The sequence below is a fragment of the Micromonospora sp. SD19 genome (assembly GCF_054462275.1).
Genome location: NZ_JBTLMN010000001.1, coordinates 340,132 through 799,610, shown reverse-complemented (window position 1 = coordinate 799,610; position 459,479 = coordinate 340,132). Strand labels below are relative to the sequence as shown.

417 protein-coding genes, 5 tRNA genes, 2 pseudogenes and 2 riboswitches (2 of these 426 only partly in view) are annotated in these 459,479 nt (G+C 71.1%); of the genes and pseudogenes, 179 read left to right on the top strand and 245 right to left on the bottom strand.

Going from position 1 to position 459,479, the window contains the following annotated elements:
• From kdpA to ACX27O_RS03710, 3 genes are all read right to left on the bottom strand, one after another.
• Positions 1–180, bottom strand: the 5' end (the start) of a protein-coding gene (gene kdpA, locus ACX27O_RS03720; protein ID WP_458938934.1) for a potassium-transporting ATPase subunit KdpA. It extends 1,476 nt beyond the left edge of the window; only the first 180 of its 1,656 coding nucleotides appear in the window; the start codon lies at positions 178–180; the stop codon falls past the left edge of the window.
• Complete coding sequence (gene kdpF / locus ACX27O_RS03715) at positions 180–269, bottom strand: K(+)-transporting ATPase subunit F (RefSeq protein WP_036410889.1); 90 nt, start codon at positions 267–269, stop codon at positions 180–182. The genes kdpA and kdpF overlap by 1 nt, the downstream gene beginning before the upstream one ends.
• 290 nt (positions 270–559) lie before the next feature.
• Positions 560–1,600 carry a TRM11 family SAM-dependent methyltransferase gene (locus ACX27O_RS03710; RefSeq protein ID WP_387220236.1) on the bottom strand — a complete coding sequence of 347 codons (1,041 nt, stop codon included), beginning with the start codon at positions 1,598–1,600 and terminating at the stop codon, positions 560–562.
• Positions 1,601–1,672: 72 nt separating this feature from the next.
• Between ACX27O_RS03710 and ACX27O_RS03705 the strand changes: the two genes are divergently transcribed.
• On the top strand, positions 1,673–2,536 hold the full coding sequence (locus ACX27O_RS03705) for a zf-HC2 domain-containing protein (protein WP_051708220.1): 864 nt from the start codon (positions 1,673–1,675) through the stop codon (positions 2,534–2,536).
• 9 nt (positions 2,537–2,545) lie between these two features.
• On the opposite strand, the gene ACX27O_RS03700 is transcribed toward ACX27O_RS03705, so the two are convergent.
• The 4 genes from ACX27O_RS03700 to ACX27O_RS03685 form a co-directional block, all read right to left on the bottom strand.
• On the bottom strand, positions 2,546–3,166 hold the full coding sequence (locus ACX27O_RS03700) for a CGNR zinc finger domain-containing protein (protein WP_030329503.1): 621 nt from the start codon (positions 3,164–3,166) through the stop codon (positions 2,546–2,548).
• A gap of 7 nt (positions 3,167–3,173) precedes the next feature.
• Complete coding sequence (locus tag ACX27O_RS03695; RefSeq protein WP_030329505.1) at positions 3,174–4,022, bottom strand: MBL fold metallo-hydrolase; 849 nt, start codon at positions 4,020–4,022, stop codon at positions 3,174–3,176.
• 77 nt (positions 4,023–4,099) lie between these two features.
• Positions 4,100–4,756, bottom strand: coding sequence for a TetR/AcrR family transcriptional regulator (locus tag ACX27O_RS03690; RefSeq protein WP_030329507.1), 657 nt, complete (start codon positions 4,754–4,756; stop codon positions 4,100–4,102).
• A gap of 96 nt (positions 4,757–4,852) precedes the next feature.
• Positions 4,853–5,251, bottom strand: coding sequence for a VOC family protein (locus ACX27O_RS03685; RefSeq protein ID WP_210858287.1), 399 nt, complete (start codon positions 5,249–5,251; stop codon positions 4,853–4,855).
• Positions 5,252–5,350: 99 nt separating this feature from the next.
• Here ACX27O_RS03685 and ACX27O_RS03680 point away from each other — a divergent pair, with 99 nt between their 5' ends.
• From ACX27O_RS03680 to ACX27O_RS03655, 6 genes are all read left to right on the top strand, one after another.
• Positions 5,351–6,328: a helix-turn-helix transcriptional regulator gene (locus tag ACX27O_RS03680; protein ID WP_358124387.1), complete on the top strand. Its 978-nt coding sequence runs from the start codon at positions 5,351–5,353 to the stop codon at positions 6,326–6,328.
• A 179-nt stretch (positions 6,329–6,507) separates the two neighbouring features.
• Positions 6,508–7,674 carry an acyl-CoA dehydrogenase family protein gene (locus ACX27O_RS03675; RefSeq protein ID WP_210858285.1) on the top strand — a complete coding sequence of 389 codons (1,167 nt, stop codon included), beginning with the start codon at positions 6,508–6,510 and terminating at the stop codon, positions 7,672–7,674.
• Positions 7,664–8,878 carry an acetyl-CoA C-acetyltransferase gene (locus tag ACX27O_RS03670; RefSeq protein ID WP_210864944.1) on the top strand — a complete coding sequence of 405 codons (1,215 nt, stop codon included), beginning with the start codon at positions 7,664–7,666 and terminating at the stop codon, positions 8,876–8,878. The genes ACX27O_RS03675 and ACX27O_RS03670 overlap by 11 nt, the downstream gene beginning before the upstream one ends.
• A 14-nt stretch (positions 8,879–8,892) precedes the next feature.
• The gene (locus ACX27O_RS03665) at positions 8,893–11,058 is read left to right on the top strand and encodes a 3-hydroxyacyl-CoA dehydrogenase NAD-binding domain-containing protein (protein WP_458938933.1); all 2,166 of its coding nucleotides are present in this window, start codon (positions 8,893–8,895) and stop codon (positions 11,056–11,058) included.
• The gene (locus ACX27O_RS03660) at positions 11,055–12,272 is read left to right on the top strand and encodes a CaiB/BaiF CoA transferase family protein (RefSeq protein ID WP_358124377.1); all 1,218 of its coding nucleotides are present in this window, start codon (positions 11,055–11,057) and stop codon (positions 12,270–12,272) included. The genes ACX27O_RS03665 and ACX27O_RS03660 overlap by 4 nt, the downstream gene beginning before the upstream one ends.
• Before the next feature lie 165 nt (positions 12,273–12,437).
• Positions 12,438–12,710, top strand: a complete 273-nt coding sequence (locus tag ACX27O_RS03655; protein WP_458938932.1) for a hypothetical protein — start codon at positions 12,438–12,440, stop codon at positions 12,708–12,710.
• A gap of 104 nt (positions 12,711–12,814) precedes the next feature.
• Here ACX27O_RS03655 and ACX27O_RS03650 read toward each other — a convergent pair whose 3' ends face one another.
• Together ACX27O_RS03650 and ACX27O_RS03645 are read right to left on the bottom strand one after the other, a co-directional pair.
• Positions 12,815–13,651, bottom strand: coding sequence for a cytochrome c oxidase assembly protein (locus tag ACX27O_RS03650; RefSeq protein WP_358124371.1), 837 nt, complete (start codon positions 13,649–13,651; stop codon positions 12,815–12,817).
• Positions 13,648–14,157 carry a DUF2243 domain-containing protein gene (locus tag ACX27O_RS03645; RefSeq protein ID WP_030329522.1) on the bottom strand — a complete coding sequence of 170 codons (510 nt, stop codon included), beginning with the start codon at positions 14,155–14,157 and terminating at the stop codon, positions 13,648–13,650. The genes ACX27O_RS03650 and ACX27O_RS03645 overlap by 4 nt, the downstream gene beginning before the upstream one ends.
• Positions 14,158–14,473: 316 nt before the next feature.
• On the opposite strand from ACX27O_RS03645, the gene ACX27O_RS03640 reads away from it, so the two are divergent.
• From ACX27O_RS03640 to ACX27O_RS03625, 4 genes are all read left to right on the top strand, one after another.
• A complete protein-coding gene (locus ACX27O_RS03640; protein WP_036410967.1) occupies positions 14,474–15,733 on the top strand; it encodes a DUF2786 domain-containing protein in 1,260 nt (419 codons plus the stop codon).
• Positions 15,734–15,880: 147 nt separating this feature from the next.
• Complete coding sequence (locus ACX27O_RS03635) at positions 15,881–16,237, top strand: YciI family protein (protein WP_245233552.1); 357 nt, start codon at positions 15,881–15,883, stop codon at positions 16,235–16,237.
• Complete coding sequence (locus ACX27O_RS03630) at positions 16,234–17,487, top strand: RNA polymerase sigma factor (protein ID WP_458938931.1); 1,254 nt, start codon at positions 16,234–16,236, stop codon at positions 17,485–17,487. The genes ACX27O_RS03635 and ACX27O_RS03630 overlap by 4 nt, the downstream gene beginning before the upstream one ends.
• A 92-nt stretch (positions 17,488–17,579) precedes the next feature.
• A complete protein-coding gene (locus ACX27O_RS03625) occupies positions 17,580–18,224 on the top strand; it encodes a class I SAM-dependent methyltransferase (RefSeq protein WP_458938930.1) in 645 nt (214 codons plus the stop codon).
• Positions 18,225–18,282: 58 nt separating this feature from the next.
• Here ACX27O_RS03625 and ACX27O_RS03620 read toward each other — a convergent pair whose 3' ends face one another.
• The 7 genes from ACX27O_RS03620 to ACX27O_RS03590 form a co-directional block, all read right to left on the bottom strand.
• The gene (locus ACX27O_RS03620) at positions 18,283–19,743 is read right to left on the bottom strand and encodes an alpha/beta hydrolase (protein ID WP_458938929.1); all 1,461 of its coding nucleotides are present in this window, start codon (positions 19,741–19,743) and stop codon (positions 18,283–18,285) included.
• A gap of 123 nt (positions 19,744–19,866) precedes the next feature.
• Positions 19,867–20,136: a hypothetical protein gene (locus ACX27O_RS03615; protein ID WP_030329531.1), complete on the bottom strand. Its 270-nt coding sequence runs from the start codon at positions 20,134–20,136 to the stop codon at positions 19,867–19,869.
• Positions 20,133–20,480, bottom strand: a complete 348-nt coding sequence (locus tag ACX27O_RS03610) for an ArsR/SmtB family transcription factor (RefSeq protein WP_030329532.1) — start codon at positions 20,478–20,480, stop codon at positions 20,133–20,135. The genes ACX27O_RS03615 and ACX27O_RS03610 overlap by 4 nt, the downstream gene beginning before the upstream one ends.
• Before the next feature lie 162 nt (positions 20,481–20,642).
• Complete coding sequence (locus tag ACX27O_RS03605) at positions 20,643–20,816, bottom strand: CsbD family protein (RefSeq protein ID WP_036410891.1); 174 nt, start codon at positions 20,814–20,816, stop codon at positions 20,643–20,645.
• A 74-nt stretch (positions 20,817–20,890) separates the two neighbouring features.
• Positions 20,891–23,137, bottom strand: coding sequence for a heavy metal translocating P-type ATPase (locus tag ACX27O_RS03600; protein WP_458938928.1), 2,247 nt, complete (start codon positions 23,135–23,137; stop codon positions 20,891–20,893).
• Positions 23,138–23,149: 12 nt separating this feature from the next.
• A complete protein-coding gene (locus ACX27O_RS03595; RefSeq protein ID WP_458938927.1) occupies positions 23,150–24,097 on the bottom strand; it encodes a hypothetical protein in 948 nt (315 codons plus the stop codon).
• Positions 24,098–24,110: 13 nt separating this feature from the next.
• Complete coding sequence (locus ACX27O_RS03590; protein ID WP_030329539.1) at positions 24,111–24,320, bottom strand: heavy-metal-associated domain-containing protein; 210 nt, start codon at positions 24,318–24,320, stop codon at positions 24,111–24,113.
• Positions 24,321–24,415: 95 nt separating this feature from the next.
• Between ACX27O_RS03590 and ACX27O_RS03585 the strand changes: the two genes are divergently transcribed.
• Positions 24,416–24,712: a metal-sensitive transcriptional regulator gene (locus ACX27O_RS03585; protein WP_030329541.1), complete on the top strand. Its 297-nt coding sequence runs from the start codon at positions 24,416–24,418 to the stop codon at positions 24,710–24,712.
• 6 nt (positions 24,713–24,718) lie between these two features.
• On the opposite strand, the gene ACX27O_RS03580 is transcribed toward ACX27O_RS03585, so the two are convergent.
• Positions 24,719–26,683, bottom strand: a complete 1,965-nt coding sequence (locus ACX27O_RS03580) for a copper-translocating P-type ATPase (protein WP_209444507.1) — start codon at positions 26,681–26,683, stop codon at positions 24,719–24,721.
• 430 nt (positions 26,684–27,113) lie between these two features.
• On the opposite strand from ACX27O_RS03580, the gene ACX27O_RS03575 reads away from it, so the two are divergent.
• Positions 27,114–28,484, top strand: a complete 1,371-nt coding sequence (locus ACX27O_RS03575) for a YibE/F family protein (RefSeq protein ID WP_030329545.1) — start codon at positions 27,114–27,116, stop codon at positions 28,482–28,484.
• Positions 28,485–28,650: 166 nt separating this feature from the next.
• A riboswitch (cyclic di-AMP (ydaO/yuaA leader) is annotated at positions 28,651–28,781 on the top strand.
• A 4-nt stretch (positions 28,782–28,785) separates the two neighbouring features.
• The gene (locus tag ACX27O_RS03570) at positions 28,786–29,805 is read left to right on the top strand and encodes a coiled-coil domain-containing protein (protein ID WP_030329547.1); all 1,020 of its coding nucleotides are present in this window, start codon (positions 28,786–28,788) and stop codon (positions 29,803–29,805) included.
• 56 nt (positions 29,806–29,861) lie between these two features.
• Here ACX27O_RS03570 and ACX27O_RS03565 read toward each other — a convergent pair whose 3' ends face one another.
• Positions 29,862–30,581 (bottom strand): carbonic anhydrase, encoded by a 720-nt coding sequence (locus ACX27O_RS03565; protein ID WP_210864952.1) that lies wholly within the window; start codon positions 30,579–30,581, stop codon positions 29,862–29,864.
• Positions 30,582–30,805: 224 nt separating this feature from the next.
• On the opposite strand from ACX27O_RS03565, the gene ACX27O_RS03560 reads away from it, so the two are divergent.
• Positions 30,806–31,141, top strand: a complete 336-nt coding sequence (locus ACX27O_RS03560; protein ID WP_030329551.1) for a helix-turn-helix transcriptional regulator — start codon at positions 30,806–30,808, stop codon at positions 31,139–31,141.
• 50 nt (positions 31,142–31,191) lie between these two features.
• A complete protein-coding gene (gene mycP / locus ACX27O_RS03555) occupies positions 31,192–32,421 on the top strand; it encodes a type VII secretion-associated serine protease mycosin (protein WP_357639713.1) in 1,230 nt (409 codons plus the stop codon).
• An 87-nt stretch (positions 32,422–32,508) separates the two neighbouring features.
• Here the strand turns inward: mycP (ACX27O_RS03555) and ACX27O_RS03550 are convergent, their stop codons facing one another.
• The 3 genes from ACX27O_RS03550 to eccCa all read right to left on the bottom strand — a co-directional run bounded on the left by ACX27O_RS03550 (position 32,509) and on the right by eccCa (position 37,292).
• Complete coding sequence (locus ACX27O_RS03550; protein ID WP_030329555.1) at positions 32,509–32,787, bottom strand: WXG100 family type VII secretion target; 279 nt, start codon at positions 32,785–32,787, stop codon at positions 32,509–32,511.
• Between the two features lie 25 nt (positions 32,788–32,812).
• Entirely contained in the window at positions 32,813–33,121 is a 309-nt protein-coding gene (locus tag ACX27O_RS03545; RefSeq protein WP_030329557.1) for a WXG100 family type VII secretion target, read from the bottom strand.
• 205 nt (positions 33,122–33,326) lie between these two features.
• Positions 33,327–37,292 carry a type VII secretion protein EccCa gene (gene eccCa, locus ACX27O_RS03540; protein WP_458938925.1) on the bottom strand — a complete coding sequence of 1,322 codons (3,966 nt, stop codon included), beginning with the start codon at positions 37,290–37,292 and terminating at the stop codon, positions 33,327–33,329.
• 164 nt (positions 37,293–37,456) lie between these two features.
• Between eccCa and eccD the strand changes: the two genes are divergently transcribed.
• Positions 37,457–38,854, top strand: a complete 1,398-nt coding sequence (gene eccD / locus ACX27O_RS03535; RefSeq protein ID WP_458938924.1) for a type VII secretion integral membrane protein EccD — start codon at positions 37,457–37,459, stop codon at positions 38,852–38,854.
• A 22-nt stretch (positions 38,855–38,876) separates the two neighbouring features.
• Here eccD and ACX27O_RS03530 read toward each other — a convergent pair whose 3' ends face one another.
• Positions 38,877–40,064 carry a type VII secretion protein EccE gene (locus ACX27O_RS03530; protein WP_358124346.1) on the bottom strand — a complete coding sequence of 396 codons (1,188 nt, stop codon included), beginning with the start codon at positions 40,062–40,064 and terminating at the stop codon, positions 38,877–38,879.
• A gap of 163 nt (positions 40,065–40,227) precedes the next feature.
• Here ACX27O_RS03530 and eccB point away from each other — a divergent pair, with 163 nt between their 5' ends.
• From eccB to ACX27O_RS03490, 8 genes are all read left to right on the top strand, one after another.
• Positions 40,228–41,850, top strand: coding sequence for a type VII secretion protein EccB (gene eccB / locus ACX27O_RS03525; protein WP_030329564.1), 1,623 nt, complete (start codon positions 40,228–40,230; stop codon positions 41,848–41,850).
• A 46-nt stretch (positions 41,851–41,896) separates the two neighbouring features.
• Complete coding sequence (locus tag ACX27O_RS03520) at positions 41,897–42,307, top strand: hypothetical protein (protein WP_245233545.1); 411 nt, start codon at positions 41,897–41,899, stop codon at positions 42,305–42,307.
• The gene (locus tag ACX27O_RS03515; protein ID WP_030329567.1) at positions 42,300–43,595 is read left to right on the top strand and encodes a WXG100 family type VII secretion target; all 1,296 of its coding nucleotides are present in this window, start codon (positions 42,300–42,302) and stop codon (positions 43,593–43,595) included. The genes ACX27O_RS03520 and ACX27O_RS03515 overlap by 8 nt, the downstream gene beginning before the upstream one ends.
• A 205-nt stretch (positions 43,596–43,800) precedes the next feature.
• Positions 43,801–44,175 (top strand): hypothetical protein, encoded by a 375-nt coding sequence (locus ACX27O_RS03510; protein WP_358124342.1) that lies wholly within the window; start codon positions 43,801–43,803, stop codon positions 44,173–44,175.
• Positions 44,176–44,329: 154 nt separating this feature from the next.
• Complete coding sequence (locus tag ACX27O_RS03505; RefSeq protein WP_357639724.1) at positions 44,330–45,148, top strand: hypothetical protein; 819 nt, start codon at positions 44,330–44,332, stop codon at positions 45,146–45,148.
• Between the two features lie 33 nt (positions 45,149–45,181).
• On the top strand, positions 45,182–45,523 hold the full coding sequence (locus ACX27O_RS03500; RefSeq protein ID WP_030329572.1) for a YkvA family protein: 342 nt from the start codon (positions 45,182–45,184) through the stop codon (positions 45,521–45,523).
• Between the two features lie 30 nt (positions 45,524–45,553).
• Entirely contained in the window at positions 45,554–45,961 is a 408-nt protein-coding gene (locus ACX27O_RS03495; protein WP_030329574.1) for a pyridoxamine 5'-phosphate oxidase family protein, read from the top strand.
• A 223-nt stretch (positions 45,962–46,184) separates the two neighbouring features.
• On the top strand, positions 46,185–46,829 hold the full coding sequence (locus tag ACX27O_RS03490) for a C39 family peptidase (RefSeq protein WP_458938923.1): 645 nt from the start codon (positions 46,185–46,187) through the stop codon (positions 46,827–46,829).
• A 10-nt stretch (positions 46,830–46,839) separates the two neighbouring features.
• Here ACX27O_RS03490 and ACX27O_RS03485 read toward each other — a convergent pair whose 3' ends face one another.
• Entirely contained in the window at positions 46,840–48,156 is a 1,317-nt protein-coding gene (locus ACX27O_RS03485; protein ID WP_030329578.1) for an FUSC family protein, read from the bottom strand.
• Between the two features lie 172 nt (positions 48,157–48,328).
• Here ACX27O_RS03485 and ACX27O_RS03480 point away from each other — a divergent pair, with 172 nt between their 5' ends.
• The gene (locus ACX27O_RS03480) at positions 48,329–48,934 is read left to right on the top strand and encodes a hemerythrin domain-containing protein (RefSeq protein WP_030329580.1); all 606 of its coding nucleotides are present in this window, start codon (positions 48,329–48,331) and stop codon (positions 48,932–48,934) included.
• Positions 48,935–48,995: 61 nt separating this feature from the next.
• Here ACX27O_RS03480 and ACX27O_RS03475 read toward each other — a convergent pair whose 3' ends face one another.
• Complete coding sequence (locus ACX27O_RS03475) at positions 48,996–49,166, bottom strand: antitoxin (RefSeq protein WP_247675748.1); 171 nt, start codon at positions 49,164–49,166, stop codon at positions 48,996–48,998.
• A 213-nt stretch (positions 49,167–49,379) separates the two neighbouring features.
• Here ACX27O_RS03475 and ACX27O_RS03470 point away from each other — a divergent pair, with 213 nt between their 5' ends.
• Entirely contained in the window at positions 49,380–50,480 is a 1,101-nt protein-coding gene (locus ACX27O_RS03470; RefSeq protein ID WP_358124330.1) for an AI-2E family transporter, read from the top strand.
• Here ACX27O_RS03470 and ACX27O_RS03465 read toward each other — a convergent pair whose 3' ends face one another.
• A complete protein-coding gene (locus ACX27O_RS03465) occupies positions 50,481–51,134 on the bottom strand; it encodes a dienelactone hydrolase family protein (RefSeq protein WP_210864957.1) in 654 nt (217 codons plus the stop codon). It abuts the gene before it with no gap.
• Positions 51,135–51,325: 191 nt separating this feature from the next.
• On the opposite strand from ACX27O_RS03465, the gene ACX27O_RS03460 reads away from it, so the two are divergent.
• Positions 51,326–51,520, top strand: coding sequence for a hypothetical protein (locus ACX27O_RS03460; protein WP_030329585.1), 195 nt, complete (start codon positions 51,326–51,328; stop codon positions 51,518–51,520).
• A 43-nt stretch (positions 51,521–51,563) separates the two neighbouring features.
• Here the strand turns inward: ACX27O_RS03460 and ACX27O_RS03455 are convergent, their stop codons facing one another.
• The 10 genes from ACX27O_RS03455 to ACX27O_RS03410 all read right to left on the bottom strand — a co-directional run bounded on the left by ACX27O_RS03455 (position 51,564) and on the right by ACX27O_RS03410 (position 65,112).
• Positions 51,564–53,936: a glycoside hydrolase family 65 protein gene (locus ACX27O_RS03455; protein WP_030329587.1), complete on the bottom strand. Its 2,373-nt coding sequence runs from the start codon at positions 53,934–53,936 to the stop codon at positions 51,564–51,566.
• Positions 53,933–54,721, bottom strand: coding sequence for an HAD family hydrolase (locus tag ACX27O_RS03450; RefSeq protein ID WP_210859003.1), 789 nt, complete (start codon positions 54,719–54,721; stop codon positions 53,933–53,935). The genes ACX27O_RS03455 and ACX27O_RS03450 overlap by 4 nt, the downstream gene beginning before the upstream one ends.
• 59 nt (positions 54,722–54,780) lie before the next feature.
• The gene (locus ACX27O_RS03445) at positions 54,781–55,245 is read right to left on the bottom strand and encodes a DUF4442 domain-containing protein (RefSeq protein WP_030329591.1); all 465 of its coding nucleotides are present in this window, start codon (positions 55,243–55,245) and stop codon (positions 54,781–54,783) included.
• A 63-nt stretch (positions 55,246–55,308) separates the two neighbouring features.
• Positions 55,309–56,304, bottom strand: a complete 996-nt coding sequence (locus ACX27O_RS03440; protein ID WP_210864958.1) for a hypothetical protein — start codon at positions 56,302–56,304, stop codon at positions 55,309–55,311.
• Positions 56,305–56,396: 92 nt separating this feature from the next.
• Positions 56,397–57,695 (bottom strand): ABC transporter ATP-binding protein, encoded by a 1,299-nt coding sequence (locus ACX27O_RS03435; protein ID WP_030329594.1) that lies wholly within the window; start codon positions 57,693–57,695, stop codon positions 56,397–56,399.
• 104 nt (positions 57,696–57,799) lie between these two features.
• Positions 57,800–60,028 carry a bifunctional glycosyltransferase/CDP-glycerol:glycerophosphate glycerophosphotransferase gene (locus ACX27O_RS03430; protein ID WP_458938922.1) on the bottom strand — a complete coding sequence of 743 codons (2,229 nt, stop codon included), beginning with the start codon at positions 60,026–60,028 and terminating at the stop codon, positions 57,800–57,802.
• Positions 60,029–60,043: 15 nt separating this feature from the next.
• Positions 60,044–62,098: a DUF5941 domain-containing protein gene (locus tag ACX27O_RS03425; RefSeq protein ID WP_387220182.1), complete on the bottom strand. Its 2,055-nt coding sequence runs from the start codon at positions 62,096–62,098 to the stop codon at positions 60,044–60,046.
• The gene (locus tag ACX27O_RS03420) at positions 62,095–62,841 is read right to left on the bottom strand and encodes an ABC transporter ATP-binding protein (RefSeq protein ID WP_030329600.1); all 747 of its coding nucleotides are present in this window, start codon (positions 62,839–62,841) and stop codon (positions 62,095–62,097) included. Before ACX27O_RS03420 ends, ACX27O_RS03425 begins: the two co-directional genes overlap by 4 nt.
• A gap of 1 nt (position 62,842) precedes the next feature.
• The gene (locus ACX27O_RS03415; RefSeq protein WP_030329602.1) at positions 62,843–63,670 is read right to left on the bottom strand and encodes an ABC transporter permease; all 828 of its coding nucleotides are present in this window, start codon (positions 63,668–63,670) and stop codon (positions 62,843–62,845) included.
• Between the two features lie 71 nt (positions 63,671–63,741).
• On the bottom strand, positions 63,742–65,112 hold the full coding sequence (locus tag ACX27O_RS03410; RefSeq protein ID WP_210861797.1) for an L-serine ammonia-lyase: 1,371 nt from the start codon (positions 65,110–65,112) through the stop codon (positions 63,742–63,744).
• A gap of 534 nt (positions 65,113–65,646) precedes the next feature.
• On the opposite strand from ACX27O_RS03410, the gene ACX27O_RS03405 reads away from it, so the two are divergent.
• The gene (locus ACX27O_RS03405) at positions 65,647–65,856 is read left to right on the top strand and encodes a PspC domain-containing protein (protein ID WP_030329606.1); all 210 of its coding nucleotides are present in this window, start codon (positions 65,647–65,649) and stop codon (positions 65,854–65,856) included.
• A gap of 242 nt (positions 65,857–66,098) precedes the next feature.
• Here ACX27O_RS03405 and ACX27O_RS03400 read toward each other — a convergent pair whose 3' ends face one another.
• The 7 genes from ACX27O_RS03400 to pdxH all read right to left on the bottom strand — a co-directional run bounded on the left by ACX27O_RS03400 (position 66,099) and on the right by pdxH (position 72,189).
• Positions 66,099–66,923 carry a DUF4230 domain-containing protein gene (locus tag ACX27O_RS03400; RefSeq protein ID WP_210864961.1) on the bottom strand — a complete coding sequence of 275 codons (825 nt, stop codon included), beginning with the start codon at positions 66,921–66,923 and terminating at the stop codon, positions 66,099–66,101.
• Between the two features lie 99 nt (positions 66,924–67,022).
• Complete coding sequence (locus ACX27O_RS03395) at positions 67,023–68,186, bottom strand: acyl-CoA dehydrogenase family protein (protein WP_458938921.1); 1,164 nt, start codon at positions 68,184–68,186, stop codon at positions 67,023–67,025.
• Positions 68,187–68,221: 35 nt separating this feature from the next.
• A complete protein-coding gene (locus ACX27O_RS03390; protein WP_030329612.1) occupies positions 68,222–68,527 on the bottom strand; it encodes a type II toxin-antitoxin system VapB family antitoxin in 306 nt (101 codons plus the stop codon).
• 187 nt (positions 68,528–68,714) lie between these two features.
• Positions 68,715–69,317 (bottom strand): nitroreductase family protein, encoded by a 603-nt coding sequence (locus ACX27O_RS03385; protein WP_030329614.1) that lies wholly within the window; start codon positions 69,315–69,317, stop codon positions 68,715–68,717.
• Positions 69,317–70,246 (bottom strand): aldose 1-epimerase family protein, encoded by a 930-nt coding sequence (locus ACX27O_RS03380; RefSeq protein WP_458938920.1) that lies wholly within the window; start codon positions 70,244–70,246, stop codon positions 69,317–69,319. The genes ACX27O_RS03385 and ACX27O_RS03380 overlap by 1 nt, the downstream gene beginning before the upstream one ends.
• 18 nt (positions 70,247–70,264) lie before the next feature.
• On the bottom strand, positions 70,265–71,563 hold the full coding sequence (locus ACX27O_RS03375) for an MFS transporter (protein ID WP_030329617.1): 1,299 nt from the start codon (positions 71,561–71,563) through the stop codon (positions 70,265–70,267).
• On the bottom strand, positions 71,560–72,189 hold the full coding sequence (gene pdxH / locus ACX27O_RS03370) for a pyridoxamine 5'-phosphate oxidase (protein WP_051708239.1): 630 nt from the start codon (positions 72,187–72,189) through the stop codon (positions 71,560–71,562). Before pdxH ends, ACX27O_RS03375 begins: the two co-directional genes overlap by 4 nt.
• Positions 72,190–72,468: 279 nt before the next feature.
• Between pdxH and ACX27O_RS03365 the strand changes: the two genes are divergently transcribed.
• The 3 genes from ACX27O_RS03365 to sepH all read left to right on the top strand — a co-directional run bounded on the left by ACX27O_RS03365 (position 72,469) and on the right by sepH (position 76,163).
• Positions 72,469–73,575 carry a citrate synthase 2 gene (locus tag ACX27O_RS03365; RefSeq protein ID WP_030329620.1) on the top strand — a complete coding sequence of 369 codons (1,107 nt, stop codon included), beginning with the start codon at positions 72,469–72,471 and terminating at the stop codon, positions 73,573–73,575.
• A gap of 195 nt (positions 73,576–73,770) precedes the next feature.
• Positions 73,771–74,898, top strand: coding sequence for a phosphoserine transaminase (gene serC, locus ACX27O_RS03360; RefSeq protein WP_030329622.1), 1,128 nt, complete (start codon positions 73,771–73,773; stop codon positions 74,896–74,898).
• A gap of 185 nt (positions 74,899–75,083) precedes the next feature.
• A complete protein-coding gene (gene sepH / locus ACX27O_RS03355; protein ID WP_030329624.1) occupies positions 75,084–76,163 on the top strand; it encodes a septation protein SepH in 1,080 nt (359 codons plus the stop codon).
• A 54-nt stretch (positions 76,164–76,217) separates the two neighbouring features.
• Here sepH and ACX27O_RS03350 read toward each other — a convergent pair whose 3' ends face one another.
• The gene (locus ACX27O_RS03350; RefSeq protein WP_358124310.1) at positions 76,218–77,039 is read right to left on the bottom strand and encodes an alpha/beta hydrolase; all 822 of its coding nucleotides are present in this window, start codon (positions 77,037–77,039) and stop codon (positions 76,218–76,220) included.
• A 49-nt stretch (positions 77,040–77,088) separates the two neighbouring features.
• On the bottom strand, positions 77,089–77,754 hold the full coding sequence (locus ACX27O_RS03345) for a DUF4097 family beta strand repeat-containing protein (protein WP_210860756.1): 666 nt from the start codon (positions 77,752–77,754) through the stop codon (positions 77,089–77,091).
• A gap of 236 nt (positions 77,755–77,990) precedes the next feature.
• On the opposite strand from ACX27O_RS03345, the gene ACX27O_RS03340 reads away from it, so the two are divergent.
• Positions 77,991–78,749, top strand: coding sequence for a helix-turn-helix domain-containing protein (locus tag ACX27O_RS03340; RefSeq protein ID WP_210860758.1), 759 nt, complete (start codon positions 77,991–77,993; stop codon positions 78,747–78,749).
• Here ACX27O_RS03340 and thpR read toward each other — a convergent pair.
• From thpR to ACX27O_RS03315, 5 genes are all read right to left on the bottom strand, one after another.
• Complete coding sequence (gene thpR, locus ACX27O_RS03335; protein WP_030329632.1) at positions 78,719–79,297, bottom strand: RNA 2',3'-cyclic phosphodiesterase; 579 nt, start codon at positions 79,295–79,297, stop codon at positions 78,719–78,721. The genes ACX27O_RS03340 and thpR overlap by 31 nt on opposite strands.
• 12 nt (positions 79,298–79,309) lie before the next feature.
• Positions 79,310–79,819 (bottom strand): hypothetical protein, encoded by a 510-nt coding sequence (locus ACX27O_RS03330; protein ID WP_458938919.1) that lies wholly within the window; start codon positions 79,817–79,819, stop codon positions 79,310–79,312.
• Between the two features lie 105 nt (positions 79,820–79,924).
• A complete protein-coding gene (locus ACX27O_RS03325) occupies positions 79,925–81,208 on the bottom strand; it encodes an MFS transporter (protein WP_030329636.1) in 1,284 nt (427 codons plus the stop codon).
• Positions 81,209–81,279: 71 nt separating this feature from the next.
• Positions 81,280–81,729, bottom strand: a complete 450-nt coding sequence (locus ACX27O_RS03320) for a MarR family winged helix-turn-helix transcriptional regulator (RefSeq protein WP_030329638.1) — start codon at positions 81,727–81,729, stop codon at positions 81,280–81,282.
• Between the two features lie 119 nt (positions 81,730–81,848).
• Entirely contained in the window at positions 81,849–83,327 is a 1,479-nt protein-coding gene (locus ACX27O_RS03315) for an NCS2 family permease (protein WP_030329640.1), read from the bottom strand.
• 88 nt (positions 83,328–83,415) lie between these two features.
• On the opposite strand from ACX27O_RS03315, the gene ACX27O_RS03310 reads away from it, so the two are divergent.
• Positions 83,416–83,661, top strand: coding sequence for a DUF2530 domain-containing protein (locus ACX27O_RS03310; RefSeq protein WP_458938918.1), 246 nt, complete (start codon positions 83,416–83,418; stop codon positions 83,659–83,661).
• 36 nt (positions 83,662–83,697) lie between these two features.
• Here the strand turns inward: ACX27O_RS03310 and ACX27O_RS03305 are convergent, their stop codons facing one another.
• On the bottom strand, positions 83,698–84,537 hold the full coding sequence (locus ACX27O_RS03305; protein ID WP_247676396.1) for a DUF3027 domain-containing protein: 840 nt from the start codon (positions 84,535–84,537) through the stop codon (positions 83,698–83,700).
• Positions 84,538–84,625: 88 nt separating this feature from the next.
• Here ACX27O_RS03305 and ACX27O_RS03300 point away from each other — a divergent pair, with 88 nt between their 5' ends.
• Entirely contained in the window at positions 84,626–86,227 is a 1,602-nt protein-coding gene (locus ACX27O_RS03300) for an MFS transporter (protein ID WP_030329646.1), read from the top strand.
• Positions 86,224–86,874 carry a futalosine hydrolase gene (locus ACX27O_RS03295; protein WP_458938917.1) on the top strand — a complete coding sequence of 217 codons (651 nt, stop codon included), beginning with the start codon at positions 86,224–86,226 and terminating at the stop codon, positions 86,872–86,874. The genes ACX27O_RS03300 and ACX27O_RS03295 overlap by 4 nt, the downstream gene beginning before the upstream one ends.
• 12 nt (positions 86,875–86,886) lie before the next feature.
• On the opposite strand, the gene ACX27O_RS03290 is transcribed toward ACX27O_RS03295, so the two are convergent.
• Positions 86,887–87,828: a helix-turn-helix domain-containing protein gene (locus ACX27O_RS03290; protein WP_358124296.1), complete on the bottom strand. Its 942-nt coding sequence runs from the start codon at positions 87,826–87,828 to the stop codon at positions 86,887–86,889.
• An 820-nt stretch (positions 87,829–88,648) separates the two neighbouring features.
• On the opposite strand from ACX27O_RS03290, the gene ACX27O_RS03285 reads away from it, so the two are divergent.
• Positions 88,649–89,497 (top strand): 1,4-dihydroxy-6-naphthoate synthase, encoded by an 849-nt coding sequence (locus tag ACX27O_RS03285; RefSeq protein WP_458938916.1) that lies wholly within the window; start codon positions 88,649–88,651, stop codon positions 89,495–89,497.
• Here the strand turns inward: ACX27O_RS03285 and ACX27O_RS03280 are convergent.
• Together ACX27O_RS03280 and ACX27O_RS03275 are read right to left on the bottom strand one after the other, a co-directional pair.
• Positions 89,458–89,844 carry a cold-shock protein gene (locus ACX27O_RS03280; protein ID WP_030329652.1) on the bottom strand — a complete coding sequence of 129 codons (387 nt, stop codon included), beginning with the start codon at positions 89,842–89,844 and terminating at the stop codon, positions 89,458–89,460. The genes ACX27O_RS03285 and ACX27O_RS03280 overlap by 40 nt on opposite strands.
• 27 nt (positions 89,845–89,871) lie before the next feature.
• Positions 89,872–90,495: an HAD family hydrolase gene (locus ACX27O_RS03275; protein ID WP_030329654.1), complete on the bottom strand. Its 624-nt coding sequence runs from the start codon at positions 90,493–90,495 to the stop codon at positions 89,872–89,874.
• Positions 90,496–90,578: 83 nt separating this feature from the next.
• On the opposite strand from ACX27O_RS03275, the gene ACX27O_RS03270 reads away from it, so the two are divergent.
• Positions 90,579–93,062 carry a helicase-associated domain-containing protein gene (locus tag ACX27O_RS03270; RefSeq protein WP_357639760.1) on the top strand — a complete coding sequence of 828 codons (2,484 nt, stop codon included), beginning with the start codon at positions 90,579–90,581 and terminating at the stop codon, positions 93,060–93,062.
• A 31-nt stretch (positions 93,063–93,093) separates the two neighbouring features.
• Here the strand turns inward: ACX27O_RS03270 and ACX27O_RS03265 are convergent, their stop codons facing one another.
• Both ACX27O_RS03265 and ACX27O_RS03260 read right to left on the bottom strand, forming a co-directional pair.
• The gene (locus ACX27O_RS03265; protein WP_030329658.1) at positions 93,094–93,330 is read right to left on the bottom strand and encodes a hypothetical protein; all 237 of its coding nucleotides are present in this window, start codon (positions 93,328–93,330) and stop codon (positions 93,094–93,096) included.
• Positions 93,331–93,427: 97 nt separating this feature from the next.
• Positions 93,428–94,306, bottom strand: coding sequence for a L,D-transpeptidase family protein (locus ACX27O_RS03260; RefSeq protein WP_030329660.1), 879 nt, complete (start codon positions 94,304–94,306; stop codon positions 93,428–93,430).
• 172 nt (positions 94,307–94,478) lie between these two features.
• Here ACX27O_RS03260 and ACX27O_RS03255 point away from each other — a divergent pair, with 172 nt between their 5' ends.
• A complete protein-coding gene (locus ACX27O_RS03255; RefSeq protein WP_030329662.1) occupies positions 94,479–96,158 on the top strand; it encodes a DNA repair helicase XPB in 1,680 nt (559 codons plus the stop codon).
• A gap of 347 nt (positions 96,159–96,505) precedes the next feature.
• Here the strand turns inward: ACX27O_RS03255 and ACX27O_RS03250 are convergent, their stop codons facing one another.
• The 3 genes from ACX27O_RS03250 to ACX27O_RS03240 all read right to left on the bottom strand — a co-directional run bounded on the left by ACX27O_RS03250 (position 96,506) and on the right by ACX27O_RS03240 (position 99,354).
• A complete protein-coding gene (locus ACX27O_RS03250; protein ID WP_458938915.1) occupies positions 96,506–97,255 on the bottom strand; it encodes a hypothetical protein in 750 nt (249 codons plus the stop codon).
• 253 nt (positions 97,256–97,508) lie between these two features.
• On the bottom strand, positions 97,509–98,771 hold the full coding sequence (locus ACX27O_RS03245) for a glycosyltransferase (protein WP_030334314.1): 1,263 nt from the start codon (positions 98,769–98,771) through the stop codon (positions 97,509–97,511).
• A gap of 7 nt (positions 98,772–98,778) precedes the next feature.
• Positions 98,779–99,354, bottom strand: a complete 576-nt coding sequence (locus ACX27O_RS03240) for a tetratricopeptide repeat protein (protein WP_167337317.1) — start codon at positions 99,352–99,354, stop codon at positions 98,779–98,781.
• Positions 99,355–99,621: 267 nt separating this feature from the next.
• On the opposite strand from ACX27O_RS03240, the gene ACX27O_RS03235 reads away from it, so the two are divergent.
• Positions 99,622–100,824 carry a hypothetical protein gene (locus tag ACX27O_RS03235; RefSeq protein ID WP_458938914.1) on the top strand — a complete coding sequence of 401 codons (1,203 nt, stop codon included), beginning with the start codon at positions 99,622–99,624 and terminating at the stop codon, positions 100,822–100,824.
• 531 nt (positions 100,825–101,355) lie between these two features.
• Here the strand turns inward: ACX27O_RS03235 and ACX27O_RS03230 are convergent.
• Entirely contained in the window at positions 101,356–102,318 is a 963-nt protein-coding gene (locus ACX27O_RS03230) for a zinc metalloprotease (protein ID WP_030334309.1), read from the bottom strand.
• A gap of 158 nt (positions 102,319–102,476) precedes the next feature.
• Positions 102,477–103,229, bottom strand: a complete 753-nt coding sequence (locus ACX27O_RS03225; protein WP_358124275.1) for a TIGR03089 family protein — start codon at positions 103,227–103,229, stop codon at positions 102,477–102,479.
• A 144-nt stretch (positions 103,230–103,373) separates the two neighbouring features.
• Between ACX27O_RS03225 and ACX27O_RS03220 the strand changes: the two genes are divergently transcribed.
• Both ACX27O_RS03220 and ACX27O_RS03215 read left to right on the top strand, forming a co-directional pair.
• Entirely contained in the window at positions 103,374–104,474 is a 1,101-nt protein-coding gene (locus ACX27O_RS03220) for a hypothetical protein (RefSeq protein ID WP_458938913.1), read from the top strand.
• 54 nt (positions 104,475–104,528) lie between these two features.
• Positions 104,529–106,835 (top strand): esterase-like activity of phytase family protein, encoded by a 2,307-nt coding sequence (locus tag ACX27O_RS03215; protein WP_458938912.1) that lies wholly within the window; start codon positions 104,529–104,531, stop codon positions 106,833–106,835.
• 156 nt (positions 106,836–106,991) lie between these two features.
• On the opposite strand, the gene ligD (ACX27O_RS03210) is transcribed toward ACX27O_RS03215, so the two are convergent.
• Complete coding sequence (gene ligD / locus ACX27O_RS03210; protein ID WP_030334300.1) at positions 106,992–107,909, bottom strand: non-homologous end-joining DNA ligase; 918 nt, start codon at positions 107,907–107,909, stop codon at positions 106,992–106,994.
• On the bottom strand, positions 107,899–108,840 hold the full coding sequence (gene ligD / locus ACX27O_RS03205) for a non-homologous end-joining DNA ligase (RefSeq protein WP_210864977.1): 942 nt from the start codon (positions 108,838–108,840) through the stop codon (positions 107,899–107,901). Before ligD (ACX27O_RS03205) ends, ligD (ACX27O_RS03210) begins: the two co-directional genes overlap by 11 nt.
• Before the next feature lie 85 nt (positions 108,841–108,925).
• On the opposite strand from ligD (ACX27O_RS03205), the gene ku reads away from it, so the two are divergent.
• From ku to ACX27O_RS03175, 6 genes are all read left to right on the top strand, one after another.
• On the top strand, positions 108,926–109,954 hold the full coding sequence (gene ku / locus ACX27O_RS03200) for a non-homologous end joining protein Ku (RefSeq protein ID WP_030334296.1): 1,029 nt from the start codon (positions 108,926–108,928) through the stop codon (positions 109,952–109,954).
• 73 nt (positions 109,955–110,027) lie between these two features.
• Positions 110,028–110,666, top strand: a complete 639-nt coding sequence (locus ACX27O_RS03195) for a DUF4241 domain-containing protein (protein WP_030334294.1) — start codon at positions 110,028–110,030, stop codon at positions 110,664–110,666.
• Positions 110,667–110,814: 148 nt separating this feature from the next.
• Positions 110,815–111,495: an FKBP-type peptidyl-prolyl cis-trans isomerase gene (locus ACX27O_RS03190; RefSeq protein WP_030334292.1), complete on the top strand. Its 681-nt coding sequence runs from the start codon at positions 110,815–110,817 to the stop codon at positions 111,493–111,495.
• Positions 111,496–111,684: 189 nt separating this feature from the next.
• Entirely contained in the window at positions 111,685–112,512 is an 828-nt protein-coding gene (locus ACX27O_RS03185) for an SCO6745 family protein (protein WP_030334291.1), read from the top strand.
• 31 nt (positions 112,513–112,543) lie between these two features.
• Positions 112,544–113,197 (top strand): HAD family hydrolase, encoded by a 654-nt coding sequence (locus ACX27O_RS03180; protein WP_030334289.1) that lies wholly within the window; start codon positions 112,544–112,546, stop codon positions 113,195–113,197.
• Between the two features lie 28 nt (positions 113,198–113,225).
• Entirely contained in the window at positions 113,226–114,236 is a 1,011-nt protein-coding gene (locus ACX27O_RS03175) for an NADPH:quinone reductase (protein ID WP_458938911.1), read from the top strand.
• 187 nt (positions 114,237–114,423) lie between these two features.
• Here ACX27O_RS03175 and ACX27O_RS03170 read toward each other — a convergent pair whose 3' ends face one another.
• Positions 114,424–116,058: a fatty acid--CoA ligase gene (locus ACX27O_RS03170; RefSeq protein ID WP_458939104.1), complete on the bottom strand. Its 1,635-nt coding sequence runs from the start codon at positions 116,056–116,058 to the stop codon at positions 114,424–114,426.
• A gap of 71 nt (positions 116,059–116,129) precedes the next feature.
• Here ACX27O_RS03170 and ACX27O_RS03165 point away from each other — a divergent pair, with 71 nt between their 5' ends.
• Positions 116,130–116,621 (top strand): NUDIX domain-containing protein, encoded by a 492-nt coding sequence (locus tag ACX27O_RS03165; RefSeq protein ID WP_030334282.1) that lies wholly within the window; start codon positions 116,130–116,132, stop codon positions 116,619–116,621.
• 36 nt (positions 116,622–116,657) lie between these two features.
• Here ACX27O_RS03165 and ACX27O_RS03160 read toward each other — a convergent pair whose 3' ends face one another.
• A complete protein-coding gene (locus ACX27O_RS03160) occupies positions 116,658–117,692 on the bottom strand; it encodes an aldo/keto reductase (RefSeq protein WP_210860563.1) in 1,035 nt (344 codons plus the stop codon).
• A gap of 125 nt (positions 117,693–117,817) precedes the next feature.
• On the opposite strand from ACX27O_RS03160, the gene ACX27O_RS03155 reads away from it, so the two are divergent.
• Entirely contained in the window at positions 117,818–118,450 is a 633-nt protein-coding gene (locus tag ACX27O_RS03155; protein ID WP_458938910.1) for a TetR/AcrR family transcriptional regulator, read from the top strand.
• Positions 118,451–118,464: 14 nt separating this feature from the next.
• On the opposite strand, the gene ACX27O_RS03150 is transcribed toward ACX27O_RS03155, so the two are convergent.
• Both ACX27O_RS03150 and ACX27O_RS03145 read right to left on the bottom strand, forming a co-directional pair.
• Positions 118,465–120,141: an MDR family MFS transporter gene (locus ACX27O_RS03150; protein WP_030334276.1), complete on the bottom strand. Its 1,677-nt coding sequence runs from the start codon at positions 120,139–120,141 to the stop codon at positions 118,465–118,467.
• A gap of 129 nt (positions 120,142–120,270) precedes the next feature.
• Entirely contained in the window at positions 120,271–120,813 is a 543-nt protein-coding gene (locus ACX27O_RS03145) for a type 1 glutamine amidotransferase domain-containing protein (protein WP_030334275.1), read from the bottom strand.
• Positions 120,814–120,992: 179 nt separating this feature from the next.
• Between ACX27O_RS03145 and rfaE2 the strand changes: the two genes are divergently transcribed.
• Entirely contained in the window at positions 120,993–122,828 is a 1,836-nt protein-coding gene (gene rfaE2 / locus ACX27O_RS03140) for a D-glycero-beta-D-manno-heptose 1-phosphate adenylyltransferase (RefSeq protein WP_030334273.1), read from the top strand.
• Positions 122,825–123,703, top strand: a complete 879-nt coding sequence (locus ACX27O_RS03135) for a glycosyltransferase family A protein (RefSeq protein WP_030334271.1) — start codon at positions 122,825–122,827, stop codon at positions 123,701–123,703. Before rfaE2 ends, ACX27O_RS03135 begins: the two co-directional genes overlap by 4 nt.
• Before the next feature lies 1 nt (position 123,704).
• Here ACX27O_RS03135 and ACX27O_RS03130 read toward each other — a convergent pair whose 3' ends face one another.
• From ACX27O_RS03130 to ACX27O_RS03120, 3 genes are read right to left on the bottom strand one after another with little or no spacing between them, the layout of a single operon-like run.
• Positions 123,705–124,811 carry a glycosyltransferase family 9 protein gene (locus tag ACX27O_RS03130; protein WP_458938909.1) on the bottom strand — a complete coding sequence of 369 codons (1,107 nt, stop codon included), beginning with the start codon at positions 124,809–124,811 and terminating at the stop codon, positions 123,705–123,707.
• 8 nt (positions 124,812–124,819) lie between these two features.
• Complete coding sequence (locus ACX27O_RS03125; protein WP_030334267.1) at positions 124,820–125,371, bottom strand: Hsp20/alpha crystallin family protein; 552 nt, start codon at positions 125,369–125,371, stop codon at positions 124,820–124,822.
• A complete protein-coding gene (locus tag ACX27O_RS03120; protein WP_030334266.1) occupies positions 125,371–125,874 on the bottom strand; it encodes a DUF2231 domain-containing protein in 504 nt (167 codons plus the stop codon). The genes ACX27O_RS03125 and ACX27O_RS03120 overlap by 1 nt, the downstream gene beginning before the upstream one ends.
• A gap of 153 nt (positions 125,875–126,027) precedes the next feature.
• Between ACX27O_RS03120 and ACX27O_RS03115 the strand changes: the two genes are divergently transcribed.
• Positions 126,028–126,645, top strand: a complete 618-nt coding sequence (locus ACX27O_RS03115) for a pyridoxamine 5'-phosphate oxidase family protein (RefSeq protein ID WP_358124248.1) — start codon at positions 126,028–126,030, stop codon at positions 126,643–126,645.
• 13 nt (positions 126,646–126,658) lie between these two features.
• Here the strand turns inward: ACX27O_RS03115 and ACX27O_RS03110 are convergent, their stop codons facing one another.
• From ACX27O_RS03110 to ACX27O_RS03100, 3 genes are all read right to left on the bottom strand, one after another.
• Positions 126,659–127,270: a hypothetical protein gene (locus ACX27O_RS03110; protein WP_358124245.1), complete on the bottom strand. Its 612-nt coding sequence runs from the start codon at positions 127,268–127,270 to the stop codon at positions 126,659–126,661.
• 98 nt (positions 127,271–127,368) lie between these two features.
• Positions 127,369–127,917, bottom strand: coding sequence for a DUF4240 domain-containing protein (locus ACX27O_RS03105; RefSeq protein WP_357636902.1), 549 nt, complete (start codon positions 127,915–127,917; stop codon positions 127,369–127,371).
• A gap of 31 nt (positions 127,918–127,948) precedes the next feature.
• Positions 127,949–128,356: a VOC family protein gene (locus ACX27O_RS03100; RefSeq protein WP_358124242.1), complete on the bottom strand. Its 408-nt coding sequence runs from the start codon at positions 128,354–128,356 to the stop codon at positions 127,949–127,951.
• 67 nt (positions 128,357–128,423) lie between these two features.
• Here ACX27O_RS03100 and ACX27O_RS03095 point away from each other — a divergent pair, with 67 nt between their 5' ends.
• From ACX27O_RS03095 to ACX27O_RS03065, 7 genes are all read left to right on the top strand, one after another.
• Positions 128,424–129,068, top strand: coding sequence for a class I SAM-dependent DNA methyltransferase (locus tag ACX27O_RS03095; protein ID WP_458938908.1), 645 nt, complete (start codon positions 128,424–128,426; stop codon positions 129,066–129,068).
• Positions 129,069–129,155: 87 nt separating this feature from the next.
• Positions 129,156–130,031, top strand: coding sequence for a patatin-like phospholipase family protein (locus ACX27O_RS03090; RefSeq protein WP_358124236.1), 876 nt, complete (start codon positions 129,156–129,158; stop codon positions 130,029–130,031).
• Between the two features lie 715 nt (positions 130,032–130,746).
• Positions 130,747–132,054, top strand: coding sequence for a hypothetical protein (locus tag ACX27O_RS03085; protein WP_458938907.1), 1,308 nt, complete (start codon positions 130,747–130,749; stop codon positions 132,052–132,054).
• A complete protein-coding gene (locus ACX27O_RS03080) occupies positions 132,009–132,359 on the top strand; it encodes a hypothetical protein (RefSeq protein WP_245233679.1) in 351 nt (116 codons plus the stop codon). The genes ACX27O_RS03085 and ACX27O_RS03080 overlap by 46 nt, the downstream gene beginning before the upstream one ends.
• A gap of 2 nt (positions 132,360–132,361) precedes the next feature.
• On the top strand, positions 132,362–132,973 hold the full coding sequence (locus ACX27O_RS03075; RefSeq protein WP_210857926.1) for a tetratricopeptide repeat protein: 612 nt from the start codon (positions 132,362–132,364) through the stop codon (positions 132,971–132,973).
• A gap of 8 nt (positions 132,974–132,981) precedes the next feature.
• A complete protein-coding gene (locus tag ACX27O_RS03070) occupies positions 132,982–134,247 on the top strand; it encodes a glycosyltransferase (RefSeq protein WP_210857927.1) in 1,266 nt (421 codons plus the stop codon).
• Positions 134,248–134,302: 55 nt separating this feature from the next.
• On the top strand, positions 134,303–134,521 hold the full coding sequence (locus ACX27O_RS03065; protein ID WP_210857928.1) for a hypothetical protein: 219 nt from the start codon (positions 134,303–134,305) through the stop codon (positions 134,519–134,521).
• Between the two features lie 12 nt (positions 134,522–134,533).
• On the opposite strand, the gene ACX27O_RS03060 is transcribed toward ACX27O_RS03065, so the two are convergent.
• Both ACX27O_RS03060 and ACX27O_RS03055 read right to left on the bottom strand, forming a co-directional pair.
• The gene (locus tag ACX27O_RS03060; RefSeq protein ID WP_051708647.1) at positions 134,534–134,968 is read right to left on the bottom strand and encodes a DUF6228 family protein; all 435 of its coding nucleotides are present in this window, start codon (positions 134,966–134,968) and stop codon (positions 134,534–134,536) included.
• A 1,062-nt stretch (positions 134,969–136,030) separates the two neighbouring features.
• Positions 136,031–136,104 (bottom strand) — tRNA-Thr (locus tag ACX27O_RS03055).
• A 114-nt stretch (positions 136,105–136,218) separates the two neighbouring features.
• On the opposite strand from ACX27O_RS03055, the gene ACX27O_RS03050 reads away from it, so the two are divergent.
• Positions 136,219–137,991, top strand: a complete 1,773-nt coding sequence (locus ACX27O_RS03050) for a metallophosphoesterase family protein (protein WP_458938906.1) — start codon at positions 136,219–136,221, stop codon at positions 137,989–137,991.
• Positions 137,992–138,139: 148 nt separating this feature from the next.
• Here the strand turns inward: ACX27O_RS03050 and ACX27O_RS03045 are convergent, their stop codons facing one another.
• The 6 genes from ACX27O_RS03045 to tmk all read right to left on the bottom strand — a co-directional run bounded on the left by ACX27O_RS03045 (position 138,140) and on the right by tmk (position 144,094).
• Positions 138,140–138,979, bottom strand: coding sequence for a PSP1 domain-containing protein (locus ACX27O_RS03045; protein ID WP_210858211.1), 840 nt, complete (start codon positions 138,977–138,979; stop codon positions 138,140–138,142).
• 297 nt (positions 138,980–139,276) lie between these two features.
• Positions 139,277–139,957, bottom strand: coding sequence for a hypothetical protein (locus ACX27O_RS03040; RefSeq protein WP_030334251.1), 681 nt, complete (start codon positions 139,955–139,957; stop codon positions 139,277–139,279).
• Positions 139,957–140,262 (bottom strand): hypothetical protein, encoded by a 306-nt coding sequence (locus ACX27O_RS03035; protein ID WP_030334249.1) that lies wholly within the window; start codon positions 140,260–140,262, stop codon positions 139,957–139,959. The genes ACX27O_RS03040 and ACX27O_RS03035 overlap by 1 nt, the downstream gene beginning before the upstream one ends.
• Before the next feature lies 1 nt (position 140,263).
• The gene (locus ACX27O_RS03030) at positions 140,264–140,593 is read right to left on the bottom strand and encodes a YbaB/EbfC family nucleoid-associated protein (protein WP_007454690.1); all 330 of its coding nucleotides are present in this window, start codon (positions 140,591–140,593) and stop codon (positions 140,264–140,266) included.
• 121 nt (positions 140,594–140,714) lie between these two features.
• The gene (locus tag ACX27O_RS03025; protein WP_030334247.1) at positions 140,715–141,995 is read right to left on the bottom strand and encodes a DNA polymerase III subunit delta'; all 1,281 of its coding nucleotides are present in this window, start codon (positions 141,993–141,995) and stop codon (positions 140,715–140,717) included.
• Complete coding sequence (gene tmk, locus ACX27O_RS03020) at positions 141,995–144,094, bottom strand: dTMP kinase (protein ID WP_458939103.1); 2,100 nt, start codon at positions 144,092–144,094, stop codon at positions 141,995–141,997. The genes ACX27O_RS03025 and tmk overlap by 1 nt, the downstream gene beginning before the upstream one ends.
• Positions 144,095–144,402: 308 nt before the next feature.
• Between tmk and ACX27O_RS03015 the strand changes: the two genes are divergently transcribed.
• The gene (locus tag ACX27O_RS03015) at positions 144,403–145,611 is read left to right on the top strand and encodes an amino acid deaminase/aldolase (RefSeq protein ID WP_030334243.1); all 1,209 of its coding nucleotides are present in this window, start codon (positions 144,403–144,405) and stop codon (positions 145,609–145,611) included.
• A gap of 50 nt (positions 145,612–145,661) precedes the next feature.
• Here the strand turns inward: ACX27O_RS03015 and ACX27O_RS03010 are convergent, their stop codons facing one another.
• Complete coding sequence (locus ACX27O_RS03010) at positions 145,662–146,267, bottom strand: TetR family transcriptional regulator (protein ID WP_051708646.1); 606 nt, start codon at positions 146,265–146,267, stop codon at positions 145,662–145,664.
• A 226-nt stretch (positions 146,268–146,493) separates the two neighbouring features.
• Between ACX27O_RS03010 and ACX27O_RS03005 the strand changes: the two genes are divergently transcribed.
• Positions 146,494–147,810 carry a D-arabinono-1,4-lactone oxidase gene (locus tag ACX27O_RS03005; protein WP_030334238.1) on the top strand — a complete coding sequence of 439 codons (1,317 nt, stop codon included), beginning with the start codon at positions 146,494–146,496 and terminating at the stop codon, positions 147,808–147,810.
• A 119-nt stretch (positions 147,811–147,929) separates the two neighbouring features.
• Here the strand turns inward: ACX27O_RS03005 and topA are convergent, their stop codons facing one another.
• From topA to ACX27O_RS02975, 6 genes are all read right to left on the bottom strand, one after another.
• Complete coding sequence (gene topA, locus ACX27O_RS03000) at positions 147,930–150,767, bottom strand: type I DNA topoisomerase (protein ID WP_030334236.1); 2,838 nt, start codon at positions 150,765–150,767, stop codon at positions 147,930–147,932.
• Positions 150,768–151,116: 349 nt separating this feature from the next.
• Positions 151,117–151,869, bottom strand: coding sequence for a hypothetical protein (locus ACX27O_RS02995; protein ID WP_435817671.1), 753 nt, complete (start codon positions 151,867–151,869; stop codon positions 151,117–151,119).
• Entirely contained in the window at positions 151,860–152,399 is a 540-nt protein-coding gene (locus ACX27O_RS02990; RefSeq protein WP_030334232.1) for a nucleoside/nucleotide kinase family protein, read from the bottom strand. Before ACX27O_RS02990 ends, ACX27O_RS02995 begins: the two co-directional genes overlap by 10 nt.
• A gap of 51 nt (positions 152,400–152,450) precedes the next feature.
• Positions 152,451–154,811: a sodium-translocating pyrophosphatase gene (locus tag ACX27O_RS02985; RefSeq protein ID WP_030334230.1), complete on the bottom strand. Its 2,361-nt coding sequence runs from the start codon at positions 154,809–154,811 to the stop codon at positions 152,451–152,453.
• 316 nt (positions 154,812–155,127) lie between these two features.
• Positions 155,128–155,565: an ATP-binding protein gene (locus ACX27O_RS02980; protein ID WP_030334228.1), complete on the bottom strand. Its 438-nt coding sequence runs from the start codon at positions 155,563–155,565 to the stop codon at positions 155,128–155,130.
• A complete protein-coding gene (locus ACX27O_RS02975) occupies positions 155,562–155,918 on the bottom strand; it encodes an STAS domain-containing protein (RefSeq protein WP_030334225.1) in 357 nt (118 codons plus the stop codon). Before ACX27O_RS02975 ends, ACX27O_RS02980 begins: the two co-directional genes overlap by 4 nt.
• 187 nt (positions 155,919–156,105) lie before the next feature.
• On the opposite strand from ACX27O_RS02975, the gene ACX27O_RS02970 reads away from it, so the two are divergent.
• The 3 genes from ACX27O_RS02970 to ACX27O_RS02960 all read left to right on the top strand — a co-directional run bounded on the left by ACX27O_RS02970 (position 156,106) and on the right by ACX27O_RS02960 (position 159,593).
• Complete coding sequence (locus tag ACX27O_RS02970) at positions 156,106–158,541, top strand: DEAD/DEAH box helicase (protein ID WP_458939102.1); 2,436 nt, start codon at positions 156,106–156,108, stop codon at positions 158,539–158,541.
• A gap of 99 nt (positions 158,542–158,640) precedes the next feature.
• Positions 158,641–158,850 carry a hypothetical protein gene (locus ACX27O_RS02965; RefSeq protein WP_030334221.1) on the top strand — a complete coding sequence of 70 codons (210 nt, stop codon included), beginning with the start codon at positions 158,641–158,643 and terminating at the stop codon, positions 158,848–158,850.
• A gap of 164 nt (positions 158,851–159,014) precedes the next feature.
• Positions 159,015–159,593: an LURP-one-related/scramblase family protein gene (locus tag ACX27O_RS02960; RefSeq protein WP_210864987.1), complete on the top strand. Its 579-nt coding sequence runs from the start codon at positions 159,015–159,017 to the stop codon at positions 159,591–159,593.
• A 566-nt stretch (positions 159,594–160,159) separates the two neighbouring features.
• On the opposite strand, the gene ACX27O_RS02955 is transcribed toward ACX27O_RS02960, so the two are convergent.
• The 11 genes from ACX27O_RS02955 to ACX27O_RS02905 form a co-directional block, all read right to left on the bottom strand.
• On the bottom strand, positions 160,160–160,579 hold the full coding sequence (locus ACX27O_RS02955) for an Rv3654c family TadE-like protein (RefSeq protein WP_458938905.1): 420 nt from the start codon (positions 160,577–160,579) through the stop codon (positions 160,160–160,162).
• Positions 160,579–160,974 (bottom strand): TadE family type IV pilus minor pilin, encoded by a 396-nt coding sequence (locus ACX27O_RS02950; RefSeq protein ID WP_357637398.1) that lies wholly within the window; start codon positions 160,972–160,974, stop codon positions 160,579–160,581. Before ACX27O_RS02950 ends, ACX27O_RS02955 begins: the two co-directional genes overlap by 1 nt.
• Before the next feature lie 47 nt (positions 160,975–161,021).
• Positions 161,022–161,189: a DUF4244 domain-containing protein gene (locus ACX27O_RS02945; protein WP_081883916.1), complete on the bottom strand. Its 168-nt coding sequence runs from the start codon at positions 161,187–161,189 to the stop codon at positions 161,022–161,024.
• 23 nt (positions 161,190–161,212) lie between these two features.
• Positions 161,213–161,794 (bottom strand): type II secretion system F family protein, encoded by a 582-nt coding sequence (locus tag ACX27O_RS02940; RefSeq protein ID WP_458939101.1) that lies wholly within the window; start codon positions 161,792–161,794, stop codon positions 161,213–161,215.
• A 182-nt stretch (positions 161,795–161,976) separates the two neighbouring features.
• The gene (locus tag ACX27O_RS02935; protein ID WP_458938904.1) at positions 161,977–163,308 is read right to left on the bottom strand and encodes a hypothetical protein; all 1,332 of its coding nucleotides are present in this window, start codon (positions 163,306–163,308) and stop codon (positions 161,977–161,979) included.
• Positions 163,305–164,516 carry a TadA family conjugal transfer-associated ATPase gene (locus ACX27O_RS02930; protein ID WP_030334209.1) on the bottom strand — a complete coding sequence of 404 codons (1,212 nt, stop codon included), beginning with the start codon at positions 164,514–164,516 and terminating at the stop codon, positions 163,305–163,307. The genes ACX27O_RS02935 and ACX27O_RS02930 overlap by 4 nt, the downstream gene beginning before the upstream one ends.
• Entirely contained in the window at positions 164,513–165,616 is a 1,104-nt protein-coding gene (gene ssd / locus ACX27O_RS02925) for a septum site-determining protein Ssd (RefSeq protein ID WP_210864988.1), read from the bottom strand. The genes ACX27O_RS02930 and ssd overlap by 4 nt, the downstream gene beginning before the upstream one ends.
• 220 nt (positions 165,617–165,836) lie before the next feature.
• Positions 165,837–166,844 (bottom strand): CU044_5270 family protein, encoded by a 1,008-nt coding sequence (locus ACX27O_RS02920; RefSeq protein ID WP_030334205.1) that lies wholly within the window; start codon positions 166,842–166,844, stop codon positions 165,837–165,839.
• A complete protein-coding gene (locus ACX27O_RS02915) occupies positions 166,844–167,398 on the bottom strand; it encodes an RNA polymerase sigma factor (RefSeq protein WP_358124209.1) in 555 nt (184 codons plus the stop codon). Before ACX27O_RS02915 ends, ACX27O_RS02920 begins: the two co-directional genes overlap by 1 nt.
• Before the next feature lie 108 nt (positions 167,399–167,506).
• A complete protein-coding gene (locus ACX27O_RS02910; protein WP_210858055.1) occupies positions 167,507–168,697 on the bottom strand; it encodes a serine hydrolase domain-containing protein in 1,191 nt (396 codons plus the stop codon).
• A gap of 158 nt (positions 168,698–168,855) precedes the next feature.
• On the bottom strand, positions 168,856–169,326 hold the full coding sequence (locus tag ACX27O_RS02905) for a hypothetical protein (RefSeq protein WP_247675164.1): 471 nt from the start codon (positions 169,324–169,326) through the stop codon (positions 168,856–168,858).
• Between the two features lie 387 nt (positions 169,327–169,713).
• Here ACX27O_RS02905 and ACX27O_RS02900 point away from each other — a divergent pair, with 387 nt between their 5' ends.
• On the top strand, positions 169,714–170,517 hold the full coding sequence (locus ACX27O_RS02900; protein ID WP_030334188.1) for an HAD family hydrolase: 804 nt from the start codon (positions 169,714–169,716) through the stop codon (positions 170,515–170,517).
• A gap of 67 nt (positions 170,518–170,584) precedes the next feature.
• On the opposite strand, the gene ACX27O_RS02895 is transcribed toward ACX27O_RS02900, so the two are convergent.
• Positions 170,585–171,331 carry a Fic family protein gene (locus tag ACX27O_RS02895; RefSeq protein ID WP_210858057.1) on the bottom strand — a complete coding sequence of 249 codons (747 nt, stop codon included), beginning with the start codon at positions 171,329–171,331 and terminating at the stop codon, positions 170,585–170,587.
• A 475-nt stretch (positions 171,332–171,806) separates the two neighbouring features.
• Between ACX27O_RS02895 and acs the strand changes: the two genes are divergently transcribed.
• The 4 genes from acs (at position 171,807) to ACX27O_RS02875 (ending at position 180,715) form a co-directional block, all read left to right on the top strand.
• Complete coding sequence (gene acs, locus ACX27O_RS02890) at positions 171,807–173,771, top strand: acetate--CoA ligase (RefSeq protein ID WP_030334184.1); 1,965 nt, start codon at positions 171,807–171,809, stop codon at positions 173,769–173,771.
• A gap of 233 nt (positions 173,772–174,004) precedes the next feature.
• Complete coding sequence (locus ACX27O_RS02885; protein ID WP_030334182.1) at positions 174,005–176,800, top strand: immune inhibitor A domain-containing protein; 2,796 nt, start codon at positions 174,005–174,007, stop codon at positions 176,798–176,800.
• A 335-nt stretch (positions 176,801–177,135) separates the two neighbouring features.
• Positions 177,136–179,571, top strand: a complete 2,436-nt coding sequence (locus ACX27O_RS02880; RefSeq protein WP_387220820.1) for an immune inhibitor A domain-containing protein — start codon at positions 177,136–177,138, stop codon at positions 179,569–179,571.
• 211 nt (positions 179,572–179,782) lie between these two features.
• Positions 179,783–180,715 carry an alpha/beta fold hydrolase gene (locus ACX27O_RS02875; protein WP_030334178.1) on the top strand — a complete coding sequence of 311 codons (933 nt, stop codon included), beginning with the start codon at positions 179,783–179,785 and terminating at the stop codon, positions 180,713–180,715.
• A 4-nt stretch (positions 180,716–180,719) separates the two neighbouring features.
• On the opposite strand, the gene ACX27O_RS02870 is transcribed toward ACX27O_RS02875, so the two are convergent.
• Positions 180,720–181,085, bottom strand: coding sequence for a hypothetical protein (locus tag ACX27O_RS02870; RefSeq protein ID WP_030334177.1), 366 nt, complete (start codon positions 181,083–181,085; stop codon positions 180,720–180,722).
• Positions 181,082–183,955: an SseB family protein gene (locus tag ACX27O_RS02865; RefSeq protein WP_210861485.1), complete on the bottom strand. Its 2,874-nt coding sequence runs from the start codon at positions 183,953–183,955 to the stop codon at positions 181,082–181,084. Before ACX27O_RS02865 ends, ACX27O_RS02870 begins: the two co-directional genes overlap by 4 nt.
• 152 nt (positions 183,956–184,107) lie before the next feature.
• Here ACX27O_RS02865 and mycP (ACX27O_RS02860) point away from each other — a divergent pair, with 152 nt between their 5' ends.
• Positions 184,108–185,331: a type VII secretion-associated serine protease mycosin gene (mycP, locus tag ACX27O_RS02860; RefSeq protein WP_210864992.1), complete on the top strand. Its 1,224-nt coding sequence runs from the start codon at positions 184,108–184,110 to the stop codon at positions 185,329–185,331.
• A gap of 85 nt (positions 185,332–185,416) precedes the next feature.
• Here the strand turns inward: mycP (ACX27O_RS02860) and ACX27O_RS02855 are convergent, their stop codons facing one another.
• Positions 185,417–185,710, bottom strand: a complete 294-nt coding sequence (locus ACX27O_RS02855) for a WXG100 family type VII secretion target (protein ID WP_030334171.1) — start codon at positions 185,708–185,710, stop codon at positions 185,417–185,419.
• Positions 185,711–185,731: 21 nt separating this feature from the next.
• Positions 185,732–186,052 (bottom strand): WXG100 family type VII secretion target, encoded by a 321-nt coding sequence (locus ACX27O_RS02850; protein ID WP_030334170.1) that lies wholly within the window; start codon positions 186,050–186,052, stop codon positions 185,732–185,734.
• Between the two features lie 288 nt (positions 186,053–186,340).
• Between ACX27O_RS02850 and eccE the strand changes: the two genes are divergently transcribed.
• The 4 genes from eccE to rarD all read left to right on the top strand — a co-directional run bounded on the left by eccE (position 186,341) and on the right by rarD (position 190,294).
• Positions 186,341–188,281 carry a type VII secretion protein EccE gene (eccE, locus tag ACX27O_RS02845; RefSeq protein ID WP_458938903.1) on the top strand — a complete coding sequence of 647 codons (1,941 nt, stop codon included), beginning with the start codon at positions 186,341–186,343 and terminating at the stop codon, positions 188,279–188,281.
• An 87-nt stretch (positions 188,282–188,368) separates the two neighbouring features.
• Entirely contained in the window at positions 188,369–188,755 is a 387-nt protein-coding gene (locus ACX27O_RS02840) for a phage holin family protein (protein ID WP_030334166.1), read from the top strand.
• 127 nt (positions 188,756–188,882) lie between these two features.
• Positions 188,883–189,380, top strand: coding sequence for a GNAT family N-acetyltransferase (locus ACX27O_RS02835; protein WP_030334164.1), 498 nt, complete (start codon positions 188,883–188,885; stop codon positions 189,378–189,380).
• On the top strand, positions 189,377–190,294 hold the full coding sequence (rarD, locus tag ACX27O_RS02830; protein ID WP_458938902.1) for an EamA family transporter RarD: 918 nt from the start codon (positions 189,377–189,379) through the stop codon (positions 190,292–190,294). The genes ACX27O_RS02835 and rarD overlap by 4 nt, the downstream gene beginning before the upstream one ends.
• 108 nt (positions 190,295–190,402) lie before the next feature.
• On the opposite strand, the gene ACX27O_RS02825 is transcribed toward rarD, so the two are convergent.
• Together ACX27O_RS02825 and ACX27O_RS02820 are read right to left on the bottom strand one after the other, a co-directional pair.
• Complete coding sequence (locus ACX27O_RS02825) at positions 190,403–191,110, bottom strand: anti-sigma factor family protein (protein WP_030334160.1); 708 nt, start codon at positions 191,108–191,110, stop codon at positions 190,403–190,405.
• Positions 191,107–191,601, bottom strand: coding sequence for a sigma-70 family RNA polymerase sigma factor (locus tag ACX27O_RS02820; protein WP_030334158.1), 495 nt, complete (start codon positions 191,599–191,601; stop codon positions 191,107–191,109). Before ACX27O_RS02820 ends, ACX27O_RS02825 begins: the two co-directional genes overlap by 4 nt.
• A 249-nt stretch (positions 191,602–191,850) precedes the next feature.
• Between ACX27O_RS02820 and ACX27O_RS02815 the strand changes: the two genes are divergently transcribed.
• Positions 191,851–193,980 carry a PhoX family protein gene (locus tag ACX27O_RS02815; protein WP_358124185.1) on the top strand — a complete coding sequence of 710 codons (2,130 nt, stop codon included), beginning with the start codon at positions 191,851–191,853 and terminating at the stop codon, positions 193,978–193,980.
• A 103-nt stretch (positions 193,981–194,083) separates the two neighbouring features.
• Here the strand turns inward: ACX27O_RS02815 and ACX27O_RS02810 are convergent, their stop codons facing one another.
• The gene (locus ACX27O_RS02810; RefSeq protein WP_030334152.1) at positions 194,084–194,866 is read right to left on the bottom strand and encodes an IclR family transcriptional regulator; all 783 of its coding nucleotides are present in this window, start codon (positions 194,864–194,866) and stop codon (positions 194,084–194,086) included.
• A gap of 154 nt (positions 194,867–195,020) precedes the next feature.
• On the opposite strand from ACX27O_RS02810, the gene ACX27O_RS02805 reads away from it, so the two are divergent.
• A complete protein-coding gene (locus ACX27O_RS02805; protein ID WP_458938901.1) occupies positions 195,021–196,250 on the top strand; it encodes an MFS transporter in 1,230 nt (409 codons plus the stop codon).
• Here ACX27O_RS02805 and ACX27O_RS02800 read toward each other — a convergent pair.
• The 25 genes from ACX27O_RS02800 to paaA form a co-directional block, all read right to left on the bottom strand.
• On the bottom strand, positions 196,226–197,311 hold the full coding sequence (locus ACX27O_RS02800) for a polyprenyl synthetase family protein (RefSeq protein WP_387220710.1): 1,086 nt from the start codon (positions 197,309–197,311) through the stop codon (positions 196,226–196,228). The two genes, ACX27O_RS02805 and ACX27O_RS02800, sit on opposite strands and share 25 nt — an antisense overlap.
• Before the next feature lie 90 nt (positions 197,312–197,401).
• Complete coding sequence (gene nuoN / locus ACX27O_RS02795; protein WP_030334145.1) at positions 197,402–198,955, bottom strand: NADH-quinone oxidoreductase subunit NuoN; 1,554 nt, start codon at positions 198,953–198,955, stop codon at positions 197,402–197,404.
• Between the two features lie 109 nt (positions 198,956–199,064).
• The gene (locus ACX27O_RS02790; RefSeq protein ID WP_030334143.1) at positions 199,065–200,600 is read right to left on the bottom strand and encodes an NADH-quinone oxidoreductase subunit M; all 1,536 of its coding nucleotides are present in this window, start codon (positions 200,598–200,600) and stop codon (positions 199,065–199,067) included.
• A 64-nt stretch (positions 200,601–200,664) separates the two neighbouring features.
• Positions 200,665–202,590 (bottom strand): NADH-quinone oxidoreductase subunit L, encoded by a 1,926-nt coding sequence (gene nuoL, locus ACX27O_RS02785; RefSeq protein ID WP_030334141.1) that lies wholly within the window; start codon positions 202,588–202,590, stop codon positions 200,665–200,667.
• Positions 202,591–202,602: 12 nt separating this feature from the next.
• Positions 202,603–202,902, bottom strand: coding sequence for an NADH-quinone oxidoreductase subunit NuoK (gene nuoK / locus ACX27O_RS02780; protein ID WP_030334139.1), 300 nt, complete (start codon positions 202,900–202,902; stop codon positions 202,603–202,605).
• Positions 202,899–203,669 carry an NADH-quinone oxidoreductase subunit J gene (locus ACX27O_RS02775; protein ID WP_030334138.1) on the bottom strand — a complete coding sequence of 257 codons (771 nt, stop codon included), beginning with the start codon at positions 203,667–203,669 and terminating at the stop codon, positions 202,899–202,901. Before ACX27O_RS02775 ends, nuoK begins: the two co-directional genes overlap by 4 nt.
• Entirely contained in the window at positions 203,666–204,307 is a 642-nt protein-coding gene (gene nuoI / locus ACX27O_RS02770) for an NADH-quinone oxidoreductase subunit NuoI (protein WP_030334137.1), read from the bottom strand. The genes ACX27O_RS02775 and nuoI overlap by 4 nt, the downstream gene beginning before the upstream one ends.
• 1 nt (position 204,308) lies before the next feature.
• Positions 204,309–205,661 carry an NADH-quinone oxidoreductase subunit NuoH gene (gene nuoH, locus ACX27O_RS02765; protein WP_030334136.1) on the bottom strand — a complete coding sequence of 451 codons (1,353 nt, stop codon included), beginning with the start codon at positions 205,659–205,661 and terminating at the stop codon, positions 204,309–204,311.
• Positions 205,658–208,171, bottom strand: a complete 2,514-nt coding sequence (locus ACX27O_RS02760) for an NADH-quinone oxidoreductase subunit G (RefSeq protein WP_458938900.1) — start codon at positions 208,169–208,171, stop codon at positions 205,658–205,660. The genes nuoH and ACX27O_RS02760 overlap by 4 nt, the downstream gene beginning before the upstream one ends.
• A gap of 55 nt (positions 208,172–208,226) precedes the next feature.
• Positions 208,227–209,543, bottom strand: a complete 1,317-nt coding sequence (gene nuoF / locus ACX27O_RS02755; protein WP_210858518.1) for an NADH-quinone oxidoreductase subunit NuoF — start codon at positions 209,541–209,543, stop codon at positions 208,227–208,229.
• Positions 209,540–210,691, bottom strand: coding sequence for an NADH-quinone oxidoreductase subunit NuoE (gene nuoE, locus ACX27O_RS02750; protein ID WP_030334129.1), 1,152 nt, complete (start codon positions 210,689–210,691; stop codon positions 209,540–209,542). The genes nuoF and nuoE overlap by 4 nt, the downstream gene beginning before the upstream one ends.
• Before the next feature lie 52 nt (positions 210,692–210,743).
• Positions 210,744–212,069, bottom strand: a complete 1,326-nt coding sequence (locus tag ACX27O_RS02745; RefSeq protein ID WP_030334127.1) for an NADH-quinone oxidoreductase subunit D — start codon at positions 212,067–212,069, stop codon at positions 210,744–210,746.
• On the bottom strand, positions 212,066–212,803 hold the full coding sequence (locus ACX27O_RS02740) for an NADH-quinone oxidoreductase subunit C (RefSeq protein WP_030334125.1): 738 nt from the start codon (positions 212,801–212,803) through the stop codon (positions 212,066–212,068). The genes ACX27O_RS02745 and ACX27O_RS02740 overlap by 4 nt, the downstream gene beginning before the upstream one ends.
• Positions 212,800–213,477 carry a NuoB/complex I 20 kDa subunit family protein gene (locus ACX27O_RS02735; protein ID WP_030334123.1) on the bottom strand — a complete coding sequence of 226 codons (678 nt, stop codon included), beginning with the start codon at positions 213,475–213,477 and terminating at the stop codon, positions 212,800–212,802. The genes ACX27O_RS02740 and ACX27O_RS02735 overlap by 4 nt, the downstream gene beginning before the upstream one ends.
• 14 nt (positions 213,478–213,491) lie before the next feature.
• A complete protein-coding gene (locus ACX27O_RS02730; RefSeq protein WP_007454588.1) occupies positions 213,492–213,857 on the bottom strand; it encodes an NADH-quinone oxidoreductase subunit A in 366 nt (121 codons plus the stop codon).
• A 191-nt stretch (positions 213,858–214,048) separates the two neighbouring features.
• Positions 214,049–215,326 (bottom strand): geranylgeranyl reductase family protein, encoded by a 1,278-nt coding sequence (locus tag ACX27O_RS02725; RefSeq protein ID WP_030334120.1) that lies wholly within the window; start codon positions 215,324–215,326, stop codon positions 214,049–214,051.
• 139 nt (positions 215,327–215,465) lie between these two features.
• Complete coding sequence (locus ACX27O_RS02720; RefSeq protein WP_030334118.1) at positions 215,466–215,690, bottom strand: hypothetical protein; 225 nt, start codon at positions 215,688–215,690, stop codon at positions 215,466–215,468.
• Positions 215,691–215,775: 85 nt separating this feature from the next.
• On the bottom strand, positions 215,776–216,486 hold the full coding sequence (locus ACX27O_RS02715; RefSeq protein WP_030334115.1) for a demethylmenaquinone methyltransferase: 711 nt from the start codon (positions 216,484–216,486) through the stop codon (positions 215,776–215,778).
• 189 nt (positions 216,487–216,675) lie between these two features.
• Positions 216,676–218,385, bottom strand: coding sequence for a hypothetical protein (locus tag ACX27O_RS02710; RefSeq protein ID WP_458938899.1), 1,710 nt, complete (start codon positions 218,383–218,385; stop codon positions 216,676–216,678).
• Between the two features lie 374 nt (positions 218,386–218,759).
• Positions 218,760–219,950 carry a cyclic dehypoxanthinyl futalosine synthase gene (gene mqnC, locus ACX27O_RS02705; protein ID WP_030334111.1) on the bottom strand — a complete coding sequence of 397 codons (1,191 nt, stop codon included), beginning with the start codon at positions 219,948–219,950 and terminating at the stop codon, positions 218,760–218,762.
• 198 nt (positions 219,951–220,148) lie between these two features.
• Complete coding sequence (gene paaE, locus ACX27O_RS02700) at positions 220,149–221,267, bottom strand: 1,2-phenylacetyl-CoA epoxidase subunit PaaE (protein ID WP_358135488.1); 1,119 nt, start codon at positions 221,265–221,267, stop codon at positions 220,149–220,151.
• Entirely contained in the window at positions 221,264–221,740 is a 477-nt protein-coding gene (gene paaD, locus ACX27O_RS02695) for a 1,2-phenylacetyl-CoA epoxidase subunit PaaD (protein ID WP_357636980.1), read from the bottom strand. The genes paaE and paaD overlap by 4 nt, the downstream gene beginning before the upstream one ends.
• On the bottom strand, positions 221,734–222,459 hold the full coding sequence (paaC, locus tag ACX27O_RS02690; protein WP_458938898.1) for a 1,2-phenylacetyl-CoA epoxidase subunit PaaC: 726 nt from the start codon (positions 222,457–222,459) through the stop codon (positions 221,734–221,736). The genes paaD and paaC overlap by 7 nt, the downstream gene beginning before the upstream one ends.
• A 34-nt stretch (positions 222,460–222,493) precedes the next feature.
• Entirely contained in the window at positions 222,494–222,805 is a 312-nt protein-coding gene (gene paaB / locus ACX27O_RS02685; protein ID WP_358124174.1) for a 1,2-phenylacetyl-CoA epoxidase subunit PaaB, read from the bottom strand.
• Positions 222,802–223,875 carry a 1,2-phenylacetyl-CoA epoxidase subunit PaaA gene (paaA, locus tag ACX27O_RS02680; protein ID WP_030334101.1) on the bottom strand — a complete coding sequence of 358 codons (1,074 nt, stop codon included), beginning with the start codon at positions 223,873–223,875 and terminating at the stop codon, positions 222,802–222,804. Before paaA ends, paaB begins: the two co-directional genes overlap by 4 nt.
• 372 nt (positions 223,876–224,247) lie before the next feature.
• Between paaA and ACX27O_RS02675 the strand changes: the two genes are divergently transcribed.
• Both ACX27O_RS02675 and ACX27O_RS02670 read left to right on the top strand, forming a co-directional pair.
• Entirely contained in the window at positions 224,248–225,237 is a 990-nt protein-coding gene (locus tag ACX27O_RS02675) for a serine hydrolase (RefSeq protein WP_030334099.1), read from the top strand.
• A 50-nt stretch (positions 225,238–225,287) separates the two neighbouring features.
• Positions 225,288–226,193, top strand: coding sequence for a serine hydrolase (locus ACX27O_RS02670; RefSeq protein ID WP_374224232.1), 906 nt, complete (start codon positions 225,288–225,290; stop codon positions 226,191–226,193).
• A 66-nt stretch (positions 226,194–226,259) separates the two neighbouring features.
• Here ACX27O_RS02670 and ACX27O_RS02665 read toward each other — a convergent pair whose 3' ends face one another.
• The 3 genes from ACX27O_RS02665 to ACX27O_RS02655 are packed head-to-tail and all read right to left on the bottom strand — an operon-like array spanning position 226,260 to position 229,174.
• Positions 226,260–227,111 carry a menaquinone biosynthetic enzyme MqnA/MqnD family protein gene (locus ACX27O_RS02665; RefSeq protein WP_030334095.1) on the bottom strand — a complete coding sequence of 284 codons (852 nt, stop codon included), beginning with the start codon at positions 227,109–227,111 and terminating at the stop codon, positions 226,260–226,262.
• Positions 227,063–228,547, bottom strand: a complete 1,485-nt coding sequence (locus ACX27O_RS02660; protein WP_210858759.1) for an MFS transporter — start codon at positions 228,545–228,547, stop codon at positions 227,063–227,065. Before ACX27O_RS02660 ends, ACX27O_RS02665 begins: the two co-directional genes overlap by 49 nt.
• 42 nt (positions 228,548–228,589) lie before the next feature.
• Positions 228,590–229,174, bottom strand: coding sequence for a winged helix-turn-helix domain-containing protein (locus tag ACX27O_RS02655; protein ID WP_030334090.1), 585 nt, complete (start codon positions 229,172–229,174; stop codon positions 228,590–228,592).
• Between the two features lie 214 nt (positions 229,175–229,388).
• Here ACX27O_RS02655 and ACX27O_RS02650 point away from each other — a divergent pair, with 214 nt between their 5' ends.
• Positions 229,389–229,559: a hypothetical protein gene (locus ACX27O_RS02650; RefSeq protein WP_309140739.1), complete on the top strand. Its 171-nt coding sequence runs from the start codon at positions 229,389–229,391 to the stop codon at positions 229,557–229,559.
• A gap of 755 nt (positions 229,560–230,314) precedes the next feature.
• On the top strand, positions 230,315–232,585 hold the full coding sequence (locus ACX27O_RS02645) for a HelD family protein (RefSeq protein WP_458938897.1): 2,271 nt from the start codon (positions 230,315–230,317) through the stop codon (positions 232,583–232,585).
• Here the strand turns inward: ACX27O_RS02645 and ACX27O_RS02640 are convergent.
• A complete protein-coding gene (locus ACX27O_RS02640) occupies positions 232,574–233,185 on the bottom strand; it encodes a hypothetical protein (RefSeq protein ID WP_358124161.1) in 612 nt (203 codons plus the stop codon). The two genes, ACX27O_RS02645 and ACX27O_RS02640, sit on opposite strands and share 12 nt — an antisense overlap.
• Before the next feature lie 202 nt (positions 233,186–233,387).
• Here ACX27O_RS02640 and ACX27O_RS02635 point away from each other — a divergent pair, with 202 nt between their 5' ends.
• The 5 genes from ACX27O_RS02635 (at position 233,388) to ACX27O_RS02615 (ending at position 236,885) form a co-directional block, all read left to right on the top strand.
• The gene (locus tag ACX27O_RS02635) at positions 233,388–234,032 is read left to right on the top strand and encodes a hypothetical protein (protein WP_030334081.1); all 645 of its coding nucleotides are present in this window, start codon (positions 233,388–233,390) and stop codon (positions 234,030–234,032) included.
• Positions 234,029–234,340 (top strand): transcriptional regulator, encoded by a 312-nt coding sequence (locus tag ACX27O_RS02630; RefSeq protein WP_030334078.1) that lies wholly within the window; start codon positions 234,029–234,031, stop codon positions 234,338–234,340. Before ACX27O_RS02635 ends, ACX27O_RS02630 begins: the two co-directional genes overlap by 4 nt.
• Entirely contained in the window at positions 234,337–235,278 is a 942-nt protein-coding gene (locus ACX27O_RS02625) for an ABC transporter ATP-binding protein (protein WP_458938896.1), read from the top strand. The genes ACX27O_RS02630 and ACX27O_RS02625 overlap by 4 nt, the downstream gene beginning before the upstream one ends.
• A 10-nt stretch (positions 235,279–235,288) precedes the next feature.
• Entirely contained in the window at positions 235,289–236,026 is a 738-nt protein-coding gene (locus tag ACX27O_RS02620) for an ABC transporter permease (protein WP_387220675.1), read from the top strand.
• Between the two features lie 94 nt (positions 236,027–236,120).
• Positions 236,121–236,885 (top strand): VOC family protein, encoded by a 765-nt coding sequence (locus ACX27O_RS02615; protein ID WP_357637007.1) that lies wholly within the window; start codon positions 236,121–236,123, stop codon positions 236,883–236,885.
• Positions 236,886–237,046: 161 nt separating this feature from the next.
• Here the strand turns inward: ACX27O_RS02615 and ACX27O_RS02610 are convergent, their stop codons facing one another.
• From ACX27O_RS02610 to ACX27O_RS02595, 4 genes are all read right to left on the bottom strand, one after another.
• Complete coding sequence (locus tag ACX27O_RS02610) at positions 237,047–237,850, bottom strand: ABC transporter ATP-binding protein (protein WP_030334070.1); 804 nt, start codon at positions 237,848–237,850, stop codon at positions 237,047–237,049.
• Complete coding sequence (locus tag ACX27O_RS02605; protein WP_030334068.1) at positions 237,847–238,926, bottom strand: FecCD family ABC transporter permease; 1,080 nt, start codon at positions 238,924–238,926, stop codon at positions 237,847–237,849. Before ACX27O_RS02605 ends, ACX27O_RS02610 begins: the two co-directional genes overlap by 4 nt.
• A gap of 58 nt (positions 238,927–238,984) precedes the next feature.
• Complete coding sequence (locus tag ACX27O_RS02600; RefSeq protein ID WP_030334066.1) at positions 238,985–239,914, bottom strand: ABC transporter substrate-binding protein; 930 nt, start codon at positions 239,912–239,914, stop codon at positions 238,985–238,987.
• Between the two features lie 111 nt (positions 239,915–240,025).
• Positions 240,026–240,091, bottom strand: a riboswitch (cobalamin riboswitch).
• A gap of 180 nt (positions 240,092–240,271) precedes the next feature.
• A complete protein-coding gene (locus ACX27O_RS02595; RefSeq protein WP_210858375.1) occupies positions 240,272–242,149 on the bottom strand; it encodes a M14 family metallopeptidase in 1,878 nt (625 codons plus the stop codon).
• 210 nt (positions 242,150–242,359) lie between these two features.
• On the opposite strand from ACX27O_RS02595, the gene ACX27O_RS02590 reads away from it, so the two are divergent.
• Positions 242,360–243,697 carry a C39 family peptidase gene (locus tag ACX27O_RS02590; protein WP_210858377.1) on the top strand — a complete coding sequence of 446 codons (1,338 nt, stop codon included), beginning with the start codon at positions 242,360–242,362 and terminating at the stop codon, positions 243,695–243,697.
• Positions 243,698–243,784: 87 nt separating this feature from the next.
• Here the strand turns inward: ACX27O_RS02590 and ACX27O_RS02585 are convergent, their stop codons facing one another.
• From ACX27O_RS02585 to mqnE, 3 genes are all read right to left on the bottom strand, one after another.
• Positions 243,785–244,075 (bottom strand): DUF4229 domain-containing protein, encoded by a 291-nt coding sequence (locus ACX27O_RS02585; RefSeq protein WP_210858389.1) that lies wholly within the window; start codon positions 244,073–244,075, stop codon positions 243,785–243,787.
• A 73-nt stretch (positions 244,076–244,148) separates the two neighbouring features.
• Positions 244,149–244,586 carry a hypothetical protein gene (locus ACX27O_RS02580; RefSeq protein ID WP_210858379.1) on the bottom strand — a complete coding sequence of 146 codons (438 nt, stop codon included), beginning with the start codon at positions 244,584–244,586 and terminating at the stop codon, positions 244,149–244,151.
• Between the two features lie 23 nt (positions 244,587–244,609).
• Positions 244,610–245,779, bottom strand: coding sequence for an aminofutalosine synthase MqnE (mqnE, locus tag ACX27O_RS02575; RefSeq protein WP_030334058.1), 1,170 nt, complete (start codon positions 245,777–245,779; stop codon positions 244,610–244,612).
• Positions 245,780–246,018: 239 nt separating this feature from the next.
• Between mqnE and ACX27O_RS02570 the strand changes: the two genes are divergently transcribed.
• The 4 genes from ACX27O_RS02570 (at position 246,019) to ACX27O_RS02555 (ending at position 252,365) form a co-directional block, all read left to right on the top strand.
• Positions 246,019–247,587, top strand: a complete 1,569-nt coding sequence (locus ACX27O_RS02570) for a C40 family peptidase (RefSeq protein ID WP_387220668.1) — start codon at positions 246,019–246,021, stop codon at positions 247,585–247,587.
• A 114-nt stretch (positions 247,588–247,701) separates the two neighbouring features.
• A complete protein-coding gene (locus tag ACX27O_RS02565) occupies positions 247,702–249,390 on the top strand; it encodes a hypothetical protein (RefSeq protein WP_458938895.1) in 1,689 nt (562 codons plus the stop codon).
• A 197-nt stretch (positions 249,391–249,587) separates the two neighbouring features.
• A complete protein-coding gene (locus ACX27O_RS02560; protein WP_374224229.1) occupies positions 249,588–251,642 on the top strand; it encodes a DEAD/DEAH box helicase in 2,055 nt (684 codons plus the stop codon).
• Between the two features lie 102 nt (positions 251,643–251,744).
• On the top strand, positions 251,745–252,365 hold the full coding sequence (locus ACX27O_RS02555) for a putative glycolipid-binding domain-containing protein (protein ID WP_036411914.1): 621 nt from the start codon (positions 251,745–251,747) through the stop codon (positions 252,363–252,365).
• 35 nt (positions 252,366–252,400) lie between these two features.
• Here ACX27O_RS02555 and cds1 read toward each other — a convergent pair whose 3' ends face one another.
• From cds1 to ACX27O_RS02540, 3 genes are read right to left on the bottom strand one after another with little or no spacing between them, the layout of a single operon-like run.
• On the bottom strand, positions 252,401–253,492 hold the full coding sequence (gene cds1, locus ACX27O_RS02550) for an L-cysteine desulfhydrase Cds1 (RefSeq protein WP_030334047.1): 1,092 nt from the start codon (positions 253,490–253,492) through the stop codon (positions 252,401–252,403).
• 32 nt (positions 253,493–253,524) lie between these two features.
• Positions 253,525–254,355: an SDR family NAD(P)-dependent oxidoreductase gene (locus tag ACX27O_RS02545; RefSeq protein ID WP_030334046.1), complete on the bottom strand. Its 831-nt coding sequence runs from the start codon at positions 254,353–254,355 to the stop codon at positions 253,525–253,527.
• 50 nt (positions 254,356–254,405) lie between these two features.
• Positions 254,406–254,864, bottom strand: a complete 459-nt coding sequence (locus ACX27O_RS02540; RefSeq protein WP_030334044.1) for an Lrp/AsnC family transcriptional regulator — start codon at positions 254,862–254,864, stop codon at positions 254,406–254,408.
• A 270-nt stretch (positions 254,865–255,134) separates the two neighbouring features.
• Between ACX27O_RS02540 and ACX27O_RS02535 the strand changes: the two genes are divergently transcribed.
• On the top strand, positions 255,135–255,401 hold the full coding sequence (locus ACX27O_RS02535; protein WP_007454516.1) for a BldC family transcriptional regulator: 267 nt from the start codon (positions 255,135–255,137) through the stop codon (positions 255,399–255,401).
• 118 nt (positions 255,402–255,519) lie between these two features.
• Here the strand turns inward: ACX27O_RS02535 and ACX27O_RS02530 are convergent, their stop codons facing one another.
• The gene (locus ACX27O_RS02530; RefSeq protein WP_358135470.1) at positions 255,520–256,149 is read right to left on the bottom strand and encodes a UbiX family flavin prenyltransferase; all 630 of its coding nucleotides are present in this window, start codon (positions 256,147–256,149) and stop codon (positions 255,520–255,522) included.
• A 152-nt stretch (positions 256,150–256,301) separates the two neighbouring features.
• Between ACX27O_RS02530 and ACX27O_RS02525 the strand changes: the two genes are divergently transcribed.
• Positions 256,302–257,285: a terpene synthase family protein gene (locus tag ACX27O_RS02525; protein WP_030334039.1), complete on the top strand. Its 984-nt coding sequence runs from the start codon at positions 256,302–256,304 to the stop codon at positions 257,283–257,285.
• 54 nt (positions 257,286–257,339) lie between these two features.
• Here the strand turns inward: ACX27O_RS02525 and mqnP are convergent, their stop codons facing one another.
• From mqnP to ACX27O_RS02510, 3 genes are all read right to left on the bottom strand, one after another.
• Positions 257,340–258,251, bottom strand: coding sequence for a menaquinone biosynthesis prenyltransferase MqnP (gene mqnP, locus ACX27O_RS02520; RefSeq protein ID WP_030334038.1), 912 nt, complete (start codon positions 258,249–258,251; stop codon positions 257,340–257,342).
• Positions 258,251–259,711, bottom strand: coding sequence for a menaquinone biosynthesis decarboxylase (locus tag ACX27O_RS02515; RefSeq protein ID WP_030334033.1), 1,461 nt, complete (start codon positions 259,709–259,711; stop codon positions 258,251–258,253). Before ACX27O_RS02515 ends, mqnP begins: the two co-directional genes overlap by 1 nt.
• Positions 259,712–259,888: 177 nt before the next feature.
• A complete protein-coding gene (locus tag ACX27O_RS02510) occupies positions 259,889–260,461 on the bottom strand; it encodes a carboxymuconolactone decarboxylase family protein (protein WP_030334031.1) in 573 nt (190 codons plus the stop codon).
• Between the two features lie 82 nt (positions 260,462–260,543).
• On the opposite strand from ACX27O_RS02510, the gene ACX27O_RS02505 reads away from it, so the two are divergent.
• Together ACX27O_RS02505 and ACX27O_RS02500 are read left to right on the top strand one after the other, a co-directional pair.
• Positions 260,544–261,020: a MarR family winged helix-turn-helix transcriptional regulator gene (locus ACX27O_RS02505; RefSeq protein ID WP_030334029.1), complete on the top strand. Its 477-nt coding sequence runs from the start codon at positions 260,544–260,546 to the stop codon at positions 261,018–261,020.
• 263 nt (positions 261,021–261,283) lie between these two features.
• Entirely contained in the window at positions 261,284–262,645 is a 1,362-nt protein-coding gene (locus ACX27O_RS02500; protein ID WP_400448068.1) for a COG1361 family protein, read from the top strand.
• Positions 262,646–262,771: 126 nt separating this feature from the next.
• Here ACX27O_RS02500 and ACX27O_RS02495 read toward each other — a convergent pair whose 3' ends face one another.
• Positions 262,772–262,954 (bottom strand): DUF397 domain-containing protein, encoded by a 183-nt coding sequence (locus ACX27O_RS02495; RefSeq protein ID WP_030334025.1) that lies wholly within the window; start codon positions 262,952–262,954, stop codon positions 262,772–262,774.
• A complete protein-coding gene (locus tag ACX27O_RS02490) occupies positions 262,951–263,757 on the bottom strand; it encodes a helix-turn-helix domain-containing protein (protein WP_030334023.1) in 807 nt (268 codons plus the stop codon). The genes ACX27O_RS02495 and ACX27O_RS02490 overlap by 4 nt, the downstream gene beginning before the upstream one ends.
• A 337-nt stretch (positions 263,758–264,094) precedes the next feature.
• On the opposite strand from ACX27O_RS02490, the gene ACX27O_RS02485 reads away from it, so the two are divergent.
• Positions 264,095–264,295 (top strand): hypothetical protein, encoded by a 201-nt coding sequence (locus ACX27O_RS02485; protein ID WP_210865011.1) that lies wholly within the window; start codon positions 264,095–264,097, stop codon positions 264,293–264,295.
• A 196-nt stretch (positions 264,296–264,491) separates the two neighbouring features.
• Here ACX27O_RS02485 and ccsB read toward each other — a convergent pair whose 3' ends face one another.
• Genes ccsB through hemL form a run of 6 tightly spaced genes read right to left on the bottom strand, consistent with a single transcriptional unit; the run spans position 264,492 to position 270,469 of the window.
• Complete coding sequence (gene ccsB / locus ACX27O_RS02480; RefSeq protein ID WP_030334019.1) at positions 264,492–265,463, bottom strand: c-type cytochrome biogenesis protein CcsB; 972 nt, start codon at positions 265,461–265,463, stop codon at positions 264,492–264,494.
• Positions 265,463–267,091, bottom strand: coding sequence for a cytochrome c biogenesis protein ResB (gene resB, locus ACX27O_RS02475; protein WP_030334018.1), 1,629 nt, complete (start codon positions 267,089–267,091; stop codon positions 265,463–265,465). The genes ccsB and resB overlap by 1 nt, the downstream gene beginning before the upstream one ends.
• Positions 267,091–267,909 carry a cytochrome c biogenesis CcdA family protein gene (locus ACX27O_RS02470; protein WP_357637038.1) on the bottom strand — a complete coding sequence of 273 codons (819 nt, stop codon included), beginning with the start codon at positions 267,907–267,909 and terminating at the stop codon, positions 267,091–267,093. The genes resB and ACX27O_RS02470 overlap by 1 nt, the downstream gene beginning before the upstream one ends.
• Positions 267,909–268,478: a TlpA family protein disulfide reductase gene (locus tag ACX27O_RS02465; RefSeq protein WP_030334016.1), complete on the bottom strand. Its 570-nt coding sequence runs from the start codon at positions 268,476–268,478 to the stop codon at positions 267,909–267,911. The genes ACX27O_RS02470 and ACX27O_RS02465 overlap by 1 nt, the downstream gene beginning before the upstream one ends.
• Positions 268,478–269,125: a histidine phosphatase family protein gene (locus ACX27O_RS02460; protein WP_030334015.1), complete on the bottom strand. Its 648-nt coding sequence runs from the start codon at positions 269,123–269,125 to the stop codon at positions 268,478–268,480. Before ACX27O_RS02460 ends, ACX27O_RS02465 begins: the two co-directional genes overlap by 1 nt.
• A gap of 6 nt (positions 269,126–269,131) precedes the next feature.
• Positions 269,132–270,469, bottom strand: a complete 1,338-nt coding sequence (gene hemL, locus ACX27O_RS02455) for a glutamate-1-semialdehyde 2,1-aminomutase (protein ID WP_210865013.1) — start codon at positions 270,467–270,469, stop codon at positions 269,132–269,134.
• Between the two features lie 178 nt (positions 270,470–270,647).
• On the opposite strand from hemL, the gene ACX27O_RS02450 reads away from it, so the two are divergent.
• Positions 270,648–270,983 carry an STAS domain-containing protein gene (locus ACX27O_RS02450; RefSeq protein ID WP_007454492.1) on the top strand — a complete coding sequence of 112 codons (336 nt, stop codon included), beginning with the start codon at positions 270,648–270,650 and terminating at the stop codon, positions 270,981–270,983.
• 13 nt (positions 270,984–270,996) lie between these two features.
• Here the strand turns inward: ACX27O_RS02450 and ACX27O_RS02445 are convergent, their stop codons facing one another.
• Positions 270,997–271,551 carry a response regulator gene (locus ACX27O_RS02445; RefSeq protein ID WP_030334012.1) on the bottom strand — a complete coding sequence of 185 codons (555 nt, stop codon included), beginning with the start codon at positions 271,549–271,551 and terminating at the stop codon, positions 270,997–270,999.
• On the bottom strand, positions 271,548–275,915 hold the full coding sequence (locus ACX27O_RS02440; protein ID WP_357646081.1) for a HAMP domain-containing protein: 4,368 nt from the start codon (positions 275,913–275,915) through the stop codon (positions 271,548–271,550). Before ACX27O_RS02440 ends, ACX27O_RS02445 begins: the two co-directional genes overlap by 4 nt.
• Positions 275,916–276,209: 294 nt before the next feature.
• On the opposite strand from ACX27O_RS02440, the gene ACX27O_RS02435 reads away from it, so the two are divergent.
• Positions 276,210–278,282 carry a SpoIIE family protein phosphatase gene (locus tag ACX27O_RS02435; protein WP_030334009.1) on the top strand — a complete coding sequence of 691 codons (2,073 nt, stop codon included), beginning with the start codon at positions 276,210–276,212 and terminating at the stop codon, positions 278,280–278,282.
• Positions 278,283–278,335: 53 nt separating this feature from the next.
• Here the strand turns inward: ACX27O_RS02435 and ACX27O_RS02430 are convergent, their stop codons facing one another.
• On the bottom strand, positions 278,336–279,694 hold the full coding sequence (locus ACX27O_RS02430) for an FAD-binding oxidoreductase (RefSeq protein ID WP_030334007.1): 1,359 nt from the start codon (positions 279,692–279,694) through the stop codon (positions 278,336–278,338).
• Between the two features lie 96 nt (positions 279,695–279,790).
• Between ACX27O_RS02430 and ACX27O_RS02425 the strand changes: the two genes are divergently transcribed.
• Positions 279,791–281,887, top strand: coding sequence for a S9 family peptidase (locus ACX27O_RS02425; protein ID WP_030334005.1), 2,097 nt, complete (start codon positions 279,791–279,793; stop codon positions 281,885–281,887).
• Between the two features lie 16 nt (positions 281,888–281,903).
• A complete protein-coding gene (locus ACX27O_RS02420; protein WP_167337316.1) occupies positions 281,904–282,059 on the top strand; it encodes a hypothetical protein in 156 nt (51 codons plus the stop codon).
• Between the two features lie 14 nt (positions 282,060–282,073).
• Here ACX27O_RS02420 and ACX27O_RS02415 read toward each other — a convergent pair whose 3' ends face one another.
• From ACX27O_RS02415 to ACX27O_RS02390, 6 genes are all read right to left on the bottom strand, one after another.
• The gene (locus tag ACX27O_RS02415) at positions 282,074–284,191 is read right to left on the bottom strand and encodes a bifunctional polysaccharide deacetylase/glycosyltransferase family 2 protein (protein ID WP_458938894.1); all 2,118 of its coding nucleotides are present in this window, start codon (positions 284,189–284,191) and stop codon (positions 282,074–282,076) included.
• A gap of 2 nt (positions 284,192–284,193) precedes the next feature.
• A complete protein-coding gene (locus ACX27O_RS02410; protein ID WP_358129881.1) occupies positions 284,194–284,631 on the bottom strand; it encodes a hypothetical protein in 438 nt (145 codons plus the stop codon).
• Between the two features lie 113 nt (positions 284,632–284,744).
• On the bottom strand, positions 284,745–286,277 hold the full coding sequence (locus ACX27O_RS02405; protein ID WP_030333999.1) for an ABC transporter permease: 1,533 nt from the start codon (positions 286,275–286,277) through the stop codon (positions 284,745–284,747).
• The gene (locus ACX27O_RS02400; protein WP_458938893.1) at positions 286,274–286,975 is read right to left on the bottom strand and encodes an ABC transporter ATP-binding protein; all 702 of its coding nucleotides are present in this window, start codon (positions 286,973–286,975) and stop codon (positions 286,274–286,276) included. The genes ACX27O_RS02405 and ACX27O_RS02400 overlap by 4 nt, the downstream gene beginning before the upstream one ends.
• Positions 286,972–287,508 carry a PadR family transcriptional regulator gene (locus tag ACX27O_RS02395; protein ID WP_030333995.1) on the bottom strand — a complete coding sequence of 179 codons (537 nt, stop codon included), beginning with the start codon at positions 287,506–287,508 and terminating at the stop codon, positions 286,972–286,974. Before ACX27O_RS02395 ends, ACX27O_RS02400 begins: the two co-directional genes overlap by 4 nt.
• Positions 287,509–287,665: 157 nt before the next feature.
• The gene (locus tag ACX27O_RS02390) at positions 287,666–288,250 is read right to left on the bottom strand and encodes a TIGR03086 family metal-binding protein (RefSeq protein WP_458938892.1); all 585 of its coding nucleotides are present in this window, start codon (positions 288,248–288,250) and stop codon (positions 287,666–287,668) included.
• Between the two features lie 31 nt (positions 288,251–288,281).
• On the opposite strand from ACX27O_RS02390, the gene ACX27O_RS02385 reads away from it, so the two are divergent.
• Entirely contained in the window at positions 288,282–289,124 is an 843-nt protein-coding gene (locus ACX27O_RS02385; RefSeq protein ID WP_030332378.1) for a helix-turn-helix domain-containing protein, read from the top strand.
• A 12-nt stretch (positions 289,125–289,136) separates the two neighbouring features.
• On the opposite strand, the gene ACX27O_RS02380 is transcribed toward ACX27O_RS02385, so the two are convergent.
• From ACX27O_RS02380 to ACX27O_RS02355, 6 genes are read right to left on the bottom strand one after another with little or no spacing between them, the layout of a single operon-like run.
• A complete protein-coding gene (locus ACX27O_RS02380; RefSeq protein WP_210865022.1) occupies positions 289,137–290,675 on the bottom strand; it encodes a SpoIIE family protein phosphatase in 1,539 nt (512 codons plus the stop codon).
• 4 nt (positions 290,676–290,679) lie between these two features.
• Positions 290,680–292,041: a sensor histidine kinase gene (locus ACX27O_RS02375; protein WP_030332374.1), complete on the bottom strand. Its 1,362-nt coding sequence runs from the start codon at positions 292,039–292,041 to the stop codon at positions 290,680–290,682.
• Positions 292,038–293,051: a SpoIIE family protein phosphatase gene (locus tag ACX27O_RS02370; protein WP_036411541.1), complete on the bottom strand. Its 1,014-nt coding sequence runs from the start codon at positions 293,049–293,051 to the stop codon at positions 292,038–292,040. Before ACX27O_RS02370 ends, ACX27O_RS02375 begins: the two co-directional genes overlap by 4 nt.
• Positions 293,048–293,467 carry an anti-sigma regulatory factor gene (locus ACX27O_RS02365; RefSeq protein ID WP_030332370.1) on the bottom strand — a complete coding sequence of 140 codons (420 nt, stop codon included), beginning with the start codon at positions 293,465–293,467 and terminating at the stop codon, positions 293,048–293,050. The genes ACX27O_RS02370 and ACX27O_RS02365 overlap by 4 nt, the downstream gene beginning before the upstream one ends.
• Positions 293,464–293,874, bottom strand: coding sequence for an STAS domain-containing protein (locus ACX27O_RS02360; RefSeq protein ID WP_030332368.1), 411 nt, complete (start codon positions 293,872–293,874; stop codon positions 293,464–293,466). The genes ACX27O_RS02365 and ACX27O_RS02360 overlap by 4 nt, the downstream gene beginning before the upstream one ends.
• Positions 293,874–294,734 (bottom strand): STAS domain-containing protein, encoded by an 861-nt coding sequence (locus tag ACX27O_RS02355; protein WP_030332366.1) that lies wholly within the window; start codon positions 294,732–294,734, stop codon positions 293,874–293,876. Before ACX27O_RS02355 ends, ACX27O_RS02360 begins: the two co-directional genes overlap by 1 nt.
• 163 nt (positions 294,735–294,897) lie before the next feature.
• On the opposite strand from ACX27O_RS02355, the gene ACX27O_RS02350 reads away from it, so the two are divergent.
• On the top strand, positions 294,898–295,254 hold the full coding sequence (locus tag ACX27O_RS02350) for an STAS domain-containing protein (RefSeq protein ID WP_030332365.1): 357 nt from the start codon (positions 294,898–294,900) through the stop codon (positions 295,252–295,254).
• Positions 295,255–295,267: 13 nt separating this feature from the next.
• Here the strand turns inward: ACX27O_RS02350 and ACX27O_RS02345 are convergent, their stop codons facing one another.
• A complete protein-coding gene (locus ACX27O_RS02345) occupies positions 295,268–296,419 on the bottom strand; it encodes an MFS transporter (RefSeq protein WP_245233630.1) in 1,152 nt (383 codons plus the stop codon).
• A 263-nt stretch (positions 296,420–296,682) separates the two neighbouring features.
• Here ACX27O_RS02345 and ACX27O_RS02340 point away from each other — a divergent pair, with 263 nt between their 5' ends.
• The 4 genes from ACX27O_RS02340 to ACX27O_RS02325 all read left to right on the top strand — a co-directional run bounded on the left by ACX27O_RS02340 (position 296,683) and on the right by ACX27O_RS02325 (position 298,787).
• Positions 296,683–297,339: a FadR/GntR family transcriptional regulator gene (locus tag ACX27O_RS02340; RefSeq protein ID WP_030332361.1), complete on the top strand. Its 657-nt coding sequence runs from the start codon at positions 296,683–296,685 to the stop codon at positions 297,337–297,339.
• A gap of 39 nt (positions 297,340–297,378) precedes the next feature.
• Positions 297,379–297,837 (top strand): large conductance mechanosensitive channel protein MscL, encoded by a 459-nt coding sequence (gene mscL, locus ACX27O_RS02335; protein ID WP_030332359.1) that lies wholly within the window; start codon positions 297,379–297,381, stop codon positions 297,835–297,837.
• An 82-nt stretch (positions 297,838–297,919) separates the two neighbouring features.
• Positions 297,920–298,171, top strand: a complete 252-nt coding sequence (locus ACX27O_RS02330) for a hypothetical protein (RefSeq protein ID WP_030332357.1) — start codon at positions 297,920–297,922, stop codon at positions 298,169–298,171.
• A gap of 244 nt (positions 298,172–298,415) precedes the next feature.
• Positions 298,416–298,787, top strand: a complete 372-nt coding sequence (locus ACX27O_RS02325) for a hypothetical protein (protein WP_030332355.1) — start codon at positions 298,416–298,418, stop codon at positions 298,785–298,787.
• On the opposite strand, the gene ACX27O_RS02320 is transcribed toward ACX27O_RS02325, so the two are convergent.
• Entirely contained in the window at positions 298,700–299,986 is a 1,287-nt protein-coding gene (locus ACX27O_RS02320; protein WP_081883829.1) for a benzoate/H(+) symporter BenE family transporter, read from the bottom strand. The genes ACX27O_RS02325 and ACX27O_RS02320 overlap by 88 nt on opposite strands.
• Positions 299,987–300,042: 56 nt before the next feature.
• On the opposite strand from ACX27O_RS02320, the gene ACX27O_RS02315 reads away from it, so the two are divergent.
• From ACX27O_RS02315 to ACX27O_RS02280, 8 genes are all read left to right on the top strand, one after another.
• A complete protein-coding gene (locus ACX27O_RS02315) occupies positions 300,043–300,603 on the top strand; it encodes an XRE family transcriptional regulator (protein WP_245233627.1) in 561 nt (186 codons plus the stop codon).
• A gap of 114 nt (positions 300,604–300,717) precedes the next feature.
• Complete coding sequence (locus ACX27O_RS02310; RefSeq protein WP_030332349.1) at positions 300,718–301,437, top strand: PP2C family protein-serine/threonine phosphatase; 720 nt, start codon at positions 300,718–300,720, stop codon at positions 301,435–301,437.
• 103 nt (positions 301,438–301,540) lie between these two features.
• Positions 301,541–301,879, top strand: a complete 339-nt coding sequence (locus ACX27O_RS02305; protein ID WP_030332341.1) for a PadR family transcriptional regulator — start codon at positions 301,541–301,543, stop codon at positions 301,877–301,879.
• Positions 301,876–302,721 (top strand): ABC transporter ATP-binding protein, encoded by an 846-nt coding sequence (locus tag ACX27O_RS02300; protein WP_051708479.1) that lies wholly within the window; start codon positions 301,876–301,878, stop codon positions 302,719–302,721. The genes ACX27O_RS02305 and ACX27O_RS02300 overlap by 4 nt, the downstream gene beginning before the upstream one ends.
• Entirely contained in the window at positions 302,718–303,410 is a 693-nt protein-coding gene (locus tag ACX27O_RS02295) for a hypothetical protein (protein ID WP_030332337.1), read from the top strand. Before ACX27O_RS02300 ends, ACX27O_RS02295 begins: the two co-directional genes overlap by 4 nt.
• A 68-nt stretch (positions 303,411–303,478) precedes the next feature.
• Positions 303,479–304,669, top strand: a complete 1,191-nt coding sequence (locus ACX27O_RS02290) for a GNAT family N-acetyltransferase (RefSeq protein ID WP_458938891.1) — start codon at positions 303,479–303,481, stop codon at positions 304,667–304,669.
• A 42-nt stretch (positions 304,670–304,711) separates the two neighbouring features.
• The gene (locus ACX27O_RS02285; protein WP_030332334.1) at positions 304,712–305,461 is read left to right on the top strand and encodes a ZIP family metal transporter; all 750 of its coding nucleotides are present in this window, start codon (positions 304,712–304,714) and stop codon (positions 305,459–305,461) included.
• 205 nt (positions 305,462–305,666) lie between these two features.
• The gene (locus ACX27O_RS02280; protein ID WP_210858225.1) at positions 305,667–306,851 is read left to right on the top strand and encodes a hypothetical protein; all 1,185 of its coding nucleotides are present in this window, start codon (positions 305,667–305,669) and stop codon (positions 306,849–306,851) included.
• A 163-nt stretch (positions 306,852–307,014) separates the two neighbouring features.
• On the opposite strand, the gene ACX27O_RS02275 is transcribed toward ACX27O_RS02280, so the two are convergent.
• From ACX27O_RS02275 to ACX27O_RS02260, 4 genes are all read right to left on the bottom strand, one after another.
• Positions 307,015–308,097: an NAD-dependent epimerase/dehydratase family protein gene (locus ACX27O_RS02275; protein WP_210858219.1), complete on the bottom strand. Its 1,083-nt coding sequence runs from the start codon at positions 308,095–308,097 to the stop codon at positions 307,015–307,017.
• A 157-nt stretch (positions 308,098–308,254) separates the two neighbouring features.
• The gene (locus ACX27O_RS02270) at positions 308,255–308,557 is read right to left on the bottom strand and encodes a hypothetical protein (protein ID WP_210865027.1); all 303 of its coding nucleotides are present in this window, start codon (positions 308,555–308,557) and stop codon (positions 308,255–308,257) included.
• Between the two features lie 115 nt (positions 308,558–308,672).
• Positions 308,673–309,722, bottom strand: a complete 1,050-nt coding sequence (locus ACX27O_RS02265; RefSeq protein ID WP_458938890.1) for a GlsB/YeaQ/YmgE family stress response membrane protein — start codon at positions 309,720–309,722, stop codon at positions 308,673–308,675.
• Positions 309,719–310,132 (bottom strand): PadR family transcriptional regulator, encoded by a 414-nt coding sequence (locus tag ACX27O_RS02260; RefSeq protein WP_458938889.1) that lies wholly within the window; start codon positions 310,130–310,132, stop codon positions 309,719–309,721. Before ACX27O_RS02260 ends, ACX27O_RS02265 begins: the two co-directional genes overlap by 4 nt.
• 156 nt (positions 310,133–310,288) lie before the next feature.
• Here ACX27O_RS02260 and ACX27O_RS02255 point away from each other — a divergent pair.
• A tRNA-Lys gene (locus ACX27O_RS02255) sits at positions 310,289–310,360 on the top strand.
• Here ACX27O_RS02255 and ACX27O_RS02250 read toward each other — a convergent pair.
• The 3 genes from ACX27O_RS02250 to ACX27O_RS02240 form a co-directional block, all read right to left on the bottom strand.
• Positions 310,335–311,972, bottom strand: coding sequence for a recombinase family protein (locus ACX27O_RS02250; RefSeq protein WP_458938888.1), 1,638 nt, complete (start codon positions 311,970–311,972; stop codon positions 310,335–310,337). The two genes, ACX27O_RS02255 and ACX27O_RS02250, sit on opposite strands and share 26 nt — an antisense overlap.
• A gap of 90 nt (positions 311,973–312,062) precedes the next feature.
• Positions 312,063–312,311 carry a hypothetical protein gene (locus ACX27O_RS02245; RefSeq protein WP_458938887.1) on the bottom strand — a complete coding sequence of 83 codons (249 nt, stop codon included), beginning with the start codon at positions 312,309–312,311 and terminating at the stop codon, positions 312,063–312,065.
• Between the two features lie 469 nt (positions 312,312–312,780).
• The gene (locus tag ACX27O_RS02240; RefSeq protein WP_458938886.1) at positions 312,781–313,656 is read right to left on the bottom strand and encodes a replication-relaxation family protein; all 876 of its coding nucleotides are present in this window, start codon (positions 313,654–313,656) and stop codon (positions 312,781–312,783) included.
• Positions 313,657–314,112: 456 nt separating this feature from the next.
• Here ACX27O_RS02240 and ACX27O_RS02235 point away from each other — a divergent pair, with 456 nt between their 5' ends.
• The gene (locus ACX27O_RS02235; protein ID WP_458938885.1) at positions 314,113–315,693 is read left to right on the top strand and encodes a hypothetical protein; all 1,581 of its coding nucleotides are present in this window, start codon (positions 314,113–314,115) and stop codon (positions 315,691–315,693) included.
• Positions 315,694–315,757: 64 nt separating this feature from the next.
• Here the strand turns inward: ACX27O_RS02235 and ACX27O_RS02230 are convergent, their stop codons facing one another.
• The 9 genes from ACX27O_RS02230 to ACX27O_RS02190 form a co-directional block, all read right to left on the bottom strand.
• Positions 315,758–317,116 (bottom strand): serine hydrolase domain-containing protein, encoded by a 1,359-nt coding sequence (locus tag ACX27O_RS02230; RefSeq protein WP_458938884.1) that lies wholly within the window; start codon positions 317,114–317,116, stop codon positions 315,758–315,760.
• Positions 317,113–318,039: an aKG-HExxH-type peptide beta-hydroxylase gene (locus ACX27O_RS02225; protein WP_458938883.1), complete on the bottom strand. Its 927-nt coding sequence runs from the start codon at positions 318,037–318,039 to the stop codon at positions 317,113–317,115. Before ACX27O_RS02225 ends, ACX27O_RS02230 begins: the two co-directional genes overlap by 4 nt.
• A 102-nt stretch (positions 318,040–318,141) precedes the next feature.
• Positions 318,142–318,306, bottom strand: coding sequence for a hypothetical protein (locus tag ACX27O_RS02220; RefSeq protein ID WP_357186169.1), 165 nt, complete (start codon positions 318,304–318,306; stop codon positions 318,142–318,144).
• 110 nt (positions 318,307–318,416) lie between these two features.
• Positions 318,417–319,307, bottom strand: a complete 891-nt coding sequence (locus ACX27O_RS02215; protein WP_458938882.1) for a protein kinase domain-containing protein — start codon at positions 319,305–319,307, stop codon at positions 318,417–318,419.
• Between the two features lie 11 nt (positions 319,308–319,318).
• Entirely contained in the window at positions 319,319–319,954 is a 636-nt protein-coding gene (locus ACX27O_RS02210) for a nucleoside/nucleotide kinase family protein (RefSeq protein WP_458938881.1), read from the bottom strand.
• 9 nt (positions 319,955–319,963) lie between these two features.
• Positions 319,964–320,692 carry a hypothetical protein gene (locus tag ACX27O_RS02205; RefSeq protein ID WP_458938880.1) on the bottom strand — a complete coding sequence of 243 codons (729 nt, stop codon included), beginning with the start codon at positions 320,690–320,692 and terminating at the stop codon, positions 319,964–319,966.
• Positions 320,689–321,312, bottom strand: coding sequence for a hypothetical protein (locus tag ACX27O_RS02200; RefSeq protein ID WP_458938879.1), 624 nt, complete (start codon positions 321,310–321,312; stop codon positions 320,689–320,691). The genes ACX27O_RS02205 and ACX27O_RS02200 overlap by 4 nt, the downstream gene beginning before the upstream one ends.
• The gene (locus tag ACX27O_RS02195) at positions 321,288–323,192 is read right to left on the bottom strand and encodes a radical SAM protein (protein WP_458938878.1); all 1,905 of its coding nucleotides are present in this window, start codon (positions 323,190–323,192) and stop codon (positions 321,288–321,290) included. Before ACX27O_RS02195 ends, ACX27O_RS02200 begins: the two co-directional genes overlap by 25 nt.
• Positions 323,193–323,229: 37 nt before the next feature.
• On the bottom strand, positions 323,230–323,664 hold the full coding sequence (locus tag ACX27O_RS02190) for an NUDIX hydrolase (RefSeq protein ID WP_458938877.1): 435 nt from the start codon (positions 323,662–323,664) through the stop codon (positions 323,230–323,232).
• Between the two features lie 535 nt (positions 323,665–324,199).
• On the opposite strand from ACX27O_RS02190, the gene ACX27O_RS02185 reads away from it, so the two are divergent.
• Positions 324,200–325,579, top strand: coding sequence for a helix-turn-helix domain-containing protein (locus tag ACX27O_RS02185; protein WP_458938876.1), 1,380 nt, complete (start codon positions 324,200–324,202; stop codon positions 325,577–325,579).
• A 5-nt stretch (positions 325,580–325,584) separates the two neighbouring features.
• Here ACX27O_RS02185 and ACX27O_RS02180 read toward each other — a convergent pair whose 3' ends face one another.
• Both ACX27O_RS02180 and ACX27O_RS02175 read right to left on the bottom strand, forming a co-directional pair.
• Positions 325,585–326,739 (bottom strand): S9 family peptidase, encoded by a 1,155-nt coding sequence (locus ACX27O_RS02180; RefSeq protein ID WP_458938875.1) that lies wholly within the window; start codon positions 326,737–326,739, stop codon positions 325,585–325,587.
• Between the two features lie 15 nt (positions 326,740–326,754).
• Positions 326,755–327,387 carry a hypothetical protein gene (locus ACX27O_RS02175; RefSeq protein ID WP_458938874.1) on the bottom strand — a complete coding sequence of 211 codons (633 nt, stop codon included), beginning with the start codon at positions 327,385–327,387 and terminating at the stop codon, positions 326,755–326,757.
• A gap of 360 nt (positions 327,388–327,747) precedes the next feature.
• Here ACX27O_RS02175 and ACX27O_RS02170 point away from each other — a divergent pair, with 360 nt between their 5' ends.
• From ACX27O_RS02170 to ACX27O_RS02145, 6 genes are all read left to right on the top strand, one after another.
• Positions 327,748–329,154 carry an APC family permease gene (locus ACX27O_RS02170; RefSeq protein WP_458938873.1) on the top strand — a complete coding sequence of 469 codons (1,407 nt, stop codon included), beginning with the start codon at positions 327,748–327,750 and terminating at the stop codon, positions 329,152–329,154.
• Positions 329,151–330,164, top strand: coding sequence for an acetamidase/formamidase family protein (locus ACX27O_RS02165; protein WP_458938872.1), 1,014 nt, complete (start codon positions 329,151–329,153; stop codon positions 330,162–330,164). Before ACX27O_RS02170 ends, ACX27O_RS02165 begins: the two co-directional genes overlap by 4 nt.
• Before the next feature lie 12 nt (positions 330,165–330,176).
• Complete coding sequence (locus ACX27O_RS02160; protein ID WP_458938871.1) at positions 330,177–330,857, top strand: GOLPH3/VPS74 family protein; 681 nt, start codon at positions 330,177–330,179, stop codon at positions 330,855–330,857.
• 24 nt (positions 330,858–330,881) lie between these two features.
• Positions 330,882–331,550: a GNAT family N-acetyltransferase gene (locus tag ACX27O_RS02155; protein WP_458938870.1), complete on the top strand. Its 669-nt coding sequence runs from the start codon at positions 330,882–330,884 to the stop codon at positions 331,548–331,550.
• A gap of 166 nt (positions 331,551–331,716) precedes the next feature.
• The gene (locus ACX27O_RS02150) at positions 331,717–332,886 is read left to right on the top strand and encodes a hypothetical protein (protein WP_458938869.1); all 1,170 of its coding nucleotides are present in this window, start codon (positions 331,717–331,719) and stop codon (positions 332,884–332,886) included.
• A 292-nt stretch (positions 332,887–333,178) separates the two neighbouring features.
• Entirely contained in the window at positions 333,179–333,769 is a 591-nt protein-coding gene (locus ACX27O_RS02145; protein WP_458938868.1) for an AfsR/SARP family transcriptional regulator, read from the top strand.
• 74 nt (positions 333,770–333,843) lie between these two features.
• Here the strand turns inward: ACX27O_RS02145 and ACX27O_RS02140 are convergent, their stop codons facing one another.
• Positions 333,844–334,179 carry a type I restriction enzyme endonuclease domain-containing protein gene (locus tag ACX27O_RS02140; protein WP_458938867.1) on the bottom strand — a complete coding sequence of 112 codons (336 nt, stop codon included), beginning with the start codon at positions 334,177–334,179 and terminating at the stop codon, positions 333,844–333,846.
• A gap of 180 nt (positions 334,180–334,359) precedes the next feature.
• On the opposite strand from ACX27O_RS02140, the gene ACX27O_RS02135 reads away from it, so the two are divergent.
• Genes ACX27O_RS02135 through ACX27O_RS02115 form a run of 5 tightly spaced genes read left to right on the top strand, consistent with a single transcriptional unit; the run spans position 334,360 to position 353,023 of the window.
• Positions 334,360–335,502: a serine/threonine-protein kinase gene (locus tag ACX27O_RS02135; RefSeq protein WP_458938866.1), complete on the top strand. Its 1,143-nt coding sequence runs from the start codon at positions 334,360–334,362 to the stop codon at positions 335,500–335,502.
• A 46-nt stretch (positions 335,503–335,548) separates the two neighbouring features.
• Positions 335,549–338,503 (top strand): SNF2-related protein, encoded by a 2,955-nt coding sequence (locus ACX27O_RS02130; protein WP_458938865.1) that lies wholly within the window; start codon positions 335,549–335,551, stop codon positions 338,501–338,503.
• The gene (locus ACX27O_RS02125; RefSeq protein WP_458938864.1) at positions 338,500–344,007 is read left to right on the top strand and encodes a class I SAM-dependent DNA methyltransferase; all 5,508 of its coding nucleotides are present in this window, start codon (positions 338,500–338,502) and stop codon (positions 344,005–344,007) included. The genes ACX27O_RS02130 and ACX27O_RS02125 overlap by 4 nt, the downstream gene beginning before the upstream one ends.
• Positions 344,004–350,744, top strand: a complete 6,741-nt coding sequence (locus tag ACX27O_RS02120; RefSeq protein WP_458938863.1) for a DEAD/DEAH box helicase — start codon at positions 344,004–344,006, stop codon at positions 350,742–350,744. The genes ACX27O_RS02125 and ACX27O_RS02120 overlap by 4 nt, the downstream gene beginning before the upstream one ends.
• A complete protein-coding gene (locus ACX27O_RS02115; RefSeq protein ID WP_458938862.1) occupies positions 350,741–353,023 on the top strand; it encodes a UvrD-helicase domain-containing protein in 2,283 nt (760 codons plus the stop codon). The genes ACX27O_RS02120 and ACX27O_RS02115 overlap by 4 nt, the downstream gene beginning before the upstream one ends.
• Before the next feature lie 52 nt (positions 353,024–353,075).
• On the opposite strand, the gene ACX27O_RS02110 is transcribed toward ACX27O_RS02115, so the two are convergent.
• The 9 genes from ACX27O_RS02110 to ACX27O_RS02070 all read right to left on the bottom strand — a co-directional run bounded on the left by ACX27O_RS02110 (position 353,076) and on the right by ACX27O_RS02070 (position 363,817).
• On the bottom strand, positions 353,076–354,677 hold the full coding sequence (locus ACX27O_RS02110; protein ID WP_458938861.1) for a restriction endonuclease: 1,602 nt from the start codon (positions 354,675–354,677) through the stop codon (positions 353,076–353,078).
• Positions 354,678–355,223: 546 nt separating this feature from the next.
• The gene (locus ACX27O_RS02105; RefSeq protein ID WP_458938860.1) at positions 355,224–355,994 is read right to left on the bottom strand and encodes a TatD family hydrolase; all 771 of its coding nucleotides are present in this window, start codon (positions 355,992–355,994) and stop codon (positions 355,224–355,226) included.
• Positions 355,991–357,076: a hypothetical protein gene (locus tag ACX27O_RS02100; RefSeq protein WP_458938859.1), complete on the bottom strand. Its 1,086-nt coding sequence runs from the start codon at positions 357,074–357,076 to the stop codon at positions 355,991–355,993. The genes ACX27O_RS02105 and ACX27O_RS02100 overlap by 4 nt, the downstream gene beginning before the upstream one ends.
• A 197-nt stretch (positions 357,077–357,273) precedes the next feature.
• Positions 357,274–357,717 (bottom strand): hypothetical protein, encoded by a 444-nt coding sequence (locus ACX27O_RS02095; protein ID WP_387106667.1) that lies wholly within the window; start codon positions 357,715–357,717, stop codon positions 357,274–357,276.
• 315 nt (positions 357,718–358,032) lie between these two features.
• Positions 358,033–359,850, bottom strand: coding sequence for a KAP family P-loop NTPase fold protein (locus ACX27O_RS02090; protein WP_458938857.1), 1,818 nt, complete (start codon positions 359,848–359,850; stop codon positions 358,033–358,035).
• A 678-nt stretch (positions 359,851–360,528) separates the two neighbouring features.
• Positions 360,529–361,278 carry a DUF2637 domain-containing protein gene (locus ACX27O_RS02085; protein WP_458938856.1) on the bottom strand — a complete coding sequence of 250 codons (750 nt, stop codon included), beginning with the start codon at positions 361,276–361,278 and terminating at the stop codon, positions 360,529–360,531.
• On the bottom strand, positions 361,275–361,667 hold the full coding sequence (locus ACX27O_RS02080) for a hypothetical protein (RefSeq protein WP_458938855.1): 393 nt from the start codon (positions 361,665–361,667) through the stop codon (positions 361,275–361,277). The genes ACX27O_RS02085 and ACX27O_RS02080 overlap by 4 nt, the downstream gene beginning before the upstream one ends.
• A 282-nt stretch (positions 361,668–361,949) precedes the next feature.
• Positions 361,950–362,852, bottom strand: coding sequence for a tetratricopeptide repeat protein (locus ACX27O_RS02075; protein ID WP_458938854.1), 903 nt, complete (start codon positions 362,850–362,852; stop codon positions 361,950–361,952).
• 77 nt (positions 362,853–362,929) lie between these two features.
• The gene (locus tag ACX27O_RS02070) at positions 362,930–363,817 is read right to left on the bottom strand and encodes a helix-turn-helix domain-containing protein (RefSeq protein WP_358129854.1); all 888 of its coding nucleotides are present in this window, start codon (positions 363,815–363,817) and stop codon (positions 362,930–362,932) included.
• 237 nt (positions 363,818–364,054) lie between these two features.
• Between ACX27O_RS02070 and ACX27O_RS02065 the strand changes: the two genes are divergently transcribed.
• The 5 genes from ACX27O_RS02065 to ACX27O_RS02045 all read left to right on the top strand — a co-directional run bounded on the left by ACX27O_RS02065 (position 364,055) and on the right by ACX27O_RS02045 (position 369,949).
• Positions 364,055–364,792: an SDR family oxidoreductase gene (locus ACX27O_RS02065; protein WP_030332313.1), complete on the top strand. Its 738-nt coding sequence runs from the start codon at positions 364,055–364,057 to the stop codon at positions 364,790–364,792.
• A 24-nt stretch (positions 364,793–364,816) separates the two neighbouring features.
• Positions 364,817–365,119 (top strand): hypothetical protein, encoded by a 303-nt coding sequence (locus ACX27O_RS02060; RefSeq protein WP_458938853.1) that lies wholly within the window; start codon positions 364,817–364,819, stop codon positions 365,117–365,119.
• 138 nt (positions 365,120–365,257) lie between these two features.
• Entirely contained in the window at positions 365,258–366,028 is a 771-nt protein-coding gene (locus tag ACX27O_RS02055) for an IclR family transcriptional regulator (RefSeq protein WP_030332309.1), read from the top strand.
• A 454-nt stretch (positions 366,029–366,482) separates the two neighbouring features.
• The gene (locus tag ACX27O_RS02050; protein WP_030332306.1) at positions 366,483–367,913 is read left to right on the top strand and encodes an extracellular solute-binding protein; all 1,431 of its coding nucleotides are present in this window, start codon (positions 366,483–366,485) and stop codon (positions 367,911–367,913) included.
• Between the two features lie 128 nt (positions 367,914–368,041).
• Positions 368,042–369,949: an ABC transporter permease gene (locus ACX27O_RS02045; protein WP_358129842.1), complete on the top strand. Its 1,908-nt coding sequence runs from the start codon at positions 368,042–368,044 to the stop codon at positions 369,947–369,949.
• Positions 369,950–370,061: 112 nt separating this feature from the next.
• Here the strand turns inward: ACX27O_RS02045 and ACX27O_RS02040 are convergent, their stop codons facing one another.
• From ACX27O_RS02040 to ACX27O_RS02030, 3 genes are all read right to left on the bottom strand, one after another.
• Positions 370,062–370,673, bottom strand: a complete 612-nt coding sequence (locus ACX27O_RS02040) for a dihydrofolate reductase family protein (protein WP_030332302.1) — start codon at positions 370,671–370,673, stop codon at positions 370,062–370,064.
• Positions 370,674–370,811: 138 nt separating this feature from the next.
• The gene (locus ACX27O_RS02035; protein ID WP_030332300.1) at positions 370,812–371,705 is read right to left on the bottom strand and encodes a helix-turn-helix domain-containing GNAT family N-acetyltransferase; all 894 of its coding nucleotides are present in this window, start codon (positions 371,703–371,705) and stop codon (positions 370,812–370,814) included.
• 27 nt (positions 371,706–371,732) lie between these two features.
• Positions 371,733–372,893: a low temperature requirement protein A gene (locus ACX27O_RS02030; protein WP_051708475.1), complete on the bottom strand. Its 1,161-nt coding sequence runs from the start codon at positions 372,891–372,893 to the stop codon at positions 371,733–371,735.
• Positions 372,894–373,075: 182 nt separating this feature from the next.
• Here ACX27O_RS02030 and ACX27O_RS02025 point away from each other — a divergent pair, with 182 nt between their 5' ends.
• Complete coding sequence (locus tag ACX27O_RS02025) at positions 373,076–373,540, top strand: hypothetical protein (protein WP_030332298.1); 465 nt, start codon at positions 373,076–373,078, stop codon at positions 373,538–373,540.
• A gap of 49 nt (positions 373,541–373,589) precedes the next feature.
• Here ACX27O_RS02025 and ACX27O_RS02020 read toward each other — a convergent pair whose 3' ends face one another.
• On the bottom strand, positions 373,590–375,989 hold the full coding sequence (locus ACX27O_RS02020) for a glycoside hydrolase family 65 protein (RefSeq protein ID WP_458938852.1): 2,400 nt from the start codon (positions 375,987–375,989) through the stop codon (positions 373,590–373,592).
• Positions 375,990–376,157: 168 nt separating this feature from the next.
• Between ACX27O_RS02020 and ACX27O_RS02015 the strand changes: the two genes are divergently transcribed.
• Positions 376,158–376,787 carry a phosphatase PAP2 family protein gene (locus ACX27O_RS02015; RefSeq protein ID WP_458938851.1) on the top strand — a complete coding sequence of 210 codons (630 nt, stop codon included), beginning with the start codon at positions 376,158–376,160 and terminating at the stop codon, positions 376,785–376,787.
• 31 nt (positions 376,788–376,818) lie between these two features.
• Here the strand turns inward: ACX27O_RS02015 and ACX27O_RS02010 are convergent, their stop codons facing one another.
• Positions 376,819–377,496 (bottom strand): prepilin peptidase, encoded by a 678-nt coding sequence (locus tag ACX27O_RS02010; RefSeq protein WP_458939100.1) that lies wholly within the window; start codon positions 377,494–377,496, stop codon positions 376,819–376,821.
• 594 nt (positions 377,497–378,090) lie between these two features.
• On the opposite strand from ACX27O_RS02010, the gene ACX27O_RS02005 reads away from it, so the two are divergent.
• The 12 genes and pseudogenes from ACX27O_RS02005 to ACX27O_RS01950 all read left to right on the top strand — a co-directional run.
• Complete coding sequence (locus ACX27O_RS02005) at positions 378,091–378,657, top strand: hypothetical protein (protein ID WP_210865036.1); 567 nt, start codon at positions 378,091–378,093, stop codon at positions 378,655–378,657.
• The gene (locus tag ACX27O_RS02000; RefSeq protein WP_030332288.1) at positions 378,651–379,574 is read left to right on the top strand and encodes a hypothetical protein; all 924 of its coding nucleotides are present in this window, start codon (positions 378,651–378,653) and stop codon (positions 379,572–379,574) included. Before ACX27O_RS02005 ends, ACX27O_RS02000 begins: the two co-directional genes overlap by 7 nt.
• Positions 379,571–380,233 carry an SAF domain-containing protein gene (locus ACX27O_RS01995; RefSeq protein ID WP_358135393.1) on the top strand — a complete coding sequence of 221 codons (663 nt, stop codon included), beginning with the start codon at positions 379,571–379,573 and terminating at the stop codon, positions 380,231–380,233. The genes ACX27O_RS02000 and ACX27O_RS01995 overlap by 4 nt, the downstream gene beginning before the upstream one ends.
• A 2-nt stretch (positions 380,234–380,235) precedes the next feature.
• Positions 380,236–381,036 (top strand): P-loop NTPase family protein, encoded by an 801-nt coding sequence (locus tag ACX27O_RS01990; RefSeq protein WP_030332279.1) that lies wholly within the window; start codon positions 380,236–380,238, stop codon positions 381,034–381,036.
• On the top strand, positions 381,026–382,561 hold the full coding sequence (locus ACX27O_RS01985) for a CpaF family protein (RefSeq protein ID WP_030332277.1): 1,536 nt from the start codon (positions 381,026–381,028) through the stop codon (positions 382,559–382,561). The genes ACX27O_RS01990 and ACX27O_RS01985 overlap by 11 nt, the downstream gene beginning before the upstream one ends.
• Positions 382,522–383,468 (top strand): annotated as a pseudogene (locus ACX27O_RS01980) (type II secretion system F family protein). Before ACX27O_RS01985 ends, ACX27O_RS01980 begins: the two are co-directional and overlap by 40 nt.
• On the top strand, positions 383,468–384,337 hold the full coding sequence (locus ACX27O_RS01975) for a type II secretion system F family protein (protein ID WP_030332275.1): 870 nt from the start codon (positions 383,468–383,470) through the stop codon (positions 384,335–384,337). The pseudogene ACX27O_RS01980 and the gene ACX27O_RS01975 overlap by 1 nt, the downstream one beginning before the upstream one ends.
• Positions 384,338–384,362: 25 nt before the next feature.
• Positions 384,363–384,566 (top strand): hypothetical protein, encoded by a 204-nt coding sequence (locus tag ACX27O_RS01970; RefSeq protein WP_030332273.1) that lies wholly within the window; start codon positions 384,363–384,365, stop codon positions 384,564–384,566.
• Between the two features lie 17 nt (positions 384,567–384,583).
• Complete coding sequence (locus ACX27O_RS01965) at positions 384,584–385,015, top strand: TadE/TadG family type IV pilus assembly protein (protein ID WP_030332271.1); 432 nt, start codon at positions 384,584–384,586, stop codon at positions 385,013–385,015.
• Positions 385,012–385,479 carry a TadE/TadG family type IV pilus assembly protein gene (locus ACX27O_RS01960; RefSeq protein WP_030332270.1) on the top strand — a complete coding sequence of 156 codons (468 nt, stop codon included), beginning with the start codon at positions 385,012–385,014 and terminating at the stop codon, positions 385,477–385,479. Before ACX27O_RS01965 ends, ACX27O_RS01960 begins: the two co-directional genes overlap by 4 nt.
• Entirely contained in the window at positions 385,476–385,925 is a 450-nt protein-coding gene (locus ACX27O_RS01955; protein ID WP_210859475.1) for a pilus assembly protein TadG-related protein, read from the top strand. The genes ACX27O_RS01960 and ACX27O_RS01955 overlap by 4 nt, the downstream gene beginning before the upstream one ends.
• A gap of 14 nt (positions 385,926–385,939) precedes the next feature.
• Positions 385,940–387,007, top strand: a pseudogene (locus tag ACX27O_RS01950) (LysM peptidoglycan-binding domain-containing protein); the annotation flags it as partial.
• Between the two features lie 783 nt (positions 387,008–387,790).
• On the opposite strand, the gene ACX27O_RS01945 reads toward ACX27O_RS01950, so the two are convergent.
• Positions 387,791–388,645 (bottom strand): Rieske (2Fe-2S) protein, encoded by an 855-nt coding sequence (locus tag ACX27O_RS01945; protein WP_030332264.1) that lies wholly within the window; start codon positions 388,643–388,645, stop codon positions 387,791–387,793.
• Between the two features lie 184 nt (positions 388,646–388,829).
• On the opposite strand from ACX27O_RS01945, the gene ACX27O_RS01940 reads away from it, so the two are divergent.
• Positions 388,830–389,630: a crotonase/enoyl-CoA hydratase family protein gene (locus ACX27O_RS01940; protein WP_458938850.1), complete on the top strand. Its 801-nt coding sequence runs from the start codon at positions 388,830–388,832 to the stop codon at positions 389,628–389,630.
• A 1-nt stretch (position 389,631) separates the two neighbouring features.
• Here ACX27O_RS01940 and ACX27O_RS01935 read toward each other — a convergent pair whose 3' ends face one another.
• The 7 genes from ACX27O_RS01935 to ACX27O_RS01905 all read right to left on the bottom strand — a co-directional run bounded on the left by ACX27O_RS01935 (position 389,632) and on the right by ACX27O_RS01905 (position 401,659).
• Positions 389,632–393,330 (bottom strand): discoidin domain-containing protein, encoded by a 3,699-nt coding sequence (locus tag ACX27O_RS01935; RefSeq protein WP_358129819.1) that lies wholly within the window; start codon positions 393,328–393,330, stop codon positions 389,632–389,634.
• Positions 393,331–393,464: 134 nt separating this feature from the next.
• Complete coding sequence (locus ACX27O_RS01930) at positions 393,465–395,129, bottom strand: glycoside hydrolase family 13 protein (RefSeq protein ID WP_036411527.1); 1,665 nt, start codon at positions 395,127–395,129, stop codon at positions 393,465–393,467.
• Between the two features lie 101 nt (positions 395,130–395,230).
• A complete protein-coding gene (locus ACX27O_RS01925) occupies positions 395,231–396,118 on the bottom strand; it encodes a carbohydrate ABC transporter permease (protein ID WP_210858185.1) in 888 nt (295 codons plus the stop codon).
• An 11-nt stretch (positions 396,119–396,129) separates the two neighbouring features.
• Entirely contained in the window at positions 396,130–397,086 is a 957-nt protein-coding gene (locus ACX27O_RS01920) for a carbohydrate ABC transporter permease (RefSeq protein ID WP_210865041.1), read from the bottom strand.
• 86 nt (positions 397,087–397,172) lie between these two features.
• Complete coding sequence (locus ACX27O_RS01915; protein ID WP_210865042.1) at positions 397,173–398,552, bottom strand: ABC transporter substrate-binding protein; 1,380 nt, start codon at positions 398,550–398,552, stop codon at positions 397,173–397,175.
• A 348-nt stretch (positions 398,553–398,900) separates the two neighbouring features.
• Complete coding sequence (locus tag ACX27O_RS01910; protein WP_030332250.1) at positions 398,901–399,905, bottom strand: LacI family DNA-binding transcriptional regulator; 1,005 nt, start codon at positions 399,903–399,905, stop codon at positions 398,901–398,903.
• A 266-nt stretch (positions 399,906–400,171) separates the two neighbouring features.
• Entirely contained in the window at positions 400,172–401,659 is a 1,488-nt protein-coding gene (locus ACX27O_RS01905) for a dihydrolipoyl dehydrogenase family protein (RefSeq protein ID WP_030332249.1), read from the bottom strand.
• An 80-nt stretch (positions 401,660–401,739) separates the two neighbouring features.
• Here ACX27O_RS01905 and ACX27O_RS01900 point away from each other — a divergent pair, with 80 nt between their 5' ends.
• The gene (locus ACX27O_RS01900) at positions 401,740–402,816 is read left to right on the top strand and encodes a serine hydrolase domain-containing protein (RefSeq protein ID WP_357637127.1); all 1,077 of its coding nucleotides are present in this window, start codon (positions 401,740–401,742) and stop codon (positions 402,814–402,816) included.
• Between the two features lie 8 nt (positions 402,817–402,824).
• Here ACX27O_RS01900 and ACX27O_RS01895 read toward each other — a convergent pair whose 3' ends face one another.
• Together ACX27O_RS01895 and ACX27O_RS01890 are read right to left on the bottom strand one after the other, a co-directional pair.
• Positions 402,825–404,150, bottom strand: coding sequence for a cryptochrome/photolyase family protein (locus tag ACX27O_RS01895; RefSeq protein WP_210865046.1), 1,326 nt, complete (start codon positions 404,148–404,150; stop codon positions 402,825–402,827).
• Positions 404,147–405,070 carry a phytoene/squalene synthase family protein gene (locus ACX27O_RS01890; RefSeq protein WP_210858181.1) on the bottom strand — a complete coding sequence of 308 codons (924 nt, stop codon included), beginning with the start codon at positions 405,068–405,070 and terminating at the stop codon, positions 404,147–404,149. Before ACX27O_RS01890 ends, ACX27O_RS01895 begins: the two co-directional genes overlap by 4 nt.
• Positions 405,071–405,136: 66 nt before the next feature.
• On the opposite strand from ACX27O_RS01890, the gene ACX27O_RS01885 reads away from it, so the two are divergent.
• From ACX27O_RS01885 to ACX27O_RS01850, 8 genes are all read left to right on the top strand, one after another.
• On the top strand, positions 405,137–406,279 hold the full coding sequence (locus ACX27O_RS01885; protein ID WP_030332241.1) for a polyprenyl synthetase family protein: 1,143 nt from the start codon (positions 405,137–405,139) through the stop codon (positions 406,277–406,279).
• A 28-nt stretch (positions 406,280–406,307) separates the two neighbouring features.
• Entirely contained in the window at positions 406,308–407,789 is a 1,482-nt protein-coding gene (gene crtI / locus ACX27O_RS01880; RefSeq protein ID WP_358135377.1) for a phytoene desaturase family protein, read from the top strand.
• A complete protein-coding gene (gene idi, locus ACX27O_RS01875; RefSeq protein WP_030332237.1) occupies positions 407,786–408,406 on the top strand; it encodes an isopentenyl-diphosphate Delta-isomerase in 621 nt (206 codons plus the stop codon). The genes crtI and idi overlap by 4 nt, the downstream gene beginning before the upstream one ends.
• Positions 408,396–409,340, top strand: coding sequence for a MerR family transcriptional regulator (locus ACX27O_RS01870; protein WP_458939099.1), 945 nt, complete (start codon positions 408,396–408,398; stop codon positions 409,338–409,340). Before idi ends, ACX27O_RS01870 begins: the two co-directional genes overlap by 11 nt.
• 77 nt (positions 409,341–409,417) lie before the next feature.
• Positions 409,418–410,197, top strand: a complete 780-nt coding sequence (locus ACX27O_RS01865; protein WP_030332233.1) for a polysaccharide deacetylase family protein — start codon at positions 409,418–409,420, stop codon at positions 410,195–410,197.
• A gap of 154 nt (positions 410,198–410,351) precedes the next feature.
• Positions 410,352–410,424, top strand: a tRNA-Glu gene (locus ACX27O_RS01860).
• 31 nt (positions 410,425–410,455) lie between these two features.
• Positions 410,456–410,529 (top strand) — tRNA-Asp (locus ACX27O_RS01855).
• A 99-nt stretch (positions 410,530–410,628) separates the two neighbouring features.
• A tRNA-Phe gene (locus ACX27O_RS01850) sits at positions 410,629–410,702 on the top strand.
• A gap of 300 nt (positions 410,703–411,002) precedes the next feature.
• Here the strand turns inward: ACX27O_RS01850 and ACX27O_RS01845 are convergent.
• Complete coding sequence (locus ACX27O_RS01845; protein WP_458938849.1) at positions 411,003–412,049, bottom strand: hypothetical protein; 1,047 nt, start codon at positions 412,047–412,049, stop codon at positions 411,003–411,005.
• Between the two features lie 166 nt (positions 412,050–412,215).
• Here ACX27O_RS01845 and ACX27O_RS01840 point away from each other — a divergent pair, with 166 nt between their 5' ends.
• A complete protein-coding gene (locus ACX27O_RS01840; RefSeq protein WP_357650044.1) occupies positions 412,216–412,743 on the top strand; it encodes an SRPBCC family protein in 528 nt (175 codons plus the stop codon).
• A 12-nt stretch (positions 412,744–412,755) separates the two neighbouring features.
• Here ACX27O_RS01840 and ACX27O_RS01835 read toward each other — a convergent pair whose 3' ends face one another.
• Positions 412,756–413,460, bottom strand: coding sequence for a DUF2786 domain-containing protein (locus ACX27O_RS01835; protein ID WP_357637141.1), 705 nt, complete (start codon positions 413,458–413,460; stop codon positions 412,756–412,758).
• Between the two features lie 127 nt (positions 413,461–413,587).
• On the opposite strand from ACX27O_RS01835, the gene ACX27O_RS01830 reads away from it, so the two are divergent.
• Positions 413,588–414,028: a hypothetical protein gene (locus tag ACX27O_RS01830; RefSeq protein WP_051708467.1), complete on the top strand. Its 441-nt coding sequence runs from the start codon at positions 413,588–413,590 to the stop codon at positions 414,026–414,028.
• Between the two features lie 85 nt (positions 414,029–414,113).
• Here the strand turns inward: ACX27O_RS01830 and ACX27O_RS01825 are convergent, their stop codons facing one another.
• Positions 414,114–414,503 (bottom strand): hypothetical protein, encoded by a 390-nt coding sequence (locus ACX27O_RS01825; protein ID WP_030332223.1) that lies wholly within the window; start codon positions 414,501–414,503, stop codon positions 414,114–414,116.
• A gap of 156 nt (positions 414,504–414,659) precedes the next feature.
• On the opposite strand from ACX27O_RS01825, the gene ACX27O_RS01820 reads away from it, so the two are divergent.
• Positions 414,660–416,003: an ABC transporter substrate-binding protein gene (locus ACX27O_RS01820; RefSeq protein WP_030332221.1), complete on the top strand. Its 1,344-nt coding sequence runs from the start codon at positions 414,660–414,662 to the stop codon at positions 416,001–416,003.
• A 66-nt stretch (positions 416,004–416,069) separates the two neighbouring features.
• Here ACX27O_RS01820 and ACX27O_RS01815 read toward each other — a convergent pair whose 3' ends face one another.
• Positions 416,070–416,813: an enoyl-CoA hydratase/isomerase family protein gene (locus ACX27O_RS01815; protein ID WP_358131327.1), complete on the bottom strand. Its 744-nt coding sequence runs from the start codon at positions 416,811–416,813 to the stop codon at positions 416,070–416,072.
• Positions 416,810–417,667, bottom strand: a complete 858-nt coding sequence (locus ACX27O_RS01810; RefSeq protein WP_210866973.1) for a 3-hydroxyacyl-CoA dehydrogenase family protein — start codon at positions 417,665–417,667, stop codon at positions 416,810–416,812. Before ACX27O_RS01810 ends, ACX27O_RS01815 begins: the two co-directional genes overlap by 4 nt.
• Before the next feature lie 177 nt (positions 417,668–417,844).
• Here ACX27O_RS01810 and ACX27O_RS01805 point away from each other — a divergent pair, with 177 nt between their 5' ends.
• Positions 417,845–418,132, top strand: a complete 288-nt coding sequence (locus ACX27O_RS01805) for a hypothetical protein (RefSeq protein WP_210858202.1) — start codon at positions 417,845–417,847, stop codon at positions 418,130–418,132.
• Between the two features lie 49 nt (positions 418,133–418,181).
• On the opposite strand, the gene ACX27O_RS01800 is transcribed toward ACX27O_RS01805, so the two are convergent.
• Complete coding sequence (locus ACX27O_RS01800) at positions 418,182–418,961, bottom strand: class I SAM-dependent methyltransferase (RefSeq protein WP_358135373.1); 780 nt, start codon at positions 418,959–418,961, stop codon at positions 418,182–418,184.
• 54 nt (positions 418,962–419,015) lie between these two features.
• Between ACX27O_RS01800 and ACX27O_RS01795 the strand changes: the two genes are divergently transcribed.
• Entirely contained in the window at positions 419,016–419,405 is a 390-nt protein-coding gene (locus ACX27O_RS01795) for a PPOX class F420-dependent oxidoreductase (RefSeq protein ID WP_458938848.1), read from the top strand.
• Between the two features lie 87 nt (positions 419,406–419,492).
• Here the strand turns inward: ACX27O_RS01795 and ACX27O_RS01790 are convergent, their stop codons facing one another.
• Positions 419,493–419,702 (bottom strand): BldC family transcriptional regulator, encoded by a 210-nt coding sequence (locus tag ACX27O_RS01790; RefSeq protein ID WP_007073996.1) that lies wholly within the window; start codon positions 419,700–419,702, stop codon positions 419,493–419,495.
• 250 nt (positions 419,703–419,952) lie between these two features.
• Complete coding sequence (locus tag ACX27O_RS01785) at positions 419,953–420,792, bottom strand: hypothetical protein (protein WP_285794297.1); 840 nt, start codon at positions 420,790–420,792, stop codon at positions 419,953–419,955.
• Positions 420,793–420,985: 193 nt separating this feature from the next.
• Here ACX27O_RS01785 and ACX27O_RS01780 point away from each other — a divergent pair, with 193 nt between their 5' ends.
• Together ACX27O_RS01780 and ACX27O_RS01775 are read left to right on the top strand one after the other, a co-directional pair.
• Positions 420,986–422,068, top strand: a complete 1,083-nt coding sequence (locus tag ACX27O_RS01780; RefSeq protein WP_458938846.1) for a Glu/Leu/Phe/Val family dehydrogenase — start codon at positions 420,986–420,988, stop codon at positions 422,066–422,068.
• Positions 422,069–422,368: 300 nt separating this feature from the next.
• Positions 422,369–422,584: a DUF3073 domain-containing protein gene (locus ACX27O_RS01775; protein WP_030332207.1), complete on the top strand. Its 216-nt coding sequence runs from the start codon at positions 422,369–422,371 to the stop codon at positions 422,582–422,584.
• Between the two features lie 136 nt (positions 422,585–422,720).
• Here the strand turns inward: ACX27O_RS01775 and amcA are convergent, their stop codons facing one another.
• The 5 genes from amcA to ACX27O_RS01750 all read right to left on the bottom strand — a co-directional run bounded on the left by amcA (position 422,721) and on the right by ACX27O_RS01750 (position 427,425).
• Positions 422,721–422,948 carry a multiple cyclophane-containing RiPP AmcA gene (amcA, locus tag ACX27O_RS01770; RefSeq protein WP_030332206.1) on the bottom strand — a complete coding sequence of 76 codons (228 nt, stop codon included), beginning with the start codon at positions 422,946–422,948 and terminating at the stop codon, positions 422,721–422,723.
• On the bottom strand, positions 422,917–424,020 hold the full coding sequence (amcB, locus tag ACX27O_RS01765; RefSeq protein ID WP_458939098.1) for a cyclophane-forming radical SAM peptide maturase AmcB: 1,104 nt from the start codon (positions 424,018–424,020) through the stop codon (positions 422,917–422,919). The genes amcA and amcB overlap by 32 nt, the downstream gene beginning before the upstream one ends.
• Before the next feature lie 130 nt (positions 424,021–424,150).
• Positions 424,151–425,305 (bottom strand): phosphoribosylformylglycinamidine cyclo-ligase, encoded by a 1,155-nt coding sequence (gene purM, locus ACX27O_RS01760; RefSeq protein ID WP_357602913.1) that lies wholly within the window; start codon positions 425,303–425,305, stop codon positions 424,151–424,153.
• A gap of 57 nt (positions 425,306–425,362) precedes the next feature.
• Positions 425,363–426,901: an amidophosphoribosyltransferase gene (gene purF, locus ACX27O_RS01755; protein WP_458938845.1), complete on the bottom strand. Its 1,539-nt coding sequence runs from the start codon at positions 426,899–426,901 to the stop codon at positions 425,363–425,365.
• Positions 426,902–427,071: 170 nt separating this feature from the next.
• Complete coding sequence (locus ACX27O_RS01750; RefSeq protein ID WP_458938844.1) at positions 427,072–427,425, bottom strand: sterol carrier family protein; 354 nt, start codon at positions 427,423–427,425, stop codon at positions 427,072–427,074.
• Positions 427,426–427,586: 161 nt separating this feature from the next.
• Here ACX27O_RS01750 and ACX27O_RS01745 point away from each other — a divergent pair, with 161 nt between their 5' ends.
• The gene (locus ACX27O_RS01745; protein WP_458938843.1) at positions 427,587–429,593 is read left to right on the top strand and encodes a carboxypeptidase-like regulatory domain-containing protein; all 2,007 of its coding nucleotides are present in this window, start codon (positions 427,587–427,589) and stop codon (positions 429,591–429,593) included.
• A 356-nt stretch (positions 429,594–429,949) separates the two neighbouring features.
• Here the strand turns inward: ACX27O_RS01745 and ACX27O_RS01740 are convergent, their stop codons facing one another.
• From ACX27O_RS01740 to purS, 4 genes are read right to left on the bottom strand one after another with little or no spacing between them, the layout of a single operon-like run.
• Entirely contained in the window at positions 429,950–430,705 is a 756-nt protein-coding gene (locus ACX27O_RS01740; RefSeq protein WP_458939097.1) for a 2-phosphosulfolactate phosphatase, read from the bottom strand.
• Positions 430,706–430,709: 4 nt separating this feature from the next.
• Complete coding sequence (gene purL / locus ACX27O_RS01735) at positions 430,710–433,379, bottom strand: phosphoribosylformylglycinamidine synthase subunit PurL (RefSeq protein WP_458938842.1); 2,670 nt, start codon at positions 433,377–433,379, stop codon at positions 430,710–430,712.
• Positions 433,380–433,434: 55 nt separating this feature from the next.
• Complete coding sequence (gene purQ, locus ACX27O_RS01730) at positions 433,435–434,118, bottom strand: phosphoribosylformylglycinamidine synthase subunit PurQ (RefSeq protein ID WP_210862630.1); 684 nt, start codon at positions 434,116–434,118, stop codon at positions 433,435–433,437.
• The gene (gene purS / locus ACX27O_RS01725; protein ID WP_030332194.1) at positions 434,115–434,378 is read right to left on the bottom strand and encodes a phosphoribosylformylglycinamidine synthase subunit PurS; all 264 of its coding nucleotides are present in this window, start codon (positions 434,376–434,378) and stop codon (positions 434,115–434,117) included. Before purS ends, purQ begins: the two co-directional genes overlap by 4 nt.
• Before the next feature lie 356 nt (positions 434,379–434,734).
• On the opposite strand from purS, the gene ACX27O_RS01720 reads away from it, so the two are divergent.
• Together ACX27O_RS01720 and ACX27O_RS01715 are read left to right on the top strand one after the other, a co-directional pair.
• Positions 434,735–435,415, top strand: coding sequence for a S1 family peptidase (locus tag ACX27O_RS01720; protein ID WP_210866968.1), 681 nt, complete (start codon positions 434,735–434,737; stop codon positions 435,413–435,415).
• A 24-nt stretch (positions 435,416–435,439) separates the two neighbouring features.
• A complete protein-coding gene (locus ACX27O_RS01715; protein ID WP_081883826.1) occupies positions 435,440–436,003 on the top strand; it encodes a YbjQ family protein in 564 nt (187 codons plus the stop codon).
• Between the two features lie 114 nt (positions 436,004–436,117).
• Here ACX27O_RS01715 and purB read toward each other — a convergent pair whose 3' ends face one another.
• The 4 genes from purB to ACX27O_RS01695 form a co-directional block, all read right to left on the bottom strand.
• Positions 436,118–437,542, bottom strand: coding sequence for an adenylosuccinate lyase (gene purB / locus ACX27O_RS01710; protein WP_458938841.1), 1,425 nt, complete (start codon positions 437,540–437,542; stop codon positions 436,118–436,120).
• A gap of 61 nt (positions 437,543–437,603) precedes the next feature.
• Positions 437,604–440,000: a hypothetical protein gene (locus tag ACX27O_RS01705; RefSeq protein ID WP_210866967.1), complete on the bottom strand. Its 2,397-nt coding sequence runs from the start codon at positions 439,998–440,000 to the stop codon at positions 437,604–437,606.
• On the bottom strand, positions 439,993–441,027 hold the full coding sequence (locus ACX27O_RS01700) for a glycosyltransferase family 2 protein (RefSeq protein WP_307857943.1): 1,035 nt from the start codon (positions 441,025–441,027) through the stop codon (positions 439,993–439,995). Before ACX27O_RS01700 ends, ACX27O_RS01705 begins: the two co-directional genes overlap by 8 nt.
• Positions 441,028–441,186: 159 nt before the next feature.
• Positions 441,187–442,479 carry an acetyl-CoA C-acetyltransferase gene (locus ACX27O_RS01695; RefSeq protein ID WP_210862532.1) on the bottom strand — a complete coding sequence of 431 codons (1,293 nt, stop codon included), beginning with the start codon at positions 442,477–442,479 and terminating at the stop codon, positions 441,187–441,189.
• Positions 442,480–442,534: 55 nt separating this feature from the next.
• Between ACX27O_RS01695 and ACX27O_RS01690 the strand changes: the two genes are divergently transcribed.
• The 7 genes from ACX27O_RS01690 to ACX27O_RS01660 all read left to right on the top strand — a co-directional run bounded on the left by ACX27O_RS01690 (position 442,535) and on the right by ACX27O_RS01660 (position 449,645).
• Positions 442,535–443,896, top strand: coding sequence for a 3-oxoacyl-ACP reductase (locus ACX27O_RS01690; protein WP_210866966.1), 1,362 nt, complete (start codon positions 442,535–442,537; stop codon positions 443,894–443,896).
• Positions 443,896–444,762 (top strand): MaoC/PaaZ C-terminal domain-containing protein, encoded by an 867-nt coding sequence (locus ACX27O_RS01685; protein ID WP_458938840.1) that lies wholly within the window; start codon positions 443,896–443,898, stop codon positions 444,760–444,762. Before ACX27O_RS01690 ends, ACX27O_RS01685 begins: the two co-directional genes overlap by 1 nt.
• A gap of 130 nt (positions 444,763–444,892) precedes the next feature.
• Positions 444,893–445,645 (top strand): NUDIX hydrolase, encoded by a 753-nt coding sequence (locus tag ACX27O_RS01680; protein ID WP_210866964.1) that lies wholly within the window; start codon positions 444,893–444,895, stop codon positions 445,643–445,645.
• Positions 445,642–446,613 carry a serine/threonine-protein kinase gene (locus ACX27O_RS01675; RefSeq protein WP_458938839.1) on the top strand — a complete coding sequence of 324 codons (972 nt, stop codon included), beginning with the start codon at positions 445,642–445,644 and terminating at the stop codon, positions 446,611–446,613. The genes ACX27O_RS01680 and ACX27O_RS01675 overlap by 4 nt, the downstream gene beginning before the upstream one ends.
• Positions 446,614–446,622: 9 nt before the next feature.
• Positions 446,623–447,582, top strand: coding sequence for a hypothetical protein (locus tag ACX27O_RS01670; protein WP_210860930.1), 960 nt, complete (start codon positions 446,623–446,625; stop codon positions 447,580–447,582).
• Positions 447,579–448,841, top strand: coding sequence for an adenylosuccinate synthetase (locus ACX27O_RS01665; RefSeq protein ID WP_210860929.1), 1,263 nt, complete (start codon positions 447,579–447,581; stop codon positions 448,839–448,841). Before ACX27O_RS01670 ends, ACX27O_RS01665 begins: the two co-directional genes overlap by 4 nt.
• Before the next feature lie 186 nt (positions 448,842–449,027).
• Positions 449,028–449,645, top strand: a complete 618-nt coding sequence (locus ACX27O_RS01660) for a DedA family protein (protein ID WP_030332169.1) — start codon at positions 449,028–449,030, stop codon at positions 449,643–449,645.
• 25 nt (positions 449,646–449,670) lie between these two features.
• On the opposite strand, the gene ACX27O_RS01655 is transcribed toward ACX27O_RS01660, so the two are convergent.
• Together ACX27O_RS01655 and ACX27O_RS01650 are read right to left on the bottom strand one after the other, a co-directional pair.
• Complete coding sequence (locus ACX27O_RS01655; RefSeq protein ID WP_357602863.1) at positions 449,671–450,312, bottom strand: response regulator transcription factor; 642 nt, start codon at positions 450,310–450,312, stop codon at positions 449,671–449,673.
• On the bottom strand, positions 450,309–451,460 hold the full coding sequence (locus ACX27O_RS01650; RefSeq protein ID WP_458938838.1) for a sensor histidine kinase: 1,152 nt from the start codon (positions 451,458–451,460) through the stop codon (positions 450,309–450,311). The genes ACX27O_RS01655 and ACX27O_RS01650 overlap by 4 nt, the downstream gene beginning before the upstream one ends.
• Positions 451,461–451,630: 170 nt before the next feature.
• Between ACX27O_RS01650 and ACX27O_RS01645 the strand changes: the two genes are divergently transcribed.
• Positions 451,631–452,299 (top strand): DedA family protein, encoded by a 669-nt coding sequence (locus tag ACX27O_RS01645; protein ID WP_458938837.1) that lies wholly within the window; start codon positions 451,631–451,633, stop codon positions 452,297–452,299.
• On the opposite strand, the gene ACX27O_RS01640 is transcribed toward ACX27O_RS01645, so the two are convergent.
• On the bottom strand, positions 452,274–452,912 hold the full coding sequence (locus ACX27O_RS01640; RefSeq protein WP_458938836.1) for a TetR/AcrR family transcriptional regulator: 639 nt from the start codon (positions 452,910–452,912) through the stop codon (positions 452,274–452,276). The genes ACX27O_RS01645 and ACX27O_RS01640 overlap by 26 nt on opposite strands.
• A 67-nt stretch (positions 452,913–452,979) precedes the next feature.
• Here ACX27O_RS01640 and ACX27O_RS01635 point away from each other — a divergent pair, with 67 nt between their 5' ends.
• The 3 genes from ACX27O_RS01635 to ACX27O_RS01625 all read left to right on the top strand — a co-directional run bounded on the left by ACX27O_RS01635 (position 452,980) and on the right by ACX27O_RS01625 (position 456,406).
• Positions 452,980–453,432: an SCP2 sterol-binding domain-containing protein gene (locus tag ACX27O_RS01635; protein ID WP_030332160.1), complete on the top strand. Its 453-nt coding sequence runs from the start codon at positions 452,980–452,982 to the stop codon at positions 453,430–453,432.
• Between the two features lies 1 nt (position 453,433).
• A complete protein-coding gene (locus ACX27O_RS01630) occupies positions 453,434–454,648 on the top strand; it encodes an acyl-CoA dehydrogenase family protein (RefSeq protein ID WP_458938835.1) in 1,215 nt (404 codons plus the stop codon).
• Positions 454,649–454,843: 195 nt separating this feature from the next.
• Complete coding sequence (locus ACX27O_RS01625) at positions 454,844–456,406, top strand: AMP-binding protein (RefSeq protein ID WP_458938834.1); 1,563 nt, start codon at positions 454,844–454,846, stop codon at positions 456,404–456,406.
• A 19-nt stretch (positions 456,407–456,425) separates the two neighbouring features.
• Here ACX27O_RS01625 and ACX27O_RS01620 read toward each other — a convergent pair whose 3' ends face one another.
• From ACX27O_RS01620 to ACX27O_RS01605, 4 genes are all read right to left on the bottom strand, one after another.
• Positions 456,426–457,217 carry a hypothetical protein gene (locus tag ACX27O_RS01620; RefSeq protein ID WP_458938833.1) on the bottom strand — a complete coding sequence of 264 codons (792 nt, stop codon included), beginning with the start codon at positions 457,215–457,217 and terminating at the stop codon, positions 456,426–456,428.
• Positions 457,210–457,731 carry a SigE family RNA polymerase sigma factor gene (locus tag ACX27O_RS01615; protein ID WP_458938832.1) on the bottom strand — a complete coding sequence of 174 codons (522 nt, stop codon included), beginning with the start codon at positions 457,729–457,731 and terminating at the stop codon, positions 457,210–457,212. Before ACX27O_RS01615 ends, ACX27O_RS01620 begins: the two co-directional genes overlap by 8 nt.
• A gap of 61 nt (positions 457,732–457,792) precedes the next feature.
• Complete coding sequence (gene purD, locus ACX27O_RS01610) at positions 457,793–459,043, bottom strand: phosphoribosylamine--glycine ligase (RefSeq protein ID WP_458938831.1); 1,251 nt, start codon at positions 459,041–459,043, stop codon at positions 457,793–457,795.
• Between the two features lie 99 nt (positions 459,044–459,142).
• Positions 459,143–459,479, bottom strand: the 3' end of a protein-coding gene (locus tag ACX27O_RS01605) for a type IV toxin-antitoxin system AbiEi family antitoxin domain-containing protein (protein WP_358131160.1). 593 nt of this gene lie beyond the right edge of the window; 337 of the gene's 930 nt are visible here — the last part of the coding sequence; the start codon falls outside the window, past its right edge; it ends in the stop codon at positions 459,143–459,145.

The window sequence follows — 459,479 nt, the reverse complement described above, 5'->3', positions numbered from 1 at the left end:
GCCCCAGGTCTGCTCGGCGGCGGGGTTGACCCCGACCAGGCGGTAGATGCCCCGCTCGATGAGCGACTGCTTGGTGCCGGAGACCGCCCGGAACATGTAGTCGCCGAACGGCTTGTAGACGGCGACGATCGCCGCCACCAGCGTCAGCACGAAGATGACGCCCGCTGTTGTCATGGTCATCAGAAGCGCTCCGGGAACAGCAGGGCGAACACCAGGAACGCGCCCAGCACCACCGCGAGCACCAGACCGACGGCGTTTACCGCGTTCACAGCTTCTCCACCGCCCGGACCACCAGGGCGAGCGCTGCGAACAGCGCCACCGTCAGGACCACGAACACCACGTCAGACACGCTGACTCCTCATACCGGAAAGGTTCGTCGCGACCGCCTTCCGGTCGCGCCGGGCAATCAAAGCCCCACCACCCGCCGGCCGGCAGGGGTCATAACGCGACCATGACGGCGGCGAACCTTTTCTTGACGTGGTTTTCACACCTGCCCACTGAACAGGTGAAATGCGGCACAGACCGGACGGGTGAGGCCGGTAGGAGAGGTGCGGGCCGGTCAGGCCGGCTTACGGGCCACCAGCACGTCGCGCATGATCGACTGATCGACCCGGTGCCGCAGCGCGCGGTAGGGCTCCTCGTCCACGACGGTCAGGCCGGCGTCGGCCAGGGCCGCAGCCGCGTCGTCCCGGCTGGCGACGTGGGTGTTCCAGGAGACCCCCAACGCACCGCCGGGGCGCAACAACCCGGCCCAGACCGGGGCGGCGTCCGCGAGCAGCGCCAGCGGGTCGCGGGTCAATCCCTGCCCAGTGGTACGACTGCCGTGCTGCACGCCGTACGGCGCGTCGGCGACGACGAGGTCCACGGTCTGCGGGCGGAAGAACTCCGCCGACCGGGCGGTGTCGGCGTTCACCACGTCCAGCAGCTGGGTCTGGCCGGCCTTGTGCTCCTCGCGGGTCGGCGCCAACTCGATCCGCACCCGCCGGCCGACCACCTTGCGTTCCCGCCGCACCGGCCCCGACTCCAGCACCCGGTGCTTGACCCGCTTCTGCTTCAACCAGGTGGTGATGAACGCCCGGTACGCCTCGACGTCCTTCTGGTCGCGCTCGATCCCGGCCGCGTCGAAGCCGTACATCAGCGCCTGGTTGAGGGTGGTGCCCCGACCGCAGAGTGGGTCGAGCACCCGGAACCGGCGGCTGGTCATCTCGGTGGCCCAGTCCGAGGCGAGCAGTGTGACGTTGAGCAGCAGCTTGGTGAACTGCTCGTTGGTCTTGCCCGGGTACTTCTGGATGGTGAGCAGGTCGTCGTCGTAGCGGTCCAGCCGGCTCCACTCGATCGGCCGCAGCAGCTCGCCGACGATCTCGAACAACGCGTACCCGGCGGAGAGGTTGCCCAGCACTGCCAGGTCACGCTCCGTCAGCCCGTCACCGGTGAAGGTGATGTACGACGCCCCTCCGACGACAGCGGTGTCCAGCTCACCGATCCGACCGTCCAGCGCCGAGCGGCCGAAGATCTCCAGCTCCGCCTGGGTCAGGTCGACGGCGGCGCGGGCGTACACCCGGTTGGTGGCGGGCAGGATCAGCAGGCCGTAACGCGTCATGATCCGGCGAGTATTCCACAACCAGTCACTCTCGCCGGGAACCGGAGCGGCTGCCGGAGCGACTACCGGTACATGGGGTGTGAGCAGTGGCGGGAGGTCCTGTCCGCGCAACTGGACGGGGAGGAGACCGCCGCCGAACTGACGGCGGTGCAGGGGCACCTCGACGGGTGCGCCGATTGCCGGGCCTGGTTCACGGCGGCAGCCGCGCTGACCCGTCGGGTTCGTACCCGACTGGTGGTTGAGGTGCCCGACCGGACGGCGGCGATCCTGGCCGCCGTCGGTGGCAGCGCCGCTGGCGACGCGGCTGCCAGCGCCAGTGACACGCCGTCGGCCCGCCGGTCGCGCTGGCGGCCCCGCCTGCCCGGCCGCGCCGCGCTCGTCGTCGGCCTGCGGTCGGCGCTCGGCCTGCTCGGCGCGGTGCAGTTGGTGCTCGGCCTGGCCCAGGTGGGCCGGGGCGCCACCGCTGACCACCTGCACCCCACCGGCCAGCACCTGTGGCACGAGTCGGCGGCGTGGAACGTGGCGGTGGGCGCGGGGTTCCTGTTCGTGGCGCTGCGCCGCAGCCCGCCCGCCGGGCTGCTGCCGATGCTCAGCGCGTTCGTCGGCACGTTGCTGCTGCTGTCGGTCAACGACCTGGCCACCGGATCGGTGGGCGGGGAACGGCTGATCAGCCACGGCTTCCTGGTGGTCGGCTACCTGATCACCGTGCTGCTGTCCCGGCCCGGTCTGCGCCCTGGCGGACCGGCACCGCAGCGGCAGCCGACGCCGTCGCGCTGGCGGTTCGGCGCGGACGAGGTGGACCGGCCGCTGCGGGTGGTACGCCCCGATTCCTATCCGGCGCAGGCGGCCGACCGTTACCCCGCCCCGGCGGCGCGCACCGGTCAGGCCGCCCAGGCGGCGCGCACCGGTCGGACCGACGAACGCCGGGCCGCCTGAGCGGTCGCGTTAGTCCGCCTGCCGCTGCCGGGCCCGGTGGGCGCGCAGGTTCGCCGGAAGGCCGCAGACGCGGACGGAGTGCCAGACCCCGCTGTTGTTGCGGGAGCGGTCGTAGAACGCCACCTGGCACCGGGGGTTGCGGCAGGTCTTGACGCGCCGGCCGACGTCGGTGAGGTGCGCCGCGAACAGCTCCGCCAGGACGAGGGAGACAAGCAGTTCGGCCCCCGTCCCGGCGGGATCGAGGTGGACCGAGCCGTTGCCGTCGAGCCGCAGCGTGGCGCCCGTGGTGCGAGGGGCGGGCGCCGGCTCGGGCGGCCCGGCTTCCGGTGTGGCGTGCAGCCTGGCGTCGATCCCGTACCGCAGCTCGTCGCGGAAGGTCCGCAGCGCCCGTAGGCCCGCCGGGTCGAGCGTCACGTCGGGTGCCGGCCGCCCGGTGGCCGTCGACCACCGGGCGGCGACATCGTGCGCCCACTGCGTGGCGCTGTCGAGATCGTCGAGGAGATCCGGCTGACGCGGTGCGCCGGCCGGGAGCGTGTTGAGCAGGTCCTGGACGAGCCCGAGGCCACCTGGTGCGGGCTCGAGGCCGTATCTCGCGGTCGCGGGCCACGGCGGAGGGGACACCGACGGCATTGTCACGTCACTTTCCGATCAGGCCGAGCGCCCCGTACCACAGCGGTCCCGGGTTCACCCAGTCCGGATAGAGCTCCATCATCGCGTCGAAGAACTCAAGGGCCGTCGACTTCTCCGCCAACAGCCGTTCCACGTTCAGCAGGTACCGCCGGGTCTCGTCGATGCTCGACGGGTCGTCGGGGCGGTTGCGGTTCTTGTGGCTGGCGACGACCGCCCGGGGCGCGAGGGCCTCGACGCGGTCGAGGGCCTTGAGCCACTCCCTCAGGCCACCGTTGACGGTTTCCAGCAGGTACTGGTGGACCCCGTTGTAGACGACGTCGCCGGCCACCACGAGACCGATCGACGGCACGTGCAGGACAGTGGTCTGGTCGCCGTCGGTGTGCCCGGTCTCGACCGGCTGGGCGACGTTGCCTTCGAGCAGGATTCCGCCGGGCGGCACCGGAATGGCATCGACGGGCGACTCCGGGATCAGCCCGGGGAAGACCTTGTCGAACACCTCTTGGCGCCCGACGGTGGCCTGCTGGTGCATGACCTCGATGGTCCCGGGCGTCGCGTAGGTGACGGCGTCGGGGAAGCGCTTGACCAGCTCGGGGGCACCGAACCAGTGGTCGCCGTGCCCGTGGGTGGCGTAGATGGCCGTCAGCCGCCTGCCCGACCGCTCGATCCAGTCTCCCGCCGTCGCGATCTGCTCGTGGGTGAACGGCGGGTCCACCAGCAGCGCCTCCTCGGCCCCCGAGATCAGGGTGGTGGCTGTCGGATTGAAGTGGATGGGCGAGCCGTCCGGCATGCGCTGCTCTCCGGCCCGGACCGGGCCGTCCAAGACCAGGACCTCGTAGGACAGGGCAGATGGGGACATGTCTCCTCCTCGGTGACGCGGGTCGCGACAGTCGGCGTACCCCCACCGACGAAATAAGCATAAGCCGTATGCCTATTTCACCCAGCCGTTTGCCGAGTCTTCTGCGTCACGCCCTCCCCCGCGATGACCTGCGGGATGACCTGCTCCACGATCGTCAGCAGCGTGGTGGTGAGCAGCAGGTGCACCTGGGCGCGGGTGAGCGCGTCACGCTGGAGCCACTCCCGGGCGGTCGAGATGGCCAGCCCGCAGTACGCCCGGACCATCCCCCGCAGCTCCTCGTGGTTCTCGGCCTCCTCGGCCAGCCCGACGGCGACCAGCATCCGATCCGCGGCGACCTCCTCGGCCTCGGCGAGCACCCGCTCCACATCGGCGTCGCCGCCCATCCCCCGGGCGGTGACCGCAGCCAGCCACGAGGTGCTGTGCCGGGACACCACGTCGAGGAACCAGGTGACGCTGGCCTCCACCCGGGTGCGGAGATCACCCTTGGGCAGCCGCTCCACTGCCACCTCGGGGATGGTCACCATCACCCGGACGACCTCCAGGTAGAGGTCCTTCTTCGCGCCGAAGTAGTGGTTGACCAGCCCTCGGGCGACACCCGCCTCGCGGGCGACGTCGGTGGTCGACACCTCCGCGTACGGGCGTTCGCCGAACAGCCGGACCGCGCAGGCCAGGATCTGCCCACGCCGGGCGTCCGGCTCCAACCGGCGGCGGCGCGGAGCCGTCTCGACACTCATCTGCCCGACCCTATCGACAGCTCACACCGCCGGCCTCGGCGTCGACGCCCTCCCGTCCCTCCTCGGAGCTGCCGGCCTCAAGGCCGCGCCGAGCGGTCAACGGCGGAACCTCTCGATCGCGGCCGGAGTCACCGGGGTGAAGAAGTTGACCAGGTTGCCGTCGGGGTCGCGGAAAAGCAGGGCTCGGTTACCCCAGGGCATGGTCGTGGGCTCGTTCACGAAGTCGTCCACCACGCTCTTCAGCTTCTCGTACAGCGCGTCGACGTCCTCCACGCGGAACTCGATGATCACGCTGCGGTTGTCGGCCGGACGGGCCGAGCCGGGCGCGAACAGTGCGACGGTGCGGGTGCTGCCGATCGCCAGCGTGCCGTGGGCGGTGCGCAATTCGGCGAAGTCCTCGTTGCCCCAGGTCGCCTGCACGCCGGTGATCTTCTCGTAGAAGCCGACCAGGCGGTTGATCTCGTCGGTGATGATGCGGATCGAGACGAAGTCCATGTCTTCTCCCTGCTCAAAGCGGTCGCTAAGGGTCCGTCGAGATCACGCTAGAGCGAATACTGGACAGATTTGGGCCAGTATTTTGATAAAGTTCGGACCGTGGCACGACCGACAGCGCAGGTACTCGCACTGCTGGAGCTCCTGCAGTCCGGCGGCGTCCGGACGATGGCCGAGCTTGCCGAGCGCCTCGGTGTCGAACCGCGCACGGTGCGGCGCTACGTGAGCCACCTGGTCGACCTGGACCTGCCGGTCGAGTCGGTGCGCGGTCGCTACGGCGGGTATCGGCTCGCCGCCGGCTATCGCCTGCCGCCGCTGATGTTCAACGACGACGAGGCCCTCGCCGTCCTCCTCGGCCTGATCGCCGGCCGCCGTGCCGGGTTGGCGACGGCAACGGACACGGCGGGCGAGACAGCCGCCGCGAAGATCCGTCGCGTCCTGCCGCCACGGACGGCGGACCGACTAGACGCCGCACTCCAGTCCCTCGCCTTCACCGCCGAACCCGGTGACTTCCCCGCGCCGCAGACCGAGGTACTGCTCGCCGTCGCCGAGGCGGTCCGCCATCACCGGCCGATCTCGGTGCAGTACACCTCGGGCGACGGCCGGCGCAGCGTCCGCGTGCTGCATCCGTTCGGACTGGTCAACCATGCCGGCCGGTGGTACGTCACCGGGGTCGATCCGGAGATCGGCGAGGAACGAACCCTTCGACTCGACCGCATCGCGGACGCGAGACCGCTGCCGGGCTCGTTCGAGCCGCCCGCCGGAAACGATCCGGCCGGGCACCTTCTCAACTCGATGGCACGAGCGCCGTACCCGCACGCGGTGTCGCTGCGGATACAAGGAACAGTTGAGCAGATCCGCAGGCGGCTACCGGCCAGCATCGCCGAGGTGCGAGAGGGCGCGGACGAAGGCTGGCAGGACGTGGAGATCCGGGCCGAGAGCCTCGACTGGTTGCCCGGCGTGCTCGCCGCGCTCGACCTGCCGTTCGTCATCGAACGCCCGGACGAACTCCGCGACCGCGTCGTCGCACTCGCCGAGCGGCTAGTGGCCTCGGCACGACGTGAGTCGCCCCGCAGCTAGCCGTCCGACACCGGAAGTTCCGCAATCTTGGACAGTTTCCGTCAGCTCGTAACGGAAACTGTCCAAGATCTCCTCGCCTCCGTTGATCGTTTGTCGAGTCCAGTCCGCCGGTCGGTCCGTGTGCCACCGCCGGTGATGGCTTATTGACATGCCGCCAACAGCGCGCGAGGGTGGTGCACATGCCGACTCCCCCGACCGACGGCTCCCCCTCACCCTGGCGCGAGCCGGAACACGACGACCTGGCCGAACTGGCCCGCACCTTCTTCACCAAGGAGGTGCTGCCGCACGCCGAACGCCTGCTGGCGCAGGGCCACCCGGACCGCGAGCACTACCGGCGCGCCGGCGAGCTGGGGCTGCTCGGCCTGTCCGTCCCCGAGGAGTACGGCGGCGGTGGCGGCGGATTCACCCACGAGGCCGTCATGCTGCACGAGCAGGCGTACACCGGGGAGAGCAGCCTCGGGCTGGCCGTCCACAGTGGCATCGTCACCGGCTACCTGGTGGCGTACGGCAGCGAGGAGCAGAAGCGACGCTGGCTGCCCGGCCTGTGCAGCGGTGAGCTGGTCGGCGCGATCGCGATGACCGAGCCGGACGGCGGCTCCGATCTGCAGGCGATGCGTACCCGGGCGGTCCGCGACGGCGACGACTACCTGGTCACCGGTGCGAAGACGTTCATCACCAACGGTGGCTTGGCCGACCTGATCATCGTTGCCGTGAAGACCGACCCCGAGCAGCGGGCGGCTGGCGTCTCGCTGCTGGTCTGCGAGGTGGGCGGCGACCCGCAGGGGTTCCGCCGAGGGCGACTGCTGTCCAAGATCGGGCTGCACGCGAACGACACCGCCGAGTTGTTCTTCGACGAGCTGCGGGTGCCGGCGGCCAACCTGCTCGGCGGCACCGAAGGGCTGGGCTTCGTCCAGCTCATGCAGCAACTCCCGCAGGAACGACTGGTCATCGGCGTCGGCGCGGTCGCCGCCATGGAACGCGCTGTCGCGCTGACCGTCGCGTACGCCAAGGAGCGCACCGCCTTCGGCAAGCCCCTGATGGGTCACCAGAACACCAGGATGGTGCTCGCCGAGTGCGCCACCCGCGCCCGGGTCAGCCGGGTCTTCCTGGACGACTGCATCGTCCGGCACGACCGGGGCGACCTGGACGTGTCCACTGCGGCCATGGCGAAGTCATGGCTCACCGACGGGCAGTGCGAGGTCGTCGACAGGTGCCTGCAGATCTTCGGTGGCTACGGCTACACCACCGAGTACCCGATCGCCCGGATGTACGCCGACGCCCGCGTCCAGAAGATCTACGGCGGCACCAACGAGATCATGAAGGAGTTGATCGCCCGTGCCCTCTGAGGCGTACGTCTATGACGCGGTCCGCACCCCGCGCGGACGCGGCCGGGACACCGGCGCGCTGCACGGAGTCAAACCGATCTCCCTGGTGGTCGGCCTGATCGACGCGTTGCGCGAGCGCAACCCCGGCCTGGACGTCGGTCGGCTGGAGGACCTGCTGCTCGGCATCGTGACCCCGGTCGGCGAGCAGGGCGGCGACCTGGCGCGGGCCGCCGCGCTGCTGGCCGGGCTACCCGACCAGGTGGGCGGGGTGCAGCTCAACCGGTTCTGCGCCTCCGGTTTGGAGGCGGTCAACTCCGCCGCCGCCCGGATCCGCTCCGGCTGGGAGCACCTGCTGCTGGCCGGCGGGGTCGAGTCGATGTCCCGGGTGCCGATGGGCTCCGACGGGGCGGCCTGGGCCACCGACCCGCAGACCGCGCTGGCCACGTCGTTCGTGCCGCAGGGCGTCAGCGCCGACCTGATCGCCACCCTCGAGGGCTTCACCCGCGACGACGTGGACGGCTACGCGCTGCGGTCGCAGGAACGGGCCGCCAAGGCGATGGCCGGCGGGCACTTCGCCCGCTCGCTGGTGCCGGTCCGCGACGGCAACGGCCTGGACATCCTCACCGTCGACGAGCACCCACGCCCGGAGACCACCCGGGAGGCCCTCGCTCGGCTCACCCCGTCCTTCGCCACCATGGGTGAGGCGGCCGGCTTCGACGCCGTCGCGTTGCAGAAGTTCCACTGGTTGGAGGCGATCGAGCACGTCCACCACGCCGGCAACTCGTCCGGCATCGTGGACGGCGCCGCGCTGCTGCTGATCGGGTCGGAGCAGGTGGGTCAGGATCTCGGCCTCACCCCGCGCGCCCGGATCGTCGGCGCGGCGGTCACCGGTGCCGACCCGACGCTGATGTTGACCGGCCCGATCCCGGCCACCCACAAGGCGCTCGCCGTGGCCGGGCTGACAGTCGACGACATCGACCTGTTCGAGATCAACGAGGCGTTCGCCGCGGTGGTCCTCAAGTACGTCCGCGACCTGGGCCTCGACCCGGACCGGGTGAACGTCAACGGCGGCGCGATCGCCCTCGGCCATCCGCTCGGCGCGACCGGAGCGATGCTGCTCGGCACGGCGTTGGACGAGTTGGAGCGCCGCGACCTGCGCCGCGCCGTGGTGACCCTCTGCATCGGCGGCGGCATGGGCGTCGCCACCGTTCTCGAACGCTGCTGACCCGGAGGACGACAATGACAAACACCATCCGGTACGACAGCGGCGCCGACGGCATCGTCACGCTCACCCTGGACGACCCCACCCAGTCCGCCAACACCATGAACCGGGCGTACGTCGCCTCGATGAGCGCGGCGCTCGACCGGTTGGAAGCCGAGCCCGATCTCGTCGGGGTCATCGTGACCAGTGCGAAGCCGACGTTCTTCGCCGGCGGCGACCTGCCGGAGATGATCCGGGCCACCCGCGCCGACGCGCCCGCGCTGGCCGACCTGCTCGGCACCATCAAACGGGACCTGCGCCGCCTGGAGACGCTGGGCCGGCCGGTGGTCGCCGCTGTCAACGGCTCCGCGCTCGGCGGTGGCCTGGAGATCGCGCTCGCCTGCCACCACCGGATCGCGCTGGACGCGCCCGACAGCCGGCTCGGGCTGCCCGAGGTGACCCTGGGCCTGCTGCCCGGGGCCGGCGGCGTCACCCGGACGGTGCGGATGCTCGGCCTGGCCGGTGCGCTGACCACTGTGCTGCTCACCGGCCGGCGGATGCGCCCGGCCGACGCCCTGTCCGCCGGGATCGTCGACGAGGTGGTGGCCACGCCGACGGAGCTGCTGGAGCGCGCACGGGCCTGGATCGCGGCCAACCCGCGGCCGAAGCAGCCGTGGGACCGCCCGGACTACCGGATGCCGGGCGGCACACCGGCCAGCCGGTCACTGGCCGCGCAGTTGCCGGCCTTCCCGGCGACCCTGCGCAAGCAGCTCAAGGGGGCCCGGCTACCGGCGCCCGAGGCGATCCTGGCCACGGCCGTGGAGGGCGCGCAGGTCGACCTGGACACCGCGTTCACCGTGGAGACCCGGCACCTGATCGGCCTGCTCACCGGGCAGGTCGCCAAGAACATGATCGGCGCCTTCTTCTTCGACCTGAAGGCCGTCAACGGTGGCGCCGCCCGACCGGCCGACGTGGACGCCCCGCCGGTACGCCGGGTGGCGGTGCTCGGGGCCGGCATGATGGGCGCGGGCATCGCGTACGCCTGCGCCACCGCCGGGCTGGACGTCGTGGTCCGGGACGTCACGCCGGAGGCCGCCGGGCGGGCCCGCGAGCACGCCGAACGGCTGCTGGCCCGCAAGGTCCGTAAGGGCCGCGCCACAGAGGCGGAGGCCCGCGCCGTACTGGGCCGGATCACCACCACCCACCAGGTGGACGCCCTCGCCGGCTGCGACGCGGTGATCGAGGCGGTCTTCGAGGACCCGGCGTTGAAACAGCAGGTCTTCGTCGAGGTGCTGCCCGTGCTGGCACCCGACGCGCTGCTCGCCTCCAACACCTCCACCCTGCCGATCACCGGGCTGGCCGAGGGAGTGGACCGGCCGGCGGACTTCATCGGCATGCACTTCTTCTCCCCGGTCGACCGGATGCCGCTGCTGGAGATCGTGGTGGGCGAACGGACCGGGGACGTGGCGCTGGCCCGGGCGTTCGACCTGGGCCGACGGATCGGCAAGACCCCGATCGTGGTCAACGACGGCCGGGGCTTCTTCACCAGCCGGGTGATCGGCCGGTTCATGGACGAGGCGATCGGGATGGTCGCCGACGGTGTCCCCGCCGCGTCGGTGGAGCAGGCCGCCCTTCAGGCCGGCTACCCGACCGGGCCGCTGGCTCTGGCCGACGAGGTCAGCCTCACGCTGATCCAGCGGATCCGCCGCCAGTTCGAGGCGGCCAGCGACGAGTTCCGCCCGCTGCCGGCGCACCGCCTGGTGGACGAACTGGTCGACGCGTACGACCGGCCGGGGCGCGCCGCCGGACGCGGCTTCTACTCCTACGACGACGGCACCCGGGGACGGCTGTGGCCCGGTCTCGCCGACCTGATCACCGACGCGGGCCGGGCGGTGCCGTTCACCGACCTTCAGGAACGGATGCTCTTCGCCGAGGCGCTGGACGCGCTGCGCTGCCTCGACGAGGGAGTGTTGCGGACCGAGACCGACGCCAACATCGGCTCGATCTTCGGCATCGGCTTCCCGGCGTGGACGGGAGGGGTGATCCGCTACGTGCGGCAGTACGCGGGCGGCCCCGCCGGCTTCGCGGCCCGCGCCACCGAGTTGGCCGACCGCTACGGCGACCGGTTCACGCCCCCGACCGACCTGGTCGCCCGCCTCGCCGCCCCGACCGACCACCCCGCCGAACCGGTGGGCGCCGCGTGACGGCCTCCTGGCCGAGCCCCGGCGGTTCGGCTCCGACCGACGACCCGGGAGCCGCCGGGCACGACGGCCCGCGCACCGCGCCGGACGGCCCGACGCGCGGCGGTCCGCTCGCCGGGGTACGGGTGGTGGAGCTGGCCAGCCTCGCGCCGGCGCCGTTCGGGTGCATGGTGCTCGCCGACCTCGGCGCGGACGTGGTGCGGGTGGACCGGCCCGGCGCACCGGGTGCGGGCCGGCTGGCCGCACCGACCGGCGGCCCGTTGCAGCGCGGGCGGCGGGTCACCGCACTGGACCTGAAGTCCCCGACCGGGGTGGCGGACCTGCTGAACCTCGTCGAACGCGCGGACGTGCTGGTCGAGGCGTACCGGCCCGGGGTGGCCGAGCGGCTCGGCTTCGGCCCGCAGGTGTGCCAGGCCCGCAACCCCCGCCTGGTGTACGCGCGGATGACCGGCTGGGGGCAGGACGGCCCACTGGCCGCCCGAGCCGGGCACGACATCGACTACATCGCTGTCGCCGGGGCGTTGGAGCCGCTGGGCCGGGCCGGCGAACGCCCGTACGCGCCGATGAACCTGCTCGGCGACTTCGGCGGCGGCGGCATGCTGCTCGCCGTCGGTGTGCTGGCCGCGCTGCTGGAGCGGGAGCGCTCCGGCTTCGGTCAGGTGGTCGACGCGGCGATGGTGGACGGTTCGGCGCTGCTCACCTCGTTCCTGCACGGGCTGCTCGGCAGCGGCCTGTGGGCCGCGCCGCGCGGGCGCAACATGTTCGACGGCGGGGCGCCGTTCTACGACACGTACACCACCGCCGACGGCGGATTCATGGCTGTCGGCGCGATGGAACCGGCCTTCTACGCCGTACTCCTCACCGGCCTCGACCTCGCCGACGACCCGGACCTGCCGGCCCAGTACGACCCGAGCGGCTGGGACGAGCTGCGCCGCCGGTTCACCGCGCGGTTCGCCGAGCGGACCCGGGACGAGTGGACGGCGGTCTTCGCCGACCTGGATGCGTGCGTCGCGCCGGTGCTCGCCCCCGGTGAGGCGCACCAGCATCCACACAACGCCGCCCGGGGCACGTTCGTCGAGGTGGACGGCGAGATCCAACCGGCACCGGCACCCCGCTTCGACCGCACACCACCGAAACGGCCCACCCCAGCACCCGACCCACAGCGCGACGCGATGCCGGTCAAGGAAATCCTGACCACCTGGCCACACCACACCTGACAGCCAGGTGGTCGGTGAACCATGTCGACCCGTCGGCAGGGGGCGCGTCGCGCCAAACACAGTGTGTAGCGACGTCTTATCCTTTGTGGGTGCTGCTCACCTATCTGGACGAGTCGTACACCGTTGAGTACGGCCCTCGACGAGGTCGCCGTCTACAACGGCGCAATGAAGACCATCGGCGCCCACGATGTGACGATCATCTTGCGCGGGGTCGACCGCTACGGCCTCGCGCCGTCGCACGCCTCGCGGCTGGTGCAGGCCGTGGATCGGGTGACCTTCCTGTATCGCCGGATGGTCAACGGCACAGGTCACGATCCAGGCGAGGCGGCGGCGAACGAAAAGCTCTGGTCCTGGGTCGAGCAGCGGCGGTACCCACTCCTGGTGCTGGTCGCCCACAGCCCGCCAGATGCACGAAGGGCCCGCGTGAGCGGGCCCTAAGGCGGTTGCGGGAACCCTCAAGCGAGAGCCTCCTGCACCACCCAGGTTAGCAGCGGGTTGTGCGCCACACACATACCACCACGGTGTTGATCAGGAGTGTGGTGTCAGGGCTCCGCCCGTGGCGACGCCAACCTCTTGATCGACGCGGGCGGCGACGGGCGGGTCCGGGGGCGACGGAAGTGGTACCAGGTGGGGAAGAGGGCCACGGCCAGGAGGAGTTCGGCCAGGTCACCGCCGTAGTACATGAGTTGGGCCGCCGAGCGGAACGCTTCCGGGTCCCGGTCGGTGAGGCCGGGCGGCAGGGTTTCGGCCTGGGCGTACAGGTACTTGGCCAGCACGGCGTGGCCGGCCGCGGCGGTCAGGAGCGCGCCGACCCGTACCGCCAGTGCGGGGCGACGCGGCGCCGGGTCCGGCCCGGCCAACGACCAGGCGAAGAGGTACCCGGCGGCCAGGTAGTGCAGGTGCACGCCATGGTGCAGGGCGGGGTGGCGTTCGGCCGCCGCGTACAGCGGGGTGAGCAGCACCAGCGCCAACCCGCCGGTGCTCAGCAGCGCGGCGGTGACCGGGTGGGCGAGCAGGTGCAGCGGGCGGGCACGCAGCAGCCGGCCCACCAGCCGGCGCATCGGCGCAGGTGCGACGTGCAGCAACAGCGTCACCGGGGCGCCGAGCACCAGCCCGAGCGGTGCCAGCATGCCGAGGAGCAGGTGTTGTGCCATGTGCCCGCGCGGGTCACCGGAGGTCTGGGCGAGCGGGCCGACGGCGAGCGCCAGCAGGGCGCAGCCGACCAGCCAGGCGGCGGTGCGCCGGTGGTCCCAACCCCGTGGGTCGCGGACGGCGGCCAACAGGTAGCCGCCCGCCAGCACGGCGACCGGGAACAGCGGGAGCCAGGCCGGCCCGGCCGCACCGTGCCCGGCGTGCGCCAGCGGCACGGCCACGGTCACCGAGGGCCGCCATCGGGCCGGACGGCTCGGGGGTCGCCGCCGGGCCGACGGGACCCGGCCCACCAGACGACAGCGACGCCGGCCAGCAGCAGCACCGCGCCGGCCAGGTTCCAGACCACGTCGTACGGCACCAGGTGGACGCCGTAGCGGATCTGGTGCAGCCGGAGCACCTTGTGGTCGACGATCCCGTCGAAGAGTTGGAACCCGCCGGCGCCGAGCAGGAAACCACCCCAGGCCAGCCGGCTCGACAGGGCACCCCGCCGACGCAGGTCGGCGAACCAGAAGAACCCACCGACCAGGGCGATCACCTCGGCGGCGTGCAGCAGCCCGTCGGAGAGCAGCGCCACCGAGGGGGTGGAGCGGTCGTAGAAGTGGTGCCAGGCGAGCAGTTGGTGGAAGACGATCTCGTCCACCGCCGCCATGATCGCGATGCCGATCAGGACGCCGACGAGAATGGAGGAACGCACGTCGGCGGTGCGTGCGCTTGGCAGGGGGAGATCGGCCACCACCACACCTCGCATCCGCGTCAGGCCGGCCTCAAATTACCCCGGACCAGACGAACCATGCCGGCGAAGCCGAGGACGGGCGACCGCGCGAGGAGTGATCAACACGGGTTTGGTGAAACTGGGGTGTCCGGCCGAGTGGCACACCGCGACTTCCAGGAAACCGTGTTGATCAAGGTCGGGCGGACGGTCGGATGGCCGATGACCTCCCCGTTTCGCGACTCCCGGGCCACGGACGGCATGATCATGGAGCCTGGAGAGGCAGCGACGGCCGGAGCCCGAGGTGCAGCGACAGCGTGATCCCGAGAAGGAGGTGCCCGTGCCGGACGCTGACGAACTCGTCGCCAGTGCGCTCGCGGCGGTACGCGGCACTGACGTTCGGCACGCCGAACGGCAGCTGGACCACCTGATGGTCGGTACCGGCGTCGCGGACGGCACCACGGCTGTGGACGAGGCACTGCTGCGTCGCCTGGTCCGTGCTCTCGGCCAGCTGTGGCTGCGCGGGTGGCAGCCAGTCGACGTGGACCGGATCACCGGTCGGCGGCTCGACGCCCGGGCGGCCCGGCTGGTCCGCCACGCGATGGCGGTTCAGCGCCGCGATCAGGCCGAGCCGGTCCCGGCCTGGTGGGACGATCAGCTACGCGCGTTGGCGGCAACCACTGGTGACGACCGCAGCGTGCTGACCAGCTGGGCGGCCCGGGAGGGGCTGGACCGGGCGGACGCGCTCCGGACCGCAGTGGACACTCTCGCGCTGGTGGAGAGCCTGCCGCCGATCGCCGTGCTGCGCCCACCGCCGGGCACCAGCGGCGCGGCGCTGTCGCGCGCCGCCGGCCCGGCTCGCAGCGGGTCACCGATGCTCGATCGGGTACGCGCGCTGCTGGCCAAGGCCGAGTCGACCACCTTTCCGGCGGAGGCGGAGGCGTTGACCGGTAAGGCCCAGGAGCTGATCGCCCGGCACAGCATCGACGAGGCGCTGCTGGCCGCCGGGGCGGAGAGCGGCGACCTGCCCGGCGGGGTGCGGCTGAGCACCGACACCCCGTACGCGGGCGCGAAGGCGCTGCTGGTGCAGGAGGTGGCGGCGGCGAACCGGTGCGAGGCGGTCTGGTCCGACGATCTCGGCTTCGCGACCGTGCTGGGCTGGCCCGCCGACCTGGTGGCGGTGGAGTTGCTCTACACGTCGCTGCTGGTCCAGGCCACTGCGGCGATGCTGCGCGGGCGCGCCGAGCGGCGGCCGGGGTCGGGGCGGCGGACGAAGGTCTGGGACGAGTCCTTCCTCAACGCGTTCGCGCTGCGGATCGGCGAGCGGCTGCGGACGGCCACCGAGGCGGCCACGGATGCGGCAACCGACGCGGACCAGGCAACGGCCGGGGCGGAACGGTTGTTGCCGGTGCTCGCGGCGCGGGGCGAGGCGGTCCGGGAGCGGCTGGACACGCTCTTCCCCGGGGTCACCCGGCGCCGGCTCAGCGTGCGCGACGCCGAGGGCTGGTCGTCCGGCACCTCGGCCGCCGACCGGGCGTCACTGGACGTCGGCGGCGGTCGGAAACCCCGGCAGGTGCCCGGTCGACCCGATCCGCGCTGAACGCTGCGGCGTGGGACCGCCCTCGGCGCAGGTTTCTGCGCTTTTCTTCGGTACGCGGTAGGGATCGGGGGAATGGCTCCGACCCTCCGGTGAGCCGCGCCCCGATCGGGGTGCGACCTGAGCCTGAGGAGCATCGCCGTGAAGTACATGCTGCTGATCTGGAACCGGCCCGGCTTCACCGAGGGGCTGAGCGAGCAGGATCGCACCGCCCTCTTCGGTGAGGTCGACGAGATCATGAAGGAGCTGACCGAGACCGGCGAGCTGATCGGCGGCCAGGCGTTGGCCAATCCGTCGCAGACGTTGACGGTCCGACTCGTCGATGGCAGCCCCGAGGTTCTCGACGGTCCGTTCATGGAGAGCAAGGAGCAGTTCGCGGGCTACCTGGCAGTGGACTGTGACAGCCCGCAGCGGGCTGCCGAGATCGCCGCCCGCTGGCCGGACGTCCGGTACGGCGGCGCGATGGAGGTCCGCCCGATCATGGATGAGGCCGGGACGGAGATGTGACCGGGGACCGGACGGTCGAGGACCTGCTGCGCACCTTCGCGCCGCAGGTCCTCGGCCTGCTGGTCCGTCGGCACGGACAGTTCGACAGGTGCGAGGACGCGGTCCAGGAGGCGTTGCTCGCCGCCGCGACGCAGTGGCCCGGGCAGGGCGTACCGGACAATCCGCGCGCCTGGTTGCTCACCGTGGCCACCCGCCGGCTCACCGACGAGTGGCGCAGCGAGAGCGCGCGCCGGGACCGCGAGGTGGCGGTGGCGCGACGCGAGCCGGCGTACGCCGGGGTGGCGCCGGCGGCCGACGCGGAGCCCAACGTTCCGGCCGACGATGACACCCTCACGCTGCTGTTCCTCTGCTGCCACCCGGCGTTGCCCGGGTCGGCGCAGGTGGCGCTCACCCTGCGGGCGGTCGGTGGTCTCAGCACCGCCCAGATCGCCCGGGCGCACCTGGTGCCCGAGGCGACGATGAGCCAACGCATCCGGCGGGCCAAGCAGCGGATCGAGGCCGCCGGGGCCCGGTTCACCATGCCCGGGCCGGCGGAGCGCGCCGAGCGGCTGGGGGCGGTGCTGCGGGTGCTCTACCTGATCTTCAATGAGGGCTACACCGCGTCCAGTGGCCCGGACCTGCGCCGGGCCGAGTTGACCGGCGAGGCGGTCCGGCTGGCCCGCATCCTGCGCGGGCTGCTGCCCGACGACGGTGAGGTGACCGGGCTGCTGGCGCTGATGCTGCTGACCGACGCGCACCGGGCGGCGCGGGTGGGGCCGGACGGAGAGTTGGTGCCGCTGGCCGAGCAGGACCGCTCCCGGTGGGACGCCGCCGCCATCGCGGAGGGGGTCGCGCTGATCACCGAGGCGTTGACCTGGTCGCCACCGGGCCCGTACCAGCTCCAGGCGGCGATCGCCGCGGTGCACGCCGAAGCCCCCACGGCGGCCGAGACGGACTGGCGGCAGATCGTGGCGCTCTACCGGCTGCTGGCCCGGGTCGCGCCGAACCCGATGGTGACCCTGAACCAGGCGGTGGCGGTGGCCATGGTCGACGGGCCCCGGGCCGGGCTCGCCCTGCTCACGCCGTTGGACGCCGACGACCGCACGGCCGGACACCACCGGCTGGCCGCCGTCCGGGCTCACCTGTTGGAGCTGGCCGGGGAGGTCGGTGCGGCGCGGGAGGCGTACCTGGCCGCGGCGCGTGGCACCACGAGCCGACCGGAGCAGCGGTACCTGGAGGTGCGGGCGGCCCGGCTGACCGGCCAGGAGTGACCGGCGACATCTTGCCATTTCGGCAATTAACTTTGCACATTGCCCCGGTGCCCGGTCACAGTCGTGGGCGACGCGCGAAGGAGCAGGCAGCGATGACCGAGCAGCACGAGTTCGACAGGGACTACTGGGAGCGGCACTGGCAGCAGGCGCACCCCGGCCGTCCCGGCGCGATGAGCACCAGCCCCGCACACCCGTACCTGGCCCGGGAGACCGGCGGCCTGTCGCCGGGCTCGGCGCTGGACGCCGGGTGCGGTGCCGGTGCCGAGGCGATCTGGCTCGCCTCCCACGGCTGGCAGGTCACCGCCGTCGACATCGCCCCCGTCGCCCTCGCCCGGGCCGCCGAACGCGCGGCCGAGAGCGGGGTGTCTGACCACGTGCGATGGGTGGCGGCGGACCTGACGGCCTGGGCCCCGGAGACGCCGTTCGACCTGGTCACCACGCACTACGCGCACCCCGCGATGCCGCAGCTGGACTTCTACCAGCGCATCGCCGGGTGGGTGGCACCCGGCGGCACCCTGCTGATCGTCGGGCACCTGCACAGCTCCGAAGCCACCGAGCAGGGGCATGGGCATGGGCACCACCCGCCGGACGAGGCGTCGGTCACCCTCGCGGACATCACCGCCGGCCTGGACGGCGCCAGTTGGGAGATCGTCACCGCCGAGGAGCAGCGCCGCTCGATGCCGGGCCGGGAGGCCCCGCTGAACGACGTGGTCGTCCGCGCCACCCGACGCCGCTGAGCACACCGTTGCCGGCCGTCGGGTGGCGCGACCGCCCGACGGCCGGCAACGGCTGCGGTCACATCTCGGGTTCGATGGCCGGGCAGCTGGCGCCCCGAGCGGGCACCGCCTGATCGATCAGGTAGGCGTCGACGGCTCGTGCCACGCACGGGCTGCTGGTGTAGCTGCCGTGTCCCCACCCGTCATAGGTGAGCAGCGCGCCGTGTCGGCCCAACTGTCGGGCCACGTTGCGCGCCCAGCCGTAGCCGCTGGCCGGGTCGTGCACGGTGGCGGCGAGCAGCAGCGGCACCTCGGTGCGGACCCGGAGCCGATGCTGCGGGTTGGCGACCGGCGTCGGTGTGCCCAGGCAGGTGACCAGGGCGAACAGCGCCGGCGGGTAGCGCAGGTCCGGCGCGAGCCGGGCCGCCCGTCCCAGGTGCCCGACGTACTCCCGGTAGTCCCGGACCGGCAGGCTCCAGTCCTGACAAAAAACCGCGAAGGGGTACGGAGCCACGGCCTCGTCCGCCAGCGGGCGGACGCTGGACGTGGTGGCGGTGCCTTCCAGTCGGACGATCCACTCGGCCAGCTCCGGCCACCGCCAGGTGTCGTAGAGCTTCTTGTGGGCGAGGCGGCTCAACTCGAACGGGGCGAGCGCCGCCCCGGCCCGGTCCGGGTCGGGCAGTGAGCCCCGCTCCGCCCGGGCGTGCAGCCCGGCCCAGCTGGCGCGCACGTCGCGACCGTGCAGGACGCAGTCGACCGAGCGGGCGCACCAGGCCAGGAACTCGTCGAACGCGCCCTCCGCGGTGACTGCCTGGGTGTCCAGGAAGGCGCGGGTGCCGAGGCTGTGATCCATCGACGCCTCCAGCACCATGGCCCGGACCCGGTCGGGGTACAGCTCGGCGTACCGCTGCCCGAGCACCGTGCCGTACGAACTGCCGTGGAAGGTCAGCTGCCGCTCGCCGAGCGCGGCGCGGACCGCGTCCAGGTCACGGGCGGCGCTGGTGCTGTCGACGTGGTCGTAGAGCGCCCCGGTGCGGGCCCGACAGTCGGCGCGCAGCAGCGTGTTGTTGGCCAGGACGGCATCGAACTGGGCCTGGTCGGCGATCAGCTGCGGTTGCCGGGCGAGCAGGTCCCGGGCACAGATCACCGGGTGACTGCCGCCGGTGCCGCGTGGGTCGAAGCTGACGATGTCGAACCGGGCACGCAGGTCGGCACTGAACCGGGAGCTGCCGTTCACCACCCGGTCGACCCCGCTGTCGCCCGGACCTCCGGGGCCGAAGACCAGCGCGCCCTGCCGGGTGGACGGGTCGGCGACCCGGCGGGCCAACGACAGGTCGAAGCGCTCACCCCGGGGCCGGTCCCAGTCCACCGGCAGCGACAGGGTGCCGCACTCGGCGCTGGCGTCCGTGGCGCAGGGCCGCCAGTCGATCGTCGGGGCGGACTGTTGTCGGGCGGCGGCCGGGCTCGCCGGGGTCAGGCCGGCGGCGGTGAGGGCCAGGGCGACCGCCCAGCCCACTGCGGATTTGCGTACGCGCAGCATGAGGTGCTGTCCTCTCCTCGAAGGAGCGTTGCCGGTGAAACTCGCCCACTGGGCGAGGTGATGCTGCTTCCACCCGGGCCGTCGAGTAGCCGCTCGACGGCCCGGGGCCTCTCGCCCGCCGGGTCAGTCGACCTCGCGCAGGACGCGTTCCAGCGTGGTCATCCGGGTCTCCATCCCGCCGAGCCGGCCATCCATCGCCGCGAGCAGTCGGGTGTTCTCCGCCTGGGCCTGCGCGGCCGTCTCGGCGAGCCGGCGGTAGTCGTCCGCGCGGGCCGCCTCGTACCGGGCCCGCCGGGTCTTGGCGATCTGGACGACGGTCACGGTGACCACGCTGATCAGGAAGCCGAAGATGCCGATCGCGCCGACCACCTCGGTCCAGTCGTGCTCGCTCATCGCGGGGCTCCTGGCTGCTCGCCCGAGTCGGGCACGGTCAGCGTCTCGACGGCCGCCGCGATGACCGCGGGGGTGAGTGTGAGCACGAACGGCTCCACCTCGTAGTAGTTCATGGCCTTCCCGTCCTCCGACAACTCCAGGCGAGCGGTGACCAACCCGGCCGCCGCCAGCTTCCGTAGGTGAACCTGCAACAGCGCCCGGCTGATGCCCAGTTGCCGGGCCAGCCCGCTGACGTACGCACGCTCGCGGGCCAGCGCGGCGACGACCCGCAGTCGGTGCGGGTTGGCCAGGGTGGCCAGCACCCGGACCAGGTCGTCGCCGGTCGGCGGTGGAGCGGTGCTCATAACCAGCCCTTGCACATGCCAAGGAAAGTTAGCAGGTGCCGGCGCGCGGCAGGGTGGGACGAAAGCGGAATCAGGGGGATCTCAGGGTCACGAAAAGGCCCGGACACACAGCACGCCGGGCCGGTGATGATCACCGGCCCGGCGTGCGGGTTACGTCGTACGTCAGCTCTTGAAGGCGTCCTTGATCTTCTCGCCCGCCTGCTTGAGCTTGGCGGTGGACTGGTCAGCGCGACCCTCCGCCTCCAGCTGCTCGTTGTCGGTGGCCCGACCGGCGCCTTCCTTCAGCTTGCCGGTCGCGTCCTCGGTGGCGTTGTTGATCTTGTCGTCGAATCCCATTGCCAACCTCCATTGCCAGCGTCGCTACAACCACAGAGGTACCCCCACTGTCACCGGCTCAACCGTCACCGTCGTCACAGATCGGCAGCGGCCGGACGAAAGCGACGCAGCCGCAGGCTGTTGGCCACCACGAAGACCGACGAGAGCGCCATCGTGGCACCGGCGATCATCGGGTTGAGCAGCCCGGCGGCGGCCAACGGCAGGGCCGCCACGTTGTAGCCGAACGCCCAGAACAGGTTGCCCCGGATGATGCCGAGCGTGCGTCGGGACAACCGGATGGCGTCCACCGCGGCGTCCAGGTCGCCCCGGACCAGGGTGAGGTCAGCCGCCTCGATCGCCACGTCGGTGCCGGTGCCTATGGCCAGCCCCAGATCGGCCTGGGCCAGTGCCGGGGCGTCGTTCACCCCGTCACCCACCATCGCCACCGACCGCCCCTCGGCCTGGAGCCGTTTGACCACGTCGACCTTCCCGGCCGGCAGCACCTCGGCGATCACCTCGTCGACACCCACCTCGGCGGCGACAGCACGAGCCACTGTGGTGTTGTCCCCGGTGAGCAGGACCGGGGTCAGCCCCAGCCCGCGCAGCCGGGCCACCGCCGCCCGGCTGCTCGGCCGGACCACGTCGGCGACCGCGAGCACGCCGCGCGCCCGCCCGTCCCAGCCGGCGACGATCGCCGTCCGGCCGGCGGCCTCCGCGTCACGCACTGCCCACTCGACCTCCGGTGGTACGTCGAACCCGCGCTCGCGCAGCAGCCGCACCCGGCCGACCAGCACGGCCCGGCCGTCGACAGTGCCGGTCACCCCCAGCCCTTCGAGGTTGCCGAAGCCGGTCACCGGGAGCAGCACGCCCGCATCGGTGGCCGCGACGGCGACCGCATGGGCGATCGGGTGCTCGGAGGCGGCCTCCACCGCCCCGGCGAGCCGGAGCAGCTCGGCCCGGTCCACACCGCTGGCCGGCACCACGTCCACCAGCGTCATCCGGCCGGTCGTCACGGTGCCGGTCTTGTCGAGCACCACGGTGTCCACCCGGCGGGTCGACTCCAGCACCTCCGGTCCCTTGATCAGCACGCCGAGTTGGGCGCCCCGGCCGGTGCCGACCAGCAGCGCGGTCGGTGTGGCCAGGCCGAGCGCGCACGGACAGGCGATGATCAACACGGCCACGGCGGCGGTGAACGCGGCGGTCGGGCCCGCCCCGGTGCCGAGCCACCAGCCCAGCGTGCCGACGGCGAGGGTGATGACGATCGGCACGAACACTCCGGAGATCCGGTCCGCCAACCGCTGCACCGCCGCCTTGCCGCTCTGCGCCTGCTCCACCAGGTCAGCCATCCGGGCCAGCTGGGTGTCCGCGCCGACCCGGGTGGCGGTGACGATCAGCCGCCCGCCCGCGTTGATCGTCGCGCCCACCACGCCGTCGCCCGGGGCCACCTCGACCGGCACCGACTCACCGGTGAGCATGCTGGCGTCGACAGCGGAGGTGCCCTCGTCGACAACCCCGTCGGTGGCGATCTTCTCGCCGGGGCGGACCACGAACCGGTCGCCGACGACGAGCCGGTCCACCGGGATCAGGGTCTCCACGCCGTCGCGCAGCACCGCCACGTCCTTGGCGCCGAGGTCGAGCAGGGCCCGCAGGGCGGCACCGGCGGTGCGCTTGGACCGGGCCTCGAAGTAGCGGCCGGCCAGGATGAACACGGTGACCCCGGCGGCCGCCTCCAGGTAGATGTTGCCGGCGCCGTCGGTGCGGGTGATGTCGAAGCGGAACGGGTGCGTCATCCCGGGCATCCCCGCGTCACCGAGGAAGAGCGCCCACAGCGACCACCCGAACGCGGCCAGCGTGCCGAGCGACACCAGTGTGTCCATCGTGGCCGCGCCGTGCCGCAGGTTCGTCCAGGCGGCCCGGTGGAACGGCAACCCGCCCCAGACCACCACCGGGGCGGCCAGGGTCAGCGACAGCCACTGCCAGTAGTCGAACTGCCAGGCCGGGACCATGGCCAGCAGGACCACCGGCACGCTCAGGGCCACCGAGACCCAGAGCCGGGTACGCGGGCCCCGCAACGGGTCGACCGGAGGCTCCGCGCTGGGCGGGGCCGGCAGCGCCGCCGTGTAACCGGTCTTCTGGACGGTCTCGATCAGGTCGTCCGGCGTGACGTCGTCGGCGTACCGGACTGTCGCCTTCTCGGTGGCGTAGTTGACGGTGGCGCTCACCCCGTCCATCCGGTTGAGCTTCTTCTCGATCCGGGCGGCGCACGCGGCGCAGGTCATCCCACTGATCGCGAGTTCGATCCGGTTCGGCGCCTCGGGCAGCGGTCTGCTGGTGGTGGTCATCGTCTGGTCCCGTCAGTTGTGTCCGTGCCCGGGGGTGCCGTGGTCGGTCGTGCCGGTCGGCGCGGGCCCGCTCGGGCCGCTGACGTCTCCGGCCGGGGCAGCGCCGGCGACGACGGTGAACTCGGCGGTGCGCACCTGCCCGCCGTGCTTGAAGTCGAGGTAGAGCCGGTAGCTGCCGGCCGAGGGCACCTCGGCGAGGAAGGTGACGGCCGGGCCGGGCTGGGTACGCCCGTCGCCTGGCGTCCCGTCCGGGTGCACGTGCAGGTACGCCAGGTCACCCCGGCGCAGCGCCACCAGGTGCCCGTACGCGCCCAGGTAGGGCTCCAGGTCGGTGACCGGCTGCCCGTCCCGGCTGACGCTCAGGGTCAGCGACGACGTGCGGCCCGGCTGCGGCGCACCGGTCAGGGTGACCGTGTAGCCGTCGACGGTGGTGCTGGTCGCCGGGGCGGGCAACGGCCGTTCGGTCAGCTCGCCGGGGACTGTCACGTCGACGCCGAGGGTCAGCGGCTCACCCCCGATCGGGGTGAAGTCGGCGAACGCCCGCCACTGCCCGGGGCCGGCCACCGGGGTGTCGACCCGCCAGGTGCCGTCCGGGGCCAGCTCGGGGTGGACGTGGCGGAAGCCGGAGAGGTCCCGTCGGGCGACGATCAGGTGCATCTGCTTGTCGTGCGCCACCTCGTACCGGGTGACCGGTCGGCCGTCCGGGCCGGCGATCCGGAAGGCGAACTCGCCGGCCGGGGCGTCGACCGGTTCGAGGGTGTAGCCGTTCTCGGAGACGAGCAGCCCGCCGGGGAGCTGGTCGGCCGCCCCGCCGTGCTCGTCCGCCGGCGGGGCGGCGGCAGTGTCGTGCCGGCTCTCGGCGACCGGGGCGGGGTCGACGACCCGGCCGATCCCGTAGGTGGCGCCGAAGACCGCCGTCAGGCCGACGGCGAACCCGGCCAGTTTCGTCACGGTACGCACGCCGGCCCTCCGATCACGCGTCGACGAGGTCGTAACCGGCCTCGTCGACGGCGGCCCGGACGACGGCGGTGTCCAGCGGCTGATCGCTGCTGACGGTGACCCGGCCGGAGGCGAGGTCGACCTGGACGTCTGACACGCCAGCGATGGCACCGACCTCGGCGCTCACCGCGCTGACGCAGTGCCCACAGGTCATGCCCTGCACCTGGTACGTCGTGTTGACCATCGGATCGTCTCCTTTACGGTACCGGTACCCGGTGGGGGTATCCAACCGGAACACGACCGTACCATACCCCCCAGGGGTACGCTATCCTGGTCGGCATGACCGCACCCACCCCGATCCGCGGATACACCGCCAGCAAGGACCAGCTGCTCGCGCGGCTCCGCCGCGTCGAGGGGCAGGTCCGGGGCATCGAGAAGATGGTCGACGACGACCGCTACTGCATCGACGTGCTCACCCAGATCTCCGCGATCCAGGCCGCCCTCGACAAGGTGGCCCTCGGGCTGCTCGACGGGCACGCCCGGCACTGCATGCACGAGGGCGCCGCCGAGGGCAGGGCCGACGAGATGGCCACCGAGATGATGGCGGCGGTCGGCCGGCTCATGAAGCGCGGCTGACGGGCGTCAGTCCGGCACGGGATAGAGACGGACCCGCCGCAGCAACTGCGCGTTGAGCGCCACCACGATGGTGGACGCCGACATCAGCACCGCGGCCACCGCCGGGCTCAACGTCACGCCGGCCCCGGCCAGCACCCCGGCGGCCAGCGGCAGCGCCACCACGTTGTAGCCGGCCGCCCAGGCCAGGTTCTGTCGCATCTTCCGGTACGACGCGCGGGACAGCCGGACCACCGCACCCACCCCGCGCGGGTCCGAGGACGCCAGCACCACCCCGGCGGACTCGATCGCCACATCGGTGCCCGCGCCGATGGCGATGCCCACGTCCGCTCGGGCCAGCGCCGGCGCGTCGTTCACCCCGTCGCCCACCATCGCCACCACCAACCCCCGCCGCTGCAGGTCGGCCACCCGATCGTCCTTCTCCGCCGGCAGCACCTCGGCGAAGACCTCGTCGACGCCGGGCCGGAACCCGAGGTCGGCGGCGACCGCCTCGGCCACCGACCGCGCGTCACCGGTGATCATGGCGATGGTGCGGACACCCTCGGCCCGCAGCTCGTCGACGGCGCGCCGGGCCTCCGGACGCACCTCGTCGGTCAGCGCGAACGCACCGAGCACGGCGTCCGGCAGCCGCACCAGGTGCAGCACCGCGGCACCCCGCGCCGACCACCGCCCGGTCGCCACCTCCAGCTCGGCCGGCAACGACACGTCCAGCTCCCGCAGCAGCGTCGGCCCGCCCACCGCGTACCGCGTACCGTCGATGGTCGCCTGCACCCCGCGGCCCGGCAGCGACCGGAATTCGGCGGCACGGGCCGGGCCGGTCGACCCGGCCGCCGCCACTATCGCCCGGGCCAACGGATGTTCGCTCTCCGACTCGACGCCGGCCGCGATCCGCAACACCTCGTCCCGCTCGACGCCAGGCACCGTCACCAGGTCGGTCACCCCGTGCTCGCCCCGGGTCAGGGTGCCGGTCTTGTCGAAGAGCACCGCGCCGACGGTCCGCATCCGTTCCAACGCCAGTCGGTCCTTGACCAGGATCCCGGACCGCGCGGCGAGCGCGGTGGAGAGCGCGACGACCAGGGGGATGGCGAGACCCAGCGCGTGCGGGCAGGCGATCACCAGGACGGTGACCGCACGGACCACCGCCTCGTCCGGCTGACCGAGCGCGGTCCAGACCAGCACGGTCAGCACGGCGGTGCCGGTGGCCAGGTAGAACAGCGCGGCGGCGAACCGGTCGGCCAGCAACTGGGCGCGCCCACCCGAGCCCTGCGCCTGCGCGACCATCCGCTGGATGCCGGCGAGGGCCGTCTGCTCACCCACCGCCTCGACGCGTACCCGGATCGCCGAGTCGGTGGCGACGGTGCCGGCCACCACCCGGTCGCCCGTCGACCGGACGACCGGTCGCGACTCGCCGGTGATCATCGACTCGTCCAGCTCGGCGCCGCCCTCGACGACCCGACCGTCCGCCGGCACCCGACCTCCCGGCCGGACCAGCACCACGTCGCCGATCCGCAGACCGGCCACCGGCACCGCCTCGACCCGACCGTCCGCCGCCACCCGTTCGGCCTCGTCCGGTAGCAGCGCGGCCAACGCCGCCAGCGCCCCCCGGGCCTGCCCGATGGCCTTCATCTCCTGCCAGTGCCCGAGCAGCATGATGGTGACCAGCGCGGCCAACTCCCACCAGAAGTCCAGGTCGAACGCGCCGACGCTGGTCGCCAGGGACGCGGTGTAGGCGACGGTGATCGCCATCGCGACCAGCAGCATCATCCCCGGTGCCCGGTCCCGCACCTCCCGGACCGCGCCGACCAGGAACGGCCAACCGCCCCACCAGAACACCACCGAGCCGAGCACCGGGCCCACCCAGGACCGGCCGGGGACGTCGTCCAAGGCCAGGCCCAGCTGGTCCGACACGAGATGACTCGTCAGCACCACCGGGACGGTCAACACCAGGCAGACCCAGAACCGGCGGCGGAACATCGCCGGATCGTGCCCGGCGTGCTTGTCGTGCCCGGAATGATCGGAATGCCCGGCGGGCCTCTCGTGCGGCACCGGTCCGGCGTGCCGATGGTCGGGGTCGGACGGCGACGGAGCGGGCATAGCTCCAACATGCCGGTCCGAGGGCCGCCACGCGAGCGATTCGGTCACCGACACTCCGCCACGACCTGCGACCCCGCCACGGGCTGGCTAGCATCTCCCCCGATGGCCCTCCGGATGCCGCCGCACAGTCGGGCACTGTCGCCGCCACGACGTGACGTCGGCTCCGACCGGCCGGGCCGAGCACTGACCGTCCGTGATCAAGCGGTCGTCAGGCAGCGAATCGTCCCGCCGACCGCCGCGTTTCCACCGAAACGGTGAACCGCCCGGCTCGCTGACCCGTACCCCGCACCGGATCGTTGGGAGTCTCGCCTTGGGTTCCGACCACACCCGCCCGGCTCCGTCCGCCCCACCGAGGGTGCGACGGATCCTCGTCGTGACGGTGGTACCCCTCTTCGTCGCCACCGTGCTCGCCGCGGTGCTGCTCTGGCCGCGCGGCGGGTCACCGCAGACCGACGGCGGCGCTGACGTGCCGCGCTACCCCGGCACTGTCACCCGGGTGGTGAACGAGCCGTGCCCGCCGGCGCCGTCGGTCCCCGAGGGCACCCCGAGGGTCGGCAACGGACGGTGCGGCACCGTCGACGTCCGGGTGGACGACGGGCCGACCGCCGGCCAGCAGGTACGGACGCCGGTGCCGGACGGGCCCGGCGCACCCCGGGTCGAGGTCGGCGACGAGGTCATCCTGGTCGAGCTGACCGATCCCACCGATCCCAGCACCAGCAACTGGAACATCGCCGAGCACCAACGCGGCACCCCGATGATCTGGCTGGCGGTGGTCTTCGCGGCCGCGATCGTCGCGTTCGGTCGGTGGCGGGGTCTGGCCGCGCTCGCCGGACTGGCCGCCAGCTTCGCCATCCTGCTCACCTTCGTGCTGCCGGGTATCGGTGCCGGCAGGTCACCCCTGCTGGTGGCGGTGGTCGGCGCCGCCCTGATCATGTTCGTGGTGCTCTATCTGACGCACGGGGTCACCGCACAGACCTCGGTCGCCGTGCTCGGCACCCTGGGCAGCCTGGTGCTGACCGGCGTACTCGCCACCATCGCCACGGCCGCCACCCACCTCACCGGCTTCGGCAGCGAAGACGCCACCACCCTGTCGATGTTCCAGGGCGACGTCGACCTGCACGGACTGCTGCTCGCCGGGATCATCATCGGATCGCTCGGGGTGCTCGACGACGTGACGGTCACCCAGGCGGCCACCGTCACCGAACTGGCCAACGCCAACCCCGGCCTCACCCGGTTGCAGCTGTACCGGGCGGCCACCCGGGTCGGCCGCGCGCACATCGCCTCCACTGTCAACACCATCGTTCTGGCGTACGCGGGCGCGTCGCTGCCCCTGCTGCTCCTGCTCACCGCCGACGCGCGACCGATCGGGCAGATCCTCACCAGTGAGTTCCTCGCCCAGGAGATCGTCCGCAGCGCGGTCGCCACCCTCGGTCTGATCGCCGCCGTGCCGCTGACCACCGGGCTGGCCGCGGTGGTGACCGCCGCCGGGCGTACCGACGCCGTGCCGCCGGCCGACGCTCCCGCCGCGCGCCCCCAGCCGGACCGCAGCGAGGCACTCGCCGCCCTCAGCTCACCGCGAACGGCCGGCTCCAACAAGCCGGACCGGCAGCGGGCCGCACCCCCACCCGAGGCCGCCGACCGGTGGCCGGAGTCGAACAGGAGCACGGATACGGCATGGTGACACTCCTCAGCGTGACCAGATCGGGCAACCACCCTGAGAACCACGTCACTGGTCACTCAACGCTATGGCGAAATGACGCTTTTGGTCGGCATCCAGGCGTAGCTCAGCCGGTCGACTCTCGGGTAACCTCGCTGCCGGTCACCGATGAAGGCGCGAAGCGGCGCCTGCGGTGCCACCGCCCAATCGCCAACCGGCGAGCCGGGGACCCAGGTACGTGGGGTGAATCCGCGTCAGCGGTAGGGGCCGCTTCCGCCCCGAACCCGTCAGCTAACCCGGTCGGCGGTCGACGGAAGGGAACATTGTGACGGCACCCCTACGCCGCTGGTTGACACCCGTGGTGGCCGTGATCGCCGCACTGACCGTGTTCGCCGGGCCACTCCCGGCGCACGCCGCCCCGACGAACCCCACACCGTCCGGGCACGAGGAGGACGGCGAGCCCAAGCTGCTCAACGACGTCATCGAGCAGGCCAACCGCGACTACTCCGCCGCCAAGTCCAAGCTGGACAAATCCAAGAAGCGGCAGAGCGAGTTGGCGGCCGAGGTCGACCGGGCCAACGCCGACCTGGCCGCACTGGCCCCGCAGGTCGGGCAGATCGCCGCCCAGGCCTACCGGACCGGCCGGATCGGCGCGATCGCGATGCTGCTGGAGAGCGACGCCCCCGACTCGTTCGTCCAGCGCGCCGCGGTGCTCGACGAGATGAACATGGTCAACGAGAAGAAGCTCTCCGAGGTCAACGAGGTGAAGGCCCGCGCCGAGCAGGCCAAGCTGGCCCTCGACACCGAGGTCCGCGAGCAGCAGAAGCAGACCGCCCTGATGGCGAAGCGGAAGAGCGAGGCCGACAAGGCGCTCTCCCTCGTCGGCGGCAAGGGCTTCACCGGCGGCCTGGTGGACGCCACCTCCCCGGTCGCGAAGATCGGCCCGGGTCGCACCGCCGACGGCGACTGGAAGCCCCAGTCGTGCAGCGAGAACGACCCCACCACGTCCGGCTGCGTCACCCCCCGCACGCTGCACGCGTACAAGGAGGTCAAGCGGGCCGGCTTCAACCGGTTCGTCGGCTGCTACCGCCCCGGCGGGCCGTGGGAGCACCCGAAGGGCCGCGCCTGCGACTGGTCGCTGCAGAAGAGCGGCTTCTCCCCGTGGCACAACAACGACACCCGGACGTACGGCAACAACGTCGCCGCGTTCCTCATCCGTAACGCCGACCGGCTCGGCATCTACTACGTGATCTGGAACCGGCAGATCTGGTTCCCGGCCACCGGCTGGAGTTCGTACAGCGGGCCGTCGAACCACACCGACCACGTCCACATGTCGCTGCTCTGACCCGTACGACCCCGGTTGAGGGCCGTTCCGCGTGACGCGGAGCGGCCCTCGTCATGTCACACGGTGGCAGGGGCAGCCGGGTCGGCCGGGGTGTCCAGCGTCGCGAAGCCAGCCGGCACGGCGGCAACCGGGCGCACCGCCCCGGCGGCCAGCCGGTAGGACATCCCCACCACCGCGCACCGCCCCCGGGCCACCTCGTCGGCCAGCACCGGGGACTGCCCGAGCAACGTCTCGACGGTCTGTGCGATGTGGATGTCGACGATGCCGTCGATGTCGTCCACGCCCTCGGCCTCGGCCCGGCGCAGGCTGGGCAGCACGGCGTCGACCACCGCGCCCAGGTGGCCGCTCGGCGCGGTGCCGGTCGCGGCGGACTCCCGGGCGGCCTGCACCGCACCGCACAGGTCGTGACCGAGCACCACCACCAGCGGAGTGCCGAGCACTGTCACCGCGTACTCGACGCTGCCGAGCACCTCCGGGCCGGCGGTGTGCCCGGCCGTGCGGACCACGAACAGGTCACCCAACCCGCGGTCGAAGATGATCTCGGCGGCCAGCCGGGAGTCGGAGCAGCCGACGATCACCGCGAACGGGTGCTGCCCGTCGGCGACGGCGGCCCGGTGCCCGGCGTCCTGGTTGGGATGGTGTGGCGCGCCGCCGACGAAGCGTCGATTGCCGGCGACCAGTTCGGCGTACGCCCGGCTCGGCTCACTGAGCACTGGCGCTCGATCGGTGGTCCGCTGCGTACCCGGCTGACCACCGGCGTTCCCGGCATGACTCATCCCGCACCTCGTCTCGACGCATCTCACCTGGTCAGACCGACTTTCCGCCGACCGGGCGGCGGGCGCTCAGTCGCGCTCCACCGTCACACGCACGCTAAGATGCGTCAAGGTATGCGTGATTTAGATTTCATACGTTGACCCCGGTCGCCCCCTGGGCAACCCTCCCAGGGCGGGGCGGACAAGACTCTCCGCGAGCAGGCGGACATCCGGAAGGGCGGTCAACGATGGCGAGCACTGTGACGGGCGACACCGACGGCGGGCGGAACTGGACGTTCCTCACCAATCACGGGCACGTCCTGCTGGCCATCGCCCGCAATCCCACCGCCCGGCTACGCGACGTCGCGGCCGAGGTCGGGGTCACCGAACGCGCCGCGCAGGCGATCGTGGCCGACCTGGAGGCGGGCGGCTACCTGCACCGCACCCGCGTCGGACGACGCAACGAGTACACCCTCAACCCGGCCGGCCGGTTCCGGCACCCGGCCGAGGCCGACCGACAGGTCGGCGACCTGCTCGCGCTGTTCGCCGACACCCCCACCGCGAAAGCGAACCCCCGGGCCTGACCTCGTCACCGGGGGCCGCTGCCCGACGGCAGCGGCGGTAACCTTTGCGGGTGCGCGAATGCCCGCCGTTGAGCGCGACCTCGTCCCGACGTGCCCTTCGCGGCGTCCTCAGTGGAACGCTGGCGGCAGTGCTCGGCGCTGGCCTGGTGGCACCCTCCCCCGCGGCGGCGGCACCGCCGCTGTGCGGTCCCCCCGGCTCCGACGGCCTGACCCAGATGCCGTGGGCGCTACGCCGCCTGGAGCCGTCCTCGGCGTGGCCGCTGTCCCGGGGCGCCGGGGTCACGGTGGCCGTGATCGACTCCGGAGTCTCCGCCGCCCACCCGCTCCTCAAGGGGCAGGTCCTCGAGGGTCGCGACTTCAACGGCCTACCGGCCCGGCAGGGCCAGTGCGACGAGGCCGGGCACGGCACGCTGATCGCCGGCATCATCGCGGGCCGGGAGGGCACTGTCGTCCCCTTCACCGGCATCGCCCCGGCCGCCCGCATCCTGCCGATCCGGGTGCTGCCACAGCTCGGGGCGGTAAGCGATCCGCAACTCCCCGCCCAGATCGCGGCAGCCATCGACTGGGCGGTCGCGCAGGGCGCCGACGTGATCAACCTGTCTCTCACGACGATTCCCCGCCCCGAGCTGACGGCGGCCGTCGAGCGGGCGCTGGACAAGGGCGTGGTGCTGGTCGCCGCCGCCGGCAACCGGTCGGAGGATTCCCAGAACCTGCCGGGCTACCCGGCCGCGTATCCCGGCGTGATCGCCGTCGGTGGCGTGGACGAGCAGGGCAGCCACGTCGGCACCTCGATCAGCGGCGACTACGTCGACATCGCCGCACCGGGAATGAACATCGTCGGGCCGGCGCCCGGAAACAGCGGCTACCGCACCGTGCCGGAGGGCGGGACCAGCTACGCGGCCGCGTACGTCTCGGGAGTGGCCGCGCTGGTCCGGGCCGCCTACCCGAGTCTCAACCCGCAGCAGGTCGCGGATCGGCTGAAGCGCACCGCGGACAACCCACCCGAGGGTCAGAACGCCGACATCGGCCACGGAATGGTCAACCCGTACCGAGCGGTGTCGAGCCTGCTCGGCACCCGGACGAACCCGCCCGTCGGCGCGCTGCCGGCGCCGGCCGTGCGGGACGACCCGCTGAGCTGGCAGCGCCCCACCGCGATCTGGGCGGCGGTCATCGGCGCGCTGCTCGCCGGGCTGCTGCTGGTCGCCCGGCCGATCATGACCCGGGGCCGCCGACGCGACTGGCGCCCCGGCCGACGCACCGACGCACCGACCGCCGGTTGAACGGCGCACCGCGACGCGGTGCCGACGCCCACACACAAAGCGGCTCCGGGCCGGGCGAACCGGACCGGAGCCGCCTGTGCGAATGCCTCAGCTCCACACCTTGGAGTTGCTCATCTCCGTGGTGAGGTAGTTCTCCCGGGCGATGCCCACGGCACCACCGATCTCGTTCAGGATCCGGTTGATGTCCCGGACCGCGGCGTCCCACTTCGCCTGGTGCTGCTCGTAGGCAACCCGGTCCTCGCCGTCCCAGTGCAGCTTCGTCAGCATCGACCGCAGCGTGTCGAGCTTTTCCTCGAGGGTCTTCGAGATGGCCTGCATCTGCTGGTTGCTGCTCTCGAGGACCGCATAGTCAACTTTGATCGTCACGATTTCCTCCTCTGCCGGCTACGGATCACGGGTTGAGAGCAGAGTGGAACTTGTCCAGCATCTGCTGCTGCTCCTCGTCGTTGACCTGGTGCGTCGTACCCGACTTGTCGAGCAGGTCAGCGATGCTGTCCATCGCCGTCAGCAGTTTGACGGTGTCCTCGTTCCAGCGCGTCATCAGCGACTGGAAGCCCGTGGACGCCTGACCCTTCCACGCGATGGCCAGGTCGTCGACGACGTTCCACAGCTTCTTCAGCTCACCGTCGACCTCGCTGCGCGTGGACCGCACGTCACTCGCGGCGGTATGCAGAGTCGCAGCTTCGACCTCGAACGCCATGCTTCACACCCTTCCGTCTGTTGTGGTGGCGGCTTCGCCGCATCCCTCCCCCGCGGCAAGGCAGCAACACCCCACCGACGGACACTCCTGTGAAGACCGTAGCGGAACCTGTCCAGCCCTCGCAGCCCTGGCCGGTGCCGTTCGATGGATGGTGGTGAATCGGGCCGGGACAGCCCACCACCCCCCACCGAACGGCCGACCGCGCTCAGGCTGGCTCAGACCAGGCGGTCTGGATCAACTGCTGGCCGTCGCGACGACGGACCAGGGTGCCCCGGCCGGGCGGTTGCGGGCTCGGCCGCAACGTGCCGAAGACCGCCCCCTCCTCCCGGTTGCCGGACATCAGCAGGCCCGGCGAGTCCAGCTCACGCAGCCGTTGCAGCACCGGCTCGTAGAGCGCCCTGGACACACCGCCGACCCGGCGCGTGATGATCAGGTGCAGACCGATGTCACGGGCCTGCGGCAGCAACTCCTGCAGGGCACTGAGCGGGTTGCTCCCGCCGGAGGCCACCAGGTCGTAGTCGTCCACCAGGATGTACAGATCCGGGCCCTTCCACCAGCTCCGGTCGCGCAGCTGGGCGGTCGTCACGTCCGGGCCGGGCAGCCGGTTGGACAGCGCGCTGCGGATCGACCCGAGCCCCTGGGCGAACGCCTGGTTCGACGGCGCGTAGTCGAGCAGGTGGTCACCCTCCACCGCCCCCAGCAGGCCGCGCCGGTAGTCGGCGATCACCAACCGGGCCTGCGCCGGGGTGTACCGCTCGGTGATCCCCCGGGCGATCAGGCGCAGCAGGTTGGTCTTGCCGCACTCCGCGTCGCCGAAGACCGTCAGGTGCGGCTCGTTGGCCAGGTCCAGGTAGACCGGCGCGAGCGCCGACTCGTTGACACCGACCGGGATCCCGGGCGCCGACCGGTCGATGATCCGGGCCAGTTCCGCCACCGGCAGGCGGCGGGGCAGCAACCGCACCTTCGGCGCGGGACGACCCGGCCAGTTCGCCGCCACGTGCCCGGCCAGGGAGACCGAGGCCTCGCTCAGATCGTCGATGTCGCGACGCCCGTCGATCCGCGAGATGGCGGTGAGGAAGTGCAGCTTGTCGCGGGTCAGACCCCGACCGGGTGACTTCTCCGGCACGTTGTTCGCCGCGCGGCGGTCGATCTCGGACTCCGACGCGTCACCGAGGCGCAGCTCCAACTTGGTGCCGAGCAGGTCCCGCATGTTGATCCGGATCTCCGCCCACCGCACGGCGGTGAGCACCACGTGCACACCGAAGCCGAGGCCCCGGTTGGCCAACGTGGTGATGGTCTGCTCCAGCTCCTCGTACTCCTGGCGCAGCGTGTTCCAGCCGTCCACCACCAGGAACACGTCGCCGAACGGGTCGTCGGCGAACTCGCCAGCGGCCCGACGACGGCGGTAGCTCGCCACCGAGTCGATGCCGTGCTGGGCGAACCGGCCCTCCCGCTCGTCCAGCACCGCGACCACCTCGGCCACCGTCCGGCGGACCGCCTCGACGTCGCGTCGGCCGGCCACCCCGGCCATGTGCGGCAGCCGCTCCATGCTGCGCAGCGCGCCCCCGCCGAAGTCCAGGCAGAAGAACTGCACCTCGCGTGGCGTGTGCGTGAGGGCCAGCGAGGCGAGCAGCGTACGCAGCATCGTGCTCTTGCCACTGAGCGACCGACCGACGATGACCACGTTGCCGCCGGCCCCGGCCAGCTCGACCATCATCGGGTCCCGACGCTGCTCGTAGGGGCGGTCCACGACACCGACCGGCACGGTCAGCCGCCCGCGCCCGGGCCAGGACGCGGTGCACAGCCCGTAGGTCGGGTCGACCGCCAGCGGGCCGAGCAGCTCACCCAGACCCGGCGGGTCGGCCAGCGGCGGCAGCCACACCTGGTGGGCCGGGCGGCCCCGACCCTTGAGCTGGTCGATCAGCACGTCGAGCATCGCCACGGCCTTGCCGTCGGCCGGCTGCTCCGGCTCCGGGGCGGTGTCCACCGGCACCTGCGGGACCTGCACCGGAACGAAGTCGAGGCCGTACGGCACGATCCGCCGCTGCACCAGCGCCTGCGAAGCGGATGCCTGCTGCCCCGGGGCGCGGTACGCCCCCGACACGTACGCGGCCCGGAACCGCAGCATGGTGCTGGTGTCCGTCTTCAGGTAGCCGTGGCCCGGCGCGTTCGGCAGCTCGTACGCGTCCGGCACGCCGAGCACGATCCGGCTCTCGACAGCGGAGAACGTCCGCAGACCGATCCGGTACGACAGGTGCGTGTCGAGGCCCCGCAGCTTGCCCTCTTCGAGGCGCTGGCTGGCCAGCAGCAGGTGCACGCCGAGGGACCGCCCCAACCGGCCGATCATCACGAACAGGTCGATGAAGTCCGGTTTGGCGGCGAGCAGTTCGCTGAACTCGTCACAGATGATCAACAAGCTGGGCATCGGGTCCAGCGGCTCACCGGCCGACCGCGCCTTCTCGTACTCGAAACGGGAGACGTAGTTGCCGGCCGCCCGCAGCAGCTCCTGCCGGCGCACCATCTCGCCGGCGAGGGCGTCGCGCATCCGGTCGACAAGCGGCAGCTCGTCGGCCAGGTTGGTGATCACCGCGCTGGTGTGCGGCAGCGCCTCCAGCGAGGCGAAGGTCGCACCGCCCTTGAAGTCCACCAGGACGAAGTTCAGCTCCTCCGACGAGTGGGTCACCGCCAACGCGGCCACCACCGTCCGCAGCAGCTCGCTCTTGCCGGAACCGGTGGCCCCGATCACCAGACCGTGCGGGCCCATGCCCTCGTGCGCCGACTCCTTGAAGTCGAGCTCGACCACGTTGCCGTCCGGGCCGACACCGAGGGGGATGCGCAGCCGGTCACGGTGACCACGCGGACGCCAGGTGTTCTGCACGTCCACCGCGGCGGCGTCACCGACGCCGAGCAGGTCCGGCAGCTCCGTGCTGCGCGCCAACGGCTCGTCGCCACCGGTCTGCTGCTGCGAGAGCCGGAACGGGGCGATCTGTCGGGCCAGCCCTTCGGCGGCCTCGGCGCTGAGCCGGTCGGGCCGGCCCAACGACGACGACGAGCTGCCCCGGACCAGGTCGAGTGAGCTTCCGTCGCCCACGTCGAGGCAGAGCAGCCAGCGACCGGCATCGCGCGGCACCGTCCCGGAGAGGTCGATCACCGTGGCGCCGAGCAACCCCGGGCCGACCAGCTGACAGGTCGGTGAGATCTCCCCGCCGTCGATCACCACGATCAGGTGCGCGGCCGTGGTCAGTGGCTTCGCCTCCGGCGCGAACCGGGGCCGCCCGGTCAGCTCGGCGCTGAGCGCCGCCTCGGCCTCGGCCAGGCTGGCGAAGACCAGCCGGCGCGCGCCTGCCGCGTCCGTGCGACCGCTGTGGTGGGCGTGCGGCAGCCACTTGACCCAGCCCCAGGACGTCTGTCGGTCGGGTGCGGCAACCACCGCGATCACCAGGTCGTCCGGCGCGTGGAAGGTGGCCAGCTGCCCCAGCGCCGCCCGGGTCAGGTCGAGCACCGGCTCGCGGTCGCCGCGCAGCACCACCCGGCTGAACGCGCGCACCGACAGCGCCGTGGGCAGGTCGGGCACAGTGGAGTGGGCACGGACGAACCGGCGCAGCGCGATGGCGCTCATCGGCTCCAGGTCCTCCACCGGCTTCGTCTCCGGCGGAACGATCTCCACGGCGAGCCGCTGCGGGCCGAGGGCGATCCTGGTCTCCCCGAAGTCGTCCTCGGTGATCCGCCGCTCCCAGAGTCGCCGGGACGCGGCGATCGACCAGAGCGCGTCGGGCTCCGGGTGCCGCCAGGCCATCGCCGCCCGCTGCTGCTCGGCGGCCCGCCGGGTGCGCTTGCGCATCTGAGCCAGGTAGCGCATGTAGTCGCGGCGATCGGCGTTCAGCTCGGCCTTGTCCTTGCCACCGTTGTTCGCCAGCGAGCCGATCGCCATGCCGAGCATCGAGACACCGAACAGACCACCGGCGACGTACGTCATCATGCCGCCGCCCTTGCCGGCGTAGAGGAACGCCATGGCACCGACCCCGCAGAACATCGGCAGGATCATGAGCAGCTGCCCCATCCCCCGGGGCGTCGGCTCGGGCAGCTCGGGAGGCGACTCCAGCAGCACCTCGCCGCGCGGCAGGGCCGGCCCCGGCTGACGCGGGAGCCGACGGAACACCACAGTGCTCACGGCTGTTTCCTCCCCAGAAGCGGCCCTGATGACGTGCCGCCGCGGAACACCGCCCGCGGGTGGGCATCGTACGTGCCCGTCATCGTAGGTAATCTGCCGTGTGCGCGGTGGACCCGGACCGCAGCATCACAGCCAGCCGATCACGGACGCACCTGGAGGCCACTGTGGCGACGAAGACGGCGACCGGCGGTCTGAGCCGGATCACCATCGTGGCTCCGCGTACCCGGATGGACCTGGCGCTGCCGTCGGACGTGCCGATGGCCGACCTGCTGCCCACCCTGCTGCGCTACGCGGGCGAGGACCTGGCCGACGAGGGTGCGCGGCACGGCGGCTGGGCACTGTCCCGGTTGGGCGGTGCGCCCCTCGACGGTGGTCGTACCGCGGCGCAGCTCAGCGTCCGCGACGGTGAGGTGCTCTACTTCAACCCCCGCTCCGACGCCGCACCGGAGATCGTCTTCGACGACGTGGTGGACGCGGTCGCCACCGCTACCAACCAGCGTCCCGGCGCCTGGCAGGTCGGCGCGACCCGTTCCTTCGCGGTGATCTTCGCGGCGGCGGCGCTCGGCGCCGGCGCGGTGGCCGCCCTGTTCGCCGGCCCGCCGCACCTGCCCGGCGCGGTGGCCGCGCTGCTGGTCGCGGTGGCGCTGCTGGTGGGCGCCGCGGTGTTGTCCCGGGCCGCCGGGGACAGCGGCACCGGCGCGGTGCTGGCCATGGTCGGCCTGGTGCACGCGGCCACCGGTGGCCTGCTGCTGCTCGCCGGCGACCGAGCGCTGACCGAGCTGGCCAGTCCGCACGTCCTGCTCGCGGCAACCGCCGCGGTGGTGGCCGGCGCGGTGGCGGTGCTGGCGGTCGGCGACCGGTACCCGCTGTTCTTCGCCGCGATCGGGGTCGCGGCCGCAACCGGCCTGGGCGCGGTGCTCTGCCTGGTCCTCGACCTCGACGCGGCGGCCTCCGCCGCGGTGATCGCCGCGGTGGCGTTCGGCGTGGTGCCGGCGCTGCCGATGATGGCCTACCGGCTGGCCCGGCTGCCGGTGCCGTCCATCCCGACCGGCCCGGAGGACCTGAAGACCGACAGCGAGTCGGTGGACGGTCGGCAGGTGCTCCAGCAGAGCGAGCGGGCCGACGAGTTCCTGACCGGTCTGCTGTGGACGGTCGCCGTGCTGGTGCTGGGCGCGCAGGTCGTGCTGGCAGTGGACGGGCGGCTGCCGGCGGTGTTGCTGTGCCTGGTGCTGGCCCTGCTGGCGCTGCTGCGGGCTCGCCCCCTGCTGGGTCGGGCCCAGCGCACCCCGGTGCTGCTGGCCGGCACCGTGGGTCTGGGTCTGGCCGCCGCGACCACCTTCGCCGGTGGGTCGCTGCCGGTCCGGCTCGGCCTGATCCTGGGCGGGCTGGTGCTGGCCGCGGTGATCAGCCTGATCTACGGGTTGAGCGTCGCCGGCAAGCGCATCTCCCCGGTCTGGGGCCGCCTGCTCGACATCGTCGAGATCCTGCTCATCATCTCGCTGGTGCCGCTCGCCTTCTGGGTCTGCGGCCTCTACGGCTGGATCGTCAACCTCCGACCCTGACCGTGTCTCGTCGCCGCACCGGTCAGCGCGACCGCGGACCGGTCAGGACGCCCAGCGCCGACGCGACCGGAGCGGTGGCGTAGACGCCCGGGGCATGCTGACCGTCCATCGGCCGGGCGGACCCGCCCGCGCGATCGGCGACCTCGCGGACCACCTTGACCAGCGCCTCGACATGGTTGTCCATCGCCGCGACCCGCACCAGCGGCGCCGCCACCCGACCGTCCGCCGAGACGGTCACGGCCACCGTGTGCGACGGCGCCGAGGTGGCGGTGATCGCGTCCACGAGAGGGCCGAGCGGAGCGTCGGAGCGGCCCCGCAGCGCCATGCAGCGGTGCGTCCAGCCGCCGCCGCGCAGCCCACGCCAGCTCTCCGCCGGCACCTCGGGCACCAGGTCCAGACCGGCGGCCGAGACGATCGCCGCGCGCAGCTCCTCCCGGCCCAACGGGCGGTGGGCCAGCCCCGCCGAGGTCAGCGCCTTGCCGAGCCGGCCGATCCCGGCGGCCACCGTCCGGTGTACGCCGGTCAGCCCGCCGCCCCGACTCACCGCCTCGACCCGGGCGTCGCGGACGGTGAGCCGCAGCGCCACCCAGACGGTCCGGTGCGCCGCCGGCGGCGCACCGGGTGCCGGATACCAGACCAGCGTGTGCGCGACGACCTGGGCCCGGGAGACCGGGGCGTTGAAGTCCGCGAGCACGCCCAGCGCGCGGTCCACAGCGGACGCGTCGACGGAGCCGACCGCCGCGCCGGTGGCGGACTGCAGGGCGACGGCGGCGAACCAGCCCTGGTCGTCGCGCCCGATGCCGAGCCGGGTGCCACGGTCGGTCAGCTCGATGATGCTCAGCTCGGGGGCGAGCGCCGCCAACCGCGGGTCGCTCGCCGTGCCGTCGGCCAGCGCGGCCGACGCCCGCTCGCCGCGACGCCGCAGCCGACGCCGCAGCAGCAGGTCCTCGAACCACCAGCGGCCACCGCGACGGGCGAAGACCGCCAGGACGACCAGCAGCGCCACCGCGCCCACCGCCGCGAGCAGCCAGCTGGGCCCCGCCGTGGCGGCCCAGACGCCGATCACGCACAACTCCAGCACGACGAGCTGCCCGACCAGTACGGGACCGACCCGTCCACGGCCGGGTCGTTCGGCCGGCGGCGTCAGCCGGGTCGGAACGTCGACAGGGTCCGTGACCGCTCGGGCGGGTGGCGCCTGAACCTGCGTCATCGCTGACTGTCCCTCCTGCACGGTACGACTCTGCGCCGGGTCTCCTCCGGAGCCGGCCACGAGCGGTGGTCCCAAGGAAGCACCGTCGGCCCCTTATCGTAGGGAAGCCCGCGACGGCACCCTGCCCCTGATCGTCGTGGAAACACCCCGCCGGAGGTAAGTCATGCGGACCCGCCGCGATCAGGTGCAGGCGTACCGCTTCGTCACCCGCCGCATCGTCTCCGCCTTGCTGTCGGGCGACCCGGAGACCACCAACCTGCCGATGCGACGGCTCGGCATGGCCGTCTTCGGCAGTGTCCTCGCCGCGGCCATCGTGCTCGGCGGGGTGGGCGCGTACGGCCAGTTGACCGGCGGCGCGGCGCCGCTGGACGACAAGACCCTGGTCATCGAACGGGAGACCGGCGCGACGTACGTGTTCATCGAGGGGAAGCTGCACCCGACGCTGAACTACACGTCGGCGCGCCTCATCGTGAACGACGCGGCCGCCGAGGTGCGGACGATGTCCCAGGCGTCGCTGCGGGACCGGCCCCGGGGCGTCACCGTCGGCATCGTCGGCGCACCGGACGCCCTGCCCGACCGCAAGTCGCTGACCGGGCTGCCGTGGTCGGTCTGTGACGTGCCCGACCCGGTCGACCGGCAGCGCTCCAGCACCCGGCTGGTGATCGACCGGGCGCTGCCCGGCGGCACGCCGCTGGGCGACCGGGGGGTGCTGGTCTCGGTGGACGACCAGCGCTACCTCATCACCAACAACAGGCGGCTCCAGCTGCTCGACCCGGCCCGCACGATGACGGCGCTGCGGATGGCCGGCACCGAGCGACTCCAGATCGGGCAGCAACTGCTCAACGCCGTGCCGGCCGGGCCACCGCTGCGCAGGATGTCGCTGGCCGGTGAGGGCGGGCCCAGCAACCGCACGGTGGCCGGAAAGTCGTACAACGTCGGTTCGGTGTTCAAGGCTGCCGGGCGACACTACGTGCTGACCCGGGACGCGCTCGTGCCGATCAGCGAGATCACCGCGTTGCTCCAGACCAGCGGCAGCGGTCGGATCACCGACATCACGCCGAACGACGCCAGCGAGGCGTTCGAGGAGCAGCGGATCGAGGAGGAGGGGTTGCCGCCGACGGTGCCCGCCCTCTACCCGGCCCAGCCCGGTCAGACGACGGTGTGCGCGACGTACCGCAAGGGCAGCGCGGGTGGTCCGCCGACCACCACCCTGGAGGTGTTCGACCGGGTGCCGGATGAGCTGACCGACAGTGATCCGGGGCTGGTGCCGGTGCGGCAGACCAGGCGCGACGCCGTACGCACCGCCGAGGCGGTGCTGCTGCCCGGCGGCAAGGGTGTCATCGCGCAGGCCTCACCGGGTGCCGGGACCAGCGGGTCCGGTGCCGCCGGTGCGACCATCTACCTGATCAGCCCGCAGGGCATCCGGTATCCGCTCGGCTCGGCGGAGACGCTGGAGGTGCTCGGCTACGGCGGGGTCACCCCGCTGGCGGTGCCCGGTTCCCTGCTCGCGCTGATCCCGACCGGGCCCACCCTGAAGCGCGAGGACGCGTTCGCCGTCTTCGCTCCCGACGGGCCGGCGCCGGCCGCGCCACCGTCGGCCGCACCGAAGTCGGCCTCGCCATCGGCGGCACCGCCCTCGGGCTCGCCGTCGGCCACGCCATCGTCCCGGTCGCCGTCCGCCGGTCCACCGTCGGGCTCGACACCGTCGGCTCCGGCGAGCGGCGCACCGGCGAGCGGCGGGGCCGGCGGCGGGGGGTCGGCGGAATCGACCGACGCCGACGGCTGAGCAGCTTGGACGGGTCGCCCGGAGTCGCACGGGTGGACTAACCTTGATGTCGCTGACGGTTGTCAACCAGAACGACGGGGATGTTGCCATGGCCGGGCGTACGGAAGTCGACCTGTTGTCCCTTGAGGACTTCCACGATCACCTGGCGTCTCGGTTGAGCCAGGCCGAGTCGGTGCTGCGCAAGCTCAACACCGAGATGCAGTGCCGCCCTCCGGCGCTGGGCTCGTTCTTCGACGCCACCGACAAGGCGCGTCGCTACAGCGAGGTCCACCAGTCCTACGTGGAGCAGGCCGAGCGCATCCGACAGGCGGTGCTGGCGGCTCAGCAGGCGACGAGCACGATCCTGAGCAACTACCGCACCGCCGAGGCGCGTAACGCGGCCAACGCCGACGACGTCACCGCCGCGCTGAACCCGGTCGACCGGGCGTTCCAGCCGAAGGAGGACGGGCGTGTCTGAGTACACCCAGCGCTACCAGGGCAGCAGCCACCAGCAGCTGTACGACGGCCTGATGGCGGGCAAGCCGGAGCAGGTCGAGGGCGTGGCCGCCCAGTGGGCCGAGCTCAAGGGCATCCTCGACGGCCTCGGCCGGGAGCTGAGCGGCGACCTCGACAAGCTCGCCAACACCTGGACGGGTTCGGCGGGTCGGGAGTTCCACCGGCGCCTCAGCCTGATCGTCGCCCACACCGATGCGTTGGGCGAGGGGATGGCCGGCGTCAAGCAGGGGTTGACCATGATGGCCGACCACCTGCGGGCCGCTCACAAGCAGGCCGAGAGCCCGGAGGAGACCGACGACAACGACAAGGCGATCGGCGGTGCGATCAAGGGTGGCGCGGTCTTCGGTCTTACCGGTCTGATCGTCGGGGGCATCGCCGGCCACCAGCAGGACAAGGCCGAGCAGGAGAAGGCCCACCAGCGGATGGTGAACCTGGTGGCCGATCTGGCCAGCAGTTACGACATCTCCACCTACGACCGGGTGGTCGAGCCGCCTCCGCCGGACCCGGACACGCCGACCACCGCCCGCAAGGATCCGACGACGCCGCAGAGCGTCTCGGCCATCGCCAGGGTGACGAGTGGCCCCAACACCGGCACTCACACCGCGCGCACGGGTGACGCGACCATCTCGACGCCGGACCGCGCCGCCGAACTGCCGGGCCACGGTTCCGGCACTGACGAGGTCGGCGCGGGCACCGGTGGCAGCCCGGCTGTGGGCACCGGCCCGGTCGGCACCGGCAGCGTCATCCCCAGCGGCGGCACCTCCCTCGCCGGGGCGGACCCGGTGGTCGGCGGCGCGCTGTTGGGCGGGGGTGTCGCCGGGTTGGCGGGTCTGTCCACGCCGGCGGGCGCGCCCGCCGCGACGAGCACCGGCCCCGGCCTGCTGTACGGAGCGTCGGGCGGGGCACCGGCGGGCGGAGTGCTGCGCAGCGGCGCGCTCGCCGGCTCGGGCAACGCGCCCCCCGCGTCGGCTCGGCCGGCCGGTGGTGCCGCGTCCCCGGCGGAGAGTCGCGCCGCCAACGGCGTCGGGCGCAGCATTGACGGTCAGCGCGGCGGGGCCGGCGGCCGGGCGGCTGTGGCCGGCGGCAACGCCCGACCGGGGTCCGGCGGCGGCCGTCCCGGTGTGCTCGGTGGGCACGGTCGGGGGCAGGACGACGACTCCGACGAGCGGCTGACCTGGTTGACCGAGGACGAGATGGTGTGGCAGGGCGACGAGAAGCCCGCTCCCCCGGTGCTCGGCACCGGCAACTGACCACGGTCCGCCACCGGCGGGCCCGCACCACCGGCGACGCCACCCGGACCACGCGCGGTGCCCCCGATCGGACCTGATCCGGTCGGGGGCACCGCCGTTTCCGGCTCCGGTCGGCGGCGTCCACAGTGCCCATGGTGGTGGCTGTCACGCCAGCGTTGCCCGTCGCCGTGCTGCGGTTCGCCAGCGCTGGCGATAGGTTGGTCGGGTGTCGTCCGCAGCTGCTGTCCGCCCGGTTCGGTGGGCTGTGCTGCGGTCACTGCGGGAACTGACCCGCCTGGCGGTCACCGCGCTGGTGCTCGCGGTCGGCCTTGGTGCCGCTCTCTCCGCGTCCCCACCACCCGCCCCCACGCAGCTGCGGCCCAGTGCCGTGAGCAGTCGGGTGACGAGTGTCCGCCCCGACGCCAGCCCGGCCGTCGAACGGGCCGGCCGGCCCGCTGTCGCCCCGCCGGCTGGCACGCGCGACACCGCCACTGCCGACACCGCCGCCGCGACCGGTCCGGTCGCGGCGCTCCTGGCGTACGTTCCGGCCATCGATCCCGGCCGTGACACTCCCGCGCGACGCGGCCCGCCCGCCCGCTGAGCCAGGCCCGGCGACCCCCGGGGCCCGATCCCGGCTGATCCCGTACGGCACCTGAGTTGGCCGTCGACGGGACGACCCCGCCACCGGGCCGACCGGTGCTGCCGCGCCCTCCTGCCGCCCGTCGATACCCGCCTTCGACCGCGAGGTGCTGATCATGCAAACCGTCCTCTCCGCCGTCCTGCCGGACCTCTCCCGGGCCGCCGTCATCTGGCTGAGCCTGCTCGGGGTGGTCGCTGTCGCCGTCTCCGCGCTGCTGCTGCGGCCGGGCCGGTTCCGCTTCGATCCGGGCGCCCGGATCCGCCGCGCCGCCATGCCGAGCCAACTGGAACAGGCGCAGGAGGAGCGGGAGCAGAGCCGCTACGCGCAGGAGGTCGCGGTGGCCGCGGAACGGGCGAGCACCACGGTGCGGCGTCGCCGGGCGGAGTGGGTGGCCGCGCAGGAGGAGGTCGAGGCGGCCTGGTCGGCGTACGAGGCGGCCGAGGCTGGCGTGCGGCGGCTCGACGCGGCGGCCGCGATGCCGCTGCCGCACACCGCACGGACTCCCGCCGAGTACGCCGACCGCGAACGCTACCTGCACCGGGCGGCCCTGGACGCGTACTGGCGGCGGGAGCTGTCGGTGGAGCAGCTCAGCGACGTCTTCGCGCATCGCGACGGCTGGGACCCGCGACTGCACCCGGTCGAGCAGGAGCTGGTGCTCCAGCGGGCGATCCGGGACAACCTGGCGGCCAGGCACGCCGCGGCCCGCGAGCGGGAGCAGGCCGCGTGGCGGGCGGCGGAGTTGGCGGTGGCCGCGGCTCGGAGTCTGCGCGAGGAGGCGCACGCGGCGACCGGACGGCGGGTCGCCGAGTCGGCGTCGGTGTTGCCGCTGAGCGAGGTTGCCCGACCGTTGGGCGCGCAGGCCCGGGAGAACGTGGAGCAGACCCGGGAGAACAAGGTGACCGCCCGCGGCCGCGCGACGGTGCCCGCGTTCTGAGCCCGGCGGGTTCATCTGGGTTAGCGTGACGGCATGTCCCGACAGGCGTGGGTCCTCGTGGTGGTCGCCGGCATCCTGGCGCTGGCCACACTGGTCGGTGCCGTGGTGCTGGCGGTGCGGGTGGTGCGTACCCGGCGGATGCTGACCGGGCTCGGCGCGGGCGGCAAGGTCGCCTTCTACGGGGCGCTGATCTACACGATCTTCCCGGTCGACGTGCTGCCGGACCCGATCTACCTGGATGACATGGGGGTGCTGGCCGCCGCGTTGATCTATCTGACCCGGCTGGTGCACCAGCGGCGGGCGGCTGGTCGCCAGCTGCCCGGTCAGCCGGACGCCCCACCGAACCCGGAGCGGGCCCGGCGCCGCGTGCGATGATCCAGGTCGGTTCGGGGACGGGGGACGGGCATGGCGGGCGATCATCGGTTGGACCTGCACGATGAGCGTGTTGCCGCCTTTTGCGCGGAACGGCACCTCGCGACGCTGACCACAGTGCGTGCGGACGGCACCCCGCACGTCGTACCGGTCGGGGTGACCCTCGACCCGGCGGCCGGGCTGGCCCGGGTGATCACCTCCGGCACCTCCCGCAAGGCCCGCCAGGTGGCGGCGGCCGGCCCGGAGGGCGCGGCGGTGGCCGTGTGCCACGTGGATGGCCGCCGCTGGTTGACCGTCGAGGGTCGCGCCGTGCTGCGGTCGGATCCGGCCGCCGTGGCGGAGGCGGAGCGGCGGTACGCCGAGCGGTACCGGACACCGCGCCCGAATCCGGAGCGGGTGGTCATCGAGATCACCGTGACCAGGCTGTTGGGCAGTCTCTGAGCGGAGCGTTCGTCCCCGATGACCGGTTCGGGCCGGCCGGGAGGTTGTGCCATCCCCGGTGCCCGCAGCCGGCGGAATTCTCGGTGAAGCAGAGCGGTTACGCAGTCGGTACGCCCTGGGCCGAGACCACCGATGGTCGGCCCCTGTGTTGCGCCGAGCGCCATTCCCGGTGCTGCCGCCGTCCGCCTGCCGGAGGCGCCAACCCCCGAACGGAGACTCGACAATGAACCCGATCGTCCAGAAGAGCGGCCTGTCCGTCGCCGGCCTGCTTGCCGCCGGTGGCTGCGCCCTCGGCCCGGCGGTGGCCGCGCAGGCCGCCCCGGCGCCGGCCGCCCCGGCGTCGTCGAGCCAGAACGACAGGCACGCCGAGCGGATCCTCGGCGTCGACTACCAGGCCCAGCCGAACTTCTACTACTGCGGCCCGGCCGCGACCCGGATCGCGCTGTCCGCCCAGGGCAAGGCGCTCTCCCAGGACGAGGTGGCCCGACTGCTCGGCACCACCGAGGCGGGCACCCCCTCGGCCCTGGACACCACCCGGGTGCTGAACGAACTGACCGGCGGCAAGTACCGGACCACCGAGATCCGTGATTCGGTGGCCCGCCCGGACCAGGTCGAGCAGTTGCGCCGGGACGTGCTGGCCGCCGTGGACGCCGGCCGGCCGGTGGTGGCGAACATCAAGGGCACGACAGTCGACACCGACGGCAACCCGCACTCGTACGAGGGCGGCCACTACCTGACCCTGGTCGGCTACCGCGACGGCGGTGACACCATCCGGGTCGCCGACCCGGCCGACCCGGCGGTGGGCGAGTACTGGATGAGCCTGCCCAAGGTCGCCAACTGGATCGCCGAGCGCGGCTACTCCTCCTGACCGTGACGGTTCACCGGGCCGGCCTCTCCCGTGCGGGGAGGCCGGCCCGGTTCTCGTTACGGCTCCGCGCGGCGAGGTGTGCGCGCCGACGGGCCCGGGCGGCCCGCGTCGGTCGGGTCCGGTGCAGCTCTCGCCGAACCGGCGGGTGGATCTCCGCCTCGCCGGCACCGGCCGCCCGGCGCACGATCCGGTTCGCGTCCACGGGTTCGCAACCGGCGGCCCGGAGCAGATCGCTCGCGGCGGTACGCAGTCCGGTGACGAGGGATTCGCCGAACGAGTGGACCCCGCTCTCCGAGGCCCGCCCGGCCAACTCGGCGCACTGCTCGACCAACTGGCGGGTGCACCGGGGGTCGTCACCGACCCTGCACTCCGTACGCATCACCACCACCGCCTGGCCCAACCGACGCATCGCCTCCGGCAGCTCCGCCGGGATCGGCTCGTCGTACTGCAGCGCGGTGGTCGACCAGCGGGCCATGGCACGGCTGTCCAGCAACAGCCGCTCCAGGTGAGCGGCGCTGCGGGCGTACCGGTGGTACTGCTGCCGGCGGTGCCAACGGACCGGAGCGATGGTGACCACCTCCTCGGCGCCGCTGAGCGCGTCGTGCAGCCGGCCCAGGTCGTCATCGGTGCCGCGCAGCCGCTCCAGGACGCCCAGGGTCCGGGCACCGTCGCGGTCGCGCAGCGCCTGCGCCAGCTCGGCGAGTTGTTCGCAGACGATCGTGAAGATCGGCGCCGCGGCCCGGTCCAGCACCCGCATCGGGTTGACCGGCAACAACAGGGCGACCACCACCAGGCCGACCGCCCCGCCGACGAGCGCGTCGAAGATCCGGGGCAGCTCCAGGCCACGTTCCATCGGTGCCAGCGTGGCGATCAGCACCGCGGTACCACCGGCCTGACCGACCAGCGGGCCACCCTTCCCGGCCACCAGCAACGCGGCGGCGATGGCCAGCGCGACGACCACGCCGGTCTGCCACGGCCCCGAGCCGAGCAGGAATCGCAGCGTGTCGCCGATGATGATGCCCAGGGCCACGCCGGCCAACAGCTCGAAGGTGCGCCGGGCCCGCTGCCCGATGGCGGTGGCGATCGTACCGACGGCGGCGGCGGGAGCGAAGACGTGCGATCCCTGGCCGAGCAGGCTGTCGGCGAGGAGGGCGGCGATCGCCGCGGCCAACCCGGACTGGACGGAGATCACCAGGGTGATCTCCCACTGCCGGGCTCGGATCTTGCCGGCCTGCCCACCACGGTGCCGAACCCGCCGAACCGTCCGCTCGGCGGTCTCGTCGAGCCGCGACCGTCGGAGGTCGGCGGGTGGGCGGTCGTCGGCCATGGCGGCGGTTACCCCGGCAACGGCGGGGCAATCTCGGCGGCTGGGCAAGCCGTCTCCCGGCGAGCCCCAACGACACCCCCGAACACATCGTCAACCATTGGTTTGCGCAGCCCCGTGGGGGTACCAGAGCCACACACCTCCCACCGATCCGCAACCGGTAAGGGGCCGTCACATGACCAATCCACCGACCGCCGACGACCACGACGCCGTCGACATCCTGGTCTCCGACCACCGGGAGATCGAGGCAGTCCTCGTCGAGTTGGCGACCCGGCAGGGCACCCCCGAGCACCGCCGGCACCTCGTCGACGTGGTGATCGCCGAACTCGTCCGCCACTCGGTGGCCGAGGAGGCGTACGTGTATCCGATCGCCCGCAAGGTACTGCCCGACGGCAACGAGATCGCCGACCGCGAGATCGCGGAGCACGCCGACGCCGAACGAACCATGAAGGAGTTGGAGTCCACCGACGCGTCCGCCCCCCGCTTCGACGAGCTGCTCACCCAGTTGACCGCCATCGTGCGCGGTCACGTGGCGGAGGAGGAGAAGGAGCTCTTTCCGCGGCTGCGCGCGGCGACCGCCCGGGAGGAGCTGGTCGAGGCGGCGGCCAAGGTGACGGCGATCAAGGAGATCGGGCCGACCCGGCCACATCCGGGAAGCCCGGACCATCCGCCGGCGAACAAGCTGATCGCACCCGGCATCGGCCTGGTCGACCGGCTACGCGACGCGTTGAGCGGCCGGCCCACCTCGATGGACGAGCTACACCACAAGCGACAGCGCTGACCCGCGCACCGGGTGGACCGGGCGCTCCCGGGTCGCCGACGCGGCCCGGGAGCAGCGCGGGTCAGCGGACCTGGTCACCCTCACCGGTACGCGCCTGGGCCTGGTCCACGCCCTTGTCGATCTGGTCGTCGTACTTGCCGCCGGTGCGCTTGTCGGCCATCTCGCCGGCCTTCTCCGCGCCCTGGTCGACCTGCTTGTCGTGCTTGTCCGCGAAGTCCTTGGCCTTGTCCATGAAGTCACCCACGGCGTTCCTCCTCAGTCCGGTCCGTCCCCTTCGCGTTCCCTCGACCCGACAGCGCAAACGCCGCCGTCGCGGGGGCGATTGACGAACACCCACCCGCGTCACCCCGGCCGGCGTACGATCCGCGCGGGCGCCGGCCGGTCATTCGGGTGTCGCGGCACGACCGACCGGGTACCGACCTCGTCGAGATCGAGGAGGACCGACATGGCCGCAGAGGAACCCGGAGCGACAGGCGGCCCCGGGCCGCGCCAGACCTGGGCGGCGTTGCCGTGGCTGGTCCGAACCGCGGTGTTGTGGAGCGCCTGCCTGGTGGTGGTCGCCGCCGGGCTCTATCTGCTGGGCAAGATCGCCGTCCTGTTGGCGCCGCTGGCCATCGCGCTGGCCGCCACCATCTTCCTCACCGCGCTGCTCGATCCGGTCCTGCTGCTGCTGCGCCGGTTGCGGCTGCCGGCGGCGCTCGCCGCGCTCTGCACGGTCCTGCTGCTGCTCGGCATCCTGGTCGGCGTCGGCGCACTGGTGTGGAACCTGACCGCCAGCCAGTTCGACCAGCTCAGCCAGGAGTTGACGCAGGGGGTGGATCGCAGCCGCGACTTCGTGACGTCCACGCTACCGGTCAGCGAGGCACAGCTGGACCGGTTGGTGGACCAGGCCCGGCAGGGGCTCAGTGGCAGTTCTCCGGACCCGGTGGCCGGTGCCCGGACCGTCACCGAGGTGTTCGGCTCCGCGCTGCTGGCGCTGGTGCTGCTCTTCTTCCTGCTCAAGGATGGCCGGTCGATGTGGCACTGGGTGCTGTCGCGGGTGTCCGGCCCGAACCAGCCGGTGCTGGCCGAGGCCGGCCGGGCCGGTTGGCAGACGTTGGGCGCGTACAGCCGGGGCACCATGTTCATCGCCGCTGTCGACGCGCTGGGCATCGGGTTGGCTCTCGTGGTGCTCCAGGTGCCCCTCGCCCTGCCGCTGGCGTTGATCACGTTCCTCGGCGGGTTCGTGCCGATCATCGGGGCGACGGTGGCGGGCGCGGTGGCGGTGCTGGTGGCGCTGGCCGCGAACGGTCCCACCACCGCCCTGCTCACCCTCGCGGCGGTGATCGCCGTCCAGCAGATCGAGGGCAACCTGCTGGAACCACTGGTCATGAAACGGCAGGTCCGGCTGCATCCGGCGGTGATCCTGGTGGCGGTCACCGCGGGCACGCTGATCGCGGGGATCGCTGGCGCCTTCGTCAGCGTCCCGATCACCGCAGTCCTCTGGAGGGTCATCGACACCGTCCAACAGCGCCGCTCGGCCTCGGCCCTGCTACCCACGCAGTGATCATCGGCTGAGGTGCATGGTGAACCAGGCGGCGGCCTGGTCGGCGACCTGCTCAAGGGTGCCCGGCTCCTCGAAGAGATGGGTGGCGCCGGGGATCACCCGCAGCTCGCCGGCCTCCCCCAGCTCGGCCAGCGCCTGCTCGTTGAGCGCGATCACCTCTTCGTCCAGCCCGCCCACCAACAGCAACGTCGGGGTACGCACCTGGGCCAGCGCGTCCCCGGCCAGATCCGGTCGACCACCCCGGCTGACCACGGCAGCCACCCGATCGGCGCGCGACGCCGCCGCGACCAGGGCAGCGGCAGCACCCGTACTGGCCCCGAACAGGCCGATCGGCACGTCGCCGGCCGGACGCCCGGTGGCGAGCCAGTCGACGATCCCGGCCAGCCGGCTGGCCAACAGCCCGATGTCGAAGCGCAGTTCGGCGGTTCGCGTGTCCACCTCGTCCTCGACCGGGGTGAGCAGATCCACCAGCACGGTGGCGAGCCCACTGTCGTTCAGCGTCCGGGCCACCGACACGTTGCGCGGGCTGTGCCGGGAACTGCCACTGCCGTGCGCGAACAGCACCACGCCGACCGGCTGGGCGGGCAGCGTCAGGTCGGCGGGGAGCTGGGCCTCCCCGATCGGCACCATCACCGTGCTGCGCTGCTCGTCCATGCCTCACCTCCGGGTGCTCACCGGTGCTGCGCGTACCCGGCCCGGCGCGCGCCACGCACGCCGGGGCGGTGTCACCGCCGGGCCGTGGGCGCGCCGCCAGGCCGCGTTTGCCCGCTGGGGCGTCGGGTACGCGACGAGCGACCGCAGACCGTGTCGGCGCCACCGCGCCCCGACGGATCGCGAGGATCGCCATGGCCAAGCAGCAGATCTCCCGGCAGCAGCAGCTGACCGAGCAGGCCCAGCGGGAACAGGACGCCGAGCGTAACCAGGACTTCGGGGACCAGGATTTCGGCGACCAGGCCGCGTCGGCCCGGCTGCCCGACGACCCGAAGGCGGCGGCGCCCAGGGACGCGATCGGCCGTCCGTCGACCGGCGAGCCGGTCTGATCGACCAGTGCGGGGTGGGGCGGGAACACTCCCGCCCCACCCGTCACTGTTCGCGCTCGGGCAGCCGCAGCAGCGGCGAGCGGCCCGGTGGCTGCTCGGGCGCGGGGCCGGACGGATCGGCCGGCGGCACCGGCACGGTCACCGGCTCGTCGCAGGTCACCCGCAATAGCTGGTCGTGGTGGCGCAGCTCCACCACGTCGTCCGGGCCGCCGTGGCGCAGCGAGTACGTCGTCTGGTGCGGTCGGACGTCCACCCGCAACGCCAGCCCGCGCCACTGCAGCGAGAACTCCAACCGGCTGAGCCGGCTGGAGAGCCGGGGGGCGAAGGACAGCCCGCCGTCGTGGTCCCGCAGACCACCGAACCCGCTGACCAGGGCGAGCCACGCACCGGCCAGCGACGCCATGTGTACGCCGTCGCGGGTGTTCTCGTTGAGGTCGTGCAGGTCCATCAGCGCTGCCTCACGCAGGTAGGTGTGCGCGAGTTCGGGGTGGCCCACCTCGGCGGCGAGCACCGACTGGGTGCAGGCCGACAACGACGAGTCGCGTACGGTGCGGCGCTCGTAGTAGAGGAAGTTGCGCACCTTCTCCTCGGGGGTGAAGGCGTCCCCCCGCCAGTGCATGGCGAGCACCAGGTCGGCCTGCTTGACCACCTGCTTGCGGTACAGCTCGAAGTACGGGTAGTGCAGCAGCAGCGGGTACTTCTCCGCCGGGGTGTGGGTGAAGTCCCACTCCTGGAGCCGGGTGAAGCCCTCGACCTGCTGGTGCACGTCGAGTTCGTCGTCGTACGGGACGTGCATGGAGGTGGCGGCGTCCCGCCAGCTCGCGGCCTCCTCGTCGGTGACCCCGAGGTGGAACGCCTCGTCCCGGTAGCGCATCACCACGTCGGCGGCGGCGAGCAGGTTCCGCTGCGCCATCAGGTTGGTGTAGACGTTGTCGTTCTTCACAGCGGTGTACTCGTCCGGGCCGGTGACACCGTCGATGTGGAACCGCCCGTGGCGGTCGTGGTGGCCGATCGAGCGCCACAGCCGGGCGGTCTCCACCAGCAGCTCCAGCCCGATCTCCCGTTCCATCTGGGTGTCCCCGGTGACCATCACGTAGCGGCGCACCGCGTCGGCGATGTCGGCGGCGATGTGGAAGGCGGCGGTGCCGGCCGGCCAGTAACCGGATGATTCCGGGCCCTCGATGGTCCGCCAGGGGAAGGCGGCGCCCCGCAGGTTGAGCGTCTCGGCCCGTTCCCGCGCCGAATCCAGCGTGCTGTGCCGCCACTGCAACGCGCTGCGTACCGCGCTCGGCTGGGTGTACGTGAGCACCGGCAGGACGAACATCTCGGTGTCCCAGAAGGCGTGGCCGTCGTAACCGGGGCCGGTCAGCCCCTTCGCCGAGATCGGCCGCTGCTCGGCGCGCGCGCCGGCCTGCAACACGTGGAAGAGACCGAACCGGACCGCCTGCTGCACCTCCGGGTCGCCCTCGACCAGCACGTCGGAGGCGTCCCAGAACGCGTCGAGATAGTTGCGCTGCTCCCGGTGGAGCCCGTCCCACCCGTCCAGCCGGGCGCCGGCCAGTGCCGCGCCGACCTGGTCGCGCAGCGCCGGCAGGGACCGGCGACTCGACCAGCTGTACGTCAGGTACTTGATCACCCGCAGCTTCTCGCCGGGCTTGAGCACGCAGGCGATCGTGGTGCGCACCCAGTCCTGGTAGCCCTCTGACTCGATGGTGGTGTGGTCCGGGCCGTGCACCTCGTGCTCCATGGCGGCGGCGACCCGGAGACCGGAGACCTTGGTGCGGTGGATCAGCTGCCCGCCGTCGGGGGTGGTCAACTCCTCCTCGGCCAGCAGCGGCGACTCCAGCACCGCCGCGACCCGGGGGTCCTTGCTCTGCGCGGGCAGCGACTCGTTTGCCACCAACTCGGATTGCACGATCAGCCGCAGCGGGCCGTCGACGGCCTCCACCTCGTAGCTGATGGCGGCCACGGACCGCTGGGTGAACGAGACGAGGCGGGTGCTGCGCACCTTGACCTCACGGCCGGCGGGCGAGCGCCAGTGCAGTTCCCGGTGCAGCGTCCCGGCTCGCATGTCGAGGATCCGCTCGTGGGCGAGCAGCTCGCCGTAGCGCACGTCGAGCGGTTCGTCGTCGACGAGCAGCCGGATCAGTTTGCCGTTGGTGACGTTGACGATGGTCTGCCCGGACTCGGGGAAGCCGTAGCCCGCCTCGGCGTACGGCAGCGGACGCAGCTCGTAGAACGAGTTGAGGTAGGTGCCGGGCAGGCCGTGCGGCTCGCCCTCGTCGAGGTTGCCCCGCAGGCCGACGTGCCCGTTGGAGAGCGCGAAGACCGACTCCGACTGGGCCAGCACGTCCATGTCCAGCCGGGTCTCCCGGACGTGCCACGGCTCGACCGGATAGGCGCGCTCACGAATCATGCGGAGCCCCGTTCGGTGGCGGTGGGGGTGGGCGTCGGTGGGTCGGTGACGTCGAGCAGGTCGGCGAGGTCCGTCACGACGATGTCGGCGCCGTGGGCGAGCAGCTCGTCAGCCTGCCCGACCCGGTCGACGCCGATCACATAACCGAAGCCGCCGGCGCGCCCGGCGGCCACCCCGGAGAGCGCGTCCTCGAAGACGGCGGCCTGTGTCGGGTCGACGCCGAGCAGCCTGGCCCCGGCGAGGAAGGTGTCGGGGTGTGGTTTGCCGCGCAGTCCCTGGGCGCGGGCGACCAGCCCGTCGACCCGGGCCTCCAGCAGTGACTCGAATCCGGCGGCGGCGACCACCTCGGCCCCGTTCGCGCTCGCGGTGACCACGGCGCGGTGCAGCCCGGCGGCGGTCGCCGCCTTCAGGTAGCGCACCGAGCCCGGGTAGACCTCGACGCCGGCGCTGCGCAGACGGTGCAGCAGCAGGACGTTCTTGCGGTTGCCCAGGCCGTTGACGGTTTCCGCCTCAGGCGGGTCGTCCGGGTCGCCTTCGGGCAGCACGATCCCCCGGGAGGCGAGGAACGACCGGACGCCGTCGGCCCGGGGCCGGCCGTCGACGTAGCGGTTGTAGTCCGGGCCGGGATCGAATGGTTGGAACGGCGTGCCGGAGGCCGCGGCGCGCTGGCGGAGAAACTCGTCGAAGGTCTGCGTCCAGGCGGCGTTGTGTACGCGGGCGGTCTGCGTCAGCACACCGTCCAGATCGAAGAGACAGGCGGTCACGTGAGCAGGTAGGCCCAGCACGGTACGAATCTATCCACCCTGCTGGACCCGCAAACCCATTTCCGCCGCCCCGAGGCGGTTCAGTTCGGTCGCAGCGTCCAGATCACTGTCATCACCGCGGTTGGCTTTCCGCTCTCGGTGGCGATCTCCACGGCGACCGGGAATTCCGGACGCTGCCCGGCCTCCAGCTCCTCGATCACCTCGGCGGCCGGCCGGCCGAGTCGCGCGGTGGCCAGCACCGGCCCCATCGCGAGTTTCCGGTAGGCGATGTCGGCCCGGACGGCCAACGGCACGGCCCGGTCGAGCAGCTGCCCGAAGGCGGCCAGCACGACCGCGCCGGAGGCCGTCTCGCCAAGAGTGAACATGGCGCCGGCGTGTGGCCCGCCGATGTGGTTGTGGGTGGCCGGCGAGTCGGGCAGCCGGACGACCGCCCGGACGCCACCCTCCGCCTCGGGTGCCACCTCGACGAACTCAAGTCCGAGCGTACGAGCGAACGGCACCGCTTCCAGAATGCCGGCCGCCACCTGGCGGGAGTCGATAGTCATGACCCGACGTTACTCACCGGTAATCAGGCCGGCAACCAGCGGAGATCCGCCGACCGGGCACCCTCAGAGGTTGGCGATGGTGCGCAGGATCTCCGCGTAGAAGTTTCCGTCGATGCTGCGGAAGAAGGCGAAGTCCTGACCCGGGTCACCGAAGAACGGCCGCAGCGTCCAGGCCAGTTGGGTGCCGACGAAACCGAAGAGCAGGATCCAGATGTAGAGCAGGGTCATGCTCGCCGGCCGCTGCGTCGGCTCGCCGCGTCGGATCGGAGCGTTGTCCCACGGGCGCTGCGGCGGGTAGCCGGGCGGGAACGAGGCACCGGCCGGCTGCCCGGTCCACTGCGCCGGAACCTGAGCCGGAGCTGGCGCGGTGGTCACCGCGCCGTTCGACGTCGACTCGGCCACCGCCGCCCCGGCCGGCACGGCCACCGCAGTGGCACTCTGACCGGCGGGCGGAGTGCCGACCGGCGTCGCCCCGGCGGGCACCGCGGCCGGCACGGCCTGGACCGGCGCCGGGGCGGTGACCTGCTCGGTGGCCTTGGCGGTAGGAGCCTCCGGCGCGAGCAGGCCGTGGTCGTTGAGCACCTGCATGCCGCTGGTCAGGAAGCGCAACCCGACCAGCGCCGACAGGGTCAGGATCGCCACGTTGAGCAGCTTGAAGAACCCGTAGTCGTTGGCGGTGATCAGGAAGAACAGACTGATCGGCGCGAACGCCACAGCGAGCATCGAGGTGACGGTGATCGCCACCATCACCAGTGCCAACGACTGCCGCACCGAGAGCCGGGCGCCGAAGACCAGGTTGAACAGGTAGAGCGTGGGCAGGCAGATGGCCAGCGTGACCAGGAACAGCAGTGGCAGCTTCAACGCCGAGGTCAGCGCCATCAGCGGGCTGTGAAAGAAGCCCAACACCGCCCCGTAACAGGCCAACGCGATGGCGGAGCTGGTCAGCATCCGCCCGGTCAGGCCGTTGAGGTCACGCTCGGCCACGATCTGCTGCCAGATGCCCTCGCGATCGCGCAGGATGCGCTCGATCACGAGCGGGCTGGGACGGTCACCCGACACGGGGACCCCTCTCGATGCTCTTGCACTGTGGACTGGGTGGGCAGACGGTAGGGCACCGGGTGGCCGGTCCGCCACCCCGCTCCGGCGCGTCGTCAGCGCCACCCCACGTCGATCCGGTCGCCACGCTCGTCGAAGAAGTGCAACGCGTCCATCCGCACCGAGACGGCGAGCGGGTGACCGGCACTGACCGCCGGGTACGGCGCCAGCCGCACCGCCAGCTCCGCCGGCCGTCGGTGGTGACGGCCCGGATCGGGGAGCACGCTGGTCTGGACGCCACCTGTCGCGGGCTCCTGCGCCTCCACCGGCTTGCCGGTGAGCCGCTGCATCACCGAGCCGAACCGGCGCAGGCCGCGCTGGCCGACCGGCGGCGGATCGAGCGGGGTGCCCATCTCGTCCACCATGATCGCGGTCGCGCCGATGTCGAGGAACGCCAACGACTCGTGCCCGTGGTGTTCCAGGTAACGGATCCGCCCGCGCAGCACGTCACCGGGGCTGTCCGGGGCGACCGGGGTGAGCGCCTCGGCACGCATGCCGACCACGATCCGCTCACCGTGGTAGTGCGCCACCGCCCGACTGCGGATGTCGTTCCAGGGCAGGTAGAGCGACTGGTCGCCGAGGTTGAGCGTGACGTACCGGTCGAGGTGGACGTAGACCGACGCCTCCAGCAGGTTCATCCGTGGGCTGCCCAGGAACGCCGCCACGTACAGTGTCGCCGGCCGGCCGTACACCTGGGTCGGGGTGCCCACGTCCTGGAGCACGCCGCGGCGCATGATGGCCACCCGGTCGGCCATGGTGAGCGCCTCGGCCTGGTCGTGCGTGACGTAGACGGTGGTGACGCCCAGCTCACGGGTCAGGCCCGAGATCTCCGCGCGCAGCTCGGCACGAAGACCACTGTCCAGGTTCGACAGCGGCTCGTCCATCAGGAACAGGCCGGGCCGGCGGACGATCGCCCGACCCATCGCCACCCGCTGCCGTTGCCCGCCGGAGAGCTGACCCGGCTTGCGGGCCAGCACGTCACCGATGCCCAGCGCGCTCGCCACGTCGCTGACCCGCTCACCCCTCGGCTCGGGCTCGATCCCGGCCAGCCGCAGCGGGAACGCGATGTTGTCGCCAACTGTCATGTGGGGGTAGAGGGCGAAGTCCTGGAAGACCATGGCGATCTTGCGGTCCCGTGGGGGGAGGTCGTTGGCCAACTCGCCGTCGAGCATCACCGCACCGGTGGTGGGTTCCTCCAACCCGGCGATCATTCGCAGCACCGTCGACTTGCCGCACCCGGATGGCCCGAGCAGCACCATGAACTCACCGTCGTTGACATCGAGATTGATGCTGTCGACGGCAACAGTGCCATCCCGGAAAACCTTGGTCACATCCTTGAGCGTGACGGTGCTCACCGTCTTCCCCCCCAGCGCGTCGGCCGAACCCTCCAAGACTGTGACCAGGATCATGGCGTTAGCACATCGGGTAAACGTCTTATGTTCGATCGATGTCGCTGCTATTACACGACAGACGGCCGATCAGCAGTGCGTGGACCTCTCGCCGGGCTCCCGAGGAACACCTGGCGCACCACCCGCTCCGCCGCCCGCCCGTCGTCCATTGTGCAGAACCGGGCCCGGAACTGCTCACGCGCCTTCGCTGCCGAGTCCGAGCGCACCGCATCGGTGCGGAACACATCGAGAAGGTCGGCGAAAGTGGCGGCCACCGCGCCCGGCGGCTCGGCGGTGACGTCGAAGTAGACACCCCGGGCCAGCCGGTACGCCTCCCAGTCCGGGGTGTAGAGCACGATCGGCCGGTCCAGCACCGCGTAGTCGAACATGGCCGACGAGTAGTCGGTGACCAGCACGTCCGCCACCAGGTAGAGATCCTCCACCCGCTGGTGGCCGCTGACGTCCCGCACCCGCTCCCAGTCCTTCGGCCGACCCGGACGTCGATCCCGGTCGTGGAAGTAGTGGCTGCGCATCAGCAACCGGCCCGAGTCCCCCAACGCCTGCACGAAGCGGTCCGGGTCGAACGGTGGCCGGTAGCCGGGCAGGTGCTCGCGGTGCGTCGGGGCGTACAGGACGACCTGCTCGTCGGGGTCGAGACCGAACTCTTCGCGGAGTCGGCGCACCTCGTCCGGACCGGCCGTGACCAGGCGGTCGTTGCGGGGGTACCCCACCTCCAGGGTCGTGTACGTGGCCGGATACGCCCGGTCCCACATCTGGGTGGAGAAGCTGTTGGCGCTGATGCTGTAGTCCCAGCGGTCCACCCGGCGCAGCAGCCCGGCGAAGTCCATCCGGCCCGCGCCGATCGGGTAGCGCTGCTGATCCAACCCCATCACCTTGACCGGCGTGCCGTGGTGGGTCTGCACGTGCACCTGTTCCGGTCGCTTGCGGACGAAGTCCGGGAAGTTGACGTTGTTGACCAGCCACCGGGCGCGGGCGAGCACCCGGTAGTACGCCGGCGTGCCGGCCACCACGTACTCCACCCCGGCCGGCACGGCGTCCACCCGGTCCCGGCGCACGATCCACACCCCGCGCACCCCCGGCGCCAACCGGCGGGCGACCTCGTAGATGGCCGCCGGGTTACAGGAGTAACCCCGGTACCAGTACGCGGCGTACACCGCGAGCGTCGGGTCGATGGGACGTCGCAACTCAGCCCGGTAGTACTCGCGCAGCAGCCCGTCGCGGGTCAGCCGGGCACCGCGCCGGGCAACCGGGCCGACAGTGCGCCGAGCGGTGCGGGCCCGCCGGCGGGCGGCGTCCCGGGCCCGGCTGGCCGCCCGCAACGCGCTGAAGGTACGCCACCGGCCGGTGGCGACGAGCTTGTGTTTGATCCCCTCGACCCCGTCGGGCACCGGATAGCCGCCGGGCGGCAGCCAACGCTCGTAGTCGGCGGTGATCTGCGCGAAGAAGGCCTCCCGCAGCTCCGGCGCGATCCGCTGACCGTTGCCGAGCACCGTCAGGTAGTGCCAGATCATCCGTTCGAAGACCGCCGGCCGCAGCGCCTCCGTCGCCGACCCCCACGAATCCATCAGATGGAAGACCCGGTGCCACTGCGGGAAGACCTCGAAGTGCCGGTCACCCCGGGTCCGGGTGATCGCGCCCGCGCGGCGTTGGCGGTAGTTGACACAGACCCGGTCCAGTACGCCGATCCGCCGCGCCGCCATCAGCACCGGGTAGCTGAACGAGACGTCCTCGTACCAGCCGGGCGCGAAGCGCAGCCCCAGGTCGACCAGGAACTCCCGACGGACCAGCCGGTTCCACGCGGTGTGCAGCAGGTGCATCGCCTGCGGCCGGTCCCGCAACCGGAAGGTGCCCGAGCCCGGTGACTCCGGAAACACCTCCGCCATCGCGCTGCGGGTGGCGGTGTTGTTCCAGTGGGTGCGGACGTGATCGACGAGCAGGACGTCCGGGCGGGTGACCCGCAACCGTTCGGCGACGTCGGTCAGACACTCCGGCGCCAGCCAGTCGTCGCCGTCGAGGAACCACACGTACTCGCCGACGGCCCGGTCCAGCCCGATGTTCCGGGCCGGACCGAGGCCGACGTTCTCCGGCAACCGGACCGAGCGGACCCGCTGGTCGCGGGCCGCGTACTCGTCGATGATGTCGCCGCTGGCGTCCGGCGAACAGTCGTCGACGGCGATCACCTCGATGTCGGTCTCCGGCTGACCGAGGATGGAGTCCAGGCATTCCCGCAGGTATCCCTGCACCCGGAAGGCCGGCACCACGAAGCTGATCAGGGTCATCCGGCCGTCCCTCCGTCAGCGCGGCGCGGCACCTCCAACGCCCGCCGGCGCGACCGACGCCCGCGCGCTACGGGCCGGTCGCACGAACCAGGCCAGGACGACGCTCACCACGAAAACCACGAGAAGGTACGCACCGAGTGTAGCCAGTCCGACACCCGCAATACCGACGATCGCCGCGAGCGCCACCAGCACCGAACGTCCCTCCCAACCCAGCGTCGCCGCGTGCAGCGGCGGTGCCGCCTGCCGCTTCTCCAGCCGGGCGGTCAGGTCGTAGTGGTGCACGGTGAGCACGAAGACGTACCCGAAGATCAGCCAGCCGGGCACCCCGCCGACCACGCCGACGGCGATCGCGAACAGGTACTCGGCGGCCCGCAACGCCGCCGGGACCAGCCAGTCCAGCGGACCGTTGTGCGCCGCCCCGGCGCCCAGGCCGCCGACCAGCAGCACCAGCAGCGCCACCGGCACCGCCCACCGGAGCTGATCGGGCGCGTCGTTCAGCAGCGCCCCGACCAGCAGCACCGCCGGGCCGAGCGCGGCGATCACCGCCAGGGTCAGCGGCCCCATCGGGCGCAGCACCGGCAACCAGCGGGCCAGCGGGCCGTCGTCGCGGTGCAGGGTGGCGTCGACAGTGTCCAGCACCGGCACCCACATCCAGCGGGCCCGCAGCGTCCGCAGCGCACCGGTGTACGCGAACGCCAGCACCCCCCAGACCAGCACGGCGATCAGGCTGACCAGCGGGTTGAACAGCGCCACGGTCAGCGCGATCAGCGCCCACCGCTCACCGATCGGGAAGACCACGGTCCGCTTCAGCCAGTACGACAGCGAACCGGTGTCCGCCTGCACCCGGGTCGACGCCGCGTTGAGCCGGTCACCGATCCCGCCGCTGGCGTTCGTCGCCGTACGCGGCCGACGGGCCGCCTCGTCGTGCAGCACCCCGTACCAGGTGTCGGTCATGTGCCGGACGGTCTGCAACGTCATCGCGGCGATCGCGAGCGCCCAGCCGTTACCCAGCCCGGCGTGGCTCACCCCGAAGCCCAGACCGGCGTAGACCACGTACTCCTTGGCCCGGTCCGCCATCGTGTCCAGCCAGCCGCCCCAGGCGCTGAAGTGCCGGGTGTAGCGGGCCAGTTGGCCGTCCACGCAGTCCAGTACGAAGCCGAGATAGAGCAGCACCGCGCCACCGACCAGCGCGGGTCGCCCACCGACCCCGAACAGTACCGCCGCCGCCAGCGCGAAGAGCACCGAGATCACCGTCACCCCGGTCGGGGTGAGCCGGAGCCGCGCCGACAGCCGGACCAGGTACGGCGACCAGGTGCTGACGAAGTAGGTGGAGAAGAAGTCGTCCTTCTCCTTCACCGACAACCGCAGCTCGGCCCGGTCCTCGTCGACAGCGGTCACCGCCGCCTCGGCAGCGGCCAGCCCGGCCGTGTCCTCGACCCGGTGCGCGACGAGCAGGCGTACCCGCTGGGCGAAGATCAGGGTGCCGAGCGCCGCGAGGCCCGCGAAGAGCCGGTCCACGGCGGGCCCGGGGGCACCGGCCGCGGTCGACCCGCCGACCCCGGCGGTCGTCGGCAGCGGCGCCACGTCGCCGACCGGACCGATCGGGGCGGCGACGGGGAGCATTCCGGACGCGGCGGCCCGGGCGGCGGCCGCGAGGGTCGGCAGGTCGTCCACGCCGACCCGCAGCGCACCGCCGAACACGCCGGTGGCGTCCCCGTCGAGGGCGTCCAACGCGCCGGCGTCGACCACCTGGCCGCGCTCCTCCCGGACGGCGGTCCGACCGGGCACCGGCGGGTCGCCGAGCACCAGCGCCACAGTCGGCCCCACCGGGCTGGTGGCCAGGTGCCGCAGGACGGCGGTGTGCGCGACCAGGTCCGTTCCGGTGATCAGCACCGGGGCGGTCGCGGTGGCGACCAGGTCGGTCAGCTCGTCGAGGGTGGCGGCGAAGCGCACCTCGTCCGCCCCGGCCCGGCGCAACTGGGCGGCCAGTCGGTCGGCCAGCGGCTCACCGGTCGCCGTGGTCAGGCCCGCCGCGGGCGTCCCGGCGGCGAGCACGATCGCGAGCGTCACCGCGGGACCGCGGCGTGGTACGCGTCGAGCGCCTCGGCGATGGTGCCGTCGAGCGTCAACCGGCCCGCGTCGAGGTACAACCCCCGACGGCAGAACCGGGTCAGGTCCTTTTCGTTGTGTGACACCAGCACCAGCGTGCGCCCCTCCCCGAGCAGACGATCAATCGTCGCGTAACACTTCTTGCGGAACTCCGCGTCCCCGACCGCGGTCACCTCGTCCATCAGCAGGATCGGGTGCGGCAGGTGCGAGATGATCGCGAAGCCCAGCCGCACCTTCATCCCCGACGAGTAGTGCCGCACCGACGTGTCGATGGCCCGTTCCACCTGCTCACCGGCGAACTCGACGATCTCGTCGAAGTGCCGCTTCAGGTAGCCCGTCGACAGGCCGTGCAGCCCACCGACCAGGTGCAGGTTCTCCCGGCCGGTCAGGTCGTTGGAGAAACCGGCTGACAACTCCAGCAGCGGCGCCACCGCGCCGTGCACCCGGATGTCGCCCTCGTCCGGAATGAGCACCCCGGCGATCAGCCGCAGCAGGGTGCTCTTGCCGGTGCCGTTGCGCCCGATCACCCCGACGGTCTCGCCGGGCTCCACGGTGAACGACACGTCCCGCAGCGGCCAGAACTGGCCGGGCAGCGCACCACGCGCGCCGCGGTGGATGAACAGCTCCCGCAGCCGCAGTTGACGGCGGCGGTTGCGGACGAACCGGATGCCCAGGCCGTCCGCCTCGATGATCGGCGTGGCCACGTCACAGCTCCTTGAGCACGGCGGGCTCCAACCGGCGGAACGACCACCAACCGGCGACCAGCACCAGCAGGCTGCCGACGACAGTGGTGGCGAGCAGACGGGCGTCCGGGAACTCGTCCGGGTACCAGATCGCGTGGTGCAGCTGGAAGATCCCCACCAGCGGGTTCAGCTCGTACACCACCTTCAACCAGCCCGGCAGACCGGACTCCCGGACCAGGCTGAGCGGGTAGATGATCGGCGTGGCGTAGAAGAGCACCCGGATGATCAGACGCATCAGCCGCTCCACGTCGCGCATCAGCACGTTCCAGGCGGACAGCAGCAGGGCCAGCCCGGTCAGCAGGACGGCCTGCACGGCCACCGCCAGCGGCAGGGACAGCAGCGACCAACCGGGGTGGATCCGACCGTGCGCCGCGTAGATCACCGCGATCGCGACCAGGATCGGCAGGCCGGCCGCGTACTCGGCGAACCGGCCGGTGACCCGGCCGATCGGGAAGACCTGACGCGGCACGTTCATCGTGGTGATCAGCCGGGACTGGCCGGTCAGCGCGTTCGTCGCCTCGCTCAGCGCCGAACTGGTCCACATCCAGGCGAAGATGCCGGTGATCAGGAACAACGGGTACGACCCGGCCGCCTCACCGAGGTGCCGACCGGTGTCACGGGAGTAGAGCACCCCGAAGACGAACCAGTAGATGGCGCCCATGCCGAGCGGCTCGATCAACGACCAGAAGTAGCCCAGCACCGACTGCTGGTACTTGACCGCCAGATCCCGCCTGACCAGGATGCGCAGCGAGTTGCGGTGCGACCACAACGCCGCGACGCCAGAGGTCACCGCCGCCTCCCGCCTCCTGAAACGGACGACAGGTTAGCAGTCGGTGAACGATTGCCCCGAATCGACCGGACTCAGCACTCGATCACGTTGACGGCCAGACCGCCCCGCGCCGTCTCCTTGTACTTGACCTTCATGTCGGCGCCCGTCTCCCGCATGGTCTTGATGACCTTGTCCAGCGACACCTTGTGCACACCGTCGCCGCGCAGCGCCAGCCGGGCGGCCGTGATCGCCTTGATGCTAGCCACCGCGTTCCGCTCGATGCAGGGGATCTGCACCAGGCCACCCACCGGGTCACAGGTCAACCCGAGGTTGTGCTCCATCCCGATCTCGGCCGCGTTCTCCACCTGCTCCGGGGTGCCACCGAGCGCCTCGGCCAACCCGGCCGCCGCCATCGAACACGCCGAACCGACCTCACCCTGGCAACCCACCTCGGCACCCGAGATCGACGCGTTCTCCTTGAACAGCACACCGATCGCGCCCGCCGTCAGCAGGAACCGCAGCACACCCTCGTCATCGGCACCCGGCACGAACCGGGTGTAGTAGTGCAGCACCGCCGGAATGATCCCGGCCGCGCCGTTGGTCGGCGCGGTGACCACCCGGCCGCCCGCCGCGTTCTCCTCGTTGACAGCGAGCGCGAACAGCGTCACCCAGTCCATCGCGTGCAGCGGGTCGACCGTCCCGGCCTCCGCCTCCAGGCCGCGCCGCAGCTCCGCCGCGCGCCGCCGAACCTTCAACCCCCCAGGGAGTACGCCGTCCCGCTCGCAGCCGCGCTGCACGCACTCCCGCATCACCCGCCAGATCTCCAGCAGACCGGCCCGGATGTCCGCCTCGCTGCGCCAGGAACGCTCGTTGGCCAACATCACCTCGCTGATCGACAGACCGGTGCGGGTGGTGACGTCGAGCAGCTGCGCCCCGGTCAGGAACGGGTACCGCACCACGGTGCTGTCCGGCTTGATCCGGTCCGCGCCGGCCGCCTCCTCGTCGACAACGAAGCCGCCCCCGACGGAGTAGTAGGTGCGGCTGCGCAGCTCCGCACCGGCACCGTCGTACGCCACGAAGGTCATCCCGTTCGGGTGGTACGGCAGCGACCGACGGCGGTGCAGCGTCAGGTCCCGATCCGGGTCGAAGGCGATCTCGTGCACGTCGAGGATGTTGATCCGCCGCTCGGCGCGGATCCGTTCGACCCGAGGACCGACGGTGTCCGTGTCGACAGTCTCCGGCGACTCACCGGCCAACCCGAGCAGCACCGCCCGGTCACTGCCGTGGCCGTGCCCGGTGGCACCCAACGAACCGAACAACTCGGCCTGCACCCGCGCCGTGTCAGTGAGCAACCCGTCGGCCTTCAACCCGCCGACGAACGTACGCGCGGCCCGCATCGGCCCCACCGTGTGCGAGCTGGACGGCCCGATACCGACACTGAAGAGGTCGAAAACACTGATCATGGCTGCGCTTCCTCGCCGTCGTCCCGGCGTACGGGACCCGGCCGGGTCGTGACCACCGGTCTGGCGGCCCCGATGGTGACCGTCCGGGGTATGGGTGCCGGCCCTCCGGGGTGTGGAAGGCCGATCAGCCAGCCTACCCGCCCAGGCCACCGCCCACCCGGTAACGGGACGTGAACACCCCACGACCGTCCCCCGCCCTCGCCCGGCCCCGTCTCGCCCCGCCTCGCCCCGCCTCGCCCCGCCTCGCCTCACCCCGCCCCGCCCCGCCCCGCAAGATCGTGCTCGATCCAGGGTTTAGTGGCATCCGCGCGGTCCGAGGCCACTACAACCAGGATCGAGTGCGATCTTGCGAGGCGGCCCGGCGGAGACAGGTGGTGGCGGACGGTTCGGGGAGGCGTCAGCGGGGGTCTGCCCGGGTAATGCACCTACGGGTCCACTGGTTGCCACTCCACCTCGGGACCGAGGGCGAGCTGGTCATCCCCTTCTACCGTGGATTGCAGACGCGGCGCACCGCCGCAGAGTGGGAGTACGACGATGAGTCGCAAACTGGTCCGGCCCCGTGAGGGGCGCATGCTCGCCGGTGTCTGTGCTGGCCTCGGTCGGCGGTTCGGCATGTCCGCCGGGATGGTCCGGCTGCTGTTCCTGCTGTCCTTGCTGCTGCCCGGCACGCAGGTGATCGTCTACCTGATCCTGTGGGTGCTGATGCCGAACGAGGACCGCTACCTCGCCTCCACCGGCCACTGACCCCTCCCCGGTAAGACCAGATCTTGGACAGTTTCCGTCACGTGCTGACGGAAACTGTCCAAGATTGCCCGCACCGCTGCCACGCCGGCCGCGAGGGAACCACCGGCGGCGGGCACGAAACCGGGCCGTCAGCGTCAGCCGGGCCGTCAGCAGCAGCCGGGCCGTGAGCCACCGGGCACCAGCCGAGAAGCGCCCGCTCCGACGGAAGTCGGTTCGGGCGCTTCGGCGTACGGGGGGGCAGGTCAGGGAGCCACGTAGGTGACAGTGATCTGCTGGTAGCCGAGGGAGCGGAGCAGCCCCTCCAGCATCTTGCGGGTGTTCTCCTCGGCGCGGGCGGAGAGCCCGCTGTCCCGGGCGGCGGCGGTGATCCGCTCCTCGGCGAGCTGGTAGACCTGCTGCTGCCGGTTGGGGTCGTTGCCGACCAGGTCACCGAGTCGGTTGAGCAGACCGCGCTGCTCGGCGAAGACGTAGCTCTTCTCCATGTCGAGGTTGGTCTCGCCGAGCTGCGGCGCCGGCAACTTGATCTCGACGGACTTGCCGTCGGCGGACTGGACGATGGCCCCGTCACCGATCTTGGTGAAGTCGACGTACGCCTCGACGCTGCCGGCCCCGACGAACAGGGTGCGCTCGTTGAGCAGGAAGTCCGGAACGTTGCGCCGGTCGTTCTGGGTGTCGACCACGACCTGGAAGTTGCCCTCGGCGGCCACGTAGCGGCTGAGGTCCTGGATCGACTTGAGCAGCGGTGGCTGACTGCGGTCGGTCTGCTCCTTGGCGAACGGGTTGCGGAACTCGGGCAGGATGCCGGTCGCCTGAATGCCGAGCAGCACGATCACGGCCAGCGCGGCGGCGCCGAGCAGCAGGAGCAGACCTCGGGCCGCCCCACCACCCCCGCCGGTGCCACCGGTCGTCGGGCCACCGGGGCCAGCCGGGTCGGCGGGGTCGCCGGCGCCCTCCGGGGTATCGGTGGTCCACTCGGGTGTAGCGGTCGACCGCACCTTGAGATCGTCACCGGTCGGGTAACCGGGGAACTCCCTCGTGGGCTCGTTGCTGCCAGCGTCGCGGGCCATCACGCTCACCGTCCTCGTCAGACACGTCGTCTGTCAATGACGGTACGGCCCCGTTACGACAGTCGCGCGGCGAGCGCCAGGAAGCGACAAAGGAGCAGGTCAGGCGAATGCGGAGAGCCCGGTGAGCCGCTGTCCGATGACCAGTTGGTGGATTTCCGAGGTGCCCTCGTAGGTCAGCACGCTCTCCAGGTTGTTGGCGTGCCGCATCACCGGGTACTCGCCGGAGACGCCGTTGGCGCCGAGGATGGTGCGGCACTGCCGGGCGATGGCCAGCGCCTCCCGTACGTTGTTCAGTTTGCCCACGCTGACCTGCTCGGGCCGCAGCCGCCGGGCGTCGGCGAGCCGGCCCAGGTGCAGCGCGAGCAGTTGCCCCTTCACCAACTCGACGGCCATGTCGGCGAGCTTCGCCTGGGTGAGCTGGAACCCGGCCAGTGGGCGAGCGAACTGGGTGCGGGTGGTGGCGTACGCCAGTGTGGTTTCCAGGCAGTCGCGGGCCGCGCCGACGGAACCCCAGACGATGCCGTAGCGGGCCTCGGTGAGGCAGCTCAGCGGCGCCTTGAGGCCGACCGCCTCGGGCAGTCGGGCGTCGGCCGGGAGCCGGACGTCGTCGAGCACGATCTCGCCGGTCACCGACGCGCGCAGCGACATCTTGCGGTGGATCTCCCGGGCCGTGACGCCGGGCGTGTCCATTGGTACGGCGAAACCCCGTACGCCCTCGTCGGTGCGGGCCCAGATCACCGCGACGTCCGCGATCGGGGCATTGGTGATCCACATCTTTCCGCCGGTGAGCACCCAGTCGTCGCCGTCGCGGCGCGCCCGGGTGGCCATCGAGGCGGGGTCGGAACCGTGGTCCGGCTCGGTCAGGCCGAAGCACCCGATCGCCTCACCGGTGGCCATCGACGGCAGCCAGCGTTGCTTCTGCTCCTCACTGCCGTAGCGCCAGATGGCGTACATGGCGAGCGATCCCTGCACCGAGACCAGCGAGCGGACGCCGGAGTCACCGGCTTCCAACTCCTGGCAGGCGAGCCCGTAGGCGACCGCTGAGGTGCCGGCGCAGCCGTAGCCGGTCAGGTGCATGCCGAGCAGGCCGAGCTTGCCGAACTCGCGGGCCAGCTCCCGGGCGGGCACCCGGCCGTCCTCGTACCACTCGGCGACGTGGGGCCGCACCCGGTCGTCGACGAGTTGGCGGACGACGTCACGGACCTGCCGCTCCTCCTCGCTGAGCGACGGGTCCAGGTCGAGCAGGTCCAGCGGAGCGGTCATGGACGCCACCCTAACGAAGCTTCAGGCCGGACCGCTCACTCGATCGGCTCGGAGAGCACCAGCACCCGGGCGTGGATCTGGTTGCGCTGCTGGAGGGCGGCGCGCAGCGCCCGGTGCAGCCCGTCCTCCAGGTAGAGCCCACCGTTCCACTGCACCACGTGCGGGAAGAGGTCACCGTAGAAGGTGGAGTCCTCGGCGAGGAGCTTGTCCAGCGCCAACTCGCGCTTGGTGGTGATCATCTGATCCAGGCGCAGTGGCCGCGGCGGGATCTCCGCCCACTGCTTGAGCGTCAGATTGTGCTCCGGATAGGGACGCCCGTCCCGGACCGCTCTGAAGATCACGACGGCACGCTCCCCTCCCCGTGGCCGGGCCGACCGACGGCGCCGAGCCGGGCCGCGGCGGGCACCGCGCGGCGCGGCACCGATGACCGTGCCAGCCTAGCCGCCCAGCGCACGCTGCGTTCTGCTCCCTGATGTCAGTTTCGCTATCGCTCGTCCGATCCTCAACCGGACGAACGGGACGTCAGCCTCAGTTCCACCGACCGCGTCGCACAACCTCGTCCATCGGACGACGCCCCCGACGCAACGACGGTGACCGATGGTCAGCGGCCCGGTAACCGATTGTGACGGCACCGATGGGCTGGTACTCCGCCGGCACGCCGAACGCGTCCCGGTAGGTGCCGAGCCGCTGCGGCGGAATGCCGAAGAAGCACGCCCCCAGCCCCTCGTCCACCGCGGTCAGCAGCATCAGCAACGCGGCGAAGCCGGCGTCCACGTGCCAGTACGGCACCGGCCACCGGTCCGGGGACTGATCCGTCCAGCCCTTGTCCGGCTCCGCGTACCGCCGCAGGTAGGCCGACTCGTTGGCGTGCGGCACCACGATCAGCGGTGCGCGGCGCATGCCGGCGAGCCACCGCTGACGCCCACCCCCGTCGGGGGTGGTGGCGGCCCAGAACCGGTCCCGGTCGACCGGCTCCTCCAGCACCAGGAAACCCCAGCCCTGGGCGAAGCCGGCCGACGGCGCGCGGACCGCGTGGTCGAGCAGCCGGTCCACCACGTCGGGCGGGACCGGACGGTCCGGGTCGTAGTTGCGCACCATCCGCCGACGGCGGACGACCTCGGCGAACTCCATCAGGCGCCGGGGCGGATGCCCCAGGCACCTCGCCAGGTCGTGCCGGGCTTGAGGGTGAGCAGATCCTTGCCCGACCGGAACGCGTCCGGTGGGCAGGTCATCGGCTCGACCGCCACCGAGCGGCGCTGCCGCTCACCGGTGAGGGCGTCCCCGGTGAACACCTGCCACCAGCCGAACTCGGCATCCGCCCAGATGCTCACACCGGTCGCGCCGTCCGGCGCGGAGAGGCTCACCGACGAACCGCCGTCGGCGTCGCGGATCACGTCACCGAAGCAGGAGTCCAGGACGGCGGCGCCGATCCGGCGGGGGCTGGTCCAGTCGTACTCGGTGCCGGCCACCGGGGTCACCCCCACCGGCAGCAGCCGGCCGTCCACCAGCACCCGGCTGCGGGTGGGCAGCCGCAGCACCAGGTCGTCCACCGCGACGCCGGGCAGTTGCAGGTACGGGTGCACGGAGAATCCGAACGGCGCCAACTCCCCGCCGATGTTGGTCACCTCGTGCTCGGCGCGCAGCCCGTCCGCGTCGACGCTCCACCGGCTGCGCAGCCGCAGCGGCCACGGGTAGCCGAGCTGCGGCGGCAGGTGGTAGCCGACCGTCACGGCGTCCGCGGACTGCTCCAGCAACTGCCACGGCACCCAGTTGACCAGCCCGTGGATGGCCACGTGCCGCTCCGGCTCGGTCAGTGCGAGCTGGTGCGTCCGCTCCCCGAACGAGTAGCGGCCATCGCGGATCCGGTTCGGCCAGGGGGCCAGCACCTGCCCGGTGGAACCCGGGCAGACCTCGTCGGTCCGGTACCCGTCGACCACGTCCACGCCGTCGTGCCGGTACGTCCGGAGCCCACCGCCCACCTCCACGATGACGGCCTCGTGGCCGGCGGCGGAGATGGTCCACTGGGCGCCGGAGAACGGGCGCTGGTCGGGGCTTTCCATGCCGGCGACAGTAACCGGTCAGGCCCGGTCGCCGCTTGACGCCGTCGCCGCCCGGTAACGCAGCAGCACCGGGAACGCGACAGCGAGCACCACCACGAGCACCGCGGAGGCGAGCCCACCGGCCACCCAGGCCACCCCGCCGCCGAACCCGGCAGCCATGGTGCCGGCCCGCAGGTCGCCCAGGCGTGGCCCACCGGCCACCACCACCGTGTTGACGCCCTGGAGTCGGCCGCGCATCCGGTCCGGCGCGTAGACCAGCAACATGGACTGACGCAGCACCGCGCTGATCAGGTCGGCGGCGCCGGCCACGGCGAGCAGCACGACCATCAGCCAGAGCTGGTGGGCCAATCCCGCCGCGGCGATCGCCAGGCCCCAGCCGACCACCGCGAGCACCAGGCCGAGCCCCTGCCGGCGGAGCCGGCCGATCCAGCCGGAGGTCAGCCCACCGATCATCGAGCCGATCGCGATGGCGCTGTAGAGCAGGCCGACCGAGCCACCGCCGCCGAACCGCTCGTGCGCGATCTCCGGAAAGAGAGCCCGCGGCATGGCGAGGATCATCGCGATCAGGTCCACCGCGAAGGACAACAGCAGGACCGGGGTGGTGGCCAGGTAGCGGAACCCGTCGATGACGCTGGCCAGGCCGGCCTTTCGGGCCTGGCCGTCGGCGGTGGGCTCGGGCGGCAGCGACGGCAGCCGCAGCGCCGCCCAGAGCATCGCGGTGAACAGCACCGCGTCCAACCCGTACGCGATCGGCAGCACCACAGTGGTGTCCGGCGAGGCGGAGAGGATGAGACCGGCGGCGAGCGGGCCGGCGACCGAGGCGGCGGTGAAGGTCGTGTAGTTCAGCGTGGTGGCGGACGCCACCAGGTCGTCCGGCACCAGCCGGGGCAGCATGGCGCTGCGGGCCGGCGAGCTGATCGCGAAGGCCACCGACTGCACCGCCATCAACGCCAGCAGCAGCACCGGGCTGCCGACGTCCAGCACCGCCTGGAGCAACAGACCGAGGGTGGATGCCCAAAGCAACAATGAGCCACCGAGCAGCACCGCACGGCGGTCGCGGGCGTCGGCGACCGCACCGCCCCAGAGCCCGAAGACCAGCAACGGTACGAAGGCGGCAATCCCCAGCAGGCCCACCCAGAACGAGTCCCGGGTCAGGGCGTACATCTCCACCGGCACCGCGACGGCGGTGAACTGGAAGCCGAACATCGCCACGGTGTTGCCGAGCCAGAGCCGCCGGTACGCCGGAACCCGCAGCGGACGCACGTCGATCGCCCAGCGGCGCGCGGCGCGCGGCCGCGTCTCCTGCACTCCCGTCACGGCGCCAACCGCTCCACGATCCAGGCACCCTCGTCCCGGCGACGGAAACGGAGCCGGTCGTGCAGCCGGCTGGCCCGACCCTGCCAGAACTCCACCGACTCGGGTTGCACCCGCAGCCCACCCCAGTGCGACGGGGTCGGGATGTCGGCCTGGCCGGCGAAGCGTTCGGCCACCTCCTGGTACCGCTGCTCCAGCGCCGCCCGGCCCGACACGACCTGCGACTGCGGGCTGGCCCAGGCGCCCAGTTGGGAGCCGCGCGGCCGGCTGGCGAAGTACGCCTCGCTCGTCGCGCGGTCGACGGGCGTCACCCGCCCGGCGACCACCACCTGACGCTGCATGGGAAACCACGGAAAGACCAGGCTGGCGTACGGGTTCGCGGTCGCCTCGACGCCCTTGCGCGACAGGTGGTTGGTGAAGAAGACGAAGCCCTCCGGGTCGTACCCCTTCAACAACACCGTCCGCCCGCTCGGCCGGCCGGCCGGGTCGGCGGTGCCCACCACCATGGCGTTCGGTTCGGGCAGCCCGAAGGCCACCGCGTCGGCGAACCAGCTGTCGAACTGGGTGTGCCAGTCGGCGGCCAGGTCAGCCTCGGTCAGGCCCAGGTCCGCGGCGTACTCGTTACGCATCGCGGCCGGGGCGGGTGTGTCACCCGTCACGTCCCCACTCCTTCTCGGGGGCCCCGCCAGCACCCTCCCGCGCTGACCAGCCCGCCCTGCCCAGTCTCACTGAGCCAGGCGGAGAATGCGCGTCCGGGGATGTCGCGTGCAGCACAGTCGCAGCGGGTCGCGTATCCCTTACTCAGCAGGCAAGATGTTCCGAACACATCCCTGAGGGTCGCCTAAGGCGCCCGGCCGATCGGGCCGGATGAGCTGTTCGGGCGCACCGACCAGATCCAGGAGAGCGACATGGCCGATTTCAAACCCGGGCTGGAGGGCGTCGTCGCCTTCGAGACCGAGATCGCCGAACCTGACCGTGAGGGCGGCGCGCTGCGCTATCGCGGGGTCGACATCGAGGATCTGATCGGCCAGGTGTCGTTCGGCAACGTCTGGGCACTGCTGGTCGACGGCCGGTTCGGGCCGGGCCTGCCGCCGGCGGAACCGTTCCCGGTGCCGGTGCACTCCGGTGACATCCGCGTCGACGTGCAGTCCGCGGTCGCCATGCTGGCCCCGTACTGGGGTCTCAACCAACTGCTGGACATCTCCGACGAGCAGGCCCGTGAGGATCTCGCCCGGGTCTCGGTGACAGCGCTCTCCTTCGTCGCCCAGTCCGCTCGCGGCCTCGGCCTGCCGGCCGTGCCGCAGAAGGAGATCGACAAGGCGCAGACCATCGTCGAGCGGTTCATGAAGCGCTGGCGCGGCGAGCCCGACCCCCGGCACGTCAAGGCCGTCGACGCGTACTTCATCTCGGCCGCCGAGCACGGCCTGAACGCGTCCACCTTCACCGCTCGCATCGTCGCCTCCACCGGGGCGGACGCGGCGGCCTGCATCTCGTCGGGCATCGGCGCCCTCTCCGGCCCGCTGCACGGCGGTGCCCCGTCCCGGGTGCTCAGCATGCTGGAGGCGGTGGAGCGCAGCGGCGACGCGGAGGGTTACGTCAAGGGTGTCCTGGACCGCGGCGAGCGGTTGATGGGCTTCGGCCACCGCGTCTACCGCGCGGAGGACCCGCGCGCCCGGGTGCTCCGGCGTACCGCCAAGGAGCTGGGCGCGCCGCGCTTCGAGATCGCCGAGGCGCTGGAGAAGGCCGCCCTGGCCGAGCTTCAGGCCCGCCGCCCGGACCGGGTGCTGGCCACCAACGTCGAGTTCTGGTCGGCGGTGGTGCTGGACTTCGCCGAGGTGCCGGCGCACATGTTCACCTCGATGTTCACCTGCGCCCGGATGGGCGGCTGGAGCGCGCACATCCTGGAGCAGAAGCGGCTGCAGCGGCTGGTCCGCCCGTCCGCCCGCTACGTCGGCCCGGAGACCCGCAAGCCGTCCGACGTCGAGGGCTGGGCGGCCATTCCGCACGGCGTCTGACCGGTACGAAAGGGGCCCTTCCTCGACGCCGGGCGTCGGGGCGGGGCCCTTTTCGGTGGCTGCCGGCGCCAACTGTGGCGAAGGCCTCAGACCTGCCCTCGGGGGCCCGGCTTCCACCGATGGGTCCGGGTGCGAGGATGGGGGCCGGCAGTGTCGCCGGCCCGCCCTCGCCCTTGCGGAAGGATCTTCAAGACCGTGGCTGACGCACCGATCATCCGGATTCCCGATGAGATCAAGCCCGCCGACGGACGTTTCGGCTGCGGCCCGTCCAAGGTCCGCCCGGCGGCGGTGTCCGCTCTCGCCGAGGTCGCGACCACCTACCTCGGCACTTCGCACCGGCAGAAGACGGTCCGTGACCAGGTGGCCCGGCTGCGCTCCGGCATCGCCGAGTTCTTCTCGCTGCCCGAGGGCTACGAGGTGGTGATCGGCAACGGTGGCACCACCGCGTTCTGGGAGGTCGCCACCTTCGGCCTGATCCGCGACCGGGCCCAGTTCGCCAGCTTCGGCGAGTTCGGCGCCAAGTTCGCCAAGTCGGTCAAGGACGCCCCGTTCCTGGGTGAGCCGACGGTCCGCAAGGCCGACGCGGGCAGCGCCCCGACCCTGGTCGCCGAGTCCGGCGTGGACGCGTACGCGACGCCGCAGAACGAGACCTCGACCGGTGTGGCGGTTCCGATCAGCCGGGTGGCCGGGGCGGACGAGGGCGCGCTGCTGCTTGTCGACGCGACCTCCGGCGCGGGTGGCCTGGACGTCAACGTCGGCGAGACCGACGTCTACTACTTCGCTCCGCAGAAGTGCTTCGGCTCCGACGGCGGGCTCTGGCTGGCTCTGATGTCCCCGGCCGCACTGGACCGGGCCGCCGAGATCAAGGCGTCCGGGCGCTACATCCCGGCCTTCCTCGATCTGGTCACCGCGATCGACAACTCGCGGCTGGAGCAGACCTACAACACCCCGGCGCTGGCCACCATCTTCCTGGCCGCCGAGCAGACCGACTGGATGAACGCGCAGGGCGGTCTGGCCTGGGCGGCGAAGCGCACCGCCGAGAGCGCCGCCGCGGTCTACGGCTGGGCTGAGCGGTCCAGCGTGGCCACCCCGTTCGTCACCGACCCGTCGTTGCGCTCCAACGTGGTCGCCACCATCGACTTCGCCGACGGGGTGGACGCCACGGCGATCGCCAAGGCGCTGCGCGCCAACGGCATCGTGGACACTGAGCCCTACCGCAAGCTCGGTCGTAACCAGCTGCGGGTGGCGCTGTTCCCGGCCGTCGAGCCGGCCGATGTCGAGGCGCTGACCGCGTCCATCGACTACGTGGTCGAGCGACTCTGAGGTTCGTCACGTTCGGTGTCCGTGGAGGCCTCCACGGACACCGAACGTGATCATCGCCGCAGCTCAGTCACGACATGCGGGGTGTCGCTTCCCCCACCCCGAGGCAGATGCGCGTACGGTGGTCCGAGACGCCTGGGTGGCCGACTCGTGGCGTGCGGCCAGCGAAGCGGGACGGAGGCAACGCTATGCGCCCAGTACGCTTCGTCGCCCTCTCCGAGGACGGCCATGCCCTGGTTCTCGCCGACGAGGTGGGGCGGCTGCTCGCCCTGCCCATCGACGAACGGATCTCCGGTGCGTTGCACGCCGAGCCCGGTTCGCCGCCGCTCGCGGTGGCACCGACCGCCGCCGACCCGGTTCCGTCTCTGTCTCCTCGGGACATTCAGGCCCGCATCCGCTCCGGTGAGTCCGCGGAGGATGTCGCCCGGATCGCCGGCGTGCCGGTCGACCGGGTGCTGCGCTATGCCGGCCCGGTGCTGCAGGAGCGGGCGATGCTCGCCCAGCACGCCCGCCGCACCCGTCTCAAGGGCGCGGAGAAGCCCACCCCGCTCGCCGAGGTGGTCAACGGCCGGCTGAGCCAGCACGGCATCGACACCGAGAAGATCTCCTGGGACGCGTACCGGCGTGACGACGGCACCTGGCGGATCATCGCCACCTGGCCGTCGGGCAAGGCCACCGCGCAGGCCATCTGGGATCTCGACAAGACCCGGCAGCAGGTCACCCCGCACGACGACATGGCGCAGTACCTGTGCGCGGAGCGGCCCACGCCGATCCTCGGCCAGGAGCCGGCACCGGAGCGGGGCGGGCACGGCCTGCCTGGTCCGTCGCGCGGTGAGCCGAGTCGTGGTGGGCACGGGTTGCCGGCGGCGTCCGAGCACCCGCGCCCGGGCCGCGATCCGATCCGGGCCGGCCGGGACGCCCTGCTCGCGTCGCTGGACCGTCCGCTCGGCGCCTCGTCGGGTCGTGGGCTGGAGCCGCGTACCCCGGCTGCGCTCGCCGGTTCGGACGCGCCCCGGCAGCGGCCGGTCGGTGGGGGTGCCGCCGCCCTGCTCGGCGGTGGCCAGGGGTCGGCCTTCGACGACGATTCGGACGCGCCCAAGGAGGTGCCGGCCGTGCCGTCGCTGGCGGTGCTCCGGCCCCGTCGGACGGGCGCTGCGGCGGCCGCCGGCGGCGAGTCGACCGACGCCAGCGGCAAGCCGCGCAAGCGGCTCCCGAGCTGGGACGACGTGCTCTTCGGCAGCGGCCCGGCCGCCCGCGAATCCTCCTGACGCCGCGCGGTGACGGGTGACCTCGCGTCACCCGTCACCGCGCGCGTTCGGTCCTCACCGACTGTCTGCGGCGCCTTCGCGGTGCGGCGCGGCGACCAGGCGTACGGCATCGGCCACGGCCCGGAAGTCCTTCTTGAGAATCGCGCCGTGGTTGCTGGCGACCTTCGCGCCGATAGTGATGTTCGGGTTGCGGGCGATCACCGCGTCGATGCTGGCCCGGATCTTTTCCTGCTCGTCACCGCGACTGCCGAGGGACCTTCCCGAGGCGACCACGTACCGCACCGGGACGGTGATGGCGTCCAGCACCGGGCCCAGCGCCCGCTCGCGGGAGAGTTCGCCCAGCTCGATGTTGCTGTTCGCCATCTGGTCGGCGTTCATCCGTGGGGTCAGGCCGGTCGGGCGCAGCAGGGGCATGAACAGGTTCATCCGGCGGAACAGCGTGCGGATCCGTTGCGCCGTGGCCTCGTCGAGCCAGTCGTGCGGGAACGCGCCGTCGACGAGGACCGCGCCCAGGGCGCGCTCCGGATTCCGGTGGGCCCAGTGCGCCCCGACGACCGCTCCGTAGGACCAGCCCACCAGTAGCACCCGGTCGACGTTCCGGGCCGAGAGCACGGCGTCGACGTCCCGGACGACTGCCTCGAAGGAGTAGTCCGCCGAACGCTTCGACTTCTTGCCGCGGGCCCGCTCGTCGTAGGTGATGTGGCGGAATCCGGTGCCGAGGTCGGCGATGACCCGCCGCCAGTAACCCTGGGTGGCGAACTGGCCGTTGAGGTAGACCACGGGGATGCCGGTGCCGCCGGTGTCGGTGACAGCAAGGGCCGTGTCGTCGACCGGCACCATGCCGGTCCACGTCGAACTGGTGTTAGGGATCGTCATGTCTGCACTCCTGGTCGCGTGGAAGGTCGGGTGGAAGGTCGGGTGCGACTCAGAGGCTGCGGGCGGTGATGTCGCCGTAAGAGGTGGTGGCGCGGATGTCGAGCGCGGTGGTGCCGTCGTTCTTGAGGCCGTTGCTGACGCGGCCGAAGCCGGTGCCGGCATCCAGGGCGGCCGAGACGCCGGTGGCGGCGACGACCGAGATGTCGCCGGACTGGGTACGGAGCACGACCGTGCCGTGCACGGCCTCGGCGATCCGGATGTCACCCCTCGCGGTGCTGATCTCGGCGGGGCCGTTGAGCCGGCCGACCTCGACGTCGCCGTCGATCGCGGTGAGGCGGACGCTCGCGGCTTCATCGATCTTGATCTGGCGGTACGCCCCTTCGAAGGCGACGTCCCCTAGACGCCCGACGCTACGGAGTTCGGCGCTGGCGGACGTGCCGTCGATGCGGGAGCCGGCGGGCATCTGAACGGTGACCTCCAGGGATCCGGACGGACCGAAGAGCGGGTTGCCCGGGTCCGCCGTCGTGATCCGCAGGACGCCGTCGGCATAGGCGACGGCGGTCTGCTCGGCGGCTCTGGCGTCGCGGCTCTTGGCGGGGTCAGCCGGACGGACCTCGACGGTGGTGTCGGCCCGGTGTGCGGCGATGAGCTGGATGCGTCCGGCGGGGATGTTCAGGATGGCGGAGATCGGGGCGGGGGTGTCGAACTTCTGCATGGCGCTCTCCCGTGCGTGGCCGTTGTTTCTGATATTTGAAACGCTACGTTGCTTTCCAAAATCCGGCAACGACTTCGTTGCGCAGTGCAGGCATTTTCGCAGCTAGACCGCGCACAATCATTGCAATGGACGACGAGATAACGCAACGCCTGAATGCCGCGCCATTGCAATGAGAAGGGAGTGAACGCTACCGTGGGGGCAGCGAACGCCGTTGCCGGATCACCAAGGAGACAGCGATGCCCGGAGGCAGGCTCAGCCAGCAGGAACGCCAGCAGATCGCGTCCGGGCTGGCCGACAGCCTCCCCTACGCGGAGATCGCCCGGCGCCTCGACCGTCCCACCTCGACGATCACGCGTGAGGTGATGCGCAACGGTGGCCCCACCGCCTACCGCGCCGACCTGGCGCACCGGGCCACCGAACGTCGCGCGCACCGGCGCAGCCCGTCCTCGTCGCGGGGGGCCGAGTCGGCACCCCAACCGCACGGGCGGGACGCCCGGGCCGTCGCCGAATACGAGGAGACGTTCACCACGGTCCTCATGACCTCGGGTCTGAACCGGATGGCGGCCCGGGTGCTGACCTGTCTGTACACCACCGACTCGGGCAGCCTCACCGCGTCCGAGCTCGCCCGGCACCTCCAGGTGAGCCCAGCGTCCATCTCCAAGGCGATCGCCTTCCTGGAGAGCCAGAGCCTCGTCCGGCGGCACCGCGACGAACGCCGCCGCGACCTCTACGTCGTCGACGACGAGCTCTTCTACCAGGCGACGATCGCCAGCGCCCGGGCCAACGACCATCTCGTCGAGACCGCACGCCAGGGCGTCGCCGTCCTCGGTGCGCACACCCCCGCAGCAGCCAGGCTGGAGAACATCGCCCGCTTCCTCGACTTCATGAGCGAGAGCATCACCCGCGCCGCCGAACAGGCCCGCGAGGTCCTGCACACCAGACCGGCCACAGCCACGCCCCAGGATCAGAGCGGCCAGGCGGCGATCCGTTCGTAGCGCGGCGGGGTGCCGAGGTGGCTGCGCACGAGTAGCAGCTCGAGCACCGGCCATGGTGGACCTCGATATCCGTCCAGGCTGGCCCGGTCGGCCTCGACGTCCGCCGGGGGCATCCGGTCGCCGGGCCGGGCGACGGTCAGGTGCGGGCGGAACGGCTTCTCGTCGTGCGGTAGCCGGGCGTTCCGCAGCCGCGACCGGACCAACCCCGCCAGGTCGTGCAGCGCCTGCATGTCTCCCCGCAGGTCCACCCAGAGCACCGTGGACCGGCCCCGACCGAACCGGCCACCGCCACCGAGGCTCAACCGGGGTACGGCGTCGCGGCCGTCGCGGAACGACTCGGCGGCCAATCCGAGCGCGCTCTCCACCTCGACCAGCCGGTCGGACCCGACCTCGCCGAGGAACGCCAGGGTGAGGTGCAGATGGGCCGGATCGGCGAGCCGGACGTTGCTGCCGGCCGCAGCCGCCACGCCGACACGCAGCCGGGCAACCTGCGCGCCGAGGTGGTTGACCGCCTCGACGGACGGGTGGACCGCGACGAAGAGCCGCAACCGCCGCGTCTCTCAGTGGTGCCGTTGCCGGTGCCCGGCCCGGGCCGCCGGCAGGGTCAGCCCGGCGGCGTGCAGCACGCCCTCGACCCGGACCCGCTCGATCTCCTGGTCGACGCCCTCCAGCTCGGCGAGGTGTTCGGCGACGCCGAGGGCGCGGCAGGCGCGGCGAAGCCGGTCGTCGTACGCCTGCAGCAGCGCGCTGTGCCAGACCATCGACCGGCCCGCGCCACCGATCCGCTGACCGCCGAGCCGGCGCAGGTCGGCGGCGAGCTGCTCCAGCGGCCGGCGGTCATCGCTGTCGAACGCACTGAGGTCGATGTCCCGGGTCAGCGCGTCGGCCTCGACGGCCCGGTCGAGGCGGGCGATGGTGCGTTTCTCCCGTCGGCGCTCACGCCACTCGGACCAGCCGCAGACCACCCGGTCGACGATCTCGTCGTAACAGAAGAGCAGGGCGAATGCCGCCGGCAAGGTGGCCACGGCGAGGAACGCCAGGGCCAGCATCAGCGCGCGTCCGACACCCACGTATCGACGCTAAGCCCCGACGTGCCACCCCGCCAGCGATTTGGCCGCATCCGCGCGATCCGCGCAACCGGACGCGGCCCGCCCAGCTCGGGCGCGCGGTAAACCTCAGCAGTCGGTGGAGGTGACGTAGAAGCGGGGCATCGGCAGCACCCGGAAGCGCAGCCGGGCACCGGAGTGGCGCAGCTGCCAGGTGAGGGCGATCAGCGCGGCGGCCAGCGAGATGAGCCCGCCCATCCAGATGCTGGCACCGGCACCGAAGTGCTCAGCGACCCAGCCGATCAGCGGCGCGCCGACCGGGTTGGTCCCCAGGAACACCAGCACCCACAGGGCCATCACCCGACCCCGGAAGGCCGCGTCCACACCCAACTGGACCCGCTGGTTGGCGGCCTGGGCGAAGAAGACCATGAAGAAGCCGGTCGGCACCAGCAGTGCCACGACCAGCCAGTACGTCCCGGCGAAGCCGACCAGGGTGCCGAAGCTGGCGCAGGCGACCGCCGCACCCAGCACCAGCCAGACCGACGGGCGGCTGCGCCGGCCGGTGCCGCTGAGCGCGCCACCGAGCGCGCCGACGGCCAGGGCGGTGCTGAACAGGCCGAAGGACGCGGCCCCGGTGTGGAATACCGTCTTGGCCAGCGCGGCCAGGGTGAGCTGGAAGTTGAACAGCGACATGCCGATCACCGACATGACCGCCATCGGCAGCAGCAGGTCGGGCCGGCGCCAGACGTACCGCAGCCCGTCGATCACCTTCGCGGACGCCCGCTCGTCGCGCGGCAGCAGGGCGTCGCGGTGCAGTTCGGCGGTCCGCATCCGGACCACGTTGACCAGCGGCGCGACCGAGCTGAGGGCGGTGAAGAGGAAAACCGGGCCCACGTCGAACGCGGCGATGGCCAGGCCGGCGACGGCCGGGCCGACGATCCGGGCCGAGTTGAACACGGCGGCGTTGAGTGACAGCGCGTTGGGCAGCAGGGGCGTGCCGACCAGTTCGGAGACGAACGCCTGGCGGACCGGGGTCTCCACGGCGTTGGCGGTGCCGAGCAGCGCGGCGAACGCGAAGACGTGCCAGAGCTGCACCAGGTCGGTGAGGACCAGCACTGACATGCCGAGGGCCAGCACGGTCCAGAAGGCGTTCGCGGCGAAGAGCAAGACCCGCTTGTCGTACCGGTCGGCGAGCCGGCCGGAGAAGAGCGTGAGCAGCAGCACCGGGGTGAACTGACACGCGGTGACCACGCCGAGCGCGGTCGCCGAGTTGTCGGACAGATCGAGGACGAGCCAGTCCTGGGCGATGAACATCATCCAGACGCCGATCAGCTTGATCAGCTGCCCGGATGCGAAGAGGCGGTAGTTGCGGACCTGTAGGGACTGGAACATCGTGCTCAGCTTCGCCTGCACTCTTGGTGCGCCTCCTCGGACGTACGCGTCATCGACAGGTGACGGCACGGACCCGGTGGCGCGGGTGCGGCTCAGGCGCGAGCGAGCTGCTGAAGAATCTCGGCGGCCCTCTGCAGGGTCTCCCGTTCGTCCTCGTCGAGTGCGGCCAGCCGGTGGGCCAACCACTCGTCGCGGGCCCGCTCGAACTGGTCGAGCACGGCCTGCGCTCCTTCGGTCGCCGCGAGAATGACCTGCCGTCCGTCGGTCGGATGGGGTGTCCGCTGCACGAGGCCGCGGTCCTCCAACTTCCCGACGATCTTGGTCATCGTCGGCGGCTGCACCCGCTCCACGTCGGCCAGCTCCCGGGGTGTCATCGCGCCCGCCAGCCGCAGGCTGGTGAGCGCGGAGACCTGGGTGACCGTGAGGTCGCCGACCGGCCGGGCCTGTCGGACCCGCCGGTTGAGTCGGGTGATCGCATCACGCAGCTGGGGAGCCAGCTGCGCCGGTGGCACGCGTTTCGCCGTCACCGTCCGCTCCGTCACAGTAGTTAGCTTAACTAATGAGCATGGCTAACGACATCCGTTATGACCAGGCTCACGAGGGGATTCAGATGGTACGGGCGGGGAACCCTGATCGACTCCCCGCCCGGACGCAGCTCGGCTCAGAGCACCAGGGACTCGATCGGCCCCCGCAGGAAGTACAGCACGAAGAGCGCGGCCACCCCGTACAGCAACGGGTGGATCTCCCGGGCCTTACCCCGCGCCAACTTGACCACGACGAAGGTGATCAGACCAGCGCCGATCCCGTTGGAGATCGAGTAGGTGAACGGCATCAGCACGATGGTGAGGAACGCCGGAATGGCGATCTCGTAGTCGGACCAGTCGATCGTCCGCACCGCGGTCATCATCAGGAAACCGACCACCACCAGGGCCGTCGACGCCGCCTCGAACGGCACGATCACGACCAGCGGCGCCAGGAACATCGCGAGCAGGAAGAGCGCGCCGGTGACCAGGTTGGCCACGCCGGTCCGCGCACCCTCCGCGACACCGGCGGCACTCTCGATGTACGACGTGTTGCTGGAGGTGCTGGCCGCACCGCCGGCCGCCGCGGCGATCGAGTCGACAAGCAGGATCTCCTTGGCCTTCGGCGGAGTGCCCTGCTCGTCGAGCAGACCACCCTCCTGGCCAACCGCGACCATGGTGCCCATGGTGTCGAAGAAGTCCGTGATCAACAGCGTGAAGATGAACATCAGCACGACCAGCCAACCGGCCTTGCCCCACGAGTCCAGCACGTTGAACTTGCCGAGCAGCGACAGGTCCGGCAGGTCGACCACCGTCTTCGGCAGCTCCGGCACGTTCAACGACCAGCCCTTCGGATTGGGCTGACCGTTGACGAACGACGGGCCGATGTTGCCGATCGCCTCCACGATCACCGCGAGCACCGTCGAGGCGAGGATGCCGATCAGGATCGCGCCCTTCACCCGCCGGACCACCAGCACCAGCGTGATCAGCAGACCGACCACGAAGACCAGCATCGGCCAGCTCACCAGCTTGCCGCCGATGCCCAGGCCGACCGGGACGGTGGTGTTGGCGGCGTCCGGGATGCGCCGGACGAAGCCGGCGTCCACCAGACCGATGATGGTCAGGAACAGGCCGATGCCGACCCCGATCGCGGTCTTCATCTGGGTCGGGACCGAGCGGAAGACAGCGGTCCGCAGACCGGTCAGCACCAGCACCGCGATGATCACACCCTCGATCACCACCAGGCCCATCGCGTCGGCCCAGGTCATCTCGGGGGCGATCTCGTACGCCACCAGGGCGTTGACGCCCAGACCGGCGGCGAGCGCCAGCGGGAACCGGCCGACCACACCCATCAGGATGGTCATCAGGCCGGCGACCAGCGCGGTCGCGGCTGCCAGTGCGGGGATCGGGAGGCTCTTGCCGTCACCGTCGACGGCGCCGCCCAGGATCAGCGGGTTGAGCACCACGATGTACGCCATCGTGAAGAAGGTCGCCAGGCCACCGCGTACCTCACGGCTCAGCGTCGAGCCACGGGCGGAGATCTCGAAAAACCGGTCGAAACCGTTACGCGGATGAGCAGGGTTGGGAGGTGTGCCGTTCTCGGGCGGCGCTACGGCCATCAGGTCCTCGCAGGTGATCTTCCGATTGTCGCGCGCATCGTCCCAGATCGTCGGTGGGCAGCGGAAGTACATCCCGTACGCTTGCCGGGTGTCGAACGAGCAGCCACCGCGACCCGCACCACTGGACCCGCCGATGGTGCCGTTCGCGCTCGCCGGGTTGATCGCGTGGGCGGTGGCCGGGCTGGTCCTGCTGATCTTCTTCCGGGGCTGGCTCACCGACAACGGTCACCAGAACTGGCTCTGGACCTGCCTCGCCGGCTTCCTCTGGGGTTTCCCGGGCCTCGCCGTGATGATGCGCCACGACGCCAACCGACGCCGCCGCCGCGCGAGGTGAGCGGGGCACCGCGCCGGAGCACTCCGGCGCGGTCGATCAGGAGTGCCCGTACGGCTCCGCCGGCTCGGCCGCCTCGACCGAGCCCGGGGCCCGGCTGACCGACATGGCCTCCACCGCGCTGTCGTCGTACACCGTGGGCAGCTCGTCGACAGCGGTCTCCGCCGCCTCGATCAACGTCTCGGAGTGGGCGCCGCAACCGTGATCGGCGCTCACCACCCGGCCGTCGTCGGGTGCGTAGAAGTTGCCGCACGCCCCGAAGGCCTGCCGCATCGCACCGGCCAACGGCAGGTAGAAACCGCAGGTGCCGCAGCGGGCGGCGGACGGGGCGGCGGTCGAGATGGCCGCGGCGGGGCCGTGGTCACCGTCGTACCAGCGCTGCGCCGTGTCGATGCGGCCCTCCCGGGAGAGCACGCGGGCGCGTCCGAGGCCCAACTCCCACGCCGTCTCCTCGACCGCCGGGTCGTCGGAGAGCAGGTAACCGGGGACCAGTCGGTCGTCGTCGGGTGAGGTCGGAAGCAGATCACCCGGGCCCAGGTCGCCCGGCTTGAGCCGCTCCTGCCAGGGCAGCCAGCCGGGCGCGAGCAGCGCGTCCGGGCCGGGCAGCAGGACCGTCTCGCAGATGGTCACCGTCTTGCTGCGCGGCACCCGGGTGACGGTGACCGCCCAGCGCCAACCGCGGTAACCGGCGAGGCGGCATTCGAAGTAGTGGGTGACCAGCCGGTCGCCCTCGGCCAGAACCTGCAGGTGATCGCCGACGTCGTCGGCGTCCACCTCGGTGATGCCAGCGCGAGCCACCTCGACGGCGGCGGCGCAGACCTGGTCGAGGCGGGCGGCACGGGTGGAGGCGGGCCTGGTCACCTCACCATTGTTCCCCATGCGCCTCGCAGGGGTGACAGGGACTCCCGGGGAACCTTTCCCAGCGGTGGTGCGGCGTACCCGGATCAGATGGGCGAGGATGGTGCACATGCCGTCGTACTCCCGCTCCGGGCGTTCCGTCCTCGGGCGGACCGTCGGCACCGGCATTCGCGCCGTCCGTCTGCTGCTGCGCGGTTCGGTGGGCAGCGGCCGCTGGGTGACCCGCCGGGCCGGCCGGGCCCGCGCCCGGGGCGCCGGCGGCGAGGTCGGCATGGTTCGCCTGTTCGACCTGCACGCGCTCTCCTGCGCTGGTGACACCCTGATCGCCATCGGCCTGGCCGGCACGATCTTCTTCAACGTGCCGCTCGGCGAGGCCCGCAGCAAGGTCGCGCTCTACCTGCTGGTGACCATGGTCCCGTTCGCGATGCTCGCCCCGGTGGTGGGCCCGCTGCTGGATCATTTCCGACACGGCCGGCGGTACGCCCTGGCCGCGACGATGCTCGGCCGCGCCTTCCTCGCCTGGTTGATCTCCGACTACATCCACGGGTTCGGGCTCTATCCGGCCGCGTTCGGGGTGCTCGCGCTCTCCCGGGCGTACGGTGTGGCCCGCTCCGCGGCGGTGCCCCGGTTGTTGCCGGAGGGTCTCGGCCTGTCCCAGGTGGGCGCCCGGGCCAGCGTCTACGGCACTGTCGCGGGCGCGCTGGTAGCGCCGATCGGGTTGGCCGCGTTCTGGTTCGGCCCGCAGTGGCCGCTACGGGTCGCGTCGGTGATCTTCCTGGTCGGCATGGTGATCTCGCTGCGGCTGCCACCGAAGGCCGACTCGGAGCCACCCGAGCGGGTCCCCCGGCCCCTGCGCGCGCTGGGCCGCCGCCGTGGTGACCGGCCACTGGGCCGGGGCCGACCGTCCGGTCGGCTGGTGATCGCCACCCTGATCGGCGCCGCGATGCTCCGCGCGCTCTACGGCTTCCTGCTGCTCTTCCTCGCCTTCGCGATCAAGAAGGGCGACCTGACCACAGTGGTGTTCGGCCGGGACCTGGGTGCCGAGTGGGCGCTGGGCGTCGTCGGCGGCGCGCTCGCGGTCGGCACCTTCCTGGCCACCGCCATCGGCACCCGGCTGCGCATTCACCGCCCGACCGCCATCCAGTCGAGCAGCATGATCATCGTGGCCGGCGTCGCGGTGCTCGCCGTGATCCAGTTCTCGCTGGTGATGGTCGCCCTGCTCTGCCTGGTCGCCGCTCTGGTCAGCGGGGTGGCGAAGCTGGCCGTGGACGCCTCGATCCAGGAGCGCATCCCGGAACGGTTGCGGGCCAGTTCCTTCGCCCACTCCGAGACGGTGCTGATGCTCGCCTTCGTCGCCGGCGGCGGGCTCGGGCTGGTGCCGTTCGACGGTCGGATGGGCATCGCCGTCGCCGCCGGGGTCGGCGTACTGGCCGCGATCCGGGGGGTGCTGGCCGCCGCCCGGCTGCGCGGCGAGAAGCTGGCCGGCCGGCCGCTCGGCGACGACGAGCTGACCGAGGACGAGCCGGCGGACGAGCCCGGGGATTCGGCACCGACCTCACCGGCACCGGCCCAGACCAGCTCCCCGCAGTACGACGACCCGAGCCTCGCCCCGCCGGGCTACCACATCTACCGCCCGTCGTCGGCGGTCGGCGGCCCGGGTGGCGGGGCCGACGACGAGACCCGCCGGGAGTCCCCCGGCTCACTCTCGTGACCGGTCTGCTGGTGGTGACGGCGGTTCCCGCCGAGGCGGACGCGGTCCGCGCCGGGCTGACCGACAGCACCGTGACCGTCACCCCGATCGGTGTGGGCCCGGCCATCGCCGGTGCCGCCACCGCCCGGCTGTTGGCACTCGCCGAGGCCGCCGGCCGGCCGTACCGCGCGGTGGTCAGCGCCGGTGTGGCCGGCGGCTTCACCGGGCGGGCCGAGGTCGGCGACACGGTGCTCGGCACCGCCAGCATCGCCGCCGACCTGGGTGCCGAGTCGCCCGACGGCTTCATCCCCGTCGACGAGCTGGGCATGCCGCCCGCGCTGCTCGGCGCCGGCAGCAGGGTGCCGGCGGACCCGGGTCTGCTGGCCACGCTGCGGGCCGCTCTTCCGACGGCAACGACCGGGCCGGTGCTGACGGTCAGCACCGTCACCGGCACCAGCGCCGGCACCGACGAGCTGCGCCGGCGGCATCCGGAAGCGGTGGCCGAGGCCATGGAGGGGTACGGCGTGGCGGTCGCCGCCGCGCAGGCCGGGCTGCCCTTCGCCGAACTGCGCACCATCTCCAACCCGATCGGCCCGCGCGACCGGGACGCCTGGCGGCTGCGCGAAGCCCTCGCCGCCCTGACCGCAGCGGCCCCGGCACTGCGCTGACCAGGCCCGCGTTCAGGAAAACCAGCGCTTGCCGGGTTGGCTGAGGCGCAGTGCCGCCGGACGGCGTGCCTCGATCTCGAAGCCGCACGCCAGCAGCAGCTCGGTGCCGAACCCCTCGGCGATGGCGGCCGCGTCGTCGATGCCCGCCTCGCGCATGTCAGCCACCAGCGCGGTGACCAGCCGACGTCCGAGCCCCAACCGCCGATAACGGGGATCAACCAGCACGCCGTCGAGCACCATCTCCCGCTCTGGCATGCCCGGATGCCACTCCCCGAACTCCAGGAACGGGCTGCGCTCGTGGGCCCGCAGTTCACCAACCAGCGCCCCGTCGGGAAGCTCGGCGAGGTACCGCCAGGAGGTGGCCGGCAGGTCGCCACCGATCACCCGACGCACCCGCGCAGTCCGTCGGACCTCGGCACCCCACCGTCGGTTGTCGCGGTAACGCCGGTTGCGCTCGTAGGCGGCCGGTGGCAGCGGAAGTGGATACCGCTGGGGCGGCAACCTGTACCACTCCGCCCACCAGGCGCCGGGCCAGTCCCGAGGCTCGTGGACCGGCCACACGTCCAGGTGAGCCGGGTAACGGCGGCCTGCCTCGTCCCGCATGTCGTCGTGCGGCACCGGCGTGGGTTCGGTGATGCCGGAGATCGCGGTCGAGGTGCCGATGACCAACTGCCCACCCGCTGCCCGGACGAGACGCTCCACTGTCCGGAATCGGGGATCGGCCGACCGCCCCGACTCGATCCGGGCCAGCGTCGGCTGCGGCACCCCGGACCTCTCGGCCAACTGCCGCTGACTCAGATCGGCCCGCCGACGCAGAGCGCGCAGCGCCAGGCCAAGCTCGACGCCATTGCCCTCGCTGGCGCCATTGCCCCCGTCGGTGCCGTCGCCCCCGTCGGCGTGGTCGCCCTCGTCGGCGCCGCTGCCCCCGTCGGTGTGGTCGCTCGCCTCGGTCACGGACCGATGCTCCCCGCTGGTCAGCCCACTATCAACACCCTCATCGGGACTGTGGATAAACCTGTGGACAACCCCTCCGGTCGGTGGACGACCTACTCCGCAGACCTCCTTTGGAGCTGAATCGTCTGCGACATCATCACGACCCGCGCCACCACGACCCGCGCCACCACGGCCTCCATCACCACGGTCTGCACCACCACGACCTACGCCACCACGGCCCGCACCACCACGACCTACATCACCACGACCTACATCACCACGGCCTGCGCCACCACGACCCGCGCCACCACGACCTACATCACCACGGCCTGCGCCACCACGACCCGCGCCACCACGACCTCCATCACCACGGCCTGCGCCACCACGACCCGCGCCACCACGACCTCCATCACCACGGCCTGCGCCACCACGGCCTACATCACGACGACGGCGGACCGCTGCGGCCCACACCACGACCCCGCACACCGCTGTGGTCGCACCACGACTTCGGCTCACTCCGGAACACGTCGGCCGCACCAGGACTCCGGACCCTGCGGCCCTGGGGCCAGCGCGATTCGTTTGCGACATCAGCTCCAAAGGGAGTCCGTGGGAGGTGACGGACCCCGCGCCCCGGGCGGATCACCGCCCACGCTGCTGCCGGCGGCCGGCCACACTCCCGGTGCCGCCGGCCGTTCGTCGCGGACCTCCCGTCACGGACCCCCGGTCACGGACCTCCGTCGCGGACCTCCCGTCGACGATCTCCGCCGCCGATCTCCGTCGCGGATCACACTGGGCGGGGTGGGCGCGGGCGACGAGGCGGGGGCGGGGCTAGCGTGGGGGTGTGGCGCTCTCCCTGGCGATCTCGCCCTGCCCCAACGACACGTTCGTCTTCCACGCGCTGGTGCACGGGCTGGTGCCCGACGCGCCGCCGGTCGAGGTGACGTACGCCGACGTCGACATCACCAACACGGCGGCCGAGCGGGGCGCGTTCGACCTGGTGAAGGTGAGCTTCGCGGCGCTGCCCTGGCTGCTCGAGGACTACCACCTGCTGCCCTGCGGCGGCGCGCTCGGTCGCGGGTGCGGCCCGCTGGTGCTCACCCGGGGAGATCGTGACGGCGGGCCGGACCGCACCGACCTGACCGGCGCGACGGTGGCGGTGCCGGGCGACCGGACCACCGCGTACCTGCTGTTCCGGCTCTGGTCGGCCGGGCGACCGCCGGCCCGGATCGAGGTGGTTCCGTTCCACGAGATCATGCCGGGCGTGGCGGCGGGTCGCTACGACGCTGGGCTGGTCATCCACGAGGCCCGGTTCACCTACCACCGGCACGGCCTGAGCGCCCTGGTCGACCTCGGCGAATGGTGGGAAACCGACACCGGCCTGCCCATCCCGCTCGGCGCGATCCTGGCCAAGCGTGGCGCGGTCGATCCGGAGGCCGCGGCCGGTTGGATCCGCGAGTCGGTCCGGCAGGCCTGGGCGGACCCGGCGGCCAGCCGGGAGTACGTGCTGGCGCACGCCCAGGAGATGGAGCTCGACGTGGTGGACCGGCACATCGGCCTCTACGTCAACGAGTTCACCGCGGACCTGGGCGAAGCCGGTTTCGCCGCGGTGGCGGCACTGCTCGACCGGGCCGCCACCGCCGGCCTGGTGCCTCAGACCTCCAGCTCGCGGGCCACCGCGTGGACCAGCTGAGCGATCTTCTGCGCGGCTTTCCTGTCCGGGTACCGCCCCCGGCGCAGGTCCGGCTGAACCTTCGCCTCCAGCACCTTGATCATGTCTTCGACCAGGCCGTGCAGTTCCTCGGCCGGTCGACGGCGCAGCTCCGCCATCGACGGCGGCGCGTCCAGCAGCTTGACTCCCATGGCCTGCGCGCCCCGGCGGCTGTCCACCACGCTGAAGTCGACCCGTTGGCCACCCTTGAGGTCGGTGACACCCGCCGGCAGCGCCCCCTTGGGCAGGAACACGTCGCCGCCCTCGTCACTGGTGACGAAGCCGTATCCCTTGGCCGTGTCGTACCACTTCACTCGACCCGTAGGCACCTGAAAACCCCTGCTTCACTTGAGCCGCTACTGCTCCAAGGCTAGCTGGATCATCCCGTCGAGCGCCGCTGGGAATTCGGTGAGCTCGTCCAGCACCACTTCCGCCCCCGCCGCGCGCAGCTCAGCCCGGGAGCACGGGCCGGTCGCGACACCGATGCCGGGCACCCCGGCAGCTGCCGCCGCCGCCATGTCCGCCACGTGGTCACCGACGTAGTGGGTGGCGCCGTGCTCCCGCAGGGCGGTCGCCTTCTGCTCGGCGAACAGGTCGCCGGCCAACTCGTCGACAGTGAGGCCGAGATGGTCCAGGTGCAACCGGGCCAACCGGCCGATCTTGGAGGTGACCACCAGCACCCGGCCACCCCGGTCCCGGATCGCGTCGATGGCCTCCCGGGCACCGGGCAGCAGGAGCGTCGGCGTGATCGCGTACGCCGGGTACAGCTCGCGGTACACCCGTACGGCCGACTCGACCTGCTCCGGCGGGAACCAGTGCGCGATCTCGGTACGCAGCGGCGGCCCCAGCCGGGACACCGCCAGCTCGGCGTCGACCGGCACACCGGTCCTCGCGGTCAGCGCCCGGTACGCCGCGGCGATGCCGGGGCGGGAGTCCACCAGGGTCATGTCGAGGTCGAATCCGACGGTCAGTGCGGGCATGTCGAGAAACGTACCGGCTACTCCCGGTCGGCCGGACGTCCGAGGGGCGCGGAAGCCCGATGCCGGGCTAGCGTGGAAAGACGATGACCACCTCACTCGCCGACCACCTGCGGTCGCTGCCCGACGAGTCACTGGCCGCGCTCCTCCAGCTGCGGCCCGACCTCGTCGTGCCCGTGCCGGCCGATGTCTCCGCCCTGGCCATCCGGGCCCAGTCCCGGGTCTCCGTGGCCCGCGCGCTGGACGGGCTGGACCAGTTCACCCTCCAGATCCTCGACGCCGCCCGCCTCACCCGGAACCCGGACGACGCCACCACGGCCACCGACACCGTGCTCGCGATGGCGACCGGCGGGCCGCAGCCGCCGGCTCCGACGGCCGTCCGGGCCGCCGTGGGCCGACTGCGTGCGCTCTTCCTGCTGTACGGCCCGGAGCACGCGCTCCAGGTGGTGCCCGCCGTCGACGAGGTGTCCCCGTACCCCGCCGGGCTCGGCCGGCCGGCCGCGGAGCTGGACCCGCGCACGGCAGCGCTCTGCGCGGACCCGGCGAAACTCCGACGGACGGTGCTCGCCGCCCCACCCTCGGCCCGGGCGATCCTGGACCGGTTGGCGGCCGGCCCACCGGTCGGCAGCGTTCCGCCGGGAGCGTTGCAGGCGCCGCCGCTCGGTACGGAGGACCCGGTCCTCTCCGACCCCACCAACGGGGGTGCCCCGACCGGCTCCCCGGTGCGGTGGCTCGTCGACAACCGGCTGCTGGTCCCCGTGACGACCGGCTCGTCCACGGCCAGCGGAACTGTGGAGCTGCCCCGCGAGGTCGGCCTGCTGCTGCGCCGCGACACCGGCCCGCTCGGGCCCCTGCGCACCAGCCCACCGCCGGTGGCCGCCGCACCGCGGGAGCCGAAGGCTGTCGACTCGGCCGGGGCCGGGCAGACCATGGAGGTGGTCCGGAACACCGAAGGGCTGCTGGAGCAACTCGCCGACGAGCCCGCGCCGGTGCTGCGTTCGGGTGGCATCGGTGTGCGGGACCTGCGCCGGTTGGCGCGCACCGCCGGGCTGGACGAACCGACCACCGCGCTGCTGCTGGAGGTCGCGTACGCGGCGGGGCTCGCCGGTGAGCTGGAGATACCCGGGTCGGCCACCGGCCGGTACGGGGCGGACCAGCAGGTGCTGCCCACCGGCGGGTACGAGGTGTGGCGAGCCGCCTCACTGGCCCAACGGTGGGAGCAGCTCGCCCGAGCGTGGCTGACCATGACCCGGCAGGTGGGGCTGGTCGGCCGCCGGGACGACCGGGACCGCCCGATCGCCGCGCTCTCCGCCGAGGCCGAACGGGCCGGCGTGCCGGCCACTCGACGGGCGGTGCTGGGCGTACTCGCCGATCTGGAACCGGCCACCGCACCCACCCCGCAGGAGGTGCAGGACCTGCTGGACTGGCGGGCCCCGCGCCGCAGCCGGGGCCGGGACGCCGCCCACCGGGAGGTGCTGGCCGAGGCCGCGCAGCTGGGCGTGACGGGGTTGGGGGCGCTCACCACGTACGGTCGGCTGCTGCTGGGTGACCTGACGTCGACCGACGAGCGGACCGACGACCCGCTGGGCGTGCACGCGGACATCGAGAGCGGTGACCCGTCCAGTGCCGCCCGGGCGCTGGACGCGCTGCTGCCCGCACCGGTCGACCACTTCCTGGTGCAGGCCGACCTGACCGTGGTGGTGCCCGGCCCACCCGAGCCGGCGCTCGCCGCCGAACTGGAGGCGATGACCGAGCTGGAGTCTGCCGGTGGGGCCAGCGTGCACCGGGTCACCACGGCGAGCGTGCGACGGGCACTGGATTCCGGCTACACCGCCGACGACCTGCACGACGTGTTCCGGCGCCGGTCACGTACCCCGGTGCCGCAGGGGCTCACCTACCTGATCGACGACGTGGCCCGTAAGCACGGCGGGCTGCGGGTCGGCCTGGCCGGGGCGTACCTGCGCAGCGACGACGAGACGCTGATCAGCGAGGTGCTGGCCGACCGGCGACTGGAGTCGTTGGCGTTGCGCCGGCTGGCGCCGACGGTGCTGTGCACGCAGTACCAGGTTGGCCGGTTGCTGGGCGCGCTTCGCGACGCCGGGTACGCGCCGGTGCAGGAGGACGGCACCGGCAGCACCGTGCTGGCCCGGCCGCGCATCCGGCGGGCCCCGCCCCGGGTGTCGGTGACCAGTCGTACGACCGATCCGCTGGCCGCCCCGAAGCTGCCCATGCCCCGGCTGCTCGGCGTGGTGGAGCACATCCGGCGGGGCGACGCGGCGGCGCGGGCGGCCCGACGCGCACCGGCGGTGGTGCGCGGCGGTGCTCCGGGGTTGGGCGGCGGTCCAGTGCCGGCGCACACCCACAGTGAGGCCCTGGCGGTGCTCCAGCAGGCGGTCCGGGACAAGGCGCTGGTCTGGGTCGGTTACGTCGACGCGCACGGGGCGACCGCGTCGCGCCTGCTCAAACCGGTTTCGATCGGTGCCGGCTACCTGCGGGCCGAGGATGAGCGGACCGAGATGCTGCACACGTTCGCGTTGCACCGGATCACCGCGGCGGTGGTGGCGGACTGACCGACGGCGCCGTCGCGCGGGGCGCTGTCGGTCAGCGGCGGCTCCGGCGCACGGTGCCGATCACCGAGATGACCAGCAGCAGCGCGAAGCCGGCGCCGGCGGCCTCCCCGACCGAGTCGATGAAGCCCTGCTGGAGCACCAGCCAGCCGAAGAGGAACCACCCGAGCAGGAGCGTCGCCGCGACGGCGTACGCGATCACGGTCGCTCGGGACACCTCGTCCGGTGCTGCTTGCTCATGCTCCGCGATCACGTCATGGTCGACCGTCATGCCCAGCCTCCCCGCCCGGTCCGGCCCTGGACTCCAAGAGTGACACTCGAGAGTCCGGTCGGACAGGGGGTCACCGCCGCAATTCGCTGCGTGTCGCTCAGGTGCCGGGGCGGCGGCCGATCAGCACCACCCGGGTGCCGACCTTGCCGAGTTCCCACATCCGGACGGCGTCGGCGTGCAGCAGATTGACGCAGCCGTGCGAGCCGATCGACTTCTCGTGCAGGTAGGTGGTGGTCTCGTGGAAGCCCATCCCCTGGGTGAAGTGCTGCCAGTACGGCAGCCACACCTCGTACGGGTCGGACCATTCCTTGGGGTTGCGGTAGTTGACGGTGTAGGTGCCGGCCGGGGTGCGGTAGCCGGACATGCCGGTGCGGGTCACCGTCGGCGCCATGATCACTTTGCCGGCGCGGAGCGCCCAGACGGTCTGTCGGGTCAGGTCCACGCAGAACGTGGTGCCTGTGCCGCCCTTGCAGCGGGCCGGGTCGGTGGTGGCGAGGCGCTGGGCCACGTCGAGGGTGGTCGGCCCGGCGCGACCCTCGACGGGGCGAATGCCGTACCTCTTCTGGAACTTCTTGATCGCCGCGCAGTCGGCGGCGGACTGCCGGCCGTCAACGGTCACCGCCCCGAACCCACCCAACCGGGCCAGGTAGGTCTCCACCGCGCGCTGGTGCTGGCCCTGGGGGCAGCCGGCGACGGTCGGCGTACCGCTGGGGGTCGGCTTGGTCGTGCTCGTGCGGGTCGGCTTCGGCGTGGGTTTCCGGGAGGGTTTCGGGGTGGCTACGGCCGACGTGGACGGGCCGTGCTGGTCCGGCCGGGGCGTGTCGCTCGCCCCCGTTGCCCGTTCTGCCGCACCGGCTGGGGCGGCTCCCCCGCCACCACTCCCACCGGACTGCGGCTCGAACGCGCACGCACCCGCGCCGACCAGCACGACCACCACGAGGGCGAGCAGCCGGGAAGTGGTCCGAAAGTGCTTCATGGAGCCTCCCCTGACAATCGTCCCCTTCTTAGACGTTCGTGAGTGCCATCACGGTTGCGGCGGGTGCGCATCTTTCTTCCGGCGTCCCGCATCGTGCAACACTGGATGGTCGGCCAGCGGCGGGTATGCGACCCGTTCCGGCCGGACGGCCAACCGAGGAGAGGACGCTGGCGTGAGCGGTGGACCACTGATCGTGCAGTCGGACAAGACCCTGCTGCTGGAGATCGACCACCCCGACGCGCAGGCCTGCCGGATGGCGATTGCGCCGTTCGCGGAGCTGGAACGCTCGCCGGAGCACGTGCACACCTACCGACTGACCCCGCTGGGCCTGTGGAACGCCCGCGCGGCAGGGCACGACGCCGAGGGTGTCGTCGACTCGCTGATCAAGTACTCCCGCTATCCGGTGCCGCACGCCCTGCTGGTGGACGTGGCCGAGACGATGGACCGGTACGGCCGGTTGCAGCTCGCCAACGACCCGGCGTACGGGCTGGTGCTGCGCGCACTGGACCGGCTGGTGCTGATCGAGGTGGCCAAGAGCAAGAAGCTCGCCGGGATGCTCGGCGACAAGATCGACGATGACACCATCCGGGTGCATCCGTCCGAGCGGGGCCGACTCAAGCAGGCGCTGCTGAAGCTGGGTTGGCCGGCGGAGGACCTGGCCGGTTACGTCGACGGTGAGGCGCACCCGATCGAGTTGGCCGAGGCCGGCAAGGACGGGCGCAAGCCGTTCACGCTGCGGTCGTACCAGCGGGAAGCCGTCGAGGCGTTCTGGGCCGGCGGGTCGGGGGTGGTGGTGCTGCCGTGCGGCGCCGGCAAGACCCTGGTCGGCGCGGCGGCGATGGCCGAGGCGAAGGCGACGACGCTGATCCTGGTGACCAACACGGTGGCGGGACGGCAGTGGAAGCGGGAGCTGATCGCCCGCACCTCGTTGACCGAGGAGGAGATCGGCGAGTACTCGGGCGAGCGCAAGGAGATCCGCCCGGTCACCATCGCCACGTACCAGGTGCTCACCTCGCGGCGCGGCGGCGCGTTCACCCACCTGGACCTGTTCGGGGCCCGCGACTGGGGCCTGGTCGTCTACGACGAGGTGCACCTGCTGCCCGCGCCGATCTTCCGGTTCACCGCGGACCTCCAGGCCCGCCGCCGGCTGGGCCTGACGGCGACCCTGGTACGTGAGGACGGCCGCGAGGGTGACGTGTTCAGCCTCATCGGCCCGAAGCGGTACGACGCGCCGTGGAAGGACATCGAGTCGCAGGGCTGGATCGCCCCGGCTGAGTGCACCGAGGTACGGGTGACCCTGACCGACGCGGAGCGGATGTCGTACGCGACAGCGGAGGCCGAGGAGCGCTACCGGATGGCGGCGACCGCCCGCACCAAGCTGCCGGTGGTGAAGGCGCTTGTCGACCGGCACCCGGAGGACCAGGTGTTGGTGATCGGCGCGTACATCGACCAGTTGCACCAGCTCGGCGAGTACCTCGACGCGCCGATCATCCAGGGCTCGACCACGAACAAGGAGCGGGAGCGGCTCTTCGACGCGTTCCGCACCGGGGAGATCCGCACGTTGGTGATCTCGAAGGTCGGGAACTTCTCCATCGACCTGCCCGAGGCGGCGGTGGCGATTCAGGTGTCCGGGACGTTCGGGTCACGCCAGGAGGAGGCGCAGCGCCTGGGCCGGGTGCTCCGGCCGAAGGCCGACGGCCGGCAGGCGCACTTCTACACAGTGGTGTCCCGGGACACGATCGACACGGAGTACGCGGCCCACCGGCAACGCTTCCTCGCCGAGCAGGGGTACGCGTACACGATCGTCGACGCCGACGACGTCCTCGGCCCGTCCCTGCCGTCCTTCGACTGATTCGGCGCAGCGCGGCCTTGATCGACTCGGTTTTCAGGAAGTCGCGGTGTCCGGGGCAGGTTGATGCCCCGGTTTCACCGAACCCGAGTCGGTCACCGCGTTGCCTGCGGGGCAGCGCCAGGGGGCAACGTGCCTCTCGCGCTCACTTTGGAGCTGATGCCGTGAACGAATCAGCCGCCCCGGCCCCTGCCGCCCACGCCCCCGCGCCCGAGTAACACCCACCCCCACCCCATCCGCGCGGTGATCAAGAGGTTTGCGTCACCGTCGAGCCGATCGGTGACGCAAACCTCTTGATCACCGCGGTCGGTCGGGTTCACCGCGGTCGGTCGGGGTCTGGGCCGGGGGGGTCAGGGCGTGGGGGGTGGGCAGCGGTCGGGGAGGGTCACCTGGCCGGGGCGGTGGTCGAAGGTGTCCATGGTGAACCACTCGTCCAGTTCCGGGTCGAAGAGGTTCTGCAGGCCGAACTGCAACACCTGCCACCAGCGGCTCGGGTCGCGCTGGTCGACGTAGATGTCGCCGAGCGCGAGCGGGAACCGGAAGAACTCCCCCGGCACTGTGGACCCGCCGACGACGCCGACCCGCCAGTGGTCGACGTGCCGATCCTTGGCACCCTGCAAAATCTCCGGCCCCACGTAGCGGGCGCTCTTCAGCTTGTCGTTGAAGATCTGCCGGTTGAAGAACCCCGGGACCTTGCTGCATTCGCGCGGCGGGAACAGTGGGATGTTCGGCCACCGGTAGGTGAGCGTGTAGAGGGTGTTCTCGTAGATCAGGTTCGTGAACCAGATCGGGTGGTCCGGGCCGCCGGCGATCATCTGGCTGTTGCCGTCGCGGCCCTGCCACGAGAACGGCACGTCGATGCCGAGGTCCCGCACGATGTACCGGCCGGTGCCCTGGAAGTCCGCGGAAAGCAGCGGTGGGCGCGGCTCGCGCGGGTCGGGGACGGAAGGGCCGTCAGCCTGGGCCGCGCGGGGCAGTGGCGCCGCCGCCGGGCCGGGTGCCGCAGCCGGGCCGGGTGCCGCAGCCGGGCCGGGTGCCGCAGCCGGGCCGGGCGCGACGACGCCCAGCGCGAACAGCCCACCGGCGACCGCCGACAGCACTGTCCGATGTGTACGCCTCGACGCCACCATTGCCCTCCGCCGGCTGTGAGCGTGCCAACTGCCTTCGGCGCAGCGTACGAGCAGGCAAAACGTGAGAAATGGCGGAACGGCTCGGCTCCACCGGACGGGTGAGGCGACGCGTAATCGGAGCAGACCATGCTGGCACCCCTCGCCTACGGGCTCGCGGTCGTACTCAGCCTCCCTGGGCAGTACACCTAGCCGGCGGGCGCAGGACCGTGTCACGGCCGTCGGCTCAGATCGTCAACGGACCTCCGTTGCGGGTCTCGTCCTTCACCGCGATCAGGTTCGCGACGACGTACGGGATGTTGTGCGCCTGGTGGAAATCGCTCGGGAAGTACGTGCCCAGGCGAGACACCTGGAATCGGCAGCGGATCTCCGGCACGAAACGTGCGTACTGGTCGTTGGTGAAATACCAGAACGAGTTCTCGTTGTAGAACGCGACGTGCGTCGGATCCTGGTACGCGCCCCGTCCGTCCGAACTGGGCGTCAGGGACAGCAGCAACCCGTTCGGGGCGAGGACCCGGTACAACTCGTTGAACATCCCGATCTTGTCCGGGATGTGCTCCAGGAAGTCGACCGCCCGGATCACCCCGACGCTGCTGTCCGGCAGGTCGATCCCCTTCGTGACGTCGCAGACGATGTCCACGCCGTCCCCGGCACGGCGATCCAGCCCGAGGAACCCCTCCGGCTTGTTGTGTGCCGCTCCCATGTCCAGGGCCAGCAGGTCCCGCCGTTTCGCCCAGGCCAACGCGTTGAACTGGATGTTACGGTCGTGAATCTCCACGGACCGCCGCTGGATGCGCGCGTTGACCTCAGGGTCGCGCTGGGTGTTCCTGGCGTGCATCCGTTGCAGGTAAAGGCACTTGGGGATCTGGTGAAACTCGGCCGCCTGGTACAGCCGGCACATCAGGTCGAGGTCATCTGCCACGTCGAGTTCCTCGTTGTAGCCGCCCACCTTCTCGTACAGATCCCGTCGGAACGCCCGGACGTGGTTCGGGGCGTACCAGATGTAGCTGACGTTGTGCGGCGTCGGCTCCAGCGAGTGGCAGGCCAACACCGCACGCCCGTCGACCCGCTCGTCGCGGTAGCGCCACCCGTGCGCGGCGGCGAACCGCGAGTCGTCCCGGCCGCCGTCCTCGCTGATCTGAGCCGTGTCGCTGTAGACGAAGCCCGCCCCGGGGTTCGCGTCGAAGGCGGCCACGATCTCCCCCAGGCAGTCGCTGCTGAGCAGGTCGTCGTCGTCGAGTTCGACGAGGATGTCCCCGTACGCCTCGGCGCAGGCCTGTCGCTTCACCGCACCGACACCGGACAGCCCGTCCCGCACCAGGAGGCGGATCCGTGGATCGTTCGCCTCGGGGCGCCACCGGGTGCCCTGGTTGAGAATGACCACCCACTCCCAGTCCGCGTACGTCTGCGCCAGCAGGGACTGCAGACAATCGTCCAGGAAGCGGGTTCGGTTGCTACCTGTGAAAACCGTGACGTGTGGTGCCTTCACCACACGATCACCTCCTTGTCTTCTGCGGGCGGAAGTCCTCGGGGACGGCCGACGCAAGCTTCGGATCCGCACCGATCGCCGACGCGAACGCCTCCTGGGCGCCCGTCCGGTCGTGCTGCTTGACGAGCATCAACCCCAATCGCAGGTACGCCGTGGAAGCGCCCTCATCGGCACCGACGATCTTGCGATACAGCGCGACCGCCTCGTCCGGCTTCGCCTCCTCCAACAGCATTGCCTTGTTGTAAAGGGCCGGCCGGTAGGAGTCGTCGATCTGCAGTGCCTTGTCGTAGTCCGCCATCGCTTCGCCGGTCGCGTTACGCGACTGGGCGAGGTAGCCGAGGTTGAACCAGGCGAACTTGTTGTCTCCCTGAAGCGCGACCACCTTCTCGAAGGTTGCCTTCGCCTCGTCGGACTTGCCGGCCTGACCCTGCTCGATACCCTGCTGGAGCAGGACCCCCGGGTCCTCCTGCCCGGCCCCTGGTGCGACGGTCCCGCCGGATTCCTTCGCCACGGGTGTCTTGTCGTCACTGCACGCACCCGCCCCGCCCAGCAGCACAGAGCCGCAGGCAAGTGTGCCGAACACCTGTCGCATTCTCACTGTCTTCCTCGTTCCTGCCGATCATTGTGGGTGCTTCGCTGATCACGATGTGGCGGGCGCGCAGATGACATAGACGAGGCCGGGTTCCGTTCCGAGGAAGTTGGCCTGCCATCCGACCGGCGTACCTCCTACTACGAGCGGGCTGTCCACGTTCACGGTCCCGTTGGTGGTGTAGCCGCCGCCCGTCGCCACTTCACCGGTGGGGCAGCTGACGGTTTGAAAGCCGGTCCCAGGCACATCAGAAGATTCGACATGAACGCCTGCCAGGACACCCTGAGCGCCCTGAGCGCCCTGAGCGCCCTGAGCGCCCTGCGGCCCGGTCTCGCCCTGCGCACCCTGGAAACCCTGCGGGCCCTGCGCACCTTGCGGACCGACCTCGCCCTGGAAACCCTGCGCACCCTGCGCACCGACCTCGCCCTGCGAACCCTGCGCACCCTGCGGCCCGACCTCGCCCTGCGGGCCCTGGAAACCCTGCGCACCCTGCGGGCCAGCCTCGCCCTGCGAACCCTGCGGACCAGCCTCGCCCTGCGAACCCTGCGGCCCGGCGTCGCCCTGCGAACCCTGGAAACCCTGCGCACCCTGCGCACCCTGCGCGCCCTGCGGGCCAACCTCGCCCTGCGCACCCTGCGCACCCTGCGCGCCCTGCGGGCCAACCTCGCCCTGCGCGCCCTGCGGGCCGGCGTCGCCCTGCGCACCCTGCGGCCCGGCCTCGCCCTGGAAACCCTGCGGGCCCTGCGCGCCCTGCGGGCCAGCCTCACCCTGCGAACCCTGCGGCCCGGCCTCGCCCTGCGGACCGGCCTCGCCCTGCGCACCCTGGGAACCTTGCGAGCCCTGCGGACCCGGCGAACCGGTCACACCCTGCGGACCCTGGGGGCCCTGGAAACCCTGCGGCCCTTGGGGACCCGGCGAACCCTGCGGACCCCGCTCACCCCGCTCACCCCGCTCACCCTGCTCACCTTGGAAACCCTGCGCGCCGGTAGCACCCTGGAAGCCACGTGGGCCTCGTGGACCACGTCCCCCGCGTTCGCCCTGCGGACCTTGCGGCCCCTGCGGACCCACCTTGCCGCCGTCATGGTGGCGTCGACCCGGCTCCTGGTCCTGCCACTGCCAACCCTGCGGACCGGACCATCCGTCGGGACCGCCGTCCCGCACGAGGGTTGCGCCGGGCTGCCGCGCCTGCGCCTGTCCGAGCGGCCTGGGCGTGCCCTGGTAGCTGCGCTCGGCGCGGGCCTTGTGGACCACCTCGGCCGCCTGAGCGGGGGTGACGCCTGTGGTCATGCCGGCCACGATCAGCACGGAGCTCAAACCCGATGCGGCCTTGATGTGCCGGGGACTCACCAGCGGCTTACGTTCCGTGTTTTCCCTCATGTCCCCTCCACCGGAACGGGTCGGCACATCTCGAGCCCTTCCCAGGACGCGCCGGAGTCACAATATCGGCGGGACTACCCGATGTAGGGCAAATGTAGTTTTAGCCTCAAATACCTCGTAACCACCCGAAATAGGTCGACCGCTGGGCATCGCCTTCCGTGGTGGTGTGCCAGACCCCCTGGTCGGCTGGCGTGCCGGTGCAGATCCACGGCATGAACCCGGACCCGTTCCTCGCCGGTGGGGGCCATCTGGACGTGCACGTCCCCGGCCGGGCACTCAAGGATGTCTTCCACCGGTACGAGGGGAGCTGCGCGGCTACCACCAGCGCTAGCAGAACACTTACGGCGGCCAGAGGTTCTGGATCGAGGTCGGCGTCGAGAAGGAGCTCGGGCTCAATTGCAAGCCCGGGATCGAGGCGTACGGGCCAGGACGCAGAGGCGCTGTTCGCCAACTGACCCGCGCCCGGATCGTCGGGCCGACCCGTCCGGGCTGACCGGTCACGACGTCGGGGGTCGGCAACGTGCGGATCGAGGGATTGGCAGGGCTCCGCCGGACGGGTGAAGCAGACGGGCCGGCGGGTCGCCGCAGAGCGACCCACCGGCCCGGACCTCCAGTGGGCTATCCGGCGCCGCCGGCCCGGAACGCCACCCAGGCGTCGCTCATCCGGTCGGCCTGACCCGGCGTGAACATGTTCATGCAGGAGTCCTCGGTGTAGTCCATGAAGTTGTGGATCGGGTCAAGCCCGGGGGCGGTGCAGGAGTCCGCACCCACCGGGCAGTCGAACTGCGGCGCCGCCTCGCGTGGGGTGTCCGCGACGAAGTCGCCGGACGCGGAGCAGCCGTGCGCGAAGGTGTGCTCCAGCATCAGCCAGTGCCCGACCTCGTGCGTCAGCGTGTCACCCAGGGCGTACTTGCCGGCCGTGCCACCCGGCATCGACTCGTCGAGCATCACCACGCCGTCGATGTAGTCGCGCCCGTTGTTGTAGCCCTTCGGGAAGTACGCCCAGCCGAGCAGCCCGCCGCCGATGTTGGCCGCGTACACGTTCAGGGTCTCGGAGTCGCCGGTGTACAGCGCCTTCTTCATGTCCCGCTCGTTCTTGCCGGGCACCACCGTGTACCAGGCGCTGTTCACCGTCCACGTGGTGTCGACGAGCGAGAACCGGAACGGGGTGTTGGCGGCGTCGCCGGCCGTGCGGCCCGCGAACGAGTCGTTGAGGACCGTCATCTGCGCGGCGATCAGGGTGTTCCACCTGGTCGTCTCGGTTGCGGTGAGCGGATGGTCGGAGATCATGTGGAAGACCGTCGGGATGGTCACGCTGCCGTTGGGCAGGCGCGGCGCGTCCTTGATCACGCCGTAGGCGTTGGCCTCGTTCTTGGCGTACAGGGCCGGCTCCTGGACGGTGGCGCCCTTGGCGACCCGGGCCGCGCCGTGCGCGTCGGCACCCGGCTCGCAGGCGGCGACGCCCGGGGAGGCGGTCGCGGGCGCGGCCGTGGCGAGCGCCCCGGAGGCGCCGCCGGAAGCCAGGACCGTCGCGGCGGTGGCGGTGAGGACCGCGAGTCGGAAGGTCGATCTTCTGCGCATCGGTGCACCTTTCGTGAGGGAGGCGGTGCCGGGTCGATGGCGTCGCTGTTCGGTATGAGAACACGCCGACGACATCGACAAAAGCCCCTCTGATCAGGGCAGATGACGATGTAACGGAACCGGACCGGCCAGCGCTGTTTGGGGCGCTCCGGTGGAGTTCAGAGGACCCGGGTCACCTGCTCGGCGGCGACGACCGCGTCCCGCCGCGCCGGGTCGAGATTGGCGCTGATCACTATGGACGCGCCGGCCGACAGCGGCGCGAGCAACCACTTCAGCGGCTGCTCGGTCTCGGCAGCGTCGACCAGCAGCCGGTCGCCGGCCCGCAGGTCCATCATCGCGGCGACCTCCCGGGCGAGCGCCCCCCACTGGCCGTAGGTGGTGCCGTCCGCGCTGGCCGGGTCCGACGGGCGGATGGCGGTGTGGTCGGGTGTGACGTCCGAGTGGCGGAGCACCTCGGCGGACCAGTCCAGCCAGCCCAACGGCACGTCGGTCAGCCGACCCGCCCCGGTGCCGACGAGGTAGCGGTGCGGGGCGTCCGGCACGTCCTCCAGCCAGTCGTCCTGCCGCTGCGGGGTCACGAAGACCGCGTCGAACGGCCGGTCACCGCCCGGTTCGAGCACCGGCAGGCCCGCCGTGGCCCGCGGCCGGAACGACACCGCCAGACCCGAGGCCCACGCGCCCAACAACACCGCGGCGGTACGCCAGTGCGGCGGCAGCAGGACCGCTACGCGGCTGCCGGGGCCAAGTCCACAGCCGTCCCGCAGCAGGCTGGCGCTGCGCGCCGCCCACGAGCCGACCTGCTGTGCGGTCAGGTCGACCCGCTCGCCGGTCGCCTCGTCGCGGTAGCTGAGCAGGGGACGTTCGACATCGGCGGGCCGCAGCGACAGATCGGCCGTGACGGTTGGCTGCATGTCCACGCTCCCCGGTGACGACGACGAAGTCACCCTACTCAACGACTTTGGTCGCGGCTGTCGTCGGCCGATGGCCGTAGCGGCCGGCCGGGAGGCCCGGGCACCGTACGAGGTGAACCCGAAAGCGCTGCCCGAGGAGCGCCCATGCCGCCCGAACCCCAGCCCGTCGATCGCCCAGCCACCGCCAACCTCCCAGCCACCGCAGACCGCCCCACCAACGACCGTGCCGTCGCCGCCGCACGTCTTCCGCTGCGTCGGCGGCTCCTACCGGTGATCGCGTTGCTGCTGCTCGCGCCGTGGGCGGCCGAGTGTTCGTGGGGTGGCTTCGCCATCGACGACTTCCTGCCGGTGCTGATATTCCTCGGCCCGATGTACGGCGGGGCGGCGATCCTGATCCGGGAGACCGCCCGGCACCTCGGCGCGGGTTGGCCGACGATCGTGCTGCTCGCCGCCGCGTTCGGCGTTCTCCAGGCCGGCCTGGTCGACCAGTCACTGTTCAACCCGCACTACCTCGACGACACCCAGTACGCCGGCACCCGTGCCGCGGCCGAGGCGTCGCTGGTGCCGGGACTCGAATTCAGCCTCCGGCAGGCCTTCGACTACGTGGGCAACCACATCGTGCTGACCATCTGCGCGCCGATCGTGCTCGTCGAGTCGTTCCTCGGACCGGGCCGCCGGCTCCGGCCGTGGCTCGGTCGACCCGGGCTGGCCGTGGTCGCCGTGCTGTACCTGCTCGGCAGTCTGCTGATCTTCGCGTCCGACGGGGGCCGGAAGAACTTCCTGGCCAGCCCCCTCCAACTGACCCTCGCCGCAGTGGTCGTGCTCGCCCTGGTCGCGACGGCAGTGCTGCCCCGCTGGCGTCGCCCCGCTCCGCGCCGGACCCGCCGGCTGCCGCACCCGCTGTGGCTGGGCCTGCTGGTCGTCCTCGTCCGGCTCGGCGCCGACCTCGCGCCGAGCTGGGCGGGGGTGACCATCGCGCTGGGGCTCGCCGCCATCATGGGGGCCGCCATCGCCTACTGGTCGTCGGGCGTGCACTGGGGGCAGCGGCACGTGCTCGCGGCCGGCACGGCCAGCGTGGTCAGCGCCGCCGCGTTCGCCTACCTGGTGCCGCCGTACTCCCCGGGGAACCCGACGGCGGCCCTGGCCGGCGACATCGCGGTCTCCGTCATCACCGTGGCCCTGGTCGGCGGCGCCTGGTGGCGGCTGCGCCGTGCTTCGCCGACTGTTCACGTCGGCGCAAGCTGATGCTCCCCAACAGCTGTCAGCCTCCGTGCGGGTACGACCTAACGGAGGAAGTCCTTGACTCTCAGAAGAGCATTCACCGCGCTCACCGCAGCCGGTGTCGCCGCCGCCAGCCTGGCCGGGGCCACCCCCGCGTCGGCCGGCGGGCACCACCACCCAGCCAGGTCGCTCGCCTTCGACCGGGTCGCCACGTACCCGGTCTTCCAGAACCGCCCGGCCGGTGAGGATCCGACGACAGCGACGGTCGCCGAGATCTCGGCGGTCAGCGAGGACGGTCGCACTCTGATCCACACCGACGCGCTGGCCAGGCGCATCGGCTTCCTGGACATCTCCCGTGCCGACCGGCCGCGCGGCCTCGGCACGCTCTCCCTGGCCCAGCTCGGCGACGCCGAGGACGAGCCGACCTCGGTCGCCGTGGTCGGCAGGTACGTGCTGGTGGTGGTGAACACCAGCGCCAGCTACACCGCCCCGTCCGGCCGGCTCGACGTGATCGAGCTGGCCAATCGGCAGCGGGTGGCCAGCTTCGACCTCGGCGGTCAGCCCGACTCGATCGCGATCAGCGCTGACAAGCGGTACGCCGCGATCGCCATCGAGAACGAGCGCGACGAGGAGGCCACCCCGCCCGGCGGCGAGGAGGGCGACCTGCCCCAGGCACCCGCCGGTTTCGTGCAGATCGTCGACCTGACCGGGAAGTCCCCGGCCGGATGGCGGCTGCGGCCGGTAGCGCTGACCGGGGCCGACGGCAGTGCGCTGCCCGCGCTGGTGCGGGCCGGTCTCGCCGCGCCGACCGACCCCGAGCCGGAGTACGTCTCGATCAACAGCCGTAACCAGTTGGCAGTGACGCTGCAGGAGAACAACGGCGTCGCGGTGGTCGATCTGCCCACCGGGCGGATCACCAGAGTGTTCAGCGCCGGCACCGCCACGATCAGCGGCATCGACACCAGGAAGGACGGTGTCATCGACCTGACCGGCAGCATCACCGACGTGCCGCGCGAGCCGGACGCGGTGGCCTGGATCGACGACCGCTATCTCGCCACGGCCAACGAGGGTGACTGGCGCGGCGGCACCCGGGGCTGGTCGGTCCTCGACAGCCGCAGCGGACGGGTCGCCTGGGACGCCGGAAACTCCTTCGAGCGGCTCGCCGTCACCTACGGCCTGCACAACGAGGACCGGGCCGGCAAGAAGGGCACCGAGCCGGAGGGCGTGGCGGTCGCCGAGTACGACGGCGTGCGGTACGCGTTCGTCGGCTCGGAGCGGAGCAACTTCGTCGCCGTCTACGACCTGAGCGACCCCACCCGGCCGGTGTTCCGGCAGGTGCTGCCGACCACCAACGGGCCGGAGGGGCTGCTGCCCATCCCGTCGCGCGGGCTGCTCGCGGTCTCCAGCGAGGAGGACGACGCCTCGGTCAACGTCCGGGCCTCGGTGTCGCTGTTCCAGCTCGGCACTGGCACCCCGGCCTTCCCGAGCATCGTCTCCGGCACCGACCGGGCGGGCGCCCCGATCGGTTGGGGCGCACTCGGCGCGCTGAGCGCGGTCCCGGGCAAGCGGGACCAGCTCTACAGCGTCACCGACGCCGCGTACAGCCAGACCCGCATCCTCACCATCGACGCGAAGCGGACGCCGGCCGTGATCACCGGTGTGTTGCCGGTGCGGGACGCTGCCGGCGCGCCGGTCGGCTACGACGCGGAGGGCGTCTTCGCCCGCCCGCAGGGTGGCTTCTGGCTCGCCGTGGAGGGTGCCACCGGCGCGGAGAACAAGCTGGTCCGGCTCGACGCCGCCGGGGTCACCCGGCAGACCGTCGCGCTGCCCTCCGAGGTCGCCACCGGCCTCGGCAAGCAGGGCCTGGAGGGGGTCACCGCGACCACCGACCGGCAGGGTCGGGAGATCGTCTGGGTGGCCGTGCAGCGGGAGCTGAGCACCGATCCGGCCGGCGTCGTCCGACTTGGGCGGTACGACGTCGCGGCGGGCACCTGGAGTTGGTTCGGCTACCAGGTGGGGGCCACCAGCGTGCCCGGCGACTGGATGGGCCTCTCCGAGATCACCGTGGTCGGTGACCGGCTCGCGGTCATCGAGCGGGACAAGCTGAACGGACCGGCCGCGACCGTCAAGCGGATCTACACGGTGCCGCTGCCCGGTGCGGCTGCCACCGGCCCGCTGACAGTGCTGCCGAAGACCCTCGCCGTCGACGTGCTGCCCGCGCTGCGCGCCACCAACGGCTGGACCCAGGAGAAGCTGGAGGGTCTGACGGTCGCCGGCAACGGCAAGGTGTACGCGATCACCGACAACGACGCCGTCCAGGACGCCACCGGCGAGACCGTGCTGCTGCGCCTCGGCTCCAGCCGGAAGGTCTTCGGACACCGCTGATCCGGCACGGGCCCTGCGCGACCCGGCCCGCCAGGTCGATGTGCTGTTGAGCGGTATGCCTCAGAGTCATATTGATGTCTCTGAGGCATACCGCTCACTGCCACATCCGACCCGACGGAGGTGACCGGCGGTGACCGCCGACCGGCCCAGCCAGGTTCAGCCCTTTACCGGGAGTTCCGGGCCGCCGTCGAGCAGTGGAGCGAGCAGGTCGTCGTACTCCTCGACCCGGTCCAGGACCTCGGCGGCGGTGAACTGGCGGACGGCCGGCTTCCGGCCGCGCGCGCCGGCCTCCACCTCGTCCCAGGTCAGCGGCGTCGACACCGACGGCACCGACTGGGCCCGCAGCGAGTACGGCGCCACAGTGGTCTTCGCCGCGTTGTTCTGGCTCCAGTCGATGAAGACCTTGCCCGGCCGGAGGTTCTTCGCCATCTTCGACACGATCAGCTTCGGGTGGGCCTTCTCCAACTCCTGGGCGATCCGGCGGGCGTAGTCGGAGACGAGGTCCGACGACTGCGTGCCGGCGATCGGGCAGCAGAGCTGCATGCCCTTCTTGCCGGAGGTCTTCGGGTACGACTCGATGCCGTCGTCGGCGAGCCGGTCGCGCATCAGGACCGCCACCGGGCAACACTCGGCGAGCCCGGCCGGCGGCCCCGGGTCCAGGTCGACGACCATCATGTCCGGGTGCTCGCCGACCTTCCACTGCGGCGTGTGCAGCTCCAACGCGGCCAGGTTCGCCAGCCAGACCAGGGTGGGCAGGTCGTCGGCGACCACGTAGTCGATGGTTTCCCGGCCCTTCGTCGACCCGGGGGCGGGCAGGTTTTCCACCCGCACCCAGTCCGGGGTCGCGGCCGGTGTGTTCTTCTCGAAGAACGACTTGTCGTCCACGCCGTTGGGGAAGCGGATCCGGGTGACCGGTCGGTCCCGCAGATGCGGCAGGAGCACCGGGGAGATCCGGGTGTAGTAGTCGATCACCTCACCCTTGGTGAACCCGGCCGCCGGGTAGAGCACCTTGTCCAGATTGGACAGCTCCAGCGAGCGGCCCTCGACGTCCACCCGTAACCGCTCAGCCGGCATCGTCGACCTCCTCCGGAGGTTTGTCCGGGCGCAACCGCAGCACCCGGGGGAAGCGCAGCCGGCCGTCGGGGGTGCGCTGGCCGTACTTCACCTCCACCACCACCCGGGGTTCTACCCAGATGGCGCCCCGGGCATCCTCGCGCGGCACACCCGCGGCGAACGGTGACACGCCGGAGCGCAGCGGCTCCAGCTCGGCGAGGAGCTGCCGCTCGATGGCGGCACCGATCCCACCACCGACACGGCCCCGGTAGATCAGCCGGCCGTCCGGGCCGGGCACCCCCACCAGCAGCCCACCGATCCGACGGGCGCCCGGTCGCCAACCGCCGATGACGAAGTCGCCGGTCACCTCCAGCTTGACCTTCACCCAGTCCGGCGAGCGCACCCCCGGGCGGTAGACGGCACCGACGCGCTTGGCCATCACCCCCTCCAGGCCGTGCTCACCGGCCGCCTCGTAGGTGGCCGGCCCGTCGGCGAACATCGGCGGCACCGCCCACCGGGGGCCGCCGAGGGCGAGCCCGTCCAGCGCCTCCCGGCGGCGCTCGTACGGCCAACCGGTCAGGTCGTCGCCGTTCAGCCGCAGCAGGTCGAAGATCATGTAGGTCACCGGCATGATCGCCGCCAACCGGGCCGCCTTGTTCCGGTCCCGGACGTGCATCCGCTCGGCCAGCGCGGTGAAAGACGGCTGCCCACCCTGCCCGAGCAGCACCACCTCGCCGTCGAGCAGGGCGTCGTCGACCTGCTCGGGCAGGGTGGCCAGCTCCGGGTACGCGGCGGTGATCTCCACGCCGGAGCGGGCATACAGGTGCTGGTCGCCGCCGGAGATGTCGGCGAGCGCGCGGACGCCGTCCCACTTGAACTCGTACGCCCAGCCGTCACCCGCCGGGAGCGGCCCGGTCATCGCGAGCATCGGCTTGAGCGGCGCGCCGGGCACGACCCGACTGTAGTAGCAGGCCGAACACCTCGCGTCCGGTTCTTTCGGATGCGAGCATGGTCGATACCGGGGAAGGGAGCGCAGGATGCGTGCCATCTGGAAGGGAGCCGTGTCGTTCGGGCTCGTCTCGATCGGGGTGAAGCTCTACTCCGCCACCGAGGAGAAGGACATTCGGTTCCACCAGGTGCACCGCGAGGACGGCGGTCGCATCCGCTACAAGCGCACCTGCTCGGTCTGCGGCGAGGAGGTCACCTACGACGACATCGCCAAGGGCTACGACATCGGCGGCGGCGAGATGGTGATCCTCACCGACGAGGACTTCGCTGACCTGCCGCTGACCAGCTCCCGCGCCATCGACGTGCTGGAGTTCGTCCCGGCCGAACAGGTCGACCCGATCCTCTACAACAAGGCGTACTTCCTGGAGCCGGAGGGCGCGGCCACCAAGCCGTACGTGCTGCTACGCGACGCGCTGATCGACTCGGAGCGGGTGGCCATCGTCAAGGTGGCGCTGCGCCAGCGGGAACAGCTGGCCACGCTGCGGGTCCGCGAGGGTGTGCTGCTGCTCAACACCATGCTCTGGCCCGACGAGATCCGTACCCCGGACTTCGGTTTCCTCGACGAGGACCTGAAGGTGCGCCCGCCGGAGCTGGCCATGGCCAGCTCCCTGATCGACTCGATGACCGGCGAGTTCGAGCCGGACGTCTTCACCGACGACTACCGGGCCGCGTTGCAGGAGGTCATCGACGCCAAGGTGGAGGGTCGCGAGGTCGTTCAGCCGGAGGAGGTCGAGGAGGCCCCGGCCGCGGCGGTGGACCTGATGGCCGCGTTGAAGGCGTCGGTGGAGCGCGCCAAGGCGGCTCGCGGCGAGCAGCCCGCCCGCGCGGGTGGCGGTGCTGGCGAGCCGACGCCCATCTCGTCGGCCCGGTCCGCGCAGAAGGCAGCGGAGAAGAAGGCGGCCAAGGCGCCCGCGAAGAAGACCGCGGCGAAGAAGACGGCCGAGAAGAAGGCGGCCGAGCCGGCGAAGAAGACCGCCGCGAAGAAGACGGCCGCGAAGAAGGCGGAGCCGGCGAAGAAGACCGCCGCGCGCAAGACCGCACCCCGCAAGAGCGCCTGACCGTACGGCCCCGACGGCGGTGTCCGTCGGGCCGGGTACGCTCCGCCGGCCGCTGGCGACCGGAGGAGCCCCCATGCCGTACACCCCTGATCTGGACCGGCTGTTGACGCCCGGCGCCCGCTTCACCGACGAGCACGGCGGATACCTGATCGAGGTTCAGCCGGTGGGCGACATCGTGTTGCCGACCGGCCGCGTGGTCGGGTGTGACCCGCTGGTCTGCCCGGAGGCGGAGCCGTTCACGGTGACCGTGCCCCCGGGGCGGTATCCCGCCCGCGCCTGGGTGGCGGTGGTGCTCCGGGAGGACGCCGAGGTGGACCGACGGGTTGCCGCGCTGGAGCTGGTCGTCTCCGCCGAGCCGACGGTCCGCTGGGAGCCGGCCGTCGCGGGTGACCAGGACGTCGCCACGCTCGGTGCCGACGACTACTTCGGGTACGGGGTGGACGCCGGCGTCGGCACCTTCGCCGACCCGAGCGCGCTCGCCGTCCTGGAGGGTTGGGACTCCGATCGGGTCGAGGAGGTCTTCATCCCCGCCGAGCTGCCCTCGTCCCCGGTCCCGGGGCTGATCAGTGCCGTGGTGGACGAGGTCAGCGGTGCCAACGTGGTCACCGTGGCGAGCGGTTGGGGTGACGGCTGCTACGGCACCTGGATCGGTCGGGCCGCCGATGGCCGGGTCACCTCGTTCGTGACCGACTTCATGGTCGTCCCGGAATAGTCGCCCGAGAACGCCCCGGAACTGTCGCGCTGGGCGATCCGGGGCGTCCGCGGCGGGCACGGTAGGCCGCGGTGCGGGTACCGTGTGCGTCGGCTTTCCCCCCGGCACCGGGTGTGCCGGCCACACTTCGCAGCAGGGAGTCGACGACGTGAGCGAGCGGACGCAGCAGAACCGGTCGGCGGGCCAGGACCAGAGCCCGGCCACCAAGTCGGGGCGCCGCCTGGCCGCCCAGTTGGCGGCGAAGAAGGCCGCCGACGCGAGGCGGAAGCGCAACGCGTGGGCCAGCGGCCTCGCCGCCGTCGCCGTGGTCGGGGTGCTGATCGGCGTCTTCGTGACGATCGGCGGTGGCGACGACAAGCCCAAGAACTCGGCCGACTCCACCCCGTCCGCCTCCGCCCCGGCCGCCGACGAGGCCGGCGCGCCTCCCGCGCCGCAGCTGCCCGAGGGCGCCGATCCCGCGCTGGGCAGCAAGCCGACGGTGACGCCGGGCACCGGTGAGCTCAAGAAGCTCGTCGTCACGCCGCTGATCAAGGGCACCGGGCCGGCCGTGCAGAAGGGCCAGAACATCACCACCAACTACGTGGGGGTGTTCTACAAGGACGGCAAGGAGTTCGACTCCTCCTGGAAGGCCGGCCAGCCGGCCACCTTCCCGATCGGCGTCGGCCAGGTGATCCCGGGCTGGGACCAGGGCCTGGTCGGGGTGACGGTGGGCAGCCGGGTGCAGCTCGACATTCCGGGCGAGCTGGCGTACGGCAACGACGAGGCCGCCGCCGGTGGACGTCCGACCGGTCCGCTGCGCTTCGTGGTGGACGTGCTCGCCGCCCAGTGACCTGCCCGGATCGTCCCGGTTGTCGCCGGGACGCGATGGGGTTGTTCACATGGGGCTTCCGGCCCGTCACCCAGCGGCAGTAGGTTCGGCGTCACCCCGGGCGGTTCGCCGCCCGGGGTGCCCCAGCTGGAACCGGACGCGGAGGTGCATGTGACGGCGCTGGACGAGCCTGGGCGGACCGCCCGGTCGATGTGGGCGTACTTCGAGCCGGTGCACGCTGTCACCTACCTCCACCCCCGGGCCCGTGCCGCGTACGAGGCGGTGGGGCTGCGCGGTTACTGGCGCGGTTACTTCGCCGGCCGGGCCGCGCCACTGGGCGCCACCGAGGCGGCCCCGGTGACTGCCGCCTTCTTCACCTTCGCACCGCCGATGGTGGCCCGCGCGCTGCCCGCGGTGTGGCGGTTGGCCACCCCGCAGGAGGCGTTGCGGGCCCGCCTGACCGGCGCGGTGCAGGCGCTCGCCGAGCTGACCTACGAGCTGCCGGAGTCGCATCTGGTGGAGGCGGCCGACCTGTTGGAGCGGGCGGCGTCGGCGGCGCAGACCGCAGGCCGGGTGCTCGGCGCGGCCAACGCGGCGCTCCCGGCCGGCGAGTACCCGCTGGCCCGACTGTGGCAGGCCGCCACGACCCTGCGCGAGCACCGTGGTGACGGGCACGTGGCGGCGCTGGTCGCCGCCGGGCTGGACCCGGTGGAGACCCTGACCGCGCGGGTGGCGCTGGACGGCTCGCCGCCGCAGTACCTGCTGGGCCGGGGCTGGTCCGAGGAGCAGTGGCAGGCCGCCCGTGAGCGGCTCACCGAGCAGGGCTGGCTGACCGGTGACGGCGCTGCCACCGACGATGCCCGGGCCGGGCTCCAGGCCGTCGAGGACGCCACCGACCGGGCCGCCGCGCATCCGTGGCGGGCGTTCGCCCCGGACGACACGAACCGGCTCCGGGAGTTGCTGGAGCCGATCGCCCGCTCCTGCCACACCCTGGTCCCGGAGGGCAGCCCGGTCGGGCTGCCGGCGCTGCCCGGCTGACGGGCACCCGCCGGTCGGGCAGGATGGGCCCGTGACGGATGCGGTGGTCTTCGACCTGGACGGCGTGATCGTGGATTCCGAGCCGGTGTGGGAGGAGGTCCGCCGGGCGTACGTGGCGGCGCACGGCGGAACGTGGCAGCCGGACACCCAACGCCGACTGATGGGGATGAGCACCGGCGAGTGGGCCCACTACCTCAGCGGGGAGCTGGGCGTCGGGCGTACCGCCGAGCAGGTCGCCGTCGAGGTGGTCGAGGAGATGACCCGCCGCTACCGGGAGCACGTACCCCTCATCGACGGTGCCGACCAGGTCGTCCGCCGGCTGGCCGCGCGGTGGCCGCTCGGGCTGGCGAGTTCGTCGCCGACCCGGTTGATCGAGGCGGCGCTGGCGGCGACCGGCCTGACCGACGCGTTCGGCGCGACCCTCTCCACCGAGCAGACCGAGCGGGGCAAGCCCGCGCCGGACGTGTACCTGAGCGTGGCGCAGCGCCTGGGCGTCGACCCGACCCGCTGCGTGGCGGTGGAGGACTCGTCCAACGGGGTGCGTTCGGCAGCGGCGGCGGGGATGCGGGTGGTGGCGGTGCCGCACGGCTCGTACCCGCTCGATCCGGACGCCGCGGGGCTGGCGGTGGTGACGCTCGACGCGATCGGTGCGCTGACCCCGGAGCTGGTGGACGAGCTGGGTTGACCGGGGCCGAGCGGGGTAGAGACCACGGATGAAGGCCATCGTGTACGAGCGCACCGGCGACCCGTCGGTGCTTTCTCTGGTCGACCGGCCGGTGCCGGAACCGGGTGCGGGCGAGGTCCTGGTGCGGGTGGCGGTCTCCGGGGTGAACCCGACCGACTGGAAGTCCCGCCGCAGTTCACCGCCGGACGGGTGGCAGATTCCCGGGCAGGACGGCGCCGGGGTGGTCGAGGCGGTCGGCGCGGGGGTCGATCCCGACCTGATCGGTGAGCGGGTGTGGATCTGGGAAGCGGCCTGGCAGCGACAGTGGGGTACGGCGGCGGAGTACACGCTGGTGCCGGTCCGGCAGGCGGTACGCCTCGGCGACGCCCCGTTCGAGCTGGGCGCCGCCCTGGGCATTCCGTTCCTCACCGCGCACCGCTGTCTGACCGCTGGTGAGTTCATGCCGGACACGTTGCGGGCCGGCGCGTTGGCGGATCACACGGTGCTGGTGCAGGGCGGCGCGGGAGCGGTCGGCAACGCCGCGATCCAGCTCGCCCGGTGGTCCGACGCCACGGTGATCGCCACTGTGAGCAGCGCGGAGAAGGCGCAGCTCGCCGCGTCGGCCGGTGCCTCCTTTGTGATCAATTATCGGGAGCAGGACGTGGTCGAGGAGGTCCACAAGATCGCCCCCGACGGGGTCCACACGATCGTGGAGGTCTCTCCCACCCGTAACGCCCCGATCGACGCGCAGGTGCTGCGGCACGGCGGCGCGGTCTGCATGTACGCCGACGACGGTGGGGGCGAGGTCAGCATCCCGATTCGGGCGATGATGGCGCCGAACGCCCGTTGGCAGTTCGTGCTTGTCTACACGGAGCCGAAGGCGGCCAAGGCGCTGGGCGTGAAGGACGTGGCGGCGGCGGCCAGCCAGGGCGGCATCCGGGTGGGTGCGGACGCCGGGCTGCCGTTGCACTACTACCCCCTGGCCGAGGCGGCAGCGGCGCACCAGGCGGTGGAGGACTCGACGGTGGGCAAGGTGCTCATCACCACCAGCGACGCCTGATCGGGTCGCCGATCGCCCGATTTCCCCGTCAGCAGGACAGAAGCGAATAACTTTCGCAACAATGATGGTGCGGGTCACCCCGCGTGGAGCGGGCGGCCCCGGCGCGGTGCGAACGCCGGGGCCGCCCCTGGGGAGGGTTGTTGCAGGAGTACTCCCGCCCCAACAGGCGACAGTGCCTGGCAAAACGTTACGGGGCTGTCAGCTCCCGGACAGTCAGCTCACCCCCGGCGTACCGCGAACGGACGACCTTCTTGTCGAACTTGCCCACGCTCGTCTTCGGCACGGTGTCGATGAACGCCCAGCGCTCGGGCAACTGCCAGCGCGCCACCGACGTGGCCAGGAAGTCCCGCAGCTCCTCCGCGGTCACCGACGCGCCCTCCCGGACCACCACGGTGGCCAGTGGCCGCTCGTCCCACCGCTCGTCCGGGACACCCACCACGCACGCCTCCAACACCGCCGGGTGGGCCATCAGCGCGTTCTCCAGCTCCACCGACGAAATCCACTCACCACCGGACTTGATCACGTCCTTGGCGCGGTCGGTCAGCGTGATGTACCCGTCCGGCGAGAGGGTGCCGACGTCGCCGGTTCGCAGCCAGCCGTCGCGGAACTTCTCCTCCTCCGGGGCGTCGTCACCGACGTACCGGGCGGTCACCCACGGCCCACGGACCTCCAACTCGCCCACCGCCGTGCCGTCGGCGGGCATCGGCTCGCCCGACGGGCCGACGATCCGCGCCTGCACGCCCGCCGGCACCCGCCCCTGCGTGTAGCGGTAACGCCACGCCTGCTCATCTGTCACACCGGCGGGTGGACGTGAGACCGACCCCAGCGGAGACATCTCGGTCATCCCCCAGGCGTGGATGACCTCGATCCCGTGCCGCTCGCCGAACGCGTGCATCAACGCCGGCGGGCACGCCGACCCGCCGACGATCACCTCACCGAGCGACGAGGTGTCCACGTCGTGGGTGTCCAGGTAGGCCAGCAGGTCGGTCCAGATGGTCGGCACCGCGCCGGCCAGGGTGGGCCGCTCGGCGGCGATCATCTCGGCGATCGGCGCGGCCTGGAGGAACCGGTCCGGCATGATCAGCGACGCGCCGGAGAGGAAGGCCGCGTACGGCAGGCCCCAGGACATGGCGTGGAACATCGGCACGATGGCCAACTCGCGGTCGGTCGGCCCGAGACCGAAACCCTCCGGCATGCAGACCTGCAACGAGTGCAGGTAGATCGACCGGTGCGAGTAGGCCACACCCTTCGGGTTCCCGGTGGTGCCCGAGGTGTAGCAGAGCGCGGCGGCATCGCGCTCGTCGACCTCGGGCCAGTCGTACACCTCGGGCCGGTCGGCGAGCAGCGCGTCCCAGTGGTGCACGGTGATCCGGTCACCGGCAGCCGCCACCAGCGGCGCCGGGTCACCGCCGCCGACCACCACGACGTGCCGCACCGTGGTCAGCTCGCCGATCACCCGGGCCAGCAGCGGGAGCAGCGTGCTGTCGACGAGCACCACCCGGTCCTCGGCGTGGTTGGCGATGTAGACGACCTGGTCGGGGAAGAGCCGGATGTTGAGCGTGTGCAGCACCGCGCCCATGCTCGGCACCGCGAAGTAGGCGACCAGGTGCTCGTTGTTGTTCCACATGAAGGTGGCGACCCGCTCGTCCCCGGTCACCCCGCACTCGTCGCGCAGCGCGTGCGCCAACCGGGCGGCGGTGCGCCCCACCTCGGCGTACGTCATCCGGCGGGGCTCGGCGCCGGTCCAGGTCACCACCTCGGCCGCGCCGTGCACTCCTGCGCCGTGCTCGAGGATCCGGGAGACCTGCAGAGGGGCGTCCATCATCGTGCTACGCATGGGTAACAAGCTAGTGTCGCGGGTCACACGTTGGGAACCCCCGTAAGTTGTCGCAGGTGAGCATCTCCTGGGCCGACTCATACGTGGGGCAGTTGCGCGCGCTCGCCGGGGACCGGACGCTGATGTTCGTCGGCGCCCGTGCCGTGGTGAACGACGACGCCGGACGCATTCTGCTGATCAAACGCTCGGACAACGGCCAGTGGGCCATGCCGGCCGGCGCGATGGAGCTGGGCGAGTCGATAGCCGACTGCGCGGTCCGCGAGGTCCGTGAGGAGACCGGACTGCGGGCCCTGCGGGTCTGCGCGTTCGCCCTCTACACCGGCCCCGACCGGACGAGCACCAACATGTACGGCCACACGTACCAGGTGTTCACGACGGCGTTCAAGGTGGAGGAGTGGGACGGGCAACTGGCCCGGGTCACCGACGAGACCACCGACGCGGGCTTCTTCGCCCGGGACCGGTTCCCCGCCCCGCTCTCCACATCGGTCATCGAGACCCTGGCCGACCTGGACGTCTTCGAGCAGACGAACCGACTGATCCTCAAGTAGGTCGGCCCCGGAGTCTGCCGACTCCGGGGCCGTGCCTCACTGGGGCAGCCGAACCCCGGCGAAGTACCCCTCCTGGATCCAGTTCGGGTACGCGACCGGCAGCTTGGTGGCCTCGTCCAGCTCGGTGAGGTCCTGCTCGGTCAGGGTGAGGTCCGAGGCGGCGATGTTGTCCACCAACTGATCGTGCTTGCGGGCTCCGACGATCACGCTCGTCACCGCGGGCCGGGACAGCAGCCAGGCGACCGCCACCCGGGCCGGGCTGACCTCGTGCCGCTCGGCGACGCCCTTGAGCACGTCGACCACCCCGAAGGCGTGCTCCGGGTCGAACGGCGTGAAGCTGGCGTAACCGGGCTGGGCGCTGCGCGCGCCGCTGTCGGCGACGGCCCCGTCCCGGCTGACCTTGCCGGAGAGGAAACCACCGGCGAGCGGGCTCCAGACGGTCAGCCCGACTCCCTCGTTGAGCGCCATCGGCACCACGTCGCGCTCCACGTCCCGGCCCAGCAGCGAGTAGTACTCCTGCACCGAGACGAACCCGGCCAGCTTCTCCCGGGCGGAGATGCCCAGCGCCTTGGAGATCTGCCAGGCGGCGAAGTTGGCGGCCCCGATGTAGCGGACCTTGCCCTGCCGGACCGCGTCGTCGAGCGCGCGCAGCATCTCCTCCATCGGAGTGATGTGGTCGAAGTTGTGGATCTGGTACAGGTCGATGTGATCGGTGCCCAGCCGGCGCAGGCTGTCCTCCAGGTTCTGCATGATGTGCAGCCGGGAGGTGCCGACGTCGTTCGGGCCGGGCCCGGTGCGGGAGTGCACCTTCGTCGCCAGCACGACGTCGCGACGCCGCTTGCCGAGCGCCTTGCCGAGCAGTTCCTCGCTCTCGCCGTCGCTGTAGCCGTCGGCGGTGTCGACGAAGTTGACGCCGGCGTCCAGCGCGGTGTCCACCAGCCGCTGCACCTCGGGCAGCGCCAGCCCACCGAGGGTGCCCCAGAGCGGGTGCCCGCTGCCGCCGAAGGTCATCGCGCCGAGCGAGATCTCCGAGACGTACACCCCGGTGGTGCCCAGCAGTCGGTACTTCACGTGTGTTGCTCCTCGTGGTGGGTGGGAGGCCGAGGTCAGGCTCTCCCTGGTCACTATGTCGGACACTGTGTCCGGCAACGAGCGTACGTCGCCGATCCGGCCCCCGGCCACCTAGGATTCCGGCTATGCCCTCGATCACCCGCCGCCGCCCGCGCAACCCCGACGGACGAGCCGCCGTCGAGGCACGGGTGCTGGCGGCCACCGAGCGCCTGCTGCGGGAGGGCATCCGCTTCACCGATCTCGGGGTACAGCGGATCGCCGCCGAGGCGGGGGTGGCGCGGTCGACCTTCTACACCCACTTCCGCGACAAGACCGAACTGCTCATGCGCCTGGCCGGCACCATGCGGGAAACCTCCTTCGGCCGCACCGGCGAGTGGAGTCCGGCCGGGCCGGGCGATCCGCTCGCGGCGCTGACCGAGGTCTTCGCCGACGTGATCCGGATCTACCGGACATACGCCCCGGTCCTGGCAGCGGTCAGCGAGGTGGCCGCGTACGACGAGGTGGTCCGCGAGTACTGGGCGGCGGGGCTGGAGCGGTTCGTGGCCCGTACCGTGCAGGCACTCCGCGTCGAGCAGGAGGCCGGACGTACCCCCGCCGGCGTCGACGCGGAGACCGCGGGCCGACTGATCGTGATCGGCGGTGACCGCTTCCTCGCCGATCACGTCAGCGCCACCTCGGCCGACCCCGAGACCGACGCGGCGGCCGCCCGGGAGTTGGCGGCGACCTGGTGGTACGGCGTCTACCGCCGCCCCGCCTGACCAACCGGCCGCGCTCAGATCATCGTCTGGGACTTGGCCTCCATGTCGGCGGCCGCCTCCTCCTTTGACTCGCGGGTCAGCGGCTTGCCACCCGGGGCCGGGGCCTCGCCGCCGAGCGGGTCGGCACCACCGGTGGCGCCCTTCGGACCGGCACCCCGCAGCTGGGTGTTGGGCAGCGTCAGGGTGACCACCACCGCCACGATCGCGATCAGGCCGGCGGTCAGGAAGACCATGTCCAGTGCGTCGACGAAGGCGCCCTGGATGGCCGCGCGGACCGGCCCCGGCAGGGCCAGGATGGTGGCCGGATCGTTGATCGAGATGTTGGTGCCACCACTCGCCGCCACGGCGGCCTGCTCCTGCGGCGGGAGCTGCGCGATCGCGCCGGGCAACCGGTCGGCGAGCCCGCCGGTCAGCCGGGACGAGAGCACCGTGCCGAGGATCGCCACCCCGAACGAACCGCCCAGCGACCGGAAGAACGTCGCCGAGGAGGTGCCGGCCCCCAGATCGCGTACGGAGACCGCGTTCTGCACCGCCAGGATCAGCGACTGCATGCACAGACCCAACCCGATGCCGATCACCACCATGTACCCGAACGCGACCCAGAGCGAGGTGTTCACCGCCAGCTGGGTGAAGAGGAACATGCCGGCCAGCAGGGTCACCGAACCGGCCACCGGGAACCACTTGTACCGGCCGATCCGGGTCATCGCGCGACCCGTCAGGATCGAGGTGATGATGATGCCGGCCATCATCGGCAGCATCAGCAGACCGCTCTGGGTCGGCGAAGCCCCCTTGACGATCTGCAGGTACAGCGGGATGAAGATGATCGAGCCGAACATCACCAGACCGATGATGAGCAGGGCCGAGTTGGCCAGCGCGAAGGTGGCGCTGCGGAACAGCCGCAGCGGCAGGATCGGCTCGGCCACCCGGGCCTCCTGGAGGACGAAGAGCACCCCCAGCACCGCACCGACAACGAAGAGACTGATGATCACGCCAGAGCCCCAGGGGTACTCGTTGCCACCCCAGCTCAGCGCCAGCAGCAGGGAACTCACCCCGGCCACCAGCAGACCGGCGCCGAGCCAGTCGATCGAGTGGTCCCGACGTTCGAACGGGATCAACCGCATCACGTGGTAGCAGACGACGATGGCCAGGATCGCCAACGGCACGTTGATGTAGAAGATCCATCGCCAGTCGGTCTCCGCGAAGTAACCACCCACCAACGGCCCGGCGACCGACGAGATCCCGAAGACCGCGCCGAACAGACCCTGGTAGCGGCCACGCTCACGGGGTGACACCACATCCGAGATGATGGTGAAGGCCAGCGTCAGCAGACCACCCGCGCCGAGACCCTGGATCCCTCGGGTGACGATCAGCTGGGTCATGTTCTGCGACAGCCCGGCCAGCAACGACCCGACCAGGAACGTGCCGATCGAGAAGAGGAAGACCGGTCGACGCCCGTACAGGTCGGCCATCTTGCCGTACAGGGGCGTCGACGCGGTCGAGGCGAGCAGGTACGCGGTGACCACCCAGGAGTAGTGGTTGATACCGCCCAACTCGCCCACGATGGTCGGCAGTGCCGTGCCGACGATGGTCTGGTCGAGTGCGGCCAGCAGCATGCCGGTCATCAGGCCGAGCATGAGCAGCCGGATCTGCTGACGGTTCAGCACCGGCGCGTCGGAGGCTTCCGTGGTCATGTGCCCTTCTATCCCGTCACCCGCAGAACATGCGCCGAACCCCCACCTCAGCAGGGTTGATCATGAAGTTATTGCCACGAGACCCGCGCAAGGCGGCAATAACTTCATGATCAACCGGGGAGGTCGGGGTCAGGGGCTGGTGAAGGATTTGGTGATCTCCGCGCAGAAGGCGGGGAGGTCGTCGGGTTTGCGGCTGCTGGTGAGGTTGCCGTCGGTGACGCACTCCTCGTCCACCCAGGTGGCTCCGGCGTTGGTCAGGTCGGTACGCAGGGTGGGCCAGGACGTGATCCGCCGACCGCGCACCACGTCCGCCTCGATCAGCGTCCACGGGCCGTGACAGATCACCCCGACCGGCTTGCCCGCGTCGAAGAACGCCTTCACGAACCGCACCGCGTCCGGGTCGCCGCGCAGGAAGTCCGGGTTCGCCACCCCGCCGGGCAGCACCAGCGCGTCGTACCCGGCGGCGTCGGCCTTGTCGACTGTCACGTCCACGTCGTAGGTCTTGGACTGGTCCAGGTGGTTGAAGGACTGGATGGAACCGGGCTTGAGCGAGACCAGCTCCGCCGTCGCGCCGGCGTTCTCCACCGCCTCGCGTGGCTGGACGTACTCGACCTCCTCGACGCCGTCGGCGGCCAGGAAGGCGATCCGCTTGCCCTGCAATGTCGCTGCCATCTCGTACATCTCCTCTCTGGGGGTACCCCAGTTCCCTTCCCGCCGCCGAACACCCGAAACAGGCCGGACAGGTCCGGACCGGTGCGGACCGGCCAGGCGCCACCGAAGGTGGCATGACCAGCGGCGGGACCGGCCGTCAGCCAGGTTTGTCGGCCAGGCCGCTGGGGACCCGGACGGGCATGGCAGGAGCAGCAGCGGAACAGCGCCGGCTCGCCACCGTCGTGGAGAGCTGGCTCGAACGCCCAGTCCTGATCGTCGGTGACGCCATGTTGGACGAATGGCGGTTCGCCGACTCCGACCGGCTCTGCCGGGAGGCGCCCGCCCCCGTCCTCACCCTGCGGCGGCGGATCTCCGCCGCCGGTGGGGCCGCGAACACCGCCGTCAACGTCGCCGCCCTCGGTGGCCGGGCGGTGCTGGTGGCACCGGTCGGTGCCGACGTCGCCGGGGACGAACTGCACGACTGCCTGGACCGGGCCGGCGTCTGGGACCGCACTGTCAACCAGCCCGGGCGGCCCACCCCGGTGAAGCGGCGGATGCTGGCCGGCAACCAGATCCTCCTGCGCGAGGACTCCGGCGACCCGGAGGACGCCCTGGACCACGACGGGGTGGCCCGACTGCTCACCGCCCTGAGTTGTGCCACCGAGGAGTTGCGCGCCGCCGCCGGTGGGGAAGCCCCGACCCTGGTGGTCTGCGACTACGGCCTGGGCGCGCTGCCCGCGCCGGTCCGCGCGTGGCTGGTCGACAACCGCGAGCGGTACGCCACCGTCGCGCTGGACGCCCACGACCTGGCCGACTGGCGGGGCCTCGCGCCGACAGTGGTCACCCCCAGCTTCGCCGAGGCGACCCGACTGTTGGCCCGTGCGGGCGGTACCACCCGACCGGCCGGCGGGACCGAACTGCACCTGGAGCACCCGGACAACGGCCTGGCCGACGGGCCGTCCGAGATGACAGCGGGCGCTGCCCCGGGCGCGGTACGGGCCGACGACGCCACGGCCGAGCCGGCGCGGGCCGGGCACCCGGGGCCGATCGGTGAACCCACCCCGGGCGAGGGACGGGTGGCCCTCACCGGCGACGGGCTCAGCGTCACCGGCACCGGCGTCACAGTGAACACCCGGGCCGGTGAGGGCGTCGACCGGGCCGTCCTGGCCGAATCGCGGCTGGCCGAACTGCGGGCGCACACCGGCGCCGACGTGGTCGCGGTGACCCTGGACACCGAGGGCGCGGTGGTCGGCGGCGCCGACGGGGAGCCACGACGCAGCCACAGCACCCCGGTGCCGGCCAGCCACGCCGTGGGTGCCGGCGACGCGTACCTGGCGGCGATGACGTTGGCCCTGGCCGCCGACGCGCCGCTGCCCACCGCCGCCCAACTCGCCCAGCTGGCGGCCACCATCACCGTCTCGGACACGGGCACCTGCGTGTGCCGACGCGACGACCTGCTCGCCGCGCTCGACCAGCCGACCGACACCACGGGCCACCCCGCGCTGGTCGGTGGGGACGAGTTGGACACGATCGTCGCCGAACACCGCGAGGCGGGACGGTCGATCGTCTTCACCAACGGCTGCTTCGACGTGCTGCACCGCGGGCACGTGCGCTACCTGGAGCAGGCCCGCGCGTTGGGTGACCTGCTCATCGTGGCGGTCAACTCCGACGGCAGCGTACGACGGCTGAAGGGCCCGGACCGGCCGGTCAACCCGGTCGAGGACCGGGGTGCCCTGCTCGCCGCGCTCGCCTGCGTGGACCACGTGGTGGTCTTCGAGGAGGACTCACCAGCCGCGCTGATCGAGGCGGTCCGACCGGACGTGTACGTCAAGGGCGGCGACTATCCGCCGGAGCTGGTGCCGGAGGCACCGTTGGTGCGCCGGCTGGGCGGCCAGGTGCGCACCCTCGGGTACGTGCCGGACCGGTCCACCTCCGCGATCATCGAGCGGATCCGGTCGCACAGCCAGGACCTGTCGCCGCACGTCGACGACCGGGAGCCGGACCCGTCACTGCGCACCCACACCCAGGCGTCGTGAACCGCCCTCTCGACCTCGGCACCCCGGCGGCCTTCCGGGCGGACCGGCTGCTCGACGTGCTGATTCCGACCCGGAACCGGCCCACCGAGCTGGCCGTCACGCTGAGCGGGCTCGCCGCCCAGGACGGGCTGCCCGGCTTCGGCGTGGTCGTCAGCGATCAGTCCGACGGGGACCCGGCGTATGCGCACCCCGCCGCGGCCACCATGGTCCGGGCGCTGCGCCACCGGGGTCACCCGGTGCTGCTGACCCGCCGGCTGCCACGGCGGGGGTTGGCCGAGCACCGGGCGTACCTGCTCGCCGCCTCGGCCGCCCGGTACGTCCTCAACCTCGACGACGACATCTGGTTGGCACCGGGTGCGCTGCACCGACTGGTCACCGCGATCGGCGAGCTGGGCTGCGGGTTCGTCGGCAACGGTGTGCACGGGCTGTCGTACACCGATGACGTGCGGCCGGAGACGCACGGCCTCTACGAGGAGTGGGCCGGCCCGCCCACACCGGAGCGGATCCGACCCGACACCCCGCAGTGGAACCGGGCCCGGATCCACTCCGCCGCGAACCTGCTGCACATCACCGAGCAGTTGGCGCTGCCGCCGGGGGCGTGGCGGGCCTACAAGGTCTCCTGGATCGGCGGGTGCGTGCTCTACGACCGGGCCAAGCTCGTCGACGCCGGCGGCTTCGACTTCTGGCGTCGGGTGCAGGAGAAGCACCAGGGCGAGGACGTGGCCGCGCAGCTCGCCGTGATGTCCCGCTACGGCGGCGCGGGCATTCTGCCCAGCGGCGCGTACCACCTGGAGTCCCCCACCACCGTCACCGACCGGGACGTGGAGGCGTGGGAGGTCGTCCTCGCCGACGAGGACACCCCGCAGTTGGCGTGACCTACCGGCCGAGCACCTCCCGGGCGGCCTCCAGCACCTCGATCACCGGGACGTCGGTCACGAACGAGTCCCGGTGCGGGCACTCACCGTCGCCCGGCCGGTGCGGGTAGATGCCCGGTGTGCAGTCGACCCCGCAGACCGGGCAGTGCACAGTCCACGAGCTGATCGGCCGGTGCCGGCCCCGCAGCGGGCTCGCCCCGTTGATCAGGTTGCCGACCCAGAAGATCCCCACCGTCGGCGCGCCCACCGCAGCGGCCAGGTGCAGCGGGCCGGTGTCGTTCGAGACGACCACCGCGCAGTCGGCGTAACAACCCACCAGCCCACCGAGGCTGAGCGTGCCCACCTGCGGGCGCACCGGCACCTGCGCCGCGGCGACGACCCGGTCCACCACCTCCTGCTCGGACGGGGTGCCGGTGACCAGCACCTCGTAGCCGTCCGCGTGCAGCGCACGGGCCACCTCGGCGAAGCGCTCGGCGGGCCAGCGGCGGCGGGTGTCGGTGGCACCCGGATGCAGCGCCACCCGCTGACGATCGGCCGGGCCCAGCACCCGGGCGGCCTCGGCCCGGTCGGCGTCGGTCACCGCGAGCCTCGGCGTGACAGTCGTGGCCGGCGCTCCCGCCAGCGCCACCACCTCCAGGTAGCGGATCACCTCGTGCTGGTAGTAGACGTAGCGGAGCCACCGGTCCAGCGGCGGCGCGTCCTCGGTGCGCAGGCCGACGGTCAACCGGGCACCGAGCCGACTGATCAGCGGGTTGGAGTTGGCGCCCCCGCCGTGGATCTGCACCGCCAGGTCGAACTCCGCACCGGCGGCAGCGGCCAGGAAGCCGTCCATCGACGACTCCGGCTCGCCCGGCTCCGCCGTACGGATGCCGGGCGCCGCCGGCACCACCAGCACCCGGTCCACCGGGCCGGGCCGGTCGCGCCAGAGCTTCGCGTGCCACGGCGCGCCGAGCAACACGATCTCCGCCGAGGGGTACGCGGCGCGCAACGCGTCCAGCGCCGGCAGGGCGAAGATGAAGTCGCCGAGCGCGTTGGCGCGCAGCACGGCGATCCGCCGCACGTCGGGAAGGCGCTCGGCGGTCGGGCCGAGCACGGGAGGGCTGACCACGAGGCCCGCTACGGCCGGTCGATCTCGTCAGCGGTGTCCGGGCGGTGCAGCTCCCGGTCCGCGGCGGGGTCGGCCGGCATCGGCGTACCCGGCAGGAGGTCGCCGGAGCGCGGCCCGGTGCGACCCACGGTGATGGTGCGCGGCGCGGGCCGGGTCGCCCGAGGCAGCCGGACCCGCAGCAGACCGTGGTCCATCACCGCGTCGATGGCATCCGGGTCGACCCGCGCCGGCAGGTTGACCCGGTACTCGAAGCCGCGCGTCTCGAAGCCGCCCGGGATGCCCTGGTCGGCGTTGACCTCCGCCTCCGAGCGGGCCCGTACGCACAACTCGCGGTCGTCCAGCTCGACCGCCACCTCCTCCGGCGCCACCCCGGGCAGCCGGACGACGACCTCCCAGCCGTCCGAGGTCTCGGTCAACTCGACGTCTGACGCCCCGGCGCGACCACCGACCAGGCGGCTCAACTCGGCGCGCAGCGACTGCAGCTCCCCCATCGGGTCCCAGCCCTGCTGCCGTCCGCCCCGCCATCCCCGACCGAAGCCGCCGAACTGCTGTTCACTCATCACACCTCTCCGATCCGCTGGGTGGCCGCCGGCGGCCGCAGCGAGCTGGACGCGTCCAGGCCGGCGTCGCTGTCGACGCCAACACCGAGCCGGTCGACCAGCTCACCACCGAGCCACGCACTGATGCCGAGGATCGCCAGCGCGACCACCTCGACGACAAGCAACGCGCCGCCAGCGGCGCGGGAATCGGCGTTGAGCCGGACCACCCAGATCGCCGCGAAGAGCAGGATCACCGCGACGTTGGCGCCAGCGTGCAGCAGACCCACCCGCTTGGCGCGGGTGCCGGTCGGGATCGCCAGCAGGTCGAACGAGCCGGCCGCCGCGGCGAGCAGGCCGCCGATCAGACCGACGGTGATGTTCCAGTACGCGACCTCGCCGAGGAAGTCGGGACCACCGACGGTGTCCACCACATCGAAGAGCACCGCCGTGGCCAGCAGCGCGACCGGAAACATGACCAGCATCGGGTGGACCGGGTGGCCCAGCACCTTGAGTCGGCTCTCCATCTCCCGGCCTCCACTGATCGGCTGCACTGCGCGACGCTCTCGTACGGCGGCCGTACCCAACGCTGTCCGGCGCAAACCTCGCGCTGGTCACGGCGGCCTAGGCTGACGAATGGTGGTACCCGCCACCGGCTCAACGGTCGAGGGAGGATCGACGTGACGGTGGAGATCACCACTCATGAGGAGTTGCGCGAGCTGCTCGGCGTGCCGCACCCACGGGCCGCCAGCAAGGACCGCCCCCGCCTGCACCAACGGGACCGCGAGTGGCTGGACGCCTCGCCGTTCTGTCTGATGGCCACTGCCGGCGCGGACGGCACCTGCGACGTCTCACCCAAGGGCGACCCGGCCGGGTTCGCCCTGGTGCTGGACGACACGACCATCGCGCTGCCAGAGCGGCCCGGCAACCGGCGGGCCGACGGCTACCGCAACATCCTCGACAACCCGCACGTCGGGTTGCTCTTCCTGATCCCCGGCCGGACCGACACGCTGCGGATCAACGGGCGGGCCCGCCTGGTCAGCGACGCGCCCTGGTTCGACGACATGGTGGTCAAGGGGCACCGGCCGGTGCTCGCCGTGGTGGTGGAGATCGAGCAGATCTTCTACCACTGCGCGAAGGCGTTCCTGCGGTCCGAGCTGTGGCGGCCGGAGACCTGGCAGCCCGAGGTGTTGCCGTCCCGGGCACGCCTGATCAAGGAGGTCGAGGCACCGGCGGAGACCCTCGAAGACCTGGAACGGCACTACGGCCCGGAGTACGCCACGAAAATCTACGTCTGATCCCGCCGCCGACCTAGACCTGCTGGGGAACACGCCCGCCGTCAGGCCGGGTGGTCCCGGCCGGATACGGCGGATCCTGCACCCCGCCACGCCATCGGAAGAAGGCGTTGGCGGGTGGGAGTGCCAGCAGGACGAGGGCGATCAGGAGCGCGGGCGACGCCACGAACCCCGCCGCGGTGCTGAGTGGCTCGGCCCACCCGGGCATCAGTTGAGCGGCGACCTCCTCGACCCGACTCGCGTCGGGACTCTGCGGGATATCGTCGCCGCCCGGAACGGTGAAGATGAACAGCCAACCGGCCGACACCGCCACCGTCACGCCGCCGACAACCCAGGTGACGATCCGGGTCCAGTTCCGACCGGCCAGATTGGCCAGCGCCAGCGCCAGCACGACAAGGGCGGTCAACGCCACGACCAGGCCGACACCAATGAGGAACACCATCGGCGGGGCAGCGAAGCCACTCGGCGTGCCCACCTGCTCGTGTGCCCTCAGGTAGGTGTTCTCCCGAACGGCCTCGGCCGCCACCTGCGCGAGCCGGGCGAGACCACTGAGCCCCAGCAGCACGCTGGACGCGACGACGACGCGCCGCCCTGGTCGGACCGTCGTTGCTGAAACCCCCGTAGTCATGGGCGGATGCTAACCGCGCCTCAGGGCCGCCTGCCGTCTCGGTGCAGGCGGATCTCCCACCGGTGTGGCCGGACCGGGGCCTATTCCGACGATGACGCTCAGGCCGACCAGCCGGCCCGGTTGCCGAACGACTCCCGGGAGATCCCGGAGCCGGTCTCCGGCCACGAACCGAACCGATCGTTGTGCAGGTGCGCGAACAGGTAGCACATCCCTTCGCAGTCGGCGTCCGGCAGCGCCATCGCGGGGTTGGCGCGGACCGCCTCGTAGTACGCCCGCCCCAGGGCGACGATGAACCCTCGCGCGTAGAGGAAGCCGTCGTCGGAGCCGTCGGTCACCTCGTGGATGTCCTCCCGGTCGATGTCGTGCAGCTTGCGCTCCACCACCCGGTCGAGATCGGTCAGCTCCTGCCCGGTCAGCTCGGCGGTCAGGTGCCCGAGACGGTCCAGGAACGCGTCCAGCCAGGCGTCGATGGCGTAGGCCGGCCCGTCGCCGTCGTCGTCATCGGCGGGGTCGCGGTGGATGAGGGCCTGCCGCAGCGCCAGGGGCTCGGCGCCCAACTCGGCCCAGGCCGCCCCGATGAGTGCCCACAGTCGGGCCTCGTCGGCAGGGGTGGGCAGCGTCCCGGGGGCATCGGTGGTCACGGTCACCGTCGGACCGTAACCACCACCACCGACGGTTTCAGGACTCCGAGTCGGCGGTCACCATCCACAAGTGACCATCCGGGTCCGCGAAGACGCCCGCGTACGCCCAGGGTTGCGCTGCCGTCTCGGTGATGATCTCGGCACCGGCGGTGCGCGCCCGCCCGACGAGCGCGTCCACGTCGGCCGGCGAGGCGACACCGAGGTTGAGCAGGCATTCGCTCTGACCCCTCGGGGCGACCTCGTGCCGGCCGATCACCCAACCGAAGCCGCCGGTCGGGATGAGCATCAGCCGCAGCCCGTCGTTGACCACGAACTGCAACGGCTCGGGAATGCCGTCGTCGGCCAACTCGCCCACGGCGTCGAGGCCGAGTCCGTCGCGATAGAAGCGGTAGGAGGTAGCGCGGTCCGAGATGGGAAGACTCAGGATCACCGGTGCGGAAGTCATGGACGCCTCCAAACTGTTGGTCGGGCACGGCCAGCCATCAGTGTGTAGCTCAACTAGCGTTGGCGTGGTGACCGCAGACGACTGGCTGTCGGAGACCCGCACCTCCTACGACACGGTCGCGGTCAGCTACGCGCGCCTGGTACGCGACCTGCTGGCCCAGGCACCGCACGAACGAGCCGCGCTGACGTCGTTCGCCGATCTCGTGCGGGCTGCCGGCGGCGGGCCGGTCGCTGATGTGGGCTGCGGGACGGGTCGCATCACCGCCCACCTGCACACGCTCGGCGTCGACGCCTTCGGGATCGATCTCTCGCCCGGGATGATCGAGGTGGCCCGCCATGATCACCCTGAGCTGAGGTTCGAGGTCGGCTCGATGACCGACCTCGACCTGGCCGATGACTCGGTCGTTGGCGTGGTCGCCTGGTACTCCCTCATCCACATCCCCGACGACCAGATCGACTCCGTGTTCTCGCATTTCCGGCGGGTGATCCGCCCCGGTGGCCCCCTGCTGCTCGGGTTCCACGTGGGCGACGAGACGACCCTCAAGACGGAGGGCTACGGCGGCCACCCGATGAACGTGCACGTCCATCGTCGGCAGCCAGCCCAGGTAGCGGCCTGGCTACGTCAGCACGGGTTCACCGTCGACTCGCAGACCACCGTCACCTCGGCGGAGAGCCGACTCGGCGGAACCATCGTCGGCCGACGGGAACCCTGAGCACCGCACCCGTTGTCGATCCACAGTCACCACTGTTAGCCTCAACTGCGTACAGCGTTAGCAGTATCCCACCGAATGAGGCGACTGATGACGGACGACGCGCGGCCTGTCTGGGTGCTCGGTGGCGGTGGAGTAGCTGGCATCGCCTGGGAGGTCGGCATCCTCGCCGGGCTTGCCGACGAGGGGGTGACCGTGACCCCGGAGGCAGTCCTCATCGGCACCAGCTCCGGTGCCGTCGTGGGTGCCCAGATCGCCAGCGGCACCCCACTGGCGGAACTCTTCGAGCGACAGCGCGGCGGCGTCGCCCACGAGACCTCACCCGCCCTGCGCCTGCTCGACCTGCTTCGGCTCGCCCGGGCACAACTGTTCGCGCGCAGCCCCGAGCAGGCCGCTCGCCGCCTCGGCCGGCTCGCCCTCGCCGCACGCATCGACGACCCGTCCCGGCAGCGCCGGACAGCCGAGGCTCGACTGCCCGACCACGCCTGGCGGGACGACGCCGACCTTCGCATCGTGGCCGTCGACACCGGGACGGGCGCCAGCCGCACATTCACCAGGCACGACGGCGTACCCCTGGTGGACGCCGTCGCCGCGAGCTGCGCCATGCCGATCTCCGCCGCCCCGGTTGCCATCGGCGGCCGCCGCTACATGGATGGCGGCATGCGGTCGACCCTCAACCTCGACCTCGCCCCCGGAAACGGCCCGGTCATCGCCCTCGCGCCGAGCACCGCCGCGATCGGGCCGTGGGCGCGCATCGAGAAGCAGCGAGCCGCGCTGGGCACGGGCCGCCGGGTGGAGTTGCTGCTTCGCGACCAAGCCTCCAGACGAGCGCAGGGGACCGGTGTGATGGACCGATCCGTCGTGCCCGCGCTCGTAGCCGCAGCCCGCGACCAGGGCCGACGCGAGGCGCTCCGGGTGGCCGCCGCACTCGCGGGGTCAACGCCGGGGCGAGAGACGCGAGGCTGACGCCGAGGCCTCCTCGCGACGTCGTTCGCACGGTGGCGCCTCCCCAGCAGGAGCGTGACGCCTACCGCGACCTGCGGGTGCGGCGGTGAGCCGCCCCCGAACGTGACGAGTCCTTGGAATGGGCGGCCCGCAACGCGGTGGCCAGGGCCTATGCCCTGATCGTAAGTAAGTTCCGCATTCTCCTAAATGTACCTAAGTGCCACCAAAACCCGCCTCGACCGACCAATGGGTCGAATACGCTACGACTCGCCCGTCAATAGCGGCGAGTGACTAGTAGGTAGCTCTGGGTGTATCCGGGGTGGCTCTGGAGGGGTCATGAGCAACAACCGACGGCTGCGGCGGCGGCTGAACCATGCCCGGGCGGCTTCAGGGCTGAGTTCCGCCCTACTGGTAGTCGGAATGACGGGTGGGCCCGCAGCCGCAGCGCAACCGGTGGAAGCGAAGCCGTCCGCACAGGACGTACACATCGGTACGCCCGGCCCGCATGGCCAACTCGGCGTGTGGCCCTCATCCTGGTCAACGGTCCGCCAAGACAGCGACGGGCCCGACGATTCGTGGGACCAGTACCCCGACGGGCAACCGGACTACGGTCCGCAGGGCTGGCAGAGCCCCTGGGGCGGTCACGACAAGGACAAGGACGACTACCCGCACGGCAAGCAAGGCCCCCAAGGCCCTCAGGGCGCTCAAGGCGACGCGGGCGCTCACGGTGCTCAGGGTGCCCAGGGCGACGCAGGCGCTCAAGGCGCACAGGGATTCCAAGGCGAAGCGGGCAGCCAGGGCGCTCAAGGCAACACAGGCGCCCAAGGCGCCCAGGGCAACACAGGCGCCCAAGGTGCTCAAGGCTTCCAAGGCGCTCAGGGAGCCACCGGCGTGCCAGGCGCTCAAGGCGCTCAGGGTGACGCAGGCGCTCAAGGCGCCACCGGGGCTCAAGGCCCGCAGGGTGACGCAGGCGCACAGGGCGCACAGGGCGACTCGGGCGCCCAAGGTACTCAGGGTTTCCAAGGCGCCACCGGTGCCCAAGGCGACGCAGGCGTTCAAGGCGCTCAGGGTGATGCGGGCGCCCAAGGTGCCACCGGCGCCCAAGGCTTCCAAGGCGCGCAAGGCGATGCAGGCGCTCAAGGCGCCACCGGCCCCCAAGGCGATGCAGGGGCTCAGGGCGCCACCGGCGCTCAGGGTTCACAGGGCGCCACCGGCGCTCAAGGTGACGCGGGCGCTCAAGGCGCCACCGGTCCCCAAGGCCCACAAGGCGACGCAGGTGCCCAAGGCGCCCAAGGCGATGCAGGCGCACAGGGGGCCACCGGCCCCCAAGGCCCACAGGGAGCCGCGGGCGCACAAGGCTTCCAAGGCGCGCAAGGCGATGCAGGCGCTCAAGGCGCCACCGGCGCTGAAGGCGCGCAAGGCGATGCAGGCGCCCAAGGCGCCACCGGCCCCCAAGGCCCACAGGGAGCCGCAGGCGCACAAGGCTTCCAAGGCGCGCAAGGCGATGCAGGCGCTCAAGGCGCCACCGGCGCTCAAGGCCCACAGGGCGATGCAGGCGCACAAGGCGCCACCGGCGCTCAAGGCGCGCAAGGCGATGCAGGCGCCCAAGGCGCCACCGGCCCCCAAGGCCCACAGGGCGATGCAGGCGCACAAGGCGCACAAGGCGCCACCGGCGCTCAGGGCCCACAAGGTGACACAGGCGCCCAAGGCGCCACCGGTGCCCAAGGCCCACAGGGCGACGCAGGGGCCCAAGGGGTCCAGGGCTTCCAAGGCGCCACCGGTGCCCAAGGCCCACAAGGTGACACAGGCGCTCAAGGCGCCACGGGCGCTCAAGGCCCACAGGGCGACGCAGGGGCCCAAGGGGTCCAGGGCTTCCAAGGCGCCACCGGTGCCCAAGGCCCGCAGGGCGACACGGGCGCACAAGGCGCCACCGGCGCTCAAGGTTTCCAAGGCGCCCAAGGTGCGCAGGGCACGCAGGGCGCCCAAGGCGCGCAGGGCGTGGCGGGCAACGGAATCCAGGCCGCCTACATCCAGGGTCCGCTGACCGTGATCGCAGACACCCCCGTCGATTTCGGCTGTGAGCCGGGAGATATCGCTGTCGGAACCGGATATCAGCTATCGGGTGCAGGAGTGAACCCCGTGCTCATCCAGCCACTCACGACCAGCGGCTACCAGTTCACCTTTACCGGCGGGGGCGCCGACATCTGGGTCTCCTGCATTTCACTCGCCACGCCGCTGATGTTGGGGGCTCCGTCCGAGACGTCGGACCGCGCGACGTCCAACAGTAGCGAGGCCAACCGGACGAACAGCAGGCCGAACCGCCCCGTTGTCGTCGAGGAGGAGAAATGAACATGCGTCAGATACTCGGGTCGCTCGCCTGCGGTGCGGTCCTGCTGACCGGTGTCACGGCATGCAGCGACAAGCCTGCCGAGAAGCCACAGACGAACAACGCCGGCAACACCGACAAGACGAACGGCGGCACCGAAACGCCGGCTGATCTGCTGAAGCTCGGTCTCGAGCAGGGCCAGGCCGGCGACTTCGACGCGGCGAAGGCCACCTTCGAGAAGCTGCTGGACGCCGAGGCCGACAACAAGTTCGCCTGGTTCAACCTGGGCTACATCGCCCAGTCGCGCAATCAGGCCGACGAGGCGATCAGCAACTACGACAAGGCACTGGCGGCCGACGCCAACTACAAGCCGGCCCTCTACAACAAGGCCATCGCCCTGGAAGGTAAGGCACCGACGACGGCGATGGACATCTACCGCAAGATCGTGTCGATCGACAACAAGTCGTCGACCGCCTACCTACGACTGGGCATGCTGCTGTCCCAGTCCGGTGAGGACGCGGCGGCGCGGGACGCCTTCAAGACGGCGATCCGCCTGGACAAGGGGCTCAGCTCAGCCGTGCCTGCGAAGTACCGCACGTCCCCTACCACGCGGTCCTCGACGCCGGCAGGTAGGTGATTGGCTCCATGCGCACACCTCGCGTAACGGTCTTCACGGGGAGCAACCGCACTCGCTTCATCGACGAGTGTTTCGAATCGCTCGTCGCTCAGACTTTCACCGACTGGGAATGGGTGGTCATCCTCAATCAGGGGTCGCGTTGGCGGCCCGAGAGGCATGACGATCGCATTCGGCTCATCGTCCAGGACAACCTGAACGGCGTCGGCGCTGTGAAGGGGTACGCCTGCGCCGAGGCTGCCGGCGACATCCTGGTCGAGCTGGACGACGACGATCTGCTCAGTAGCGACTGTCTGCAAGAGATCGTCGATGCCTTCGACGCGAACCCGGAGGTGGGGTTCGTCTACAGCGACACCGCGCAGATCCAGGAGGACGGCGGCCGCTCCGAGGACCGTTTCGCGAGTTCGTTCGGCTGGCGGCACTACGACGAGAAGGTGGACGGCCGCGAGGTGCTGGTCTGCCGGGCGATGCCGCCGACCCCGCACAACGTGAGCTACATCTGGTACGCGCCCAACCACGTACGGGCGTTCCGCCGGGACATCTACGAGAAGGTCGGCGGGTACGACGAGTCGCTCGACGTCGCGGACGACGCCGACCTCATGGCTCGGATGTACCAGGTGAGCGAGTTCCATCACATTCAGAAATGCCTGTACCTCCAGCGCATGCACGCCAAGAACACGCAGCGCATTCCGGATGTCAACGCCCGCATCCAGCAGCGCACGGTGGAGATCTACGACCGGAACATTCAACACAATGTGCTGGCCTGGTCGCGGCGGCAGGGACTCCTGGCACTCGACCTGGGCGCCGCCCACAACAAGCCGGAAGGGTATCTCGGTCTGGATTACCACGCCGCTTCGGGTGTCGACATCGTCTGCGACATAACGAAGGGTGTCGACCTGCCGGACAACAGCGTCGGGGTCATTCGGGCGGTGGACTTCCTGGAACACATCCCGGACAAGGTCGCGCTGTTCAACGAGTTGTACCGATTGCTCGCACCGAACGGGATGCTGTTGTCGCTGACCCCTAGCACCGACGGTCGAGGTGCCTACCAGGATCCAACGCATGTGGCCTTCTACAACGAAAACTCCTTCTGGTACTTCACGGATGCCAAATATTCTCGGTTCGTACCTGAAATCACATGCCGATTTCAGGCGTCCCGGTTGGTCACGTACTTCCCGAGCGAATGGCACCAGACACACAACATCCCGTACGTCTCCGCGAATCTCATCGCTATCAAGGATGACGCCCAGCGCAACGGCGGCCTGCTGAACATATGACCATGCGACAGTCCGTGGATGGCCGGGCTGGCTTTCCACCACGTACTGTCCTCTCGTGGTTGACACTGATGAGGCGATCCAGATCGCGATGCGATTCCTGGCCGGCCGCCTCGCCGAGCGTCAGGACCTGCGCGAACCGCCGAGCGTGCAGGGTGTGACCATCGAGCAGGTGGCGACTGTGACCGGCGTGCGGCGTTGCCATGTCGTGAGTTTTGGATGGCCGTTGCGTGTGGCTGTCGATCAGGAGACGGGCGACGCGGACATGCTGCGGTAAGAGCGACCGCTGCTATGCACGGAGGAAGTGTGTGAGGTCGCCGGCGAAACGGGTCAGCTCCTCTCCCGCTTCGAGGACGAAGACCGCTCTGGCGGACCAGGCCGTGTCGTCCCAGTCGGGGCCGGGAGCCCGAAGAGTCACACCCAGCGACACGTGGCCTCGACCGTCGTGCCGAGCGTCGATCACCAGCTCGCGTTCCATCGATGTCCAGGTACGGGTGCCGCTCCAACCCTCCCAATCGGCCGCGAGCCTCTCCACGAACCCGGGCAGCGTCGTGTCCGGGGAGGCGTAGAGTCCATCGATCTTGGCGACTGTGGACGCTGTCATGTTGAGTTCGTGCAACTCCGTCGCGATCGTGTAGACGTAGCCGTCGCCGTACGGATCGTGCGGCGGATGAACAAGCCACCGCTGGTCGCCAGACCTCTCAAGGACGAACGGTTCGCTCATAGACGGTCTCTGAGGAACCACGAAACCCGGTGCGCCGAGGGCATCGGCAGTGGCTCGTCGTATGAGTACACCTCAAGGTCCGCCAATTGGCCCTCCTGAACGAACAGCAAGATGCCGCCAACCGTCTTGCCTTGATCGTCGACCACGATGCCTTCGGCTGGTACCGGACTCGTCGCATCGGAGGCCGGTGGGTGTCGGCCTTGCGGCCAAAGCCAGATAGTGCCGCAGCCACAGCCACAACCCGGCTGAGCCAGGACGTTCCGCGACTGCATCCGGAGTTCGCTCGCGCCGGGGAAGTCCTGCGACAGCAACGCATGCAGGACCGCGGCCTCCTCTGGTGACAGCGGACGGGGATCTGGTCGATCTGGACCCACGGGCGTAAGACTACGGCGGTATCGCTCACAAGCTCTGTGCCGAAAGCCGGTGTGCAACGATGATCGGCATGCCGACTCCACGAAAGGGCAATGCCGCGTAGGCGCCCCGCGCAACTGCGTGCCGACTTCATCTACCGGCGACCTCTTGACGGGTCAACCTCGGTGATCCCTGGACTCTCGGCCCGGGGCTTGAAGGTCATCGCCTCCCTCGAACGCACGCGACTCTGGAACCAGGCCGTGTCTGATGCACTACGCACCTGGTCATGGTTTGTGCGCCACCCATGGCATCGCTTGTGGGACGAGAGCGCCGGCTGCGGGGTGATGGAGTGCTGTCCGAACCCGCCCGAACTGCGCTGGGTCCTGGACGTCGCCGTTGCGGTCCTGCCGCCGACCGATGCCCGAAACCTCCGTAGGCAGATCGCAGCCCTCGACGAGCAGTGGTGACAGCCGTAAGGCATCGCCGCCAGGCCGGGTGCCTCCGACCCGTCGTTCATGGCCCCGACTGCGTCCGCGTCGTCACAGAGCTCCTCGATCACTCTCAGATCAACGTCACTCTCGGTGGCCCCGAGGTTGATCGGGAAGCTGATGCCCGGCTGGAGGGAGGGGGTGCTGTGGTCCGGTGAGCAGGTTGAGTGGTCGACCTTAGAAACGGCAGAAGCCCAGGCCGATGACCTGGGCTTCCGTACCGAGCCGCCTGACGGAATCGAACCGTCGACCTACGCATTACGAGTGCGTCGCTCTAGCCGACTGAGCTAAGGCGGCAACGATCAGCAAGTGTACGGCACCCCTGCGGCAGCGACCGAATCGGATACCCCCGGCGCATCCGCCAGCACCAACCGGACATCGGCCGCCATCTGGACGTTTACCGGACAGCGGATGATCGGACTCGGCACTACGCTGCGGCGGGTGAGCGACGAACGCGACGATTCCCCCCGCCCGGAGCGTCCCGACCGCCCGCCGGCCGGTGAACGCGCCGCCCACCGGCCGCGCAGCACCGACCCGCTGGAGTTGGGCTTCACACCCCGCAAGCCGGTGCCGTGGCTGGCACCGTTCCTGCTGATCAGCACCGGCATCCGGACGCTGCTGGCGGTGCTCTTCGGGGCGTACCTCGACAAGCGCGAGTTGCAGAACGCGTTCGGCGACGGCATCTTCCGCCAGGTCGGGCCGGACGGCGGGCTGTGGCTCGACTACGTGGCCGACCTGGGTGACGGCTTCAACGCCACCTACTCGGTGGCGTACCTGCTGGCGCAGCCCGAGCTGACCATCGACGGGCACCGCCTGCCCCGGGCGCAGACCCTGGTGATGGGCGGTGACCAGGTGTACCCGTCGGCGGCCTACGCCGCGTACGAGGACCGGTGCAAGGGGCCGTACCAGGCCGCGCTGCCGGTGGCGCCGGCCGAGAAGCCCACCCTCTTCGCGGTGCCGGGCAACCACGACTGGTACGACGGTCTCACCGCTTTCCTGCGGCTGTTCGTCCGTTCCCGGGACCGCAACTTCGCGGGCTGGGGCACCGGGCAGTCCCGGTCGTACTTCGCCGTGGAGTTGCCGGCCGACTGGTGGTTGCTCGGCGTGGACGACCAGTCCGGCTCGTACCTCGACGACCCGCAGCTGGCCTACTTCGACGAGGTGGCCCGGCGGCTCGGTCCCGAGTCCAAGGTGATCATCGCGGCGCCGGCGCCGACCTGGGTCAAGGCCGTCGACAACCCCACGGCGTACGACTCGATCGACTACTTCATCCGTACGATCATCGACCCGACCGGGGCGCGGGTGCGGCTGCTGCTCTCCGGCGACCTGCACCACTACGCCCGCTACTCCGGGGCGGACCGACAGCTGATCACCTGCGGTGGGGGCGGCGCGTACCTCTATCCCACCCACAAGCTGCCCGAGCGCATCGAGGTGCCACCGCGGGACACGCCGACCCGCAAGGCCAGCTCCGCCCAGCCGTACGACCTGGTGGCCCGCTACCCGGACGCCGCGCGGTCCCGTCGCTACGGGTGGGGCATCTTCCCCCGGTTGCCGCTGCGCAATCCCGGCTTCACCACCCTGCTCGGCACCCTGCACACCCTGCTGATGCTGGCCATGGCGGGTGCGACGGCGAACTGGGCCGACAGCACCGACCAGCGGCTGTTCACCGTCCCGCTGGTGGCGATGGTGCTGGTGACGGTGGTGGCGGCGGCCCTGTTCGCCAAGCCGCCGAGCGCGAGCGGCAAGCGCCACGCGCGGCACTGGATCCTCGGCGTCGGCCACGGCGTCGCGCAGGTGGCCCTGGGGGCGGCCGGCACCTGGGTCTGGTTGGCGCTGCCGTTCTACGACTGGCCGTGGCCGCTTCCGGCAGTCGCCGCGGCGGTGCTCTACGGCCCGGTGATCGGTCTGGTCGCCAGCCAGCTGGTGGCCGCGTATCTGCTGGTGGCGAGCTCGTTCGGGGTGAACGTCAACGAACTCTTCGCCGGCCAGGGCATTGAGGACTCCAAGTCGTTCCTGCGGCTGCGCATCGACCCGGACGGCACGCTGACCATCTACCCGATCGGGGTGGATCGCGTCTCCCGCGACTGGCAGGTGAACCCCGACCAGTCCCCCACCAGAAGCTGGCTGACCCCGAAGTCCCCCCTAACCCCCCACCTAACCGAACCCCCCACCGTCCTCCCCTAACCCCACCCCCCCTGCCCACCACCACCCCCACACACAGCCGTGTTGATCAAGAGGTTTGCGTCAGAAACCGCGCCCGACATGACGCAAACTTCTTGATCAACGAGGACCGGCGGGAGTGGGGCCGGGGATGGGTGGGCCGGGGGTGGGGTTAGGGGGTGTAGCGCTGGTCGTGGGCTTGACGGGAGCCGCAGACGTCGGCACGGGAGCACATGGAGCGCGAGCCGTCCGCGTCCAGACGTACTGTCACCGCGTCTCTCGGGACGCTGTGGCCGACCACCCGGCCGTCACCCTCCGGCGTGGAGACCCGACTGCCGACCGCCGGGGCGGTCTCCTGGAAGCGCTGGTACAGCGGGTGCTCGTATTTGAGGCAGCACATCAGCCGGCCGCACGCGCCGGAGATGCGCAGCGGGTTGAGCGGCAGGTCCTGGTCCTTCGCCATCCGGATGGTCACCGGCTCGAAGTCGGTGAGGAAGGTGGCGCAGCACAGGTCCCGACCGCAGGAGCCGATGCCGCCCTGCACCCGCGCCGAGTCGCGGGCGGAGAGCTGACGCAGCTCCACCCGACAGTGCAGGGTCGCGCCCAGGTCGCGGACCAGGGATCGGAAGTCCACCCGGTGCGGGGCGGTGAAGTAGACGGTGCTGCGCTCGCCGCCGCTCTCGGCGGAGCCGAGCACGTGGTCGACCGCCACCACCTTCATCGGCAGGCCGTGCGAGCGGATCAGCCGTTTCGCTGCCACCTTCGCCTCAGCCTTGCGCCGACGCAACGCCTCATCCCGGCGGAGGTCGTCGTCGCCAGCGAGCCCCACCAGGCGGGGGAAGCCGTCGGTGTCCTCGGTCACCCACTGCGCGGCCCACACGCACTCCGCCACCTCGGGCCCGTCATCGGTGGGCACCAACACCCGGTCGCCCACCTGCGGACGCAGGTCACCCGGGTCGAGGTAGTAGAGCCGCCCGTACCGGTTGAAGCTGACCGCGCAGAGCATGCCCATCCCCCCACCCTACGACGGGTCGCGGCGCAGGGCGCACCGGCCGGCTACGCCCCGCTGCCATTCATCGCCGTCGACTCGACCCATTGCCGGGCGTCCCGTCGTGCCGTTGCTCCTCGCCCGGACGGTTGAATCCGGGGCCGGGCAGGAGACAAAACGTGCCGCGACGGCGTTGAGTGGAGACAGACCTGCGGGGGGTGCAGGGGGAAGACCACGGCGTCGCCGTGGGCACCGGCTCAGGTCAGGTGCCCGCGAGCGACGCCGTGGCCTGTCCGGGGCGGCGCGGGCCCGAGGTTCGGGTTACCAGCCGACCCGGGTGGGCTGGTCGTAGCGGGGTCGCCCGTCCGTCGGCGGACGCCACGCGGTCTCGGCCAGACTCGGCGCCCACTGTCGCAGCAGCGTCTCCGCACCGTCGTACGCGACGCACAGCACCGCCAGCACCCGGGCGGCGATCTCGGCCGCGTCGGCGACGCCGGGCCCGACCGGCCCGGGGCGCATTGGCGCGCGGGTGGCGGTGGCGGCGACCACGGCGACCGCCTCGGCCGAGCGGAGCACGTCGGCCAACGTGCGGGCCAGCGCGAGACGGCTGCCCTCCACCCAGTCGGCGAGGGCGTCGGCGTATCCGGCGGTGGAGTCGAGTCGCCCGACCAGGCTGTCCGGCCCCTCGTCGAGGTGACGCAGCAGCGCGGCCCGCTGCTGCCCGTACGCGGTGGCGGCCGGGCCGGACCAGAGCACCGAGTCGGTGAGCGCGGCGCAGACGTCGTCGTACCCCCGGACGAGCCGGCGCACCGCGTGCCCGGCGCTGGCGAGCGGCACCGGGTGCAGGTCGAGGAAGCTGCGGACGGCGTCGCCCGGCAGCACCTGCATGCGGCGCAGCAGCGGCCAGACCCGGTGCCCCTCGGGCACGCCGGCGGCGATCAGCGTGTCCACCCGGCGGAGCAGGTCGAGGCCGGGCTCGGCGAGCCGGTCCAGTGCGTCCATCACGGTTCCCCGGTGAGTCGGCGGCGGGCCGCCCGGTCGACCTCGGCGTAGCGGTCGGCGGCCTCCCGCACCGCCGCGGCGGCGGCGGCCAGTCGACCGGCGGCGGCGCGGGCCTCCCGGGCCCGGTCGTCGGTGGCGGTGGTCCACTGCCGGTGCAGCGCCCGACCGATCTCACCCGGTCGGCCCGGCGCGTCGGCGCCGAACGCGGCCTGGGCCGGATCGCTGGCGGTGACGGTGTGCGAGACCAGGGTGAGGGTGGCGCTCGCCTCGTCCAGTCGGGCGGAGAGCGCACGCAGTGTGTCCATCTCAGGCCCCCGCGAGCGGTCGGTAGGCGGCGAACGTCTCGTTGTGCAGCTTTTCCCGGGCCCATTCGGCGGCGTCGGCCGCCGCGGTGACCGCGGCCTGCACGGAACCGGCCACGTCGCGCGGACTACGGGTGTGCAGCGGCCCGAGGAACCGGACGTCGGTGATCCGCCCACCGGCGGTGACCACCACCTCGACCAGACCGTCCGGCGACCGGACGGTCACCTCGACGGTCGACACCGCCTGGTCGAACTCGGCCTGGAGGGACTCGATCCGGCGGTAGCGTCGCACCGCCTCCTCGATCCAGGCTTCGTCGATCTCCCCCCGCGGCATCGGCCGACTCCTCCCGGGCGATCCATCACTCAGTGTGCTGCCACCGTCACCACGGCACACGGACCGTACCGCACAGCAATCGAACCTGTCGATGCCTGTGGACAACGCCGGGACGTGCGGGTCAGCCCTTCCAGAGGGCGAGCATCATCGCCTCGACAGCGATCCGCGGCTTGACGTTCGCCTCGATCGCCGCGCGGCAGGCGAGCACTGCCTCCAGCCGGCGCAGCGCCCCCTCGGCGTCCCACTTCTGGGCGCCGGCACCGGCCAGCGCCGCCGTGTCGGTGTGCACCGGGGCGACGGGTGCGCGCAGCGCCATGGTGAGCGCGTCCCGGTAGAAGCCCGCCAGGTCGACGAGCGCCCGATCCAGGGCGTCGCGCTGGGCCCGGGTGGCCCGGGACTTCTGCCGCTTCTCCAGCTCCTTGAGTTGCCCGGCGGCGCCCCGCATCGCGCCGGCCGCGCCCCGGCCGGTACCGCCCGCGCCGAGCGCGGTCTCCAGAGCCGCCCGTTCGGCCGTGTCGGCCTCGGTGACCGACGCCGCGGCCTCCGCCTCGGCCGCCTCGATCAGCGCGGACGCCGCGTCGAACGCCGCGCCGACACCTGTCAACCGGCGGGGTACCGCGAGCACCGCCTCACGCCGTTTGCGGGCCTCCGGGTCGCGGGCCAACCGCCGGGCCCGACCCACGTGGCCCTGCGCGGCCGCCGCCGCCCACTGGGCCACGTCGGGTGCGATGCCGTCCCGACGAACCAGCACCTCGGCCACCGCGGCGGCCGGCGGCTGCCGCAGGGGTACGACCCGGCAGCGCGACCGGATGGTCACCGAGATGTCGTCCGGGTGGGTGGACGGCGCGCAGAGCAGGAAGACAGTTCGCGGTGGGGGCTCCTCGATCGCCTTGAGCAGCGCGTTGCCGGCGGCCTCGGTGAGCCGGTCGGCGTCCTCGATGATCACCACCTGCCAGCGCCCGCCGGATGGGGTACTGGCCGCGCGGAGCACCAGCGCGCGCATCTCGCCGACGCCGATGGAGAGCCCTTCCGGCACCACCATCCGCACGTCGGCGTGGGTGCCGCCCATCGTGGTGTGGCAGCCGGGGCACTCACCGCAGCCGGTGCCGTGCCGGCACTGCAGCGCGGCGGCGAACGCCCGCGCGGCAACCGAGCGACCGGAGCCGGGCGGCCCGGTGAAGATCCACGCGTGGGTCATCCCGGTCGACGGGTCCACGGCACCGGGCGCGGCGTCGCCGGCCGCGAGCGCGGACTCGTCGCCGCTGGCCGGGTCGGCGGCGACCAACGCGGGTGCCCGGTCGGCCACGCCAGCCCGCAGCACGGCCGCCGCCGCGGCGGCGGCCCGGCGCAGCTCCGCCACCGCCTCGTCCTGACCGACCAGGTCGGCGAAGACGTCCGGCATCAGGTCTTGTGCTCCATCGTCACCAGCTCCGCGTCGGATAACTCCGGCTGCACCGAGGTGTCCGGGCCCTGCGCCGGGCGCGGGTGCACGATGCCGCCCGGCTTACCGAGCATCTCCTCGACCCGCCGGACCACCAGCTTGCTGATCTCGTCGACCGGCCGGGACGCGTCGAGCACCAGGTAGCGCTTCGGGTCGGCGGCGGCGAGGTCGAGGAACGCGTACCTGACGCGCTCGTGGAAGGCGATCGACTCGGCCTCCAGCCGGTCGGTGCCGGTGTTGCGCGAGGCCACCCGGGACAGGCCGGTGTGCGGCTCGACGTCGAGCAGCACCACGAGGTCGGGCTTGAGCCCACCGGTGGCCCAGGAGGAGAGCCAGGAAACCTCGTCGACGGGCAGCGTACGGCCGGCACCCTGGTACGCCAGTGACGAGTCGACGTACCGGTCACTGATCACCACGCCGCCCCGGACCAGCGCGGGCCGGACGACGGTGGCCACGTGGTGCGCCCGGTCGGCGGCGTAGAGCAGCGCCTCGGCCCGGGGGGAGGGCGCGTCGTCGCCGGAGGTGTCCAGCACCAGCGACCGGATCCGCCGGCCGACGCCGGTGGCCCCCGGCTCGCGGGTGACCACGACGTCGCAGCCCTGACCGCGCAGCCGCTCGGCGAGTGCGGTGAGCTGGGTCGACTTCCCCGCGCCCTCGCCGCCCTCGAAGACCACGAAGAGCCCGGCGGAGACGAACGGCTCGGCCGGCATCAGCGGACGACCCCGGATGGAGCCCCACAGGTCGGCGAGGACGGGGACGCCCTTCTTGTCGTCCATCTGGCCGAACGCGCTGATCCCGGCGAAGATGCCGGCGGCACCGGCGGCGAGCAGCAGCAGCCGAGTCGACGAGATGGACAGGCCCAGGTCAGCGATCTCCAGCTTGCGCGAGCCGCCGACGCCGACCAACACGCTGCTCAGCCCGATGGCCAGGATCAGCACCAGCCGGGTGCCGATCTGCACCACGGCGAAGACCCGGCCGCGCACCTCGTCGGCAACCTCGCCGCCGAGCAGGGTGGTGCCGGCCAGGAAGGCCATCCCGGCGCCCGCGCCGACCAGCACCGCGCCGACGATCGCCATCGACAGGTGGATGGCGAAGGCGAGGGTCATCACGGCGGCGCTGGCCAGCACGATGCTCATGCCGAACCAGCGACGCCTGGACATCTCCTTGACGACCATCGGGCCGAGCCCGATGCCGAGCGCCAGACCGACGAAGATCGCGCCGAAGAGCAGTGAGAACGCGGCGTCACCGGCGCCCAGCGAGTTGGCGAAGAACTTGGCCGTGCCGACCACGATGCCGCCGCCGGCGAACGCGCCGAAAATGCCCAGCACCAGGCCCCGGACGAGCGGGGTCTGGCCGATGTACTTCCAACCCTCGGAGAACTGCCGGAACATGCTCTGCTCGGCGCGTTCCGCCTCGCCGCGCTGCGCCTCGCTGATCTCCTTGATCCCGAACGCCACCACCAACGCGGTGGCGAGCCGGGAGAAGGAGTTGAACCAGAGGGCGAGCTGGGCCGGCTCGGCCCAGGAGGGCAGATCGCCGCCCACGGCGCCACGGACGCCACGGTCGAGCACCGCAAGGCCGATGGCCGCGGCGACCGGGGTGAGGCCGTAGGTGGTGATCAGGGTGAGCTGGTTGGCCGCCTCCAGCCGGGCCCGGGGGATCAGGTTCGGGACCGCGGCCTCCTTGGCCGGAATCCACAGCAGGGTGAGCGACTCGATCAGGAAGGTGGCGATCAGCGCCCAGCCGACCACCAGGCCGCCGGCGGCGCCGCTGAGGGCGTAGAGCGGAATGGAGGCGAAGAGCACGAAGCGCAGCAGGTCACAGATGACCATCGTCCAGCGCCGGTCGAACCGGTCGGCGAAGACGCCGGCCACCGGGCCGAGCACCAGCGCGGGCAGCAGCCGGATCGCGGTGACCCCGCCGAACGCGGCGCCCTGGGCGGTGCTGCCCTGCACCTGCGAGGCGGCGAAGAGGGCGGTGGCCAGCAGGCCGAGCCAGTCGCCGAAGGAGGCCGCGCCGAGCACGATCCAGAGCCGCCGGAACGGCCGGATGCGCAGCACGGACCGGATGGCGGCATAACCGGACGGATCTACCTGACCACCGCTGGACGGGTTGGCGGCGTTGCCCGACTGGTCGCTCGATCGCGACACGCCGGGCGACTCGCCGCTGTTCTGGCTTTCGATGGCCGTACCTCCACGTGCCGGCCCATCGCTGGGCACCTCCGGTGCAACACTCTAGACCCGGGTGGGGGCCACCCTCCGGGCGACATTCTCCTGCTCGCTGAGCCTAGGCCGCCGGAGGTACCGGCCGCAGCCCGGACGTACGCGAGGGTATTTCGCATTCTCCGTCAGACAGTTAGCGTGCACACGTGGCCATCGAAAGCGACAAACTTCGCGAGCGCCTGGACCGGGCGACTGCCCATCTCGACCCCCCGTACGCGGTGGTCGACCTCAGCGCCTTCGACGCCAATTCGGCCGCCCTGGCCGATCGCGCCGCCGGAAAGCCGGTCCGCCTCGCCAGCAAGTCGGTCCGCAGCCGGGAGTTGATCAGCCGAGCTCTCGGGCGGCCCGGCTGGCAGGGCATCATGGCGTTCACAGTGCCCGAGGCGATCTGGCTGGTCCGCGCCGGCGTCAGCGACGACGTGCTGGTCGCGTACCCGAGCGGGGACCGGGCCGCCCTCGCCGAGCTGGGCGCCGACCCGACGCTCGCCGCCGCGATCACCCTGATGATCGACGGCACCGGCCAACTCGACCTCATCGACGCCGTCGCGGCACCGGGGCAGCGCGCCGAGCTACGGCTGTGCCTGGATCTCGACGCCTCCTGGCGACCGCTGCGCGGCCGGGTGCACGTCGGCGTCCGCCGCTCACCGGTGCACAGCGCGCGGGCCGCCGGAGCGCTCGCCGCGGCCGTCGCCGGTCGGCCCGGCTTCCGGCTGGTCGGGCTCATGTCGTACGAGGCGCAGATCGCCGGCCTGGGCGACGCGCCGCCGGGGCAGACGCTGCTGGCCGGCGCGATCAGGCTGGCCCAGCGCGGGTCGTACCGCGAGCTGCTGGCCCGTCGTGGTGCAGCGGTCGCCGCGGTACGCGAGCACGCCGACCTGGAGTTCGTCAACGGCGGCGGCACCGGCAGCGTGGCCGCGACCAGCGCCGATCCCGCGGTCACCGAGGTCACCGCGGGATCGGGCCTGTACGGGCCGACGCTGTTCGACGCGTACCGCGCCTGGCGGCCCACCCCGGCGGCCTTCTTCGCCTGCACCGTGGTCCGCCGGCCGACGCCGGAGTTGGCCACGGTGCTCGGCGGCGGCTGGATCGCCTCCGGACCGGCCGCCGACAGCCGGCTGCCCCGGCCCTGGTTACCGGCGGGGCTGAAGCTGGTCGGCACCGAGGGTGCCGGCGAGGTGCAGACGCCGCTGTCCGGAGCGGCGGCGGCTGACCTGCGCGTCGGCGACCGGGTGTGGTTCCGCCACGCCAAGGCAGGTGAGCTGTGTGAACGGGTCAACGAGCTGCACCTGATCGAGGGGGACGCGGTGGTGGCGACGGTCCCCACCTACCGGGGTGAGGGGCGGGCCTTCCTCTGACGCCGGAGGGCCGCCCCACCGCCGGCCGGAGGGCCGCGCCCCGCGCCGACTCAGACGGGCTGGGCCGCCTCGGCCTGTTTCCCGGCGGCGGACCGGCCATTGTCCGGGCCGTCGACCTGGCGGTGCAGGTACTCCCGGATCAGCGCCTTCGCCTCCAGCAGCACCCGCTCGTCGCCGTCGGACTTCCGGCGGAACGCGAGCTTGATCAGCGCGTCCGCCGCCTCGACCGCGATCTCCAGCACGAAGCGCAGCTGGGGCACGTCGGTGAGCCCGAAACGTTCGGTGAGCACCCGGGCCAACTGGTCGGCGATCACGCCGTTGTTGTCCCGCTGCTCGTCGAGCAGGTGCAGGTCGACCACGTCGCCGAAGTGCAGGGTACGGAAGCCCGGGACGGTGCGGTGCATCGTGATGTACTCGTCGATGCCCGCGTCGACGCCGTCCCACCAGTGGGTCATCTCGTCGGAGGCGAACCGCTCGTCGAGGCGCTGGAGGTAGGACTCCATGGTCCGCAGGGTCAACGCCTGCACGATCGCCCGCTTGTCCGGAAAGAACTGGTAGACCGACCCGATCGCCACCTCGGCCCGCTCGGCGAGCAGGGTGGTGGTCAGCCCCTCGTACCCCACCTCGTCGACGAGTTCGGCGCAGGCATCCAACATGCGCTGTACCCGCGCGACACTTCGACCTTGCACCGGTACGCGGCGCAGCGGCCCGGTCGTGGCGGCTGGTGTGGACACTCTGCGCCACCCCCCTTCGACGGATGAACATATCTCCACGTCACGAGTCCGTGACTACCGGTACAACGAGCGGATCGCAATTGCGGTATTTACCAGCTACAACGTTCCTGATATGAAGTCAGTTCATATTCATGAATGAGGAGTGCGCATGGTTCGCATCGCACCGCCCCGGGCTGGCTGGTCCAACTGGGCCGGGAACCAGCGTGGCAGCGCCAGCACGATCCTGCGCCCCGGCTCGCCGACCGACGTCGCAGAAGCCGTCCGATCCGCAGTGGCCGACGGCGCTCGAATCCGGGTGACCGGCAGCGGCCACTCGTTCACCGCCGTCGCGCTCGCCGACGACCGGCGGATGGACCTGTCCGAGCTGGACACCCTGGTCAGCGTGGACGTCGCCCACCGACTTGTCACAGTTCCGGCCGGAATGACCCTGCACGCGCTCAACGGCCTGCTCGCCCGGCACGGCCTCGCGCTGCCCAACCTCGGCGACATCGACGCGCAGACCGTCGCCGGGGCGATCTCCACCGGCACCCACGGCACCGGCGCCGGCTACGGGTGCCTCTCCACCTTCGTCGAGGCGATCACACTGGTCACCGGTGCCGGCGAGGTGCTGCGCTGCTCCGTCGACGAGAATCCCGACGTCCTCGCCGCCGCCCGGGTGTCACTCGGCGCGCTCGGTGTCCTGGTCGAGGTGACCCTGCGCTGCGTCGACGCCTTCGTCCTGCGCGCCCACGAACGCCCGGCCGAACTGGCCGACGTGCTCGGCGAACTGCCCGAGCTGATCGGCCGGCACGACCACGTCGAGTTCTACTGGTTCCCGTACACGTCCCGGGTCCAGGTCAAGGCCAACGACCGGGTACCCGCCAACGACCGGCCGCTGTCGCGCTGGCGCGGTTGGATGGACGACGACTTCCTGTCCAACCGGGTCTTCGCCGGGGCCTGCCGGCTCGGCCGGGCCGTGCCCGCGCTGGCCCCCGGGATCAGCGCGGTCTCCGCCCGCGCCCTCACCGAACGGCAGTACACCGGCCGCTCCGACCGGGTCTTCTGCACCCCGCGCCGGGTCCGCTTCGTGGAGATGGAGTACGGCCTGCCCCGCGAGGCGCTGCCGGAGGCGCTCGCCGCGCTCCAGCGCATCGTGGACGGCCTGCCGTTCAAAGTGCTCTTCCCGGTGGAGGTGCGGTTCACCGCCGCCGACGACATCTGGCTGTCGCACGGCTACGGCCGGGACAACGCCTACATCGCCGTGCACCAGTACGTCGGCATGCCGTACGAGCCGTACTTCCGGGCCTTCGAGAAGGTGGCCGCCGGGCTGGGCGGTCGCCCGCACTGGGGCAAGCTGCACTACCGCGACGCCGCCTCGCTGGCCACCGCGTACCCCCGCTTCCCGGACTTCCAGGCCGTCCGTGACCGCCTCGACCCGGACCGCGTCTTCGCCAGCCCCCACCTGAACCACGTCCTCGGCGCCTGACGGCACGCCCAGGCGGAGCCAAGTAGAACTTGGACAGTCTCCGCTCTGTCGGAACGGAAACTGTCCAAGGTCTGGGAGTCGGACCGGCGCGGGCACCGATCGGTTGGCTCGCGCCGGGGTTACTCGCTGCTGGTGGCGGCCTTGCGCGGAGCGGCCTTCTTCGCCGGGGCCTTCTTCGCCGCCGTCGTCGCCTTGGCCGTCGTCGTCTTCTTCGCAGCCGTGGACTTGCTCGCCGCGGCCGTCTTCTTGGTGGCCGTGGCCTTCTTCGCGGGCGCCTTCTTCGCCGCCGCCTTCTTCCGCGGCGCCGGACCCTTCGCCCGCTTCTCGGCGAGCATCTCGGAGGCTTCCTCCAGGGTCAGCGCCTCCGGGGTCTGCCCGCGCCGCAGCGACGCGTTGAACTCCCCGTCGGTCACGTACGGGCCGAACCGGCCGTCCTTGATCACCAGCGGCTTCTCGGTCGCCGGGTCCACGCCCATCTCCCGCAGCGGCGGTGCCGCGGCGCGCCGTCCACGGGCCTTCGGGGCGGCCAGCAGAGCCAGCGCCTCGTCCAGGCCGACAGTGAACATCTGGTCCTCGGACTCCAGCGAACGAAACTCCTCGCCCCGCTTCACGTACGGGCCGTACCGGCCGTTGTTCGCGAAGACCTCGACGCCGTCCGGCGCGACACCGATCAGCCGGGGAAGGCTGAGCAGCTTGAGCGCCTCCTCCAGGGTCAACGAGTCCGGTGTCTGCGTACGCAGCAGCGACGACTTCCGCTCACCACTGGAGACGTACGGGCCGAACCGGCCGGACTTGAGCACGATCGGCTCGCCGGTGGCGGGGTCGTCGCCGAGCTTGCGCTCGCCGCTGCCGCCGAGGAACAGCTCGTGCACCTTCTCCGGGGTCAGCTCGTCCGGGGCCAGGCCCTCAGGGATCGGCGCCCGGTCACCCTGGCTGCCGCCCTCCTCGCCCTCACCCGCTGCCGGTGCCGGCTGCTCGCCGCCGGGCAGCTCCCGTTGCAGGTACGGCCCGTAGCGGCCGACCCGCACCACCACCTCGCGACCGTCGTCGTCGGTGAAGAGCGGGATGGAGTTGACGCTGCGGGCGTCGATGTCGCTGAGGTTCTCGGTGACCAGCTTCTTGAGCCCGCCGGAACGGGCGATGTCCTGGTCGCCGGCACCGTTGGAGCTGCCGAAGTAGAACGCGGTGAGGAAGTCGACGGCGGCGTGGTCACCGCCGGCGATCTCGTCCAGCTCGTTCTCCATGGTGGCGGTGAAGTCGTAGTCGATCAGGCGGGGGTAGTGCCGCTCCATCAGCCCGATCACCGCGAAGGCCAGGAAGGTCGGGATCATCGCCTGGCCGCGCTTGGTGACGTACCCCCGGTCCTGGATCGTCTGCATGATCGACGCGTAGGTGGACGGGCGGCCGATGCCCAGCTCTTCCAGGGCCTTGACCAGCGACGCTTCGGTGTAGCGCGACGGCGGCTGGGTGTGGTGGCCCTGCGCGGCCAGCTCGTCGGCGGTCAGCGGCTGGTCCTTGGCCAGGGTGGGCAGCCGGCGCTCGGCGTCCTCGGCCTCGGCGTTCTCGTCGTCGCTGGACTCGACGTACGCACGCAGGAAGCCCGGGTCGGTGATGGTCTTGCCGGTCGCGCCGAAGTCGGCTTCCTCCTGCGCGGTGGAGACCGCCCGGATGCGCACCGACACGCTGGAGCCGACCGCGTCGGTCATCTGCGAGGCGATGGTGCGCCGCCAGATCAGCTCGTAGAGCTTGAACTCCTCAGCGGACAGCTCCTTGGCCACCTCGCCCGGGGTGCGGAAGTTGTCCCCCGCCGGACGGATCGCCTCGTGCGCCTCCTGCGCGTTCTTCACCTTGCCGGTGTAGCGGCGCGGCTCCGGCGGAACGCTGCGCTCGCCGTACAGCTCGACGATCTGTCGACGGGCCGCCGAGATGGCGGTCTCCGACAGGTTGACCGAGTCGGTACGCATATAGGTGATGTAGCCGTTCTCGTACAGGCGCTGCGCGGTGCGCATCGTCTGCTGCGAGGACAGGCGCAGCTTGCGGGCCGCCTCCTGCTGGAGGGTCGAGGTGATGAACGGCGCGTACGGGCGACGACGGTAGGGCTTCTCCTCGACCCGGGTGACGGTGAACGGCCGCCCGTCGAGGCGGGCCGCGAGACCCCGGGCACCACTCTCGTCGAGGTGCACGACCCCGGCGCCGGCCCGGACGCGACCGGTGGTCGGCTCGAAGTCCTTACCGGTGGCGATCCGGTCGCCGTTCAGGGCGATCAGGGTGGCATTGAAGCTGCGCGGACCCTCGCCGGCGTTGGCCACCGCCAGGGTGGCCAGGATGTCCCAGTATTCGGCGGTGCGGAAGGCCATCCGCTGGCGTTCCCGCTCGACCACGATGCGGGTCGCCACCGACTGCACCCGGCCCGCCGAGAGCCGCGGCATGACCTTCTTCCACAGCACCGGGGAGACCTCGTAGCCGTACAGGCGGTCGAGGATCCGGCGCGCCTCCTGGGCGTCCACCAGATCGCGGTCGATCTCCCGGGGGTTGGCCACCGCCGCCTGGATCGCCGGCTTGGTGATCTCGTGGAAGACCATCCGCTTGACCGGCACCTTGGGCTTGAGCGTCTCCACCAGGTGCCAGGCGATCGCCTCGCCCTCGCGGTCCTCATCCGTGGCCAGGAGGATCTCGTCGACCTCCTTGGCCAGCTTCACCAGCTTGCTGATCTGCTGCTTGCGGTCGGCGGAGACGACGTAGAGCGCGTGGAAGCCGTTGTCGACGTCCACCCCGAGCCGTGCCCAGGGCTCCTTCTTGTATTTGGCCGGCACGTCGGCGGCGTTGCGCGGCAGGTCGCGGACGTGACCGAAGCTGGCCTCCACGACGTACCCCGGGCCGAGGTAGCCCGAGATCGTCTTGGCCTTCGCCGGTGACTCGACGATGACCAGACGGGTGGTTCCAGCGTTGCTCGGCACGTCTCTCCCCGACCTCACTCCTGCTCGTGGCCTGCCGGCGCCCGGACAGCGACCGCTTTCGACCCCGCCGTAGCACCGGCGGTCCGGATGTCCAACGTAACGCGTTGCCCGCGATTCGGGTTTCGCGGGCCGCAAACCGCTTCGACGCGACGGTCGACACCGCCCCGCCGCGCTCGGCACTGCCGGACGGCGCCACCGTACACCGTGAGTAGGGCTCGAAGCGGGTCACTGTGACGATGGCGGACTCACGACCGAGGCCCGACCCGCCCGTTTTCCGCCTGGATCGACCCGCCGGCTGTCCGGCACCGGACACCCGGACGCCGCCGCCGACCTGGGCGAAATGACCGGTTCACTGCCGAGCGGGCCAGGCGTCGACCGGTGCCGCGGGCGGCGGTCCGCCGACCAGCTCGGCGAGTCGGGCCAACCGGCGGCGTCCGGTGATCCGGTACGCCGGGCCACCCTCCGCCGGGCCGACCAGCGTCCCGGCCAGCCCGGCCGCCGCGAGCGCGACGCCGATCGACTCCCAACACTCCTGGTCGTCGGGGCCCAGCCGCAACAGGTAACAGTCGGGAGGCTCCGGCGTCCCGGCGGCGGCGAGCCACAGCCGCAACCGCCGGCCAGTCAGGTGGAAGGCCGCCGGCGGGCGTTTCGTCGAACCGTTCAGCCAGGCGGCCGCGAGCGGCTTCAAGACCCGGGTGTACGACGTACGCACGGCGTGTCGCTCGCCCTCGATCGGCTCCCAGCTGGCGGCCAGCCCGCGCGACGCCAGTTCGGCGACGAGCACGTGCACCCGCCACGCGGCGTCCACCCGCACCGAGAGCCGGGCGGTGCCGCCCATCCGGACCACCTCAGCCGGCCCGGCGAGCAACCCGGCGAGGTCGGCGACGGCCGGTTCGGCAGCGTCCGCGCCGAAGAACACAAGTTGCCGGCCCGCGTCGTCACCCGGGGCCGGGCCGTTCACTGGGGAGCCGTGTTGCGACGGGCCGTTCCGCGGCGCGCCGCCACGGCGTCGCCCGGGAGTGGGCGTGTCGGACTCGGGCGCGGGGAACAGCGCCGGGGGCGGCTGCGCCTTCCCGGTGTCACCGAGCCCGCTCAGCGACACTCCGGCACCTCGTCGAATGCCTGTTTCAACTCCTCGGAGTTGAGTTTGCTGGTGTCCAGCGCGCTGGCGTCGTACTCCTTGTTGAGCGTCTCCACCGCCGCCCGCACGCCGTCGTAGAAGACGGTCGGCTCGCCGGTGCCCAGGCCGTCGATGGTGTCCCGGGCACGGCCGTACGCGTCCCGCATCTTCCCCAGCGAGCTGCGGAAACCCACGGAGATGGCCTCGCCGTTGTCGGTCTCCGGGATGCCCGCCTTCTCCACCTTGCGGCGCGCGGCCTCGCTGGCCTGCTCCGCCCCGTCGAAGAGCCGCACCAGGTTCTCCTTGGCCTGCGCCGGCGTGGTCTGCGCGGTCATCTGCTCATCAGTGCTGCTGGTCAGCTTGTTGATCTCCAAGCGCCACGGGGTGAGCGCGCCGCAGACCGAGGCCGCCCAGGCCCGTGGGCTGGGGCCGCCGCCGCAGCCGGCCAGGACGACGATCGTGGCCAGGACCACCGTGAGCTTTCCGGCGGCAGACGCCCGGCACGTACGCATGCGTTGCAGCGTACGGCCTTTGGCCAGGTGTGGCACCGGGCCGTTCCTGGGTCAGGCGTTCACCGTCTCCGGACGGTGATCGGTGCTGCCCGCGCCGGTGTTGCCATCGGCGTCCGAGTCGGACATCGCGATGCCCTTGCGCTTGCTGAACACCACCGACGCCACGATGATCAGCGTCGCCACCAGCGCGATGCTGACGCGCAGGCCGACGTTGCGGTCGTCGCCGACGCTCCAGGCCACCACGGCGGGCGCGATCAGCAGCGAGACCAGGTTCATCACCTTGATCAGCGGGTTGATCGCCGGGCCGGCGGTGTCCTTGAACGGGTCACCGACGGTGTCGCCGATGACAGTGGCGGCGTGCGCCTCGGAGCCCTTGCCGCCGTACGCGCCGTCCTCGACCAGCTTCTTGGCGTTGTCCCAGGCCCCACCGGAGTTGGACAGGAACACCGCCATCAGGGTGCCGGCACCGATCGCACCGGCCAGGTACGCGGCGAGCGCGCCGGGCCCGAGGCCGAAGCCGACAGCGATCGGCGCCAGGATGGCGAGCAGACCGGGGGTCATCAGCTCGCGCTGCGCGTCCCGGGTGCAGATGTCGACCACCTTGCCGTACTCCGGGCGCTGGGTGCCGTCCATGATGCCGGGCAGCTCACGGAACTGCCGGCGGACCTCCATCACCACGGCACCGGCCGAGCGGGACACCGCGTTGATGGCCAACCCGGAGAAGAGGAACACCACCGCCGCGCCGATGATCAGGCCGACCAGGTTGCGCGGGTTCGCCACGTTCAGCGAGTTGAGGATCTCCGTCCCGACGTCGCCCACGCCAGCCGTCGCGTACGCGCTGCGGAGCGAGTCGGTGTACGAACCGAACAGCGCGGTCGCGGCGAGCACCGCAGTGGCGATCGCGATGCCCTTGGTGATCGCCTTGGTGGTGTTGCCGACCGCGTCCAGCTCAGTGAGCGTGCGAGCGCCGTGCTCGTCGAGGTCACCGGACATCTCGGCGATGCCCTGGGCGTTGTCGGAGATCGGCCCGAAGGTGTCCATCGCGACGATCACGCCGACGGTGGTGAGCAGGCCGGTGCCGGCCAGCGCCACCGCGAACAGCGACAGCGTGATGGAGCTGCCGCCGAGGAGGAACGCCCCGAAGACGCCGGCGCCGATCAGCAGAGCCGAGTAGACAGCCGACTCCAGGCCGATGCTGATGCCGGCCAGGATCACCGTCGCCGCACCGGTCTGCGAGCTCTTGCCGATGTCCTGCACGGGGCGCCGGTTGGTCTCGGTGAAGTAGCCGGTCAGCGCCTGGATCGCGGCGGCCAGCACGATGCCGATGACCACCGCGCCGATGGCGACCAGCCGGGGGTTGCCGGGCGCGTCGGTGAGCCCGCTGTCGAACTCGCCGAAGGTCGCCGGGAGGTACGCGTAGGCGGCGATCGCCACCAGCACCGCGGAGAGCACCGCCGACAGGTAGAAGGCCCGGTTGATCGCGGTCAGGGCGTTGCGGTCGGTCGCGCGCAGCCGGGTGATGAAGACACCGACGATCGCGATCAGCACGCCGATGGTGGAGATGATCAGCGGGAAGACCAGGCCCTCCTCGCCGAACGCGGCGCGGCCGAGGATCAGCGCGGCGACAAGCGTCACCGCGTACGACTCGAACAGGTCGGCGGCCATGCCGGCGCAGTCACCGACGTTGTCGCCCACGTTGTCGGCGATGGTGGCGGCGTTGCGTGGGTCATCCTCGGGGATGCCCTGCTCGACCTTGCCGACCAGGTCGGCGCCGACGTCGGCGGCCTTGGTGAAGATGCCGCCGCCGACCCGCATGAACATCGCGAGCAGCGCGGCGCCGAAGCCGAAGCCCTCCAGCACGGTCGGCGCGTCACCCCGGTAGAGCAGGACGACCAGCGCGGCACCGAAGAGGCCGAGGCCGACGGTGAAGAAGCCGACGACACCACCGGTGCGGAAAGCGATCTTCATGGCCGCCTCGCGGCCACCTGCTCGCTCTCTCGCGGCGGCGGCCACGCGCAGGTTGGCACGGGTGGCCAACCACATGCCGGCGCCGCCGATGAACGCGCTGAACAGGGCGCCCACCACGAAGAAGAGTGAGCGGCCGATCTTCACGGCGAGCTCACTGCCGTCGGTGTCGTGCACCGGAAGCAGGAAGAGCAGCACGACGGCGATGACGACGAAGATCGCCAGGGTGCGGAATTGACGGAGCAGGTAGGCCGAGGCGCCCTCCTGGACCGCCCCCGAGATCTCCTGCATTTTCTCGGTGCCCTTACCAGCGGCCAGCACCGTTTTCGTCAGGGCGGCAGCGAAACCGAGCGCCACCAGCGCGACAACCGCGGCGATGACGACGTAGGTGACATTGCTTCCGGTAAGGGAAAGCCCGCCGCCGTCGGCGGCCAAGGTCTCGGACATCTGTGTCCTCCTGTTACCGAACAATCGCGCCGGTGAGTGGAGACGCACTGACCGACGCCTGGATGCGGACTCGCAAGCGCGCGCCAACCCACCAGCGGACCAGCGATGACCACCCATACCCGCTGGCTGCGGGATGGGTCACTTGCTGACAACCCGGGTACTGTAGCCCTCCTCAGTGTTGGAGGTCACACCCAGGTGGCACCGTGTCGCGATGATCTTCGTCGCTGTGTTATGAAACGAAATCTGATATAGGGCCCGGTCCATGCAAAGAAGGCCGCATCCCCAGCTGGGGACGCGACCTACGCAGCGGAACCGTTCAGCGGCCGACCGGCCACACCATCCGTACCTCGGTGCCGATGCCCTCGTCGACCGGGCGCACCTGCAGGTCCTCGACGAAACCGGCGAGCAGCGCGAAGCCCACGCCGGTGGTCAGCGCCTCGTCGGTCAGCGACTCGTTGGCCAGCTCGTCCGGCGGCAGCGCGGTCAGACCGATGCCCGCCTCGATCGGCGCCCGGTCCACCACCCGCACGGCGTACGAGCCACCGTCGGACATCTCCACCAGCACCGGGTCGGCCAGGCCGTACTGCCGGTGCAGGGCGACCGCGCGGGTGCACGCCTCACCGATGGCCAGGCGCACCTCGTCCAGCAGGTCCTCGCGGACCCCGGCCCGTCGGGCGACGGCGACGCCGACCAGACGGGCGGTACGCACGTGCACCGGCGCGGGCGAGAACGAGAGCTTGACTGTCGCCATCACGCGCCGGCGCCCGCCGAGTCGGCGCTGACCGCCGCGTCGACAGTCGGGTGCAGCGGAAACACCTGGTCCAGTGCGGTGATCCGGAAGATCTTGAGCAGGGGCTCCTTGTCGCAGACCAACGCGAACGAACCGCCGGCGGAACGGAGCCGCTTGAGCGCGCCGACCAGCACACCCAGCCCGGTGGAGTCGAGGAAGTCCACCCGACCGAGGTCGACCACCACGTGACGCGCCCCACCGTCGATCAGCTCGAGGAGCCGTTCACGGAGCCGGGGTGCGGTGTAGACGTCCACCTCACCACCGACCTCGAGCACCGTGTGCTCGCCCACGGTGCGGGTCGCCAGTGACAGCTCCATCGGTCCTCCTCGCCAGAGCCGTAAACTCTCGTGGGCATCTAACCACTACCGCCGGGGCGGCCTGCGGACGCCAGCGGAGGCTTCCCTTACCCCGGTGTCCGACTTTTCATCTCCGAACACCAGTGCGAGAGTGCAGGGCGTGACCTCCAACGACTTCAGCTCCGCGCGCCACGCACCGCGCGACGACCTGGAGTCGTCGTCCGCGGCCACCGTATCCGCTGGTCCCGGCCCCGGGCCAGCGCCGGTCGACCTGCTGCGCCGGCTGCGCGCCCGGGGCGCCGCCGACCCGGTCACCCACGTCGAGCGGGTGCCGGCCCGCACCGGAGTGCCCGCGCCCTGGCCGTCGTGGGCACCGGCGCAACTGCGCACGGCGTTCACCGGGCGCGGCGTGGTCGCGCCCTGGCAGCACCAGGCCGAGGCGGCCACCCTGGCGTACGAGGGCCAGCACGTGGTCGTCGCCACCGGCACCGCGTCCGGCAAGTCCCTGGCGTACCAGCTGCCGGCCCTGGCCACGCTGCTGGCCGACCCCCGGGCCACAGTGCTCTACCTGGCGCCGACCAAGGCGCTCGCCGCGGACCAGTTGCGCGCCGTCGCCGCGCTGGAACTGGAAGGGGTACGCCCCGCCTGCTACGACGGCGACACTCCACGCACCGAGCGGGAGTGGATCCGCCGGCACTCCCGGTTCGTGCTGACCAACCCCGACATGCTGCATCACGGCATCCTGCCCGGGCACGCCCAGTGGTCCGGCTTCCTGCGCCGCCTCGCGTACGTGGTGATCGACGAGTGCCACACCTACCGGGGCGTGTTCGGCTCGCACGTCGCGCACGTGCTGCGTCGGCTACGCCGGCAGTGCGCCCGGTTCGGGGCCACCCCGGTGTTCGTGCTCGCCTCGGCGACGTCCGGCGACCCGGCCACCGCGGCCGGGCGGTTGACCGGCCTGCCGGTGACGGCGGTCACCGAGGACGCCTCCCCCCGGGGCGGGGTGACCTTCGCGCTCTGGGAGCCGCCGCTGCTGCCACCCGACGCGGGCTCGTCCCCGCCGGTGCCACCAGCCTTGTCGTCCCCGGTGCCGCCGCAGGCGACCGGCGACGACCCCTCCCGGTCGGTGCCGCCGCAGGGCGGCGGTGACCACGACGACCTCCGGCAGGTCCGCCGGTCGGCGCTGCGCGAGACCGCGGACCTGCTCGCCGACACCGTCGCCGAAGGGGTACGCACCCTCGCGTTCGTCCGATCCCGCAAGGGCGCCGAGGTGGTGGCCGCCAACGCGCGTCGGGCGCTGGACGACGCGGTGCCGGGGCTCGGCGACCGGGTGGCCGCCTACCGGGGCGGCTACCTGCGGGAGGAGCGGCGCGAGCTGGAACGCGCGCTGCTGCACGGCGACCTGCTCGGCCTGGCCTCGACCAACGCGCTGGAGCTGGGCGTGGACCTGGTCGGGCTCGACGCGGTGCTGATCTGCGGCTACCCGGGCACCCGGGCGTCACTGTGGCAGCAGGCGGGCCGGGCCGGGCGTTCCGGGCAGGAGGCCCTGGCGGTGCTGGTGGCGCGGGACGACCCGCTGGACACCTACCTGGTGCACCACCCGGAGGCGATCTTCGGGGCACCGGTGGAGGCGACGGTGCTCGACCCGGCCAACCCGTACGTGCTGGCCCCGCAGCTCGCCTGCGCGGCGGCGGAGGCACCGCTCACCCCGACCGACCTGGCGCTCTTCGGCGACGGGGCGAAGGAGGCGGTCGACGAGCTGGTCGCGGCGGGGGCACTGCGGCAACGGCCCACCGGTTGGTACTGGCGGCACCGGGAGCGACCCGAGGTGGACCTGCGCGGCGAGGGCGGCGCCCCGGTCGCCGTGGTGGAGTCGTCGACCGGCCGGCTGCTCGGCACCGTCGACGGCGGCTCCTCGCACTTCCTGCTGCACCCCGGCGCGGTCTACCTGCACCAGGGCGTCTCGTACGTGGTCGACCAGCTCGACCTCGTCGACGGGTGCGCGCTGGTGCACGCCGAGGAGCCGGACTGGTCCACCCACGCCCGCGACGTCACCGACCTGTCGGTGGTGTCGGTGCGTTCCTACGTGGACGCCGGGCCGGTCGGCATGTTCCTCGGCGAGGTGGATGTGACCAGCCAGGTCGTGTCGTACCAGCGGCGGCGCATCGCCACCGGCGAGGTGATCGACACCCGGCCGCTCGACCTGCCGACCCGGGAGCTGCGCACCGTGGCGGTCTGGTTCACCCTGTCGCCGCAGTCGTTGACCCTCGCCGGGGTCCAGCCGGCCGAGGTGCCGGGTGCGTTGCACGCCGCCGAACACGCCGCGATCGGCCTGCTGCCGCTGATGGCCACGTGCGATCGCTGGGACATCGGCGGGCTCTCCACCGCACTGCACCCGGACACCGAAGCGCCGACCGTCTTCGTCTACGACGGGCACCCGGGTGGCGCCGGGTTCGCCGAGCGGGCGTACGGGACGGCGGCGGCGTGGCTGCGGGCCACCCGGGACGCGATCGCGGAGTGCGGCTGCGAGACCGGATGCCCATCCTGCGTGCAGTCACCGAAATGCGGCAATGGCAACAACCCCCTCTCCAAACCGGACGCGATCCGGGTGCTCGACGTGGTGCTGGCCAACCTGCCGCGCTGAGCAGCTTGCATGAACCGGCATGGCACGGGGCACAATGATGTGGGAGCGCTTCCATCGATGCCTTTGTTGCTGATCGCCCCCCGTGCCCGAGGAGAAGCTGTGGCCGACACCATCGCCGAGACCGTCGACCTGCTCTACACCATCGACCAGGACAATCTCACCCTCGACCAGCAGATCGCGCTGGGGTCGGCACTGGCCGCCCTGGCCCAGGCGGAACGGCTGGAACAGATCAACGAGCGGCTGCGCGGCATCCACCAGGTGCTCAACACCTGGGCGCTGCGGGCCGCGACCTCCGTCGACAGTCGCTGAGGTCTGCCGGGGTGATCCTGCAAGGGCACCAGTGATCACTCCGGGCTGGGTAGTCGTCCGACGGGCCCGACGACTACCCAGCAGCAACTGATCATGGACCGCAGGGGGCACGACGGTTGTCGGGCTGTGCGAGACTCCGGCGCACCAACCCCAGAGGAGTTCACATGCAGCTCGACAATTTGCAGGGCCAGCACCAGTTCCACATCCGCCAGCGCCTGCGCATGATGGTCAACCAGTACGAGGTCCGGGCGGTCTCCCCGGACGGCAGCGAGGGTGAGCTGTTGGCGTTCGCGCAGCAGAAGCGGCTCGCCTTCAAGGAGCAGGTGACCATCTACACGGATGACTCCAAGCAGCAGCCACTGCTCGGTTTCAAGGCCCGCCAGCGCATCGACCTCGGCGCCACGTACGACGTCACCGACGCGGCCGGCAACCCGATCGGCCTGTTCCGTAAGGACTTCGCCCAGTCGCTGCTGCGCTCCACCTGGCACGTCGAGCAGGCCGGCCTGCCGCAGGTGACCGGCCAGGAGCGGAGCATGCCGGTGGCGCTGCTGCGTCGATTCGTCGACTCGCTGTCCTGGCTGCCGTACCACTTCGACTTCACCGCGGGCGGCCAGCCGGTCTTCTCCGTGATCAAGAAGTGGGGCCTGCGCGACAAGTACGTCGTCGAGGTGCAGCACCCGCAGATCGACCGTCGCCTGGTCATCGCGATGGCCGTCGCTCTCGACGCGCTCCAGTCCCGCTGACGCACCCGGCCCGGACGAGGGCAGTGCGATGACCCTCAGCGGTCGCCGTCGTGGCCACCCATCCTCGGCTGCCGGCCGGGACCTGGACCTCGACCAGTCCCGGCCGGCCCGCACTCCCGGGACGGCAGTCCGTTGGACCGCACTGCCCCGGCCGGCAGGCCATCGGACCACACTGCCCCCAGCCGGCAGAGCGTTGAACCGCACTGCCGCCGGCCGGCAGGCCATCGGACCGCGCTGCCCCAGACGGCCCGCCGCTGGTGACTCGACCCCCTGACTGGTCTGGTCGCCCCTTTGGAGCTGATGCCGTAAACGCATCGCCCTTGATGTCGTATGCGATTCAGCTCCAAAGCACCCACCAATCCGACGAGGACCCTTGGTTCCTTCGACCACGCGTCAGCCCGGACTTCCGCTCGGAACGTGGCGGTCTTGCCGACGTAGTGCACCGGCGGCGGCCCTTTGACGCCGCGATGCGGGCCAAACCCCTCCCTCCACCGGCCGCGCCCGCCCTCCACAGGCGGCGCCCTGTGCTGGCCGCGGCGGCGGTTAGTAGAGCGCCACCGCGAGGGTCAGCCCCGCACCGGGCCGGCACGGGCGCTCGCCGCAGCCACCCGGGTCAGGCCGGGTAGCGGCGTGAACGCCACCTCGACTGTCACCAGCACGTCCAGCCCGTCGAGGTGACAGCTGACCAGGCGGCCGTCGTTGCGACCGGCGAGGTCGGACGCGGACGCGCAGGCCACCGCGTCGCCGTCGAGCGCCCGGGCGGCCCCGGCCAGCGCGCCGAGGTCGGCTGCCACAGCCGCCCGCTGACTCGCCATGCCGGCGGCGACGATGGCCGCGCCGAACGTCCCGAACAGCACGAAGACGAGCCCCATCGCCAGCAGCAGGATTGTCGCGCCACCGCGTTGCCGGTCCCGCCGGCGAGCAACAAGGCCTCCGGCAGCCGGTGGGTCACTGGCGTGCCGTGGCGGATCCTCAGTTCGCGGCACTACCAACTCCCCTCGTCTGCACCCGGTTCGACGGCGGCGACGGCGGTGGCGACCACGGTGATGCGGGGTAGCCGCCCGCCCAACGTCCGGACGGGTGCCCTTACCGTCGCGTGCGCCCGGTCGCCTTCGACGGACACCGACACCGCCGCCCCCGGCGGCGCCGCACGGCCACCCTCCGCGTCGCCGTCCGCGCCCCGGGCGGCGGCGAGCGCCGCCTCCCGGGCCGCGTGCAGGCAGCCCGCCTGCGCGCTGACGGCGTTGACCGCGGTCAGGCCGGCAAGCAGGAGCAGAAGCAGCGCCGGCAGGCCGGCCGCCAGTTCGGCGGTGAAGGACCCCCGGTCCCCACCAGCGGCCCGGACGAGGAGGCGACATCTGCGCCCGCCGCCTGCCGCCAGCCCGGGAACGCTCGATCCTGACCGACGGCCGGCCCGCCGGCGCCTGATCACTTCAGTGCCCGGTCGATGACAGCGGTCAGCGCCGACTGGACGTTGCCGGAGGTCAGCACCTTCAGCAGGATCCCGGCGAAGGCGACTGCGGCGAGGGTGCCCACGGCGTACTCGGCCGTGTTCATTCCGGCATCGCCGCGCAGGCGAGCGATGAGTTTGCGCATGACTGTTTTCCCTTCTCGATGGGTCAGAGCACGTCGCCGAGAACGGCGACGATCACCGGCACGAGTCCGGCGAGAATGAACGCCGGCAGGAAGCAGAGCCCCAGCGGCAGGACGATGAGCACACCCGCCCGGCGGGCCGACGCCTCGGCGGCGGTGGCCCGGTCGGCGCGCAGGTCGTCGGCGAGCCGGGTCAGTGCGCCGGCCAGGGCGGCACCACTGTTGGCTGAGCGCAACGCCGCCGAGGTCAGCCGATCCGCGCCGGGCACTCCGTCCAGGGCGGACCACGCCTCCGCTGGACCACCACCGAGCAGCAGCGTGCGGCCCACCCGGGCCAACCGGCCGGCGAGCGGCCCGTCCAACGCCTCGGCGACGGCCAGCACCGAGCGGTCCACCGGGGCGCCCGCCCGCATCGCCGCGGCCAGGAGGTCGGCGGCGAGCGGCAGGTCGGCGGCCTCCTGCTGCCGCCGCCTGCGCGCAGCGGGCGACTCGATCCGCCGCAGCAGGACATCGAGCAGGAACGCGGCCGGGACGGCACCGAGCAGCCCGAGCCAACCCCCGACGACGATGGCCACGGCGAGCCCACCCAGCGCCGCCACGAGCCGGATCGCGTCCGGCCGCCGCCGACGGGCTGAGCGGGGCTGGCCCGCTCCACTGGGCTGGCCCGCTGCATCAGGCTGGCCCGTTGAGCTGGGCCGGCCCGCTGCACTGGGCTGGACCGCTGAGACCTGCTGGCCCGTTGCCCTGCGTTGGTCCGTCGGGCCGGCCTGGCCGGCAGGGCGCCGGGCCGTCATCCGGCCCGCCCCGGGGTCGCGCCCAGCCGTTCCGCCCAGAGGAGACCCACCGCCTGAAGAGCGACCGCGGCAACGGCGCAGGCACCGCCGACTGTGCTGTGCAGGAGCACCGCCATGGGGTCGACACCGATGCCGTAGCCCAGGCCGATCCCGCCGACCGGCAGCGCCGCCAGTAGCCAGGCGGTAGCCCGCGCACCGGCCGCCTGGGCTGCCGCTGCGGCCAGGCCCCGATCGGTCGCCCGGGCGTCCGCCTCGATCCGTTCGACGAGCTCCGCCAGCGGCGCGCCGGTCCGGTCGGCCAACCGCACCGCCGCCGACGTCAGCTGGCGGAGTCGGCCAGCCCCGTCACGCTCCACGGTCGCGACGTCGAGCGCACGTGCGATGGGCAGCCCGGCCCGCAGGTCCGCCGCGAGGCCGCAGAGCTGGTCCAATCCACGTCGTCGGGTCCGCTCGGCGCTCCGGTTCAGTCGCCAACGCAGCACGGCGCGCACTGCCAGCGTGCCGTACCCGGCCATCGCCACCGCCGCCACCGGACCACCGACCACGGCGCCCACAGCGCCGCCGAAGAGGCCGACCAGTGGCAGCACCCGGGTCGCCGATCGGGAGATGCGCACCGACGGTGGCGTACTCGGCGTTCTGCCGGTCGGGCCGACGCGCAGGTCGTCGTGGCGATTGGCGATCGCCCATCCGCCGGCCGCCGCCGCACCGGACACGTCGCCCCGACAACCCGCATCCAGGTCGCCGTGCCCGTCCGCGGTTGCCGGGCCGGGGACGCCGGGCGGACCGTCCCCGTCCCCGTCCCCGTCGCTGACACCGACACCGACACCGACACCGACACCGACACCGATCGTGACCGTGGCCGCCGACGCAGGCCGTTGTTCCACGTCGAGCATGGTGGTGGCCTCCTCCGGCCGGGCGCTGCCGATCGGACGTCGGGGATCTCGACGGGCCGGCGGACGCGTCGGGCCCTCCGGACGGGTGAAGCCGCCTTTCACGCCCGGCCACCTCGGGCTGCGGATGACGTCCCGGTCGGGCCAGCCGAGCGCCGTCCGCCTTCCGTTGACACCGGCAGCGGTACCCGGCTCATCGGTGATCCGGACCGGATGACCCGAGGTCGGGGCAGCGCCGGTGCGGTCGACCAGCAAGTCCGGAGTGCTGCCGAGTTCCCTGATCCACTGCACCAGGGCGTCATCCGGATCGAGACGGCCGGCCCTCCGCCCCGGCGTCAGCACGCGACGTCGACGGGCCCGCACGCTCCGTACGGGCCATGCCACCAGGGCAGCGGCGACCAGGAGCAGCACCGCCACCAGCATCGTCCGGGCGGTCATGCCGGACCCGCCGATCCGGGCCACGGCTCGCTGAGGATGGGCGGCACCGCCACCCCACGCTCCCGCAGCAGCGCCCCGAGAGCACGGGCGGCGAGCCCGAGCCCACCGCCGCGCACCCAGGCGGGCACCACTGTCACCATCCGTTCGGGCCCCTCGGGCAGCAGCAGGCAGACCGACTCCAGGACCCGGCCCTGATCGCCGCGTCGCACCTGGAACAGCACCTGCAACGCGGCCGCCACCTGGGCGTGCAGCGCGGCGCGGGGCAACCCACCCAACATGCCCAGGGCCTCCAACCGGGCCGGCACGTCGGACGGTGTGTTGGCGTGCAGCGTGCCGGCACCCCCGTCGTGGCCGGTGTTGAGCGCGGCCAGCAGGTCGACCACCTCACCGCCCCGGCACTCCCCGACCACCAGCCGGTCCGGGCGCATCCGCAACGCCTGCCGCACCAGGTCCGCGAGACTGACCACGCCCGTGCCCTCCACATTGGCGGTACGCGCCTGCAGCCCCACCACGTGCGGATGCCCCGGACGCAGCTCGGCGGCGTCCTCCACCAGCACGATCCGTTCGGTGGCCGGCACCATCCCCAGCAGCGTGTTGAGCAACGTCGTCTTGCCCGAGCCCGTGCCACCGGTCACCAGGTACGCCAGCCGGGCCGCGACGACGGCGGCGAGCAGTGGTGCCAGCGGTCGCGGCACCGTCCCCTGGCGCACCAACTCGTCGAGGGTGAACGGCCGATGCCGGAAGGTACGGAGGGAGAGGTACGGACCTTCGGTGGCCACCGGCGGCAGCACGGCGTGCAGTCGGGTGCCGTCGGGAAGGCGCGCGTCCGCGTACGGGGAGCCGTCGTCGAGTCGCCGCCCGGCGCTGGCGATCAGCCGCTGCGCCAGCCGGCGGACGTCGTCCACCGAGCCCAACGGAACGGCGACCTGATGCAGCCCCGACCCCCGGTCGACCCAGACCCGAGCGCCGTTGACGAGGACGTCGGTGACCTCCGGGTCGGCGAGCAGCGGCGCCAGCGGCCCAGCGCCGACGAGGTCGTCGCGTACCCGGTCGGCGATGCGCAGCATGGCCGTGTCACCGAGCACCGCGGCGGTCGGCTCGGCCCGTACCGCGGAGACGATCGCCGCCGCGGTGACCGGGGTGGTGGCGGCGGCGATCCGCTGCCGCACCCGGGCGGCGAGCGTGCCGTCCTCCGGCCGGCCGGTCATGCCGCACCAGTGGCCGGCACGCCGGTCAGGTCGGTGACGATCCGTTGGCAGAGTGCTGCCAGTGGGCCCTTTCCCCCGGCGGCCGGCGCCTCACCCCGCTCCAGCCCACGGCAGAGCCCTGGCTCGGGGCGCAGCGTGCCCGCCAGCGGAAGGCCCAACGCGCGTGCCACCTCCGCCGCCCGCAGCCGCCCCGGGGCGGGCCCACGCACCACCACCGAGAGCGCAGCGCAGTGCGGGGCGGCTGCGGCCACCACCCGAGTGGCCGCCGCGGTGGCGCGCAGCTCGGCCGGCACGACGACGAACGCCTGATCGGCGGCCTGCAACGCCACCACCGCCGCGTCGTCGAGCTGTCGGGGCAGGTCGATCACCACGAAGTCACGCCCACGCCGGGCGGCGTCGACAGTCGCCGCCATCGCGGTCGCCGGCAATGCCAGCATCTCGCCGCGATCCCAGGAGAGCACCACGAGATCACCCCGACTGGGCAGGGCCCGCACCAACGCCGGCGCGTCCACCCGTCCGTCGGCGGAGGTCAGCGACGGCCAGCGCAGGCCTTCCAACTGCTCCCAGCCGAGCACGAGGTCGAGGCCACCACCGAGCGGATCGGCGTCGACGAGGAGGGTGCGCAGCCGGGCCCGGGCGGCGGTCACCGCGAGGCCACCGGCGAGCACGCTCGCGCCCGCACCGCCCCGACCACCGAGAACCGCGACGACCCGGGCGCCGACGCCGGCCGGACGGTCCGGATCATGTTCGGCGAACCGATCCACCAGCCACGGCTCCGCGGCCGGCAGCATGGCGACGTGCTCGGCCCCGATCAGCTCCGCCACCTGCCAGCCGGGGTCGAGCTGACCGGCCCGGCCGACCAGCACCAGCCGGGGCCGCTGCGGCAACCGGGCCCGCAGACACGCCTGCGCCTGGTCGGCGCCGAGCAGCACCAGAGGTGCGGGAAGCCAACGGGTACGGGCAGCCGCCGCGTCGCGGGCGAACTCCACCTCCGTCCCGCCGACGGCGGCGAGCCGGAGCACATCATCGAGCAGATCGTCGTCGCCGGTGACGACCAGCGGAAGCCGGCGGATCGGCGGAACCGTGGTACGGGGTGGCATCGCGGCCTCCAGCGGTCGGGCTCTGGTATGCCGCCGACCCTGCTCGGAATCCGCCCCACGAGCCGCCCCGATGCCGTCGCCTGTGGACAACCTGGTGGCCTGTGGAAAACCTCCGCTGAGACAGTTGATCTGCTACGAGCGCGGGCAGCTGCGCAGCTACCGCCGCTGCGGTGAAGACAGCGGGGCCGCTCCCGAGCGGAGCGGCCCCGCGAGTCGGTGGTCAGCCGGGCTGATTTGTCCAGGCGGCATCGAGGATCACCTCGTACGAGCTGATCCGCATGGGCGACAGCGTCAACAGCTCATGGGCGAGCAATTCGCCCGTCCTCGGATCGAAGATCAGAAGAGATTGCTGGTCGTGTTCGCGGTCGTCGAAGGTGACGGCGACTCCATTGCGGCCGGCGCGGTCCGTGACCTGCCCCCGCCAGCGGAAGCCGGGCACGTCGGCGAGAACCCGCAGGACCGCCGCTCGGGTCGCACGCGGCACGACGTACTGCCCATAGAGCGTGCCGACCCACTTGCTCGCCGACCCCGCGCCGTACTCGACCTTCAGCCGCTCCCGCAGCTCGGACGGGTCGGCCGATGGCTGCCTGAGCTCCTCCGGCGGCAGCGGCATGACGCTCGGTGCGGGGGTGCCGGTGGCTGCTGGTCGCCCAAGGCTCTCGCGCTGCCAGTAGTCCCGAGACTCCTGGTCGGGGTACTGCGGCTCCAGTTGGGTCCTGACTTGGTTACCGGTCCCGTCGACGGCCTGCCAGAGCTTCGTCTCGCTGGCGAAGGCCACGTGGTGGCGGCCGTCGGCTGAGGTCATCACCGGATCGCCCCACACCTTCGTGTGGTGGTACATGTAGCGCCCGCTCTGGTGGTCGTACGCCGCGTCTTTGATCTTGTCGGCCAGCATGCGCAGCTGCGGGCCGGCGGCCGGCGGATCCGCGTCGAACTGGTACGCGACCGGCACGAGCACCAACCCCGCTGCCGCCGGTTCGCCCGGAGTGTCCGGTGCGCCCTCGCCGAGCGGCTGGAGCACCGCCACGGCACCGGCCGCGACAGCCAGCGTCCCGGCCGTCAGGACCAGCCGGCGGGTCGGGCGTACGCGACGATGCCCGGCGGCCGTGTCGGTAGCGCCGGCGCGGTCGATCAGCTCGCGCGCCGAGACCAGCGGTGGTTCGACGGCGGCGGTTCGGGCCGGGTCGGCCGGGCCGAGAAGAGTACGGGTGCGCTCTGCTCCGAACATCACAGATCCTCTCGAATGGTCACCAACACCGGGCTACGACGGGTCTGCGCGGGCCGGTCCGCCATTGCGTCGGCCAGACGACGCCGGGCGCGATGGAGCCGCACGGCCGCGGTTGGTCCGGTGCAGCCGAGCACCTTCGCCGCCTCGGAGACCGTCAACTCCTCCCAGCCGACCAGCCGAAGAATTTCCTGATCAAGCTCGTTGAGGGTGGCCAACGCGGTCCGGACGTCCGCGACCCCGACGGTCGTGTCCGCACCCGGCGATCCGGCCAACCGCGCAAGGTCGACATTGGTGATCGGGAGAAGATCCGGGGCGGCACGCCGCGACCGCCACTGGTTCGCCAGGAGACGACGAGCCACCCCGTACAGCCAGGGAAGACTGCGGTCAGGCACCTCTACGCGGCGACGCCAGGCGACGACGAAGACGTCCTGCGCCAGCTCCGCTGCGGCATCCCCGTCGATGAGCCGACGCAGGCCGTATCGAACGATGTGCGCGTACTCGGCGGCGTAGAGACTGGTGAACCAGTCCTCGTCCCGCTTCTTCGGTGGACCCACCCGAACCCCCATTGCCTCGGTGACTCTCACCCTGGCTTGTGTCGCTGAGGGCCTCGGGATTACCGCGCGGCCAGGGGCGGGTGCCCGACCGGGAAGCGAACGCTGCGGTCAGTCGTCGATCGCCTGGTAGACGGTGGTCCAGAAGTCGTGCCACATCGGCAGCCGCTGGTCGCCCGCGTGCGCCCGCTGCATGAACACCATCGCCGTCAGGTCCTCGGCGGGATCGTTGTACCAGGCGGTGCCATAGAAGCCGGGCCAGCCGTAGCTGCCGATCGAGGGCCCGAGGTGCGTACGGCGGGTGCGGACCGACAACCCGAGCCCCCAGCTGATGGCGTCGAAGTACCCCGGCCAGAACCCGGAGTTGGCCTTCTGCTCCGAGGTCAGGTGGTCGCTCGTCATCAGCGTCACCGCCGGCCGGGACAGCACCCGCTCACCGCGATGGGTGCCGCCCGCGAGCAGAGCCGACGCGAAGGCGAGGTAGTCCTGGGCGGTGGACACGAGCCCGCCGCCCCCGGACTCGAACAACCGCGGTCGGCTGAACCGTCCGTCGGGAGCGTCTTCGACAACCGGTTCGCGGTCGGCGGCGTTGTCGCGCTCGTACGCGGTCGCGAACCGGCCGATGCTCTCGCTACCCACGTGGAAGGCGGTGTCGGTCATGCCCAGTGGCTTGCAGACCCGCTCCCGGATGGCATCCCCGAAGGACATGCCGGTGGCCCGGGCGATGAGCACACCGGCCACGTTGGCGGCGGTGTCGTACATCCAACGCTCACCCGGCTGGTGGACGAGGGGAAGAGCGCCGAGCTGGCGGACCCACTCGTCCATCGACGGATAAACGAGAGCGTCCAGCGCGTCGGCGATGGGTACCGTTCCCGGCTCGGCGGGGACCATGCCCGTGCCGAGGGTGCCGTCCAGGACGTCCCGCAGCGTTATCGGCCGTGCCGCCGGGACGGTGTCGTCCAGTGGGCCGTGCGGATCGGCGAGCACTGTCATGTCCGCCAGCTCCGGCAGGAGATCGTCGACCGGGTCGTCGAGGCGGAGGGTGCAGTCCTCGACGAGGGTCATCGCGCACACGGCGACGATGGGCTTCGTCATCGAGCCCAGGCGACAGATCGTGTCGGCCGCCATCGGCGTCTGCGACCCCGCCCCCTCGAAGGCGAGGCGACCCGTTGCCTCAATGTGCACCTCACCGTGCCGGGCGAGGACGACCACCGCGCCCGGGACGAAGCCGGACTCGACGTGATGCTCAAGCAACCCCCGAACCCGAGCCAGCCGTTTCGACGAGAAGCCACCAGCAGCCACCCGTTACCTCCTCAGCTCGTCCCGTTCGGCAAATTACCCGCCACGCGGCGATCGCACTGTCCGCCACGAGCTCGGGCGGGAGGGCTGAATCCGACCCGCTCAGTTCAAGGACCTCATCGCCAAGGCCGCGAGGGCCGGACGGCTGAAACTGCGTGCGCCTAGAGCGGATCCAGGCGCAGCGCGCCGTTTGCGGAGTAGAAGTACCGGCGTACGTGCGTGGCCCAGTCTTCGATCGTGGGGTCCGCCCCCTGCGACAGCCACTGAGACAGATGCGCGTGCTCGTCGGTGTAGCCGTTGTCCAGGAGCCACTGGAGCGTTTCGCCGGTGCCCGCTCCGAAGATCGCCTGCGCATCGAAGCCGATGCCCAGGTCCATGTCGCCGGTGCGGAACTTCGCCCCGTACAGGCGGGGTGAGTCCGCCGGATCGCCGATCAGGAACAGCAGGAACGCTGCCAGGTAAATCTGCTCGTACTCGTCGTTCTCGCCCGGGTCCGGACCTTCGCGCCACGCTCGTTCGAGGTCGAAGATCTCACGGAGCATCGCGTGCTGGGGAACCGGATCGTCCACGTCAACCATCCGGAGCGCTTCCCGACGCGCGACCGGACTGGAGAGGTCCAACGGCGTGGCCATGGGGGCAGGCTAGTCGGCGTGCGGCTCATCAGCGTGAGCTGCGGTGGCGCGCTCCCACCGGAAAGGGACGACCCCCGTCGGGGGGAGACGGGGGTCGTCGGAGGTTCGGCTCCGGGGGGGTCGAGCCGAACCACTCAGCGGTCACGGGGGGTGCAACCGCTGAGGGTCTGCCTGTTTCGAGGATGTGAAAGCTCGTCGTACGGACAAGTCTGCCTGAGCGGGCCCGTCACGTCGAGTGGTGCCGACTCCACTCAGTGCGAAAATCTCCTCGCAGAGTGTGAGCGTGATCACGCGGAGCGGAGATGGTGCTGCCAGCCCGCAGGTCTGAGGGGTGGCATGACCCCGGGCACCCGCCGACGATAGACCATCCGGCTAGACTTTCGCGCCGTGGGCCGAAGTGCCGCTTTCTTCGATCTGGACAAGACCGTCATCGCCAAGTCGAGCGCCCTGGCGTTCGGTCGGCCGTTCTACCGGGACGGGCTGATCACTCGGCGTGACGTGGTCAAGTCGGCGTACGCGCAGCTGATGTTCCGGCTGGGCGGCACCGACGAGCAGACCATGGCCCGAACACGGGACTACCTGGCTGCGCTCTGCAAGGGCTGGCAGGTGGAGCAGGTCCGCCAGATCGTCGCGGAGACGCTGCACGAGCTGATCAACCCTTATGTGTACGCGGAAGCCGCCGCTCTGATCGAGGAGCACCAGGCGGCTGGGCGGGACGTGGTGCTGGTGTCGGCCTCCGGCGAGGAGATGGTCCGGCCGATCGGCGAGCTGCTCGGGGTGACCGACGTGATCGCCACCCGGATGACGGTGCGCGACGGCCGGTACAGCGGCGAGGTCGAGTTCTACGCGGCGGGCCCGAGCAAGGTGGAGGCGGTCAGCGAGTTGGCCGCCGTCCGGGGTTACGACCTGGCTGATTCGTACGCCTATTCTGACTCGTACAGCGATCGTCCGCTCCTGGAGTGCGTGGGCCACCCGAGCGTGGTCAACCCGGACCGGCAGCTGCGCAAGTTGGCGTCGGAGAACGCGTGGCCGGTGCTGGAGTTCCGGCACCCGATCCCGCTGGGCCGGCGCTGGCGGGAACGGCCTGCGGTTCCGGTGGCCGCGGCGGCCCTGGGGGTCGGGGTGGGTGTGGCCATCGGCATCGCCTGGTACGGGCGGCACCGTCGCACCCGGGCCGCCACCACCGCCTGACCGTTCCTCGCCCACCTGCCCAGGCCTTCAGGTCGCGGGACGGGCCGTTCCGGGGTGGCGGGACTGATCAGGCGGCGGCGAGGATCTCGTCTCCGATGGTGGTGAGCTGGTCGGCGCCGACCTCGACGGCCGCCATGTAGTGGCGTAGCCAGGAGCGCAGCCCGTCGGGGGTGCCGGTGGCGAAGGCACCGGCCGCGCCGACGTACTCCGGTTCCCGCTCGCGGTGCCCGACGTCGACGGCGAGCAGGCCACGCGGGTCGAGGCCGGTGGCGAGCAGCACCAGCCGGGCGGCTCCGCGCGCCACGACGCCGGACGGCCCGGCGAACGGGCGCAGGTTCAGCAGCTCCCCGTGGACGACGGCGGCGAGCACCAACGGGGAGACCTTCGTGCCACCGGCGATGAGGCCGGCGAGCCCGTCCAGCCGGGTGGCGACGACGGGGTCGGCCACCGGGCGGCCCAGTTCGGCTTCCGGCACCAGGTCCCGGGCGGCGAGCACGTGCAGCTTCGCGAGTGCCTGGCGGGGCGCCTTCGGCCACAGCTCGCTCAGGCCCGGCAACGCCCCGGCGACGCGCAGCGCCCCTTGCAGCACCGGGTCGGTGACGGTGCCGGCCCGGACGGCTTCGCGCTCGTGTCCGGCCCCCTCCAGGGCGGCGCTGGCCACCGCGCAGCGCAGGCTGACCTCGGCGGCGACCTGTCCGCCGTGCCGGCGCAGCGCCCGGTGCCCGAGCGCCTGGTCGAACCGTTCGCGGGCCTGCTCGACGGCGGCGGCGATGTCGGCGAGCGCGAGCAACGGGGCGAGCGGGTCGGTGGTCACCCCGTCACGCTAACGACCCGACCCGACCCGGCGGGCCGCACCCGCCCGCAACGCGACCCGGACCACCCGAGCCGCCCCGCCCCGACCCGATCCGGCCCGGCGCGGCACGGCACGCCGCGGCCACGGCCCGGCGCGGCCACGGCCCGACCCGATCCGGCCCGACGCGGCCACGGCCCGGCGCGGTCACGACCCGACGCGGCCACGGCCCGACGCGGCCACGGCACGCCGCAAGGTCAACACGGGTTTCTTGAAGTCGGGGCGTCCACCTCACCAGGACGCCCCGACTTCAAGGAACCCGTGTCGATCAAGGCGCCCCGCGCAGACGACCCGGGCGGGGACCGGCCAGCACGGGCCGTCGGGCGCGCGGCGGGGGCCACTCGGCGCGACGGAGTGGGCAGCCGTGGCCGGCCGAGAGCCCCGCGACTACCCTCGTGCCATCGAGACCCAGGTCACCCCGAGGATGAGGAGTCACGGCATGAGCGAGGCATTGGCCAATCTGCTGAACGAGACGCGCCAGTTCCCCCCGCCGGCCGAACTCGCCGCGCACGCCAACGTCACCGTCGACGCGTATGCCGAGGCCGAGGCCGACCGGCTGGCCTTCTGGGCGAAGCAGGCCGACCGGCTGGCCTGGTCGAAGAAGTGGGATGAGGTGCTCGACTGGTCGAATCCGCCGTTCGCGAAGTGGTTCGTGGGTGGGCAGCTCAACGTCGCGTACAACTGCCTGGACCGGCACGTCGAGGCGGGCCTGGGCGACAAGGTGGCGATCCACTGGGAGGGCGAGCCGGGCGACACCCGCACCATCACGTACGCGGACCTGCACGCGCTGACCTGCCGGGCGGCGAACGCGCTCACCGACCTGGGGGTGACCGCCGGCGACCGGGTGGCGATCTACCTGCCGATGATCCCGGAGGCCGCGGTGGCCATGCTGGCCTGCGCCCGGATCGGCGCCGCGCACAGCGTGGTCTTCGGTGGTTTCTCCGCCGACTCGTTGAGCAACCGGATCCAGGACGCCAGCGCCAAGGTGGTGATCACCGCCGATGGTGGTTACCGGCGGGGCAAGCCGTCGGCGTTGAAGCCCACCGTGGACGAGGCGGTGGCGAACTCCCCGTCGGTGGAGCACGTGCTCGTGGTTCGCCGCACCGGCGAGGACGTGGCGTGGTCGGAGAAGGACCACTGGTGGCACGAGACGGTGGAGACCGCCTCGGCCGAGCACACCGCGCAGCCGTTCGACGCCGAGCACCCGCTGTTCATCCTGTACACCAGCGGCACCACGGCCCGCCCGAAGGGCATCCTGCACACCACCGGCGGCTACCTCACCCAGGCGTCGTACACGACGCACGCGGTGTTCGACCTGAAGCCGGAGACCGACGTCTACTGGTGCACCGCCGACATCGGCTGGGTCACCGGGCACTCCTACATCGTGTACGGCCCGCTCTCCAACGGCGCCACCCAGGTGATGTACGAGGGCACCCCGGACACGCCGCACAAGGGCCGGTTCTGGGAGATCGTCGACAAGTACGGGGTGAGCATCCTGTACACCGCGCCCACCCTGATCCGGACGATGATGAAGTGGGGCGACGACATCCCGGCCGGCTTCGACCTGTCCTCGCTGCGCCTGCTGGGCAGCGTCGGCGAGCCGATCAACCCGGAGGCGTGGATGTGGTACCGCCAGCACGTCGGCCGGGGCGAGCTGCCGGTCGTGGACACCTGGTGGCAGACCGAGACGGGCTCCATCATGATCTCGCCGTTGCCGGGGGTCACCGCGGCCAAGCCGGGTTCGGCGATGACGCCGCTGCCGGGCATCGTGGCCGACGTGGTGGACGACCAGGGCCAGTCGGTGCCGAACGGTGGTGGCGGCTACCTGGTGCTGCGTGAGCCGTGGCCGTCGATGCTGCGCACCATCTGGGGTGACGACGACCGGTTCATCGACACGTACTGGTCGCGTTTCCAGGGGATGTACTTCGCCGGCGACGGCGCGAAGAAGGACGACGACGGGCACATCTGGCTGCTCGGCCGGGTGGACGACGTGATGTTGGTGTCCGGGCACAACATCTCGACGACCGAGGTGGAGTCGGCGTTGGTGTCGCACCCGTCGGTGGCCGAGGCCGCGGTCGTGGGCGCCACCGACCCGACCACCGGTCAGGCGATCGTCGCGTTCGCCATTCCGCGGGGCAGCACTGACATCAGTGGTGACGCGGGCGAGCAGCTCATCGCCGACCTGCGCAACCATGTGTCGAAGACGCTCGGCCCGATCGCCAAGCCGCGCCAGATCATGCTGGTGCCGGAGCTGCCGAAGACCCGCTCCGGCAAGATCATGCGTCGGTTGCTGCGGGACGTGGCGGAGAACCGGTCGCTCGGCGACGTGACCACGTTGCAGGACTCCTCGGTGATGGACCTGATCTCTTCGGGGATGGGCGGCGCGAAGTCCGACGAGGACTGAAGGTAGGCGTACCCCAACGGTGGGTGGCGGTCCGGACGGGCCGTCACCCACCGTCGTCTTTTGTGGAGGCACGTCCGTCGCACATATGTGATACGGGAGTTAAACAGATAACGCATCGATCACGATCCCGCCGTACGGGTTGTTTGTCATTTAGTTTCACGCTCGTCGGGCGGCCCCGATGAGCCCACGCCACCGGATCCGGCCGACGTCCTCTGCCCGAGAAACGGAGTGGCATGAACAGAAACTCCCGTCCGGGGTCGCGCCGACGACTACTCGTCGCGCTACCCGTCATCGCCCTCGCGGCCACGTCACTGACCGTGAGTGGCAGCGCGGCCGCCAAGCCTTCGTCCGACACCCCGCGGGCGGTGATCGGGGCGGACGAGTACTACATCAACTACGCCGAGCCCGAGGTGCAGCCGGACACCGCCGGCCGTGAGGTGAAGGGCAAGGGTGGCGTCTACACCCCTGCCGTGGAGTCCGCGCGCGAGTTCGACCAGAAGCACGCCCGGGGCAACCCGGTGACGGCGCGGCAGCTGGCCAAGGACGAGGCCAAGTCGCTGAAGACGGGCCAGAACCCGCGCAAGTTCAAGAAGGCGCCGACCACCCAGACGGCGAAGTTGCTGACGCTGCTTGTCGAGTTCAACGACAAGGCCAACGACGACTTCACCGATGTGATGGTCCCCAAGACGGTGTTCGAGGACCGCACCTGCGTGCCCGGCACGGTCCAGAACGGCCCGAAGCACAACAAGATCCCGGACCCGGCGCGCCTGCCCCACGAGGACAACAACTCGATGTGGGTGCCGGACTTCTCGCCGCAGCACTACAACAAGATGCTGTACAGCAAGAAGGGCATCACCGAGCGGGTCCGCACGGACCTGAAGGGCCCGGACGGCAAGAAGGGCATCGACCTGTCCGGTCGCACCATGCACAACATGTACCTGGAGATGTCCAAGAACGCGTACACGGTGGACGGGCAGGCCAGCCCGTGGATCACCGTGCCGCACTCGGAGGGCTGGTACGCGGCCAACCGCTGCTTCCAGGACGAGACCGGCGCCTGGGTTCCCGGCCGTGAGCAGTCGATGAACGGCCACCCGGACAACCCGGCCGGCGCGGGCCGCCTGGCGACCGACGCGATCGACGCGCTCGTCGCGAAGGACCCGAACTTCCCGTGGGCCGACTACGACATCGAGGACCAGGCTGACCGCGACGGTGACGGCAACGTCTTCGAGCCGGACGGCGTGATCGACCACCTCGTGCTGGTGCACGCCGGTCAGGGCAAGTCCCGTGGTGGCGGCGCCGAGGGCGTGTACGCCGTGTGGGCGCACTCCTCCACGGTCGCCGGTGGCTACACCATCCCGGGCACCAACATCAAGGCGTCGAACTACATCGTGCAGCCGGAGGACGCCGGTGTCGGCGTCTTCGCTCACGAGTTCGGCCACGACCTGGGCCTGCCGGACCTCTACGACACGTCCGGCAACGCCGACTCCGACGTGGACTTCTGGGACCTGATGGCCTCGGGCTCGCACTCGGGTGAGATCTTCCAGGCGCTGCCGACGCACATGGGCATCTGGGACAAGTGGGTGCTCGGTTGGGCCGACCCGCTGACCATCCGCCCCGGGTCGAACCCGCGCGAGGTGAAGCTCGGCCAGACCTCACGCACCCCGATCGACTCCGAGGACGGCATCAAGGTCGACCTGCCGGACAAGGTGACGACGCTGGCGACCCCGCACAGCGGCACCAAGATGTGGCACAGCAACAACGACCAGGAGTGGGCCGACGTCAAGCTCAGCCGCTCGGTCGACGTGCCGGCGGCCGCCGACTCGAAGTTCTGGATGTGGAACAACTACATCATCGAGGAGGACTGGGACTACGGCTTCGTCGAGCTCTCCACCGACGGCGGCACGACCTGGACCGAGCAGAAGGTGTACGACGAGGGTGGCACTGTTGTCACCACGCCGGACGGTTACCCGGACCCGAACGGCCGGATGAACGACTTCGGCGGCAAGAAGTACGGCCTGACCGGCAGCACCGACGGCTGGCGGCACGACTACGTCGACCTGTCGGCGTACGCGGGCACGACAGTGCAGCTGCGGCTGCGCCTCGCCACCGACGAGGCCTTCGAGGAGCGCAACTGGTTCGTCGACGACTTCTCGGTCACCGGCGGCGGCGCCACCACCTGGAGTGACGACGTCGAGGGCGGCGACAACGGCTGGACCGCCACCGGCGGCACCTTCGTCGACACCACCGGCGCGGGCTGGAAGGTCTCCAGCGGCACCGAGGTCCACGCCCAGTACTACCTGGCGGAGTGGCGCAACTTCGACGGCTTCGACAAGGGCCTGCAGTACACCTACGACACCATCTACTCCCACGAGGCGTGGAAGGTCGACCGGATCAAGTACAACGCGCCGGGCATGCTGGTCTGGTACCGGGACACCGCGCTCGGCGACGTCAACCACGTCACCGGGCAGATGACCGCGCTGCCCAGCTACGGCGCGAAGGGCGGCCTGCTCATCGTCGACTCGCACTTCGACCCGTACCGGCGTACGGGTGAGGCGGCGGAGAAGGACCCGTCGGTGACGGACAACCTGCCCAGCCGTCCGCAGTCGTCGAACGCGGCCTTCTCGTTGCAGCGGACCTACCCGTTCACCGAGTGCCTGGAGGCGGCGGACGAGCCGTACAGCTCGTACTGCACGAAGTTCAAGGGCCAGGCGCCGGTCAAGGCGTTCACCGACGCCAAGGGCTGGTACCCGGGCATCGAGATGCGCGATGGCGCGGCGTACGCCCGGGACAACGACGCGTCGGTGGTCCTGCCGTCGCGTGACAACGCGCCGTACACCACCCGGGTCACCAACCCGGACGGCAGCCCGGCGCCGGAGTTCTACGGCGTGACCCTGGGCGGTGGCGCGATCGTGCTCGGCACCGGCAACCCCGGTGACCAGGGTGTGAACTACGGCGTCTCGCTCACCATCAAGAAGGCGGCCGCGGACAACTCGTCCGCCACGATCTACGTGACGCCGGCCAAGAAGTAACGGTTTCGCAGATCGACAAGTGTAACGGTGGGGCCGGTGGCGGAGACGCTGCCGGCCCCACTGTCGTAAGTGCGATCAAACTGATCGAGGGATGTCGTTGTATACGTTCGCGTCTGGGTCTGCGCTGCTCAGCGCGGCTGATGAACCGGTGGGGTGTGACGGTGAAAAGCATTCCCAACAAAATCTTGCAACAAATCGACGCGTTCGTCTTCCCACCCGTCCCGCCAGTGTCTAAGTTCACCATTGGTCCCACTAGTGGGATCGATCTCCCACCGGCCCGTACCCCCGTTGGGCCGGTTCCCTCACACCGGAGGTACCACGTGCGCAAAGTCGCAGTGGGTCTGCTCGGGCTCTCACTGACGGCGACAGGCCTGGCTTTCGGCCCGTCCGCCTCGGCGGCGCCTCAGCCCAAACTGCCGGCCGCGGCACCGGCCGCTGCCGAACCACAGGCACTGAAGGATGAGCTCCCCGACAAGCTCGAGGACAAGCGCCGCGAGCTGCGTGAGCAGGGCCTCGCCGACGTGCTGAGCGGGCGCAGCAAGCCGATCGAGCGCAACGGCAGCACTGTCGTCAAGGTCGGCCAGGTCGGCAAGACGGGCACCAACGCCAAGGCGCGCTCCGCCGCCGGCGGCGGCCAGGAGACCAGGGATCAGTACGTCGAGCTCAAGCGTGAGCGGACCGACAAGATCTTCGTGATCCTGGCCGAGTTCGGCGACGAGCGCCACCCGTCCTACCCGGACAAGGACATGAACCCGGACATCGCCGGCCCGGCGACGTTCGACGGTCCGTTGCACAACAAGATCCCCGAGCCCAACCGGGCCGTGGACAACTCCACCATCTGGCAGCCGGACTTCAGCCCGGAGCACTTCCGCCAGCTCTACTTCGGCACCAACCCGGGCGACGAGTCGCTCAAGCAGTACTACGAGGCGCAGTCCTCCGGTCGCTACACCGTCGAGGGTGAGGTGACCGACTGGGTCAAGGTCCGGTACAACGAGGCCCGTTACGGTCGCTCCGACGACCCGAAGGCCGACGACGACCCGACCGGCGACCCCGCCGTCTGCGGCGACAACGTCTGCTCGAACACCTGGAACCTGATCCGCGACGCCGCCAACCAGTGGGTCGCCGACCAGAAGGCCAAGGGCCGGACGGACGAGCAGATCGCCGCCGAGATGAAGTCCTTCGACCAGTGGGACCGTTTCGACTACGACGGTGACGGCGACTTCAACGAGTCGGACGGCTACATCGACCACTTCCAGATCGTCCACTCCGGCGGCGACCAGGCCGACGGTGACCCGCAGCAGGGTGAGGACGCGATCTGGAGCCACCGTTGGTCGGCGTTCAACAGCTCGCCCGTGGGCCCGCCGAACTTCCCGATCGGCGGCACCCAGATCGGCAACACCGGCGTCTGGATCCGCGACTACACGATCCAGCCGGAGAACGGCGGCCGCAGCGTCTTCTACCACGAGTACGGCCACGACCTGGGCCTGCCGGACGACTACGGCCCGGCCGACAACAGCAACGAGCACTGGACCCTGATGGCCCAGAGCCGGCTCGGCGCGAAGAACGACGCCGGCATCGGCGACCGTGGCGGCGACCTCGGCGCGTGGAACAAGTTCCAGCTCGGCTGGCTCGACTACGAGGTGGTCGCGGCAGGGCAGAAGCAGACGCTGAAGCTCGGCCCACAGGAATACAACTCGAAGGAAGCACAGGCCGTCGTGGTCGTGCTGCCCAAGAGGGAATACACCTTCAACTACGGTCCGCCGTTCGAGGGCTCCAAGCAGTACTTCTCCGGTAACGAGGACAACCTCGACAGCAAGATGACGAGGACGTTCGACCTCACCGGCAAGTCCGCGGCGGCGCTGTCGCTCAAGGGCAAGTACAGCATCGAAGCGGGTTACGACTACCTCTACTTCGAGGCGTCGACAGACGGCGGTCAGTCCTGGACCGACCTGGACGGCACTGTCAACGGCAAGCCGATCGGCGTGGACGGTGCCGGTCGCCCGGCCCTCGCCGGCAGCAGCAACGGCGCCTGGGCGGACATCAACATCCCGCTGACCTCGGTCGCCGGCAAGTCGGCGCAGGTCCGCCTGCACTACGTCACCGACGGTGGCGTCTCCGAGGGCGGCTTCTTCGGTGACGCGATCACCGTGACCGCCGACGGCCAGACCGTGTTCAGCGACGGCGCCGAGACCGACGCCGGCTGGAACCTGGAGAAGTTCGAGGTGGTCGGGGCGACCTACACCCGACTGTTCGACAACTTCTACATCGCCGGCAACCGGTCGTACGTCTCGTACGACAAGTACCTGAAGACCGGCCCGTACTTCTTCGGCTACGCGAACACCCGCCCGGACTGGGTGGACCACTACGCGTACCAGGAGGGCCTGCTCATCTCGTACTGGAACACCCGGTTCTCCGACAACAACACCGCCCCGGCCTCCCCGACCAACCCGGGTGGTCACCCCGGTGAGGGTCGCAACCTGTACATCGACGCGCACCCGCGCCCGATCTACAACCTGACCGGGGCACCGTGGCGGGCCCGCGTCCAGATGTACGACGCACCGTTCAGCCTGAACAAGGCCGACTCGTTCACCCTGCACCTCAACAGCCAGCCGCAGTACATCCGTGGCCAGGCCGCTGAGCCGCTGTTCGACGACACCAAGAAGTACTTCTACGAGGAACTGCCGAACCACGGCGTCAAGCTCCCCGCGACCGGTGTCAAGATCAAGGTTCTGGAGCAGGACGGCACCTCGATGAAGATCCGGATCAGCTGACCACTGATCCCGCACCAACCAGCGACGCCCGGGCAGGTCAACTGCCCGGGCGTCGCCCGTTGTACGACACCCGCTGACGACGCGGACCGGCTTCTCCGAGGGACGGTCGAGGCGGCTCCCCTGGCCCCCGGTCCGGGACAACCCGGGGCTTTCCCCTGTTCAACGCGACCACCGGGGCCGCCTGCGGCAACCGGGTCCTAGGCTGTCTGCCATGACCGACCAGCGCGACGGAGCCGTCGACGAGTCCTGTGTCCTCACCGAGGGGCCGTGGACGCACCGTTTCGTCGGTGCCAACGGCAGCCGGTTCCACGTGGTCGAGGCCGGCACCGGGCCTATGGTGCTCTTCCTGCACGGCTTCCCCGAGCACTGGTGGGCCTGGCACCAGATGCTGCCGGCGATCGCCGACGCCGGCTTCCGGGCGGTCGCCGTCGACCTACGCGGCTACGGCGCCAGCGACAAACCACCACGGGGGTACGACGGCTACACCCTCGCCGCCGACATCGCCGGGCTGATCCGCGCGCTCGGTGAACGATCCGCGACCATCGTCGGCAGCGGACTCGGCGGCATGGTGGCCTGGACGGTGGCCTCGTTCCACCCGTCCCTGGTCCGCCGGCTCGTGGTGCTGGCGGCACCGCACCCGTTGCGGCTGCGCGCCGCCATCTTCGCCGACCCACGCGGGCAGTTCACCGCCTCCACGCCGGCGTTGAAGTTCCAGCTACCCCGTTACGAGCACGTGCTGACCCGCGACGGCGCCGCGGCGGTCGGCGAGATCATGCGCCGCTGGGGCGGCCCACAGTGGGTGGCCGGGCCGGACTTCGAGGCGTACGCCGAGCGGTGCCGGGAGGCGATGTGCATCCCGCAGGCCGCGTTCTGCGCGCTGGAGGGTTACCGCTGGGCGTTCCGCTCCCTGCTGCGGCTGCACGGCTACCGGTTCGTCCGCCTGATGCAGAAGCCGCTGTCCACCCCGACCCTGCAACTGCACGGCGCCCTGGACGCCGCCTCCCTGCCCCGGACCGCACTGGGCTCCGGCCGGTACGTCGTCGCCCCGTACGAGTGGCGACTGCTCGACGGGGTGGGGCACTTCCCGCACCTGGAGGCACCGGAGCTGGTGCTCGGTGAGATCCTGCGGTGGGCGAAGACCTGACGCGTCAGACCCGCTGTTCGCGCAGGTCGGTGACCTCGGCGGCCGGTGCCCAACCCTGGTAGACGCCGAAGTCGAAGACCTCCAGCCGCATCGCCTCGGCCACCGGCCAGCGACCACCGGTGTACTCCACCCGCAGCCACGCGTCGTGCTCGCCGAGCACGATGAACGGCTGCCCCTTCCAGGTGCAGGTGGTCCGCACGTACGCCAGATCCTCGATCTCGCTCGCCGGCAGCACCCGGACGTAACGGCCCGCCCGGACCTCCTCGAAGCCCTCACCGGGCTCGGGCTGGTAGAGGCGGATGTCGTCGCCGTCCGGGCTGGCCTGGTATTCCCGGCCCTGCCACCGGGCCACGTAACCGTCGCGCATCACGCCTCCCCGACCCGTCGCCAGGTGACCGAGTCGGTGTCCAACTCCGCGACCACCCGCTCGGTGCCGTCCGCGCCGATCCGCCAGAGTTGGGCTCCGTGCGGCAGGCGCGCGCTGTCCACTTTGAACTCGGCCACCACGTCGCTGCTCTCACCCGGAGCGAAGCCGTTGCCCCGGAAAGGCGGGCGTTCGATGACCCAGCCCTCCATGGCCCGCATCGCCGACTCGTTCTGACCGCCGTAGGGGATGCGGTAGAGGCTCGGCCGGTGCGCCGGCCAGCGCAGCACGTAGATCTCGTCGGCGTCCGGGGCGAACGGCGAGCCGGGGTAGCTGAGGCCGAGCGCCTCGTGCAGCTGAGCCGGTGTGGTCAGGTGGGACAGTTCGCCGGCCCGGTGCACGAACCCGGACACCCGGTCGTACCCACGGTCCAGGTAGTACGCGAGCTGGCTCGGTGCGATCGCCTTCTGCATGACCGTCGGGCGGGTCGGGTCGACAGCCGTCGGGGCGTACCGGGGGCGGGCGGCCGGTTCGGCCGCGGCTGGTGCCTCCACCTGGTCGACTTCCAGGTCGTCGCCGAGCCCCACCTCGGCGGCCCAGTTGGCCAACGCGACGATCTGCTCGCCGGGCAACTTGGCACCGACCGGCGTGCCCGGGTTGACGGCGAACGACCAGTCCTCGTCGGGCCAGCGCCGGATCAGTTGGGCGAACTTCACCCGGACCGTGTCGACGTCCCCGTCGACGTGGTCGGCGAGGCGCTCCGGCGACGTGTAGACCACCACGTACGTCTCGCCGTCGAGTTGCCCGGTACGCCAGACGAAGCCGGGATCTCCCGGGCGGCTTCCCGCCGCCGAGTCCGGTGCCGCCGGAAGCAGCACCCGGGCCAGCAGCAGGGTGGACAGGAAGGTGTCGGTGCTGCCGGAGCTGGCGGCGCTGAGCAGGTCCTCCTCGACCGTGTTGGCCGGCTCGAACTCGACCGGCGCCGGCTCGTCGGCCGGCGGGTGCGGACCGTCGCCGCCGAACACGCTCTCGCCGCCGAACATGCTTTCAGCGCCGGTCTGCTCCGAACCGGTCAGGCCGGCCGACGGGGCACCGCTGTCGGCGCGGTCGGCACCGAGCGGGGTGTCGACACGGCCGCCGAAACCCGGATCATCGAGGCCACCGCCGGCCTCCGTCGGAATCGAGGGGTGCGGGACGGGCGGGCTCGCAACCGGTTGGCCGAGGTTGAACGACGCGGGAGCGGAGGGGCCGGGGGGCGACGGATCGAACAGGCCGGGGCCGGGGGGCGACGAGCCGAACGGCGGCGGGGTGGCCTCGGCGGGGCTGGGGCCGGGAGGCGAGGGAACGAACAGGCCCGGACCGGGGGACGGCGAGCCGAACGGTGGCGGGGCGGCCTCGGCGGGGCCGGGCCGGTGGGCCGTCTCGGCCGGCGCGCCGCTCTCGACCGGGTCGGTGAGGTCGCGGGACTCGATGATGGTGCCCTCGATGACGATGGGCGTGAAGCCGCGGCGCGGCGCGGGTGGCCCGGAGACCGGTTCCGCGACGGACTCCGGCAGGTCCTCCGCCGGCCCGAACCGGCCCGGCCGGTCCTGCGGGATCGCCTGCGTCGCCTCCGCCGAAGGGTCGGGCCGCCCAGGCGCACCTGTCAGGGGAGGCTCAGCGGTCACCCGGAACGCGCGGGTGGGCTCCTCGGCAAGCGGGTTGTGCCGACGCGGCGGCAGCGGCTGGGTGATCTCCTCGCCGGATGCCGGTGCGTCCACGCCCCGGGACGTGCCGAGGCCGCCCTCCGGCCGACGGATCGGCTGGGTGGCTGCCGGGTCCGCTGCCACCTGGAAGGCCCTCGTCGCCGGCTCGTCGGCTGGCGCATCGGCTGGGCGACGGCGCGGAAAGGGCTGACTGCCTCGCCCGAACCGGGTCGGCGGGGCCGCCCGGTCACCCTGACGACCCCCGCTCGGGGCCGGATCACGGGCGGGGCTCGGGTCGAAGAAGGAGCGCCGGGGTGCCGCTTGGGGACCGCTGTTGCCGTTGCCCACGGCGGGGCCGTCGTCGACCGGCCGGGTCGGCGCCGGCCAGCCCCCGCTCGGCCCCTGCTGCTCGGTGGTGGGGGCGGCGGACGCCAACGGGGTGAACCGGGACGGCCGGCCGGTGCGGGGCAGGGCTCCGGCGCCGGGTGCGGGCCGGGGCGGCTCGCTCGGGTGCCGCTGGCCGGCGGCGGGCAGGTCCTCCTGGCCGGCGCGGCGCGGCGGCTCGGCGGGAACCGGTGGCCGGGGTGCCGGGCCCGGCACCGACGGCGTACCGACCCGGGGCAGCCCGCCCCGGCTGGGCCTTCGGGGCGCGATCGGAACACTCTCGGGCGCGGGCGAGGCAGCCCCGGTCGCCGGGGCCGATCCGGCGGCTGACGCGGCGTCGCGAGGTGGCATGCCGGGCCGGGTGCGGGCCAACGTCTCGGCTCGCTCCAGCCGAGCGCGGGCACCCATGGCCCGGCCGGGCAGTCGCACGTCGCCCCGGGACAGCTGCGACACGAACCAGGCCGGCAGGTAACCCTCGACCGGCAGCCCTGGGTTGACGGCGAGCCACCACTCATGGTTGGGCCAACCGGCCGCGAGATCGGCGAAGGGGATGCGGCGGTTGCTGCCGGCGTTGTCGCCCAGGCAGGCCCGCAGTGCGGCGGCGGAGGTGAAGGCCAGGACGTGGGTCCGGCCGCCGGTGGTCCAGGTGCCCCATCCGGCGGGTGGCTGGCCGGGCCGCGTCGGCGCGGAGATCGGCAGCAGCACATCGGTGCGGGACAGGAGCCGGAAGTAGAGCTCCTGGTCGTTGGCGCGCAGCGCGTCGCGCATCGCCACCTCGGCCTCCGTGGCCGGCTCCCATGCGGTCACGGCCACCTCCCCTTCCGAGAACAGGCCACAGGTATCGCGTACAACCTACAAGGTGGCACCAAGATCACAATGGCAGGCCGGCGGCGGTCGGTCAGGGTGTCGAGGAGGCGATAACATCCCGTTCCGGAGCCGACACGATACGGAGGGCGTCGATGTCCCGGTCGATCACGCGCCCGGTCCTCGCAGGTCTGGCCGCCAGCCTGTTGACCGTACCGGCCCTTCCGACCGTCGCCGTCGCCGCCGGGTTCCGGGCGGCGCCGGCCTGCGCGACAGCACTCGCCCCCGTCCGGCCGGTCACCGCCACGCCCTGGCCGCAGCAACGGTACGACCCCGCGCGGCTCGCGCCGCTGGCCACCGGCGTCGGGGTGACCGTCGCGGTGGTCGACTCCGGGGTGGACCGGGCGCACCCGCAACTGGCCGGGCGGGTGCTGGCCGGCGCCGACCTGCTCGACCCCGGCGGGGACGGCCGTCGGGACTGCGCCGGGCACGGTACCGGTGTGGCGAGCATCATCGCGGCGGCGCCCCGCCCCGGCGTCGCCTTCCGTGGGCTGGCGCCGGGCGCCCGGATCCTGCCGGTGCGGGTGAGTGAGCAACAGGTGGTGCAGGGGCGGGAGTCGGGGCGTACGGTCAGCGCCGACGAGTTCGCCCGGGCCATCCGGTGGGCCGTCGACCATGACGCCGACGTGGTGAACCTGTCTGTGGTGCTGTACGCGGACGACCCGGAGGTCCGTGCGGCCGTCCGGTACGCGGTCGACCGGAACGTGGTGCTGGTGGCCGCCGCCGGGAACCTGCACGACAGCGGGGACCCCCGACCGTTCCCCGCCGGCTACGACGGGGTGCTCGGCGTGGGTGCGATCGGGGCGGACGGTGGGCGGGCGACCTTCTCGCAGACCGGCCCGTACGTCGACCTGGTGGCACCCGGCAGCGAGGTGCTGACCGCCGCCCCCGGCGCGGGCCACCACCGGGTCGAGGGCACCAGTTACGCGGCGCCCTTCGTGGCCGCCACGGCAGCTCTGCTGCGGGAGTACCGGCCGGAGCTGACCGCCGCCCAGGTCGCGGAGCGGATCATCGCCACCGCCGATCCAGCTCCCGGCGCGGGCCACGGCGGCGGGTACGGCGCCGGGGTGTTGAACCCCTACCGGGCGGTCACCGAGACCAGCGGCGGCCGGCCGGCGGGAGCGCTGCCGGTGGCCGCGCTCGCCGACGATCGGGCCGACCCGGCGCGACTCGCCCGCCAGACACGCCGGGCCGCCGCTCGGGACCGGGCCCTGTTGGTCGGCGCGGTGGTCGGCATGACGGCGCTCACCGTGGCTCTGCTGGCAGTGGTGGTGCCCCGGGGCGCCCGTCGGCGCTGGCGCCCGGCCGGCCCGGCCTGAGCCCACCCACCCGCGGCCCGAACCTGCGACCGGCCGCGGGCGGGGCGCTGACCCGGACACGGTCAGCGCTCCCGGCCCACATCGCTCACTGGAACAGCCCGGTGTTCTTCTTTTCGGTGTCCAGGTAGTCGGTGGCGGAGTCGTTCACCGCCAGCCTGATGTCACGCAGCATCGCCTGGAGGTCCTGTGAGGCCGAGCGCCACCGCGCCTGCCGCTGCTCGTAGGCCTGCCGCGCCTCGCCCGTCCAGCTCGCCACCAGCGGGGCGGCGTCCCGTTCGAGTTGCCCGAGTTGCGCGTCGAGGGTGTTCAACGCTTTCTGGATGTCAGCGCCGGCCTGCTGCAGCGCGGCGAAGTTGACGACCAGCACACCATGGTCCATCGGATTCCCTCCCCAGCGGGATCAGAGCGGCAACTGGATGCCGCCGCGGTTGGTGCCGGCCACCCGGCTGGCCACCTCGTCGTCGGACACGTCGTACTGCCGGCCGGCGGTGCGGATCGCACCGGCGGTCTCCCGCAGGGCGCGGTGCAGCGCGGCCTGGTCCTGTGACCACTGCTGCTTGACCTGCTCGAACGACCGGCCGCCAGCGCCACGCCAGGCCTGCTGCAACACCTCCAGCTCGGCCAACAGGCCGGTCAGCATGGACTGCAACGACTGGTCCACCTGCTCGAACTTCGCGGCGGTCTGCTGCATGACTGCGGCTTCTGCCTTGGTTTGGGACACCCGGACGTCACCTCGTCTCTCGGATCGCACCTGGCCGTCGACGCGTCCACGGTGGGCGACGCGTCGTCGCTTGGCCCGGTCGTCGAGCACTGAGACACGGGTCAGCGAAGGACTTCGTGGCTGACGGTAGCGACCTCGTAGCAGTTCTGCTACCCCGCGGGCTTCCCCTGTGGACAACCGAGGCGGCCATCGGTCGCTTACGATGTGCCGCAGCCACGTCGCGGCGCGTGACGGGCCGTCAGCGGCGGCCGACCGCCCGACCCGGTTCCCACTGGTCGAGGAGGCACGGTGCCGCACCCACCGACCCCTGTCGACTCCGGGGCAGGGGCCCGCGCACCGGCGACCGGGCCGGGCCGACCCACCGACAGTGGCCTGCCGTCGGCCGATCAGCGCGCGCCCCGCCGCCGGTCGACGGTGGGCCGCTGGGTGGCGGTCGGCCGTCGCGCGGGTGCCCGCACGCGAGCCGGCCAACTGGTCACCGCGCAGGTAGCGGCGGCGCTCGTCCTCGTCGCCCTGGGCCGGCCCGCACCAGTCGTCGCGGTAGCCGCCCTGATGGCCGTGCTGCTGGTGGCGGCCGCCTGGGTGCCGCTTCGGGGGCGCTGGCTCTTCGAGTGGCTGGGCACCGCCGTCGGGCACCTCACCCGCCGCCGGGCGCTGACCGGGCCGGCCGGAGCAGCCGAACTGCTCGACCTGGTCGCCCCGGGCACCGTCGTCCGCTCGACCGAGCTGACCGGTGGGCCGGCGGCCGTCCTGGAGGACACCACGGGAATGGTCGCGCTGCTGGAGTTGGGGGACCCGGGCGACCTGCTGGGTGACGCGTCCCAGGCGATCCCCGCCCCGGCCGCGTTGCTCCCGCCGGCCGGGCCGGACCTGCCCCCGCAGCTGGTCCAACTGCTGCTCGCGGGCGCACCGGCACCGGTGCCGAGCGCCGGTGGCACGGTCGGCACCTCGTACCGGCAGCTCACCGACGGGCGGCTTGCCGGGCGGGAACGGGCGGTGGTTGCCGTCCGGGTGCTGCGGGTCGACGGTTGGTCCGAGGAGGATCTGCGCCGGGTGCTCGCCGGCACGGTCCGCCGGATCGTCAGGCGTCTCGGGCCGTTGGCCGCGCGACCGCTCGGGGTGCCGGCGGCGCTGCGTGTCCTGGGCGAGTTGGCCCACCAGGACGGCGAACCGGTCCGGGAGTCCTGGGCGGTGATCCGGTCGGGCACCCTGGTCCAGGCCACCTTCCTGCTGACCCGGTGGCCCGACCCGGGCGGTACGGGCGGACGCCGGCTGGTGCCCCGCCTGCTCGCGCTGCCGGCGACGGCCACGACGGTGTCCATGTGCTCGGGTCCGGCGCCGACGATGACGCCGTCGTCGCATTCACCGGCGACCACAACAGTGCCGACCGAGCTGACGGTGCGTCTGGCGGCCGGGACTGCGGCCGAGTTGGCGGCGGCCACGGAGGCGCTGATCCGACTGGTGACCGACCTGGGCGGAAAGTTGCGGCGGCTCGACGGTGCCCACCTGAGCGGGCTGGCCGCCACGCTGCCGCTGGCGTTGCCGGCGTCCGGAGCGCAGCCCCGCCCATCGGCACCCGGGTCGCCGCCCGGCGCGGCGGTGACCGACTGGGAGCTCTCGGTGGGCGACGCGGGGCTGATGGTCGGCACCAACCGGCACGGCCGGGCCGTCACCGTACGACTGTTCCGGCCGGAGAGCACCCGGGTGCTGCTGGTCGGCGGGGTGCGCGCCGCCCAACTGGTGGGCCTGCGCGCGCTGGCACTCGGCGCCCTGGTGGTGGTGCAGACGGTCCGGCCACGCGCCTGGGAGCCGTTCGTCCGGGGGGTTGGCGCACCGGGCGGCACGATCCCGTTGCTGCCGCCGGGTCGGGCGGTCGCCGACGGGGTGGGTACGGCGCTGCGTCCGTTGCTGGTGATCGTCGACGCCGGGCCGGTGGCGGCCGAGGCCGCGCCGGGCCCGCCGTGGCGGGCCACACTGGTGGTACGCGACGAGCTGACACCGGCGGATGTGGACACGCTGAGCCGGGCCGACCTGGCGTTGCTCCAGCCGTTGACCTCCGCCGAGGCCGCCCTGGCCGGAGCCGCGCTGGGGCTGGGCGGCTCGGCCGAGTGGCTGACCCGGATCCGGGAGGACATGGTGGCGGTGGTCAACCGCCGGGCGCTGCGCTGGGCGCTGCTGTCCCCCACACCGATCGAGGGGCAGCTGATCGGGCCGCCGAGGCGCGGCTGACCAGTCGGGCCGCCGAGGCGCGGCTGATCACCAGGATGGCCAGCTGTCGGGTTACGCCGGTGCGTGGTCCGTGGCACGATCCCCGCCATGGGTTTTCTGAAAGGTCTGCTGATTCGGCTGGCCAGCACAGCTCTGGCTTTCTGGCTCGCCACGCTCCTCATTCCGGGCATCTCCCTGGATTCGAACTCGGCCACCGAGACGGTGACCACGCTGCTTCTGGTGGCGGTGATCTTCGGTGTGGTCAACGCTGTTCTCCAGCCGATCATCAAGACCGTCGGCTGCGGCTTCTACCTGCTGACCCTGGGTCTCATCGCCCTGGTGGTGAACGGTCTGCTGTTCCTGCTCACCAGTTGGATCGCCGACCAGGCCGGGCTGCCGTTCGAAGTGGACGGTTTCTGGCCGGCGGCGGTGCTCGGCGCCCTCTTCGTGAGCATCGTGACCTGGATCCTCGGCGCCGTCCTCGACCGGGACTGACCGGCGACCAGCCAGCACCGACCCGGCTTGCCGGGGCCCCGACCTGGTCCGGGGCCCCGGCGGGCCGCTGACCAGAGTTCGGGAATTGGCCGGCCCGGGTGCCCATCCCGGCGGTTAGCGTCGCGGCATGTTCTCACTGACCTACGCCGACGGACACCTGCTCAGCACCGATCCGGCGCGGATCGATCTGGACCTGGTGCACCACTGGTTGTCCACCGACGCGTACTGGGCGCTCGGGCGGGACCGGGAGACCACCGAACGGTCGTTCGCCGGCTCACTGCCGTTCGGCATCTACCGTCCGGAGGACGGCCGCCAGGTGGCGGTGGCCCGGGTCGTCACGGACGGTGCCACCTTCGCCTGGCTCTGCGACGTGTACGTCGACCGGGCCGCCCGAGGTCGGGGGTTGGGCGGGTGGCTGGCCGGTGCGGTCCGCGACCACCTGGCCGAGCTGGGCGTACGCCGGATCCTGCTCTGCACCAACGACGCGCACCAGGTGTACGCGGGGGTTGGCTTCACGCCGCTGGACAACCCGCAGCGGTGGATGCAGCTCGACCGGCGACCGCCGGTGACCCCGATCACCGGAAAGGAACAAAGCAGCACTACGCCCCTTACGGTGGAAGCGTGACACCACTCCGCCTGGGATACCTCTACGGCCTCGGCGCGTACCTGCTCTGGGGTTTCTTTCCGCTCTACCTGAAGCTGCTGCGACCCGCCGGCCCGCTGGAGATCCTGGCCCACCGGATCGTCTGGTCGGTGGTCTTCGTGGCCCTGCTGCTGGCGGCGCTGCGCAACGTCGGCTTCCTGCGGGCGCTGCTGCGCCGCCCCTGGGCGATGGCGGGGATCGTGGCCGCCGCCGCGCTGATCGCTGTCAACTGGGGCACCTACATCTACGGGGTGAACTCCGACCGGGTGGTGGAGACCGCGCTCGGTTACTTCATCAACCCGCTGGTCGTGGTGCTGCTCGGGGTGACGGTGCTGCGGGAGCGGCTACGCCCGACGCAGTGGGTGGCGCTCGGGATCGGCGCGTCGGCGGTCGCGGTGCTCACCGTTGACTACGGTCGGCTGCCCTGGCTGGCACTGACCCTGGCGTTCAGCTTCGCCGGCTACGGCCTGGTCAAGAAGCGGCTGGGGCTGCCGGCGGCCGAGGGGCTCTTCGTCGAGTCGGCGGTGCTGGCGTTGCCGGCGCTGGGCTACCTGGGGTGGCTGACGGCGAAGGCCGACCTCACCTTCGGGCACGTCTCCGCCGGGCACACCGCGCTGCTGGTGCTGGCCGGCGCGGCCACGGCGATTCCGCTGCTCATGTTCGCCGGGGCGGCCAACCGGCTACCCCTGAGCGGCCTCGGCATGATCCAGTACCTGGCGCCGATCCTTCAGCTCGGCTGCGGTGTGCTGATCTTCCACGAGCCGATGCCGCCGGCCCGTCTGGCCGGCTTCGCGCTGGTCTGGCTGGCCCTGATCGTCTTCACCGCCGACGCGGTCCGCAACTCCCGCCGCAACCGGGCCCAGGCCCGGATCCTGGAACCCGTCCCCACCCCGTAATCCCACCCCCCGGCCCCCGCGATCTTGCAGTTTCGGTCGTCGATATGCCCTTCCATGCCCTTTATGAGAGTGCAGAAAGTGCAAGATCGCGGAGGACCGCGCGCAGGGTCAGGGGACGGCGTAGGTGAGGATCGGCGTGCCGTCGGCTCTCTGCAGTTCCACGCTGACCAGCTCGGCGTCGGTGAACCTGGTGGCACCGGTGAAGCTGAGATCGTCACCGGGGGCCGCCAGCCAGGAGCCGATCTGCTCGGTGGCGCCGTTCGGTCCGCGCGCCACGAGCCGGAACGGGTACGCCTTGCCGTAGCTCGTCCGCGCGTCGTACCCGCAGCGCATGGTCACCTCGGTACCCCACTTGGTGCCGGTGAGCCCGAGGTCGGCGTGCACCGGCCCGGCGGCGGCCACCGGTCGCATGGCCACCATCGACACCTGCGGGGCCGGGGTGCCCTGCGCCCCGGGCGGCCCGGCCGGTCGAGGCAGCGCCATTGCGGTGCCCACGCCGACCAGCAGCGCCAGCCCGGCGGCGGCCAGTGTGGTCAGCGCGTACCGTCGCCGGTCCGCGGAGCGTTCCCGACGTCGGCGCTGGCGGGCCTCGGCGAGCAGCGCGGGCACCCTGGGCGGTGCCGGCGGCGGCAGGATCTGCTCCAGTCCCGCCGGGTCGAGGCGTCCGAGCAACCCGGGCAGCACGGCGATCTCGGCGACCGCCTCCCGACACGAGGCGCAGCCGCCGAGGTGCCGCTCGTAGGCCGCCCGCTCGGCAGGGGCCAGGGCACCCAGCACGTACGCGCCGTCGTCGTACGCGAACTCGCACCGGGTCATCCCGTCACCCCCATCTCGGCAAGGACCAACCGTAGAGACCGCAGCGCGTAGTGGGTGCGGGATTTCACGGTCCCCGGCGGCACGCCCAGGCGGGATGCCGCCTCGGCTACCGACCGCCCCTGGTAGAAGCACTCGACCAGCACTTCCCGGTGGGTCGGGCTGAGCCGGTTCAGCGCCTCGGCGACGGTCCACGCCTCCACCGCCCGTTCGGCCTCGTCGATCACCTCGGGCGGTTCGGGCAGGTCGTCGGTGAACACCTCGCCGACCCGGGTGGACCGCCGCCGCCAGGCGTCGATGGCCAGGTTGCGGGCGGTGGTGAACAGCCAGGACCGCACCGATCCGCGTCTCGGGTCGAGTGACTCCGGATGTCGCCAGGCCCGCAGCAGCGTCTCCTGGACCAGGTCCTCGGCCCGCTGCCGGTCCCCGTTGACCAGCCGCAGGGCGTGGGCGTACAGCGCCTCCGCGTGCTCGTCGTGCAGCGCGCGCAGCAGTTGGGCGTCGTGGTCGCTGATGGCGGTCTCCTCGCTTCCGGCGCGCGTGCGGCGGTGGCGTCCGCCTGGGAATACGTGCGGTCACGCCGATCGGTTCAGCCCGAGGTCAGGCCGGTTGCGGGGTGGTTGCCGCCCACGAAGGTGTTCATGCCCGGTTCACACCGTGGCCGACGTGCGCTCACCACGTCCTCCTAGCGTCCGGCTGGTACGCCGCCTGTCGTGCCACCGACTCCTCTGGAGGCCTCCCCCATGAGCGACCGCCCCCGGCTGCTCCCCCTGTTGACCGGCGCCCGCCATGGCACCCGTGACGCCATGACCTGTCTGTACCGGTGCGGAAACGCCTGCGACCACCCGGTGCCGAACACCTCCGACAACGCGTACTTCGGCGACGTGGTGAACGCCGAGATGTCCCGGCGTGGCGTGGTCCGGGCCGGCGCGGTGGGCGCGCTGGTGCTCGGTCTCGGCGGCGCGGCGGCCGGTGCGCTCGCCGGTGCGGCCCCGGCCGTGGCCGCACCGGCCACCACCCCGGACGTCCCGGAGGCCTTCGGTTTCGGCCGTCCGAGCACCGGAGTCGGCAGCGGAGCGCTGACCTTCAAGCCGATCCCACCGAACAAGTTGGACACCCTCGTCGTGCCGAACGGCTACGACCACGCCGTGGTGATCAAGTGGGGTGACCCGGTGCTGCCGGGCGCACCGGAGTTCAACCTGCACCACCAGAGCGCCGCCGCACAGTCCAAGCAGTTCGGTTACAACAACGACTTCGTGGGTGTGCTGCCGCTGGACAAGCAGGGCCGGCGGGCGCTGCTCGTGGTCAACCACGAGTACACCAACGAGGACCTGATGTTCCCGGGCTTCCCCGGCCTGGACGGGCTCTCCGTGGAGCAGCTGCGCACCGCCATGGCCGCGCACGGCATGTCAGTGGTGGAGCTCGAACGGGTCGCGGGCACCGGGCAGTGGCAGCCGGTCAGCAAGGGCCCCCGGCCGTACAACCGGCGGGTCACCGCGCTGAGCACCAAGTTCGACCTCACCGGCCCGGCCGCCGGCTCGGCCTGGTTGAAGACCGCCGCCGACCCGAAGGGTCGTACCGTCGTCGGCACGTTGAACAACTGCGCCGGTGGGGTGACCCCGTGGGGCACCGTGCTCTCCGGCGAGGAGAACTTCAACCAGTACTTCGTGGGCGCCGACGCGGCCCCGGCCGAGCTGAAGCCGAAGCTGGACCGCTACGGCATCGGCACCGCCAGCCGCTACCCCAGCGGCAGCCGCAGGTGGGAGCGCGCGGACGAGCGCTTCGACCTGGCGAAGCACCCCAACGAGGCACACCGCTTCGGCTGGGTCGTCGAGATCGACCCGTTCGACCCGGAGAGCCGCCCGCGCAAGCACACCGCGCTGGGCCGGTTCAAGCACGAGGGCGCCAACGTGATCGTCGCGAAGGACGGCCACGTGGTCGCGTACATGGGCGACGACGAGCGGTTCGACTACCTCTACAAGTTCGTCTCGGACAAGAAGTTCATGAAGGGCAACTCCTGGGCTGCCCGCAAGCACAACCTGACCCTGCTGGAGTCCGGCACGCTCTACGTGGCGAAGCTCGACCAGAGCAGCGCCGCCGAGATCGACGGCTCGGGCAGGCTCCCCACCGACGGCGCCTTCAACGGCCGGGGTCGCTGGATCAAGCTGGTCAGCGGCAACCGCTCGTTCGTCGACGGGATGACCGCCGCGGACGTGCTCACCTTCACCCGGCTCGCCGGTGACAAGGTCGGCGCGACCAAGATGGACCGCCCCGAGGACGTCGAGCCGAGCCTGCTCACCGGCAAGGTGTACGTGGCGCTGACCAACAACACCAACCGCGGCGTCGGCAGCAACCCGAAGGCGGACGAGGCCAACCCGCGCACCGCCAACAAGCACGGGCAGATCCTGGAGCTGGTCGAGGACCGCAACGACAACGCCGCGGAGACCTTCGCCTGGTCGCTGCCGATCGTCTGCGGCGACCCGACCGACCCGTCGACCTTCTTCGCCGGGTACGACAAGACCCAGGTGTCAGCGATCTCCTGCCCGGACAACGTCGCCTTCGACGCCACCGGCAACCTCTGGATCTCCACCGACGGCAACGCGCTGGGCAGCAACGACGGCCTGTTCGCCACCGCCGTGGAGGGTCCGCAGCGGGGTCACCTCAAGCAGTTCCTGACCGTGCCGCTCGGCGCGGAGACCTGCGGCCCGTTCATCACCGGCGACAACCGTTCGCTCTTCGTCGCGGTGCAGCACCCGGGCGAGATCAGCGGGGCTTCGGTGGAGAACCCGGCCTCGAACTGGCCGGACGGTGACTACGCCAAGCCGGGCGTGGTGGTCACCTGGCGCCTCGACGGCGGCCCGGTGGGCAGCTGAGGTCGTAACCGCGGCCGAGAGGCCGATGACGTTGTTCCCGGCGGTCCGGCGCTGGACCGCCCCGAGAGGCCCTCTCCCAACCGGGGAGAGGGCCTCTCGGCGGTCAGTTGTCGGAGGCGATGCCGTCGGCCACGCTGCGGGCCACGGTGAGCAGCTTGGCGCGTACCACCCGGGCGGAGGTCATCATCTCGCTGGCTGGCAACGCGCAGGCCAGCACGACGCGGCGTTCCATGTCCTTGTCCGGCGCGACGAGCACCGCGGCGCAGGCCACCCCCTGCCGGAACTGCCCCATCTCCAGCTGCATGCCGCGCCGGTCACCGGCGGCCAGGTCGGCCTCGAAACTCTCGGGGGTGGTCAGCGTGGCGGTGGTGAACGGGCGCATGCCGTACTCACGCAGATAGCGGTAGCGCTGGTCGCTCGTGAGGGTGGCGAGCAACGACTTGCCGAGGGCTGTGGCGTGCGCCCCCTCGTCGAAGCCGGGGACCAGGTCCTCCAGGTAGGGCGAGCGGTGCCCCTCGGCGACCGCGGTGAGGGCCACCTGGCCGCCGACGAACCGACCGAGGTAGTGGCTGTAGCCGGTGTCCAGGGCGGCCCGCCGCAGCGTCTCACCGACCGCCGGTGGACCCCGGAACGCGGTGACAAGCTCCCGGTACCGGTCGGCCACCTCCAACCCCACGATGTACGTGCCGTCCTCGCGACGGATCACGTAGCCCTCGTAGGCGAGGGTGCGGACCAGGTGGTACGTGGTGGCCACGGTCAGCTCACAGCGCCGGGCGATCTGCTTGACGGTCAGGCCCTTCGGGGCGCGACCGACCGACTCCAGCACCCGTAGCGCTCGGGACACGCTGCGAATCAGGTCCGAAGGTTCTGCCAAGGGGTCGCGCACAACCACCTCCGCCGCCGGGGACTTACACCATATGAAAAACAGGCCCGGTGCGAAATGCCTGTTCGGGTCGAGGATGCCAGATCACCATCCACAGCTAGTGCCCCGCCGGTCACCAGGAGTGCGCTGAGCGGGGCTCACGTAGGTTTGCCCAACGATGACCAACACCGCCAACACCCCCGATCCGGCGCTCGCCCGACCCCATCCGGTCCGGGCCAGCGCCGGTGCAGTCGCCACCACCGTGGCCTGCGTACTCCCCGTCTTCCTGCTCGGCGGTCTCGCCGTGCAGATGGGCACCGACCTCGGCTTCTCGCCGGCCGGCCTGGGCCTGGCCGTCTCCGTCTACTTCGGGGTCAGCGCGCTGGCCTCGGTGCCCTCCGGCCGCCTCGTCGAGCGGTACGGACCGGCAGTGGTGGCCCGCAGCGGCATCCTGCTGGCCGCCGGGTCGATGCTGGCCGTGGCCGCCTTCGCCCGGTCGTACCCGGTGCTGGTCGGCCTGCTGGCGCTCAGCGCCGCCGCAAACGCGCTGGGCCAACTGGCCAGCAACACCGCGCTCGCCCAGCACGTGCCGGCGCGACGGCAAGGGCTGTCGTTCGGGGTCAAGCAGGCCGCCATCCCGGTCTCCACCCTGCTGGCCGGGGCAGCGGTACCCACCATCGCGCTCACCGCCGGCTGGCGCTGGGCGTTCGTGGCCGCCGCCGTGGCCGCGCTGACCACGCTTGCCGCCGTACCCCGGCAGCTGCCCGACCCGGCCCGGCGAGCCGGCGCGACGCGCGCTGCTCGGGCGACGGTGGCGCTGGTGGTGATCGGCGCGGCGGCGACGTTGGCGTCGGGCGCGGCCAACGCGCTGGGCACCTTCCTGGTCGACTCCGCCGCCGCCCGGGGCCTGTCGCCGGGTCTCGCCGGCCTCACTCTGACCCTGGGCAGCGCGGTCTGCGTGGCGGCCCGGGTGGGCGCCGGCTGGTTGGCCGACCGTCGCGACACCGGCCACGTCGCCCTCATCGCCGCGATGCTGCTGGTCGGCGCGGTCGGGCTGGGCCTGCTCGCGGTGACCGGCTCGGTGCCGCTGGTCGTCGGTGTGGTGCTCGGCTTCGGCCTGGGCTGGGCCTGGCCCGGCCTGATGAACTTCGCGGTGGTCCGGCTGCACCCGCAGTCACCGGCCGCCGCCACCTCGATCACCCAGACCGGGGTGTACGCGGGCGGCTGCCTCGGCCCGTTGAGCCTCGGCCCCCTCGCCGCGCACCTCGGCTACCCGGCGATGTGGACCACCGCGGCCGTGGCGATGCTCCTCGCCGCCGCTCTCATGCTCGCCGGCAGCCGACTGTTGACCCGCGTCGCCGCCGCAGCGGGGCGGGGCGGGGATCAGCTGGTGCGGTCGGCGATGTAGTCGCAGAGCGACTCGAGCGCGCTGCGGGAGGGGCCGTGCGGCAGCGGGGCGAGCTGCGCGCGGGCCTCCTCGGCGTAGCTGCGCACCGTCTCCCGGGCCCGCTTGAGCGCCGGGCTCTCCCGCAGCAGCCCCAACGCCTCGGCGTGCAACGCGTCGTCAGTCAACGGGCCGGTCGCCAGGATCTCCCGCAGCCGCACCGACGACGCGTCGGAGTCGTCCGCTTCACGGGCGTAGAGCACCGGCAACGTCGGGACACCCTCGCGCAGGTCCGTGCCGGGGGTCTTGCCCGACTGCACCGACTCGGAGGCGATGTCCAGCAGGTCGTCGGAGAGCTGGAAGGCGACGCCGATCGTCTCGCCGTACCCGGCGAGGGCCTCCACGTGCTCGGGGGCGGCGCCACCGAACATGCCGCCGAACCGGGCCGACGTGGCGATCAGCGAACCGGTCTTCTCCGCGATGACGTGCAGGTAGTGGCTCACCGGGTCGTCGTCGGGGCGTGGCCCCACGGTCTCCGCGATCTGACCGTGCACCAGCCGGGCGAAGGTGCGCGCCTGCAACCGGACCGCCTCGGGGCCCAGATCGGCGGCGATGTCCGCCGCACGGGCGAAGAGGTAGTCACCGACCAGGATGGCGACCGAGTTGGTCCACCGGGAGTTCGCACTCGGCGCGCCCCGACGCACGGCGGCCTCGTCCATCACGTCGTCGTGGTAGAGGGTGGCGAGGTGAGTGAGCTCCATCACCACGGCGGCCGGGACCACCTGCGCACCGGTCGGGTCACCGAACTGCGCGCCGAGCGCCACCAGCAACGGCCGGAAACGCTTCCCACCGGCCTCCACGAGGTGCCGGGCAGCCTCCGTGACGAACGGGTCGGCGCTGGACACGCTGGCCCGCAACTCGACCTCGACCGTGTCGAGCAGGCCCACCACGGACGCCTCGACACGGGGATCGGCGAGATCGAGACCAAGCGCGCCGAACTGACTCGTGCTCGCCCGACCCCGCCGACCGCCGGAGCCGGAGGCACCTGAACGCTCGCCCGCCGGATTCACCACGCCATCAACCATGCCACACCCGTACGACCTGCTCCGGGCCGGGGATACGCACCGGGGGCCGGCACGTGAACACGCGCCGACCCCCGGTGATCGATCCTTCGGCTATCGAACGAATTCGGCAGCTCCGGTCGCCAGATCGAGCAGCGGCGCCGGGGCGACACCCAACACCAGGGTCGCCAGCACACCGATCATCAACGCGGCGGCGGTGAGCCCACCGGGCACTGTGACGGTCGGGGTGGACTCGCCCGGCTCGGAGAGCCACATCATCACCACGACCCGCAGGTACGGGAACGCGAGGATCATGCTGGTCAGCACACCGGCGATCACCAGCCAGGCCTGGCCACCCTCCAGCGCCGGCCCGAAGATGGCGAACTTGCTGGTGAAACCGCTGGTCAGCGGAATACCGGCGAAGGCCAGCAGGATGAACGTGAACAGCGCGGCGAAGAACGGCGACCGCCGGCCCAGCCCGGCCCAGCGGGACAGGTGGGTGGCCTCGCCGTCGTCGTCGCGGACCAGCGTCACCACGGCGAACGCCGCCAACACCGAGAAGCCGTACGCGACCAGGTAGAACATCGTGCCGGCGAGCCCGTCACGGCTCGGCGCCAACACACCGACCAGCAGGTAGCCGGCGTTGGCGATCGAGGAGTACGCGAGCAGCCGCTTGATGTCGGTCTGGGTGACCGCGAGCACCGCACCGACCAGCATGGTCAGCACCGCCACCGCGCCGAGGACCGGGGTGAAGTCCCAGTTGGCGTCGGCGAACGCGACCTGGAAGACGCGCAGCAGCGCACCGAACGCGGCGACCTTGGTGCAGGCCGCCATGAACCCGGTGACCGGGGTCGGAGCACCCTGGTAGACGTCCGGGGTCCAGACGTGGAACGGGGCCGCCGCCGCCTTGAAGAGCAGACCGATGGCGAGCAGCGCCATGCCGGCGAAGAGCAGCACCGGGCTGGCCGGCGACTCGCTCACCGCCGCGTGGATGGTCGCGAAGTCGACGCCGGCCGAGCGGCCCGGGATGCCGGCGGTGAAGCCGTAGATCAGGGCCACGCCGAACAGGAAGAACGCGGAGGCGTACGCGCCGAGCAGGAAGTACTTCATCGCCGCCTCCTGGCTCAGCAGACGCCGGCGACGGGCCAGCGCGCAGAGCAGGTAGAGCGGCAGAGAGAAGACCTCCAGCGCGATGAACATGGTCAGCAGGTCGTTCGCCGCCACGAAGATCAGCATGCCGCCGATCGCGAACGTGGTGAGCGGGTAGACCTCGGTGAGACCGTTGCGCCCCTCGGCCTGCCGCCGATCGTCGGCCGACTCGGCGGTCACCGCGGCCTGGGCGACGAACGCCCCGCCCCGCTCGACCGAGCGGTCACCGATCAGCAGCAGCGCCATCGCGGCCAGCACCAGGATCGCGCCCTGGAGGAAGAGCGTCGGCCCGTCGATGGCGAGGGCCTGCCCGACGGTGATGATCCGCTCGTCGGCGCTGAGGACCACCATGGTCAGTGCCGCGAGCACCGCGAGCAGCGCCAACGTCAACTGCACCAGATGCCGCCAGCGCCGCGGCACCAGGGCCTCGACCAGCACACCGAACAGCGCGGCGCCCAGCATGATCAGGATCGGAGCGATCGCCGCGTACTCGATCGACGGCAGTTTCAACTCGGTCACAGTGCCGACCTTTCGTTCGCGACTGCGCAAGCCTCTGCCCGCGACTGCGGGGCTCGCTTCGCTCTCTCCTCGCGCGGGCGGATGGGGCTCGCAAGCTCACTCCTCGCGCTCACCGAGCCGCCTCCTGGACGGTGCCGCCCACGGACGGCGCCGGGTCGGTTCTGCCGATGTCGTCCATGGTCGCCTGGACGGCCGGGTTGATCACGTCAGTGACCGGCTTGGGGAAGAAGCCGAGCAGCACGATCAGCGCGATCAGGGGGGCAACCACGACCTTCTCGCGCAGGTTGAGGTCCCGGCGCATGCCGTCGACCTCGGTCAGCGCCGGGTTCAACGTGCCCTGGGTGGTGCGCTGCACCATCCACAGCACGTACGCGGCGGCCAGGATGATGCCGAGCGTCGCGATGACCGCTACCGGCTTGTTCACAGTGAACGTGCCGATCAGCACCAGGAACTCGGAGATGAACGGCGCGGTGCCGGGCAACGCCAGCGAGGCGAGACCGGCGAAGAACAGCACCCCGGCGAGCACCGGCACCAGCTTGCCCGCGCCACCGAAGTCACTGATCAACGACGAGCCGCGCCGGGCGATCAGCATGCCCACCACCAGGAAGAGCAGGCCGGTGGCCAGGCCGTGGTTGAGCATGTAGAGCACCGCGCCGGTGCCGGCCTGCGTGGTGAAGGCGAAGATGCCCACCCCGATGAAGCCGAAGTGCGCGATCGAGGTGTACGACACCAGCCGCTTGAGGTCGTTCTGGCCGACCGCCAGCAGCGCGGCGTAGACGATGCCGATCACGCCCAGGGCCAGCGCCCACGGTGCGAACCACTTCGACGCCTCCGGGAACAACGGCAGGCAGTACCGCAGGATGCCGAAGGTGCCGACCTTGTCCAGCACCCCGACGAGCAGCGCCGCCGCGCCCGCCGGGGCGGCCCCACCGGCGTCGGGCAGCCAGGTGTGGAACGGGAAGAACGGCGCCTTGATGGCGAACGCGAGGAAGAAGCCGAGGAACAGCCACCGCTCGGTGCCGGTGCTGATGTCGACCTGCGAGAGCGCCTGCCAGTCGAAGGTCTTCCCGCCGACCACCCACAGGCCGATCACCGCGGCCAGCATGAACAGACCGCCGACCAGCGAGTAGAGGAAGAACTTCACCGCCGCGTACTGCCGCTGGTGGCCGCCGTAGCTGCCGATGAGGAAGTACATCGGCACCAGCATGACCTCGAAGAACACGTAGAACAGGAAGACGTCGGCGGCCGCGAAGACGCCGATCATCGTGCACTCGAGGACCAGCAGCAGCGCGAAGTAGACGGGCACCGACCGCTTCGACGACTCGGCGTCGTGCCAGGACGCCAGGATCACCAGCGGCACCAGCACCGCGATCAGCATCAGCATCACCAACGCGATGCCGTCGGCGGCGAAGGTGAAGCTGACCCCCCAGTTCGGAATCCACGAGTACGACTCGCGGAACTGGAACCGGTCACCGCCGGCGTTGAAGCTGACCCACATCACCACCGAGAGCACCAGCACGAGCAGCGACCAGGCGAACGCCACCTGCTTGGCCAGCTCCGGGCGGTGACGCGGCAGGAAGGCCACCACCAGGGCGCCCACCAGCGGCGCCACGGTGAGCACCGAGAGGAACGGGAAGTTGGACATTATGCGGCCTTACCTCCGTCGTCACTGCGTGGTCCGCCGGCGGGGGCGGGCGTATTGAGGTCGATCACGCCAACCACCCCGCCTGCACCGCCAGGAACGCCGCCATCACCAGCAGCGCACCGGCCAGGATCGAGGTGGCGTACGAGCGGACAAAGCCGGTCTGCATCCGGCGGAGGCGGCCCGAGCCACCGCCGACCGCGGCGGCGAGCCCGTTGACGAGCCCGTCGACGCCCCGGTTGTCGAGGTACACCAGCGCCCGCGTGAGGAAGATGCCCGGCTTCTCGAAGACCGCCTCGTTGACGGCGTCGGTGTAGAGGTTGCGCCGGGCGGCGGTGACCAGCACCCCGGCCGGCTGCGGCGCGGTGGCCGTACCGGCCCGGAAGAGGAACCAGGCGAGCCCGGCGCCGAGCACGGTGACCAGCAGCGACAGCGTGGTGATCACGGCGTGCGAGAGGACCGCCTCGTGCTCGGCGTGTTCGCCGCCCAGCCCGGCGGTCTGGGTCAGCCAGTCCGGAACGGACGTGGAGAGCAGGAAGCCGGCACCGACCGAGCCGACCGCCAGCAGGATCAGCGGGATGGTCATCAGCTTCGGCGACTCGTGCGGGTGCTCGATGTCCTCGGTCCACCGCTGCGGGCCGTGGAAGGTGAGCACGAACAGCCGGGTCATGTAGAACGCGGTCAGCCCGGCGCCGAGCAGCGCCGCCCCACCGAAGAGCCAGGCGGTCCAGTCGTCCCGCTCGAAGGCGGCCACGATGATCGGCTCCTTGGAGAAGAAGCCGGAGAACGGGAACATGCCGATGATGGCCAGCCAGCCCATCATGAAGGTCAGCCAGGTGATCTTCATGTGCTTCGACAGGCCACCGAAGCGGCGGATGTCGACCTGGTCCTTCATCCCGTGCATGACCGAGCCGGCGCCCAGGAACATGTTGGCCTTGAAGAAACCGTGCGCCAGCAGGTGCACGATGGCCAACGCGTACGCCGCGCCGCCGAGACCGACACCGAGGAACATGTAGCCGATCTGGCTCACCGTCGACCAGGCGAGCACCCGCTTGATGTCGTCCTTGGCCGCGCCGATGATGCAGCCGATCAGCAGGGTGAGCGCGCCGACGCTGACCACCACGAGTTGCAGCGTCGAGTTGGCGGAGAAAATCGGGTTGGACCGGGCGATCAGATAGACACCGGCGGTGACCATGGTGGCGGCGTGGATGAGCGCCGACACCGGGGTCGGGCCCTCCATCGCGTCCGGCAACCACGCCTGGAGCGGGAACTGACCGGACTTACCGGCCGCGCCGAGCAGCAGCAACAGGCCGAGGACCAGCACTGTGGTGCCGGTCAGCGCGCCGACACCGTTGAACACCTCGTCGTACTGGGTGGTGCCCAGGGTGGCGAACATGATGAAGATGCCGATGGCCAGGCCGGCGTCCCCGACCCGGTTCATCAGGAACGCCTTCTTGCCGGCGGTGGCCGCGCTCGGCCGCTCGGTCCAGAAGGAGATCAGCAGGTACGACGCCAGACCGACGCCCTCCCAGCCGAAGTACAGCATCACGTAGTTGTTGCCGAGCACCAGCAGCAGCATCGCCGCGACGAACAGGTTGAAGTACGCGAAGAACCGACGACGGCCCGCGTCGTGCGACATGTACTCCACCGCGTACAGGTGGATCAGGAAACCCACCCCGGTGATCAGCAGTACGAAGACCGCGGCCAGCGGGTCGAACAGCAGGCCGAAGTCGACGCGCAGATCACCGACCGCGATGAAGTCCCAGAGGCTCAGCTCGACCGACTTGTTCTCCAGGCCACGCAGCTGAAAGAAGAAGCTCAGGCCGAGCACGAACGCGGCGCCGATGGCAGCGACGCCCAACCAGTGCCCCCAGCGGTCGGCCCGGCGGCCGAGCAGCAGCAGGATGGCCGCGCTGACCAGCGGGATCGCCACCAGCAGCCAGACGCCCCCGAGCAGCCCCGTGGCCTGGGCGTATTCCACAGTCTCTTCCACCGGTGGACCCCTCTAGTACTTCAGCAGGTTGGCGTCGTCGACGCTCGCGGAGCGTCGCGTCCGGAAGATGGACATGATGATCGCGAGCCCGACCACGACCTCGGCCGCCGCCACCACCATCACGAAGAACGCCATGATCTGACCGTTGAGGTCACCGTTGATCCGGCTGAAGGTGACCAGCGTCAGGTTGGCCGCGTTGAGCATCAGCTCCACGCACATGAACAGCACGAGCGCGTTGCGCCGGACGAGCACCCCGGCGGCACCGATGGTGAACAGCACCGCCGCGAGGACCAGGTAGTAGTCAGGCGTCATGAGTCTGTCCCCTTCAGCGTGGTCTCCTGCGCGGTCAGCTCCCGCACCGGCAGGATCTCCGGCGTGCTCCGCTCCGAGAGGCGGCCGTCCGGCAGTCGGGCCGGGGTGGCCACCGAGGACGAGGTCGCGAAGACGCCGGGGCCGGGCTTCGGGCCGGGGTAGTTGCCCGGCGCGAACCGCGCCCGCATCGTCGACACCTGGTCGACCTTGTCCTGCTTGCGGCGCTCGATGTGCGCGAGCACCATGGCGCCGACCGCCGCGGTGATCAGCAGCGCCGAGGTCAGCTCGAACGCGAAGACGTACTTGGTGAAGAGCAGTCGGGCGATGCCCTGCACGTTGCCCTCCGCGTTGGCCTGCTCCAGGCCGACCGCCGTGGTGCCCTCCAGCGCCCGGTAGAGCGCGCCGCCGACCAGACCGGCGAAGCCCAGCCCCAGCACGATCGCGGCGACCCGCTGGCCGCGCAACGTCTCGATCAGCGAGTCGGTGGAATCCCGGCCGACAAGCATCAGCACGAAGAGGAAGAGCATCATGATCGCGCCGGTGTAGACGATGATCTGCACCATGCCGATGAACGGCCCGGCCTGGAGCACGTAGAAGACGCCCAGGCAGAGCATGGTGAGCACCAGCCAGAGCGCGGAGTGCACCGCGTTGCGGGCCGCCACCATCCCGATCGCGCCGATCAGTGCGAGCGGCCCGAGGATCCAGAAGGTGACCTCCTCGCCGCCGGACACCGCACCCGCCGCGGCCAGCACCGTAGACGTGGTCATGCGTTCTCTCCCTTGCCGGCCGCGACCCGCTGGGCGGCCTGCTCGGCGCCCGGGAACGTCACGCCGGGGTGCTCCTCGACCTGGTAGCGGCCGGGGCCCATCGGTGACGTCTCCGCACCGGCGGAGGTGCCCGGGTTGTCCAGCGCGCCGACGTAGTAGTCCTTCTCGCTGTCACCCAGCCGCATCGGGTGCGGCGGCTGCTCCATGCCCTCCAGCAACGGCGCGAGCAACTGCTCCTTGGTGAAGATCAGGTCCTGCCGGTTGTCCCGGGCCAGCTCGTACTCGTTGCTCATGGTCAGCGACCGGGTCGGGCAGGCCTCGATGCACAACCCGCAGAAGATGCACCGGGCGTAGTTGATCTGGTAGATGCTGGCGTACCGCTCACCCGGCGAGAAGCGCTGCTCGTCGGTGTTGTCGCCACCCTCGACGTAGATCGCGTCCGCCGGGCAGGCCCAGGCGCACAGCTCACAGCCGATGCACTTCTCCAGGCCGTCCGGGTGCCGGTTGAGGATGTGCCGCCCGTGGTAGCGCGGCGCCGACACCGGCGGCTTGAACGGGTAGTCGGTGGTGACGACCTTCCTGAACATGTGCGAGAAGGTGACACCGAATCCCTTGAACGTTCCGGTGATCGCGCCCACGTCACACCTCCCTGGAGTCCGAGCCGGCAACGATGTTGGCCGGCTCCCGCTCGGCGACCACGCGCGTGATACGCGGGCTCGGTGGTACCTGAAGATCCATCGGCGGCAGCGGGAAGCTCCCGTGCGGCCGGTTGTCGACCTGTTCCTGCGTCGTCGGCTTCGGCTTCGGACGCCGGCTGGGCCAGAAGATCGTGGCGATCAGCAGGATGCCGGCCGGAATACCGACGGCGATCATCTTGCCGCGGGTGTCCCAGTCCTCGATGGAGCGCAGGCCCGACAGGACCAGGATCCAGACCAGGTTGATCGGCAGCAGCACCTTCCAGCCGAGCCGCATGAACTGGTCGTACCGCAGCCGGGGCAGCGTGCCCCGCAGCCACACGAAGACGAAGACCAGCGCGATCACCTTGCCGAAGAACCAGAGCATCGGCCACCAACCGGAGTTGGCGCCCTCCCAGATGGTGATCGGCCAGGGTGCCCGCCACCCGCCCAGGAACAGCGTCGTGGTGACAGCGGACATGGTCACCATCGCGACGTACTCGCTGAGCATGAAGAGCGCGAACTTCAGCGAGCTGTACTCGGTCATGAAGCCGGCGACCAGCTCGGACTCGGCCTCGGGAAGGTCGAACGGTGCCCGGTTGGTCTCACCCACTGTGGCGATGAAGAAGATGATGAAGCTCGGCAGCAGCAGGATCGCGTACCAGCCGGGGGCCGGAACCGTCTGGCCGAAGATGGTCAGCTCGGTGCCGTCTCCCTGAGCGGCGACGATCCCGCTGGTGCTCATCGTGCCGGCGGTCATGAAGACCGCCACGATGCTCAGCCCCATCGCGACCTCGTAGGAGATCATCTGGGCGCTCGACCGGAGACCACCGAGCAGCGGGTACGTCGAACCGGACGCCCAACCACCCAGGACGACGCCGTAGACGCCCATCGAGGAGCAGGCGAGCAGCAGCAGCACCGCCACCGGCACATCGGTGACCTGCAACGGGGTGTGGTGACCGAAGATGCTCACCATCGGGCCGAACGGCACCACCGACAGCGCGGTGACCGCGCAGATCACCGAGATGGTCGGGGCGAAGAAGTACACGACCTTGTCGGCCGCCTTCGGCAGGATGTCCTCCTTGAAGGCCATCTTCAGACCGTCGGCGAGGGTCTGCAGCAGGCCGAACGGGCCGACCTGGTTGGGGCCGGGCCGCACCTGCATGTAACCCACGACGCGCCGCTCGAACCAGACACCGAGCAGGGTGGCCAGCAGCCCGAAGGCGAACGCGAAGACAATCTTGCCGAGAACCAGCCACCACGGATCCCGGCCGAAGTCGGCCAGCGTGGGGTCCTGGGCGAGGATTGACGGAGTCACTGGTTACCCCCGGAGTTAAGGAGCGGACCCGGGAGACCGGCCTCGTCGGCCGCCACGCGCCCGGCCGGAATGGCCGTACTCGGTGCGGGGACGGAGATCCGGACGACCGCGCCGGACGTCGCCCCAAGGCTGCGCCGCACTGTCGAGCCGGGTGAGTTGGTCGGCAGCCAGACCACGCCGTCCGGCATCTCGGTGAGTTCCGCGGGCAGGGTCAGCGCCCCCCGGTCGGTGCCGACAGTGACGGCGTCACCGTCGACCACACCGAGCGCCTCGGCGGTGCCCTTACCCAGCCGGACCACCGGCGGACGGGCGGTGCCGGCGAGGTTCTCGTCGCCCTCGGTCAGGGTGCCGAGGTCCACCAGCTGGTGCCAGGTGGCCAGCACGGCTTCCCCGGCCTTCGGCTCCGGCACCCGGCCAGGCGCGACCGACGGCGCGGCCGGCCGCGACATCCGCGTCGCCGGCAGCGTGCCCAGCTCGCGGCGCACGCTCAGCACGTCGGCGGTGCCGAGGCGCACGTCGAGCAGCGCGGCCAGCGCGTCGAGCACCCGGCCGTCGGTCATCGCGGTGGTGTTCAGGACCGCCTCGAACGGGCGCAGCCGGCCCTCCCAGTCCAGGAAGCTGCCGGCCTTCTCGGCCACCGGGGCGACCGGCAGCACCACGTTCGCCCGCCGGGTCACCGCGCTGGCGCGCAGCTCAAGGCTGACCAGGAACGGCACCGCGTCCAGGGCGGACTCGGCCAGTCGCGGGTCGGCCAGGTCGGCCGGGTCGACACCTCCGACGACCAGCGCGCCGAGCTGCCCGTTGGCCGCCGCGCTCAGGATGCCGTCGGTGTCCCGGCCGGCCTGACTGGGGATCACCCCGGCCGGGATGTCCCACGCCTCACCCAGCTCGGCCCGAGCGGCCGGTTCGGTCACCAGGCGTCCACCGGGCAGCAGGTTGGGCAGGCAGCCCGCGTCGACCGCGCCGCGGTCACCAGCGCGCCGCGGCACCCAGGCCAGCTTCGCGCCGGTACGCCGGGCCACGTCGGCCGCGGCGGAGAGCCCACCCGGCACGGTGGCCAACCGCTCGCCGACGATCAGGATCGCGCCAGGGGCGCTCAGCGCCTCGCTGACCGTGGCGTGCTCGGCGAGCACGCTGGCCTCCTCGCCCGGCACCACCCGGGCCAGCTTGGCACCGAGCTTCTCCAGGCCGCGCGTGGCGAAGGGCGCCAGCGCGTACACCGTCAGGGTCTTCTTCAGGTACGCCTTGCGCAGCCGCAGGAAGAGGATCGGGCACTCCTCCTCGGGCTCCAGGCCGACCAGCACCACCGCCGGCGCGTTCTCCACGTCGGTGTAGGTGACGTCGGTGACCCCGGCGACCGAGCTGGCCAGGAAGTCGGCCTCCTCGCGGGAGACCGGTCGGGCCCGGAAGTCGATGTCGTTGGTGTTCAACGCGACCCGGGCGAACTTGGCGTACGCGTACGCGTCCTCGACGGTCAGCCGACCGCCGGTGAGCACCGCGGTGCCCTGCCCGCTCTCCCGAGCCGTGTGCAGCCCCTCGGCAGCGACCGTGAGCGCCTCGCTCCAGGACGCCTCGCGCAGCTCACCGGTCTGCTCGTCGCGGACCAGCGGCGTGGTCAGCCGGTCGGCGGCCCGGGTGTACTGGAAGCCCCACCGGCCCTTGTCGCAGTTCCACTCCTCGTTGACCTCCGGCTCGTCGCCGGCCAGCCGGCGCAGCACCTTGCCGCGCCGCCAGTCGGTGCGCTGCCCGCAGCCGGCCGAGCAGTGCTCGCAGACGCTCGGGCTGGAGACCAGGTCGAACGGGCGGGCGCGGAACCGGTACTGGGCACCGGTCAACGCGCCCACCGGGCAGATCTGCACGGTGTTGCCGGAGAAGTAGGAGTTGAACGGGACGTCCCCGCTGTCCTCCCCGGACTCCACGCCGTACGCGTCGTCCCGGTAGATGTTGATCTCCTCAGCGGACGACCGGCCCATCAGGTCGATGAACTTGTCGCCGGCGATCTCCTCGGAGAACCGGGTGCAGCGCTGGCAGAGCACGCACCGCTCGCGGTCCAGCAGCACCTGGCTGCTGATCGCCATCGGCTTCTCGTACTCCCGCTTGTGCTCGTGGAAACGCGAGTCGGTGCGGCCGGTGGACATAGCCTGGTTCTGCAGCGGGCACTCACCACCCTTGTCGCACATCGGGCAGTCCAGCGGGTGGTTGAGCAGCAGCAGCTCCATCACCCCCTCCTGCGCCTTCTTGGCCACCGGGGAGGTGATCTGGGTGCGGACCACCATGCCGTCGGCGACGGTCTGGGTGCAGGAGGCGACCGGCTTGCGCTGCCCCTCCACCTCGACCAGGCACTGCCGGCACGCGCCGGCCGGGGCCAGCAGCGGGTGGTCGCAGAACCGGGGGATCTCGGTGCCCATCTGCTCGGCGACCCGGATCAGCAGTGCCCCCTTGGGGGCGGTGACCTGGACGCCGTCGATGGTGAGGGTGACGGTCTCGGTCTGCTTGGCTACGTCGGTCATCAGAGTCGCCCTTCATTCGCGACTGCGGGACTCGCAAGCTCGTTCCTCGCGCTCATCAGTGCGCACCCACCAAGGTCTTCTCCGACAGCTTGGGAGCTTTACGACCCTCGATGTAGTCGAGGTAGTCCTGCTTGAAGTACTTCAGCGAGGAGGTCACCGGGCTGGTCGCGCCGTCACCCAGGCCGCAGAACGACCGGCCGAGGATGTTGTCACAGGTGTCCAGCAGGGTGTCCAGGTCTTCGTGGGTGCCCTGACCGGCGAGGATCCGCCGGTAGACCCGGACCATCCAGTAGTTGCCCTCACGGCACGGGGTGCACTTGCCGCACGACTCGTGGTGGTAGAACTCCAACCACCGGTACGTCGCGTAGACCGGGCAGTCCTGGTCCGAGAAGATCTGCGTGGCAGTGGTGCCGAGGATCGAGCCGGCCGCCGCCACCCCCTCGAAGTCGAGTGGCACGTCCAGGTGCTCGGCGGCCAGCAGCGGGGTGGACGAGCCCCCCGGGGTCCAGAAGCGCAGGTTGTGGCCGGGCTGCATGCCACCGGCCAGCTCCAGCAGCTCGCGCAGCGTGATACCCATCGAGCACTCGTACTGGCCCGGGTTGGCGACCCGCCCGGAGAGCGAGTAGATCATCGGCCCGGAGGACTTCTCGGTGCCCATGCTCTTCCACCAGTCGGCCCCACCGAGCACGATCGGCGGCACGCTGGCGATGGTGCCGACGTTGTTCACCACCGTCGGGCTCGCGTACAGGCCGTGGGTGGCCGGGAACGGCGGGCGCAGCCGGGGCTGGCCCCGGAACCCCTCCAGCGAGTCCAGCAGCGCCGTCTCCTCGCCGCAGATGTACGCGCCGGCGCCGGAGTGCACCACCAGCTCCAGGTCGTAGCCGCTGCGCAGGATGTTCCGGCCGAGGTAACCCTTGTCGTACGCCTCCTGGACCGCGTTGCGCAGCCGACGCGCGGCGTGCACCGCCTCGCCCCGGATGTAGATGTAGGCGCGGGCGGCCCGGATCGCGTACGACGCGATGATCACGCCCTCGACCAGCGCGTGCGGGTCGTGGGTCATCAGCGGCAGGTCCTTGCAGGTGCCCGGCTCGCCCTCGTCGGCGTTGACCACCAGGTAGTGCGGCTTACCGTCGCCCTGGGGGATGAAGCCCCACTTGAGGCCGGTCGGGAAACCGGCGCCACCCCGGCCGCGCAGCCCGGAGTCCTTGATCAGCTGGATCAGGTCGTCCGGGTGGGCCTTGAGCGCCTTGCGCAGCGCGGCGTAGCCGTCGAGCTGCTCGTACGTGCCGATGCGCCAGGCGTCCGGCGACAGCCAGCGCTTGGTCAGCACCGGCGTCAGCTTGGCCAGCGTCTCCGGGCGGGGAGTGGTCACTTCTGGGCCCCCGTTTCGCTCGCGTCAGCCGATCCGGCGCCGTCGGCGTCCGTGTCGGCCTTCGCTTCGGTGAGGTTGCGCTCCTGCGCCCCGGCCTCGTCGCCGGCGGGCTTGCCGTCGCCGGCCGGCGCGTTGGCCGCCACGCCGGCCGCCTCGGCCGAGCGCGCGTCGCCGGCCTGTGGCGCGGTGCCGCTGCTGTCCGCCGGGGCCTTCGTGCCGGGCGCGTCCGGCACAGCGGTGCCCGCGTCCGGCTGCCGGGTCTCGGCGGTACGCACCTGCGGCGACTTGTCGTCCGGTGCCTTCACGTCCCGGGTGGTGCTGCCGGCGGCGGCCGCCGGCTCGGCGACCCCGGTCGGGGCGGACGCCCCGTCGCCGCCCTTGACCGGCGCGGCGCTGGCCTCGACGGGCGCCGGCTTGGCGGCCTCGGCCTTCGCCTTCGCCTCGGCGGCGGCCTTGTCGGCCTCGGCCTTGCTGCGGATCGGGGTGTTGGGGTCGAAGTTCGGCACCGAGACGCCGTGCTGCTGGGCCAGCCGCAGCCCGCGCAGGGTCGGCTCGCCCGGCCCGCCGTCGGCGACGGCACCGTCGCGGTCGTCGGCGAAACCGGCGAGCTGCACCGCCATCTCCTTGAGGGTGCAGAGCCGGGCGCCCCGGGTCGGCATCGGCCGGCCGCCGGCCCGCAGCTCGTCGACCACACCGACAGCGGTGGAGGGGTCCACGCCGTCGAAGAAGTCGTAGTTGACTGTCATCACCGGGCCGTAGTCGCACGCCGCCAGGCACTCGGCGTGCTCCAGCGTGATCGTGCCGTCGGCGGTGGTCTCGTCGTGCCCGACGCCCAGGTGCTCGGAGAGGGTGTCGTAGACCTCCTGGCCACCGAGCACGTTGCACATGGTGTTGGTGCAGACGCTGACCAGGAAGTCACCGGTCGGCTTGCGCTTGTACATCGTGTAGAAGGTGGCCACCGCGCCGACCTGGGCCTTGTTCAGCCCCAGCACCTCGGCGCAGAACGCGACACCGGCCGGGGAGACGTAGCCCTCCTCGGCCTGCACCAGGTGCAGCAGCGGCAGCAACGCCGAGCGGGACCGGTCCGCCGGGTAACGGGCGATGATCTCGCGCGCCCGCTCCCGGGTCTCGTCAGTGAAAGTCGTCATCAGCGCCGCCTTCCGTTCGCGACTGCGGGGCTCGCAAGCTCACTCCTCGCACTCACCGGTCACAACCCCCCATGACCGGGTCCAACGAGGCTCCGCCGGCGATCACGTCGGCGATCAGACCGCCCTCGGCCATCGCCGGGAGGGCCTGCAGGTTGACGAAGCTCGGCTCCCGGTAGTGCACCCGGTAGGGCCGGGTGCCACCGTCGGAGACCGCGTGGACGCCCAGCTCGCCGCGGGGCGCCTCGATGGCGACGTACACCTGGCCGGGCGGGACCCGGAAGCCCTCGGTCACCAGCTTGAAGTGGTGGATCAGCGACTCCATCGACTGACCCATGATCTTCGCGACGTGCTCCAGCGAGTTGCCCATGCCGTCGACGCCGATGGCCAGCTGCGCCGGCCAGGCGATCTTGCGGTCGGCGACCATCACCGGGCCCGGGCGGAGCCGGTCCAGCGCCTGCTCGACAAGCTTCAGCGACTCCCGGATCTCGGCGAGCCGGACCTGGTAGCGACCCCAGACGTCACCGTCGGGGTGGGTCGGCACGTCGAACTCGTACGTCTCGTAGCCGCAGTACGGCATGGTCTTGCGCAGGTCCCAGGCGAGGCCGGCGGAGCGCAGCACCGGGCCGGTGATGCCGAGCGCCACGCAGCCGGTGACGTCCAGCACCGCGACGTTCTTCGTCCGCTCGGTCCAGATCGGCTGGCCGGAGAGAAGGTCCTCGTACTCCTTGAGCTTCTTCGGCATCATCTTGAGGAACTCGCGGATCTTGACGACCGCGTCGTCCGGCACGTCCTGCGCCACACCGCCGGGCCGCACGTACGCGTGGTTCATCCGCAGACCGGTGATGGTCTCGAAGATGTCGAGGATGTACTCCCGCTCCCGGAAGCCGTACAGCATGATCGAGATCGCGCCCAGCTCCATGCCGGTGGTGGCCAGCCAGACCAGGTGCGACGAGATCCGGTTGAGCTCCATCATCAGCACGCGGATGGTGGTGGCCCGCTCGGTGATGTCGTCGGTGATGCCGAGCAGCTTCTCGACGGCGAGGGCGTACGCGGTCTCGTTGAAGATCGGGGCGAGGTAGTCCATCCGGGTCACGAAGGTCGAGCCCTGGACCCAGTTGCGGTATTCGAGGTTCTTCTCGATGCCGGTGTGCAGGTAGCCGACGACCGAACGGGCCTCGCGGACCGTCTCGCCCTCGAGCTCCAGGATCAGCCGCAGCACCCCGTGCGTGGACGGGTGCTGCGGACCCATGTTGACCACGATGCGCTCGTCGTTGATCGGGTCGGTGCCCGAGACGATCGTGTCCCAGTCCCCACCGGTGACGGTGAAGACCCGACCCTCGTCGGTCTCACGCTCGCTGGCGTAGTTCGACGTCGTCACTGGTACGACCTCCGCTCGTTCGGCGGCTGGATCTCCGCGCCCTTGTACTCGACGGGGATGCCGCCGAGCGGGTAGTCCTTGCGCTGCGGGTGCCCCTCCCAGTCGTCCGGCATGAGGATCCGGGTCAGGCTGGGGTGGCCGTCGAAGACGATGCCGAACATGTCGTACGCCTCCCGCTCCTGCCAGTCCGCGGTCGGGTAGACGGCGGTCACGCTGGGCAGGTGCGGGGCCTCGACGGAGACGGCGGCCTCCAGCCGGACCCGCCGCCGGTACGTCATCGAGGTGAGCAGGTAGACCACGTGCAGGCGACGCTCGTCGGCGCCCAGGTAGTCCGCGCCGGACACCGAGGAGCAGAGCTCGAACCGCAGCGCCAGGTCGTCGCGCATCACCTGGCAGACCTCGGCGATCCGCTCCGGGCGTACGTGCAGGGTCAGCTCACCCCGGTCGACCACGACCTTCTCGATGGCGTCGTTGAAGGCCGGGTACGCCTCCTCCAGCGCGTCGCGGACCTCGTCGAAGTAGCCCCCGTACGGCCGGGACGCCTCCTCGATGGGCTGGCGCTGGCGGACCAGGCCGCCGTAACCGGACACGTCGCCGGTGCCCTGGTTGCCGAACATCCCGCGACCGGCCGGGCTGGCCGGCGGGAACTCGGCGGGGGCGCCACTGGTGGCGCCGGCCGGCACCACCGGCAGCGGTACGCCGCCGTCGTTTGGCTTGTCCGTGGGTGACGTCATTTCGGGCCTGCCTGCGGGTGGAGGTGGTTCTGAGCGTTCATCCAGTTCTCGATGCGCAGCTGCTCCTCGCGCCCCTCGCGGACCGCCCGGGTCCACTCGGCGCGCCGGGCCTTGTCGTTGCGGTACGAGGACGGCATCGAGCCGTAGGGCACCACCGGAACGTCGCCGCGCTCCTGGCGCGCGGCCAGCATCTTGCGACCGTTCGGGCCCAGTGGCTCGTACATGATCTTTTCGCGGAGCTTGAGGATCGCGTCGATGAGCATCTCCGGCCGGGGCGGGCAGCCGGGGAGGTACATGTCGACCGGCACCACGTGGTCGACGCCCTGCACGATCGCGTAGTTGTTGAACATGCCGCCGCTGCTGGCACAGACGCCCATCGAGAGCACCCAGCGCGGCTCGGCCATCTGGTCGTAGATCTGGCGCAGCACCGGGGCCATCTTCTGGCTCACCCGGCCGGCCACGATCATCAGGTCGGCCTGCCGGGGCGACGCCCGGAAGACCTCCATGCCCCAGCGGCCCATGTCGTAGTGCGGACCACCGGCGGCCATCATCTCGATGGCGCAGCAGGCCAGGCCGAAGGTGGCGCCCCACACGGACGACTTCCGAGACCAGTTGACCAGCTTCTCCACCGAGGTGAGCAGGACGCCGGCGGGAAGCTTCTCCTCGATGCCCATCTGACGTTCCTTCCTCAGTCCCAGTCCAGGCCGCCGCGCCGCCACACGTAGGCGTACGCAACGAAGACCGCGACGATGAACAGGACCATCTCCACGAAGCCGAAGATCGGCAGAGCGTCGAACGAGACCGCCCAGGGGTAGAGGAAGATGATCTCGATGTCGAAGACGATGAAGAGCATCGCCGTCAGGTAGAACTTGATCGGGAACCGCCCGCCGCCGACCGGCTGCGGGCTGGGCTCGATGCCGCACTCGTAAGCCTCGAGTTTGGCCTTGTTGTAGCGCCGGGGACCGGCGAAGCGGGCGGCGCCGACGGAAAACAGCGAGAACGCCGCGGCGAGGGCGAACAGCCCGATGATCGGTGCGTAAGGCGAGAGCGACATCGTTTTCTCCTGCTCGTCCTTCCCTGCCCTCGGTGCTTGACGAAAATCACACTATTCACGTCCCTCGCAGTGGCAGTCGGCGGGGGTCGATCTTTGTCGGCGCCGGGGCCGTGACCAGCACCGATGCCGTCCTACGTATACAGTTCCGGCTGTCGTCGATGACCGCTGGACCCGCAGGGCCACTCCTCGCGCTACACGGCGGGAGCGGCTTTCGTCATCGCGTTGATGACCCGGTCCATCGCGTCCCCGCCGCGCGGGTCGGTCAGGTTGGCCAACAACTTGAGCACGAAACGCATCAGCGTCGGATGCGGCATGCCGTGTTTGGTGGCGATCCGCATGATCTCGGGGCGGCCGATCAGTTTCACGAAGATGCCGCCCAACCGGTAGTAGCCGCCGAGTCGGGCCTTCAGCTCGTTCGGGTACGCCAGCAGCGCGCGCTCCCGCTCCGGGCCGGCCGGCCGGGCGAGGGCCTGGACCACGACCTCCGCGGCCAACTCGCCGGACTCCATGGCGTACGCGATGCCCTCACCGTTGAACGGGTTGACCATGCCGCCCGAGTCGCCGACCAGCAGCACGCCGCGCGTGTAGTGCGGCACCCGGTTGAAGCCCATCGGCAGCGCGGCGCCCAGGATCGGGCCGTCGGCGTTGGCCTCGTCGGTCATCCCCCAGTCTTCCGGGGTGTTGGCGAGCCAGTCGGTGAGCAGCCGGCGATAGTTGGTCTTGCCGAACGCCGAGGACGAGTTGAGCACGCCGAGGCCGACGTTGACCCGCCCGTCACCGAGGCCGAAGATCCAGCCGTACCCGGGCAGCAGGTTGTCGCCGCTGTCCTTGCTGCGCAGCTCGAGCCAGGACTCCAGGTAGTTGTCCTCGTGCTTGGCCGGCGAACGGTAGTAGCGGCGGACGGCCACACCGATCGGCCGGTCCTCCCGCTTGGCCAGCCCGAGCGCGAGCGGGAACCGGCCGGAGACACCGTCGGCCGCGACGACCAGCGGGGCGCGGAAGGTGGTGGGCTCCTTGCCCGGCCCGACCTCCGCCTCGACGCCGGTGACGCGACCATCGTCGTCGAGCACGGGGCCCAACACGTTGACGCTGGTCCGCAGCTTCGCGCCGGCCGCCACCGCCCGCTGGGCGAGCAGGTCGTCGAAGTCCAGTCGCGTGCGCACCAGACCGTAGTTGGGGAAGCTGGCCAGCTCCGGCCAGTCCAGTTCCAGGCGCACCCCACCGCCGATGACCCGCAGGCCGCGGTTGTGCAGCCAGCCCGCCTCGGGCGAGGTGTCCACACCCATCCGGATGAGTTGGCGCACCGCGCGCGGGGTCAACCCGTCGCCGCAGACCTTCTCCCGTGGGAACTCGGTCTTCTCCAACAACAGCACCCGTACGCCGTGCCGGGCCAGGTGGTACGCAGTCGCTGATCCACCGGGACCGGCGCCCACGACAATGACGTCGGCGTCGTGTTCCACCGCGGTCATTCGCGCCTCCTCCCGCATGCTCGTGAAATGCTTCACAAGCCAGACGGGACGAGTGTATGACCGGCGTCATACCAGCGCAGGATCAGGGGTACCTAACTCGCCGATGTGACACCCCATGACCGTCCACAGCGGTCAGGTGTCAGGCCGGGCTGGAGGCGTCCAGGCCCGCGTCGACCCGGATCGTCTCCGGCAGATGCTCGCGGAGCGCCCCGCCCGCCGCGCGGTCCAGCGCGGCCAGCACCTCGGCGACCACCTGCCGGACCTCGACCGGGTCGGCCCCGGCCAGCTCGCGCAACTGGGCGATGAGTTCGGCCGCGTCGTCGTCGGTGGCGGCCACCGGGTCCGCCGGGTCTGCTCCGGTCATGCGGTCGAGCGTACGGGGCAAAGTGGACTAAAGCCTGATATTAGCGGAACCTGAATAATGTCCGCGCCCGCTGGAGGGCCCGCCGCTACTGGCGGATCCCCCGGTGCAGGGCCACCACGCCACCGGTCAGGTTGCGCCACGCCACCCGCCCCCACCCGGCCGCGGCCACCCGCCCGGCCAGCGCGGACTGCGCCGGCCAGGCCCGGACCGACTCGGCGAGATAGACGTACGCCTCGGGGTTGCTCGACACCGTACGAGCCACCGCCGGCAACGACCGCATCAGGTACGACAGGTAGACCGTCCGGAAGACGGGGTTGACCGGGGTGCTGAACTCGCAGACCACCAACCGGCCACCCGGCCGGGTCACCCGGGCCAGCTCACGCAGCGCCGCGTCGGTGTCGTTGACGTTGCGCAGCGCGAAGGAGATCGTCACCGCGTCGAAGCTCGCGTCGGCGAACGGCAGGCGCAGCGCGTCCCCCGCCAACAGCGGCACCTCGGGCCGGGCCCGCTTGCCGGTGTGCAGCATGCCCAGCGACAGGTCCACCCCGACCGCGTACGCCCCGGACTGGGCCAGCTCACGCGTCGAGACGCCGGTGCCCGCGCCCACGTCCAACACCCGCTCGCCCGGCCGCAACCCGAGCGCCGCCCGGGTGGCCCGACGCCAGGAGCGGTCCTGCCCCAGCGAGATCACGGTGTTGGTCAGGTCGTAACGCTCTGCCACGCCGTCGAACATCGCGGCGACCTCGTGCGGCTGCTTGTCCAGACTGGCGCGCTGGCCCTGCGGGGTACGGCTCACCCCTCCACTCTGCCAGCCGCCCGCCAATCGACACTCGCTGGGTGGCGTGGCACGCACCACTGACGCGAAGGGGCGGGGTGGTCGCCCACCCCGCCCTCGCGTCGTGCCTGCGTCCCTGACGCCTCAGTCAGGACGCGTACCGCCGTCGCTGTCGCGCCTCGTCCGCGCGCCGTCGCCAGCAGCCCGGTGTCAGTCGGTCGACTTCTCGTCGGCCGGCGAGACCACCACCACCTTGCGGCGACGGGTGAGCACCAGCAGCGCTCCACCCACGAGCAGGATGACCGCGCCGATACCGCCGATCAGGCCGACCTGCACACCGGTCACCGGCAGGCCACCACCTCCCGAGCCGCCACCGGTGGAGCCGCCACCGGCACCCGGCGAGACGGTCGCGCCCGGCGTCGTCGTACCGCTCGGACCCGGCGTCGGAGTGACAGTCGCGCTCGGCGTCTGGGTCGGCGTGGCCGTCGCGGTCGGCGTCGGCGTGACCGTCGGAGTGTCAGTCGGGGTCGGGGTCGGGGTCGTCGTCTCCGTCGGAGTGGCCGTCGGGGTCGGCGTCTCGGTCGGGGTGACCGTCGGCGTCGGGGTCGGCGTCTCCGTCGGGGTCGGCGTCTCCGTCGGAGTCGGCGTCTCCGTCGGAGTCGGCGTCGGCGTCTCCGTCGGAGTCGGCGTCTCCGTCGGAGTCGGCGTCTCCGTCGGAGTCGGAGTCTCGGTAGGAGTCGGGGTCGGGGTCTCCGTCGGGGTCGGGGTCTCCGTCGGGGTCGGCGTCTCCGTCGGAGTCGGAGTCTCCGTTGGCGTCGGGGTCTCTGTCGACGTGACGGTCGGGGTCGGGGTCGGCGAGCCGGTCGGGGTGACCGTCGGCGTCGGAGTGGGCGACCCCGTCGGAGTGACAGTGGGCGTGGGCGTCGGCGTCGGGTCCACGGCCAGGTCGACGAAGACGTCGAAGACCGCCTGGTTGTCGCCCTCGTCGACCTCGGTGAAGGTCTTCCGCTGGGCGGTGCTGGCCCGCCGAGGCTGCTCCTCGGGCCTGCCGGCTGCCACGTCCAGACCGTGCGCCACCAGCTCGCCGACCCGCAGCACCGGCTCGGTGACGTCCTTACCGACGGTCACCTTGATGTCCGCCGTGTAGTAGTCACCGGGCCGGATCACCGCGCCGTCGTCCTGACAGAGCGCCTGAGCGACACCGAACGTCTGTGTGGTGCAGGTGTCCGGCAGCGTGTCGAAGGTGACGCCCGCCGGGAGGGTGAGCACGTAGGCGAGGCCGGTGGCCTTGCGACTGCCGTCGTTGTAGACCGCCCAGTCGACCGGCACCGTCTCGCCCGGCCGCACCGGACGAAGGTCGGGGTCGTCACCGTTGACACCGTTCACCACGACGTTCGCGTTGACGTCCTGCACCCAGCTGGTGAGGTCGTACCCGGGCTCGGTGACGGTGATGTCGTGCTCGACCTTGTTGTCTTCCTTGTTGGGGTCCTCGGTCGCCGACCGGATGGTGACCACCAGGGTGCCGGCAGCGCCCTTGCCACCGGTGGAGAAGATCGGGATGCCGAAGTCCTCGCTGGTGCCGGCGGCCAGGTCACCAAGGCGGCAGGTGAACTTCTTGCCGTTCACCCGGCAACCGTCGGGCACCACGACCCGAACCTTGTTCATCGTCAGCTTGCTGGTGTCCACCGTGTAACTGACACCCGTGGCGTCTTCCTTGCTCCGGGTGTTGTCGACAGTGAACTTGAACGGCTTGCTCTTGGCCTCCGTCACGCCCTTGGCCAGGTTGTAGCTGAGCGGCACCAGGGCCAGATCGGCCTGCTCGGCCGCCAGCACCGGGGCGGCAACGGCGGCGATGCCACCGGCCGCGATCAGCGCCACGACACTGGCGCGCACCAGCGTCGAGCGGTGGAACGCTGTCATCAGTCCCCCGGGGGTAGGGAAGAAAGAATGGTTGCGGAACGAGCGGACGCTATCGGAGGCCGTTCTCCCACGCCAGCAGGCGGACCCGATTTCATCCGTCCGGCCCGAGCTGGGCAGACAGTGCGGGCGGGATGGTCACCCATCCCGCCCGTACTGCCGTGCGTTATATGAACGACCCGCAGCGGGCCGATGGAGGACAGCCCCGTACGTCGACGGTGGTGCCAGATATGAGCCGGGACGCTAGCCGCCGACGATCATCTCCACCAGACCCGGACCGGACAGGCTGACGCTGCGGCGGCGGGGACCACCCGTACCGCCGGGGCGATCCGGCGGGAGCATGAGCGTCGATCAGCCGAACGGCCACCTGCCGACCGTCAGCTGACGTCCACCAGGGGTAGGGACTTTCCCGCACCACCGCCGGGCAGCGCGATCGAGGAGAAGTGCGAGACCACCCGCTCGTCGGTCGGGTCGTCGGCCGGCGTGTGGTGCACGGCGAGCCGGTTGTAGAGGGTGTCGCGCTGTGCGGGGATCCGGTCCGCCGAGCGGATCATGCCGATCAACTCGTGCAGGTTGGAGCGGTGCCGCGCACCGGCGGAGGAGATCACGTTCTCCTCCAGCATGATCGAGCCGAGGTCGTCCACGCCCATGTGCAGGGAGAGCTGCCCGACGTCCTTGCCGGTGGTCAGCCAGGACGCCTGCAGGTGCGGGACGGTCTCGAAGAACAGTCGGGCCACCGCGACGAGGCGCAGGTATTCCACCGTGGTCGCCTGGGTGCGGCCCTTGAGGTGGTTGTTCTCCGGCTGGTACGTCCACGGGATGAAGGACCGGAAACCGCGGGTGCGGTCCTGCACGTCCCGGATCATGCGCAGGTGCTCGATCCGCTCGGCGTGCGTCTCGCCGGTGCCCATCATCATGGTGGCGGTCGACTCGATGCCCTGCCGGTGGGCCAGCTCCATGACCTCCAGCCAGCGCTCGCCCGACTCCTTGAGGGGGGCGATGGCCTTGCGGGGCCGCTCGGGCAGCATCTCCGCGCCGGCGCCGGCGATCGAGTCCAGACCGGCGGTCTTGATCCGGGCGATGGCCTCGTCCAGGCTCACCCCGGAGACCTTGGCCATGTGCAGGATCTCGCTGGGGCCGATCGAGTGGATGACCAGGTTCGGGTACGCCTGCTTGACCGAGGAGAACAGCTCCTCGTAGTACTCCACGCCGTAGTCGGGGTGGTGCCCGCCCTGGAGCATCACCTGGGTCGCGCCCAGCTCGACCGCCTCGCCGCACCGGCGCAGGATCTCCTCGGTCGGGTGGGTCCACCCTTCCTGGTGCTTGGGCGCGCGGTAGAAGGCGCAGAACTTGCACGCCGTCACGCAGACGTTCGTGTAGTTGATGTTGCGGTCGATCAGGTACGTGACGACGTTGTCCGGGTAGCGCCGCCGGCGCACCGCGTCCGCCGCCTCACCCAACGCGTGGAAGGGCGCCTCGGTGTAGAGCAGCAGGGCCTCCTCGGGCGTGATCCGCCCGCCGTCCGCGCCGCGCTGCAGGATGTCGTCGATCTCCCGGCTCACCGTCACACCCCGAGCCTACGCCGACGACGCGCCCCTTCCCTGAGGGGTGCTTAAGGCTGTGATTCGCTCCGCACGCGCCAGGCCGGCACTGAACCGGGTCACCGCCACACCCTCACCGCGATCTTGCAGGTACCGTCGCGACACACGGGGCATTCCGCGCATACCGACGAACGAAACTGCAAGATCGACACGGGCGAGGGGCGATCAGGCGTCGTAGTCGATCGTGAGCTTGTCGGTGGTAGGGCTGGACTGGCAGGTCAGGACGTAGCCGGCGGCCAGCTCGTCGGGCTCCAGCGCATAGTTGCGGGCCATCGTGACCGCGCCGTCGACGACCTTCGCCTTGCAGGTGGAGCAGACGCCACCCTTGCAGGCGTACGGCAGCTCGCCGCGCACCTTCAGCGCGGCGTCCAGCACCCGTTCCTCGCGACCCATGGTGAAGCTCGACGAGCGGCCGTCCAGCACGATGGTCACCTCGGCCCCGGCACCCGCATGGTCGACGGGCCGGCGCACCGGCTCCGGCGGCGCGTCGACGTGGAACAGCTCGGTGTGCACCGCCGACTCGGGCAGACCGCGTGCGGTCAGCACGTCCCGGACGTCGACCACCATGCCGTACGGGCCGCAGAGGAACCACTCCTCGATGACGTCGCCCGGCACGATGGTGTCCAGCAACCGGCTCAGCCGCTCGGCGTCGATCCGACCGGACAGCAGCGGCGACTCGCCCTGCTCCCGGGAGAGGACATGCACCAGGTGCAGCCGGGTCGGGTGGCGGTCCTTCAGGTCGGCCAGTTCCTCGGCGAACATCACGGTGTTCGCCGTGCGGTTGCCGTACACCAGTGTGAAGGTGCTGGCCGGCTCGACGGCCAGGGCGGTCGCGACCAGCGCGAGCACCGGGGTGATGCCGGAGCCGGCGACGACCGCGCCGTAGTGCCGGGCGCGGTCCGGTGCGAACGCCGTGGTGAAGGTGCCCAGCGGCGGCAGCACCTCGACGGTGTCGCCACCGCGCAGCGCCCCGCAGGCGAACGCGGAGAAGGCGCCGCCGGGGATCTCCCGCACCCCGATCCGCAACCGGCCGCGCCGGGCCAGGTCGTCGGGGGTGGAGCAGATCGAGTACGACCGACGCACGTCGGCGCCGTCCGGCGCGGCCTGGCCCGGAAGACGCACGGTGAGGTGCTGGCCCGCACGGAACGCGAATGTCTCCCGCAGTTCCTCGGGTACGGCGAAGGTCACCGCCACTGAATCGTCGGTGAGCCGGTCGACGGCGGCGACGGACAACGGGTGGAAGACCGGCCGACGGCGAACCGGGCGGGTGATGGTGACAGTCACAGCGCCTTCAGGTGGTCGAAGGGTTCGGAGCAGGAACGGCACCGCCACAGCGCCTTGCACGCGGTGGAGCCGAACCGGCTGACCTGCTCGGTCTCCGGCGAGCCGCACCGCGGGCAGCGGACCGCGAGGGTCAGCGACACGACGCCGGCGGCGGGCACCGGGGCGGGCGGGGCGATCCCGGCGGCGGCGAGCTTGGCCCGCCCACCCTCGGAGATCCAGTCGGTGCTCCACGGTGGGCTGTAGACGGTCCGGACCTCGGCGTCCGGGTGGCCGGCGGCGGCGAGCGCGCGGCGGATGTCGGCCCGGATCACGTCCATCGCCGGGCAGCCGGTGTAGGTCGGGGTGATGGTGACGGTGACCCGGCCACTGGCCGGATCCTCCTCGACCGCGCGCAGGATGCCCAGCTCGTCGATGGTGATGACCCGGATCTCCGGGTCCACCACCGACGCGGCCGCCGCCCTGGGGTTCACCACTTCGCTCCCGGGTGGGCGCGGTGCAGCACCTGCATCTCGGCGAGCAGGTAGGCCAGGTGCTCGCTGTGCACACCGGCCCGCCCGCCGGCCGGGGCCCAGGCACTGCCCGGCCGGGTGAGCGTCGCCTCGGCCAACACCGGGCCGACGACCTCGTCGAACGCCGGCCGCAGGGTGGCCGGGTCGACCGGCGCCGCCGGGTCCGCGGCGAACAGCTCGTGGGTGTACGGCCACACGTGGTCGACGGCCGCCTGCATCCGACGGTGCGACTCCTCGGTGCCGTCACCGAGCCGCTTCACCCACAGCGCGCCGTGGTCCAGGTGGTACGCCGACTCCTTGCGCGCCTTCGCGCCGATCGCCGCCAACCGCTCGTCGGCACAGCCGGCCAGCGCCGTATACAGCGGCAGTTGGTACGCCGCCAGGAAGAACAGCTTCGCCATCGTCACCGCGAAGTCGCCGTTGGGCAGCTCGACCAGGAGAACGTTGCGGAACTGGCGGTCGTCACGCAGGTACGCCAGCGCGTCCTCGTCGCGCCCGGCGCCCTCCAACTCGCCCGCGTACGACAGCAGCAGGCGCGCCGCGCCGAGCTGGTCGAGGGCGATGTTGGCCAGCGCGATGTCCTCTTCCATCTCCGGGGCACGGGTGGTCCACTCGGCCAGCCGCTGGGCCGCGATCAACGCGTCGTCGGCGAGGGCGAGGGTGAAGTCGAAGGGCCCGTTCACGCCGTCACCCCGCTGAGCTGACTGGTTCGCTCGCTCACAGGTGAGCCACCCCCTCCGGCACCTCGTAGAAGGTGGGGTGGCGGTAGACCTTGTCGGCGGCCGGGTCGAAGAAGGCGTCCTTCTCGTCCGGGCTGGACGCGGTGATCGCGCCGGCCGGCACCACCCAGATCGACACGCCCTCCTGACGGCGGGTGTAGAGATCGCGGGCGTTGCGCAGGGCAAGCTCGGCGTCGGGGGCGTGCAGGCTGCCGACGTGGGTGTGCGACAGCCCGCGCCGCGCCCGCACGAAGACCTCCCACAGAGGCGAATGACCTGTCACGCCGGATTGCTCGGCACGCTCGCTCACGCGGCCACCTTCTCCTTGTTCGTCCGCTTCGCGGCGTACGCCGCGGCGGCCTCGCGTACCCAGCTGCCGTCGGCGTGCGCGGCGCGGCGGTGGGCCATCCGCTCGCGGTTGCACGGCCCGTCGCCGGAGATCACCCGCATCAGCTCGTCATAGTCCGGCTGGGTGTAGTCGTACGCCTGCCGCTCGTCGTTCCACCGCAGGTCGTCGTCGGGGATGCGGACCCCGAGGATCTCGGCCTGCTGGACGCACATGTCGACGAAGCGTTGACGCAGGTCGTCGTTCGAGAAGCGCTTGATCTTCCAGGCCATCGACTGGGTGGAGTGGGTGGAGTCGCCGTCCGGCGGGCCGAACATGGCCAGCGACGGGTACCACCATCGGTCCACCGCGTCCTGCGCCATGGCGTGCTGCTCGGGGGTGCCGTGCGCCAGGGTGTGCAGGATCTCGTAGCCCTGCCGCTGGTGGAACGACTCCTCCTTGCAGACCCGGATCATCGCGCGGGCGTACGGGCCGTAGGAGCAGCGGCACAGCGGCACCTGGTTGACGATCGCCGCACCGTCCACCAACCACCCGATGGCGCCGACGTCGGCCCAGCTGAGGGTGGGGTAGTTGAAGATCGAGCTGTACTTCTGGCGGCCGTCGAGCAGCAGCTGGACCAGTTCGTCGCGGCTGATGCCGAGGGTCTCGGCGGCGGCGTAGAGGTAGAGGCCGTGACCCGCCTCGTCCTGCACCTTGGCCAGCAGGATCGCCTTGCGCTTGAGCGACGGCGCCCGACTGATCCAGTTGCCCTCCGGCTGCATGCCGATGATCTCGGAGTGGGCGTGCTGGGCGATCTGCCGGATCAGCGTCCGCCGGTACGCGTCGGGCATCCAGTCGCGGGGTTCGATCTTCTGCTCGGCGTCGACCACCTCGGCGAAGTACGCCGCCAGGTCCTCGTCCGGCGCGGGCCCGCCCCGCCGCCCGCGCGCCGCCGCTGCCCGCAGCTCCGCCTCGGCGGCCTCGACCTCGCCCAGCAGACCGCCGGGCGCCTCGTCCGGGGCGCTGTTCGGGGCGGAGAAGTCGTTGCCATACATGAGGCTAAGTGTTACAGCTTGCGCCTCGTTGCACCAGGGGGTGTAACAGGAATCCGCGCATCCCATCCGTAGCCGAATGACTGCTTTGCGCGACCTGGGCGGCATTCCATCGCCGTGACTTGGGCCACGAAACAAAGGTGAACCCCTGCAAAAACCTCATACCGGCCCCATAACTCGCCTTTATCGCAGGTTGCCTAGTGTCGAAGTCTGGCGGTCGGGCGGTCCGGACGTAGACTTCTGCCGGACAACCGATCGGCTGCCGCGCATCGATATCTCCACCGAGGCCACCTCCCCCGGCCTCGGCGATCGCACCCGATTCGTCCCGACGACAAGCCGGTCCCCCCGGCCCTGACACCTGGAGTTCACCCACTCATGCGATCTCGCGTGACCCTGGTGCTCGCCATCACGGCAGTCGTGCTCGGCGGCGTCCTGCTGGTCCCCACCGCGTACGCCCGACTTGCCAGCGACGACAGCGGCGGAGGCGGCGGTGGCGGCACGTCGAGCGTCGCCGCGCCCGCACCCGCGCCACCGCCGCCGCCCACCCTGGCGGCCGGTCCGGTGTCGGTGAGCTTCAAGGGTGACTTCTTCTCCTGGGCCCTGATGGACCGCAAGACGGGCAAGATCTCCGGGTCGTCGAACATGGCCGCGACCAGCTCCACCGAATCGATGATCAAGGCGTGGATCGTCTCCGACTACCTGCGACAGCTCGGTGACAAGGAGCCGCCGGCATCGTTGAAGGAGGCGTCCCGACTCGCCATCGTCGACAGCAACGACAAGGCCGCCAACGCGGTCCACCGGGCTGCCGGCGGGTCCTACAAGGCCTCGTCGAGCAGCGTTCCGGACGCGGTGATCCAGCGGGCGATCAAGATCTGCGGGCTGACCGACACCAAGCGCGGCAACACCAAGCCGTACACCGGCTTCTGGAGCTACACCCGGATGTCTCCCCGCGACGCGGTCCGACTCGGCGACTGCATCGCCGACGGCAAGGCCGCCGGCCCGAAGTGGACGAAGTGGGTGCTGGACCAGATGAGCAAGGTCACGGGCACCACCGCGGCCAAGGACCAGAAGCCCGACTCCGGTGGCGGCCGCTGGGGGATCATCGACGGTCTACCCAAGTCGATCACCTCGCAGGGCCCGGTCAGCATCAAGAACGGTTGGACCCCGATCTACGGCGACGGCAACTGGCACGTCAACTGCCTCGCCGTCACCAGCAAGTGGAGCCTGGCGGTGATGCTGCGCTACCCGATCAGGACCGGCCTGGACTACGGCGCGAAGGTCTGCGCCAGCGTGGCCACCCAACTGGTCACCCCGCAGCCGGGTGCCGCGCTCAAGGTGCCGCAGCAGCCGGTCGGGAAGCTCTGATGGCCGGCACCCGTCGGGGAGACCGGCGTGGCGACGGCGACGCCTCCCCGATGCGGCTGATCGCCATCGCGGTCATCCTCATCGGCCTGGTGCTGGTGTCGCTGCGGTTGCTGCCCGGGTCGCCGTTCGAGTCGTCCGCCGCCGCCAAGTGGGGCGACGCCGGCACCAGCGACCGGCCCACCGGCTCCGGCACCGACCGCAGTGCCCGCCAGCCGTCCGCGCCGTCACCGAGCCCCAGCCCGTCGCTGGAGCCGCTGCCCTTCGCGGCCAAGAATCTCGACCTCGACATCGAGGGCTGGTACGCCTGGAGCGTCCTGGACCGCCGAACCGGAAAAATCATCGGTTCGAAGAACATGGACGAGACCAGCACGACCGCCTCCATGATCAAGGCGTGGATCGTCGCTGACTACCTGCGCCGCGCGGCCGACGCCGGCCAGACCCCGAGCGACGCGAAGCTCGCCGACGCGACCCGGATCATCCGGGACAGCGACAACACCCGGGCCGAGCAGTTCTACAACCTGGTCGGCCGAGACGCCTCGATCAAGCGCCTGATCTCCATGTGCGAGCTGACCGACAGCAGCGTCGCCCCCGACAAGGGCTGGAGCCGGACGGCGCTCTCACCCCGGGACACCGCCCGGATGGGCAACTGCATCGCCACCGGCACCGCCGCCGGGCCGAAGTGGACCAAGTGGCTGCTCAACGAGATGAAGCTGGTTCGTGGCGGCGGCGACTTCGGTATCCGCAAGGCCTTCCCGGCCGCCGAGCAGAAGAAGATCGCCATCAAGAACGGGTGGATCGACCGGACCAGGGAGCAGGAGATGCACATCAACTGCCTGGCCATCGGCGACACCTGGACGATGGGCGTGATGGTCAAGTACCCGATCAACATGGGCTACGACTACGGCATGAAGAACTGCGAGAAGATCACCGAGGCGCTGCTCCGCACCGGCACCTGAGCCGTCCACGCTGACGCCGGCCCGGGCCGCTGCCGACCCGGGCCGTTGGTGCGCCGTCGGCAGGGGTCAGCCGGCGAAGAACTCCGGACCGCCCTCCGGCAGCGCCGGGGCCTCCCCGATCGCGGCGGCCCGTCGGGCCCACTCGCGCAGCCCGGCGACCTGCCGATCGCCGAGGGAGAAGTCGAGGGTCCGGAAGTACGTGGCGAGCGTCTGCGCGTCGAACGTCTCCCAGCGCGCCGCCGCCTCGGCCACCTGGTCCAGCTCCGCCAGGCAGAGGTCCCGGGAGCGCAGGAAAGCCTCGTGCACCTCCTTGACCAGGCCCGGGTGGGCGGCGGCGAAGTCACGGCGGACCGCCCAGACGGCGAAGACCATCGGCAGCCCGGTCCAGTCCCGCCACGCCTGCCCGAGGTCGGTGACAGTGAGGCCCTTCTGCGGCGCCTCGTAGTACGCCCGCAGCGCCACGTCCCCGATCAGCACGGCCGCGTCGGCCTCCAGCAGCATCTGGGTCAGGTCCGGCGGGCACCGGAAGTACTCGGGCCGCACGTTGTACTGCTCGGCGAGCAGCAGTTGCGCCGTCATCACCCCGGTCCGCGAGGTCGAGCCGAGCGCCACCCGCGCGCCGTCCAACTCGTCGAGGGGTCGGGTGGAGACCATGTTGACCGACAGCACCGGACCGTCGCTGCCGACCGCCAGGTCCGGGAGGAGCAGCAGCTCGTCGGCGTGCTTCAGGTACTCCAGCAGCGTGATCGGGCCGATGTCGAGGTCGCCGGCGACCAGCGCCGCACTCAACCGGTCCGGCGAGTCCTTGTGCAGGTCCACGTCGAGCAGGGCACCGGAGCGCATCAAACCCCAGTAGATCGGCAGGCAGTTCAGGAACTGGATGTGCCCGACTCGCGGGCGTGCGATGCGCTCAGCCATGGCCCGACCGTATCCCCGGCGGCGGGCGCCGGCTCGGCGGGCCGGCCCGAAGTGGCCAACCCCGCACTTGACCGGGCAGCTCGGCCGCCTTCCGGGGCGTTGGCCGCTTGTCGACCGCCTGCCGGCGCGTCGGCCGCTCGTCGACCGTCTGCCGGGGCGTCGGTCAGCGACGACCGTCGTACCGCCCGGGTCACGACCGGCACGAAGCCCAGCACCACCAACAACCCGAGCACCCCGGCGCCGGCGATCAGCGGTCGGGGCGGAACGACGGCGAGCAACGCCCCGCCGATCAGGAAGCCCGCCATCGAGCCACCCTGCACCGCCGCGCCGTAGCTGGCGTACGCCCGGGCGCGCATCGCCTCCGGCACCCGCCGAGCGGTGAGCAGGTTGGCGAAGACGTTGTCGCCGCCGTTGGCCGCGCCTCCCACCAGCCAGAGCGGCACCAACACACCTGCCGCCGGCACCGTCGCCGCGAGCAACACCATCAAACTGCACACGGCCAGGGTGGCCAGCACCCCGCGTACCAACGCGCCGTCGTCGTCGAGCCGCCGAGCGAGTCGTACGGCGAGCCAGGTCCCCGGCAGCATGCCGGCCATCCATGCGGCGCTGACCAGGCCGTACGTGGTCGCCGAGCCCTCCAGGGTCTCCCGGATGAAGAAGACCTCGATCACGTTGATGCCGCCGATCGCCGCGATCACCACGGCGGTGCTCACCACCATCACGAGCATCAGCGGGTCGCGGCGCAGCCGCCAGCCGATCTCCGTACCCCCCGGGGTTGTCACGCCGCCCGAGGCGGCCTGGCTGCCCCCGGCGGCGGCCTCGCTGCTCGCGGCGGCGGCGGTCTGGCTGGCGGCGGACCGCCGGCCGCCGCGTCGGGTCCGCAGCAGCAGGCCCGCGACCACCAACGCCAGGTAGGTCGCGGCATCGAGAAGCAGCGGTACGCGGGTGCCGAACTGTCCCACCAGCAGACCGGCCAGCACCGGGCCGCCGAGCGCACCGAGCGAGACGGCGGTCTGACTGATCGCGCTGGCCCGGGGCAGGTCGGCCGGGCGGACCATCGCCGGCAGCAGCGCCGCGAGGCAGGGTTGGGTCACCGCGAGCCCGCAGGCCAGCAGTGCGACGAGCCCGACCACCAGTGCCGGTTGCTCGACGACGGCGAGGAGGGCACAGACGCAGGCCTGCCCGAAACCGACTGTCACCAGCAGGGTGCGGCTGTCCATCCGGTCGGCGAGTCGGCCCGCGAGCGGGGCGAGCACCACCAGGGGCAGGGTGGCGGCGAGCAGCAGGCCCGACACGGCCAGCCCACCGGCACCGGCACCCTGCAGGGCCAGTGCCAGCGCGGTCGCCGCGAGGAAGTCGCCGCAGATGGTGGTGCCCCGGGCAGCGGCGGCGAGCCAGACGTCCGCCCAGCGCGACTCGTCAGTTGCGAAGGACATACTTCGAAAATAATCCTTCACAACTGATTCATGCAACCCCGCCTATGCCAACGGCACCGTCCGGTACTGCACGGCGACAGTGCGCGCCCCCGGCGGCGGCTCACCCTGCCGCCGTCGCGGGTGGTACGGCCGGAGCAGCGCCAGCACCGCCTCGTTCAACTCGGCCAACTCCTCAGCGGTGAGCAGCACCAGCGTGTCGGTGAACAGCGCCGTGTCGTACCACTCGGCGGGCTCGTCCCCGGCGCGCCGCAACCAGTCCCGGGTCCGCTCCATGGCCCGGACCGCATGCGCCTCCACCAGCGCCTGCTCGGCCGCCCGCGCCTCGGGCCCGGCATCACGGCCCGCCTCGACCAGCACACTCCCACTCGGCACGCGCCACAACCGCTCACGCGCGTCCCCCCGACTCGGCGCCTGCTCGACCAGCCCGAACTTCGCCAGCGCCCGCAGGTGGTAACTGGTGGCGCTCGGCGACAGCCCGACGATCTCGGCACACTCGGTGGCGGTCCCGCCGGCCTCGCGGCTGTTCAGGTACTCCATGATCGCGATCCGCGCCGGATGGGCCATCGCCCGCATCACCTGCGGGTCGCTGATCGTCATCCGGCGCGAATCGGAGCGGGCCTCGGTCATAGGCCCATGATCCCGGCAGACCTTCCAACCTGCCATCACCACCACGTCCCGCTCGGGTCACATGGCGTCTGTCCTTTGCTAGTGAGCAGGCGGATTCGACGGCACGCGCGGCGTGGATCGCTTGGTTCCCCTCATTGATCGACACCGACCCGGAAGTGATCGGCCGCCGAGGTGGTGCGACGGCCACCACATCCGACACTGGGCCGACGGTGGGGTGACGGCGCTGGGCAATGCGGTGCTGCTCTGCGGCTACCACCACCGGCTCATCCACCACGGCGATTGGGCGGTCCGTATCGCGGCGGACGGTCGCCCTGACTTCCTCCCGCCCAGTTGGCTCGACCCGCTGCACACTCCACGTCGCAACCACTACCACCTGCGCTGCTGACGCTGCCGAGCACGCCCACGCCGCCCATGACCGCGACCAGGAACCGCGAACCGCGGCAAGCGGCCAGCGGCCAGCGACCCGCGACCCCCGACCCGCGGCCGGTGACCCACGGCCAGCGGCCAGCGGCCCGTGACCCACGGCCCGAGACCCACGGCCAGCGACCCACGGCCAGCGGCCAGCGGCCAGCGGCCACGACGATCCGCCAGTCCCCGCCGCCCAAGCCGCGTCTCCTGTTGATCGACTCGGTTTCCTGAAAGTCGGGGCGTCGCACCGGCTTGGACACCGCGACTTCATGAAAACCGAGTCGATCACGGCACCCACGGCGGTCGCGGTGTGCGAGAGCACGGCGCGCAGCGCGCAGCGCGAGGCGCGAGTACAGCGCGAGGCGCGAGTACAGCGCGCAGCGCGAGGCGCGAGTACAGCGCGCAGCGCGAGGCGCGACGCGGAACAGGGCGGGGGGCGCACGGCGCGGGACCTGATGATCAGTCGGCATCCGACCTCGGCATCACGTCCATCTCGATGCGGTGCTACCCGTCAACGCGTCACTTCGGCGACGTCCGGCGCTGCGACACGCCGTCTCGGATGGGTGGTCGGGTCGGTAATTCGCTGGCTGCGGCGGGCTGGGGAGCGTAGGGTTGCAGGCCGCTTGACGGCCGAGGTGAGCTGCACCGGAACGGGCGTCGTCGCGCCGGGCGGCCGGCCATCCGCCCCCGGACACGCGAGCGCGCAGCAGATGTGAACGATGGGACGTCAGCATGCCCGCACTTGACCTCGACACCCAGCCTGACACCGACCTCGACGCGGACCTGGCCGCCGAACGCGCACACCTGTCCACCTCGCGGGCGGCGTTGGCTCGGATGCGGGCGAGGGCCGAGTCTCTCTTCGCCACCGGTGACCAGGTGGCCGGCGACGCCTACGCGGCCGAGACCCTCGGTCGCACCCTCGCTCGCCGGGTCGCCGAGCTGGCCGACGACCCGACCACACCACTCTTCTTCGGCCGCCTCGACTTCGCCGAGGCCCCAACCGACGCGACCCCAACCAGCGGGACTCCGACCAGCGCGGCAACGACCAGCGCGGCAACGACCAGCGCGGCAACGACCAGCGCGGCAACGACCAGCGCGGCAACGACCAGCACGACCCCAACCAGCGCTGCCACCCACAACCGGCCCACGGACAGCACTGCCACCGGCAGCCCGACCACGAGCGACCCGACCGCACCCGACACCACTGATGATCATGAGGGGCGGCGCTATCACGTGGGGCGGCGGCATGTCACCGACGAGCGCGGCGAGCCGCTGGTGCTGGACTGGCGGGCACCGGTCTCCCGCTCGTTCTACCGGGCCAGTGTGCGCGATCCACAGGGGGTGGCGGTCCGGCGACGGTTCGGGTTCAGCAACGGCGTCCTGACCAGCTTCGAGGATGAGCGGCTGGATCGGGGCGAAGAGTTTGGTACGACCAGTCGGATCCTCACCGCCGAGATCGAGCGTCCGCGCGTCGGGCCGATGCGGGACATCGTGGCCACGATCCAGCCGGAGCAGGACGAGCTGGTGCGGGCCGACCTCGCCGACTCGATCTGTGTGCAGGGCGCGCCGGGCACCGGAAAGACGGCGGTGGGTCTGCACCGGGCCGCGTACCTGCTCTATCTGCACCGGGAGCGGTTGCGGCGGGCGGGTGTGTTGATCGTCGGGCCGAACCGGGCGTTCCTGTCGTACATCGCGGCGGTGCTGCCGGCGCTCGGTGAGGTCGAGGTCGAGCAGGCCACGGTGGAGGAGTTGATCTCCCGGGTGCCGGTCCGGGCGGTCGAGGCGCCGGCGGTGGCCGCGCTCAAACACGACGTACGGATGGCCGACGTGCTGCGGCGCGCGGTGCAGGCGCAGATCGGCACCCCGACCGAGTCGATCACCGTGTCGGACGGTTCGTTCCGCTGGCGGATCGGGCTGGAGCCGTTGCACCGGATCGTCGAGGAGACCCGCCGGGAGGGGCTGCCGTACGGCACTGGTCGGGAACGCGTTCAGGCACGGGTGGTGAGCCTGCTGCAACGGCAGGCCGAGGCGCGGCGGGCGGAGTCGCCCAGCGATGCCTGGCTGCGCCGGATGAGCCGCTGCCGGCCGGTGCTCGACTTCCTGGACGCGGTCTGGCCGGCGCTCACCCCGGAAGGGCTGGTGCACGGCCTGTTCGCCGACCCGGCGCGGCTCGCCGCCGCGGCGGACGGGCTGCTCAGCGACGCCGAGCAGGCGCAGCTCGTCTGGGCCAAGCCGGCCCGCACCCCGAAGGCGACCCGTTGGACCGCCGCCGACGCGGTGTTGATCGACGAGGCGACCGGGCTGCTGGAACGGCTCTCCGGGTTCGGGCACGTGGTGGTGGATGAGGCGCAGGACCTCTCCCCGATGCAGTGCCGGGCCATCGCTCGGCGCAGCGAGCACGGCTCGGTCACGCTCCTGGGTGACCTCGCCCAGGGCACCGCGCCGTGGGCGGCGACGGACTGGCGGGAGTCCCTTGCCCATCTGGGTAAGCCGGACGCGGTGGTGGTGCCGTTGACCGTCGGTTTCCGGGTGCCCGCGGCGGTGGTCGCGTTCGCGAACCTGCTGCTCCCGGCGCTCGCTGTGGACGTACCGCCGGCCGAGTCGCTGCGCCGCGACGGCGGCCTGGACGTGCGTACGGTGACCGACCTGACGTCGGCGACGGTGGCCGAGGTGCGGGCGGCGCTCGCGCACGACGGCTCGGTCGGTGTGATCGCCGCGGACGACGCTGTCGACGGCCTACGCGCGGCGCTGGCCGAGGCGGGTGTCGAGACCGCGACCGCCGACGATGTGGCGGCCGCGGAGCGGGTCACGGTGGTGCCGGCGACACTGGTCAAGGGCCTTGAGTACGACCATGTGGTGGTGGTCGAGCCGGCGGCGATCGTCGCGGCCGAGCCACGCGGGCTGCACCGGTTGTACGTGGTGCTCACCCGGGCGGTGTCCCGGCTGGCGGTGCTGCACGCTGCGCCGCTGCCTGCCCCGCTCGTCGGCGGGTCAGCCGGCTGACAGGGCCGCCGCGATCTCCCGCAGCGGGCGGCCGGATTCGGCCATCGGCACGTGGAACGACAGCCACGACCCGTCGGCGAAGTCGAGCCGCAGCCGCTTCCAGTTCAACCGGTACCTGCCGAACCGGGCGGTGACGGAGGTGCGCGGCACCGACCCGAGCAGTTCGATGTCGGCCTGCGCCCGTTCGTCCGCCGACGATCGGGAGAGCAAGCCGACGGGTGCTGTCGCACCGAGCAGCAGCCGCTGGTCGGTGACCCCCAGCACGAGGTGACGGATGCCGAAGCCCTTCGTCGCCACGGTTACTGCATGGTGCAGCTCGGATGCCCGGGAGTCGGGTTGGCCTCGACCTCCGACACCGAAGAAGAGCCAGTCGACGGCGCTGTCCGCCCGACCGAAGGTGATGTTCGGTGAGAGCACGGTGAGCAGGACACCCAGAAAACTCGGCCGACCGGCGGCGGGTGGCGCCGACGGCAGTGCCGGCGGAGCCGGGGTCAGCCCACCGCCCGCTCGGACCTTGGCCACCGCGCGCACCCGCTCGTCGGCCGGTAGCAGTCGGCTGAACCCCTCGGCGTACCGCGCCTGACTTTCGTCGTCAGTCACCAGGGCCCCCTCGTGCTCGACGATGTCCGCCGCAGTGTCCGGCTCAACGCTCGGGCTTGCCACGGACCCTCCCCTGTGGCCTGTGCGACGGATCAGCCTGTCGCCGCGACTCCTCACCATAGGCACTGCTCGCCGCGACCGAAGTCCCCATCTGTCGTGATGGGGACATCCGGCCTCGACTTTGTGCCGTAAAGTAGTTTGCGTGGACCTAGACGATGATTCACCACCCACCGACGCCGCAGCGGCGCTGCGGCTGATCCAGGACCAACGGTCGGCGACGGCACGCCGGCTCGATCCCGATGCCCGCCTGCTCTACTGGCCGTGGGGTGTCGCCTGGCTGGTTGGCTTCGGGCTGTTCTTCCTGCGGTTCGCCCCCGGCGACCGTGCGCTTGTCGACCTGCCGAGCTGGCTGCCGCTGACCGTCCTCTTCGTGCTGCTCGCGGCCGCCGGAACGATCCAGGCGGTGGTCAGCGTGCGGGCCTACGGCCAGGTGAGCGGCGACTCCGCCCGGCGTGGGAAGTGGTACGGCTACGCGTGGGCCCTCGGATCGGTGAGCATCTACGCGGGGCTCGGCCGGATCTCCGAGCACCTGCCACACGACCTGGCGGCACTGCTCTGGTCGGCGACCGCCGTCGGGCTGACCGGCGCGCTGCACATGGCCGGCGGGGCGGTCTGGCTGGACCAGGACCTGTTCCGGCTGGGCGTCTGGATCAGCGTGATCAACCTGGTCGGGGCGTTCGCCGGGCCGGGCTGGCACCCGCTCATCGTTGCGGTGGCCGGCGGCGGCGGAATGCTGGTGGCCGGCGCGATCGCCCGGCGGCGACAGCAACAGCGACAGCAGCCGTGACCGAGCTGGATCCGGTCATCCACGCGCAGGCCCGACTGCGGGTGGTCGCCAGCCTCTCGACTCTCAACGTCGGCGACAAGATCGCTTTCCCCCGCCTGCAGGAGCTGCTCGCGATGACCGCCGGCAACCTCTCGGTGCACCTGCGCAAGCTCGAGGAGGCCGGCTACGTGGAGATCAGCAAGACCCACCGTGGACGCACCCCGGCGACCCTGGTCGGGCTCAGCCGACGCGGCCGGCTGGCGTTCGAGGAGTACACCGAAACCATCCGCGCCCTGCTCGACCCCACCTCGTCGAAGGAGCAGCCATGACCCTCGCCCGCGCCGAACAGGCCAGCCGCCGGTACGGCGACGTCCTCGCCCTCGATCGCGTCGACCTGGAAGTCCGGGCCGGTGAGCTGGTCGGCCTGCTCGGGCCGAACGGCGCCGGTAAGAGCACCCTGATCAACCTGCTGGTGGGCCTGCGCCGCCCCAGCTCGGGACGGGTCGAACTGAACGGCCGCGACCCCCGCGACCCGGCCAGCCGACGGCAGATCGGAGTCACCCCGCAGGAGACCGGCCTGCCCGGCACGCTGCGCGTCGGCGAGGTCGTCGACTTCGTCTCCGCGCACTACCCCGACCCGGTGCCCCGCGGTGAACTGCTCGACCAGTTCGGTTTGGGCGACCTCGCCCGACGACAGACCGGTGGGCTCTCCGGTGGGCAGCGCCGCCGGTTGGCGGTGGCGTTGGCGTTCGTCGGCCGGCCGCGGTTGGTGCTGCTCGACGAACCGACCACCGGCCTGGACGTGGCCGCCCGGCACACCCTGTGGGACGCGATCCGGGCCTTCCACGCCGACGGTGGCACCGTGCTGTTGAGCAGCCACTACCTGGAGGAGGTGGAGGCGCTCGCGCACCGGGTGGTGGTCATCGGGCAGGGCCGGGTGCTCGCCGACGACACGGTGGACGCGGTGCGCGGCATCGTGGGCGTACGCCGGGTCAGCCTGGTCGCCGACGACCTGCCCGACCTGCCCGGGGTGGTTCGCACCGAACGGGTCGACGGTCGGCTGCACCTGCTCACCACCGACGCCGACGAGCTGGTCCGAGCGCTGGTCACGGCCCGGGTTCCGTTCACCGACCTGGAGGTACGGCCGACGTCACTGGAGGAGGCGTTCCTCGCCATCACCACCGGCGACACGCCCAGCGGGGACGCGCCGACCAGCACCGGCCGACCCATCACCGCCGCTGCCGGCGGCCGACCCACCATCGTCTGAGGAGGCGACAGTGCAGCTCGCCCTGGTCCACGCCCGCTACCAACTTCTGGAGATCATCCGGATTCCGGTGGCCGTTTTCGGCAGCGCCTTCTTCCCGGCCGCCGCCATGATCTTCTTCGTGGTGCCCTTCGCCGGTGACGACCCGGTCGGTGCCACCTACGCCACCGCGTCGATGGTCACCTTCTCGGTGATGAGCGCCAACATCTTCCAGTACGGCGTCGGTGTCGCCGAGGACCGCGACCAGCCCTGGAATCCGTACACCCGGACCCTGCCGGCCGGGCCGGCACCGCGGTTCGCCGGCCGGGTGCTGGCCGGCCTGGCGCTCACCTACCTCTCGCTGATCCCGGTCGTGGTGATCGGCGCGACGCTGACCGCGGCCCAGCTCACCCCGGCGGTGTTCCTGCTGGCTCTCGGCACCGTGGCGGTGATCTCGGTGCCGTTCACGTTGATGGGGCTCGCCATCGGCTACTCGCTGCCCAGCAAGGCGGCGATCGTGGTGGCACAGCTGATCTTCCTGCCGCTGGCGTTCGGCGGCGGCCTGCTCTCCGCGCCGGGCGAGGCGCCCGGGTTCATCGAGACGATCGCGCCCTACCTGCCCACCCGGGGCGCTGCCGAGTTGATGTGGGCGGCGGTCGGCGACTACGACGTGGAGCCGCTGGCGCTGATCATGCTCGGCGTCTGGGTGGTGCTGCTCGCCGCGCTCGCCGGCTGGGCGTACCGACGGGACGAGGGTCGCCGGTTCAGCTAAAGATTCGTCCGTTTCCTCCCCGGGGCGCGGCGGGACGGTGCCAGGATTCCGACAGGGGGCCGCCGTGGCCGCCCCGGCCGAGAGGGGTCTTGACGTGAGCACCGTCCCGCCGGGTACGCCCTGCTGGGCCGACCTGGCCACCCCGGACCTGACCGACGCCCGGCGGTTCTATCCGGAGCTGTTCGGTTGGACCGGCCAGGTCACCCCGGAGCCTGAGGCGGGCGGCTACACGGTCTTCCTGCTCAACGGCAGGCCGGTGGCCGGCGTGGGCCCGCCCGCGATCCCGGACCAGGTTCCGATCTGGTCGACGTACCTCGCCACCGACGACGCGGAGCTGGTCGCCGGTCGGGTCGAACGGGCCGGCGGGCAGGTCGTCGTCCCACCGTTCGAGGTCTTCGACAGGGGCTGGATGGCGGTCTTCGCCGACCCGGCCGGTGCCACGTTCAGCGTCTGGCAGCCGCTGACCATGGCCGGTGCCGAGGTGTTCAACGTGCCGGGCGCGATGAGCTGGAACGAGCTGGTCACCCCCGACCCCGAGGGCGCGAAGGTCTTCTACGAGCTGGTGTTCGGTTGGCAGCCGGACGACCAGGCGGTGGGCGACATGACGTACACCGGGTGGCGGCTGGGGACGCAGATCGTCGCCGGGATGATGCCGCCGCTGGCCGACGACTTCCCGGCCGACCTGCCCGCGTACTGGACGGTGTACTTCGCGGTGGCCGACGCGGACGCCGCCGCGGCCCGCGCCGCCGAGCTGGGCGGAACGATCCTGGTCCCGCCCCGGGACATCCCGGCGGGCCGGTTCGCCGCCCTGCGCGACCCCCAGGGGGCCCTCTTCTCCGTCATCGACCTGGGCCCCTGACCCCGCGCGGAACTGTTCGCCAGCGCGCCGACGACGACGCCTCCCGCCAAGATCGTGCTCGAACCTGGATGTCGTGGTGTTCTGACGCTCGGATACCACTCTTTCCAGGTTCGAGCACAATCTTGCGGTGCTATTCGACACCGAGGGCCGCAGCCGGGCGGCTACCGGCGGGTGGGACGGACGGGCACCACCAGGGGGCCGTGCGCACCGGGCACCACCCGGACGCTGGCCCGGTAGTGGGCGGCGAGCAGTTCCTCGGTCAGCACCTCGGACGGGGTCCCGGCGGCCACCACCCGACCGCCGGCGAGCATCACCATCCGGTCGGCGTACTCACCGGCCAGGGAGAGGTCGTGCATCGTGGCCAGGACGGTCAGGCCATGCTCGCGGCGCAGCTGGTCGACGACTTCGAGCACGTCCTGCTGGTGCCCGATGTCGAGCGCGCTGGTCGGTTCGTCGAGCAGCAGCAGCGTCGCGCCCTGGGCGAGCGCCCGGGCGAGGAACACCCGCTGCCGTTCGCCGCCGGAGAGGGTGGCCAGTTCGCGGTGGTGGAAGCCGGTGAGGTCCAACCGCCCCAGCACCTCGTGCACGGCGTCGACGTCGGCGGTCGACTCCCGGCCCAGGGTCGGGATGTACGGGGTGCGGCCGAGCAGCACGTAGTCCAGCACCGACATGCCCGACGGCACCACCGGGGACTGGGCCACCGTGGCCACCACCCGGGCCCGGTCCCGACGGCGCAGCGCGGCACTCGGCGTACCGAAGAGGGTGATCGCTCCCGGCGCGGAGAGCAGGCCGCCGACGGCGCGCAACAGTGTCGACTTGCCGGCGCCGTTCGGGCCGATCACGGTGACCCACTCGCCGGCGGTGACGGTGAGGTCGACGCCGGTCAGGATCGGCGTGCCACCGAGGTCGACGTGCAGCCCGCGCACCTCGACGGCCGGCGCACCGGCGGTGGGCTCGCGGCTCACGTGAGCACCCGCCGGGCGGTCCGCAGCACGAGGACGAAGAACGGGCCGCCCAGCAGGGCGGTCACCACACCGATCGGCACCTCGGACGGAGCGGCGGCGGTCCGGGCCACCACGTCGGTCAGCGCCAGGAACGCGCCGCCGAACAGCAGTGACATCGGCAGGATCACCCGGTAGCTGGAGCCGGCGAGCAGTCGGACGGTGTGCGGCACGATGATGCCGACGAAGCCGATCAGCCCGGTCGCGGAGACCGCCGCCGCGGTGCCCAGCGAGGCGGCGGCGATCAACAGGTAGCGGGTGCGTTGCGGGTGCAGGCCGAGACTGCGCGCCTCGTCGTCGCCGACCGCGAGGACGTCCAGCTCGCGGCGGTGCAGCAGCACCACCACTGTGGTCAGCGCGGCGTACGGCAGCACCAGGAGCACGTCGTGCCAGCCGGCGGTGGCCAGCCGACCGAGCAGCCAGGAGTAGACCGGCTGGATGCTGTCCGCGTTTCGTTGCAGCAGGTACGTCTGCCCGGCGGAGAGGAACGCGGAGACCGCCACCCCGGCCAGGATCAGCATCGCCGGTGACCCGCGTCGCCCGCCGGCCGCACCGAGCACGTAGGTCATCGTGACGGCGAGCAGGGAACCGGCGAACGCGGCCAACGGAATGGTCATCGGCAGCCCGGAGAGCGTGCCCTGCCGGCCGCCGCCGCCGAGCGCGATCGCCGCGGTGACCGCCAGGCCCGCGCCGGCGGCCACCCCGAGCAGGTACGGGTCGGCCAGCGGGTTGCGGAACACGCCCTGGTAGCAACCACCGGCGAGGGCGAGCAGACCGCCGACGAGCAGACCCAGCACCACTCGGGGCAGGCGCAGCTCGGTGACGATCGCGATCTCCCGCTCGGTCAGCCCGCTGTCGAGGTGCACCCCGGGAACGAGGTTGAGCAGCTCGGCGGCGACACTGCCCGGGGGCAGGCTCACCGGGCCGAGCGACACCCCGGCGACGAGCGCGACGAGCACCGCGAACAACCCCGCGACCAGCCAACGCTTGCGCAGCCCGGCCGGCCGGGCGACGGGCAGCGGCCCGGAGGGCCGGGCCACCGCGAGCGGCCCGGCCGGCCGGGGCGCGGGCAGTGGCCCGGTCACCGACTGACGACTGTCACGCGGGCACCTTGGCGACCGCGTCGACGATCACCCGGAGCAGGTCCACGACCCGCGGGCCCCAGCGCGAGGCGATGTCGTCGTCCAAGGCCACGACCTGGTTGTTCTTGACCGCGGTGAGGCCGGCCCAGCCGCTGCGCGCCTTGACCGTGTCGGCGTTCTGCTGGCAGCACTTGGCGTCGGCCAGGAAGACGAAGTCCGGGTCGGCCTTGACGACGAACTCCTGGGACAGCTGGGGGTAGCCGAAGTTCTTGCCGTCCGCGTCGGCCGGGTCGGCGATGTTGGTCAGGCCGACCTGGCTGTAGAGCGAGCCGATGAAGGTCTTGCTGGTGGCGCTGTACAGCTCCGGGCCCAGCTCGTGGAAGTAGGTGAGCTTCTCGGCGCGCTGCGGCAGGTCCTTGACCAGCTTGGTGATGTCGTCCTTCATCCGGGTGACCACGTCGGTGGCCTGGTCGGCGTGCCCGGTCAGCGTGCCCAGCTCGGTGATCTGCCGGTACGAGTCGTCGAGCGTGGTCGCGGCCGGGGTCTGGTACACCGGGATCTTGAGCTTGCCGAGCTGGTCGACGATCTTGTTGCGGTCGTCGGAGAGCACCACCAGGTCGGGGTTCTTACCGGCGATCGCCTCGGCGTTCGGCTGGAACGCGGAGAGGTCGGTCTTGGGCGCGTCGGCCGGGTAGTTCGACTGGTCGTCGACGGCGGTCACCTGCGGGCCGGCACCGATCGCGAAGAGCATCTCGGTGGCGGTGGGCGACAGCACGACGATCTTCTCGGGCCGCTTGTCGAGGGTGAGCGCCCCGACCGTCACCGGGTAGGCGGCGGCTGCGGTGCCGGTGCTCGGTGTGTCGTCGGCCTTCTCGGCGCAGGCGCCGAGGGTGAGCGCGGCGACCGCGAGGGTCGCCGCGAAGAGCCGAGGGGTACGTCTGTTCATGGGGCCTCCTGTCGGTCGAGGAGTGTGGTGCTTCGCCGACAGGGACTTTCGTACGCCCGCCCACGAGGCGCCCTTCCTCGAGAGCGCGTATCGCGACCGGTCCGCAGGCGACCTGGCTCGTCCCCACCGGCCGGTGGGGCATCACAGTTGCGGGACAGCGCCGGGTTTCGCACCGGCTTCGCTGCGGGCTGGTCGGTAAGACGGTAGCGCACCGCCGGGACGTGCCGGATCGATCAAGGATCGATCGGCGCGCGACGATCGGTTGGACCGCCGCAGGGTGAGGGGTATGTCCCGGATCAGGAGGATCGGGAGCGGGTGGTGGGGCCCCGCCGGGGGGCGGGACGGGGCCCCACCCGATCAGGAGGACGTGATGGTGACGTTGTCCACAGCCGCCTCGACCAGACTCGCTCCGGAGGCGTCAGCCGCTTCGACGAGGATGCGGACCGACTGGCCGGCGTACGGGGTGAGGTTGAGGTTCGCGACCGCCCAGCTTCCGTTGCGGTTGCTGGCCGCGCCGGCCTGGGTGAGCAGCGCTGTCGTTCCGCCGTTGTGCACCACGCTCACCCGCAGGTAGTCCGCCGACGAGGCGTTCGAGCCGTGCGCCAGGTACCAGGCGAGCGACAGGGTCAGCGTGCCGGACGACGGCAGGGTCACCGCCGGCGACCGGGCGCTGGTCACGCCGCCGTCGACGTCGTAGTCACCGGCCGCCGAGCCGGCCAGCCGGCCGGTGACCAGGTCGTTGGAGCCGGCGTACGGGGTGAGCTGCTTGGCCCCGGAGGACGTGGTCGCCTGGGCGGCACCCCGCTCGAACGCGCCAGCCGTGGCGGTGTCGGTGCCGGACGGGTTGATGGTCCAGCCGGTGGCGGTCTCGAAGGTGTCCGACCAGACAGTGGTGCCGCCACCACCGCCGCAGTACTGCGCCTGCTTGCCGATGGCCCGGTACGGGCAGTCGGCGTACTCGCTGAGGATCAGCACCGCCTCCCGGTTGCGCGAGGTCTGTGCGGGGATCACCTCGTCGGGCGGGTAGAAGCCGCCGCCGCTGGCGGAGCCCGGGTACATCTCGAAGGTGTACGCCCAGATGTTGTGGGTGGCCCACATCCAGTCGAGGCTGTCGCCGTCGGTGATGTAGAGGTCGCTGGACTGTTCCGGGGTGTAGTTGTTGGTGGCCGCCATCTGCTGGCCGATGGTGGCGAAGGTGTTGTACTGGTCCGCGTTCATCCCGGTCGCGGTGTTGGCGGTGGTGTAGCCGTACGGCCAGAGCACCAGCTGCGAGTACGTGTGGAAGTCGATGTTGGCCTTGATCTGCTGCACGCCGCCGACCACCCGGCTGTTGACGAAGTTGCGCAGCGCCTGCGTCTCGGGTGCGGAGAACGCCGACGGCCCCCGGTAGGTCTCCGACGAGGTGGAGCCGGACGAGCCACCGCAGCAACCCCAGTTGTAGCCCCAGTTGCGGTTCAGGTCGGTGCCCACGTTGGACGAGCCGCTGTTGGGCTGGCGGTTCTTGCGCCACGATCGGTACGACCCGGTGGCGATGTCGTACTCGCTGCCGTCCGGGTTGACGGTGGGCACGATCCAGATCTCCCGGCCGTTGACGATGTTGGTGATCCGGGAGTCGCTGCCGTAGCTGTCGGTGAAGAGGTTGAGCAGATAGATCGCCATCTCGACGGTCAGGTGCTCACGGGCGTGCTGTTGGGAGTTGAACAGGATCTCCGGCTCGTTCTCGTCGGTGCCGACGTTGTCGGAGATCTTCACCGCCATCAGGTCGCGGCCCTCGTACGACGAACCGATGCTGATCTTGCGAGCGATCGCCGGATGGTCGGCGACCACCTGGTTCACGACGGCGGTCAGCTCCGCGTAGTCGTGGTAGTTGGAGTCGGCCGGCGGGAAGGCCAGGGTGCCGATCTCGCCGGCGCCGCGCTCCGCGTTGGGCGGCGGGGCGAGCGGTTCGAGCCGGAAGCCGAGCTTGCCGATCGCGGCGGCCTCGCTCGCGGTGGCCGAGATGTGCAGCACGCCGTGTTCGGAGTAGTCGATGGCGGCTCCGGTGCGGGCCACCGCGTTGCGGTCGGCGAGGGTCCGGGGCCCGAGGACCCGGTAGCTGGCGGCGGCCGACTCTGCGGTGCGGTCCGGTGCCGGTCGGGCGGCGACCGGGCCGGCGGCGACGGTGACGATGCCCAGCCCGGTGACGACAGCGAGCACCAGGACACGGCGGAAGGGGATGGGCGTGCGGAGGGCCATGGACTACCTCCTCGAAGGGCGGGAGATCCCGCTGGGTGAAGGACACTTCACCACCTGTCACATGGTCATATCAATATCGATCGCTGCCTTATGCATCCCAGGAGGATCATCACGGCGGCAATGATTTTCCACCTATCAACGTCTGGCGAAACTTCCCTCCAAGCGGAAAACTGACCAGCGACGATGCCCCCTCGACACCGCGGAGCACCCATGGCCAGATCCCGCCTGCGCGCGGCCGCCCTCGCCGGCGTCACCACGCTCACCCTGCTCACCACCACCGCGCCCGCGATGGCGGCACACCCGCCCGCCCCCGCCCACGACGAGCAGATCACCTACCAGGACTGGTCCGGGCCCGCCGACTGGCACCGGGGCAGCCGGGCCGGCACCCGCGTCGTGCCCGGCGCCCGCGCGGGCGTCACCCTGGCCCGCCCCGCCGGCACCATCGAGTACGCGGACCCGCACACCGGCGCCACCCGCACCTGGGAGTACGGCACCTGGACCTCACCGGTGACCCGGATCGGGTTCGACGCCACCGAACTGATCGCCTCCTGGAACGCGGAAACCCCGGCCGGCACCTGGATCCAGGTGGAGATGCAGGGCAACTACACCAGCGGCGACCAGACCCCGTGGTACGTGCTGGGCCGCTGGGCGTCCGGCGACACCGACATCAAGCGGACCAGCGTCAACCGACAGGGCGACCCCTGGTCGACGATCTGGACCGACACGTTCAGCATCGACGACGCTGCGGCCGGGGTGCTGCTACGGTCGTACCAGCTCAAACTGACCCTCTACCGCGCGCCCGGGCAGAGCGCCGCGCCGGTGGTCCGGATGCTGGGCGCGATGAGCTCGACAGTGCCGGACCGGTTCACAGTGCCGCCGAGCGCCGGGCACATCGCCTGGGGCGTCGAACTGCCGGTGCCGCGCTACTCGCAGAACGTGCACAGCGGGCACTACCCCGAGTACGACGGCGGCGGCGAGGCGTGGTGCTCGCCCACCTCGACCGAGATGGTGGTCGAGTACTGGGGCCGCGGACCGTCGGCGGCCGACACCTCCTGGGTCGACCCCACCTACCCCGACCCGACGGTCAACCACGCCGCGCGGATGACCTACGACTACGCGTACGACGGCGCGGGCAACTGGCCGTTCAACACCGCGTACGCGGCCAGCTTCCCCGGGCTGGAGGGTCGGGTGACCCGGCTGCACTCGCTGGACGAGCTGGAGCGTTTCATCGCCGCCGGCATCCCCGTGGTGACCAGCCAGTCCTTCCTCGCCAGCGAACTGGACGGCGCCAACTACGGCACCTCCGGGCACCTGTTCGTGGTGGTCGGCTTCACCGCCGACGGCGACGTCATCGTCAACGACCCCGCCTCGTCCAGCAACGACGTGGTGCGCAACGTCTACAAGCGGGCGCAGTTCGAGCAGATCTGGCTGCGGACCAAGCGCACCAACGCCAGCGGTGGCGTCTCCGGCGGCTCCGGCGGCATCGCCTACCTGATCAAGCCCACCGCAAAGCCCTGGCCCAAGGTCCCCGGCTCCACCAACTGGTAGGCCCACCCCTCCCGCCACCCACCTCTTCGGAGTTGATCATGAGGTTAGCGGCCGCCACTCGGTGTGTCGTAGCCGCTAACCTCATGATCAACGCGGGGAATCGGTGGGCGGGTCGGTGGGATTGGGGTTTGGGGGGTTTTCGCCGGCCAGGGCGGAGCGGAGGCGTTCCTTCTCCGCCTTGCGGCGCTCGGCCGATTCGGCGATCTCCCCGGCCATCTCGTCCCGCCAACCGCGCAGCAGAAAGAAGGAGAGCGCGGCGGAGAACACCAACGCCAGCATCAGCTTCAGGAACACGTTCATGTCGATCAGCCAGAGGCCCGCCAGCACGGCGACGAACAGCCCGATCCGGCCCAGCGTGTACTTGAGCGCGGCGCTCACCTGCACCACTCCGTTCTCTCCGTCGCCCGCCACTGCCGGCGGAAGGTTCGAGCCGCCCGGCGGGCGGTAGTGCTCAGCCGGTCCGCCGGGCCAGCCAGCGGACGCCCGGGAACCAGACGATCGCGTACGCCACTGTGAACGCGGCCGCCCCCAACGCGCCGGAGAGCAGCGGCGGCAATCCGGAGCCCAGACCGGCGACCAGGAGCCCGGCGAACACCCCGACGGCAGCCGCGACCACCGCTGCCGCCACTCTGGCCGCGCCGAACTCCCAGGCCCGGAAGTCGTCCCAGAACAGCCAGGCCGGCAGGATCACCGCCAGCCAGCCGTTCGTGTGCCCGAACTCGCCACTGCCGAGCGACGCGAAGCCCCACTCGAACAGCACCAACGCGAGCACGCCGATGACCAGGCCGGCCAGGCACACCCCGAGCAGGTCGCCCAGGGTACTGATGCGGCCCTGGTCGTCCCGGCGGGGAAAGCCGCCCTGCTGCTCAGATCCTCGTTGCTCGGTCATCGACTGCGAGGGTACGTGGCGACTCAGGCCCAGACCTGCTGCGGCTCGGCGCGCCGCTCGGCCAGCGACGGGGCCTTGTCGTACTCCCGGACCACGTTGTAGCGGGTGTCCCGCTCGACCGGCTGGAAGCCGGCGTCCCAGATCAGGTGCAGCAGGTCGTCGCGGTGCATGGTGTTCGGGGTGCCGTACGAGTCGGCGTCGTGAGTGATCTTGTATTCGACGACGGAACCGTCCAGGTCGTCCACGCCGAAGTTCAACGACAGCTGAGCCACCGACAGCCCGTGCATCACCCAGAAGTTCTTCAGGTGCGGCACGTTGTCGAAGAGCAGCCGGGAGACGGCGAACGTCTTCAGCGACTCGGCCGGCGAGGCCATCGTGGTGCGGGCCTGGATCCGGTTACGGATCTTGCCGTCCGCCGAGTCGACGAAGTCGTGCTGGTAGCGCAGCGGGATGAAGACCGCGAACCCGCCGGTCTCGTCCTGCAACTCGCGCAGCCGCAGCACGTGGTCGACGCGGTGGCGGGGCTCCTCGATGTGGCCGTACAGCATCGTCGCCGGGGTCTTCATGCCCTTGCTGTGCGCCAGGGCGTGGATCCGCGACCAGTCTTCCCAGTGGCAGGCGTGGTCGACGATGTGCTGGCGGACCTCCCAGTCGAAGATCTCCGCGCCGCCACCGGTCAGCGACTCCAGGCCGGCGTCCATCAGCTCGTCGAGGATCTCGTCGGCGCTCAGGCCGCTGATCTTCTCGAACCACTGCACCTCGGTCGCCGTGAAGCACTTGAGCTTGACGGTCGGCAGCGCCGCCTTCAGCTCACGCAGCACCTTCGGGTAGTAACGCCAGGGCAACGTGGGGTGCAGACCGTTGACGATGTGCAGCTCGGTGAGCTGCTCGTCCTCCATCTCCTTGGCCTTGCGGACCGCCTCGTCGATGCGCATCGTGTACGCGTCCTTCTCGCCCGGCTTGCGCTGGAACGAGCAGTACGCACACGACGCCGAACAGACGTTGGTCAGGTTGAGGTGCCGGTTGACGTTGAACATCACCCGGTCGCCGTTCAGCTCGGTGCGCTTGTGGTGCGCCAGCCGCCCCAGCCAGGTCAGGTCGTCGCTCTCGTAGAGGGCGACCCCGTCCTCCCGGGTCAGCCGCTCACCGGCGTACACCTTCGCTTCGAGCTCACGCTTGAGTCCGGCGTCCATGGCACGTCCCTTCCACCTGCGGTCCGGATCGAGCGTACGTCGCGGCGCCGACGGGCCCGGCGGCACGGTCGGCGGCAGCGACCCACTTCACCAGACTCTCAGCCTCCCGTAACCCGACAACGCATCGACATGAGTGGCGAGGTGCGGTAGTAACAAGGTGGGGCGGAACACACACACTGGTACCGTCCCGGCGGTCGCGCCCACCGAGCGCGACGACGAGCGGTTGGACGGGGAGCGGCATGGTCTACAGCGGGCGCGGGCGACGGCAGCGACGACGGAGCCCGGTGATCTCGCCGGTCCTGCGTCCGAAGCTCTGGGCCGCCCTGCTCGGTGCCATCGCCGCAGCGGTGCTGGCCACCCCCGCGTACGCGGAGCCCGGCGTGCCGACCACCGTGCCGGACACCGGCTCCCGCCCGGCGGTCACCGGCTCGCTCCAGTTGCCCGGCGGCGCACCGGTCGCCGGCGTGCCCGTCCCGCCGGTGGTCAACATCGGCAGCGGCCCGCTGGCCACCGCGATCGCCGCCGGCGAGGTTCAGGTCGGCACGCTCGGCGAGGCGTTGCTGGTCAGCCGACAGAAACGCGTCGACGCGCAGGCCCAGCTCGACGCGGCCGGCAAGGCGCTGGCGACCGCACAGGACGCCCTGCTGCGGGCCCAGCAGACCGCCGACACCGCCGCCGCCGAGGCCATCAAGCAGGCCGCCGCGCTCCCGCCGGGCGACCTCGCCCAGGACATCCGTGGGCTGAGCCGCCTGCAGGCGATCACCCGTGGCGAGAAGGTCGACGGCGGCACCACCGGGGTGGCCGGGGAGCTGTCCCGGGCCCGCGCCGGTGAGCAGGCCGCGTACCAGAAGCACAGCGAGGCCAAGGACCTGCTCGCCGCCGCCGAGCTGGAGTTCACCACTGGCGAGACGGCGCTGCGCGCCGCCGAGGCGAGCCTGCTCAAGCTGCGCAAGGACAACGCCGCCGCGCTGATCGAGATCGAACGCCAGCAGGAAGCCACCGAGCAGCAGATCGGCGCCGGCTACGTCTCCAACCAGAGCATCAGTGGCATGGCCGCGCACCCCCGGGCACTGGCCGCGGTCCGGTACGCGCTCGCCCAGCTCGGCGACCCGTACAAGTGGTCCGAGGAGGGGCCGAACCAGTTCGACTGCTCCGGCCTGATGTGGGCGGCGTACCGCTCCCCCGGTGCCGACTACTTCGACCTGCCCCGGGTCTCCCGCGACCAGTACGCGGCCACCCGGGGACGCACGGTTCCGCAGAGCGCGCTGCTCCCCGGCGACCTGCTCTTCTTCGCCTCGGGCAGCAGCTGGACGACGATCCACCACGTCGGCATGTACATCGGCAACGGCAAGATGGTGCAGGCACCCACCACCGGCGACGTCGTCAAGATCTCGGTCGTCCGTTGGTCCCGGCTGTACGCCGCCACCCGGGTGATCGGCGCGGTGCCGGCACCGGTAGTGACCAATCCGACCCCGCCCGTCTCGCCCCCGAAGCCGACGCCGCCGAAGCCCACGCCCACGCCGACGAAGACCACCAAGCCGACGCCCACGCCGACGCCGACGAAGACCACCAAGCCGACGCCGACCCCGACGCCGACCTTGACGACCACCCCGACGCCCACGCCGACCGGCAGCACCACGCCGAAGCCGTCGAACACCCCGAGCAACACTCCGACGACCCTGCCGCCGGCACCGCCCAGCGCACCGAACAGTGCGTCTCCGACGACCACGCCGACGACCACGCCGAAGGCCAGCACGAGCGCGACCGGCACCCGCAGCGCGACGGCCACCCCCAGCGACGCGGGCTGATCCGCCACGACCCGCTCCGGCTGTCCGCTCGGGGAGATCTGTGGCACCGTGACAACCAGGCACATCCGACCCGACGTCACGGGTCCGGGTGCGAGCATGGCGCGGAGGGCGGAAATGGCCGAGCAGAAAGATCCGGCGGAGACTGTCGACCCCGTGGTCGACCAGGCCGACCCACCAGGGCCGGACACCGCCGACCCGGTGACCGCCGCCAGCCCGGCAGGCACCAGCCCGGCAGACAGCGACGCCAGCCCGGCCGACACCGTCGACCCGGTGACCGCCGCCAGCCCGGCCGACCGCTCCGCTGACAGTGATGCCGAGGCGGCCGACAGCGACATCAGCTCAATCGCCAGTGGCGCCGAGTCTGCCGACAGCAGCACGGCACCGGTCGTCGCGGACGCCTCGACCGACGCCGATGACGATGCGCCCGCCGCCGAGGTACCCGCCGGTGCCGCCCCCGGCGGAACGGACGCCGCCGCGGACAGCGGCGGGACCGACGCCGCCGCGGACAGCGGCGGGACCGACGCCGGGGAGCCGGCAGTGGTCGACGCGCCCCCTGCTCAGGCCACCGCACCGGTACGCGCCCGCGCCAGCGTCGTGACCGCCACGGCGCGCCGGGCCGACCTGCCGGCCAGTGCTCCGAGCACGGCGACCACCTACCGGGCGACCGGCTCGGCCAGCCCGGCCGGCTCGGCCGACGTGTCATTGCCGGGTCAGCGGCACGGCTCCCCCGCGCCCGCCCGGGCCAGCGCCACGGTTCCGAGCGGCAGCCGGGGCACGGCCGGCACCCTGGGCAGCCCGGATCCTCGGGAGAGCACGCCCGGCGTTTACCGGTCCGCGCCGGTGGGCACCGAGCCGGAGCCGGCCCCGACGCCCTCGACTCCGGAGCCGGAGCCCGCCCCACCCGGCCCCGGGCCGACGCAGCCGCCGCCACCCGAGCCGGAGCCCGCACCGGCCCCGGGTCCGTACCCGCCCGGGCCGACGCCGACGCCGAACCCCCGCCCAACGCCGCCGCCCGGTCCGGTTCCGCCCGTTCCGGGCCCGCCCATCCCGCCGCCCTCGCCGGTGCCGCCCATTCCCGGCCCGCCGTCGCCGCCCGTCCCGAGCCCGCCGCTGCCGCCACCCGGTCCGCCGGTACCGGCACCGCCAGCCCCGCCCGGCCCGATGCCGGCACCGCCGTTTCCGCCGCCACCGGCGATGACCGACACGCCCGGCGTACGGGCCACCGCGTCGGTCTCCGCACCGCCATCCGGGTGGTCACCCACTGGTGGGGCGACCCGCCCGATGTCCGCCGGCGGATGGGCCCCGCCGGCCGCCTCCGCACCGCCGGTCGTGCACACGCCAGCCGCCTCCGCACCGCCGGTGGTTCCCGCGCCAGCGCTGCCGAGCTGGCCGCCGTCGACCGCCGGGGCTCCGTCGTCGACCCGGAACAGCACCGTGAACTCCCGGACGACCGCGCCGCCGAGCGGCCCTCCGGCCGGTTCCGCCGGACGGGTTACGGCCGGCACCCGTGGTGTGCGGCACGACGGCGGCTCCGACCTGGCCGGCACCGTCTACGGCAACGGCGAGGGGGCCGGATTCACCACTGTCGCGATACCCGCCAACGCGGTGGAGACCTCCGGCTCGTTGACCGGGCACATCCTGGCCCAGGGCTGGTCCGACACGCCGACCGAACGGTCCAGCAACGCCCGGGTGATGATCGTCCTGGCCGCCGCTCTGGGGCTGCTGGTGGCGATCAGCGTCGCGGTCGTCCTGCTCGCCGGCGACGCCCTGGACGGTCTGGTGGGCAGCGTGCTCAACGGGTGAGCCAGCGAGCGCCAGCGATGGTGAGTCCGCCCACTACGGTCGGACAACCGGCTGGCGGCTTCGCCGGACCGCCGTACACTGGGTGAGATCACTGACCCGGCGCGCGTGGTGTGCGCCCCTGGGCGATCTTGCGGGCGATCCGGCGGCACAGCCGCGGCAGGCCATCGCGAAGATGCGCCCCGCTCGAAAGGTTTTTGTTGACCACCTCTGCTGACCCCAGCACCGTTACGTCCGTTTTCAACTCAGTCCCGGCGGCCGACACCGCACGGGAGCAGCTCGACGTCGCTCCGGGCGAGGCCGCCACCCCGCAGGCCGAGCCCGTGCCGACGGAGACCGCCGACCCGATCAGTTTCACTACCCTCGGCCTGCCCGACCCGCTGGTCCGCGCACTGGCGCAGCAGGGCATCACCAGCCCGTTCGAGATCCAGCGGGCCACCCTTCCGGACGCGCTCGCCGGCCGCGACGTGCTGGGTCGGGGGCAGACCGGTTCCGGCAAGACGCTCGCCTTCGGCCTGCCGATGATCGCTCGGCTGGCCGACCGCAACCGGGCCCGGCCGATGCGCCCGCGCGCCCTGGTGCTGGTGCCCACCCGAGAGCTGGCCATGCAGGTCAACGACGCTCTGGTGCCGCTGGGCAAGGCCGTCGGCATCTTCCTCAAGACCGCCGTCGGCGGCGTTCCGTACGACCGTCAGATCGACGCGCTGCGTCGCGGTGTGGAGATCATCGTGGCCACCCCGGGGCGGCTCGGCGACCTCATCGAGCGGGGCATCTGCCAGCTCGACGACGTCGAGGTCACGGTGCTCGACGAGGCCGACCAGATGGCCGACATGGGCTTCCTGCCCGAGGTGACCGAGCTGCTGGCGAAGACGCCGGCGAACGGTCAGCGGCTGCTCTTCTCGGCCACCCTGGACGGTGACGTCGACGCGTTGGTCAAGCGGTTCATGACCGACCCGGTCACCCACTCCACCGCGCCGTCCACCGCCTCGGTGTCCACCATGGACCACCACATGCTGTTGATCCCGCCGCACGAGAAGTTCCCGGTGGCGGCCTCGATCGCCGCCCGGGACGGCCGGACGATGGTCTTCGCCCGTACCCAGCTCGGGGTGGACCGGCTGGTCGAGCAGCTCGCGGCCGTCGGCGTACGCGCCGGTGGGCTGCACGGCGGCAAGACCCAGCGGATGCGCACCAAGACGCTTGCCGAGTTCCGCGAGGGCCGGATGAACGTGCTGGTCGCCACGGACGTGGCGGCGCGGGGCATCCACGTCGACGGAGTCACCCTGGTGCTGCACGTCGACCCGCCGAAGGACCCGAAGGACTACCTGCACCGTGCGGGTCGTACCGCCCGGGCCGGCGAGTCTGGTGCGGTCGCCACGTTGGTGCTGCCGAAGCAGCGCCGTACCACCCTGGCGATGATGGAGAAGGCCGGCGTCGCGCCGGCCGAGACCCGGGTCCGGGTCGGTGACGCGGCGTTGGCCGAGCTGGTCGGCGCCCGCGAGCCCAGTGGCGTCCCGGTCCGCGTCGAGGCGGAGCCCCGGGGCTACGGCGACCGCTCCGGCGGCTCGCGCCGGTTCGACGACCGGGCCGGCGGCCCGCGTCGGTTCGGTGACCGCTCAGGCGGCGAGCGTCGCTACGGCGACCGCCCGCAGGGCGACCGGCGCTTCGGCGACCGGCCCACCGGCGAGCGCCGCTTCGGCGACCGGGCCCAGGGCGACCGCCCGCAGGGCGACCGGGGCTACGGCGACCGGCCGCAGGGCGACCGCCGCTACGGCGACCGGCCCACCAGCGAGCGCCGCTTCGGCGACCGCCCGCAGGGTGACCGTGGCTACGGCGACCGCCCGCAGGGTGACCGACGCTTCGGCGACCGGCCCACCGGCGAGCGTCGCTTCGGCGACCGGGCCCAGGGCGACCGCCCGCAGGGCGACCGTGGCTACGGCGACCGCCCGCAGGGCGAGCGGCGTTACGCCGATCGGGACACCCGGGGGTACGGCGACCGGCCGCAGGGCGAGCGTCGGTTCGGGGACCGGCCGCAGTTCGGTGACCGGGACGGTCGGGGCGATCGGCCGACCGGCGAGCGGCGCTTCGGCGACCGGCCGCAGGGTGAGCGGCGCTTCGGCGACCGGGACGCTCGCGGTGGTTTCCGCCCGGAGAGCCGGGTCCGCGACGACCGGCCCCGTGACGACCGGCAGCGCGATGACCGGCCGCGCGACGACCGGCGCGGTTTCGGCGGGCGACCGCCAGCGCGTACCCACTGATTGATCCACCGAACGCCGTCGCGAAGCCCAGGCTTCGCGGCGGCGTTCGCGCATGCCCTGCCGATGCCGACCGGGTCGCGTAACGTCCGGCTCATGCCGACCATGCCGAAGTCAATCTTCTGGTCCCGGACGGACACCGCCGGCAGCGAGCAGGTCCTGCTCGACGACGGCCACGGGTTGGCGGCCAGGGGCACGCTGCTCGCCGTGGACCCGGTCCCGTGGACCGCCCGCTACCAGCTGACCACCACGCCGGACTGGGCCACCGCGCGGGTCGAGGTCGAGGCCGAGGGTCCCGGCTGGCTGCGCCGGGTGACGCTGGAGCGGGCCGTGGGCCGGTGGCGGGTCACCACCGCCGAGCAGGGCGACCTGGACGCGGCCCTCGTCGTGGCCGGTCATCCCCGGGCCGGGCTGCCCGGCACCGACGACCCGGACCGACTGGCCGACGCGCTCGACGTCGACCTGAGCGGCTCGCCGCTGTTCAACGCCCTGCCGTATCACCGGCTCAGGATGGCGGCCGAGCCCGCCGACGTGGCCCACCGGATCACCGTCGCCTGGGTGCTGCTGCCCGGCCTGGAGGTGGTGCCGGCCGAGCAGATCTACACCGGGCTCGGGCCGGGGCGGATGCGCTTCGCCAGCGGCACCTTCACCGCCGACATCGATCTGGACGACAGCGGCTATGTGGTGCGCTACCCCGGGCTGGCCGAACGGATCGACCCCCGCTGACCGACACCGAGCCCGGCCACGGCCCGCTTGGCGGTTCAGCCGGGCCAGACTCCGGTGGCCAGGAAGCGGTCGATCGTGGCCAGGTGCGGGGTCAGGTCGAGGCCCTGGGCGCTCACCCAGTCGTCGGCGTAGTACGTGTCGGCGTACCGGTCGCCGGGGTCGCAGATCAGGGTGACCACCGAACCGGTCCGACCCTCGGCGAGCATCGCGGCGATCAGGCCGAACGCGCCCCACAGGTTGGTGCCGGTGGAGCCGCCCACCCGACGGCCCAGCAGCGCCGATCCGGCGCGCATCGCGGCCAGCGACGCCGCGTCCGGCACCTGGACCATCCGGTCCACCACCGAGGGCAGGAACGACGCCTCCACGGTGGGCCGGCCGATCCCCTCGATGCGGGAGCCCTTCCCGGTCCGTACCGACCAGTCGGCGGCCAGCCAGGCCGGGTAGAACGCCGAGTTCTCCGGGTCGACCACGCAGAGCTTGGTGGCGAGCCGGCGGTACCGGGCGTACCGGCCGATTGTCGCGCTGGTGCCCCCGGTGCCGGCACCCACCACCACCCAGGCGGGGATCGGGTGCCGCTCCAGCTCCAGCTGCGCGTAGATCGACTCGGCGATGTTGTTGTTGCCCCGCCAGTCGGTCGCCCGCTCGGCGTAGGTGAACTGGTCCATGAAGTGCCCGCCGGAGTCCTCGGCGAGCCACCGGGCCTCGACCACCACACTCGCCGGGTCGTCCACCAGGTGGCACCGGCCGCCCTGGAACTCGATCTGCGCGATCTTCTCCGGTGAGGTGGAGGCGGGCATCACCGCGATGAACGGCAGGCCCAGCATCCGGGCGAAGTACGCCTCGGAGACCGCAGTGGAACCCGACGACGCTTCGACGATCGTGGTGCGCGGCCCGATCCAGCCGTTGCAGAGCCCGTACAGGAACAACGAGCGGGCCAGCCGGTGCTTCAGGGAGCCGGTGGGGTGTGACGACTCGTCCTTCAGATAGAGGTCGATCCCCCATTCGCGGGGCAGCGGGAACGGCAGCAGGTGGGTGTCGGCCGAGCGGTTCGCGTCCGCCTCGACGGTGGCGATCGCCTCGGTCACCCAGGTCCGGCTGGATTCGTCGCACCTGTCGAGATGAGTCACGCTCGGAAACGTAGCAAGCTGACCAGGGGTGGTCAGCGCCGGTCCGGCGATGCCGACCGGCGGCGTTGGCGGCGCTGACCTGCGCGGCCCGCGGCGCGGACCAGTGGGGTCAGTGTGACGGCCAACCTGGGCAGCGCGTCCAACAGACGCACCTGCGCACCCCGCCAGCGGGGCAGGCTGACCACCGGGCGTGGTCGGCGGGCCAGCCGGACCACCCGGGCCGCCACCCGCTGCGCGGTCAGCATCGACCCGGTGAACGAGGCCACCGCCCCCGGGTCGTCCAGCCGGTCGTGCAGCATCGGGGTCCAGATGCCGTCCGGGCAGAGGCAGGAGACGTGCACCCGCCGGTAGCCGGCCATCCGCAGGTCGGACAGGGTGCCGAGGCTGAACGCCAGCAGTGCGTGCTTGCTGGCCGCGTACACCGTCTCGCCGGGCGCGGCGATCAGCCCGGCCAGCGAGACGACGTTGAGCACGTGCCCGTGGCCCTGCGCGCGCATCACGGTCAGCGCGGCGAGGGTGCCGTTCATGGCGCCGTGGGCGTTCACGTCGAGCACTCGGCGGCGAGTCGGGGCGTCGTGCTCCCACGACGCCCCGGTGACCAGGATTCCGGCGTTGTTCACCCAGAGTGCGAGGTCACCCCGGCTCGCCGCGTTCGCGGCGATGGCGCGGCAGGCGTCCTCGTCCCGGACGTCCAGGGCTGCCGACCAGCCGCCGAGCGGTGCCGCGGCGGCCCGCACCGCCGCCGGGTCGAGGTCGGTGAGCAGCACCGACCAGCCGTCGGCGTGCAGCGCGGTGGCGATGGCGCGGCCCAGGCCCCCGGCGGCGCCGGTCACCACGGCCACGGGACGCGCCGGAGGGGTCATCGGCGCACGCTACCGCCGGCCGACCGGGCGACACCAGGGGTACGGGATGGTCAGGTCGCGGTCGGGCCGACCGGCTGCGGGCGGTTCTCCCACTTGGTGGAGAGCGCGATGGCGGTACGGGTGGAGGCGACCCCCGGTGTCCGGTTCAACCGCACGATCAACTGCTCCAGTTCGGCGATCGTGCCGACCCGCGCCTTGAGCAGGAACGACTCCACGCCGGCCATGAAGTAGCAGGACTCGATCTCGGGCAGCACCCGCAGCGACTCGAGCATGTCGTCGGTGTCGGCACCGGAGTCCTCGACGATGCCGATCAGCGCGGTGACACCCAGCCCGATCGACTCCGGGGCCACGTCCGCGCGGTAGCCCCGAACCACACCGCTGCTCTCCAGCTTGCCGACCCGTTCGTGCACGGCCGGGGCGGAGAGGCCCACCTGCCGGGCCAGCTCGGCGTACGAGAGGCGCGCGTTGCCGCGCAGCAGGTCGACGAGGCTCAGGTCGATGGCATCCACAGAGAGTGACCCTAACCGTTGCCACGTAACGTGCGGCCTTCGGCACCCGTTGGACTGAGCGGTGAGTCACTGTTCAAAAACCGGCGGTCAGGGCAGAGGTAGCACCAGTAACATTACTAACTCCCCACTCAGTGCATTTTTCGCGTTTGGGCGGACAGGCCATGTCCCTGGTGCTGTAATTGCCATACGTCCCTCATGACGGCTCTGGGCTACGCACCAGCCGGGGGCAGTGTGTTCAGCCGGGGGCTTCGTCGACGCGAGGAGGGGGCTGTGGACACTGGAGATCGCCTGCTGACACCGGGTGAGGTCGCCGCGCTGTTTCGGGTAGACCCGAAAACTGTGACGAGATGGGCGGCGGCCGGCCGGATAGGAAGCATCCGGACTCCAGGCGGGCATCGCCGGTTTCGGGAATCCGAGGTGCGGGCCCTGCTTGAGGGGGAGGGCATGCTGGACGAGGTGGATGAGGTCGGAAAGCCACGCAATGTGGGGCCGGCCGCTTCCACGGGGCCGGGTCCGGCAAACGCCGGCATGTACTGAACTGGTGCGGACAACGCCACGCGGACCGGACACCAGTCCGGTCCGCGTCCCACTTCGGCCGACCGTCGTGCGGCAACGCTGCTCGTCCTGAGCAGCACTGTTCGGCACGAGCGGCGGCTCAGCTTCGCGCTGCGCCGAGCTGGCCGGACCACCGCCGGAACAGGGTGTGTGGGACGCCGAGGGCGTCCAGCACCTTGCCGGCCACGAAGTCGACCAGTTGCTGCGCGCTGGCCGCCGCGCCGGCACCGTAGAAGCCGGGGCTGGCCGGCAGCACCACAGCGCCCGCGTCGTGCAGCGCGATGAGGTGTTCCAGGTGACTGCGGGTCACTGGTGTCTCCCGGGGCACCAGCACCACGGGTCGGCGTTCCTTGAGGTTGACCTCGGCGGCGCGCTGCAACAGGTCCTTGGAGAGCCCGATCGCGACGCCCGCGCAGGCCGCCGTGCTGGCCGGGACGACGGCCATCCCGCGTACCCGGTAGGAGCCGCTGCTCGGCCCGGCGGCCAGGTCACCGGCCGGCCAGTACCGGACATCCGCAGAGGTCAGGTCCCGGCCGAGCCAGGCGGCGAGGTCCTCGGCCCAGTGCCCGTCACGGAAGGGCCGGCCGGTCTCGTCGAGCACTGTGAGTCGTGCCGCCCGGGACACGATCAGGTCCACCGGCTCGCCCGCGTCGAGCAGCCCGCCGATGACGGCCGCCGCGTACGGCGTACCGGAGGCACCGGAGACCCCGACAACCCATGGTTCCCGCATACCCCCAGCCTGCCTGGTCCGGCTGGTCCGCCGGTGGGCACCCCCGGGGTCGGTACGGTCCGACATGTCGGGCGGGGCACCTCTGCCTCCCGCCGACCTGACATGCTGCGGCTGGCGATTCGCACCGGAACCATCTCGCAGAGGAGGCATCGGTGACGACCGGCGAGATCCTCCGGGCGCTGCGTGCCGAATGTCCGATCCCGTCCCAGCTGCCCGCACACGCCGACCGGGTGCAGGGCTGGCTGCTCGATCTGCTGCCCGAGCTTGGCCTGCCACTGGACGACGCCGCGCTGCGACGGCTGTCCCGGGGGGCCTTCGCCCGGTACGCCGGGCGGCTCTACCCCGGGGCGACCGAAGCCGACCTGCGGGTGCTGACCGCGCTGTTCACCTGGTTCTTCCTGGTCGACGACGCCTGCGACGGGCCGAACCGGTTGACTCCGGAGCAGATCCGGGCGTTGCGCAACGGCACCCTGGCACTGCTGCACGACGGCGCCCGGCTGCGGCAGACCGGGCTGAGCGGGCCGCTGCGGCGACTGCTGGTGCTGGCGTGGCGGGAGCCGCGCCGCCGGATGCCGGCCCGGTGGCGGCTGCGCTTCGCCGACGCGGTGGCCCGACACCTCGACGGCACCTGGCAGGAGGCGGTCAACAAGGAGACCGGCCGCCGCCCGAGCGTCGACGAGTACGTCGAGCTGCGTCGGGCGACGTCGGCGGCGGAGGTGTCGTACCCGCTCGTGGAGTTCGTCAGCGGCCGACCGTTGCCCGACCCGGTTTACCACCACCCGCTGCTGCGTCAGATCGCCCGCACCGGCAACGACCTGCTCTCCTGGTACAACGACCTGGCCTCGCTGGACCGGGACCGGACGACCGCCGGCGGGCACAATCTGGTCCTCGCCCTGCAGGCCGAGCTCGACCTGCCGGAGGCGGAGGCGGTCGAACGCGCGGCCGAGCACTGGCGGGAGGCGATGCGGCGTTTCGTCGCGCTGCGCGCCGCGGTGCCGTCGTTCGGTCCGGCGTTGGACAGGGCGGTCGCCGACCATCTCGACGGGGTCGCGTACGCCGTGCGCGGGACCATCGACTGGACCTTCGAGAGCGCCCGCTACCCCGTCAGCGCCGCACCACCAGCCCCGGAGCCGTAGGCCGGGCTGGATCACCCAGCCCCAGGGCCGTCGGCCGGGCCGGATCACCCGACCTCAGGGCCGCAGGCCGAGCCGGATCACCAGGTCGAGCAGGGCGAAGAGGAACAGCGCGATGCCGACGAACCCGTTGGCGGTGAAGAACGCCCGGTTGACCTTGCTGAGGTCGGTCGGGGTGACCACCAGGTGCTGGTAACCGAACGCCACAGCTGTCAACGCCAGCCCGATCCACCAGAGCCAGCCGAGGCCGATCAACGCGCCGAACCAGATGAACAGCGCGAACGTCACCACGTGCGCGACCGTGGAGGCGTGCAGCGCGAAACGCCGACCGTAGCGGGCGGGCACGCTGTGCACGCCGATCTCCCGGTCGATCTCCGAGTCCTGGCAGGCGTAGATCAGGTCGAAGCCGCCGATCCACAGGCCCACGGCCGCGCCGAGCAGCCAGGCCGGCCCGGAGCCGTCCAGGGTGCCGGTGACCGCCAGCCAGGCGCCGACCGGGCCGACCGCCTGGGCGATCCCGAGGATGGCGTGCGGCCAGTTGGTGAACCGCTTGGCGTACGGGTAGACGACCAGCGGCACCACGGCGAGCGGCGCGAGCACCAGGCAGAGCGGGTTGAGCAGGGCGGCAGCGACGAGGAAGACCACCAGTGCGACGGCCGCGCCGGTCCAGGCCGTCCGCACGCTCACCGCTCCGGTGACCAGTTCCCGTCCGGCGGTACGCGGGTTCCGCGCGTCGATCTTGCGGTCGAGGATCCGGTTGGCGGCCATCGCGAACGTCCGCGCCCCGACCATCGCCACGGTGATCAGCAGCAGGTCGAGCCACCGTACCCGCCCGCCGTTGATCTGCATGGCGGTCAGCGCGGAGAGGAACGCGAACGGCAGCGCGAACACGGAGTGCTCGACGGCGACGAGCTTCAGGAAGGACTTGGTCCGGCCCGGCTTCGCCGCCGGTGCGTCGAGGACGGCCATCAGATCCCGTACTCCTTCCAGCGCTTGTCGACCAGGGCCGTGACCTCGGGCGCCATGCTCATCTCCTCGGGCCAACCACGGGTGTAGCCCTCGGTGGGCAGCTTGCGGGTCGCGTCGACGCCAGCCTTGCCGCCCCAGAACTGCTGGTACGACGAGTGGTCGAGGTGGTCCACCGGACCCTCGGTGAGCAACAGGTCGCGGGCGTAGTCGACGTTGCCGAAGGCCCGGAAGGCGACCTCGTTGTAGTCGTGCACGTCGCAGTCCTCGTCGACGATCACGATCAGCTTGGTCAACGACATCAGGTGCGCGCCCCAGATCGCGTTCATCACCTTCTGCGCGTGCTTCGGGTAGCGCTTGCGGATGGAGACGATCGCGCAGTTGTGGAAGACGCCGGCGGCCGGCAGGTCGTAGTCGACGATGTCCGGGATCATCAGCTTGAGCAGCGGCTGGAAGATCCGCTCGGTGGCCTTGCCGAGGCCGTGGTCCTCCTGCGGCGGCTTCGAGGTGACGATCGAGTGGTAGACCGGCTTCCGCTGCATGGTCATCGCCTCGATGTGCAGCACGGGGAACGGCTCGACCGGCGTGTAGAAGCCGGTGTGGTCGCCGAACGGCCCCTCGGGCAGCCGCTCACCGGGCTCCAGGTAGCCCTCCAGCACGATCTGCGCGTGCGCCGGCACCTGCAACGGCACGGTGAGGCAGTCGACCATCTCCACCCGCTCGCCGCGCAGGAACCCAGCGAACAGGTACTCGTCGATGTCACTGGGCAGAGGCGCGCTGGCCGCGTACGAGACGACCGGGTCGCAGCCGATCGCGACCGCGACCGGCAGGCGCTGCCCGAGCCGCTCGGCGACCGCGTGGTGTGCCGTCGAGTCCTTGTGGATCTGCCAGTGCATGCCCAGGGTGTTGCGGCCGTGCTGCTGGAGCCGGTAGAGGCCCAGGTTGCGCTTGCCGGTCTCCGGGTGCTTGGTGTGGGTCAGCCCGTAGTTGTGGAAGATCCCGCCGTCGTCCGGCCAGACCTGCAACCCCGGCAGTCGGTTGAGGTCGACATCGTCGCCCCGGTAGACGACCTCCTGGCAGGGCGCGGTCTTCACCTTGCGCGGCGGCAACGACTTGAGCTGCATGACCTTGCCGAGGCCCTCGCGGATGCCGGACCAGCCAACCGGCAACTCCGGCTTGATCATCGCGCCGATCCGGGCACCGATCTCGTCCAGCGTGTCGACGCCGAGCGCCATCGCCATCCGCTTCTCGGTGCCGAAGAGGTTGATCGCCACCGGCATCTCGCCCCGGGTCGGACGCTCGAAGAGCAGCGCCGGGCCGCCGGCCCGCACCGTGCGGGTGACCACCTCGCTGATCTCCAGGGTCGGATCAACCGGGACGTCGATCCGGCGCAACTCCCCCGCGCGCTCCAGCGCCGCGATGAAGTCCTTGAGATCGGTGTACGGGAAGCCACGAGCCGCCATGTCGCCCAGTCTCCCGCACCGGCTCCCGCCCGGCCCAAGCCGGGTGCTGTGACGCGCGCGATGGCCGCCACGGCGAGCCCGGCGCGGACGGCGCGGCGTGCCTAGATCCACTCGGCTTGCAGGAAGTCGGGGTGTCCTGCGCCTGGAGATAGGCCGACTTTCTGAAAGCTGAGTGGATCAAGACCCGGCGCATGTGCGGGCTGCCGGCGCCCAGGCGTGGGCGGCCAGCGGCGGGTCGAGCGGTGCCCGGGTGAGTCGGTTGGCGAAGGTGGACATGGTGTACGCGCCGACGCCGAGCACCACGTCCAGCGCGTGCCGGGGCTGGTATCCGGCGGTCAGGAAGTCGTCCAGCTCGTGGTCGGGCACCGCGCCCCGGTGGTCGAGCACGGCCAGCGTGAACCGGCGCAGCGCCTCCAGGCGCGGCTCGGGCAGCACCGAGCCGGCCCGCAGCGCGGCGATCAGCTCGGGAGTCGCGCCGAGCTGGGTGAGCTTGCCGGTGTGCAGGGCGACGCAGAAGTGGCATTCGTGACTGGTGGAGACCGTCAGGATGACCACCTCCCGGTCCAGCGGGGCGAGGTCGGTCTGCTCGAAGCCCGCGCTGGCGGCGAGGAAGCCGGTGAGCAACTGTGGCGAATCGGCCATCAGTGCCACCGGGGTGGGCAGCCAGCCGAACCGGCCGCTTACTCCCTCGATGGACCGGCGGGCGGCGGCGGGGGCGGTCTCAGCGGTGTGGGCGGTGAAGACGGACATGGTTACCTGCTTTCCAGGGCTTGGTTCGGGGACGGTACGATAGTCAACGTGGTTGACGAAATAGTAAACGTGGTTGTCGAACATGGCAACCCCTGATCCCGCGCGGCCCGGCTTCGCGCTACCGCTGTTGCTGCTGGCCGGCTTCCGGACGCTGATCGACGACCTGCACGCCGAACTGGCCCGGGAGGGGCATCCGGAGCTACGACCGCTGCACGGGTTCGTGCTCCAGGCCGTCGGTGCGGACGGCACCACCGCCACCGAGTTGGGCCAACGGCTGGGCATCTCCAAACAGGCGGCGGGCAAGACCGTCGACCGGCTGGTCGCCGTGGGATACCTGGAGCGGGCCGACGACCCCGCCGACGCCCGACGCCGGCTGGTGCGGGTCACGCCGCGCGGCGCCGACGGGCTACGCCGCTCGGCCGAGATCTTCGACCGGCTGCGGGCACAGTGGGCCGACACCCTCGGCCCTCAACGGGTCACCGCGATGGAGGACGACCTCACCACGATGGCCGCGGCCAACTGGTTCCGGCTCGACGTGCCCGGCTGGTTCGGCGGCTGATCGCCCGCAGCCGTGCGGGGCTGCCCGACAACCGGTGGGCGGGCGAACTGACCGAAGGCGTCCGCCCAGGTGGAGGGGCCGTTGCGGTGTTGCTGACCGGTGCTGCGGGCACCCGACCGTGTCCCGTTTCGACGGAGATCACGCCCCCGCTCGGCCGATCAGAAACTGTCACAGGCGATCCCTAAGATCATGGATGCCGGTCGGGTCCGGGGTGTTGCAGACCTGACGTCTTCCGATCGGCTCACCCCTCAGCAAGGAGATCAATGAGATCTGTGCGCGTTGCCCGTGGTCGGCTTCTGCGTGGCGTGACAGCGCTGCTCGTCGGCACCGCAGCAGTCGGTGTGGCGGCTGGCCCGGCTGCGGCCGAGGACGACCCCGGCTGGGTCAGCGGATGGCTTGATGACGTCACCGTCGGCGGCCCCGGCGCTCCCGGCCGCACGATGCCGCTGACCCTGACCAGCACCGGGGCCAGCCAGCCCCGGGTGACCATCGACCTGACCGGCCTGGCGGGCGTGGCCACCGCCGCCTTCCCCGACTTCTGCGTCACCGAGGGCACCTCGGTGACCTGCCCGATGCCGCCGACCGCCGTCGACGAGTTCGGCACGCTCACCGGCACCGTGCCGGTGGTGTTCCGGCCCGCGCCCGGCGCCCTCGACGGCGCGAGCGGCACCCTCGACTACACGCCGCTCGGCGAGCAGACCGAGGCGTACACCCAGCAGGCGACCGTCACCGTGCGATCCGGGCCCAACCTGCTCGACCTGGTCGACGAGACCGTGACCGGCGTGCAGGTGGGCGACACCCTTCCCGTCCCGGTGGCCGTGGTCAACGCCGGCGACCAGCCGGCCGTGGACCTGCGGCTCACCATGCGCTTCCCGGTGGGCCTGGTGCCGACCAGCTACCGCAACTGCCGGTACGGCACCAACCAGGTGCTCGCCACCGTGGTCGTCTGCACCGTGCGCGGCACGTTCGCGCCCGGCCAGCGGCACGAGCTGCGGGACGGGTTCGCGACCACTGTCGGCCCGGCGACCCTCGGCAGCAAGCGGATCACCCAGGCCGTGCAACCGCTGGCCAGCGCCGGCCCGCTCCCCAGTGGAGTGAAGCTCCGGAGCCGCGACGCCGACCAGGCGCTACGGCTACGCGCGGTGGGCGCACCGCTCGACGTGCTGCCGGCCGAGGCGACGCGGGCCGAAGGCCAGACCTACCTGCGGGGCGTGCACGGCGCCTTCGACATCGTCGCGAAGGGCGCGGCCGTCACCGGAGCCGTCGGTGACACCGTGCGGGTCACCGTGGGCCTGCGCAACAAGGGTCCGGGCGTGCCGGACGGCAGCCTCTCCGGCGAGGGCGTCGGAGCCTTCCTCTTCGTCCCGCCCGCCGGGGTCACCGTGCTCGCCGCCCCGTCCGACTGCTGGCTGAACGGCGACGAGGAAGAGCCCGAGACCGTCCCGGCAACCTGGTACTGCAACGGACCGGGGTCGGTCTTCCCGGCCGGCACGACTCACAAGGTCGGGTTCGACCTGCGGATCGACACCCTCTCCGGGGCCCCCGGCAAGGTTGAGCCGTTCCAGCGCTACCCCCGGGTGGACGACAACCCGAACAACGACGTCGCCCCCGTGACGGTGAGCTGAGCACCGCACCAGAACGACGCGGGCCGGTCACGGATGATCCGTGACCGGCCCGCATCGCGTAGCCAGGTCAGTGATGACCCGGCGGACGGTCGGCGGGTACGGCGGTCACGAGGATCCGGCGGATGGTCAGTGGGTGCGGGCCAGCTCGACGAAGGCCCGCCACGCGGCCGGGGTGAAGGTCAGCAGGCCGCCGTCGCGGTCCTTGGAATCGCGGACGTGCACCCGGCCGGGCAGGTTGTCGGCGACCTCGACACATGCGCCGGCGTCGTTGCCGCTCCGGGTGGACTTGTGCCAACGGGCTCCGGTCAGATCCATGGCTTCACGATCTCCTCGAGCAGGTCGATCGACTGCTGCCGGGGCAGCGCGTCACTGCGCAGACTCTCCCACCTTCCGAGTAGGGTCGCCACCTCGTTGATGTCGTCCACGGCAGTGCCACCGGTCTGGTTGTCGAGGAAGCCGAGCCAGCTGCCGTCGGCGGTGCGGCCGAGGATGAACGGCCCGAAGAGACCCGCGTGCAGCCCCACCCCCTGCGGCAGCACATGCACCCTGATGTGCGGACGGCGGGCGCACGCCACCAGGTGTCGGAGCTGCCCGGCCAGCACCCCGGCGCAGCCCTCCGCGAAACGCTGGAGCGCCGCCTCGTCAATCACGGCGGTGAGCTGCGGCGGGTGCTCCCGGTCGAGGATCGTCTGCCGCTCCAACCGGGCCGCCACCAACTCCTCGATGCGATCGGCGGTGAGGCCCAGGTCGAGCCGGAACACCGCCCGGGCGTAGTCGGCGGTCTGCAACAGCCCGGGAATCATCGTCGCGCCGAAGCAGCGCAGCTGGCTGGCGACCCGTTCGACCTCCAGCCAGGGGCGGAACCAGACCGGTTCGCCGTCGCGCCGGCCCAGCTCGCGCAGCGAGACCAGCAGGCCGCCGGTGTCGAGCACCTCGTCGGCCCGGGTCAGGTACGCCTCGTTGGGCGCCGCCTGCCCCAGCTCGACCGCCGACACCATCGACGGCGAGTAGTGCGCCCGTTTGCCGTACTCCTCCTGAGTCAGCCCAGCCGCAAGCCGGGACCGTCGAAGCTGCTCCCGGATCAGCGCCGCCGTGGACACCACTGAGGTCACTGCGTCCCACCTTCCGCCGCGAACGTTGGGTAACCGGACCCACCTGCGCACGGTAGCGATCCCTCAACACTGCGTCATCCCCTGACACTCATATCGGGGTGACGACCGTCTGACTCGACGGCAATCCAGGGCTCGACGGCAGTCCGGGGCTCGACGGCGGCCATCGCGTGATCCACTCGGGCTTCAGGAAAGTGCGGTATCCCCGGCGGCAGGACGCCCCGACCTCATGAAAGTCGAGTGGATCAACGGCGACCGGGGGGCTGGACATCCGTCAAGACCGGCGGGGACATCTCACCGTGCCTGGCCGAACGGCGGGACGCGGGAGCAGAGTGGATCCATGTCGGATGCGTACGTCGTCGGCGACCCGGACGGGTTCTCGCCCCTCCAGGTCGAGCTTCGCGACGCCATCGCCCGGGAGCTGCACGCCCAACTGGCGTTGCGCGGCGAGCGGATCGAGCTGGCCGACCTACCCGAGGTGTCCTACCAGGTGACGATCCAGGTCGAGCGGACCATCCGGGCCTCGCTACCCACCCGGTAGACGCGCGGTCCCGACAAGGCCCCGGATGGCCGACCACCCGAGCAACGCGACCTGACCCCGGCGACCGGGACCGGGACCGGCGACCGTGGGCGGGACCGGCGACCGGAACCGGGTCCGGCGACCGCGAGCGGGGCCGGTGGAACGACGCGGGCCGGTCACGGATGTTCCGTGACCGGCCCGCACCGCGTTGCGGCTGTCAGTCAAGCCCGCCGTAGGAGTGCAGGCCGGTGAAGAAGATGTTCACGCCGAAGAGGTTCATCAGCACGGTGAGGAAGCCGAGCACCGCGATCCAGGTGGCCACGTTGCGCTTCACGCTGGGCGTGGCGCGGGCGTGCAGGTAGCCGGCGTACACCACCCAGGAGATGAACGCCCAGGTCTCCTTCGGGTCCCAACCCCACGGCCGGCCCCAGGCCGCCTCGGCCCAGATGGCCCCGGCGATCACCGCGAAGGTGAAGATCGGAAACGCGAAGGCGTGCAGCGTGAAGGTCAGCCGCTCCAGGCCGGCCGCGCCGGGCAGCCGCTTGGCCAGGGTGTACGGGAAGCTCCGCTTGCCCTGCTCGTACCCGCTGCGCATCAGGAAACCGACCGCCGGCACCACACCGAACAGGAAGATGCCGGACGCGAAGACGATCGTCGAGACGTGGATGACGAACCAGTACGAGTTCAGCGCCGGCACCAGCGGCACGATCGGCACGTACAGCACCAGCTCGGCGGTGGCGACCAGCAGCACCATCACCAGGGTGAGGAAGAGCCCGAGCTTGCGCAGCGACGGCCGCTTCCAGAGCACCACCAGCCAGGCGGCGACCCCGATGAACGTCACAGTGAGCACGAACTCGTACATGTTGCCCCAGGGCATCCGGTCGGCGGCGAGCCCCCGGGTGACCAGCGCGGCCAGGTGCAGCGCGGCGGCGACAGCGGTGGCACCCACCCCGACCAGGCCCGCGAGCCGGGCCTGCCGGGCGGAACGGTCGGCCGGGGGCGACGACGGGACCGGCGCGGGCGGCGTCGGGAGGACACCACCGCCGGCACCGACCAACTCGCGCACCGGAGCCGCCGTGGCGACCCGGGTACGGGCGTTGCCCAGCGCGTACTCGACGGCATGGCCGATCATCGCGACCAGGTAGGCCAGGATCGCGAAGGTCACCAGATTGTCGGAGAGTGCGGACATCACTCGGCTCCTTCTCGCACGCCGGCCCGTTCGGCCGCTGGGTCAGCATCACCCTTGACCGCAGCGATGAGCTGGGTGAACTCGTCGGCGAACCCCGGATAGTCGGTACGCGGCAACCCGCCGACCTCCACCAAGCTACTACCGCTCGTCGGAGATCCTTCCCCGGGGTCGGCCGGCACCACCCGGAAGAACACCCGGCGGCGCTTGCCGAACAGCGAACCCATCAGCCCGACCAGCAGGACACCGCAGCTGACCAGCAGCATCGTCGAACCGGGGTCGTGCCGGATGGAGAGGGTGACGTACCGCTCGGTGCCCAGGAACTCGACTGTCGTGCCGTCGTCCAGCGTCCACTTCTCGCCCTTGCGGAGCAGTTTGGTGCCGACCTCCTTGACCTTCCCGGTCCGCACCTGCCGCTGATCGAGTTCGTAGACCGAGCCGGGGATGCCGGCGTCCAGGCCGAGGTTGCCCCGGTAGGCGACCAGGTTCAGCGCCGGGTTGCGCTCGGTCGGGTACTGCGAGCGGACGAACGGCGCCTGCTCGGGTGCCGTGGGCAGGTAGATGCCGGTGAACGCCATCTGCTGGTCCGGTGCCCGCTGGCCGGTCGCCGGGTCGACGTTGGCGTCCGGGAAGGCGGCCAACCCTTCGCTGGTCAGGCCCATGTCACCGGTGGTCAGGAACGGCTCGTCACTGATCTGGCTGTTGCCGAACCGGTCGGTGTAGCGGATCACCGGGGCGTACCCGTGGCCGAGCAGGTAGACGTTCGCGTCGTTCAACCGCAGCGGCGAGTTCACCGAGAAGTCGGCGCTGCGGGTCGGCTCGTCCGGGCCGTCAACCGTCACCGTGGCGTTGAAGAACTCCGGCTGACCGCTGTCCAGGAAGCGGGCCTGGAAGTCGTCCAGCCGCAGACAGAAGCGGGGCAGGTCGGCGCTGTCCACCCGGGGGCCGAGCTTCGCTTCGGCGTACTGCTGGCGGGTGTTGCAGAACGCGTTGTCCGCGCCGGCCACCAGCAGCCGGTTGCCGCTCCAGCCGTACCAGGAGCCCAGCGCCACGCCGATCAGCACCGCGATCAGCGAGGTGTGGAACAGCAGGTTGCCGGTCTCCTTGAGGTAGCCCTTCTCGGCGGAGACCTCGTCGCCGCGCACCTCGACGCGCCAGCGGCGCTTGCGCAGCACCTCGGCGATCGCCGCCGTGCCACCGGGCGGGGCGGGCAGCACTGTGTGCTGCGGCAGCCGGGCCATCCGCTTCGGCGCGGCCGGCGGCCGGGACCGCAGGGCGCGGATGTGGTCCCGCAGGCGGGGCGTGATGCAGCCGATCAGGGAGGTGAACAGCAGCAGGTAGATCGCGGAGAACCAGACCGAGCCGAAGACCTCGAACGCGCCGATCCGGTTCAGCCGGGGAGCCCAGTCGGGGTGGTCGACGAAGTACTGGTTGACCTTCTCCGGGCTGATCCCGCGCTGCGGCAGCACCGAGCCGGGGATGGCGGCGATCGCGAGCAGGAAGAGCAGGATCAGGGCCGTACGCATGCTGGTCAGCTGCCGCCACGAGTTGCGCAGCAGGGCCAGCAGCCGGTTCGGCCGGCGGCGCGGCGCGGGCGCCACGGTCTCCGGTCGGTCGTCGACGACCGTCATCAGATGCTCACCTCGCCCACCCCGACGGTGGTCTGCAACCAGATCACGAAGCTCTGCCATCCGCCGGTGACCAGGGCCAGGCCGATCAGGATGAGCAGGGCGCCGCCGACCCGGGTGACCCAGCGGCTGTTGCGCCGGACGGCGCGGAAGACCCCGAGCAGACGTTCGAAGCCCAGCCCGAAGACGATGAACGGTATCCCCAACCCGAGGCAGTACGCCACGGCGAGCACCACCGCGCGGTCGCTCTGCCCGCTGGTGGCGGCCATGCCCATCACCGCGCCGAGGGTGGGGCCGGTGCAGGGCACCCAGCTCAGCGCGAAGACCGCACCGAAGACCGGTGCGCCGAGCAGGCCGGCCGACGGCAGCCGGGAGATCCGGAACTCGCGTTGCAGCGCCGGGATCATCCCGAGGTAGCCCAGGCCGAGCACGATGATCAGCGCGCCGACGAGGATCTCCAGCTGCCGCTCGTACTCGAAGAAGACCCGGCCGATGCCGGCGAACAGGATCGCGGTGGCGACGAAGACGACGGTGAAGCCGGCGATGAACAGCAGCGTCCCGGCGAGCACCCGGCCCTTGACCGCGCCGACCCGCGCGACCCGTTCCTTGACGGCGACACCCCCGCCGGTCGGCGCCGGGTCCGCCGCCGGTCGGCGGCCCTCCAGGTCGGCACCGGCCAGGCCGGTCACGTACGACAGGTAGCCGGGGACGAGCGGAAGCACACACGGGGACAGGAAGCTGACCAGACCGGCGAGCGCCGCCGCGGCCATGGCGAGCAGCAGCGGCCCGTCCAGCGCGAGTTGCCGGAACGTCTCGCCCATCAGTTCGGCGCCGGCTTCTCGGCGGCGATCCGTTCGACGATCGGTTGCAGGCCCTCCTGCTTGACGGCGGCCCGGATCACCGCGGCGATCCGGCCGTCCCGGTCGAGCACCACCGTCGCCGGGACGGTGTTCGGCGGGATGTCCAGGTCGAGCGCCAACCGGCTGGACGGGTCGAAGAGGCTCGGGTAGGTGACCCGCCCCTTCTCGAACGCCTTGGCCTTGTCCCGCGAGTCCTGGACGTTGACGCCGAGGAAGTCCACCCCGGAACCCTTGGTGGCCTGGTAGACGGCTTCCAGGTCGTCGGCCTCGGCGCGGCACGGCGCGCACCAGGAACCCCAGAAGTTGACCACCACCACCTGCCCGCGAGCGTCGCTGACGTCATAGCTGCCACCGAGAAGCAGCTCACCGGCGAGCTTCGGGGGCGCGGAGCGCTGGTCCGGTGCGCACTCGAAGATCCCGTCGGTGGTGGTGGTGCAGGTCTTCTCCTGCGCCTTCGACGACGTGCAGCCGACCAGCGCCACCGCGGCGACGCTGGCGAGCAGACCCGCGGTCCACCTCCGGGCGTTCATCAGGCCCCCTTGGCCGTCCGGGCGGTCGCGGAGAGAGCGATCAGGTGCGCGGCCGGCTCGCTGTAGCCGATGCCCACCACCTTCGCGCCGTCGAAGTGGAACGAGGTGAGACTCGCCAGCCCGCACTGCCGCTTACGCGGGTCGTGCCAGAGCCGCTTGCGCTCGACGTAACGGCGCAGCGTCCAGATCGGGAGCTGGTGCGACACCAGCACCGCCTCGCGGCCCTCGGCGGCGACCCGGGCGGCGTGCACGGCGGCGAACATCCGCTCGGCGATCACCCGGTACGCCTCACCCCAGGACGGGGTCACCGGGTCGCGCAACACCCACCAGTTACGCGGGTCGCGGAACGACCCGTCACCCGGGGAGACCTTCTTGCCCTCGAACCAGTTGGCGCTCTCGATCAGCCGCTCGTCCACCCCGACCGGCAGCCCGAACTGGGCGGCGATCGGCTCGGCGGTCTGCTGGGCGCGTTCCAGCGGGCTGGCCACCACGTGCACGATCTCCCGCTCGGCCAGGCCCTGCGCGGCGGCCTTGGCCATCTGCACGCCCAGCTCGGAGAGGCGGAAACCGGGCAGCCGGCCGTAGAGGATCTGGTCGGGGTTGTGCACCTCGCCGTGCCGGAGCACGTGAACCACCGTCTTACTCACCGTTGACTACCCCCCGTGACCGGCCGCTGCCGCCGCGTTCGCCGCCGTCGGCAGCGCGTCGGCGATGTGCTCCAGAGCGGCGTCGTCGATCGCCGCCGACACGAACCACGATTCGAACGCGCTGGGCGGCAGGTAGACCCCGGCGGCGAGCATCGCGTGGAAGAACGCCTTGAACGCCGGCACCTGCTGGGTGCGCGCGCTGTCGTAGTCGACCACGTCGGCGTCGGTGAAGAAGATCGAGAACATGCTGCCCGCGTACGACAGGCGGTGCGCGACCCCGGCGGCGGCCAACGCGTCGGACGCCAGCTTGCCCACGACGGTCGCCGTCTCGTCGAGGCGCTGGTACAGCGCGTCGTCGGCGAGCCGCAGGGTGGCCAGACCGGCGGCGCAGGCCAACGGGTTACCGGACAGGGTGCCGGCCTGGTAGACCGGGCCGGCCGGCGCGAGCCGCGCCATGATGTCCGCCCGCCCGCCGAACGCCGCGGCCGGCAGGCCACCACCCATGACCTTGCCGTACGTCCACAGGTCGGCGTCGGACGCGTCGAGGCCGTGCCACCCGGCGCGGGAGACCCGGAACCCCGTCATCACCTCGTCCACCACGAGCAGGGCGCCGTGGGCGTGCGCGATCCGGGCGAGCTGCTGGTTGAAGCCGTCGCGGGGGGCCACCACGCCCATGTTGCCGGCGGCGGCCTCGGTGATCACCGCGGCGATGTGCTGGCCCTCGGCGGCGAACGCCTCCTCGACGGCCCGGATGTCGTTGTACGGCAGCACGATCGTCTCGCTGGCCGCCGCGCCGGTCACGCCGGGCGAGTCGGGCAGGCCCAGCGTGGCCACGCCGGAGCCGGCGGCGGCGAGCAGGGCGTCGACGTGACCGTGGTAGCAGCCGGCGAACTTGACGATCTTCGAGCGGCCGGTGAAGCCGCGCGCCAGCCGGATCGCCGACATGGTCGCCTCGGTGCCGGAGTTGACCAGACGGACCTGCTCGACCGGGGTGCGGGCGACGATCTCGGCCGCCAACTCCACCTCACCGGGAGTGGGCGTGCCGAAGCTGGTGCCCCGGGCCGCGGCGGCCTGGACGGCTTCCACCACCTCCGGGTGGGCGTGCCCGAGGATCAGCGGACCCCACGAGCAGACCAGGTCGACGTAGCGGCGACCGTCGGCGTCGTACAGCCACGGGCCCTCACCACGGACCATGAAGCGGGGGGTGCCGCCAACCGCCTGGAAGGCGCGAACAGGGGAGTTGACCCCGCCCGGCACGATGGCGCGGGCGCGGTCGAACAGGGCCTCGGAGGCCGGCGCGTCGGCTGGGTAGCGGCCTGGTCCGGCGGGAAAGATGTCGGTCACGATGCGGTCATTGTGACAGCGCCAGACGGCCCACCAGCAGCCACCCCGTTGTCGGGTTACCCGGCTCACCCATGACCCGCGCCCCTCGGCAGCGCCGAGAAGGGGACCCTCGTGGCCTCGACGACCATGCTCACGGCCTCGACAGGCCAGGTCGGTCGGATCGCGCTAGGCTGATCGGGTGGATCGTGCCGAACTGTCCATCACGCTACACCGGACGGGCGACGAAGCAGTGCTGCGCCTGGCCGGTGAGATCGACATGCTCACGGCGGCGCAGCTCTCCACCGTCGTCAACGAGGTGCTGGCCGACCCACCTCCGCGGATCGTGCTCGATCTCGGTGGTGTCACCTTCTGCGACTCGCAGGGTCTGGGCACCCTCGTCGTGCTCAGCCGCAAGGCCAGCCACGCGCAGAGCCTGCTGATGCTGACCCACGTGGGTGACTTCCTGATCCGCGTACTGGACATCACCGGCCTGCGCAGCGCCCTGATGATCCGCAACGACCAGCCCACCGGCTGAGCCGCCCGCCGCCTCAGGCGGTGTTGCCCCAGCGGGCCTGTTCGAGCAGCCGCACCGCCCGGTCGCGGACCTCCGGGTCGTCCGAGCGGAGCAGGGCCGTCGCCTCGTCGACGGCGTCGGTGAGCCGCCGCCACTGCGTGTCGCGCTCCCGGACCAGGTCCGACTGGGTGGCCAGCTGCCGGGTCTTCACCCACAGCTCGACGAAGACCGACACCTTGGCCCGCAGCACCCACGGGTCGAACGGCTTGGTGAGATAGTCCACCGCACCCACCTGGTAACCCCGCAGAGCGAGCTGGGCGTCCCGGTCGGCGGCGGTGAGGAAGATGATCGGCACGTGTCGGGTCCGTTCGCGGCGCTTGATGTGGCTCGCCGTCTCGAAGCCGTCCATGTCCGGCATCTGCGCGTCCAACAGGATGACCGCGAAGTCGTCCACCAGCAGCTGCTTGAGCGCCGCCTCGCCGCTCTCCACCGCCACGGACTGGACCGGCAGCCCCTGGAGGATCGCCTCCAGGGCCGTCAGATTCTGCCGCCGGTCGTCCACGAGCAGCGCTTTGGCCATCTGGGTCACGAAGTCTCCTCGGTGCGGCTGCCGTTGATCCAGGACGACATCAGCTCGATCAGGTCGTCCAGGTCGACCGGCTTGGTGATGTAGTCGCTGCCCCCGGCAGCGAGCGCCGACTCACGGTCGCCGGGCATCGCCTTCGCGGTCAGGAAGACCACCGGAAGGTCCGCGAACCGGTGGTTGCGGCGAATCTGACGGGTGGTCTCGTAACCGTCCTGGTCAGGCATCATGGCGTCCATCAGCACGATGTCCACCTCCGGGTGCTCGGCCAGCAGGCGGACACCGTCCGCCCCGTTGTCCGAGTACAGCACGGTCATCCCGTGCAGCTCCAACGCACTGGTCAGGGCGAAGACGTTGCGGACGTCGTCGTCAACGATCAGCACGGTGGCGCCGTCCAGTTGCCGGGTGGCCGGTGCCTCCGGCCGATCCGGCAACAGCTCCAGCGGCGGCATCAGCAGCGACGACGGCAGGCCGGCCCGCTGCGGGGACGGGGTCTGCGGCGCGACCACGGCGTCCGGGGCCAGCACCTGCGGCACGAACAGGGTGAACGTCGACCCCTGACCGGGCGCGGACGAGACGGTGATGGTGCCGCCGATCAGTCGGGCCAGATCGCGGCTGATCGACAGACCCAGGCCGGTGCCGCCGTACCGGCGACTTGTCGTGCCGTCGGCCTGCTGGAACGCCTCGAAGATGATCGACAACTTGTCGTCGGAGATGCCGATCCCGGTGTCGATCACGGTGAACGCGATCACCTGCTGGGCGTTCGTCAGCGCCGGGACGTCGAAGACCGCGTTCTCCGCGGCCGGGGCGATCCGCAGCGTCACCGCACCGTTGTCGGTGAACTTCACCGCGTTGGAGAGCAGGTTGCGCAGGATCTGCTGCAACCGCTGCGGGTCGGTCACCAACGCCGGCGGCAGATCCTTGCTCACCCGTACCTGGAAGTCCAGGTTCTTCTCCTCGGCCTGCGGCGCGAACGCCTGCTCGACGTAGCCGCGCAGCTCGGTGAAGCGGATCTCGGTCGGCTCGACGTCCATCCGACCCGCCTCGATCTTCGACAGGTCGAGGATGTCGTCGATCAGACGGAGCAGGTCGGAGCCGGACCCGTGGATGGTCCGGGCGAACTCGATCTGCTTCGGGCTGAGGTTCTGCTCCGAGTTCTCGGCCAGCAGACGGGCCAGCAGCAGCAACGAGTTCAGCGGGGTCCGCAGCTCGTGGCTCATGTTGGCCAGGAACTCCGACTTGTACGCCGACGCCCGGGTCAGCTGCTGCGCCTTCTCCTCCAGGCCCAGCCGGGCCAGCTCGATCTCCCGGTTCTTCGTCTCGATGTTGCCCTTCTGCTCGGACAGCAGCGTGGCCTTCTCCTCCAGCTCGGCGTTGGTGCGCTGCAACTCCGCCGACTGCTCCTGCATCTCGTGCGCCAGCCGCTGCGACTGGGCCAGCAGTTCCTCCGTACGCCGGTTGGCCTGGATGGTGTTGACGGCGATGCCGATGGTGAGCACCAGCCGCTCCAGGAACGACAGGTGCAGCTCGGAGAAGGCCGACACGCTGGCGAACTCGATCACCCCGAGCAGCTCACCCTCGAACAGGACGGGCAGCACCACCAGATCGGTCGGGGGCGTCTCGGCCAGGCCGGAGCGCAGGGTGAGGCGACTGTTCGGCGGGGCGCTGACCCGGATCGTGCGACGGGAGAGCGCCGTCTGACCGACCAGCCCTTCACCCGGCCCGAAGGTGACGTCGTGCCCGCGCGCCACGTACCCGTACGAGGAGGTCAGCCGCAGCCGCATGCTGCCGTCGGCGTCGTCGGCCAGGAAGAAGGCACCGAGCTGGGCGTCGACCAGCGGGGTCACCTCCGTCATGATCATGCGGCAGACCTCACCGAGGTCGCGCTGGCCCTGCAACAGGCCGCCGATCCGGGCGAGGTTGGAGTCCAGCCAGCCCTGCTCGGCGTTCTTCTTGGTCGTCTCCCGGAGGGTGACGATCATCTGGTTGATGTTGTCCTTCAGCTCGGCGACCTCGCCCTGCGCCTTGACCGCGATCCGCTGGGTCAGGTCGCCGCGGGTCACCGACGTGGACACCTGGGCGATGGCGCGCAACTGCGTGGTCAGCGTCGAGGCGAGCTGGTTGACGTTCTCGGTGAGGTCCCGCCAGGTGCCGGAAACCCCCTTCACCTGCGCCTGCCCGCCGAGCTTGCCCTCGATACCGACCTCGCGGGCAACCCGGGTCACCTCGTCGGCGAACGACGACAGCTGGTCGACCATGGTGTTGACAGTCGACTTCAGCTCCAGGATCTCGCCCTGGGCGTCCACCGTGATCTTCTGCGACAGGTCACCCTTCGCCACGGCGGTCGTCACCGACGCGATGTTGCGGACCTGGCTGGTCAGGTTCGACGCCATCGAGTTGACGTTGTCAGTCAGATCCCGCCAGGTGCCGGAGACGCCCTTCACCTGCGCCTGACCACCGAGCTTGCCCTCGGTGCCCACCTCACGGGCAACCCGGGTCACCTCGTCGGCGAACGACGACAACTGGTCCACCATCGTGTTGACAGTCGACTTCAGCTCCAGGATCTCGCCCCGCGCGTCCACCGTGATCTTCTGCGACAGGTCACCCTTCGCCACCGCCGTGGAGACCTGCGCGATGTTGCGCACCTGGGCGGTCAGGTTCGACGCCATCGAGTTGACGTTGTCGGTCAGATCCCGCCAGGTGCCGGCGACCCCGCGTACCTGCGCCTGGCCGCCCAGCTTGCCCTCGGTGCCCACCTCACGCGCGACCCGGGTCACCTCGTCGGCGAACGACGACAACTGATCCACCATCGTGTTGACAGTCGACTTCAGCTCCAGGATCTCGCCCCGCGCGTCCACCGTGATCTTCTGCGACAGGTCACCCTTCGCCACGGCGGTCGTCACCGACGCGATGTTGCGGACCTGGCTGGTCAGGTTCGACGCCATCGAGTTGACGTTGTCAGTCAGATCCCGCCAGGTGCCGGAAACGCCCTTCACCTGCGCCTGACCACCCAGGTTGCCCTCGGTGCCCACCTCACGCGCGACCCGGGTCACCTCGTCGGCGAACGACGACAACTGGTCGACCATCGTGTTGACGGTGTTCTTCAGCTCCAGGATCTCGCCCTGGGCGTCCACCGTGATCTTCTGCGACAGGTCACCCTTGGCCACGGCCGTGGAGACCTGGGAGATGTTGCGGACCTGGCTGGTCAGGTTGCCGGCCAGCTGGTTGACGTTCTCGGTGAGGTCACGCCAGGTGCCGGAGACGCCGCGTACCTGGGCCTGGCCGCCCAGCTTGCCCTCGATGCCCACCTCACGCGCGACCCGGGTCACCTCGTCGGCGAACGACGACAACTGGTCCACCATCGTGTTGACGGTGTCCTTCAGCTCCAGGATCTCGCCCTGCGCCGCCACGGTGATCTTCTGCGACAGGTCACCGCGCGCCACCGCGGTGGAGACCTGCGCGATGTTACGGACCTGGGCGGTCAGGTTCGACGCCATCGAGTTGACGCTGTCGGTCAGGTCCTTCCAGGTGCCCGCCACGTTCGGCACCTCGGCCTGGCCACCCAACTTGCCCTCGGTGCCCACCTCACGGGCCACCCGGGTCACCTGCTCGGCGAAGAGCCGCAGGGTGTCGGTGAGGTAGTTCATCGTGGCGGCCAGCTCGGCGACCTCACCCCGCGCGCCGACAGTGATCTTCTGCGACAGGTCACCCTTCGCCACCGCCGTCGCCACCTGCGAGATCGACCGCACCTGGCCGGTCAGGTTCGACGCCATGGTGTTGACCGAGTCGGTGAGGTCCTTCCAGGTGCCGGCGACGCCCCGCACGTCGGCCTGGCCGCCCAGCTTGCCCTCGGTGCCCACCTCACGGGCCACCCGGGTCACCTCGTCGGCGAACGACGACAACTGGTCCACCATCGTGTTCACCGTGCGCCCGATGCGCAGGTACTCACCGCGCAGCGGCCGACCGTCGATCTCCAACGCCATGTGCTGGGACAGGTCACCGTCGGCCACCGCCACGATCACCCGGGCGATCTCGGTGGTGGGTCGACCCAGGTCGTCGATCAGCGAGTTGATCGCCCGCTGCCCCTCCGCCCAGGAGCCGTCCAGCCCCTCGTCGTCGAGCCGCTCGGTGAGCCGGCCGTCGCGGCCGACGATCCGGCTGATCCGCCGCAGGTCCAGGTACTGCCGTTCCTGGAGCGAGACCACCTCGTTGAAGGCGTCCGCCACCTCGCCCGCCTTGCCGGCGCGGCGGGGAAGCCGGACCTTCAGGTCGCCGCGACCGATCCGTCGCAGGGCCTCGGTCAACTCGCCGAGGAGCGCCTCGTGGTCGGGCGCGGACGGATCCGCGAACGACTGCTTCGCCGTGGTCATCATTCCTCGCTCAACTTGGGGGCGCCGGTCCGTGCGGACACGCCGGCACCCCATATTGTGCCCGCGCACGCCGTGGTGCCAGGGTGCGCGACCCGCCAGATCGCATCGATCGCCCCGCCGAGCCGCCCGATCGGCGCCGAGCCGGCACGGCGCGCCGCAAACCTCGCCCGGCGCCCGCGCCGGCCCTTTCGACGCGTCAGCGGCGTGCCCCGCCGCAGGTGGGACTGACCGACGCGACAGTCCCGATTGATGATCCGCTTGGCACCCGGCAGGGGAACGGTGGAGGATACGGGGGTGTCAGCCGAGGCGGGGCCCGCGACGGCCGGGGCCCGGGACGGGGCCGTCCGGCGTGTCCGGCTGCCCGCCGACCGCCGTACGCCGGCCGCCGCCCGCGCCGTGGTCCGCTCGGTGTTGACCGAGTCACACCTGGACGAGCTGGCCAACGAGGCACTGCTGCTCACCACCGAGCTGACCACCAACGCCGTCGAACACGCCGGCACCGAGCTGGACATCGAGGTCGTCGCCGACGAGGTCGGGCTGACCGTCACCGTCTCCGACTTCGCCCCCGGCTCGGGCGACGAGCTGACAGTCGGCGACCGCAACGACGCCACCGAGATCAACGAGGTCTCCGTGCGCGGTCGGGGTCTGCTGCTCGTCGACCACTTCGCCAGCCGCTGGGGCACCACGTACCTGCCCACGGGGAAGGGCGTCTGGTTCCGGCTGGACCGCCCCGGCGTCGACCCGCCCGCCGCGGGCACCGTCGGCGAGTCGACACCGGCCAGCGCCGGCCCACCGACGGGCGCCGACCCGTCCGCGCCGAGCGCCAGCGCGATGAGCGAACTCATGCAGACCGCCCCCGATCTGTACGGGGACGACCCGCTGCCCGACTTCGCCACCAGCCTGCTGAGCCGGGTCGCCGAGATGGTGGGCGCGGCCGGCGGCACGATCCGGCTGGACCGGGGCGACGGGCAGGGCAGTCAGGTGCTGGCCCGCTTCGGTCGGCCGCCCCGCCCCGGCAGTGAGCTGCTCCGGGTGCCGCTGACGGTGCACCGCCCGTACGCCGGCGAGTTGGAGCTGGACGCGGCGCCGTCGGCGTACGCCCAACCGTTGGCGGTGCTCACCGCCGAGCGGCTGTCGCTGCACCTGGAGAACGACCGGCTGCGCCGGGCCGACATCCGCCGGCAGGTGTGGCTGACGTTCCTGGCCGAGGCGAGTGAACTGCTGGCCCAGTCGTTGGACGTCGACCTGACCATGGCGCTGGTGCCGCAGTTGGTGGTGCCGCGACTCGGTCAGTGGTGCGCGGTGCACACCACCGACGAGTGGGGTCGGCTGCGGTTGGCGGCGGCCAGCCACGCCGACGAGTCGATGCTGCCGCAGTTGCACAAGGTGCTGGCCGAGACCGGGCCGGACTCGGTCCAGGCCCGCCTGCGCGAGGCGTCCCGCAGCGCGGCGCAGATCCCGCTGGGCGGGCCGATGGAGGGTTTCGCGGTCCCGCTGATCGCCCGCGGGCAGCGGCTCGGCACCCTGGCGGTGGGGCGGCACCAGCGGCACCGGCACGACCCGGACGAGGTGGCCGTGTTGGAGGACGTGGCCCGGCGGGCCGCGCTGGCCATCGAGAACGCCCGGATCCACGCCGAGCGCCGTCGCGTGGCGCAGACGCTGCAGCAGTCGCTGCTGCCCCCGGTGCTGCCGGTGGTGGACGGGATCGGGTTCGCCGCCGAGTACGTCCCGACCGGCGACGACGCCGAGGTGGGGGGCGACTTCTACGACGTGGTGCCGCTGCCGGACGGGCGCTGGCTGGTGGTGATCGGTGATGTCTCGGGCAAGGGTGTCCAGGCCGCCGCGGTGACCGGGCTGGTCCGCGACGTGATCAGGGTGCTGGTCGGCGACGGCAAACCGTTGCCGGAGGCGCTGGCCCGGCTCAACGAGACGCTTGTCGAGCGCGGTGGCGGCCGTTACTGCACGTTGGCGCTGGCGGCGGTCGGGCCGGGCCAGGGCGACCAGTTGGCGGTGTCGCTGCACCTCGCCGGGCACGACCGGCCGGTGCTGCTGGCCGGGACGGGCGGCGCTGAGTTCGTCGGCACCGGCGGCACCGCGCTCGGCCTGCTCGACACGATCACCTCGCCGACGGCGGAGATCACGCTCGCCCCGGGCGATTCACTGATCTTCTACACCGACGGGGTCACCGAGCGGCGACGCGGCCGGGAGCTGTTCGGCACCGACCGGCTGCGGGACGCCGCCGCGCCGCTGGCCGGTTACTCGGCCGACGTGGTGGCCGCCCGGCTGCGCGCCGCGGCGATCAACTTCTCGGTGGAGCCGCCCCGGGACGACATCGCCGTCCTGGTGCTGCGCAACGACGCGACCTGACCGTCGCGCCGTCTCCGGGTCTCGGGTCGCAGCTCCGATGCCCTGCCCCGACCTCACAGGCCGCCGGGGAGCCGGCCGGGGGCGAGTCGGTGCTCCGGATCCAGGTGACGCTTCGCGGCGCGCAACTGGGCCAGGCCGGCCAGCTCACCCCAGAGGTCGACCGCCTGGCGGACCGCCGCCGGAGCGGAGATCACCACACAGCGACCCTGCCGGGCCAGCAGCACCCCGCGGACGGCGGCCAGGATGGACGCCACCCGGTCGGGTGCCAGCGCCCCGGGCAGTGCCGCGTGCACCATGCCCAGCCCGGCGGACCCGCGCACCGGGACGGGCGTGCCGGCCGCGTCGCGGAGCGCGTACACGGCGGCGTGCAGATCGCCGATCGGCACCTCCAGGCGCAGCGCCGTGTCACCGGGCGCGAACGGATAGCGGCGCCACCACGTCGGCGCCGAGTGGGCGATGGTGGCCTCGCCGTGCAACAGGCCGACCAGCCGCTCGGCCCGCTCGGTGACGTCGGCGGGGCCGCCCTCCAGCAGCACCACCAGGCTGCCGGCCCGGGACGGGGCACCGGCCCGGCCGGACATCGACGGGTGGCGCTCCCGGGCGGTGGCCGCCGGGTGACCGGGCGGGTACGGCGTACGCGGGCGGGGGGTGCCCCCGGGCAGATCCAGTTCGATGGCCGACGGCTCCAGTCGGGCGGCGAGGATCGTCCGGACCAGGTCGTGCACCTCCAACGGCGTCCACACCGGGCGGGACACCCAGAGCCTGCTGGCCGGCAGCGGCTGCACCCGCAGGCTCGCCGAGACCAGCACACCGAGCGCGCCCTGGGAGCCGCAGAGCAGGTGGGCCAGGTCGAGACCGGGCGCGCCGCCACCGATGCTGATCAGCTCGCCGTCGGCGGCGAGGTAGCGCACACCGAGCAGTTGGTCGCAGGGACTGCCGTGGCGGTGCCGGAGCGGACCGGCCTCGCCGGCGGCGAGCACGCCACCCAGAGTCGCGCCGGGTGACGGGGCGTCCATCGCGAGCCGTTGCCCGGTGCGCTCCAGGGTGGCCTGCACCGCCCGCAGTGGAGTGCCGGCCCCCACGTCGGTGACCAGCGACTCGACCGGCTCGTGACCGATGCCGGCGAGCCGGCCGGTGTCGAGCAGGATGTCGACCTGAACGGGCGTGGCACCCCAGTCGATCTTCGTGCCCGCGCCTCGGGGCACCACCGTCAGATCGTGTCTGGCGGCCAGCCGCAGCACCTCGGCGGCGGCGTGCGGGCCGCCGGGAACGGCCACCCAGCGTGCCGGTCGCCCCGCCACCTCGTCGGCGGGCCCGGCCAGTCGGGAGAAGGGCGGGCCGCAGATCGCCGCCAACCGTCGGGTGATCTCAAGGGCTCCGGACCGGCCGAGGGAACTCGCTGCTGCCGCCATGGCGGCCATCGTACATGTGTTCGAATGCAGTGGTAGCGGCTATCGGGATGCCGCTGGTCCGGCGCACTGCCGCTGCCGGCCGGTAACGTGGCCGCCGTGACCACCGAGACTGCCCCGCCCGCGGCGAAGCGGGTGCCCAGCGAGCGCACCCACCACGGCGACACCGTCGTCGACGAGTACGCCTGGCTCGCCGCCAAGGACGACCCGGAGACGATCGCCTACCTGACCGCCGAGAACGAGTACACCGACGCGCGGACGGCACACCTGGCTGACCTGCGCGCCGACCTGTTCGAGGAGACTCGCCGACGCACCCAGGAGACCGACCTGTCCGTGCCGACCCGCAAGGGCGGTCACTGGTACTACACCCGGACGGTCGAGGGGCAGCAGTACGGAGTGCAGTGCCGGCGGGCGGTCCGCGACGGTGAGACCGACCCGCCGGTCAGCGTGGACGGCGCCCCACTCGACGGCGAGGAGGTGCTGCTCGACGGCAACCTGCTGGCCGAGGGGCACGACTTCTTCTCGCTCGGCGCGTTCGACGTCAGCCCGGACGGTCGCTGGCTGGCCTACTCCACCGACTTCTCCGGCGACGAGCGGTTCACCCTGCGGGTGAAGGACCTGACCACCGGTGAGCTGCTGCCCGACGAGGTGCCGGACACGTTCTACGGCACCGCCTGGTCGACCGACGCCTCGGTGCTGTTCTACGTGACGGTGGACGACGCCTGGCGACCGAACCGGGTCTGGCGGCACACCATCGGCTCCCCCGCCGCCGACGACGTGGTGGTCCACCAGGAGGACGACGAGCGGTTCTGGGTGGGCGTGGAGCTCACCCGGTCGGAGAAGTTCATCCTCATCGACGTGCACAGCAAGATCACCAGCGAGGTGCTGGTGATCCCCGCCGGCAACCCGACCGGCGCGCCCGCCGTGATCGCGCCCCGCCGGCAGGGCGTCGAATACACGGTGGAGCACCACGGGCACCGCTTCCTGATCCTGCACAACGACAACGCTGAGGACTTCGCACTGGCGTTCACCTCGGCGGACGTACCGGGCGACTGGGTGCCGCTGATCGAACACACCCCCGGCACCCGGCTGGAGGCCGTGGACGCCTTCGCCAACCACCTGGTGGTGTCACTGCGCACCGACGGGCTCACCGGGCTGCGGGTGCTGCCGGTGGGCAGCGACGACGGGTACGACATCGACTTCCCCGAGCCGCTGTACAGCGTCGGGTTGGACGCCAACCCCGAGTACCGCACCGGTCGGGTCCGGCTGCGCTACTCCTCCCTCATCACCCCCGACTCGGTGTACGACTACGACCTGGTCACCCGGCAGATGGTGCTGCTCAAGCAGAAGCCGGTGCTGCCCGGGCCGGACGGGCGACCGTACGACCCGGCCGAGTACGAGCAGCACCGCGACTGGGCGCTCGCCGACGACGGCACCCGGGTGCCGATCTCGCTGGTCTGCCGGGTCGGCACCCCCCGGGACGGCTCGGCGCCCTGCGAGCTGTACGGCTACGGCTCGTACGAGGCCAGCATGGACCCGTGGTTCTCGGTGGCCCGGCTGTCCCTGTTGGACCGGGGCGTGGTCTTCGCGGTGGCGCACATCAGAGGCGGCGGTGAGCTGGGCCGACGGTGGTACGACCAGGGCAAGCTGCTGGCCAAGAAGAACACCTTCACCGACTTCGTGGCGTGCGCCCGGCACCTGGTCAAGGCCGGCTGGACGGCCAGCGACCGACTGGTCGCCCGGGGCGCCTCGGCCGGTGGCCTGCTGATGGGTGCGGTGGCCAACCTCGCGCCGGACGCGTTCACCGGGATCGTGGCGCAGGTGCCGTTCGTGGACGCGCTCACCTCGATCCTCGACCCGTCGCTGCCGCTGACAGTCACCGAGTGGGAGGAGTGGGGCAATCCCCTCGACGACCCCGAGGTGTACGCGTACATGAAGTCCTACACGCCGTACGAGAACGTCACCGCCGTGGACTATCCCGCGATCCTCGCGGTGACCAGCCTCAACGACACCCGGGTGCTCTACTCCGAGCCGGCGAAGTGGATCGCCCGGCTGCGGGCGGTCGCCCCGGGCGGCGACTACCTGCTGAAGACCGAGATGGGTGCCGGGCACGGCGGCCCGAGCGGTCGCTACGACTCCTGGCGTGAGGAGGCGTTCATCAACGCCTGGATCCTGGACCGCCTCGGCCGCGCCTGACGACGGGGCGGCGGCGATGACCGACGAGGACGAGCCGGGGTCGACGCCCCGGCGCACCTCCGCGTGGATGATCCTCGCCGTGGTCGCCGCCGCCCTGCTCGTCTGCTGCTGCTCCGCCGCCGTGGGCCTGCTGATCTCCTGGTCGGCCGGGCTCTTCCACACCCCGGCCTGACCGCCGACGCGGCTTCAGCCGCGGCCGGCACCAACCAGCGCCGCCGCCTCGCCGGTACGCACCATCCGCTGCCAGCGCAACCGGTTGCCGATCAGTGCGGTGACCACCGACTGCACCACCACCAGGTACATGAGCTGCCGGTAGACCAGTTGCTGGAACGGCAGCGCCCACAGCGGCCCGTACCGCTCCCGGTCCAGTCGCAGCGCGTACCCGGCGGTGGCCGCCTGGAGCAGCAGCAACCCCGCCCAGGCCAGGGCGAGGGTCGACCAGGGCAGGAAGAGCAGGCCGTACACGGCGAACACGTCGACCGCCGGAGCGGTGAGCGGCAACACGATCTGGAACACCGTGAGGTACGGCAGGCCGCGTCGGCCCAACTTGCCGCCGGCACCCGACTCGCGCAGCGCGTGCCGGTGCTTCCACATCGCCTGCATCGTGCCGTAGCACCAGCGGTAGCGCTGTCGCCAGAGTTGACGCAACGACGACGGGGCCTCGGTCCAGGCGATGGCCGACTCCTCGTAGACGACCCGCCAGCCGGCCCGCAGCACCTTCATGGTCAGGTCGGTGTCCTCGGCCAGCGTGTCCGACGGCACCCCACCCACCCGCAGCAGCACCTCGCGGCGGAACGCACCGATCGCACCGGGAATGGTCGGCATGCACTCCAGCACGTCGTACATCCGTCGGTCGAGGTTGAAGCCGATCACGTACTCCAGGTGCTGCCACCGGCCGAGCAGCCGACGCCGGTTGGCGACCTTGGTGTTGCCGCTGATCGCGCCCACCGACGGGTCGGCGAAACCCTGCACCAGTCGGTACACGGTGTCCGGCTGGAAGACAGTGTCCCCGTCCACCAACACCAGCAGGTTCGCCCGGGCGGCCCGGATGCCGGTGTTCAGCGCCGCCGGCTTGCCGGCGTTGGCCTGCCGGATCACCCGTACCCCGCGCAGTCGCATCCGCTCGACGATGTCGGCGGTCCCGTCGTCCGACCCGTCGTCGACGACGATCACCTCCAGCGCCGGGTACGCGCTGGCCATCAGCGACCGGACCGTGGCGGCGATGTTCGCCGCCTCGTTGTACGCGGGCACGATCACCGAGACGGGTGCCCGCACCTCCGGTCGGTCCCGCCGCGGACGGCGGACCCGGCGCACGTGCCGCTGGGCACAGACCACCTGCACCACGAGACGTGCGATCCCCAGTACGAGGGCGGTGGCGAGCAGCACGTTCATCACGTCGGCCGCCCAGCGGGCACCGGTCTGGGTCCAGCGCAGCGCGGTGCCGCTCAGCCGGGCACCAACGCCGGCCGGCACCATCGACGGCGAGGCGTCGATGCCGGCGGAGACGGTGGTGAACCGGTAGCCCTGCTCGCCCAGCGCGGGCAGCAGCCGGTCCAGCGCGGCGAGGGTCTGCGCCCGGTCACCGCCGCCGTCGTGCATCAGCACCACCGCTCCCCGGCCCTGCTTCGGGGTGGCCGCCCGCACGATCTGGTCGGCTCCGGGGCGCTGCCAGTCCTTGGTGTCCAGGTCGGTGAGCACCGCGACGTGCCCGGCACCGGCGGCGGCCCGCAACGCGGCGTACTCGGACCCGGTCAGCGCCGTCGGCACCGAGGAGAACGGCGGCCGGAACAGGGTCACCTCCCGGCCGGCGGCCGACGCGACCGCCTTACGGGTCAGCGACAGTTCGAGGTCGCGACGCCACGGCGACACGTCGGCGAGGTTGGCGTGGGTGAACGTGTGCGACCCGATCTCGTGCCCCTCGGCGAGGATCCGCCGGACCAGTTCGGGGTGCTCGTTGACCCGGGCACCCACCACGAAGAAGGTGGCGTGCGCGCCGTGCCGGCGCAGCACGTCGAGAACCTGCGGCGTCCACCGCGGGTCCGGCCCGTCGTCGAAGGTCAGCGCGATGGTGCGGTCCGGCAGCGCCCGACTGACCGGTTCGGCGCGGTCCAGCCGCAGCACCGGGCCACCCGAGCCGACGGCGGCCGGGACGTCCGGCGCGGGCCGCGCGGTGGCGTTTCCCGAACCACCGGCGAGGCCATTCACCAGACCGTTGACGGTGAGCGCCGCGAGCAGCAGGAGCAGCCCGAGCAGGAGAAGCAGCCAGTGTGCCCGGGGGTCACGCCGGGCCACGTGTTTCGCCATCGTCACTGCGGCTTACCGGGCGACCTGCTCGGCTTGGCGGTGTTGCGGTGCTCGTCGCCGCGACCCGGTCGGTCGGTGGCCGACGGCGCACCGGTGACGTCGGCGGTCGTACCGGCAGGGGTGGGGCTTCGGTCGCCGGCGGTCCGGGTGACGCGCGGCAGCGGCGCCGACGTCCGGGTCAACGGCGACGGCGACGGCGAGGTGGCCACCCGGGGCTGGTTGATCTCGTCGACGCCGGCCTCCACCGGGCGCGTCCCCCGGGAGTCGTCCGACCAGCCGGGCAGCGGCACCGAGGTGTCCAGGAAGAGCCCCGCGACGATCAGGGCCAGGCTGGTGAGCAGGCCAAGGCCCATGGTGGTGCCAACGATGACGGTCAGCCGCCGACGACGCCCGGTGCCGTCGACGAACACCGGCGGGGCGGTGCCCGGTTGGTTGTGCATCTGGCGAACTCCCATGGTCACCGTGCCGGGACCGTCGGGTCCGACACCGGAAACCCGATCGTCCGGGCCTCCGGTGCACACAGCGACGCCGCCACCTGCTGTGTTACATCGACTCAGGCCGTACGCAGCTCGTCCAACGCCGTGCTGGTGCGCAGGAAGAGCAGACCGACACCGACCGTCACCAGCACCGCGGCCAGCGTGCCGGCACCGAGCCAGGCCAGGTGCTCCAGGGGTACGGGAACGGCTCGCTCGATCCCGGGGGTGTACACGATCCGAGTGTACTGCTCGCGGGTGGCCGGGTCGTCGCACAGCGCAGCCGTGGCCTCGCAGATCTCCGCCGATGAGCCGCCCGTCGACACCTTCGCGATGAGCCCTCGACCGAGCAGCGTGCCCACGGTGAGCGCGAGCAGGATCGCCGGCACCGCCGGGGTCAGCGCCTGCCAGGCCACCGAACGGCTCAGCACGGCGCGGGGCACCCCGGTGGCCACCAGCGCGGCGTAGGCACGTCGGCGGGCGACGATCCCCTCGACCAGCGCGACGATCAGCCCACCCGTCGCGATCAGAATGGCCACGGCCACCGCGCCGTCGACGAGATCCATGGTGGACAGATAGAAGGGGTTGTCGCCACCGTCAATCCCGGCGAGTCGACTCTGCTCCCGCTCGAGCTGGTCCTTGGTGGCGAAGTAGGCGCGCTGGGCGGCCGCACCCCCGCCGAAGATCACGGCGGCGAGCAGCGCGGCGAACGTGCGGCTGCCCGCCCACGGGTCGGCCATCAGCCGACCGGCCGCGAGCAGGGCCGCGGGACGGCGGGCGTGCCGGCGCAGCAACAACCCGCAGTTGTACGAGATCCAACCGGTGCCGATCACCACGCCGACCATCGCCGCGATCCCACTCGCCGCGAACATCAGCGGCATCAGCCAGGTCACCAACTCCTCGTTGTCGTCGAACCGTTCCCCCACCGGCTGGATCGCCGCGAACGAGAGCACACCAAGCACGATCAGAACGCCGGCCCACGGTCGCGGGCCGCGCTCGCGGGGGGCCTTCCGGCTCACCCCGAGCGGGCTGGTGGTGACCGTACGCAGCATCACCGCAGTGGCCAACGCCGCGACGACCGGCAGACCGAGCACCACCCCGGCCAGCGCGCCGGGTGACGGCAGCACGTCGGTGGGCAGGGCCAGTTGACCTCGCGCGTCCGGGCGGTGCAGCAGATCGCGACCCACCAGGTAGACACCCAGCCCGGTGAGCGTGCCGAACAGAGCGGCCACGCCGGTCTCCAGCACCACCAACCGGGTGACCTGCCCGGGAGTGGCGCCGGCCAACCGGAGCCCGGCCAACCGGCGGTCCCGTGCCGGCGCGCCGAGCCGGGCGCACTGACCGGCCAGCGCCAGCACCGGGAGCATCAGCATCAGCAGCGCGAACGCCGTACCGCCACGCAACCCGGGCTCCACCAGCAGCGCGTTGTGGTACTGCTCCGACCACCTGTTCGGGTTCTCCTCCGTCGCGGTGGGCGTGGGGATGGCCAACACGGTGAGCGCCGCGAGCCCGGCCAGTGTCGCCAGCAGGGCGCTGAGCGCCGTGAGCACCACCCGGGCGGTGTCGGTGCGGGTGCCGGCGAGGGCGAGCCGGACCAGCGTCGCCGGTCTCACCGCGCGCCGCCGGCCAGCGGCACGTCGAGCCCCAGGCCGGTGTGGTCCACCAGGCCGTCGCGCAGCACGATCTCCCGATCGGCGTACGCGGCGATCCGCGGCTCGTGGGTGACGAGCAGGACGGAGGTGTGCTGCTCACGGGCGAGCCGGACCAGTTGGGTGAGGACCTGTTCACCGGTGAGCGTGTCCAGCGCTCCGGTCGGCTCGTCGGCGAAGAGCACCCGCGGTTCGGTCACCAACGCCCGCGCCGTGGCGCACCGCTGCTGCTGACCGCCGGACATCTCACCCGGCCGGACGTCGGCCAACTCGGCCACCCCGAACCGTTCCAGCCAGGTGAGTGCCGCCACCCGCGCCTCTCGCCGCCCCGTGCCGGCGAGAAGCAGCGGCAGGGAGACGTTCTCCGCCGCGGTCAGTTCGGCCACCAGCTGGCCGAACTGGAACAGCACCCCGAACTCGGTACGCCGCAGCCGGGACCGGGCCGCCTCCGACCAGGTGTCGATGCGGTGCCCGCGCCAGCTGACCTCACCGGCGTCCGGCCGGAGGATCCCCGCCAGGCAGTGCAGCAGGGTCGACTTGCCGCAGCCACTCGGCCCGGCCACGGCGACGATCTCGCCCTCGGCCACGTCGAGCGTCACGCCGCGCAGCGCGGGCGTCGGACCGTACGCCCGAACCACGCCGCGAGCCTGGAGTTGCGTCACGGATGCACCTCCCGGTGCCAGTCGGCGACCCGGCCCAGGGTGGCGTGCAACCACCCCAGATCCGCGTCGAGGTGGGCGATCGCGAAATCGGCCGCGATCACATCGCTGAGGGTGGCGGTCGGGTCGGTCTTGACCACTGTCAGTTCCCGCAGGCGTGCGGTGTGCGCGGCCCGCTGGGCGACCAGGTAGGAGCGGGCCCGGTCGACGTCGGCGACCAGCAGCGCCACCACGACCTTGGCGAAGAGCGTGCTGGCCACGTACGGCATCGGCGGTTCCACTGTGGACAGCCACTGGTCCAGCGTGTCCCGCCCCTGGTCGGTCAACGCGTACGCGGTGCGGTCCGGCCCGGCCACGCGGTCCTGCCCGGCGGCGGCCACCAGCCCGTCGCGTTCCAGCCGGCCGAGAGTGGCGTAGACCTGCCCGAAGGCCAGCGGCCGAGCGCGCGGCAGCCGCTCGTCGTGCGCACGCTTCAGCTCATACCCGTGCCGACTGCCCCCAGCGAGCAACCCGAGCAGAACATGCGGCGTCGACACCCCGCCCACTATTCACCCAGCGAATACCCAAGTCAACAACCCCACCCACCCTGCTCCCTCCCCCTCCCACCCCCACCTGAGTTGATCAAGAAGTTTGCGTCATCCCATCGACGAAATCTGACGCAAACTTCTTGATCAACCAGGACAAGGGGTGGGGTTAGGGGGTTTGGGGCCAGGTGGGGGTTCGGCCGGTCTGGGTCAGGAGGTGGGCCAGGTCCGAGGTGGGTGTCTCGGTGGGGGTGGTGGGCGGGACCGGGTCGGCGAAGACGCCCATCTTGCGGGCGGTGGGGCCCAACTGCTCCACCAGCGCGTGCAGCTCGGCCACCGCCTCCGGGGCCGGGTGGTACGGCTGGCCGGTGGCGACAGCGAGGTCCCAGCCGTGCACGATCAGGTCCAGCAGAGCCATGCCGCCGACGACGGACTGCGGCATGCCCATGCCCGGTGACACACCCTCCAGTGTGGATGGCTTCGACCAGGCGGCGATCAGCCGGCCGGTCTCGACCTCGAAGCGGTCGCGCCAGCCGTCGGCCAGGTGGTCGGGCTTCTCGGCCCACTCCACCTGCCGCTTCTCGGCCAGGTCCTGAAAGTTGATCACCACCTGGAAGAGGTGGTTGAGCAGATCACGGACCAGATAGTCCTGGCAGGGCGTGGGCAGGTCGAGCTGGTCGTCGGAGATGCCGCGTACCACGCCGATGGTTCCCGGAGCGGCAGCGGCCAGCAGATCGCTAGTCTGAGTGGACATAGGGCCAGCGTATGAGGGTGGTCTTGAACAAATGCGACAGCGACCGCGTGGCGACAGCCGGGGAATCCTGGACCCCGGGCGGCTGCTGCGCGAGGTGCGCTTCCGTCGGCACCTGCCGACGGAGTCGCTGCGCCAGTGGGTCGAGCACTACTGGTTGATCGACTGGTCGTTGAGCACACCGTTCGAGCAGCGGGTCGTGCCACACCCGGCGGTGAACGTGGTGTTCCGCAGTGACGACGGCGACGGCGACAACCACGCACACGGTCCCGAGGCCGGCGAGGTGGCCGGGGTGGGCCGCGACCTGTTCCGGATCACGCTCAGCGGCACCGGCCGGGTGTCCGGGGTGCAGTTCCGCCCCGGCGGGTTCCACCCGTTCTGGCGTCGCCCGATCAGTGAGCTGACCGGCCGTCGGGTGCCGCTGCCCGCCGGCCGGCTGACCCACCCGGATTTCTCGATGTTCGCGCCCTCGGGGCCAGCCCTCTCGACAGCCAACGACGATGAGCGCTGCCGGGCACTGGACACCCTCCTCACCGGCTGGCAGCCCGAGCCGGACCCGATGGCCGAGGAGGCCGTCCGGCTGGCCGAGGCGATCCGCACCGACCGGACCGTGCTGCGCGTCGACGACCTCGCCGCCCGGCACGACGTTCCGGTCCGCCGGTTGCAACGGCTCTTCATGGAGTACGTGGGGGTCGGGCCGAAGTGGGTGATCCGCCGCTACCGGCTCCAGGAGGCGGTCGAACAGGCCGCCGGCGCTCCGCTGAGCTGGGCTGACCTCGCCGCCGACCTCGGCTACAGCGACCAGGCCCACCTGGTCCGCGACTTCACCGCAGTGGCCGGGGTGTCCCCCGCCGCGTACGCCCGCTCGGTGCGCTGAGGAAACCGGACATCAGCGGCGACGCAGAACGACCACGGCGACGTCGTCCTGGATCTCCGGCGGGGCCAGTTCCACCAGCAGTCGAGCGCAGAACTGGTCCAGGTCACCGTCGACGGTCGCGGCGACCCCGGCCAGCGCGGCCAGCCCCTCGTCGATGGTGGCGTCCCGTCGTTCGATCAGCCCGTCGGTGTAGAAGACCAGCGTGGCCCCGGCCGGCAGCACGAACTCCAGGTCGGCCGGGCGGGGGGCGCGAACGCCGAGCAGCGGCGCCGAGTGCTGCACGAACTCGACCTTGCCGTCCATCACCATCAGCGGCGGAAGGTGCCCGGCGCTGGCCAGCCGGACCCGCCCGGTCGGCGGGTGCAGCAGCAGTACGCAGAGCGTCGCCAGCTCGTTCGGCAGCAGTGTCCGCATCAGCTCGTTGACCCGGTGCAGGATCTCGCCGGGCTGGTGGCCCTCGACCGCGTACGCCCGCACCGCGTGCCGCAGCTCGGCCATGACCGTCGCCGCGTGCAGCGAGTGGCCGGCGACGTCCCCGATCGCCAGCAGCAGGTGCCCGTCGAGCATCACCAGCTCGTAGAAGTCGCCACCCACCTCGGTCTGCGCGCTGGCCGGCTCGTAGCGCACCGCGAGGTCCAGCCCGGCCACGGTGGGCAGCCCACGCGGGAGCAGGCTGCGTTGGAGGGTGACGGCGATCCGGTGCTCCTCGTCGAACGAACGCTGCGCCTCCACGGCCGCCGCCACCGCCTGAGCCAACTGCTTGAGCACCGGGGTCCGCGCGGTCTGGGTGGCGGTCGGGACCACCACGTACAGCGGGGCACGGTCCTCGCGCAGTCGGGCGGCGGCGATCGTCACCGTGTCGTCCGCCGGCCAGTCGACAAGCCCCCAGTTCGCGGGGGCCTCCACCCGGACCGTGGCGCCGGTCGGCACCCCGGTGTCGTCGACGACCCACGGCACCACGGCGGCCACCGCGCCGGGGCCGGCGCAGACGCCCGCGAGGCAGTCACCGTCGAAGGTCTCGGCGATCACCGCCGCCGGGCTCTTGAAGATCTGGGCGGCGCCCTCGGCGGCGGCCTCCAGCAGGCGCGCGAAGGTCGGCGCGGCGTGCACGGCGACGGTCGTGTCGGCCAACCCGAGCAACCGCTCGGCGAGCAGTTCGGCCCGCTGCCGGGCCTGGTAGTAACGCAGCACCGCCCGGGTGGTGGCGATCAGCTCCTCGGGCTCGATCGGCTCGGTCAGGTACGCGTCAGCGCCCCGGGTCAGCCCCTGGGCGCGGTCGGCCACGTCCACGGCGTGCGCCGACACGTGGATCACGGGCATCGCCGGGTGCCGCGCCTTGATCTGTTCGCAGACCTCGTAGCCGCTCAGGTCGGGCAACCGGACGTCGAGAACCACCAGGTCGATCCGGTCCACCTCGACCCGGGCCAACGCCTCGGCGCCGTTCTCGGCCTCCAGCACCGTGAACCCGGCCCGGGTCAGCCAGCTGACCAGCAGGTAACGCTTGGTACGACTGTCGTCGACCACCAGGATGGTTGTCGGCCCGCCGTCCATGTCGTCACGCCCCGCCGGTGGGCAGGGAGACGGTGAACGTGCTGCCCTCGCCCGGCGCGCTGGTCAGCTCCAGCGTCCCGCCCAGCAGCGTCACCAGCCGCCGGGCGTACGGCAGGCCGAGGCCGGTGCCGCCGACCCGGGTGGCTCCGGGCACCTGGTAGAACTCCTCGAAGATCCGGTCGTGCAGCTCGGGAGCGATGCCCGGCCCGGTGTCGGTGACCTCGAACTGCCAGCGGTCGCCGTGTTGGCTGGCCCGCAGCCGCACCTCGCCGCGTTCGGTGAACTTCAACCCGTTGTGCAGCAGGTTGCGCAGCACCTGGCCGAGCAGCACCTCGTCGGTGCGCAGCACTGCCGGCCCGCGCGGCTCCTCCACCACCAGCTCCACGTTCGGACGGGTGGCCAGGGCGCGCAGGGTGCCGCGCAGTTGACCGAAGACCGGGCGCAGGTCGACCTCGACCACGTCCGGCTCGATCCGGCCGGATTCCGCCTTGGCCAGGTCGAGGAGTTCGTTGACCAGGTTGAGCAGATCGGCCGCCGACGAGCGGATCAGCTCGACCTGGCGGCCCTGCTCGTCGGTGAGCGGGTCGGAGGCGGAGTCGGTGAGCAGCCGCCCCAGGCCGATGATCGCGGTGACCGGGGCGCGCAGCTCGTGGCTCACGTTGGCCAGGAACCGGCTCTTCGACTCACTCGCCGCGCGGAGCTGGGCCGACTTCTCGTCCAGCTCGGCGTAGAGGGCGACGACGCCGCGGTTGGTCTCCTCCAGCTCCTCGGTGAGCTGGTTGTAGAGCGCCAGCACACCACGGTTGGTCTCGGCCAGTTCCTCGTTCAGCACCGCCAACTCGTCGCGCTGACTACGCACCTCGTCGAGTGCGGCGATGAGCTGACCGTTCTGGGTGGTGAGCTCGTCCAGCGCGCTGGCCGGCGCGGTGCGGCCGAGTTCGGTGCGGAACTCGGCGAGCCGCTCCGGGGTCGGCGTCGGCGCGCTGGCCGGGACTCGTCGGGACATCCTCACGACCGTAACCCCCTCGACGGTCGACACGCTCAGTGTGTCAACCAGTCGGGACACCGCGCCGGACTGCGGCTGGTAGCGGCCGTCCGGCAACGGGGACATCGGGGCCAGGTCGGCGCGCAGGTGGAACCGGCCGTCGGCACCCGCGTCGACGTGGAAGGAGACGTCCGCTCCCGCTGTCGTCCGCAGCAAATCCCGGGCGACCTCGCTCAGTGCGGTGGCGATCCGGACCTGGTCCTGGTGTTCCAGGCCGACCACCATGGCCACCTCGCGGCCCCGCTGGCGGATCACGAAGATGTCCTGCTCGACCCGCAGCGCCATCTGCAGCAGCGGCAGCGCGGCCGATCCCTCGGTCATGCCCACGACCTCGCTACCAGTACGCAGGCGTCGTCGCGGCGCACCCCGGCGTCCCGTAGCAGGGTCGCCGCCATGACCAGTGGGGATCTCTCCGCCAGGCCCGGGTAGTCGGACATCCGCCACCGGTCGACCACCCCGTCGCTGTGCATCACCAGCCGGGCACCGGGGCCGAACGGGTAGTCGTACTCCCGGATGGCCGGTCGTTGGTGGCCGGCGATGCCGGGCAGCGACACCAGCCCCCGGCGCTGGCCGCCTCCCTCGACGATCACGCCGGAGATGTTGCCCAGGCCGGCGTAGTGCAGCACACCGGCCGTCGGCACCAGCTCCGCGACCGCGAGGGCCGCGCCGCGGGTGTGCGACATGCTGCGGTGCAGGTGACCGACCACCACCGCCGGCGGGCCGGCGGGGGCGTCGCGGAACGCGGCCAGCGCCGCCTCGGTGGCGGCACCGGCCAGCGGGCCGTGCCCCAGCCCGTCGCTGACCAGCACCTGGTGCCGCCCGTCGGCGACCCGGACGGCGTAGCCGTCGCCGCTGACCGTCTCGCCGGTCAGCGGTCGGGTCAGAGCACCGGCCCAGGACGGCCGGGCCGCCTCGGCCGGCCAGACCTGCACGGCGAGGACGGTCCCCCGGCCGGACAGCGAGTATCCGTCGAACCAGCTGGCCTGCCGGACGATGGCACCCAGACCGATGCCGAGGGTGCCGGTGGTGGAGTGCCCGTCCCGCGACGAGACGGTCAGGTCGGCCATGCCGGGCCCGGAGTCGATGGCCACCAACTCCACCCCGGCCTGCCCGGCGCGGCGTACCGGCCGCAGCAGCAGGACACCCTCGTCGGCGTGCTTGACCAGGTTGCTGGTCAGCTCGGCCGCGACGATGGCCAGGTCGGCGATGCGCGCCGCACCTATCTCCACCTGCGCGCCGAGGCGCTCGGCGGCGCGTCGGACGGCGCTCGCCGCGCTGCTGGCCTCCACCCGGAACCAGATGCCACTGTCGGTGACCGCGTCGGCGTTCACCTGGACCACTTGGTGACCGTGATCCGCGTGCCGGTTTCCGCTGACGTCTCGATCTGGAACTCGTCGACCAGGCGGCGCGACCCGCTGAGCCCGAGGCCGAGGCCGCCGCCGCTGGTGTAGCCGTCGGTCATGGCCAGGTCGAGGTCGGCGATGCCCGGCCCGGAGTCGGCGAACACGATCTGCACACCTTTGCGTCGGCCGTTGTCCACGACCGTCACCTCGACCGAACCGCCGCCGCCGTACACCAGGGTGTTGCGGGCCAGTTCGCTCGCCGCGGTGACCAGCTTGGTCTGGTCGACGAGGGACAACTTGCTGGCCACCGCCACGGCGCGGACCAGTTGCCGAACGCGCACCACGTCCTCATCGCTGCGAACCGACTGCGCCTGTGGCTGGCCCAGGTCGATGCCCGCGGTCACGGCGTGGCCGTCTCGGCGTCCGGTTCGTCGTCGAGCTGGTAGTCGAGCTCTTCGGCGTGGGCCGCCGCGATCAGCTCCATGCCGCGTTCGACGTTCAGCGCGGTACGGATGCCGTTCAGCGACAGCCCCAGTTCGACAAGGGTGATGGCGACGGCGGGGCGCATCCCGACCACCACCGTCTCCGCGTCGAGCACCTTGGAGATCGACGCGATGGTGGAGAGCATCCGCCCGACGAAGGAGTCGACGATGTCCAGCGCGGTGATGTCGATGATGACGCCGTGGCAGCCGGTGGCGACGATCCGCTCGGCGAGGTCCTCCTGGAGCTGCACCGCCGTCTGGTCGGACATGTCGAGCTGGATGGAAACCAGCAGGATGTCCCCGATCTTGAGGATCGGCACCCGTTCCATCAGGCGTCCCTGCGTGGCTGCCGGCGGGCGGTTTCCACCCCGTTGAGCCGCAGCACGTGGCGCAGCGCGTCGGCGAGGCTCGCCTTGGTGGCGATGTCCCCGAACTCGATGCCGAGCGCCACGATGGTCTGCGCGATCTGCGGGCGGATGCCGGAGATGATGCAATCGGCGCCCATCAGCCGTGCGGCCACCACGGTCTTCAGGATGTGCTGGGCGACCTGGGTGTCCACCGCCGGCACGCCGGTGATGTCGATGATCGCGTACGGCGAGCTGGTGTCGACCAGGGTCTGCAGCAGCCGCTCCATGACGACCTGGGCGCGGGCCGAGTCCAGGGTGCCGACCAGCGGCACGGCGACAACGCCCTCCCAGAGCTTGACCACCGGCGTGGAGAGTTCGAGCAGCTGCTCGGCCTGGTCGGCGATCAGGCTCTCCCGGGTACGGACGAAGCTCTCGAAGGTGAACAGGCCCATCTCGTCGACAAGCTTCGAGAAGGCGACGTAGTCCGGTAGCGCGGTCGGGCCGCCGGCCTCCTGCACCAGCTCGGCCAGCACGTCCTTGAGCGCGAAGATGCTGATCGTGGTCTCGCTGGCGGAGAAGCCCTGCCGGGCCCGACCCCGGGACAGCTCGGAGAGCGCGGCGCGCAGTTCGGCGGCGCTGTCGGCGGACAGGTCGATGATGCCCTGGTCGCCGGTGGCGACGATGGCACGGTGCAGGTCCTGGACCTGCCGGCGCAGCTCGGCCTGGCTCAGCCGGCCCCGCAACGAACTGGTGACAATCTCGGTCCACCGAGTCGTGACCCGTTCGTCCTGCTCGCTCAGCAGCGCGGCGAGCCGACCACTTTCTTCGGTGCTCAACGCCATTTCGAACCCCCTTGACCTGGACCGGGCGGACTCTATCACCGGGGCCTGACCAACTACTTGCCCCGTAGCAACGGAATGACGATGACCACCGGATCACGGCTCCCGTTCTACCTCCGAGGGTGGTCGTGGGATACCGTTCCCCCGATAACAGGAGGTCTGGCGAATGTCGTTGACGGTGCACACGGAACAACGCGGCGACGTGGTCGTCGTGGCGGTCGCTGGCGAGCTGGACATGGCCACCGCACCGCAGCTGCAGGACCAGATCACCGATCTGCTCGACAAGGGCCGCAACCGGCTGGTGTTCGACCTGGCGGACGTCTCGTTCTGCGACTCGACCGGTCTGTCGGTCTTCGTCCGGGCGAAGAACAGCTGCGACGAGGCTGGCGGCGTGGTCCGGCTGGCCGCCCCGCAGCGGGGTGTGCTGCGCATCCTTGAGGTGAGCGGCCTGGTCGAGGTGCTGCACACCTACCCGACGGTGGATGAGGCAGTCGCCGGCGAACCGACGCCGGCGTCCTCCTGACCGCTGCGGCTCGTCACTCGTCCTCGACGTAACGGGGACGAGCGATCGCCATGCCTGCCGCCGTCTGCACGGCGAGGGCGCCCAGCAGGAACCCGATCGGCGCGGTCCAACCACCGGTGGCCTCGTAGAGGATGCCGACCATCAGCGGGCCGAGGGCGGCGATCACGTAGCCGGTGCTCTGCGCGAACGCGGAGAGCGCGACGGTGCCCTCGGCGGTGCGGGCGCGCAGGCCGATGGCGGTGAGGATCATCGGGAACGCGCCCTGACCGATCGCCAGCAGGGCGACCCAGAGCAGCGCGGCACCGTGCGGTGCGAGCGCCAACCCCAGGTAGGCCAGCGTCGACGCGGTGGTCAGCCCGAGCACCAGCGGACGCAGGCTGCCCAACCGGCCGGCCAGGGTGGGCATCAGCAGCGCGATCGGCACGCCGAGCGCGGTCACCCCGGCGAGCAGCAGCCCGGCCGACTCCGGCTGGTAACCGGCGTCGCGGAACAGTTGGGCCAGCCAGCCCATGATCGCGTACCCGCTGAGCGACTGCGCCCCGAAGTAGACGGCCATCGCCCAGCCGAGCCGGGTCCGCGCCGGCCGGACCCGGGTGGGTGCGGCGACGGCCGCCGTCGGGGTCGCCCGCCGCGCCGCGGCGCGGGTCCGCAGCGCCAGCGGCACCCACGGGAGTACGGCCACCGCGGCCATCGCGGCCCAGACGCCGAGCCCGGCCCGCCACGACCCGAAGGCGTGCGCGATCGGCACCGCGGAGGCGGCGGCCACCGTGGTGCCCACCGTCAACGCCATCGTGTACGCCCCGGTGACCAGGCCGGTGCGGTGCGGGAAGTGCTGCTTGACGAGCATCGGCAGCAGGATGTTGGCGACCGCGATGCCGGACAGCGCCAGCGCGCTGGTGAGCACGAAGATCAAGGCCGAGTCGGTGGCGACCCGGAGCACCTGGCCGACGGCGAGGGCGAGCATGGCCACCACCAGCACCCGGGCCGGTGCCACCCGGCGGACCAGCCACGGGGTGAGCGCGCCGAGGCCGGCGAACGCGATGGTGGGCAGGGTGGTGACCAGGCCGGCGGTGGCGCCGGAGAGGCCCAGCCCGTCGCGGACCTCGTCGAGCAGCGCGCCGAGGCTCGTCACCACAGCCCGCAGGTTGAGCGCTACCAGCAGCATCCCGACCAGCACCAGCGCGCCACCGGTCGCCGGGTGCGTGCGCCGGCCGGCGCCGGGGTCCCGGCTCGGGCGGGGGTCGGCGGTGGCGGGGGCGGGCAGCGCCGGAGCGGCGGTTGGTGGCGGGGTCATGACCGCTAACCTACAATCATGGGATGAATTTGGGACCGGTGATGTAACCAGTGCCACCGTCTGTGGAATTCCCCTCCGCGCCGCCCGCGCCGCCCCGCGACCAGCCGCCCGCGCCGCCCCGCGACCAGCCGCCCGTGCCGCCCCGCGGCCATCGGGTCCGGCAGACCACCGAGCAACTCCGCGCGCGGATCCTCGGCGGCGAGTGGCCCGTCGGCGCGCGCATCCCCACCGAGCCACAACTGGTCGCCGCGCTGGGTGTCGGGCGCAACACGGTCCGCGAGGCGGTCCGCGCCCTGGTGCACGCCGGGGTGCTCGAATGCCGGCAGGGCTCCGGCACCTACGTGGTGTCCACCGACGAACTGGCACCCGTGGTCGCCCGCCGTCTCGGCGGCGACCGGATGACCGAGGTCGTCGAGGTACGCCGCGCCTTCGAGGTGGAGGCCGCCCGGCTCGCCGCGCTGAGGCGTACCCCCGAGGACCTGGCGGCGCTCGACGGCGCGCTCGCCCAGCGCGAGGCCGCCTGGCACGGTGGCCAGGTCGACGCGTTCGTCGAGGCCGACGCGGCGCTGCACACGGCGGTGGTCGCCGCCGCGCACAACGCCATGCTCGCCGAGCTGTACGCCTCGGTGGGCACCGCCCTGCGCAGCACCGTCGCCCAGGCCATGGGTGGGGCGCTCACCCCCGAGCGCTACGTCGACCACACCCGACTGGTCGAGGCGATCCGGGCCGGCGACCCCGGCCGGGCGGCGCTCGAAGCCGGCGCTTTTCTGGAACCCGCCGTACGGGCATAGGTTGTGCCCGACAGAAAAGCGGACACCTCGGGAGTACGGATGCTCAAGGGCTTCAAAGACTTCATCATGCGCGGCAACGTCGTCGACCTGGCGGTCGGCATCGTCATCGGTGCTGCTTTCACGGGCGTGGTCACCCAGCTCACCAAGTCGTTCCTTGAACCACTGATCAAGGCAATCGGCGGGGGCACCAGCCTCTCGGCCGGGAAGTGGACACTCAACGGTCAGGTCTTCGACTGGGCGGCGTTCATCAACGCCCTGATCACGTTCCTGCTCACCGCCGCAGTGCTCTACTTCTTCGTGGTGTTCCCGATGAACAAGCTGGCCGAGCGGCGGCAGCGGGGCGAGGAGCCGCCGCCCTCGGCGCCGAGCGAGGAGGTCAAGCTGCTCACCGAGATCCGGGACGCCCTGGTCTCCGCCGGTCACACCACTCCCGGCCAGCAGCGCGGGGCGCTGGACGACGTGCTGGGCCGCCGTCCCGAGCCGCCGACGCAGCGCTGACGCCGAACGGATGCACATCGGCCCCTGTGGGATTCCCGCAGGGGCCGCACCTTCTCGTACGTGTGTTCGATAGAGTCCCGCCATGGAGCAGCGAAAGCACTGGTGGAACGGGAAGTGGGGGCGACTGGCCCGGCGGGACGTCTTCCTGCGGGTGGACGCCGACCGATGGCATGTCGAGCAGCGCGCCGGTGGCGCCGAGGGCATCTCCCGTTTCTACGAGTACGGCAGTGCGGACGAGGCCGAGGACACCGTCAGGGCACTGCTCGACGGGCCGGACACCTGGCGCGAGCTGTCTCCCCGACCGCCCGGCGGCTGGACCCTCCCGAACACCTGAATGGGTTGCGTGCCGCTGCGTGGCGGCCCGTCGCCCGCCACCTTGCGCGGGCCGTGGAGGCGGTATTGCTTTCGACGGTGATGCCTCCGCGGTATTGCTTTCGACGGTGATGCCTCCGAGGCATAGTGATGCCTCAGAGGCATCACGCTCTTCAGGCCCATCACCTGCGTATCTGCCGCCTCCGCATCTATCACCTCCGGGCCGGCGGCGTTTAGCGGCGCGACGCCCTGGGAACCGCAGCGGGATGGACCAGCAGGACGCGCAGCAGGCGACCATCTCACGGATCACCACCGGGATGCCGGTGGTCGACTCAGCCGGCACCGAGGTCGGAACCGTGGACCTCGTCCAGCGGGGCGACCCGAACGCGGTGACCGTCCAGACACCGACCGCCGACCCGGGCAGCAGCCTGGACGAGCTGATCGAGGCGACCGCGGTCGAGGAGCCGGACGTGCCGGCCGATCTGGCGGCGCGGCTGCTGCACAGCGGCTACCTGAAGGTCTCGACCGAGCTGACCCGCACCGGCGCGGTCTACGTACCGGCCGACCGGATCGGCTCGGTGGCCGACGGCCGGGTCCTCCTGGCCGTCGGCGTGGCCGACCTGCCATCCGAGGAGTAACCCGACGGCCCCGGCTCGGCGGGGGTGGCCTCGGCTGACGGGGCGGCTGGGCGGCGGTGGAAGAGCAGCAGCATCAGGCAGCCCGCGACCAGGCCCCAGAACGCGCCGCCCACGCCGATCAGCGTCACCCCGGACGCGGTCACCACGAAGGTGACAACGGCGGCCTCGCGGGTCGCCGGGTCGGTCACCGCCGAGGCGAGCGCGGTGGCGAGGGCGCCCAGCAGCGCCAGCCCGGCGACCGCCTCGATGAGGATCGGTGGGGCGACAGCGACAAGCGTGGTGGCCACCCCGGCGCCCAGGCCGAGCACTGCCAGTCCAGCGCCGGCCGTGACCGAGGCGATCCACCGGCGCTCCGGGTCGGGGTGCGCGTCGGGGCCGGCGGCGAGCGCGGCGGTGATCGCCGCGAGGTTCACCGCGTGCCCGCCGGCCGGGGCGGCGAGCAGGCTGGCCAGGCCGGTGGTACGTAGCGCGGCGCCGAACGGCGGCCGGTAGCCGTAGCCGACCAGCACCGCCATGCCGGGTACGTTCTGCGCGGCCATGGTGACCAGGAACAGCGGCAGGGCCACCCCGACCAGGGCGGACGCGTTCCAGGCCGGCGCGGTCAGGGTGACCGACGGGATCAGCGCGGCACCGGTCAGGCCGGCCGGCGGTGCGGTGAGCGCGATCGCCGCCACCGCCACCACCAGCGCACCGGGCACCGCCCAGCGGCGGGCGAACCGGTGCAGCAGCAGCCAGGCGACCACTACCGGCCCGGCCACCACCGGCAGCTCGACAAGCGCGCGGACCGGGGCTGTGCACAGCGGCAGCAGCACCCCGGCGAGCATCGCGCCGGCCACCGGCTTGGGAATGGCGGCCACCGCCCGACCGAGTGGCGGGAACAGTCCGGCGGCGACGATCAGCACGCCGGAGACGAGGAACGCGCCCACCGCCACCCGCCATCCGCCCGGTGGCGGCCCGGTCGCTACCAGCAACGCCGCGCCCGGAGTGGACCAGGCGGCGCTCATCGGTATCCGGTACCGCCAGCCCAGCCAGGCGGCGGCGAGGCCGCTCGCCACGCAGAGCGCGAGCAGGCCGGAGGCGGCCTGCGCGTCCGACGCGCCAGCCGCTCGGAGCCCGGCCAGCACGACGGTGAACGAGCTGGCGAAGCCCACCAGCGCGGTCACCACCCCGGCCAGCACCGGTTGTACGGGTCCCGCCACTCCAACCCTCCCGACTGTTCCGTTTACGGAACGGCAGCGTGTAGCACGATAGCCGGGTGTCACACCCACCACCAGCCCCGCGTCCGGGCCTCGACGTGGATCCCGCCGTCGTCGGACGCCGGGTCCGTGCTTTGCGCGAGGAGCGGGGGATCTCACTGTCCACACTCGCCCGGCTCGCCGGTGTCGGAAAGGCCACCCTCTCCGGCCTGGAGAACGGCACCCGCAACCCCACCCTGGAGACGCTCTGGGCGGTCACCGCGCAGCTCGGCGTACCGCTGACGGCCGTGCTGGCGGAGCCGGCCGCCGGGCCGACAGTGCACGGCTCCGCCGTCACCGCCACCCTGCTGGAGGTGTTCACCGACACCGACGCGACCTACGAGCTGTACCGGATGCGGGTGGCGCCCGGCCCCGGGCAGCTCTCCCCCGCCCACCCGGCGGGGGTCACCGAGCACGTCACCGTCTTCGCCGGGGTGCTGCGCGCCGGGCCGGCCGACGCACCGCTGACCGCCCCGGCCGGTGGTCACCTCCGCTGGGTGTCGGACGTGCCGCACAGCTACGCGGCGGTGGGTGACGAGGAGGTCGCCGCCAGCCTGCTCCTGCGCTATCCGCGCCGCTGAGAACGGGCCGACCGGTCACGCACCGTCGGGGCCGCCGACGAAAATCGCAATCATTTCTCGACCTAGGTAGGAGGCGTAGAGACGAATGCGGGTTGTTCTTGGCAAGCTTGACCCATGACGCTGATCCTCCGCTCGGTCATCCTCAACGACATCGGCTTGGTGCGCACCAACAACGAGGACTCCGCCCTCGCCGGTGACCGCCTGATCGCCGTCGCCGACGGCATGGGCGGGCTGCCTGCGGGCGAGGTGGCGAGCGAGATCGTGATCCGGATCCTGGACGAGCTGGCTCCGCCGACCGACCCCGACGGCGCCGCCGACGCCCTGCGTGCCGTGGTCAGCACCGCCAACCAGCGCATCCACGCCGCGATCACCGTCGACCCGAGCCGGGACGGCATGGGGACGACGCTCACCGCGGCGCTGCTGGCCGGGGAGACGCTGGTGCTGGCCCAGGTGGGCGACTCCCGCTGTTACCTGCTGCGCGACGGGGAGCTGACCCAGCTCACCCGGGACGACACGTTCGTGCAGGCGCTGGTCGATCAGGGCACCCTCTCGCCCGAGCAGGCCCGCCACCACCCGCAGCGGTCCCTGGTGACCCGGGCCGTGCAGGGCGCCGACACCCCGCCCGCTGTCGGTGTGCTCACAGTGGTCCCCGGTGACCGGCTGCTGCTGTGCAGCGACGGGCTCTCCGACTACGTCGAGGACGAGGCCATCGCGGCGGCCCTGGGCATGTACGCCGACCGTCAGCAGTGCGGTGAGCAGTTGGTGAAGCTGGCCCACCATGCCGGGGCACCGGACAACGTCACGGTCGTGGTCTCGGACGTCGTCACCCGCTGACCCGTACGACTCACTCGGCGGCCGGCTCCGGGCCGGCCGTCCGGGTGCCGTCGCCGACAGTAGATGGTTGTGCCATCTAGCTTGCGTCGCTACTGTCCATCGAGTGGATTCCGACCGGCGCGGGCAGTGGCTGCGGGGGGTGCTCGACATCTGCGTCCTGGCCCTGCTGTCCGAAGGCGAGTCCTACGGCTACCAGCTCGCCCAGGCGCTCGACACGGCGGGCGTCGGGCCGATCCAGGGCGGCACGCTCTATCCCGTGCTGCTGCGCCTGCAGAAGACCGGCCTGGTGACCGCGCAGTGGCGGGAGGGCAACGCCGGGCCGGCCCGCAAGTACTACCGGCTCACCGACGACGGGTACGCGGCGCTCCGCGCCGGCGGCAGCGCCTGGCTCACCTTCGTCCGGCCGGTGAACGACATCGTCACGAAGGGGGTCAGCCGGTGAACGCCGACGATTGGCTGCGGACGCTCACGGCCGAGCTGCACCAGCGGCGGGTCGCGGCGGACGCCGCGCGGCACGTGGTCGCCGAGGCCGCCACACACCTGCGCGAGGGAGGCGGCGACCCCTGGGTCGTCTTCGGCCCACCCCAGCAGTACGCGGGCGCCGTCGTGGAGAGCATCGGCACCGCGCCCGGACCGCGCCCCGGGCCGGTCCGGCTGCACGCCGCCGGCATCACCAAGAGGTACGGACGGCGGAGCGTGCTGCGCGACGCCACACTGACCGTCCGGGCCGGACAGATCGCCGCCGTCATCGGCGCGAACGGCTGCGGCAAGAGCACCTTCCTCCGGATCTGCGCCGGGCTGATGTCCCCGGACGCCGGTGAGGTGACAGTCTCCGGGCGACTCGGCTACTGCCCGCAGTCCGGCGGCACCGCCGACTTCCTGCTCGCCGACGAACACTTCGTGCTCATCGGCGCCGGTCAGGGCGTGGCCCGTGGCCCGGCCCGCCGCGCCGGTCGGGCGGCTGCCCGTCAACTCGGTTGGGAAGCGGGCGGGGACGTGCAGGCCCGCCACCTGTCCGGCGGCACCCGGCAGAAACTCAACCTGACCATGTCCACGCTCAGCGCGCCCGACGTGCTGCTGCTCGACGAGCCGTACCAGGGCTTCGACCAGGGCACGTACGTCAACTTCTGGGACCAGCTCAGCAGGTTGCGCGACACCGGCACCGCCATCGTCGTGGTGACCCACCTGCTCAACCAACTCGACCGGGTGGACATCGTGCTCGACCTGACCCCGGCGCGGGAGACCGGGTGGCACGCGCCCGGCATTCAGGGAGGTCGCCCGTGAACCGGCTCGTCACCGTCGCCGAGATGACACTGCGGGAGCTGCTGCGGCGTCGGGGCGTACTCCTGCTGTTGTTGTTGATGCCGTTGACCTTCTACCTGATCCGGCGGGACGCCTATCTCGGGCAGTCGGTTCGCTCGCTGCTGCTCGGCGTGGGCTGGGCGGTGAGCACCGCCGCGCTGTTCGCCACCACCGCGGCCCGCGAGCTGGAGCCGAGGCTGCGGTTGGCCGGCTACCGTCCACACCACCTCTATCTCGGACGGATGCTCGGCCTGTGGACGGTGGGGCTGGTCATCTCCGTACCGTTCTTCCTGCTGCCGATGATCGACGGCGCGGACCTGCGGTACGGCGGCCTGGCGGCGGCGATGCTCTGTTCCGTCGCGGTGGCCGCGCCGTTCGGGATGTTGATCGGTGCGCTGCTGCCCCGCGAGTTGGAGGGCACGCTGCTGCTGCTCACCGTGGTGACGGTGCAGATGCTGATCGACCCGGCCGGGTCGGGGGCCAGGTTGACGCCGTTCTGGTCGAGCCGGGAGATCGCCACCTGGACCGTCGACAACACCGACCACGGCTACCTCTCCCGGGGGCTGCTGCACGGGCTCGTCGTCACCGCCCTGCTGGCGGTTGGCGTGGCCGCGGTGGCCAGCGTCCGCCTGCGCCGCCGCCGGCACCTGCGGCACCTGCCGGTCGGGTGACCGCCGCACGGCGCACGGATCGGGCCAATCCGGTTGCTGCGACCCGCGCGGCAGGTTGAGATGGGCGAATGACCATCCGCCGGGTGACCGACGACGACCGTCTCACCACCAGCTTCCCGCTGGCCGCGTACGCCTTCGAATCCTCGCCACTGAGTGCCGCCCGGACGGCCGAGTTCCGCGACTACCTGCCCTACAACCAGGGCAACCGGACGCTCATCGCCGAGGAGGACGGCACCACGTTGGCCGCCGTCTCGGCCATTCCGATGCGGCAGAACCTGCGCGGGGTGGTGCTGCCGATGGCCGGGGTCGCCGGGGTGGCGACCCATCCGTTGGCCCGCCGGCAGGGACACGTCCGGACGTTGCTGCACCAACTCCTCGACGAGATGCGCGACGAGGGTCATCCGCTCAGCGCGCTCTATCCGTTCCGGCCCAGCTTCTACGCCCGGTTCGGCTACGTCGGGTTACCCAAGCCACGCCGGGTCACCTTCGCCCCGGCCAACCTGGGCTCGCTGCTCCGGGTGGACCTGCCCGGCGAGGTGAGCTGGGAACGCATCGCCGCCGGCTATCCGGCGTGGCGGGCGTTCACCGAGCGCAACCTCCGGGAACGGCACGGCTTCGCGATCTTCCCGGACTACCGGGCGGTCGGGATGCGCGACCGTGACGAGTACTGGCTGCTCACCGCCCGGGTGGCCGGGGAGGTCACCGGCGCGGTGACGTACCGGATCGACGAACACGGCGGCACGCTGCACGGCAACGAGCTGCTGGTCTCCGATCCGCTCGCGCGGGCGCTGCTGCTGCAGTTCTTCGCCCGGCACGTGGACCAGATCGAACGGGTCACCGTCCAGGTTCCGCCCGACGAGCTGCCCGAGCTGTGGCTGACCGACCTGGACGTGCACGTCGAGGCCCGCACCGCCGTGCCGGGCGCGTCCGCGCCGATGGCCCGGCTGCTGTCGCTTGACGCGTTGCGCGGGCTGCCCGCCGGCCCGGGCCGGGTCCGGGTCGAGCTGATCGGGGACCGCTGGCTGGCCGGCACCCACCTGCTCGACGGCACGACCGGCGCGCTGGAGCTGGTCGACGACACCACCGGCCGCGCGCCGACCGCCACGCTCACCGCCGCCGGGCTCTCCGCCCTCGCGTACGGGGTGCTGGACCCGGCCGAGCTGCCGCTGCGCGGTCTGGGTGAGGTGCCGGGGGACGCCGCAGTGGAGCTGCGCGGCCTGTTCCCCCGCCGGGTGCCGTACCTCTTCGCCGACTTCTGAGCACGGTTTGCCGCCCGCACCCCACCGGGTACGGTCCCCGGAATGCCAGAGTGGTTGCAGGCGGGCGGATGGGGACTGCTGGCCGGGTCGGCGCTGCTGATCGGGGCGGCGGTCGGCTGGTTCGTCCGCGTCCCACAGCGGCTCACCGCGTCGGTGATGGCGTTCGGCGCGGGGGTGCTGCTCTCCGCGGTCTCCTACGAGCTGATCGAGGTCGCCCACGACCAGGGCGGACTGCTGCCCACGGTGATCGGCGCGGCCGGTGGCGCGGCTGCCTACACCCTCGCCAACGTGGCGCTGGCCCGGCGCGGCGCGCGGCACCGCAAGCGGTCCGGCGACCAACAGCCCTCCGAGGGTGAGCAGCCCGGCTCCGGGTCGGCGATCGCGGTCGGCGCGCTCCTCGACGGCGTACCGGAATCGGTGGTGATCGGCGCCAGTCTGCTCAGCGGTGGTGCGGTCAGCCTGGTCACGGTGGCGGCGGTGTTCCTCAGCAACGTTCCGGAGGGGTTGTCCAGCGCGGCCGGCATGCGGCAGGCCGGCCGCACCCGACGGTACGTGTTCCTGCTCTGGACCGGGATCGCGCTGGTCAGTGGCGTCGCCGCGCTGGTCGGCAACACTTTGCTGGGCGGCGCGCCGCCGGAGGTGCTGGCCGCCATCACGGCGTTGGCCGCCGGGGCGATCCTCGCCATGATCACCGACACCATGGTCCCCGAGGCGTTCGAGAACGCGCACCTGCTGGTCGGTCTGATCACGGTCGCCGGCTTCCTGACCGCCTTCGCCCTCTCCCACACCTGATCACCGGTCACCGCGCCACATCCGGCGCGGCGGCGGGCGCGGCTTGGCGGCGGGCGGCGGGCGCGGCTTGGCGGCGGGCGGCGGGCGCGGCTTGGCAGCGAGCGGCGGGCGTGGCTTGGCGGCGGGCGGCGGTTTAGCAGTGCATTAAGCCGGCTCGGCGGATTCGTCACGGCGCGGTCGCGGCTCCTAGCATCACCTGGTGCGCATGACGTCGCTTGCCGCTCTCCTCGTCCTCGGTGTCGCCACCGCGACCCTGCCCGGCTGCGCGTCCGACGACCCGGCCCCCGCCTTCGAGGCCGGCTCGACCGCTTCGCCGACCGCTTCTCCGACCGGGGGTCAGAGCGCAGCGCCGCAGGCCCGGGACGGCCTCGGAGGCCCCGGGGCCAGCGCGAGCCCGAAGCCCGCCAACAAGGTGCTCACTGCCGGCAACCCGAACGGCAAGGCGGCCGTGCCGGCCGAGGCCCGGGCGGTGGACACCTCGAAGCCGACCCGGACCATCGGCACCGGCACCGCGGCGAGCTGCACCTCGGCGGCGGTGGTGAAGGCGGTGGCGGCCGGCGGTGTCATCACGTTCAACTGTGGACCCGCCCCGGTGACCATCAAGATGACCGCCACCGCGAAGGTCCGCAACGCCAACGGGCCGAAGGTCGTGCTGGACGGCGGCGGCACTGTCACGTTGAGCGGCCAGGGGCAGCGCCGGATCCTCTACATGAACACCTGCGACCAGGCCCAGGGCTTCACCACCTCGCACTGTCAGAACCAGGATCACCCGCAGCTCACCGTGCAGAACCTGACCTTTGCCGACGGCAACTCCACGGGCGAGAAGGCCGAGGGCGGCGGCGGTGGGGCGATCTTCGTACGCGGCGGGCGGCTGAAGGTGGTCAACTCGCGCTTCGTCCGCAACCGCTGCGACCGTACCGGCCCCGACCTGGGTGGCGCGGCCGTGCGGGTGCTGAGCCAGTACGAGAACAAGCCGGTGTACGTGGTGGGCAGCACCTTCGACGGCGGTTCCTGCTCCAACGGAGGGGCGCTGAGCAGCATCGGCGTGTCGTGGGTGGTGCTGAACAGTCTGCTGAGGAACAACGAGGCGATCGGCAACGGCGCCAACCCGGCGAAGTCCGGCACGCCCGGCGGCGGCAGCGGCGGCGCGATCTACTGCGACGGCAACGAGTTCACCGTACGGATCGCCCGCACCATCATCGAGAACAACAAGGCCAACGAGGGCGGCGGCGCGGTCTTCTTCGTGAGCAACAACCGCACCGGCACGATGAGGATCGAAAACTCGACGCTGCGCCGCAACCCCAGCGCCAAGTTCGAGACCCGCGGCTTCCCCGGAATCTTCTTCCTGGGCGCCCGCAACCCCACAGTGACAGCCTCCACCCTCTCCTAACCCCACCCACCCCTGCCAGCGCGCCCGCGCCCCGCGCCCCGCGCCCCGCCCGCGCACTGCCCTGCGCCCGCGCCCCGCCCTGCGCCGGTGATCAAGAGGTTTCGGTCAACTGGGCGGCGTTTTTTGACCGAAACCTCTTGATCAACACAGTGGGGTGGGGGGGTTAGTAGGGGTTTCCCTGGCCTGGGGGGCGGGCGTGCAGGAGGGCAGCGGGGCGGCCGGGCAGGTCCCGGGCGCCGGACATCGGTGGGCTCGCCGTGTGGTCGCCGTCGGCCATGCCGGCGAAGAGTTCCCTGAGCGCCGTCAGCGCACTGATCTTTGGCTGCCAGCCCAGCTCGGTCTCCGCGCGCTCGCTGGACATCAGCGGGGCGTTCAGACCCAGCTCCACCCAGCCCGCGTCGACCGGTTGCAGCCGCGCCCGCCAGGTCAGCGCGGCCGCCGCGCGCAACACCGGCGCGGCGACCGGCACCGTCCAACCGTGGAAGTGCCGGGCCACCAGCTCCGGAGTGAGCACCGGGTCCGCGGCGACGTTGAAGGCGCCGCGCGCATCACCCAACACCGCCCGGGCGTACGCATCGGCCACGTCGTCGGCGTGCACCGCCTGCATCCGCAACCGACGGTTCGTCGGCACCAGCGGGATCCGGCCGAAGCGCAACAACCGCACCGGCGCCAGCGGGCCGAGGAAGTACCGCGTGATCTCCGCACCGGCCGCCCGCTGGAAAATCAACCCAGGTCGCATGCGCACCACCCGCAGCGTCGGGTGATCGCGCTCGACCTGGTCCAGCAACGCCTCCACCTCGGCCTTGTGCTCGCTGTACGACGAGCCGGGCACACCGGTCGCCGGCCACCGCTCACTGATCGGGTGGTCCTTCGGGCCGGGCGCGTAGGTGCCGACCGACGAGGCGTACACCAGGGCCGGCACGCGCGCCCCGACCACCGCGTCGATCACCGCCCGGCTGCCCTCGACGTTGGTCCGGCGTAGCACCCGCTGGTCGTGGCTGGGCTGGATCTGCCAGGCCAGGTGCACCACCGCGTCCGCACCCGCGAACACCTCGGCGAGCTGACCGGTCGCGCTCGGCGCGCCGATGTCGCAGGAGTGCCACTCCACCTGGTCGTACGGCTCACCGGCGTCCGGGCCGGGCAACCGTCGTACGACCCCGGCCAGCTCCACGCCCCGCTCCCGGCGCAGCCGCCGCAGCAGCGCCGTACCGACGTTGCCACTGGCCCCCACCACCACGATCCGCATGCCCGACCCCGTACCCGCCCAGCCGCAGCTCAACCACCCACCCGCAGCGCCCCGCGCAGCGCACGGCCCTCGCCCCGCTCCCTTGATCGACTCGACTTCCTGAAAGTCGGGGCATCACCGCGCGCAGAACACCCCGATTTCCTGAAACCCGAGTCGATCAAGGCCGCGGGGAATGCCGTACCCAGCCGTGCTTCTCCTTCCCCCGCCGGCCAGCGGTGGCGGCCAGGCAGCGTGGGCAGATCCAGCCCACCGCGTCCGCCTCGGTCAGCACGTCAGTGCCGGAGTAGTCGAAGCGCACATGCGGGAAGCGCCGCAGCCGGGTCCGGCTCAGCGCCAGGCCACAGACCGTCTGGTTCTGGCCGGGCAGCCAGGCGTGCACCTCCCCACCCGGCTGGCGTACGCCATCGGGCCCGACCTCCTCCCCGGAGGCTGCCACGGCCGGCGCGCTGCTTGATCCCATGCCGGTAGTGGTTCCCCGCCGGCCTACACCCATGCGCCACCAGGCGAGGTCGCCCTGATCCGCTCCCGGCCACCGACCCCGTGCAGATAAGCGCCGCATCGCCGATCCGGCGACGTCAGGTCCCAGTCGTCGCCGTCGAACGGTGTCCGCAGGTCGGGCAGGCCTTGTCGAGCACCTGTCGACGTACGCTCTGGTGGCGTGCGGACTGGCCGGCGATGGCCGCCGCCAGCAGTGCCGCACCGACAAGAAGGATCGTCCCGGTTGTGGTGGCGTAGGCCGCCGCGCCCGGTCCGCCTCCCCGACTGCCCCAGATCCCTTGGCTGAGCTGGTCGGCGCCGAACAGGCCAGCCGGGGTGGCGAGCAGCAGGGCCGCCCAGAGGCCGGCGTCGTCGGCTCGCAGGGCGCGGCCGAGCCCGACGAGCAGGACCAGCGCGAACATCAACCCCCCGGCCATGGCCAACAGTTCGGGCGTCGAGCCGTACGACGTGAACATGTTGCCGCCGTTCTCGGCGGCGCTGAACGCCACGGACGCGGCCGCCACAGCGCCGGCCGTGAGCGGCGGCAGGCTACGCGCGGCCCAGCCGGGATGGGCGGGCAGTGCGAGCGTGGCCAGGCCGAGCGCGACGGCGAGGATCAGCACGAACATCGGCGGTCGGGGTTGTCCGGCGAGGGCGGCCACGGGCGGTACGGCGATGGTCAGCAGGAGACCGCAGGCTGCGGCGATTCGGGTCCAGGAGCCGGGCAGCACCGTGGCGGTGAGGCCGACGAGCAGCCAGCCCAGCCAGATGACAGCGCCGAGGGTCTGGAACGGGCCGACCGGGTCCAGCCTGGCGAGGCGGGGGTCTTCGAACTCGACCTGCAAGAGGAAGAAGGCGGCGACCGCGACGAGGGTGCTCAGCGCGGCGGTCGCGGCCAGCGGGAGGGCGTCCGCCAGCCCAAGTGCGCCGTACCCCCGTAGTCGCTCCCGAATTCCGGCGCCGAGCAGGTCGAGGGCGTCGTGTGGGGACGGCCAGCGCCGCCCCGGTTCGACGGTGTCGAGGTATGTCCCGACGATCTCGTCGCCCCGCTCGGCCTGGTAGTCACCCGGGTAGGCCCACAGCAGTCGCCGGTAGCGGGACTCCAGCGGCGACCCGGCCTGCTCCGGGGCAGGGTTGGGCTGATTCATGCCGGGCCTCCGGTCGGTCGAAGGATGGGGCGGGCGGCCGTTCCGGGGACGGTGACAGGGCCGCGTGCGGCGGCGCGGGTGCCCGCAGGTCGAACAGCCAACCGCTGGGTGGCGGCCTCGACATTGCGGCGCAGTCGTTCGGTCTCGGCGGTGAGCACCGATCGGCCCGCGTCGGTGAGCCGGTAGTAGCGGCGCAGCCGTCCCTCGACGACCTCCTCGCGGTCCCGCTCGACCAGCCCCTCGTCGGTGAGACGGTCGAGTGCGCCGTAGAGGGTGCCGGGCCGCAGCGCCAGCCGCCCGCCGGAGAGGGCCGCGACGTCGCTGATGATGCCGTAGCCGTGCATGGATTCCCGCGCGAGGGCGGTGAGGATCAGGAAGGTGGGTTCCCGCAGTGGCGTGGGTGTGGCCATGGCCTCAATATATCGGTGATGAAGCTATGTCGGTGACAAAGCGGTGCGGACGTTCCTTCCAACACCGACGCCGCCCCGGGCTTAGATCAACATCGCTGCGCCAGACCGGGGGCGGACATCAGCCGGGGCGTGGACGGTCGGGTAACCTGAGCGCGCGGGCCGCTAGCTCAATGGCAGAGCTGTGGACTTTTAATCCATAGGTTCAGGGTTCGAGTCCCTGGCGGCCCACCGATCGCACCATTGTGCGAACCGGTGGTACTCCTGAGGTGCCCCCGTCCGTTTCGGGCGGGGGCATTGTGGTGTCGGTGGGGATCTTGAACACGGGTACGACTCCCTGGTCGGTGAGTTGGACTTCGGCGATGAGGGCCTCGATGGCGGCTTTGCGTTCGGTGGCGGTGCCGCTGGTCATGATGGTGCTGAGGTGGTCGCGGATGCGGGCGACGGTGCCGGGCGGTGGGGGCTCGGGCTGGGACGTCAGGCCCGCCTCAAGTTCGGTGCGCCGGGCCTGGAGTTGAGCCAGCCGTTGGCGGAGTTCGCGGATGCGTGGGCCGGCGGTGGCGTCGTCCATGGTGCCGTTCTCGAACGCCGTGTGATACCGGCCGATCGCGTTCTCGGTGGTGGTGATCTGGTGGACGACGGCGGTGAGTTCGCCCCGCCGGTCGTCGGCGGTGGTGTCGTGCTGGTTGTGGGCGCGTTGGATCATGGCGGCGAGGACGGGTTCGGCGGTGGTGTAGAAGTCGAGTAGGGCTTTGAGGATCATGTGGTCGAGGTCGTCGGCGGGGAGTCGGGGTGCGGTGCAGGTGGCGTGTTTGCCGTATCGGGTGCGGGTGAAGCAGGTGTAGTAGCGGTAGCGGCGGGTGCGGCCTTTGGCGGACGTGCCGATGTAGCGCTGTCCGCACCGTGGACATGTCAGTAGGCCGGTGAGGTAGTAGTCCGAGTCGGACATGGCCCGCTGGGTTTGGACGTCACCGCGGGCGGCGGCGATGTCTTGGGCGCGGCGGAAGGTGTCCCGGTCGATGAGCGCTTCGTGGGCGTCGGGGACGTAGACGTCGCGGTAGGCGATGTCCCCGACGTAGGCGGGGTTGTCCAGGATCCGGTTGATCGTGTGTCCGGACCACTTCTTGCCGGTGCGGTTGGGGACACCGCGGGCGTTGAGGTCGGTGGCGATGGCGCGGGTGCCGAGTCGGTCGCGGGTGTAGAGGCGGAAGATGTCCCGCAGGATGGGTGCCTCGTCGGGGTGGGGGACGAGGCGTTGGGTGTCGGGGTTGACGAGGTAGCCGTAGGGGCGGGTGCCGCCGGCCCATTGGCCTTTGCTGGCTTTCGCGGTCATGCCACTTTTCACCCGGTCGATGATCATGTTTCGTTCGTATTCGGCGAAGACGGCGAGGAATTGCAGCATCATGCGGCCGACCGGGCCGCCGGTGTCGACGGGTTCGGTGGCGGAGGCGACGCGGACGTTGGCGGCGTCGAGGGTGGCGGCGAGGTCGACGAAGTGGGCGAGGCTGCGGCTGAATCGGTCGACTCGATAAACGAGGAGGACGTCGTAGAGGCCGGCTTTCGCCGCGTCGAGTGCCTTTTGGAGGCCGGGGCGTTCGGTGGTGGCGCCGGAGGCGTCGTCTTCGAATTCGCAGACGATGACCCAGCCGGGGTTGTTGTCGACGTAGCGTCGCAGGGCGGTGCGTTGGGCGAGCAGACTGAAGGGTTGGTGTTCGTCGTCGGTGGAGCGCCGGATGTAGATGCACACCCGGCACGGGCCGGTCGAGCCTTCCTGCTGCGTGGTGGTGGGGGCGCGTCGGCCGCGCCGCTTCGGTGGGCTGGTGGGGGTGGGCTTGCCTGCCATGAGGTGTTTCCTCCATGCGGGTTCGGGGTGGGGTTGGCCGGCGGGCGGCCCACGCGGTGGTGGGCCGCCGCTGGCGTTGGGCGAGGGGGTTCAGGCGGCGAGGTCGGGGTGTTCGCGCCAGAAGTGGTTGAGCAGGACGGCGAGGGCTTCGGCGGCGTTGTCGAGGTCTTCGGCGGTCATGGGAATGGTGTCGACGCGTGCGATACGCATCGGAATCGTCGTTTCCTTTTCGTTGGTGGGGATGTGTTTCGCACCGCTGTTGTTGGGGGCGGTACCGGGATTTGGTTTGTCAGGATAGCTCCGGACGACGTTTTCGTCGTCATACGGCGCGGTGGCCACGGTCCTCCGAAAAGCGTGTGAAGCTGCGGGGGTCGGAATCCTTCGTTCATGTGGTTTCCTTTCCTGCGCGGATTGGCGCGATCGATCAAATTGATGCGGAAGAGGCGACTCATGGCGGGTCGCGCTGCTTACGCGCGAGGGGGCGGGGACGATACCTCGAAGCGCTGTCACCGGGAAGCGACGCGGACTGTCAGCGACTCACGGAAACTCACACAGGGCGCCGGAGAGCGGCTGACAGTTGCGAGGCGTTGCTGTCACGGCGTGAGCAGAGGTATGGTCCGCGCCCCTGTCGGGCGGGAGCGGCGTGGCTGCGGCTATCGCTGGCTGCGCTTTGCCGGCCGCCGCCGTCATCGCGGTTCGGGAAGCAGCCGTCGCGCCCGCTGGCCCGCGGGGCTCAGCGGTGTGATTGCCCTTGCCGCCGCCTGTGTGGGCGCGTGTCCGGTAGCTCGGGGTGGGTTGCCGTTGTGGGTCAGGTGGCCTGTTCGGTGCGGCTGTCGGCGGCGGGGAGGTCAGCCAGGCGCATCGGCGCCCCGTGGTGGCGGTGCAGCCACCACACGGCTTCGGCCGGGTTGATGCCGGTGACCTCGGCGTGCACGGCGGTGGCCACCGGGTAGATGGTCCCGGCCGCGGCAAGTTCCTGGTGCAGGTGCCGCTCGCGTGCCGGGGAGTGCAGCCAGAACAGCACCGGCCAGATCCGGCCGGTGACGTGCGCCAGTTCCCGATAGCCGTCGATCTTGTCGACCAGTCGGGAAAGCGGCCGTTCGGTGCCGAGGTCGTACTCCAGGAAGAACGGCACCCTGCGGTCGCCTTCGACCCAGATGCCGTGCCCATCCGGCCGCGACCTCGGCGTATAAGCGCGGGCCGCGACGTCGTCGTCGGGCTCGGCGAAGGCCCCCGTCTGCTGGCAACGTCCAGCCGGCCACCAGCGCGTTAACTCGCTGCCGGGATGGGTGCGGGCGTGACCGGCCAGGGCGGTGAAGAAGCCGTTGACCCCGAGCAGATGCGGCAGGTTCGCCCGCCTCGTCAGGTGCCCACGCTTCCGCCGGGCCTGGTCCCTGCGCGGCAGGTCGTCGCCGCGCTGCGCGGCGACGACCTCGACGCCGAGTTGCGCCAGCACGTAGTGGTAGGGGTAGGAGCCGCCGTCGGGCTTCTGCGGCCGGAACCGGTCCACTACCCCCAACTTCTGCATCAGGGCCCGCAGGCGTTCCTGGGCGTAATCGACCGAGGGGAACAGGGCATTGGCGATCTGGAAGGAGGTGAGAACACCGTGATCGGCCAGCCAACCGAGCAGGACGAGGTCGCGGCCGGTGAGCTGGGACTGCACACGAAGCAGCTGATCAGGCATGCGCCATCACCATCCCAGCGGGGAGAGACCCAGTCGGAGGGTCTGTCGCATCACGACAGACGGTGCTGACAGCGGCCCCGACCTGGGCTGTGAGCCGAACCAGAGGGTCCGTTCGGGGGTCCTGTTGAAGCGGGACGCCAAGTGGGAGAGTCGGCCGGACCCACAACGGGAGGTCAAGCCCGATTCTGTCAGCGGGAGACGTTGATGATGCGGTAGCCGCCAGCGGCGGCGGTGAACATCGATGCGTGAACAGGGTGTACTCCAAGGTGAGGAAGGGGCATTTGTAGAGGTCAGATAGAACCGGTGTAGCGGCGCCGCGAGGGTGGGTGGATTTGTCTGCGCCGGCGTTCACCCGCCGGCCCGATATCGCCATGCGCGTCTGACTCCACCTGCGTCCAGGGCGAAGTCGGGTGTCGTTGCTTGCGGATCAGCTCGTGGCCATTGAAGGTCGAGAGCGTGCAGAAATGGGACCCGCTGAAGGAACACCAACTACTGTTGCTGCGGCGGATCGGTGACGGGGACGACCTCAGTGGCCCCGACGGGGTCGACCAGCGTCTCTCGGCCCGGGCATTGCAGGCCCGTCGGCTCGTCGACGTCAGCCGCCGAGGCGGTGTGTGGCGGGCCCAGATCACCGAGGCCGGCCGCTTCTACCTTGACAACGGCATCCACCCCGACCACCCGGACCGCCTCTCGGGCGGCAGGGCGGCGCCCCGCCAGCGCGTTCGGGCCGCCGTTACCGCCACGCAAGGTAAGGCGGCCTCGGCCCAGCCGCGAGTGGGCGAGACGACCACGGCGGCTGGCTCGACGCGTTCCCCAGCCGCCTCGACAGTCGAGCAAGCCAGGAAACTCGTCGAACGTCTTCAGGCCGAGGACGGGACCGTGCGAGTCGACAGCCCCGATCCCGAGGAACGCGCCCTGTATCGGCGGGTCATTCACGCCGCCAAGCAGCACGGCCTTGTACCCGCCGGGTTCCACCTCAAGCACACCGGACGCGCCGCCGGAGACCTCATCATCCGCCTGTCCAACGACGACGACCCGGACGAGACGGACTGGAACCGGATCCGACTCAACACCCGCCGCGTCACCACCGACCCTGACCTCGTGTTCGCCGCCCTCGAAAAGAATCCCGCCGGGCTGGAAGTCACGAAAGCATCCGTCCCCCGGGCGCTGGACCTGATCCGCGGCCTCGCCGCCGAAGCCCGACGACGAGGCCATCGGGTCGGGGTGAACACCAAGACCAAGACCCCGTCGGTCTACCTTCAAATCGACAAGACCCGTCGCAAGGTCAGGCTGATCGAGGAGTACGACGACATCCCCCACGTCCCCACGGACGAGGAGGCCCGACAGTTGCGGCGCGACCGGTGGATGGTGCTCCCCAAGACCGACCGGGTCGCCTCCGGCCGGCTGCGAATGGAGATCGCCCGCACCGGCTGGGACAAGAAGGACACCTGGACCGACGACAAGCGCACCACCCTGGAGAAACGCCTTACCCGCATCATCCGGGACGTCGAAGCCGGCATCGCCGCTGACGAGGAAGCGAAACTGGCCGCCCAGCGAGCCCATGACGAATACGTCGCCGAGCAAGAAAGGAAGCGGGCGGAAGAGCGTCGCCGCTGGCAGGCCGCCATTGACGAGGCCCGCCCTCAGGCCGCAGAGCTCCTGCGTAAGAAGGCGTTCCGGCGGGCCTACGATTCCTGGATCTCCGCCAACGAGATCCGCGCCTTCTGTGACGCCCTCGGACAGGCCGCGCCCGACGAACCAGCAGAGTCGGAGAACCGCAATCGTTGGATTGAGTGGGCGCGAGACGCCGCCGACCGTCTCGACCCCACTCAAGGAGATCGAGCTCTTGCCGGGATCGGCTTCGACATCGAACCCAAGCCCGGCGACCTACGGCCTTTTATCGGCGACTGGAGCCCACACGAGCCCCACCGCGAATACCGCTCCGAGCGCGACCAACAGGCCATCGACAACGCCCGACTCCAGGCGGACACCTGGCACCACGGCATGCGCGGACGGGCCACCTGGTGGCGCAAATAGCCGCAACCTGTAACCCCCGAAGGTCGACCCTTATCCAATTGGCGTTGTGGTGGGTGGCCGTGGGTCAGTCGGAGCGTCGTTGATAGTGCAGGCCCGGTGCGCGGTCGAGATCAAGAACGAAGCCATTGGGCGTCGGCGCATCCTCGTTCGTCGCCGAAAAGGCATTGAGTGTGAGCGTGTAGCCGTCTGCGGCGTACGTGGACCCGGTGTAGGTGAGACGGTCGAGGGTTCCCCGACGCCACAAGTACAGCGAGCCCGCACTGCGGGTCAGGCGTACGGTGCCGGGAACCTCGTCACAGACAAAGGTGCCGAGCGACGTGTGAGCCGCTTCGGCGTCGGCGCTGCCCGTGGAGGTGGTGGTCTTGTGCGCAGGAAGGCTTGCCAACGCGCGAGACAGCAGTTCGCCCGGATCAGCGCCGGATTCATGGGTGGGGTCGGCGAGGGCAGCGGCGAGCACGTGGTCGGCGGCGATTCCGGCGTGGTTTGACAGGCAGATAACGCGGAGCCCTGAGTTGGTGAGATGGACGGCTGCGGAGAACCCCTGCTCGTGGCCGTAGTGGAAGACGGCGGTGCGGCCGGGACGAGGATCGGCGTACAGCCCGGCACCGTATGTGAACGGCGCGTGGTCGCTGGACTGATAGCCGAGGTGCTGGCCGAACGGAAGCGCGTCGTCGGCCCGGCAGTGCCATTCGTGCCAGAGGTGAGCGAGCCATCGGTCCAGGTCAGCGGCAGTGCACCACAGAGAGCCGGGGCCGGGCAGGGTGACCGGGCGCTGCTGGTGCTGCCATCCGCTGGCGACGGCCTGGTAGCTGGCGGCGGCACCGGGGATCACCTCGCGTGGATCGGTCTTGAAGCGGGCCGAGGTCATGCCGAGCGGGGTGAAGACCTGCTCGCTGGCGATCTCGTGGAGTCCGGCGCCGTACGCGTGCGTGAGGACTTCAGCGAGAAGGAGGTAACCGGTGTTGCTGTACAGGAAGTGGCCCGGCTCGACGGCTCGGTGCCGCTGGCGGTAGGCGAGTTGCAGCAGGTCGTCGGCGGTGTAGTGGTCGAGTTCGCGGAAGCCGGCCAGGGACAGGAGGGATTCGGCGTCCCGGACGCCGCCCTGGTGCCGGACGAAGTCGCCGATGGTGACGTCCGGAATGCGGAAGCGGGGCAGGATTTCGCCGACGGGCCGGTCAAGGGTGAGGAGGCGGTCGCGGGCGGCGCGGATGCACAGGTACGCGGTGATCTGTTTGGCGACGGAGCCGATGTTGAAGGCGGTGTTCTCCCCGACGGGCGCGGCGAGTTCGAGACTGGCCAATCCAGTGTGCGCCTGCGCCGTCGGATGGCCGGCCTGGCCGACGCGCAGGATGACGCCGGGCTCGCCCAGCCGGACCGCGAGGGCGGTCTCGGTAGCGGGGACCGAGGTGTCGGTGGAGTTCATAAGCTGAGGGCTTCGCGGTGGACGGAGCGCAGGCGTTCCCGCAATGTGGGGTCGGTGATCAGGGCGAGTGCTCGGTCGTGGTCGGCGGCGGTGGTGGTGGCAAGCATTCCGCGCTGCTGCTCCATGTAGGCGGTCAGGAATCGGTACAGGTCGCCGCTGGTTTCGGGCAGGACGCGAGCGGTGTAGATCATGGTGAGAGGGAAGGCGAAGCAGGCGTGCAGGAAGCCGAAGGCGGGCCTGTTTGTCTTCTTCCAGGGGGAGTAGAACCTGACTTCGTCGCTGATCTCGCAGGCGGTGGCGCCAAGGGCGTCGTTGAGCCAGTTGTGGCCCGCCTCGTGGATCAGGTCGCGAGCCAGGACGACGGGCTCGTTGATGTGGTCGCAGTAGATGGTGCCGGGCAGCCGGGTGATGGTCCAGCTGTCGAGGGTGTCGCCGAGCTGCTTGTGTCGCAGCAGGCAGACGACGACTGCGTGGCCGGCGAGAAGGTCGGCGAAACCGTTCTTCGCGCCGGTGGCGTATGCGGTGGCGGCCAGGTCCCGCAGGCCCGGCGGGGCAGCGGTGGTGTCCGGGCCCAGTACGTAGTAGGGGGTATCGGAGATCGCCGAGCGGGGCAGGCGGTCCAGTTCGGGGGCGAGGACGATGCGCGGACCGACGGCGGTGGGGGTCGATAGCGCTGAGGCGTTCGCGTCCGGGTGGGCGCCGTACCAGTTGAAGGTGGCGGTCTCGCGGGAGCGGGCGGCGGCCTCGGCACCTTCGAGGACGTGGTGGGCCAGGCAGTAGTCGAAGGCGTCCGACCCCGAAAAGTCGGGGATGTTGGCGGTCGGCTGGACGGCGGGCTTGAGGACGGCGCGAATCCGGCGAGTGCGGTCGCGGTGGTGGGCCTGGATGGGGGCGAACGAGAAGGAGATGGTGGGCGCGTCCACGGGGTGGGTCCTTCCGACAGGCTGGGCCTGGGGCCGGCCCCGTGAGGGTCCGGCCCCAGGAGGTACTCACTGACGGCGGGCCGTCGGTGTGATGCGGGGCGTTCAGACGTCGGTGCCCTCGGGTGCCGCGGTGCTCGCCGGGGCCTCAGCGGTCGGCCAGCCCTCGGCGGAGACGCTGGAGGTGTGGCGGGTGCTGCGGACGGTTTCGTCGTCGCCGCGAAGGTCGTCCACGGCGGCGAGGAAGTCGCTGATCCGGTCGTTGTCCATGAGTGCGCTCGTCCTTTCCGAATGGGGGTGTGGGTCGTGCGCCTTCTGGAGCCGATTCCTGTGGCGGTGAGCGGGCGGTGGGCACCGCGTCTCCTTCCGGTTGATGTGGGTCAGCTGCTGCGCTGGGCCGGCGTGGCTGCGGGGGTGACCGCCTGGCGCAGGGCGTCGCGCAGCTCTCTTATGGCGGGCCGGTCCTCGGGTGCTGGGGCGAGCGCCGCGGTGATGATCGGGCGGAGTCCGGCGGGCGCGGTGTGCAGCCGGGAGGGGCCGTGGCGGGGGATGTCGGCGCACAGGTAGCGGTAGGTCAGGACTCCGAGGCTGAAGGTGTCCGCCGCTGGGGTGGCGCGGTCGTAGGAGGTGGCGTACTCCGGGGGCCAGTGCACCTCCGGGCCCCGAGCGGTGGGGCCGCGCGGGGTTTCTGTGCGGCGCGCGGCGCCAAGGTCCGTGATCATTCCGTGGCCGTCGTGAATGAGGACGTTCTCCTGGTAAACGTCACGGTGCACGATCCTGCGTTCGTGCAAGGTGCTCAGGCCCTCGGCGACGTCGGCCAAGATGCTTAGCCCGGCCGTCGCGTCGTCTCGGCTGAGGTTGGTGGCGAGGCGGGGCCGGAAGTTGCCTCCGCGGCAGTGGGGCATGGTGTACCAGTCGAATCGATCGTTGCTGCCCTGCTCCAGCAACGGCACGACGTGCTCGGCACCTTGGGCGGCGCGGGTTACGGCGATCTCGTGGCGGAAGTCCTCACGGCTCAAGGCCCTCTCGGCCTCGGTCATCTCCGCGTACCAGTAGAAGCCGTAGGCGGCCTTGCGGGTGGCCTCGTCGAGCTCGGCCAGGACGTGGTTGCTGCCGAAGCCGGCCTTGAGGACCACCGGAGGCGTCCCGTTGCGGCTGGCGAGCACCAGGGTGCTGGCGCGGGTGAAGCAGAGGAGGTCGTGGACGCGCCAGCCGGCGTCAAGAATCTGGTCAAGGACCCAGGCGGCTGGGTGCATCGGGTGCAGGTGCATGGGCTGCCTTCTCATGTTCGCGCCGCATCCGGTGCGGTTTGGCGTAGCCGCTCCAGGCAGGCGGCGGCCAGCCGGTCGAGGTCGGGCTTGGTGGTGCACGGGCGGCGCAGCACGGGCAGGCCGGTTGCCTCGGTCCACGCGTTGACTGCCTGCTCGTACAGGTCGGCATACCGAGCGGCGGTCGGGCGGTCCTCCCCGAAGCGACGCGTTGTGGGCCGCTCGGACAGCCGGGCATGGCACAGCTCGGGCTCGGTGGTGAGCAGGACGATCAGGTCCGCCCGCGCGGCCGTGACCTCGGCGAGCTGCTGAACGTAGTGGGCGACAGGACGGTCGTGCAGCAGGGCGATCAGGCAGGCGGTCGACAAGGTGAGCCGGTCGGCGATGACCGGGCCGAGGGACAGCGCGGGAGCGAGGTTATGGCGGGCATGGAGTTCCAGGTCGCGGCGGACCGCGGCCACCGCCCGCACGCCGTCTGCTGCTGGACGGCCGGCCCGCAGGCTGACGATGGAGCGGGTCGCTTCCAGCGACAGCCAGGAGAATTGGCCGATGTGCCCGAGGCGGATGTTCTCGCAGGCGGCGTTGGCCAGGATCCGGTCGCGCAGCGTGCTCTTCCCGGCTCCGGCGATTCCTTCCAAGGCCAGCAGCATGCCTCGCTCCTAGTTCTTCTCGGCGATCAGCCAGCTGATGAACTTCGCGATGCGGCCGAGAGAGACCGGTTTGGTGCCGTGGGTGAGCTGGGAGCCGTAGAGCAGGGCGGTGCCGGGGGCGGGGCTCACGCTCCATCGGGTTCGGGGCATGGCCGCATACCAGTCAGCGGAGTGGTCGGCGCCGTCGTGGGCCAGCCACATACCGCCCGCGTATCCCTGTTCCTGGGCGTCGTGCTCCAGCCGGGTGTTCCACAGGCGGCCGCTGGACGTGCTTTCGACGTAGAACGCGCCGCCGGCCTCCGCCTCACGGATCACGACGCTGATGCCGGCGATCTGCCGCGGCCAAGCGAACGGGTCGGGGGCAATGCCGTCGAGGTGGCCGGTGATGTGCTGGCCGGGGCCGTACTCGACGTAGGTCCAGGGCCGACAAGCGGTGATCGATGGCATGACGCGGGACAGAGCGGGGCGGGCGCGGTCGAAGGCATGCTGAAGCAGTGCCTCGGCTCTGTCCGGGATCCTTGGGACCTCAATCCGTCCGGCCGGCTCGTAGACGGCCATGGCCTGCTCCTTGGAGCGACCGGGAATCTCATGGATGGAGGTGGCCCGCCTCGCGCCGAAGCGAAGCCGGGCCTCATCGCTGAGGAAGTCGTTCATCATGGCGGCGAGCTGGTCCCGCTCTTCGGTGTCGACGAATCCCTCGACGCTGCCGACCGCGACGGTCTCGGCGATGTGAATCACGAGTCGCTCCTCCTCGTCTCGAGCACTCGGCGGACGTCGTCCAGGCCGGTGCAGTGATTGAGCCAACTGGCCACAGGGTGGTGAGGGTTGGCGGTCGGATTGGCCCACAGGGCCAGCAGCTCGCCGGTCAACGGCAGCTCCTCCGCGCCGGGCAGCGGCTCCCACACCGTCAACTGGTCCAACGCCGGGCACCAAGCGACGTGCTGTGTGGCGAAGGCCCGCCCCAGCCGTGCCGCCGCCACGAGCCGGCAGGAGCGCAGGAGCGTTTGGGCAGGCTCAGCCCGCTGGTAGCTGCGGTGCTCGGTCTGCGCCCATCCAGCCCCGACCGCTGCGGCTGCGACCACAACGCGGCAGGTGGCACAGCACGCGCCGTTGGCCATCGGGCACGGATGATCATGGGCGGGGAGGGTGGCTGCGACCTCAACGAGAGCCGCCCAGGCGGAGTCCGTCAACAACTCACTGACGGTGCTGCGGCCCGAGTCCGGGCCATGGTTGCAGCACACCGGACCGGGCCGGCGCGCGGCGCTGGGAAGGAGTGCGGGCTCGATGAACAGGGCGTGGAAGTACACGATCCGCCCCAGCAACTGATGGATCGTCAGCGAGGCCGTGACGCTACCCATGCCGCCTCCTCGCTGGTCGAAGCAGTGCTCTGAGGCGCTGGGCAATGGCAGCCGTCCTCGGTGGGCCGCTCGCCGCGTAGCGCGTCGGTGACGGCGCGGGTGGCCGCGTCAACGGCTTCGAAGTACGCCGGCCAGCCGTGCCTGGTGCCCCGGCGAAGCACCAAGTCGAGTACGGGGCTCGCACGTCCGGTGGTCTCGCACCTCAGCTCCGCACGCCCGACGGCCACCTGCACTGCGGCGGGTAGGTCGGTGGTCACAGCGGTGATCGCGCGGCACAGGGCCGCAGCAGCTCGCGCGTACTCGGTTCGGTCACGCGGCAGGATGCCGACCCGGCGCTCGGCGGGCGGCAGATCAAGGCCTGGATAGAGATGTCCCTGGCAGCTGTCGTACGTGATCAGGCGCCAGTCCTGGGTGACGGCGTCGACCAGCGAGCGGACGCCGGGCTCGATCGCCTCTCGCCACTGGGGGTGGGCCGGGTCGAGGTCATCGGCCTCGTGCACGCCGGGCAGGCCGACGGTGTTGATGTTGCCGTGCGAGCTGGTGCGCACCCGTACAGGTGGGCGGTTCGCCTCGGGGTGGTCCCAGTGGGCAAGGAAGGAGGCGACGTCGCGCATGCTGTTCGGCATACGCGGGTGCGAGCGCACCTTGCGGCACCAGGCCCCTGCCGGGTGGGCGGGCTGGGCGAGGAGTGCGGCGATGCCGTCGATCATCCGCATCCGGTAGTCGCAGTAGGCGTCCTGGTCACCGGCCTGGTCCTGACGCCAACGGGTGGCCACACAGCCGCCGCCGCAGCTGGACCGGTACGCGCAGGTGGTGCACCGCTCCATGAGTGCCTTGCCCTGGTTCAGCAGCGGCAGCCGCCGCTGAGCCGCGACGACCGCTTTCTGTCCGGAGGGCTGGTCCAAGAGGGTGAGCTTGGCCTGTGGCCAGGGTAGTTCGTCACAACTGCCGAGCCTTCCGTCCGGATAGAGCGTGAAGACGTGGTCGCACTTCAGGTTGGAGAAGTGGCAGAAGCCGGTATCCAGCCCGCGCAGCCGTCGGATGGTGGATACGGACGGTTCTAGCTTCAGCCGGGCGAAGTGGCCAGCGCCGATCCAGCGAACGGTGGCGGCGAGTACGAACTCGGCGTACTGGTCGGGGGTGGTCGCCCACCCGGGCCCTTGCGGGCCGCGCAGAGCCGCGCGTTGAAGGAGCCGGCTCGCGGTAAGGCGCTGCCCTTGGGCAGCGGTAGGACCTTGAACGGAGGCATCAAAGCAGGGCACGAAGCTGACGGCGTTGACCGCCTCGAAGCCGGCGAGGTGGTCCAGGACGGCCTCGGCGCGGCCGAGCACGGTCGGAGTGACTGCGGCGATCACGCCCACCTTCCGCCCGCGCTCAGCCAGCAGCCGCAGGGCGGTGGCCACGCGGGGGTAGACCGGCTGGCCGTCGTAACCAACCCGCCAGGCGTTGCCCGCGGCGTCCCCGTCGAGGGAGATGCCGATCTGAAGGCGCGGGTACAGGGCGTCGAACAGATCCAGCCACTGCTCATCGAGCAACACGCCGTTGGTTTGCATCGACACCCGCACGACGCTGGGCTGGGACGCCAGTTCGCGCAGGATTTCGGCGACATGGTCGCGTCCGGCCGTCAGCGGCTCGCCGCCATGCAGCTCCACGGCGAGCGGACGCCCCGAGAAGAGCTCGGTGAGTCGACGCACTTGACTCGCGTCGATCCGGGCTCCCCCCGGGACCTCCTTGCGTTTCTCGTAGCAGTACAGGCAGTCGATGTCGCAGGTCTCACCTCGTAGCTTCAAGATCACCGATACGGCGCTGTCGGCGTCTTCGACGTCGAGGCCGCGGTACAGATAGGCCATCGGGTCGTGCTGATCGGTGGTGCCGTACATCGGCTGCCTCCCAGGGGTGGCCGTGACCGGACGGGGATCAGTCGTACAGCCTTCCCAGCAGGGCGCCCTGGCCGGACTGGAGGATGTGGGCGGCCTCCAGCGGAATCCAGAAGCATTCGAAGTGCGTCGGCTCCTGCTCCCCGTCGTGGTCCTCCTGGCTCATCCACCGCTCGGACGTCGGCTCGGTCAGTTCCAGGTGGAAGACGTGGCGGTGCTGGAGCTCGAACCGGTACGGGCTGATGTCGTACTCGGTCTCGCCGAGCTTCCGCACGATCTTGAAGTCCTTCAGGCCGGTTTCCTCGCCAGCCTCGCGCAGCGCTGCAGCCTCCGGCGTCTCGCCGGCGCGGATGCTGCCGGCCGGAACCTGGATGCCGACTTCCTCGTAGCTGTAATCGGTGTGCCGGAAGACCAGCAGTTGACCGTCACGTACGACGTAGCAGAGAACCTTTTCCTTGGTGACCCGCTCCGGCATGGGAAAACCCCTCTTCATTCGTTGACTTCAGAAGCTCGTAGGCCCACAGGTGTCAACGGAACTGCATGCGGCACTGAGCAGTGCCCGCCGACCGCTGGGCAAACGACCTTGAGTCTAGGTCCGGTAACCGAACGTCACGAAGAGCCAAGTGATCCATCAGCAGGGGCGTTGCACTGGGCTCATCGCCTGATGCCCGATCTGCGGGCTCTATCCCAATCCCAGCACCCGTCACGACCACGGAGGATGGCCTCGTCTCGTGCTCCATTACAACCTCCGAGGGTTCCTCAAGATCCGAAGCGGATTGACGAGTGGTCGGCACCCCGTCCTCCACACCCTCACCCTTCGAGCCGCAGTCGTGAACACCGAGCATGCGGACGGAATGGTTGTCCGCATGGCGCTCGCCCCGTGAGCGGGTTCGGATCGACACCATTTCGTCGTTCCTGGTTGCGCCGCGCTGAACGCTGAGTGACCCTATGTGCGCGATGTCCACGCTGCTCAATGCCATCCGGGAGTGGGCGGCCTGAAAGGCGGTGTCATGGGCCAGACTCCGCGGGCGCTTCAACCGTCCATGTCTGAGCGCCACTTCTTCGGTGCCGAGCTGCGTCGGTTACGGGAGCACGCCGGCCTCTCGCAGGCGCGGCTGGGTGCCATGATCCGATTCAGTGCCGACCTGGTGCGTCGAGTCGAGACGGCAGACCGGTTCCCCTCGCGGGACTTCGTCGAGGCATGCGACAAGGCGTTGACGACCGGTGGCGCCTTGATGCGCCTGCTACCGCTGCTCGAGAAGAATCGGGTCAACGCGGGCAAGATGGCGGCGGCGCCGATGGGCGCCATCACCCTGCTTCCCACTCAATCGGCGGAGACCTCGGGGTTGGCCGACATGGTCGTCCGGGTTCCGTTCCAGCCAGGTGTCCTCGATCGCGCCGCTCTGGACTGGCTGAACGCTGCCGCCGGCCCCCGACTGTCTGCGGCCGGGCGACCCGGCTCACCTGATCAGGTTCGCGAAGAGGACCTCAGCTCCGCTGAGACCGCTCTGGCGATGTTCCGGCAGCTGGACCACACCCACGGCGCCGGACGAGTCCATGCCCAGGTGCAGCGGTATGTCGAAGGGGAACTGAACCGCCTGCTGGCGAATAGCCCTGCCTCGGAAGCGATCGGTCGGCGCCTGTACAGGCTGGCGGCGGGCTTCTTCGAACTGTGCGGGTATCAGGCAGTCGACACCGGAGCCCACGGTCTCGCGCAGCGCCGCTACTTGCGCGCTCTGCGGCTGACGCAGGCCGCCGACGACTGCCTCTACGGCAGCTACCTGCTCGCCGTGAACATCGGCCACCTGGCGCTGCACTGCGGCCATCCCGAGCCGGCGCTGCGGATGGCGCTCACGGCGGTGAGGGGTAGTGAGAATCAGGCGACGCCCGCCGTGGAAGCCGCGCTACACGCCGTGGTGGCGCGGACGTACGCCCGCCTCGGACGCGAAAGCGACTGCATGGTCCACCTCGACATCGCAGAGAGGCAACTGAATCGCAGCAGCAGGACCGAGGACGAGCCGCTGTGGATCCAGTACTTCGATCCGGCCTATCTCGCCGACGAGCTTGCCCACTGTTTCCATGATCTAGGCCGACCGCAGCAGACCCAACGGCACCTGGGCGATGCCCTTGCCGCGCTGAGTCCCACACATGTCCGCCGACTGGCCATCGACACCGCGCTCCTGGCCTCATCATTGGCTGCCGCTGGCCGCATTGACGAAGCCTGCGCCGCCGGCCGAGTGGCGGTGGATCACGCCGCGCGGACCACCTCGCACCGCTGCTTGGAGCGCATCGTTGAGGTGCAAGCCGATCTTGAGCCCTACCGGTGTGAGCCGGAGGTCCGTGAGTTCGGCGAGTACGTGCGTTCTCAGCTACCGCTGGCCGCGGTGTAGTCCCCTTAATCGGCAGCGGCAGCCGCCATCACGGAACGGTAGTGCGCGAGTTCCGCTTCCAGCGCCGTGCCCGCCTGGGCGGAGGTCGCCACGTAGTGGCCGACGTCGGGAAGAAGCAGCAATTCGTGGGGCACGCCGTGGGCCGTCAGTTGATCGGCGAGTTCCCGCACATCCTCGACCACCGCCACGTCATCGGCGGTGCCGTGGACGAGCAGCACCGGCCGCTGAACGGTTAAGGCATTGACCCGCCCGGCACCGCCTTGCAGCCGTCTGGCGTGCGCGCGCTGGAAGCGGGGCACGGTTTCCGCCCACCGGTCGGGATCCACGATCGCTGACACGGCCGTGGCGGCAGCGAACGGACCGTTCTGCGCCACCGCGTGCAGGGCTGTGTATCCGCCGGCGCTGGCACCGCGAATGAAGACGTGACCCGGTACGGCTCGTCCTGTTGCAAGCAGGTGGTCCGCCACCGCGGCGCAGTCATCAACGTCGTCGAGGCCCCACCGGCCGTACAGCGACTCCCGGAAGACCCGGCCGTACCCCGTGCTGCCGAGATAGTCGACGTCCACGACGGCGAACCCCCGACTGGTGAAGAACTGCGCCTGCCAGTCCAAGCGCAGGAGGCACGAGGCGGTAGGCCCAGGATGTGCCCTCACGATCACCGGTGCCCGCCAGCCCGCCGCCGAGGCCGTTGGCGGATACACCAGGGCAATTACCTCTCGATCACCCGCGACGTGAACTCGCAGTTCCGTCGGCGTCGACACTTGCGCCCCGTCGAGTTTGGCGTGCTCCGACCGGGCAAGCACCTCCACCCGAGGAGCGGCGGCCGTGAGGTGCACGAGCGCGACCTGTGGGGCTGCGGTCGGCGACGACCCGATCAATGCCACCGTCGTTCCTTGAACGGCCAGGTAGGGCTTGATGGACGTATATGGAAGGTCGACCGGGCGAACAGTGCCGTCAGGGTCGATGACGACGAGGCGGTGCCGCGGCCCGTCCTGCACCGCCACGACGATCCGGCCGTCGTCAAGGAAGTCGTACGACGCGTAGCCCAGCTCCCACGGCTCGGCCGCGCACTCACCCGCGATCGGTGCCACCAGTTTCACCTGGTGACCGTCCCAGCGGTAGAGGTTCCACCAGCCGCTGCGGTCGGACACAAAGTACAACGCCCCGTCGGGACCTCACCTCGGCTCCACCGCTGACTCGTCGGAACCGCCGGCGATCCTCACCGGGCGCTCGGGGTGACCATACGGCGAGTAGAAGGCGACCCACACCTCGCACGCATCCCAGGGCATGTCGCGCTCGCTCCAAGCGGTCCAGGCTAACGAACCCGGGCCTGGCCGAGGTGCGCCGAGAAATCCCCGGGATACGGCGAGAGTCCGCATCTGTGGAGCACCTGTGAGCGACACCGCGATGAGGTCGTCACCATGCTCTGACTCCCGCACAGCCAGTAACTCGCCGTCGCCGATCGTCAGGTCGCCGAAGGATCCCAGACTGACCAACTCGAGTTCATCGTCGTGAAGACGGCTCCGGTAAAGGCCGTCTCCGCCGACGCACCACAACGTCCCGTCAGTGACAGCGAATGCCCCGCCTCCGTACGCGTGAACGCCGCTGGTGACGTCGAAGCCCTCCGGGCTGAGGTCTCGCACACCCTCGCCGGGTCGCCAACATGTCACCGTTGCGACCCCGCCTGCTTCGGGGCGGGTCTCCAACCAGTACAGCGCGCCATCCCCGGAACGCAGCTGGTCGTAGCTCACGGAGGCGCGAACCGCGTCCTCCGTCGAGACCACAGCGATCCTGTCCGCCAGCCTCACGGGTCCTCCTCGAACAACTTCCGTCGGACGATAGTGAACCCTCGTCGACCGGCCGCCGGGGCACCGGCAACGGCGCAGCAGAAGTTGCCGTGCCGCCGAGCCGGCGCGAGTGCTCCCCAGACACGGCCGACTCTACGCGCAAGCACTTCACCTCTGTCGCTAGACGGTACGGCTCGAACTGTCGCCGGGCCGCTCAAGTTTGGGAGCGAAAAATTCGATGCGGACAACATCCTTTGTCCGCATTTCCGGTATCGACCGCGCCATTTGAATCGAGCGACCATTCGGAGCGTGAAGCAATTCACACGCGGCCCAACATTGGATGTTTCGCCGCTGCCGACACGAGCTCTTCGAAAGGGTGCAATGCAGCTACAAGATGAATTGACACGCTACGGCTATCGCCAGGAGTTGGCCCGGAGGCTGCGATTCCGGGACCTGGTCGCGTACGGCTTGGTGTACATGGTGCCGATCGCGCCGATGGCGATCTTCGGCAGCGTATACGCCGGTTCCGGCGGGATGGTGGCACTGGCGTACGCGGTGGGTGTGGTGGCGTTGGTGTTCACCGCGTTCTCCTACGCGCAGATGGTGAAGGCGTTCCCGATGTCGGGCAGCGTCTACAACTACGCCGGTCGGGGCATCAGCGCGCCGGTCGGTTTCCTGGCAGGCTGGGTGATCCTGCTCGACTACGTGCTCGTACCGGGTCTGCTGTACCTGGTGGCGTCGGTGGCGATGCACGCCACCGTGCCCGCGGTGCCGGTGTGGGTGTGGCTGCTCGGCTTCGTGGCGGTCAACACGGTCGTCAACTCGGTCGGGATCCGGATGACCGCGATGGTGACCCGGGTGATGCTCGTCGGGGAGTTGATCGTCCTGGCGGTTTTCCTCGCGGTCGCCGGTTGGGCTCTTGCCTCGGGCAGGGGCAAGTTCAGCTGGGGTGCCTTCTACAGCTCCGACACGTTCACCTGGTCCCTCGTGGCGGGCGCGGTGTCGATCGCGGTGCTGTCGTTCCTGGGCTTCGACGGGATCAGCATGCTGGCCGAGGAGACCAAGGGCGGTTCCCGGCAGATCGGCCGGGCCATGGCCGCCGTGCTCATCCTGGCCGGGGTGCTGTTCATCGCCCAGACGTGGCTGGCCGCGATGCTCGTCCCCGACCCCGGCACTCTCCTCGCGGAGGGCGATGTGAACGGCACCGCCTTCTACGACGCCGCAGCCGTGGCCGGCGGGGGTTGGCTGGCGACCCTGTGCGCGGTAGCGACCGCGATCGCGTGGGGCCTGCCGAACTCGATGGTCGCGCAGGTCGCCACCTCACGCCTGCTGTACGCGATGGCCCGGGACAGGCAACTCCCGGCGTTTCTGGCGAAGGTGTCGATCCGCCGGAACGTGCCGATCAACGCGACCCTGCTCACCGGTGCCGTGTCCCTGGTGCTCGGCCTGTACATGGCGACCCGGGCTGACGGGATCACGCTGCTGTCATCGCTGATCAACTTCGGGGCGATGGTCGCCTTCCTCGTGCTGCACGTCTCCGTGGTCGTACATCACCTCATTCGTGGACGTAGCGGCAACTGGCGGGCGCACCTGGTCATGCCGGGTATCGGGTTCGCGATCCTCGCCTACGTGGTGGTCAACGCCAACATCGCCGCGCAGCGCCTCGGCCTTGCCTGGCTCGCCCTGGGCATGGTCGTTCTCGCCGGCCTGTACCTGTCCGGCCGCCGGCCGGCCCTGTCGGGTCTGGCCCCCGCGCAGCCGCAGGCCCGCCACGTGGAACGGGTGTGACCGCCATGGAGACGATCACCTACCGTCCCGCCCGCGACGAGCTGGCCTACACCTTCGGCGGGCGGATGCCGGTGGCCCACGTCCGCTCCGGCGACGTCCTGCAGGTGTACACCGAGGACTGCTTCGGCGGATTGGTGCGCGGGCCGGCGGACCTGCCGTCGCAGGTGTGCCGGATGCCGTACCTGAACCCGGTGTCCGGACCGTTCTTCGTCGAGGACGCCGAACCCGGCGACACCCTCGCCATCCACCTCACCGCCATCACACCCGCCCGCGACTGGGGTGTGTCCTCGACGTTCCCGCACTTCGGGGCGCTGACCTCTACCTCACACACCGCCACCCTGCAGCCGCCGCTGCAGGAGCGGGTGTGGGTGTATGACATCGACCGGCAGGCCGGCACGGTCCGCTTCCACGCCACGGAAACCGACCAACGCGTCGACCTGCCGCTTGACCCGATGATCGGCACGATCGGTGTCGCCCCGGGTGGGTTCGAGGCCCGCTCCACGATCGTCCCCGATACCCACGGCGGGAACCTGGACACCCCGGAGCTGCGCGCCGGAACGACTCTCTATCTGGGGGTGAACGTGCACGGGGCGATGCTCGCCTTGGGCGACGGACACGCCCGCCAGGGCGAGGGCGAGGCCTGCGGCGTCGGGGTGGAGATCGCCACGACCACCACCCTGGCCATCGAGGTCATCAAAGGCACCCCGACGGTGTGGCCCCGCCTGGAGACAGACACGTCGATCATGTTGGTCGGCTGCGCCCGGCCTCTGGAGGACGCCTACCGGATCGCCCACCGCGACCTGGTCGGCTGGACGAGCGACCTCACTGGTCTGGAAATCCTGGACGCCTACCAGTTGGTGTCGCAGGCGGGGCGGGCGCCGATCGGCAACGTGTGCGACCCCAACTACACGGTCCTCGCCGCCATCGACAAGACGCTGCTACCGAACCCGGCCGCCGCCTACAACGGGGTGCACGCCCGGTTGCGGCAGCGCGCGGCCGGGCTGGGATAGGCGGCCGGTGCGATGACAGCGTCGATTCCGCAGCTGCCGTTACGGGACGAGTTGTTCCTGCTCGGCCATAACGACGACACCGGCCAACCCCACATCCACCGCCAGGCCCTCTCCCTCGGCATGGCCGGCGCGGTCCTGACCGACCTGTTCCTGGCCGGACGGATCGCTCTCGACGACACTGAGGACGCCAGCTCTGGCGGGCAGCAGCGGCTGTGGCTGCACCGCGACCGGCCTGTCGGCGACCTGATCGCCGACACCGCCATCGCCTCCATCCGCTACGCCAAATCCGCCCCGACGCTGCGCGGGTGGCTGACGTGGTTCGCCGAGGACCTGTACGAACGCACCCGCGCCGGCCTGCACGCCGGCGGGATCCTGCACCGCACCAGCCGACGCCGCCTCGGCGGCCTCGCCCGCACCGACGTCTATCTAGCCACCGACACCAAATGGGCGGTCGTGGCCCGGTCCCGGCTGCGCTACCTCGCCGCCGGACGCGAGCCGCCCGACAACCACACCGCCGCCCTCGCCGGCCTCGTCGCCGTCCTCGGCCTCGCCGCCCACCTTTACCTCGACGACACCAACGTCGTCACCGGCCAGCTGCGAGCGATCGCCGAGCAGCACCACCGCCCGGTACGCGACATCACTGCCGCCGTCGACGCCGCGGTCGGTGACCTCGCCACCGCCGCCTACCGCTGACCCGCTTCTAAGGAGAACAGATTCATGGACGCTGACATGCGCATCCGCGCCGCTCGCTGGGCCGACAAAGACCCCGTCGCCGCGCTGATCGCCGCCGCCCTGCACCCCACGCCGCTCGCCGCCTGGCTCGTACCCGACCCAGCCGTGCGGTGCCGGGTGCTGACCGATGTCGCGGCGATCTGGGTGGAGCACGCCATGTTCTACGGCGACAGCCACGTCACCGACGACCTGAGCGCCGGCACCGTCGGGTTCCACCGCTACCGGCCCATCCCGCCACCGGCCAACTACCAAAGTCGACTGCGCGACGCGGCCGGTGCGCATGCCGACCGCTTCGACCAGCTCGACACCCTGCTGTCCGCAGCCCGGCCGATCGAGCCGCACTACCACCTGGCGTTTCTCGTCGTACACCCCGACGCCCAGCGAGCCGGGCGGGCGACGGCGATGCTCACCCACCACCGCAGCCGGCTCGACCGGATCGACCTGCCCTCCTGGACCGACACCACCACCAGCGCTCAGGCCCTGTACACCCGCCACGGCTACACCCCACGACCGGCGATCGTTCTGCCCGACGGGCCGGCCCTGTGCCCGATGCGCCGCGATCCCGACCGCAATTCCGACACCTGGCCCACCAACCGGGCCCGCCCCGTCGCAGCCGGCCAGACAAGTGCTGCCCCCTCAACGGCACGACGTTGAGGTGTCAGCGGCAAGAGATGCCGCAACGAATCACGCCCACATTTCGCCAGAGCTGACCGCAGCAGCCGACGCCGGCCGCCGGTGCCGGGCCTTCCCGCCACGCTCGCCAAGCGGTCGCCACCACCACGTCCCAACATCAACGAGCTGTCCGAGGAACGTCGAGCCGATGGCCTACCCCCGCAAGTACTCTGACGACTTCATCAAGGCCGCGGTCCAACGGGTGGCCGCCGCACGTGACAACGGACATCGTGGTCCGATCTCCGCGGTCGCCCGCGAGCTGAACCTCGACCGGCGCCTCGTGCAGGACTGGGTCAGCAGGACCCGAACCACCAGCGCCGCCGCACCCGCCCCGCCGCCCGAAGCCGAGCCAGTCGTGGACCCGTCACCGGTTCTCCTGCCAGCCGATCTCCTGCTCTGCCGCACCTGCAAACAACCCATGACGAGTAACCCTGACGGGGACCGGCTCGTCTACCAGTGCCCGGGAAACTGCCGGCCGCGCGGACTCGACGCCGCCGTCGTCGCCGATACCGTCGGTCGGGCGGTCCTGCGCCACACACCCGCCATCGTCACCGCCACCGGTCACCCCAAGAGCGCCAACCTCGCCGCCGCGCACGCCAGCCGGGTCCTCGCCCGCGTCACAGCCGGGCTCACCGCCACCGACCTACGCTTCACCTGGCGCGTCGCCCTCGCCCCGGCAGGCCACGCCGCGCCGGCCCTCGCTGAACGGCTGTGCTCAGCCCGAACCCTCGCCGCCACCGACCCGGTGCGCGCCCGAGAGGTCCTGCGCGACGCCCTCACCGACGTCGACCCAGCCACCGCCGACGCGAACCCCGCCCTCGCCGATGCCGCGCACCTGCAGGCCGAGCTGCTCCTACGTCTGGGCAACTCCGCCGCCGCGATCCGCTGGGCCAGCTACGCCCACCACAGTCACGCGCACCTGCACGGCCCTTCCGCCCGGCCCGTCCTCACCGCTCTGCACACCCTCGCCACCGCCCACCGGCAGGCTGGGCATTACCAACGCGCGTACCACGCGTACCGGCACCTCGCCGATCAACTCATCACCATCGCCGGGCCGGACGCCCACCCCACCCTCGCCACGCAGGCCACCCTCGCCCTTGTCCTGCGCGACCTTGGCCATTGCGGTGCCGCACGACGCCTACTCGCCGACACCATCACCGCGCACCGCCGCGCCCACCCCCATCACCCCGCAACCGCCCGCATGCTTCAGCACCTGCACGACATGTGGCAGCACTGCGCAGACCGCGGACACAACCACCCCGACATCGAGTTTGACCCCGTGGGAAACCAGCGGCAGCACAACCAGGCGGGGAACTGAGACCTTGCGGCACCGCCGACGGTCACCTGTCCGACCGTCGAGCAGTCGGTACGCGTTCGACCGGACCATGACAGGCCGACGGGATCTGTACCGTTGCGCCAATGAGCAACGAGTCCTCACACGCGAAGTCGAGGACGGTCACTGGCACCACGCCGTGAACGACTCGCCACCGGGGAACCCTCCCGCCATCACCTGCGCGGGCGGTCACAGCGCTGAACCGCCGATCAGCCGCGTCCCCGCCCACCCCTTGGGCCGGCAGACCGATGTTGGAGCGAACCGGATCCGGGTCCAGGTGCTCGGCACACCGACCATCCTCGGCGTCCCCGACGGGCAGCACGTCCGCCCACAGGCGATGGAGTTCCTCGTCTATCTGATCGTGCGGGGAGGATCGGCCTACCAGCACGACATTCTCGGCGATCTCCTCCCTGAGCCGGCGCACCGCCTGGCCACGCAACGGCTGCACACCTACACCTACAACCTGCGCCAAATCTTCCGCTCTATCAGCGGGAACAACACCCACCTGCTGCTGCGCCGACACCACTACACCCTCAACGCCGACGCCTTCGACGTCGACCTATGGACCATGCGCGACGCCATCACCGCAGCTCAACACGCCACCAGCCCCGCAGCCAGCACCGCCGCCCTACGCCACGCGGTCGCCGCCTACGGCGGACCCCTCGCCGCCAACACCGGATACCTCTGGCTCGCCCGGCACCAGCAAGCGGTATCCCGCGAGTTCCTGACCGCGGCCGTCAACCTCGCCGAGGCACTCGCCGACCACCCCGCCGAAGCCAACGCCGTCCTCGAGATCGCCGCCCACCACCACCCGGACGACGACCTCCTCGCCGCCGCTGCTGCCACGGTCCGTGATCGGTTGGGCTGACTGCCCCTCACCACCGCCGTTGCCGCGAACGACCTGAAGGTCTCTGCACTACCCAAACCGGCTTCTGTCAGATTCTACGAACGCCTCAACTTCGTGATCTTGAAGGATTTATCCGAAAGGCTGACGCCCAGAGCGGGGCGTATCACCATAAAAACGACATTGCTGAGTCGCCAGAAGCGGCCGCAGTCAGATGGCGCCGTAGAAGGCCAGCTCGGCGTGGTTGAGCGGGGTCGAGCTGCTGGCTTGCGTCGGGCGGCCGCAGACTCCAGCTCGACGATCAGCTGCGCTCTGGTCACCTGCTGGAGCATGTAGCGGTTCAACAGGTCTTCGAGCTGGGCGGAGAAGCGCTCCTGCCGAACCACGTTGTGCTTGGCGAACTCACGCGCCTTCCGTTCGATCAGCCGGCGCAAACGACAAGGCGGCTATGACAACGTCAAGGGACTAAAGAGGTGTGAACGTCGGCTTTTCAGCCACAGCGACGTCGCTGATTGGCCATGGAGCGCGTCGTGGCTCGCAGTCAGTGTGCCGTTTCGGCAGACTGAACAGGGTGGAGCTGGGTGCAGGATGGACGGAAAAGCGCAGAATGTCGAATGAGTGAGCTCCCGTCTCGCATCGGGCGATACGCGGTCAGTCATAAGCTCGGCAGCGGCGGTATGGGTGAGGTGTTCCTCGCGTACTCGCCGGCGGGTTCGCCTGTGGCGGTGAAGGTCATCCGAAGTGATCGGCTGGATCCGGTCACCCGCGCCCGGTTCGAACGAGAGGCCGCCGTCGCCCGGACGGTGATCGGCACGAATCGCATCGCCCGATTCCTGGAAGCGGACCCCTACGCGGACCGTCCCTGGCTGGCGATGGAGTACGTCCCGGGTTACACCCTGCAGGAGTACGTACGCGAGCACGAGGTGCTGCCCGTGGCTCTGGTGGCGAGCCTTGGCGCGCTCGTCGCGGAGGGCCTGGAGGCGGTGCACGGTGCCGGCCTCCTGCACCGGGACCTGAAGCCGCAGAACGTGATACTCGGCGCAGACGGCCCGGTAATCATCGATTTCGGTCTGGCGGCATTCGTCGATGCCTCGTCGTCGCACGACTCCCTGTCGACCAGCGGGATGATCATCGGCTCGGTGCGGTGCATGCCGCCCGAGCAGGCCGGCGGGAACCCGCGGGTTACCGCGGCGGCCGACGTCTACGCGCTGGGCACAGTTCTTCTGTACGCGGCGGCCGAACACTACCCGTACGACGGGCCGTCGTGGCAGGCCATCATCTGGCAGATCACGAACCCCGAGATCCAACCGGATCTCACTGGGGTCCCCGCCCGTCTGCTCCCACTCCTGCGGAAGATGCTCGCCTTCAAGGCCGAGGAACGTCCGACGATCTCCGACGTGGCTGCCGCCTGTGCCGAACTGCTGGCGGACGCCTCCATCAGCCCGGCTGACGCACGGTTGGCTCTCATCGGCAGGACCGCCGGCCGAAATCCGAGTCTGCGGGAGGGCCAAGTGCCGTCGCCGTCGATCGAAGCAAGGCTCGACGAGCTGAGTACCGAGGGCGGCTCGGATGCGGATGGGCCGCTCGATGTGCCGCCGGCAACTCCCGAACCTGTGGAAGCGGGGGGGCCAGAGATCGCGGAGCCCGAGGCCTCTGAGCCACCGGTTCGGCCTCGGGAACGTCCATCGCGACGGCCGGCGTCCAGCCGGGTGGCGGCGGAGTTGCGAGCCGCCTACGCGGCTCAAACGACCCTGTAGCAGGGTGTAGGGCGGTCGAACAGCGTTACGAGGAGCGGGGCACAGGGTGAATGTCGAGGCCGAGACCGTGACCGGCGAGGGACAGGTGTCGGCCGGCTTTCCGCCGGGGTCGCAGGTACTCGTACGTGACGAGCAGTGGCTGGTACGCAAGAGCACGTTCACCAGGCGCGACAGATGGATGATCGAGGTCACTGGGGTGTCGCCGTTCGTCCGCGGCGAGGAAGCCATCTTCTATCAGAGCCTCGACGACATCCGAATCCTCGATCCGCGCGAGACCAAGCTGGTGGCAGACGACTCGGCGAACCACCGGCGGGCCCGGCTGTTCCTGGAGGCGGTATTCCGCAAGACTGCGCTGCCCCAGACCGAGCACGGGCTCGCCCTCGCAGACGGGTTCCTGATGCATCCGCAGGTGCACCAACTGCGGCCGGCTGAGCTGGCGCTGTCGATGAAGAACCCGCAGCCTCGGATCCTGATCGCGGACGTGGTGGGCCTGGGCAAGACCCTGGAGATCGGTATCTTGCTGGCCGAACTGATCCGACGCGGTCGCGGCGAGCGGATCCTCGTGGTGACGCCGCAGCACATCCTGGAGCAGTTCCAGCGGGAGATGTGGACGCGGTTCGCCATCCCGCTTGTCCGATTGGACTCGACCGGCATCCAGCGGGTGCAGCGTGAGATTCCGGCGGGACGCAACCCGTTCGCGTACTTCAAGCGGGCGATCATCTCGGTGGACACGCTGAAGAGCGCCGTCTACGCCCATCACCTGGAGCAGACCGACTGGGACGCCGTCGTCATCGACGAGTCGCACAACCTGGTCAACCGGGGCACCCAGAACAACGAGCTGGCCCGGTTGCTCGCTCGCAAGACCGACGCGCTGATCCTCGCGTCGGCCACGCCGCACAACGGCCGGGCGGAATCGTTCGCCGAGCTCATTCACATGCTGGACGAGGCCGCGATCGCCGATCCGAGCAGCTACGATGTCGACCAGCTCGAACATCTCTACATCCGCCGGACGAAGACCTCGCCCGAGGTACGCGACTCGCTGACCGGTTCCTGGCCGGATCGCGGGCCGTCGACGCCAGTGCACGTTCAGGCCAGCGCGGCAGAGACCGCAGTCTTCGCGGAACTGATCGAGCGGTGGATCCCGGCCGAGGGCGGTACTTCGGTCAGCACCCATCAGCTGGTGCCGTATCAGCTGCTCAAGTCGTTCCTCTCCTCGCACCGGGCGTTGCTGGCGACGATCCGTACGCGGTTGAAGACGATCGACACGTCCTTGGCCGAGAAACCGGGCGACAAGGCGCGCCTTGCGGAGCGGACAGCGCTCCTGACGCTGCAGGAACTGACTGGGCACGTCCAGGACGATGACGCGTCGAAGTTGACCGCCTTGGTGGCGCAGCTGCGTGAACTCGGCGTCGGACCGGGCTCGGACACCCGAGTTGTGATCTTCTCGGAACGCATCCCGACGCTCATCTGGCTGGCCGAGACCGTTCCCGCTGTGCTCGGGTTTCCAGCCACCGCCGAGGTCACCGATCGCAAACCCTGGACGGCTTTCAATGGCGCTGTGCAGGTCATGCACCGCGAGTCGACCTCGGATGAGGAGCAACAGCGCATCGTCGAAGCGTTCGGCCTGCGTGACGCCCCAGTCCGGATGCTGTTCACCGGCGACATCGCCTCCGAGGGCGTCAACCTTCACCAGCAGTGCCACATCCTGATCCACTACGACCTGCCGTGGTCACTGATCCGAATCGAGCAGCGCAACGGCCGCATTGACCGCTACGGGCAGAAGCACTCGCCGCAATTCCGGGCCTTGGTGCTCACCAGCAACCTGCCGTGGCGTACCGATCCGGAGTCCGGCGCCGCACGCACCCTGGACGACCGCCTGGTCGGTGAGAAGCTGCTGGCCCGCGAGGCCGAGGCCCACAAGATCGAGGGCTCGGCAGAGGCAGTGACCGGCCTATACCGGGCGCAAGAGGAAGAAGATCGCCTGATCAAGGATCTGGTCGCTGGCCGGACCGTGGAGCAGTCGATCAAAAAGTCCCGGGCGAGCCGGACCGGTTTCCTCGTCAAGCTCGTCGGTCAAGTCGGCGCGGTCCCGGAGCGCAAGGAAGTCCTCAGAGCGGAGGTGTTGACGCTCTTCTCCTCGACCGCGGACTACTTCGACGAGGGTCTCCGGCAGATTTGCCGGCCCAACCCCGAGGACCAGCTGTCGCTGTACCGCGACGACAACGGCACCATCGCCTTCGAGCCGCCAGCTGATCTGCTCTACCGGCTGCGGTCGCTGCCCAGGTCGTACCTGAAGGAGCAGCAGATCCTGCCGGGGCCGGACTCTCCCGGGCGTCTGCGTATAACCTTCTCCAAGGATCTCGCCGATGCCCGGCTGACGGCGGCGCGGGAGAGTTCAGACTCGCAGTGGCCGACGGTCTCCTACGTGACCGACGTACATCCGGTGCTGGACTGGCTCACCGACAAGGTGCTCGTCGAGGTCGGCCGGCACGAGGCGCCGGTCCTGGCTGCAGCCATGACCGAGCCGGTCTTCCTCGTGCAGGGCATCGCCTCGAACCGGCTCGGCCGGCCGACCATCGTCAAGTGGATGGCGGTCACCGGCCTGCCAAATGACCCCAGGACCGTCGAGATTACTCCTGAGCTGCTGGCCGAGTTCGGTCTCGGGCCACGGATGCCGGCCCGCGCCGTCCCGCGGGACTTGGACGGGCTGACGAAGATGGTGCCGGAGGCGATCGAGGAGGCGCGCCGCTACTTCGGCGAGATCGAGGGCGGTTACCGTGCCGACATCAAGCGGACCCTGGAGCCCTACCGGGACAAGGTCGGCAAATGGAAGCAGGAAGCGCTGTTTGCCGGGCCGCGACCGGATCACCGGCAGGTCGACAGCACCGCCGAGCGCCTGATTCAGCTGGTGGCATCGCTGGAATCGGTCGGGGCGCCGATGTTGCGCCTCTTAGCAGTGCTGGAACCGCTCGCCGACGGGGTGAAAGGAACACAGGGATGAGCCGCGACTACGACTCACTCACCAACCGGGGCGAGTACCTCTCCGCGCACTACCTGGCCGAGGACCTGGACACCGACCTGCGGAAAGGGATCTTCGCGGTATGGACCGTGCGCGAAGGCGACGAGAACGACCCCCGCCGTACGCCGCGCGAGCTGATCCGTGGTCTGCGCGGCAGCTACCTCGGCGAGGACGGGCGGTCCTACTTCGCCGCTGCGGCCGAGGCCGACGGCGACGGCCCGATCCGTCTAGCCACCTACAACAACCCGGAGTGGCGCAAACGCCTGACCGAGTGGCACCAGGAGGTACTGCGAGCCCTCGGCTTCGACCCTGCACCGGTCGAACTCGTCGCGCACCGGGCCGGCCGCGACCACACCGTCACCGTCGCGCTGCACACCGACGAGATCATTGCGATCGACTGCGGCTGGACGGGCAACACCGACGCGGCCCTCGACCCGAACGGTGCCGGGCGCCTGCTGCATCCCCTGCACGTCAGCGGATCAGAAAAGTACGAGAACGGCGCCGCGCTCGCGTCGTGGCTGTTCCAGAGCGAGATCGGCGGGCCCGGCGGTGCTAGGCCGCGTTTCGTCCTGCTGCTGCATGGTGGCGTGATCATCCTCGCCGACCGCGGCACCTGGGCCGAGGGACGCTACCTCGCCGCGAACCTCGACACGGCGTTGGAACGTTACGACCGGACCCAGACCGGCGAGCTGTCGACCATCGCCGCCCTGTTCAGCCACGACATGCTGCGCCCCGGCGACAACGATCCGACCCGCCGGATCGACGTCCTGTTAAAGAACTCCAGCACCAACGCCGTCGGCGTCTCCAAGGAACTGCGGCACGGCCTGCAACGCTCCGTCGAGATCCTCGCCAACGAGGTTCTGCTCCGCATGGCGGAGCCGGGCAATAACGTACGCCCGGAGGACATCGAGGGCCCGAAGCTGCCGTTCGCCCGGGAGCTGACCCGCGAGTGCCTGCGATACCTCTACCGGGTCCTCTTCCTGCTATACGCCGAGGCCCGGCCCGAGCTGGGCATCCTGCCGACCGACGACGGCAGCTACGAGAGCGGCTACTCGATGGCCCGGCTGCGGGAGCTGTGCGCCCTCGACGAAGAGCTCGTCGAGGAGGAGTCGAGAAACGGCTTCCATCTGTACGCGTCCCTCGATCTGTTGTTCAACAAGGTCAACTTCGGGCACCGGCAGTACGGCACCGAACCCGACGACGACCTCCCCGGCGATGACGAGGCGAGCCGCAAGGAGAAGGCCGAACGCCGCAGCGAGGATCACGGACTGCGGTTCGAAGCGCTGCGCAGCACCCTGCTCGAACCGGGCGCCATCCGGCTGATCGGCACCCGCACCCTCGACCCGCGTAGCGACGAGGACGAAGATCCGCGCTGGCTCAACCTACGGCCCCGGAACGCCGCCCTGCACCAGGTGCTGCGCCTGCTCACCATGAAACAGGGCAAGAAGGGCGAGCGCGGCGGCTTCGTCTCCTACCGTAACCTCGGCATCAACCAGCTCGGCGCCGTCTACGAGGGCCTGATGTCCTACACCGGCATCATCGCCGACGAGGAACTCTGCGAGGTCGCCCGCGAAGGGAACCCAGACGAGGGCTCGTGGCTGGTGCCCGCCCACCGCCAGCAGGACTACCCGGACGAGACGCTGGTCCGCTACAACGAGGCCGACGCTCGGCACGGCCTGCGCGGCGTCAAGAAGTACGCGAAGGGCTCGTTCGTCTACCGGCTATCCGGCCGTGAGCGGGAGACCTCCGCCTCGTACTACACGCCGGAGTCACTGACGAAGGTCACGGTTGAGCTGGCGCTCAAGGAGCGGCTCGACCAGGAACGCGACGCTGGCGGCAACCCGATCAAGACCCGGGCGGCGGCGTTGCTGTCGTACCGGCTCTGCGAACCAGCGCTCGGCTCCGGGGCGTTCCTCAACGAGGCGATTAACCAGGTCGCCGAGGAATACCTGCGCCGCCGGCAGGACGAACTGGGACGGTCCATCCCGTCCGGGCAGGTGCTCACCGAGAAACAGCGGGTCAAGGCCTACATCGCTCTGCACAACGCGTACGGCGTCGACCTCAACCCGACCGGCGTCGAGCTGGCCGAGGTCTCGCTGTGGCTCAATACCATGCACCCGGGCATGCTCGCGCCTTGGTTCGGCCTGCATCTGCGGCGCGGGAACTCGCTCATCGGCGCCCGGCGCGCGGTCTACGCTGCCGACGACGTCTGCTCCACCGCCAAGGAGTGGCTCAAGGCCAAGGGAACCCTGGCCCCGACTCCGCTGCCGATGCGCGATGAGGACGGCAACCCTCAGCCGCTGCCGGCCGACGCTGTGCACCAGTTTCTCCTGCCCACGCCGGGCTGGGCCGCTGTCGCCGGCAACACCGAAGCGAAACAGCTTTCTACCGATCAGAACAAGAAGCTCGCGGACTGGAAGAAGGGCATCCTCCAGCGGCCGACGCGGAACACCTCACATCTCAAGGCGGACGGCACCCCGAAACTGGTCGCCCGCACCCAGCAGCCGCAGCAGGAGAAGCCGTCCCAGTTCACCCGGCTCCGCGACGCCGCCCGGCGAGTCGAGTTCCTCTGGGCCGCGGTCGTCAAGCGGATGGACATGTCCGAGCAGAACATAGCCCGGCGGATCCCGATCTGGGGAGCTGGGACGGACGAGCCCGAGTACGGCTTCCTGCACCAGCAAGAGCGATCAACACCCAAGGAGGACGTGCTCCGGGACCTCTTCGAGGCAGTCGACACCCCGTACTGGCGGCTGAAGCTGGTCATGGACGCCTGGTGTGCCCTCTGGTTCTGGCCGTCCGACCAGGCCGGGCTGCTCGACGGCACCGACGAGGAGTACGACGTCAGCGGCAGCATCACACGCGACAGCCTGGCCAGCCTGATCGACACCGCGGCTCCCGGCACCGAGCCACCAGCCGAACTGCAGCAGCAGGCGACATCCAATGCGGTTGCGCCCTCGGCACCAGCTGCCCGGCGCATGATCTCGCGGCCGATGACGCTCTTCCCCATGGACGGCGACCAGACGACCCTCGACGAACTTGGTTGGGGTCTGGAGCCCGAGCCAGCACCCGTAACGCAGCAGCCCCAGAAGAAGCCCGCGAAGGCCCCGAAGTCCTCGGCACCGGCACTCCGCCGAGTCATCCCCCTGAAGAACCTCGACGACTGGCTCGACTTCCTCGAAGCAGTCCTCGGCACCGCCGACGTCCCGCAGAACAGTTTCCTCGACGCGTACGACACGCTCGACAAGCTGAAGGATTTCGAGAAATCCCTGTCCGGATTCTTGAACATGGACACCAAGCCGCCGGAAGACCGGTTCCCGTGGCTGCGGGTCGTCCGCGACATCGCCGACCGGCAGGGCTTCCTGCACTGGGAGCTGGAGTTCGCGCTCATCTTCGCCGAACGAGGTGGCTTCGACCTCCAGGTCGGCAACCCACCGTGGGTCCGGCCTCGCTGGGATGTCGACGGTGTGATGGCCGAGTACGAGCCCTGGTTCAAGCTGGTGGACCGTCCGTCCGAGATGGGCAAAGAACGCAGACGGCAGGAACTGCTTCAAAGGCCTGCCGCCAAGGCTTTTTTGATCGACGAAATCACTAGCAATAGGGCGACCGTAGCGTTTGTTGGAGGCTCTCAGAACTACCCGTTGCTGGCAGGCACTCAGCCGGACCTTTACCGGGCTTTTATGTTCCGCGTTTGGGCGCACGCTTCTCGACATGGAACCGCCGGAATGCTGCATCCCAATACTCATTATACCGGACAGAAAGAGGGAAGACTGCGCGCAGCGGCCTACGAGAGGCTCCGGATCCACGGAGACTTCTCCAATCCGGGCCACAGGTTTTTTCCGAAGCCAGTAGGTGAATCAAGTCATTTCGGAATCCATATCTACGGAGCAAGGCAGGTGGTTAGATTTAAACATCTTTCCTGGCTTTTCTCTGCGCGTTCACTTTCCCTCTCCTTGACGCATGACGGCACCGGGGAAGCTCCAGCCATCCGATACAAGGGCAAGCTTGACGAACGTCCACATCGAAACCGAGTGATCATTGTGGACGAAAAAGTTCTTGCAGTTTGGCGGAGGCTGGTCGGCGAGGAGGACCGGCCGCTAAACCAGGCACGCCTGCTATTCCCGGTCAGCACCGCCGAAGCCTCCGCAATCGAGGCACTAGCCACCTACCCTCGTCGACTTGGCTCCATGAGCCCCCAGATTTCGTCGGGCTTCCATGAATCAGACGCAAAGAAGACGAATCTTATCGACTACAATCGCGAAGATCCCTCGACTGGCCAGGAGTATCGGCCGGAGGATTGGGATGAGGTAATCCTTAAGGGAAACCAGATTGGTGTTGCTACCTCAATATTCAAGCGCCATAATGCAAACAGTAATGATCCATATGGGGCGGACCTTGTAAATTTGCCATCAAACTTCGTTCCAGATACCGGTTATGTCGCTGTTCCTGGACGGGAGGAGGCATGCCGACAGGATCATGATCTGTGGATCGATCACGCGGAGTTGGCGCGTCTCCGCTCCGACGAAGAGGTCCTAAGCCGCACGAGGGCGCTAATCGCCGAGGTCGAGAACACCTCTGAGGCGAAGATCGGCCCAGAGAAGGTGGACGCGGCTCTGGTGCAGAATTCCCGGCGGCCATATGTCGATTTCTACAGAATGGCGTGGCGCCGTCAGATCGCTCCGGACACCCAACGCGCCCTTTATGCAGCCCTTATCCCGCCCGGGACTGCCCACATCGATTCAATGCATTCCATGGCAATGTCGAGTAACTCCCTTAACGTCTTGGTAGCAGGGTTCTGGGCATCCTTGCCTCTTGACTACCTCCTTCGCGCAACCGGCCGGAGCGATCTTTACGTCGCCGGAGCCAAAGCTATGCCCGCACCCGATGAAGATCACCCGCTTGCCTGCGCACTCCTTCTGCGGACCCTAAGACTCAATTGTCTTACATCGGCATACCGTGACCTTTGGGCGGAGGTTTATGACCCGGCGTGGACGAACACTGAAGCGTGGGCGCTGGACTGGTCCGGATCGCGGCCATTGGCCGAAGTCAGCCCAGAGTGGACGTCGGAAACACCGTTGCGGACCGAACGAGATCGGCGGGCAGCGCTAGTCGAGATAGACGCCCTCGTGGCTGTGTGGCTAGGTATGGATGCCGACGCTCTCATTGCCGCATATCAGGGGCGGTTCCCTGTGCTCCAGAAGTTCGAAAATGTGACCTGGTTTGATTCAGAAGGCTGGAAGCTTGCAGGTGACGCTCGGACGATCGGTCAGAGGCAGACCAAGGCGACCTGGGCGCAGTTCGAGGCGTACCAGAACGATAAGGCCGATCCGAAGACCGTTGCGCCTCCGGAGGGATTCACGCCGCCGTTCTACAAGGCGGACCGGGTGGCTGAGATGACAGCGGCGCACGCGGTGTTCCAGGCTCGGCTGGATGCGGCGATCGCTCGCGGCGAGTGGGATCCGGTCACGCGGAAGGCGGCGAAGCAGTGAGGCCGACCCTGGAGGCGCGCGGGCTGAAGGAGAGCCTGCTGCAGTACCTGTCAACCACCTACGCGCTGGCCGACGAGGGTGCCCGGGAGGCGCTGCACCGATTCCTCGGCAACGAGACGTCGGGGATGTTCCGTGGGCCGTTCCTGCGGATCAGGACTCCGTTCACCACGGCGGCGCCGGGTTGGGAGCAGCATCTGGAGTGGCGGCGGGAGGGCTGGACGCCGTACGCCCATCAGGCTCGGACTTTTGCCCGGTTGAGCTCGGCGAATGGTCACGTGCCGGAGCCGACGCTGGTCACCACGGGCACAGGCTCCGGCAAGACGGAGTCGTTCCTCTACCCGATCCTCGATCACTGTCGCCGGGAGCGGGTGGCCGGGCGGTCCGGAGTGAAGGCGTTGCTGCTGTATCCGATGAACGCGCTCGCCACCGACCAGGCGCAGCGGATCAACGAGCTGCTTCTCGGGCACCGCGACGAGCTGGGCACGGTGACGGCCGGCCTCTACATCGGTGACCGGGCCGCGATTCAGTACGAACGGGTCTACACCCGGCGGCAGGACATGCAGCTGACCCCGCCGGACATCCTGATCACCAACTACAAGATGCTCGACCTGCTCCTTCAGCGGGTCGACGACACGCCGCTGTGGCAGGACGCGGACCTTCGCTACGTGGTGGTGGACGAGTTCCACACCTACGACGGCGCGCAGGGTACCGACGTCGCGATGCTGCTGCGCCGGCTCGCGTCCGTCGTGGGCGCCGGCGAGGAGGGCCGCCCGCTGGGCCCGATCTGCCCGGTGGCCACCTCGGCGACGCTCGCCTCGGCGTCCGACGAGCGCGCCACCGAGGATCTGCTGAAGGTGGCGACAGCGGTGTTCGGCACCCCGTTCACCGCTGAGGCGATCGTCGGTGAGGATCGCCTCACCATCGACGAGTTCATCCCACTGCGCGATATCGGGGAGCTACCGGACGAGGACGTGATCCTGCCGACCCCGACGCCGGACGAGCTGCTCGCCCTGCCGGACCCAACCAGCGGCGACGATGCGCTCCTGCTGCTGGCGCATGCTGTGACCGGTATCAACGATCTGGATCAGATCGAGCTCGGAAGGCGACTCAAACGGCACCTATTCACCAAGGCGTTGCTCATCGCTCTCGAGGGCGATGTGAAGAGTGGCCCGGACGTGCTGCGGCTGATGTGGCGTGCCGGCGCGCAGAGCTGGTCGTCGGCGATCACCCGGCAGCCGGAGAAGGCCGCCGCGGCGCTGGCCAGGTTCGTGGCGCTGCTCTCGTACGCCCGTGATCCTCAGTCTCCGTCCGGCGAGCTCCGGCCGTTCGTGCATGTCGAGGTGCACCAGTGGGCTCGGGCGGTGACCCGGCTGCTGCGTGGGGTGTTGCCGTGGCCGAAGGCGGAGTTCCGGTGGGATGTCGCCGGGACCCGCGATCCCGGCACCGATCAGGGCGTGGTGACGGTACCCGTGACGACCGCGACCGCCGGGCAGGCCGCGAACCTGTTCCTACCAGCGGTCTACTGTCGGGAATGTGGTCGCTCCGGCTGGGCGGTCTTCTCGCCCGAGAGCGACGACTGGGACGTCCAGTTCGACAGCTACAAGATCCGCCGGGCATCGACGGGGCAGGACAAGGTCCGGATCCGCTACCTGATCGCGGCCACCGACCGGGAGGCCGCCGAGGGCGCCGGCCGCAACACGATGCGCGACGCCGGCCAGCGTGTCGGAGCACCGTTGGCGTCACAGGGCCCTGGTGGGACGCTGATGGTGCTGGACGCCGTCCGGCAGCGGCTGCGGCTGCCGGACCCGGGCTCCGACTACAACGAGGACGGGCAGCCCGCACTGACCGCGCGGGATTCGACCTTTTTGCTGGTCAACCTTGGTTCGACGGCCAACACGGCCGCGGCGGAGGACTGGTGCCCGGCGTGCGGTGAGCGCAACGCCATCCGCTTCCTCGGCACCGGTGCGGCCGCTCTGGCCGCGGCGGCCATCACGCAGCTGTTCACCGCTGGTGAGCTGAACAAGGAGGCGTTCGAGGATAAGACCCTCATGTTCAACGACTCGGTCCAGGATGCGGCGCACCGGGCCGGGTTCGTGGCGAACCGGTCGTACACCTTCTCGCTGCGAGCGCTGCTCGCCGCGCACCTGCGCCAGGAGTCCGCCACCGCTCTGAACGACCTGATCGCCGACGTGGTGTCGGCGACGACCGATCCGCAGACCCTCGCTGCGGTCGTACCTCCGGATTTGCATGGCCTGCTCGGTGTCGACCGCCTGCTGTCCGGCCGTGGACGTGGTGGCGATATCGCAACCTGGCAGTTGATCGGGCAGCGGCTGGCATTCGAGACGCTGATGGAGTTCGGGTTCCGCTCCCGCAACGGCCGCACGCTGGAGCTCACCCGCACCGCGGCGGCGCACATCCACCTCGCCGATCCGGCCGCCGTCACGGCGATGGTCAAGGAGATCCACCTCGATCTGGGCCGGGACGGCCTCCCGATCATGGAGGCCGACGACGCCACCTACCTGGGTTTCGTCCGGGTATTTCTGGAACGGCTTCGCAGCCGCGGCGCTGTCTCGCACAAGTGGCTGAGCAAGTACATCGACGAGGCTGGGACGAGCCGGTACTTCATCTGGGGACAGCGTCCGCAGGGCATGCGAGCGTTCCCGAACCGGGTCGCGGCGCCGAAGTTCCTGCTCGCGGCCCCGAAGAACGGCAGTGACTTCGACGTCGCCTCCGGCCGGCTGTCCTGGTACGAGCGGTGGGCGGGACGCACCCTCGGCCTGTCGCGGGAGGTCATCCCGGAGTTCTGGTACCGGCTGCTGCCTGAGCTGGCCTCGGCTGGGCTGTTGTCCGTTCGTACCCCGAATGATTCCTCCGCCCGCATCTACGGCCTGCAGCCGGGCAACATCGAAGCCCTGCTGCTGGACGACGGCCAGGTGCGGGAGGCTTTCGTACGCTGCCCGGTCTGTTTCTGGGAGCAGACGGTGCATCCGTCAATGCTCGACCAGTGGCACGGCCAGCGGTGCCCGGCCTATCGGTGCCGCACCGGCCGCCTGATCGCCGGCAACCGGCCGATGGAACTCGGGCGCCACCAGCGTGACCGTGACTACACCCAGGACTACTACCGCCGGCTCTACCGGCAGGCGGGCACCTATCAGGTGAACACCGCCGAACACACCGGCATGCTCACCCGCCAACAGCGGGAACGGGTCGAGCAGGCGTTCAAGCAGGGCCGCAAGCCCGACGAGACGGGCGTAGTGGCGTTCAAGAACCCGAACGTCCTGTCCTGCACGCCAACGCTGGAGATGGGTATCGACATCGGGGACCTCTCCGCTGTGGTACTCGCCGCGCTGCCCCGTCGCCCGGCCGGCTACGCCCAACAGACCGGACGTGCCGGACGGCGTACCGGCAACGCGTTCCTGCTGACCATCGCCGACCGCTCTCGGCGTGACCTGTACTTCCTGGATCAGCCGAAGGAACTCATCGCCGGGATGATCGTGCCGCCGGGCTGTTACCTGTCCGCGGTGGAAATCCTGCGCCGGCAGTACCTCGCCCACCTTCTCGACCTGGCCGCGGCCGGACGCCTTGCCCGCCCTGACGGCGTCGTACTGCGGGCGCTGCCGGACCGGGTGAACGCGCTGTTCGGGCCGTCCGGGTATCTCGTCGACCTGATCGAGGTCGCCATCACCCAGGCCGCCGAACTCGTGGCGGGTTTCCTCCGGCTGTTTCCCCGCGACGACGGCGCCGACCTGTTGCCACGCGGTGTCACCGAAGATGCACGTAACGATCTTGTCGAGTACGCGTCACATGGCCTGCGGGCGGCGCTGGAGGAAGCCGAGCGGGAGTGGCGACGCCAGGACGAAGGGTTGCGGGCCCGGATCCGGATAATCAGCGAGGCCTACGACGAGCTGCACGACTCCGACCCTGACGAGGCGGATGAGAAGGCAATGCTGGATGCCGAGCGGCGTGCGCTCGGCAAACGGCTGATGGACCTCGGAAACACCACGGCGCAGGGTGCGTTGTGCGATCTGGGCCTGCTGCCCAACTACGCCCTGGTCGACACGGTCACCACCCTCAACGCCACGCTGTACGGGCCGGACGGTGTGAGCCCGAAGGACGGCAAGACGCCCCGGTACAGGTCGAGTCAGGTGAGCTACCAGCGGCCCCGCCGATACGCCCTAGAGGAGTTCGCCCCCGGCAACACCTTCTACGTCAACGGCTACCGTCACCAGATTACCGGCATCGACATCATCACGTCTGGCCGGCCCGAGTGGCATCACTGGCGCGTCTGCCCGGGCTGCGGGTACATCCGCACGGAAGACGCCGTGCACGACCGGTCTGCTTGCCCCCGCTGCGACAGCACCTACATCGCTGACGACGGCTGCCTCTTCCAGGTCGTCGAGCCGTCGACCGTGACTTCGCGTGACCTGCGGGAAGACGCCCGGATCCGGGACGACAAGGACGAGCGCGACCGTCGCTTCTACACCGTCGTTGACGCGGTCGACTTTCCAGACGACGAGATCGCCCCCGGTTCGTGGCGGCACGCGCACCAGACGTTCGGCGTCGACTACTGCCGGCGCGCGATGATCCGGCGCATCAACGTCGGGCCGGCCCGTTACGACGCGCCGCCGCGGGACGACTTCGCCGGCCACACCGTACGGATTAATCCATTCCACGTCTGCACCGGATGTGGGGCAACGAGCGCGGACGGCCAGCCGGTCTTCAATCTCGAATCGGACGCTCTCACCTCCTCCCAGGCACGTAACCCGCAGCTGAAGAATCACCGCCCATGGTGCCCGCTGCGCCGGGGCAAGCCGGACAACATCACGCAGGAGAAGGTCCTGCTCGCCCACCAGTTGCGGACAGAGGCGCTACGCATCCTCCTTCCGGCTGCGGCTGCTGACGTCGACACCCGGGTGCACTCCTTCCGGGCTGCGCTGCGGATGGGCGTAGACCTGCACTTCGGCGGCGACCCGCAGCACCTGGACACCACCGTCGCCTCCATGCCGGACCAGGCGAGCGGGGAACGCCGCTGGTTCCTGGTTCTCTACGACCGGCTTCCGGGAGGCACCGGCTACCTGGACCGGCTCACGAAGGCCGAAGACTTCCAGAAGGTGCTCTTGAAGGCACACACCGCGCTGCTCGACTGCAAGTGCAAGGACGAGCAGCGCCGGGCCTGCCATCGCTGCCTGCACCGGTATACCCCCGAACCGCAGCAGGACCTTGTCTCCCGCAACACCGCGCTCCGGATGATCAGCTCGCTGCTCTTCGATGACGACGGGTGGAAGACCGAACCTGTCGCCAACACCCGGAAGATTGGACTGGACGGCCAGCTCGAATCCGACCTCGAGCAGCGCTTCCTCGACCTGCTGCGCGGCTGGGTGTCGGTTACCAACGACGTATCGCTCGACGAGGACGGCCACGCCAGCGGGCACCTGCGCTTTGCCCGCGGCACCGACCTAGTCCACTGGCGGATGACTGCCCAGCAGCAGCTGCGCCGGACCAGGACCGACTTCACCTTCAATCGAGTAGACGGTCCCAGCCAGAGTGTCACCGTCTACCTAGAGGGCTTCCGGTTCCACGCCACCCCTGAGCACAACCGCATCGCGTCGGACGCCCGGCAGCGGACCGTCCTACGCGCCGAGGGCCACCGTGTCTTCCAGGTCACCTGGTCCGACATCGAGCTGTTCGAGCAGCGGCCGACCTCCACCCGGCCGGTCTGGCCGCCGTACTCAGGAACGGCGCAGGAACAGGCCAAAGACGCTTACGAGGAGTTCGACGGCAACCGGGCCCAACTGACCGGCATGATCTACACCAACCCGGTGAGCTCTCTGATCGCCTACCTGCGAGACCCCGACGAGCAGCGGTGGGCGTCAGCGGCGGGCGCCATGGTGACCGGACTGCTGGCCGAGCCAGGAACCGCTCTACTAACGGCGACGACCGATCGCCGGGAACTGGCCCGGACGCTCCGTGCCGAACTCAACGGGCTCACTGCTGGTCAACCCGAACAACCCCCGTCTGCCGGGGACCCGGACGCCACGCTGCACGCTTTCCGGGCGCACGATCAGTGCGGGCTGCCGATCATCGTCACCCTCGACGCCAAGGATCCGGACCACCCGCGCTGGACGGCGCTCGCGGCTCTCGACGACCGTGACGACGCACTCACCGGCGATGGCCACTGGCGGCGCTGGCGCTCGTGGCTCTACTGGACGAACCTCACCCAGTTCCTCGCGTACGCCGGCGGTGACGGAGTCCAAGTCGCCTACAGCACCGCCGCCGAACTCGACCTTGACACCCTCCTCGTCTGCGGCGGCGTCGGTGAACTCGACTCGCTGAACGGCCCGCCGCCTAAGCCGACGGTCAGCGTCGACAAACCCGCTGCGGCGACGTCCGGACCGCGGGACCAGCAGTGGGACGACGAGATCCTGGAGATCCTCGACGATGAGCCGGAACACGGCGGTGATCTCGGTGTTCTCGCCCGCAGGCTGGCCGACCGGGGCAAACGCGCACCCGTGTTCGGCTACGAACTCGGCGCCGGCCGCTGGCAGGTCGACTTCGCCTGGCCCCTGCCAAACCTCAAGATCGCAGTAGTGGCCCTGCACAGTGATGATACCGACGCACGGCACCGGAACGAGGCATACGCCGAGGAAGGCTGGACGATGCGAACCGCGGCCGAGTGGCTCCAACACCTCGACGAACTCGAAGACCTGCTGCCCGACATGGAAGACTCCGAGTCATGACCGCGCGACTCAGCCTGCACTACAAGGCCGAGGAAGAGCTCTACAAGCTTGACCGGACGGTCAAGGGACTGTTCTACGACTTCTGCCACCGGTTTCGGAGGAACCCAGATCAGCCCGGCCTGGATCTGAAGAAGCTCAAGGGCGACTCCCGCATCCACCGCGCCAAGATCAACCAGTCGTATCGGGCACTGCTCATTCCGGTCGAGACCGACGAGCGTGGCCGCCAGCACTGGCTGATCATCGCGGTCCGGCATCGCAAGGACGTCTACGACGAACTCCAGGTCGCGGTCAACCGCGTCACCGGAGAGCTGGAGTTCGTCGACCTCGCCGTGATGGGCGACAGCTCCCTGCAGCGTGCCGGGATCACGCTCACCCCGGCCGAGCCCGATGATGTAGCTCCAACGCCGGCTCCCATTCGAGAGCCCGATCAGGTTCCAGACCGGCCGCCCCTACTCGGCGCCTACACGGCCGACCAACTCCGCGACCTCGGCGTTGCCGAGCAGCTCATCGACTTGGCCTTGGCTGTCACGACTGATGAGGAACTCGACCGACTCGTCTCGGGTGCACCGCTGCTGTCCAAGGACGTGCTTTACGGACTCGCGGCAGGGATGAGCATCGATTCAGTGCTCGAAGAGGTGACCCGCCCGGTACAACTGTCGACTGCCCCGGACCTCGCCGACATCTCCACCGCGGTCAGCCGAACGAATGTCTCGTCGATCGACGACGACGTGCAGGCTGCCCTAGACGAGGGCAGTTTCCGCAGCTGGAAGCACTACCTGCACCCGACCCAGGCCAAAACCGCGCGGCGTAAATACACCGGCCCGGCCCGCGTCTCTGGCGGTCCGGGCACCGGCAAGACCGTCGTCGCGCTGCACCGGGTCAAGTATCTCGTCGAGCAGCTGACCGACGACGGCGTGCAGATCCTGCTCACAACCTTCACCGCCAACCTCGCCGCCGACCTGCGGCTCCGTCTCACCTCCCTGATAAGCGAACCGGAGCTGCTGGCGAGGGTTGACGTCATGCACATCGACCAGCTTGCCGCCCGCGTCATCGGTGAGAACACCGACCAGCGCAACCGGCGCAAGCGCATCAGCGATCAGGCAGCCATGGTCGAGATGCGGCAGCTCCTCCTCGAACTCGACGAAAAGCGCTGGGAGGCCGACTTTCTCCTCGACGAATGGGAGCAGGTTATTCTCGGCCAGGCACTGACAAGCCGGTCGGACTACTTCAGCGCCCGACGGGGCGGGCGTGGCCGCGCACTCACCCGCCCAGAACGCAGCCAGATCTGGAAGCTTATCGAGCAGTTCGCCGCTCGTCTGGACAAGCTCGGCGCCGAGACCTGGGGCCAGGCCGCCGAACGCGCCGCCCGCTTCGAGATCGAACGCGCCGCCGCAGCGGAGCGGTACCGGAGCTCGCCTGCGACGGCTGACGACAGCTCCGGCTCTCGGCCTTTTGCGTACCGGTACCGGCACGTCGTCGTCGACGAAGCCCAGGACCTGCGCGCCGCTCATTGGAAGATGTTGCGCGCCATGGTTGAGCCAGGCCCGAATGACCTCTTCATCGCCGGCGACACCCACCAGCGGATCTATGACCACCAGGTCTCTTTGGGTGCTCTGGGTATCAATATTCGGGGCCGCTCACGTCGGTTGACACTCAGCTACCGCACCACCCGCGAGATCCTGGAACACGCCCTCCGGATCGCCGAGGGCAACAAGACCGTCTACGACGATCTCGACGACGGCGTCGACAACCTCTCGGGATACCGGTCCGTGCTGCACGGCCCCACACCGACCTTCCTGGGATATCAGAACTGGCCGGGCGAACTGGCCGGCGTCGGCACACTGCTACAGGGATGGCGCGACGAACTCTCGACGGACGACGATGGCGCCCGCCAAGACCCGTCCGGCCACGTCGCGGTCGCGGTCGCGGATCACGAACAGCTGACCCAGGTCATCGAGTACCTGGAGAAGCAGGGCGGCCTGACCTGCGCCGAGCTCACTAAGGACGGGCCGCGTGGCGACGGCGAGATTCACGTGGGGACGATGCACCGATTCAAGGGCCTTGAGTATCAGCGGCTGGCGATCATCGGAGTGCGCAAGGGCGCGATCCCACGTCCCTACATCGAACGCTACCGCCGGTCCGACCCGCAGCGGTACGAGCTCGAGCAACGCAAGGCCCGGTCGCTGCTGTTCGTCGCCGCGACCCGTGCCCGAGACGTACTAGCCATCACTTGGCACGGTGCACCCAGCCCATTGTTGGATCCAGTGGTCAACGGCTGAGACCGCCCTGATGCGACTGCTCGATTCGGGCTGGGCCGTTCCCTCGCCTGTCTCAGCTACTGGCGGTTGCCGAGCTGGCACCGTCTGGTCCGGTGGTCGCGGTCCGAGGGCGCTTGATGCCGATCAGGACGTCTTTGCCGAGGTGCTCTTTGATCAGGTAGGTGAGGCGGTTGCCGTCGATGAGTTCGATTCGTCCGTGTTCGCGGGCCTTCTGCCAGGAGCGTGGTGTGAACCATGAGGTGGTGACGAGGATGCCGTGTCCGGCCTTCTTCTCTTCGATGGCGCCGGCGAGTTCGCGGATGTGGCTGACGCCCACGGCGTCTTTGTAGCGTTTGGCCTGCACGATGCTCAGCCGGCCGAGCAGGGCTGAGCGGTTGACGACGACGGCGTCGACTCCGTCGTCGTAGTTTTGTTCGGTGGTCCAGCTTTCTACGCCCATCGCCTCGAAGATCTGCCGGACGAGGTGTTCGAACTCGGTGGGGCTCATCTTCATCAGATCGGGGCGCGAGTCGAGCGTGGAGACCGCGTCCAAGCCGTCGACGAAGGAGAACTTGGTCAGGTCGAAGTCCAGGATTGGAGTGATCGGTTCCAGCTCGTACGGGTGCGGTGAGACGAGGGCGTTGAGGTGGCGCAGGCACACCTCGGGGCGGACCTGGGCGAGGACGAGTTGGGCGAACAGCTCACGTTCGACGTTGAGGCTGATCAGGCAGGGGTATTCGCGCTGCCCGGTGCCGGGGTTGATCGCGTCGACGTGGCCGTTGAACCCGATGCTGGCAAGCTGTGGATCCGCTTCGAACAGGTTGTGCAACGTCAGGAGCGCTACCTGGGCGACGAGCGATCGGTACAGCTCGCTGGTCTCCTTCGTGGGTCGTGGGACCGGTTGGATCTCGTCGCGGGTCTGAACGTACTTGTATCCACGCTCGGTGGGTACAGCGTCGCGGCCGGGGAGCTGCATGCGTACGACGATCTGCGCCTGCTGGGGACTGAAGGTGATCTCCGCGCGCCGGGGGAAGTCGTCTGGCAGGGGTACTTGGTTGAGGGCGAGCCCGAGGACCGACTCGACGGTCTTTCGGTCTCGGGCGCGGTAGCTGGTGATCAGTTGCTCGACGTGTCGGTTGTGCTCCTCAACCTCCGCCAGATGTTGTCGGACCCGTGCGTCATGATTGCTGCGTGCCGCGTCGAGCCGCCGCCGCCGGTCGGCGTCGGCGGCCTGCCATGCCTGCATGGCCTGCTGATGGGCGGCGCGGGCATGGGTGAGCTGCTGCTGGTAGCGGTTCTGCCCGCCGAGGAGCCGGCTGACCATGCCGGGCTGCGGTGGCTCGAACTGCTCCCAGGCCGGCTGCGCGGCGACTGCGGCGAGGTCGCCCGGATTGAACGGCTGCTGCGAGGGCTGACGCTTGAGCGAGGTCAGGTCGATTCGAGCGGTGTGGCGTAGGCCGGAGGTGAGGATCGCTTGGAGCTGCCGGGCCCGGGTCTCGACCTCAGCGGTCCGTAACTCGGTCTCGCGCTTCTGGTCGGCGATGTGCTGGTCTCGTTTTGCCCGATCAGCGGCCTTGGCCGTAGCTGCGGTGGCGCGCTGTTGCCGCTCGAGTTCTCGTACCTGCTGGCGTTGCCAGCGTTCCGATTCATTCGGCGAGGGAGACCTACGCGCCATCCAGTTGCCTCCGGTGAAGAACTCGGGCTGCTGTTTCAGCGCGGCCAGGCTATCGCCGGGAATCGCCCCCGTCTAGCCGTGCGTAGCCGAATCATTACTGGAGGCGTTCGGACGTCACGCTGCCTCTGTTCCCGCGCTGCGGAGGTCGCGCACCAAGCTGTGAGTGGTGCGGTCTGCTGAGGGCCCGCAGTGGCCGACGCGATCTGTACCGTTTGACAATGAGCCACGACCCCTCATGGATGAGGTCGAGGACGGATGGCACTCAGCCATGAACGACCCCCGATCCGAAGGATCTGCCGCAGCCGATGACGGCGGCGCGGACGGAGCCGAGGGGCACGACATCCGAGTTCGCCTAGACAAGCAGGTCGACGACTTCGCGCAGAGGCGTGTCCGGCCGCGGGGGCCTGTCACGCACGAAGAGACACCGCACTTCAAAGTTATGTATTTGTGGTCCTGGGACGGCCACCCAAGCGCGGGGCCTGCAGCCAGCCCTCGGAGGCGATGCTGGCCGGGTAGTCCGCCGACCGTGACGTCGCCCCGTCTGGGTCAGCCGGCGGCGGCGAGCTGGCTCAGCAGAGTCCTATTGAGCAGAGCGGAGCAGCCGGTCTCGCTGACCAGCCGGCTCAGGTTCCGCCACATGAGGGTGCGGATCTCGGTGGCGCTGCCGCCGTAGTGCCGGCCGAGCGCGGTCTCGACGGTGGTGGTGTTGCCGGGCATGCGTGGTTGCGGGGCAGTGCGGTCGCCGAAGGGGTGGTCGGTCTCCGGCAGGATCCGGTCGAGAGGCAGCTGACCCAGGGTGTCGATGCGTTTCACCGCGCTGGCGTTCAGCGAGAAGTAGCAACCGAGCTCGACCGCATGGCGGGTCTGCTCTGCGGTTCCTGTCCACCAGTGCAGGACCGTTCCGCGGATCGGCCTGTGCGTCAAAGCGGCCAGGACCTCGTCGTGCGCGCCGGCCGAATGGATGCTGGCCAGGCGTGGCTGGCGCTGCAGCACGCCGAGGATCGCGTCGAACGTGACCATTTGCCGTTCCAGGCCGCCCTTGCGGGAGCCGTCCAAGCCGATTTCGCTGACGTACGGCGTGCGGGCCACCAAATCCTCGAACTGCGCGACGTTGAAGCTGGTGTGGTTGCGGGCCAGACCAGGATGACAGCCAGCACCCCAGATCACGCGAGGGTCGCGCCGCCGCAGGGCGGTGCGGGACTCGGTGAGGGTGCGGCAGGCCGCGAAGACGATGCCGGGCAGCGCGATGAGCTCAGCGGCGTCGATAGCCACGTCGACGTGGGCATGCAGATCGAGGGGAGCCAGCCGTGCGGTCATCGGGGGAGGGTCTCCAGTTCGTGCATGCCACGTTCGATCAGCGACTTCGCGTCGGCCAAGGGGTAGTGGTCGGGCAGGGTGAGGGTGATCAGGTCGGCGGCGCGCAGGCCACGGCCCAAGAACCCGCGCAGTGACGCCGCGACCGACTTATCGCGCAGGTAGGCGGCCAGGCGCGGATCGTCTCTTGTGTCGAGGTAGCTGGTGTGGTCGGTGAGGTGACTGGCGCGAAACGAGGCCCGGCGCAGCAGGCAGCCGAAACACACCCCGCAATGCGACAACACCGGGTAGCCGAGGCTGCGATGTCCGGTGTGGCCGCAGGAGTGTGTCATCGATAGAAACTCCGAGGCCGCCTTCGCCCCGACCAGGTCCCTGACCCGGGTGAACATCTCGCCCTTGGTCATCGCCGACAGGGGATTGCTGATCGGCGCGTGTGCCCCGGTGACGGTGGCGAGGCGGCTGAGCTCGTGCAGGAAGTACGGGTGGGTGGTGCGGGTGGACACGCTGCCGCGCTGGTCGGCGCCCAGCGGCAGGTTCAGCGACGCGAAGCCGTTCTCCGGGATGTGCAGCTCGACCTGTTCGATGGAGGCCATGGCCAGTCCGAGCGCGAGGAACAGCAGGGAGCGCGTGCGCGTCGAGCGTTCGTCGGGGAACCGGTGTCCGTTCGGCTGGGTGGTCTTGCGACTGAACCGGATCTGATGGTGGGCAAGACCACGGCTGCCGGTCAGCGCAGCGATCCGGGTGGCGACCTCACGTTGCCGGGGCGCGAGGTTGGTGGCGCCGATGTGGGAGAACAGCAGCTGGCGGCGCTCGCCGAGCTCGTGCTGCGACAACAGGGCACCGACGGCGGAGTCGGCGCCGCCGCTGAGCAGGACCACCCGATGCGCGCCGGCATACCGGTAAGTGGCGGCCTCGGTGGGCAGCTGGGCCGGGTGGAAAGTTAGCGACCAAGCGTCGCCGGACAGGAACCCGAGCAGAGCTTCCCAGTGCGCCTGGCTGGCTTGCCACGCATCGGGATCGGTGACCGGGATGTGTAGCTGGAATCGGCGCTGCGACCAGCTCGAGCCATTGGCGCGGCGGGTCACGGACCGGTCGGCGGCGTAGACCAGGACGGCGAGGCGGACCAGGTCGGCATTGGCCGGCCGAACCGGTCCGAACTGGCCCAGGCTCGGGCCGACCGGGCTGGTGAAGGAGCCGACCGCGTTCGGAGTCCAGTAGAACGTCGAGCGTGCAGCGTCGTGCGGGAGTTGCTCGGGGAGGGTGAAGGCCATCGTGAAGGTGTTCATGGCCGGCCCCAGATCGTGCGCAACGATTCGATGCCCTTCTCGATAGCACGTCTCAATTCGCCTTCGGTAGCGCCGGTGACGCTCAGTGGCGCGTTGTCGGCCAGCACTCGGGCGGTGGCGCGCATCTCGTCCTCGGCGGCCAAGACCGCCGCCGCGGTCGGGTCGCCCTGCTGTAGGCGGGCGGCCGTCTCGCTGCAGGCCGCTTCGAACACGATCAGCGCGATCGTCTCGCGGACGATCTCGTCCGCCGTCGGTGCGGCACCGTCGGCTTGCTCCTGCAAGATCCAGCTTGCGATGTCAGCAGCGACCAGCCGCTGCTCGTGATCTTCAATCGTGCCGTCCTGCAGCGGTCCGCACGCCGCGTCGACGATGGCTTTAGTGACTTGTAACGGGTCGGGGTTGGCGCGCAGCGCGTCATAGTCGAGCCCGAGGTCACGCACCGCCTGGGCATCGCCGGTCCGTAGTCCATAGGCGGCCGCCGCAGCTCGGCTCGCCGTCCGAGCCGACCCCGCGATCGTCCGTTGAGCGCCCCCGCCCGCACCACCGCCTCCGCCGCCGGCGCCTCCTGCTCCACCTCCGGGGCCGTCACCACCGCCACCGAACAGCCGCAGGGCCGGTGCCAGCGCCGCGGGTGTCAACGGCGGGCGGGGCTGGTTACCACCGGCTCCACTGCCGATCCACTGCGCGACTGCGTCACGCAGATCCTTACCGGCCTTACCGCCGCCGCCCGTGTAGGAGCCTTTCGTCCCCACCGGCTACCGCCCGCCGCGCAGCACGAGGCCCAGAGCGTTCCGCACCGGTCCGTCGGTGGTGGCATCGTGCCACTGCTGCAACACCGGAGCGAAGACCTGGGCATCGTTCTGGAACCTCATGATCGCCGCGACGGTCAGGTCGTCGGCAGGCACCGTCTGCAAAGCCCGGTTGGCGGCCTCCGCCGCTTGCTGGTAGCGCGGGACCAGCCGCACGATGGCGGCGAACGCGGCGGGCTGGTTGCTCGGCTGGTCCCGGCCGACTCGCCCGAAGTATTCGATCAGCAGGGTCGCATCGGTGAGACCGAGAGCGTCGAGGTCGGCGTCGGTCACCGACTTCTGCTCGGCGCGTGAGTGGGACAGCAGGTTCGCGGCCAGATCCCGCAGCCGGCTCGGCAGCCCGGTGTCGAGCAGCAGCTTGCCGGTGAACGACGCCGCCAGGTACAGGTACGGGGCGAGGTCATCGCCGGCCAGCGCAGGCGGAAGCTTCGCCCATCGGAGCAGATCATCACTGAACTGCACCGCAGCCGGGCTAGCAGCTGTGGTCTTCGGTGCACGACGGTCCTTGCCCGCCGGCTCCGGTGAAGCCTCCGGGGTAGCGTCAGCCTCGGGTGCCGGACCGCGGGCCGTCCTGCCCGCAGCCTTCTCTAGGGCGCGGATCTGCTCGCGCAGGTCGCCCTTGGCCAGCCAGTCGAGGACGTGCGTGAAACCGTCCTTGATGAGCTTCTCCAGGACCATCAGCTTCGCAACGACCTCCTCGTCCAGGGTGATCCCGCGGTGCGCGGCCACCGCCTGACGCACCCGTAGGTCGTTGAGGAACCGTTTGATCCGGCGCGGGTTACCCCGCAGCTTCTCGTACAGGATCGGGGTCAGGCGGGCCGCGAACGCTATCTGATCGGTGATGACGCGACCGGTGATCACAGTGCCGAGGTCGTCGAGAGCTCCGCCGATGCGCCGCTGGTCATCGCAGTGCCGCGTGTACGACCTCAGCTCCTCGCGTTCGGTTACGTGCAACAACTGGAGCAGGATCAAATATGCCTCGGTGTCGAACCTACTCAGCGCAGGGATCGGCACGGTCGTCTGCACGATTTTGTGCAGGTAGAGGCTGGCCGGTTCCTCCGGGAGGAACTCGTCGGCCGAATCCGGTGCCCGGCTGGGAGCCGGGAACCGGTCCCGGATCGCGTCGGCGACCCGGTCCTCGTCGGCGGCGATGACGAAGGCCATCTTCGGCACGGCCAAGAACAGCCGTATCGCCTCCAGCGTCTCGACCACGGTGTCAGGCAGGCACCGGTCGAGGTCGTCAACGAGCACGACCACGCGTTCCACCCCGGCAAGGCCCGGGGACTCCATCAGCGCTTCGAACTCGCCCCGGAACTGCTCAAGGCCGCGCGATGGGCCGGGCCCGTTGTCCGATGGTTCGGCGACCAAGTCCAGCACATCGTCGAGCTTGGGTAACTGCATCGTGATGCCAGCACGGGCGGTCAGCTTGATCGCCTTGGACCATTGAACCCGTTTGGTGAGTTTCTTGGCCAGCTCCAGAGTGGCACGAGACCCGGTTTCGGTGTTGATTTCGTGCAGCTTGCGGGTGATGGCGGCGAGGATCTCACCGATCAGGGCCTCTTTCGCGCCCGCGCTGGGGTCGTAGCGCCACGGGTCGGTGCTGACGATCAAGATCTGCTTGTCGGGGCCGAGATTGCGTTCCTTGAGGCCGCTCTCGATGAGCTTGAGGACGGTGGTCTTCCCGCTGCCCCACGCCCCGGACACCCCGACCGCCACTGGGTCGAGGGTTTCGTCCAGCACGGCGTCGATCACTGTCGTCGCCACGGCTGAAAACGCCAGCAAATCGATGTTGTCGGGCTCGTCCGACCACAGCCCCGACCGAGGCCCCTGACCTGGCTCCACGCACGTCCTCCCCGACTATACGTGCGCCGGCGGACGCTGCGCCCGACGGCGCAGATAGTCTCCGCTTCGTACACCTGTCCGGGAACCCGACACGCCGGCCGGCATGATCCGGCCGAGGTTTACCCATTCGGGTGACATGCCGGTGGCCCGGACGCTTCCATCGAATAGGCGTTAAGGCATGGATCCCGGCCCGCGGAAGGCATCAAGGCCTTCGATGCGGGCCTGATGCGGGCGAGGCGTAACGGCGGGAGCATGCCGCCCAGCCTCGCCGCCCTGCCACATCCCCCCGGGCTCTTGACACCTTGAGAAGCCGCCGCTGACGATTGGATGAGAAGTCTCATGCAGCGCTACATCACCCCGACGAAGAACTCCTCGCCGCTGCGGTTGTGGCAGCATGCCGTCGGTCAGGCTGAGCCTACCCAGGTGGGAGCCTGCAGTAATGAGGCCACGAACGTTCTTTCGCACTCCCTAAACCGGCTCCTGTCAGATTCTGCGAACTCCTCAATTTCCTGATCTTGTATTTGGCCGGAGGTCTGATGGGTAGAAGATGGCAAGAGCGGCAAAGCGGGAATTTTGGGGAGGCTGTCCCACGGGTCGTCGTCAAACCCTTCGAGAAGAACCTTCTGCTGGTTTTCTCGCATCCTCAAGCTTGTCCGCCGCAAGGCGTCGGACGTGGCGTTCGGACACGCCCGCGGCCACAGCCAACTCCGCCAGGCTGGCCTGGGGACGTTCGGCGCGAAGTCGGGCTACGACATCTGCCGTCCGCTCCGCGCGCCCTGTCACTCGCCTGCGTTGCCCGCTTCGCCGCAGAGGCGGCGACACCCCAGCCGTCGCCAAACCGTCGGCGACTCTGGTTTGCTGCGCTTGCTTCGTCTCAGTCACCGAGTCCGACGGGTGCGACTCCATTGGTGGCGCAGACGCAGCACCGGAGGCCAGCGGTTGCTGAGGGCGGACGATGTCCGGCGATCGAGGGTCGTTGCCTGGGGCCGGTTGCGCTCTAGTCAACATCTCCACGACCAGCAACAACGCCACCGCCGGCCAGGCCGCCACGATCCGCGCGCCGAGACTCGGCTCGGCGGCGGCGATGTTCGCCGCCACGCTGGCCGCCACCCCGACCGCGAACGCCGTCCGAGCCGACCAGCGCACCCTCCGGCCGGCGCGCTTGTCCTCGACCATGGCCGCCGACGCGACGACCAGCATCCCGTCGACCGACAGCGGAAGTACGTAGGCGACCTCGGGACGCTCACCGAACCTCAACGCCACGGCGACCATGTGACTCCACGACGACCAGGCAGCAATCCCGGCCACCGCCACCGTGCTCACGTCTCGGGCAAGCCGGGTCGGCGTCATCGAACCACCCCCGACCCGGGCCGTCGCTCGATGGCCTGAACCTCGACGGGGTCCACGGAAGGACGTCCACCGATGTCCAACCGCGTCTGGACATCGACCCATCGCCGCCACCGGTCGACGACTTCGCCCGCGTCGAGACCGGTCGCTTTCGCGATGTCCGTCAGGTCCGCGCCCGCCCGCAGCGCGGTGTGGATCAATGAGGGTTGCCAGCGAGTCCACCAGGACACCACCGCAGCGGACAACGCCAGCTCCGTCAGGACGTCATCGAGTCCGGTTCCCGGCGTCCGAGCGACGGCATGGTCATGAAGATCGAGGAGGAGTTGGAACGGGTTGATCTCTTCCGCATCGGCGAACCGCACCGGCGGGTCGGACGGGTGGCCCGGGTTCATCGGGCACCGCCCGGTGCCCGTGAGCTGGGCAAAGCCAGCGGTAGGGGGTCACCGGCGATCGTGGCGGTGTGGTTCGCATGGTGGTACCTCCGGCCCACCATTCGGCGCCTCTGAGCTGCGACAGCTCCAACCGAAGATCATCGGGCACGGCCAGGGCACAACTCAGGCATGATCTTGGCTTCCGAGATGTGCAAACGAGTTGCCGTCCGCCGGCCGCAGAAGGTTGCCGACCAGGCGGCGCGGGCGGCCCTCCTCCGGTGGGACCTGCGTGACGGATCGGTCTCAGGGCATGCGTGACGTGTCCCGGCTAGACGATCTACGGCCAGTCGTAGATTCTTCTGACAGGCGGCTGTGCCGTGCGCCGTGACGGAGCAGGAGAAGCCCGAAGGCGCCCGATATCGCAACAGCGGTCAGGCCAAGGACGGCTGCGGTTGGGACTCCTCGGGTAGCGCCGTAACCCGCGCCTGCCGCGACAATTCCGGCGGCGCTCGCCGCTGCCGACACCTGGGGCAGTGTGAGCATCGGGAGCACGCCGCGTGCCGACCACGTGAACACGCCTCTGACAAGGATGACGGCCAGCGCGACAAGGCAAGGCCACACCATCCAACGAGCGGCCGTCGACCTGCCGGCGTCTACCGCGAACCAACCAACCAGCAACACGATCGCGGCCGGGAGGATCACCAGGTGCATCGCGACGGCTAGGTTCCGGCGATGGAGCCTTCGATATTGCCTGGCCAGGTGCCGTGCAGGGGCACTGTCCGGATTCACAGTGAGCGCCCGATCGATGAGCTCCTTGAACCGCGCTACATCGCGATCAACCTCGACGACGTTCCGGGCGAGCAGGGTCAGCGCCTCGTGGTCATCGGGTGCAAGCTCCACCGCGCGCTTCGCGTCGGCATACGACTCCCGGTCCCGCTTGAGCATGAGAAGAGCGAGCGCCCGGTAGCGGTAGGCAGCCACATCCTCGGGGTCGATGTCGATTGCTCGACCAGCCGCATCGACCGCAGCGGCATGGTCGCCGAGTCCAATCAGGGCGCCGGCGAGGCGGCGCCAGGCAATGGCGTCATCCGGGCGGGCGTTCAGGTGCTCGCGCAGCAGTTCGATGGCGGGCCCGAACTGCTCGGCCCGAACCAGCTCGCGCGCACGCGCGACCGCATCGTCGCCGTTTCCGGACTGCGGTTCCATGCCGCTGCTCCCTATCCCCGCCTGATCAGCCTGGCAGGCGGTACGCGCCTCTGATCGGCCCGACCCCTACATGGTCATCATGGCTCGTGCCTGTCGGCCGGGCGGTCGGGGGCTGCCTGGGATGGCTGACCTCCAGCCGCCGGCTGGGCCGCGATCACCCGATCTGCTGCCGCCAGGGCGGCCAGAGCCTCGGCGCTGTCGGGTTCAGGTGTGCCGACCAGCAGTTGTTGACCGGGAGCGTCGCGGACGTCGAAGGTCTGGTAGGTCAGCTCGACCCGCCCCGCCTCGGGGTGGTTTATGACCTTGAACATCCGGGTCAGACCCCGCACGGTCTGGTCTTCCCAGAGGGTGCGGAACGTCGGCGAGTCCCGTCGCAGGTCGGCCACGAGCGCCCGAATGTGGGGGTCTTCCGGGAAGCGGCCGGCGTTGAGGTGCAGGGCGTGTACGACGTTCTCGGTCAGGGACGGCCAGTCGGGGAAGACGGCGCGGGCCTGCGGATGCTGGAACAGCACCCGGACCATGTTGGTCGGACCGGTGAACGGGGACAGCAGGGCAGCCGCCACGCTGTTGGTCGCCAGCACCTCGAATGCGGGATCGAGCACGTAGGCGGCGGCGGTGGGGAAGGCGTCCAGCAGCCGCAGCAGCGCCGGGTGCACGGAGTCCCGGGAGTTGTCCGGTCCGAGCCGGGGGTGGAGCCCGGCGAGCCGGAAGAGATGGCGGCGCGCGTCGGGGTCGAGGTGCAGGGCCCGTCCAATGGCGTCGAGCAGCTGTGCGGAGGGGTTGCGCTCCCGGCCTTGTTCGAGGCGGGCGTAGTAGTCGGCGCTCACTCCGGCCAGGACTGCGAGTTCCTCGCGGCGCAGCCCGGGTACCCGGCGGTCGCCGCCCCTGGGCAGTCCGACCTCTTTCGGGTCGACTCGCGCGCGGCTGGCCCGGAGGAATTCCCCGAGCCGGTTTGCATCGGGCATGTCGATCAGCCTAGGACTTCGGGCCGGAGTCTCCGGCCGCCTGGTGACTTCGCCGCCGGGTTGCGCCATCCGCAGGTGGAGAGCGCACGGGACAGAAAACCCTTAAAGCGGATGAAAGGTACGCCGTGCCGGGGTGTGGCGCACCCCGGAAGCCTCGCCCTTCCAGGGCCCGCGTACCGGCCGGATTGTTGAGCTGCGGCGCTCGGGCAGCGGGCCCGACGTGCAACAGGAGGATCAGTGGAAGACAGTCCCGGCTCGAAGATCGTTCTCATTACCGGTTCGAGCAGTGGTATCGGTGCGGCGACCGCCCGCCGGCTGGCCGCCGACGGCCATCACGTCGTGCTCGGTGCCCGACGCGTCGACCGGCTCGCCGCGCTCGTCGACGAACTGCGCGCCGCCGGTGGCACCGCCGAGCACCATGAGCTGGACGTCACGAGCCGAGACAGCGTGCTCTCCTTCGTCGGGGGCGCCCACGAACGGCACGGCCGCATCGACGTACTGGTGAACAACGCCGGCGTGATGGCGCTGTCCACCCTCGACGCGCTGCGGGTCGACGAGTGGGACCAGATGATCGAGGTGAACCTGCGCGGCACCCTGTACGGCATCGCCGCCGCGTTGCCGCTGATGCGCGCCCAGGGCACGGGACACATCGTCAACATCGGTTCCACCGCCGCCTACCGCGTCGACCCGACGGCTGCGGTCTACTGCGCCACCAAGTACGCGGTCCGGGCGCTCACCGAAGGACTGCGCCAGGAGAGCCGGGACATCCGGGTGACCCTGGTGAGCCCTGGCTACACCCACTCGGAACTCGCCGAACGGGGTGGCGACCCTGCGGTGCGGGCTGCCGTCCAGGCGGCGGCCGAAGAGCTGGGAATGCCGGCCTCGGCGGTAGCCGACGCGATCGCCCACGCGATCGCCCAGCCGGGCAGCGTCGACGTCAACGAGATCATCATGCGGTCGACCGCGCAGGGCTGACCGCGCATCACGAGGAGTGCACCAATGAGCGAAGCGCTTGAGATGACGACGTTCCGGCTCGTCCCCGGCCTCACCGGCGCCGACTTCGTCAACGCCAACGAGGACATCAACGACTACCTGCGGCGCCAGCCCGGCTTCCGGTGGCGTCGGATCGTGCAGGACGACGACGGCACCGTCACCGACATCGTCGCGTGGAACTCCGCCGCGGACGGCCGCCGCAGCGCCTCGGGGATCATGACCGAAATGGCCGATTCCCCGGTGCACACCACCATCGACCACGCCACTGTCGACTTCCGGATCGTCCCGGTGCTGCGGCACCTCAGTTGATCCCGATCTGCCGGGACCACCCCTCCTGGACGACGCGTCCGAGACCTGGCGTCGAGGGCTGACGTCGATATCCTCTTCAGGTGCCGGCCCGTGTGGAGATCGTTGACACGGGCTCGGCACTGCGAAGGGACTATCGACATGCCCCGTGTGGTACCGGCGGTCAACCGCGCACTCAACGTCCTCGAGCTGTTCCTGGACTGCCCGCAACTGTCGGCGCGCCAGGTGATGGAGCGGCTCGACCTGCCCCGCACCACCGTCCACGAGCTGCTCGTGACGCTTGAGGCTCGTTCGTACCTGATCTCCGTACCGGGTCAGCCGGTGCAGTATCGGCTCGGCATGCCGCTGTTTCAGCTCGGCGCGGCGTTCGCGGGTCGGCTTGATCTGGTTCGGGAGGCGCAGTGCGTGGTGCGGGACGTGGCTGCCGCCTGCCACGAGGCGGTCCACGTGGCGGTGCTCGACGGCCCCGATGTCGTCTATCTCGTCAAGTTCGACAGCACGCACCCTGTCCGGATGGTCTCCGGGGTGGGGCGGCGGTTGCCGGCGCACTGCACGGCGGTCGGCAAGGTGCTGCTGTCGAGCCTCGATGAGGAGAGCCTGGACGCTGTCCTGACGAAGGGCGAACTGCCGGGCATGACGCCGGAGAGCATCACCGACCCGGACCGGCTCCGCGAGCACCTCGATCGGGTCCGGGCGGAGAGTGTCGCTGTCGACATCGGTGAGTCCGACAGCGCCATGCGCTGCGTCGCCGCGGCGATCCGGGACCATTCCGGTGCCACCATCGCCGCGATGAGCCTGTCCGCACCGATCATCCGCTGGACGCCGCAGGCGCACGTGGAGTGGACGGGGCTGGTTCGCGAGGGCGCGGCCGCGCTGTCGGCGCGCATGGGCTACCGGGCGCAGTCGCGGTAGTCAGCCTCCCGTTTTCGGTTCGAAATCACATCGAAACATTGACAGCTGTCTTGGCGCTGCTCTAGCGTCGCGACCACTCGATCCGGTATCTCGAACTCAGTTCGAAATCTCGAACGGTGGTGGTCTCGTGGCCCGACCGAACTGCAACGTCAGCGCAGCTTTCTCGGCCCGGTCGCCGATCGCCTCAACCTCGTCGCGCTACCCGACGAGCGGCGCGCGGAGTCTCTCGCGTGGCTCGCTCGGATGCCACGACGACGCGTGCGTCAGCGGACTCCCGACGGTGAGCGGCGGCCGGGGCACGCCCGCCACCGCAACCCCACCAACTGCGACAACGGGTACGCGAGCGCACTGATCGATGCGGGCGACGCGTCCGTGGTCGCCGTCATAGGCACACCTGGAGCACAGGCACGCCTTCGGCGTGCGGTGGTGCGGGGAGACAGAGGAGGCGAATTCCATGAACGACAACCTGGCGTGGTCCCGGCGTGGCTTTCTGGGGATGGGGGTGGGGGTGCTCGGCGCGGCCGGTCTGGCCGCGTGCGGGGGCACCTCCGAGTCCCCCAGCAAGGTGCAGCCGGACGTTCCGCAGGAACTGATCGACGCTGCGGCGTCGATGAAGGGTTCCTCGATGGGGATGCTGTCGCAGAAGCTGTACTCGACGGCGGCGAACGAAGCGCTCGACAGCTCGATCAAGAAGTTCGCCGACACCACCGGGACGAAGATCGAGAACAGTCTCGTCCAGGCTGACGCCGGTGACGTGGTCGCCAAAATCGACGCCGAGGTCAAGGGCGGGGTGGCCCGTGACCTGGCGTTCATGACCGACTCGCGGTTCGTCGCTCAGTTCCAGGCGCTGGGCGACCTGGAGGACGTGACGGACGTCGTCACGGCGTTGACCGCCAAGTACGGCGAGCCCTGCGCCGAGGCCAAGAACTTCTGCGTCTTCGACGGCAAGTGGTTCGCGATCCCGTACCACTTCATCGGGATCGGGTCGTTCCTGCGCAAGGACTGGATGCAGGACAAGGGCATCACCCCGAAGGACATCTACAGCTGGGAGGAGCTGCGGGATCTGTGCCTGGAGATCTCCGATCCGACCAAACGCCGGTTCGGCTGGGGCATGACGGTCAACCGCTCCGGCGACGGCAACGGCATGATCGAGGCGCTGATCAACGCCTACGGCGGGTCGATCGCCGCCAACGACGGCCGGAAGGTCACCTTCAACTCCCCCGAGACGGTGCAGGCGGTGACCTTCCTCGGCGACATCTACACCAACCCCAAGTACAAGCCGATGCTGCCGCCGGGGATCGCCAGCTGGACCGACACCAGCAACAACGAGAACTGGCTCGCCGGGATCCTCGGTTACACCCGCAACCAGTTCAGCGTCTACGCGGACTCCAGGACCAAGAAGAACCCGGTGCACGCGAACACCCACGTGTTCTCCGACTGCATCGGGCCGGCGACCGACAATCCGCTGCTGCTCGGCCAGTCGCAGGGCTTCGTCGTCTTCAAGGGTGCCAAGAACCCGGCGCTCGCCAAGCTCCTGGCGCAGTACCTGGTCAGCGCGCCCGCGCTGCTCGGGGTGGCGAAGGAAGCACCCGGCCTGGTGATGCCCGCCTGGGCGAAGGTCTGGGACGCCGACCCGTTCTTCACCAGCGGCGACCCGGCGTTCCCCATGCTGCGCAAGATCACTGAGTTGAAGCTGCCGCTGAACACGAAGAACGGCCTGGCCTTCCCGCAGAAGGCCAGCGCGGGCCAGCAGGCGGTCGGATCGGCCTACGTCCTGACCGACATGATGCAGCAGGTCGTGCAGGGCACGTCGCCGGCGCAGGCCGTGACGGCCGCCCACGCGAAGATGGTGCAGATCTTCAACCAGCAGGGGCTGCCGCAGTGAGCTCGGTCCGTCCTGCACGGGTCCCGACGGCGGCGAGGAAATCACCGCCGTCGGGGCCTGGCTCCCTCACGGCCGTCCAGCGGCGGCTGGGTCGCGACTGGCGACTCGCGGCCCTGTTCCTGGCGCCGATGGCCGTGCTGGTCGGCGGGCTCGTTCTCGTGCCGATCGCCCGGTCGATCATCACCAGCACCACCGAACGGCACGGGCAGGACAGCGTCTTCGTCGGCCTGGACAACTACCTCGCGCTCGTCGGCGACGACCAGTTCCACACCGGCGTGGTGAACTCGTTCGTCTTCACCGCGTACGCCGAGGTTTTCAAGGTCGTGCTGGGATTGGCCGCAGCCCTGCTGCTGCACCATCGCCGCCGTGGCCGGGCCCTGCTGGCCGGCCTGCTCCTGGTGCCGTGGGTGGTGCCGACGGTGGTGACGGCGTTCAGCTGGCGCGCGCTGCTCGACCCGATCTTCGGCAGCGTCAACACGCTGCTCACCGCCACCGGGATCGGGCCGCTGCTGGCCAGCGCGCACCTGGTCGACAGCTGGCCCGCGGGTTGGCTGTCCGACCCGTCGCTGGCCATGCCGTCGGTGATCCTGGTCAACGTCTGGAAGGGCGTGCCGTTCTTCACCGTGTGCTTCCTCGCCGGGTTGAAGGCCATCCCGGCGGACCTCTACGAGGCGGCGACCATCGACGGGGCCTCGGCCTGGCAGCGGTTCGCCAACGTGACGCTGCCCGGACTGCGCCACGTGATCACCGTGACGGTGACCCTGTCGTCGATCTGGACGTTCAACAACTTCGACCTCATCTGGTTGCTGACCCAGGGTGGCCCGGGCGACGTGACAGCGCCGTACGTGCTGATCGCCTACTCCAAGGCGATCCTCCAGCTCCAGTACGGCGCCGGGGCGGCGGTCACGCTCGTCATGCTGCCGATCATCGGCGGGCTGGTGTTCGTCCTGGTCCGGTTGTTGCGTCAGGACAGCAACATCAAACTGCCCCGACGACGCCGGGCAACGCTGTGGACCGGAACGCGGCGGTGGGCCGGGCCGGCGCGAAAGGCCCTGCCGTGGGTCATCACGGCGCTGGTCACCGGTCTGCTGCTCTGGGCATCGCCGGAGATCTTCTGGAAGGCGGCGGTGGTCCTCGGGGTGATTCTGCTGGTCGCGGCGGCGGTCGGCCGGGTCGTCTCGACCCTCCAGTCACGAGGCGGTCGCCGGTCGTCGTCGGCGGTGTCGGGCGTCGGGTCCTGGGTCGCGCTGGCCGGTCTGCTCTTCTTCGTGCTCGGCCCGCTGTACTGGATCGCCGTCACGGCCTTCAAGTCCGAGGGCCAGGTCGTCATGCGTACCGACGACCTGTGGCCGACGCCGTGGACGCTGGAACAGTTCAGCGCCCTCTTCGCCAACCAGCCGTTCGGCCGCTGGTACCTCAACACTCTGCTGGTGTCGGCGGCGTCCACCGCGGTGGCACTGGTCTGCGCCGCCCTGGCCGGTTACGCGCTGGCCCGGCTGCGGTTCCGCGGGGCGCAGAGCTTCACCGTCACGGTGCTGCTCACCTACGTGATGCCGGGCGCGCTGCTGTTCATCCCGCTGTACCAGATGCTCATCGGCGCTCGACTCACCGACTCGTTGTGGTCGCTGGTGGTGACGTACCCGACCTTCACCCTGCCGTTCGCCACCTGGCTGCTGGTGGGGTACTTCTCGTCGATCCCCATCGAGCTGGAGGAGGCCGCACTTGTCGACGGTTGCAGCCGCGTCCAGGCGTTCGGACGGGTGGTGCTGCCGCTGGCCAAGCCGGGGCTGCTGGCTGTCGCGCTCTTCACCCTGACCAACGCCTGGAACGAGTTCCTCTTCGCCTTCGTGTTCATCACGAAGGACGAGTACAAGACGCTCCCGGTGGGGATGCAGTCGATGATCGCCGGAGACGTCGTGCCACAGGGACAACTCGCCGCGGCGTCACTGCTCGTCAGCATCCCCGTGGTGATCATGTACGCCCTCGGGCAGCGCTTCCTGACCGAGGGACTCACCGCGGGGGCGGTGAAGGGCTGATCCGTTCTGGCCGCTGGTGCCGTCGGCGACCGGCAGCAGCGGCCAGACCGGACTGCCTACCCGCGAACCTGGCTACGGCCGGGGCCCCGGACGGTAGGACCGCATCCACCGCTCATGCGGGCTCGTCTGCGGCCTCGGTGCGGGTGTAGGTCAGGAAGAGAGCGCCACTGCCCAGGACGGTGTGGTCGGTCAGCCGCCAGGTACGTGGGGCGAAGACGGCGTCCCGGCCGAACAGCGGGATGCCGGCGCCGATGGTCAGCGGGGCGAGTTTGACGATCAGCTGATCGATCTCGGGATACAGGGCACCGGCCAGGGCACCACCGCCGATCACCCAGACGTCCTTGCCGTCGTGTCGCTTGAGCTCTCGTACCGTGGCGATCGGGTCCTGGTCGACGACCTCGACGGCCGGATCCGGGCTGCTGCCCAGCGTGCGGGAGAACACCAGGTGGCGCAGGTGGGGGTACGCGTCGGTGACGCCGGCCTTCAGCCCCACCTCGTAGGAGTGGCGTCCTTCCAGCACGGTGTCGAACCGGCTGCCCTCGTCGGTGATGCCGAACGCCTGTCGGGCCGGGCCGGGCAGGGTCTCCGGGTACTCGGCGACGAGGTGGCGCAGGTAGTCCTCCGGAACGGGCCAGAAACCGCCGGGGCCGGTGGGGTCGGCGCCGTCGGGGCCGGCGATGAAGCCGTCCAGGGTGGTGGCGATGTAATACACAAGCTTGCGCACTAACGACTCCTCGCGTGGGTGCCGGGGGCTGTTGTTCGCTCCGGCACCCACCAGCCTGCCCAGCGAGGCGGCGGTCTTCGAGGTCATTTTCGGTGCCGTGCCATCAGGTGGCGATCGATCCTGACCACTCGATCGGGTCTAGGCCAACCGCTTCTCGAACCAGTGGTGGGCGTAGTGCTCGGTGTTGTACGCCTCGATCTCCCGGTAACCGGTCGCCCGGTACAGGGCGATCGCCTCGGTGAGGTTGCGGTTGGTGTCCAGCCGGACGGCGGTCGCGCCATGCTCGGCGGCGTACCGTTCCAGCTCCCCCAGCAGCCGCCGCCCGACGCCGAGGCCGCGTACGGTGTCCGCCACCCACACGCGTTTGATCTCGGCGGCCTCGCCCCGGTGCAGTTTCACCCCGCCGCAGCCGATCGGTTCGCCGTTGAGGGTGGCGAGCAGGAGCACACCGTTGGGCGGGGCGAGCGCATCGTCGTGCAGCGGCTTGCTCAGTGCGGGGTCGAACCCGTCGTCGAGTCGTCGGGCGATGTCCCGGACGTAGGCCCGGAGGCAGGCACGGGCCCGCGGGTCGCCCGGCGGGCACGGCTCGATGACGACCATCGACCCGACGAGCAGCCGTTCCACCTCGGCCATGGCGGTGACGAGTCGTTCCCGGCGGTGTTCGGTGAGCGGTTCGAGGATCGAGGCGGCGAGATCGTCCGAGCGCTGATCGAGGTCGGCCCACTGGGTCCGGCCGGCGTCGGTGAGCGTGGCGACACGTACCCGGCCGTCGCCGCCGGTCCGGTCGACCGGACCGACGGTGATGAGACCGTCGTTCTCCAGGGTGCGCAGGAGCCGACTGAGGTGTCCGGAGTCCAGGCCGAGCCGGGTGCGTAGCGCGGCGACCTCGGCACCGGCGGGGCCGATCTCCCAGAGCAGTCGAGCCTGCCCCAGGGGACGGCCCTGGGCCATGTACTCGTCGTCGAGCGCACCCACCCGTTGGGTGACCGTCCGGTTGAACCGCCGTACGGCGGCGATGAGAGCCGAGTCCATACACCTGACCTTAGTCAGGCTTATTGCCTACGCACCAGATCGGTGGCGGTAGGACCGGATGCCGGCGTGATCGAGGACGACCACCACCAGCACCACAGTGACGGCGACCGCGCTGACCGCCACCAGCGGCAGCCGCAGCACGGCCGCCGCGCCGGCCAACACGAACAGGGCGGCGACCCGGGGCCAGGAGAGCCGCCGGTGGATCGTCGCCGAGAAGAGGATCCGCCCGACGAGGAACAGCGTCGGGCCGCTCAGAATGACCACGACAGCGGTCGTGTCACCGGTCCGTAGGGGGTGGACGATGCTCAGTTCGGCGCCGACGGCGGTGACCACCAGCCCGGCGATCATCACCAGGTGCAGGTAACCGGTGATCACGCCGAGGCGGGCCGGATCGGCGCGCTCGATGGCCGGGCCGAGGCGCTGGCCGGCAGGCGTGACGTAGAGCAGACCGATCAGCACGGCGAGGGTGAAGACCAGCAGAAACGCGACGGTCTGTGAGAAGTGCAGATCGGTGCCGGCGTACGACAGGCCGGCGACCAGGACGAGTTCGCCGAGCGCGATGATCATGATCTGCTGGTACCGCTCGGCGAAGTGCTCACCGGCCAGGTGCAACTCCTCCCGCGTGGTCCGGCCCATCCCGGGTGTGGGGTAACCGAGCCTCGGACCGGTGAGGTCGAGAGCGAGGGCGAGCAGCCACAACGGCACCCGCCACTGCGGCAGCAACCCACCGGCGAGCCACGGTACGGCCGAGACGCTGAACCAGCACAGGATCCGCAGCGTCCGAATCTGCCGCGGATGACCGCGCAACCCGACAGCGGTCACCACCCCACGGGCAATGTGCACCGAGACGTACGCGGCGGCGAAGAGCAGCCCCCGCCCGTCCAACGCCTGCGGGATCGCCACCCCGGCCAGCAGGGTGCCCAGCGCGGCGCCCACCAGCAGCCACCGCACCGCCGGGCTCTGCGGGTCGTACCAGTCGGCGAACCAGGTGGTGGGCACCCAGATCCACCAGACTCCGGTCAACAGCAGGGCGGTGTGCAGCGCGCCGACCACTGTGAGGTCGTGCAGCAGGTGGGCGGCCAACTGGCTGAGGACCAGCACGAACGCCAGATCGAAGAACAGCTCCAGGAACGAGGCGCTCAGCGGCGAGTCGCCGCCCCGCAGCAGCCGCTCGGGTCTGCTCGCCATCGGCGCTCCTCCCGCTGGCGCACGGCCCCTGCGTCCGTCGTACCACCCGAGGCCGCGCACCGGAGCCGAAAGCGGTCAGCCGCGTGGCGACGACCCGCTGACCCCTCGTGTCGTTGATCCGGCTGCGCCCATGGTCACCGCTGACCACGGTGGGGGCACCGACTCAACGAGGAGGGAAGCCGATGACCGCTCAGCGCGAAACCGTGCAGGTCGACAACGACCTGTTCCGCGCCGTGTACGACTCACCCGCGTCACTGCCCGGCCGACACCGCTGGACCACCCCGGAGTCGGACGTCCGGCGGCTGGAGAAGCTGCTCGGCATGCCCGCACGCAGCATCGGCGCCCCGCTCTGGGTCAGCGGCGACGAACCCGACTGCCCGAAGTGCCGCCGGCGGATCACCTGGTACGACATCGTCTCGTCGGCCCTCTCCGGCCTGCACGACAAGACCATGATCGCCACGGTCATCCTCGGCGAACGCAAGTACGTCAACACCGAGATCCCGGACGCCATCGCCGGGGTGCGCTGCTCCGACTGTCACACAGCGATCGACGGTCTGCGCAGCTTCAAGTGCCACAACTGGGCGTACGCCTTCGAGGATCTGGCGGCCGTCCGCGAACGGATGGCAGGTGGTCCCGCGCCGATCTGAGCCGAGCCACGGACCGGAGACCACCGCGCGACAACACCAGCGAGGCGGCTCAGTCGGCCGAGCGGCGGGTGGGGCGGCGGCCGGGCGGGGACGGCGGTTCCGGGCCGGGGTCGGGCACCGGCGGCATCGGCCGGGTGACCGGCTCGGTGCCGGTGACCCGCAGCGACTCGCCGTGGTGCCACAGCTCGATCTCGGCGTCGCCGGTGGCGTCGGGCAGCTCGTAGCGGGCCTCCGTCGGAGTCAACGTGACCCGCAGCCGGTGGCCGCGCCAGCGCAGGCTGAACGCCAGCCGGTCGATCCGGCGCGGCAGGCGGGGGTCGAAGGAGAGCACCTCGCGGTCGTCGCGCAACCCACCGAAGCCCTGCACCAGTGCCAGCCACGCGCCGGCCAGCGAGGCCAGGTGCAGCCCGTCGGCGGTCTTGTCCCCCAGGTCGGCCAGGTCCTGCAGCACCGACTCGGCGAACAGGTCGTACGCCAGGTCCAGGTGCCCGACCTCGGCGGCCAGCACCGCCTGCGGGGCGGCCGACAGCGACGAGTCGCGGACCGTGCGGGCCTGGTAGTACGCCAGGTTGCGCGCCTTCTCGTCGGCGGTGAACTCACCGGGGCGAAGTTGCATGGCCAGCACCAGGTCGGCCTGCTTGACCACCTGCTTGCGGTACAGCTCCAGGTACGGGAAGTGCAGCAGCAGCGGGTAGTCGTCGTCGCCGGTGTTCGCGAAGTCCCACTCGGGTTGCTCGGTGAAGCCGGCGGCCTGCTGGTGCACCTCGCGCTCGCTGTCGTACGGGATGGCCATCGCATCGGCGGCGGCCCGCCAGCCGGCCACCTCGTCGCGGTCCACGCCGAGCCGGCCGGCCACCTCCGGATGCCGCTCGGCGGCGTCCGCCGCGCCGCGCAGGTTGCGCCTGGCCATCAGGTTGGTGAAGACGTTGTCGTCGACGAGCGCGGCGTACTCGTCCGGGCCGGTCACGCCGTGCAGGTGGAAGCCGCCGTCGCCCGACCAGTGGCCGAAGCCGTGCCAGAGCCGGGCGGTCTCCACCAGCAGTTCCAGCCCCGCCTCGGCCAGGAACCGCTGGTCGTCGGTGGCCGCCACGTAGCGCAGCACCGCGTCGGCGACGTCGGCGTTGACGTGCAGCCCGGCGGTGCCCGCCGGCCAGTAGCCGGAGCACTCCCGGCCGCCGATGGTGCGCCACGGGAAGGTCGCGCCGGCCAACCGCAGCTCGGCGGCCCGCTCCCGCGCCTCGGGGAGGTGGGCGTGCCGCCAGGTCAGCGCCGACCGGGCCACCGCCGGGGCCAGGTAGGTGAGCACCGGCAGGACGTAACTTTCGGTGTCCCAGAGGACGTGACCGTCGTAGCCGTTGCCGGTCAACCCCTTGGCCGAGATGGTCCGGTCGCAGTCCGGGCGACCGGCCTGGATCAGGTGGAACATCGCGAACCGAACTGCCTGCTGAAGCTCCGGATCGCCGTCGAGCCGCACGTCGGCGACCTGCCAGGCCGCGTCCAGGGCGGCGCGCTGGTCGGTGAGCAGGGCGTCGAAGCCGTCCGCGCGGGCGGCGTCCGCCTCGGCGGTGACCAGGGCGGCCAACTCGTCGGCGGACGTCTCGTCGACCGCCGCCCACTCGTAGGCGGCGAACTTCGTCAGCCACAACCGCTCCCCCGGGTGCAGACGACCCGTGACGGTCAGCCGTACTCGGTCCGGGGTGCAGTCGCCGGTGGTGGTCACCGTGTCCGGCCCGTCCAGCAGGTGACTGACGGCGACCGCGACGCGTTGGCCGCTGCGTTCGGTGCGGTGCACCAGCACGCCGTCGAGGCCGGTCGCCCGGTACGTCTCGGCGGTCAGCGGGTCGGTGGGCACCGAGGCGGCCCGAGGGTCGTCCGAGCGCTCCGGCACCTTCTCGTTTGCCAGCAGGTCCGAGCAGACGCGCAGCTCGACGGCGGTGTCCAACGGCTCGACCTCGTACCGGACGGCGGCCACCGGGCGACGCGGCAGGGACACCAACCGGCTGCTGCGCAGGCGCACGGCCCGACCAGCGGGTGAGATCCACTCGGTCTCCCGAGTCAGCACGCCGGCGCGCAGGTCGAGCACCCGTTCGTGGCGGCGCAGCGTCCCGGTCCGGAGATCGAGTGGCTCGTCGTCGACCCAGAGCCGGATCAGCGCGGCGTTTGGTGCGCTGATGACGGTGTCGCTGGCCGACGGGAACGCGTACCCCTCCTCGGGGTAGCTCAGTTCGCGCCGCTCGTGGAAGCCGTTGACGTAACTGCCCGGCATCCCGCACGGAGCACCCTCGTCGAGCACCCCGCGCCAGCCGATCCACCCGTTGCTCAACGCGAAGATCGACTCGGTCTCGCCGAGCCGGTCCTGGTCGGCCGCTGTGCGCCGGATCCGCCAGGTCTCGTCGTCGGCCAAGCCGGCGGTGGACTGCGGTTGATCGGTGGTCGAACCGGTTTGCACGAAGTCTCCTGTCGGCCGATGTCCTGCACCAGCCAACCAGAGCCAGCTGGACGAATCCTGGACGAAGGTCGCCAAAGCCACTCGACCTTCGACAGCGGCAGTGCCCGCTGCCGCGTTCCTAGGGTGTCCCCCAGGTGAACGAGGTATGAACGTGAAGTGAGGTGATGCATGGTCGACAACGGCAGCATTGACGTTCCGGAGATCAGCGCCGAGTGGTACCGCGACGTCGTCGACGCCGCCGCCGGCAGCCAAGAGCCGGTGCAGTGGTTCGTCGGACACGCCACCGAGGGGGTGATCCTGATACTCGGCGCGCTGCTGCTGATGGCCGCGCTGAGCCGCCGGTCCGGCGGCCCGCACGACCGGGCACTCGCCCTGATCGCGCCGCTGCCGGCCATCCTGGCGTACGTGGGCAGCGAGTTCCTCAAGACCGTGGTGGACGAGGAGCGCCCCTGCCGGACCATCGGCCGGGAGATCATCGCGAGCGCCTGCCCACCCCCGGGCGACTGGTCGTTCCCCAGCAACCACGCCACCATCGCCGGCGCGCTGGCGGTCACCACGTTGCTGCTCTCCCGCCGCCTCGGCCTGGTCGCGTTGCCCCTGGCCGCGCTCGCCGCCTTCTCCCGGGTCTTCGTGGGCGTGCACTACCCGCACGACGTGATCGCGGGGGTGCTGTTCGGCGCCCTGGTCGCCGTGGTGATCACCCCGTTGCTGGCCCGCCCGATCGGCGAGGTGCTGCGCCGGCGGGCCGACCGTCAGGACAGCCCGGTCCCCAAACTGGCCGGCCGCTCGCGACAGTGACCGGCGACCCGGCCGGTCGCCGCCCGCCGGGTCAGGCCGCCAGCAGGACGGCACCCACCGTGCCGAGCAGCAGGAACGGGCCGAACGGCAGGTGGCTGCTCCAGTTGGCTCGGCGGGTGGCCAGCAGGCCCAGACTCACCACTGCGGAGAGCCCGAAGGTGAGCAGCATCCCGAACAACAGCACCGGCCAGCCGTACCAGCCGAGCAGCGCCCCGACGCTGAGCGCCAGTTTGGCGTCGCCCAGCCCGAAGCCGCGGCGGCCGAGCAGCACGGCGGTGCTGGCGAAGAATAGCGCCAGCCCGGTGCCGCCGGTGACGGCCCGCAGCCAGTGCCCCGGGTCGGCATCGAGTGCGGCCACGCCGAGCAGCAGCCAGGTCCCGGCCGCCGCGGGGAGGGTGAGCCGATCCGGCAGCCGGTGCACGGCCAGGTCGACGAGGATCGCCGGGATCGTCCAGCCGAGCCACCAGATCAACGCCGGCAGCGCCCCGCCCGACGGGCCGCCGACCGCCAGCAGCACCACCGCCGCGAGCACGGCCACCTCGACGGTGCCCGGCGGTGGGCCGACGCGGGCGCGGCAGTGCCCGCACCGGGCCGCCGGGCCCAGCGCCGGCCAGGGGCGGGTCAGGCCGACCGGCGCGCCGCAGGCGTCACAGCCGGTCCGGCTGGGCAGACCCGGGGGTACGGCGTAGCGCAGCGCGGCCAACCGCATCAGCGGACTGACCGCGAGGATCGCGAGCACGGCCAGCCGCGACCTCGCCACGGTGAACACGGATCGTGATCGAGGGCTCGCTGTGGTGTGACGGATGGCGCGGAAAGCGACCTGCCGACCCGAGCCGGCGGGGCTGCTTTCGACCGCTTCGGCGTCGGGCGGGGCGGCCCGCTGATCGGTCGGCGACCCCGTTCGAATGCCGGGATGACGCCACGATGTCCCACTCCCGCGCCCCGTGGCGAGACTCCGATGAGCCCGTTCGACCCAGCGACGTCCCATCAACAACGACCTTTCGCTCGGCCTTCGCTCCGGGCGCGGTGCGAACACCCGCCACCACCACCTGTCATCACGCAGAGTGTTCACTTGAATTGCCTCTGTTGCATTGGCGAGCGTCAGCCTATGCTCGCCCCTTGGGTGTGACGCAAGCCTCACCTTCACCATCGGACGACACAGGAACCTGAATTCGCAAAAGATCCGTAACGGTGAATGCCGAAGCGCAATGAACGGCTCCGGATGTGCTGATCCGGGCGCGCTTCCGCATGCCCGACGGCGGTGAACAGCCACCGCCCCGGGCGACCACGAGGAGGCTCGACGGTGCGCGGACGGCAGCTCAGACGAGCGGCAATCTGCCTGCTGGCGATCGTGGCGGCGATACCGGCCACCGCCTGCGCCAGCGGACGGGGAACGGTCGAAAGGCCGACCCCGGTACGCGACGACGGGCACCGGACCAATCCCGACGTCGATCGGCACGCTGCCGAAAAGGCGGCGCTTGACGCGTACTCCGGTTATCTCACGGCCTCCCGTAAGGCGGGCCAACGCAGTGATCCGCGTTCGCCGGAACTGTCCCGGTTTCTCGCTGATCCACTTCTGACTCGGGTCCGGGTGTCCATTCGCGAGGCTAAGGAGCACGGCGCCATGCGTACCGGAACGGTGAAGTCCGACCCGACCGTGACCGCCGTCAGCCTGGACGCGAAACCGGCCACCGTGGAGATTCAGGACTGTCTCGACACGACCGGCTACCGGCTGGTCTACGCCAAGGACAAACGTCCCGTGCCGGGCAGCGGCGGCGGCCGGCACCTCTCCACCGCCACCGCAACCCGGTACCCGGACGGCCGCTGGTTGATCAACTATGGCGCGACGCACCGGGACCAGCCGTGCTGACCCGGTCCGGGACAACCCGGCGGGCACTCGCCGGGATCGGCCTCGCACTCCTGCTGGTGCTCGGTGCCACACTGCCGGCCACCGCCGCTCGACGGGCCGACCCGGGGGCCGGTTGCCCGCCCGATCAGCCCGACTGCAGCGTCTGGGACGACGAACCCGGCAACCCGGGCGGTCCCGGCGGCGGAGACGACGGTGGGGGTGGAGACGGCGGTGGCGGCGGGGGCGGTGTCTGCCAGTGGAACGGGCGGACCATTCCCTGCTACGACGAGGACCTGGGCTGGTTCAACAACGGCGACGGGTGCTACTACAAGCTGACCGAGGGGCCGACCGAGCCACCCGAGGGCGAGCAGTGGTACCTGCAGACCTGCAACGGCGGCGACCTCGGTGCCCAGGACGTGGTGACGCTGGCCGACCCGCCGGCCGGCTTCGGCGCACCGCCGAACCCGGAGGAGCTGGCCCGCCGCGCCCTGGCGTCGATCAAGCTGCTCCCGGCGCCGCTCAGGGTCGCGCCCCGCAAGAGCATCGGCCCCGGACTCGTCGGCCTGCCCGTGTGGATGTGGGCGGCACCGAGCACCAGCTACTTCGGGCCGCTGACCGCGTCCGCGTCCGACCGGGACGTGACCGTCTCCATCGAGGCGAAGGTCCGCGAGATCGTCTGGGACATGGGCAACCAGGAGCAGGTCTCCTGCGACGGCCCCGGCACCCCGTACGACCCGAAGGGTGACCGGGCCGGCGGCACCTCCCCGGACTGCGGCTACGACAAGGGCTACCAGAAGGCCGACACCTACCAGGTCACCGCCACCACGTACTGGACGGTGACCTGGAGCGGCGGCGGCGAGAGCGGAGTGATCCCGGTGACCCGAAACAGCGGCACGGTGCCGATCCAGATCAACGAACTCCAGGTGGTGACCCGATGAGCCTCGCGACCCGCAACGGGACCGGATCCGTGGACGCGCCCGTCAACCCGCCCACTGTGGTCCGCCAGCGGCGGGTCCGCCCCGGGCTCCTCGGTCTCGCCGTCCTCCTGATCGCCCTGGGCGGGCTGGGTGCGGCATTCGCGGTCACCTCGGTCCGGGCCACCGGCAGCTATCTGGCGGTGGCCCGCCCGGTGGAGGTGGGCCGCGAGATCAGCGCCGCGGACCTGGTCACCGTGCAGGTCGCCGGCGGGCAGGGGCTGCGCCCGGTGCCCGCCGGACGGCTCGACGAGGTGGTTGGCAAACGGGCAGCTGTCGCGCTGCTTCCGGGCACGCTGCTCACCCTGGGACAGGTCACCGACGACCCGCTGCTCGGCCCCGGCCAGCAGCAGATCGCGCTGGGTCTGAAGACCGCCCAGGTGCCGGCCCGTGAACTGCACCCCGGCGACAAGGTCCTGCTGGTCAGCACCCCGGACACCAGCACCAACGGAGACCCGCCCGCCGCCGCCGGCACCCGGTTCCCGGCCGCCGTCATCGACATGGTCAGCCCCGGCAACGACGACAAGGTCCTGTACCTGGCGCTACTCACCCGTGACGTGCCCGCCGTGGTGGCGCTCGCCGCACAGGAACGGCTCGCCGTCGTGCTGACCGAGGCGGCCTGAGCATGGCGATCATCGCGCTGGTGTCCGCGAAGGGCTCACCCGGCGTCACCACCTCGGCGCTGGCCTGCGCGCTGGCCTGGCACCGACGGCTGGTGGTCGCCGAATGTGACCCGGCCGGCGGCTCGATCCTCGCCGGCTACCTCGGCGGCCAACTGGACGGCCCACGCGGCATCGGCGAGCTGGCCGTCGGGGAGCTGCGCGACGGCAACCTGGAGACCGGGTTCTGGTCCCAGCTGGTCGACCTGGACGCGCCCCACCGGGAACGGCTGCTGCTGCCCGGCCTCGTCGACCCCGCCCAGAGCGGCAGCGTCACCCCGCTCTGGCAGCGCTTCGCCGACTACTTCGACGCCCTCGACCGCGGCACACCCGGCTACGACGTGCTTGTCGACTGTGGCCGGCTGCACGTGACCGGGCCGCCGTGGCCGGTGTTGCGGGCCGCGTCGGTGGTGCTGTTGGTGACCCGGGCGCACCTGCCGGACCTCTCCGGCACCCGCGCGGTGGTCACCACCATCGAACGGGACTTCGCCGAGCACCGGGTGGCCCCCGGCACCCTGCGGCTGCTGCTGGTCGGCGACGGTCACGGGCGGGCCGAGATCAGCCGGGCCCTGAAGCTGCCGGTGATCGCACGGCTGCCGCACGATCCGCGTACCGCCCGGGTGCTCGCCCTGGGCGGGACCGTGCGCGCCGGTCGGCCGCTGATGCGCGCGGCGGCCGCGCTGGAGGTCCCGATCGGGGCGCTCCTGGAGCGGCGACGGGCCCGCCTGGCGTGGCCCGTGCAGCAGGGGGTGCCGGATGCGGTTTGAGCCGGTCTCCACCGATCCGCGCCAGCAGCCACCCGGCGTGACCTCGACCGCGCCGCCACTGGCCGTGCCGAACGGCCGGCACCACCAGTCCGTGCCGCAGCCGATGCCCGCGGTCACCGCGCCGCCGGAGCCGCCGCCCCGGCCGCGAATGGACTTCCAGGTGGTCCGGGAGCTGCGCCGGGAACTCACCGAACGGCTCACCCTCTGGCAGCGCGGCCGGGAGTTCACCGTCGACGAGGAGGACACCGAGCGGGCCCGCCTCGCTGTCACCGTCGTCGCCGCGTACGCGGACTCGGTGCGCCGGGCCGGTACGCCGATGGCCGCCAGCGAGGAACGTCTGCTGCTCGACCAGGTGACCGCCGAGTTGGTCGGGCTCGGCCGGCTACAGACCCTGCTTGTCGACGACACCATCGAGGAGGTGCACATCCTCGGCTGCGACCAGGTACGCATCACCCGGCACGGCGGTGGGGTGGACTGGGCCGAGCCGATCGCCGACAGCGACGCCGAACTGGTGGAGATCCTCCAGGCGGCGGCCCGGCGGGCGGGCGCGACCGAGCGCTCCCTGTCCACAGTGAAGCCGACCCTCGACCTGCAACTGCCCGACGGCAGCCGGTTGGCAGCGGTGTTCCTGGTCAGCCACCGCCCGTACGCGGTGATCCGCAAGCACAACACCCTGGACGTGAGCCTCGACGACATCGCGGGCGGCCGCAACGACCTGGACGAGATGATCGACCCGCTGCTGCGCGACTTCCTCCGCGCGGCCATGCGCGCCGGTCTGAACATCATGGTCGCCGGGTTGGCCGGTGCCGGAAAGACCACTGTCATCCGGGCGCTGATGAACGAGATCCCACCCGACGAGCCGTACGTGCTGCTGGAGGAGAGTCGGGAGCTGCTCCCGGCCCGCCGCCGGGAACGGCACCGGGCGGTGATGAGCTTCGAGGCCCGGGAGGGCCACGGCGAACGCGGCTTCGACGGCCGCCCGGCCGGTGAGGTGACCATCGCCGACCTGATCCCGCTGTCGCTGCGGATGGGCGTCCTGCGGATCATCGTGGGTGAGGTGCGGTCCCGGGAGATCGTGCCGATGCTCCAGGCGATGACCACCAGCCGGGGGTCGATGTGCACCATCCACGCCCGTACCGCGGCGGGTGTGGGTGAACGGATCGTCGAGCTGGCGTTGGCGCACGGCCGGGAGATGACAGTCGACCAGGCCCGTCGGATGGCCGGCAACGCGCTCGACCTGATCGTCTACGTCACCGTCGAGGACGAGACCGCGATCGGTGGGCGCAAACACCGGTTCGTCTCTCATGTGGAGGAGGTGATCGGGGCCGGCGAAGCCGGTCGGATCACCACCACCACGGTCTTCGGGCCCGGCCCGGACGGTCGTGCGGTCCCCCGGCACCTGCCGGAGCGGGTCCGTGACCAGTTGCTGCGGGTGGGTTACGACGCGCGGCTGCTGACCCGGTGGGTCGAGGCCGGTGCCGGCGCGTGGCGGCGGCCCCGGCAGACCCGACTGGCCCGGCGGTGACCTGATGCTCGGCAGCCTGGAACTGATCGCGGTGATCTCCGGGGCCGCCTGTGTGGCCGGGCTGCTGCTGGCCGTGGTCGCGCTGGTCGGCACCCGCCGGCCGCCCGGGCCGACCCCGGGCGGCGGCCCGGGGCTGAGCCGACTGTGGCGGGGGCCGGGCAGCACTCCGGCCGAGCAGCGGGCCTACCAGGCGCTGCTGGTCGCCGCGGTGGCCGCCGGCGCGCTGGCGTTCCTGTTGACCGGTCTGCCGGTGGTGGGCCTGCTGGTGGCGGTGGCGGTGCCCGGCACCCCGTGGCTGTTCGGGGTGGGCAAGGCCGAACAGCGGGCGATCGCCCGGATCGAGGCGGTCGGCGAGTGGACCCGCCGACTCAAGGACGTCTCCGGCACCGGGCAGGGTCTCCAGCAGTCGATCATCGGCACGATCGGCAGCGTGCCACCCGGCATCGAGGACGAGGTACGGCTGCTCGCCGCCCGTCTACAGGCCGGCTGGCTGGCCCGTTCCGCGCTGCTGGCGTTCGCCGACGAGATCGCCGACCCGGTCTGCGACCAGGTGGTGGCGGCGCTGATCCTGCACCTGTCGGACCGGGGTGAGCGGCTGGGTGACGTGCTCGGTTCGATCGCCGGCGCGGCGTCCGCCGAGGTGGCGACCCGTCGGGAGATCGAGGCAAAGCGCACGCAGCCCCGGTTCGCGGTCCGCTTCCTCACCGGAATGACCCTGGCGACCCTGGCGTACGGGCTGATCAACATCGAGTACATCAAGCCGTACGGCACGCCGGTGGGTCAGCTGGTGATGGCCGCCCTCGGTGCCGCGTTCATCGGCCTGCTGGCCTGGGTGCGGTCGATGAGCCAGCCGCGACGTCCGGCCCGGTTCCTGCCGGCGCCCGACCCGGCCGAGGTGATCGCGTGATCGTGAACTGGCAGTTGGCTCTCGCGGTCTGCGGTGGCGCCGGGATCGGTCTGGGTGTGTTCCTGGTGGTCCGGGAGCTGGTGCCGGCGACACCGGCGCTCGGGCCGGCGCTGCGCCGGCTACACCAGCCCCCGGGCACCGGCCGGGTCGCCACGCCCGCGTCCCGGCGGCTCGACTCGCTGACCGGGTTGTCCCGCTGGTTGCGACCGCCGCAGCGGCAGCTGGCCCTGATTGGTCAGACGCCCGAGCAGTACGCGCTGTCGGTGCTGCTCTCCACGCTGATCGGGCTGGCCACGCCGACGCTGCTCGGGGTGACGCTGTGGGCGCTCGGCGTCTCGTTCCCGCTGGTGGTGCCGGTGCTCGGCAGCCTGGGCCTGGCGCTGCTGGGCGGTCTGCTGGCGCACCGGGCGGTGCTGACCAAGGCGGATGCCGCCCGTGACGAGTTCCGCCAGGCCGTCTGCACCTACCTCGACCTGGTGGCGTTGCAGCTCTCGGCGGCGCACGGGCCGGTGCAGTCGCTGGAGCGGGCGGCGGCGGTCTGTGACGGCTGGGTGTTCGACCGGCTGCAGGAGTCGCTGCGGATCGCCCAGATGCAGATGCACGCGCCCTGGGACGAACTCCGCGACCTCGCCGACAAGGTCGGCATTCCGGAGTTGGGGGACGTCGGCGCGATCATGCGCTCGTCCGGCAGCGAGGGCGCGCAGGTGCACGAGACGCTGCGCAGTCGGGCCGACTCGCTGCGCGACCAGATCCGCACCGACAACCTCACCCGCGCCGAGGGGGTGACCAGCAAGCTCGACATCCCGGGCGCGCTGCTCGTCTTCGTGCTGCTCGGGTTCGTCCTCTATCCGTTCATCACCCGTGTCTGACCCCACCCCCTTGAAGGAGAACGCGATGTCCATCCTCAGCTATCTGCACGTCGTGCTGACGACGCGCCTGGCCGAGTTGCGCCGCGACGGTGAGCGGGGCGACAGCCCGGTGCCCACCGCGGTGATCATCGCCGGCCTGGTCGCCGTCGCCATGGCTGTCACCGCGTTGGCGCTGACCAAGGCCAACGACTGGATGACCAAGATCCCGGGCTACTCGCCCCCGAAGTAGCCGGCGTGAGTCGAGCAATGTCGTCGAGGTGGAGCCGGGCGGTCACCGCCGCCCGGCACCCTCTCGCGGCCGACGACCGTGAGCGGGGGGCCAACCCGGTGGAGCTTGCCGTGATGATGCCGCTGATCCTGGTGCTGCTCTTCGCCTCGATCCAGGTCGCGGCCGTCTTCCTGGCCCGCTCCACCGCGTTGAACGCGGCGCAGAGTGGCGTCAACGCGCAGCGGACCTATGAGGCGCCCGACGGCGCCGGGGTGGAGAGCGCCTCCCGCTTCCTGCGAGCCGCCGGTGGCTGGCTGGTGGGCTGGGACAAGGCCGGCCCGACCTGCGTGACCAGCCCGACCGAGGTGACCTGCACGGTGAGCGGCCGCTCGCTGTCCGTGGTGCCCGGCGTGGACTTCGCGATACAGCAGACCGCCCACGGCACGGTGGAGAGGGTGACCCCGCCATGACCCGGGCCGCCGAGCGGGGCTCGGTCTCCATCGAGGTGGCGGTGCTGGCGCCCGCGTTCATCGCGCTGATGGTGCTGGCCGGCGTGGTCGGGCGCAGCGCGGTGGCGGCGGAGGCGCTCGACGCGGCCGCGCACGACGCCGCCCGGGCGGCCTCGATCTCCCGCAGTTCCGCCACCGCCAAGACGGCGGCGTTGGAGGCCGCCCGGAAACAGCTGGACTGGCACGGCCTGGCCTGCGCCAACGACCTGGAGCCGACGTTCACCGGCTCGATCGCCGGCAAGGACTCCGGGTTCGACGACGCCTTCAGCAGCTCGGTCGGTACGGACGCCACGGTGACGGTGACGATCAGCTGCCGGGTGTCCTTCCGGGACATCACCCTCGACATCCTGCCTGGGATGACGAGTGAACGGCTGATCACCGGGCAGTTCACCTCCCCGCTCGACCGTTACCGGAGTCGGCGATGACGGCCACCACGTCGGCCGCCGGGCCCGCGCGGGCCGGTGAGCACGGCCGGGTGAGCATCTTTCTCGCGGTGACGATGATCGGCGTACTGGCCATCATCGGTCTCTCCTTCGACGGCGCCGGTCAGCTCCGCACCCTGCAACGGGCCCAGAACCTGGCCGCCGAGGCGGCTCGGGCCGGCGGTCAGGCCATCGACCGGGCCACCGCCATCGAGGGCGGCCCAAAACGGATCGACCAGCCGCAGGCACGCGTGGCGGTCGCCGACTACCTGGCCGCCGCGAAGGCCGCCGGCCACACCGTGAGCTTTCCCGAGGTCGACGGGGAGATCCTGATCCGGGTGACCGTCTCCATCACCTACCACCGCTCGATGCTCGGACCGTTCGTCCAGGACAAGACGGTCACCGTCACCGGCGAGGCGACCGCACGTGCCATCACCGCAGCACCGTAGGAAGGAAGGCAGCCATGCCCGTATCGGGTGGGTCCGTGGTACGGCGGACCGGACGAATCCTCACCGGCATCGGCGCACTGGCCGTGCTCCTGGTGCTGCTGGTCGGCGCGCCGATCGCGTTGCTCGCCTTCGCCGGTAACCCCCTGCCCGATCACCTGCCCACCCTCGGGGAGGTGGGAACCGCGCTGACCAGCCGGGATGACGGCCAGCTCTTCCTGCGGGCGTTGGCCGTTGCGGGTTGGTTCGGCTGGGCCACGTTCGCCTTCTCCGTCCTCGTCGAGCTGGGCGCGCAGACCCTGCGCCGGCCGGCGCCGAAGCTGCCCGGAATGGGCCGCCAGCAGAAGGCCGCCGCCGCGCTGGTCGGCTCGGTGGCGCTGATCCTGGTGGCGAGCCCGGCCGCCGCCAGCGCCGCGGCGGTCTATGGAGCTCCGGCGTACGCGAATCCGGGCGCACCGGCCGTCACCACGCTGGCCGCGCCGACCCGCGCCGCGACGACACCGGACACTGCCGCGCCGGTGGCCCAGGGCGGGCTGCTCGGCCTGGCCGGGGCAGGGCTCGCCGCACCCGGCGGCCCGGCGGCGACCGACGAGGCCGCACCGGTGTACCGGGTGGCGCGGGGCGACTACCTCGGGGAGGTGGCCGAGCGGTACCTGGACGAGTTCGGCGACTACCGGCAGCTCGCCAAGCTGAACAAGCTCGACGACCCGGACCGGATCCGCCCCGGCCAACTACTCCGACTGCCCACCGAGGCCACCGACCAGGGGGCCCGGCAGCACGCCACCGGCCGGCTCGTCGACCGGCCCACGGCGCCGAAGCCGCCCGCGCCCCGGCCAGCACCCGAGCAGGCCGCACCCCCGCGGGTGACCCCGGCACCACCCAGCGGTACGCAGTCGACGGGCCAGCCGCCCGCGATGACGGTCGGCGCGGCCCGGGCCGGTGACGTCGATCGGGTGAACCGCCCGCTGGCGGTCTCCGCCGTACTGGCCGTGGCGAGCATCGTCGGCGCCCAGATCGGCGCTGTCCTGGGACTGCGCCGCCGCCCGGCCACCGCAGCCGGCGCTCCCCGGCTGGCCGCTCCCTCCCGCAGACCCCGAGGCGGGGCGGGCCGGAGCAGCAGCGGCGGGGCGGGCCGGAGCACCGGCGGGGCGGGCCGGAGCGGCGATGGGGCAGGGCTGAGCACCGGCGGGGCGGGCCGGCTGACCAGTGGTGGGGCGGCCGGCAGCGGGGCCGCGTGGGCTGCCAGCCGGGCAGCGGCCATCGAGGGCCCCTCGACACCGACCGGTGGCGCGGCACCGGGCGGGAACGATCTCGCACTTCGCGGCACCGGGATGACGCCTAATGGCAGCGGCGTCGCACCCGCCGGCAGCGGAATGGCACCCGCCGGCGGCGGAATGGCTACCGATGGCGCTGGCGAGTGGAGTGGCGACGACGGCTGGGCCGGCGCCGGTGCCGAAGGCGGGCTGTTCAACGGTGAGCACGGGTTGGATTCCGTACCGGACGGACCGCCGGTCGGCCGCCACCGACGCAGCTGAGGCGATCGACCCGCGCGACGCTGTCGCACGGCTGGCCCTGTTCAGGCTCCGCGTCTGGTGCGGGGGTGTGCCGCCTGGCCACGGCGACCGGCCAGCACGGTGGCGACGGTCTGGTCATCCGGCCGCAGCGGGAGCGCCCCGAGGCAATTCCTCGGGAAGCGAGATGCCTGTGAGTCATAAAGATGACCCACAGGCATCGGCGTCGAGCGTGTCATTGCCTCCGGGGTCGCCACGGAGTGTTATCAGGTGCGCCGACGTGTCGCGGGCCGGCCCGCTCGATGGGGTCCGTGCACGAGCATCGCCGCCGACCAGAGCGGCGGTCGCGGCCGGTGGTCAGGGCAGGCGGGTCTGGAGCACGCCGTTCTGGATCCGGGTGGGCAGGACCTGCTGGTCGTTGCCGGACGGCCCCTGCACTACCTCGCCGCCGTTGAGCCGGAACGCGCTGCCGTGCCACGGGCAGACCACACAGGCGTGACCGTCGATCTCCTGCACTTCGCCCTCGCCGAGCGGCCCGCTCTGGTGCGGGCAGCGCTCCAACATCACCGTCACCTCGTCACCGTGCCGGTAGAGGATCACCGAGATGTTGTCGTCCACCTCTCGTGTGATCAGGGTGCGTTGCGGCAACGTCGCCATGTCGGCCAACGAGTGCCAACCGTCGGTCATCCGGTGCAGCTCGGAGATGCTCTGGTTGACCTGCGCCCCCTGCTTGTACGCGAGGTGACCCCCGATGTACGCCCCCAGGCTCACGGTGGAGAGCCCGAGGAAGCCGAGCGCGCGGCCCATCCCGTGGCGGCCGGACATCCGAGCGGCCAGCGAGCCGGCGTAGATCGCCATGCCGACGGTGTTGGCGGCGGCGTGCACCAGGCCGACCCGACGCTGGTCCCGGGCGAGCGCCGCCCAGTCGTTCAGACCGGCGACGGCCGCTGGCAGCGCGCTGACCGTGCCCAGACCGACCAGCACGGCGGCCGGCCGGCGCTGCCCGGGCATGAGGTCCAGCACCGCGGCGCTGATCCACGCACCGACCGGCACCTGCACCATCGCCGGGTGCAGCGGGTGCCCGAGGGTCACCCCGTGCAGCAGATCGCGCAGCCGGCGCGGACGCAGCGTCCCCAGGACGACCTTCTGCAACCGGTCACCCGCGCCATCCAGCCGGGAGTCCTGCTCAACTTTCGTCAATAGTGCTCGCACGAGTACCGACTTCCCGGCGATCGTCGTCGCAAACCGGTCGGCGGCGACAAACCTGCCGCACCCCCATGCCGCCGATCGCGCAGGCCCTGCGCCGAGGGTCCGGGGCACAAACCGCATAACGCCACCCGGAAGTGCAAGATCGACGGGGATTGTGGGGGTGCGGCGGGCCGGGCATGCTGGCGGGATGGGTGTGCGGGTGGAGCGGCGTGGACCGGTCAGCACAGTGGTGCTGGATCGGCCGGCGACGCGGAACGCCGTCGACGGTCCCACCGCGCGGTCGCTGGCGGACGCGTTCCGGGCCTTCGAGGCCGACCCGGACTCGGCGGTGGCGGTGCTCTGGGGTGCCGGGGGCACGTTCTGCTCCGGTGCCGACCTCACGGCGATCGGCACGCCGAGCGGCAACCGGGTGGAGCCGGAGGGGGACGGCCCGATGGGTCCGACCCGGATGACGCTCAGCAAACCGGTGATCGCGGCGATCTCCGGGTACGCGGTGGCCGGCGGCATGGAGTTGGCGCTCTGGTGTGACCTGCGGGTCGCCGAGTCCGATGCGACCCTCGGGGTGTTCTGCCGCCGCTGGGGAGTGCCGTTGATCGATGGCGGCACCGTCCGGCTGCCCCGGTTGATCGGCGAGAGCCGGGCGATGGACCTGATCCTCACCGGCCGCCCGGTGCCGGCCGACGAGGCGTACACGATGGGGTTGGTCAACCGGGTGGTGCCACCCGGCCAGGCGCGGGCGGCGGCCGAGGAGTTGGCGGCGTCGATCGCCCGGCACCCGCAGACCTGCCTGCGCAACGACCGGGCCGCGGTGCTGGCCGGCGCGGGGCGGCCGGAGCCGGAGGCGCTGGCGACCGAGTTGGCGTACGGGATGGACTCGCTGGCGGCGGACGCGCTGGCCGGTGCGGCCCGGTTTGCCGCCGGCGCGGGCCGGCACGGCACGACGCCGCCGGAAGAGGGGACCCTCCCGACGGCGTCGACCACGCGCTAGCTCAGTTGCGGTTGATGGTGAAGGTTGTCGTGGTGTTGCGGATGTCCTGGTAGTTGTTGGTCAGCCGCAGGTTGGTGAAGGTGACCGAGCCGACCGCCGGGCCCTGACCGGGTTCCGGCATCTCGTTGGCCCAGATCGCGAAGCCGGACTTCGCGTCGTACGCGTCACCGCTCTTGCGGACGCCGCTGATCGAGACGTTGGTGAAGACCGTGTCGGTGATCGGGTTCTCCGGCTGCGACCCGTTGTACTTGGTCTGGAACATGATCCCGGTGTACGTCGGGTCGACGATGTCCACGTCGGACACCCGGATGCCGCGGAACTCCTTGGATGCGGAGAAGACCCAGATCGCGGGGAACGTCTGGGAGCCCCAGAAGTGTCCGCCGGCTCTGACGATCGAGATGTTCTGGAACTGGGTGGGCGGGCTGGCCCCGAACCCGATGAACGGGTAGCCGAAGTCCAGCGAGCTGATGGTGATCCCGGAGTACGTCAACATGTCCGCGATGTAGAGGTTGCGGAAGATGTTGTTGTAGCCGCCGTAGACCGCCAACCCGGCCGCCCGCCACGTCAGCGTGGCCGTCAGGTTCTCGAACACGTTGCCGTTGTTGCCGACCGAGGCACCCTGGTCGGTCGCCGAGAAGAGAGCGAACGCGTCATCGCCGTTCGACCGCCCCTCGGTGTTGGTGATCAGGTTGTTGGTGCTCCCGTTGGTCAGGTTCACCCCGTCGGCGAAGGTGTTGCGGAAGCGGCTGTTCTTGATGGTGAGCCCGCTGACGCTCACCCCCCAGTACGCGCAGACGGTGTGCTCGACCCAGACACTGTCCAGGGTCATGTTGTCGACGTCCTTCAGCTCACCCCACACCTTGCCCGGCCCGTCGATCCGGTTGGTGTAGTTGCCGAAGAAGGCCAGGTGCGAGAAGGACGACCCGCTGGCCGAGGACTCCACCCGGAAGCCCGCGTCGGTGTTCTGCTGGCCGGTCGGCGTCTGGAAGCGGGTGTACCACATGCCCGCGCCCGTCACGGTGATCGGCTTGCCGTACACCTGGAACTTCTGGGCGGTCTCGTAGGTGCCGGCCGGCAGGTAGACGCCGACCAGGTTGCCGGTGGTGTCCATCCGGACCGCGTCCAGCGCGTTCTGCACGTCCTGGTGGCTGAAGCCGGACGGCACCCGGTAACGGGCCGGGTCCGGGTTGGCCCGGGGTGCGACCAGCTCCAGGTTGACGAAGTCGATCGCGTACGTGGTGGTGTTGGCCGGGTCCTTCTGCAGACGGATCCTGCTGCCGGCCGGGATGGTCGAGTTCAGCATCACGTTCGCCTCGTCGTACAGGTGGCGAGGCGGGCCGGCACTCGGCGAGTCACTCGGGCTGGCCTCCGCGCCGTACAACCAGATGTGCTTGGAGGTCAGGTTGATCGGCTTGTGGAGGGTGCCGTTGACGTAGATGTTCAGCGTCGAGTCGATCCCCCCGCCGCCCGGTGCGTCGGGAATCGAGAAGCGGGTGACCAGGGTGTTGGTCGCCGCCCGGGTGGTCCACTCGACGTACGCGCCGGTGCTGTTCAGGGTGACCGCCCGACGCCCGGACGCCTCGCCGCCGAGGTTGCCGATGTCCCGGTTCGGGCCGACCTGCCCGGCGCCGCCGCCGGTGGTGCCGTCCTCGGCCTCGTACATGTCGTAGCCGAGGTTCGCACCGCGCCCCACGAAGAGCGGGCGGTCGGTGGTGTTGTTGGTCTGCTTGACCGGCAGTTCGTTGCCGTCCACGGCGAGCACCACCCGGACGGTGTACTTGCCGTTCGCGGCGGTCCAGGTGCCCAGGTTGACCGGTCCGACCGTCGCACCGGCGTTGATCACGCCGGAGTAGGAGCCGGTCAGGGTCCGGACGGCGGTGCCGGACTCGTTGAGCACGGTGAGCGTGATGCCGTGCGCGCCCGACGCGGACGCCTGGTTGCCGGCGTTGCGGATCGACACGGAGAAGGTGACGGTGCTGCCCGGCGGCGGGTTGCCCGGCGACCAGTCGACGGCCGAGGCGACCAGGTCGGAGCTGGCCACCGCACCGACCACCAGCGGGCTGGGGTTGGAGTAGCTGTTGTTGGTGTCGTCGGACTCGACGACGGTGTTCGACTCGTCGACCTTCGCGCTCAGCGGGTAGCTGCCCGAGTCGCGGGTGCCGATGCTGGCGCTGACAGTCGTCGACGCGCCGGCCGCGAGGCTGCCGACCGACGCGGTGCCGACCCGGGTGGCGCCCAGGTAGAAGTTGACGTTCGTCGCCCCGGAGGCCGCCGAACCGGCGTTGCGCACCGTCGCGGAGAGCGTGATGGTGCTGGTCTCCACGGGGGCGGACGGGCTGAACGACATGCCGGTGACGGTCAGGTCCGGGTTCGGCGCGGGGGTGCCGAAGACCTGGAACTCGGCCACCTGCCCGGCCGGTGCGCCGGTGTTCGAGGCGATCGAGAGCCGTACGTCGGCGGCCGCGCCGGAGACCGGGATGGTCACCGTGTTGCCGCTGCCCGGGTTGAAGGTGTAGTTCGCCGCCCCGACCAGTGTGGTGAAGGACGACGAGGCCTGGTCCCGGCCGAGCACCGTGATGTTCTGGGTACGCGTGCCCCACGCCGAGTCCGGGTTGAGCTTCAGCACGATCTGGCTGAGGCTGGCGTTCGCGCCGAGCTGCACGGTCAGCGTGCTCGGGTTGCCGTTGCCCTCCCAGTAGGTGGCCACGTTGTTGTCGTTGGCGTTGGTGGCCACGAACGTGTGCACGAACCCGGAGGCGGTGATCGGCTTACCGACCGCCAGGTTGCTCCCGGTCGGTGGGGTGCCGGTGCCGGTCCGGGTCACGGTGTTGCTGTTCGCCGACTGGTTGCCGGCCGCGTCCTTGGCCCGCACGTAGTACGAGACGGTGGCGCTGTCCGCCTGGTTGTCGGTGTACGTCACTGTCGAGCCGTTGACGCTGCCGCGCAGCGCGCCGTTGGCGTAGATGTCGTAGCCCGTCACAGCGACGTTGTCGGTCGACGCCGACCAGGTGAGCCGGATCTGCCCGCTGGCCGGCTGGGTGTACGCCAGGTTGCCCGGGACGCTCGGGGCCTGGGTGTCGGTGCTGCCGGTGGCGCCGTACACCTCCACCTCGGAGAACTGCGCGGCCGGCCAGCCGGTATTGCCGGTGACCTGCACGCGTACGTAGCGGGTGCTGGCGGCGGTGAAGCTGACGGTGGCGGTGTTGCCGCTGCTCGGATTGAACGTGTAGCCGGCGGACGCCTTCAGGGTGGTGAAGGACGAGCCGTTGGTCGAGCCCAGCACCGACAGGGTCTGCGTGCGGGTCTGCCAGTCCGACGAGGGCGGCAGCTTCAGCACCACCCGATCCACGGTGACGGTGGCGCCCAGGTCCGCCTGGATCCACTGCGGGAACGCGTTGTTGGCGCTTTCCCAGTAGGTCGAGGCGTTGCCGTCGTTGGCGTTGACCGCGACGTAGTTCTGGTTGTAGCTGCTGGCGGTCATGGTCGCGGAAAGGCCGGCGAGCATGGCCACGCGAGCGGCTGCGGCGGAGGGGTCGGCCTTCGGTGCCGCGCCGGCCGTGGGGGTGACGACCGGCGCGGTGACGAGAAGCATTCCGGCGAGCGCACCGGCGAGCAGCCGTCGACCGGTGCGGGTGGTGGCGGGGACGGGGTGGGGCGGGCCGCTCGGCGGCGTGCCTCGTGTGGTGCCAGTTCTGGACATGGGTCGCTACACCTCTTTCGGGGGTGGGTGTCGGTGCGTTGCCCGTCGACGGGTGCGGGGGTACGCCCGTCGTTCCTCCTTCCTGGGGTGAGGTGGTGCCGGCGGCAGGGACGGGGCCGCCGGCACCGAGGCGGTCAGGTCTGGTCGGCTCCCTTCGCCGCGCGCGGCCCGTCCGCCACGTCGGGGGTACGCAGCCAGACCGCTGTGTCGCAGGGCAGCAGCCCTTCGTCGAGCGGCCCGCTGGCCAGCAGCAACTCCGCTTCGGCGGGCAACGGCACGGCCGTGTCGGAGAGGTTGACCAGGCAGGTGAAGCCACCGCCGCGGCTGAACGCGAGCACCCCGTCCGGGGCCGGCAGCCAGGTGAGCGTGCCGTCACCGAGCGCCGGTTCGGCCCGCCGCGCCTGGATCGCCGCCCGGTACAGCTCCAGCATCGAGGCCGAGTCGCCGGTCTGCGCGCGGGCCGTGCGGTCCTTCCAGTCCGCCGGCTGTGGCAGCCACGGCGCGGCGGCACCCTCGGGGCTGAACTCGAACGGCGGCTCGTCCCCGGCCCAGGGCAGCGGCACGCGGCAGCCGTCCCGACCGGGGTCGATCCGGCCGGACCGTTCCCACATCGGGTCCTGGCGCAGCGCGTACGGGATGTCCTCGACCTCGTAGAGGCCCAACTCCTCGCCCTGGTAGACGTAGGCGGCACCGGGCAGCGACAGGGAGAGCAGCGCCGCGGCCCGGGCCCGGCGGGTGCCCAGCTCCAGGTCGGTGGGGATGCCCTCGCGTTTGGCGGCGAAGCTGAACCGGGTGTCCGCCCGGCCGTAGCGGGTGACGTGCCGGGTGACGTCGTGGTTCGAGAGCACCCAGGTGGCCGGCGCGCCGACCGGCGCGTGCGCGCTCAGCGTCCCGTCGATGCTCTCCCGCAGCGCCGCGGCGTCCCACGCGCAGCCGAGAAAGTCGAAGTTGAACGCGGCGTGCAGCTCGTCCGGGCGCAGGTAGTTGGCGAACCGCTGCCGGTCCGGCAGCCACACCTCACCGATCAGCGCCCGGTCGGGGTACTCGTCGGCGACCCGACGCCAGCCCCGGTAGATGTCGTGCACCCCGTCGAGGTCGTGGAACGGGTGCGGCTGGTCCGGTCGGACCTCGGGCAGCGTCCCGTCCTTGACCAGGAGCCCGGCCGAGTCGATCCGGATGCCGTCCACGCCCCTGTCGAACCAGAACCGCAGGATGTCCTCGAACTCCTCCCGCACCCGGGGGTGGTCCCAGTTGAAGTCCGGTTGCTGCGGGGCGAACAGGTGCAGGTACCAGTCGCCGGGGGTGCCGTCCGGGTTGGTGGTGCGGGTCCAGGTCTCGCCGCCGAACTCGCCGACCCAGTCGGTGGGTCGTTCGTCGCCGTTGGGTCCCCGGCCGGGCCGGAACCAGAACAGGTCCCGTTCGGGTGCCCCCGGCCCGCCGGCGAGCGCGGCCTGGAACCACGGGTGCGCGTCCGAGCAGTGGTTCGGCACCACGTCGACGATGGTCCGGATGCCCAGCTCGTGCGCCTCCGCGATCAGCGCCTCCGCCTCGGCCAGGGTGCCGAAGACCGGGTCGATGTCGCGGTAGTCGGAGACGTCGTAGCCGGCGTCGGCCATCGGGGACGGGTACCAGGGACTGAACCAGATCGCGTCGACGCCAAGCGCGGACAGGTGGTTGAGCCGGGACCGGATGCCGGCGATGTCGCCGATGCCGTCGCCGTTGCCGTCGGCGAAGCTCCGGGGATACACCTGGTAGATCACCGCTCCCCGCCACCACGGACTTCTGTCAGCTGTGGACACGAGCACCTGCTTTCTGCGTCAGTACGTCGGCGTGTTCGCCGGACCTGGTCATGTGTCGGGCGAACGGTCGTCGTTCGCCGCGCGGAGGGATCCGGTGATGGCTATCCCTTGATGCTGCCCGTGGTCAGACCGGACATGATGTTGCGTTGGAAGATCAGGAAGATGATGACCGTGGGGATCGCGGCGATGACCGACGCGGCGATCACCACGTTCATCGGCGTACCGCCGGCGAAGGCGTAGATGCCGACGCTGACCGTCCGGGTCTCGGGCGAGGGCATGACCAGCTTCGGCCAGAGGAAGTCCTTCCAGACCGCCGTCACCGCGAAGATCGACACTACGCCGAGGATGGGACGCGACAGCGGCAGGATGATCGACCACAGGGTGCGCAGCGACGTCGCCCCGTCCATCAGGGCGGCCGCCATCAACTCCTCCGGGATCGAGTCGAAGAACCGCTTCAGCAGGAAGATGTTGAACGCGTTGGCGACCAGTGGCAGCCAGATGGCGAACGGTGAGTCGAGCAGGTTGATGTGCACGATCGGCAGGTCGATCACCGTCACGTACTGCGGGACGATGAGGACCATCGCCGGGATCATCAGCGTCCCCAGCATCAGGGCGAGGATCACGTTGCCGAAGATCGGCCGGAGCTTGGACAACGAGTACGCGGCGGCGGTGTCGAGGACGAGCTGGAACAGCACCGCGCCGATCGCGTAGTAGAAGGTGTTGAAGAGCAGCTTGGCGAGGTCCAGGTTGTTCCACGCGTCGATGTAGTTCTGCGGCTGCGGGTCCTTCGGGAACAGCGAGGGCGGAGTCTGGGCGATCTCCTGGCCGGACTTGAGCGCGCCGGTGACCATCCAGTAGAGCGGCCCGAGGAAGACGAGCGTGAACCCCGCCACGACGACGACCAGCAGCGTCCAGTAGATGATCCGGCCACGCCCCCGGCTGATCTGGGTCTGGGAGATGAGGGTCCGGGTTGCGGAGTCCTGTGCCATTCCTCGCCGTCCTAGTCCTGTTTCGCAGTCAGCCGCACGTACACGGCGGAGAAGCCGGCCAGCACCACGAGCATGATCACGCCCAGGGCGGCGGCGCCGTTGAGGTCGTTCTGGAAGAACCCGTGCTGGTAGATGAGGTACGCCACCGAGGTAGCCGAGTCCTCCGCGCCCGCGCCGTTGGCGAGGATCAGGGGCTCGATGAAGAGCTGCATCGTGGCGACGATCTGCAACATCGCCAGGAGCGCGAGGATCAACCGGGTCTGCGGGATGGTCACGTGACGGATCCGCCGCCAGATTCCGGCGCCGTCGAGTTCGGCGGCCTCGTAGAGCTCGCCGGGAATGTTCTGCAGCGACGCCAGGTAGATGAGCACCGCGCCGCCCATGTTCATCCAGGTCGACGCGACCACCATCGCCGGCATCGTCATCTCGGGCGACTGCATCCACTGCGAGGTGGGCAGGTGCAACGCCTTGAGGATCGCGTTGAAGAGCCCCGCCTCGCTGGGGTCGTACGCGTAGAACTTGAAGAGGAACAGCGCGGAGGCCGGCGGCAGCATCACCGGCAGGTACACCAGGATCCGCAGGTAGCCCTTGCCGTGGCGGAACTCGTTGAGCAGGATCGCCACGAAGAACGGCACCGCGTACCCGAGGACGAGCGCCAGCCCGGTGAAGTAGAACGTGTTCTTCCACGCGGGCCAGAAGCTCGGGTCGGCGATGAGACGGGTGTAGTTGTCCCAGCCCACCCAGGTGGTCTCGCCGCGCCGGGTCCGCTGGAAGCTCATGACGATGCCGCGGACCATCGGGTACCAGGAGAAGACGACGAAGCAGAGCACCGCACCGATCAGGAACGCGTGCCCGGTGAGGTTGTCCCGTACCTTGCGGCCGAGGCCCGTGCGCTGCGGCCTCGCCGAGTACGGCGACGGCGGGCGGCCCGGTTTCCTGGGGGTCTCCGGGACGGCGGTGATCGCCAAGGCAACTCCTGGGTGAGTCGGTGACGTCGAGGCGTGGTGCGAGTGGCGTGGGGGTCGGGTCGGCGTCCCGACCCCCACACGAGCGGTCAGCTCTCGGCGGCGAGGAGCTGGTTGACCTTCTCCTCGGCGGTCTTGAGCAGGGCGTCGATGTTCGAGTTCGGGTTGGTCAGCACACCCGACATCGCGGCGTCGAGCACCGCATAGATGGCCTGGGCGTTGCGCGGCTCACCCTTGATCGGGACCGGGGTCGCCTCGAAGAGCGCGAAGTTCGCCGTGTCGACGTTCGCGTTCGCCTTGCGCAGCTCCAGCTCCTGCTTCTGCGCGTCGCTGCCGTTGGCGAAGAGCAGCGGCTGGGGCAGACCCACCGGGTAGTTCTGCGGCTTGGCCCGGACGTAGTCGAACTGGCCCTTGCCCGGGGTGAGCTTCTGGTACGCGATCCACTTCAGACCGGCCTTGACCTGCTCGGGAGTGAGGTCCTTCTTGAAGAAGTAACCCTCGCCACCACCGAGGGTCCCCTTCGCCGCACCGTCCTGGCCGGGCAGCGGAGCCATCGCCCAGTCCTGGAACTTGCCCTGGAACTGGCTGACGATCGCCTGGGTGGCGTCCGGCGCGCCGATGAACATGCCGACCTTGCCAGCGCCGGCGTTCGTCAGCAGGTCGCCCCACTGGAGCAGCTGACGGGCGCCCATGCTGTTGTCGCCGTACCGCATGTCCTTGAGGTTCTGCAGGACCTGCTTGCCCATCGGGTTGTTGAAGTCGGCCTTCTTGCCGTCCTCGCTGAGCACCCGGCCGCCCTGCGAGTAGAGCAGGGAGGTGAAGTGCCAGCCGCCGGTGTTGCCGGCGCTGTACTCGGAGTAGCCGGCGATGCCGTTGCCGAGCGCGGAGATCTTCTTGGCGGCGGCCCGGACGTCGGCCCAGGTCTTCGGGGGGTTGTTCACGTCGAGCCCGGCCTGCTGGAACAGGACCTTGTTGTAGACCAGGCCCATCGAGTAGTTCTTCACCGGAACGGCGTAGAGCTTGCCGTCGTCGGTGAAGACCTCCTTGAGCGCCGGGTCGACGCTGTCCCAGGTCGGAATCGCGTCCTTGTTGACGTGCTGGCTGATGTCCATCGCCTGACCGGAGTCGAGCACCTGCTGGAGGTCGGTCATGTACCCGTAGAACACGTCGGTCACGGTGCCGCCGGCCAGACGGGCGGTGAAGTCCGGCGGGTTGTTGCACTGCTCGCCAACGCTGACGCTCTTGATGACGATGTCCGGGTTCTGCTTCTGGAACTCGGCGACGTCGTCGTTCCAGTTCTTCAGCAGCTCTTTCTGGGCACCGACCGGCTGGCAGTCCACCGTGATGGTGACCTTGCCGCCGGCGGTCGCGCCCTTGTCGTCACTCTTCGTGGAGCACGCCGTGAGGCTGAGCCCCAGGCCGGCCACGAGCGCGACCGCCGCAGCCTTTCGGTATTGCGGTACGGACATCTGTCCATCCCTTCGGGAACGGGTGTCTCCAATGACCTTCGCTGATCTGCGGTGATACGACCTGACGCCCAGTAGCTGCGTCGGAGCCAGGTGTGAGTGGAGTCACTGTAGCGAGACCGACTCATTCCAGCAAGGTTTCGATCGTGTTCTGAAAGGACACGACTTACTAACGACAGATGCCGACGGAACACTGGAACTGCCCTGACTTGGTGGCTTTTGGACAGTTATTGACGGGCGGCGGTTCGGACCCGGCCGACGCGGTTCCGGCAACGACGAAAGGCCGCCGACCGCGCGAGGCGGTCGACGGCCGAAGCGTCGTTTCAGCGGGGGCGGATCACCCCGGGTCGGTCAGCGACGAGGAGCGGGAGCGGTGGAGCCGCGTACCACCAGCTCGGGCTCGAACAGCAGCTCGTCCTGCAACACGCCGGCACCCTCGATCTGGGTGACCAGCAGATCCACGGCGGCCTGCCCCATCGTCTCGATCGGCTGCCGCACCGTGGTCAACGGCGGGTCGGTGCACGTCATGAACGCGGAGTCGTCGAAGCCCACCACCGACACGTCGGCCGGCACCGAACGGCCCAGCCGCCGGGCCGCGCGGATCGTGCCCAACGCCAGGACGTCGCTGGCGCAGATGATGCCGGTCACGCCCCGCTCGACCAACTTCGTCGCGGCGACCCGCGCCCCCTCCATCGAGAAGCTGGAGCGCTCGACGCACTCAGCGTCGCCCTCGCCCCAACCCGCAGCCTGGATCATCGCGTCCAGCTTGCGCCGGGACGGCACATGCCCTTCCGGGCCGAGCACCATGCCGATCCGCTCGTGCCCGAGCGAGCGCAGGTGCCCGTACGCCTGCTCCACCGCCACCGCGTCGTCGGTGGAGACCCGGGGGAACCCCAGCTCGTCGACACCTGCGTTGACCAGCACGACCGGAAGCCCTCGGTCGGTCAGCCGGCGGTAGTGGTCGTGCCGGGCGTCGGCGAGCGCGTACGAACCACCAGCGAAGATCACCCCGGAGACCTGGTGGTCGAGGAGCATCTCCACGTAGTCCATTTCGGAGACGCCGCCGATGGTGCGGGCACAGAGCGCCGGGGTGTAGCCGCGCTGGGCGAGCGTGCCGGTGACGACCTCCGCCAGCGCCGGGAAGATCGGGTTCTGCAACTCCGGCAGCACCAACCCGACCAGCCGGGCGCGTTCGCCACGCAACTTGGTCGGCCGCTCGTAACCGAGCACGTCCAGCGCCGTCAGCACGGCCGTCCGGGTCGCCTCGGAGACGCCGTCCCGGCCGTTGAGCACCCGGCTGACGGTGGCCTCGCTGACGCCCGCCTTCTTGGCAACTTCTGTCAACCGCTTGGTCACGGCCGCAATCGTACGTCACCTGCATGAAAGAAATGAACAGCAAACTGCGCCGCGCTTGCTGGCCGGCTGCTCGCGCGTGCGGCGCATGCCTCCGACGCCCCGGCGGCCGATCGGGTACGGGTCGCCACGTCGACGGCCGGCAAGGTCACGCTCGATCCAGGATGTACTGGCAACGGAACGCCGGGATGCCCACGACATCCTGGATGTTGCGCGATCTTGCGGGGTGCGGGGCAGGGGCGCGGAGCGGCGCACACCCGGGCAGGGGGTCAGGACAGATCGCGCAGGGCGGACTCGATGGCCCGGTGGAAGGTCGGGTACGCGTAGATCATGTGCCGGAGCTGACTCAGCGGCACCGCCGCGTGCACCGCCACCACCAGTGCGGACAGCACCTCACCGCCGGCCGGGCCGACCGAGGTGCCACCGATCAGCACGCCCTGGTCGGCGTCCGCGATGAGCTTGATGAAACCGTCGTCGCCGACCCGATGGATCCAACCTCGGGTCGAGCTGCCGAGTTTGGTGAAGCCCACCTGCACGTTGATGCCGCGCTCACGTGCCTGCTGCTCGGTGAGCCCGACCGCACCGATCTCGGGGTCGGTGAACGTCACCCGGGGCAGCGCGCGGTAGTCGGCTCGCGGGACGGTGCCGGCAGATCCGCTCGAACCGCTGGCGGCCAGTGCGCTGGACGCGCCCATCGCTCCGCCGACCACGCTGGAGGTGCCGCTGGCGTCCGCCCCGGCCTTCGCCTTCCGAGCGTGGGCCAGGACGTCCGCGATCACGATCCCCGCCTGGTACATGGCGATGTGGGTGAAGGCGCCCTCGCCGGTCAGGTCGCCGACCGCCCAGACATGCTCGGTGACGTGCAGACGGTCGTCGACCGGCAGGAACCGCTGGCTGGCGTCCAGCCCGACCGTGTCCAGACCCAGCTCGGCCAGGTGGGCCTTGCGCCCGGTCACCACCAGCAGCCGGTCGGCGGTGAACTCCGCGCCGCCCTCACCCCGCAGTGTGAACCGGGTCCCGTCGTGCTCGACCCGTTCGGCGCGTACCCCGGTGTGGATCTCCACGCCGTCGGCGCGCAGCGCCGCGGCGGCGACCTCGGACGCCTCGGGCTCCTCGATGGCCAGCACCCGGTCGAGCGCCTCGACCACTGTGACCCGGACCCCGAAGCGGGCGAAGACCTGCGCCAACTCCAGACCGATGGCGCCGCCGCCGAGCACGAGCAGCGACTCCGGCAGCTCCTCGACCTCGATCGCCTGGTGGTTGGTCCAGTACGGCGTGTCGGCCAGGCCGTCGATCGGCGGCACCGACGGACGGGTACCGGTGCCCAGCACCACCCCGTACCGGGCCTCGAACACCTGGTCACCGACGCGGACCCGGCGCGGACCGTCGAGCCGCCCGCTGCCCCGCACGAGCCGGCCGCCCTTGCCGATGAACCGCTCGGCCGCGACCGTGTCGTCCCAGGTGTCGGTGGCTTCCTCGCGGATCCGCTTCGCCACCGGCGCCCAGTCCGGCTGGACCTGCGCCGTCCCGGCGAGCCCGTCGACCCGGCGGGCCTCGGCGAGCGCGTTGGCCGCCCTGATCATCATCTTGCTCGGGATGCAGCCCCAGTACGGGCACTCCCCGCCGACGAGATCCCGTTCGACGCCGACGACGCTCAGGCCGGCCTCGGCGAGCCGTTCGGCCACCTCCTCGCCGCCGACTCCGAGCCCGACCACGACCACATCAACCAGCTCCGGCTCCGCCACACCAAACAGCATCCCCCGGCGACACCACCCCGGCCACCGAGGTCGGCGGAAAAGCCGGCACGCGCACCGGCCCGGACGCCTACCGTGACCGGATGCACACACGCTTCGCTCCGGTCCGGGACCACTTCCACGACCTGCTCGCCTCCGGACGGGAGACCGGGGCCGCCCTGACCATCTGGTACGACGGGCAGCCGGTCGTGGACCTGGTCGGCGGCTCGCGCGGCGGCCACCGGCCGGGCGCCGCGCCGTGGCTGCCGGACACGCTGGTCAACGTCTACTCGGTCGGCAAGCCGGTGGCCGCGCTCTGCCTGCTGCTGCTCGTCGACCGGGGAACTGTCGACCTCGACTCACCGATGGACCGGTACTGGCCGGAGTTCCGTACTCCCGCCACAGTGCGGCAGGTGTTGTCGCACACCGCCGGGCTGCCGGCCTTCCCGGTGCCCCGACCGGCCACCGCGATCGCCGACTGGGCGCTGCTCACCGGTGACCTGGCCGCCGCCGATCCCGAATGGTCGCCGGGCTCGGTCGCCGGGGAACACGCCTGGACGTACGGGCATCTGGTGGGCGAGCTGGTCCGCCGGGTCGACGGACGGTCGGTGGGCCGGTTCCTGGCCGAGGAGATCGCGGACCCCTGGCAGCTCGACCTCGGCTTCGGGCTGGCCGAGGCGGACCAGCTGCGCTGCGCTGACCTGCGGTACGGCGACCCGCAGTGGCCCGCTCGGAAGCTCGGCGAACCGCTGTCACTGCGGGCGCGGGCGCTGGGCAACCCGGCCGGCGGGCTGGACCTCGCCGTGCTGAACAGCCCGCTGTGGCGGGGCGCCGAGATGCCCGCGGTCAACCTGCACGCCACCGCGCCCAGCCTGGCCCGGCTCTACGCCGGGCTGTTGGCCGGCGGTGTCCTGGACGGTGTCCGGCTGGTCAGCCCGGCGCTGATCGCGGAGACCACCCGGGTCCAGTACGACGGGCCGGACCTGGTGCTGGACCGCCCGGTCCAGTGGACGTTGGGCATGCAACGCGAGCCGGACGGCAGCTGGGGCATGGGCGGCATCGGCGGCAGCAGCGCGTGGGCCGACCCGGAGCGCGGCTACACCTTCGCGTACGCCACCGCGCACCTCGCCGAACACGACCGGGTGGACGAGCTGGTCGAGGCGTTGCACTCGGTGCTCTGACGTGGTGGTCAGCGCAGCCAGACCGGGTCGGTGCCGGGCACCGACAACGGTGGCGGGTAGTCCACCGCCCGCCGGAGCTGGTCGGGCAGCTTCCACGGCTGGTGCACCGCCTTGCCCTGCACCCCCGCCAGCTCCGGCACCCACCGACGCACGTAGTCGCCGGCCGGGTCGTACCGTTCGGCCTGCCGGACCGGGTTGAACCCCCGGTAGGGCTTCGTGTCGTTGCCGGTACCGGCCACCCACTGCCAGTTGCCGGAGTTGTTCGCCACGTCCCCGTCGAGCAGCCAGCGGAAGAACACCGCCACCCCGGAGCGCCAGTCCTGACCGAGGTGTTTGGTGAGGTAGCCGGCCGTGATCAGCCGGGCCCGGTTGTGCATCCAGCCCTGCGTCCGCAGCTGCCGCATCCCGGCGTCGACGATCGGCATCCCGGTCCGGCCCTCGGTCCAGGCCGCCAACGCGTCGTCGTCGTAACGCCACCGCTCGGTGGCTCCCCGCCGGTACGCCGTGGTCGAGATCTCCGGGAAAGCGGCGGTGACCTGGTAGTAGAAGTCCCGCCAGCAGAGCTGCCGGACGAACGGGCCGGACCGGTCCCCGGCACGGTTCGCCACCGCCAGCGGCGACACGCAACCGAAGCGCAGGTACGGGCTCAGCCGCGAGGTGTCGTCGCCGGCCATGTCGTCGTGCTGATCGCCGTACCGGGTCAGCTCGGGCAGCCAGTCGGTGAGCCGTTGCCGGGCCACCCGCTCGCCACCGACGGTCGCTTCCGGCGAGTCGCCGGCGGGCGGCGCCGGCAGCTGGCCCACCCGGACCCGGGCGGGCAGCGCGATCCGGCGCGGTGCCGCCAGCTCCTCGCGCCACCGGTGGGCCGCCCAGGCCCGGTGGTACGGGCTGAACACCCGGTAGTGGTCACCGCCGCCACCGGGCCGCAACGCACCCGGCTCGACCACTGTCAGCCCGGGAAACAGTCGCAGATGCAGCCGGTGCCGCTCGCACTCGGCGCGTAGTCGCCGCTCCCGCCGGCTGGCGTAGTGGCTGACGTCGGCCGAGAGCGCCACGGCGGTGGCGTCGACCTCGGCGGCCAGCCGGATCGTCTCGGTCACCGGGTCACCGTGCCGGACCACCAGGTCGCCACCGAGGTCGCGGAGTTGGGCGCGCAGGTCGGCCAGTGCCTGGTGCAGGAAGCGGGTGCGGTTGGCGGACCGGCCGGCCAGCACCGGGTCGAGCACGTACAGCGGCACCACCTGGTCGAAGGCCGCGCAGGTACTGGCCAACGCCGGGTGGTCGTGCACCCGCAGGTCGCGGGTGAGGAGCACGATCGCCGTACTCCCGGTCACCGGCTCTGCGGGTGGATCGCCGGCCCGGGAATGACGACCGGGGTCCCGGTCGGGGTGAGCAGGGCCCGCGCGGCCACCGCCATCCGTCGCCGCTGTGGCACCAGGGCCCGCCGAACGAAGACGTCGTAATCCTGCGCGGCCACCTCGTCGAGGATGCCGCCGTAGAGCGCGTACGCGGTGCGCATGCAGGCCTGCGAGGCGGGCGCGAGCATGGTGATGCCCGGTGCGGCGGCGGCGTAGTGCGCCTGGGCGCGGGTCACCTCGTACTCGATCAACTCGCGGATCCGGGGCGTACCGCGGCCCCGGTCGCGGGCCGCCACCAACTCCTCGCGGGTGACACCGAACTTCGCCAGGTCCTCGTCCGGCAGGTAGGTGCGGCCCCGGTCGAGGTCCTCGGCGACGTCCCGGATGAAGTTGGTGAGCTGGAAGGCGAAGCCGAGCTGTCGGGCCGGCTCCCGAGCCGCCACCGGGTCGGAGCTGCCCAGGATCGGCAGCATCATGGTGCCGATGACCGCCGCCGAGCCCTCCATGTAGTCGAGCAGGTGGTCGTAGGTCGGGTACGCGGTGACGGTGAGGTCCATCGCCATGCTCTTCAGGAACGACGCAAAGTCGTCCCGGTCGAGGTCGAAGACGGCGATCGTGTGCAGCACGGCCGGCAACAGGGGGTCGTCGACCGACGCACCGTGCAGACCGGCCACGAACTGGCCGGCCCAGTTGTCCAGCAGGGCGGCCCGCTCGGCCGGCGGCAGTGCCTCGGTGCGGTCGACGATCTCGTCCGCGTACCTGGTGAACCCGTAGAGGGCGTGCACATGCCGTCGTTTCCAAGCGGGAAGCAGGCGGGTGGCGAGATAGTAGGTGCGGCCGTGGCGTTTGTGCAGCTCACGACACCGGTCATAGGCAGCGGTGAGATCGGTTTCCACCGGCCCTCCTCTAGTTTATCGACGCACCAATCGACGCAACCCGTAGCCTAGGGTACGCTCGGCCACATGGCCAACGACGCAGTTGCGGGTGACGTGACCCGCGTGGCGCCGGCTGGGCCGGCGGACGGGGACGATCCGGTCCGCGCCGTTCTGGCCGCGTACACCCACGATCTGGTAACGGCGGTCGACGAGACCCTGGACTCTTTCCTCACCGCCGAGGTTGACACCCTCCACGACATCGACCCATCGATGGGAAGCTTCGCCGCCACCGCCCGGGAGGCCGTCCTGGCCGGCGGCAAACGGATCCGGTCCACGTTCGCCTACTGGGGTTGGCGCGGGGCGGTCGGCGGCACCGCAGCGCTGCCGCCGGTGCTGCCCGCGCTGGCCGCGCTGGAGCTGCTGCACACCTTCGCGCTGGTCCACGACGACGTGATGGACGCGTCCACCACCCGCCGTGGCCGGCCCACCGCACACGTCGCGCTCGCCGAACAGCACCTCGCCGCCGGCCACCGGGGCGACCCCGGCCGGTTCGGCGAGGCCGTCGCCGTGCTCGTCGGCGACCTCTGCATGGTCTGGGCCGACCAGTTGCTGGCCCACGCCTCGGTGCCGTCGAACCGACTCTTCGAGGTGCGCCGCTGCTACGACCAGATGCGGGTGGAGACGGTCGCCGGGCAGTACCTCGACGTGCTCGGCGAAAACGCCCCGGCCAGCTGGTCGGTCGACCGGGCGCTGCGGGTGGCCCGCTACAAGACCGCCAGCTACACCGTCCAGCGACCACTGCTCTTCGGAGCCGCACTGGCCGGGGTGCCCGCCGACGAGCCGCTGGTCTCCGCCTACACCCGCTACGGCCTGGCTGTCGGCGAGGCGTTCCAGCTCCGCGACGACCTGCTCGGCGTCTACGGCGACCCGGCGGCCACCGGCAAGCCGACCGGTGACGACCTCCGCACCGGCAAACCGACAGCGCTGCTCATGCTGGCCCGGGAGCTGGCCACCCCGGCCCAGCTCACCGCGTTGGAGCGGGCCGCCGACGGACCGGTCGACAAGCTCGCCGGGCTGGTCGCCGAGACCGGCGCGGTGACCCGGGTGGAGCAGATGATCGCCGAACGGGTGAGCGACGCGCTGGCCGCGCTCGACGCCGCACCCGTGGACCAGACGGCGCGCACCGCGCTGACCGGGCTGGCCACCGCCGCAACCAACCGGCGGGCCTGATGAGCGACTTGAGCAAGGAGGTGGTCACGTGCGGACGGTGAGCGGACGGACGGACCGGGTGGTGGTCGTCGGAGCCGGGCTGGGTGGGCTCGCCTGTGCCCTGCACCTGGCCGGCAGCGGTCGACAGGTGACGGTGCTGGAACGCGAGCCGGTGCCCGGTGGGCGGGCCGGCCGGCTGGGCGTGGACGGCTACGAGTTCGACACCGGGCCGACAGTGCTCACCATGCCCGACCTGATCGCCGAGGCGCTCGGCGCGGTCGGCGAGGAGTTGCGCGACTGGCTGGACCTGACCCCGATCGATCCCGCCTACCGGGCGTACTACCCGGACGGCTCGACCCTCGACGTGCTCACCGACACCACCCGGATGGCGGCCGAGATCTCCCGGGTCTGCGGACCTCGGGAGGCCGACGGCTACCTGCGGTTCGTCGAGTACGCGCGGGAGCTGTGGCGGCTGGAACGCACCGACTTCATCGAGCGCAACCTGGACGCGCCGACCGATCTGATCACCGGCAACCTGCTCAAGCTGCTCGGCGGCGGGGCCTTCCGACGCCTCCAGACGAAGATCAACCAGTTCTTCCGGGACCCACGTACCCAGCGGATCTTCTCCTTCCAGGCGATGTACGCCGGCCTCGCGCCGCACGACGCGCTGGCCATCTACGCGGTCATCGCGTACCTCGACTCGGTGGCCGGGGTCTACTTCCCGCGCGGCGGCATCCACGCGGTCTCCCGGGCGATGGCCGGCGCGGCCGAGAAGCACGGCGTGCAGATCCGGTACGACACCACGGTGACCCGGGTGGAGACCGCGAACGGTCGGGCCACCGGCGTGCTCACCGCCGACGGCGAGCTGGTGCCGGCGGACGTGGTGGTGCTCAACCCCGACCTGCCGGTCGCCTACCGGGACCTGCTCCCCGCCGCGCCGCGCCGTCGGCTCACCTACTCGCCGTCCTGCGTCGTTCTGCACGTCGGCTCCCGACAGTCCTATGCGAAGATCGCCCATCACAACATCCACTTCGGACGCGCGTGGAAGGGCACCTTCGATGAGGTCATCCGGCGGGGCGAGTTGATGACCGATCCGTCGCTGCTGGTGACCAACCCGAGCCGGACCGACCCCGCGGTGGCCCCGGCGGACCGGCACACCTACTACGTGCTCGCCCCGGTGCCCAACCTGCACCGGTCGCCGTTCGAGTGGCGCGGCGACCTGACCAAGCGCTACACCGAGCAGCTAATCGGCACCCTGGAGGAGCGCGGCTACGTCGGCTTCGGCGCCGGGGTCGAGGTGCTACGGGCGGTCACCCCGGCCGAGTGGGAGGAGCAGGGAATGGCAGCGGGCACCCCGTTCGCCGCCGCGCACACCCTCTTCCAGACCGGCCCGTTCCGCCCGTCCAACCTGCACCGCGACCTGTCGAACGTGGTGTTCGTCGGCTCCGGAACCCAGCCCGGCGTGGGCGTACCGATGGTGCTCATCTCCGGCAAGCTCGCCGCCGGCCGAATCACCGGGGAAGGTCGATGAGCAGCCGCGAAAAACATCTCGTCGAACTCGTCGACGAGACCGGCAAGGCCCACGGCGAGACAACCGTCGCCGCCGCGCACCAACCCCCGGGGCAACTGCACCGGGCCTTCTCGGTGTTACTGATGGACCCGGACGGCCAGGTGCTGCTCCAGCGTCGGGCCGCCGCCAAGACCCGGTTCCCGCTGCGCTGGGCCAACTCCTGCTGCGGCCACCCGCAGCCCGGGGAGTCGCTCGCCGAGGCGGCCAACCGCCGGCTGAGTGAGGAGTTGGGCGCGGGCCCGGTCGAGCTGACCGAGGTCGGCATCTACGTCTACTACGCCGAGGACCCGGCCACCGGTCGGGTCGAGTTCGAGTACGACCACGTGCTGCGAGGCGAGTTCCTGCCCGGCGCTCCGCTGCTGCCCGACCCGGACGAGGTGGCCGAGCTGCGGTGGGCCGACCCCACCGCGCTGGAGGCCGAGTTGTCCCTCGACCCCCGGTCGTACGCGCCCTGGCTGGGCGGGGTGGTGAACCGGCTGCTCCGCCCCTCGGGGTCCCGGTCGGGCGCAACCGGTCCGGTCATGACCCCGCCCGGATCGTCGGCGGATGACACGGCGGAGCGGTCGGGTGGTCGATGAGGCGCTGAGCGCGGGCGCTGTCGCACGCCGGCTGGGGGTCGCGGTGACGACCCTCCGCACCTGGCACCAGCGCTACGGGCTCGGTCCCAGCGAACACATCCCCGGTCACCACCGCCGGTACACCCCTTCCGACCTGGTCCGCCTCGAGATCATGCGGCGACTCACCGCCGAGGGGGTGAGCCCCGCCGAGGCGGCCCGCTGGGCCCGCCAGGCTCCGGATCCAACGGCCAACGGCACCGTCACCCCCACCGGGATCCACCCGACCGGCCGTGACGGCGGCGGCACCATCCCGGTCGGCCGTGCCGGCCCGGCGGCCCGCGGACTGGCCCGGGCGGCGATGCGCCTGGACGCGGCGGCGATCAGTGAGACGATCGCGCACGCCCTGGCCGCCGACGGCGTCGTCGCCACCTGGGACAGCCTGTTGCGCCCGGTCCTCGCCGGCATCGGCGAACGGCACGCCGCCACCTCCGGCCTGATCGAGGTGGAACACCTCATGTCCCGCTGCGTCTCGGAAGCGCTCGCGGCGGCCAGCCGGGCCAAGGTCCCCACCGGGCCGGCCCGGATCCTGCTCTCCTGTGCCGACGAGGAACAGCACACCCTGCCGCTGGAGGCGCTGGCCGCAGCACTCGCGGAGGCCGGTGTCAGCTACCGGATGCTCGGCGCCCGGGTGCCGGTGGCCGCGCTCGTCGAGGCGGTCAACCGGACCGGACCGGCCGCCGTGGTGCTCTGGTCACACACTCGGGCCACCGCCGACCCGGCCCAACTCAGCGCGCTCCTGGCCGCACCCCGACGCCCGTTGCTGGTGCTCGCCGCCGGCCCCGGCTGGCGCGCCGACACCCTGCCCGCCGGGGTGGTGCGGCCGGTGGACCTGGCCGAGGCGGTCTCACTCTCCGCTGCCGTGCGCGACGCCCTGCACCAGTCGAGGCGTGACTGATCGCACTGTCGCCGGCTGGCGGCGTGAACTACCGTCGGGCGGGTCCGCCTACCCCGACCCCCTCCGGGAGCGAGCAGATGCAAGCCCGCGCCGTCCTGGCGTCCGTCCTCGCCGTGGCGCTGGTCTTGTCCGGTTGTGCCCAGCCGCACCGCACCATCGCACCCGTCGGTGCCCCACCGCCGGAATCGACCGCGCCACCCACCCCGAAACCGCACCCCAGTGTCACCAAGCCGGCCAAGCCGCCACTGCGGCCACTGCCGGCCAAGCTGCCCGCCGGTCTGGGTCGCAACACCGGCGTACGCCCGGTGGCCCTGACGTTCGACGACGGGCCCAGCCCAGCCTGGACACCCAAGGTGCTCGACCAACTGAAGGCCGCCAAGGTGACAGCGACCTTCTGCGTCGTCGGTCGGGAGGTGCAGCGCCACCCGGAGCTGGTCCGACGGATCGTCCGGGAGGGACACCAGCTCTGCAACCACAGCTGGCGACACGACCTCGATCTCGCCCGCCGACCCGTCGCCGAGATTCGGGCCGACCTGGACCGCACCAACAAGGCCATCCAGAAGGCCTCTCCCGGCGCGAAGGTGCCGTTCTACCGGCAACCGGGCGGCCGGTGGACGTCGGAGGTGCTCGGGGTGGCCAAGAACCTCGGCATGCGCCCGCTGCACTGGTCGGTCGACCCGCAGGACTGGGACAAGCCCACCGCGGCCACCATCGGCAAACGGGTGCACGCCGCCACCCGCCCCGGGGCCATCGTGCTGCTGCACGACGGTGGCGGAAATCGGGCCGCGACCCTCGCCGCCTGCCCGAAGATGATCGCCGATCTGAAGCGGCGCTTCGGCATCACCCGACTCCACTAGAACCGCCCTGACCTGCGGTTATGACCCGTCCCAAGCCCTTGGTGATACCGATTTTGTCGACCGGCCGGGCATCACGTATGCTTTCGAAGCCTCCGGCGGGGCCGGATGGGAGCAAGTCCGCTTGAAGTTGCGAGTGTGCAATGATGGCGGGGCCGCCCTCATCGTCTAGCGGCCCAGGACGCCGCCCTTTCAAGGCGGTAGCACGGGTTCGAATCCCGTTGGGGGCACGACCGGCGCAAGCCGGAGCAACACAAGCTAGGTCCTGTGGAGCAGTTGGAGTGCTCGCCGCCCTGTCAAGGCGGAGGTCGCGGGTTCAAGTCCCGTCAGGACCGCAGCGCTGACGCCGCGCCCCGCGCGGCGTTCTGCGTATCGGAGCAGGTCGCCTTGCCACCGGTTCGTCCGGTTGCCGGGTAACATGAGCCGAGCGGCACGGCCAGGTAGCTCAGTTGGTACGAGCGTCCGACTGAAAATCGGAAGGTCGGCGGTTCGACCCCGCCCCTGGCCACATAGCCTTTCGCCGGGCTACAGAGGTCCCCACCAGCGGATTCGCAGGTGGGGATCTTGCTGTTTCCGGTGCTTGCTCCGACGACCTCCGGCCAGCCCACGCGCCCAGCCCAACCCGGCTGCGTGACCAGCACCACCACGGGTCCGCTTGATCGGCTCGACTTTCGTGACATCGCGGTGTCCCAGCGCGCGCGACACCGCGATATCAAGGAAACCGAGTCGATCACCCACGCCACGCGGCTACCTGTCGGTCGCGGCGGGCGGCGGGGCGGCGTCGACCGGGGCGGGCGGCGGGGCGGTGTCAGTCGCGGCGACCCTGCGGGCGGTGCTGCGCGACGCCGCCCTGAATCGCCTCCCACACGCTGCGTCCGGCCTGTCGCAACGTCTCCCCCGCCTGCTCGGCGAGTTGGGCCGCACTCTGCGCGGCGCTCTGGGCCGCCGCCTGCGCCGCGCCCGGCAGACCACCGTCGCCATCCCCGGACGGGCTCGGACCGGCCCCAGCCGACTGATCGGGCTTGCCGCGGCCTTCTGCGGCCGCCGTCCCCGCCGACCCCTCGGGGCGTTGCGGCCCCTGGCCCTCCCCGGCCGGCCGCTGTCCCTGCGGATGCCCCTGGTCAGCTGACCCGGGGCCGCCAGCTCGCGGTCCGGGGCCGCCAGCATCTGGTGCCGACCCGGCCGGACCGACCCCGGACCGACCGGCATCCTCACGACCCGCATCCGCCCGATCAGAACCCGGCCGACCAGGTCCCGGCTGATCAGCCGCAGGCCGCCCAGGCCCCGGCTGACCAGGTCCAGGCTGACCAGACGCAGGCCGATCAGAACCCGGCCGACCAGAACCCGGCTGACCGAGAACCTGCCGAGCGGAAGCCGGCCGACCACGGTCGACTGACGGTCCGGCTGCGCCCACCTGCCGGCCCGGCTCGTCGCGTAGGCGGTCCGAGTGCCGGCTCGACGCTTTGATCTCCGCCGCGCCCGAGGTCACCTGTTGGGTGCTGCGCTCCACGTCGTCGACGGCAGTGTGCGCGAGCGCCTCGATGATCTGTGGGTTGTTGTCGAGTGTGTCGAGCGCTCGCCCCAGGATCCTGGTCAGCTGCTCCAAACGGACCCGCAGCTGCGCCTCGGCGTTCACCCCGTTGACGTTCAACTCGCCACCGTTGAGGTGCACCCGTACGCCGGCGTCGACCTGGAGCAGGTTGGCCACTCGGGCGCGCAGCGACAGGTCGGCCTCCAGGCCGTCGACCGCCAGTCGGATGGAGTCGACGGAGACCTTCGGAATGTCGAGCAGGACGTCCGGGTTCCCGCTGTCGACGTTCCGGTCCGGCTCCCGCTGCTGTCCGCTCTCGCTCATGCTCTCCCGCCCCGCCTGCGTTCCGGCCCGGTCGTCCGAGCCGTTGGGCGCGGTTACCCGCTTTCCGGCGCGGCATCCCGTCCGTGACGACCCGGCGACCCTCTGTCTGGAACCGGGCACCGCGCGAAGCTGCACAGCCGGGCATCAGCCGGTATGGTCCGGGCCTATGGGACAGGAATTGACTGATCCGGCCGACATCCGGCAGGACGTCGGCCAATTCTCTCTCCGGTGCGGCCTTGTCGTCCCGGGCTCCGCCGAGCACGCGTTCGCGGTCTTCACTGATGAGCTGACCGACTGGTGGGTCACCGAGTACACCTGGTCCGGCCCGGACGCCTTGGCCGAGCTGGGCATGGAGCCGCGGGCCGGTGGCATGCTCTACGAGTTGGGCCCGTACGGCTTCCGCGCCGACTGGGGTCGGGTGCTCACCTGGGATCCGCCCCGCCGGCTTGTCTTCGTCTGGCAGATCGGCCCGGATCGGGCACCGGTGCCGGACCCGGCCCGCGCGAGCGAGGTCGAGGTGCTGTTCCATTCCGAGGGGCCGGAACGCACCCGGGTCGAGCTGGAGCATCGGCACTTCGACCGGCACGGCGAGGCTGCCGAGGGTTACCGCAAGGCGCTCACCGCCGGCTGGCACGAGTTGCTCACCCGCTACGTCGCCGCGGTGTCGCGCCACCGCCCCACCACGACGGCCTGACGGCCCACGAGATCACCGGCCGAGTTGCCGACCGGCAGCGGCGCCGCCGAGGTCCCGACCACCGAGGTTGGCGCGTTGGCCAGCTTCGGCCCCCGAGCCGAAGCCGGTGCCACCCAACCGGCGCGGCGGTGCGGTGCGCAGCCGCGGGTACTCCTCGGTGAGCCGCCGCTGGACCCGGTCGGACCGGTCGGCCAGCACCAGCGCCATCGACGGCGTACCCGACTCGCTGGCCGCCGCGGTTTCGGCCGCCCAGATTCGGCCGCCCACCACCTCGGCGAAACCGGCCAGCCAGGAGCGCCGGAAGGCCGCGGGGTGGTCGTCGGCCGGCACCTCGGTGGCGGCCAGGCCGTGCGCCGCCTGCACGAGCAGTGAGGTGAAGAGCAGGTCGACCCGTTCCAGGTCGCTGGCGAAGCCGAAGAGGTGCAGGGTGAACCCGTTGCCCTGCCGGCGGCGTACGCAGCGGCAGCGCAGGGGCTCGGCCACCGCGGCGAGCAGGCCGACCTTGTCGCGGGCGTACGGGGCGACGATGTCCAGCACCCGGTCGCCGACCGGGTCGGTGGTGGGGTCGCGGGCGGCGAGGAGGGCCCGGTCCACGCCGTAGCGGGCGATCAGGTCGGTTGCCTTGGCGGTGAACGCGGCCGACTCGGCAGGCGTGCAGGCTGGATCCTCGGCCTGGGCCAGCAGCTTGCGCACCTTGCTGAGGATGGCCTCGGACATGCCTACAGAGCTACCACACCGGCCGGACATCGTCGGGGCCGCGCCGGAATCGATCGATACGTATCATCGTCACGATCAGATGATCAGTCCTATACGGACGGTCAGTTACCTGTTTCCGGAGGAACGAATGCCATCCCCGACCGCTCGCCTGCTCGCCGTCGCCACCGCCACCGCACTGATCGCCGCCGGCACGCCCGCCCGGGCGGAGCCGACAACACCGACCACACCGGTCAGCTCCGGGCCGAACGCGTTCGCCCCGCTCGCCACCTGTTACGGCGGGGCGGTCCGGTCGTACTTCGAGACGGGCCGCTACGGCGGCTCGGCGGGTCAGTACCGCACCACGACGCGCTGTCGCGACATCAACGTCCGCAACGCGAGCGTGTACGCCACCGAAGCATGCGTGATCTTCGTGGACAAGACGAGCGCCTGTAACTACTGGACCTACCTGCCGGCCAACTCGGGCTGGATCACGGTGGCGACCAACGTCAAGGACGGCGTCAACTTCCGGGTCCGTTTCGAGAACCTGCGCTACGAGTACGAGCCGCTGATCGCGTACCACGCGTTCTGACCGACCCACGCGGTCGCGGCGTCCGCCCCCCGACGGACGCCGCGACCCGCCGACAACGCCGCACCCGCCGCGGCCGGCCGACGCGTCAGCCGGCGCGGCTGCGCAGGGTGGCGATCGTCGAGCCGGCAAGCGTCAGCAGGCAGTCCGGGAGCAGCCCATCCGCCGCCGCCGCGCCGAACAGGGCCTCACCGGTGGGTTCGTCCTGATTCGCGTACGCACTGACGAAGCGGGCCACCCAGCGGGTGTCGTACCCGGCCTGGTCGATCCCCGGGAAGTCGAGCGCCGCCCCGCTCGCCGCCGGCGCGTCACCGAGCATTGTCGCCGCCAGGCACCAGGCGACCCCGTACGCGCCGCTCAGGCCGGCCCGGTCGACGACCGCGTCGAACGCTCCCACCACCGCGTCTCCATCGCCGGTCAGCGCCGAACGGAGCACGGCGGCCGCGTCATCGAACGTCTGCTGTGGTAGGTCGGTCACTCAGCGCACAGTAGGACGGGTGGTCAAGTCCCCCAGCAACCGTCACTGTCCGTGTTCAATGCGAGCGACCTGCGCATTACGCCGCCTCCACGGTCCCGCCGCCGGCCTCGGCACGCTAATGTGCGCAGCGGACCTTCGCCGGAGGAAGGACGACCCATGTTCGTAACACGCCGCTCGCGGGTAGCCACACTGGCTGCCTGCGCGACGATCCTGCTCGCCACGAGCGCTTGCGGGGATGACAAGCCCGAGGAGGCAAGCGCCCAACAGGTGCGCCTCTACGGCACGGACGGCAACATGCTCAACTCCTATCCTGCCGAGTTGAAGGAACGGGCGAGCCTCGTCGACGGGATGAAGGGCACCACGCCGCTCACCCCGCTGCCCGACGACTTCAAGAGCCGGCTACGGGCCGTCAATCCGGCGCTGACGGACTACCTCTACTCCGCCGAGACGTACGACGCGGTGGTGATCGCCGTGCTCGCCGCGCAGTTGGCCGGCAGCACCAACCCGGCGGACATCGCCAAGCAGATCGTCGGTGTGACCAACGACGGGCAGCGCTGCGAGGACCCCGCCAGCTGTCTCGCGTTGGCCCGTAACGGGCAGGACATCGAGTACCGCAGCGTCTCGCTGACCCGGGCGGGGTTCACCGACAAGGGCGAGCCGGCCACCGCGAGCTACGCCACGCTGACCTTCGACGGGCAGCAGATCAACGACGGCAAGACCGAGTTCGTCGGCGCCGGCATCGAGTCGGCGGCGAGCACCAAGACGCCGCCGAGGCCGAAGAAGCAGCGCGCCGGTGGGGACCCCGACCAGGAGCCGCTGGTCCTGGGCGGCCTGCTGCCGAAGACCGGTGACCTCGCGATCGCCTATCCCCCGATGGCCGCCGGCGCCGCGCTGGCGATCAAGGAGATCAACGCCGCGGGTGGCGCCCTGGGCAAGCCGGTGACGTGGAAGGACGGCGACGACGGCACCAGCCCGGCGGTGGCCAAGGCGACGGTGGCCAAGCACGTGACGGACGGCGTCAGCGTGATCATCGGCGCGGGTGGTTCGGGTATCTCCCGGGAGGTGCTGCCGGACGTGGTGCAGGCCGGGAAGATCCTCTTCTCCCCGTCCAACACCGACAGCGGCCTGACCGACGTGGAGGACAAGGGCCTCTACTTCCGCACCGCCCCGCCGGACAGCCTCCAGGGCCGGGCACTGGCCGACGTGATCCTCCGCGACGGGTCCCAGAAGATCGTCATCGTCGCCCGCAAGGACTCCTACGGCGAGGGCCTGCAGGCCACCGTCCGCGACGAGCTGGCCAAGGCGGGCATTCCCGACGACCGGCTCAAGCTGCTGACGTACGAGCCGCCGGCCGACGCGAAGGCGGCCCCGGTCGACTTCAGCGGCGGCGCGAAGGAGATCAAGGAGTTCGGTGCGGACGCCGTACTGATCATCGGTTTCGGTGAGTCCGCCCAGGTGATCCGCGGCCTGGCCGACGCCGGGGTGCAGATCGGGCAGTAAGCAGGACCCGAGGCCCACGACGGCCGCACCGGCTTCCCGCCGGTGCGGCCGTTTTCGGGTACGGGGTCAGCGCGGCCGGCGGCGCTGCAGGAACTCGGTCATCCGGCGGTGCTTCTCGTCGTCCTCGAAGAGCACCGCCTGGCTGACCAGGTCGAGGTGCGGGTGCGCGGCGGCTGGCGCGTCCACCGCCAGCTTGGTCAGCCGCACGGCCAACGGTGAACCCAGGGCGATCTCGTCCAGCACCGCGTGCGCCACCGGCAGCAGCTCGTCGGGCTCGTCCACCACCCGGTTCACCAGGCCGATCCGCAGCGCCTCCTCGGCGTCCACCCGCCGGCCGGTGAAGAGCAGCTCCTTGGCCCGACCCTCGCCGATCAACGCGGGCAGCCGGTGGGTCGCGCCGGCGCCGGCCAGGATGCCCAACCGCACCTCCGGCTGCCCGAAGACCGCCCGGCCCGTGCACACCCGCAGATCGCAGGCGTACGCCAGCTCCGCGCCACCGCCCAACGCCGGGCCGTCGACGGCCGCCACCGTCGGCATCGGCAGCGCCCGGATGCGGGCGAAGGCGGCCGAGTTGATCGCGGCGAGGGCGTCGGTGCGACCCCTCTCGCGGAGCTGGCCGATGTCGGCGCCACCGGCGAAGATGCCCGCCGCGCCACCGGTGAGCAGCAGCAGACGCGGACGGGCTTCCAACTCGGCGCAGACCTGGTGCAGCTCGGCGATCAGGTCGGCGTCGATGGCGTTGCGCTTCTCCGGCCGGTCCAGGGTGACCACCAGCCGGTCCGGCCGCTCCTCGATCCGCAGCCCGCTCACTGTTTGACACCGCCTTCCCAGCGGTAGAAGCCGTGCCCTGACTTCTTACCCAGCCGCCCGGCGGCCACCATCTCCTCCAGCAGCGGCGGCGGCGCGAACCGGTCCCCGTACGCGGCCTGGAGGGTGCGGGCGATGTCCAGCCGCACGTCCAGGCCGACCAGGTCGGTGAGCTCCAACGGCCCGATCGGATGCCGGTAGCCGAGCACCATGGCCTTGTCGATGTCCGCCGGGCTGGCCACCTCGTCGGCGACCATCCGGATCGCCTCCAGGCCGAGGGTGACCCCGAGCCGGGAGGTGGCGAAGCCGGGCAGGTCGCGTACGACGACGGGGTCCTTGCCCAGCCGGCCGGCGAGCGCGACGGCCGCGGCGGTGGTCTCCTCGGCGGTGGCCGGGCCGACCACGATCTCCAGCAGCGTCATCGCCCAGACCGGGTTGAAGAAGTGCAGGCCGAGGAAGCGCTCGGGCGCGTCCAGCCCGGCGGCCAGCGCGCCGATGGCGATGCTGGAGGTGTTGCTCCCCAGCAGCTCCGGGCGCAGCGCGGCGGCATCCCGCAGCACCGCCCGCTTCAGATCGAGGCGCTCCGGCACCGCTTCCACGATCACCTGGGGGGCGGGTGCCACCTCGGCGAGGGTGGGGCGCAGCGTCACCCGCTGTCGGTTCGCGGCGGCCTCGTCGGCGCTCAGCTTCCCGCGCTGCACCGCCCGCTCCCACAGCTCGGCGAGCCGGTTCTGCGCGGCCGCGCCCCGCTCGGGGTCCACCTCGACCACCTCGACGGCGTGTCCGGCGCCGGCCGCCACGTACGCGATTCCGAGCCCCATGGTGCCGGCCCCGACGACCACGAAACGATCGCTCATCACGCCTCCCTGCCCCGCCCGCCGACGCGCGGGGTCGCCGCCACGCCGGCCCGGGTGTCCCGCCCGCTCCGCTCGCTCATGCTGCGACAGTAGACAGCGCGACGACCCGGCCCATGCGTGGGGGAGCGCCGGATCGGGTACTGACGGCCCGTCAACCGAGGGAAGGACCGCATCGAGATGAGCCAGGCACCGGAGAGCGTCACCGACGGCGAGATCGTGGAGACCCGAGGCGACGAGCGGGTCGAACTGTTGCGCGCCGACACCAACAACGACGGTCAGACCGACGTGTGGGTGGTGGACACCGACGGCGACGGTAAGGCCGACCTGTTCCAGTTCGACACCGACGGCGACGGCAAGGTCGACATCACCATGGTCGACATCGACGAGGACGGCCAGCCGGACGAGGTGGTCGACGGCGACGGCGGTCTGCCGCCCGAGCAGCTCCCCCCGACCGTCCAGGTCTGAGACGTACGACGGCCCCCGCCTCCGCGCCGCGGAACGCGGGGGCCGTCGCTCAGCCGACGAGGCGCAGGGTGGCCAGGTAGTAGGGGGCGTCGCGGTCGTCCACATCGGTCAACCGCCAGCCGGTGCCGTGCACCAGGGCGGCGAACTCGTCCGCCGAGCAGACCAGGTAGTCGAACCATTCGGTGCTCAACTCGCGGTAGCGCAGCCGCAGCCGCAGTTGGCCACCGAGCCGACCGCGCCGACGGTTGCGCTCGTGGTAGCCGGTGTGCACCGGGTCGCGGGTGCCGTACGGGTCGGTGCCCTGCGCGATGATCTGTGCCCCGGGTCGGGCCAGCGCGGCGAGCGCGGCCAGGAACCCGGGGGCGCGCTCCCGCCCCTCGAACAGTCCGAGGTTGTTACCGAGCAGCAGGAACGTGTCGTACCGGGCGCCGTCGGCGACGTGCGTCTCGACGGTGCCGTGCACCAGCCGCCGGACCCCGCGCCGCCGGCACACCTCCAGCGCGCCGGCGGAGGTGTCCAGCCCGGTGACCGGTACGCCGCGCTCCTGGAGGTGCAGCGCGATGCGGCCGGCACCGGTGCCGATGTCCAGCGTCTCGCCGTGCGCCCGGTCCACAGCGCGGTGGTCGTACGGCTGCCACTGCGCCGGCCCGTCCAGGTAGTGCGCGGCCGGGGCGCCGTTGATCAGCCCGTCGTCCCGTTCGATGATCTCGATGACCGGTCGCGGTAGCCGGCCACCGACCAGGGGTCGGGGGCCCACTCCGGTGGCCACGGCGAGCGTGTCCTGCAGCAGTTCGCCGATCACGTCACCGATTAGAGGCTCAACCGTCACGACGTTCACGCTATCTGGCCACTCAGTGGCCCGCGCCGGTCGTATCCTGGCGGCGTGACCATGCTGGACCGGCTGTCGGCCGAGAAGTACATCCTGCTCACGACCTTCCGTAAGGACGGTCGGGCGGTGCCGACCCCGGTCTGGGCGGTACGCGACGGTGACGCGTTGGCGGTCTGGACCCGGGCCGACTCGGGGAAGGTGAAGCGGATCCGCCGCAACGGCGACGTGACAGTGGCCCCGTGCGACGTGCGCGGTCGGCCGCACGGGGCGGAGGTGTCAGCTCACGCGACGATCTACGGGGGTGGTGACATCGGTCGGGTCCGCGACCTGCTCAAGCACAAGTACCGCCTGATCGGTCGGCTGAGCCTGTTGGGCAGCCGGTTGCGTCGCGGCGAGGGCGGCACTGTCGGCATCCGGGTGACGTTGGCCGAGCCGCGGCGCTGACCCGCTGCCGGCGTCGTGCTCGGCGGGCATGGAAAGGGGCGGCGGATCGAGATCCACCGCCCCTTTCACCAAAAAACTGTTGCCGGCTCAGTCGCCCTGCCGCTGCTGCGGGATCTGGCCCTGCAGCAGCGCCCTGACCTCCGACTCGCGGTACCGACGGTGGCCACCCAGGGTGCGGATGGCACTGAGCTTGCCAGCCTTGGCCCAACGGGTCACCGTCTTCGGGTCGACCCGGAACATCGACGCCACCTCGGCCGGTGTCAGTAGCGGCTCTGGTTCGTGCGTTCGCGATGCCATCGGTCACTCCTCCACATGTATAGACATCGGCCGGGGTCCCGCCGGCCGACGCGTCTCCCATGGTCCGGCTAGTCCCCGATGTCCGACATGGGCCGAACGGATGAAGGTCCCTAGACGGACGGATGAACCATGCCCGATTTTTACGACTTTTACACGGCAGAAAGTACCTTATTGGGACTCATGATCACGGTTCGTGATGCGTCAACTACGAGCGCAACTCACCTTGGGAGCGCTCCTAGAGTGATATGCCCTAGTTGCACCGCTCCAGCAGCTGCACCGCGCGCCACCGTGCCACCAATTTGTCGTACGCGGCGGACGCCTCCTCGGCCTCGCCGCGCGACAGCCCGGCGAGGCCGCCCGCGACCAACTCGGGCGAGTCGTCAGCGGCGAGGGTCTCGTCGGAGAGCAGGTCGACCAGACCCCCGTAGTCCAGCTCGACCACGGACCGTGGATGGAACTCCTCCAGCCAGCGGGCCGCCTCCTCCACCGCCTCGGTGATCGGCGCCTCGCCCACCGACTTGCGCAGCACCGACAGCGCCCGGGACGAACGGCGTCGGGCCTTGGAGATCTCGGTGCGGTAGCGCAGCGCCCGCCGGCCCGGCTGGGTGACCAGGTCCCGCTCGGTCGGGTCGAAGAGCACGAACCACCGCAGCGGTACGCCCCAGGTGGCGATCTGCTCGTGCACCCGAGGCACTCCGTGCTCCAGCACCCGGGCACCACTGCGCCAGTCGTCCACCACCGCCCTGGCCTGCCCGGCGAGCACCGGCGGCACGAAGGCGTCGGCGAGCACCGAGGGCACCCCGTCGCGGGCGCTGAGCGCGGCCTCAGCGACCCGGATGCGCAAGTTCCACGGGCAGACCAGCAGGCTGTCGTCCGTCTCCAGGACGTACGCCTCCTCCGGCAGGTCGGGCAGCCGGGTCCAGCCGGCGCCCAGCGCCTCGATCACCGCCGTCCGCTGCCGACCGGGCCCTTCGACCGGGCCGATCGCGCGCCCCTCCGAGACGTACCGGCGCCAGTAGCTCTGCCGGTCTCGATCGAAGGCGGCCAACGGTTCGTACACGCGCAGGTAAGAAGCGAAGAGCGACGGCACCGCGCGATCCTCCCACGAACCACGCCCGTACGCGGTCAGCGGCCGGAGCACGCGCGCCGCACCGTGGGACGGCACAGGCGTGTCGAGCGCCCGCACGGCGGCCGATACTAGGCTCGATCACACCGGCAGCATCCCCGCCGGGGTCCACCAGGTCCGCGCCCCACAAGGACGCACACCACCGTAGGAGCCAACCATGGGCGTATTCGCCAGCACCGACGACCCGGGATCGACAGGTCACGAACAGGTCGTGTTCTGCCAGGACAAGCAGAGCGGCCTGAAGGCGATCATCGGGATCTACTCCACCGCGCTGGGCCCGGCGCTCGGCGGCACCCGCTTCTACCCGTACGCGAGCGAGGACGAGGCCCTCGCCGACGTGCTGGACCTGTCCCGTGGGATGGCGTACAAGAACGCGCTCGCCGGCCTGGACCTGGGCGGCGGCAAGGCGGTCATCTGGGGCGACCCGGAGCAGATCAAGAGCGAGGCGCTGCTGCGTGCGTACGGCCGCTTCGTGGAGTCGCTGGGCGGCCGCTACTACACCGCCTGCGACGTCGGCACCTACGTGGCGGACATGGACGTCGTGGCCCGGGAGACCCGGTACGTGACCGGGCGCAGCGTGGAGCACGGCGGGGCCGGCGACTCGTCGATCCTCACCGCCTGGGGTGTCTTCCAGGGGATGCGCGCCGCGGCCGAGCACGTGTGGGGCACCCCGAGCCTGCGCGGCCGGCGGGTCGGCGTGGCCGGCCTGGGCAAGGTCGGCAAGTACCTCACCGGGCACCTGCTGGAGGACGGCGCCGAGGTGGTCGCCACCGACGTCAACCCGAAGGCGCTGGCGTGGGTGCGCACCAATTACCCGCAGGTCACCCTCGTCGACGACTCCAGCGCGCTGGTCGCCGCGGACCTCGACGTGTACGCACCGTGCGCGCTGGGCGGTGCCCTGAACGACGACACCGTGCCGGCGTTGCGCGCGAAGGTGGTGACCGGAGCGGCGAACAACCAGCTCGCCCACCCGGGCATCGAGAAGCTGCTGGCCGACCGGGGCATCCTCTACACCCCGGACTACGTGGTCAACGCGGGCGGCGTCATCCAGGTGGCCGACGAGATCGAGGGCTTCAACTTCGAGCGGGCGAAGCTGCGGGCGACCCGGATCTACGACACGACCCGCGAGATCCTGCACCTGGCTGACGCGGAGGGCGTGCCGCCGGCGGTGGCAGCCGACCGGCTGGCCGAGCGGCGGATGGCGGACGTCGGCCGGCTGCGCGCGATCCACCTGCGCTGAGCGTTCCCGGGGGCGGATCGACGAGATCCGCCTCCGGGCCCCGGGTGCCGGCATGGCTGGGTAAGCTGAGTCTGGGTCAAGTTTGATGCGGTTTGTCCGGTGTCACGGGTGCTAACCGTTCCGCTCCTTACCCGGTACACTGGGTGACGGCCGGATCGACGCGACGCGCAGAGCCGGCTGACGGTAACCCGAGGTGCCGAACGTTGGCATCCCCATGTACCGTAAGAGCCACGAGAGATGCCTGACGTCATCGGGGCCCGCCTTCGGGCTGCCCCGCATTCTGTGCGAGGGGGTCGAGCCATGGGGCGCGGCCGTGCTAAGGCCAAGCAGACTAAGGTGGCGCGGGAGTTGAAGTACCACTCCCCGAACACCGACCTCACCGCCTTGCAGCGCGAACTGGCGGGTGCTGGTAAGTCTGAGCACCACTTCGACGACGACTCTAAAGAGTTCGTCGACGACGATGATGAGGATCACGCGGACGACGATCCGGATCCCTGGGTCCGTCCGACCCGCTGACCTCTCGACGCAGCTGAGCACGCGGTAACCTCCGCGTGCTCACGCACGTCCTGTGCAGGTGCAGTCGCCGACGATCAGGGGCCTGGCCCGACCGGAGCCATCCGGCCGCTCGACAGGCCCCTGACAACGGCTCCCCTCAGCGCGGGCGATTGTTCCAGTTGTAGAACGTCGGGATGTTCTCGAAGTGGTTCCAGGCGCAGACAGCGCTGGAGCCGTCTCCGCCCGACACCTCCGCGCGCAGCCGCCGTGCGTCCTCGGCCTCCTGGAGCAGCGCGACGAGCGCAGGGCCCGCGTCCCGCACCCGTTTGGTCACTCCGTCGTCCGCTTCGTGCTCAGGCCGCCGGTGCCTGGTGATCTCGGGCATGCTCCAACACTCCCTCCAATAGGCGGATCTTGCTGTTGCGGCAGTGCTCGGTCTCCGTACCGTCGAAACGCCCCTGCTCGAAGTAGCGGTTGGCGGCATGGCCACCGCCGCAGAAACCGAAGTACGGGCAGGACGTCCGACACGCCTCCACGCCGGCCAGGAACTCCCCCACCCACGGCGTCGCCGCCGCGTCGCCGAGGATCTGCGCCAACGGGGTCGTCAGCACGTTGCCGCTGCTGAAGTCGCCGTAACGGGGATCGGTGAAGCCGGCCAGCTCGGGCGAGAGCACGATCACCGAGCCGTCGTGACCGATCGTCGGGATCGGGTCCAGTTGCCGGGGCAGCAGCCCGTCCGCCGAGTTGTCGAGCACCGCCGCGGCGTAGCGCAACGACCACTCGATCTCGCGGAGGTGGATCCGGGGCTCCCGGCGCCACGCCCCGACCAGCTCCGCCCAGAACGCCGACACCGCCAACGGGTCGTGGCGGTTGTCGCGGGTGTTGACTCCCTCGGTCTCCTCGATGTTGATGCCCAGCACGTCGCAGCCCAACTCGAGGAAGTAGTCGTACAGCTCGGTGGCGAGCCCCGGCTCCGGGCGGGACACCACCGCCAGCGCGGAGAAGGGCAGACCGCGCCGGCGCAGCGCCGCGATGCCGTGCAGGATCCGGTCGTACGCCGGCTGACCGCCCCGGTTGACCCGGTCGCCGTTGCGCGCCCGGGGCCCGTCGACGCTCACGCTCACCCGCATCTCGTGCCGGACGAAGAAGTCGCACCAGTCGTCGTCGATGAGGGTGGCGTTGGTCTGCACATGGTGCTCGACCTCGGGCCCGAACGGCGCGATCAGCTCGGCCAGGTGCTCCCGACCGGCGGCCAGTGGCTCGCCGCCATGCCACACCACCGAGAAACGACCGGTCGCCGCCCACGGGTTCACCGCTGCCGCGACCGCCTCGGCCACCGCCACCGGCATCCGGCGGTCGGCGGCCCGAAACGGCAGGTAGCAGTACGCGCAGTCGAGGTTGCAGAGGGTCGTCGGCTGCATCACGACGTACGACGGGACGGCGGCCAGACCGCGCATCCCGCTGAACGACTGTCCCCGAGCAGCCATCGCCCTCCTCCGCCTAGCCTGAGGGTGCCCTTCAGGCTAGGCGGCATTGGCCACTCGGGTGAAGCCCTGATCAGGTGCCCGTACGATCACCGGAGGGTGATCATCCTCGGGTGTGCTGACCCACCATCTGCACGTTGCCGGTGCCCTCGATGATCTCGCCGGCCTGCCACGCCTCGACCCCACGGCCGGTCAGGGTGGCCAGCGCGCGGTCGGCGTCCTCGGCCGACACGATCGCGAACATGCCGACGCCCATGTTGAAGGTCGACTCCATGTCCTGGTCGTCGATCCGGCCCTTCGTCTGGATCAGATCGAAGATCGGCTGCGGCTTCCAGGTGGACCTGTTGACCACCGCGTCGACGTTCTCGGGCAGCACCCGGACCAGGTTGCCGGGGATGCCGCCACCGGTGATGTGGGACAGCGCCCGCACCTCGGCCTCGGCGATCAGCTTGAGGCAGTCCTTGGCGTAGATCTTGGTCGGGGTGAGCAGCTCCTCACCGAGGGTCCGCTGCCGACCGAAGTCGTCGATCACGATGTCCAGACGCATCCGGGCCGCGCCGAGCAGCACGTGCCGGACCAGCGAGTAGCCGTTGGAGTGCAGGCCGGAGGAGCGCATGGCGATCACCACGTCGCCCACCTCGACCCGGTCGGGGCTGAGGATGTCGGCTTCCTCGACCACGCCCACACCGGTCGCGGAGATGTCGTACTCGTCCGGGCGCAGGACGCCGGGGTGCTCGGCGGTCTCCCCGCCCAGCAGCGCGCAGCCGGCGTAACGGCAGCCGTCCGCGATGCCCGCGCCGATCTCGGCGACCTTGTCCGGAACGACCTCGCCGGTGGCGATGTAGTCGAGCAGGAACAACGGCTCGGCGCCGCAGGCCACCAGGTCGTCGACGACCATCGCGACCAGGTCGATGCCGACCGTGTCGTGAATGTCCATCTGCTGGGCGATCACCAGCTTGGTGCCCACCCCGTCCGTGGAGGACGCCAGGATCGGGCTCTTGTACTTCTTCGTGTCCAGCCGGAACAGGCCGGCGAAGCCACCGAGGTCACCGAGCACCTCGGGGCGACGGGTCTGCCGGACCTTCGACTTGAGCAGCTCCACCGCGCGGTCACCCGCGTCGATGGAGACGCCGGCGTCGGCGTACGAGACCGAGCGTTTGCGCGCTTGACGGCCTGCGCCGCCCGTCCACGGCTGGCGGTCGCCGCCAGCGCCGGTCGGGCTGCTTCCTGCGCCGCTGCGCTCGGACACGTGCGTCACGGTTCTCCCCTTTGGTTCTCGGTGCCGCCGGCGGTAGCCGGGCCGCGCCGGTTGGTGCTACGGGCGGTTTGCGGTAACGCCACCCGGAGTGGCGACGGACGAGCCGTTGGTGGGCAGGACCTCCGGCGTCGAGTTGGCGACGCGTCGGCCCACCCCTTCGAGCACGTGCTTTCCGATCAGGTTGCCGGCCGGCAGCTCGATCGGGTACTCCCCATCGAAACACGCCCGACACAACCGGGTCTTCGGCTGCTCGGTCGCGGCGATCAGGCCGGGAAGGGAAACGAAGCCCAGCGTGTCGGCGCCGATGGAGCGCCGGATGCCGTCGTTGTCCAACCCGTTGGCCAGCAGCTCCGCCCGGGTGGCGAAGTCGATGCCGTAAAAGCACGGCCAGCTCACCGGCGGGGAGGAGATCCGGACGTGCACCTCCAGCGCCCCCGCCTCACGCAGCATCCGCACGATGGCGCGCTGGGTGTTGCCGCGCACGATCGAGTCGTCAACGACCACCAGGCGCTTGCCGCGGACGTTCTCCCGCAACGGGTTGAGCTTGAGCCGGATGCCGAGCTGACGCAGGGTCTGCGACGGCTGGATGAAGGTACGACCCACGTACGGGTTCTTCATCAGGCCGGCGCCGTAGGTGATGCCGGACGCCTCCGCGTAACCGATCGCGGCCGGCGTGCCCGACTCGGGCACCGGGATCACCAGGTCGGCCTCGACCGGGTGCTCCTTGGCCAACTGCCGGCCGATCTGCACCCGCGCTGCATGGATGTTGCGCCCGGCGATCGTGGCGTCCGGGCGGGCGATGTAGACGTACTCGAAGAGGCAGCCCTTCGGCTCCGGCGCGGCGAACCGCGTCGAGCGCAGGCCGTTCTCGTCGATCGCGATCAACTCACCCGGCTCGACCTCGCGCACCACGCTGGCACCGACGATGTCCAGTGCGGCCGTCTCGCTGGCCACCACCCAGCCGCGCTCCAGGCGGCCGAGCACCAGCGGGCGGACACCGTGGGCGTCGCGGGCCGCGTAGAGCGTCGACTCGTCCATGAAGACGAAGCTGAACGCGCCGCGCAGCTGCGGCAGCACCTCCATGGCCGCCGCCTCGACCGACAGATCCGGTCGGCTGGCGAGCAGCATCGTCACGAGGGAGGTGTCGTTCGTCGAGCCGTCCGCGACGAGGCCGCGCTCGGCGACCTCCTTCTCCAGCTCGGCGGTGTTGACCAGGTTGCCGTTGTGGGCCAGCGCGATGGTCGTCCCGGAGGTGGTCGACCGGATCGTCGGCTGGGCGTTCTCCCAGTTCGACGCGCCGGTGGTGGAGTATCGCGCGTGCCCGATCGCCAGGTGACCGCGCAGGCTCGCCAGGGTGGGCTCGTCGAAGACCTGCGCCACCAGGCCGAGGTCCTTGTAGACCACCACGCCGGAGCCATCGCTCACCGCGATGCCCGCCGCCTCCTGGCCGCGGTGCTGCAGGGCGTACAGGCCGAAGTAGGTCAGATTGGCGACCTCTTCGCCGGGGGCCCAGACGCCGAAGACGCCGCAGGCATCCTGGGGGCCAGGTCGTTGGGGATCAAGGTCGTGGCTCAGCCGGCCGTCGCCTCGGGGCACCTACCGCTCCCTCATGCTGGGTCTGGACCGGGCCGGGCGGGGATCACGGGCGGATCCACACCACTCTGCCGGGACCACTGTCGTCGCCTGACAGTGTACGCGAATCGCCGTCAGTACAGAAAGTCACGATTTCCCTGCTGAGCGTCACGCTGAGTGGGATATTGGGACGACTAGAGGGGCAGATACGCCGACAGGTCCGCGCGGTTGCCGCTCATCTGCACGCGACCGTCGGCGACCGCCTCCGCCCAGCCAACCCTGCCGGTCGCCAGCTCCAACCAGGTGTTCGGGGCCATCTCGACCACGTTTGGTGGGTTTCCCCTGGTGTGTCGAGGCCCCGGTACGCACTGGATGGCCCCGTATGGTGGTACGCGCACCTCCACCGATCGGCCGGGGGCGCGCTCCGCGAGGACGGCCAACAACGACCGGACCGCCTCGCGGAACACCGGCCGTTCGGGTGTACGCCCCTCGTCAAGCGCCAACAAGGCGGCCGTAACGGCAGCGGACTTACTGTGCGGAGAGGACACGACGGGACGATACGACCCGCAGGCCAGAGACGCGACGCTGGCCCTGGGTCGCGCTCATGCAGTCGGACAAGGCATAGTTGCCGACGGCGTATTCGTACCGTGATGATCCCCGGCCCGGCGCCCCGCCGGTCAGAGGGAAGTCAGCCCGGAAGGCGGTGGACGTGTCAACACACCGACGTGCCTGGAAGCAGCGGGCCGGTGTGGTCGTAGCGCTGGTTGCCGGCGCTCTGCTCGCCGTCCCCGCCACACCGGCCATGGCCGCGAAGATCAGCACCGCTGACAACTCCGTCACAATTGATGCTGGTAAGAGCAGCAGAGTTAACGTGGTGGTTAGACCCGATGTCGGCGAAGACTCCGCAGACATCGACGTGCAAGGTCTTCCTGACGGCGTCACCTGCGGCGGATGCGGCCCAATCACCTTTGACGAGCCACTCGCGCCGAAGAGCCTGACTCTGACCCTGTCCGCAGCGGCCAACGCGCCCGCAGCTAACGGCACTCAGGCGAAGATCACGGTATCGGGAGGTGACTCCCGCACTCTCCGCGTCACCGTCAAGGCGGCCGCCGCCCCGCCGCCGCCGCAGGTCCAGACCGTGCGGTCGGTCGCCGGCAAGGTGGTGGCGCAGGCGGACGGCAAGGCCGTGCCGAATGCTTTCGTGGTTCTCCAGGACAGCGCCGGTCACCGCTACGACGCCACCAGCAACGGCAGCGGCGACTTCCGGTTCACCGGCACCACCGAAAAGCCGATCTCGCCCGGCCGGCTCGACCTGGGCGCGTCGTTCGACAACATCAAGGCCTTCAAGTCCTTGAACGCGAGCGCCGGGCAGGCCGTCACCGGGCAGCGGCTCAGCCTCGCGATCAGGGTCGAGGTGACGCCCAGCGCCACCCCGTCCGCCACCCCCGAGGCCACTCCGAGCGATGAGCCGGTCGAGGAGGGCACCGAGGAGGAACAACCCACCGAGGAGCCCAGCCAGGGTGCTCCGGCGAACGCCGCGAACACCGAGGACAGCGGCGGCATCGGCTCGTACCTCATCATCCTGCTCGGTGGTCTCCTGGTCGCCGCCGGTGTCGGCACGATCGTGCTGCTCTGGATGAAGCGCCGGGAGAACGGCGACGACGACGCCCCGGACGCCGCTGGTGGCGGCGGTGTGGTGCCGCCCTCGCGGGGCGGATTCCGCGGCGCCGACGACCAGACCCGGGTGGTCGGCGGTCGTCCCGGCGGTGGACCGGACCCGACGATGGTCGGTGGCGCGGCGCTGAGCGAGGCCCCGACGATGATGCACCGCCCGGTGGTCGACGACGTTCCGCCGGACCCGTACGGCGCGCCCGCGCAGGCGTACGGCGGCGCGGGTCAGCAGGGCTGGGGCGGCTCCGGCTACGGCGACGAGCCAGCGCCCGGTGGTTACGGTGCCGGCGGCTACGGCAACGCGCCCGCTTCGGGTGGCGGCTACGGCGCTCCCGGCCCGGAGGGCGGCTACGGCGCCGGTGCGGCCGGTGACGGTTACGGTGCCGCGCCCGGTTCCGGTGCCGGCTACGGCGGCGCGCCCGCCTCTGGCGGCGGCTACGGCAATGCCCCGGCCTCCGGTGGCGGCTACGGCAGTCGTGACTACGACGCCCCGGGCGGCACCGCCGCCTACCCGCCGGCTCCCGCTGGCGGAGCGGCCTACGGCGAGCGGTTCGACGAGCCGACCGGCCGGTACACCGGCGACAGCACCCAGTACCCGGCCCCGGCCGACCCGTACGCCACCGGCGTCTACCAGCCAGATCAGGGGCAGGCGTACGGCCAGCCCGATCCCGCCCCGTACGGTGGTCGCGCCGCTGAGCCGACCGCGGGGTACGGCGGCCCGGAGGCTGGCGGGTACGACCAGGGTGGCTACGGCCAACCGGCCGGCGGGTACGACCAGGGTGGCAGCTACGGCCAGGAGCCTCCGGCGCAGCGCGGCGGCGGCTACGACGACCGTGGCTACGACCAGGGCGGCTATGGCCAGCCCGCCGGCGGGTACGACCAGGGCGGCAGCTACGGCCAGGAGCCTCCGGCGCAGCGCGGCGGCGGCTACGACGACCGTGGCTACGACCAGGGCGGCTACGGCCAACCCGCCGGGCGGAACCGACCGGACACCCCGCCGCCGACCGAGCGCGGCGGTCGCCGCCTCGACTGGCTGGACGACTGACCCCACCACAGCACAGCGAAACGGCCACCCGGAGATCCGGGTGGCCGTTTCGTCGTGGCAGACGGCGGCCGCCGTCCCAGGACCGACCCTGCTCCAGGCCGGCTGTTGCAGCGCCCCTGATCAGCAGTAGATCCACTCGCGTTTCAGGGAGTCGGGGTGTCCCACCGACCCGGACACCCCGATTTCCTGAAACGCGAGTCGATCATGGCCGGCAGCAGACGACCGGTGCGGGCGGGGCCACGGCCTAGCCGACGTCGGCGGACGAGGCCTAGCCGGCGGGGGGGGTAGGCGTCAGGCCTAGCCGACGTCGGCGGACGGCAGGCCTGACTGGCGGGCGACCGGCCTCGCCGGCTCGCTCAGGCGGCGGAGAAGACGCCCTGGTGGAGCACCGGCACCACGTCCGACACGCCGATCCGGACGGCAACCTCCACGTCCGCGGCGAAGCCGGTCTCGGTCAACTCCCGCCCGGAGACGCTGCCCCGCACGGCGGCGGGCACATCCGGGGTGCTCGCCAGCGCGGCGAGCGCCATGGCCGCCTCCACCGACAGCCCACCCGGTACGCCGGAGAGGGCGTCCAGCACCGACGCGGCACCGAGTTGGTCCTCCACCGACGGGCGCAGCGACCCGTCCGGCCACTGCTCCCCCGAGGCGATCACGCCGATCGGGGCGTCCACAGTGCCGTACCCCTGGCGGCGCAGCCAACCCCCGACGGCGCGTGCGTTGCGCAGGCACGCCGCGACCACCGGCAGGCCGGTGGCGCTGGCGGCGGCGCTGATGGCGGAGCCGTTCGGCGAGGGCAGTACGAGGTCCGCCACCACGGGTGCGGTGCTCAGCGCGGCGGGCGAGAGCGACCACGGATGGTCCGGGGTCGTCTGCCGCCGCCCGACGGCAGCGGTCGCGCCGACCCGGACGGCGTACTCGGCGGCCTGCTCACCCCAGGGGAACGGGTGCACCCGCATGCCCCGGGCGACCGCCACCTCCACGGCGGTGGTGAACGACAGAACGTCCACCACCACCAGCGCCGCGCAGACCCGACCGAGCTCGGCCGCCCCGGTCAGCCCCCAGTCGAACCGGGCACCGGATCCGGGTTGGCCGTAGACAGCGGCCGTCAACGCCTCAGCGCTCGTCGGTCGACGGCTCGGTGACACCGGGGTCAGACTCGGACGCCCCAGCGGGCTTTTCTGAGCCGATCGGCTCGACCGCCCCGGTCTCCGGGGAAGGACCCGACGAGGCGATCGGCTCGGAAACCACCTCGGCCGCGTCAACCGGCTCGGCCGGCTCGCCCGGCAGCGGGACGCCCTCGACCGCACCCGCCACACCGGCGGCCGGCGCGGGCACCTCGACGGCCGCCGAACCCCCGAAGAGGCGCGGCAACGTCTCGGTGTGCGCGGCGCGCAGCTCGTCCAGGCCGATCCGGAACTGGCCGTGCACCTCCAGCGCACCGCCCGACGGGTCGGTGACGCCGATCAGCTCGAACGGCACGCCCCGCTCGGCGCAGAGCGCCGCGAACGCCTTGTCGTGGCCACGCGGCACCGAGACCAGCGCCCGCGTGGCGGACTCGCTGAACAGGTACACGAACGGCATCGAGCCCTCGGCGAACTGCTCCGGCACCGCGATCCGGGCGCCGACGCCGCGCCGCAGGCAGGACTCGACCAGGCTCTGGGCGAGGCCACCGTCGGAGAGGTCGTGTGCCGAGCTGAGGTGACCGACGCGGGCCGCCTCGGCCAGCAGCTCGGCCAGCGCCTTCTCCCGCGCGAGGTCGACCTGCGGCGGGATGCCACCCAGGTGCTCGTGCGTCACCCAGGCCCACTCCGAGCCGGACAGCTCCACGTTCGTCTCGCCGAGCAGGTAGAGCTGGTCGTGGTCGCCACCGGCGCGCGGCACGAAGCCCATCGGCACCCGGTCGGCGACGTTGTCCAGCACACCGAGCACGCCGACCACGGGGGTCGGGTGGATGGCCGCGGCACCGGTCTGGTTGTAGAAGCTGACGTTGCCGCCGGTCACCGGGATGCCCAGCTCCAGGCAGCCGTCCGCCAGGCCGCGCACGGCCTCGGCGAACTGCCACATGACGCCCGGGTCCTCCGGGGAGCCGAAGTTGAGGCAGTTGGTCACGGCTATCGGCTTCGCGCCGGTCACCGCCACGTTCCGGTACGCCTCCGCGAGGGCCAGCTTGGTGCCGTTGTACGGGTCCAGTCGGGCGTACCGGCCGTTGCCGTCCACCGACAGCGCCACGCCGAGACCGGTCCGCTCGTCGATCCGGATCACGCCGCCGTCCTCCGGCTGGGCGAGCACGGTGTTGCCCAGCACGTAGCGGTCGTACTGCTCGGTGACCCAGGTCTTGTCGGCCAGGTTCGGCGACGCGATCATGCGCAGCACGGTCTCCCGCAGCGTCTCCGGGTCGGCCGGGCGGGGCAGCGTCTCGGCGCGGTCGGCCTGGAGAAGGATCAGGTCGGCGGGCTCCCGCATCGGGCGGGCGTAGACCGGGCCGTCGTCGACGAGCGAACCCGGCGGCACGTCGACCACCAGGTGGTCCTGCCAGGTGATCAGGAGTCGACCCGGGCGGCCGTCCGGCTCCGGTGCGGTGACCTCACCGATGGCGGTGGCGAGGACGCCCCACTTCTCGCAGGTCTTGAGCACCGCGTCGAGCTTGTCCGGCTCGACGACCAGCAGCATCCGCTCCTGCGACTCGCTGGCCAGGATCTCATGCGGGTCCATGGAGGGCTCGCGCAGCGGGACCCGCTCCAGCCAGACCCGCATGCCGGTGCCGGCGGCGGCGGCGGTCTCGGTGAGCGCACAGGTCAGGCCGGCGCCGCCGAGGTCCTGGATGCCGACGACCAGTTGGCCGTCGTACAGCTCGAGGCACGCCTCGATCAGCAGCTTCTCGGTGAACGGGTCGCCGACCTGCACGGCGGGCCGGCGGGCCTCGCTGCCCTCGTCGAAGGTCGCGCTGGCCAGCACGGACACGCCGCCGATGCCGTCGCGGCCGGTCTTGGCGCCCATCAGGACGACCACGTTGCCGGGGCCGGCGGCGGCCTTGTTCTGCAGGCGGTCGACCGGCAGGACGCCCAGGCAGAGCGCGTTGAGCAGCGGGTTGCCCTGGTAGGAGGGGTCGAAGACCAGCTCGCCACCGATGTTGGGCAGGCCCAGGCAGTTGCCGTAGCCGCCGACGCCGGCGACCACGCCGGTGAGCACCCGGGCGGTGTCCGGGTGGTCCGCGGCACCGAAGCGCAGCGGGTCCATCACGGCGACCGGGCGGGCACCCATGGCGAGGATGTCGCGGACGATGCCGCCGACACCGGTCGCCGCACCCTGGTACGGCTCGACGAAGCTCGGGTGGTTGTGCGACTCGACCTTGAAGGTCACCGCCAGCTCGTCGGAGACCTGCACCACACCGGCGTTCTCACCGATGCCGGCGAGCAACCGGTCGCTCTGCGGGGCCTTCTCGCCGAACTGGCGCAGGTGCACCTTGCTCGACTTGTAGGAGCAGTGCTCGCTCCACATGATCGAGTACATGGCCAACTCGGACTGCGTGGGCCGGCGGCCGAGGATCTGCCGGATCCGGTCGTACTCGTCGTCGCGCAGGCCCAGCTCGGTGTACGGCTGAAGCTCGCCCGGGGTGCCACCGGCGCGCGGCACGGTGTCCACGCCCTCGGCCCAGACTGCGGTGGCCGGCTGGGCGGGAGCGGTCGCGGGCGCGACCGGCTGGGCCGGGCTCGGCTCGGTCGGCTGCGCCGGTGCGGAGTACGCCTCCGGTGTGTCCCGTACCGGGTCCGGATGGGTGGTCATGACCTCTCCTCGCTGCGCTCGGGCCCGCCAGGCCGGCGGTTGAGCTGACCGATGATCATGCTGGTGCCCCGACCAGGTGCTTGAGGGCCGACGTGAAGAAGCCGAGACCGTCCAGCGAAGGGCCGGTGAGCGCCTCCACCGCGTGCTCGGGGTGCGGCATGATGCCGACCACGTTGCCGGCGGCGTTGGTGATCGCGGCGATGTCGCGCTGGGACCCGTTGGGGTTGCCACCGATGTAGCGGGCGACCACCCGGCCCTCGGCTTCGAGCTGGTCCAGCGTCGCGGTGTCCGCGACGTAGCAGCCCTCGCCGTTCTTGACCGGAATCAGCACCTCCTGGCCGGGCTGGAACGCGTTGGTCCACGCCGTGCCGGCCGACTCGATGCGCAGGACCTGGTCCCGGTTGCGGAAGTGCAGGTGCTGGTTGCGGGTGAGCGCACCGGGCAGCAGGTGCGCCTCGCAGAGGATCTGGAAGCCGTTGCAGATGCCGAGCACCGGCAGACCGCCCCGGGCGGCATCCACGATCGTCTCCATCACCGGAGCGAACCGGGCGATGGCACCGCACCGCAGGTAGTCACCGTAGGAGAACCCGCCGGGCAGGACGACCGCGTCGACCCCGTGCAGCTGCGGGTCACCGTGCCAGAGCCGGACCGGCTCAGCGCCGGCGATCCGGACGGCCCGGGCCGCGTCCCCGTCGTCGAGCGAGCCGGGGAAGGTGACCACACCGACCCGGGCGGTCACGAGCGGGCATCCGCGGTCTCGTCGGCCTCGACCAGGCGGACGGTGAAGTCCTCGATGACCGGGTTGGCGAGCAGTTTGTCGGCAATTTCCCGAGCGCGGTCCAGGTCCGGTTCACCGGTGAACTCGATCTCGATCCGCCTGCCGATCCGAACCGAGGCGACGTCACTGACGCCGAGCCGGGGCAGCGCGTTTGCGACGGCCTGGCCCTGCGGATCGAGGATCTCGGGCTTGAGCATGACGTCGACGACGACGCGAGGCACTGGGCACTCCTGACTGTGTACGCAGTTGGGTGCCGACCCACAATGGGCGAGCGCAGCCAGCGTACCTGGCAGATATCGCCGCGGGCGCACCGGCCGGCTGGAGTTCAGGCAGTGCTCAACACTATCGGCGCCCAGGGTGGCCCGTCAGGCGCTACAGGTGGCCTCAGCAGGACATATACGGCGCTGCGGGTGGCTGAATCGTTACATTGATCAAACTCGATCAGGTCCTTGATAATGATCGCGGCGGGACCTACTGTACATCGACGTAGGTCGATTCATGCGTCCACGGGAATCCCCGTTGCCGCCCCATCCGCACCCGGCGACCCCGGGTCCGCCCCGCCCAAGGAGTCCACCCGATGCGCATCCGCCCCCTGCTCGCCGTCCTCAGCACCGCACTGGTCGGCGCCCTCGGCGTCACGTCCGCAGCGTCCGCCGCCCCGGTCAGTCCACTCATCATCGGCGGCAGCACCGTCTCGTCCGCGCCCTGGGCCGCCGCGGTGCTCAGCAACGGCTCGTTCACCTGCTCCGGCAGCGTCATCGCCGCGCAGTGGGTGCTCACCGCCCGGCACTGCATCAGCGGCACCATGTCGGTGCGCATCGGAAGCGTGAACCGCACCTCCGGCGGGGTCACCCGCACGGTCAGCGCCACCTACACCCGCTACGACCTCGCGCTCATGCGGCTCTCCAGCACCGTCAGCACCTCGGCGGTGAGCCTGGCCAGCAGCAACCCGCCGATCAACTCGACGAACTCGATCTACGGCTGGGGCATGACCTGCTACAGCGGCTGCTCGGCGTCCACCCAGCTGAAGACCGCCAGCGTCCGGGTGACCAGCAACAGCGTCACCGACGCGTACGGCGGCCAGGCGATCCGCAGCACCCGGATCAACGGCAACGCCTGGCGCGGTGACTCCGGCGGCCCGCAGTTCTACAACGGCCAGCAGGTCGGCGTCGCCTCCACCGCCGACGGGTCGAGCATCCAGAACTACGGCAGTGTTGCGTACAACCGGGCCTGGATCACCTCGGTGGCCGGTGTCTGACGGTTAGCGCCCGGCGCGGCGCGGATGGTCGGCCACGTGCCGGCCGTCCGCGCCGCGCTGTTTTGCAGCATCCGATCAGGTGAACAATGCACACGATCGGGTCGCGCCACTCCTGACAGCATCGGAAACGTGCTGGTCGTGACGACAGAGCAACTGCCCGGCTACGAGATCCGCCAGATTCTCGGTGAGGTGGTGTCATCGATGGCCAGGACGCGCAACCCGTACCGCGAGGGGGTCAAGAACCTGCGCGGCGGCGCGTACGACCCGATGGCCCCGGACAACCTGACCCGGTGGCGCACCGACTCGGTGGCCCGCCTCGGCGAGGAGGCCCTGCGGCTCGGCGCGAACGCGGTGATCGGCATGCGATTCGACAGCCGGGACTGCGGCGAGATGTGGATGGAGATCTGCGCGTACGGGACGGCCGTGGTCGCCGTACCCAAGATGCCCGAGGTCATGCCGGCCGACCAGCCGGCGGTCGCCGCGGAGACCGCGGAGCCGGCGGGCTTCACCGGATCTCCCGGCGGCATCGCCGAACCGGCCAGCGCCCCCAACCTGAGAACCGCCGCCGAAACCCCAACCGGCGACTAACGCCCACCACCCCTGCCCTGTTGATCAAGAGGTTTCGGTCACCAGGGAGATCGAAGTTGACGCAAACCTCTTGATCACCGCGACAGGGTGGGGGGTGGGGTGGGGTGGTGGGGGTCAGAGGATGGGGGGTGGGCTGTAGGTGGCGGCGTCGGGGTGGGCTTCCACCACCTTGGTGATGCGCTTTGTCACCGCTGCCACCTGGGCCTGGGCGGCACCGACGAAGGCGTTGCGGTCGGCGACCAGGGTGTCGATGTCGGCGCGGGACAGGCCGAGCCGGCCGTCCGCCGCCAGGCGGTCGAAGAGGTCGTTCTCCGGTGCGCCCTTCTCGCGCATCGCCAGCGCCACCGCCACCGCGTGCTCCTTGATCACCTCGTGGGCGACCTCCCGGCCGACGCCCCGACGGACCGCCGCGACCAGGATCTTCGTGGTGGCCAGGAAGGGCAGGAACCGCTCCAGCTCCCGGTTGATCACCGCCGGGTACGCGCCGAACTCGTCGAGCACGGTGAGGAACGTCTGGAACAGCCCGTCGGCGGCGAAGAACGCGTCCGGCAACGCCACCCGGCGGACCACCGAGCAGGACACGTCCCCCTCGTTCCACTGGTCACCGGCCAACTCGCCGACCATCGACAGGTAACCCCGGATGATCACGGCGAAGCCGTTCACCCGCTCCGACGAGCGGGTGTTCATCTTGTGCGGCATCGCGCTCGAACCGACCTGACCCGGCTTGAAGCCCTCGGTCGCCAGCTCCTGGCCGACCATCAACCGGATCGTGGTGGCCAGCGACGACGGCGCGGCGGCGGTCTGTGCCAGCGCGGCCAGCACGTCGAAGTCGAGTGAACGCGGATAGACCTGCCCGACACTGTCCAGCACCCGGGAGAACCCCAGGTGCTCGGCGACCCGCCGCTCCAACTCGGCCACCTTGTCGGCGTCGCCGTCGAAGAGGTCGAGCTGGTCGGCTGCCGTGCCGACCGGTCCCTTGATCCCCCGCAGCGGGTAGCGGGCGATCAGCTCCTCCAGCCGGTCGTACGCGATCAGCAGCTCCTCCGCCGCCGACGCGAAGCGCTTGCCCAGCGTGGTGGCCTGGGCGGCGACGTTGTGCGAACGGCCGGTCATCACCAGCTCGGAGTGCTCGTACGCCAGGAAGGCGAGCCGGGCCAGGGTGGCCACCACCCGGTCGCGGATCAGCTCCAGCGAGGCGCGCACCTGTAGCTGCTCGACGTTCTCGGTGAGGTCCCGGGAGGTCATCCCCTTGTGCACGTGCTCGTGCCCGGCGAGCGCGCTGAACTCCTCGATCCGGGCCTTCACGTCGTGCCGGGTGACCCGCTCCCGCTGCGCGATCGAGGCGAGGTCGACCTGGTCGAGCACCCGCTCGTACGCCTCGACCACGCCGTCCGGCACCGGCACGCCCAGGTCGCGCTGGGCGCGGAGCACGGCGAGCCAGAGCCGCCGCTCCATCCGGACCTTCTCCTCCGGGGACCAGAGGGCTGCCAGTTCGGGCGAGGCGTACCGGTTGGCCAGCACGTTGGGGATCGTCGTCACGTACCTCATTGTCCCGCACCCGCTGGTGGACGCCGGGACCGGGCCGGGGGTGCTCAGGTCGTCACTGGCGGTTCAGCTCGTAGACGGTGACCGGGCCGGCGACCAGCCGGACCTGCGCCAACCCGGCCAGCTCCGCCGACACCGCGCCCGCCCGGCTGTCGGCGAAGAGCCACCGGACCCCGTGCTCGGTGCGGAGCCGGTCCAGGTCCGCCCGGGTCGGCCTGCTGAACACCCCGTCGTTGAGCGCGAGCAACGCCTGATCGGGGAAGCTCTGTCGGGCGTACCCGAGGTTCTCGACGCCGTGCGCGGCCACCACCTCGTCGGTGTAGCCCCAGCTCTCCACCACCGTGCGGTGCCCGCCCAGGCCGGTCACCCAGAACGCGCGGGCGTCGCAGTGCGGGGTGGTCCGCACCGGCCGACAGTGCACGTTGGTGGCGACCACGTCGTCGTCGGCGGCGTTGTCGTCCAGCCACAGCGCCGCGCGCATCTCGTCGGCGGTCAGCGCGTACGCCTGCGGCACGGTCGCCGGCACCGGCTCGGTCAGCACCGAACGGACGGTCCCGCCCACGACGACGGCGGCGCTGGCACCGAGCATCGCCGCGGTCACCCCGGCCAGGGCGATCGCCGCCGCCCGCCGACGACCCGCCGGGGCTGCCCGCCCCGGGACCGACGACGGGACGCGGCGCCGCCACAGGGCGGCCACCCCGACGGCGAGCGCGGCGGCCACCGCCACGAACAGCACGTACCGGGCCGCCGAGAGACCCAGCACCCGCAGCCAGCCCTCGACGGTCGAGGTGGTGGGGGTGCCGGGACGGCTGATCCTAGGCACGGCGAAGCCCACCACCGTGCCGGCCGTGGCGAGCCCCGCCAGCGCGCCGGCCACGGCGGGCACCACCAGCACCGGCCAGGGCGCCCGCGCCTGGGCGAGGGACCAGGTGGTCAGCACGACACCGACCGGGATGACCCCCATCCAGAAGTAGATCTGACTGATCGACGGGTGCTGGAACACCCAGGTGGCTCCCGCCCCGGCCAGTACCGTGCCGGCGAGCAGCCAGACGGCCGGATCGGCCCGGTGCCCACCGTCGACGAGCAGGCCCATGCCCACCCACCGGGGCGTCTGACCCAGCACCCACCAGGCGACCACGGCGAACGCCAGCAGCCAGCCGAGAACACCGCCGTCGTTGATGCCCGGCGGCAGCGGCGCGCTCGGCCAGATTCCGTCACCCGTGCCGAGGGTCTCCGCGTACGGGGCGATGAAGTGCAGCAACGCCAACGCCTGCACGCGCAAGGTGCCCGCCCCGCCACCGGCGAACAGCCGGAAACCGAGCGCCATCGCCGCCACCAGGCAGGCCAGCGCCACCAGTGCCGGTCGGGGGACCTGTCGCCTGCGCCACCAGAACACGACGACGGTGAGACCCAGGCCGGCGATCAGCGGCGGCACCGCGCTGGACTTCGCCCCGGCACAGACCAGCCCGAGCACCGGAACCAGCGGCCAGGCCGCGCCGAGGGACCGCCCCCGGGCCACGTCGACGACCAGCCCGGCGAGCAGCAGCAGCGGCACCAGCGCGTACGTCTGGGAAGGGCTGGCGTATGACAGTGGCATCTCGCCGGATACGCCGACTGGCGAGCCGAGCGTGACAGTGCTCCCGGTGAAGGCGGCGAGGGCGGCCACCGGACCGGCCCAGACGGCCCCGCTCAGGTCGCGGGCGAGCCCGGCCGCGAGCAGCACCGCCGTACCGATCACCGGCACCAGCCAGAGTCGCAGCAGCACCACCGCCGGCGAGATTCCGGTGATCATGCTGCCGCTGGCGATGTGCGCGTCGGACAGGTAGTGGTAGCGCAGCGCCTCCCCGGCGACGTGCGGCAACTCGAACGGCATCGCCCGGGTCAGCTCCTGCACCAGACCCAGGTGGTAGAGCACGTCCTGGTAGTAGCTGCCGTACACCGGCGGCAGCGGAACCATCCGCCACTGGGTGTAGCCCCAGGCCAGCACCAGCAGCAGCGCCGCTCCCATCCCCCAGTGCCAGGCCAGCGGCAGTGGACGGCGCCCGCCGACCCGCCAGTGCCGGCGCAGCCGGGGGACGGCGGCGAACGCGACGAGGACGGGCAGCGGCCACCACCGCAACAGGGACTGCTGACCGGTCGCGGCGGCCAACGCCCAGGCGATGATCTCCAACAGCAGGCCGGTGGCCGCGCCGTAGCCGAGGTCCTCCGGGAGGTTGCCCCGGCTGCCGCGCAGCGCGCGGTGCACCAGGGTCCCGGGAAGCACCAACGCGAGGACCCAGTACGCGCCGAACCGCGCGACGTCCAGGGTGGGCACGCCGCCGCGCGACCAGGCCACGAGCAGCGCGGCGATCACCAGCGCCCACGGGAGCGTGCTGAGCAGCGGCACGAGAACGGTCCGGCGCGACGTCGGGGTCGGGGTGTCGATCCGCTCGGCCACCAGGGTGTCAGCCACGGACGCCGACCACCGAATCGAAGCTCGGCGTACGGTCGTCGCCCCGTGCGACGGGCTTCGCACCCGCGGGCTCATCCCGCTCGTCCCGGGAGTCGAACCCGATGTGGAACGCGGGCCGGTTCTGCACCGTGGCGTAGATCCGGCCGACGTAGTCACCCAACAGGCCGAGGCAGATCAACTGCACCCCACTGAGCAGCAGCACCGCGACGAACATCGACGTCCAGCCGGGGATGGTGGCGCCGGAGACGTGCACGACCATGCCGAACACGATCAGCGCGAGGCAGAGCAGGAAGCTGGACATCCCCAGCCAGGTGGCCAGGCGCAGCGGCGCGGCGGAGAAGTTCGCGGTGCTCTCCCAGGCCAGGGCCATCATCCGGCGCAGCGGATACTTCGTCTCGCCGGCGGCGCGGGCCTCCCGGTCGTAGCGCACCTCGGCGCTGGGGAAGCCGAGCGACGGCACCAGCAGCCGATAGACCGGGGCGCGTTCGGGCAACCGGCGCAGCACCTCGATCACGTCCCGGCTGAGCAACCGGAAGTCGCCGGCCTGCGCGGGCAGGTCGACGCCGACGAGCCGGCGCATCGCCCAGTAGTAGCCGCGGGCGGTGTTGCGCTTGAACATCGTGTCGGTGCTGCGGTCGGCGCGAACGCCGTAGACGACATCCACCCCGTCCTCGCGGGCCACCCGGAGCATCTCGGCGATGGTCTCCGGCGGATCCTGGAGATCGGCGTCGAGGCTGACCACCCACTGGCCGACGGCCCGGTGCAGGCCGGCGGTCAACGCCGCCTGGTGGCCACTGTTGCGCCGCAGCCGGAGCACCCGCAGTTGCGGCCACTCCCGGCCGTGGTCGAAGAGCGCCGACACGGTGTCGTCCCGGCTGCCGTCGTCGACGGCGACCACCTCGTAGTCGACGGCGAGCGCGTCGAGCACCGGTCGCAGCCGGGCGACCAGCGCTGGGATGACCGCAGCCTCGTTGAACATCGGGATGACCACCGAGAGGGTGGTCGTCCGGCTGAGGGCTGACTCCACGGTGACACGCCCCGTTCCGCACGCAGGAGTGAGCAGTTCCCGCGCCGGGAGCGCGGCAACGATCACGATCGCGTGGTAAACCCTCGGCCAGCGGACCAACTCCTGAACGGTCCGTTAACGCCCGCCGGCAGGCGTCCCGATAAGGGACGGACCGTGCGTTCAGCGCTCCAGGATGGCTGTCACGCCCTGACCGCCGGCGGCGCAGATGGAGATCAGCCCGCGTCCGCTGCCCTTCTCGGCCAGCAGTTTGGCCAGTGTGGCAACGATCCGCCCGCCGGTGGCGGCGAACGGGTGCCCGGCGGCCAGCGACGAGCCGTTGACGTTGAGCCGGTCGGTGTCGACCGCGCCCAGCGGCGCGTCCAGGCCGAGCCGGTCCTTGCAGAACTCCGGCGACTCCCAGGCGGCGAGGGTGGCCAGCACCTGCGACGCGAACGCCTCGTGGATCTCGTAGTAGTCGAAGTCCTGCAACGTCAGGCCGGCGCGGGCCAGCATCCGGGGGACCGCGTACGCGGGTGCCATCAGCAGGCCCTCGTCGCCGTGGACGAAGTCCACAGCCGCCGTCTCCGACCAGCTGAACCAGGCCAGCACCGGCAGGTTGTGCGCCGCCGCCCACTCCTCGCTGGCCAGCAGCACAGTGGATGCGCCGTCGGTGAGGGGCGACGAGTTGCCGGCGGTCATGGTGGCGTGCTCGGCGTCCGGGCCACGGGTGCCGAAGACCGGCTTGAGCGAGCCGAGCTTCTCCACGCTGGTGTCCGGGCGCAGGTTCGCGTCGCGGGTCAGCCCCAGGTACGGCGTCATCAGGTCGTCGAAGAAGCCCCTGTCGTACGCGGCGGCGAGCCGCTGGTGCGAGCGCAGCGCCAGCTCGTCCTGGGATCGCCTGTCGATCTGCCACCGCACTGCGGTTCGGGCGGCGTGCTCACCCATGGACAGGCCGGTACGCGGCTCGGCGTTGCGCGGGATGTCCGGCTTGAACGGCTGGAGCGGGCGCAGCTTCGCCGCGATCTTGAGCCGTTCGCCCAGGGTGCGGGCGCTGTTGAGCTTGAGCAGCGTGCGGCGCATCTCCTCGTTGACGGCGAGCGGGGCGTCGGAGGTGGTGTCCACGCCGCCGGCGATGCCCACGTCGAGCTGGCCGAGGGCGATCTTGTTGGCGACCAGGATCGTCGCCTCCAGGCCGGTGCCGCACGCCTGCTGGATGTCGTACGCCGGGGTGTGCGGGTCGAGCCGGGAGCCGAGGACGACCTCGCGGGTGAGGTTGAAGTCGCGGGAGTGCTTGAGCACCGCTCCGGTCACCACCTCGCCGACCCGCTGCCCGGCCAGGCCGTAGCGGGCGACCAGGCCGTCGAGCGCCGCGCCGAGCAGGTCGGCGTTCGACGCGTCCGCGTAGCGGGAGTTGGAACGGGCGAAGGGGATGCGGTTGCCCCCGATGACCGCGACCCGCCGGATGCTCTGCACGATCCGCCTCCTCAAGATGTGTTGCTCAAACCCTACTCGCCAGTAGGCTACGCCCATGACCGACAGGTACGCGAGCTTCGTCCAATCGGCCGCCGGCCGCGCGCTGGTCAAGCGCCTCGGGCTGCCCGACCCGCCCCGACTGCGCCGGCACCACCCCGGCGACCCGCTGCTGCCCGGGCCGGCGCTGCTCGGCGCGGCCACCGGCGGCCGGCTCGCCGAGCCGCTCGCCAAGATGCTGACCGCCGCCGGGGTCGAGCTGGCCGACCCGGCAGCCACCGGGCAGCGGTACGGGGCACTGCTCTTCGACGCCACCGGGGTCACCGACTCGACCGAGCTGCGCCAGCTCTACGACTTCTTCCACCCGCAGGCCCGGGCCGTGCTGCCCAGCGGTCGGGTGATCGTGCTGGGCACCCCGCCACGGGAGTGCGCGACACCCCGCGAGGCGACGGCCCAGCGCGCCCTCGAAGGTCTGGTCCGCAGCATCGGCAAGGAATTCGGCCGGGGCAGCACCGCGCAACTCGTCTACGTGAGCCGCGCCGACGGCCCGACCCTCGCCGCGGGCACTGCCACCAGCCTCGAATCGACCCTCCGTTTCCTGCTGTCCGGGCGGTCCGCGTACGTGTCGGGGCAGGTCGTCCGGGTCGGCGGCGGCACGGCGAGCACCCCGGCCGACTGGGACCGCCCACTGGACGGTCAGGTGGTGCTGGTCACCGGCGCCGCGCGGGGCATCGGCGCGGCGCTGGCCAAGGTGCTGGCCCGCGACGGCGCGACGGTGGTGGCCCTGGACATCCCGGCGGCCGGCGACGCGCTCGCCGCGGTGGCGAACGACATCGGCGGCACCGCCGTCCAACTCGACCTGACCGCGCCGGACGCGCCGACCCGACTCGCCGAGCACCTGGCCAGCCGGCACGGCCGGGTCGACGTGGTGGTGCACAACGCCGGCATCACCCGGGACAAGACGCTCGGCCGGATGGACGCCGACCGGTGGGACCAGGTCATCGACGTCAACCTCTCCAGCCAGGAGCGGATCAACGACGTGCTGCTGGAGCGGGAGCTGATCCCGACCGGCGGACGAATCATCTCGGTCTCCTCGATCGCCGGGATCGCCGGCAACCGGGGGCAGACCAACTACGCCACCAGCAAGGCTGGCGTGATCGGGTTGGTCGACTCACTGGCCCCGACCCTGCGGGAACGGGGGATCAGCGTCAACGCGGTGGCCCCGGGCTTCATCGAGACCCGGCTCACCGCGCGCATCCCGCTGGTGGTCCGCGAGGCGGGCCGGCGGATGAACAGCCTGGCCCAGGGCGGGTTGCCGGTGGACGTGGCCGAGACGATCGGTTGGCTGGCCTGGCCGGCCAGCGGCGCGGTCAGCGGAAACGTGGTCCGGGTGTGCGGGCAGAGCCTGCTGGGGGCGTGATGGACGGGCAGGACGGACCGGGCAGTCGTACCGGTGTCGAGCTGGCTCGGATGCCGGCGGCCGGGGCGCTGCACCGACGGGCGCTGCTCGGCGCGCTGCCGGGCCTCGGGGGCGGGCGGCGCGGACCCGACCTGCCCGCGGTCGAGTTGACGGTGGGCGGGGTGACAGTCGATCGGAGGCGGTTGGCCGACTACGACCGGGTCTGCGGGTTCCGGCTGAGCGATCGGCTGCCCGCGACGTTTCCGCACGTCATGGGCTTCCCCCTGGCCCTGCGCCTGATGACCGCGCCGGACTTCCCCGTCCCGCTGCTCGGCCTGGTGCACGTCGGCAACCGGATCACCGTGCACCGCCCGATCACCGCCGACGAGACCCTCGACTTCACCACGTACGCGGAGAACCTGCGCCCACACGACCGGGGGCGGCAGGTCGACGTGGTGCTGGTCGGCTCGGTCGACGGTGCGGAGGTGTGGCGCGGCGTCTCGACGTACCTCGGTCGGGAACGCACGCCCGGCGGACGCGACCGGGGCGAACGGCCCGCGCCGCCGACGGCCACCGCCCGCTGGCGGGTGGAACCGCGCGTCGGCACTGAGTACGCGCGGGTCTCCGGCGACCACAACCCGATCCACACGTCCCGACTCGGGGCGCGGCTGTTCGGTTTCCGCCGGCCGATCGCGCACGGCATGTGGAGCAAGGCGCGCTGCCTGGCCGCGCTGGAGGCCCGGCTGCCCGACGCGTACACCGTCGAGGTCGCCTTCAAGCTGCCCGTACCGCTGCCCAGCACGGTGAGCTTCGCGCTGCTGCCGGACGGCGGGTTCACACTGCACGACTCGCGTGGCCGACCGCACCTGGCGGGTCACCTGCGCTGAGCGCACCGAACCGTCCCGCGCTGAGCGCACCGGACCGTCTCGTGCGCTGATGTGCGCCCCTCTTGGCAACGGCGCTCTCATGCGTTAAGTTGCTCTCACAGCGAGATGTTCTCAGAATGAGAGTGACACGATGAACGAGCAGGAGTTCCTGGCCGCGTACGACCCCCGGGCCTACCCGTCGGTCGCCGTGACCGTCGACGTGGTGGCGCTGACCATCCGCGAGGACGCGCTGCACCTGCTGCTGATCCGGCGCGGCGAGGCACCCTTCGCCGGGCACTGGGCGCTGCCCGGCGGCTTCGTCCGCCCCGACGAGGACCTGACCGCCGGCGCCCGACGGGAGCTGGCCGAGGAGACCGGGCTCGGCGGCGAGGAGCTGCGCCGCGTACACCTGGAGCAGTTGGGCAGCTATGGCGCTCCCGACCGGGACCCGCGGATGCGGGTCGTCTCGATCGCCCACCTCGCGTTCGCCCCCGACCTGCCGGACCCCGCCGCCGGCAGCGACGCCGACGAGGCGATCTGGCTGCCGGTGACCGCGTTGACCAGCCGACAGCTCGCCTTCGACCACGGCCGGATCATCGACGACGCGCTGGAACGGGCCCGCTCCAAGCTGGAGTACACCCCGCTCGCCACCCGCTTCCTCGCCGCCGAGTTCACCATCAGCGAGCTGCGGGCCGTCTACGAGACCGTCTGGGGGCACCCGCTGCACGCCGGCAACTTCCACCGCAAGGTGCTCTCCGTGCCGGGCTTCGTGGAGAGCACCGGCGCCAGCACCGAGCGCGGCGGGGCCCGAGGAGGCCCCCGCGCCCGGCTCTACCGGGCCGGCGACGCCCGGCTGCTGCACCCTGCGCTGCTGCGCCCCGCCCGCGAGGAGACGGTGCGGTGAGGACCATCGAGGCCATCCGCCTGGTCGCTGCCGCCCGCACCGACACCGACCTGTTCGGCACCGACCAGTCGGCCCACCGCTACCGCGAGCTGGTCGCGGCCCTGCACCCCGACCGCCTGCCGACCGACCCGGCGGTACGCGCCGAAGCCACCGAAGCCTTCATCCACGTCACCACCCGGTGGCAGGCCCGGCGGGTCACCGTCCTCGGCGACTACCGACTCGGCGCGCCGGCCCACTCCGGTGATCTGGCCGACCTCTACGACGTCGGCGACGACCGGCTGCTCAAGCTGCCCCGACGGCCCACCGACAACGACCTGATGGCCCGCGAGGCGCACGCCCTGCACACCATCGCCGAGCGCGGCGACCCGCGCTACCTGCCATACGTGCCGAGGCTCGTCGACGAATTCCGGCACCGCGACAGCGTGACCGGCGCCGAACGGCGGATCAACGTGCTCGCCACCGCATCCGGCCTGCACACACTCGACGAGGTGCGGCGCGCGTACCCGGACGGGCTGGACGCCCGGGACGTGGCCTGGATGTGGCGGCGACTGCTGGTGGTGCTCGGCCTGGCCCACCGGGCCGGCATCGTGCACGGCGCGGTACTGCCGCGACACGTCCTGATCGAGCCGGACGCCCACGGCGTGGTGCTGGTCGACTGGTGCTTCTCCGCCCCCGTCGGCAGCACGATCCCGGCGCTGGTGCCCGGCCACGAGGACTGGTACCCGCCCGAGGTCGCCCAGAAGCGGCAGTGCGGGCCGGGCACCGACATCTGGATGGCCACCCGCTGCATGACCTCGCTGCTCAACCGCCACGCGCCGCGCGAGCTGCTCACCTTCGCCCAAGGCTGCCGTCAGCGCCGCCTCCCCGACCGGCCCGACGACGCCTGGGGCCTGCTGCGCGAACTCGACCAGGTGCTGGACCGGCTCTACGGGCCCCGCACCTTCCGCCCCTTCACCCTCACCCGCTAAGGAGCTGTCATGGGCAGTGGAATCTGGTCCACCGACGTGTACGACGCCGCCGACCGCTACCGCCGGTCCACCGGCAAGAGCGCCTTCTCCTACAGCGACAGTGGAGCGCGCACCGTGCACCCCGCGCTCGACCCCCGCGACGCGATGCGCGAGAGCCGCGACTCCGCCGAACACCCCAGGTCGACGCCCGTCGCGGTGCTCTTCGACGTGACCGGCTCGATGCGCACGGTCCCACGGATCCTGCAGACCAAGCTGCCGCAGCTGCTCGGGCTGCTGCAACGGCAGGGGTACGCCAGCGACCCGCAGATCATGTTCGGCGCGATCGGCGACGCCACCTGCGACCGGGTGCCGTTGCAGGTGGGCCAGTTCGAGTCGGACAACCGGATGGACGACGACCTCGGCCGGATCGTCCTCGAAGGCGGTGGCGGCGGGCAGATGAGCGAGTCGTACGAGTTGGCCATGTACTTCATGGCCCGGCACACCGTCACCGACAACTGGGAGAAGCGCGGTCGACGCGGCTACCTGTTCATCATCGGCGACGAGCTGGCGTACCCGCAGGTGAAGGCCCGGGAGGTGGCCGCCCTGACCGGCGACAACCTCGCCGAGGACGTGCCGCTGCGGCAGGTCGTCGACGAGGTGACCAGCCGCTGGGACACCTACTACCTGCTCCCCGCCGGCAGCCACTACGCCGGCAACGCCACGGTGCTCGACTTCTGGCGGGACCTGCTCGGGCAGAACGCCGTCGTCCTCGACGACCTCGACGCGGTCTGCGAGACCATCGCACTCACCATCGGCCTCGGCGAACAGGCGATCGACCTGGACGAGGGCCTCCGCCACCTGGACCGGGCCGGCTCCACGGCCACCGGGACCGTGTCGAAGGCGCTGGCCCGCCTGGGCCGGGGACGGCGGGCCGAGGTGTCGACGCTGCCGGCGTTCCGCGACACCACCGGCGGGGTGACCCGGCTGTGAACCATGTGGCGGTGGTCGACCTCGGCTACGGCGACGCCGGCAAGGGCACTGTCGTGGACTGGCTCTGCGCCACCCGTGGAGTGCACACCGTGGTCCGCTTCAACGGGGGCGCGCAGGCGGCGCACAACGTCGTGCTGCGCGACGGGCGGCACCACACGTTCGCGCAGTTCGGGGCGGGCACGTTCCATCCGGGTGTGCGTACGCACCTGTCCCGGCACGTCGTGGTGGACCCGCTGGCGCTGGCCGCCGAGGCCGACCACCTCGCCACGGTCGGGGTGAGCGACGCGCTCGACCGGCTGACCGTCGACGGGGACGCGCTGCTCGCCACCCCGTACCACCGGGCCGCCAACCGGGCCCGCGAGATCGCCCGGGGAGCCGACCGGCACGGCTCCTGCGGGCTGGGGGTGGGCGAGGCCGTCGCGTACGGTCTCGCCCACCCGGACGACGCGCCACGGGTCGCCGACTGCCACAGCCCCGCACTGCTGCGCCGTCGGCTGACCGTCCTGCGGGACCGGTTGACCGCCGAGTTGGGCCCGCTGGACGCGCCACCGATCGAGGACTGCCTGCCCGCGTTCACCGGGTTCGCCGGGCGGGTCGCCATCGTCGACAGCAGCTGGCTGGCCGGGGCGCTGCGCACCGGGACCTGCGTCTTCGAGGGTGCGCAGGGGGTGCTGCTCGACGAGTGGCACGGCTTTCACCCGTACACCACCTGGAGCACCACCACGTTCGCCAACGTCGACAGTCTGCTCGCCGAGGCGGGCCGGCCCGGCGACGTGACCCGGATCGGGGTGTTGCGCGTCGTCACCACCCGGCACGGGGCCGGCCCGCTGGTGACCGAGGACCCGGCGCTGCCGTTCACCGACCGGCACAACGGCACCAACCCGTGGCAGGGCAGGTTCCGGTTCGGCCACTTCGACGCGGTCGCCCACCGGTACGCCCTCGCCGCGGCGGGCGGTGTCGACGGCCTGGCGTTGACCCACCTCGACCTCGCCGGCCCCGGGCTACGGATCTGCCGCCGCTACGACACGACCGACCGGCTCACCCCCGGCCCACCGGGTGACCTGGACCGGCAGGCCGCGCTCACCGCCCGCCTGCTGCGCTCCCACCCGCTGTACGACGAAGCGCCGCAGGACTGGCCAGCAGCGGTAGGCGCGGAGCTGGACACACCGGTGGTGCTCACCTCACACGGCCCCACCGTCGACAACAAGACCCCACACGGCCCGCTGCTCGCCCCACAGGCCCTGGCCCGCACGGCCTAACCCACCCGCCCACCCCAACCCCGCCCCGCCCCGCCCCCAACCCGTCGATCTTGCACTTTCGGTTGTCGTTATGCGGCACTTGCAGGGTTTGGTCCAGGCACAAAGTGCAAGATCGGCGCGGGGAGAGGTGGGGGTGATCCCGCGGCTTCGGCCACCGGGCGGGTCGTACCCGGCGAGCATGGGGACATGGATTCCGCGCTCGACCTGCTCCGACAGCTGGTCACCTCACCGTGGGTGTACCTGTTGATCTTCGGGCTCACGGCGGTCGACGCGTTCTTCCCGGCCGTGCCCGGCGAGGCGGCCGTCATCACCGCCGCCGTGCTCTCCACCAGCGGCAACCCCAACCTGGCGGCGGTGATCGTCGCCGCCGCGGTGGGCGCCTGCGCCGGCGACCACGTGTCGTACGCCATCGGGCGCGGTGGCGGCGCGAACCGGCTCGCCGGATTCCCCGACGGCAGCCGCCGACGGGCCAGCTCCGAGTGGGCGCGCCGCGCGCTGGACCGACGCGGTGGGCTGATCCTGACCACCTCCCGGTACCTGCCGGGCGGCCGGACCGCGGTCACCCTCACCATGGGCGCGGTGCGGTATCCCCGCCGGTCGTTCCTGCTCTACGACGCGATCGCGGCGGTCACCTGGGCCCTGTACTGCGGGTTGCTCGGCTACTTCGGTGGGCTGGCCTTCGAACGCCACCCCGTCAAGGGCGTCCTCGCCGGGATCGGCCTCTCGGTGATCGTCACGCTGGGCATCGAGGGCGTCCGGTGGCTGCGGCACCGGGCGCACCGCCGCGCCGCCGCCCGCCACTGACCGGGCCGGATCGGCCTGCCGTTCGTCAGAGCAGGTCGGCGTCGTGCACCAGGATGGCCAGCTGCACCCGGTTGCCCGCCTGGAGTTTCGCCAGCGCCCGGCTGACGTGCGCCTTCACGGTGGCCTCGCTCATCGTCAGCTGTCTGGCGATCTCCGCGTTGCCGAGCCCGCGCGCCACCGCCCGGACGATCTCCAGCTCGCGCGCGGTGAGCGGCGCGAGTCGCTGCCGGGCCGCCTCCCGACGGGCCGGACCACGCTCGGCGAACGAGCTGATCAGGCGCCGGGTCACCGTCGGGGCGAGCATCGCGTTCCCGGCGGCCACCGTCCGGACGGCGGCGGCCAGCTCGCGGGGTGGGGTGTCCTTGAGCAGGAATCCCACCGCCCCGGCCCGCAACGCCCGGTGCACGTACTCGTCGAGGTCGAAGGTGGTCAACATGATCACCTTCGGTCCGGCGGAGACCACCTCTGGCGCGACGGTCAGCCCGTCGACGCCCGGCATCCGCACGTCGAGCAGCACCACGTCGGGGCGTAACCGGTGCGCCTGCTCCACCGCGCCGGCACCGTCGGCCGCCTCACCGACGACGGTGATGTCCTCGGCCGCCTCCAGGATCAGCCGCAGGCCGGCACGGACGAGGTGCTCGTCGTCGACCACCACGACCCGGATCACGCCGCATCCGCCAGCGGGATCAGAGCCCGGACCAGGAAGCCGCCGTCCTCGGGCCTGGCCTCCAGTCGGCCGCCGAGCAACTCCACCCGCTCGCGCAGCCCGAGCAACCCCTGCCCGGCACCGGGCAGCGCAGTCCCACCCTCGGACGGACCGTTACGGACCAGCACCTCCAGCCCGTCGGGCAGGTAGTGCAGGCCGACGAGGGTCTCGGCGTCGGCGGCGTGCTTGCGTACGTTCGTCAACGCCTCCCGGACCACCCGGTACGCGGTCCGCCCCAACGTGGCCGGTAGCGCCGTCGGCACACCCTCGTCCTGCCGGGACACCCGCAGCCCGGCGGCCCGGGACTCCCCGATCAACTCGTCCAGCGCGTCCAGTCCGCGCTCCGGCACCACGGCCGGGCCGGCCTGTCGCAGCACGCCCAACACCTCACGCAGGTCGGTGAGTGCCTGCCGTCCGGTGGTCCGGATCAGCGCGGCGGCCTCGACTGTCGCCGGGTCCGCGGCGGTCACCTCCAGCGCGCCGGCATGCACCACCATCAACGAGACGCGATGCGCCACCACGTCGTGCATCTCCCGGGCGATCCTGGTCCGCTCCTCGGCACGAACCTGGTCGGCGCGGGCCTCCTGCTCGCGTTCCAGCCGCTCGGCCCGGTCCCGCAGCGCCGCGAGGGTGTCCCGACGCGCCCGCACCCAGAGGCCGAGGACCAACGGAAGCCCGACCAGGCCGGCGGCGAGGATCAGCACGTTGCCGCTGGTGGCGGTGGTGATCCGGCGGGTGCCGCCCACCTCCAGCCCGACCAGCACCCCACCGGCGAGCACCACCGCCGCACCGGCGAGGTAGCCGGCGAGCCGTCGACCGCGCAGCCGCAGGCCGGCCTGGTACGAGGCGACCACCCCGGCCGCAGCGGCGGCGAGCACCAGCCAGCCGACCGCCGCGGCCAGGAACAACGGCCAGCGGCGCGTCCGGATCATGCCGGCGGCCCAACCCGAGGCGACCGCGAGGAGGAACGCGACGACGCCAGGCAGCGGGGAACGGACGCCGATGTCGCCGGTCGAGCTGGCCCAGACGGCTGCCGCGACGGTGACGGCGAGCAGCACCGGGACGTACCGCTGGACGGCCCGCCGGACGGCGACGGCGCTGGAGGCCACGCTGCGAGCTTAGGGCTCGGCGGCCGGATCGAGGCGTCCCGCGCGACCAGACCGGGGTGGGGTGAGGGATGACCCCTACCCGCCGTCGGGGCCGGATGCGACCTAAGTAGTGGGGCCCGGCTGACCACTGGCCGATGGCGGCAGCCGCCGCCCCCACCAGCATCAGGGCCATGGATCTACTCGACCTGCTGCACGAGACGATGTCCTCACCCTGGGTGTACCTGGCGATCTTCGCGATCGCGGTGCTCGACGGCTTCTTCCCGGTGGTGCCGAGCGAGACGGCGGTGATCACCGCTGGAGTCTTCGCGGCCTCCGGCGCGCCGTACCTGCCGGCGGTGATCCTGGTGGCCGCCGCCGGGGCGTTGGTCGGCGACCACGTCTCGTACGCGATCGGCCGCAGCGGTGGCACCCGGCTGCTCGACCGGCTGCCGCCCGACGGCCGACGCCGCAGGGCCGCCGACTGGGCCCGTCGAGGGATCGCGACGCGTGGTGGCCTGATCCTCACCGTTGCCCGTTACGTGCCGGGCGGCCGGACCGCTGTCACCCTCACCATGGGCGCTGTGCACTACCCCCGGCGGCGCTTCCTGGCCTTCGACGCGCTCGCCGCCGGGTCGTGGGGGCTCTACTCGGCGCTGGTCGGCTATCTGGGCGGGTTGGCCTTCGAGCAGGACCCGCTGCGTGGACTCCTGCTCGGTCTGGGCCTCGCCCTGACGGTGACGGTGGTCGTCGAGGTGGTGCGTTGGCTCCGCGGGCGTCGGCGGCGTGCGGCGCGGGCCGGCGAGTCGGGCGGCGACCCGGTCCGCGCCGGGGCCGTCAGTCGACCGGCGGACGCCAGGTGACGCCGTGCAGGAGTTGGGCGGCACCGAGCCAGGCCACGTTCATCATCCGGGTGGCGGTCTTCTCCGGGTCGGCGTCCGGGTGGTCCGCGAGCCAGTCGGCGAGCGACTCGGTCGCGCCGACCAGGGCGTACGCGACGACCTCCAGGTCGATGGCGGCGATCTCGCGGCCCTCGGCGCGCAGCGCGTGGTCGAGCATCCCGGCGACCACCTCGACCAGCCGGGCCCGCATGGTGGCCAGCTCGCCGGCGAACGGCTGCTCGCCCCGGGCCTGCCGGTAGAGCACCGCCCAGCCGTCCCGGTGTGCGCCCACGAAACCGAAGAACGCCCGTAGCCCGCGCCAGAGCCGCTCGTCGGCTGGCAGGTCGGGGGCCGCCGCCCCGGCGATGGCCTGCATCATCCGGGTGGCCTCCCGGTGCAGGCAGGCGACGAAGAGTTCCTCCTTGGTGCCCAGGTACGCGTAGACCATGGGCTTGGAGATGCCGGCGTCCTCCGCTATCTCGTCCATGCTGGCGGCGTGGAAGCCGCGCCGGGAGAAGACCTTGACGGCCGCGTCGAGCATCTGCTGCTCGCGTACGGCGCGTGGCAGGCGCTTGAAGGCGGGAACGGTGGACACCTTGCGAGCATACCTACTCGTGCGTAGGGTTACGCACGAGTAGCCAATCTTCCGGAAGGCACACCTGATGACTGACTTCGACCCGGCCACCTTCGCCAACGTCGGCCCCAAGGAGTTCGCCCAGCTGGTCAAGTCCACCCCGGACGACAAGATCGCTCAGGTGATGTCCGGTGACATGCGCGACAAGGTCCTGGGTGAGGTGTTCGGCCGGATGCCGTCGCTGTTCCGCGCGGACCGGGCCGGCTCGACCAACGCGGTCATCCACTGGATCATCACCGGTCGCCCCGACGGCGGCAGCGACACCTACGAGGTGGTCATCGCCGACGGCACCTGCGTCGTCAACGAGACCCCGCAGCACGACCCGAAGCTGAGCCTCACCATGGGCCCGGTCGAGTTCCTGAAGATCGTCTCCGGTGGCGCCAACCCGGTGATGATGTTCATGACCGGCAAGCTGAAGGCGAAGGGCGACCTTGGCCTCGCCGCCAACATCGCCAACCTGTTCGACATCCCCAAGGCCTGACATGGCCGAGTTCTCGCTCGACCTGAACGAGGAACAGCGGGATCTACGCGACTGGGTGCACGGCTTCGCCGCCGAGGTCGTGCGCCCAGCCGCCGCCGAGTGGGACGAACGCGAGGACACCCCGTGGCCGGTGATCCAGGAAGCCGCCAAGGTCGGCCTCTACGGCTTCGAGTTCCTCGCCACCTGCTGGGCCGACCCGACCGGGCTCTCCCTGCCGATCGCCAGCGAGGAACTCTTCTGGGGTGACGCCGGCATCGGGCTGAGCATCTTCGGCACCTCCCTCGCCGTCGCCGCCATCTACGGCGCCGGCACCCCCGACCAGATGGTCGAGTGGGTGCCGCAGTGCTTCGGCGACGTCGACTCGCCGGCCGTCGCCGCGTTCTGCACCAGCGAGCCGGAAGCCGGCTCCGACGTCGGCGCGATGCGCAGCCGGGCCGTCTACGACGAGGCCACCGACGAGTGGGTGCTCAACGGCCAGAAGGCGTACGCCACGAACGGCGGCATCGCCGGAGTGCACGTGGTCACCGCCTCGGTCGACCCCGCGCTCGGCTCGCGCGGCCAGGCGGCGTTCGTCGTACCGCCCGGCACCCCCGGCCTGGCCGCCACCCGCAAGCTGCGCAAACTCGGCCTCCGCGCGTCCCACACCGCCGACGTCTTCCTCGACGGGGTACGCGTACCCGGCCGCTGCCTGCTCGGCGGCAAGGACGCCCTCGACGAGCGGTTGGCGCGCGCCCGCTCCGGGCAACGGGCCAGCGGACAGGCCGCGATGCGCACCTTCGAGCTGTCCCGACCCACCGTCGGCGCCCAGGCGCTCGGCGTGGCCCGCGCCGCCTACGAGTACGCGCTGGACTACGCGAAGGACCGGGTCCAGTTCGGACGCCCCATCATCGAGAACCAGGCGGTCGCGTTCGCGCTGGCCGACATGCGGATGGAGATCGACGCGGCGCGACTGCTGGTCTGGCGGGCCTCCTGGATGGGCCGCAACAACCGCCCGTTCACCGCCGGCGAGGGCTCGATGTCCAAGCTCAAGGCCGGCGAGGTGGCGGTCTCGGTCACCGAGAAGGCGGTGCAACTGCTCGGCGGGGCCGGTTTCCTACGTGACCACCCGGTCGAACGCTGGTACCGGGACGCCAAGATCTACACCATCTTCGAGGGCACCTCCGAGATCCAACGACTGGTCATCTCCCGGGCCGTCTCCGGGATGCAGATCCGCTGACCGCCGTCGGCCCGACCGCCCTCGCGCCGGTCGGGCCGACGGGGGCCCGATTCCACGATCTGTGCCGTCTTCGTCACCCCACGCCGACGCCAACTGGGCCCCCAGCCGCGCCCGGTGCATGATCAAAGAAAGAAGCCCTGATGGGCGGGGCAGGCCGCCGCCCCGTCCGCGCACCACCCCGAGGAGGTCTGCGGCATGGACCTGCCGTTCATGGTCGCCACGCTGACCCGTCGCGGGCTGCTCACCCCCGGCAGTCCGATCCGGGTCGCCTCGCAGCTCAACGCATTGCGGACGTGGGGGTGGAGCCTGGCAGGCGAGCTACGCCAAGCAGCCGCCCGGGACCCCGGCCGTCCAGCCGTCATCGACGAGGACGGCGTCGAACTGACCTACCACGAACTGCTCGACCGGGCCGAACGGATGGCCCGCTCGATGCGGGCCGGGCTCGGCGTACAGGCCGGCGACCGGATCGGCGTGCTCTGCCGCAACCACCACGGGCTGATCGAGACCATCGTCGCCGCCACCCTGCTCGGCGTCGACTCCGTGCTGGTCAACACCGGCCTCAGCGCCGCCCAACTGGGCACCGTCGCCGAGGAACAGCAGCTGCGGCTGCTCGTGCACGACGACGAGTTCGCCGAGCGCGTCCTCGGCCTCCCCGCCGAACTGACCCGGCTCGACGAACGCGCCCGCGAGGAACTGGTGGCCGGGGCACTCCCGGGCGACCTGCACCCGCCGGAACGCGACGGCCGGATCATCGTGCTCACCTCCGGCACCACCGGTACGCCCAAGGGCGCCCGACGGCCCACGCCCGGCGGCTTCGGCCCGCTGGTGTCCATCATCGACCGCATCCCCCTGCACACCCGGAACCGGGTGATGATCGCCGCGCCGATCTTCCACACCTGGGGATTCGCCGCCCTCCAGGTCTGCCTGGCGCTACGGGCCACCATCGTGCTGCACCGTCGCTTCGACCCGGCCGCCACGCTCGCCGCCCTGACCGCGCACCGGTGCAACGCGCTCTTCGCCGTACCAGTGATGGTGCAGCGACTGCTGGAGGTGCCCCCGCCGGACCCGCGCCCGTCACTCACCGTGGTCGCGGTCAGCGGCTCCGCACTGCCCGGCGGGCTGGCCTCCACGTTCATGGACGTCTACGGAGACGTCCTCTACAACCTCTACGGGTCCACCGAGGTCTCCTGGGCCTCCATCGCCGACCCCCGGGACCTGCGCCAGGCACCCACCACCTCCGGTCGTCCACCGCACGGCACCAGACTGCAGGTGCTTGACGACGACGGCCAACCCGTGCCGGACGGACAGGTCGGGCGGATCTTCGTCGGCAACGAGATGCTCTTCGAGGGCTACACCTCCGGCGCCAACCGGGAAACCCGCGACGGCCTGCTCGACACCGGCGACCTCGGCCGGCTCACCGCCGACGGTCTCCTCTTCGTCGACGGCCGGGCCGACGACATGATCGTCTCCGGCGGCGAGAACGTCTTCCCGTCCGAGGTGGAGGACCTGCTCGCGCGACTGCCACAGGTCCGCGAGGCGGCAGTGATCGGCGTGCCCGACCCCGAGTACGGGCAGCGCCTCTCCGCATTTCTCGCCCTGCACCCCGGGGAGACGCTCGACCCCGAGGCGGTCCGCGAATACGTCCGGCGCTTCCTGGCCCGGTTCAGCGTCCCCCGGGACGTGATCTTCGTGAAGTACCTGCCCCGCAACGCCACCGGAAAGGTGCTCACCCGGGAACTGCGCCGCTACTACAGCTGACGGTGGCGAGCCGCGTCGTTCACGGGTACAGGGTGAAGCCCGGCCACCGGCCAATGGTCACCAGCTGATCCTCGGTGAGCAACAGCTCGTCCACCGACGCGCCGGGCTGGACCAGAGCCACCCCCACCGCCGTCGCATCGGGGCGCAGCACCATCGCAGAGCGGCGGCCGGTGCCCGCCGCCGGGTCGACCTCGGTGCCCAACGCCAGCCCGGTGCCGTCCGGGAGCTGAGCTGTCGAGCAGTCCTCCGTTGAACGATTGACCAGCGTGCAGGCAGGCACCGCCCCGAGGGACGGACTCAGGCTGATGACCAGATCACCCTGATCACCACCCCTGGACAGCTTGACCGTCACCTCGTAGACGTACCCCCGCACCGTGCGCTCGTACGACAGCTGCGGCAGCGGACACCCGGGCACCCCCGACTCGACAGTCAGCCCCCGAGGCAGGTTGACGCTCAGCGCCTCGCGTAGCGCCACGGTCAGTCGGACCACGGCGGCGGCCGGCGGCTCCGACGGGAACGGGTGCGCCGTGCCGTACCGCTCGAACGGCGGCTCGGACCCGCCAGCAGACGCGTTCGGCTGCGCACAGAGTGACGGCCCGGTGTTCGCCGTCGGCTCCCGCGCGTCCCGGTACGGTCCGGTGACCAGCGTCGACGTCAATGCGATCATCGCCACGGCAACCCCGGAGCCGGTCAACGCCCACGCCCGGTGCTGGCGGCGACGCCGGTCGGCCAGGATCAGTTCGTCCACGTCGATCCGAGTCGGCGGCGCCTGGGCGACCGCCGCACGCAGCTGGTCGTGAAGCTCATCCATCGTTGCGTACCTCCTCGACTCGATCCGGCATCGGGGCGAGGCGGGCTCTCATCGCCTCGATACCACGCGCCGACTGGCTCTTGACGGTGCCCGGAGTACAGCCGAGTTCCTGCGCGGTCTCCTCGACGGACAGGTCGCAGAAGTAGCGCAACACGAGGACCGCACGGCGACGCGGCGGCAGCTCGGCCAGCAGGGCGAGGATGGTCAGGCGGTCCGCCGCGCCGTCGGTGCCAGTGGCCGCGACCGCGCTGTCCGGCACCTCGGCCCAGGCGGCCTCCCGCCGCCACGGCCGACGCCGCTCGTCCAGCCAGACCCGCAGCAGGGTCCGCCGGACGTACGCGTCCGGGTTGGCCATGACGGACACCCTCGGCCAGTGCCGGAGCAACTTGACCAGCGCCGTCGACACCAGGTCGTCGGCCGTGTGCCAGTCACCGCAGAGCAGGTACGCCGTGCGGCGCAGCGGCTCCAGCCGCGCACCGACGTAGTCGCGGTAACCCTCGACATCGACCGGCATTCCGGCCACCCCCTCGTCTCACCGCTCAAACGGCGGCGGGGCGGCCGGGGGTTGCCCGGTTTCAGCCGGGAATCGTGATCCGGCCGTCGATGGCGGCGGCGGCAATGTCGGTGCGGTGCTGCGAGCCGGCCAGATCCACCCCGTCCACCAGCGCGTACGCGGCGTCCCGCGCGGCGGCCAGGTCGGCGCCGGTGGCCGTACCGCAGAGAACTCGGCCGCCGGCGGAGAGCAACGCGCCGTCGCTGGCCCGGCGGGCGGTGCCCGCGTGGATGATGCCCGGACCCTCCGCGCCGGTGATCACGTCACCGGTGCGCGGCGCGGCCGGATAACCCGGCGCGGCGAGCACCACGGTCACGGCGCTGCCGTCCCGCCACCGCAGCGGCGGGTGCTCGGCCAACGTGCCCGTGGCCGCCGCGTGCAGCAGCCCACCCAGCGGCGTCTCCAACAGCGCGAGCACCACCTGGGTCTCCGGGTCACCGAAACGCGCGTTGAACTCGATCACCCGAGGGCCGGCGGCGGTGATCGCGAGCCCCACGTAGAGCAGACCGGCGAACGGGGTGCCCCGGCGGCGCATCTCCGCCAGCGTCGGGTGCACCACGTCGCGCATCACCTCGTCGACCAGGCCAGCCGGGGCCCAGGGCAGCGGTGCGTACGCGCCCATGCCACCGGTGTTCGGCCCGGTGTCGCCGTCGCCGAGCCGCTTGAAGTCCTGTGCCGGCACCAGCGGCAGCGCCGCCTCGCCGTCGGTGACCACGAAGAGGCTGACCTCCGGGCCGTCGAGGAACTCCTCGACCACGACCCGGCCACACTCGTTGGCGTGTGCCAGCGCGGCGGCCCGGTCGTCGGTCACCACCACGCCCTTGCCGGCGGCGAGCCCGTCGTCCTTCACCACGTACGGCGCGCCGAACTCGTCCAGCGCCCGAGCGGTGCTCGCCTCGTCCGTGCAGACGAACGCCCGGGCGGTCGGCACACCGGCGGCGGTCATCACGTCCTTGGCGAACGCCTTGGAGCCCTCCAGCTGGGCGGCCGCGCCGGACGGACCGAACACGGCGATGCCCTTGGCGCGGACCGCATCGGCGACCCCGGCGACCAGCGGCGCCTCCGGCCCGATCACCACCAGGTCAGCCGCTGTCTCCACGGCCAGCGCCGCCACCGCGGCCGGGTCTGTCGCAGTGACCGTCCGCAGCTCGGCCACGCTCGCGATCCCCGGATTACCCGGTGCCGCAATCAGCGCCGAAACGCCCGCATCCGCCGCCAACCCGAGCGCGAGCGCATGCTCCCGCCCACCGCCACCCACCAAAAGAACCCGCACGCCCGAGATCCTACTGTCCCCCCTCGAAACTCCCGCCGAGCCTCGGTGATCAAGAGGTTTGCGTCAGTGATGGGCTCGTTCTTGACGCAAACCTCTTGATCACCTCCGCTGAGCGGCCGTAATCGCCTGGCGGACCGTCCATGGGATGTAGGTGGGGTCGAGGGTGTCCTGCCAGGTGAAACGGAGGATGGTCCAGCCGGCATTGACCAGGCGGTTCTGGCGACGACGGTCAGCGTAGGCGGCCTCCGGGGTGCCGTGCGCGTCTCGACCGTCCGCCTCGGCGATCAGCCTTGAGCCGCGCCAGCCCAGGTCGCCGATGCCGAGCAGATAGCCGTCGTCGTCACGCACCTCCAACTGCAGCGTGTCCGGCGGCACTCCGCCGTCCACGCACCGCAGCCGGCTACGCGTCTCCAGCGGCGACTGCGCCCGACCGTCC

What these genes read in the sequence shown, in the direction of transcription:
- ACX27O_RS02655 (WP_030334090.1), bottom strand. Translation starts at nt 229,174, where the DNA reads ATGACCGAGGCCCGCTCCGATTCGCGCCGGATGACGATCAGCGACCCG.
- ACX27O_RS01915 (WP_210865042.1), bottom strand. Translation starts at nt 398,552, where the DNA reads ATGTCCGTACCGCAATACCGAAAGGCTGCGGCGGTCGCGCTCGTGGCC.
- ACX27O_RS03635 (WP_245233552.1), top strand. Translation starts at nt 15,881, where the DNA reads ATGCTGCTGATCTGGAACCGGCCCGGCTTCACCGAGGGGCTGAGCGAG.
- ACX27O_RS01635 (WP_030332160.1), top strand. Translation starts at nt 452,980, where the DNA reads ATGACTGACTTCGACCCGGCCACCTTCGCCAACGTCGGCCCCAAGGAG.
- ACX27O_RS03590 (WP_030329539.1), bottom strand. Translation starts at nt 24,320, where the DNA reads ATGGTCAACACGACGTACCAGGTGCAGGGCATGACCTGTGGGCACTGC.
- ACX27O_RS03665 (WP_458938933.1), top strand. Translation starts at nt 8,893, where the DNA reads ATGACAAACACCATCCGGTACGACAGCGGCGCCGACGGCATCGTCACG.
- ACX27O_RS03490 (WP_458938923.1), top strand. Translation starts at nt 46,185, where the DNA reads ATGAACCCGATCGTCCAGAAGAGCGGCCTGTCCGTCGCCGGCCTGCTT.
- ACX27O_RS02710 (WP_458938899.1), bottom strand. Translation starts at nt 218,385, where the DNA reads ATGACAGCGTTCCACCGCTCGACGCTGGTGCGCGCCAGTGTCGTGGCG.
- ACX27O_RS02675 (WP_030334099.1), top strand. Translation starts at nt 224,248, where the DNA reads ATGCGATCTCGCGTGACCCTGGTGCTCGCCATCACGGCAGTCGTGCTC.
- ACX27O_RS02775 (WP_030334138.1), bottom strand. Translation starts at nt 203,669, where the DNA reads ATGACCACGTCTACGGTGCTGGCCGCGGCGGGTGCGGTGTCCGGCGGC.
- rfaE2 (WP_030334273.1), top strand. Translation starts at nt 120,993, where the DNA reads ATGGCAGGAGCAGCAGCGGAACAGCGCCGGCTCGCCACCGTCGTGGAG.
- ACX27O_RS03305 (WP_247676396.1), bottom strand. Translation starts at nt 84,537, where the DNA reads ATGGGGAACAATGGTGAGGTGACCAGGCCCGCCTCCACCCGTGCCGCC.
- ACX27O_RS03150 (WP_030334276.1), bottom strand. Translation starts at nt 120,141, where the DNA reads ATGACCACGGAAGCCTCCGACGCGCCGGTGCTGAACCGTCAGCAGATC.
- ACX27O_RS01805 (WP_210858202.1), top strand. Translation starts at nt 417,845, where the DNA reads ATGAGCCAGGCACCGGAGAGCGTCACCGACGGCGAGATCGTGGAGACC.
- eccB (WP_030329564.1), top strand. Translation starts at nt 40,228, where the DNA reads ATGCGGACCCGCCGCGATCAGGTGCAGGCGTACCGCTTCGTCACCCGC.
- ACX27O_RS03315 (WP_030329640.1), bottom strand. Translation starts at nt 83,327, where the DNA reads ATGGCCGTAGCGCCGCCCGAGAACGGCACACCTCCCAACCCTGCTCAT.
- ACX27O_RS03460 (WP_030329585.1), top strand. Translation starts at nt 51,326, where the DNA reads ATGGCCAAGCAGCAGATCTCCCGGCAGCAGCAGCTGACCGAGCAGGCC.
- ACX27O_RS02350 (WP_030332365.1), top strand. Translation starts at nt 294,898, where the DNA reads ATGTCGTTGACGGTGCACACGGAACAACGCGGCGACGTGGTCGTCGTG.
- ACX27O_RS02010 (WP_458939100.1), bottom strand. Translation starts at nt 377,496, where the DNA reads ATGCGGTTGGCCGCGCTGCGCTACGCCGTACCCCCGGGTCTGCCCAGC.
- ACX27O_RS01965 (WP_030332271.1), top strand. Translation starts at nt 384,584, where the DNA reads ATGTCGTCGAGGTGGAGCCGGGCGGTCACCGCCGCCCGGCACCCTCTC.
- ACX27O_RS03600 (WP_458938928.1), bottom strand. Translation starts at nt 23,137, where the DNA reads ATGACCACCACCAGCAGACCGCTGCCCGAGGCGCCGAACCGGATCGAA.
- ACX27O_RS02355 (WP_030332366.1), bottom strand. Translation starts at nt 294,734, where the DNA reads ATGGCGTTGAGCACCGAAGAAAGTGGTCGGCTCGCCGCGCTGCTGAGC.
- ACX27O_RS02030 (WP_051708475.1), bottom strand. Translation starts at nt 372,893, where the DNA reads ATGGCGAGCAGACCCGAGCGGCTGCTGCGGGGCGGCGACTCGCCGCTG.
- ACX27O_RS01720 (WP_210866968.1), top strand. Translation starts at nt 434,735, where the DNA reads ATGCGCATCCGCCCCCTGCTCGCCGTCCTCAGCACCGCACTGGTCGGC.
- ACX27O_RS03035 (WP_030334249.1), bottom strand. Translation starts at nt 140,262, where the DNA reads ATGGACACACTGCGTGCGCTCTCCGCCCGACTGGACGAGGCGAGCGCC.
- ACX27O_RS02110 (WP_458938861.1), bottom strand. Translation starts at nt 354,677, where the DNA reads ATGGCGCGTAGGTCTCCCTCGCCGAATGAATCGGAACGCTGGCAACGC.
- ACX27O_RS01865 (WP_030332233.1), top strand. Translation starts at nt 409,418, where the DNA reads ATGCAAGCCCGCGCCGTCCTGGCGTCCGTCCTCGCCGTGGCGCTGGTC.
- ACX27O_RS03010 (WP_051708646.1), bottom strand. Translation starts at nt 146,267, where the DNA reads ATGTTGGATGCCTGCGCCGAACTCGTCGACGAGGTGGGGTACGAGGGG.
- ACX27O_RS03505 (WP_357639724.1), top strand. Translation starts at nt 44,330, where the DNA reads ATGCAAACCGTCCTCTCCGCCGTCCTGCCGGACCTCTCCCGGGCCGCC.
- ACX27O_RS01625 (WP_458938834.1), top strand. Translation starts at nt 454,844, where the DNA reads ATGGACCTGCCGTTCATGGTCGCCACGCTGACCCGTCGCGGGCTGCTC.
- paaA (WP_030334101.1), bottom strand. Translation starts at nt 223,875, where the DNA reads ATGTATGGCAACGACTTCTCCGCCCCGAACAGCGCCCCGGACGAGGCG.
- ACX27O_RS03040 (WP_030334251.1), bottom strand. Translation starts at nt 139,957, where the DNA reads ATGGACGCACTGGACCGGCTCGCCGAGCCCGGCCTCGACCTGCTCCGC.
- ACX27O_RS03385 (WP_030329614.1), bottom strand. Translation starts at nt 69,317, where the DNA reads ATGGAGTTCGCCGAGGTCGTCCGCCGTCGGCGGATGGTGCGCAACTAC.
- ACX27O_RS03560 (WP_030329551.1), top strand. Translation starts at nt 30,806, where the DNA reads ATGGCGAGCACTGTGACGGGCGACACCGACGGCGGGCGGAACTGGACG.
- ccsB (WP_030334019.1), bottom strand. Translation starts at nt 265,463, where the DNA reads ATGTCCGCACTCTCCGACAATCTGGTGACCTTCGCGATCCTGGCCTAC.
- ACX27O_RS01885 (WP_030332241.1), top strand. Translation starts at nt 405,137, where the DNA reads ATGGCCAACGACGCAGTTGCGGGTGACGTGACCCGCGTGGCGCCGGCT.
- ACX27O_RS02930 (WP_030334209.1), bottom strand. Translation starts at nt 164,516, where the DNA reads ATGACCGGCCGGCCGGAGGACGGCACGCTCGCCGCCCGGGTGCGGCAG.
- ACX27O_RS03405 (WP_030329606.1), top strand. Translation starts at nt 65,647, where the DNA reads ATGAGTCGCAAACTGGTCCGGCCCCGTGAGGGGCGCATGCTCGCCGGT.
- ACX27O_RS02420 (WP_167337316.1), top strand. Translation starts at nt 281,904, where the DNA reads ATGACCGACGAGGACGAGCCGGGGTCGACGCCCCGGCGCACCTCCGCG.
- ACX27O_RS02665 (WP_030334095.1), bottom strand. Translation starts at nt 227,111, where the DNA reads ATGGCTGAGCGCATCGCACGCCCGCGAGTCGGGCACATCCAGTTCCTG.
- ACX27O_RS02240 (WP_458938886.1), bottom strand. Translation starts at nt 313,656, where the DNA reads ATGCCTGATCAGCTGCTTCGTGTGCAGTCCCAGCTCACCGGCCGCGAC.
- ACX27O_RS02485 (WP_210865011.1), top strand. Translation starts at nt 264,095, where the DNA reads ATGTCGGATGCGTACGTCGTCGGCGACCCGGACGGGTTCTCGCCCCTC.
- ACX27O_RS03225 (WP_358124275.1), bottom strand. Translation starts at nt 103,229, where the DNA reads ATGCAGCCAACCGTCACGGCCGATCTGTCGCTGCGGCCCGCCGATGTC.
- ACX27O_RS01630 (WP_458938835.1), top strand. Translation starts at nt 453,434, where the DNA reads ATGGCCGAGTTCTCGCTCGACCTGAACGAGGAACAGCGGGATCTACGC.
- ACX27O_RS01830 (WP_051708467.1), top strand. Translation starts at nt 413,588, where the DNA reads ATGCCATCCCCGACCGCTCGCCTGCTCGCCGTCGCCACCGCCACCGCA.
- ACX27O_RS02800 (WP_387220710.1), bottom strand. Translation starts at nt 197,311, where the DNA reads ATGGTTGATGGCGTGGTGAATCCGGCGGGCGAGCGTTCAGGTGCCTCC.
- purL (WP_458938842.1), bottom strand. Translation starts at nt 433,379, where the DNA reads ATGACCACCCATCCGGACCCGGTACGGGACACACCGGAGGCGTACTCC.
- ACX27O_RS02170 (WP_458938873.1), top strand. Translation starts at nt 327,748, where the DNA reads ATGCAGCTACAAGATGAATTGACACGCTACGGCTATCGCCAGGAGTTG.
- ACX27O_RS03195 (WP_030334294.1), top strand. Translation starts at nt 110,028, where the DNA reads ATGCCGTACACCCCTGATCTGGACCGGCTGTTGACGCCCGGCGCCCGC.
- ACX27O_RS01840 (WP_357650044.1), top strand. Translation starts at nt 412,216, where the DNA reads ATGGGACAGGAATTGACTGATCCGGCCGACATCCGGCAGGACGTCGGC.
- ACX27O_RS02835 (WP_030334164.1), top strand. Translation starts at nt 188,883, where the DNA reads ATGTTCTCACTGACCTACGCCGACGGACACCTGCTCAGCACCGATCCG.
- ACX27O_RS02250 (WP_458938888.1), bottom strand. Translation starts at nt 311,972, where the DNA reads ATGGCAGGCAAGCCCACCCCCACCAGCCCACCGAAGCGGCGCGGCCGA.
- ACX27O_RS03400 (WP_210864961.1), bottom strand. Translation starts at nt 66,923, where the DNA reads ATGGCCCGCGACGCTGGCAGCAACGAGCCCACGAGGGAGTTCCCCGGT.
- ACX27O_RS03625 (WP_458938930.1), top strand. Translation starts at nt 17,580, where the DNA reads ATGACCGAGCAGCACGAGTTCGACAGGGACTACTGGGAGCGGCACTGG.
- ACX27O_RS03455 (WP_030329587.1), bottom strand. Translation starts at nt 53,936, where the DNA reads ATGATTCGTGAGCGCGCCTATCCGGTCGAGCCGTGGCACGTCCGGGAG.
- ACX27O_RS03655 (WP_458938932.1), top strand. Translation starts at nt 12,438, where the DNA reads ATGAAGACCATCGGCGCCCACGATGTGACGATCATCTTGCGCGGGGTC.
- ACX27O_RS01835 (WP_357637141.1), bottom strand. Translation starts at nt 413,460, where the DNA reads ATGTCCGAGGCCATCCTCAGCAAGGTGCGCAAGCTGCTGGCCCAGGCC.
- ACX27O_RS03705 (WP_051708220.1), top strand. Translation starts at nt 1,673, where the DNA reads ATGGGGTGTGAGCAGTGGCGGGAGGTCCTGTCCGCGCAACTGGACGGG.
- ACX27O_RS01985 (WP_030332277.1), top strand. Translation starts at nt 381,026, where the DNA reads ATGCGGTTTGAGCCGGTCTCCACCGATCCGCGCCAGCAGCCACCCGGC.
- ACX27O_RS03345 (WP_210860756.1), bottom strand. Translation starts at nt 77,754, where the DNA reads ATGCAGAAGTTCGACACCCCCGCCCCGATCTCCGCCATCCTGAACATC.
- ACX27O_RS02080 (WP_458938855.1), bottom strand. Translation starts at nt 361,667, where the DNA reads ATGAACCCGGGCCACCCGTCCGACCCGCCGGTGCGGTTCGCCGATGCG.
- ACX27O_RS02545 (WP_030334046.1), bottom strand. Translation starts at nt 254,355, where the DNA reads ATGACCCCTCCGGCGCGTCCCGTGGCCGTGGTGACCGGCGCCGCCGGG.
- ACX27O_RS01670 (WP_210860930.1), top strand. Translation starts at nt 446,623, where the DNA reads ATGGGCAGTGGAATCTGGTCCACCGACGTGTACGACGCCGCCGACCGC.
- ACX27O_RS02155 (WP_458938870.1), top strand. Translation starts at nt 330,882, where the DNA reads ATGGACGCTGACATGCGCATCCGCGCCGCTCGCTGGGCCGACAAAGAC.
- ACX27O_RS02275 (WP_210858219.1), bottom strand. Translation starts at nt 308,097, where the DNA reads ATGCGGATCGTGGTGGTGGGGGCCAGTGGCAACGTCGGTACGGCGCTG.
- sepH (WP_030329624.1), top strand. Translation starts at nt 75,084, where the DNA reads ATGCGCCCAGTACGCTTCGTCGCCCTCTCCGAGGACGGCCATGCCCTG.
- ACX27O_RS02730 (WP_007454588.1), bottom strand. Translation starts at nt 213,857, where the DNA reads ATGTCGCTCTCGCCTTACGCACCGATCATCGGGCTGTTCGCCCTCGCC.
- ACX27O_RS02935 (WP_458938904.1), bottom strand. Translation starts at nt 163,308, where the DNA reads ATGACCGCCCGGACGATGCTGGTGGCGGTGCTGCTCCTGGTCGCCGCT.
- ACX27O_RS02150 (WP_458938869.1), top strand. Translation starts at nt 331,717, where the DNA reads ATGGCCTACCCCCGCAAGTACTCTGACGACTTCATCAAGGCCGCGGTC.
- ACX27O_RS03235 (WP_458938914.1), top strand. Translation starts at nt 99,622, where the DNA reads ATGAACGCCTGCCAGGACACCCTGAGCGCCCTGAGCGCCCTGAGCGCC.
- ACX27O_RS02500 (WP_400448068.1), top strand. Translation starts at nt 261,284, where the DNA reads ATGAGATCTGTGCGCGTTGCCCGTGGTCGGCTTCTGCGTGGCGTGACA.
- ACX27O_RS03395 (WP_458938921.1), bottom strand. Translation starts at nt 68,186, where the DNA reads ATGACCGCTCCGCTGGACCTGCTCGACCTGGACCCGTCGCTCAGCGAG.
- ACX27O_RS02210 (WP_458938881.1), bottom strand. Translation starts at nt 319,954, where the DNA reads ATGCTGCTGGCCTTGGAAGGAATCGCCGGAGCCGGGAAGAGCACGCTG.
- ligD (WP_030334300.1), bottom strand. Translation starts at nt 107,909, where the DNA reads ATGCCGGCTGAGCGGTTACGGGTGGACGTCGAGGGCCGCTCGCTGGAG.
- ACX27O_RS02125 (WP_458938864.1), top strand. Translation starts at nt 338,500, where the DNA reads ATGAGCCGCGACTACGACTCACTCACCAACCGGGGCGAGTACCTCTCC.
- ACX27O_RS01715 (WP_081883826.1), top strand. Translation starts at nt 435,440, where the DNA reads ATGGTCGGCCACGTGCCGGCCGTCCGCGCCGCGCTGTTTTGCAGCATC.
- ACX27O_RS02025 (WP_030332298.1), top strand. Translation starts at nt 373,076, where the DNA reads ATGACCGCTCAGCGCGAAACCGTGCAGGTCGACAACGACCTGTTCCGC.
- ACX27O_RS02230 (WP_458938884.1), bottom strand. Translation starts at nt 317,116, where the DNA reads ATGAACTCCACCGACACCTCGGTCCCCGCTACCGAGACCGCCCTCGCG.
- ACX27O_RS03100 (WP_358124242.1), bottom strand. Translation starts at nt 128,356, where the DNA reads ATGACTTCCGCACCGGTGATCCTGAGTCTTCCCATCTCGGACCGCGCT.
- ACX27O_RS02440 (WP_357646081.1), bottom strand. Translation starts at nt 275,915, where the DNA reads ATGACCACGGCGAAGCAGTCGTTCGCGGATCCGTCCGCGCCCGACCAC.
- ACX27O_RS02805 (WP_458938901.1), top strand. Translation starts at nt 195,021, where the DNA reads ATGACCAACACCGCCAACACCCCCGATCCGGCGCTCGCCCGACCCCAT.
- ACX27O_RS02465 (WP_030334016.1), bottom strand. Translation starts at nt 268,478, where the DNA reads ATGAACGCCCGGAGGTGGACCGCGGGTCTGCTCGCCAGCGTCGCCGCG.
- ACX27O_RS02415 (WP_458938894.1), bottom strand. Translation starts at nt 284,191, where the DNA reads ATGGCGAAACACGTGGCCCGGCGTGACCCCCGGGCACACTGGCTGCTT.
- ACX27O_RS03030 (WP_007454690.1), bottom strand. Translation starts at nt 140,593, where the DNA reads ATGCCGCGGGGGGAGATCGACGAAGCCTGGATCGAGGAGGCGGTGCGA.
- ACX27O_RS02075 (WP_458938854.1), bottom strand. Translation starts at nt 362,852, where the DNA reads ATGGAACCGCAGTCCGGAAACGGCGACGATGCGGTCGCGCGTGCGCGC.
- pdxH (WP_051708239.1), bottom strand. Translation starts at nt 72,189, where the DNA reads ATGCGTAACGAGTACGCCGCGGACCTGGGCCTGACCGAGGCTGACCTG.
- ACX27O_RS02060 (WP_458938853.1), top strand. Translation starts at nt 364,817, where the DNA reads ATGAGCGAAGCGCTTGAGATGACGACGTTCCGGCTCGTCCCCGGCCTC.
- ACX27O_RS03260 (WP_030329660.1), bottom strand. Translation starts at nt 94,306, where the DNA reads ATGAAGCACTTTCGGACCACTTCCCGGCTGCTCGCCCTCGTGGTGGTC.
- ACX27O_RS02135 (WP_458938866.1), top strand. Translation starts at nt 334,360, where the DNA reads ATGAGTGAGCTCCCGTCTCGCATCGGGCGATACGCGGTCAGTCATAAG.
- ACX27O_RS03530 (WP_358124346.1), bottom strand. Translation starts at nt 40,064, where the DNA reads ATGACGCAGGTTCAGGCGCCACCCGCCCGAGCGGTCACGGACCCTGTC.
- ACX27O_RS02920 (WP_030334205.1), bottom strand. Translation starts at nt 166,844, where the DNA reads ATGTTCGGAGCAGAGCGCACCCGTACTCTTCTCGGCCCGGCCGACCCG.
- ACX27O_RS03340 (WP_210860758.1), top strand. Translation starts at nt 77,991, where the DNA reads ATGCCCGGAGGCAGGCTCAGCCAGCAGGAACGCCAGCAGATCGCGTCC.
- ACX27O_RS02385 (WP_030332378.1), top strand. Translation starts at nt 288,282, where the DNA reads ATGCGACAGCGACCGCGTGGCGACAGCCGGGGAATCCTGGACCCCGGG.
- ACX27O_RS01955 (WP_210859475.1), top strand. Translation starts at nt 385,476, where the DNA reads ATGACGGCCACCACGTCGGCCGCCGGGCCCGCGCGGGCCGGTGAGCAC.
- ACX27O_RS03275 (WP_030329654.1), bottom strand. Translation starts at nt 90,495, where the DNA reads ATGCCCGCACTGACCGTCGGATTCGACCTCGACATGACCCTGGTGGAC.
- ACX27O_RS01995 (WP_358135393.1), top strand. Translation starts at nt 379,571, where the DNA reads ATGAGCCTCGCGACCCGCAACGGGACCGGATCCGTGGACGCGCCCGTC.
- ACX27O_RS02960 (WP_210864987.1), top strand. Translation starts at nt 159,015, where the DNA reads ATGCAGCTCGACAATTTGCAGGGCCAGCACCAGTTCCACATCCGCCAG.
- ACX27O_RS03300 (WP_030329646.1), top strand. Translation starts at nt 84,626, where the DNA reads ATGCCGTCGTACTCCCGCTCCGGGCGTTCCGTCCTCGGGCGGACCGTC.
- ACX27O_RS01790 (WP_007073996.1), bottom strand. Translation starts at nt 419,702, where the DNA reads ATGGCATCGCGAACGCACGAACCAGAGCCGCTACTGACACCGGCCGAG.
- ACX27O_RS01810 (WP_210866973.1), bottom strand. Translation starts at nt 417,667, where the DNA reads ATGAGCGATCGTTTCGTGGTCGTCGGGGCCGGCACCATGGGGCTCGGA.
- ACX27O_RS03690 (WP_030329507.1), bottom strand. Translation starts at nt 4,756, where the DNA reads ATGAGTGTCGAGACGGCTCCGCGCCGCCGCCGGTTGGAGCCGGACGCC.
- ACX27O_RS02195 (WP_458938878.1), bottom strand. Translation starts at nt 323,192, where the DNA reads ATGTACGGCACCACCGATCAGCACGACCCGATGGCCTATCTGTACCGC.
- ACX27O_RS01845 (WP_458938849.1), bottom strand. Translation starts at nt 412,049, where the DNA reads ATGAGCGAGAGCGGACAGCAGCGGGAGCCGGACCGGAACGTCGACAGC.
- ACX27O_RS03485 (WP_030329578.1), bottom strand. Translation starts at nt 48,156, where the DNA reads ATGGCCGACGACCGCCCACCCGCCGACCTCCGACGGTCGCGGCTCGAC.
- ACX27O_RS02190 (WP_458938877.1), bottom strand. Translation starts at nt 323,664, where the DNA reads ATGCCGGAGCGGGTCACCAAGGAAAAGGTTCTCTGCTACGTCGTACGT.
- ACX27O_RS03475 (WP_247675748.1), bottom strand. Translation starts at nt 49,166, where the DNA reads ATGGACAAGGCCAAGGACTTCGCGGACAAGCACGACAAGCAGGTCGAC.
- ACX27O_RS02595 (WP_210858375.1), bottom strand. Translation starts at nt 242,149, where the DNA reads ATGGCCCTCCGCACGCCCATCCCCTTCCGCCGTGTCCTGGTGCTCGCT.
- ACX27O_RS03480 (WP_030329580.1), top strand. Translation starts at nt 48,329, where the DNA reads ATGACCAATCCACCGACCGCCGACGACCACGACGCCGTCGACATCCTG.
- ACX27O_RS02085 (WP_458938856.1), bottom strand. Translation starts at nt 361,278, where the DNA reads ATGACGCCGACCCGGCTTGCCCGAGACGTGAGCACGGTGGCGGTGGCC.
- ACX27O_RS02280 (WP_210858225.1), top strand. Translation starts at nt 305,667, where the DNA reads ATGACGTCGCTTGCCGCTCTCCTCGTCCTCGGTGTCGCCACCGCGACC.
- ACX27O_RS01960 (WP_030332270.1), top strand. Translation starts at nt 385,012, where the DNA reads ATGACCCGGGCCGCCGAGCGGGGCTCGGTCTCCATCGAGGTGGCGGTG.
- ACX27O_RS02220 (WP_357186169.1), bottom strand. Translation starts at nt 318,306, where the DNA reads ATGGACAACGACCGGATCAGCGACTTCCTCGCCGCCGTGGACGACCTT.
- ACX27O_RS03470 (WP_358124330.1), top strand. Translation starts at nt 49,380, where the DNA reads ATGGCCGCAGAGGAACCCGGAGCGACAGGCGGCCCCGGGCCGCGCCAG.
- ACX27O_RS01680 (WP_210866964.1), top strand. Translation starts at nt 444,893, where the DNA reads ATGAACGAGCAGGAGTTCCTGGCCGCGTACGACCCCCGGGCCTACCCG.
- ACX27O_RS02645 (WP_458938897.1), top strand. Translation starts at nt 230,315, where the DNA reads ATGCCCGCACTTGACCTCGACACCCAGCCTGACACCGACCTCGACGCG.
- ACX27O_RS02600 (WP_030334066.1), bottom strand. Translation starts at nt 239,914, where the DNA reads ATGAACAGACGTACCCCTCGGCTCTTCGCGGCGACCCTCGCGGTCGCC.
- ssd (WP_210864988.1), bottom strand. Translation starts at nt 165,616, where the DNA reads ATGCCACCCCGTACCACGGTTCCGCCGATCCGCCGGCTTCCGCTGGTC.
- ACX27O_RS02985 (WP_030334230.1), bottom strand. Translation starts at nt 154,811, where the DNA reads ATGTCCGAGACCTTGGCCGCCGACGGCGGCGGGCTTTCCCTTACCGGA.
- ACX27O_RS02885 (WP_030334182.1), top strand. Translation starts at nt 174,005, where the DNA reads ATGAACAGAAACTCCCGTCCGGGGTCGCGCCGACGACTACTCGTCGCG.
- ACX27O_RS01685 (WP_458938840.1), top strand. Translation starts at nt 443,896, where the DNA reads ATGGACGGGCAGGACGGACCGGGCAGTCGTACCGGTGTCGAGCTGGCT.
- ACX27O_RS03090 (WP_358124236.1), top strand. Translation starts at nt 129,156, where the DNA reads ATGACGGACGACGCGCGGCCTGTCTGGGTGCTCGGTGGCGGTGGAGTA.
- ACX27O_RS02380 (WP_210865022.1), bottom strand. Translation starts at nt 290,675, where the DNA reads ATGGACGGCGGGCCGACAACCATCCTGGTGGTCGACGACAGTCGTACC.
- ACX27O_RS03610 (WP_030329532.1), bottom strand. Translation starts at nt 20,480, where the DNA reads ATGAGCACCGCTCCACCGCCGACCGGCGACGACCTGGTCCGGGTGCTG.
- ACX27O_RS02670 (WP_374224232.1), top strand. Translation starts at nt 225,288, where the DNA reads ATGCGGCTGATCGCCATCGCGGTCATCCTCATCGGCCTGGTGCTGGTG.
- ACX27O_RS02555 (WP_036411914.1), top strand. Translation starts at nt 251,745, where the DNA reads ATGCCGAAGTCAATCTTCTGGTCCCGGACGGACACCGCCGGCAGCGAG.
- amcA (WP_030332206.1), bottom strand. Translation starts at nt 422,948, where the DNA reads ATGCCCGAGATCACCAGGCACCGGCGGCCTGAGCACGAAGCGGACGAC.
- ACX27O_RS02470 (WP_357637038.1), bottom strand. Translation starts at nt 267,909, where the DNA reads ATGGGCGAGACGTTCCGGCAACTCGCGCTGGACGGGCCGCTGCTGCTC.
- ACX27O_RS02515 (WP_030334033.1), bottom strand. Translation starts at nt 259,711, where the DNA reads ATGGCGGCTCGTGGCTTCCCGTACACCGATCTCAAGGACTTCATCGCG.
- mqnE (WP_030334058.1), bottom strand. Translation starts at nt 245,779, where the DNA reads ATGGACGCCGGACTCAAGCGTGAGCTCGAAGCGAAGGTGTACGCCGGT.
- ACX27O_RS03620 (WP_458938929.1), bottom strand. Translation starts at nt 19,743, where the DNA reads ATGCTGCGCGTACGCAAATCCGCAGTGGGCTGGGCGGTCGCCCTGGCC.
- ACX27O_RS03220 (WP_458938913.1), top strand. Translation starts at nt 103,374, where the DNA reads ATGCCGCCCGAACCCCAGCCCGTCGATCGCCCAGCCACCGCCAACCTC.
- ACX27O_RS03005 (WP_030334238.1), top strand. Translation starts at nt 146,494, where the DNA reads ATGGTTCGCATCGCACCGCCCCGGGCTGGCTGGTCCAACTGGGCCGGG.
- ACX27O_RS03230 (WP_030334309.1), bottom strand. Translation starts at nt 102,318, where the DNA reads ATGCGCAGAAGATCGACCTTCCGACTCGCGGTCCTCACCGCCACCGCC.
- ACX27O_RS02055 (WP_030332309.1), top strand. Translation starts at nt 365,258, where the DNA reads ATGCCCCGTGTGGTACCGGCGGTCAACCGCGCACTCAACGTCCTCGAG.
- ACX27O_RS03350 (WP_358124310.1), bottom strand. Translation starts at nt 77,039, where the DNA reads ATGACGATCCCTAACACCAGTTCGACGTGGACCGGCATGGTGCCGGTC.
- ACX27O_RS01645 (WP_458938837.1), top strand. Translation starts at nt 451,631, where the DNA reads ATGGATCTACTCGACCTGCTGCACGAGACGATGTCCTCACCCTGGGTG.
- ku (WP_030334296.1), top strand. Translation starts at nt 108,926, where the DNA reads ATGCGTGCCATCTGGAAGGGAGCCGTGTCGTTCGGGCTCGTCTCGATC.
- ACX27O_RS02325 (WP_030332355.1), top strand. Translation starts at nt 298,416, where the DNA reads ATGGACCAGCAGGACGCGCAGCAGGCGACCATCTCACGGATCACCACC.
- mqnP (WP_030334038.1), bottom strand. Translation starts at nt 258,251, where the DNA reads ATGGCCGTCCTCGACGCACCGGCGGCGAAGCCGGGCCGGACCAAGTCC.
- ACX27O_RS03565 (WP_210864952.1), bottom strand. Translation starts at nt 30,581, where the DNA reads ATGAGTCATGCCGGGAACGCCGGTGGTCAGCCGGGTACGCAGCGGACC.
- ACX27O_RS01990 (WP_030332279.1), top strand. Translation starts at nt 380,236, where the DNA reads ATGGCGATCATCGCGCTGGTGTCCGCGAAGGGCTCACCCGGCGTCACC.
- amcB (WP_458939098.1), bottom strand. Translation starts at nt 424,020, where the DNA reads ATGCGCGGTCTGGCCGCCGTCCCGTCGTACGTCGTGATGCAGCCGACG.
- ACX27O_RS03050 (WP_458938906.1), top strand. Translation starts at nt 136,219, where the DNA reads ATGATCGGACTCGGCACTACGCTGCGGCGGGTGAGCGACGAACGCGAC.
- ACX27O_RS02360 (WP_030332368.1), bottom strand. Translation starts at nt 293,874, where the DNA reads ATGGAACGGGTGCCGATCCTCAAGATCGGGGACATCCTGCTGGTTTCC.
- ACX27O_RS01775 (WP_030332207.1), top strand. Translation starts at nt 422,369, where the DNA reads ATGGGGCGCGGCCGTGCTAAGGCCAAGCAGACTAAGGTGGCGCGGGAG.
- ACX27O_RS03270 (WP_357639760.1), top strand. Translation starts at nt 90,579, where the DNA reads ATGACCACCTCACTCGCCGACCACCTGCGGTCGCTGCCCGACGAGTCA.
- ACX27O_RS02505 (WP_030334029.1), top strand. Translation starts at nt 260,544, where the DNA reads ATGGCAACCCCTGATCCCGCGCGGCCCGGCTTCGCGCTACCGCTGTTG.
- ACX27O_RS01905 (WP_030332249.1), bottom strand. Translation starts at nt 401,659, where the DNA reads ATGCTGTTTGGTGTGGCGGAGCCGGAGCTGGTTGATGTGGTCGTGGTC.
- ACX27O_RS02430 (WP_030334007.1), bottom strand. Translation starts at nt 279,694, where the DNA reads ATGGCGGCAGCAGCGAGTTCCCTCGGCCGGTCCGGAGCCCTTGAGATC.
- ACX27O_RS02215 (WP_458938882.1), bottom strand. Translation starts at nt 319,307, where the DNA reads ATGCACCTGCACCCGATGCACCCAGCCGCCTGGGTCCTTGACCAGATT.
- ACX27O_RS02510 (WP_030334031.1), bottom strand. Translation starts at nt 260,461, where the DNA reads ATGTCCGTCTTCACCGCCCACACCGCTGAGACCGCCCCCGCCGCCGCC.
- ACX27O_RS03125 (WP_030334267.1), bottom strand. Translation starts at nt 125,371, where the DNA reads ATGAGTGAACAGCAGTTCGGCGGCTTCGGTCGGGGATGGCGGGGCGGA.
- ACX27O_RS03145 (WP_030334275.1), bottom strand. Translation starts at nt 120,813, where the DNA reads ATGGCAGCGACATTGCAGGGCAAGCGGATCGCCTTCCTGGCCGCCGAC.
- ACX27O_RS03070 (WP_210857927.1), top strand. Translation starts at nt 132,982, where the DNA reads ATGCGCACACCTCGCGTAACGGTCTTCACGGGGAGCAACCGCACTCGC.
- ACX27O_RS03675 (WP_210858285.1), top strand. Translation starts at nt 6,508, where the DNA reads ATGCCGACTCCCCCGACCGACGGCTCCCCCTCACCCTGGCGCGAGCCG.
- ACX27O_RS03700 (WP_030329503.1), bottom strand. Translation starts at nt 3,166, where the DNA reads ATGCCGTCGGTGTCCCCTCCGCCGTGGCCCGCGACCGCGAGATACGGC.
- ACX27O_RS03060 (WP_051708647.1), bottom strand. Translation starts at nt 134,968, where the DNA reads ATGAGCGAACCGTTCGTCCTTGAGAGGTCTGGCGACCAGCGGTGGCTT.
- ACX27O_RS02720 (WP_030334118.1), bottom strand. Translation starts at nt 215,690, where the DNA reads ATGACCGGAGCAGACCCGGCGGACCCGGTGGCCGCCACCGACGACGAC.
- ACX27O_RS02015 (WP_458938851.1), top strand. Translation starts at nt 376,158, where the DNA reads ATGGTCGACAACGGCAGCATTGACGTTCCGGAGATCAGCGCCGAGTGG.
- ACX27O_RS02390 (WP_458938892.1), bottom strand. Translation starts at nt 288,250, where the DNA reads ATGTCCACTCAGACTAGCGATCTGCTGGCCGCTGCCGCTCCGGGAACC.
- ACX27O_RS02070 (WP_358129854.1), bottom strand. Translation starts at nt 363,817, where the DNA reads ATGCCCGATGCAAACCGGCTCGGGGAATTCCTCCGGGCCAGCCGCGCG.
- ACX27O_RS01620 (WP_458938833.1), bottom strand. Translation starts at nt 457,217, where the DNA reads ATGGATGAGCTTCACGACCAGCTGCGTGCGGCGGTCGCCCAGGCGCCG.
- nuoE (WP_030334129.1), bottom strand. Translation starts at nt 210,691, where the DNA reads ATGACGACTTTCACTGACGAGACCCGGGAGCGGGCGCGCGAGATCATC.
- ACX27O_RS03045 (WP_210858211.1), bottom strand. Translation starts at nt 138,979, where the DNA reads ATGGGCATGCTCTGCGCGGTCAGCTTCAACCGGTACGGGCGGCTCTAC.
- ACX27O_RS02735 (WP_030334123.1), bottom strand. Translation starts at nt 213,477, where the DNA reads ATGGGCATCGAGGAGAAGCTTCCCGCCGGCGTCCTGCTCACCTCGGTG.
- ACX27O_RS02270 (WP_210865027.1), bottom strand. Translation starts at nt 308,557, where the DNA reads ATGGGATCAAGCAGCGCGCCGGCCGTGGCAGCCTCCGGGGAGGAGGTC.
- ACX27O_RS02200 (WP_458938879.1), bottom strand. Translation starts at nt 321,312, where the DNA reads ATGGGTAGCGTCACGGCCTCGCTGACGATCCATCAGTTGCTGGGGCGG.
- ACX27O_RS01615 (WP_458938832.1), bottom strand. Translation starts at nt 457,731, where the DNA reads ATGCCGGTCGATGTCGAGGGTTACCGCGACTACGTCGGTGCGCGGCTG.
- ACX27O_RS03580 (WP_209444507.1), bottom strand. Translation starts at nt 26,683, where the DNA reads ATGTTCCGCCGCCGGTTCTGGGTCTGCCTGGTGTTGACCGTCCCGGTG.
- ACX27O_RS02580 (WP_210858379.1), bottom strand. Translation starts at nt 244,586, where the DNA reads ATGACCGAGCAACGAGGATCTGAGCAGCAGGGCGGCTTTCCCCGCCGG.
- ACX27O_RS02570 (WP_387220668.1), top strand. Translation starts at nt 246,019, where the DNA reads ATGGTCTACAGCGGGCGCGGGCGACGGCAGCGACGACGGAGCCCGGTG.
- ACX27O_RS01690 (WP_210866966.1), top strand. Translation starts at nt 442,535, where the DNA reads ATGACCGACAGGTACGCGAGCTTCGTCCAATCGGCCGCCGGCCGCGCG.
- ACX27O_RS02410 (WP_358129881.1), bottom strand. Translation starts at nt 284,631, where the DNA reads ATGCACAACCAACCGGGCACCGCCCCGCCGGTGTTCGTCGACGGCACC.
- ACX27O_RS03155 (WP_458938910.1), top strand. Translation starts at nt 117,818, where the DNA reads ATGCCCTCGATCACCCGCCGCCGCCCGCGCAACCCCGACGGACGAGCC.
- ACX27O_RS02260 (WP_458938889.1), bottom strand. Translation starts at nt 310,132, where the DNA reads ATGGCCACACCCACGCCACTGCGGGAACCCACCTTCCTGATCCTCACC.
- ACX27O_RS03500 (WP_030329572.1), top strand. Translation starts at nt 45,182, where the DNA reads ATGTCCCGACAGGCGTGGGTCCTCGTGGTGGTCGCCGGCATCCTGGCG.
- ACX27O_RS03175 (WP_458938911.1), top strand. Translation starts at nt 113,226, where the DNA reads ATGAAGGCCATCGTGTACGAGCGCACCGGCGACCCGTCGGTGCTTTCT.
- ACX27O_RS02855 (WP_030334171.1), bottom strand. Translation starts at nt 185,710, where the DNA reads ATGGACCATGGTGTGCTGGTCGTCAACTTCGCCGCGCTGCAGCAGGCC.
- ACX27O_RS03075 (WP_210857926.1), top strand. Translation starts at nt 132,362, where the DNA reads ATGCGTCAGATACTCGGGTCGCTCGCCTGCGGTGCGGTCCTGCTGACC.
- ACX27O_RS03605 (WP_036410891.1), bottom strand. Translation starts at nt 20,816, where the DNA reads ATGGGATTCGACGACAAGATCAACAACGCCACCGAGGACGCGACCGGC.
- ACX27O_RS02740 (WP_030334125.1), bottom strand. Translation starts at nt 212,803, where the DNA reads ATGACGTCACCCACGGACAAGCCAAACGACGGCGGCGTACCGCTGCCG.
- ACX27O_RS01970 (WP_030332273.1), top strand. Translation starts at nt 384,363, where the DNA reads ATGTCCATCCTCAGCTATCTGCACGTCGTGCTGACGACGCGCCTGGCC.
- ACX27O_RS01900 (WP_357637127.1), top strand. Translation starts at nt 401,740, where the DNA reads ATGCACACACGCTTCGCTCCGGTCCGGGACCACTTCCACGACCTGCTC.
- ACX27O_RS02285 (WP_030332334.1), top strand. Translation starts at nt 304,712, where the DNA reads ATGCCAGAGTGGTTGCAGGCGGGCGGATGGGGACTGCTGGCCGGGTCG.
- ACX27O_RS02050 (WP_030332306.1), top strand. Translation starts at nt 366,483, where the DNA reads ATGAACGACAACCTGGCGTGGTCCCGGCGTGGCTTTCTGGGGATGGGG.
- acs (WP_030334184.1), top strand. Translation starts at nt 171,807, where the DNA reads ATGAGCGAGGCATTGGCCAATCTGCTGAACGAGACGCGCCAGTTCCCC.
- ACX27O_RS03585 (WP_030329541.1), top strand. Translation starts at nt 24,416, where the DNA reads ATGACCGCACCCACCCCGATCCGCGGATACACCGCCAGCAAGGACCAG.
- ACX27O_RS02290 (WP_458938891.1), top strand. Translation starts at nt 303,479, where the DNA reads ATGACCATCCGCCGGGTGACCGACGACGACCGTCTCACCACCAGCTTC.
- ACX27O_RS02945 (WP_081883916.1), bottom strand. Translation starts at nt 161,189, where the DNA reads ATGCGCAAACTCATCGCTCGCCTGCGCGGCGATGCCGGAATGAACACG.
- ACX27O_RS03695 (WP_030329505.1), bottom strand. Translation starts at nt 4,022, where the DNA reads ATGTCCCCATCTGCCCTGTCCTACGAGGTCCTGGTCTTGGACGGCCCG.
- ACX27O_RS03445 (WP_030329591.1), bottom strand. Translation starts at nt 55,245, where the DNA reads ATGACTATCGACTCCCGCCAGGTGGCGGCCGGCATTCTGGAAGCGGTG.
- mscL (WP_030332359.1), top strand. Translation starts at nt 297,379, where the DNA reads ATGCTCAAGGGCTTCAAAGACTTCATCATGCGCGGCAACGTCGTCGAC.
- ACX27O_RS01940 (WP_458938850.1), top strand. Translation starts at nt 388,830, where the DNA reads ATGGGTGTGCGGGTGGAGCGGCGTGGACCGGTCAGCACAGTGGTGCTG.
- ACX27O_RS02990 (WP_030334232.1), bottom strand. Translation starts at nt 152,399, where the DNA reads ATGCGTACGTGCCGGGCGTCTGCCGCCGGAAAGCTCACGGTGGTCCTG.
- ACX27O_RS03615 (WP_030329531.1), bottom strand. Translation starts at nt 20,136, where the DNA reads ATGAGCGAGCACGACTGGACCGAGGTGGTCGGCGCGATCGGCATCTTC.
- ACX27O_RS03185 (WP_030334291.1), top strand. Translation starts at nt 111,685, where the DNA reads ATGTGGGCGTACTTCGAGCCGGTGCACGCTGTCACCTACCTCCACCCC.
- ACX27O_RS03265 (WP_030329658.1), bottom strand. Translation starts at nt 93,330, where the DNA reads ATGACGGTCGACCATGACGTGATCGCGGAGCATGAGCAAGCAGCACCG.
- ACX27O_RS02590 (WP_210858377.1), top strand. Translation starts at nt 242,360, where the DNA reads ATGGCCAGATCCCGCCTGCGCGCGGCCGCCCTCGCCGGCGTCACCACG.
- ACX27O_RS02345 (WP_245233630.1), bottom strand. Translation starts at nt 296,419, where the DNA reads ATGCTGCTGGTAGCGCTCAACCTGCGGGCTGTGGTGACGAGCCTCGGC.
- ACX27O_RS03545 (WP_030329557.1), bottom strand. Translation starts at nt 33,121, where the DNA reads ATGGCGTTCGAGGTCGAAGCTGCGACTCTGCATACCGCCGCGAGTGAC.
- ACX27O_RS02375 (WP_030332374.1), bottom strand. Translation starts at nt 292,041, where the DNA reads ATGACCGAGGGATCGGCCGCGCTGCCGCTGCTGCAGATGGCGCTGCGG.
- ACX27O_RS02660 (WP_210858759.1), bottom strand. Translation starts at nt 228,547, where the DNA reads ATGTCCTTCGCAACTGACGAGTCGCGCTGGGCGGACGTCTGGCTCGCC.
- mycP (WP_210864992.1), top strand. Translation starts at nt 184,108, where the DNA reads ATGTCCCGGTCGATCACGCGCCCGGTCCTCGCAGGTCTGGCCGCCAGC.
- ACX27O_RS03465 (WP_210864957.1), bottom strand. Translation starts at nt 51,134, where the DNA reads ATGGACGAGCAGCGCAGCACGGTGATGGTGCCGATCGGGGAGGCCCAG.
- ACX27O_RS02330 (WP_030332357.1), top strand. Translation starts at nt 297,920, where the DNA reads ATGGAGCAGCGAAAGCACTGGTGGAACGGGAAGTGGGGGCGACTGGCC.
- ACX27O_RS03120 (WP_030334266.1), bottom strand. Translation starts at nt 125,874, where the DNA reads ATGGAGAGCCGACTCAAGGTGCTGGGCCACCCGGTCCACCCGATGCTG.
- ACX27O_RS02185 (WP_458938876.1), top strand. Translation starts at nt 324,200, where the DNA reads ATGGGCCAGACTCCGCGGGCGCTTCAACCGTCCATGTCTGAGCGCCAC.
- resB (WP_030334018.1), bottom strand. Translation starts at nt 267,091, where the DNA reads ATGACGGTCGTCGACGACCGACCGGAGACCGTGGCGCCCGCGCCGCGC.
- ACX27O_RS02760 (WP_458938900.1), bottom strand. Translation starts at nt 208,171, where the DNA reads ATGACCGACGTAGCCAAGCAGACCGAGACCGTCACCCTCACCATCGAC.
- ACX27O_RS02265 (WP_458938890.1), bottom strand. Translation starts at nt 309,722, where the DNA reads ATGAATCAGCCCAACCCTGCCCCGGAGCAGGCCGGGTCGCCGCTGGAG.
- ACX27O_RS02625 (WP_458938896.1), top strand. Translation starts at nt 234,337, where the DNA reads ATGACCCTCGCCCGCGCCGAACAGGCCAGCCGCCGGTACGGCGACGTC.
- ACX27O_RS02565 (WP_458938895.1), top strand. Translation starts at nt 247,702, where the DNA reads ATGGCCGAGCAGAAAGATCCGGCGGAGACTGTCGACCCCGTGGTCGAC.
- ACX27O_RS02115 (WP_458938862.1), top strand. Translation starts at nt 350,741, where the DNA reads ATGACCGCGCGACTCAGCCTGCACTACAAGGCCGAGGAAGAGCTCTAC.
- ACX27O_RS03520 (WP_245233545.1), top strand. Translation starts at nt 41,897, where the DNA reads ATGTCGCTGACGGTTGTCAACCAGAACGACGGGGATGTTGCCATGGCC.
- ACX27O_RS03710 (WP_387220236.1), bottom strand. Translation starts at nt 1,600, where the DNA reads ATGACGCGTTACGGCCTGCTGATCCTGCCCGCCACCAACCGGGTGTAC.
- ACX27O_RS01925 (WP_210858185.1), bottom strand. Translation starts at nt 396,118, where the DNA reads ATGGCACAGGACTCCGCAACCCGGACCCTCATCTCCCAGACCCAGATC.
- ACX27O_RS01780 (WP_458938846.1), top strand. Translation starts at nt 420,986, where the DNA reads ATGGGCGTATTCGCCAGCACCGACGACCCGGGATCGACAGGTCACGAA.
- ACX27O_RS01935 (WP_358129819.1), bottom strand. Translation starts at nt 393,330, where the DNA reads ATGTCCAGAACTGGCACCACACGAGGCACGCCGCCGAGCGGCCCGCCC.
- ACX27O_RS01820 (WP_030332221.1), top strand. Translation starts at nt 414,660, where the DNA reads ATGTTCGTAACACGCCGCTCGCGGGTAGCCACACTGGCTGCCTGCGCG.
- ACX27O_RS03170 (WP_458939104.1), bottom strand. Translation starts at nt 116,058, where the DNA reads ATGGACGCCCCTCTGCAGGTCTCCCGGATCCTCGAGCACGGCGCAGGA.
- ACX27O_RS01660 (WP_030332169.1), top strand. Translation starts at nt 449,028, where the DNA reads ATGGATTCCGCGCTCGACCTGCTCCGACAGCTGGTCACCTCACCGTGG.
- ACX27O_RS03495 (WP_030329574.1), top strand. Translation starts at nt 45,554, where the DNA reads ATGGCGGGCGATCATCGGTTGGACCTGCACGATGAGCGTGTTGCCGCC.
- ACX27O_RS02975 (WP_030334225.1), bottom strand. Translation starts at nt 155,918, where the DNA reads ATGGAGCTGTCACTGGCGACCCGCACCGTGGGCGAGCACACGGTGCTC.
- ACX27O_RS02530 (WP_358135470.1), bottom strand. Translation starts at nt 256,149, where the DNA reads ATGCGGGAACCATGGGTTGTCGGGGTCTCCGGTGCCTCCGGTACGCCG.
- ACX27O_RS03025 (WP_030334247.1), bottom strand. Translation starts at nt 141,995, where the DNA reads ATGCCGGACGTCTTCGCCGACCTGGTCGGTCAGGACGAGGCGGTGGCG.
- ACX27O_RS02160 (WP_458938871.1), top strand. Translation starts at nt 330,177, where the DNA reads ATGACAGCGTCGATTCCGCAGCTGCCGTTACGGGACGAGTTGTTCCTG.
- ACX27O_RS03365 (WP_030329620.1), top strand. Translation starts at nt 72,469, where the DNA reads ATGGCCGATTTCAAACCCGGGCTGGAGGGCGTCGTCGCCTTCGAGACC.
- ACX27O_RS03380 (WP_458938920.1), bottom strand. Translation starts at nt 70,246, where the DNA reads ATGGAAAGCCCCGACCAGCGCCCGTTCTCCGGCGCCCAGTGGACCATC.
- ACX27O_RS02840 (WP_030334166.1), top strand. Translation starts at nt 188,369, where the DNA reads ATGGGTTTTCTGAAAGGTCTGCTGATTCGGCTGGCCAGCACAGCTCTG.
- ACX27O_RS02725 (WP_030334120.1), bottom strand. Translation starts at nt 215,326, where the DNA reads ATGACCGCGGTGGAACACGACGCCGACGTCATTGTCGTGGGCGCCGGT.
- ACX27O_RS02790 (WP_030334143.1), bottom strand. Translation starts at nt 200,600, where the DNA reads ATGTCCAACTTCCCGTTCCTCTCGGTGCTCACCGTGGCGCCGCTGGTG.
- nuoK (WP_030334139.1), bottom strand. Translation starts at nt 202,902, where the DNA reads ATGACGCCTGACTACTACCTGGTCCTCGCGGCGGTGCTGTTCACCATC.
- ACX27O_RS02815 (WP_358124185.1), top strand. Translation starts at nt 191,851, where the DNA reads ATGAGCGACCGCCCCCGGCTGCTCCCCCTGTTGACCGGCGCCCGCCAT.
- ACX27O_RS03685 (WP_210858287.1), bottom strand. Translation starts at nt 5,251, where the DNA reads ATGGACTTCGTCTCGATCCGCATCATCACCGACGAGATCAACCGCCTG.
- ACX27O_RS03410 (WP_210861797.1), bottom strand. Translation starts at nt 65,112, where the DNA reads ATGATCAGTGTTTTCGACCTCTTCAGTGTCGGTATCGGGCCGTCCAGC.
- ACX27O_RS02045 (WP_358129842.1), top strand. Translation starts at nt 368,042, where the DNA reads ATGGCCGTGCTGGTCGGCGGGCTCGTTCTCGTGCCGATCGCCCGGTCG.
- ACX27O_RS02105 (WP_458938860.1), bottom strand. Translation starts at nt 355,994, where the DNA reads ATGACCGCACGGCTGGCTCCCCTCGATCTGCATGCCCACGTCGACGTG.
- idi (WP_030332237.1), top strand. Translation starts at nt 407,786, where the DNA reads ATGAGCAGCCGCGAAAAACATCTCGTCGAACTCGTCGACGAGACCGGC.
- ACX27O_RS02905 (WP_247675164.1), bottom strand. Translation starts at nt 169,326, where the DNA reads ATGGCCACGCCGTTGGACCTCTCCAGTCCGGTCGCGCGTCGGGAAGCG.
- ACX27O_RS02035 (WP_030332300.1), bottom strand. Translation starts at nt 371,705, where the DNA reads ATGGACTCGGCTCTCATCGCCGCCGTACGGCGGTTCAACCGGACGGTC.
- ACX27O_RS02875 (WP_030334178.1), top strand. Translation starts at nt 179,783, where the DNA reads ATGACCGACCAGCGCGACGGAGCCGTCGACGAGTCCTGTGTCCTCACC.
- ACX27O_RS03430 (WP_458938922.1), bottom strand. Translation starts at nt 60,028, where the DNA reads ATGACCCTGATCAGCTTCGTGGTGCCGGCCTTCCGGGTGCAGGGATAC.
- ACX27O_RS03110 (WP_358124245.1), bottom strand. Translation starts at nt 127,270, where the DNA reads ATGACTACGGGGGTTTCAGCAACGACGGTCCGACCAGGGCGGCGCGTC.
- ACX27O_RS02825 (WP_030334160.1), bottom strand. Translation starts at nt 191,110, where the DNA reads ATGACCCGGTGCGAGTTCGCGTACGACGACGGCGCGTACGTGCTGGGT.
- ACX27O_RS02310 (WP_030332349.1), top strand. Translation starts at nt 300,718, where the DNA reads ATGACGCTGATCCTCCGCTCGGTCATCCTCAACGACATCGGCTTGGTG.